Raw genomic sequence first — 444,792 nt, 5'->3', positions numbered from 1 at the left:
CGGCTCTCTTTGGTTAACACCCGCCCCAACGCGGCACAACCCAACAGCACACGGCCGCCCCAACCGGGGCGGCCTTTCCACGTTCACGAGACCGAATCCGCGCGTCGCCGCGCGGGGGTCAGAGCACGACGCGCGTCAGCTTGAACACGGGGATCAGGCGCTCGGTCTTCACCTGGTAGTCAGCGTAGGGCGGGTAGGCCTCGACGGCGCGCGCCCACCAGGTCTCGCGCTCCTCGCCCTCGAGCTCGCGGGCCTCGTAATCGTGCTTCTCGCCGCCGTCCTGCAGTTCGACGTGCGGGTGCTTCTTCACGTTCCAGTACCAGACCGGATGCTTCGGCGCGCCGCCGAGGGAGGCGACGATCGCGTACTCGCCGTCGTGCTCGACGCGCATGAGGGCGGTCTTGCGGAGCTTGCCCGACTTCGCCCCGACCGTGGTGAGCACGATGATGGGCATGCCTCGCAGGGTGTTCGACGTCTCGCCGTTCGACGCCTCGAACGCCTCGGCCTGCTTGCGCGCCCACGCGGACGTGCTCGGCTCGTACTCGCCTTCCAATGGCATGGATCCTCCTCGGTGGTCTCTCGACGATAACCCCGAGCCGGGCTGGAGCATTCCGGCGGACGGGCCGGCGTGCCTCCGCGCTCCCTCGGAGGGCTCAGCGGTCGAGCGCTCGGATCGCGAGCCACGCCGCGGTGCGATCGTCGGGGTTGCCCATCGAGAGGCCGGTGAGCTCCTCGACGCGATGGATGCGATTCGTGAGCGTCTGCCGGTGCACGCCGAGCTGCTCGGCGGCCACGCCCCACGAGCCGTGCTCGGCGAGGTAGACGCGCAGGGTGCGGGTGAGTTCGCCATGCAGGCCGTCGTCGCCGCGCAGGGGGTCGAGCACCTCGGTGAGCCTGGCGTTGTCGCCGGCGTCGAGCCGATCGAGCACGAGGGCAACCGTGGGCAGCGCCCGATAGCGCGACACGGTACGGCCGTCGGTGACCGCGACGTCGAGCGCCTGCCTGGCCTCGGCGGCGGTGCGGGCGAGGGCATCGGATGCCGCGGAGGAGCCGAGCCCGAGCCGCAGCGGTGTGCGGGCATCGGCGGTGACGCCTTCGACCCTGCGCACGAGGTCGTCGACGCGATCGTCACGGAGGAAGCCGAGCACGTGACCCGGCTCCTCGGTGATGAGGTGCACGCTGCCGAGCTCGTCGAGCCATCGGGTGACGAGGCGTTCGAGGTCGACCGACTTCGATCGGGCGGTGAGCGCGAATGCGGTGAGCGAACTCTCGTGCACGCCCCAGCGGCGCAGCAGCGCGGCTGCGGCGGAACCGCCCTCGAGCAGGGTGCCGATCATCACCTCGCGACCGAGGCGCTCGGTCGTCGTGCGGTCGTGCGTGCGGAGGATGAGGTCGAGCAGCGCCGCGGCCTGCGAGGCCAGGTCTCGGCCACGACTCATCGACGCCTCGCGCGAGGAGATGACGAGGTAGGCGCTCAGATCCTCGCCCGTGCCGACGGGATGCACCTGCAGGCCCGGGTGCCGCACGCGCACCGGCCGACTGAACGCGACGGCGACCGCGTCCTGCACGTGGAGCCCGCCCGCGCCCGCGGTCGAGATCACCTGTCCGTGCGGGTCGAGCAGCACTGCCCACCCGTCGATGCGGCGGGCGAGCTCGGCCACGACCGCGGCGACGCCGCCGCGACGCGCGACCTGGGTGAGCACCTTCGTGCCGGTGGTGACGAGCCGGTCCTCAGCGGCCTGGTCGGTCGCGAGCAGGGCGACGAGCAGCGGATGCAGCACGGCGTCGGATGCCTCGGCGCCGATGATGGCCGTGGCGCCTGTCGAATCGACGGCACGCCGGAGCGCCCGGGTCGCCCCGTGGCTGACGAGCACGGCGCCGGCCAACGCGTCGGCGCGAGGTCCCCCTGCGGTGAGCGCCGAGGCGAGGGGCTCGGCACCCGCCACGACGAGGGTCGCGAAGCCGGGGTGGCCGACGACACTGAACTCCTCGAGCCGAAGGGCGGCGTCGACCGGCGTCGCGGGCGGGATGCCGTCGCCGACGAGCTCGCCGCCGAGCACGCGGGCGATCGAGAGCACGTCACGGGCCATGCCATCGAGTGTACGAAATGCCGCGGCATCCGCTGACCTTTCGACATTCTTCGCAGTGACTCGGGACCTCGAGCCTGCCTACCATCGGGCGTACCCCAGCACTGATCCAAGGGAGCATCATGAAAGCCATCGTCTTCCGCGCACCGGAGACGCCGATCGAGGTCGCCGATGTCGAGCTCGCCGCCCCCAAGGCCGGCGAGGTCCGCGTCAAGATCGCGGCGGCGGGCGTCTGCCACTCCGACCTGCACGTGAAGCGCGGGGAATGGGACGCCCCGGCACCGCTCGTCATGGGTCATGAGGGGTCGGGCGTGGTCGTCGAACTCGGCGACGGCGTCACGTCGCTCGCCGTCGGCGACCACGTGGTGCTCTCATGGGTGCCGCCGTGCGGCGAGTGCCGCTATTGCCGGTCGGGCCATGAGGCGCGCTGCCAGAAGGTCGCCACGGTCGTCGCGCCGAAGGGCGTGCTCTTCGACGGCACCTCGCGCCTCTCGCAGGGCGAGGAGTCGCTCCACCACTACCTCGGCGTCTCGTCGTTCGCCGAGGAGGTCGTCGTGCCGGCATCCGGCGCCGTGAAGGTGCGCGACGACGCGCCGCTCGACGTCGTCGCCGTCGTCGGCTGCGCCGTCGCCACCGGCGTGGGCGCCGTGCTCAACACCGCCGCCGTCGAGCCCGGCTCGACGGTCGTCGTCATCGGATGCGGCGGGGTCGGCCTGAACGTCGTGCAGGGCGCCCGCCTCGCAGGCGCCGAGCGGATCGTCGCCATCGACGTGCGAGCCGACAAGACCGCGCTCGCCGTGCAGTTCGGCGCCACCGACCAGATCGACGCCTCGCAGGTCGACGCGGTCGAGGCGCTCTTCGCGCTCATCCCGGACGGCGTCGACTACGCGTTCGACGCGATCGGGCGCACCTCGACCACCGAGCAGGCGATCCGCATGCTCGGCCTCGGCGGCGCTGCCGTCATCGTGGGCCTGCCGCCGACCGGTGCCAAGGCCTCGTTCGAGCCCCTCGTGCTCGCCGAAGCAGACCAGCGCATCCTGGGCTCGAACTACGGCTCGGTGCGCCCCTCCATCGACATCCCCGCGCTCGTCGACCGCTACATGGACGGCCAGCTGAAGCTCGACCCGCTGATCTCGGCTCGCCGCCCGCTCGCCGAGGCCGCCGAGGCGTTCGACGATCTCGAATCCGGCGAAGCGCTCCGCACGCTCCTCATCCCCTGACCGCTGCAGCACCCGACTCACTGGAGAGTTCCCCCATGACCACCACCACCCAAGCGCCGGCCGCCCGAGCCGACGCCCCCAAGGACGCCGGGCTCCGCCGCGGCGTCATGAGCGGACCCGAGCTCGCGGCCCAGGCGATCGCCAACATCGCCCCGAGCGCGGTCATCGCGTTCACCGCGGCCGGCATCTTCATCGGCGCCGGCAACGGCACGATGCTCTCGTTCGTGCTCGCCACGATCGTGATCCTCGCCGTCGGCTACTGCGTCGCGGTGTTCGCCAAGAAGCACGCATCGGCGGGCTCGCTCTACACGTACGTCGCCAAGGGCCTCGGCCCGTTCGGCGCCTACCTCGCGGGTGTCGCCCTGCTCATCGGCTGCTGGGGCATCGCCGCCGGTTCGCTCGGCGGCTCGGTCTCGTACTTCAACCAGTTCCTGCTGCTCATCGGCGTGCCGTTCGAGGGCGTGTTCGCCCAGATCACGCTCGCGATCGTGCTCGGTGGGCTCGCGACGCTCTTCACGATCCGCGGCATCCGCCTCTCGGCGCGCGTCTCGCTCGTGCTCGAGCTCGTCTCGGTCGCGATCATCCTCGTGCTGCTCGTGCTGGCCCTCGTGTGGGCCGGCCCGAACGCATGGGACCCGGCGCAGTTCTCGCTCGAGGGCGTGCCGTTCCAGGGCGTCGCCGCGGGCATGGTGCTCGGCATCTTGGGCTTCGTCGGCTTCTCGTCGGCCGACGCCCTCGGCCGTGAGGCGAAAAATCCGTACAAGGCGATCCCGCGCGCGATCATGTGGAGCGCCCTCGGCGTCGGCGTGCTCTACGTCTTCTCGGCGTACACGCAGATCGCGATCCTCGGCGACGACCTCGCCACGGTCGCGAGCCCGCTCGAGGCGATCTCGGCGCAGATCGGCATGCCCGCCTGGTTCGGCCCCGTGCTCACCTTCGGCGTCGGCGCCTCGTTCTTCGCCGTCGTCGTCGCGCCGCTCAACGTCGTCGGCCGCATCATCTACGTGATGGGCAAGGAGGGCGTCGTCGCCGAGCGCTTCGGCCGCACCCACGAGCGCCACCTCACGCCGCACCGCGTGCTGCTCGTCGCCGGCCCCGCCGCGATCGTGCTCGACGTCGTGCTCCTCGCGATCGGCGTGCATCCGATGGACATCGTCGTGTGGGTCGACACGTATGGCACCTACGGCTACATGGTCGCCTACGCGCTCGTCGCGATCGCGTGCGTCGTCTACACGCGCCGCGAGAAGATGCGCAACGGTCTCGTGTGGGTGTGCGCGACGGTCGCCGTCGTCGCCATGGTCTACGTGTTCTTCGCGAACGTGTGGCCGGTGCCGGCGTGGCCGCTGAACGTCATCCCGTACCTGTTCCTCATCACCATGGTCGCCGCGCTCGCCTGGTACCTGCACCTCGCGAAGCGTCGCCCCGAGGTCATCGCGAACATCGGCAACACCGAGACCGACGCGCTCGAGGGCGTCGGCTAGGGCGCCGCAGAGACCCGCGTTCCATCGTCGTTCGATCGGCGGCGGGGCGCGGCCCCGACCCCGCGCCTCCCTGAGCTCCCCAATCGGCCAGGGAGGCGCGGTCGTGTTCAGGGACTGCGCTGCTCCGCGGTGTTCGGGCGCGGCTTCCGAACACTGGCTAGAGTCTGCGCATGGCGATCTTCAAGCGAACCCCGGCGGTGCCGACCGTGCCGACCGTCTATCAGGGGCTCGCGGGACTCGAGTCGGCCGTCCCGGCCGAGCTCGCCGCGCGGGTCTTCCTCGGCGCGTTCGCGGGCGCCGAGTCGCGACACGTACGGCCGGAGACCGTGCTCGGCATCCTGCAGCGACTCTCCGGCGTCGACGAGGTGCCCGGCATGACCGTGCGCGGCACGCTCACCACCCCGCGGGCACGCTACGCGCTCGACCCGGTCTTCGTGCAGTGCGTGCTGCTCTGGGAGCGCGCACTCATCGCCGGGCGCCTCTCCCGCGGCTCCGAGGCGTATCACCACCTCGTGCTGCTTCCGATGGGGGCCCGAGCGCTCGTCGGAGCCGACCCCGAGGCAGCGGTGCGGACCCTCCTCGACCTGTCGGCCTCCTGAGGTCGGAGGCCGCTTCAGAGGTTCGCCGGGCGCCGTCGCCTAGGCTTCGGACATGTCGCTCGACGCATCCGCACGTCCCGAGGGCGCCATCATCGCTGCCGTGTCGCGGCTTCACGAGCTCGGTTTCCAGGGGGTGCGGGTGGTGGCGAACCACTACGCCACCGGGCACTGGCGGTGTCGCGTCCTGGTGCCGGAGCCGGGCGACATGATCGGTTCGGCCGACGAGCGGAACATCCTCCTGTCGTACACGAACGGCTCGGGTCGGGATGTCTTCGGGGACGGCCGCACCGACTGGGATGTCGTCGCTCTCGCCGACCGGCTCTCCCGAACGGCTCAGGAGCTCCCATCGGCCGCACGGCCGGACCCGCAGTACGCCCCCTGGCTCGCCGAGTTGCGGCGCCGTACGGCGGGCGGCTGGTTCGTGATGTGGGAAGACGCCTACTCGCCGGAGCAGATGTGGGAGACCCGAGGACTGGTGAGATTGGTCTATGCGGATCGCGCCGCCGCAGAGTCGGACGCTGCCGATCCGGCGCATGGCGGCGTCGACGAGAACGGCTGGTCGCTCTCCGGCACGATGCCGGCACCGCCCTCGCCGTGACCGGTCCGCGTCGGAATGCCCGCCGATCGATACCGAGGCGATCGCGAACACCGGCAACACCGAGACCGACGCGCTCGCCCGGTTCCGGCTGCATCAGAGCTGTCGCCGCAGCACGTCGTAGGCCCATGAGGCCAGTGTCGTCGGCGTTGTGCTCTGCACGGTTCGCGGCTGCTCGGCGACGAAGCCGTCGCGGAGCCCGGTGGACATGCCCATGAGTGCGTCGACGAGGGTGTCGGGCATCCCGGCGCCGAGCATCCCGTCGCGCATCGCGTCATCCGGGATCCGTTCGACGCGGAGTGGTCGGCCGGTCGCCTCGGACACGACCTCGGCGACCCGCCGCCAGGTGAGATCCTCCGGTCCGTGCACGGCCTGGACATGCCGGCCGCTCCACTTCGTCGAGAGCAGTCGGGTGACCGCGACCTCAGCGATGTCTCGCGGAGCGACCCAGGCCATCGGCTGATCAACGGGAAGGATGACCTGCAGGCTGCCGGATCGCACCTGATCGAGCTGGAGTTCGAGGTTGCTGAAGAAGTACCCGCAGCGCAGATGGGTGACGTCGGCGCCGGTGGCATCCAGCGCGACCTCGGTGCCGGCGAGTCCGTCGATCTCGCCGGCACCGTGGCGCTTCTCGGCACCGACGCTGCTCTGGAAGACCACCCGCGCGATGCCGTTGTCCTCGACCGCGCGCACCGCGCTCGCCGTGGCGCGGCGGTAGTCGTCGAGCGGATCAGCGCTCGCCGCAGGCGGGTCGACCCAGTAGAGCGCGTCGACACCGGATATCGCTGCGCTCACGGCCTCGACGTCGAGCTGGTCGACCTCGATCGCGTCCACCATCGGCCGGATCTCGGGGTCGAGTCGCTCGAGATCGCGCGCCAGCACGAGGGGGCGCACGCCCGCCCGCACGAGCATGGCGACGACGTGGCGGCCGACATTGCCGGTCGGGGTGGTGACGGCGATTCGCATGATTCGAGTCCTTTCGTCGAGACGATCGACCCAAGGTAGCGACGGTGGCGGACAGATCACGGCCGCGATTACACGCAGAATGGAGGAGTGGAGAGCGATCCGACCGCGCGCGCCCTGACCCTGCTGTCGGTGCTCCAGGCAGGCGCCGACTGGAGCGCGGCCGCGCTCGCCGAGCGGCTCGGCATCAGCGCCCGAACCGTGCGGCGAGACGTCGATCGGCTCCGCGGGCTGGGCTACGCGATCACTGCGAGACCCGGGCCCGGGAGCGTGTACCGGTTGGGCGCGGGGGCGACGATTCCGCCGCTGCTCTTCACCGCCGACGAGATCGCGGCGATCGTCGCGGGCCTGCGTCTGATCGCGCCGCGACTGCAGGGGGACGAGAGCGCCCAGGTCGCCCTCGCGAAGCTCGAGCAGGTGCTGCCGCCCGGGCTCCGCCGTCGCGCCGACGCGATCGACCTCGCCACCGAGGTGCTCGAAGAGGAGCACGCCGTCGCGGCGCAGGACGTCGGCATCGTCGCCGACGCCGTGGCGGAGGCCGGACGCATCCGGTTCGCCTACCTCGACGGGAACGCGGTCTCGTCTGCACGACTCGTCGACCCGTATCGGCACGTGCTCAGAGCGGGACGCTGGTATCTCGTCGGCTTCGATCTCGACCGCGACGAGTGGCGCACATTCCGCTTCGACCGCATATCCGGCGTCGAGCGCGTGCCGGGCACGTATCGGAGGCGGGAGTTCCCGGATGCCTCGATCGGCCGCTGGTTCGCCACGGACTTCGGCAGGCTCGGCTGAGCGCCGCCGTCACAGGGTGTTCAGCGGTTCGCGGGCTCCCAGCCGAGGCTCGGCGCGACGTGCTCGGCGAAGGCCGTGATGAGTCGCAGATTGAACTCGACGCCGAGCTGGCTCGGGATCGTGAGCATGAGCGTGTCTGCCTCGCGGATCGCGGCATCGCGCAGCAGCTGCTCGACCAGCTTGTCGGGGGTGCCGGCGTAGGTCTTGCCGAACGTCGAGCGCATGCCGTCGATGTAGCCGACGCCGTCTCCGTCTTGACGGCCGCCGAAGTAGAGCTCGTCTTCGGCCGTCGTGATCGGGAAGATCGAACGGCTCACCGAGGTGCGCGGCTCGCCGGGGTGGCCGGCCTCGCGCCACGCCGCGCGGAAGGTCTGGATCTGCTGCGCCTGCAGCTCGTCGAAGGGCATGCCGCGGTCTTCGGTGAGGAGAGTCGACGACATGAGGTTCACGCCGCGACGACCGGCCCACTCGGCCGAGTCGCTGTTGCCGGCGCCCCACCAGATGCGCGAGCGCAGGCCGGGGGAGTAGGGCTCGATCCGCTGCAGGCCGCTCGCGCCGCCGCCGAACGGCGACGAGGCATCCGCTTCGGCGATGCCCTTGCCCTCGACCGCCTCGAGGAACCGGTCGAAGTGCGCGCGTGCGATATCGGCGCCGCGAGGGTCCTCGGAGCCGGTGTACCCGAAGGCCTCGTAACCGCGCACGACGGTCTCGGGTGATCCCCGGCTGACGCCGAGTGCGAGCCGGCCGCCCGAGATGAGGTCGACGGCTGCCGCCTCCTCGGCGAGGTGGAGCGGGTTCTCGTACCGCATGTCGACGACGCCGGTGCCGACCTCGATGTGCCGGGTGCGCGCCGCGATCGCCGCGAGGAGCGGCATCGGCGACGCCTGCTGGCGCGCGAAGTGGTGCACGCGGAAGTACGCGCCGTTCACGCCGAGCTCATCCATGCCCTGTGCGAGGTCGATCGCCTGCAGCATGGAATCCGCGGCAGAGAGCTCGCGGCCGCCGCCGAGCGGGCCGTAGTGTCCGAATGAGAGCGTTCCGAAGCGTTGCACGACAGGTGGAACGACCGCGCGTCAGTGTCTATTCCGGTGCATGGATGTCGCGGCTGCCGCCCCCTGCGAGATCATCGGCGACGCCGGAGCACCAGAAGGCTGCCGCCGGTCAGGGCGGTCATCCCGGCTACGAGGATCGGGAGCGTCGATGGGCCCGTCGGCGGCAATGCCGGAGGCACCGCGGCGCCCGCACCGACGACGATCGTCGCGGAGACCGGTGCCGAGGTCACGGGGGCCGTGCCCGCGAGCCCGCCGGCGGTGGCGACGTTCGTGACCGACCCGGCGGCGGCGTCAGCATCGGTCACGGTGTACGTGCCGTGACAGACGGTCGAGTCGCCCGCCTGGCCCGCCGGGGCCAGCTCCGACGCTTCGCAGGTCACGCCGGCGATGCGGTCGTCGACGACGGCGACGTCGGTGATCGCGACCGCCGAGGTGTTCAGTACCTCGTAGGTGTAGTCGACGACGTCGCCGGACGCGTAGGTCTTCGAGTCGTCGACGAGCTTGGTGAGCCCGAGCTGGGCCAACGGGTCGATCGCCTGCACCACGACGTTCCTGATGAGGTGCACATCGGTGAACAGGCCCGTCGAGGCGCTGAACCCGAACTTGTAGGTCGGGGGCGTCGGCTGCGGTGCCGCGAAGTCGAGCACCTGCTGCATGCCCGCGCCGTCGTTGAAGTCGATGGAGACGGTGACCTGGGGGTCGGGCGCCGGGGAGATCTGCACCGTGACCGTACGGCGCGTCGGCTCGAGCAGGACCGCGGCCTGGGCAGGGTCGGCTCCGGTGAGGTCGGGGGCGGGGCCGTGCAGGTCCCCTGGGAGCGTCGACGTCCAGGGGCCCGTGGTCGACAACTGGTCGGCGGTCGCCGTGAGGAAGCAGTACCCCTCGGTGCCGTTGCCCGGCCCGCGCACCGTCACCATGTTCTCGCCGGGGGCCGGGGCATAGAAGGCCTCACCCGACGGGGAGCGGACCTCGCAGCCGTCGCCACGCCGCTCCCAGTCGCCGAAGTAGTTGCCGAGCACATCGAGGCCGATGCCGAGGTATCCGCCCTCGACGCCGGGGAGGAACGGTGGATCGACTTCGAATCCCGGCTCTTTCTGCGCGTACCCGAGACTGCCTCCGAACGCGCCCGGCGCGTCGAGCGTGGTCGCGCCGTCGACGAGGAAGAAGGCGATGCCGTCGGCGGGCACGAGGGAGTCGGAGCCGTACTGCCATTGCTCGAACGTGATCTCCACACCCTGAGTCGCCGGGATCGGCACGTCGTAGAGTGCGGCGCCGGCCTGGTCGGTGAGCCGATCGGTCAGCCGGAGGAACCCGTCGGGGTCGGCTCCGTTGGGCGGGGCGGCCGGGCTCGGAGCGGGACACCCCAGCACCGGATGCGAACCGACCGGCGTCGCGAGCACCGTGGGTGCGCCGGTGATGCACGCTGAGCCGTAAGCCTGGAACCCGTCGATCACCGTGGCGCCGCGGAAGTCCTCGTCGACGAGCACAGGTCCCGCAGCGGCGGCGAACGCCGGCTGCAGTGTCGACGAACTCACCCCAACCCCGATTCCGATGGCTCCTATCGTCACGGCGACCGCGATGAATACAGCCCGCTTCCGAAGCTCCCCCATGGGCACATGCTAGGGACGGAGGGCCCGAACCTCCAGCATGAGGTTCGGATCACCGCGAACGCATGCGCCGCAACCCTCGCGGCAACGCCTCGCCTCAGCCGCGCGCGAGCACGAGCGAGAACTCGACGAACCCGTCGGGCTCGACCGAGACGAACCCCAGGTTCGGCGCCTCGACGCCGAAGTCGGCGAAGGTGATCGGGATGCTGCCGGCCACCTGCCCGTCGCCGCCGTTCCAGACCGCGTCGAGGTCGACGGTCACCGGGCGGGTGACGCCGGCGATGGTGAGTTCGCCCGCTGCCTGCACGGTCTGCACGTCGCCGACGACGGGCGCCGCGTCGATCGTGATCGGCTCGGTGAGCACGAAGGTCGCTGTCGGGAACTCGTCCGTGCGCAGGGCACTCGAGCGGAAGTACTCGTCGCGGTTGCCCGAGTCCGTCGCGATCGATGCGACGTCGACCTCGATCGATGCGGCGGTCAGGCTCAGCCCGTCGACCGTGAAGCCGCCGGTCACGTCGGAGGTGCGACCGGTGACGGTGACGTCGGTGCCGTTCAGCACCTCGTCGACGCGATAGCCGGCGAACGAGCCGTCGGCCACGGCCCACTGGCCGGTGAGGTCGGATGCCTCGGTGCCGGCGTCGACCGTCGCCGAGGGTGGCGTGGTCACCGACGGCGCCGCTTCGGCCTCGCCGACGATGAGGTCGCGGTAGACGATCGGGGCCGCGATGGCGGCGGTCGCACCGAGCACGAGCGCTCCGGCGACGATCGAGGCGGTGATGATCTTGGTGCGCTTCTGCATGCGGCCTCCACAGGGTCGGACTTCGAGCATGCCGGATCAACGTATGAGAATGCATTGAATTCGCCGCGATCCTGTCGAGATGACGACGGATGACGCAGACTGTCGTGCATGAGCCACCCCCATGACTCCGGCGACCCGCACGTGCTCGGCCCCGGTCTGCTGCCGACGCCGTTCACCGCCGACGAGATCCGGGACGCGAGCGGCTCCGGCAAGACGATCCGCATCCTCGTGGAGGAGCCCGAGGGCGAGGCGTTCGAGCGCGTCAACCGCTTCACCGAGTGCGATGACGAGGGCGCCACCCTCGAGCGCTGGCGCGTCGCGCCCGACGGCGGTGTCGACGGTGAGATCGCGAGCGCGCGGGTGACCTGGCTCGAACTGCAGGGTCACGCCGCGTTCCCCGCCGAGCGCACGACCGTCGACGAGGAGACGATCGACCTGCCGATCGGGCGGGTCGAGTGCCTCCGCTACGAGACGCGTGATGAAGCTCCGGATGCCGCCGCCGAGACGTTCTGGTTCGCCCGGATGTTCCCGGGCATGCCCGTGCGGTTCGAATCGCCGACGCCCGCCGGTCCCGTGCGCACCACGGTGGTCGCCGTCGAGGTGGTGCGCTGACCGGCTGATCGCCTCGCCGGCCGGCTGTTCGGCGAAGCACGGCGCAGCCTGCCGATCGCTGGCGCGCCACGCGGCATCCGTCTAGCGTGATCTGTGGGGGAGATTCGGCGCGGAAGTCGGAATACCAGCCCTCTCGACAAAGTTGAGTTAACTAGACTCAAGTTTTGAACGAAGGGAGTGCCTGTGGCCAACATGCAGGGTGCGCCGAGCACGCAGGAAGAGCAGAAGTCGGCGCTCGAACAGTACGGCGTCAACCTCACCGAGATCGCCAAGGCCGGAAAGCTCGATCCCGTGATCGGGCGCGATTCCGAGATCCGTCGCGTCAGCCAGGTGCTCACGCGACGCACGAAGAACAACCCCGTGCTCATCGGCGAGCCGGGCGTCGGCAAGACCGCCGTCGTCGAGGGGCTCGCCCAGCGCATCGTCGCCGGCGACGTCGCCGAGTCGCTGAAGGGCAAGCAGCTCATCTCGCTCGACATCTCGGCGCTCGTCGCCGGTGCGATGTACCGCGGCCAGTTCGAGGAGAGGCTGAAGGCCGTCCTCAAGGAGATCAACGACGCCGAGGGCGAGATCATCACCTTCGTCGACGAACTGCACCTGCTCATGGGCGCAGGCGGCGGCGAGGGGTCCGTCGCGGCGTCCAACATGCTGAAGCCCATGCTCGCCCGTGGCGAGCTGCGGCTCATCGGTGCGACCACGCTCAACGAGTACCGCGAATACATCGAGAAGGATGCCGCGCTCGAACGCCGCTTCCAGCAGGTGTACGTCGGCGAGCCGAGCGTCGAGGACACGATCGCGATCCTCCGCGGCCTCAAGGGACGCTACGAGGCCCACCACGGGGTCACGATCTCCGATGCCGCACTTGTGAGCGCGGCATCCCTGTCGAACCGGTACATCTCAGCGCGTCAGCTGCCCGACAAGGCGATCGACCTCGTCGACGAGGCCATGTCGCGCCTCAAGATGGAGATCGACTCGAGCCCCGTCGAGATCGACCAGCTGAAGCGCCAGGTCGACCGCATGAAGCTCGAGGAGCTCGCCCTCAAGAAGGAGAAGGACGACGCGTCGAAGGAGCGGCTCGCGAAGCTGCGCGAGACGCTCGTCGAGCAGGAGCGCGAGCTCGCGGGCCTCGAGGCCCGCTGGGCCCGAGAGCGGATGTCGCTGAACCGCGTCGGCGACCTGAAGAAGCAGCTCGACGACGCGGTCACGCAGCGCGACCGAGCCATGCGCGAGGCCGACTACGCGAAGGCGTCGAAGCTCGAGTACGAGACGATCGCGCGCCTGCAGCGCGACCTCGAGGCGGCCGAGCAGGCCGAGCAGGCTCCCGACGAGCCCCGCATGGTCAATGAGCAGGTCACCGAGGAGGACATCGCCCAGGTGATCGCCGCGTGGACGGGCATCCCCGTCGGCCGACTGCTGCAGGGCGAGACCGAGAAGCTGCTGCACCTCGAGCAGGAGCTCGGCAAGCGCCTCATCGGCCAGAAGCGCGCCGTCGCGGCGGTCGCCGACTCGGTGCGCCGCTCGCGCGCCGGCATCAGCGATCCCAACCGGCCGACGGGGTCGTTCCTGTTCCTCGGCCCGACGGGCGTCGGCAAGACCGAGCTCGCGAAGTCGCTCGCCGACTTCCTCTTCGACGACGAGCACGCCATGGTGCGCATCGACATGTCGGAGTACGGCGAGAAGTTCTCGGTCTCGCGACTCGTCGGCGCGCCCCCCGGGTACGTCGGCTACGACCAGGGCGGCCAGCTCACCGAGGCCGTGCGTCGTCGCCCCTACTCGGTGATCCTCTTCGACGAGGTCGAGAAGGCGCACCCCGAGGTCTTCGACGTGCTGCTGCAGGTGCTCGACGACGGGCGCCTCACCGACGGCCAGGGCCGCACGGTGGACTTCAGGAACACCATCCTGATCCTCACGTCGAACCTCGGCTCGCAGTACCTGATCGACCCGTCGCTCAGCTGGGACGAGAAGGAGCAAGCCGTGCTGCAGACCGTGCGGCAGGCCTTCAAGCCCGAGTTCGTGAACCGGCTCGACGACATCGTGGTGTTCTCGGCGCTCAGCGAAGACGAGCTCGCCGAGATCGTCAACCTCTACATCGACCGGCTGTCGGCGCGACTGCACGAGCGGCGACTGCAGCTCGGCGTCACTCCCGACGCCAGGGCGTGGCTCGCCGAGCGCGGGTACGACCCGCTGTACGGCGCCCGGCCGCTCCGCCGCCTCATGCAGCACGAGATCGACGACCGGCTCGCCCGGGCGCTGCTCACGGGCGAGGTTCGCGACGGCGACACGGTCGTGGTCGGCCTCGCCGACGACGGTGACTCGCTCACCGTGGCACGGGCCGAGCTCCCGGTCGAATAGGGGCGCCCGCGGCATCCGTTCGAATCACCGAGCGGATGCCGCGTCGCGCTGCGCGGCCGTCACTCGACGGCGACGTCGCTCTCGGCCTCGGGGGCGCGCACGCCGTTGGCGCTCGCCGGAATGCGTCGTTCGAGCGCGAGCGCCAGCACACCGATGCCGAGGCAGCCGATGACCATCACCGCGATGTACACGGCGTCGAGGTCGTGGTCGAGCAGCAGGCCCGCGGCGACCGGGCCGGCGATGGCACCGCCCTGGAACGCCGCCGAGTTGATCGCGTTGTAGCGGCCGCGATTGTGGTCGGAGGCGAGGTCGTTGTAGATCGCCGGCACCGTCGGCTGCAGCAGGGTCTCGCCGAAGGCGAAGACGCCCATGAACGCCAGCACGCCGATGGCGGCGGCCAGCGTGTCGGGCAGGAGCCCCGCGGCGCCGAGGATCAGCCACGAGGTCGCCCAGACGCCCGCCATGACCCACATGACCCGCGTGCGGCGCTTGCCGCTGATCTTCGCCAGCACCGTGAACTGCAGCAGCACGATGACCGCGGTGTTGACCGCGAACGACAGCCCGATCACCCGGGTCGAGACCTCGGCGACCTGGCGCGCGTACGCGGGGAACCCCGCCTCCATCTGGCCGTAGCCGATGAACATCGCGATGAACGTGAGGAGCGTCAGCCACAGCACGGCGGGCTGACGGAGGATCTCGCGATAGCCGCCGGCTGCGGCCGACTCCTCGGTCGGCTCGGCCTGCGTGCGCACATGGCGGAGGGGGCCGAGGAGCAGCGCCATTGGGATGAGCGCGCTCGCGGCGTCGATCAGGAAGATCACGGTGAAGGTCTCGGGGGAGTCGACATCGACGTAGAACCCGCCGATGATGCCGCCGACCCCGATGCCGAGGTTCACGAGCGCGAAGTTGACGCCGAAGTACTGCTGCCGCAGGTCGCCAGAGACCACGGCGGCGATGAGCGCATTGAACCCGGGCCACGAGACGCCGAAGTTCACGCCGATGAGCACGAGGGCGACGGCCGCGACCGCGGGGTGGGTGGCGAACGCCAGCAGCGTGCAGCCGGCGATCATCGACACGAGGCCGGCGAGCAGAACGGCCTTCGCGCCGAAGCGGTCGATGAGCGTGCCGCCCGGGCCGGTGACGATGAGCCCGACCACCGCGATGAGGCTCATGAGCGCGCCCGAGAGGCCGAGGTCGAAGCCGCGCACCTCGTGCAGGTAGATGATCGTGAACGGCAGGGTCAGCCCACGGCCGAGCGTTTGGATGGCGACGGTCGACAGCAGCCATCGGCCCTCGGTGGGCAGGGCGGCCCAGAACGTCCTCGCGCTGATCACACTGCATTCTGTTCGAGACCGCCGACATTCCGCCAATCACCTCGGCCGCCTCTACCGCCGTGGACGCCGGCAGCGCTACTGTGGCGGCAGCAGTGATGATCCCGGGGGAGGCGACATGTCTGCAGTGAACGGAGACGAGATCGGCGAGGTCGTGCTGACGCACGGCCAGCGACGAGGCATCCGATTGATCGGATTGGCCGGCGTGGTCGGCGGCATCCTGTTGATCGTCGTGGCGATCATCGCCTGGATCGGGGTCTCGAACCAGCTCCGGGCCGAGAACATCACGATCCCCGACGACTCGCCGTACTTCGCGGGCAAGACCGTCGACGGACCGATCGACGCCTTCATCCAGGCCGGCGTCATCAACGCGCACGCGCTCGAGGCGAGCGGCGGCAAGACGTACGCCGAGCTCGACCAGGACGACCCCGTGCGCGACACCGTGATGCAGGCGTCGTTCCTGCGGGCCTCGCTCTTCACCTCGGTGGTCTCGTTCGGCGTCGCGTTGTTCGCGGCGGGGGTCGGCGTGGTCTTCGTGCTCTTCGGCTGGGCCCTGCGGATGCTCGCGTCGTCCCCGGCGCGCGCACCGGGGAGAGCCTCCGTTCCGCCCGCGACGGCCTGAGCCGGCCCCGTCCGTTCACCCGGCAGGCGTAGGCTCCTGGCATGCTGCTGGGGGCAGGGGTGCAGGTCGATCGTGCGCTCGTCGTCGAGACCGAGACGGGCGCGGTGCGAGGGGTGCGCCGGCACGGCGTGCGCTGCTGGCGCGGCATCCCGTACGCCGCATCGACCGGCGGCGAGTTCCGCTTCCGGGCGCCTCGACCGGCACCGGGATGGGACGGCGTCCGCGACGCCGTCGAGTTCGGCCCCGTCGCGCCGCAGCAGCGGAAGGGGCAGTTCATCGGAGCCGCGCCGGGCCTCCCGCGCAGTGAGGACTGCCTGAGCGTCAACGTGATCGCGCCCGACGAGTCGGCGGGGGCGACCGAGCGACTCGGTTCGACCGGCCGACCGGTGATGGTGTTCATCCACGGCGGCGCCTACAGCGTCGGCTCCTCGGGCGAGTACCCGCGACAGGGCGAGCGGCTCGTGCGCGAGCACGGGGTCGTCTACGTGAGCATGAACTACCGTCTCGGGGCGCTCGGCTGGCTCGACCTCCGCACCTATTCGACGCCCGAACGACCGATCGGGGCCAACCTCGGGCTCCGCGACCAGGTCGCCGCCCTCGAATGGGTGCGCCGCAACATCCGCTCATTCGGCGGCGACCCCGACCGCGTGACCCTCTTCGGCGAGTCCGCCGGCGCGAACTCGGTCACGACGCTCCTCACCGTTCCCGCTGCGGAGGGGCTGTTCTCCCGCGCGATCGCGCAGAGCTCGCCCGCAAACGCCGTCTACCTGCCCGAGACGACGGCGCGCTGGGCGCGCGAGTACGTGCGGCTGCTCAGCCGAGTGGTCGACGACGACGATCTCGAGAGCGAATCGGTCGAGGATGCCGCGGCGATGCTGTGCACCGCGAGCGCCATGCACCTCGCGGAGGCGACGACCACCCTCACGATGCGCACTCCCGACGAGGATCCCGGCACGATCAGCCTGGCGCCCGTCATCGACGGCGAGTTCCTGCCGCACCGCCCCCTCGACGCATTCCGCGACGGGCTCGCGCATCGGGTGCCGCTCCTCATCGGCACCAACGACCGTGAGGGCTCGCTCTTCGCCGGGCGCATCGGCATCCTGCCGACGACGAAGCCGCGCATCCGCGCGATCTTCGCGAACACGCGGAAGAAGTCGCGCAAGGCGATCAAGGGCCGGTATCCGGGCCTTCCCGAGCGGCGGCCGGCGGCCGACTTCGCCGGCGACTTCACGTTCTGGTTCCCGACGGTGAAGGTGGCGGAGCGGCATTCGCGATTCGCCCCGACCTGGATGTACCGATTCGACGCGGCTCCGCGGATGTCGCGGCTCCTCGGCCTCGACGCGACCCACGGGCTCGAGCTCTTCGCGCTGTTCGAGAAGTTCGACACCCTCACCGGGGCCGGACTCACGCTGCTCGGCGGGCGGCGCATGTTCCGTGCGGTCGGGCGGCGCATGCAGCGGCACTGGGTCGGCTTCGCGGCATCCGGGTGTCCCGGCGCCGACTGGCCGGCCTACCGCGAGGCCGGTCGGCGCACCATCGTCTTCGGGGAGGGCGAGGATCGCGTCGAGCTCGACCCGCGCCGCGAGAAGCGACTCGCCTGGCAGGAGTTCGTGCCGCACGTCTGAGCCCGCCCCGGTCTGCGTCGACGCACGAATCTTGCTCGAACGCCGAGGGACGTGCGCGGTGATCGCGCGTCCACGCGGATACGCCGGAGCTTCGAGTCCACCCCTTGCCTCTCGAGAGCGGCAGTGCGAGGATCGCGCTCATTGACCGCCCACGGATTGGACGAAGATGTTGAAACTCAAATCCATTGCAACGACCTCGGCGCTCGCGCTGGCACTGACGGCGCTGGTCGCCGGCCCGGCCGGCGCGGCGACCTCGTCCGGCGACGAGGTGAGCGGCGAGCAGCAGTACGTCGTGCTCTTCGCCGAAGGCGCTTCGACCGAGGCGACGCGAGCGGCGGTCGCTGCCGCCGGCGGAACGATCATCGCCGAGAACGCCGAGGTCGGCGTCGCGACCGTCGTGACGACCGAGGCGGACTTCGCCGCTGAAGCCGCTGCCCAGTCGGTCATCGAGGGCACGGCGCAGAACCGGGTCATCGCCGACGTTCCGAACGCGCAGAAGGGCGCGGGCGCTGCCGAGAAGTTCGACGCCGCGAAGGCCGACCTGCGCGGCGCGGGCGAGAAGGCCGCTGCCGCCGGGGCGCCCGCGACGCGTCCGTCGAAGGGCAGGCCGCTCGCCGAACCGCTCGCCGACCTCCAGTGGGACATGCAGGCGATCGACGCCACGGTCGACGGCTCCTACCGCCACGACAAGAGCCGCGGCGTGCTCGTGGGCATCCTCGACACCGGTGTCGACGGATCCCACCCCGACATCGCTCCCAACTTCGACGCGGAGCTGAGCCGCAACTTCACGGTCGACATCGAGGCCGACGCCAACGGCGACCCGATCGACGGCGCCTGCGCCGACGAGCCCGACCAGTCGTGCGAAGACGCCGCCGACGTCGACGAGAACGGTCACGGTACGCACGTCGCCTCGACGATCGCCTCGCCCATCAACGGCATCGGCATCGCGGGCGTCGCGCCCGACGCGACCATCGTGAACCTGCGCGCCGGTCAGGACTCGGGCTACTTCTTCCTGCAGGCCTCGCTCGACGCCCTCACCTACGCCGGCGACAATGGCATCGACGTCGTGAACATGAGCTACTACGTCGACCCGTGGCTCTTCAACTGCACCTCCCACCCCGCCGACTCGCCCGCAGACCAGGCGGAGCAGCGGACCGTCATCACCGCCATGCAGCGCGCACTCGACTACGCGCGCGGCAACGGCGTGACGCTCGTCTCCGCGGCCGGCAACGGTGCCACCGACTACACGAAGGTGATCAGCGACTCCTCGAGCCCCGACTTCGCGAGCGTGCCCGGTGAGATCGCCTACACGCGCGACCTGCTCGACCCGGCCTCGTGCATCTCGATGCCGAGCGAGGGCGACGGCGTCGTCACGGTGAGCAGCACGGGCCCGAGCGAGCGCAAGGCGTACTACTCCGACTATGGCAACGGCTACGTCGATGTCGCCGCTCCCGGTGGCGACGTCTACGACACCGCAGCGGGGACTCGCGACTACGCTGCCGGAATTCTGGCGGCGTACCCGACCGCGCTCGCCGAAGCCGAGGGCGCGATCGACGAGAACGGCGACGTCGTCGTGCCGTGGGCGGTCGAGAGCTGCGACGCATCCGGTGAGACCTGCGGGTACTACCAGTACCTGCAGGGCACCTCGATGGCCTCGCCGCACGCCGCGGGCGTCGCAGCGCTCATCGTCGGCCAGTTCGGCAAGCGCGACAAGGAGCACGGCGGCAAGACGCTGTCGCCCGACGCGGTCGAAGCGAAGCTGCTGTCGTCGGCGGTCGACACGGCGTGCCCGGTGCCCGCCGCGTTCACCTACGTGCGGCACCTGCCGAACGGCACCACGGCGACCTCGACGCACACGTGCGAAGGCTCGCCCACGAAGAACGGGTTCTACGGCGACGGCATCGTGAACGCGCTGGCCGCCATCGGACGCTGACGCTCGTCAGCCTCTGACGCACTCGACGGGGTCGACCGCTGCCGCGGTCGGCCCCGTTCGTGCATTCGAATCGGTCTCGATCAACGCCGCAGCGCGACGTAGGCTCGGTGCATGCTCGCCACCGTCATCCACGCGCCCCGCGACATCCGTGTCGAAACCGTGCCCGACCCGGTGCTCGCCACCGGGGTCGACGCCATCGTGAAGGTCGTCGCCGCGTGCGTGTGCGGCTCCGACCTCTGGCCGTACCGCGGCGTGACGCCCACGCACGAGCCGCATCGCATCGGGCACGAGTTCATCGGCGTCGTCGAGGCGATCGGCGAGCAGGTCACGGTGGTCGCCGTCGGCGACTTCGTGATCGCACCCTTCTACGTGTGCGACAACACGTGCGTGAACTGCCGCAACGGCGTCTCGACGTCGTGCCTGAACGGCGGGTGGTGGGGCTCCGACGACCGGGCCGGCTCCTTCGCCGACGGCGGGCAGGGCGAGCGCGTGCGCGTGCCGCTCGCCGACGGCACGCTCGTGGTCGTGCCCGGGCCGGTCGGCGACGAGGAGGTGCCGGGCCTGCTGAGCCTCGCCGACGTCATGGGCACCGGCCATCACGCCGCGGTCTCGGCCGGCGTCTCGGCTGGCGACACGGTCGCCGTCGTGGGCGACGGCGCGGTCGGCCTCTGCGCCATCATCGCGTCGAAGCGACTCGGTGCCACGACGATCATCGCGATGTCGCGGCATCCCGAACGCCAGGCGCTCGCCCGCAGGTTCGGGGCGACCCACATCGTCGAGGAGCGCGGGGCCGAGGGCGTCGCCCGGGTGCAGGAACTCACCGGCGGCATCGGCGCCGATCGCGTGCTCGAGTGCGTCGGCACGAAGGAGTCGATGGACCAGGCGATCCGTTCCACCCGCCCGGGCGGCATGGTCGGCTACGTCGGGGCGCCGAACGGCGGGCCCGAGTTGCCGGTGCGTCCGCTCTTCAACCGCAACGTCGGCGTCAACGGCGGTATCGCGCCCGTACGCGGCTACATCGAGGAACTGCTGCCCGATGTGCGGTCGGGTGCGATCGAGCCGGGGCTCGTCTTCGACCTCGAGCTTCCGCTCGCCGACGCCGCCGAGGCGTACGCCGCGATGGACGAGCGCCGCGCCACGAAGGTGCTGCTGCGCCCATGAGCGAGCTCCTCGAACGGCTCGTCGCCGAGGAATCCGAACTGCAGTTCGAGCGGTTCACGTTCGATGACGCGTGGATGCTCGGAGGGCGTCTCCGGGCGGCCGCGTCAGAGGCGGGACATCCCGTCGCGATCGCGATCTGGTTCGGGCCGCAGCGCGTATTCCATGCAGCCCTGCCGGGTGCGACCGCCGACAACGACGGCTGGCTCGACCGCAAGCACCGCGTCGTCGAGCGATTCGGTCGGTCATCGATGCTCGTCGGCGAGGAGTTCCGCGCCAAGGGCGAGGACTTCGACGTGCACGCCCGCCTCGACCCCCGGGAGTTCGCGGCGCACGGCGGGGTCGTGCCCATCCGGATCCGCGAGGCCGGGGTCATCGGCGCCGTCGGCGTGTCGGGGCTGCCCGAGCTCGCCGATCACGACCTCGTCGTCGAGCAGTTGCGCGCACACCTGCGAGACCGGGCCACCGACTGACGCCTCAGCGTTGGGCGATCACGCGTCGATGTCGTCGAGGCGCGCGATGACGACCTCGAGCAGGCGGGCGAGCTCGGCCCGCTCGTCGTCGCCGAGGTCTTGCAGCACGTCGGACTCGACGACGTCGGAGTCGCGGATCGCCTGACTGAACAGTCCCCATCCCGCTTCGGTGAGGCTCACGAGGATGCGGGTGCGATTGTCGGGGTCGGCCGCTCGTTCGACGAGGCCGCGCTCTGCGAGCTTGTCGAGACGGTGCGTCATCGACGACGGGGCGACGTTGGTGAGTTCGGCGAGCTGGCTCGGCGTGAGGGCCTCCCCGGCCTTCGCGAGCGAGGTGACGACGGCCCACTCGCCCGAGCTCACATCGAGGTCCGTGAGCTGCCGGGCGTACCACTGGTCGAGCTTCTTCGTGAGCCCCTGCACGGCCGTGATGACCCGCTGCACCGACTCCTCGCCACCGGCAGCGACGTAGGTCGCGACGGCGCGGCGATGCAGTTCCTGGGCTGACGGGGTGCGTTTGGCCATACGGGAATTGTCGCATGCGAAGTTCGGTTACTAATATTTCGATATCGAATAGTTCGTGTTCGAATCATCGCTTCCCTCCGACGACCTGTAGGCGAGGCATCCGTCTCAGAGGCATCCGTCTCACTCGAGACCCCGACTCCCGAAAGGTGGCGTGCCCATGCGCGCGAAGCTGCTCATCCTCGCCTCGAGCATCGGCATGCTCGGTTGGGGCGCGGTGCTCCCGTACCAGTACGCGTACGCGGCGGACACCCGAGGGTGGGGCGCTCTCGTCGCGGCCGCGGCATCGTCGCTGTTCTCGGTCGGCGCGCTCGTCGCCGCCCCGATCGCCGGCCGACTCGCCGACCGCTACAACCCCGTGCACGTCGCCGTCGTCGCGCAACTGCTCGGCGCCGCCGGTGCGGCCTCGCTCGTCTTCGCCGACGGTCCCGCCGTCTTCCTTGCGGGCATGCTCGTCTTCGGCCTGGGGCTCGCCGCCGCGGTGCCCGCCAAGCAGGTGCTCGCGCTCGAGTGGTCGTCGACAGGCGACCGGCGCAAGGTCTTCGCCTACAAGTTCACCGGTGAGGCGCTCGGCATGGCAGCGGGCGCGTTCCTCGCCGGGCAGATCATCGACCTCGACCGGCACGACGGGCTCGACGTCGGCTTCCTCATGGCCGCCGCGGGCTTCGTCGTCTCGTCGGCGATCATCGCGCTCGCCGGCCGCGGGGCCATGCGGAGTGCCGAGTTCGCGGCCGAGGCCGTCGCCGGCCTCGGCGACGAGCGCCGGCCGGGCGCCTTCCGCCTGGTCTTCGCGAACCCCGCGCTCCGCTGGAGCGCCGTCGTCATGATCGCGCTCGCGCTCGGCTTCTATGCGCAGTTCGAGGCAGGCCTGCCCGCCTACGGCATCACGGTGCTCGAAGTCGACCCGGTCGCGGTCGGCACCGCGGCGGCGGTGAACTGCATCGTCATCGTGGCGCTGCAGGTCGTCGTCGTGCGGCTCACGGCGAAGGTCAGCGCGCCCGCCCTGCTGATGGTCGTCGGCGGCATCTGGGTCGCAGCATGGCTCGTGCTCGCGAGTGCGCAGTTCGCACCGGGCGTCGCGTCGGCGATGTTCGTCATGACCTACGGCATCTTCGCGGTGGGCGAGACGATCTACAGTCCGGTGCTGAACCCGCTCGTCGCGTCGCTCGCACGCAAGGGCATGGTCGGCAGCACGCTCGGCGCGATGTCGGCGCTGCAGACCGCGTTCACGGCGGCGGGTCCGCTCGTCGCAGGGGTGCTGCTCGGCGCCGGTCTCGGCGACGTGTTCCTCGGCATGCATCTGGCGCTCAGCGTGCTCGCGGTCTTCGCCGCATGGCGCCTGAAACGCGTGATCGCGGCGATGCCGCCCGTGCGGCATGAGCCGCCGACGCGGCCGATCTCGGTCGTCGATCCCGTCGACGCATGAGGAAGCGCCGCGAGTCGGACTTCGGCTCGCGGCGCTCGTGTCGCTGCTGGTCTCGGCGCTCGCCGCTCGAGGCGGCTGCGCCCGCCGTCACTCCCCGAGGAGCACGAGCTCCGCGAGGGGCTTGCGCAGTCGCGGGGCGCTCTCGCGCTCGCGAAGCACGTCGGGCAGTGCATCGACGTCGCCGAGCACGCCGATCGTCGTGATCGAGACGACCTCGAGGTTGTCGGCGAGCTCGAAAGCGGCGTGCAGTGCTGCGGCGTCGAAGCCGCCCATCTGGTGCGTGTGCAGACCCTCGTGCTGGGCCTGCACGGTGAGGTGCGCGACCGCCTGGCCGAGGTCGTACCGCGCCCACGGGCGGGGCTTGCCCTCGTCGTCCGCGATCTCGGCGATGTTGATCACGAGCGCGGCGGCCGAATCGGCCCAGACCTGGTTGAAGCCCGCCATCGCGTCGTGCGCGGTGGTGAAGGCGGCGGTTCCCCGGCGGGCGACGATGAATCGCCACGGCTGCGAGTTGTTGGCAGACGGTGCCCATCGGGCGGCTTCGAGCACCGTGCGGAGGGCTTCTTCGTCGACGACGGCGTTCGGGTCGAACGCGCGGGGGCTCCAGCGGTCGACCAATGGGTCGATGAGCGGGGCGGTCGTATCGGCCTTGCGGGAGGTGAGTTCGGTGACGAGCGTCATGGTGCGCCAGCTTTCGAGAGGGGGAACAGGAGCTGGGGCTTCGTCGTCCCAGTCCATTGCAACGCATGGACCTGTGAGACATTCCCAGAAAGTCGCCCGATGACGACGACGGGCGGCGACGTGGTGCACGGGCGCGAGGCCCGACGCGCAGGACCGTGCGCGCACGGCCGGACACGCACCGCACATCCGCCCTCGTACGATGGCCTGATGATCACCCTCGAGGGCCCGGCCGCCCGAGTGCTCTCGGCGTACACGCATCTCATGGTCGAGCGCGGCATCCGCGGTGCGACCCTCGAGGGCGTCGCGAGTCGGGCGGGCCTCTCGAAGTCGGGCGCACTGCATCACTTCTCCTCGGTGAGCGCACTGCAGGCGGCCCTGTTCGTCGAGCTGCGCGCGCAGGCCCGTCGTGACGCCGACGACATGCGCAACGCGCCCGAGGGCGCGGTGCGGTACTACCTGGTGTCGTCACTCGACCGTGACAGCGAGCTCGAGCTCCTCATCGAGGCCGGGTACCGGATCGCGCAGACCGGAGACGAGGCGGCCCTCGAGGTGCTCCGCGAGTGCCGGCGCGGATGGCTCGAGGTGCTCGGCGCGGCGACGGGCGACGATCGCCTCGCCCGCATGGTGCTCTTCGCGGGTGACGGCATGAACCACAACGCGCTCATGGACCTGCCCGTCGGCGAGGACGTGCTCACCGACGAGCACGTCGAGGAGCTGATCTCCGCGTTCGAGGCGATGCAGTCGGGCGGCAGCGCGGACTGAGCGTCGCCGACCGTGCGCGCGCACGGTCGCGCGCGCCGTCGCGCGCGCACATTCACCACGCACACGATCAGAACGCCCTCCAGACCGACCGTCTGGTCGGTCTGTGTACACTTGGACCTCGCGCCTGTCGGCCCCGCCCGCACGCGTTCCCATCCTCGAGGGCGAGAAGGTACCTGATGAGCACTCCAACGGTCGGCACAGCACCGGTCACCGATCCCGCGCCCACGAAGGGCCTGGCGATCGGCAAGCTCGGCCTGTGGGGTTCGACCGTCATCGGCATCGCCTCGACCGCGCCCCTGTTCTCGCTCGCCGCGACGCTCGGCTACGTGATCATCGCCGTCGGCGCACAGGCGCCCATCGCGTTCATCCTCGCCTTCGTGCCGATGCTGTTCACCGCCTTCGCCTACCGCGAGCTCAACAACGACGTGCCCGACTGCGGCACGGTGTTCACCTGGGCGGCCAAGGCGTTCGGTCCGCGCACCGGATGGATGGCGGGATGGAGCATCGCCGTCGCGGGCGTGCTCGTCATGGCGAACCTCGCCGAGATCGCCTCGGTGTACCTGCTCACCCTCATCGGCGACGGCTCGCTCGCCGAGAACCGCCTCATCGTCACCGGCTTCGGCTGCGTCATCATCGCGGCCATGACCTGGGTGTCGCTGCGCGGCGTCGAGATCGGCGAGCGCATGCAGCAGGTGCTCCTCGTGATCCAGTACCTCGCGATGGCGGCGTTCGTGGTCGGCTGCCTCATCGGCTTCGTCAACGGCAGCGCCCCCGACCCGACCCCGGTGTCGCTCGACTGGTTCAACCCGTTCCTCGCCGACGGCACCGGAATGGTGCAGGCGATCCTGCTCGCGCTGTTCATCTATTGGGGCTGGGACACCTGCCTCGCCCTCACCGAGGAGACGAAGGACCCGCGTCGCACGCCCGGTCGCGCCGCGACCCTCACCACGGTCATCCTGCTCGTCACCTACGTGGGCGTCACCGTCGTCGCGATGATGTACGCCGGCCTCGGCGACACCGGCACGGGCCTCGCGAACGAGGCGCACGCCGACGACGTGTTCTCGGTGCTCGCCGGCATGGCGATGGGTCCGCTCGGCTGGTTCCTCGTCATCGCCGTCGCGATCTCGGCCCTCTCGTCGTCGCAGACGACGATCCTGCCGACGGCCCGCGGCACCTTCGCCATGGGCGTCTACCAGGCGCTGCCCGCCCGCTTCGCGAAGGTGAGCGAGGCGTCGAAGACGCCGACCTTCTCGACCACCCTCGTCGGCGTCATCGCGATCGTCTACTACGCGGGGATGAACCTCGTCTCGACCGACGTGCTCGCCGACTCGCTGCTCTCGATGGGTCTCGCCATCGCGTTCTTCTACGCCATCGCGAGCTTCGCGTGCGTCTGGTACTTCCGCCGCACCCTCTTCGCCAGCCGGCGGAACGTGTTCTACCGGCTCGTGTTCCCGCTGCTCGGCGGGCTCTTCATGGCGTGGGCGTTCGTGCAGTCGGCGGTCGACATGCTCGACCCCGACTACGGCTACTCGCAGCTCGCGGGGGTCGGCGGCGCCTTCATCGTCGGCATCGGCTCGCTGCTGCTCGGTGTCGTGCTCATGTTCGTCTGGGCGCTCTTCCCGGGGTCGCGCGACTACTTTCAGAAGCGTTCGCTCAACCGCGACACCGAGGTGCTCGCGCCCGAGTAGGGCGCGAGCGCGTCTCGGGCACGAGCACCTCGGCCCGGGCGCTAGGCCGCGGCGAGCTCCTCGCGGATGCCCGCGACGAAGGCGTCGATGTCGGCCTCGCTCGTGTCGAAGGAGCACATCCAGCGCACCTCGCCGCGCGAGGCATCCCAGTCGTAGAAGCGGAACCGCTCGCGGAGCCGGTCGGCGACGCCCGCCGGCAGCGTCGCGAAGACGCCGTTCGACTGCGTCTCCTGCGAGAAGCCGAGACCCGGCATCTCGCCCGCGGCGATGCCCGCGTCGAGCGCATCGCGGAGACGGCGGGCCATCCCGTTCGCGTGGCGTGCGCTCTCGATCCAGAGGTCGCCCTCGTAGAGCGCGATGAGCTGCGCGGAGGTGAAGCGCATCTTCGACGCGAGCTGCATGTTGAGCTTGCGCAGGTACTTGAGACCGACGGATGCCTCGGGGTTCAGCACCACGATCGCCTCGGCGCCGAGCGCGCCGTTCTTGGTGCCGCCGACGCTCAGCACGTCGACGCCGGCGTCGCGCGTGAAGGCGCGGAGGGGGAGGTCGAGCGACGCCGCGGCGTTCGAGAGGCGCGCGCCGTCCATGTGGAGCGTCATACCGCGCTCGTGCACGTGGTCGGCGATCGCGCGCACCTCGGCGGCGGTGTACGCCGTGCCGAGCTCGGTGGTCTGCGTGATCGACACGACGAGCGGCTGCGCGCGGTGCTCGTCGCCCCAGCCCCATGCCTCGCGGTCGATGAGCTCGATCGTGAGCTTGCCGTCGGGCGCGGGAACCGTGAGCAGCTTGATGCCGCCGACGCGCTCGGGTGCGCCGCCCTCGTCGGAGTTGATGTGCGCGGTGCTCGCGGAGATGACGGCGCCCCAGCGGGGGAGCATCGACTGGAGGCCGGTGACGTTCGCACCCGTGCCGTTGAAGACGGGGAACGCCTCGATGCCCTCGCCGAAGTGCCCCGCGAAGACCTGCTGCAGGCGCTCGGTGTACACGTCTTCGCCGTAGGCGACCTGGTGGCCGTTGTTGGCGGCGGCGATCGCCGCGAGCACCTCGGGGTGCACGCCCGAGTAGTTGTCGGAGGCGAAACCGCGGACGGAGATGTCGTGGAGCTGTTCAGTCACCGGACCATCCTCCCATTTCCCGGCTGTGCAGGGCATCGGTGCCCCGTCGGGTGACGGGGCACCGATGGCGCATCAGTGAGCGGATGCCGCGGCGTACCCGGCCTCGATCGACACCGTGACGGGGCTGCCGTCGACGACCGCGGTCGCCTGCACGGTGACCGCGCCCGCCGGCACGCTGGCCTTGCGCGTCGTGAACGTGTGCACGGCGTTCGCGCCGGGCTGCACCTCCGCGAAGGTCTTCGTGCCGTACGCCGACGTCAGGGTCAGCGCGACGGGCACCGGCGAGTGGTTCGTCGCCTTGACCGCCACGACCACCTTGCCCTTGACGAGTCGGGTCTCCGCCTCGGCCGAGACCTCGAGCGACGGCGCCGCCGCCTGCTCGAGGCGCACGCCGTCGACGGTCCAGAAGTAGCTGTTGGTGCCCGTGTACCGGAACCGGAACTGCGCCGTCGTCGCGCCCGCGGGCACGCTGAGCACGAGACGCTCGTGGGCGTTGGTGGCCGCGGTGTACGACTTCACGAGCACGGGGGCTCCGCCGTCGAAGCTCACGAACACCTCACCGGTCTGCGGGCCGTCGATCTGGTAGTTCGTGGCGAAGGCGAGCGTCGCCGTCGCGGCACCGTTCAGCGGGTAGGCGGGGCTCACGAGGGTGGAGTCGAACTTGCCCGCTGCGTGCGTCTTGTCGTCCCACTCGTCGGAGTCGGCGACCGCGAACACGTCACGGTTGCGAACGCTCGTCTCGCGCAGCTGGCCGAGCTCGACGTTCGTCCAGAACTCGTCGGTCGCGAAGGTCCAGCCGCGCAGTTCGGTGATGCCGCCGGTGGGCATCGCCGAGTTGTCGATGCTCCAGCCTGCAGGCGTGGTGTGCGTCCAGCCGAGGGTGGTGGCACCCGGCCGGGTCTCGTCGACCTGGGTCTGCAGCGCACCGCGCACCGAGTCGAACTCGTCGGGCTGCAGCTGACCGAGCGCCGTGCCGTCGAGGTTCCACGCCGGGTCGGTCGCGACGCCCGCCGCTGCGATGACCGTCGGTGCGATGTCGACGAGCTTCACGTCGTACCGCACGGAGCCGGCCGGGATGCCGGCGCCGGCGGCGATCACGAAGGTCTTCCGTTCGGCCGGCGTGCTGCCGCCGTGGCCGCCGGTCGGGGTGTGGCCGTGGTCGGCGGTGACGACGATGAGCCAGTCCTCGTCGGCGCGGGTGGCGCGAGCGTCGACGGCGTCGAGGATCTGCCCGATCTGCTGGTCGACGCGAGCGAGGGCCTGCCCGTAGGCGGCGCCGCTCGTGCCGACCGAGTGGCCCGCCCCGTCGACCTCGTCGAGGTGCACGAAGACATCGTCGGGGTCACCGGTCGAGAGGGCAGCCACGGCGCGAGCCGTGGTGCCGTCGTCGTTGCCGCCGGCCTCGCGAACGTCGACCGCCGGACCGAAGACGGTCTGCGAGATCGGACCCCACGTGCCGACGACGTAGGTGTCGCGCGACGGGTCGCCCGCTTCGATGCGGGTGAGGTAGTCGGGGTAGGTGGCATAGGCCGGGTTGCTGAAGCTGTTGTCGGTGACGCGGTGCTTGTCGGGCCACACGCCGGTGGCGATCGTCGACCAGCCGGGACCCGAGACGGTGCCCGACATCGGCGCCGCGTAGAGGTTGCTCGCCGCGGTCATTCCCTCGGCGCGGAGCGCATCGAGGTTCGGCATGTCGGCCGGCGCGAGGAAATCGAAGGCGGCGCCGTCGAGGCCGATGACCAGGGTCTTCGAGGCGCGGGCCTCGGCGACGGTCGACATGGAGGGTGCCGCGTTCGCGACGATCGGCGCTGAGATGAGCACGGTGCTCAGCGCGGCGGTAGAGACAGCGAGGACGGTGCGTTTCGTCGAGTGCATGGATGGTCTCCAGAGCTTGGCGTGCGCACCGAGCGGTCGCCCGGCGCGCTCGCCAGTCTCACGTACGCGGTGCCCCTTCGGGTGAACGCCCGGCGGCGAGACACCGGAGTTGTTCGAACAACTGCGCGCCGCGGCATCCGCTCAGCCTGCGCTCGTGGTGCGCCGGTCTCAGCCCTTCAGCGCCTCGCCCCACGGCACGCGAGCGCCCGTCTTCAGCAGCGAGCTGCGGTAGATGCGCTCGCCGATCACGACCGCGAGCGCCGCCGTGGCGAGCAGGAGTGCGAGCGACACGAACGGCTCCCACCACTCTGCGGTGCCGAGGAAGACCCGCATCGGCATGCCCACCGGCGCCGAGAACGGCACGTAGCTCATGATCGCGAGCACCGTCGGGTTGTCGTTGAAGAAGATCACGAGGAAGTACGGGATCATCACGAGCATCGTGACGGGCGTCGTGACCGTGCCGATGTCCTCGGCCCGGGAGACGAGCGCGGCCGTGGCGGCGAAGAGCGCCGCGAGCATCACGAAGCCGATCGCGAAGAACACGATGAACCAGACGACCGACGGGCCGAGCCCGCCGAGCAGCACCCGCTGGCCGGTGAGCATGAGCCCGAGGAGCGCGAGCACCGCGATCGCGAGGATCTGCCCGAACGCGAGCACGCTGTTGCCGATCACCTTGCCCGTGAGGAGCGCCCGCGCCGACACCGTCGAGAGCAGGATCTCGACGACGCGGGTCTGCTTCTCCTCGACGACCGACTGGGCGATCGTCGTGCCGAACGTCAGCGCCGACATGAAGAACACGATGCCGAAGCCGAACGCCACGAAATAGGCGAGCATCGGGTCGACCGCGGCGGGTTCGAGCAACTCGACCGTGGGGCGCACCGAGAGAGCCGAGACCACGTCGTTCGGCGTCGACTCGAGTCCCAGCACCACGATGCCGAGCGGTTCGGATGCCGCGGGCGCAACGATCGCCTCGACGTCGCCGTCGCGCAGCATCTGCTCGGCGACATCCTGATCGGCGGCCGGCACCGCCTCGAGGGCGGGGTTGCCCTCGACGACGTCGGTCGCGCCGGCGACCACGGCCACCTTCGGCAGCTCCGACTGCGAACCGAAGATGCTGCCGAGCACCACCGAGGCGAGCACGGCGAGCATGAGCACGCCCGTCGAGATCAGGAACGCCTTGCTGCGCATGCGCATCGTGATCTCGCGCCCCGAGATGAGCCTGACGGTCTCGACGAAGCCGGGGGTGCTTCGATCGTCGGCTCGGCCGTTGGTGCGCGATGCGCTGGTGTCGAGAGTCACTGCACGACCTCCGTGAAGATCTGGGCGAGCGTCGTGTGCTCGCGGGAAAAGCTGATGACGTCGCCGCGGGCGACGGCTGCGGCGAGTGCGGCCTGCCGTGCGGCATCCGACTCGGCCTCGAAGACGGCCCAGCCGCCGTCGAAGTCGGCGACGCGGATGCCGGGCTGCTGGCGCAGCCAGCCGAGATCGCCCGAGGTGAGCAGCTCCCAGCGATCGGAGCCGTGCTCGGCGCGGAGCGAGTCGCGGCTGCCGGCCGCGGCGATGCGGCCGCCCGCGATGATGACGAGGTCGTCGCAGAGCCGTTCGACGATGTCGAGCTGGTGCGAGGAGAAGAGCACGGGTGCACCGGATGCCGCGGCATCCGACAGCACGCCCTGCACCGTCTCGACGGCCATCGGGTCGAGGCCCGAGAACGGCTCGTCGAGCACGAGCACCTCGGGGCGGTGCACGAGCGCCGCCGCGATCTGCGCCCGCTGCTGGTTGCCGAGCGAGAGCGACTCGATCGTGTCGTTCGTGCGCTCGCCGAGTCCGAGCCGCTCGAGCAGTTCGAGGGCGTTGCGGTGCGCGGCCGCGGCGCTCCAGCCGTGCAGGCGGGCGAGATAGACGGTCTGCTCGAGCACGCGCATCTTGGGATAGAGACCGCGCTCCTCGGGCATGTAGCCGAAGCGGCGCCGGTCGGCGGTCGTGAGCACTTCGCCGCCGAGCGTCACGGTGCCTTCGTCGGAGGCGAGCACGCCGAGGATGATGCGCATCGTCGTGGTCTTGCCGGCGCCGTTGCCGCCGACGAAGCCGGTGAGCCGGCCGTCGCCGACCGTGAAGCTCACGTGGTCGAGGGCGAGGCGCTCGCCGTAGCGCTTGGTGACGTCGTGGAGTTCGAGCATGGCTCCACCGTACGGATGCCGCGGGGTCGCGGCATCCGTCGTGCGGGGGGTCTTGCACCGGGCCGTGTTGGAGAAGAGGGGCCGCGGCGGCGCCGCGGGGCGAGCCTGAGGCGAGCCTGCCTCCGTCGTGCGGGGGAGGGGTTCCGGATGTCGCGGGTGCTGGTTATCCTCGCAGGGTGACCGACGAGCCCGGCGGATCCGAAGCGGGCGAGGCGCCGGCAACGGCCCACGCCGCGGGATCGCCTGCGCAGGGTTCGCCGCCAGTCGTCGTGCCGCCGCCAGGCGGCATGCGCACCTTCGTGCAGGTGCTCGTGAACACGATGATCGCGAACGTCACGACGAGCTTCCTGTGGTTCGCACTCACCTTCTGGGTGTACCTCGAGACGCGGTCGGTGCTCGCGACGGGCGTCATCGGCGGCGCCTACATGCTCCTCGTCGCGGTGTTCTCGATCTTCTTCGGCACGATCGTCGACCGGCACCGCAAGCACCGGGTCATGCTGTTCTCGAGTCTCGTGACCCTCGGCTCGTTCACGGTGGCCGGCGTCCTCTACCTCACGCAGCCCGAGGCCGCGCTGCTGGACCTCGGCGGACCGTGGTTCTGGCTCTTCTCCGGCATCATCCTCTTCGGCGCGGTCGTCGAGAACATGCGCAACATCGCGTTGTCGACGACCGTGACCCTGCTCGTGCCCGAAGAGCGGCATGCGAACGCGAATGGCATGGTCGGCACGGTGCAGGGGCTCGCCTTCCTCGTCACGAGCGTCTTCAGTGGGCTCGCGATCGGCATGCTCGGCATGGGGTGGACCCTTGCGATCTCCATCGCGGCGACGCTGGTGGCACTCGTGCACCTGTTCTTCGTGCGCATCCCCGAGGCGCACCCGGTCGTCGACGGCGAGCACCCGCCGGCGATCGACCTGCGCGGCAGCATCGCGGCGATCCGCGGGGCGCCGGGACTCTTCGCCCTCATCGTGTTCTCGACCTTCAACAACCTCATCGGCGGCGTCTACATGGCGCTCATGGATCCGTACGGCCTGACGCTCTTCCCCGTCGAGATGTGGGGCCTCGTGCTCGGCGTCTCGTCGTCGGGATTCATCATCGGCGGTATCGCCATCGCGAAGTGGGGGCTCGGGCGCAACCCGATCCGCACGATGCTGCTCGTCGTCATCGGCATGGGCCTGCTCGGGGCGCTCTTCACGATCCGCGAGTGGTGGGTGCTCTACGGGCTCGGCATCTGGCTCTACATGACGCTCATCCCCGCGGTGGAGGCCGCGGAGCAGACGGTCATCCAGAAGGTCGTGCCCTTCCGGCGGCAGGGGCGGGTGTTCGGGTTCGCGCAGGCCTTCGAGGCGGCGGCCGCGCCCATCACCGCGTTCCTCATCGCGCCGATCGCCGAGTTCTGGATCATCCCCTACATGGAGTCGGCCGACGGGCAGGCGACCTGGGGCTGGCTGCTCGGTGAGGGCGACGCGCGGGGCATCGCTCTCGTGTTCCTCTTCAGCGGGCTCGCGATGGTCGTGCTGGCGCTCTTCGCGTTCGGCACGCGCTCCTACCGGCTGCTGTCGGCGGAGTACCTGGGGGAGGCGGCGTCAGGGCCGCAGGCCGGCGCATCCGAGTCGGATGAGTCGGATGACGCAGATGTCGCCGGCGACGCCGGCGACGCGGCGGATGCCCCGTCGCACACCGCCGACGAGGCATCCGTGGACCGCAGGTAGTCCGGCGCGGTCAGCCTAGGCGGTAGGTCAGGCCGAGGTGCCCGCTCGGGTGCCTGGCCACGTCGTCGAGCTCGAGCGGGCGGTCGCCGAGGTCGGCGGGGGTGAACGGACGCCCGGCGCCGATCAGCACCGGCACGACGCGCAGGCGCAGCACATCGACGAGGCCCGCCCGGAAGAGCGCGTCGGCCAGGGTGAGGCTGCCCCAGACGACGATGTGCTCGTGCCGCGTCTTGAGTTCGGCGACGGCCTCGGTGGCCGTGCCGCGGACGATCTCGATCGATCCGTCGCCCCACGGCGCCGTCTCGAGCGTGTTCGACATCACGAACTTCGGCAGTCGGTTGATCGGCTCGGCGACGACTTCGACCTCGGGGTCGGCGACCGGCCAGTAGTCGGCGAACATCCGGTACGTGTTGGCGCCGAGCAGGATCGCGTCGACATCGGCGAGGAACGCGAGTTGGTCGTGATCGTTCGGGTTGCCGCCGCGCGCCATGCCGATGAAGTCGAGTCCGCCGTCGAGGTCGGCCGCGTACCCGTCGACGCTGACGATCTGCTCGACCGTGAGCCGGCCCATCAGCGCTGCCCTCCGTCGTTCGGCCGAGCCTCGAGTCGTTCGTCGAGCACGTCGAAGGCGCTCGCCCAGCCGTCGTAGACGTTGTCGTCTCCCGGAACGCCGGCGATGCCGACGAGGTGGAACGTCATCTCGGTGCGCTCGCCGAGGTCCGCCAGCGTCACGGTGATGACCGGGGCGTCGTCGTCGCCCGGCATCCCCCACGTGAAGACGAGTCGCTCGGGTTCGACGACCTCGCGGTAGACGCCCGCCGTCGGATACTCCGAGCCGTCGGGCGCGATCATCGTGTAGCGGTATCGCCCACCCGGGCGCACATCGAGCTCCACGGTGTCGCGCGGGGTGACGACGCCCGCGGGGTGCCACCAGGCGGATGCCTCGTCGGGGTCGGTCCAGGCGCGCCAGATGGTGTCGCGGGGTGCGTCGAAGACGCGGGTGATGGTGAACTGCTTCGTTGCGGAGGCGGTCTGCTCAGGCATCCGTCGATCCCTTCATCTCGCGGAGTCGCTCGTCGAGCTGGTCGAAGCGTGCGTTCCACTCGCCGCGGTGGCGCTCGACCCAGGCGGATGCCTCGTCGAGCGGTTCGGTGCGAAGCGAGCAGGTGCGCCACTGGGCCGACGCGGTTCGCTCGATGAGCCCGGCGCGCTCGAGCACCTTGAGGTGCTGCGAGATCGCGGGCCGGCTCATCGCGAAGGGCTCGGCCAGTTCGCCGACGGTCGTCGGTCCGCCGCGGAGGCGAGAGAGGATCTCGCGTCGCGTCGGATCGGCGAGCGCCTGGAACACGAGGCTGAGCTCGTCGGGCCCCTGCTGCATGTAAGCAACTCCTTAATTAATGATTTGCTTACATTACGTCGACGGCGTGCCCGCGTCAAGGGTCGGGCGCAAATGGCGGATCAGCGGAGCGAGCGAGGAGAATGACGCGATGACCGACGACGTGCGCGCAGTGCGCAACCTGCAGACCGCCCTCGACTCCTTCTCCGAGCACTGGCAGCCCCATCGGCTCGCGAGCGTGAACGACTACGACGTGAAGGTCTTCAAGGCGCAGGGCGAGTTCACCTGGCACACGCATCCCGACACCGACGAGTTCTTCATGGTCGTCTCAGGACGTCTCGTGATCCAGCTACGAGACGGCGACGTTGAGCTCGGTGCGGGCGACGTCTACGTCGTGCCGCGCGGCGTCGAGCACTGCCCGCGCGCCGACGGCGAGGTCTCGGCGATGCTCATCGAACCGCGCGGCACCGTGAACACGGGCGACACCCCGAGCGAACGCACCGCGCAGTTGCGCGAGCTCGGCTGAGGGGCCCGTCACGAGGCGCCTTCGTCGCCGCAGCATCCGTAGGCTGGATGCCGTGTTCCGGACCATGCTGAAGTCGAAGATCCACCGCGCCACCGTCACGCACGCCGACCTGCACTACGTCGGCTCCGTCACGGTCGACCGCGACCTCATGGACGCCGCCGACCTGCTGCCGGGTGAGCAGGTCTCGATCGTCGACGTGACGAACGGCGCCCGCCTCGAGACCTACGTCATCGAGGGCGAACGCGGTTCCGGCGTGCTCGGCATCAACGGCGCGGCCGCGCATCTCGTGCACGAGGGAGACCTCGTCATCTTGATCTCCTACGCGCAGATGGACGACGAGCTGGCGCGCGCCTTCGAGCCGAGCATTGTGCACGTCGACGTCGCGAACGCCATCGTCGAACTCGGCAACGACGCCGGGGATCCGGGCGCGAGCGGAGCGCAGCGCTCGCCGCACGCCGTCGCCTGACGAGCACCGGGCGGGGCTGGGCCGCCTGACGGGGCTCAGCGCCGGGCGCGCACCACCCCGTGCTCGTACGCATAGACGACGGCGTGCACGCGGTCGCGCAACGCGAGTTTCATGAGCACCTTCGAAACGTGCGTCTTCACGGTCGCCTCGCCGACCCAAAGCCGTTCGGCGATCTCGGCGTTCGACAGGCCGGCCGCGAGGTGTTCGAGCACCTCGCGCTCCCGGTCGGTCAGCGTGTCGAGCTCTGGCGAAGGCTGCGGCTCTCGAGTGGCAGCCTGCTCGACGGCGCCGAGCGCGTCTCCCGCCCGGTCGGCCACGGCCTCGATCACGCGCCGCGTGACATCCGGCGACAGCAGTGCGTCGCCCCTCGCGACCACCTGCACCGCCTCAATGAGCTGCTCGGGGCTCGAGTTCTTCAGCAGGAACCCGCTCGCCCCCGCCTCGAGTGCGGCGAAGAGGTAGTCCTCGCGATTGAAGGTCGTGAGCACGAGCACGGCGGCAGCGGATGCCTCGTCGGCGGTGATGCGCCGAGTGGCCTCGAGTCCGTCCATGCCCGGCATCTGCACGTCCATGCAGACCACGTCGGGCGAGAGGGCTGCGACCGCGGCGATCGCCTCCTCGCCGTTCGCCGCTTCGCCCACGACCTCGATGCCCTCTTCGGAGTCGAGGATCGTGCGGAACCCGCCGCGCACGAGCGACTGGTCGTCGACGACGAGCACGCGAATGTTCATGCGCTCACCTCTTCGGTACGGCGCAGGGGGAACTCGGCGCGCACGAGGTAGCCGCCGCGCGAGCGCGGTCCGAGTTCGAGGCGGCCGCCGGCCGCAGCGACCCGCTCGCGCATGCCGACCTGGCCGAGACGCCGGCTCGAGGCATCCGTCGCCGTCTCGCTCGTCGCTCGAAGCACGGCGCCGGAGTTGGTCACCTCGACCTCGACCGACTCACCCGCCCAGCGCACGCGCACCTCCGCTGTCGCGGCGGCGCCGGCATGCTTCCGCACGTTCGTGAGGGCCTCCTGCACGATGCGGTAGGCGCTGAGGTCGACGACGGCGGAGACGGGAACCGGTTCGCCGACGATCGCGAGCGTCGTCGGCAGGCCGCTCGCGTCGCACTCCGCCACGAGTTCGTCGAGACGCGCGATGCCCCGCGTCGAGGTGCTCGTGGTCGCCCGCTCGCCGTCTTCGCCCGCCAAGCCCAGGGCGTGGTCGAGCACCGCGACCGGCCCGGTCTCGGCATCACCCCGGAGGGTGCCGAGCAACCCGTGGAGCTCGTCGACGGCGTCGCGGGCGCTCGACTCGATCGCGGAGAGCGCGGTCGCCGCCGCGGCAGGATCCTTCGCGAGGACGCGTCGGGCGGCGCCTGCCTGCACCCCGATCACCGAGACGTGGTGCGCGACGACGTCGTGCAGTTCGCGGGCGATCCGCAGCCGCTCGATCGCGACCGCCTGGGCGCGCGTTCGCTCGCGCTCGGATGCGAGTTCGGCGGTGCGCTGCTCGAGCTCGGCGCGAGAGCGTGCCGAGCGGTACCCGGTGTCGCCGAAGTACCACGCGCCGCCGAAGTAGAGCAGGTTCGTGAGCACGTTGATGAGGCCGTACGCGAGGTAGGGCGACACCGTTCCCTCGCGGGAGAAGTCGGGCAGGTAGTCCTGCATGGCGGAGTAGTAGACGAGGCCCCAGAAGAGCCATCCGAACATGCAGGCGACGATCACGCCGCGCACGATCGTGGCACGGCGGCGGCTCCGACTCCACGCGCCGACCGTGTAGATCGCGACGAACAGGCAGATGTTGCTGAAGAGCGCGTCGCCGACCGGCACGACGCCGCCGACGATGAAGGTCGCGGATGCCACGAGCGCGACGATCTCGGGCTGCAGCCGGCGAGCCGCGAGCGGGAGGGTCATGGCGGCGACCCAGATGACCGAGCCCCACCAGGGGGCGGCGTCGCCCCCCGCATCGCCCTCGCCCCACCCGGCGATGCGGTAGAGCACCACCGTCGCTGCCGTGCCGACGGCGAGCACGAGTGCGAGGATCACGTCGTTGCGGATGCCGCGGCGACCCGGTCGCGGGCGGACCCACTCGATGCCGTCGACGACGGGCGGAGCGGTGTTCTCGGTCATCCGTCCACGTTATCGAGGCGACGGAACCACGGGATCCGCCACGAGACGGAGAAGTCAGTGCCGCTCGTCGATGGCGTCGAGCCGTCGTTGCAAGAAGGCCTGCTCCGCCGCGTTGTCCGTGAGGATCTGCGCCTCCTCGTAGGCGAGTCGCGCCTCGGTGACGCGACCAAGGCGTTGCAGCGCGTCGGCACGCGCCGCGGCGAGGTAGGGGTACCGAGCGAGTCTGGGATCGGCGGCGAGCTCGTCGAGCTCGGCCAGTGCTTCGGCGGGACCCTCGGCGAAGCCCAGGGCGATCGCCCGGTTGAGGCGCACGACCGGCGACACCCACACGTCCACCAGCAGGTCGTAGAGGCCGAGGATCTCGACCCAGTCCGTCTCGGACCATGACGGGCTCTCGTCGTGCACCGCCGCGATCGCGGCCATCAGGGCGTACCGACCCGGCGGGCGGGCCCGCAACGCCTCGCGCACCAGGGCCGCGCCCTCGGCGATCGCCCCCCGGTTCCAGCGCGAACGATCCTGGTCCTCCATGAGCAGGAGCTCACCGTCGTCGCCGAGCCGGGCCTCGAGTCGAGCGTCGGTGAGCACCACGAGGGCGAGCAGACCCGCGACATCCGGATCGCCCGGGAGCAGCACCCGCAGGAGGCGTGCGAGTTCCCGCCCCCGTTCGGCGAGGTCGCGGCGCATGAGGTCGACGCCGAACGGCGCGGTATGGCCGGTCGCGTAGACCAGGTGCACCACGGAGAGCACGCTGTCGAGGCGCGGGCCCAGTTCATCGGGGGCCGGCACCCGGTAGGGGATGCCCGCGGTCGTGATCTTCTGCTTCGCGCGGGTGATGCGGGCGGCCATCGTCGGCTCCGGCACCAGGAACGCGCGCGCGACATCCGCCGTCGACAGTCCGCACAGGAGGCGGAGTGTGAGCGCGACGCGCGCCTCGACCGAGAGGGCAGGATGGCAGCAGGTGAAGACCAGCGCGAGCCGGTCGTCGGGAATCGACTCGCCCGTGTCGGCGAGCTCGTCGACCGGCGGCGGCTCGGGATCGACGAGTTTCGGCAGCGATCTGAGAGCGGTGGCAGTGCGCCGGCGCACGTCGAGCGCCCGCCGTCGCGCCGTCGTCGTGAGCCAGGCACCCGTATTCGTGGGGATGCCGCGGCTGCCCCAGGTGGCGAGCGCGCTTGCGTATGCATCCTGCACGGCCTCTTCGGCCGTGTCGATGTCGCCCGCCACCCGGATGGTGGCCGCCAGCACGAACGCCCACTCCCGACGATGCGCCTCCGCGACCGCGGCGGCGACATCGGCGGGAGCCGGGGCCGGACCGGCGGCCGGCGTCATCAGCTCACCAGCCGCACCGGTCGCACCTCGACGCCCGCGCCGGCCGGCACCTCCGCCGCGATCGCGAGCGCTTCATCGAGATCGGCGGCCTCGATGAGGAAGTACCCGCCGATGACCTCCTTCGACTCCGTGAACAGGCCGTCGGTCACGACCACGTTGCCATCGTGGTCGTGTCGGACCGAGGTTCCGGTGGCGGGCGATTCGAGCGCCGCCCCGCCGAGCAGCGAGCTCGAGCGGCGCTCCATGAACTCCCGGTAGGCCGGGTTGACCGCTTCGCCTGCGGCCTGGGCGGCGTCATCGGCCTGGTAGATCAGGATCAGGTACTTGGACATGTCGTCATCCTCTCTCCTCCGGCACCGTTTCGTGCCGTCACCATACCGACGCGCTCGTCGACCGGAAATCGACAACGCAGCCGATCACGCGTGCGAGGTCTCCGCGCGCCGCACGTGACTCCGTGCATGCTCGACGGCTGGGCCGAGTTCGTCGAAGAGGTGGTTCCGGTGACGGAGCGAGGCGATCACGCCGACCCGCTCGGCGAGACGCAGGTGCCGCGTCTGGATGCCCTTCACAAGCACGGTGACGCCCCGTCGTTCGAGTGCCGTGATGAGCTCGGTGATGACCTGGGCGCCGGTGGCATCGAGCAGCTGCAGTTGCGACATCCGGATGATGACGACCTCGATGCCCTGGATGTCGCCGACGCGCTCGAGCATGCGCTCGGCTGCGCCGAAGAAGAGCGCCCCCTCGAGGCGGAACAGGGCGATGCGCTCGTCGCCCGGCTCGGCCGGACCGGGCAGCTCCTCGCGGTGGACGCCGCTCGAGCGTGCAAGCGCCCGGAGGGCGAAGAACGCGGCAGCGGCGATGCCGATGAGCACGGCGTAGACGAGGTCGAAGCTGACCGTGATGATCGCCGTGACGCCGAAGACGATCGCGTCGGCCCGGGTCGACCCGACGACGGTGCGCACCGTCGCGATCGAGATCATGCGGAACGCCGTGACCATCAGCACACCCGCGAGTGCCGCCAAGGGGATCTCGGCGACGACCGCCGCACCGAACGAGACGACGAGCAGCAGCAGCGCCGCGTGGGTGATCGCCGCGAGCCGGGTGCGTCCGCCCGAGCGCACGTTCACCGCGGTGCGCGCGATCGCGCCCGTCGCGGGCATGCCGCCAAAGAAGCCCGCGGCGACCGACGCGAGGCCCTGGCCGACGAGTTCGCGGTCGGCGTCGTACGGGCCGGTGTCGGAGATCGAGGCGGCGACCCGTGCCGACAGCAGCGACTCGATCGCGGCGAGGGCTGCGACCGCGAACGCCGGGCCGGCGAGGCTGGCGAGCATCGTCCAGTCGGTCTCTGGCACTGCGGGCACGGGAAGGCCCGCCGGAAGCTCCCCGATCGTGTCGACGGGAAGGCCGAAGCCCGCGGCGATCAGACTGACCACGACGATCGCGACGATCGAGCCGGGGAAGCGATGATGGATGCGCGGTGCCACGAGCATGATCGCTGCCACCACGGCGACGATGCCGAGGCTCCATCCGAGCTCCGGCCACGCGGCAGTGGGGATCGCTTCGGCGGCGGCGACCGCGGCGTTGGGACTGGGACCGGGGGAGACCCCGAGTGCTGCGGGCACCTGCTGCAGGAAGATGATCACCGCGATGCCGAGCGTGAACCCCTCGATCACCGGCCACGGGATGTAGGTCACGGACCGGCCGAGGCGCAGGGCGCCGGCGGCCAGCACGATAAGACCCGCGAACAGGCAGACCACCGCGAGCACGCCCACGCCGTGCGCGGCGATGATGGGGCCGAGCACGACGACCATCGCGCCGGTCGGTCCGGACACCTGCACGTTCGAGCCGCCGAAGACCGCGGCGACGAACCCGGCGACGATCGCCGTCACGAGCCCGCTCTCGGCGCCTGCTCCGGAACTCACGCCGAACGCGAGCGCGAGCGGCAGCGCGACGATGCCCACGGTCACGCCGGCGGCCAGGTCGCCGCGCCAGGTGCGCCGGAGGTCGCGGTAGTCGGATGCCGCGGGCGCGAGGTTGCGCAGGTGACGCGCGGCTCGTCGCCATCGGCCCGCAGCTGCGGTGCCGGCCCCGGCCGCGGGCAGACCGGACGGCATCGAGCTCATGGCGACACGCTCACCGGCGGGATCTCGGGCAGGCCTCCGTGCTCGAGGAGCTGGCTCTGGGTGGTCTCGAGGATCTCACCGAGCAGCGCACGGGCGACGCGCAGCAGGTCGGCGACCTGCGGGTACGCCAGCCGGTAGTAGACGAGGCTGCCGCGCCGCTCGGCCGCGACGAGCCGATTGCGACGGAGCACCGCGAGGTGCTGCGACAGGTGCGAGGCCTCGAGCGAGGTCGCCGCGATGAGTTCGGAGACGGATGCCTCGGGTGCGGCCGAGAGCACCTCGAGGATGCGGATGCGGATCGGATGGGCGAGGCCCTTGAAGAGACCGGCCTTCACCTCGTACAGCGGACGGTTCGGTTCCGAGAGCATGTGCATCTCCGTGGGTTTACGAATTGATGAAATCATCATGTCACGGGAAGCGCACTGGGCTGACGCCGCGCTCGGCGCTACGCTCTCGATCCATGACCGCCGAACCGCTGCCCGTACCTGTGCCGGAGCCGGGGTCCACGCCCGTACCGAACCTGTCGCTGCGCGAGCGCCCGTTCGACTGGTTCTTCATCGTGGTCTTCTCGCTCTTCACGATCACGAGCCTGATCAGCGACATGCTGCCGACGCTCGGCGTCGACATCTCGTCGCCGTCGTCGAACTTCTTCGTGAACTCGAACTTCTGGTACGCGAGCGACACCGACCCGCTCTTCATGGAGCCGCCGGTGTGGATGCGCATCGTCACGGGCCTCTCGGCGTTCGTCTACATGCCGTTCTACATCGTGCTCGTGCTGTCGCTCATCCGCGGATGGAACTGGATCCAGCTGCCGAGCGTCATCTACGCGACGATGATCTCGACGATCACCGGCATCATCGTGTTCGGTGTCGAGTTCTTCGGCGAGCCCGAATGGCAGACGACGAACCCCGCGAAGTTCCTCGCGTTCAACCTGCCGTACGTGCTCATTCCGATCGTGCTGCTCGTGCGCATGCGGAAGCCCGAGCCCTTCACACGGAGGTTCTGAGCGCACCCTGATCGTTCGCGGGGCGGTTCTGAGTGCGCCCTGATCGTCGCGCGGTCGCGCGGTCAGGCGGTCAGGCGGTCAGGCGGTCAGGAGACGCGTGGTCGAGTTCGAGTCGATCGGCGAGTCGGGTGGGTGAGGTGGTCGAAGGGCGCCAGTGGCCGCCCGGGCCGAGCCAGGCGGGTGGTCGGATCTCGGGGACGCCGTGTTTCATGCGGATGCCCCACCCGGAGGTGTCGATCGAGCGGTGGTGGAACCAACAGAGGAGCACGCCGTTGTCGGTGTGCGTCGCGCCGCCGTGAGCGTCAGGCACGACGTGATGGATCTCGCACCACGCGGCGGGCACGGTGCAGCCGGGGATGAGGCACCCGCCGTCGCGGAGAGTGATGGCGCGGCGTTGGTGCGGCGTGAAGCAGCGTTCGGGTGACCCGAGGCTGAGGATGCGGCCGCCGTCGTCGAGGACGACGGCGTGGATGCCGCCGGTGCAGATCATGTGCCGGGCGGCGCGCAGCGAGATCGGCAGATCCACCCCGTCGGCGTGTGCGGCACCGTGCCCTGTGACGAGATCGGACGCTCGCACGCTTACGAGCACGGTCGGCGCTTGCCCGCCGATGGTCGGGTGTTCGCCGGAGCGTGCCGCGGTGTCGACGATCGCCGCGAGCACGTCGTGCCGTTGCTGCTCGGTGGTGCGAGTCTCGGCCTGCACGGCGAGGTCGGCCCGTTCGGCGTCGGTGAGGAAGCTGCCGCCGCTGCGGGGCGAGAGATGTGCGTCGAGGAGTCGCCGCAGTTTCGCTGCGACCTCGGGCAGGAGTTCGCCCGAGACCGGGATGAGCCCGTCGCGGGCCCGGCCGAGGCGGAAGCCCCGGCGTCGCATGGCGCGTTCGTCGTCGGGTTCTGGGCCGTCTTGGTCGAGGAAGATCGCCCATGCCCGCGCCTGCACCGCGAGTTCATCAGCACTGGCACGCACGGGTGCGGCGTCGCCCGTGCCGGTGGCCTGGTCGACGAGTTCACGCTCGGCGACGTCGAGCTGGGCGGGGTCGGCGACGGTGCGGGTGCGGCCGAGCTCCCGCACGATCGTGGCCGCCGCGTCGAGCCCGACCGAACCGGTGACGAGGGCGGCCGCCAGGTGCGGGTGCGGCGCGGGTACGGGTTGCCCGGCCAGCCCGGTGCCGGCCCGCGTCGCAGAGCCGACCAGTACCCGGCGGCGTGCTTCGCTGCCCGAGATCTGCGTCACCCGCTCCAGCAGTTCGGCCGCGGATCGGCACCCCTTGCGGGCCGACAGGCGCCCGGCGCCGAGTTCGACCCGTGACCGTTCCGCGACCTCGCCGGCGAAGGCGGCACGGTGTGCGTCGAGCAGCCGCCCGACGCTCTCGAGCGCGCCGACCGCGAGGAGCAGTTCGTCATCGCCCAGACCACGGGGCGCCTCGGAATCGAGCACGGCATGGAGCGCCGAGCGAACCTGCTCGAGCGCCTCGGCGATGCCTGCCATACCGACAACACTGCCATCACCCACCGACATTCCATTGCGCCCGAAACATCCGCTCACCAGCGTTTTCTACGCGACTTCTCCTCCACAGGCGGCGCCAAGTGGAAGTTCTCCACAGGAGCGGGAAAAGAGAAGGCGAGGAGGTGGGGGCAGGGCTGCGGCGGGTCGCTAGGCCTCGCTCACTGCAGCCTCCGCCACTGCAGCCTCCGCCACTGCAGCCTCCGTCACTGCAGCCTCCGTCACTGCAGCCTCCGTCACTGCAACCCCCATCCCGAGCACCTCCTCGATTGCACGGTCGAGCCCGGCGAGTCCGTCCGACGCGGCGATCTCCGCCCCGAGTCGCTCGCTCGCCGCACGGTAGCCGGGCTCACGCAGCACGCGAGCCACTGCCTCGCGCACCTGCGCCGCCGTGGGCCGATTGGTGCGCAGGTTCACGCCCGCGCCCGACCACTGCACGCGCGCCGAGACCTCGATCTTGTCTTCGGTCATGCCGGCGACGACGAGCGGCACCCCGTGCTCGAGCGCGTAGTGCACGCCGCCGTAGCCGCCGTTCGTCACGAGTACGTCGGTCAGCGGCAGCAGCCGGTCGTACGGCAGCAGTTCGGCCGCTCGCACATTGGCAGGCAGCGGATGCGGCAGGCTCGCGACATCCCGCCCGCCGGTGCTGACCACGACGAGAGCATCGGAGTCCGCGAGCCCGGCGATCGTCGGGCCGACGAGCTCGTCGAAGTCGGTGTTGGCGATCGTGCCCTGGGTGACGTGCACGACGGGCCGCGACCCGTCGAGCTCGTGCCACCAGCCGGGCAGCGGGTGATCGGAGGCAACCGTGCGCGAGACGGGTCCGACGAAGTGAACGGATGCCGCGAGCTCGCGCCGCGGGTACTCGAATCCGGGCACGGTGAACTGCACGACCGCGTCGGCGAGGGCGGCGGAGTTCAGGAAGAACTCCTCGAGTCGCTCGCCGGTGGATTCGAGCACGAAGTGCTCTGCCGTGCGCTGCACGCCGCCGAAGATGACGCGCTTCGCGACGAATCCGAGGGCGGCGTTTCGGATGCGACCGGCGACGCCGGGCTTCGGCATCACTCCGAGTCCGAACGGCGCGGTGTCGACGCTGTCGAGGCCGAGCGGAAAGATGCCGAGGTTCACGGTCTTGGGCCTCGCGTACTCGGGGCGCGAGAGCAGGCCGAGCATGCCGAGGAAGAGGCCCTCGAAGAGCACGACGTCGGTGGATGCCGCGATCAGGGCGTCGTCGACCGCACGAAGCTGGCTCGCGGCCGGCGCCAGAAAGATCGTCGACATGTCGTAGCGGATGCCGTCGGGGCCGGTGCGGCCGACGCGGCCGGGGAAGGCCGCCGCGAGGTCGCGATCGTCGTAGTCGGCGTCAGCGGGCAGCGCCAGGAACTCGGCGCCGGTCTCGCGCACCGAGGAGCGGAAGCGCGCGCCGGTGAGGAACCGCACGCGGTGGCCCCCGATCACGAGGTGGCGGGCGACGGCGAGCAGCGGGGTCACATGGCCGATGACGGGCGTGCTGGCGATGAGGATGGACGACATGGGACTCCAATAGACTTGATGTGCCTTCCAGAGTATTCACTACCCCGATAGGATAGTCAATATGTCCACCCCGAGTTCTCCCTCGCGGAGCTATCGCTCGACCCTCCGTGCCGAGCAGGCTGCCGCGACGCGACGGCGCATCCTCGCTGCCGCGGGCGCGAGCTTCGCCTCGGCCGGGTACGCTGGCACTTCCCTTGCCGACATCGCCCGCGAAGCATCCGTCTCGGTCGAGACCGTGAAGCTCAACGGCCCGAAGCGCGAGCTGCTGCTCGCATCGTTCGAGCAGGCGTTCGCGGGCGACGAGGGTCACGAGGGAATCGCCGAGCGCGAGGTCGGCCGGCGCATCATGGAGGTCGGCGACCCCGACGAACTGCTCGCCGCCTGGGTGCGGTTCGTCGCCGAGGCGAACGCGCGCGCCGGGCGTCTCTGGCGCAGCCTCGTGAGCGCAGGGACATCCGACCCGCTCGTACGCGAGGCGCTCGATGCGCAGCAGGTGCGCCGCCACGCCGACTTCCGGGCTGCGATCGATCTGTTCGTCGAGCGGGGGATGCTCCGAGGCGACGCCCCGAGCGACGCCGAGCGCGACCGGCTCGCCGACGTGCTCTCGTTCCTCGCCTCGCCTGAGGGGTACGAACAACTCGTGGACGGCGCAGGCTGGAGTCAGCCCGAGTTCGAGGCCTGGCTCGCCGGGGCGGTGCGAACGCTCGTGCTCGGCTGAGGCTCGGCCGGCACGCGGAAGATCGTCGCCTCAGATCCGGACGGGGAAGGTCAACAGGATCACGACCCCGGCAGCGGCGACGACGATCGCGAGCCCGAGCAGCACGCGCACGACCCAGGGCTGCAGTTCTCTTTGAGACATGGCGGTGAGGAAGAGCACGAGAGCGAAGAGCACCGTGAGGATCGAGTAGTTGTCGCCCCGCTGGTTGTTCTCGAGCGCGTCCTGGAATCGGCTGTCGGCTCGCTCGCTGAGTTCGGCCGCCTTCGCCGTTCCCGGAGGGACATAGTCTTCGAGCGCGAATGGACCCCTTGCCTCGCGGTCGCCGGCGTTCCATGCGTCGAACGCCACCGCGAACTCCGGTGAGAAGCGCTGCTCGATGTAGCCGGCCAGCTGTGCGTCGCCCTGATCCGTCGCGAGCACCCACTGCACCCAGATCGCCTGATCATCGGCTCGCGCATCGCGCGCCTGGCTCGCGAAATCGGTCGACTGCACCCGCGCGCTCGACGCCTCGCTGAATGCGATCGACATCTCGCCGCCCCATTTCGACGACTGGAACCCGCACCATGCGGTGAGCACGGCGACGGTCGACAGCACGAAGACGGCGATCGCGTCGACCACGCGTTTGCGGATCACCTCCCGCCGGAGCCTCGACTCGTCGGATGCCGTGGGCGAGTCGTCGACGGAAGGGGATTGCGCGGTCTCGGTCACGGCACGATTCTGCCCCAACGCTCATCGGATCCCCGGCCGCAGCGCCGAGGTTCGCGGCGCTGGAACCGGCGGGTCGGCGGATGCTTCGGCGCGATGTGCGCGTCGGCATCCACCCGGTCCGCTCAGCCGAGCGGCTCGGCCTCGAGGTCGCGCACGTGATAGAACTCCTGATCCCACAGCGCGTAGATGAGCCACGTCGGCAGGATGTACGACTCCTGCATGTAGTTCGCCTGCGACGAGTGGATGGTCCAGCCCTCGTGCTTCTTCGCCACCTCGGCGCTCATCGCATACTCGGGCTTCGGCTGGTTCGCGACGACGAACGCGCCGGCCTCGCCGCCGAACACCGAGAGCGCACCTGACGGGCTGATCGTGTACTTGCCCCAAGGAAGATATCTTCCTATTGTTTCCACATGGCGCGCAGACGTGAAGGACGGCTCTTCGACCTCGAGGTGGACATCCTCGCGGCCGGCATGGAGCTGCAGGGTGACGACGGCGAGTTCTACGGCTTCGCGCTCGCGAAGCGAATCGCCGAGCGAGCGGATGTCGCGGCGCTCACCGCGCACGGAACGCTCTACAAGGCGCTCGCCCGCCTCAGCGAGCGGGGGTTGCTCGAATCCGTCTGGGAGGACGCGGAGATCGGTGCCGCCGAAGGGCGCCCGCGTCGCCGCCTCTACCGGGTCACGGGGGCGGGCGAAGTCGCCTATCGCTCCGAACTCGATGCGCGACGGGCCGTCGCCGCGCCGGCGAAAGCGGCGTTCGCGTGAGCGCCGAGCGCGTCGGCGTGGCGTTCGAGGAGGACGACCCCGCGGCATCCGCTCATCGCATCGACGGCGCCGCAGCTCGCATCCAGAGCACCGCTCACCGCACCGGTCACCGCGCAGACCGCGCCGTGCTCGCATGGGGCCGCTGGTACACGCGCGACCTGCCGGCGGAGGTCGCAGCCGACCGCATCGCAGAACTCGAGTCCGACGTCTTCGAGGAGCGCGCGGCAGCGGGCGATGCGGCAGGGGCCGGCCGCTCGATCGTCGGCCGTGCGATCCGCGGCGTCCCCGCCGACCTCGCGTGGCGGGTCGCCCGGCTGCGCGGCCTCTCGCTCACGGCCCCCAGGGGCACCTTCCCGCTCGCGCTGCCCGCACTCGCGCACGTCGCCACGGCGATGCTGCTCGCGTGGGGCGTGCTCATCGTCGTGCGGGTCGGCGCGGGGATGCTCGACGGCTCGTGGGCGGGCGCCAGGGACCTCGTCGCCGCGGGCGTCGTCGGCCTCGGCCTCGCGCTCATCGGCTCGGCGTTGTCGCTCGTGCCCGAGGCGCGATGGCTCGGCTCCCTCTGGCTCGCCGTCGCGAGCTACGTGCTGATCCGGTTCGGCATGTACGCCCTCATCGCCACGAGCACCACGCTCAGCGCGTTCTACACCTCGGCGCTCGCCGAGGCGATCCTCATCAATCGCGTCATGTCCGCCGCCGGCGTGCTCTTCTTCGTCTCGATGGCGGCCTGGTGGCTGCCCTCGGCGAAGCGCCTGTGGGCGGCGCGACCCGCTCGGGTGCATGGCTCGGCCCCGCTCGACCCGGAAGGAACCACCGCATGAACGTGCAACGCATCGCCGCGATCGCAGCCATCGCCGGCGCGGTGCTCGGCGGCGCCTCCGTCGTCGCCCTCGGCGCCGCCGCCTACAGCGCCGCCCAACCGCAGGCCCGTGCCGAGGCCGTCTCCTCGTCGACGGACGACAGCTCGGAATTGCGTCGCGAGCAGAGCCCACCGGCGGCCCCGGCTGCGGCCGGGCAGGGCACGCAGCTCGCGGCGGCATCCGGCACCGACACGAACGCCGCCGACTACAACCCCTACCTCGACCCGCTGAGCGACCAGTACGTGACGCCCGAGGCGCGCTCGGAGTGGCTCGGCAAGCAGGTCGTCATCCGCGAGTGCATGGCCGAGGCCGGCTTCGACTTCCTCGAGTGGCAGTGGTGGGTCGGCGGGAGCCCGCAGCCCACCGGCCTCGACTTCGAGACCTCGGTGCTCTGGACGCAGGCCCTCTACGGACCCGACACGAACCACCCCGGCGGCGGCTGCGCCGAGGAGGGCGACCAGGCCGAGGCCGCGGCCCGCGCCGCCGGCACGCCGCTCGGTGCGGCGGAGACGCCGGTCGACCCTGCAGCACCGACCGAGCGCGAGGTCTGGCTCGAGTTCCAGCAGCTCGTGCGCGACTGCATGGCCGATGCCGGGCACGAGTACCTCTACTGGGAGTGGTGGAACGGGAGTCAGGCCCAGCCGCTCGACCTCACCGAGGCCGAGCGGGCCGAGTGGTCGCTCGCGCTCAACGGCAACGCCGGTGGCGGCGCGGCCTACCGCTGGGAGGACGCGGGCTGCTGGGGCCGAGCCGTGCACGAGTCGGGCAACGACAACATGCACTGAGCTTCAGCGACGACGGCCGGGTTCGAGCTCAGCGGATGCCGCGGCTCAGGCCTTGGCGCCCTTCACCTTCTCCTTGAGGAAGATGAGGGGAAGCAGCCAGGTGCCGAGCGCGGTGATGATCCAGATGACGAGGGTCGCGAGCACCCAGGTCACCCAGCCGTCGATCGTGATGCCGCCCGGGAAGAGCGACGCGATGAGCAGCGCCACGAACGTCGAGACGAGCCCGATGCCGCCGAGGATCGCCGAGGCGTGCTGCCGCGCCACGTTGAAGATGAACGGGCCGAGCACCGCCTGCGCGATCGTGAAGACGACGACCGCGATGAGGAACCCGCCCCACTCGACGTGGAAGTCCGGAAGGATCCACGACGCGACGAGCAGGCCCAGGGCGACGGTCACGAGCGAGATCAGCGTGCGGATGAGGAAGCGGATCATGCCGCGAGCGTAGCGGGGCGACGGATGCCGCTCCGAGCAGCGCGCCGCGGCGCGGCAGACGTCGTTGCGAGGCATCCGCTCGGGTGGGCGCGTTCGGCAGCGGGGCATCCGCTGGTCGCCACCGCCCGCTCCCGGTGCCGCGCCTCGACCGTGGCGGTACGCGCCCGAAGCGTGCAAGATGTGTCGCATGGCCGAACGCGCGACGCGCGAGGAGACGGCACCGAACCCGGCGGCGCGCCGGGTGCAGGCGGCGTACTTCACGCTGCTCATCGGGAACACGCTCGCGGCCTCGTTCATCTGGGGCGTCAACACGCTCTTCCTGCTCGATGCGGGCCTCACGAACTTCGAGGCGTTCGCCGCGAACGCCTTCTTCTCGGTCGGCATGGTGATCTTCGAGGTGCCGACGGGCGTCGTCGCCGACACCCTGGGCCGGCGGGTCTCGTACCTGCTCGGCACCGTCACGCTCGCGGTGACGACCGTGCTGTACTACCTGCTCTGGGTTGCCCACTCGCCGTTCTGGATGTGGGCCATCGTCTCGGTGCTGCTCGGTCTCGGCTTCACCTTCTTCTCGGGCGCCGTCGAGGCGTGGCTCGTCGACGCGCTCACGGCGACCGGGTACACGGGCGGGCTCGAGAAGGTCTTCGGGCGGGGTCTCGCGTTCGCCGGCGCGGCGATGTTCATCGGCTCGATCGCGGGCGGCGTGGTCGCGCAGGCCACGAACCTCGGGGTGCCGTTCCTGATCCGCGCGGGCATCCTCGTCGTCATGTTCGTCGTCGCGGCGATCGTGATGCACGACCTCGGGTTCACCCCGGCGGGTCGGGCCCACCCGATCCGGGCGACGAAGGAGGTCTTCAACGCCTCGGTGAAGTACGGGCTCGGGCGGCGGCCGGTGCGCTACGTCATGTTCGCGTCGTTCTTCACGTCGGGCGTCGGCTTCTACGTCTTCTACGCGCTGCAGCCCTATCTCGTCGAGCTCTGGGGCGACACCGGCGCGTACTCGATCGCCGGTCTCGCGGCGGCGATCCTCTCGGGCTCGCAGGTGATCGGCGGGCTCGTGGCGCCGTGGGTGCGCCGCCGGTTCCGGAAGCGCACGACGACCATCATCCTGAGCCTCGTGGTCTCGAGCCTCGTGCTGCTCGCCCTCGGCGTGAACCGGAACTTCTGGATCGCGCTCGTGCTGCTCACGGTGTGGGGACTCGTCGACGCGGCTGCCGGACCCGTGCAGCAGGCGTACCTCAACGACATGATCCCGTCGCAGCAGCGCGCCACCGTGCTCTCGTTCGACTCGCTGCTCGGCAGCACCGGCGGCGCCCTGATCCAGCCCGTGCTCGGCCGCTCGGCCGACCTGTGGGGCTACCCCGGCTCGCTGCTCGTCAGCGGCGGCATCCAGGCGCTCGCGATCCCGTTCCTCTGGCTGAGCCGCAGGCAGGGTGCGCCGGCGGATGTCGCGACCGGGGAGTCGCACGACGGCGCCGACGAGATCCCGGAGGCGGGACCGCCGGTCGCGTGAGCCGTGCCGACGCGAGCTACGCGCGGTTCGCGGGTCCGTCCCTGGGTTCGTCCCCCGTTCGGGGGACGTGTACCATGGCTCGGACACCCGAGCGGCCGAGTGGTCGTTCCCGATCGCCGCGGGAGGTGCCCGATGCGCAGAACCGTGATCTTCAGTGCCCTCGCCGCGGCACTCTTCGTCGGATCGATCTTCGTCGGCGTCGCCGCCGCCACGACCGGTGCACCGGTGCTCTACGACGCGCGCTCGCCGCAGCCCGTCGCCACGGGCTCCGAAGACTTCGACATCGACGCGGGCGGCGTGCGCGGCGGCGACCAGCACGTTCCCGTCGATGGTGCCGACGCCGACGACGATCCGTTGCCGAGCCCGACCTCGCCGCCGACTGCGGCACCGGGCCCGTCGCCCTCGCCGTCGCCGAAGCCGGCTCCGACGAATCCGCCGGTGGCGGACCCGATGCCCACGCCTGAGGAGCAGCAGGCCTGGCTCGGCTTCCAGCAGCTCGTGCGCGAGTGCATGGTCGACGCCGGCCACGAGTACCGCGAGTGGGAGTGGTGGACCACCGAGCCGCGCGACCCCACGTCGACGGCGCCGGCGATGCCCGACGGGCTCGGCGACGAGGGTGAGGCCGCCTGGAGACTGGCGCTCGAAGGCGACGGCGGCGAGAACGACGGATGCCTCGGGGAGGCCGTCCGAGAGGATCAGGCGAACCCGGTCGTGCCGCCCGCGGCAGCACCGTCCCCTCCGCCGGCACCCGAGTCGGCGGCACCTGAGGGGCCGGCGCTCGAGTCGGCTGCGCCCGAGGCGCCGGCACCCGAGTCGGCTGCGCCCGACGTCACGCCTGCGCCCGCGCCGACCGACTGATCGCACCCGCCGCCGGTCGAACCCGTCAGGGCAGCCGATCTCAGCCGCGCGGGCTGGTTCGGCTCACGCCCCGGCTGACAGCGTCTCGACGCGCCCGTTCAACTCCGCGGCATCCGCGGCCCAGAGCTCGACGACCGATTCCGCGAGCCGGTCTTCGAGGCCCGAGAGCGACTGCACGCGGAAGGTGACGGCCGCGGCGGTGTCGCCCGCCTTGCCGAAGCCCTGCGCGAGGGAACGCATCCACGACTCGCTCGCCGCCTTGATCGCGGTGTAGTTCGCACCGCCCGCGGTGGGCCGCTCGACCGTGGTCGACGAGACCATCGCGATGCGTCCGGCGGGGGAGGCGACGAGGTCGTCCCAGAACGCGCGGCTGATGTACCGGAGCGCCGTGAAGGAACGCTCGAGCACCCGGTAGTCCTCTTCCGTCTGGCCGGCGATGCCGCCGCCGCCGCGCCAGCCGCCGACGAGGTGCACCACCCCGTCGACGTCGCCGACACGGGCGTGCACGCGCATGGCGAGCTCGAGCACGTCGTCACCGTCGGTGAGGTCGGCGCGTTCGCCGATGACGCCGGGCAGCTCGGCCTCGAGGGCGGCGAGACGGCCGGCGTCGCTGCCGACGGCGACCACGCGGGCGCCGGCGCCGAGCAGGGCGCGAGCGACGGCCTTGCCGGAAGCGCTCGTGGCGCCCGCGATGAGCACCGTTCGGTCCGCGAGATCGATCATGTCCTGCTCCTCTTCGAGATTGGGCTGTCGAACCCGTCGGTCGAGTAGCGAAGCGTATCGAGACCACGTTACGGGGTCTCGATACGCTCCTTCGTCTCTACTCGACCGGCGGTGGTCGCTGCCGATCGGCGGGTCGCGTCAGGCGTCTGCGGCCGTGATGCCGACGGTCGACTCGATGACGGGCTTCATCTTCTTGTCGAGCGCCTCGTAGAACATCGAGAGCGGGAACTCGTCGTCCATCACGAGGTCGGTGTAGCCCTTGGGCGGGCCGGCGAGCACCTCGCGGGGCAGGCCCTCGGCCCACACCGACGCCGGGTTCGGCGTCACGACGTTCGTGACGAGCTCGTAGGCGGCGAGCCAGTGCACCGTCTTCGGGCGGTCGATCGACTTCCAGTAGAGCTCGTCGATCGCGTCGCCGAGTTCGACGACGGCATCGGGCACCGCGTCCCAGTCGAAGCTCAGCGAGACATCCGTCCAGTCGAGCACGTGCTTCTGGTGCAGCCACGCGAACAGCAGCTGGCCGCCGAGCCCGTCGTAGTTGCGCACGCGCGAACCCGTGATCGCGAATCGGAAGATGCGGTCGAAGATCACCGCGTACTGCACGAGCTTGCCGGTCGAGCGCATCTGCTCCTCGACCTCGGTGAGTTCCTCGCCGGCAGCGAGCCGCGCGTTCAGTGCGCGCTCGATCTTCACCGACTCGCGGAACGCGGTGAGGTCGCACCGCAGCTCCTCGAGCGAGTAGAGGAAGAACGGCATGCGCTGCTTGATCATGAACGGGTCGAACGGCAGGTCGCCGCGCATGTGCGTGCGGTCGTGGATGATGTCCCACATCACGAACGTGCGCTCGGTGAGCTCCTGGTCGTCGAGCAGCGCCGCGGCATCGGCCGGCAGCTCGAGCTTCGTGATGTCGGATGCCGCGCGCACGACCCGCCGGTAGCGCGCCGCTTCGCGGTCCTGGAAGATCGCGCCCCACGTGAACGTCGGGATCTCGCGCATCGCGACCGTCTCGGGGAAGAGCACGGCCGAGTTCGTGTCGTACCCGGGCGTGAAATCGACGAGGCGCAGGCTCACGAAGAGCTTGTTGCCGTAGTCGCCGGCTTCGAGCTCCGCGATGAACTCGGGCCAGATCGTCTCGACGACGAGCGCCTCGACGTGCCGGTCGGACGAACCGTTCTGCGTGTACATGGGGAAGACCACGAGGTGGCGGATGCCGTCGATGCGGTGCCGCTGCGGCTGGAACGCCACGAGCGAGTCGAGGAAGTCGGGCACGCCGAAGCCCTCGGCCTGCCAGCGGCGGAAGTCGACGACGGAGGCCGCGAGGTACTCGGCCTCGTGCGGGAACCGCGGCGCGAGCGCCTCGATCGACTCGACGATCGCGTCGACGAGGGTCGACGCCTGTTCCCTGCTCCCTGAGCCCGTCGAAGGGTCGGATGCCTCGGGCACCGAGCCGTCCTTCACCTGCAGCGAGTGGAGGGCGGTCGCCGACTCCTTGAGCCGCAGCCACGCGGCATCCGTCTCGACGCCCTCGGCGAGCGCGAGGTCGGCGGCGGTCACGGCGTCCTCGAGAACCTCGGGTTCGCCGATGATGGCGTCGATCATGGTGTTGCTCGACATGTGAACCTCCGATCCTCGATGAGGGTGCGTGTGCGTCTGGGATGCGCGCGGCGCGAATCGCCGTGCTCTTCAAGGCTACGAGCCGAGGCTCTGCGATTGGTTGTGCCCCGACGCGGGATTCTTGCGTGGGCGCAAATGCTCGCGACGGAGATCGCCATTGCGCGCAGGGGTATCGGATGACCCGTCGCGCGGGTTCTTCGAGATGGAGCGGGTGCTGCCACTGAGCGAGCCCGGTGCGGGCACGTGGCCGGAGGGCGCCGGATTCGACCGCGAGTCCGGTGCGGGTCCGGATGGCGCCCGGCAGCCGCCTCTCTAACGTGAGGGTTATTCAATTACGAGTGGAAGGAACCAGATCATGAACACCACGAAGACGGGAACCGTCGCCATCGGAGCCGTCGCCCTCCTCGTCGCACTCACCGCATGCGCCGGCGTGCGCGGCACCGAACTCGAGCCCGGGAGCCGGCCGCAGTCGCAGCACGAGCTCCAGCAGTCGGCCCGCCAGGAGTCCGACGCGATGCGTGCCGAGCTCCATGCCCACGACGCCGTGGCATCCGTGCAGTCGGTCGCGACCCTCGAGGGGATCCGCACCGCGAAGCAGTCGGAGGCTCGAGCCGACGTCGGCCCGTCGCCGGCGGAGGCCCAAGGGGATCGCCTCGCGAAGTACGCCGCCGCGATGAGCGCGAGCGACGCGCAGCGCCGTCACCTCGAGCTCGAGCACGGCGCATCATCGGAGCGCCTCCGTTGAGGCGCGCGAACCCATCGGGCCCCGGTCGGACGCCGGGGCCCGATGCGTGCCGCCCCGGGGTCGAGCGCTCGTCACATCCCGTCGCATCTCGCAACACGGGCAGCGCTGACCATTGACACGGGTTCGCAGACGCTGTCAAGATGCGGTTCGGCAAATCGTCGATCACTACAGCAAGGAAACCTCACTCATGACCACTCCCGCTCCCGCCCCCGTGCCTGCACCGTCGGCGCCCGCCGAGAAGTGGAACGTCCTGTCGATCGTCGGCTTCGTGCTCTCGATCCTCGGATTCAACATCGTCGCGATCGTGCTCGGCTTCATCGGCCTGAGCCAGGTCAAGAAGACCGGCGAGCGCGGTCGCGGCCTCGCGATCGCCGCGATCATCATCGGCTTCGTCTACATCGTCATCGGGATCATCCTGACGATCGTGTTCATCGGGCTCGTCGCCGCGAACCCGAGCATCTCGACGACCTACTGAGTCGTCTCCCAGAAGTCCCCGCCCGGCGATGCCGGGCGGGGACTTCGTCGTTCGATGGGCGGTTCAGTGCGCGAGTCGGGGCGCCGGCTCCTCGTCGAGGATCGGGGCGATCGCGGCATCCGGCGAGAGCGACGGCACCGCTCGCCCGGCGGGCAGCAGCAGGGCAACGAGCGCCGAGACGAGCAGCACCGCGGCTCCGACGATGACCGCCGGCTGCGCGCCGATGACGTAGTCGACCGGCGTCAGCGCGCCGCCGGCGCCCGTGAACACCGCGGTCGAGACGGCGATGCCGAGCGCCACGCCGACCTCCCGCAGCATCGAGTTGGTGCCGCTCGCCTTCGCGTGGTCGTTCGGCTTCATCGTGGCGAGCACGGCGGTCGCCGACGGGGCGAAGACGAGGCCCATGCCGACACCCGCGAGGATGAACGGAGCGACGAAGGTCGAGAACTCGGTGGCCGCGTCGAGCAGCTGCGCCAGCCAGAAGAGTGCGCCCGACAGGGCGGCGAGGCCCGCGACGATGAGTGCCCGGGTGCCGATGCGGCCGGCGAACGCCCCCGCGAGCGGGGCGACGATCATCGGCGCGAGCGTCCACGGCGAGGTCTGCAGCGCCGCCTCGAGCGGCGTCGCCCCCTGCACGACCTGCAGGAACTGGATGAGGATGAAGATCGATCCGAACGCGCCGAAGCTGAACCCGAAGCCCACGACGTTCGCCACGCTGAAGCTGCGGTCGCGGAAGAGCCGCAGCGGCAGGAGCGGCGCGGAGGCCCGCGACTCCCAGGCGATGAACGCGAGGAGCAGCACGCCGCCCGCGATGAGGCTCGCGAGCACCTCGAGACTCGACCAGCCCGCGTCGTTGCCGCGCACGATGCCGTAGACGAGGCCGAGCAGGCCGGCGCCCGAAAGGACGAGGCCGAGGAGGTCGGCGCGGAGCCGCGCGCCGAAGCTGTTCGGCAGGGCGATCAGCGCGAGCGCGATCGAGGCGACACCGATGGGCACGTTCACCCAGAAGATCGCCTGCCAGGCCCAGCCCTCGATGATCGCGCCGCCGATGAGTGGGCCAACGGCGACGCCGAGACCCGAGACGCCGCCCCAGATCCCGATCGCGAGCGGACGGCGCGCGATCGGCACCGAGCCGGCGAGCAGGGTCAGCGAGAGCGGCATGATCGCCGCGGCCCCGAAGCCCTGCGCCGCCCGCGCCGCGATGAGCTGGCCCGGATCGGTGGCGAGGGCGGCGAGGGCCGAGCTCAGGGTGAAGACGACGATGCCGATGATGAAGACGGTGCGCCGCCCGAACCGGTCGCCGAGCGCGACGGCCATGAGGATGGTGCTCGCGAAGGCGAGCGTGTAGGCGTTCATGAACCACTGCAGCTCTTCGACGGATGCCCCGAACTCCGAGTGCAGCACGGGCAGCGCGTTGGTCATGACGAGGTTGTCGAGCGTCGCCATGAACATCGGCAGCGCGGTGGCGATGAGGACGAGCCAGATCGGGCTCGGCCGGCGGACGCCGGGCGTGCGCGTCGACGGGCGAGCTGCGGCATCGAGAGTGGTGGACACGACGGCACTCCTTGTTGTTATCGGATGATTACTTCGAACTGTAGTAATCGACTGATAACATGTCAACCATGACGGTCGAATCGGTTCCCACAGCCCCGCGCATGAAGGCGGCCGACCGCCGCGAGCTCATCCTCGAGGCTGCGACGGCCGTGTTCGGGGCGAAGACCTACGTCGGCACGACGACCGACGAGGTCGCCCGCGCCGCCGGCGTCAGCCAGCCCTACGTCGTGCGGCTGTTCGGCACGAAGGAGAAGCTCTTCATCGAGGTCATCGACCGGGCCTACGACCGCCTGATCGAGGAGTTCCGTGCGGTGCTGCCCGGTGACCCGGAGGATCTCGGCCGGCGCATGGGCACGGCGTACACCGACCTCCTGGTCGAGCGCGGCATGCTGCCGGTCGTCGCGAACTCGACCGCCCTCGGCGGCGAGCCCGAGATCGGTCGCGTCGCCCGAGCCGGCTTCAGCCGCATCTGGCGCTTCATCCGCGACGAGGCGGGGTTCTCGCCCGAGCAGGCGCGGGAGTTCATCGCGACCGGCATGCTCATCAACACGATCGTGGGCCTCCGGCTCACCGGCGACTACGGCGACGAGGTGTCGGCCACCGAGGTGCTCGACGCGTGCTTCCCCGACGCCGTCGAGAAGGTGCGCTCCCTGCTCCCGGCCGCGGGCGAGCCCTGGTGAGACCTTGAGCGAGCGGATGCCGCGGCATCCGCTCGATCGTCAGAGCATCTTCTGCATGTGGATCGCCGCCGTCTCGTAGCCGAGTCCCTCGTAGAGGCGGATCGCGGGCGTGTTGTAGCCGAAGACGTTCAGACGCAGGTTCGCCGCCCCGTGCTCGCGCGCGACCTCCTCGGCGAGTTGCATGGCGCGGGCGCCGAGACCACGCCGACGGTGCGACTCGTGGATCGCGACGTCCCAGATGTACCAACTGGCAGGGTCGCTCTGCGGGCCGATCCAGAGCCAGCCGGCGTCGTCGCCGTCGGCCTCGACGGTGAAGAGCAGGTGCCCATCGATGAGTCGGCCGTCGGGGAAGTACTGGTCCTGCGATGCACGCCGGGCGACGGCAGCCTGCTCGGCGGTGTCGCCGGCACGCTGCCGGGCCAGCTCGTACGCCGCCATCGCGACGGGCAGCCACGCCGCGGTCTCTGCGTGGGTCTTCGGGCGGAGTCGAACGTCGTCGGTCATCCGCCCATGCTGCCACGGCAGTCGCCGGTACTGGAAGGCGGGCGCATTGCGGGCGGGCACCGTTCGCGGCCCGGTCTCGGTGCCGTGTGGCAGGCTTCGCTCATGACCGCCTCGCTCCGACCACTCGACCGTTCCCGCCTCCCGGAGTGGATCGAACGCAGTGCCGCCGAGTACGCCCGCGACCTCGTCGCGACGGGTCGGTCGGAGGAGTCGGCCCATCGATACGCCCTCGAGGGCATGCATGAATCGTTCCCGGGCGGGCTGCCGACTCCCCGTCACGAGGTCTTCGACGTCGTCGACGAGGCCGGTGCCGCGGTCGGCTATCTCTGGATCGGACCCGACACGAGCGGCGACGACGGCTCGTGGTGGATCTGGGACGTGCTGATCGAGCCCGAGCAGCGGGGCCGGGGCCTCGGGCGCGAGGCGATGCGCCTCGCCGAGGAGCACGCGCGAGCGCAGGGCGCCCACTCGATCGGCCTCAACGTCTTCGCGTTCAACGCCGCCGCTCGCGGACTGTACGAGTCGCTCGGCTACGAGACGGCCTCCATGCGGATGCGCAAGCGGCTCGACTGACCGCGCCGCTCGAGCTGCGGGGCGTGCTCACGCCCAGCGGCGAATGGCCCAGCGCTCGATGAGCGCGACCACCGAGTCGGTGAGCTTGCCGAGGAGGGCCAGCAGGATGATGGCGAGGAAGATGCGGTCGATGCGGCCGTTCTGGCCCGAGTCGAGCAGGAGGAATCCGAGGCCCATCGACGAGGCGATGAGCTCGGCCGCGACGAGGAACAGCCACGCCTGAGCGAGGGCCAGCCGGAGCGCCGAGAGCACCGACGGCACGACCGCGGGCAGCTGCACCGTCGCGAACAGTGCGAGCCCGTGCAGTCCGAACGCGCGACCGGCCTCGATGAGCTGGCGATCGACGTGCCGAAGGGCCGCCGAGACGATCGTGTAGACCGGGAAGAACGCGCCGATCGCGATCAGGATGACCTTCGAGTCCTCGCCGATGCCGAACCACAGGATGAGCAGCGGTACCCACGCGAGCGACGGCACTGCGCGGATGCCGCCGAGCGTCGGCGCGAGCAGCACGTCGGCGAGGCGCGACAGCCCGACGATCGCGCCGAGCGCCAGACCTGCGGCCGCGCCGAAGGCGAAGCCGATGAACACCCGCTGCGTCGAGATCGCGACGTAGAGCCCGAGCACACCGCGCTGCGCGAGGTCGACCGCGGCGAGCCAGACCATCTCGGGCGAGGGCAGTTGCGAGAGCGGCACGAGCCCCGAGGTCGACACCCACTGCCAGAGCGCGAGCAGCGCCAGCGGGATGAGCGCGCCGCCGAGGATGCGGAACCAGCGCCGGTCGACGAGGCGTCGCCGCTCGCCCGACGGCTCGGGCGGTACGGATGCCTCGCGTCCGGCCGCGATCGACGTCGTGCCGCTGTTCACGGCGACCCGTACGGCAGCGCCGTCGTGGATCGCTGCGCCCGTCGAGAGCGCCGCGTGCGAGGCATCCGTCATCGTGATCGCCTACTCGAAGCGGCCGGCGTCGGCCTTCGTGACGAAGGTGTCGTTGATGAGCGTCTCGAGCGCCTCGTCGACCTGGGCCTGCGTCGCGACGTCGCCGAGCTCGACGAAGATCGGTCCGATCTTCTCGAGCACCTCGACCTGTGCGTCGCCGGGAACCGGGTCGACGTCGAGGTTCGACCGTTCGGTGATGACCTTCGTGGCGACGGCGAGGTCGAGGCCGGCGACGTCCGCGAGGATCCGTGCCGTCTCCTCGGGGTTCTCGGCGGCCCAGGCCCGCGCCTGCTCGTAGGCGTCCACGACGGCCTGCGCGACGTCGGGCTTCTCGGCGATGAACGACTCGGTGGCGTTCAGGAAGCCGTAGCTGTTGAAGTCGACGTTGCGGTAAAAGAGGGTCGCGCCCTGCTCCTCGGCGCCGGCCATGATCGGGTCGAGACCCGCCCAGGCGTCGACCGAACCGTTCTGCAGCGCCGCCCAGCCGTCGGCGTGCTGCAGGTTCTGCACGACGATGTCGTCGGCGGAGAGGCCCTCGGCCTCGAGCGACTGCAGCAGGAAGAAGTAGGGGTCGGTGCCCTTGGTCGCCGCGACCTGCTTGCCCTTCAGGTCGTCGACCGAGGTGATCGGCGAACCGTCAGGCGCCACGAGGGCGGCCCACTCGGGCTGCGAGTAGATGTCGATGACCTGGATCGGCGAGCCGTTCGAACGCGCGAGCAGTGCGGCAGAGCCGGCGGTCGAGCCGACGTCGATCGCTCCGGCCCGCAGTGCCTCGTTCGCCTTGTTCGAACCCGCCGACTGCACCCAGGTGACCGTCAGGCCCGCGTCTTCGAGCCAGCCCTGGTCCTTGATGATGAGGCTCAGCGGGTTGTAGGTCGCGAAGTCGATGTTGAGCGTCTGGCCCTCGAGCGAGACGGCTTCGCCGGCCTCGGTGGGCTCGGGCTCGGCGGCCTGGCCTTCGCCGGCGACGCAGCCGGAGAGCAGCAGCGCCGCGGCGGCGGCTCCCGCAACGAGCGCGGAACGGAGGAACGGGGTTCGGGTCACGGGGAGACTCCTTCAGTGGTGGGGGCGTTCGTGTCGCGGCGTGGTTGGGGTGAGCGCGCCGGTCAGTACGGGTAGTGCGGGATGGTCGTGGTGGCCTCGATGCCGCGGGCGGCGCCGTGGCGGTCGATGCCGAGGCCGTCGAGCAGGCGCCCGCGCAGCTCGGCGAGCTCGGCCGAACCGCGGTCGCGCGGCCGGGAACCGGGCACGACGACGATCTGCCGGATGTCGGCGCCCGGCGCCTCGCCGTCGCTGCCGAGCAGCACGACCCGGTCGGCGAGCTGCAGGGCCTCGTCGACGTCGTGCGTGACGAGCAGCACGGTCGTGGGCGCTGCGGCGTGCACGTCGAGCAGGAGGTCCTGCATCTTGAGGCGCGTGAGGGCGTCGAGCGCGCCGAACGGCTCGTCGAGCAGCAGCACGCCGGGGTTCCGGGCGAGGGCGCGGGCGAGCGAGGTGCGCTGGGCCATGCCGCCCGAGATCTCGCGCGGGCGATGACCGGCGAAGTCGGCGAGCCCGACGAGTTCGATGAGCCGGGCGACCTTGTCACGGCCGGCGGTCTTCGAGGTACCGCGCGGCAGCCCGAGCGCGACGTTGCCGGCGACCGTGCGCCACGGCAGCAGTCGCGGCTCTTGGAAGCCGACCGCCGAGCGCGGGTCGAACGGCACGACGGCGGTGCCGTCGACCGAGACGACTCCCGCGCTCGCATGGTCGAGTCCGCCCGCGATGCGGAGGAGGGTCGACTTGCCGCACCCGCTCGGGCCGAGGATCGCGACGATCTCGCCCGCCGCGACCTCGAGGTCGACGTCGCGCAGCACCTGACGCCGGCCGGCGTTCGTGTCGAACGCGCGCCCGACGGCGCGGAACGAGACGGATGCCGCGGTCATGGCGCCTCCTCGACGGCTTGGTGGATGGGTCGTTCGACGCTATCCATCGCAGGGAGGACTGTCAGGCGGGCTCGACCCGCGGCGTAATACGAGGATTCCGCGGTCGCTGCAGGAAAGCTCGAACTTCCTGCGATCTCGCAGCGGTCGTCAGACCGCGTCGAGGTGTGCCCGAGCCGGTTCGCTCTCGATGATCGCGAAGCCGCGCCCCCTGAGGCGCCGACGTTCGTCCGAGAGGAACGCCAGGGTGCGTTCGGCCGTGCCGCGGGTGTGCGCGACGACGAGCGCCGCGGCGGCGTCGGCATCCCGGCGCTGCAGGGCCGCGACGATCGCGAGGTGCTCCTCCCTCGCGTGAGCGCGGGACTCCGGCGTGCGGACCTCGAGCCAGCGAGTGCGCAGCAGCCGCGTCATCACGCCGCGGATGGAGTCGGCCATGAACGGGTTGCCGGAGAGCTGGGCGAGCAGTGCGTGGAAGTCGTTGCCGGCACGGATGCCGGCCTCCGAGATGGCGAGGTCCGTCGCGTGCGCACTCGTCGGATCGCCGGACCACGTGTCGGCGTTCCCGGTCTCGTTCAGCGAATCGGCGAGTGCCGCCAGGTCGGAGTCGGACGCGCGAGCCGCCGCCAGGCGCGCGCACGCCGCCTCGACGGCTTCGCGGTACTCGGAGAGCGCGCGGATCTCGGTCAGGTCGATCGGCGTGACGCTCCACCCCCGGCCCTCTCGACGCACGAGTCCGTCGGCTTCGAGGCGGAGGAGCGCGGTGCGGATGGGAGTTCGCGACGCGTCGAGGTCCGACTCGAGTCCGCGCTCGGTCAGCTTCTCGCCGGGAACGTAGTCGAGCGACAGGATCGCGGTGCGCAGCCGGTCGTACAGGGGGGTTCCGACGGTGGATGCCACGACGAGCTCCTCGGGTTTGGGATACCAAAGCGGTACGCACTAACGTATCCCAAAAGTCGTTCCACCGACACTTGCAGAGGCGGGCACGTGCACACCATGACACTCCAGCGATCGCCGGCGATCCCGGCGCGCGCCATGCGCATGCTCGCGCTCGGCGTCGCCGCGCAGGCCGCGAGCACCGTCTTCGTCAGCACCCCGGCGTTCCTCATCCCCCTGCTTCACACCGAACGCGGCATCCCGCTCGTGCAGGCGGGACTCTTGGCGTCGGCGCCGACCGTCGGCATGGTGCTCACGCTCGTCGCGTGGGGCGCACTCGCCGATCGCGTGGGCGAGCGCCGGGTGATCTCGGCCGGGCTCGCCCTCACGGCGGCCGCGGCGATCGGGGCGACCCTCGCCGGCGACATCCTCTCGCTCTGCATCTTCTTCTTCCTCGGCGGAGCCGTGTCGGCGAGCACCAACGCGGCGAGCGGCCGGATCGTGGTCGGCTGGTTCCCACGGGAACGGCGCGGATTCGCAATGGGCATCCGCCAGATGTCGCAGCCGCTCGGCGTCACCGTCGCGGCGCTCGCCGTGCCCGGCCTGGCCTCGACCGTCGGACTCGGCGCCGCCGTCGGCCTGTCGGTGGCATTGAACGCCGTGATGGCCCTGCTCTGCGCCCTGGGTCTGGCGAACCCCGTGCGCACGCCGTCGGCGACCGCGCCGGAGGCGGGCGCGACCCCGGAACCGGATGCGAACCCGTATCGCGCGAGCTCGTTCCTCTGGCGCATCCACCTCGTCTCGGCGCTGCTCGTCGTGCCGCAGTTCGCCCTCTCGATCTTCGGCATCGTCTGGCTCGTCACCGAGATGCACTGGAACGCCGCCGCTGCCGGCCTCCTGATCGGCGTCGCGCAGTTCATCGGCGCGGTGGGGCGTATCGGGGTCGGCACCCTGAGCGATCGGGTCGGCAGCCGGGTGCGGGTGCTCCGCTGGGTCGCGGTGAGCGGATGCCTCGCCATGCTCGTCGTGGCGGCGAGCGACCTCGCCGGGTGGGGAGCCTTCGCGGCACCGGCCTTCGTCGTCGCGACCCTCATCAGCGTGGCCGACAACGGGCTCGCCTTCACCTCGGTCGCCGAAGCGGCGGGTGCGACGTGGGCGGGCAAGGCGTTCGGCATCCAGAACACGGGACAGTATGTCGTGGCAGCAGCGGTGGGCCCTCTCGTGGGAGGCCTCGTCACGCTCGTCGGATACCCGCTCGCGTTCATCGCGATCGCGATCGCGCCCGCGGCGGCACTTCCGTTGATTCCGGCGCGCGACGTGACACGAGAGGTGTCGGAGACGACCGATGTGCTCAGGCGGCCGACGTCGCTGCGACCCGGCGACGCGAGCGCGAGGCGTCCGTCGCACCGAGGCGCTCGATCTGATCCAGCCAGGCCGCGCGCTTCTCGGGCGTCGAGAAACGGACCGGGGTGAGTCGCGAGATGCCGAGCGTGCGCACGCCGCAGTAGCCGAGCGTCGCGCGCGCGAGCGAGGTCTCGGCGGCGTTGCGGTAGACGAAGCGGTTCCAGGCGATGGGCGAGTCCATGGTCATGACGATGCGGGCGGTCTTGCCCGCGAGCAGCCGCGTCGAGACCTGCCCGCGCCCGTATCGGAACGCGGTGCCCGAGAGGATCGCCCGGTCGAGGAACGCCTTCAGGACGGCCGGGTAGGTACCCCACCACTGCGGGAAGAAGAAGACGAGGTGGTCGGCCCACGCGACGTCGTCGATGAAGGCGCGGATGCGCGGTTCGAGGTGCGTCGTGTCGCCGTCTGGGGCGCGGAGGTCGGCGCGGGCCGCTGGCATCAGATCGAACTCGCGCTCGGCGAGGTCGATGGTCCGAACCTCGGCGCCGTCGACGGACGCCGCGCGCATGCCGGTCGCGTATCGCTCGGCGAGGGCGTGGTTGAAGCTGCCGGAGTTGGGGTGGCCGATGATCACGAGGGTGTTCGTCACGAGGTCAGTGCTCCTTGGAGTCGAGGTGTCGGATGACGGTCTTGAGGTCTTCGTGCAGTGCGCCGACGTCGACGCCGGCGAGGTCGTCGAACGTCTCGGTGAATGACGCATCGAGCACCGGCAGGGCCTCGGCGAGGAAGTGCGCGGCCTTCGGGGTGATCGAGAGCAGCACGCGGCGAGCATTGGCGGGGTCGGTGTGCGTCTGCACCCAGCCGGCCTCGACGAACGCCGGCACGCGCTTGCTCACGGCGGCCTTGCTGACACCGAGGCAGTTCGCGAGCGTCGTGATGTCGGGCGGCGGCGCGAGGTCGGCGAGCACGGCGATGAACATGAACTGGCTGTAGCTGATTCCGAAGCGCTGCTGCAGCAGCCGGTCGGCGAATCGATCCATGCGATCGACGAGATAGTGCAGGGTGACCGTGACGCGGTCGCCCAGGGGTCCGCCGGATTCGGGGCGTGTACTCGGCTCAGCGGTCATGTCAATGAGTAAACAGGTTGACACGTCTTTTGTCAACAGGTTTACATGCATGCCCCGAGACCGGCGTCGAAGCGGGCACCCACAACAGGTGCCGCCCTGCAGGAGAATGGACGGATGACGAGAACGGTTCGCGGTGCCAGTGTGCTGATCACCGGGGCCGCCGGCGGCATGGGCCGCATGTACGCCGAACGAGCCGTGGCCGAGCACGCGGCATCCGTGACCCTCTGGGATCGCGACGCGGCCGCCCTCGCCCGCGCCGTCGACGAACTCGGCACGATCTCGCGCGGTCGCACGCGCATCCAGTCGTTCGTCGTCGACGTCGGCGACCTCGGTGCGATCGCGAAGACCGCGCAGCGGGTGCGGCGGGAGGTCGGCAACCCCGACGTGCTCATCAACAACGCGGGCATCGTGCGCGGCAACCGCTACTTCTGGAACACCGACAACGGCGACGACACCCGCGCGACGATGCAGGTCAATGCGCTCGCGCCGATGTACATCGCGCGGGAGTTCCTGCCCGGCATGATCTCGAACGCGTATCGCGCGGCCCGCATCGTGAACGTCGCGAGCGCTGCGGGCACGCTCGCCAACCCGCGCATGGCGGTCTACGCCGCGTCGAAGGCGGCGCTCATCGGCTGGAGCGACTCGCTGCGACTCGAGCTCGAGCAGTCCGATCACGGCAATGTGAAGGTGACCACGGTCACGCCGAGCTACATCTCGACGGGCATGTTCGCCGGAGTCCGCGGGCCCGTGCTCGCACCGGTGCTCGACCCCGAATACGTCGTCGACCGGGTGTGGAAGGCGATGCTCGACGGCCGCCCGCTGCTCGAGCTGCCGAGGAGCGTGCGCCTCTCGCGGGCGCTGCGCGGACTGCTGCCCACGCGCGTGTTCGACCGCATCGTGGGCGACGGCTTCGGCGTCTACCGCTCGATGGAGCGGTTCACCGGGCGGCGCTGACGCCCGCTCTTCTCACAGCCCGTGCCGCTCCAGCCAGTCGAGCAGCACGCGGGTGAACTCCTCGGGACGCTCGACACTCGGCAGGTGCGCCGTGTCGGCGAAGCGCACACCCGTCGCGTCCGGCAGGTGCGCGAGCAGGTGGTCGTACGCCGCGAGCTCCACGCTGAGGTCGTACTCGCCCACGGTGACGAGGGCGGGAACGCGGAGGTCGCCGAGTCGCTCGTATGCCGGCGGTTCGAGCGGGAGCACGGTGCCGTCATCGCTCGCATGCGCGGCGTTCGGAGCGTTCAGCTCGCGTGCGCGGCGCACGAAGCCCTGGTCGACGGCCGCTGCGTCGCGGAGCGGCCCGACCGCCCAGAGGTCCGCCTCGAGGCGCATCATCCGTGCGGCATCGATCGCCGGGTCGATCGCCTCGATCTCGTCGAATCGGCGCTGCTCCTCGTCGGTGAGCGGCAGGTCGGGGAATCCGCCCGGCTCCGACCCGACGGTCACCACGCCGCGCACGCGGTCGGGGTAGGCGAGGGCGGTGTCGAGCGTGATGCGCCCTCCGCGGCTCGCGCCGACCACGGTCGCCTCTGCCACGCCGAGGTGGTCGAGCACCGCGATCGCGTCGGCATGGTTCGCGAACGGCACCGACTCGTCATGCGTGGTGCCCCCGAATCCGCGAGGGTCGAAACGGGCGACGAAGTGGTGCTCGGCGAGAGCGTCGAGCTGCTCGTCCCACATCCGGAGCGTCGCGACTCCGGCGGGCACGAGGAGCAGGGCTGGGGCGGAAGCGCGGCCCGCCGACTCGTAGTGGAGCTCGGCGCCGGGAACGGTGAGGGTGGGCATTCCACGAGCCTACGCATCCGCCATCGGGGTCGCCGTCGCCCGCTCGGTCGCCCGCGGCGACTCAGTCGTCGTCGCCCTTGTCGTTCTTCTTGTCCTTGTCCTTGTTGCCGTTGTTGTTGCCGGGGCCGCGGTTGTCGTCGCGGTCCTCCTCCGACGGATCCGGCTCGGGCGTCGGCGTCACGGAGTCGGCGACCCGGGCGGCCTCGAGGTCGGCCTGCACGAGGGCGATCGCCTCGCGGATGTCGGCGGCCTGCTCGTCCCCGATGGCGCCGGAGTCGACCGCTGCGTCCACGTCATTCTCGAGCAGGGCGAGCGCCGCGATCGCGCCGAGGTAGTCGCCGCCAGCGGCCCGCTTGGCGACCTGCACGACCGATGAGTGGAGATCGGCGCTCACCGCTTCGGGCGACTGGCCGCAGGCGGTCAGCCCGAACACGAGCGACGCGGTGAGCAGGCCTGCGCCCACGGCGGTGCGGAGTGGAGTACGCATCATCGCGTCACCGCTTCCTCGAGCTGCTCGAGATGCACGCCGAGTTCGCCGGGAAGGGTGGGCAGTGTCTCGGTGGGTGCGGTCTGCGGCTGCGTGAGGCTCGCGATCGCCGGAGGCACGATCAGCGCGATGCCGACCGCGATGACCGCCAGCAGCACGACGGCGATCGTGGGGCGGAGCCAGCGGCGCGACGGCTTCGGCGCCGGCTGGAACGCGGCGGCCACGGCCCGTTCGGCGATGGCGTCGTCGCTCGCCCGGGGAGCGGGATCGGTCGGCAGGACGAGCGTCGGAGCGTCGGATGCATCGAGCAGCGCGGTCGGGGCGCCATCCGGCGCGGTCGAACCGGTCGTCGTGTCGAGGTGGCCCGCCGCCATCGCGACATCGAGTGCCGAGGGCCTGGCGGATGCCTCGCGCGCGGTCATGCCTCGGAGCAGCTCCACCCAGTCGCTGCCGAGTGCACCGGGGATCTCGGGGTCGCTGACGAGCCGCGCCGCCGTGGCCTCGGACGCCGTGCCGGAAAACGCCGGCCGGCCCGTGCGCGCCTCGAGCAGCACGAGCCCGAGCGCGTAGATGTCGGCCGCCGTGCCGGGCGCATGACCGCCGACCTGCTCGGGGCTGAGGTAGCCGGGCGTGCCGACGTAGACACCCGTGCGGGTCAGGCGGGCGTCGTCGATCAGCCGGGCGATGCCGAAGTCGGCGAGCTTCGCGTTCCAGCGGCGGGTGGGCAGGTGCGCCGGTGCGAGCAGCACGTTCGCCGGCTTCACGTCGCGGTGCACGATGCCGCGCCCGTGGATCACGTGCAGCGCCTCGGCGAGATCGGCGGCCAGCCACGCGGCATCCGCTGGGCCGACCGGGCCCTGCTGCAGGGTCTTGCGCAGATCGCGTCCGTCGACGAGCTCCATGACGAGGTATTCGCGATCGATGCCCTCATCGTGCGCGGCATCGTAGAGCCGCACGAGTGCGCGGTGCTCGACGCTCGCGAGCAGGGCCGTCTCGGAGCGGCGGCGTGCCGCGTCGTCGATGCCCTCGGCCGCTTCGGAGAAGACCTTCACGGCTACGGGACGCCCGAGGCTCAGGTCTTCGCCGCGATACACGCTCGCCATGCCGCCCTGGCCGATGAGGCCGCCGAGTCGGTATCGACCGCCGAGCGTTACGCCCGCGAAGGGGCCGTCGCCGGGTCGTTCGGGGGAACTGGTCACCATTCGAGGGTATCGCCGGCGGCTGGGAGTGCAGCCTCCGCGCCCACCTCGCTCAGCAGCAGTGGCGCTCGCCGGTGAGCACCGAGACCGGCACCGTGCAGGCGTCGCCGCGCCACGCTTCGATGCCCTCGCGCACGGCGAAGGCGGCGATGACCAGCGCCGCGATGGAGTCGGCCCACGCCCACCCCAGCAGGCTGTTGAGGAGGAGGCCCGCCAGCAGCGCGGCGGAGAGGTAGGCGCAGATCAGCGTCTGCTTCGAGTCGGCGACGGCGGAGGCTGAGCCGAGTTCTCGCCCGGTGCGGCGTTCGAGCCACGACAGCAGTGGCATGACGGCGAGGCTCACGGCGGCGAGCGCGATGCCGACGGGGGAGTGCTCGGGCTCCGTGGCGCCGAGGAGCGTTCTTGCCGCGTCGATCGAGACGAACAGGGCGAGGCCGAAGAACGAGACGGCGATGAGGCGCAGTGCCGCGCGTTCGCGCCGGTGAGGATCGGGGGACGCGAACTGCCAGGCGACCGCGGCGGCCGAGAGCACCTCGACGATCGAGTCGAGGCCGAAGCCGATCAGGGCGGCCGACGATGCCACGGAGCCTGCCGCGAGGGCGATGATCGCCTCGATCACGTTGTAGGCGATGGTCGCCGCGACGATGAGCCGGATGCGTCGGACGAGCACGGCGCGTCGCTCGGGGGCGAGCGGCGTGAGCGGCACGGCGGTCATGCGCACGTGCAGTCGTCGCCGGAGCAGCAGGCCGGGTCGACGACGAGCACGAGCCGCAGCAGGTCGCCGAGCGCGGGTGCGAGGTGCTCGCTCGCGAGTCGGTAGGAGGTTCGGCGCCCGTCGGGCACTGCCTCGACGAGTCCGCAGCCGCGCAGGCAGGCGAGCTGGTTCGACATGACCTGCCGGGAGACGCCGAGCGACGCGGCGAGGTCCGACGGGTACGCGGGGGCCTCGCGGAGCGAGAGCAGGACTCGTGCGCGGGTCTCGTCGGAGAGCGCATGCCCGAGGCGCGCGAGCGCCGCGGTGTGGGTCAGGGTCGCCGTCTCGGTCGCGAGGTCGTCGGTCACGTCGACGACGATACAGCAGATCGTGTATTCACGAAAGCCTGTATCAAAGGGTTGATCCTCAGAAGATCATCGGTCGATCGAGGTCGTCATCGCCGATCGCGAGGTCGACGAGCACGGGCACGTGGTCGCTGGGGGCGTCGCCCTTGCGCTCGTTGCGGTGGATCGAGGCATCCGTCACGGCCTCGGCGAAGGCCGCCGACCCGAGGATGAAGTCGATGCGCAGCCCCTCGTTGCGCGGGAACTTCAGCTGCTTGTAGTCCCAGTAGGTGTAGCCCTCGGGAATGCGCGGGCGCACGACATCCGTCACCCCTGCGTTCTCGAGGGTGAAGAAGGCCTGGCGTTCGGCCGGCGAGACGTGCGTCGTCACGCCCTCGATGACGGCCGGGTCGCCATTGTCTTCATCGAGCGGTGCGATGTTGAAGTCGCCCATGAGCGCGAACGGCACTTCGGGCCGAGCGGATGTCTCGGCGCGCGTGTACTCCGTGAGGGCCGCGAGCCAGTCGAGCTTGTACGTGTAGTGCGGGTCGCCGAGGGAACGGCCGTTGGGCACGTAGAGGCTCCACACCCGCACCCCGTCGACGGTCGCGCCGATCGCGCGCGCCTCCTGCGGCTGGTCGGGGCCCTCGAGTCCCTTGAGGAAGCCCGGCATGCCGGGGAACGCCGTCTCGACCTCGCCGATCGGCTTGCGGCTCGCGATCGCGACGCCGTTCCACTGGTTCAGCCCGTGGATCGCGACGTCGTAGCCGGCCGCCTCGAACGCCTCGATCGGGAACTGCTCGGGCTTGCACTTGATCTCCTGCATCGCGAGCACGTCGACGTCTTCGCGCACCATCCAGTCGACGGTGCGGCCCACGCGGGCGCGGATCGAGTTGACGTTCCAGGTGGCGATGCGCATGCCGTCAAGCCTATTCGGGAGCGGTGACAGGATCCTGCCGCGCTGCGCTCAGGACCGCCTGCCGGCGAGCCTCGGCACGACGATCCAGAGCAGCGCCGCGGCGACGAGCGCGATGCCCAGGGCGATGAAGCCCGCGATGCGACCGAGGGCGATCTCGAAGATGAACCCCGCGACGCCGACCGCGAGCAGCGTCGCCACGAGCAGGTGCGCCCGCAGGAGCCGGTCGCCGCGGCGCACGATCTGCTCCTTCCGCTGCTGTCCGAACAGCTGGCGATGCAGGATCACCGGAGCGAAGCCGAGCAGCGTCGCGGTGCATGCGAGGGCGACGAGCACGAGGTAGAGCCCGAGCTCGTAGCCGTCGAGATCGAGGAAGCGGGGCTGGAACGCCGCGGCGAGCAGGAAGCCCGTCATGATCTGCGTGCCGGTCTGCGTCGCGCGCAGTTCCTGCAGGATGTCGCTCCAGTTTCGGTCGAGGCGTTCGATGCGGGTCTCGTCGCGCCCGTCGGAGCGATCGTCGAGGTTGTCGACCGGGGAGCCGGTGCCGTCGGTGGCCATGCCGGGAGGATATCGCAGCGTCGCGTGGTCGGCAGTGTTCTGGCGGGCGGAGGCCCGAAGCTGCGAAGATCGGGATACGCGAGATCCGGGGGTGGTCGTGAAGTTCAGCATCGAAGGCATCGAGGGTCTGCCCGAGATCGCGAAGGGGGCCGACCTCGCCGCGCTCATCGCCGATGCGACCGACCTCGGCGACGGCGACATCCTCGTCATCACCTCGAAGATCGTCTCGAAGGCCGAGGGGCGCATCGTCGCGGCCGCCGACCGCGAGCAGGCGATCACCGACGAGACGGTGCGCGTCGTCGCGAGCCGCGCCTACGACGGCGGCGTGACGAGGATCGTCGAGAACCGCCAGGGCATCATCGGGGCCGCCGCGGGTGTCGACGCGTCGAACACGCCAGATGGCACGGTGCTGCTGCTTCCGGTCGACCCGGATGCCTCGGCGCGCGCGCTCGCCACCGGTATCCGTGCGCTCACGGGCGCCCGGGTCGGCGTCATCCTCTCCGACACCCTCGGCCGGCCGTGGCGCGAGGGCCAGACCGATCTCGCGATCGGCGCCGCCGGCGTGCACGTCTTCGACGACCTGCGCGGGTCGACGGATGCCTCGGGCAAACCCCTCGCCGTCACCATGCCGTGCGTGGCCGACGAGCTCGCGGGCGCCGCCGAGCTCGTGAAGGGCAAGTCGTCGGGCGTGCCCGTGGCCGTCGTGAGCGGACTCGGGCACCTCGTGGGCGACCTCGACCTGCCCGGTGCCCGGTCGATCCAGCGGCCCGCCGAACGGGACCTCTTCCGCGTCGGCGCCGATGAGGCGTACAACGAGGGGTATCGCGACGGTTTCGACGAGTCGCAGTCCGAGGGGCCGTTGACCGCCGCGGAGTGAGCGCGCCACGCCGGCTGAATTTTGGATCCAGAACGCCGCCGCGCGTCACTTTTCCGCTAGGTTCGGGTCTCATGAGCACACGCGGTGCAGATGCGGTCGACCACGTCGAGGGAAACGGGGCGGGTTCTCCCGAATCGGATGGCGGAGCTGCCGCCCTGCAGCAGCTCGCCGGTCGGCACGCCACGGGCTATCGCTCCGTCGGGGTCATGGTCTACGACATCCTGCGCGACGCGATCCTCAGCGGGGCGCTCGTACCGGGCCAGAAGCTCCGCCAAGAGACCCTCGCCGAGCTCATCGGGGTCTCGCGCCTGCCGGTGCGCTCGGCTCTGATCCAGCTCGAAGCCGACGGGCTCGTCGAGTTCCACGATCGTCGTGGCGCCATGGTCAAGTCCCTCTCGCCGGCACAGGCCAGGGAGGTCTACGACATCCGTGCCCTGCTCGAGATCGAGGCCCTGCGCCTGTCGATGGAGCACATGACGCCCGAGCGGCTCGAGCGCGTGCGCGAGCTCGGCCGGATCGCCGACGCCGAGGAGGAGGGGTCGGACTTCGTCGACGCCCGCGCCGCGTTCTACGCCGAACTCTACGACGCCGAGCGCAACCCCGTGCTCTGGGAGATGATCGAGCAGCTTCGCCTGAAGGTCGGGCGCTACGTGCTCGGCTGGCGTCTCGTCGGCGGGTCCGAGCATGGGCATTCTCACGAGAAGCTGATCGAGGCCGTCGCCGCCGGAGAGGTCGCCCCCGCGGTCACGGTGCTGCGCGAACACCTCGAACGGGTTCGCGATGCGGTGCTCGAGCTGCTCGAAGCCGAGTCGGGGGCTGCGGCCGGCGACGCGCCGAGGACCCGGCGCCCGAGCTGACCCCGAGCTGAACTGAGCGTTCTCAGCGCTCGGCGCGCACGGCGCGCACGGCGCGCCGGGCGCGATGAGTGATGTTCGCCGTCCTCTTGCTTTTTGGATCCAGTATCCGAAACAATGGAGCAGCGTCCGCGACCGTGGGCACTCGAGGAGCCACCCGCATGACAGTGGGTGACGAACCCGTCAGGATGGAGGGGTGTCAGTGCACATCGGCTACGCCGCAATGCTCGAGCAGTTCCCCCCGACCGAGGCTGTAGCGCTCGCCGCGCTCGCCGAGCAGCACGGGTTCACGGGCGTCATGGCATCCGACCACTTCCAGCCGTGGGTGCCGCGGCAGGGCGAGTCGTCGTTCGTCTGGAGCGTGCTCGCCGCCATCGGCCAGCGCACGAGCGGAGATCTGGGTCCGGGGGTCACGACGCCGACGTTCCGCATGCACCCGGCCGTGGTCGCACAGGCGAGCGCGACGCTCGCCTCGATGTACCCGGGGCGGCACTGGCTCGGCATCGGGTCGGGCGAGGCGCTCAACGAGCACATCGTCGGCCAGTACTGGCCCGAGGCACCCGAACGCATCAACCGCATGTTCGAGGCCGTCGACATCATCAGGCGGCTGTTCGCGGGCTCGATCGCCGGCCGCGACGTGCGGCACGACGGCCCGAACTTCAAGCTCGAGTCGACGCGACTCTGGACCATGCCGCCGGTCGCGCCCGAGATCCTCGTCGCGACGGCCGGACCCGTGACGGCGCGCCGTGCCGGCAAGCACGTCGACGGCCTCATCACGACGAGTGCGCCGATCGACCGCGTCGCCCCGCTCCTCGCCCGATTCGCCGAGGGTGCGCGCGAGTCGGGGCGCGACGCGTCGAAGATGCCGAAGGTGCTGCAGCTCCATCTCTCCTGGGCTGCGACCGACGAGGAGGCCATGCGCAACGCGCTCGCCGAGTGGCCGATCGGCGGCCTCCGCTTCGGGCGCAGCGACATCCGCTCGCCGTTCGAGTTCGAGCAGATCGCGCGAACCGTGCGCCCAGAGGACTTCGACGGCCGCATGATCGTGTCGGCCGACACCGACGTGCACCGGGCGAACATCCAGCGCTACCTCGACCTCGGCTTCGACCGCATCTACCTCCACAACGTCGGTCGCAACCAGGCCGAGTGGATCGAGGTCTTCGGGCGCGACGTGCTGCCGGGGCTGCGCCGATGACGTCGCGCGCGCTCGGCGTGCGTGCGCTGCCGGGCATCCCCGAGATCGAAGCGGGCGACGACCTGGTCGCGCTCATCGCGGCCGCCGCAGCCGGCACGCTCGTCGACGGCGACATCCTCGTCGTCACCTCGAAGATCGTGTCGAAGGCCGAGGGGCGTGTCAACGTCGCCGCCGATCGAGAGCTCGCGATCACCGCCGAGACCGTGCGCATCGTCGCGACCCGCGAGCACGCGGGCGGCATGACCCGCATCGTCGAGAACCGCCTGGGCATCGTCGCGGCGGCGGCGGGCGTCGACGCGAGCAACACCGCCGTGGGCACGGTGCTGCTGCTGCCCGTCGATCCCGACGCCTCCGCCCGCGCCCTCGCCGCGGGCCTCCGTGAGCGCACCGGCGTCGAGGTCGGCGTCATCGTGAGCGACACGCTCGGCCGGCCATGGCGCGAGGGACAGACCGACGTCGCGATCGGCGCCGCTGGGGTGCGCGTGTTCGACGACCTGCGCGGCACCGTCGATGCATCCGGCGCAGCGCTCGCCGTCACCATGCCGTGCCTCGCCGACGAGCTCGCTGCAGCGGCCGACCTGGTCAAGGGCAAGACCAGCGGATGCCCCGTCGCCGTCGTCAGCGGCTTCGGCCATGTCGTCGGCGCCCTCGACCTGCCGGGCGCGCACTCGATCGTGCGCGCACCTGCCCTCGACCTCTTCCGGCTCGGCACCGATGAGGCGATCGCACTGGGCCGCGCCGAAGGGCGTGCCGCCGGGTACGACGCCGGTCGCGCAGCGGGTCACGCCGAGGGGTGGGCCGCCGGGTTCGCCGAAGGCCGTGCCTCCGCGTACGCCGAAGCGCTCGCGACCCGCCCGTCGCGCTCGACGCCGGCCGCGATGGATCGGGCGGGCACATGACGGGCTGGATCGTGGTGATCCCGGTGAAGGCGATCGGGCTCGCGAAGTCGCGGCTCGCCGGAGACGTCGCCCCCGAGACGCGTGCGGCACTCGCACGCGCCTTCGCCCTCGACACGATCGAGACCGCCGCGGCGTGCCCGGTCGTCGAGCAGGTCGTCGTCGTCGGTGACGAGCTCGAACTCGGCGCCCTGCTCGCGGGTCGGGCCGAGGTGGTCGACGAGGGGCCGCGCACCGGGCTGACCGCCGCCATCCGCCGCGGCATCGACCATGCACGGGCGGCCGGGCCGGTGCCGATCGCGGTGCTGCTCGGCGATCTGCCGGCGCTCACATCCGAGGCACTCGAAGCCGGCCTCGCCGCCGCTGCGAGGCATCCGCTCGCCTTCGTGCCCGACCTCGACGGAATGGGCACGACGCTCGCGACGGCCGGCGCCGGGCAGCCCTTCGAACCCGCCTTCGGCGACGGTTCGGCCGCCCGCCACGCCGCCGCCGGGTTCATCGACCTCACGCTCGCCGAGCCCGGATCGATCGGAACCGGACTCCGTCGCGACGTCGACACCATCGCGGCACTCGAGGCCGCGCTCGTCGAGGGGGTCGGCGTGTACACGGCCGCAGTCGTCGCCGGCCTCGCCGACGGCTCGTTGCCGCACGACCACCCAAACCAGGTTCGGAACAGAAAGGGAACACCGTGACGCTCACTCTCGGATACAAGGCCTCGGCGGAGCAGTTCGCGCCCCGCGAGCTCGTCGAAATCGCGGTCGCCGCCGAACAGCACGGCATGGAGTCGGTGTTCACGAGCGACCACTTCCAGCCCTGGCGGCACACCGGCGGCCATGCCCCGTTCTCGCTCGCCTGGGTGGCGGCGGTCGGTGAGCGCACCTCGACGATCAAGATCGGCACCTCGGTGCTGACGCCGACCTTCCGCTACAACCCGGCCGTGCTCGCCCAGGCGTTCGCAACGATGGGCGTGCTCTACCCGGGGCGCATCATCCTCGGCGTCGGCTCCGGCGAGGCGCTCAACGAGATCGCCACGGGCTTCCAGGGCGCCGGCGAGCAGGAGTGGCCCGAGTTCCGCGAGCGTTACGCACGCCTGCGCGAGTCGGTGCGCCTCATGCGCGCGCTCTGGAGCGAGGAGGGCCAGGTCAGCTTCGACGGCGAGTTCTACTCGACCCACGACGCCTCGATCTACGACCGGCCAGAGGGCGGCGTGCCGATCTACATCGCCGCCGGCGGCCCGCAGGTCGCGAAGTACGCCGGACGTGCGGGCGACGGCTTCATCTGCACGTCGGGCAAGGGCGCCGAGCTCTACGCCGACCAGCTCATGCCCGCAGTGAAGGAGGGCCTCGAGGCCCGCACCGACGGCCGCACGTTCGAGCAGTACGACCGCATGATCGAGATCAAGCTCTCGTACGAGGAAGACCTCGACACCGCCCTCGACAACACCCGATTCTGGTCGCCGCTCTCGCTCTCGAAGGAGCAGAAGCACGACATCACGGACCCCGTCGAGATGGAGCGGGCCGCCGACGCCCTGCCGATCGAGGAGATCGCGAAGCGCTGGATCGTCGGCACCGACCCAGACGCCGTCGTCGAGCAGATCGGCCAGTACATGGATTGGGGCTTCAACCACCTCGTCTTCCACGCTCCCGGACACGACCAGCGCCGGTTCCTGGAGCTCTTCGAGCGCGACCTCGCGCCGCGGCTGCGGGCGCGCTGATCGGTCGGGCGCGACCCGCCCATCGAGTAGGCCCGCCAGGGCTCATCCGCCGATCGAGTAGGCCCGCCAGGGCCGTATCGAGATCCCGCAACAGGTCTCGATACGCTCCTTCGTCGCTACTCGACCGGCGGGGGCGCCGGCTCACCGAGCCGGTTCGACCACCAGCCCCGTGCCGCCGCCTCGTCGGACCGGTTCGGCGACCGCGGTCATGAGCCCGTCGGCGTCGACCTCGATGGCCGCGACCGCACCGATCTCCGCGGGCGATCCGAAGGTGTGACCGTACGGCGTGAGCGCGGCGGCGTAGGCGTCGAGGAACGCCTGCTCTGCCGAGACGTTGACGGTGTTGCGCTGCGACGCCCGCGGGGCTGCGACCGCCTCGGGCATGGTCATGCCGAGGTCGATGCGGTTCATGAGCACCTGCGCCACGGTCGTGATGATCGTGGACCCGCCCGGCGAGCCGACCACGTAGCGCACGTCGCCGCCGTCGAGCACGATCGTCGGCGACATCGACGAGCGCGGGCGCTTGCCGGGTTCGACGGTGTTCGGATCCGCGGGGTTCGGCACGAAGTTGAAGTCGGTGAGCTCGTTGTTCAGGAGGAATCCGCGCCCCGGCACGGTCATGCCCGAGCCGCCCGTCTGCTCGATCGTGAGCGTGTAGGCGACGGCGTTGCCCCATTGGTCGACCACTGAGAGGTGCGTCGTCGAGATGTTCTCGGTGTCGACAGGGTCGGCCACGGCGGCGAGCTCGCATCCCGCCGCGTCGAGCGGTGCCGGCGCCACGGGCTTGACCGACGCGGCATCCGGATCGATCACGCAGGCGCGTGCATCGGCGAAGTCCTGGCTCAGCAGGGTCTCGGTGGGCACGTCGACGAAGGCGGGGTCGCCGACGTAGGCGTTGCGGTCGGCGAAGGCGTGCGCGGTGGCCTCGAGGTAGAGGTGCAGCGCCTGCGGCACCGATTCACCCGCGAGGTCGAAGTTCTCGAGGATGTTCAGCGATTCGCCGACCGTCGTGCCGCCCGACGACGACGGCGCCATGCCGTAGACGTCGAGTCCGCGGTAGGCCACGTGCGTGGGGTCCTGCTCGAGCACCTCGTACGCGGCGAGGTCCTCGGCGGTGAGGTAGCCGGGGTACGCGGGCAGGGTCGCCGCCGGATCGGTCTGCGGGTCCTGCGCGATGGCGGCGATCTCGTCGGCGAGGGAGCCCTCGTAGAAGACATCGGTGCCGTGCACCGCGATCTCCCGGAGCGTCTTCGCGAGGTCGGGGTTCTTGAAGGTCGACCCGACCACCGGCGGCGCGCCGTTCGGCAGGAACAGCTCGGCGGTCGCTGGGAACGCCGCGAACCGAGCAGCGTTCGCGGCCGTCTGCTGCGCGAATGTCTCGTCGACCCGGAATCCGCGGGTGGCGAGCAGGATCGAGGGCTTCAGCATCTCGTGCAGCGACTCGGTGCCGAACCGGTCGAGCGCGGCCTCCCAGGTCGCGAGCGTGCCCGGCACGCCGACCGAGAGTCCGGACGAGACGGCGGCGGCGAAGGGGTAGGGCTGGCCCGTCGCGGGGTCGATGAACGCGTCGGTCGGCATCGTCGCGGGTGCGGTCTCGCGCCCGTCGATCGTGGTGACCTCGCCGGACTCGGCGTCGAAGTACACGAGGTACCCGCCGCCGCCGATGCCGGCGCTGTAGGGCTCGGTGACGCCGAGGGCGGCGGCCGTGGCCACGGCCGCGTCGACGGCGTTCCCGCCCTTGCGCAGCACTTCGAGGCCCGCGGCGCTCGCCTCGGCGTCGACGGATGACACGGCGCCGCCGTACCCCGCCGAGGTCGACGGTGCGGGTGGTGCCGGCCGCCCGGCCGCGTACAGGCCCGCGGGTGCGAGCGCGGATGGCGGCGCCGCGGAGGCCGGAGCGGCTGCGGCGAGAGCTCCGACCGTGAGCGTGGCGGCGAGTGCTGCGCTCATGCGGCGAAGCGCGGAGCGGCGAACGACGTTGACCATTTGGGACCCCCCGAATCGGGTACAACCTGGTGGATGCCCTCACCGTAGACCTCCCCACCGCGGGCGGCAACGGGTTGAGGTGATCCGCGTCGCCCCCTGCCGGTCAGCGCAGCCCGGGTCGGTTCACGCTCGGCGGCAGCGCGCAGTAGTCGTAGAAGAACCGGCTCGGTGCCGCGTCGTCGGTGACGTCGACGATGACGGATGCCCCGGAGTGCGGCAGTTCGTCGCCGGCCATGAGCCACACCGAGAAGTGCCAGATACCGCGCACGGCATCGTCGAGCAGGCCCCGCCCGTCGACGACGAGCACCGAGTCGTCGGATGCCCCGGGCATGGTACCTGCACGGAACGGTTCGACGACCTCGGTGCGGAGGGAGGTCTCGTCGACGGGGCCGACGGATGCACGTACCACCGTCTGTCCGCGTGCGGTCAGCGCGGACGCGAGGTCGTCGGCGAAACCGGCGGCATCGGCCGTCGCCGCGGCGTCGACCGCGAAGAGCCGGCGCCCGCGGGAGGCATGGTGCAGGAACTCCTCGGCGATGCCGTCGAGAAGTTGGTCGCGGGGCTGCGCCTCGTAGGCCGTTCGCGTCATCCCTTCAGGCTACGCGTCCGCGGAGGGGACTGGCCTGGCCGTCTTCACGCGCAATTGGTTGCGAGTCGAGCCCGCTGAACGTGTGTGCTGCGAGATGGCTCGGTCGTTCACGCCCAGAGCTGCCGTCGTTCCCATCCGGACTCGGTTCGCTCGTACCGCAACCTCAGGTGGTTTCGGCTGGGATCGCCTTGCCAGAACTCGACGCTCGCGGGCCGGACACGCCACACGGTCCACTCCGTCGACGTGAGGCCGGGTTCCGACTCGAGTCGTGCGAGGTTGCCCGCGACGATGCGGTCTCGTTCCTCGAGGTCGAGGAGGGGTGCGCTCTGGCGGCCTGCCAGGGCGATCGCCTTCGCCGCCGGGTTGCGGGCGATGAAATCCGAGGCGGACTCGGCTGGGGTCGCTCGCTCGGCGAGACCTCGTACGCGAACGGATCGGGCCAGCGGCGACCAGTAGAACGTGAGCGCGACATGCGGGTTGGCATCGATTTGCTTGCCTTTCGCCGACTCGTCTCCGGTGGCGATCTCGAACGACCCGTCTGCGGTCACGTCCTTGAGCACGAGGATGCGAGCATCCGGTCGCCCTTCGCGGTCGACGGTCGACAGGGTGAGCGCGTGCGGCTCGGAGACCTCTGCAGCGAGCGCGGTGTCCAGCCAGTCGACGAACAGTTCCTGCGGTTCATCAGGCGCGGTCAGCGGATCGAAGCGCGGCGGCTTGCCCACGATCGAGGGTGTGCTTCGGAGGCGGTCGCGGAGTGTCGTCATTGTCCCAGCTTCGCACCGGCCTGCGAGATGGATTGGAGATTGATCGAGGTGTGGCATTCGACACGCTGCTGCCGTGGTCGACCGCCGGCGTTCTTGCCGAGGTTCTCCGGATCGCCTCGCCCGCCCGCCCGCCCGCGTGCCTGCGCGCGACCGGCGTGTCCCAGTACGGCGCTCAGCCCCGCGTCCTCCCGGGGCAACGCGCGCCCGGGTCTGGGCGCCGGGACGAGCAGTTGTGGTGGAGAGCCCCGGTACTTCGGTACTTCGGTACTTCGGTACCGGCATCGTCGAGGACAACCCACCCGGCTGGGACTCCACACGACCAGAGGCGCCGTCGGCTCCGAAGCCGACGTCGCAGGCCGATCGCGCCCTATGCTCACCGCATGGACTTCTTGCTGTGGGGCATCGCGCTGTGCGTCTTCTTCGGCGGTATCAGCGTCATCGGAGCGCTGCGCCGGATCGCGGACGCGACCGAGGAGATCGCACGCAACACGCGCGAGCGTGCAGAGGCCGACGCGCCGCAGTAGGTCCGCCGGCGCCCGGCATCCGGCTCGCTCGACATCCGACTCGCCCGGCATCCGGCTCGCCCGGTGCGTCAGGTGCGCGGGTCGAGCGCGACCTCGGGCGTGCGCGCCGACGAGACGCCCGAGTAGGCGATGATCGGCCGCCCCGTCGAGGGGTGCGCGAGCACCTCGGCCTCGACACCCCAGACGTCGCGGATGAGCCCGGGCTCGAGTACCTCGGCCGGGTTTCCGGCTGCCACGACCCGGCCGCCGTCGAGCACGATCACGTGGTCCGCGTACGCGGCCGCGAGCCCGAGGTCGTGCAGCGCAGCGAGCACCGTGCGCCCCGACCCGGCAAGGGTGCGGAGCAGCTCGAGGCTCGTGAGCTGGGCGCGCACGTCGAGGTGGTTGGTCGGTTCGTCGAGCAGCAGCAGTTCGGGCTCCTGCGCGAGCGCCCTCGCAAGGTTCACCCGCTGGCGTTCGCCGCCCGAGAGCGTCGCGTACTCGCGCGCGGCGAGCGGTTCAAGGCCGAGCACCGCGAGCGATTCGGCGACGACGGCATGATCGCGGTCGCCGAGGCCCGACCACGGCCCGAGGTGCGGGGTGCGGCCGAGTGCGACGACCTCGTGCACGCGCAGCTCGGGGGCCTCGTGCGTCTCCTGCTCGGCGAGCGCGATGCGGCGCGCCCGGTCGCGGCGGCGCAGCGCGGCGAGGTCGTGTCCGGCGAAGGCGAGCGCACCGGCATCCGCTCGCTCGATGCCCGCGATGAGGTGCAGCAGGGTGGACTTGCCGGCGCCGTTCGGGCCGAGCAGCGCGCCGAGGGCGCCTGCGGGCACGGTGACGTCGACCTCGTCGACGACGAGCCGGCCGGTGCGCGAGAAGCGCACGCGCGAGAGATCGAGGCCGTCGGTCATGAGACCCTCCGTCGCATCAGGAGCAGGGCGAGTGCGCTCGGTCCCGTCGGTCATGAGACCCTCCGTCGCATCAGGAGCAGGGCGAACACCGGCCCGCCGACGAGCGCCGTGATGATGCCGACGGGCAGCTCGCGGGGGTCGAAGAGCGTGCGCGCGGCGGTGTCGGCCCAGACCAGGAACAGTGCGCCAGCGAGTGCCGAGAGCGGCAGCAGTGCGCGATGGCGCGAACCCACGAGCAGGCGCACGCCGTGCGGCAGGATCAGGCCGACGAACCCGATCGATCCGCTCACGGCGACGAGCGCGCCGGTGAGCAGGGCGGTTCCGCCGAGCAGCAGCAGCCGGCTGCGCCCCACGTGCACGCCGAGAGCGGATGCCGCGGCATCGCCGAACGCGAACGCGTCGAGGGTGCGCGCACTCGCGATGAGCGGGATGCCGATGGCGACGAGCGCCCCGCCCGCGATCGCAACCGAGACCCAGTCGGTGCCGGCGAGCGAGCCGAGCAGCCAGTTGAGGATCTCGCGGTAGCTGTCGCCCGTGGCGCTCCAGAAGATGACGAGGCTCGTGATGGCGCCGAACATCGACGAGACGGCGAGACCGGCCAGCACGGTGCGCGTGGGGGAGAGGCCGCCGCCCGAGCCGCGCGCCGAGCCACGCCCCGCGGCGCCCGCGAGGGCGAGCGTTGCGACGAGGGCGACGAGCGCCCCGGCGAACGCGGCGAACGGCAGGAGCAGGCCGACGCCGAGCACGATCACGATGACGGCGCCGACCGAGGCGCCCGAGGAGAGCCCGAGCAGGTAGGGGTCGGCGAGCGGGTTGCGGGTCAGCGCCTGCATCACGGCACCGCAGAGCGCGAGACCGGCGCCGACCGCGGCGGCGGTGAGCACCCGGGGCATCCGGAGCTCCCACACGATGCCGTCGCGGAGCGGGCTGAGGGTCGGCTCGCCGATGCCGAGGTGCGCCAGGATGCTAGCGACGACGTCGGACGGGGCGAGCCCGGCCGGTCCGATGGTGACGGCTGCGACGACGGAGGCCGCGAGCGCGGCACCGAGTGCGACGGCCCACGCCGCCGTGCGACCGCGCCCTGTCGCCGGTCGAGTAGGGCGCTTTGCGCCCGCCCCGTCCGCCGGTCGAGGAGGGCGCTCTGCGCCCGTATCGAGACCCCGCGGCCCGATGCTCGGAGCTGTGGTCTCGATACGCTCGCTGGCGCTCGCTCCTCGACCGACGGGGGTGCGGGACATCAGCCGAGGGCTCCGAGCTGGTCGACGAGCGACGCGACGGCGCCGACGTTGCGCACGCCGGCCTCGGTCGCCGGGAAGTCGACGACGAGGTAGCGCTGCTCCTGCACGGCGGGCAGCGCGGCGGTCGCGGCGTTCGACTCGAGGTGCGCGATCTTCTGCTCGGCGGTGTTCCACGCGGCGTCGACGAGCACGATGACGTCGGGGTTCGCGGCGACGATCGCCTCCCAGCCCATCGAGGTCCACGTGTCCTCGACGTCGGCCGCGATGTTCTCGAGGCCCGCGGCCTGCATGATCATCTGCGGTGCGCCGATACCGGCGCCGACGAACGGCGTCTCGTCGCCCGAGCTGTACCAGAGGGCGGTGAGGCCATCGGCGTTCGGCTCGATCGCGTCGAGCTCGGCGCGCTGCTCCGTGACGAGGTCGGCCGCGGCATCCGGAACGCCGAAGATGTCGCCGGCCTCCTCGAACTCGCGGAAGACCTCGTCGAAGGTGAGCGGGTTCGGCATGTAGCCCTCGCCCTTGCACGCGGCGGGTGCGACGTACGTCGCGACGCCGAGCTTCGCGAGCGTCTCGCGATCGCCGGCGCCCTCGGCGGAGAGGTTGGACTCCCACCCGGCGAAGACGAGGTCGGGCTCGGCCGCGAGCGTCGCCTCCTGCGACGGCACCTTCTCGGAGAGCGCTTCGATGCCCGACGCGGCGTCGGCGTAGGCGTCGGGAACGGGGCCGTCGCTGAACGCCGAGCCGACGACGCGGTCTTCGAGCCCGAGGGCGAGCAGCAGTTCGAGCGTCGACGACTTGATCGTCACGACGCGCTCGGGCGCTGCCGCGAAGGTCACCTCGGTGCCGCAGTTGTCGATCGTGAGCGGGAACGCGGCGGTCGCCGGGTCGGATGCCTCGGGCGGGGCGTCGGCCGTCGACGTGCTGGCGCAGCCGGCGAGGAGCAGGGCGGCGACGGCGGGGGCGAGCGCCGCCATGGCGAGGCGTGCGTTGTGTCGAGGGGTGGGCTGAACGGGCATGAGGCCTCCGGGTTGCGTGCGAATGGATCCGACATGGTCGGCGACACACGGCCCAATCCCGGGCCATCACGACCGGTGAAAGCACACCGGCGGTCGCCATCATCCTAGGCCCGGGAGCTCCCGGAACTCAATACTGGATTCTGGATCCAAAATAGGTCATGATCTCCGTAGCGGGCTACGGCTCGCGAATCGCAATGAGGCATTCACAACCCGAGAGGACCCGCGAGACATGCAGACGACGCCGGTCGAGTTCTACAGCGAAGGGGACCGCATCGCCGCGCTCTGGCGCACGCCCGATGCCCCCGGCCCCTTCCGCGCCATCGTCCAGGGGCCCGGATGGCTCGGCTTGAAGGACGCCAAGCTCTACGTGCGCTACCACGAGGCGCTCGTCGCAGCCGGCTTCGCCGTGCTCGTCTTCGACTACCGCGGCTTCGGCGACTCCGGCGGCGACCGCGGCGTGCTCTCGCCGGCGCGCCAGCTGCAGGACCTCGTGAACGCGGTCACCTACCTGACCACCCGCGACGATGTCATCGCCGACGCGATCGGCACCTTCGGCACCGGCGGCACAGGTGGCGGCAACGCCGTGCTGCTCGCAGGCGCCGATCCTCGCGTCAAGGCCGCCGTGAGCCAGGTGCCCGTCGCCGACGGCACCGACTGGCTGCACCGCATGCGCCAGGAGCACGAATGGCTCGCCTTCCTCGCGAGCCTCGACGAGGACCGCAGGCTCAGGGTCGCCACCGGCGCCGGCCGCCTCGTGCACCCGCGCGAGGAGATCATGGTGCCGACGCCCGAGCGCCGGGCGACGACGATCAAGGCCGACGTCGACGATCGCATCCCCAGCGCGATCTCGCTCTCGAGCGCCGAGGAGATCCTCGCCTACCGCCCGATCGACGCCGCGAGCCGCCTCACCACGCCGCTCCTCGTGATCGGCGTCGAGGGTGACGCGACCACGCCCACCGACCACGCCGAGGCGCTGTACGCCGCCGCGAAGGGCCCCAAGCAGCTGATCATGCAGCGGCACACCACCCACTACGCGGCCTACGACCGCTACTGGGAGCAGACCACCCCGCGCATCGTCGACTGGTTCGACCGCCACGTGCAGCCGAGCGACGTCGAGATCCGCACCACCGCCGCGCCCGGCCAGGGCGAGACCGAAGAACGCCTGGAGGCACCGCAGTGAGCATCGACCTGAGAATCATCGGCGGCACCGTCGTCACCCCGAGCGGCCCCGTCGCCGGAGACCTGCTCGTGCACGACGGCCGCATCGCCGGCATCGTGGCGAGCGACGTGGACGTCGCGAGCGATCGCACCATCGACGCATCCGGCCGCCTCGTGCTGCCCGGCATGGTCGACGTGCACGTGCACACCCGCGAGCCCGGGTACGAGCACAAGGACGACATCCTCACGACGACCCGCCAGGCCGCCGCGGGCGGCGTGACGACGATCTTCGGCATGCCGAACCTGAAGCCGCCGACGGTCGACGTCGCGAGCCTCACCGACGTCTTCGAGCGGTACGCCTCGTCGTCGATCGTCGACTGGAACCACAACCCCGCGCCCACGAAGTTCGACGAGATCGAGCCGATGGCGGCGATGGGCATCAACGCCTTCAAGATCTACATGGTCGTCGACACCGGCCGCACCTACCCGCACCCCGCGGGCACCGGCATCCACGACCACGGCCACCTGCTGCAGATCATGGACCGCATCGCGACGACCGGGAAGCGCTTCATCGTGCACCCGCACGACCAGGCGCTCATGGACTACATCGAGGGCGAGGTGCTGGCCCGCGGCGACAACACGCCCCAGGGGTACGCCTCGGCGTACGCCGCTCGCGAGGGCGTCATCTGGGACACGGCCATCGACGTCGTGCTGCGGCTCGCCGAGGCATCCGGATGCCCCGTGCACATCGCCCACATCCAGACCCGCCGCTCGATCGAGGCCGTGCGCCGCGCGAAGGCCGCCGGCGTCGACGTGACGTGCGAGGTGAACCACTGGGCGCCGTTCCTCTCCACCTGGCACGACGTCGAGACCCTCGGCCCGTACGCGCTCAGCTACTGGGTGCCCGACGATAACCGGGCCGCCATCTGGGAGGGCATGCGCGACGGCACGATCGACGTCGCGAGCTCCGACCACGCGCCGCACACGCGCGAGGAGAAGGAGATCGGCTGGACCGAGATGTGGAGCGCCCACACCGGCACGCCCGGCATCCAGTACTACTACGAGCTCATGCTCGACGCCGTGAACCGCGGTGAGCTCGACCTCGAGCGCGTCGTCGAGATGGTGGCCGAGGTGCCGGCCGAGAAGTTCGGCCTCGGCGGCGTGAAGGGCGCGCTCAGCGTCGGCGCCGACGCCGACATCGTGATCGCCGACCTGGCGCACGAGTGGACCATCACCGACGACGACGTGCTGTCGAAGATCGGCTGGACCCCCTACAACGGCCGCACCATCAGCGCCCGCATCGAGCGCACGCTCGTGCGCGGCCACGACGTCTACGCCGACGGCATCGTCGTCGGCGAGCCCGGTTTCGGGAAGCTCGCGGCCGCTCCGGCCGCACGATCGGCCGAACTGGCCGCAACAGAAGGGAACTGACCATGAAATTCGGTCTGCTGCTGCCGCACTTCGGCGAAGAGGCGAGCAAGGAGAAGCTGCTCGAAGGCTCCAAGCGAGCCGAGGAGCTCGGATTCGATTCGGTCTGGGTGCGCGACCACCTCGTCTTCGAACCGCACGGCGAGATGGAGAAGCCCAACCGCACGTTCTACGACGCGCTCACGACGCTCACGGCGATCGGCGCGGTCACCGACAAGATCGAGCTCGGCACCGGGTCGCTCATCCCGTTCCGACACCCGCTCGTCACCGCGCTCATGGCCGGCACCATGACCCAGCTGCTCGGCCCGCGCCTCATCCTCGGATTCGGCGCCGGCACCTTCGACCACGAGTTCGAGGCCATCGGATGGGGCGACATGGACCGCGTCGAGATGGTGCGCTCGAACGCCGAGATCCTGAAGCGCGTGTTCACCGAGAACGACGTCACCTACGACGACGGCATCTTCTCGTTCGAGAACGTCACCATCGAGCCCAAGCCCGTCGGGGGCCGCGTGCCGTTCTGGTACTGCGGCGCGACACCCCGCTCGGCCCGCCTCGCCGCCGAGTATGCCGACGGCTGGATGCCCGGCCGCATCTCGCTCGCCTCGATCGAGAAGCGCATGGGCGTGATGCGAGAGATGACGGATGCCTCGGGCCGCCCGATGCCGACCGTCGGCGTGATCCCGCCCACCTCGATCGAGGAGACGCGCGAGGAGGCGCTGAAGGACGTCAACGTCCCCGGCCTACTCGCGTGGGCCAACAAGGCCAAGTTCGCCGTCAAGCCGCCGTCGGGCGTGTTCGAGACCGTCGAGGATCTCGAGGGCCAGCTCATCGTCGGCAATCCCGACGAGGCCGTCGAGGAGGTCAGGAAGTTCCAGGCGACCGGCGTCGACCACCTCGTCTTCGACTTCCGCTTCAAGTTCGACCGCTTCTTCGAGCAGATCGAACTCCTCGGCAACGAGGTGCTGCCGAAGCTGCGGGAGCCCGCACTGACGTCGGTCGAGTAGCGAGCGAAGCGAGCGTATCGAGACCACGCTCCAAGGGTCTCGATACGCTCCGCTACTCGACCGGCGGAGGGGCTTCGCTCCTCGACCGGCGAAGATATCGACACGAAACCTCAACGAGGAGGAGCGAATGACGACGACCATCGAACCGCGCGGGCGCGAGGCATCCGCACCACTCATCTCGGTGCGGGACCTGTCGGTGACCTACCACGTGGCCCGCACCGGCAAGACCCTCACCGCGATCGAGGGGGTGGACCTCGACGTGCACGAGGGCGAGTTCGTCACGGTGCTCGGCCCGTCGGGATGCGGCAAGACGACGTTCATGAACGTCGTAGCAGGCCTCGTGAAGCCGAGTTCGGGCACCGTGCTCGTCGGCGGCGAGCCCATCACGGGCCCGGGCCCCGATCGCGCCGTGGTGTTCCAGGACTACGCGCTGCTGCCGTGGCGCACCGTCTTCGACAACGTGCGGTTCGGTCTCGAGATGCAGAAGGGGCTCAAGGGTCCCGGATGGCGCGACCGCGTGCAGGAGGCGGTGGAGCTCGTCGGCCTGGCCGGATTCGAGTCCTCGTACCCGCGCGAGCTCTCGGGCGGCATGCAGCAGCGCGTCGGCCTCGCCCGCGCGATCGTGGCCCAGCCGCGGATCCTGCTCATGGACGAGCCCCTCGGCGCGGTCGACGCCCTCACGCGCGAGGTCATGCGCGACGAGATCGAGAAGCTCATCGCCGCGACCGGCAAGACGGTGCTGTTCATCACCCACTCGATCGAGGAGGCCATCCTCCTCGGCGACCGGATCGTGGTGTTCAAGAGCCACCCCGGCGCGATCAAGGAGGTCATCGAGACACGGCTCGAGCGGCCGCGGTCCGAGCGGAGCGTGCAGTCCGACCCGCGCTTCCTCGAGCTGCGCGACCACCTGTGGGATGCCCTGCAGGGCGAGGCGACGGCGGCGGCGGTCTCGAAATGAGCGCCTTCCTCGCCAGCGGACCGAACCTCGGTCGCGGCGGCATCGGCGCGTGGCTCGCCGGGCTGAGCGCGGCGGGCAAGGCCGGCGTGCTCGCGATCGAGGTCGTCGTGATGCTGGTCATCTGGCAGCTCGTGGTCGGGGTGTTCGGCTGGATCAACCCGGTCTTCTTCCCGCCGCCCCTCGCGATCGCGCAGGGGTTCGGCGAGCTCGTCGCGAGCGGAACGCTGGCGGCGAACCTCGCGATCTCGCTGCAGGCGTGGCTCACGGGGTTCGTGATCGCCGTCGTCGTCGGCATCCCGGTCGGGCTCCTCATGGGCGCCTCGCTACCCGTCGACCGGGTGGTCGGACCGATCGCGTGGACGATCTACGCGACGCCCACGATCGCCTACCAGCCGCTCGCCAAGGCGTGGTTCGGATTCGGCATCGGCCCGGTCGTCTTCCTCGTGGCGATCAGCGCGATGTTCCCGATCCTCCTGAACATCGCCGCGGGCATGCGCACGACGAACGCCTCGATCATCCGGGCCGGCCGCGTCTACGGCGCGAGCCGGCTGCGGCTCTACCGTTCGGTGTACCTGCCGTCGACCGTGCCGTTCCTCTTCGCGGGACTCCGCCAAGCGGTCGTGCTTGCGACGATCGGCATGGTGGTCGCCGAGATGGCCGGGTCCTCGGCCGGCATCGGCGCGGTCATCATCCGCGCCGCGAACACCTATCAGACCGACCAGGCCTTCGCCGCGATCGCGATCGTGGTGGTCTGGAGCGTCAGCATGACCCAGGTGGTGACCCTCGTCGAACGCTGGGTCGCCCCGTGGACGAGGAAGGGCCGCCGATGAGCGTCACCTCCGCGACCGGCACCATGCGCATCGTGCGCCCGCGCCGCCTCGTGCGTCGAGGGGAGGCGAAGTGGACCCTGGTGCTGCTCGGCGTGATCGCCGCGATCCTCCTCATCTGGGAGGCGGCGGTCAGCTGGCTGCACCTCGTTCCCGAGGCATTCCTCCCGCCGCCCACTGCGGTCTTCGCCGCCTTCCTCGAACTGCTCGTGGACCCCGAGTTCTGGAACGCGTTCTGGTACAGCCTGCAGAACCTCGCGATCGGCCTCGTGCTCGCGATCGTGGTGGGCGTCGTGGTCGGCCTCGCGGTCGGGTGGTCGCCGGTGCTCCGCTTCACGGTGGCTCCGTTCCTCTGGCTGCTCTACTCGACGCCGAAGGTGGCGCTCGCGCCGCTCTTCATCCTCGTGCTCGGGCTCGGCAGCGAATCCAAGATCGCCCTCGTGTTCCTCCTCGCGGTCTTCCCGATCATCCTCAACACGATGGAGGGTGCCGTCACGGTCAACACCTCGCTCGTGAACGCGGGCCGGGTGTACGGCGTCAACGGCATCGCGCTCGGCTGGAAGGTCATCTTCCCGGCGACGCTGCCGTACAGCCTCGCCGGCATCCAGCGCGGCGCAGCGCTCGGATTCACGGGAGAGGTGCTCGGCGAGTTCCTCGGCGGCACGGGCGGGCTCGGCCACATGCTCGAGTTCGCGGCGTACCAGTTCGAGATGGCCGAGGCGATCGCCATGGTCATCGTCATGGTCATCATCGCGAACCTCACCCTCGGCCTCATCTCGGTGCTGCGCAAGCGTCTCGCGCCCTGGTACGACGACAAGACCGTGGCAGGAGCCTCGTAGAACGGAGCAGCAATGCAGAAGCAGGTCATCGTGCCCGAGGGCGTCTACCCGCCGACGGCGGACTTCAGCCAGGCCATCCGGGTCTCCGGGGGCGACCTCGTCTTCGTGAGCGGCATCATCGGCATGCGACCGGATGGCTCGATGCCCGCGTCGACCGTCGAGCAGGTCGAGCTCGCGTTCGCGAACCTCGCGACGGTGCTCGCCGCCGCCGGCGCCGCGCCGAGCGACGTCGTGAAGGTCAACGTGTTCGTGCGCGACGACTTCCAGGTGCTCCGCGACGAGCTGCGCGAGATCCGCGCGCGGTACTTCACGCACGACTTCCCGGTGTCGACGCTCGTGCAGGTCGTCGGCTTCGCCGGGCCCGACTACTGGTTCGAGATCGAGGCGATCGCCGCGGTGGCGTCGCCCGGGTGATCTCGCCGGCACGACCGCCGGCCCCCGTCTCATGCGCGATGACGGGGGCCGGCTTCTTCTGGTTCTCGTGGCCACCGATTTCGCTCGGGTGCCACGGTTCTTCGGTGGCATGCAGGAGGGCCCCCGGCCGTCATGCGCTGCGGCCGTGTGGAGTCGGTCCCGAGGCATGCGAAAGGCCCCCGGCCGTCATGCGCTGCGGCGGGGGCCCTCTGCGGTGCCGGTCAGTTGCCGGGGTACTCGAGCGTCGTCGGTCCTTCGTTGGTCATGCCGAGGAGCTCCTGCGCCTTCAGCAGGTACACGAGCTGGGAGTCGTCGAACTCGATCGGCTGCAGCTCCTGCGTCTCGACGGTCGTGTCCCAGGCCTCTGCGTCGAACGTGAGGTTGGGGCAGGCCAGGTGCCCGTCGAGCACCCACGGACTGTCGAGCGTGCGAAGCGCCTCGACGTCGAAGTCGTTCGCCTCGTAGATGTCGAGCACCGAGTCGAGGTTCTCGGGCACCTCGCCGGCCGCGGGAGCGAGCATGTAGTCGGTCGCCCTGATCGTCGCGCGAAGGAACCGCACGAGCGAGTTCGGGTTCTCCGACACCCAGCCGTCGCCGGCGACCTGCACGTCGTTCGCCCAGTTGCGGAGCGACTCGACGATGATGTTCGCACCGTGCTCCTCGAGCGCGGGCCGGTCGTCGCCGTAGAACGGCTGGAGCGAGATCTTGTCGTTCACGAAGAACTCGGTCCACGACTCGGATCCGGGTCCGGGGTACACGACCTCGACCGCGACGGTGTCGAGGTCCCAGCCCTCCTCCTTCAGCACGCGCTTGCGCTGGAACTCGGCGGGGTCTCCAGGCGTGCCGGCGAGCACGACCGACGTGCCCTCGAGGTCGGCGACCTCCGTCACGTCGCTCTGGGCGGCGAAGTCGAAGTTCTGGCGACAGTAGTGGCCGCCGACCAGGTCGATCTCGACGCCGCCGCGGATCGCCTCGATGACGGTGCCGGTGGAGTCGACGCCGATGTCGGCGCTGCCGCTCGCGACGGCGGCGGTGACGTTGTCGGCGGTGATGACCTCGACGGTGAGGCCCTCCTCCTCGTAGTACCCGAGGTCCGTCGCGAGCACGTACATCGAGTACATGGTGATGTCGGGGAAGGGGATGGCCACCGTGATCTCGGTGTCCTCCGGGGCACCCGGCTCGCCCTCGGCGAGGGTGACGGGCTCGTTGTCGGCGGTGGCCCCGTCCGTCGCGGCACAACCGGCGAGCAGCGTGAACGCTGCCAGTCCGGCGGCCGCTGCGAGGCCGTATCGTCGGATGGATCTGCGCATGACTCTCCATTCTTGGCGGGATGACTCGCGTCGGCTCCCGCGGAGCGATGGGCGCCTCACGCGAATTGATGGATACGGTATCCAATTTGCGTCACGGAGTCCATGCTTTTCTTCCCGGGGCGCTAACGCGACGATGGGAATGAGTAGCCGCTGGACGCCGGACGCAATTTTGGATACCGTATCCAGAAGTTGCGGCGCCGCTGCTGCAACCCACGAATGAATCGAGGCAGCAGGTGCGCGCAGCTCTCCTCACCGCCCACGGACCCGGCGGGCTCGCCGCCGCGAACGCGAACGCCCCGGTCGCAGCCGCGGGCGAGGTGCTCGTGCGCGTCGAGACGGTCGGCGTCAACCAGCTCGACCGGAACGTCATGGCCGGGCGCGGGCCGGGCGCTGCTGCCAGGCTGCCGCGGATCCTCGGCCTCGATCCGGCGGGAGTCATCGTCGCGGTGGGCGACGGAGTCGACCGGGCCCGCATCGGCGATCACGTCGTCGTCAAGCCCAACATCCCCTGCGGTCGGTGCGCGAGGTGCCTCGCGGGCAACGAGGCCGACTGCCCCGCCCAGACCGTCGTCGGGGTGCACCGCGACGGCGGCGCGGCCGAGTTCGTCGCCGTGCCCGCCGCGAGCGCCTTCGATCGCGGCGGCATCCCCGCCGAGCTCGCCACGGCCGCCGTGCACAGCCTGCCCATCGTGATCAACGCCTTCGACGCCGTCGACGTCTCGCCCGCCGACCGGGTGCTCGTCACGGGAGCCGGCGGCACGCTCGGCCAGGTGGCCGTGGCCTACGCCCACCACCTCGGCGCCCGAGTGATCGCGGCGTCCCGACGCCGGGTGCCGGTGCCCGAGGGCGTGCGCAGCGTCGTCGTGAAGGACGCGGGCGACCTCCCGAGGGGCGTCACTGCGTTGGAGCCCGACGGCGTCGACGTGGTGATCGACGTCGGCGGCAACGGCCCGATGCTCGGCGCGGCGATCGAGGTGCTCGCCTGGGGCGGTCGCGCGGCGTTCTGCGCGGCATCCGTCGACCCTCGTTTCGAGGTCGACATGCTCTCGTTCTACCTGCGCCGCAAGCGGATCGTCGGTGTCGCGAGCGCCGACTACGCGCAGGTGCGGCGAGCGCTCGCGCTCGTCGCGTCAGGCGCGGTCGTGCCGCGCATCGGCGCCCGGTACCCCCTCGATCGCATCGTCGACGCCTACCGCGAGTTCGGCACGTCCCCGCCCGGCAAGGTGATCATCGAGGTCGCCGACCCGGCGCACCCGACCCCAGAGGAGCTGTACACATGAGCCAGGAACCCACCGGCGCGACCGGGGGAGGCCCGCTCCGCGGCATCCGCGTCGTCGAACTCGGCCAGTACATCTCCGGCCCGTACGCCGCCAAGCTGCTGGCGGATCTCGGCGCCGAGGTCGTGAAGGTCGAGTCGCCCGAGGGCGACCCGATGCGCCGATGGGAGGGAAGCGGCACGATGAGCCCGCAGTTCTCCGCCTACAACCGCGGCAAGCGCGCCGTGACCCTCGACCTGAAGACGCCCGAGGGGCTCGCCGAGCTGTTCGAGCTCGCGCGCACCGCCGACGTGCTCATCGAGAACTTCCGGCCGGGGGTGGCGACCCGGCTCGGCTTCGGCCCCGACGTGCTGCGCGAGCTGAACCCCGGCATCATCACCTGCTCGATCACGGGGTTCGGCGCCGACGGTCCGTACGCGAAGCGACCCGCGTACGACACGGTCATCTCCGCGGTCGGCGCGATGTACAGCCAGGTCGTGCCCGCCGAGACGCTGCGCCCGCTCGGGCCCGCGTTCTCCGACCTGCTGTCGGGCATGTCCGCGTCGCAGGCCGTGCTCGCGGCGCTCCACGCGCGGAGCACGCGCGCCGGATTCGGCGAGCCGCGCATCGGCGAGCACCTCGAGGTGTCGATGGTCGGCGCGCTCGTCGACTTCCTCACCGAGGCGGCCTCGACCTATCTCGAGACCGGTCAGGTCGCCGGCCCGGATTCGCGCCCGCGACGTGCACAGGCGTACGCGTGCGTCGGGTCCGACGGCCGCGCGTTCGTCATCCACATGTCGGTGCCCGAGAAGTTCTGGACCGGCCTCGTCGCCGTGCTGGAGCATCCGGAGCTCGCCGTCGACCCGCGGTTCGCGACCCGCGAGGCTCGCGTGCGCAACTACGACCAGTTCGACGCGGAGCTGAAGGCCATCACGGCGCGGATGCCGCGGCAGCACTGGCTCGACCGACTCGCCGACGCCGACATCCCGCACGGCCCGCTGAACACCGTGGCCGACCTGTTCGACGACCCGCAGGTCGCCTCGATGCGACTCGTCGAGGAGATCTCCGGGCCCGACGGCGAGGCGCTGCGCGTGCCCGTGCCGAGCACGCGCTTCCACCGCAGCGGCCGCCCGGTGCTCCGCGCCGCACCGCAGCTCGGCGCCGACAACGGGGCGCTGCTCGGCGGCCTCGCCACCACCTCCGAAGGAGCCACCGCATGAGCGCCATCGACGACCTCGTCGCCATCGACGTGCACACGCACCCGCAGACCGAGGAGTTCCTCGCGGCGATGGGCCAGCGCCACCAGCAGATGGCGAAGCACTTCGGCCGTGAGCGCCCCGTGGTCAGCTTTGCGGAGCAGGCCGACCAGTACCGCGAGCGCAAGATGATGGCGGTCATCGTCAACTCCGACTCCGAGACGACGTCGGGCATCAAGGGCGCACCGAACGACCTGCTCGGCAAGGCCCAGGTCGACCACCCCGACGTGTTCCTCTCGTTCGCAGGCATCGACCCGTGGAAGGGCGAGGCCGCGATCGCCGAGATCCGGCGCATGCACGCCGAGTACGGCATCAAGGGCGTCGGCGAGCTGAACCCGTCGCGTCAGCGGTTCCTCGCGAACGACCGGCGCTTCTTCCCGATCTGGGAGACGTGCGCCGAGCTCGGGCTCGTGGTCATGTTCCACTCGGGATTCCCCGGCGCGGGCGCCGGAACCCCGGGCGGCGGCGGTTATCGCCTCGAGAACGCGAAGCCCGTGCCGTACATCGACGACGTCGCCGCGGAGTTCCCCGAGCTGAAGATCATCAGCGCGCACCCGGCCTGGCCGTGGCACCTCGAGAACCTCGCGATGGTGTGGCACAAGTCGAACGTCTACCTCGACCTGTCGGGCTGGGCGCCGAAGTACCTGCCGCCCGAGGTCGTGCGCTACGCCGACTCGCTCATCACCGACCGCGTGCTCTTCGGCTCCGACTGGCCGGTCATGACGCCCGACCGGTGGATGCGCGAGTTCGACGAACTGCCGTTCAAGCCCGAGTCGCGGCAGAAGATCCTGCTCGACAACGCCCGCACGCTCTTCGGGCTCTGAGAGAGGCAGGCACATGGCGAACCTCGTGATGGCGGCCGCCACGCCGCACAACCCGCTGCTCTGGCGCGCGATGCGGGACCCGATGCCCGACGACCTCGCCGGCGTCGCGGCGAACTTCGAGCGGTTCCGGCAGGCGTTCGACGAGCACGACGTCGACGTCGTCGTCGTGATCGGCACGGACCACCTCCGCCAGTTCTCGTACGACAACTCGCCGGCCTTCGCCGTCGGTAAGGCCGACGGCTACCACGGTACGTGGGAGAACGAGGTGCGCACCTTCGGCATGGAGTACGTCGAGCTCATCGGTCATCGTGCGCTCGCCGACCAGATCACCGGGCGGCAGGTGCAGCCCGACGCCATCGACTTCTCCGTGAGCCTGGAGTGGCGTCTCGACCACAGCTTCGTGATCCCGCTGCAGTACGTGCGGCCCGAGCTCGATGTGCCGATCGTGCCGATCCACACGAACGCCTCGATGCCGCCCGTGCCCTCGGTGCGCCGGTTCATCTCGCTCGGCGAGCATGTGCGCGCGTCGGTCGAGGCGTGGGAGTCCGATGCGCGGGTGGCGATCCTGACCTCCGGTCACATGGCCAATGACGTCGGCGGGCCGCGAACCTTCGCGGGGTCGCCGGATCCCGCCTTCGACGAGGCCGCCGCGGGCTGGATGCGCGACGGCGACCTCGGCGGGGCGATCCGCGTCTGCAGCGATTTCGACCGCATCACCGAGGCCGGGTGCATGACCTACCAGTACCTCAACGCCGTCGCCGCGCTCGCGGCGATGGGCGGCAGGGCCGCGGACTTCGCCGACGTCACCGAGTCGAGGTTCGCCTCGAGCCCGTTCTTCCTCTGGAGGACCCGCTGATGAGCAGGTACATGATCGACAAGTTCATGCGCTTCGTCGAGTTGAGCGACGCGGAGGTCGCGGCGTACGTCGCGGATCCGCCGGGATACGTCGAGCGATGGCTCGGCGGCGGCGCGACCCCGGTGCGGGCGAGCGACGACCGGGTGCTCACCGACGAGGAGCGTGCGGCGTTCGGCGCGCGCGACTTCGAGGCGCTGTACGTGCTCGGCGCCCACCCGTACCTCTTGTGGCACTTCACCGAGGCCGTCCATGCGCACGAGTTCGCGCCGGGCTCGGGATGGCGGGAGCTCGTCGAGCGCTATCGCGCGGCCGTCTCGCCGCACGGGGTCGTCGACTACATCCCCTGAGCAGCGGCGCTGCCGGCGCTGCCGGCGTCGTTGGCGTCGGCGTCGCTCGCGGGTGGTCAGCCCCGCGCGGCCTGCGCGAGGTCGAGCGCTGCACCGGCGAGGTCGGCCGAGGTGTCGAGGTCGCGCATCCAGAGGGGCACGGATGCCGCGGTGAGCCCGAGCCCCTCGAGCGACGCGAGCGCAGCGGCATCCGCTTCGTCGACGAGCCAGCCGTCGAGCAGGCCGCCCGTCGATCGTGAGCCGTAGTGCCGGCCGACCGCTTCGGCGCTCGTCTCGACGCCGATGACGGGCAGGCACGCGTCGGCCATGCCGCGCACGACCTTGCCGCCGATGATCGGCGAGACGCCGACGACCGGCGCCGAGGTCTCGGCGAGCGCCTCGCGGATGCCGGGGACGGCGAGGATCGTGCCGATCGAGACGACCGGGTTCGACGGGGCGATGAGCACGACGTCGGCGCCCAGGATCGCCTCGACGACACCGGGAGCCGGGCGGGCCGACGCGATGTTGCGCTGGCGGAATTCGATCGCGGGCAGCGTGGCGCGGTATCGGGTCCACCACTCCTGGAAGTGCATCTCGCGCTCGCCGTCGAGCTGGTCGGGGTCGGCGACGAGCACGTCGGTGTCGACCTCGGTGTCGGTCGCCGGCAGCAGGTGCACGCCGAGCGGCCAGCGCTGCTGCAGGCGGCGCGCCACCTGAGACGGCGTCGCGCCCTCGCGGAGCCACGCCGTGCGCGCCAGGTGCGTGCCGAGGTCGAGATCGCCGAGCGTGAACCACGGCCAGCCGACGCCCCACTCGCGGAGTTCGGCGGCGACGCGTTCGCTCTCGCCCGCCCGGCCCCAGCCGCGCTCGGTGTCGTTGACGCCGGCGAGCGAGTAAAGGAGCGAGTCGAAGTCGGGCATGAGGCGCACGCCCGCCAGCCAGATGTCGTCGCCCGTGTTGACGACGACGGTGACGGATGCCTCGGTGCCCCCGTCGCCATCGGGCCAGCGCCGCGCGCACTCCTCGCGCACGCCGCGCACGAAGCGCGAGCCTCCGACTCCGCCTGCGAGCACCGTGATCTGCACCGTCCAACCCTATGGCCGCCGGTCGCATCGTTCGGGACCACTCGTGTCGCGCGGGACCCTGGATATCCGTGGTCCCGAGCGAAACGAGTGGTCCGACGATCGCCACGGAGTGGACGACGCCGGTCAGGCGACGCCCGCGGCCTCCAGCACCGGGATCTCGTCGATCGAGCGGTACACCGGGATGCCCCTGGCCTCCGCGATGCGCACATCCTGATCGGCACCCTGCGAAGCGCCCTCGAGGCGCAGCACGGCGTCGCAGTGCTGCAGCAGGCGGTGGGCGGTCGTGTACATGACATCGCCCTCCACGGGCGGCATGCCATGAGCGGGTGCCTCGGGGCCCGAGGCATCCGCCGCCACGCGCAGGATCGGCAGCGCGACCCATTCGCCGATCATCGGCACGTGGCCCCGTTCGTAGATCGGCCAGGAGGCCTCCTCGAGACGTTCGAGGTTGCGGGCGATGCGGGCAGGGTCGCCGTCGGTGCCCGAGCGATAGGGGCCGGCGATGAGGATGAGCAGTGGTTTCGACATGTCGGCCACCATAACGTGCAAGAATGTGAAGAAACAAGGAGGAACGTGCATGCTGACCGCGCAACGCCGTGAACTGCTGCTCGAACTGCTGCAACGCGACGGCCGCATCGTCGCCGCCGACGCCGCAGCCGACCTGGGCATCTCCGAGGACACCATCCGCCGAGACCTCCGTGAGCTCGCCGCCGCCGGGCTCTGCCAGCGGGTCTACGGGGGAGCGCTGCCGGCATCGCCCGCCACCTCGCCGTACGAGGCGCGCACCCGCATCGAGCCCGAGAGCAAGCACCGCATCGCCGTCGCCGCGGCGCGCCTCATCGAACCCGGCTCGACCGTGCTGCTCGACGGCGGCACGAGCACGCTCGCCCTCGTCGGCGCGCTGCCGCGCTTGCTGCACGCGACCGTCATCACGCACAGCCCGACCATCGCCGTGGCGCTCGCCGAGCACGAGCACATTGAGTTGCAGCTCATCGGCGGCCGGGTCTACCGGCACTCCATGGTCACGTGCGGCGCGATCGCCGTCGAGTCGCTGCGGGGCGTCAGCGCCGACCTGTTCTTCCTCGGCGTCACCGGTGTTCACTCGGAGGCCGGCCTCACCACCGGCGACGCGGAGGAGGCCGCGATGAAGCGCGCGCTCGCACGATCGGCCGCCGAGACCTACGTGCTCGCGAGCACCGAGAAGATCGGCGCCGCCTCGACGTACCGGGTGCTGCCCCTCGACGCGGTGTCGGGCGTCGTCACCGATGCCGACGGCGCCTCGCCGGCGATGCGCGAGCTCGATCGCGCCGGGGTCCGGCTCATCTCGGCGCACTGAGCCGAGCCGGGGCGTGGCGTTCGGGACCACTCATGTCGCACGGGACCACGGATATCGGTGGTCCCGTGCGAGACGAGTGGTCCGAGCTGGATCGAGACACGCCCAGGCGAGGTGCGCCCGCCGAACCGGGCCATCCGAGGACTGGCGCTCGCGGCCGACCGGGTACACGATGGGACGGACAGCACCGCACCGGCGCGGGAGGCGAACATGAATCCGGCATCGACACCGACCCACCGCACCATCGCGCTCGTGGGCGGGGCGGGTTCCGGCAAGACGACACTGCTCGAAGCGCTGCTGCTGCGGGCCGGCGCGATCCCGAGGGCGGGCAGCGTCGAGCAGGGCTCGACGACCGGCGACCACGAGCCCGAAGAGATCGCCAGGGGCATCACCCTCGGGCTCTCGCTCGCCCACGTGGGCTGGGCGACACCCGACGGCGTCGAGCACGCCATGACCCTCGCCGACGCGCCGGGGCATCCCGATTTCGTCGGCGGGCTCGACACGGCCCTCGCGATCGCGGATGCCGCGTTGCTGACCGTCAGCGCGGTCGACGGCGTGACGGCGGGCACGCGAAATGCCTGGGCTGCGGTGCGGGCGGCTGCCGTGCCGCTCATCGTCGTCATCACGCAGGAGGACAAGGCGCGAGCCGACTTCCGCCGCGTGCTGGCGGAGCTGCGCGAGGCGTTCGGCGAACGTCTCGTGGCGCTCGAGCTGCCGCTCGGCGAGGAGCACGACTTCACCGCGCTCGCCGACGTGCTGAGCGAGCACGCCCTCGTCTACGACGAGGCGGGCCGGCATCACGACGAGCCGCTGCCGGCCGGGGCCGAGGCCGAGGAGCACCGGCTGCACGTCGAGGTGACGGAGGAGATCGTCTCGCACGATGACGAGCTGCTCGAGGCGTACCTCGACGGGCGCGAGCCCGCGGCATCCGACCTCGAACGCACGCTCGCCCGAGAGGTGGCGACCGGCGCGGCGATCCCGGTGGTCGTGTGCTCCGCGCTGACCGGTGCCGGCGTCGACCGGATCGCCGACCTCGTGTGCGCGCTGGCGCCGGCGGCCACCGCGCACGACAGCCGCATCGTCATGGGCGGCACCGAGGTCGCCGTCGCCCCGAACCCCGACGGCGAGACGGTGCTGCACGTCTTCCGCACCGTCGCCGACCCGTTCGTCGGGCAGGTGTCGATGTTCAAGGTGCTCTCGGGGGTCGTGCACCCGAGCGATCGGCTCGTCAACGCCACGACGGGCGCCGAGGAGCGGCTGCACGGGCTCTTCCGCCTGCGCGGGGCCGAGCACCTGCCCGCCGACGCCCTGCGCGCGGGCGAGGTCGGCGCGGTCGCGAAGCTCACGGGATCGCCCTCGGGCACGCTGCTGTGGTCGCGTGCCGGCGTGCGCGCCGAGCCGGCGCCGCTGCCGCACCGGGAGCCCGTGTTCGCGATGAGCCTCACCCCCGTGACGCAGTCCGACGACGAGAAGCTCATGACGTCGCTCGGCCGCATCGTGGCAGAGGATCCGACGCTCGTGATCGACCGAACGGGCGGCGCGGCGATCCTCCGCGGGCTCGGCGACACGCACATCGCCGTCGCCGTCGAGCGGCTCGCCCGTGTGTTCGGCGTGCACGTCACGACCTCGACCGCGCCGATCGCCTACCGCGAGACGATCGCCGGCCGGACCGCGGTCGAGGGTCGGCTCAAGAAGCAGTCGGGCGGGCACGGCCAGTTCGCCGTGGTGCAGCTGCGGGTCTCGCCGCTGCCGCTCGGCGGCGGTTTCGAGTTCGTCGACTCCGTCGTCGGCGGCGCCGTACCGCGCTCGTACATCCCGGCCGTCGAAAAGGGCGCACGCGACGCCCTCGCGGCGGGCGGGCCGCAGGGGCATCCGGTGGTCGACGTGCGGGTCGAACTCGTCGACGGCAAGTCGCACTCGGTCGACTCGTCGGACATGGCGTTCCGAACTGCGGCGTCGATCGGCGTGAAGGCCGCGCTCGCTGAGGCGGGAACGGTGCTGCTGGAGCCGGTCTCGCTCGTGACCGTCGCGGTGCCGAGCGAACTGCAGGGCACGGTGCTGACCGACCTGTCGGGCCGTCGCGGCCGAGTCGTCGCCACCGATGTCGTCGGCGACGGTCGGGCCCGCATCGTCGCGAACGTGCCCGAGGCCGAGCTCGATCGCTATGTGCTCGACCTCCGCTCGATCACGGCGGGGACGGCGGAGCTCATGATGAGCCCCGATCACTACGCGCGGGTGCCGAAGGGGGCGAACGCGACGGCGTGAACGGCGGCACTCACCCGAGTGCGCTGAGGATCTCGCGTCGGGAGAAGCTCGAGGTCGGCAGGGCGCTCGCGCGCTGTGCCAGCACGCGGCCGGAGGCGTCGACGACGAAGGTGCCGCTGTGCTGCAGCGCGAGGAACCGGCCGAGCCCGACATCGCGATGGCGCTCACCCGACGCGAACACGCGCAGCGTCGTGCGGCGGGCGACGACGGCGGCCTCGACGGCACCGCCCGGGGTGATGACGATCGCGCTCGCGCCCCGCAGCAGGCCGGCATCCGACATCCGCTGCAGTTCGCGCACGTGTGCGCGGCAGACCGTACAGGTGCTCGTCCGCATGAAGAAGACGACGGCGCCGTGGTCGCCGATGCCGTCCATCAGTCGTGACGTGCCACCCGCAGCGTCGACCAGCGGGATGTTCGGGAGGGTGTCGCCGAGCGCGGGGAGCGTGATGGTGCCTGACATCGATGACCTCGGATCTGGGAGGATGGCCGGTAGGAAACCCGGTTGCGTTAATAGTCAACCCGGTTGCCTATCTTGTCAAGGAGGTTGCCTGATGCACGGTGACGCATTGCGCGAGTTCGAAGAGGCCAGCCGGCACGATCTCACCCACACCGTCGGCGCGGTCTCCCGAGCGCTGACGGCTGCGATCTTCCGGCGCCTCGCCGAACGCGGCTACGGCGACGTGCACCAGTCGCAGGTGGCGGTCTTCTCGGCCCTCGATCCCGAGGGGACCCGTGTCTCGACGCTCGCAGCGCGAGCCGGCATCAGCCGCCAGGCGATGAGCGCGCTCGTGCGCACGCTCACCGCGGCCGGGTACGTCACCGCGGAGTCAGACCCGACCGACCAGCGGGCCACGATCGTGCGGCTCGACCGGCGCGGCGCCGAGTTCTGCCGAGCGGCCGTCGTGGCGTCGGGCGAGGCGAACGCCGAGATCGAACGTGCGCTCGGCCCTGCTCAGACCGCACAGCTTCGGGAGATCCTCCGACTCCTCGGCGAATAACCGCCGCGCGCGCCTCGGCGGCGCCGCCGCCTGCCGGTAAGCCCTCAGTCCCCGGCCGCGCCCGGAGTGGCATCGGCCACCAGGAGGCGGAGCTCCGCCGTCGTCCGCTCGGACTGTGCGAGCAGCTCGGCGAGCCGGTCGCCGAGCGAGGCGTCCGCCGGCACCTCGGCCGGCGCCGTGGTCGCCGCCACGACCGGCGCCACCGTCGGTGTGTCGCTCGCGTCCTCCGGCGTCGACGTGCCCGGCCCGAGGAAGAGGTTTGCGAGGTAGCCGGTGAACGTTCCGAAGATGCCGACGCCGACGATGATGATGAGCGTGCCGAGGATCCGACCGGTGTTCGTCACCGGGAACTGGTCGCCGTAGCCGACCGTCGAGATCGTGACGATCGTGTACCAGAGGGCATCGGACGCCGAGGTGATGTTCGCACCTTCGGCGTGCCCCTCCACCGCGAGGATCGAGATGCTGCCGAACTGGAACACGAGCACGCCGAGCAACAGCAGCGTCATCAGGGTGCTGTTCGCGCGGTCGTGGACGAGCGTGTTCCAGATCGTGCGGGGGCCGAGGTCGCGCATGAGGCGGTAGACGCGCAGCAGGCGGAAGATCCGCAGGACCTTCAGTTGCGGGAACGGCAGGCTCGCGAGGAGGTCGGCCCACCCGTACCCCCTGAAGAAGTAGTGCCCGGCCGACGGCGCCGTCGCCATGCGATAGACGAAGTCGCCGAGGAAGATCACGCTGAAGAGGGCGTTCATGACCGAGAGGATCTGCTGCAGCGCGCCGTCGCCGTGCATCGCGTAGACGAGCACGAGATTCACGATCGACAGGATCGACAGCACGCCGATGAAGATCTCGTAGGCGGTGTTCTTCAGCTCGCTTCGGGGCTTCACGCGGGTCGTGCGCACGGTGGTCTCCTCGACGTCGGGCGGCGCCTGCCGCGGCCACCATTGTGGCGCACGCGAGACCGTTCAGCCCGAAGGCTCAGTACCCGCCCGCGACGACGTGCTGGGCGGCGGTCGCGAGCGCATCGGCGACCTCGTCGACGTCGCCCCGCACCACGCCGACCGTGACCCGGACGAACTCGCCGCCGGGTCGCGAGCGCCCGTTTCCCGCGCCGGCCCCGGAGTTCGACGCCGCGAGGAACGGCGAGCCGGCCGCCACCCGCATGCCCGACGCCGCGAGCTGCACGAGCGCCGAGCGCTCACTGAGCACCGGCATCCAGAGGTTCACGCCGTCGGCCGGGGCGACCGGCACTCCGCGCGTCCGCAGGGCGTCGCCGAGCGCGCGCTGCCGTGTGAAGTACTGCCGGCGCGCCTCGGCGACGGCGTCGAGCGAGGTGCCGTCGGTGAGGAGGTCGAGCAGGATCGTCTGCAGCATCCGAGAGGTCCAGCCGGGGCCGAGCATGCGGCGCGCGGCGATGCGGTCGACGAGGTCGCGGGGTCCGCCGACGGCCGCGATGCGCAGGTCGGGACCGTGGGACTTCGAGAAGCTGCGCACGTGCACGACCTGTTCGGGCAGCCACGTGCCGAGCGTCACGTCGCCGGCGGTCGAGATCATGCCCGAGTGGTCGTCTTCGATGACGACGACGTCGCCTGCGCGTTCGGCCGAGCGGATGACCCGCGCCAGCGCCTCGGCGCGGCCGACCGTCATCGACGCCCCGGTGGGGTTCTGGGCCCGAGGCTGCAACAGCACCGCGACGGGCTGGCGGCGCAGCGCCGCGGCGAGCCCGTCGGGTGTCATGCCCGCCTCGTCGACGGCGACCGGTACCGCCTCGGCGCCGAGCAGGTCGAGGAGGTCGAGGAACGGCGGGAAGCCGGGGCTCTCGACGACGACGCGGTCGCCGTATCGGACGACCTCGTCGAGGGTGCGCGAGATGGCGTCGAGGGCGCCGTCGACGACCATGATCGTCTCGGCTGCGGAGGGCCAGGAGTCGGCGAGCACCGCCGCGAGCCCCGGGATCACGGGCTCCGCCTGGTAGCTGCCGGTCTCGGCGCGCGCCGAGACCCGGGAGAGGGCCGGTCCGAGCGCCGGGAGCAGGAGCGGGTCGGGGGTACCGCGGGAGAGGTCGAGGCGCACGGGGTCGTTCGGGGCCGCCATGCCGCGCATGCGCGGTGCCAGCCAGCCCTGCGAGAGCGGTCGCACGAAGCTGCCGGCACGCCCGCGCGACTCGATGAGCCCGGTGCGTGAGAGGGCCTGCCATGCCTGGCTCACCGTGGCCGGACTGACGCCGAGTTCGCTCGCGAGTTCGCGCACGGTCGGCAGGCGCGTGCCCGCGGCGAGCTCGCCCGAGTTCACGAGTCGTGCGATGACGCCCGCGATGCCGCGGGGGGTCGTCTCGCCGAACTCCGCGAGCGCGATGAGCTCGGCGCCCTCGAGTCGAACCGCAGCCATTCGAGATCCATTCACATGAATACCTGACACGACCATTGCCTCCTCACGACGTGAGGGACAAGATAAGTAACCACAACGTCACAGTGTGAAACACAAGAGAAATGTTCACGCCGAACAATAACAGAACGGGTCGCGCACTCGTTCGGGAGCTCCGGACACCGCAGTCCGCAGCACAGCCTCGGCGTCACAGCACCACCCGGTGAGCACCTCTGTTCCACGCCCATCGAGTGCACCCGCAATGACGCCGACCGACTCAGGAGGCAACATGACGATCGTCCGAGCGGCCATCACGCAGACGACCTGGACCGGCGACAAGGAGTCCATGCTCGACAAGCACGAGCAGTTCGCTCGTGACGCGAAGGCGCAGGGCGCCCAGGTCGTCTGCTTCCAGGAGCTCTTCTACGGCCCGTACTTCGGCATCACCGAAGACGTGAAGTACTACGACTACGCCGAGCCCGCCGACGGCCCGATCGTGCAGCGCTTCGCCGCGCTCGCGAAGGAACTCGGCATGGTGATGGTGCTGCCGATCTACGAGGAGGAGCAGCCCGGGGTGTACTACAACACCGCCGTGGTGGTCGACTCCGACGGCACGATCCTCGGCTCGTACCGCAAGCACCACATCCCGAACCTCGACAAGTTCTGGGAGAAGTTCTACTTCCGACCCGGCAACCTCGGCTACCCGGTCTTCGACACGGCCGTCGGTCCGATCGGCGTGTACATCTGCTACGACCGGCACTTCCCGGAAGGCTGGCGCGAGCTCGGCCTGAACGGCGCGCAGATCGTCTTCAACCCGAACGCGACGAAGCCGGGCCTCTCGAACCGCCTCTGGGAGATCGAGCAGCCCGCCGCCGCCGCCGCGAACGGCTACTTCGTGGCAGCGGCCAACCGCGTGGGCCTGGAAGACAACGAGTACGGCGACCTCGCCGTGAACTTCTACGGCAAGAGCCAGTTCTGCGACCCGCAGGGCACCATCGTCGGCGGGTACGGCTCCGAGACTGACGAGGAGGTCGTCGTGCGCGACCTCGACATGGACATGATCCGGAACGTCCGCAACGCCTGGCAGTTCTACCGCGACCGCCGGCCCGACTCCTACACCTCTATCCCCAAGCCGTAACCCGACGAGCCACGCGAAGGAGCGAACATGACCACCACCCTCATCACCGGTGGCACCGTCGTGAGTGCCACGGGTCGCGCCGCCGCCGACGTGCTCGTCGACGGCGAGACCATCCGCGCCGTGCTCGAGCCCGGTGCCGCATTGCTGGGCACGGATGTCGCGGCATCCGTCGACCGGGTGATCGACGCCACCGGCAAGTACGTCATCCCCGGCGGCATCGACGCCCACACGCACATGCAGCTGCCCTTCGGCGGCACCGAGGCATCCGACACCTTCGAGACCGGCACCCGCGCAGCCGCGTGGGGCGGCACGACCTCGATCATCGACTTCGCCGTGCAGACCTACGGGCAGCGCATCGAAGACGGCCTCGCGGCGTGGCACGAGAAGGCCGCGGGCAACTGCGCGATCGACTACGGATTCCACCAGATCGTCGGCGACGTCAACGAGGCGTCGCTCGCGACGCTGCGCCGCCTGCCCGACGAGGGCATCACGAGCTTCAAGATGTTCATGGCCTACCCGGGCGTGTTCTACTCCGACGACGCGCAGATCCTGAAGGCCATGCAGGTCTCGCGCGACACGGGCATGCTCACGATGATGCACGCGGAGAACGGCCCGGCGATCGACGTGCTCGCCGCCCAGCTCGTGGAGCAGGGCCGGACCGACCCGTTCTACCACGGGGTCGCGCGCGCCTGGGAGATGGAGGAGGAGGCGACGCACCGAGCGATCATGCTCGCGAAGCTCACCGGCGCCCCGCTCTACATCGTGCACGTGTCGGCGAAGCAGGCCGTCGAGCAGCTCGCCTGGGCGCGCGACAAGGGCCAGAACGTCTACGGCGAGACCTGCCCGCAGTACCTCTACCTGAGCCTCGAGGACCAGCTCGGCGCCAAGGGAGAGCAGTGGGGCTCGTTCGAGGGCGCGAAGTGGGTCTGCTCGACGCCGTTGCGCTCACGAGAAGAGGGGCATCAGGACTCGATGTGGCAGGCCCTTCGCACGAACGACCTGCAGATGGTCTCCACCGACCACTGCCCGTTCTGCATGAAGGACCAGAAGGAGCTCGGCCTCGGGGACTTCCGCAAGATCCCCAACGGCATCGGCTCGATCGAGCACCGCATGGACCTCATGTACCAGGGCGTCGTGACGGGCGAGATCACCCTCGAACGCTGGGTCGAGCTCACGAGCACGACGCCCGCCCGCATGTTCGGCCTCTACGGCACCAAGGGCGTCATCCAGCCGGGCGCCGACGCCGACCTCGTCGTCTACGACCCGAACGGGCACACCTCGATCGGGCTCGAGAAGACGCATCACATGAACATGGACTACTCGGCGTGGGAGGGCTACGAGATCGACGGCCACGTCGACACCGTGCTCTCGCGGGGCAAGGTCATCGTCGACGGCGACCAGTACCTCGGCGCCAAGGGCGACGGCCGGTTCCTGAAGCGCGGCCTCAGCCAGTACCTCATCTGACCGATCCGCGGGTCGAGGAGCGCGAAGCGCGCATCGAGACCAGCGGATGTCGCAACGACACGACGAAAGGGGGCACGGATGGAATTCGGAGCGGTCCTGCAGACCAACCCACCGGCATCGCGCACCATCCAGCTCGCGAAGCTCGCCGAGAACCACGGGTTCACGCACGTGTGGACCTTCGACTCGCACCTGCTGTGGCAGGAGCCGTACGTCATCTACAGCCAGATCCTCGCCGAGACCCGCAAGGTCAAGGTCGGGCCGTTCGTCACCAACCCGGCGACGCGCGACTGGACGGTGACGGCGTCGATCTTCGCGACCCTCAACGAGATGTACGGCAACCGCACGGTCTGCGGCATCGGCCGCGGCGACTCCGCGGTGCGCGTCACGAACGGCAAGCCGACGACGATCGCCGAGCTCCGCGAGGCGATCCACGTGATCCGGGAGCTCGCGAACTCGCGCCCGGTCGAGTACCACGGCTCGCAGCTCCAGTTCCCGTGGAGCCACGGCTCGGAGCTCGAAGTGTGGGTGGCCGCGTACGGCCCGATGGCCCTGAAGCTCACGGGCGAGGTGGGCGACGGATTCATCCTGCAGCTCGCCGACGTCGACATCGCCGCGTGGATGATCAAGCACGTGCGCGACGCCGCAGAGGCGGCGGGCCGCGACCCGATGTCGATCAAGTTCTGCGTCGCCGCGCCCATGTACATCGGCGACGACTGGGAGCACATGCGCGAGCAATGCCGCTGGTTCGGCGGCATGGTCGGCAACCACGTCGCCGACATCGTCGCGAAGTACGGTGCGCACGGTGCGGTGCCCGACGCGCTCACCGAGTACATCAAGGCCCGCGAGGGCTACGACTACAACGAGCACGGCCGCGCCGGCAACGTGCACACGAGCTTCGTGCCCGACGAGATCGTCGACCGGTTCTGCGTGCTCGGCACCGCAGACCAGCACATCGAGAAGCTCGAGCAGCTGAAGGCGCTCGGCGTCGACCAGTTCGCCGGCTACCTCCAGCACGACAACAAGGAGGAGACGCTGCGGGTCTACGGCGAGACCGTGATCCCCGCGCTCTCCGAGCACCTCACGGCGAAGGCATGACGACGACCGCACCCGCCACCAGACGAGCACGGCGCTGGCGCGCGGTGCTCTGGGGCCTGCTCGGCCTGGTCGCGCTCGCCGCCGTCTGGGAGCTGTACAAGCTCGTCGGCCCCGCCGACGGCTGGCTGATCGGTGCACAGGAGGGGGTCACCGGCAGCGGCATCCGGCTCCTGCCCCGTACGAGCGACCAGGCGATGCCGCACACCTGGGAGATGCTCGCGCGGGCGGCCTCGCCGGTGACCCGTGCGCCGGGCGCGCTCCCGCTCGGGGTCGTCGTGCTCCTCGCGGCACTCGTGAGCCTCGGCGTCGCCGCGCTCGGCTGGCTGGTGGGCGTCACGGTCGGGTTCGCACTCGCCCTGCTCATGCTCGGATTCCGGATCGCGGAGCGTGCCGTGCTGCCGTTCGTCATCCTCAGCCAGACCGTTCCGCTCATCGCACTGGCGCCGCTCATCCGGAACTGGGGCTCCCGACTGTCCTTCGGCGACTTCTCCTGGCAGAGCTGGATGTCGGTCGTGATCATCGCCAGCTACCTCGCGTTCTTCCCCGTGGCGGTCGGCGCGCTGCGGGGCCTGCAGAGCCCCGAGGCCGCGCACCTCGACCTCATGCGGAGCTATTCGGCGGGCTGGTGGACCACCCTGGTGCGGCTGCGGCTTCCCGCGAGCGTTCCCTTCCTCATCCCCGCCCTGCGCCTCGCCGCGGCGAACGCCGTCGTCGGCACCGTCGTCGCCGAGATCTCGGTCGGCTTCAGCGGCGGCATCGGGCGGCTCATCCTCGAAACCGCCGTCGCCGCCTCGAGCGACCCCGCGAAGCCGTGGTCGCCGATCCTCGGCGCCGTGCTCCTCGGGCTCGTCGCCGCAGGGTTCGTCGCCCTCCTCGCCGCATTCCTCAGTCCCTTCCGCCGACAGGAGACCCTCGCATGAGCACGCCAGCGCCGACGGCCGCACCCGAGCCGACCCCGACCGCCGACGCGGCCGCCGCCGTCGTCGTCCGCGGGGTGGAGCGGGTCTTCCACGGCGCGAAGGGGGCGTCCGTCACGGCCCTCACCGGCATCGAGCTGACGGTTCGCGACGGCGAGTTCGTGTCGCTCATCGGCCCATCGGGCTGCGGCAAGTCGACGCTGCTCCGACTCATCGCCGACCTCGACGAACCGTCGGCCGGCGACATCCGCGTCTTCGGCAGGACCGCCCGTCAGGCGCGCATCGACCAGGCCTACGGCATCGCCTTCCAACAGGCCGGCCTGCTGCCGTGGCGCTCGGTCGCGGCGAACATCGAGCTCCCCTTGCAGCTGCACGGCATGGGCTCCGCCGCGCGTCGGTCGAGGGTGGCTGAGCTCCTCGACCTCGTCGGGCTCACCGACTTCGCCCGCAATTACCCCGACCAGCTCTCCGGCGGCATGCAGCAGCGCGTGGCGATCGCTCGTTCGCTCGCCGAGCAGCCACGGCTGCTGCTGATGGACGAACCGTTCGGCGCGCTCGACGAGATGACCCGCGAGCGCATGCAGACCGAACTCCTCCGGATCCGGGCAGAGACCGGGGCGGCGGTCGTGTTCGTGACCCACTCGATCCCCGAAGCGGTGTACCTGTCGGACCGCGTCGTCGTCATGTCGCCGCGTCCCGGCCGCATCACCGACGAGATCGACGTGCGGCTCGGCCGAGCCGCCGAGCGCGGCGAGGACCTGCGCGAGGAATCGGCCTTCTTCGAAGGTGTCACCGCGGTGCGCGAGGCCCTCCACGGACCGCAGTCGTCGACGCCGGGCACCGCGCGGGGGGTGGACGTGCGATGACGGGACTGCCCGACGCGGCGATCGCGACGCAGCTCGCTCCGCCGAGCGCGCACCGCCGTCGCGCGCGCGGCGACAACCCGTTCCGCTGGTTCGTCCGGGTGGTCGTACCGCCGGTCGCGCTCTTCATCGTGCTCGTGCTGCTCGTCGAGCTCGTCGTCGTCGCCGCCGGCATCCCGCCGTTCGTGCTGGCCAGCCCGTCGGCGATCTGGGCGCAGCTCGTGCAGTACGCGCCGCAGGTGCTGGCCGCCACGATCGCGACCGGCCTCAACGCGCTGATCGGGCTCGTCATCGGCGCCGTCATCGGCGTGCTCCTCGCGATCGTCGCGTCGCTCACCCGGGTGATCGACGGCATGCTCGTGCCGATCGTCGCCGCCGTGGCAGTCGTGCCCATCGTGGCGCTCGCACCAGTGCTGTACACGATGTTCGGGTCCACGTCGGAGGTGGCGCGCATCATCATCGCCTCGATCGCCGCGTTCGTCCCGGTGTTCCTCAACACCCTCCGGGGCTTCCGCCAGGTGCGGCCCGTGCACCGCGACCTCATGCGCGCGTATGCCGCGACACCCCGTCAGCAGACCTGGGCCGTGACCGTGCCGTCGGCGCTGCCGCACTTCTTCACGGGGCTGCGCATCGCCTCGTCGCTCGCCGTGATCTCCGCCCTCGTCGCCGAGTACTTCGGCGGCCCGCGACAGGGTCTCGGCTCGGCGATCACGACCGCCGCGGCATCCAGCGCCTACGCCCGCGCCTGGGCGTTCGTCATCGGAGCCATCCTGCTCGGCCTCGTGTTCTTCGCCCTCACCAGCCTGATCGAGAGGGTCTCCTCGCGCCACCGATGAACCGACCCACGCCGGGCAACGCCGCCCGGCCCGACGCTTCCGGCACCCGTGCCGGTCGGATCCGCACCACCGAGCACCACCAAGAGAGGAACGCAGAGATGAAGCGAAACAGGATCGCAGCGTTCGCGGCCGCAGCAACCGCGACCGCGCTCGTACTCGCCGGCTGCTCCAGCGGGGGCACCGACACCGATGCAACGGACGGCGGCGGCGACGACCTCACGCCGGTCACCCTCCAGCTGCAATGGCTCACGCAGGCCCAGTTCGGCGGGTACTACCTCGCGAAGGCGAACGGCTACTGGGAGGACCTCGGCCTCGACGTCGAGATCATCCCCGGTGCGGTCGACATCGTGCCGCAGGACGTGCTCGCCTCGGGTGACGTCGACTTCGCCGTCGCGTGGGTGCCCAAGGCGCTCGCGTCGATCGAGGCCGGCGCGAACATCACGAACATCGCGCAGATCTTCGAGCGCAGCGGCACCCTCCAGGTCTCCTGGGCCGACAGCGGCATCACGTCGCCGGCCGACCTGTCGGACAAGCAGGTCGGCAGCTGGGGGTTCGGCAACGAGTGGGAGCTCTTCGCGGGCCTCACCGAGGCGAATGCGTCGGGCTACACGATCGTGCAGCAGAACTTCGACATGAACGCGCTGCTGAACCACGAGATCGATGCCGCGCAGGCGATGACGTACAACGAGTACGCGCAGCTGCTCGAGGCGACCAATCCCGAGACTGGTGAGCTCTACCAGCCCGAGGACTTCTCGGTCATCGACTGGAACGAGGTCGGCACCTCGATGCTGCAGGACGCGATCTGGGCGAACGCCGAGCGGCTCGCCTCCGACGAGGAGTACGCCGACACCGCGGTCAAGCTCATCCAGGGCGCGATCCTCGGCTGGATCGACCAGCGCGACGACCCGCAGGCCGCCGCCGACGCCGTGACCGCCGCGGGCTCGACCCTCGGCACGAGCCACCAGCTGTGGATGGCCAACGAGATCAACAAGCTGATCTGGCCCTCCACCGACGGCATCGGGCACATCAACGAGATCGCGTGGGATGCCACGGTCGAGATGGCGCTGGACACCAAGAACCAGGACGGAGCCCAGGTCATCACCACCGATCCGCCCGACACGGCGTACACGAACGAGTACGTCGACAAGGCCCTCGACAACCTCGAGTCCGACGGGGTCGACATCCTCGGCACGGAGTACGAGCCGATCGACGTCACCCTCCAGGAGGGCGGCAACTAGCGAGCGGATGCCGCGCGGCCGGTGCACCCCGGCCGGCCGCGCGGCATCCATCCCATCACCAGGGGACAGACAGGAAAGGCACCGAAGCCATGACCGACACGAACACCGGAGGCGGCCTCACCGACGGCCTCGACGAACTCGCCCGCGAACTCGACCGCGAGCACGTCTTCCACTCGTGGTCGGCGCAGGCCAACCCCTCGACCCTCGTGATCGCGAGCGGCCGGGGCAGCCGGGTCTGGGACCATGCCGGCCACGAGTACCTCGACTTCTCGAGCCAGCTCGTGAACGTCAACATCGGCCACCAGCACCCCTCGGTCGTGCAGGCGATCCGTGAACAGGCCGAGCTCTTGACGACGATCGCCCCGTCGACGGTGAACCTCGCGCGCGGCGAGGCCGCCAAGCGCATCGTCGGGCACGCACCATCCGGGTTCCGCAAGGTGTTCTTCACGAACGGGGGCGCCGACGCGAACGAGAACGCCATCCGCATGGCGCGCCTGCACACCGGCCGCGACAAGGTGCTCTCGACCTATCGCTCGTACCACGGCAACACGGGTGCGGCCATCGTCTCGACGGGCGACTGGCGCCGCATCCCCAACGAGTTCGCCCGAGGCCATGTGCACTTCTTCGGGCCATACCTCTACCGCTCGGAGTTCTGGGCGACGACGCCCGAGCAGGAGTCCGAGCGGGCGCTGCAGCACCTGCGCCGGGTGATCGAGGCCGAGGGCCCGTCGTCGATCGCGGCGGTCCTGCTCGAGACGATCCCGGGCACCGCCGGCATCCTGATGCCGCCGCCCGGCTACCTCGCGGGGGTGCGCGAGCTCTGCGACCGCCACGGCATCCTCCTCATTCTCGACGAGGTCATGGCCGGGTTCGGCCGCACCGGCCGCTGGTTCGCGTTCGACGGCTCCGGCGTGCGCCCCGACCTCATCACCTTCGCCAAGGGGGTCAACTCGGGCTATGTGCCGGTCGGCGGCGTGATCATCTCCGACCCGATCGCCGCGACGTTCGACGACCGGGTCTTCCCCGGCGGCCTCACCTATTCGGGACATCCGCTCGCGATGGCCTCGATCGTCGCCGCGCTCGACGCGATGGAGTCGGAGGGCATCGTCGAGAACGCCCGCGACATCGGGGCGACGGTCATCGGGCCGGCGCTCGCCGAGCTCGCCGAGCGGCACGCCGCCATCGGCGAGGTGCGCGGCGAGGGGGTGTTCTGGGCGATCGAGCTGGTCGCCGACCCCGCGACCCGCGAGCCGCTGCCCGCTGCGGCGATGGGCCGCCTCAAGTCCGCGCTCGTCGAGCGCGGGCTCCTGCCGTTCGTGCAGGACAACCGCATCCACGTCGTGCCGCCGTGCGTCGTCACGGCCGACGAGGTCGCCGACGCGATGGCGATCTACGACGACGTACTCCGCACCGCACTCGAAGGAGAGGGCTGAACCATGAGCCAGGCAGACCGCAACACATCATCGCTCGCTGAGACCCAACCGCTGGGCGCCGAGTTCGTCACCGTCGAGCACTGGATCGACGGGGCATCCGTCGCCGGTGACGGGGGCCGCAGCGGGCCCGTCTACAACCCGGCCCGCGGCGTCGAGCAGAAGCGGGTCCGCTTCGCCTCGACCGAAGACGTCGACGCCGCCGTCGAGGCCGCGGCCCGCGCGTTCCCCGCGTGGCGCGACACCTCGATCGCGAAGCGCCAGCAGGTGATGTTCGCGTTCCGCGAGCTGCTCAACGCCCGCAGTGGCGAGCTCGCCGCGATCCTCACGAGCGAGCACGGCAAAGTGCTCTCCGACGCGGCCGGCGAGATCGCCCGCGGCCTCGAGGTCGTCGAGCTCGCGTGCGCGATGCCGGGCTACACGAAGGGCGAGTACTCCGAGAACGTCTCCACCGGCATCGACGTGTACTCGACGAAGCAGCCCGTCGGCGTCGTCGGCATCATCAGCCCCTTCAACTTCCCGGCGATGGTTCCGCTCTGGTTCTTCCCGCTCGCGATCGCGACCGGCAACACGGTGGTGCTGAAGCCGTCCGAGAAGGACCCGTCGGCCGCGATCTGGCTCGCCCGGCTCATGCAGGAGGCCGGGCTGCCCGACGGCGTGCTGAACGTCGTGCACGGCGACAAGGTCGCCGTCGACGCGCTGCTCGAGCACCCGGTCGTGCGTTCGATCTCGTTCGTCGGCTCGACGCCGATCGCGAAGTACATCTACGCGACCGCGACCGCGAACGGCAAGCGGGTGCAGGCGCTGGGCGGTGCCAAGAACCACATGCTCGTGCTGCCCGACGCCGACCTCGACCTCGCGGCCGACGCCGCCGTCAACGCCGGGTTCGGCTCGGCGGGGGAGCGCTGTATGGCCGTCTCCGTCGTGCTCGCGGTCGACTCGGTCGCCGACGAACTCGTCGCGAAGATCAGCGAGCGGATGTCGCGGCTCACCACCGGCGACGGCACCCGCGGCTGCGACATGGGGCCGCTCATCACCCGCGAGCACCGCGACAAGGTCGTCGGATACCTCGACGTCGCGGCGTCCGACGGGGCGACGGTCGTCGTCGACGGACGCGACACCCCGATCGACGGGGACGACGACGGGTTCTGGCTGGGCCCGACCCTCGTCGACAAGGTGCCGCTCGAGTCATCCGTCTACCGCGACGAGATCTTCGGACCGGTGCTCGGCATCGTGCGCGTCGACGGCTACCAGGAGGGGCTCGACGTCATCAACGCGTCACCCTACGGCAACGGCACTGCGATCTTCACGAACGACGGCGGTGCCGCGCGGCGATTCCAGCGCGAGGTGACGGTCGGCATGATCGGCATCAACGTGCCGATCCCGGTGCCCGTCGCCTACCACTCCTTCGGCGGCTGGAAGGACTCGCTCTTCGGCGACGCCAAGGCGTACGGCCCGCGCGGATTCGACTTCTTCACGCAGGAGAAGGCGGTCACCTCGCGCTGGCTCGACCCGAGCCACGGCGGGCTGAACCTGGGCTTCCCGCAGCACGACTGAGCGCATCGGCCTGCGCATCGACATGAGCGAAGCGCGCATCCCGATTGCGCGTTGCGCGAGGCCCGAGCGAGCGAGCGGGAGCGACCGTGCGCGTGCACGGCGAGATTGCGCGCGACACCGCTGTTGACGGCGCGCTCAGCGGGATTGATCATTCGCGGAACCGCCGCGCCGCGGCGCCCGCTGACGCGGAATCTGCCCCTTGACGACCCCTCGGCAATACGAGAGGCTCGGGCCAATCTGAACGCTTCTGCGTGCTTCGGCCGGTTTCGATCAGTTCGAATCAGTGTCGATCAGCAAGTCACATCGGAAGGAACGGCATGTCCCCCTCGCTCGGATCACTCCGCCGGAAGATCGCGATGCTCGTCGCCGTCGGGCTCGCGGTGCCGCTCGCGCTCGTCGCCATGCCCGCTGCTGCGACGGCGGAGCCGACGACGGTGATCGTCGACGATGCCACCTCGAGCGGCACCAACCGATTCGAGTTCGGCGCCGGATGGAACGCCGGCACCGGCCTCGACCCGGCCAAGTGGAACGCCGGCACCGAGCACTGGGCCAGGGCGGCCGATCGATCCGCGTTCACCTTCTCGTTCACCGGGGAGCAGGCGCGGCTGTTCGGCATCAAGGACGTGCCGCACGGCAAGTACGCCATCTCCGTCGACGACGGCGCCGAGGTCGTCGTCGACGCCTACTCCCCGACGCGCACGTTCAAGCAGCTCCTCTTCGACACCGGCGCCCTGCCGGCCGGGAACCACACCGTGAAGCTCCGGCTCACCGGTGAGAAGAACGCGGCGGCCTCCCGCGCCGACGGCCAGATCGACTTCGCCGAGGTCATCGCCCAGCGCGTGCCCGTGACGGGCGTCGAGATGGACGAGACGCCGATCGAGCTCGTCGAATCCGCGACGCGTCAGCTCGAGGCATCCGTCGTCCCCGCCGGAGCGACCGACGCCTCGCTGCGCTGGTCGTCCTCCGCCGAGTCGGTGGCGACCGTCAGCGCGACCGGGTACGTCACCGCGGTCGCCGCGGGAACGGCGACGATCACCGCCACCTCGGTCGACGGTGGATTCACGGCGTCCCGCGAGGTCACGGTGACGGCGGCTCCGACCACGCTGAGCGGCGCGGTGGGCGAGACGAACTTCCACTACACGACCACGAAGTACTTCGACGACTACCGCCGCAAGTACCTGAGCGACGTCATCGGCATGTCGGGCACCGATTGGAGCGACACGGCCTGGCGCAACGACCGCGTCAGCGGTCAGTTCGTGCTCTGGACCGGTGCCGAGGCGAAGACCGGCGTGCGGGTCGAGAGCGCCACGCTCGTCGGTGCATCCGGCGCCGCACTCGACGCGAACGGTCTCGACCTGAACTTCGTCGATTCGGTCATGGCCGGCCGCGGCCGCCCCTCGCTCGGCAAGCCGCAGGAGCCGATCCCCGACGTGCTGTCGACCGACGCGAGCGTCGACATCGCGGCGCACACCGTGCAGCCGCTCTGGCTGATCGTCGACGTGCCGGCGGATGCCGCAGCCGGCCAGTACTCGGGCGAGGTCGTCGTGGTCGACGACCAGGGTGAGCGCATCACGTTCGACCTGGGCATCGAGGTGCTCGACCTCGAGCTCCCGGCCGCGGGCGACTGGGACCAGTTCATCGACCTCTGGCAGAACCCCTACGCCGTGGCCCGGGTCTCCGGCATCCCGGCGAACCAGCTCTGGACGCGGGCGCACTTCGACGCGATGCTGCCCCACTACCAGCGCCTTCGCGACGCCGGTCAGGACGTCATCACGGCGACGGTCGTCAACGACCCGTGGGCCTCGCAGACCTACGACCCGTACGGATCGATGGTGCAGTGGACCAAGAAGGCCGACGGCACGTGGGCGTTCGACTTCACCGTCTTCGACAAGTGGGTGTCGTTCATGATGGACGAGGTCGGCATCGACGGGCAGATCGACGCGTACTCGATGGTCAACTGGGCCAGCAAGGTGCAGTACCTCGACGCGGCGACCGGCCAGACGATCACGGCGAGCGTGCCGGTCGGCTCGGCGATCTGGACCGAGATGTGGAGCGCGTTCCTCGAGTCGTTCGGGCCGCACCTGCAGGAGAAGGGATGGTTCGACCGCACCTACATGGCGATGGACGAGCGCGCGCTCGGCGACCTCATGTACGCCGTCGACCTCATCGACGCGCACGCCCCCGGGCTCAAGGTGGGTGCCGCGATGAACTACAACAGCCTCACCGACCCGCGGCTCGATCGCATCGACAAGATCTCGGTGTCGTCGGATCACGTGCTCGTCGGCGACGCGGTGTTCGAGGCGACGATGAAGCACCGGCGCGAACTCGGGCTGATCACGAGCATCTACTACTGCGTCGGCATCTACCCGAACACGTTCATCCGCTCGAACCTCGCCGAGGCCGCGTGGACCCAGTGGAAGACTGTCGCGACCGACTCCGACGGCTACCTGCGGTGGGCGTACGACAGCTTCGTCGCCGATCCGTTCGTGACGACCGACTTCAAGACCTGGGAATCGGGCGACACCGCGCAGGTCTACCCGGGCAACGTCTCGTCGGTGCGCTGGGAGCGCATGAACGAGGGCATCCGGGACGCCGAGAAGGTGCGCTGGCTGAGCGAGCAGTCGCCCGAGGCGGCGGCCGAGCTGAAGACCGCGCTCCGCGCGATGGGCAACCCCGGAGTGAAGAAGGACCCGTACGGCGGCGTCATCGATCCGGGCGACGTCGACATCCCGGCCGAGGTCGATCGACTCGAGGGCGAGCTCGAGCGCATCACGCGAGCGTTCCTCGAGGCACGCGACCTGCTCGACCTCACGGTGACGGCGGAGGCCCGCTGCATCGGCACGAAGACGGTGCTCGCGGTCACGGCGCGGAACGACGAAGCGGTGCCGATGTCGATCTCGTTCACCTCGTCGTACGGCAGCAAGTCGTTCGCGACGGTCGCCGCCGGCAAGAACGCCACCCACGTCTTCACGACCCGACTGGCGAGCATCCCCGAGGGCACCGTCACGATCGAGGCGGTCGCGACGCTCGACGGGGCGGAGACCTCGTCGACGCGCACCACGGCGTTCGCGGCGAAGTCCTGCTCGAACTGAGCGAATCCAGCGTTTCCGGCTACCCCGGGTGATCCGGGGTACCCGGCGTTCCCAGCGTCTCGCATCCCAGCATCTCGAAGGAGAGAACATGAGCATCAGAGGTCGTTCGAACACCCGGGGTCGCGCCGCAGCCGCCCTCCTCCTGGGGGCGGGCGTGATCGTCTCGACGTTCGTGCCGGTGGCGGCCCAGGCCGCCGAGAACCCGGCGCCCCGCATCATCCCCGAGCTGCAGACCTGGACCGGCGGCACCGGCTCGTTCACGCTCGACGGTTCGAGCCGCATCGTCGCCGATCCCGAACTCGAGGAGGTCGCGACGCAGTTCGCCGCGGACCTCGAGGCGACCACCGGCATCTCGGTCGACGTCGTCGGGGGCGCTCCGTCCGCGGGTGACCTCGTGCTCGACTACGACGAGGCGCTCACTCACGCGCCGGGTGGTGAGTTGTTCCGCACCGAGGGGTATCGCCTGACGGTCTCCGCCGACGGCGTCGAGATCGCCGCACCGAACACGGATGGCGCGTTCTACGGCACCCGCACGGTGCTGCAGGCGCTGCTGCAGTCGCCGGGTCGCGCCGAGCTGCCGATCGGCGAGAGCATCGACTGGCCGAACCACGAGGTGCGCGGGTTCATGCTCGACGTCGGACGCCGCTTCTTCACCCCCGAGTTCGTTCGCGACTACATCACGATGATGAGTTGGTACAAGCTCAACGAGTTCCAGATCCACCTGAACGACAACGAGATCCAGCGGCCGGCCGGCGGCTGGGTCGACGCGTACGACGGCTTCCGGCTGGCGTCCGACAACCCGGCCTTCGCGGGGCTCGCCTCGGAGGACGGCGCCTACGACCGGGCCGACTGGCAGAGCTTCGAGGATGCCGCCGCGGCCCACGCCGTGACGATCATCCCCGAGATCGACGCGCCCGCGCACTCGCGCTCGTTCATCCGCTGGAAGCCCGAGATCGGGTTCAACGGCGGCGACTCCGACCACCTCGACCTCTCGAAGCCCGAATCGACCGAGACCATCAAGGCCGTGTTCGACGAGTTCACGCCATGGTTCGAGGGACCCGACGTGCACATGGGGACCGACGAGTACCCGCGTGAGGGCAGGGACGACTACCGCACCTTCTTCAACACCATGGCCGAGCACATCCGCGGGCTGGGAAAGCACCCGCGCGCGTGGGGCAGCATGACGGTGATGCACGGCTCGGCTGCCGGCTACGACCGCGACGTGACGATCAATGCATGGAACAACGGCTGGTACGGCATGGCCTCGGCCCTCGCCGACGGCTACGACTTCATCAACACGAACGACGGCGACCTCTACGTCGTGCCCTTCGCGAACTACTACCACGGCAACGGGCTGAACAACTCGTCGCTGTACAACTCGTGGCTGCCGAACAAGCTGGGCAGCACCGAGGTGGTACCTGCCGGCACGCCGAAGGGCGCGATGTTCGCCGTCTGGAACGACCTCGTGCACCGCGAGTACACCGAGCTCGACGTGCACGGACTCATGCGCGACTCGTTCCCGGTGATCGCGCAGAAGACCTGGAAGTCGACCACGCCCGCGCTCGGCTACGGCGACTTCACGATGCTGCAGCGCCGCATCGGCGCTGCGCCGGGGCTCACGACGATCGATCAGGGCAACGGCACAGCCGCCGCAGGCGAGCGATCGCTCGGCGCCGTCGTGACGGCATCGTCGAGCAACGAGGGCACCCCGCCCTCGGCCCTCACCGACGGACGTTCACTCACCCGCTGGGCGACCTCGGAGCAGACCGCCGAGGTGGTGCTCGATCTCGGCGCATCGGCGCCGACCGGTCGGGTCGAGATCGACTGGGCCGGGGTCCCGCCGACCAGCTACGACGTTCAGGTCTCGACCGACGGCCGGTTCTGGCAGCACGCCGCCGACGACGTCGATGGCGAGACCGGTGCCGTGGACCTCGGCCGGCTTCCGGCACGATACGTCGCCCTCCGCGACATCCGTGCCGGTGACGGGGACATCGCCGCCTGGCGCGTCTCCGTCTTCAGTCCTGCGCCACTCACGAAGGGCGCGACGGCGACGGCCTCGGGCGTCGAGGCCGCCTCGTTCCCGGCGAGCCTCGCGATCGACGGCAACGATGCCACCCGCTGGTCGGCCGACTACAGCGCCCAGCCGTGGATCGCGGTCGACCTCGGGTCTGCGCAGCGCTTCGGCGAGCTCTCGCTGAAGTGGGAGGGCGCCTCCGCCAAGGACTACACGGTCGCGGTCTCGAGCGATGCGCAGACCTGGACCCCCGTGGCCACTCGTACGGCCATGGCGGCCGGCGCGCGAACGGACCTGGTCACCTTCACCCCGATCACCGCGCGGCACCTGCGCGTGACGGTCACGGCGAAGAACCTCAGCCCGTACCTCAGCCTGTTCGAGTTGTCGATCCCGTCGTCGGCCGAGCCCGAGGCGGCGATCACGGCGGAGATCTCACCCGCGGAGCCCGACGGCCCCGACGGCTCCTACGCGACCTCGCCGACGGTGACGGTCCGGGCGAGCGGCAGCGCGGGCCCGGTCTCGGACGTCGAGTACCGCGTGAACGACGGCGAGTGGGCGGATGCCTCCGGCCCGATCCTCCTCGACGGCAACGGCGAGCTGCGGCTCGAGTACCGCGCCACGGTCGGCGACATGCCGGTCTCCGGGTACGGCGTCGTCACCGTCGCCGCGGCTCCCGAGCTCGATGTCGAGGCGTCGGTGACGAGCCGGTGCATCGGCGGTCGGGCCGTGCTCTCGGTGCGGGCGCTGAACGGCGAGTCGCTGCCGCTCGATGTCACCCTCGCGACCGACTACGGAGTGAAGTCGTTCACCGCCGTGGACCCGGGGAAGAACGCCGTCCACGCCTTCTCGACGCGACTGGCCACGCTGCCGGCCGGCGAGGTCGACGTCACGGCGACGGCGCACGTCGACGGGAGCCCCGTGTCGTCCACCACGGTCGTGCCCTACGACGCACGAAGCTGCGGCTGAGCACCCGACCGACCTCGCGCTGACCCGTCCGACGGTCAGCGCGAGGTCGGTCGCGTTCCGAAGGCCGCGATGCGGGCGCTCGCCTCGGGCGTCGCGAAGGCGGCGCCGATCGTTCGCGCCTCGTCGTCGAGCGCCGTCTGGAAGTCGCGGGTCAGGCCCGAGCGCACGAGGCGCTTCGCCTGCCCGAAGGCCGCGGTCGCCCCGTCGATCCACGACTGCGCGATCTCGCGGGCCCGCGCCTCGAGGGCATCGGGTGCGACGACCTCGGCCACGAGGCCCCAGTCGAGCGCCTCGGCTGCGGTGAGGGTGCGCGAGGTCAGCGTGAGCTCGAGCGCGCGGCGGGTGCCGACGGCCTCGGGCAGCAGCGTGCTCACGCCGCAGTCGGGCGTGAGCGCGACATCCGCGTACCGGCTCGCGAAGGTCGCGTGCTCGGACGCGACGATGAGGTCGGCGACGAGCATGAACCCGAGCCCGCCGCCGGCGACGGGTCCCTGCACGGCGGCCACGATCGGCTTGGAGCTCTCGCGCAGCGTGCGGTGGCCGTCGTGGATCGCGTCGGCGAGGGCGGTGATCGTCGCGGCGGCCGACTTCTCGCCCTTCGAGACCGCAGTGGCTGCGAGCTCGGACATCGCCCGCACGTCGCCGCCCGCGCAGAACGCACGGCCGTTGGCGTCGAAGAGCACGGCGCCGATGTCGTCGCGCTCGGCGATCTCGTGGGCGAGCGCCTGCCAGCGGGCGATCGCGTCGGGGTCGACGGCGTTCAGCCGGTTCGGGCGATTGAGGGTGAGGCGGGCGAGCCCGTCTTCGACTTCGAACAGGACCGCGTCATCGCTCATGGACGTGGAGTCTACTTCGCCGCCCGGGACCACTCGTGTCGCACCGGACCCATGATGTCCGTGGTCCCGTGCGACACGAGGTGTCCTGAGCGTCGTGCCGGCGGGCGCGGCGCGGGTCAGGCCGCGGCGTGCGCCTGCTCGAGTCGCGAGGCACGCGCCACGAGCACGTCGAGCACGGTGCGCACGGCGAGGCGCTCCGCGACATCCGGCCGCACCAGTGCCACGATCTGCCGAGCGGATGCCACGCCGCGCAGCGGCTTCAAGATGATCGAATCGGGCACGGCGCCGCTCGTGAACCGCGGCACGAAGGCGATGCCGAGGCCCGCCTCGATGAACGCTTCGATGATGCGCATGTCGCTGAACCGCTGGCTCACCTTCGCCCGCTGACCCGCCTGCTGCTCGATCGCGTGCAGGATGCGCTCGAACGGGAAGCCCGGCGGCACCCCGAGCCACGTCTCGTCGACGAGGTCGGCGGGGGTCAGGTGCGCTCTCCCGGCGAGGCGGTGGTCGGCGGGCAGCCCGATGTCGAGCGGCTCGGTCAGCAGCGGAACGGCCTTCAGGCCCCGGCCGCCCCAGGGCAGCACGCCCGGCATGGTGTGCGCGAGCACGATGTCGTAGTCGCTCGTGAGGTCGGCGAACTCGGCGAGCTCGGGGTCGAGATCGGTCGCACGCACCACGAGGCCCGCCACCTCGGCGAGGTCGGTGAGCACGGCGGGCAGAAGGGTCGCTCCGACTGTGGGGAAGGTGAGGAGCGAGACCTCGCCGCTCGGGTGGTTGCGGAACTCGTCCCACAGGGCGGTGGCGCGTTCGAGCGCGATGGCCACATCGGCGGCGCTTCGGGCGAGCGCGTGGCCCGCGCTCGTGAGCACGACGCCTCGTCCGCTGCGCTCCGTGAGTGGCATGCCGGCCTCGCGCTCGAGCACCTTGAGCTGCTGCGACACCGCCGAAGGCGTGCGGCCGGTGGCCTCGGCGACGGCGGTCACGCTGCCGCGTTCGGCGAGCTCTCGCAGCAGGTCCAATCGCCGTACATCCATGTAGTCAGCCTACATCGTTATTGTAGAATCGTGAGCTTGTGCTGAAGAGTTCGCGGCGCGAGAATTGAGGTGTCGAACACGTGCAATGGGGCATCGACTGCTCGATCACCCGCTCGTACTTCGAAAGGAATCACCATGGTCTTCGTACTCCTCGCCGCCGTTTCCGTCGCCGCCGTCATCGGCTCGATCGTCGTCACCGCTCGTGACGGCTACCGTCGTCAGCCGCGAGAGACGTTCGCGCGCACCGTCTAGGTCCGCGAATCCCGGGGGTCCGTTCCCCGGAACGCCGGGCCGCGAGCACCGGAAGGGGCAATCCTCCCGTCGATGCGCGGCCCGAGGGTCGCGTCAGCGGCCCGATTGCAGGGCCGCCGCGCGGGGGAGGGACACCCCGCGGGGCGGCCCTTCGTCATGCGTATCGGATGCGTATCGGGATGCGATGGGGGGATCCCGATGCGTGCCGTCGTGTCTCTCGACACCGCCGATGATCTGCCGCTAGCGTGTGCCCGAGGGTTCGACGTTTGGGGGAACGATGGCGCACGTTGTTGCGACCGGCGCAGGCAAGGCGATGATGGAGCGACGGGCCGACCCGACGCACGACTACATCTTGAAGCTCACCGGCAAGGAGCGCCCGCGCGTGCTGTTCGTCGGCACGGCGACCGGCGACGACGCCGCGTACATCGTGAGCTTCTACACGACGTACGACTCCGACCGCTGCGCACCGCATCACCTGCCGCTCTTCCACCGTGCCGTCGACGACCTCGCGGGCTTCGTGAAGGGCTTCGACGTGATCCACGTCGGCGGCGGCAACACGGCGAACATGCTCGACGTCTGGAAGCGCCAGGGTCTCGACGAGATCATGCGCGAGATGTGGGAGGACCCGAACTCGACCACGGTCTTCACCGGCGGCTCGGCCGGCGGCATCTGCTGGTTCGAGGGCGGCACGACCGATAGCTACGGACCCACGCTGCAGGTGCTCCCCGAGGGCCTCGGCTTTTTACACGGCAGCTTCTGCCCCCACTACGACGCCGAAGACCAGCGGCAGCCCCTGTTCCACGCTTCCCTGTTGAGCGGTGAGCTCGCGACGGGCTACGCGGTCGGCAATCTGCAGTCGCTGCACTTCGAGGGTTCCGAGTTCGTCACGGCCATCAGTCCCGTCGAAGACGCGCTCGCGCTGAAAGTCGAGGCGATCGACGGCGAGATCGTCGAGACACCGCTGCCGACCACCGTGCTCGCGAGCACGGGCCCGATCGTGAAGGGGCCCTCGTCGTGAACGACAACGTCTGGATCCTCGTCGCCGAGCTGATCGTCGTCATCCTCGCGATCTACATGGGCACCCGCACGAGCGGGATCGGCCTCGGCGTGTGGGGCCTCGTCGGTGTCGCGGTGCTCGTCTTCGTCTTCGGCGAAGCGCCGGGCAATGCCCCGGTCGACGCCGTGTTCATCGTCATCACCGTCATCACCGCGGCATCCGTCATGCAAGCGGCGGGCGGCATCGACTGGATGGTCTCGGTCGCGTCGAAGGTCATCAAGAAGCGGCCGAAGTCGGTCGTCTTCCTGGCGCCGGCGATGTCGTTCCTCTTCACCGTCGGCGCCGGCACGGGCAACATCTTCTATCCGCTGCTGCCCGTCATCTACGACGTGTCGTACCAGCAGAAGATCCGCCCCGAGCGCGCGCTGTCGGTCTCCGCCGTGGCCTCGCAGGTCGGCATCCTCTGCAGCCCGGTCTCCGCCGCCACCGCCTCGATGGTCGTGCTGCTCGCGCCGCAGGGCGTCGACCTCGGCAAGCTGCTGCTCATCATGTGGCCGGCCTCGATCGTGGGCCTCGGCATCGCCGCGCTCGTCATGGTCAAGCACGGCAAGGAGCTCGAGGACGACCCCGAGTTCCAGCGTCGCGTCGCCGAGCACCTCGTGAAGCCGGCCGTCGTGGTCGACGCCGACAAGAAGCTGCCGCGCAGCGCCGTGCTCTCTGCCTCGATCTTCCTCACCGGCGTCGGCGTGATCGTGCTCTTCGGCCTCTTCGAGGGCCTGCGCCCGATCATCGGCACCGATGACGACGGGGACCCCGTGCGCGTGAGCATCACCGTCATCATCGAGGTCATCATGGGCGTCATCGCGGCGCTCATCTTCGTCACCTGCAAGGTCAAGGCGGCGGATGTCCCGAAGCAGTCGACCTTCCCGGCCGGCATGGTCGGCGCGATCGCCCTGTTCGGCATCGCGTGGCTCGCGAACACCTTCGTCGCCGCGAACAACACGCTCATCGTCGACGGCCTCGGATCGCTCGTCTCCGGCTCGTCGGCGTTCCTCGGCGCGCTGCTCTTCGCACTCGCCCTCTTCCTCGTCGCGATGCTCACGACGAGCCAGTCGAGCGCGACCAATGCGATCGTCCCGATCGGCATCACCATCGGCCTGCCCGCACCGCTGCTCGTCGGCCTCTGGCCGGCGGCGATGGGCATCTACACGCTGCCCGCCAACGGCAGCCAGGTCGCCACGGTCGCGTTCGACCAGACCGGCACGACCAAGATGGGCAAGTTCGTCTTCGACCACTCGTTCCAGCTGCCGAACCTCGTCTACGTCGTCGTCGCGATCCTCGTGGGCGTCGCGCTCTCCTTCGTCATCGTCTGATGACGGAGGCGGCCGACCAGGCGCTCCTCCGCAGGTTCCTCCTCGGGCTCGCGGAGGGCATGAACGCGGCAGCGGACTCGACCGACAAGATCCGCGACACGCTCGTGAAGGTCTCGAGCGCGTACGGGCGCGACGACACGGATGTCGTCGTGCTGCCGACCGTGATCCTCATCGAGACGGCTGCGGGCGACGAGGGCAGGGTCGCGATCCGCTCCTCGGTGAACGCCTCGTTCCGATTCGACCAGATCGCGGCGCTGTATCGCCTGATCGACGCCGCCGGTCGCGCAGAGCTCACGCCGCTCGAGGGCATCACGCGGTTGAACGAGATCGGCGCGATGAAGCCGTCGCACGGATGGATCGTGCGCACGTTCGGTCACGCGGTGCTGACCACAGGGCTCGCGCTGTTGCTCGCACCGACGTGGCAGGGCGTGCTCGTCGCCTTCGTGCTCGGCGCATTCATCGGCGTCGCCAAGCTCGTGCGCTCGCCGACGCTGCAGATCGTCTTCCCCGTGTTCGCGGCCTTCGCCTGCGCCACCGCGGTCTTCCTCATCGCCCCGTACTTCGCGATCGGCGACCCGATCAGGCTGCTCATCGCCCCGCTCGCGACCTTCCTGCCCGGCGGCGTGCTGACGACGGCCGTCGTCGAGCTGGCGGCGGGCCAGATGCTCGCGGGCGCTTCGCGCCTCGTGTTCGGGCTCGTGCAGCTCTCCCTGCTCGCCTTCGGCATCCTGGCGGCGGGCACCCTCGTCGGGGTCGGCAGTTCCTCGTACGTGGCGCTCGACTCGGGCGACGGCTTCCCGTGGTGGACCGCGCTCTTCGGCGTGCTGCTCTTCGCGATCGGCAACTACCTCCACTTCTCGGCCCCACCGCGGACGTTCGGCTGGGTGCTCCTCGTGCTGCTCGTCGCCTACACCGGCCAGGTCGCGGGCGGGGCGCTCATCGGGGCATCCGTCAGCGGATTCATCGGCGCGCTCGCCATGACCCCCGTCGTGCTCTGGATCGCGACGCTGCGTCACGGCGCCCCGTCGCAGCTCACCTTCCTGCCCGCGTTCTGGTTGCTGGTGCCGGGGGCTGCCGGCCTCGTCGGACTGACCGAGGCCATCGGCACCACGCGCGGATACGAGGACTTCGCCGAAGCCCTCGTCTCGATCATGTCGATCGCGCTCGGCGTGCTCATCGGCACGGCGCTCTATCGCGTCGTTCACCAGGGGGCCGAGGAGATCGCGGACTTCCACATCGACGTGCCGGCGGCGCTCGCCGAGGAGACGGCCCCGCCCTTCTGGGCGCGCCTGCTCCCGGGCACCCCGCGGTCGTTCTGGGGCCGCCGGCGAAGGGCGGCGTCGAGTCCTCGACGAGCGGATGCCTCGATGCCGCCGCCGCTCGCTGAGAAATCCGCCCCTTCCTCTCAGGCGACCGGGTCGTAGAGTATTCGGGTGACCCTCCGAGAGCCTCAGCCCATCGACGCCGTGCGCGCCCAGTTGATCGACTTCATCGCGGCCGACGCCGTGTTCCACGGGGACTTCACCCTGACGAGCGGCAAGAAGGCCACCTATTACGTAGACCTCCGCAAGGTGAGCCTCGACCACCGGGTGGCTCCGCTCATCGGACAGGTCATGATCGACCTCATCAAAGACGTGCCCGACGTGGTCGCCGTCGGCGGCCTGACCATGGGAGCCGACCCGATCGCCTCGGCGATCCTGCACCAGGGTGCCGCGCAGGGCCTCGCGTACGACGCCTTCGTCGTGCGCAAGGAGCCGAAGGACCACGGCCGCGGCAAGCAGGTCGAGGGTCCCGATCTCGCCGGCAAGCGCGTCATCGTGCTCGAAGACACGTCGACGACCGGCGGTTCTCCCATCAAGGCGATCGAGGCGCTCCGAAAGGTCGGCGCCGAGGTCGTGGCCGTCGCGGTGGTCGTCGACCGTGCGACCGGTGCGCGGGAGATCATCGAGGCCGAGGGCGTGCCGTACCTGTACGCCATCGGGTTGGAAGACCTGGGGCTGGCCTGATGACGAGCGACGGGCAGGGTCTGGGAGGCGACGGCGCAGATTGGCTGCTCGCCCAGTTGGCGGGCGGCGATGCGCCGCGCCGCGACATCCCGTCTCCGCCCGTCGCACCGCCGGCTCAGCCGGTCGCACCGCCGGCGCAGCAGGCCGCACCCGCGGCGCCGCGCACTCCGGCCCCGCGCCGCGAGGAGGTGCTGGACTGGTTCTCCGAGGCTCCGGCTCCCCGCGCGGACCCCGCAACGAGTGCGCTTCCCGTCGTCGGCTCTCCGGCTCCGCGGGCCGCTGAGCCGCAGCAGCAGGTCGCGCCGACTGCCGATGCGGGCTCGCCGGTGCCTCCGCAGTCGTGGACCCCGCCCTTCGCGGTCGGTCTGCCGCATGAGCCCCCCGCCGCCGCTCCCGTGTACCTGACCGCGGTCGAGCCCCCGGTCGGTACGCCGGCGGCGACCCCGGCCCAGCCGGTTACACCGTCGGCTCCAGCTGCTGCGTGGCCGCCTGCCGCTCCCGCGGCACCCGCGGCACCCGCCGCCGCGTGGCCCCCGGCGGCTCCGACGACCCCGACGACGCCGATTGCGCCGACCGACTCGTGGACGCCCGCTCCCTCGACCCCGGCATGGTCGCCCGCAACCCCCGTGGCATCGACTCCGGCGGCCGCCCCTCCCGGGGTGCCGCCGACGCCTCCCGGGCCCGTGACGCCGACCGCCCCGTTCGCGCTCACCTGGGGTTCCGACGAACTCTCGTCCGAAGACGCGATCCGTGCCGCATTCCGGAGCCTCGCCGACCCGTCAGCGACGGCGAACGATGCCGATGGGCGACCGCAGGGCGCGACCGCACCTGCTGCTCCTGCAGCACCGACCACGCCGGCGGCACCGGTGCCGCCGGAGGCAGAATCCATCGCTCCTGCGGACTCGCCGTTCGCAGGGTTCGCGCCTCCGCCCGTGGCTCGGCAGTCGTTCACGCCGGTGCAGTCGGCCGAGCCGGTCGTGCCGGTCCACCCGACCGCGCCGTCGACCGCGCCGGCCGGATGGGGCGCCCGTGCCGCGGCCGCCGCGCAACCCGCGTCGTACGACGATGAACTGTGGGCCGCCCTCCACGAGCCCGAGCAGCCCTCAGCGGCCCCGGTTCAGCCCGCGGCCCCCGTGCAGCCGGCAGCGCAGGCCTGGTCGACCGCCGCGGCCGAACCTGCGGCCCCCGTGCAGCCGGTAGCGCAGGCCTTGCCGGCCGCAGCGGCCGAGCCCGCGGCCCCCGTGCAGCCGGCAGCGCAGGCCTGGGCGACCGCCGCGGCCGAGCCCGCGGCCCCCGTGCAGCCGGCAGCGCCGGTGGCCCAGACCTGGCCGACTGCGCCGGCCGAACCCGTGGCGCCGCTCGCCGCGGAGCCGCCGTTCCAGCAGGCACCGCGCCCTGAACGCGATCGGTTCGCGGCGTTCGCCGCGGACACCACCGATCCGTTCGCCGCACTGGCCGAGACGCGTGCCGTGCCGATCCAGTCCGCGGCCCCGGCTGCTCCCGCCCCGGCCCCGGCTGCCCCTGCCCCGGCGGAGCCGAATCACGAGGCGTCGCAGCCCGTCGTGCCGCAGTACGAGCGCGAGCCCGACGCCCGGAGCGGATTCCCGTTCCTCGAGGTGCGCGGCATGGCCGCAGCGCAGGAGAACGCCGCGGTCGGAGCACCCGTCCGCGAGGCGAGCGCCTTCAACACCACGCCCTTCCCGGCCTTCGCCTCGGCGACCGGTGGCGGCGACGACGACCCGACGCGCGAGCCGCCCGCCCCCGTCGACGACCTCCTCGCCTCGCTCGGCGGCGGTGCGCCGCGCGCACGTGCTGCAGGGCCGACGCCGCCTTCGGGCGGTTCCGGCGCGAACCCGCCGACCGCCCCCGTGCCGGCCGGGCTCGACGCGCTCGGACTGGGATTCGATGACGATGACGACGACGCCGCAGACGCGGAGCCCGACGAGGCCGACGACCGGGCGGGGTCCGGCATCCGCGGTCGGTTCTTCGGTGGCGCCCGCGCCGACGACGAGCCCGAAGCGGGTCGAGGCGGCATGCCGTTCGACGACGACGAATCATCGATCGCGCGCGAGATGGCCGATACGGGTTACTTCTGGAACCTGACGCCGGACCCGAACGCGGAGGACCCGAAGGACGCTCCCTCGTCCGTCGCGACCGCCTTCCTGGGCGAGGCGGGGTCGGCCGGCCAGAACCCCGACCCGTTCGCCGCCGACGCCGCCGAGCCGGCATGGGACGAACCAGCCCCCGAAGCCGCAGCCCCCGAGTGGGCGTTCCCCGGCGACGAGACCGCCGCGGACACGGCGCCGTACAGCGACGACGTGCGCTTCGAGGAACGGCCGGCCGCGACGAACCACGATCCGTTCGGCGCAACCGACGACGACGCGATGGGTGCCCTCTTCGGAGCAGCAGCCGCGACGAACGACCCGTTCGGCGCACCGAACGGGTCGCAGACGGCCGCGCCGAGCTACCCCGCGCCCCCGTCGCAGGGGCCGGTCGGGGGTGGCATCGGCCCGCAGCGCACCGGCAGCGGCAATGGCTCCTCGGGCTCCGGCGGCGGTGGAGATCGCGGAGGCGCCGGCGGAGGCGCCGGTGGTGGCACGGGCGGCTCGCCCGGTGCCCCGAAGGGCGCCAAGCGCACCACGCGAACGCTCATCTGGGTCGCCGGCGGACTCGTCGTGCTGCTCGTGCTCGCCGGGCTCTACTACCTCGGCACCCAGCTGACCGGCGGAGGAGGCGAACAGGCGAGCGGCAGCCCGTCGGCGAGCTCATCCGAGACGCCCGTCGCCGCGCCGACGGCCGCGCAGCCGGCCGGCGTGCACGCCTGGGACACCCTCTTCGGCGGCGAGTGCATCGAGCCGTTCGAGTCGGTCTGGGCCGAGGAGTTCACGGTCGTCGACTGCGCCGCGCCGCACACTGCGCAGCTCGTCTACCGGGGCACGCTGCCCGGCGACGAAGCGGCGCCGTTCCCGGGCGAAGCCGCGCTCGCGGCCGAGATGCCGGCACTGTGCCGGGCCGCGGGCGTCTTCGAGCCCACGCTCGTCGCGGGCATCCCCGACCTGCAGGTGCAGGGCAGTTTCCCCGTGACCGAGGAGCAGTGGGCGGCCGGCCAGCGCAACTACTACTGCTTCGCGAACCGCGCGGGCGGCGAGCCGCTGACGGGGCCGATCAACGGCCCCGGTCCAGCGGCCTGATCGCATGACCACTGAACGCGACGGTGCCCGAACCGGCGCGGGCACCGTGCCGGGCCGGGTGGTCGTCATCGGCTCGCTGAACGTCGACTCGACGAGCTACGTCGACGCGTTCCCCGCCCCGGGCGAGACCATCCTCGCCAGCGACTTCCAGGTCGCCCTCGGCGGCAAGGGAGCGAACCAGGCCGTCGCGGCGCACGTCGCGGGAGCCCCCGTCGAATTCGTGGCGTGCATCGGCGACGACGCGAGCGGAGCGTACGCGCAGGGCGCCCTCGAGCGATTCGGCCTGTCGATCGCTCCGATCCGTCGCATTCCGGATGCCTCGACGGGCGTCGCCCAGATCACGGTCGCCGCCTCGGGCGAGAACACGATCATCGTCACGGGCGGTGCGAACCTCGCCCTCACGCCCGCGCTCGTCGACGCGGAGCGCGACCGCGTCGCCGCCTCGACCGTGGTGCTCACGCAGGGCGAGCTCGCCGTCGACACGATCGAGCACCTCGCTCGAGTCTCGAATGAGGTCGGGGTCCGGTTCGTGCTGAACCTCGCACCGCCCGCAGCGGTCTCCGCCGCGACCCTCGCCGTGGCCGACCCGCTCGTGCTGAACGAGCACGAGGCGCGGGCGGTCGGCATCGGCACGGATGCCGCGGACGGCGCCACGCTCGACGAGTGGCGCGTGCTCGCGGCATCCGCTGCCGGGGACATCGCCCGCTCGGTCGTCGTGACGCTCGGCGCGGTCGGTGCCGTGGCCGCCGACGCGACCGGCTCGTGGACGGCGGCTGCGCCGCGCGTGACCGCGGTCGACACCACGGGCGCCGGCGACGGATTCACGGGAACGCTCGCGGCGTTCCTCGCCGAGGGGCGTCCACTGCCCGAGTCGCTCCGCATCGCCGTCGCCGCCGGCTCGCTCGCCGTGCAGTCGAGGGGCACGGTCGACTCGTACGCGTCCCGCGCCGAGGTCCTCGCCGCGGCGGGTGCCGCCGACTGAGCCGTCGCACCCATGCCTGCCGACCCGAGACGAGAGAACGAGCCCAGCATGTCCATTCCCGTGATCATCGACTGCGACCCCGGCCACGACGACGTGTTCGCGCTCTGGCTGGCCGCGGGTCATCCGTCGCTCGACCTCCTCGCCGTCACGACCGTCGGCGGCAACGTGCCGCTCGAGCACACGACCCGGAACGCCCGCATCGCTCTGTCGGTCGCCGGCGTGACCGACGTGCCGGTCGCCGCCGGAGCTGCCGGCCCGCTCGTGCGGCCGCTGCAGACCGCCGAGTGGATACACGGCGAGAACGGCCTCGGCGGGCCCGAACTGCCGGAGGCGACCGTGCCGCTCGACGCCCGAACCGCGACCGAGCTCATCGCCGATACGCTCATGGGGTCTGCCGAACCCGTCGCCATCATCGCGACCGGGCCGATCACGAACGTCGCGATCCTGTTGCGCGACCGACCCGACCTCGCCGGGCGGATCCGTGAGATCGTCTGGATGGGCGGCTCGACCGAGCGCGGCAACGCGACGCCCTACGCCGAGTTCAACGCCCTCGTCGACCCTGAAGCGCTCGACCTCGTGCTGCGCAGCGGCGTGCGGTTCACGATGGTCGGCCTGAACGTGACGCACCTCGCCCTCGTGACACCCGCCGTGCGCCGGCAGGTCGCCGCCGTCGGCAACGCGACCGCGGCGTTCGGCGACGAGCTCTTCGAGTTCTTCTGCCGCACGAACGACGAGGTGTTCGGCATGCCCGACGGTCCGCTGCACGATCCCGTCGCCGTCGCGGTGCTCGCCGACCCGGGGTGCGTCGGGCTGCGGCGCACGCGTCTCGACGTGGAGCTGCGCGGCCTCGAGACGGCGGGGGCGACGAGCGTCGACCTCGACGGCATGCTGGGGCGGGAACCGAACGCCTGGGTCGCGGTCGAACTCGACGTCGATCGGTTCTGGGCGGGCGTCGCGGCATCCGTCGCCCGGCTCGCCTGAGCTCGCGCCCGAGGGCGCAACCCTCCGTCGGACCGGTCGTCCGCAGTCCCCGATGGCGACGCTCGATCCCGCCTAGGGTGACGGGTATCGAGTGAGGGAAGCCCATGGACTGGACCTTCTGGCTGGGCATCGTCGTCATCGCCGCGCTCTGGGGCGTGACGCAGTGGGCGTTCTCGCTCCGCCGGCATTCCGAGAAGTCCCACGGCGAGGATCGCGAGGCCGCCGACGCGATGAACGACGTCGAGCGCGGCAAGGAGCGGGGTCGCTTCTGGTCGGGCTTCGGCAGTTGACGGACGGCCCCTGGTCGCGTTCTGGTCGCCGATCTCAGGAGAGCGAGCGGATGACTCCGGCGAGCCGGGCGACCGCTTCGTCGATGACCGCGTCCGAGAGGTTGCCGTAGCCGAGCACGAGCGCTTCGACGTTCGGCATGGAAGCCGACGCACGATATCCGGTGAGGTCTGACACGGCGATCTCCTCGCCGGCCGCGGCACGCCGCACCGCGGCGGCCTCGACACCCGGCGGCAGTTGCAGCACGGCGTGCATGCCCGCGGCGATGCCGGTGACCTCGAGCGCGGGGAGCTCGCGTTCGAGCGCCGTCAGGAGCGCCGCGCGGCGTCGACGGAACCGGCCGCGCGCCGCACGCAAGTGCCGCTCGAGGTCGCCGGCCGTGATGAACTCCGCGAGCGCGACCTGGTCGAGCGTCGACGGACGCGAGCGCTCGACGAGCGGCACGCGCTCCCGGAGCACGCGCGGCATGACCGCCCAACCGAGCCCGAAGGCCTGCGCCATCGACTTCGACAGGGATCCGACGAGCACGACGTGCTCGGGCGCGAGACCCTGCAGCGCGGCGATCGGCCGGCGGTCGTAGCGGAACTCGGCGTCGTAGTCGTCTTCGATGAGGAGTCCGTCGACGTCGCGTGCCCACCGCACGATCGCCTCCCGCCGGGCCGGCGACAGCGCCGCGCCGAGCGGGAACTGGTGGGCCGGCGTGATGAGCGCCGCACGCGCGCCGGTGCGCTCGGCGGCGTCGACGAGCGCGTCGACGTCGATCCCCGAGGCGTCGACCGGCACCGGCACCGGGGTGACACCGGCCGCGGCCGCGATCTCGCGGAGCCGGGACCAGCTCGGGTCCTCGACGAGGAGTGCCGTGTGGCCCGCGGCACGCAGCCCCGCGACGACGCCGGCCATGCCGTCGGTCGCCCCGTGCGTGATCACGACGTCGTCGGGTGCAACGATCGCGCGGCGCGATCGCGAGAGGTAGTCGGCCACGGCCGTGCGGGCGAGCGGATGCCCCAGCCGATCGACCACCGTGAATTCGGCGTCGGGGAGGCGATCGAGGGCGCGTCGCACCGCCCCGGCCCACCTCGCCCTGGGCACGTGGCGCAGGTCGGGCACGCCGGGGCCGAGATCGAGGCGCGGTCGCCGGTACTCGGCACGGGGCGGCACGGCACCCGGCTCACCGTCGGCCGCGCGCACCTCGTCCACGCCCGGCGGGGCGAGCGGATGCCTCCCTCCAGCCGGCACCCGCGTGCCCGAGCCGACCGTCGCCTCGAGGAACCCCTCCGCCACGAGCTGTCCGTACGTCTCCGTCACGACCCAGCGCGAGACCCCGAGCGTCTCGGCGAGCGTGCGGCTCGGCGGAAGGCCGGCACCCGGTGGGAGCCGGCCCGAGTGCACGGCATCGCGGATCGCCCGTTCGAGCCGATCGCGGAGCGGCGCAGGAGCGGAGCCGGGGTCGGAGCCGGGGTCGGAGCCCGGACCGAGGTCGAGCAGCGTCTCCCAGGCGAGCGCAGGGCCCGATCGAGTCATCCGTCTCCTCATCGTGGGACGCAATGCCCGTGATGCCGTCGTGAATTGGTCTGGTGAAGCATCCGCTCATTGGAGTGTAATCGGCAACGGCACGACGAGCTTCGACGTCTCGACGATCTGCCTCGGCACCATGCAGATGGGCACGAAGATCGACGAGGCTACCTCGTTCGCGATCCTCGACCGCTTCGTCGACGCAGGCGGCACGTTCATCGACACCGCCAACAACTACAGCTTCTGGGACAACGGCCACGGCCGCGACAGCGAAGACGTGATCGGCCGCTGGCTCGAGAGCCGCGGCGGCCGCGACCGGCTGCGCATCGCCACGAAGCTCGGCGCTGCCAAGAAGGACCCTGCGCTGCCCCTCTCGAACACGGAGCCGACGAACTTCCAGGGCCTCGGCGCCGAGGTCATCGGCTGGGAGGCGCGCGAGAGCGCGAAGCACCTCGGCGTCGATCACCTCGACGTCGTCTACGGCCACGTCGACGACCTCGAGACGCCACTCGCCGAGACCGTCGGCGCGTTCGGTGCCCTGCAGGAGGACGGGCTCATCGGCATCGCGGGCATCTCGAACGTCGCGGTCTGGCGCGTCGTCGAGGCGCGCGAGGAGGCGCTGCGCCAGGGCGTCGCGCCCTACGGCGTCGTGCAGCAGCAGTACAGCTACGTCTACCCGCAGCCGAAGCTCGGCCGGCAGAACTTCGTGACGCCCGAGCTGCTGAGCTACGCGGCATCGACCGGGGTCGACGGACGCCCGCCGCTCGCGGTCACCGCGTACTCGCCGCTGCATCAGGGGGCGTTGACGCGAACCGACAAGCCGCTCTGGGGCGGGGTCGACCACCCGACCACCGTCGCGCGCATCAAGCTGCTGCACGAGGTCGCCCGCGACATCGGCGCGACGCCGAACCAGGTCGCGCTCGCCTGGCTGCTCGGCCGCGAGGTGCCGGTGATCCCGGTCGCCGGGCCGTCGAGCGTGGCACAACTCGACGAGGTGCTCGGCGCGGCCGACCTCGACCTCGATCCCGAGGTGCGCGAGCGCCTCGACGCCGAACCCGAGGAGCGGCCCGCGGCGAAGCGGCCCGCGGCGAAGCGACCTGAGGAGCGCGACGCGGCCTAGTCCGCGTCGGGCCTCGGCTCGGCGCTGAGGGAGTCGAGGAGGGCGTCGACGGAGTCGAACTCGACGGTCTCGACGTCGTCGTCGTCGTCTTCGTCTGCCTCCGCGACGCTCAGGTCGTCGATCGCGAGCGCCTCGTCGAGCTGGCAGTACACGACCATGCCGGGGTACTGGCTCGGCGCCTCGTAGACGAGCACGAGCGTGGCATCGGGGGAGACGATGACGCCCTGCAGCTCGAGTTCGCGGGCGAGGAGGTCGTGATCGTCGGCCGTGACCTCGTGACCGGTGCCCTCGTACGCCGATTCGGTGAGCTCGCGCACGACCTCGCCGTCGATGCGCGCGAGGTCGTCGGCGGTCGGCCCGCTGAGCGCCCGCTCGGCGATGGCGCGCATCTCGGCGGGTTCGACGGGCTCGTCGTCGACCGCGAACAGCACGGCCACCTGACGGTCGCCCGGCAGCACGGTCGCGGCGACGAGTTCGCCCTCGTCGACCTCGATGTCGGTCAGCTCGATCATGATCGGTCCTCGTCTCTGAGCGGTTCTACAGCTCGGTCTCGGCCGGCGCCTTCGCGACGAGGTCGGCCACGCCGCCGAGGATCTCATCGGGCCGGAACGGGTACTTCTCGATTTCGGCCTGGTCGCTGATGCCCGTCATCACGAGGATCGTGTGCAGGCCGGCCTCGATGCCCGCGACGATGTCGGTGTCCATGCGGTCGCCGATCATGGCGGTGTTCTCGGAGTGCGCGCCGATCTTGTTGAGCGCCGAGCGGAACATCATCGGGTTCGGCTTGCCGACGACATAGGGCTCCTTGCCCGTGGCCTTCGTGATGAGTGCCGCGATCGCACCCGTCGCGGGCAGCGGGCCGTCGGCCGAAGGCCCCGTGGCGTCGGGGTTCGTCACGATGAATCGCGCGCCGTTGCCGATCAGGCGGATCGCCTTGGTGATCGCCTCGAACGAGTAGTTGCGGGTCTCGCCGACGACGACGAAGTCGGGCGCGGTCTCGGTCATCACGAACCCGGCGTCGTGGAGCGCCGTGAGGATGCCGGCCTCGCCGATCACGAACGCGGTGCCGCCCGGCAGCTGCGACTTGAGGAAGTCGGCCGTCGCGAGCGCGCTCGTCCAGATGCGGTCTTCTGGCACGTTCAGGCCCGAGGAGCGCAGCCGTGCCGAGAGGTCACGGGCGGTGAAGATCGAGTTGTTCGTGAGCACGAGGTAGGGCGTGCCGGCGTCCTCCCATTGCTGCAGCAGCTCGGCCGCGCCCGGCAGTGCGTGGTTCTCGTGCACGAGCACGCCGTCCATGTCGGTGAGCCAGCACTCGACCTCTTCACGTCGTGACATGCTCCCAGCCTAGGCCGCGCAGGTCACGGCCCGATGTCGAGCGGATGTCGCGGTGTGACGCGGTTCGCTCGCTCGTTCGCGAGCAATCCTTGACTCCGTCGCGAACCGAACCCTAGATTCAATATCGTATAGTCGGCGCGGTGGCGTACTTCGGAGTACGAGGCAAAATCGGCGTCTGACACGGACTCGATGAGGAACCCGTGCCCCAAGCCGTCTTCCGCCGCCGCCTCCGCGCGGCGGCAATGTTCGCTGCCCTTTCCGCCGTCATCCCTGTGCTTGCGGCCGTCGCGCCGGCCGGCGCGGCAGAGCTCCCCGCCGCCGGGCCGGGGGACGCCACCAGTTGCGCGTCCAACGTGTCCGACACCGCCGAATTCGTCCCGGTGCTCGGGCTCGACCTGCCGGCCACGAGCGTCGGCATCGGCGGTGCGCTCGCGCCCGTCTTCGATCGCACCGCCGAGGTCGCGCAAGGCTTCGACCGGGTCGGGTACTGTCTCGAGCTGGACGGGCCGCAGGGTCCGCAGTGGGTGTGGACGGCGATGGAACCGTTCACGACCGATGCCACCCGACTCGACCCTCCGACGGTCGCCGGTGAGATCGTGCGCCAGCGCGTCGGCGACCTCGATGTCGCCTCGAGCGTCGCCGGCGTGGCCCCGGTCGACGGCGGCAACGGATTCCTCGAATTCTGGCCCGACACGTACACCCAGGCGCGACCGGGGCAGATCTTCGGTGCCTCGGCGACGACGTACGACGCCGAAGACACTCCGGCGACCGGAGCATTCGGCTCGTTCGGCATCCACTCGGTCGCTCCCGACGCGCTCGCGGGCGCAGCGCCGCAGACGGTGCTCTCGGTCACCGGGCTCACGCAGACCCCTGGAGCTGCGCTCGGCCTCGGCATCGGCACGAGCACCACGGCGAATCCCGACTGGACCTTCGCGGCGAACGGCGCCACCTACACGACCCGCCGCCTCACGGTGTTCGCCCGCCCCGCAGTCGTGGCGTTCGACCGGGCGCCCGAGGACCGCCAACTCTTCCCGAGAGACGCCGACGACGAGGCATCCGTCGCGATCGCCGGCACCGTGCTCGATGCCGAGGTCGCCTCGGTGCGCGCTCGACTCTGGAAGGGCGATGCCTCCACCGACTTCACCGCCGCCGTCGGGGCCGACGGCGGCTTCGCCGTGACGCCGGTGCTCGAGGCGGGGCTGCACGAGTACCGCATCGAGTTCGACGCGATCTCGCCCGCGGGCGAGCGCCGGGTCGCGACCTGGGATCGCCTCGTCGCGGGTGATGTCTACGTGATCCAGGGGCAGTCGAACGCCGAGGCGAGGATGTTCTCCGGCTCGGCGAACGGCGAACGATCGCCGTGGATCCGAAGCTTCGGCAGCTCGTCCGACAACCCCGCGCTCTCCACCTCGGACCGCACGTGGAACATCGCAGCGGGCGACAGCTACGCGGAAGCGGGCGCGATCGGGCAATGGGGACTGCGCATGGCGTCGCGCCTCGTTGCCGACCACGGCGTGCCGGTCGCAGTGGTCAATGGAGCGCACAGCGGTCGCCCGATCGACTTCTTCCAGCGGAACGACGCCGACCCCGACCTCGTCACCACCAACTACGGCCGACTGCGGCAACGGCTGGCCGCGGCCGGTGTGCTCGACCGCGTGAAGGCGGTGCTCTGGTACCAGGGCGAGAACGAGAACGACAACGCCGCCGTCCATGTGGCCGGGTTCACGACGCTCCTCGATGACTGGCGGAGCGAGTTCGGCTCGGCCGCGAGCCCGACGGAGTACTACGTCTGGCAGGTGCGCACCTCGCCGTGCAGCAACTCGACCCCGGTCGCGCTGCGCGACGCGCAGCGACGCCTCGCCGACACCCACGACGTCACGGTGCTGTCGACCACCGGGCTCAACGGACACGACGGATGCCACTACTCCTACGTCGACGGCTACCGCGACATGGGCGACCAGGCTGCGAACGTGATCGGGCGCGACCTGCTCGGCGGCAACGCGACGGGCGTCGCCGCACCGAATCCGATCAGCGCGGCGTACTCGAACTCCGCGCGCACGACGGTCACCGTGCAGGTGCGGCCCGGCGCCGAGGGGGCGGAGACGCTCACCGTCGAGGCGGGTGCCGCCGCCGACTTCCGCGTGACCGGTGCGACCGTCACCGCGGTGACGGCGCAGCCCGGCGCGCTGCAGCTCACGCTGTCGGCGCCGGCCGCCAATGCGGCGACGGTGTCGTACCTCAGCCACATGCGTTCCGGGCCACGGGTGCTGAGCCCGGGCGGCGTCGGACTCCTCGCTTTCACGATGCCGATCGCCGACGTCTCGATCACCGCGACCGCCGACCCCGCACGCCTCGTCACGGGCGGCACGACGACCGTCACGGTGAACGTCGCCAACGGCACCGCCGACCCGGTCTCGGACGTCTCGGTCTCGCCCGAGCTGCCGAGCGGCTGGTCGGCCTCCCCGGCCTCGACGACGCTTCCCGATCTCGCCGCCGGCGAGACGGCGACGGCGACGTTCACGGTGACCGCGTCATCGTCGGCCCTCGGTGCGCTCTCACTGCCCGTGACGACGCGATTCACCACCGACGACGGCGAGCGCACACGAACGGCGCAACTGGCACTCACGAACTCGTGCTCGGCCGAGCCGCTGCGCCCGGTCGCCGTGACGAGCGTCGGCAGTGAGGAGACCGCCAGCGAGGACGGCCGCGCCGCGAACGCGATCGACGGCAACGCCGCCACCATCTGGCACACGCGTTATTCGTCGAACACGCCCGCGTATCCGCACGAGATCGTGCTCGATCTCGGCGGGTCCTCATCGGTGTGCGCGTTCAACTACCAGGGTCGGTCCGTCGGCACCAACGGCAACATCGGCGGCTATGCGGTGTACACCTCCAACACGCCCGGCTCATGGGGCAGCCCCGCGGTGACGGGGACCTTCGTGACGGGCTCGGCGCCGCAGTCGGTGTATTTCCCGCCGCGATCGGCGCGGTACGTGAGGCTGGTCGCCACGAGCCCGGCCGTCCCCGGCCATGCCTGGGCGACCGCCGCCGAACTCTCGGTCGACGCGGTGCCCGCGGTCACGGCGGAGTCCCGCTGCATCGGCTCGAAGGCCTACGTCGCGGTGAAGGCGACGAACCTCGAGAGCGGACCGGTCTCGATCGTCATGTCGTCGGCATTCGGCTCGAAGACGTTCGCGAGCGTCTCGGCGAGCAGGAGCGCGGTGCACTCGTTCGCCGTGCGGGCGGCGGACGTGGCCGCCGGGCAGGTCGAGGTGACCGCGACACCGCTCGAGGGCGGCGGAGCGCCGGTGTCGAGCACGGCGAGGTTCACCGGGATCGCCTGCGGATAGGACTCAGGCGGCGACCCCGAGCGGAGTGCTCGGGCGGAGACCGGAGTCGAGACATCCATCATGGTGATCCCGGCTCCGGCTCCGGCTCCGGCTCCGGCTCCGGCTCCGATGTCGATGCCGATGTCGCGTGGCTGCGCTGCGCGGAACCGGTCAGACCTCCTCGGCGAGCCGCCGTGCCTCCGCCGCCTCGGTGAGGCGTCCGAGCGCCTCGAACGAGTCGGCGAGCGCGATGCGGCCGAGCGAGACGGCGTCGGCCTGCCCGTCGAAGCGTTCGACCGCCTGCCCGATGAGTACGAGGGCCTCGTCGTGGCGCCCCTCCGACTGCAGCACGCGACCGGCGAACAGCATCGACCCGCCGGCCGGCCGCGTTGCGCCGACCGCCTCGAACAGCTCCGCCGCGGTCAGCGCCGTCGAGACGGCCTCCTCGGGGCGGGAGAGGGCGGCGAGGCCGCGTGCGCGCGAGTCGACGACATCGGCGAGCAACCAGTCGGCGCCGTGTTCGCGGGCGAGCGCCGCGACCTCGTCGAGCCGCTCCAAGCCGCTCGGTTCGCCGTGCTCGAGGGCGACCTGTCCGAGCAGGTGCAGCGCGTCGGCGAGCGAGGCCACCGCGTCGGGGTCGCGGCGCGCGTCGGCGACGGCGCGCTCGAGCACCTCGATCGCCTCCCCTGGGTACCCGAGGCCCGCGAAGAGCCGGCCGAGATCGAGCAGCACGGCGACGGCCCCCGGCCACGCCTCGGCCTCCTCGAAGAGATCGGCGGCCGCGTGCCAGGTGCCGGATGCCGCGGCGAACTCATCCTCTCCGCGGAGCGCCGTGCCGAGCAGGTGCAGGGTCTCGGCCTTGGCGGCCGGCGGAGCCCCCGCGGCATCCTCGGCCTCGAAGACCTCCTGCAGCACCTCCACGGCCTCGCCGAAGCGGCCGGCGCGGAGCAGTTGGCGGCCGAGGCCGTAGCGCACGCCGACGAGTCCTGACGACTCGGCGAGCTCGGCGTGCTGCACCGCGAGGCGGAGCCGCGCAACGGCGTCGTCGGGTCGCTCGAGATCGTCGAGGATCGCGGCGGAGAGCTGGCAGTCCTCGATGACGCGCGCCCTGGCATCGACCGCGAGGTCGAGTTCGAGTGCCGCCTCCGCCGCCGCCAGTGCTGCCTCGAGGTCGCCGCTTCCGGCGAGAAGCCGCGCCCGGAGCCGCTGCGATTCGGCGCGGCGGACCCGCGTCGGCTCGGCATCGGTCGCCCGATCGAGCAGCGGGAGCGCTGCCGCGGGCTCGTCGCCCTGGGCCGCGACGTAGGCCGCCAGCTGGAATGCGGCGCCGACGAGCATCGCGTCGGGTGCGGGGGCACGGTCGAGCACGGCGATGGCGGTGTCGATCGCCGTGCCGGCCCCTTCGGTGTCGCCGGTCTCGGCACGCAGTGGCGAGATGCGCAGGGCGACGCGAGCGGCGAGGTCGTCGGCACCCGCCTGCAAGGCGGCCCCGAGCTCGTGTTCGAGTGCCGGCAGGTCGGCGGCGGTGGCGGCGCCGGCGAGCAGGAGCCCGTGGCGGGCGAGCGCGTCGGCGAGCGCTGCGTCGCCTGCCGCGCGCAGGGCGGCGATGCGGGCGGGCAGCTCCTGCTCGGCCTCGTCGAGCCGCTCCGCAGCCACGAGCCCCGCGAGGCGGATGCCGATGAGCTCCGCCCGTCGGATGTTCGTGACGGATGCCTCGGCCGCGCCCTGCTCGACTGCGGCATCCGCGACCTCCGCCTCGAGTGCGGCGAGCCCCTGACCTGCCGCGGCGAGTGCCCGGTCGATCTCGCCGAGTGCAGCGAGCTCACGGGCGCTGTCGAACCAACCGCCGGCGTCGACGGGTTCGGCGGCGGCCGGCACGGGAGCCGTGAACGACTCGCTGCTGATCGGCACGTCGTAGCGCTCGCCGCGGAGCGCGCGAGTGGCCTGCAGCCGGTCGGCGAGGTGGCGGTTGCCGTTGCGGCGGTCGAACTCGTCGCCGATGGCCGCTGCGGCGGCCCACGCGACGAGGCTGAGCTCTGCGGCCGTCCACGGGCCATCGTGCGCGCCGAAGAACGGCTCGAGTTCAGCGGCGTCGGCGCCGCGCACGACGGTGTCGCCGTGTCCGGCATCGACGACGGTGTCGAGCAGCAGGCCGGCTGCGGCGAGGGCGCTGAACTGGGCACGCTGGTTCAGGCGGTCATGGGCGATCCACGCGATGTGGCGCTCGAGCATCGCGAGGCCGCGGGCCTCGTTGCCGGTGATCGCGCAGAAGACCAGGTGGTTCGCGATGATGCCGATGTTGTCGGCGTTGCCGCGTGCATCGCGGTAGCTGCGAAGGTGGAAGGACTTCGCCCGCTCGAGTCGGCCCGCCCTGAGGTACGGCAGCAGCGCGTCGGAGAGCGCGTGCTCGGGCTCCTCGCCGCAGCTGAACCCGCCCTCGACGATCTCCTCGTAGAGCGCGATGGCCTCGTCCTCGCGTCCGGTGGCGGCGAGGTAGGCCGCGCTCTCGCTGCGCACGCACGCGTCGCAGTGGCTGTAGTCGTCGCGCTCGGTGGTGGTCAGCACGCGGTAGGCCGAGGCGGCCTCGTCGAGCCATCCGTTCGCGAACGCCGCACCGAACCGGGCCATCGCGACCCCGCTCTGTCCGACGCCCGCGCGTTCGTACCGCGCCTGCATGTCGTCGAGCACGCCGCGGATGTCGGCGGCCGGGAACGCGGGGCTCGCCGAGAGGGTGCCGGCCATCCACTTGTACTGCCAGAGCAGGTCGGTGGCGCTGTCGTCGGGCTTCGCGGGGAAGCGCGATGCGTCGGCGTCGTGCTTGCCGAGGCACCACGCGAAGGAGCTGAGCAGTGCGTCGGTATCGCCGGTCATGTTGGCTGACGACGCGAGGCGCATGCGCGCGCGGTACTCCGAGAACTCGTCGCCCGACTCGACCGCGATCGCGATCGCCTCGTCGATCAGCGCGCGCTCCTCGGGTCCGAACGGCGTCTGGTCGACCTGCTCGAGCAGTTCGTCGATGCGGATGGTTTCGGACACGGGTCTCCCTTGGCGGTCGATGGTCGATGGTCGGAGGTCGGCAACGGCTCGGTGTCGGGCCCGGAGCGTGCCGGCCGGTCAGCGGGCGAGGCTCAGTGTCACGAGGTCGGTGAGCGCTTCGGTCAGCATCGCCCGCTCGCGGGCGCGGAGCGGTCGATGGCCCGCGAGCAGCGCCTGCACGTAGAGCAGGCGGATGGTGCGGTCGAACACGGCGCCGTCGACGTCGCCCGCGAGGGTGCGCACGAGGGGGTTGTCCCAGTTGAGGCAGAGCTTCGCCCGCGCGGCGGCGCCGCCCGCGACGGTCGCCGGGCTCTCGTCGATCCGTCTGAGCACCCCGCTCCAGAGCGGGCCGGTCATGTCGCGGGCGGCGCCGCGCGTGATCGACCGCAGCACCTCGGCGTCGGCGAGGTAGAGGCTCGCGAGATCGCTCGGCGCGAAACGGCGCACGCTCGGCTCGCAACCGACCTCGGCGAGCACTGCGCCGGCGCGGGACTCGAGCGCGAGTGCTGATGCGCGATCGGCGAGCGGCGGCACGTCGAGCGAGTCGAGCTCGCCCGAGACCGTCACGCGCTCGACGGTGACGCCGTCGAACAGCAGCGGGAGCCGGCGCAGGATGTCGGCCTCGTGGACGTACCCGCCATTCACCACGGCTCGCGAGGCCGGCACGATGCCCGCGATCTGGCGGAACTCGTCGACGGTCTCGGTGTAGCGCACGTGCGGGTGCCTCCGTACGAGTTCGTCGATCGTCATCACCCCGATCGAGGTCTCGACCGTGAGCCAGCGGGTGATGAACCCCGCGAGCTCGTCGTCGTGCAGCAGGAGCGACTTCAGCCCGAGGTGGTGGATGCCGACGAACTCGGCCAGGCGGGCGGGGCGCTCGACGGCGAGCCGCATGACCCAGGCGCGGATCGCCGCGCCGAGCTCGCCCCGAGTCGCCTCGAGTGATTCGTCCTCGATGAGGTGCTCGCGCGACGCCGTGGGCCGCAGGCCCGTCGAGTCCACGACGGCGCGCGCGAAGAACGCCCAGTCGGGCAGCAGCTCGTCGGCGCGGGGGTCGACGAGCATGCCGCCGAGGTAGACGCGGTTCGCCTGGCGCGCGCCGGGCGTCGGCGGGAACGGCAGCACGAAGGCCGTGCCGTGCGTGTCGGTGGCGGTGGAGTGCAGTTCGATGACCTCGAACGGCGCCGCGCCGACGACCTCGCGTCCGAGCTCGCCGATGTCGTCTCGGGCGTCGGCACGAGCCTCGCCCGTGAGGGCGAACACGGCCGGTCGGCCGATGCGGTCGAAGCTGCCGTCGCCGGAGCCCAGGAGGATCGGGATCGGCAGGTACTCCGCGTAGCGGCGGGCGAGCTCGCGCAGGCTCGCCGGCGAGCAGAGCTCGGCCTCGTCGGCGCGCGGCACGAGCGAGACGGTCGTGCCCACGGCGATTCCGGATGCCTCGGCGCCCTCGAGCACTCGCACCGTGAATGTGCCGTCGGTGCTGCCGACCCACTCGACGGGATCGCCGCCGCGAGCGGACCGCGACCGCACGACGATGCGGTCGGCGATCATGAAGCAGCTGAGCAGGCCGATGCCGAACTGCCCGAGGAACCCGGCGCGGGGCAGGTCGAACAGATCGCGCTTCGAGCTGCGACCGACGGTGGCGAGCAGCTCGCCGACCTCATCGGCCGTGAGGCCGACGCCGTCGTCCTCGAAGCGGAGCGCCGGCTCGCCTGCCGTCGGCGGGTGGATGCGAACACCCCATGCGGCATCGCGGCGCCCCTCGTGCTCGGCGCGAGCCGTGATGGCGTCGCGCCCGTTCTGTATGAGCTCGCGGAGGAAGACGTGGGGGCCCGAGTAGATGTGGCGGCTCAGGAGGTCGACCACGCCGCGGAGGTCGACGAGGAACGGGCGCACGTCAGGCGCCTGCTCGGCCGTCACGCGGTCAGCCAGATCGCGCTGGCCGCGCCGCTCGGCAGTTCGTGCGTCGCTCCGGCGATGCGCACGCGCGCACGCGCGTCGTCGTCGACGGACTCGATCTCGAGCTCTACGCCGGGGTGGACGCCGGCGGTCTCGAGCTCTCGCAGCAGGCCGGGGTCGCGATCGCTGATGCGGATCACGCGTCCGAGATGCCCGCGGGTGGCCTGGTCGGCCCGCACGAACGGCTCCGCGGCGATCGAGCCGTCGGCGGCGGGGATGGGGTCGCCGTGCGGGTCGCGCAGGGGGCGCCCGAGCCGAACGTCGATCGCCTCGAGCAGGCGGTCGGAGATGGCGTGCTCGAGGATCTCGGCCTCGTCGTGCACCTCGTCCCAGCCGTAGCCCATCTCCTGCACGAGCCACGTCTCGATGAGCCGGTGGCGACGCACGACCGCGAGGGCCAGCACGGTGCCCGCGTCGGTGAGTCGCACGGCGCCGTAGGGCACGTGCAAGACGAGGCCCTGGGCGGCCATCTTCTTGACCATCTCGGTGACCGACGACGGGGCGACGCCGAGCTTGCCGGCGAGCACCGAGGGCGTGATGGGGTCGGGTTGCCACTCGGTGTGCGAGTACACCGTCTTCAGGTAGTCCTCGATGGCGGGATTCTTGCTGCTGGGCATCGGCCCCAGACTATCGGGAGCCCCGCCCTTCGAGTCGGCCGCCCACAGCCGTTCAGGCGCCCGTGAACACGAGCCAGAGCAGCACGCCGTTGAGCGTGATCAGGAACACGGATGCCGCGATGCCGGCCGCCGTCGTCGCCCAGTGGTTCTTCCACTGGCCGAGCACGCCCGACCTCGCCGTGAGTGCGACGAGCGGCACGAGGGCGAAGGGGATGCCGAACGAGAGCACGACCTGGCTGAGCACGAGCGAGAGGGTGGGGTCGAAGCCGAGCCAGAGGATCGTGAGCGCCGGGATCAGGGTGACGAGCCGTCGGAGGATGAGCGGCACCCGCACGTGCAGCAGCCCGTGCATGATCTCGGCGCCGGCGTAGGCGCCCACCGACGTCGACGCGAGCCCCGACGCGAGCAGGCCGACCGCGAAGAGGGTCGCGATGACGGGTCCGAGTGCCACGCCGAGGGCCGCATAGGCGCCCTCGAGGCTGTCGGTGCCCTCGACGCCCGCGAGATTGACAGCGGCGAGCAGCAGGATGCAGAGGTTCACGGTGCCCGCGATCGCCATCGCGATCGAGACGTCCCAGCGGGTGGCGCGGAGCAGCAGCCCCGTCGGCACATCCGTCGCCGTGCCGGGAAGCAGCTCGGGAGCCTCCGAGCGGCGGCTGATGCCGAAGCCGTGCCACGCGGGCTTGGGCGTCGCTGCCGATGGGGAGGTCGACAGCGACGCGGCACGGCGCGTGACGAAGCGGTCACGGCTGAGCGCGGAGTGGGCGTAGATCGCGTGCGGCATGATCGTCGCGCCGAGGATGGACGCGGCGAGCAGCACCGAGTTCGCGTCGGCGAAGCGCGGCACGAGTCCGCCGAGGAGCCCGGCCGGGTCGGGCGGCGCCACGAAGACGCCGACGGTGAAGCCGATCGCGATGATGATGAGCAGTCCCATGATGACGAACTCGAAGGTGCGGGGCCCGCGCCGCGACTGCAGCACGAGCAGCCCGATCGAGACGGCGCCGGTGATGAGTCCGCCCCACACGAGCGGAACGTTGAAGAGCAGGTTGAGTGCCACGGCGCCGCCGATCACCTCGGCGAGGTCGGTCGCCATGGCCACGAGCTCGGCCTGCAGCCAGTAGGCGCGACGGCCCCAGCGATTGCGGATGCGCCCGCCGAGCACCTCGGGCAGGCTCCGGCCGGTCACGATCCCGAGCTTCGCCGAGAGGTACTGGATGAGCCACGCCATGACATTGCCGAGCACGACGACCCACACGAGCAGGTAGCCGTACTGCGCCCCGGCGGTCATGTTGCTCGCGACGTTGCCGGGGTCGAGGTAGGCCACGCCTGCGACGAGGGCCGGGCCGATCAGCCAGGCCACTCGGGGCACGGATGTCGCGCGCCCGCGCTGCCCGGCGGGCTCGCCCTCGGGCGCTGGATCGTTCGTGGTCGTCTCGTCGTCGAGCGTTTTCGGCATACCGAAAACGTACCAAGATTTCGGCGCACCGAAAAGCTTTCGTCACGGCAGTTCCATGCGCGGTGCGGCAGCGCCGGGTTCAGCCGACGGAGGGGATCGCGGCGGGCCGCCGCGCCGCGAGCTGCGCAGCACTGCGGATCGCGTCGGCGAAAGCGAGCGGAGCCTCCTGCGGGAGGTTGTGGCCGGCGTGCGGCACCTGCCGATGCTCATGCGGGCCGACGAAGCGGGCGCCGGCGACGGCGGCATCCCGGGCGGGGAAGTTGCCGTCGGCGAGCCCGTCGAGCGTGATCGCCGGCACGGTGATCGGGGGAAGCTGCGCCAACTGCGCTTCGAGGCGGGAGTACTCGGGTGCGCCGGGCACCTGGAACAGCCGGTGCCGGTAGGAGTGGATCACGACATCGACGTAGTCGGGGTTGTCGAATGCCGCCGCTGCACGGTCGAGTTCGGCCGCTCCGAATTCCCAGTCGGGGGAGTTGCGCCGCCAGATCACCTCCGCGATGCCGCGACGGTTCTCGGTCAGGCCGGCACGACCGCGCTCGGTGAGGAAGTAGAAGAAGTACCAGAATCCCGCTTCGAGGTCCGGACGGATCGGCTGCATCGAGGCGCTGATGTCCTGGATGAGATATCCGTTGACGGAGACGAGTGCGGTGACGCGCTCGGGCTGGAGCGCAGCGACGACGCACGCGGCACGACCGCCCCAGTCGTACCCCGCGAGGATCGCCTGCGGGATCCGGAGCGCGTCCATCAGTTCGATGACGTCCTGTCCCAGCGCGGCCTGTTGGCCGCTGCGCGGCACGGAGCCGTCGAGGAAGCGGGTGCCACCGTGCCCGCGGAGGTAGGGCACGATGACGCGGAAGCCGGCCTCCGCCAGGTTCGGCGCCACGTCGACGTAGCTGTGGATGTCGTAGGGGAACCCGTGCAGCAGCAGCACCGGCGGGCCGTCTTCGGGTCCGGCTTCGAAGTACGCGACGTCGAGGTGCTCCGTCTCGACGTGTCGCAGCGGTTCGAGTCGAGGTGTCGCGCTCATGGTGTGCTCCTTCTCGTTGCCCGGATCAGGTTCAGACGGAACCCGTCACGAGCTTCGACCGGCATCGACCCACGGTTGTGACGTCCGTCACAGCTCGACGTGCCGCCCGGTCGTAGTGGGCAGGGGCATCCGCCGGGTGCGCCGTTCGCAGGACCGACTCGATCAGGAAGGCACGATCATGACCACGCACGTTCTCGACCCCGAGGCGCAGGCGATCGCCGACGCGACCTCGACACCCCCGTTCCTCTACCAGCTCGGCGCCGACGGCGCCCGCAAGGTCCTCGACGACCTGCAGGCCGCCCCGATCGACAAGCCAGATGTCGATGAGGAGTGGATCACCGTTCCCGCCGCCGTCGGCGACGTGCGGGTGCGGATCGTCAAGCCGGTCGGCTCGACCGGGCCCCTGCCGACGATCCTCTACATCCACGGCGGCGGCTGGGTCATCGGCAACTCCGCGACCCACGACCGGCTCGTGCGCGAGATCGCCGTCGGGGTCGACGCCGCGGTGGTCTTCGTCGAGTACGACCGCTCGCCGGAGGCGAAGCATCCGGTCGCCATCGAACAGGCCTACGCGACCGCCCAGTGGATCACGCGTTCCGGTGCCGACAAGGGGCTCGACGCCTCGCGCCTGGCCGTGGCCGGCGACTCGGTCGGCGGCAACATGACCGCGGTCGTCGCGATCCTCGCGAAGCAGCGCGGCGACGTGTCGTTCGTGCACCAGTCGCTCTACTACCCCGTGACGGATGCCGCGCAGGACACCGACAGCTACCGCGAGTTCGCCGACGGCCCGTACCTGACGGCCGCCGCCATGGCGTGGTTCTGGGACAGCTACCTGCCGGATGTCGCGAAGCGGGCCGACATCACGGCGTCACCGCTTCGGGCGACGACCGAGCAGCTGGCCGGGCTTCCCGAGACCTTCCTGATCACCGACGAGAACGACGTGCTCCGCGATGAGGGCGAGGCGTACGCGCGGCGGCTCGTGGAGGCGGGCGTGCGCACCACGAGCGTGCGCTACAACGACACGGTGCACGACTTCATGATGCTGAACCCGCTCCGCCCATCGGCCGCCGTCACGGCTGCCGTCGAGCAGGCGGTGCACATCCTGCGGAAGGCCCTGGGCCGGGGTTGAGCGAATGACGACCACGTGGATGACCGCGCCTCAGCGCACCGTGCTGGTGGTGGCGATCCTCGCCTCGTTCGCCGCGTTCCTCGATGGGAGCGCGGTGAACGTGGCCCTGCCCGCGATCAGCGCCGAGCTCGGCGGGGGACTCCCCTCGCAGCAGTGGGTGGTGGACGCGTACCTGCTGAGCCTCGGCGCGTTCATCCTGCTCGCCGGCTCCCTCTCCGATGCGTTCGGTCGCAGGCGCGTGCTGTTGACCGGACTCATCGGATTCGGGCTCACCTCGGTGGCCTGCGCGATCGCGCCGACGGTCGAGACGCTGATCCTCATGCGGGGCCTGAAGGGCGTCTTCGGCGCCCTCCTCGTTCCGAGCTCGCTCGCTCTCATCCTCGACGCCTTCAGCACCGGGAAGCAGAACCGTGCGATCGGGATCTGGACGGCGTTCACGAGCATCGCCTCGATCGCCGGGCCGGCGCTCGGCGGAGTGCTCGTCGATGCGCTGTCGTGGCGATGGGTGTTCGGCATCAACGTGCTGCCCATCGCCCTCGGCGTCGTGCTCGCGCACCGCCTCGAGCAGGATCCGCCCCGCTCCTCGGCGGCTCACGTGGACGTCGTCGGCGCGCTGCTCGGGGTCGCCGGGCTCGGACTCCCCGTGTTCGTGCTCATCGAGCAACCCCGATTCGGGTGGGAGTCGCCGATCATCATCGGTGCGCTCGTCGTCGGGGTCATCAGCCTGATCGGGTTCATCGCGTGGGAGCTCCGCACGTCGCAGCCGATGCTGCCCATGGGGATCTTCCGCGCGCGGAACTTCTCCGTCGGCAACGTCGCGACGTTCTTCGTCTACGCCGGGCTCTCGCTCGGCACGTTCGCGCTCGCGGTGTTCCTGCAGCAGAGCGCCGGGTACTCGGCGACGATGACCGGTCTCGCGATGATCCCGTCGAGCCTGGTGCTGATCGGCCTGTCCGCGTACATCGGGCGGCTGAGCGGCCGCGTCGGAACCCGGCTCCTGATGGGCGCGGGGCCGGTCATCGCGGGCGGCGGCTTCGCGTTGATGCTCGCCATCACCGACGAGGCCGACTACCTCACGCAGGTGCTTCCGGCCGTGATCGTCTTCGGCCTCGGCATGGCCGTGACGGTCGCCCCGCTCACGGCGACGATCCTCGGCGCGGTCGAACCGGCGCACGCGGGCATCGCCTCCGCGACGAACAACGCGGTCTCCCGGATCGCGGGCCTGATCGCCGTCGCACTCGCCGCATCCCTGGGCGGATCGGTGAGCATCGACCTCGACAGCTTCCACCGGCTCGTGGCCTCGTCGGCGATCGCCATGCTCATCGGCGGCGTGATCTCCGGCGTCGGCATCCGGGACACCGCGCGCCGCGCCGTGCGGCCACGCGTCCGCGCCGCTGCGGTCAGATCTGCTCAGGAGCGAGCAGATCCGCGTACTGCGGATTCTCGGCGATGAAGGCCGCGACGACGGGGCACCGCACCGTGATGCGCTGCCCCCGGTCGCGGAGGTCGTCGAGCGCGTCCGCGATGAGATCGGCGGCGATGCCGCGCCCGCGGAACTCGGGCGCGACCGTCGTGGTGAGCACGATGATGCGGCCGTCCACGACGTCGTAGCGGAAGCTCGCGATCTGCCGGTCGTCGATGATCGCGGCGTACACGTGCTCCTCGGAGCGATGGACCAGCCGGATCTCCGACGCGGTATCGGCCGAGGGGCGGTCGACGTCCTGGATGGAGCGGGTCGTCTCCTCGTCGACGAGGGCCACGGTGCCCTCGTCGAGGAAGCCCGCCCCGTCGGGATATCCGGCCGAATCGGGGTACTCGATCCGCTGATCACGATCGGTTGCGCTCATCATGTCCTCCAACGTTCGATCACGAATGGCGACAGGCACGGCGGCGGGTGGGACCAGTCGTGGTCTGCTTGGCGCAACCTCTGACGAAGCCACCTGAAACCCGGTACTCCCGCTCTTGCCTCACGACTCGGCCGAGCCTGTCATGAGCAATGACCGAGCGGATGGCGGAGTTGTGACCGACCGGCCGGACGACGCGTGCCTCCGGCCCCGGTCACAACACGCCGTCGTGTCCGGTCTCAGCTGTTACCGCCCCGCAGACGGCGGGAACGGTTCGAGAAGGGGAACAGCCATGTCAGATCAGAAGCCGACCGTCGTGTTCGTGCACGGCGCATTCGCCGAGTCCGCCAGCTGGAACGGCGTCATCGCGGCACTCTACGCCGAGGGTGTCACCTCGGTCGCGGTCGCCAACCCGCTGCGCAGCCTCGCCGGCGACGCCGCGTACGTTCGCGACGTGATCGCCTCGATCGATGGGCCGGTCGTGCTCGTCGGCCACTCGTACGGCGGGCTCGTCATCAGCGAGGCATCCGCAGGCAACGACCAGGTCGTCGGCCTGGTCTACGCCGCGGCGTTCGTGCCCGAACCCGGCGACAGCGCCTTCTCGCTCTCGGCGAGCGAGCCCGGCTCGACGCTGGGCGACGCCCTCGACGTGCGCCCCGTCTCGACGGGGGGCAATGAGTTCGTGATCCGCCGCCCCGCGTTCCGCGACCAGTTCGCCGCCGACGTGCCCGTGCAGGTCGCGGGCCTCATGGGTGCGACCCAGCGCCCGGTGACCGAGGCAGCGCTCACGGACGCCGTGCAGGCGGCGATCCCCGGCTGGAAGGACCGCCCGTCATGGCACGTCTTCGGCAGCGAGGACCGCAACATCCCGGTCGCCGTGCACCGGGCCGGCGCCCAGCGGGCGGGCTCGCGTGGCACGACCGAGCTCACGGGTGCCTCCCACGCCGTCAGCGTCTCGCAGCCCGAGGCGGTGGCCGCCACGATCCTCGAAGCCGTGCGCGGAGTGAGCGGCAACCGGGCGGCCGCGTAGGCGGCGTTCGCCGATCGCTGCCGGGTGCGCGCGACCCGTCTTCCGGTCCCGCGCACCCGCAGCAGCGGGTGGTGCTCGGAGTTCCCGAATCGATTTCCAGAATGCTGTCACAACCGCGCGTGCTCTCCGGTCTCAGTTGGAAAGGACTGCTGTCGTCCTCCACCGACTGACAGGATCAGATCATGGAAGCGAACCTCGACGAGGCGCTCGCCGCCTTCCAGGCCGTGCGCGGGCGGCTCTTCGGCATCGCGTACCGCATGCTCGGCAGCGCGAGCGAGGCCGAGGACATCGTGCAGGAGGCGTGGCTGCGATGGCAGGGCACCGACCGCACGGTCGTGCAGGACCCGCCCGCATTCCTCGCGACGGCCACGACCCGCCTCGCGATCAATGCCCTGCAGTCGGCGCGGAGCCAGCGTGAGACCTACATCGGCCCGTGGTTGCCCGAACCGGTCGACACGAGCGCCGACCCGACGCTCGGTGCCGAGCGTGCCGAGGCGCTCGGTTTCGCCGTGCTCGTCATGCTCGAGCGCCTCACCCCGACGGAGCGGGCCGCCTACGTGCTGCGCGAGGCGTTCGCCTACCCGTACGAGCAGATCTGCGAGATCGTGCAGGTCTCCGAGGCTGCCGCCCGGCAGCTCGTCTCGCGCGCTCGGAAGCATCTCACCGGTGAGCGCCGTCGAGAGGTCCCGCAGTCCGAACAGCGACGACTGCTCGGGGCGTTCCTGGCGGCGGCGAAGACCGGCGACCTCATCCAGCTGGAGCAGCTGCTCTCGGAAGACGTCGTCTCGTACACCGACGGCGGCGGGGTCGTGCGCGCCTCCAAGTTCCCGGTGATCGGGCGCGAGCGCGTCGCGAAGTTCGTGCGCGCCTTCCACACGCATTTCTGGAACGGCGTGGACATCACCGAGGCCGAGACGAACGGCCAGGCGTCGGTGATGCTCTCGAAGGACGGCGCCACCTTCGCCGTGGTCACCCTGGTCATCGGTGCACAGGGCATCGACCAGGTCCTGTGGATGATGAACCCCGGCAAACTCGGGGCTGTGACCGCTCGTGCCGCCGTATGACCTCGCTGCCCGCCTGCGCGCCGCGCTCGATCATGGAGACGAGCTCGCACTGGCGGGTGCTCTGAACCGCGACGTGTGCATGGTCGTCGATTCGGGCGACGAGGCGGGGGGAGAGCTGCGTGACCGCGGACGCGTCGTCCGTGGGCTGCGCGATCAGCAGGCGAGGCATCCGGATGCCTCGTGGGTCACCGTGCACGTCAACGGGCAGGCGGGTCTGGCGCTCCGACGGCCGAACGGCGAGGTCGTCGGTGTGCTCAGCATCGACGGCACGGCCGCGATCGCACGGCTGTGGCTCTGCACCTCACCCCGGAAGCTCGCCGGCTGGAATCGCCGCAGACCCGAGATCGACTGAGCGGATTCCGAGAATCCCGTCACAGATCCGATGGGCGCCCGGTCTGAGCTTCATGACGGCAGCGGATCCGCCGCGGCCCCGACGGAAGGCACCCAGTCATGAAGATCGTCGTCATCGGAGGCACCGGCCTCATCGGATCCAAGGTCGTCGAGCACCTCGTCGAGCACGGCCACGAGGCGATCGCGGCATCGCCGAACTCGGGCGTGAACACCATCACCGGTGAGGGACTCCCCGAGGTGCTCGTGGGTGCGAACGTCGTCGTCGACGTGTCGAACTCGCCGTCGTTCGCCGACGACGACGTGCTCGCGTTCTTCACGACGTCGACCTCGAACCTGCTCGCGGCCGAGCGTGCAGCCGGCGTGACCCACCACGTGGCCCTCTCGATCGTGGGCGCTGAACTCCTGCCGAGCAGCGGCTACCTGCGCGCCAAGGTCGCACAGGAGCAGCTCATCGAGGAGTCTGGGCTTCCGTTCTCGATCGTGCGCGCCACCCAGTTCTTCGAGTTCGCCGGACGCATCGCCGACGAGGCGACCGTCGACGGCGTGGCGCGGCTGAGCACGGGCCTCATGCAGCCGATCGCGGCAGCGGATGTCTCGGCCGCCGTCGCCCGGGTCGCCGCCGGCGACCCGATCAACGGCACCCTCGAGATCGGCGGGCCCGAGCGCTTCGGCCAGGACGAGTTCGTTCGCGTCGGCCTGACGGCGAAGGGCGACCCCCGCACCGTGATCGGCGACCCCGAGGCGCCGTACTTCGGCACGAAGCTGACCGGCACCGAGCTCGTGCCGCTGAGCGCCGACGCGCAGTTGTCGACGACGACGTTCGCCGAATGGCTCGCCGCGCAGTCGGCCCCGGTGAAGTAGCCCGCCATGCGCATCTCGGTCATCGGCGGCACCGGCCTCATCGGCACGCGACTCGTGGCGCAGCTCATCGCCGACGGCCATGACGTCGTCGTGGCGTCACGCGCGACCGGCGTCAACTCCTACACCGGCGAGGGTCTCGCAGAGGCCCTCGCCGGTGCGGAGGCGCTCATCGACGTCTCGAACTCCGACTACCTCGACGAGGCGGGCGCGAACGAGTTCTTCTACGGCTCGACACTGAACCTCCTCACGTACGGCGCCGCGGCGGGCGTGGCGCATCACGTCGCGCTCTCGGTCGTCGGCACCGACCGGCTCGCGCGCACCGAGGGCGGTTACTTCGCTGCGAAGGCGGCGCAGGAGCGGCTCATCCGCCAGTCGGGGCGGCCCTATTCGATCGTGCACGCGACCCAGTTCTTCGAGTTCATCGCGAACATCGCCGACGCCGGCACCGACCGGAACGTCGTGCGGCTCTCGCGGGCGCTCTTCCAGCCGATGGCCGCTGACGACGTCGCCGCCGCCGTGGCGACGGTCGCCGTCGGCAAGCCGGTGAACCGCGTCGTCGAGTTCGCCGGTCCGGAGCAGTTCCGCCTCGAGGAGCTCGTGCGACGCCGGCTCCGCGACCGCAACGACCTCCGCGAAGTGCGGGTCGATCCGCTCGCCCGGTACTTCGGCACCGACCTCGACGAGCGCGAGCTGCTGCCCGGCCCCGACGCGACGATCGCGACGACTCGATACGAGGAGTGGATCGACGCCGGCGGTCGGCCGAACGTGGCACTCGAGGGCACGCCGGCGTAACGCGATCGCCGGCAGAACACACCGCTGAAAGGACCCGCAGTGAACTCCGAAGCATCCCGTGATGTGCAACGCCCGCTCGAGGGAAAGGTCGTGCTCGTCACCGGGGCATCGTCCGGCATCGGCCGCGACACGGCGCTGGCACTGTCGGCGGCCGGTGCGCAGGTCGCCATCGGCGCTCGCCGCATCGATCGCCTCGCCTCCCTGGTCGAGGCGGCAGCCGGCGAGGTCGTGCCGCTGCAGCTCGACGTCACCGACCCGGTGTCGGTGCAGCGCGCCGTCGTCGATACGGTCGGCCACTTCGGCCGCCTCGACGCGCTCGTGAACAACGCAGGGCTCATGCAGAGCGGCCTGATCCTCGGTGCCGACGTGAGTGAATGGCGGCGAATGGTCGACACCAACCTCCTCGGCTCGATGTACGCGGTGCACGCCGCCCTGCAGTTCCTCCTCGAGTCGAAGGGCGCCGTCGTGCAGGTGTCGTCGACCGCCGCACGCTCGGCCTCGCTCGGCAGCGGCGTGTACGCCGCCACGAAGTTCGGCATCAGCGCTTTCTCCGAGTCGCTGCGCCAGGAGGTCACCCGTCGGGGCGTCCGGGTGATCGTGGTCCAACCGGGATTCGTCGACACCGAGCTCACGAGCCACATCACCGATCCGACCATGCAGGCTGCAGCAGCAGAGATCGCGGCGTCGATGCGCACCCTCCGTCCCGACGACATCGCGGCGGCGATCATCTACGCGCTCGGCCAGCCCGAGCACGTCTCGGTCAACGAGATCCTCGTCCGCCCGACCGATCAGGTGCAGTAGCGACGCCGGAAGGCGGGATAGCGTGGCAGGGTGAACGCAGAGCCCAGCGAATCGAGCGGCGAGCCGCCGCTGACCCACGGCGTCGGGCCGTGGCCCGGCGGCGAGGCGGAGTGGCCGGAGGATCCGCACTTCGACCCCGAGCTGCTCGAGCACGGCGACACGCGCAATGTCATCGACCGCTACCGCTACTGGCGCATGGACGCGATCGTCGCCGACCTCGACGAGCACCGGCACCCGTTCCACGTCGCCATCGAGAACTGGCAGCACGACATGAACATCGGCTCGATCGTGCGGAGCGCCAACGCCTTCGCCGCCGATACCGTGCACATCATCGGCCGCCGACGCTGGAACAAGCGGGGCGCGATGGTCACCGACCGCTATCAGCACGTCGTCTACCACCCGGATGTCGCGGCCTTCGCCGAATGGGCGCACGAGGCATCCGTGCCGGTGATCGCCGTCGACAACGTCGAGGGCTCCGTGCCGATCGAGGCGTTCGCGTGGCCCGAGCGCTGCGTGCTGCTCTTCGGGCAGGAGGGGCCGGGCCTCTCGGCCGAGGCCACCGACGCGGCCGACGCGATCGTCGAGATCACGCAGTATGGTTCCACCCGCTCGCTGAACGCGAGCGCCGCGGCCGCGATCGCCATGCACTCGTGGGTGCTGACGCACGCGGTGCCGGAGGCCTGGCGTGGGCGCTGACCCACGCCGTGCCGGAGGCCTGACAGACTTGGCCCGATGACGGTCATCGACAACGCGATCTACCGCGACGGCACGCGCGTCGCGACTCCGACGAGCCTCGACGAGACGTTCGAGCAGCGCGCCGAGCACGGCGGCTTCGCCTGGATCGGGCTCTACCGTCCCAGCGATGCCGAGCTCGACGCGCTCGCCGCGGAGTTCGGCCTGCACCAGCTCGCCGTGGAGGACACACGGAAGGGCCACCAGCGGGCCAAGCTCGAACGCTACGGCGACACGCTCTTCGTGGTGCTGCGCCCCGCGCGCTACCTCGACGCCGAGGAGGAAGTCGAGTTCGGCGAGCTGCACGTGTTCATCGGCCCCGACTTCGCGATCACGATCCGCCATGCGGAGTCGCCGAACCTCGCGCGTGTGCGCCGTCGGCTCGAGGCCGCGCCGGAGCTGCTCGCCAAGGGCCCCGAGGCGGTGCTCTACGCCGTGCTCGACGAGGTCGTCGACGAGTACGCGCCGGTCGACGCGGGTCTCGAGAACGACATCGACGAGATCGAGGAGCAGCTCTTCTCGGGCGACCCCGTCGTCACCAGGCGCATCTACGACCTCGCGAGCGAGGTCATGGAGTTCCAGCGCGCGACGAGGCCGCTCGTGGGCATGTTCGACGCGCTGGAGCGCGGCTTCGAGAAGTACGCGATCGACCTCGAGCTGCAGCGGTACCTGCGCGACGTGAAAGACCACGTGATCCGCATCGTCGAGCGCGGCGACACGTTCCGGCAGCTACTGCAGAACGCGCTGCAGGTGCACTCCGCACTCGTCGCGCAGCGGCAGAACGAGGAGACGAAGGTGCTCTCCGAAGCGGCCGTCGCCCAGAGCGAGCAGGCCAAGAAGGTCTCGAGCTGGGCGGCGATCATCTTCGCGCCGACGCTCGTGGCCGGCATCTACGGCATGAACTTCACGCACATGCCCGAGCTCGACAAGCCCTGGGGCTATCCGTTCGCGGTCGCGCTCATGCTCGCCTTCGCCGGCGTGCTGTACGGGCTCTTCAAGCGCAAGGGATGGCTCTGACCGCCGGCTTCCAGCGGTCCTTTCGCGCAGCCTCTTCCCGCGGCATCCGTTCGCGGTTACCGTTGGGGCATGACCGAGATCACCGATGATCTGCCCGCTCGACTCATGCACGAGGAACACGCCGGATGGCGGGCGATCGTCGAGGGCCGGGGCGGTGAGCACTACCAGCGCGCGATGACCCGTGACGCGCTCATGATCGTCGACGGAGCCGCGTTCGGGCGCGACGAGATCCTGACCGCGATGCGGAGCGCTCCGCCGTGGGACGAGTACCACCTGCACGAACCGGCCGTGATCCGGCTCGGCGATCGCGCCGGCATCCTCGTCTACCGGGCCGAGGCCCGTAGGGGCGACGACACCGTGAACCTGCGGATGTCGACGACCTACCTCATCGAGGGCGGTTCGTGGAGGGTTGCGGCGCACCAGCAGACCGCCGCCTGACGGAAGATTCCCCGTCGGCGCGCTCGACCGCGCCGCTGCGTGACGTCCCCCGGTTCTGCTCGGTGACGTCCCCCGGTTTGGGGTACGACGCCCGCTTCGCATCGGCCTACCCTTCAGGTGTGCGCGATACCGGCCACCTCGGCATCCGCACCGGGTGGGGCGCTCCCGCAGGGAGCGGCACCCCCAGATCCGAGTCGAGGGGAGACTCACCGATGTCCAACATCTCACGCCGTCTCACGGCAGGGCTCGCGGCGGTTCCGTTCATCGCCCTCAGCGTGCTCGGCGCCGGTGTCGCGGCCAACGCGACGTCGCCGGTCGACGGCGACCACAAGGTGCCGTACTGCCACGCGACCCACAGCGCCAAGAACCCGTTCGTCTACATCGAGACCGACAAGATCGCCGTCGTCAAGGCGCATGCGAAGCACCAGGACGACGAAGACGTGTACCCGGGCTTCTGGTACGACGACCACGGCACCCCGACGTGGTTCGAGGGGCGCGGCGACCCCGACTTCGCCGAGAACGGCTGCACAGGGGAACGTCCTCCGAGCTGAGCTGGTGCTCGACTCGGTGGTCGATCAGCAGGGGGAAGCGATCGACAGCTCGGGTGGGCCGGCCGGGGGGACGGCTCGCCCGAGTGATCTCGCGCCGCGTGCGCGCCGACTCGATCGGTGCCGAGCGACTCAGTCGGTGCCGAGGTCGAACGCCGAGGCCTCGTTCGCGGCATCCGTCGCCGCTTCGAGCTCGGACTCCGCAGGACCCGCGAGGATCTGCGCGGCATCGCCGACCGTGAGGTCGCCGACGAGCGCCGCGGTCGCGCCGCCCACGAGGTTCAGCCTCGCGTACTGCTCGAGCCGGGCGCGCGAGTCGGCGATGTCGAGGTTGCGCATCGTGAGCTGCCCGATGCGGTCTTCAGGGCCGAACGCCTGGTCGCCGACGCGCTCCATGGAGAGCTTCTCGGCCTGGTAGCTGAGCGCGGGACCCGTCGTGTTCATGATCGTGTAGTCGTCGCCGCGGCGGAGGCGTAGCGTCACCTCGCCCGTGACGGCGGAGGCGACCCAGCGCACGATCGACTCGCGGAGCATGAGGGACTGCGGGTCGAGCCAGCGGCCCTCGTACATGAGGCGCCCGAGACGGCGGCCCTCGTTGTGGTAGTTCGCGATCGTGTCTTCGTTGTGGATCGCGTTGAGGAGGCGCTCGTAGGCGATGTGCAGCAGGGCCATGCCCGGTGCCTCGTAGATGCCGCGCGACTTCGCCTCGATGATGCGGTTCTCGATCTGGTCGCTCATGCCGAGGCCGTGGCGGCCGCCGATGGCGTTGGCCTCGAGCACGAGCGCGACGGCGTCGTCGAACACGACGCCGTTGAGCGCGACCGGGCGGCCCTGCTCGAAGCGCACCGTGATGTCTTCCGTCTCGATCTCGACGGCTTCGTCCCAGAACTTCACGCCCATGATCGGCTCGACCGTCGTGATGCCCTCTGAGAGCTCCTCGAGCACCTTGGCCTCGTGCGTCGCGCCCCAGATGTTCGCGTCGGTCGAGTACGCCTTCTCGGCGGAGGCGCGGTAGGGGAGGTCGCGCTGCTGCAGCCACTCGCTCATCTCGGCGCGGCCGCCGAGTTCGGTGACGAAGTCGGCGTCGAGCCACGGCTTGTAGATGCGCAGTCGCGGGTTGGCCATGAGGCCGTAGCGGTAGAACCGCTCGATGTCGTTGCCCTTGTAGGTCGAGCCGTCGCCCCAGATGTCGACGCCGTCGTCGAGCATCGCGCGCACGAGCAGCGTGCCGGTGACCGCGCGGCCGAGGGGCGTCGTGTTGAAGTACGCCTTGCCGCCCGAGCGGATGTGGAAGGCGCCGCACTGCAGCGCCACGAGGCCCTCTTCGACGAGCGCGGCCCGGCAGTCGACGAGGCGCGAGATCTCGGCGCCGTACTCGATGGCGCGGCCGGGAACGGCCTCGACGTCGGGCTCATCGGGCTGGCCGAGGTCGGCCGTGTAGGTGCAGGGCACCGCACCCTTCTCGCGCATCCACGCGACCGCGACCGAGGTGTCGAGGCCGCCGGAGAAGGCGATGCCGACGCGTTCGCCGACGGGCAGGCTGGAGAGGACTTTCGACATGCCCTCCAGCCTACTTGGCGGTCGTGCCCTCTGACGGCGGCGCTTCGTGGGCCGGCCCTAGCCATCCCCCGTGCGCGGCAATAGACTCGCGCCACCCGGCCGTGCTGCATCACCGTTGCCGCCGCTCGTCGCACCTCTGGACGGGCCGGGCCGTCGGCCGACCCGGCCCGCGGAACTCCAGTCGCATCGAACGGAGACAGGGATGTACAAATCCAGAGTGATCGGGGTGGCCTCAGCCGCCGCCCTGACCATCGGCCTCATCGGCGCAGCAGCGGCTCCAGCCGTCGCCGCGACCGGGCCGGAGACCAGCTACCTCGTGCTCGCGCCCCAGGGCAAGAGCGTCGCGAAGGCCGAGGCCCGCGTCGCCGCCGCGGGAGGCACGGTCGTGGCCTCCTACGGCCAGATCGGCGTCCTCGTGGTGCGATCCACGAACACGGCGTTCGCCACCGCGGTCGCCGGAGCGGGGGTCCAGTCGGTCGCGTCGACCGACGGGCTCGGCACGACGCTCGTCGACGACGAGGAGAGCGTCGCCCTCGACGCATCCGCAGTCGAAGCCGCCGGTGACCCGACCGGCGAGCAGTACTGGAACCTGCAGTGGGACATGCAGCAGATCGACGTCGACCAGGCGCACGAGATCACGACGGGCGATCCGTCGGTCGTGGTCGGCGTGCTCGACTCCGGCATCGACGCGACCCACCCCGACCTCGCGACGCAGGTCGCGAAGGACCAGAGCGCCTCGTGCATCGGCGGCGTCGTCGACACGGCGGAGTCCGCGTGGAGCCCCTCGACCTCAGACCACGGCACGCACGTCGCCGGCACGATCGCCGCCGCCATCAACGGTGTCGGCATCGTTGGCGTCGCGCCCGGCGTGAAGGTCGCCTCGGTCAAGGTCGTCAACGACGACGGCTTCATCTTCCCCGAGGCGGCGATCTGCGGCTACCTGTGGGCGGCCGACCACGACATGCCGGTCACGAACAACAGCTACTTCATCGACCCGTGGGAGTTCAACTGCGTGAACGACCCGCGCCAGCGGCCGGTCTGGCAGGCCGTGCAGCGCGCGCTCGCGTACTCCACGGCGCAGGGCACCCTCACGGTGGCCTCGGCAGGCAACAGCAACGTCGACCTGCAGCACAAGTTCGTCGACTCGGCGAGCCCGAACGACGGCAGCTACCCGGTGGAGGACCGCACCATCACGGGCGCGTGCCGCGACCTGCCGGCGGAAGCGCCCGGCGTCGTGACCGTCTCCGCGGTCGGCCCGACCGAGTTGAAGAGCTACTACTCGTCGTACGGCCTCGGCGTCGTCGACGTGACGGCTCCCGGCGGCGACACCCGCTTCCGCACCGGTGGAGCCACCTCGACCCCGAGCGACGGCGTGCTCTCGACCATCTATCCCGGTGGGAAATGGGGCTACAAGCAGGGCACGTCGATGGCCGGTCCGCACGTGGCCGGCGTCGCGGCGCTCGCCGTGTCGGCGCACCCGGGCATGAAGCCGGGCGCACTCGCGTCGCTGCTCGAACGCACGTCCGAGGCGCTGCCGTGCCCCGTCGGCGTGTACGAGCCGCGCCCGGGCTACCCGGCCGTCTGCACCGGCGGCGAGCGCAACGGCTTCTACGGAGCCGGCAACATCAATGCGCTGAACGTCGTGCAGTAGGCGAACCGAGCGGATGTCGCTGCGAGGGGTCGGGCCGATCGGTCCGGCCCCTCGTTCGTGCGCCTCTCGGGCGCGAGAAGGCCCTCGCGATAAGGTGGAGTGTGACTCCAGACCAATCAGCACCGGAGCCCGAGGCCTCGCTCGCCGACGAACCCGAGGTGCGCCAGGCGCTCGCCGAGGGCGATCGCACGTCGGTCGCATCGGTCGTCGCGGAGCATCCGTCGTCGCCGCTCGCCTGGACCGAACTCGCCGACCTCGCCGATTCCGAGGGGCGCGCCATCGAGTCCTTCGCCTTCGCGTCCGTGGCGGCCGACCTCGCCCGCGCGCAACTCGTCGCCGGCGGATGGACGCTCGGCCACCCCGTCTCGTGGTCCGACGAGCCCAACCGCGCCTACCTGCGCGCCCTCGACACCCAGCGCCGTGCCGCCGAGAGCCTCGGCCTCGACGAGCGTGCGAGCGACCTGGCCGGAGAGCTCGCCGCCGCCGACCCCGAGGCCCCGGCCCGCATCGCGTCGGAGTTCACCCCGACCCAGCTGATCTCGATCGTCAGCGCTCACGACATCGCCGTCGACGCAGCCAACAACCACGCGGCATCCGTCGCACAGACCGGCGACGTCGTCGCCGAACCCGCCGCGTCCGACGCGGCAGGAGAGGACTGACATGCCCGCGGCCGTACTCATCGGTGCACAGTGGGGCGACGAGGGCAAGGGCAAGGCGACCGACCTGCTCGGCTCGCGCCTCGACTACGTCGTCAAGTTCAACGGCGGCAACAACGCCGGACACACCGTCGTCATCGGCGACGAGAAGTACGCCCTGCACCTGCTGCCGTCCGGCATCCTGACGCCGGGCGTCACGCCGGTCATCGGCAACGGCGTCGTGGTCGACGTCGAGGTGCTCTTCGAAGAGCTCGAAGGCCTCGAGGCACGGGGCGTCGACGTCTCGAAGCTGCGCGTCTCGGCGAACGCCCACCTCATCACGCAGTACCACCGCACCCTCGACAAGGTGACCGAGCGGTTCCTCGGCAAGCGCCAGATCGGCACCACCGGCCGGGGCATCGGGCCCGCCTACGCCGACAAGATCAATCGCGTCGGCATCCGCATGCAAGACCTCTTCGACGAGAACATCCTGCGGCAGAAGGTCGAGGGTGCGCTCGACCAGAAGAACCACCTGCTCGTGAAAATCTACAACCGTCGCGCGATCGCCGTCGACGAGATCGTCGACGAGCTGCTCGCGTACGTCGACCGACTGCGCCCGATGGTCACCGACACCGCCCTGCTGCTGCACCAGGCGCTCGAGCGCGACGAGACGGTGCTCTTCGAGGGCGGTCAGGCGACCATGCTCGACGTCGACCACGGCACCTACCCGTTCGTGACCTCGTCGAACGCGACGAGCGGCGGGGCGATCACCGGTTCCGGCATCGCGCCCAACAAGATCGACCGCGTCATCGCGGTGGTCAAGGCCTACACGACCCGCGTCGGCGCCGGCCCCTTCCCGACCGAGCTCTTCGACGAGTGGGGCGACTTCCTCACCGAGCAGGGGCACGAGTTCGGCACGACCACCGGGCGCAAGCGCCGCACCGGCTGGTACGACGCCCCCATCGCCCGGTACGCGTCGCGCATCAACGGCGTCACCGACTTCGTGCTGACCAAGCTCGACGTCCTCACGGGCATCGACCGCATCCCCGTCGCCGTCGCCTACGACGTCGACGGCGAGCGCTTCGACGAGGTGCCGGTCTCGCAGTCCGACTTCCACCACGCGAAGCCGATCTACGAGGAGTTCCCCGGCTGGACCGAAGACATCTCGGGTGCTCGCGAGTTCGCCGACCTGCCCGCGAACGCGCAGTCGTACGTTCGCGAACTCGAGGCCATGAGTGGTTCCCGCATCTCGGCCATCGGCGTCGGCCCCGGGCGCGACGAGATCGTCACCCTGCACGACCTGCTCGGCTGACCGCCGCCTGCCCAGGCGGGCTCGTTCGGCACCGACGACGAAGGGGGCGGATGTCCGTGACATCCGCCCCCTTCCCTCTGTCTGCCGTGTCTACGGCGTGACGATGGCGAACGCCTCGTCGCCCGGGTCGATGACCCCGAGCAGCCGCTCGAGCACCGAGGCGTCGCCTTCGGTCGCGACGCCGGCCGACGTGGAGTCGCCGCCGAGGAGCGCCAGGAGGCGGCCCTTCGTGAGGCTGAGGGTCAGTTCGACGTCACCCGCGCCGTCCTCGAGGTAGATCAGCACGCCGTTGCGGAGCGTGATCCGGAACCGGCGATCGAGGTCGGTGAGCACGATCGCGAACGACAGGTCGAGGTCCCACGCCTTCGGCCCGTCGATCTTGATCGCGATCGCGTCGAGCAACTGCTCGGGGCTGAGCTGGGCCAGCATCGAGGGGGCGCTGGTCTTCGTCGGGGTGCCGAAGTTGCCGACGCGCAGCTCGGTCGCTCCGGAGAGGAAGAAGTTGCGCCACGTGCCGTTCTCCGAGCCGTAGGCCAGCTGCTCGAGCGTGTCTGCGTACAGCGCCCGAGCGGCCTCGTGGTGCTCGTCGACGAAGACGGCGTGGTCGAGCAGGGTCGCCGCCCAACGGAAGTCGCCGGCGTCGAACGCGGCCTGTGCGAGCTCGACCACGCGGTCGACGCCGCCGATCGCGTCGACGTAGCGCGTCGCGATCGCGGCCGGCGGGTGCGGCCACAGGCGCGCCGGGTTGCCATCGAACCAGCCGAGGTAGCGCTGCACGATCGCCTTGACGTTGTGGCTCACCGAGCCGTAGTAACCCCTCGTGTGCCACGCCCGCTCGAGCGCCGGCGGCATCTCGAAGTTCTCAGCGGCCTCGGCGGCGGTGTAGCCGCTGTTGACGAGCCGCAACGTCTGGTCGTGCAGGTAGGCGTAGAGGTCGCGCTGCACCGACAGGAACTCGACGATGTTCTCGCGGCCCCACGTCGGCCAGTGGTGCGAGGCGAAGACCGCGTCGGTGCGGTCGGCGTACCGCGTGATCGCCTCGGTGAGGTACTGCGACCACACGTGCGGATCGCGCACGACTGCTCCGCGCAGCGTCAGCAGGTTGTGCAGGTTGTGCGTCGCGTTCTCGGCCATGCAGAGTGCGCGGTAGCGCGGGAAGTAGAAGTGCATCTCCGACGGCGCTTCGGTGCCGGGCGCCATCTGGAACTCGATCTCGACGCCGTCGACGGTGTGCGTCTCACCCGTCGTCGTGATCTCGAGCGTCGGCACGATCATGCCGATCACACCGGTCGACGTGGTCTGGCCGAGGCCGGCGCCCACGGCGCCCTGCGGCCCGCGCTCGAGCGCCGCACCGTACATGTAGCCGGCGCGCCTGGCCATCGCCGTTCCGGCGTAGACGTTCTCGGCGACGGCGTGCTCGACGAAGCCCTCGGGGGCGATGATCTGCACCGTGCCCGCGTCGACCTCGCCCTGCGTGGTCACGCCGAAGACGCCGCCGAAGTGGTCGACGTGCGAGTGCGTGTGGATGACGGCGACGACCTTTCGGTCGCCGCGGTTCGCGCGGTACAGCGCGATCGCGGCTGCGGCGGTCTCGGTCGAGATGAGCGGGTCGATCACGATGATGCCCGTGTCGCCCTCGACGATCGTCATGTTCGAGAGATCGATGCCGCGCAGCTGGTAGATGCCCTCGACGACCTCGTAGAGGCCCTGTCGCGCGACGAGCTGCGACTGCCGCCAGAGGCTCGGATGCACCGTGTCGGGCGCATCTCCCTCGAGGAAGGCGTAACTGTCGTTGTCCCACACGACATCGCCGGCGTCGTTGCGCACGACCCCGGGCTCGAGCGCCGCGATGAATCCGCGATCCGCGTCGTCGAAATCACGCGTGTCGTCGAACGGCAGCTGCGCGAGCGCCCCCGCCTGCTGTGCCCGGATGGTGTTCGTGGCCGGCTTCTGATCCATGGAATGAAGTTCCCCCTTCGCGGGCGTGATCGCCCCCCGCCATCGTGGCAACCGCGCCGACCAGTCGCAAGGGAACGCGCCATGGCGGGCGGCTTCGGGTTCCGGAGACGACGAAGGGGGCGGATGCCCGTGGCATCCGCCCCCGTCGTACGTCTGTGCGTCGCGTTACTTCTCGGTGCCGATGGCCCCGTCGATGTTCTCGCGAACGCCATCGACCTTGTCGTGGTGCTCTTCGGGCAGCACCTTCTTGGCGGCCTCGGTGACGCCGTCGAGCAGCTTGTCGCTGATGTCCTCCGCCTGCTCGCTGTCGAGCGCGTCGGCGATCTTGTCCTTGTTGTCCTCGATGAAGTCTTGCGCCTTCTTCGTGATGTCGTCCAGAGAACCCATGGCCCCCACCTCTCGTTCGTCGTGGTCGTGCTTTCGTCATCGTAGGGGCGGCCCGGGTCGAAGGGAAGGGCTGCGACCTCGGGCGACCGGATCGTCGACGACCGGTCACCCGCCCGTCATCGGGGCGTGGCACACTCGAACGGTGACCGCATCGCGCCCTGCCGCGGCCGACCTGGTCGGCCGATTCATCCGCCTCAGCCCGTTCGACGTCGCCGACATCCCCGAGCTGCACCGGGCGCTCTGCCGACCCGAGGTCTACGCGGGCGGCTACGGCGGCGGCCCGGCCGGGCAGCCGGCCGACGTCGCGGCGTACGACGCGTTCGCACGCGCGTACTACTCGGCCGGCGAGGCGGCGATGCCGTGGACCGTGCGCCTGCGCGGCGGCCCCGACGACGGCCGGGTGGTCGGCGCCACGAAGCTCGCCGACCTCGACCTGCCGAACGAGTCGGCGCACATCGGCTGGACGGCCTACGACCCGGGCGTCTGGGGCACGGCGGTCAACCCAGAGGCCAAGCTGCTGCTGCTCGACCTCGCGTTCCGCAACGGATTCGGCCGGGTGAAGATCCAGGCCGACGCCAACAACGCCCGTTCCCGGGCGGCGATCGAGAAGCTCGGCGCGAAGCTCGACGGAGTCATGCGGCGGCACAAGCCCCGGGCCGACGGCAGCTGGCGCGACAGCGCCGTGTACTCCGTCATCATCGACGAGTGGCCCGAGGTGCGGGACCGTCTCACGGCGCGACTCTCGGCGTTCGGCGAGGAGCCCGTCGAGGTGCGCGAACGAAGTTAGCCCCAGAGCTCCAGCGCACCGTCGACCATCGCGGCGACGCCGCCCGCGTACGCGATCACGATCACGGCGATGCGCGCCGCATGGTGGGGGATGCGCTTGTGCAGGAGCTCGCCGAGGCCGAGGCCGACGAGCAGTGCTCCGATGACCAGCGGCCAGGCGCCGGGTTCGAGCTCGGGCAGCGCCCAGCCGGTCGCGCCGAGCTTGCCGACGAGTGAGGCCACCCCGATGACCACGAAGTAGGGCTGCGCCGTGGCGGCGAAGCCCACCTGCGGCCAGCGCGTCGCCACGGCGTAGACGCTGAGCGCAGGCCCGCCGACGCCGGCCGAGGCGTTCATGAAGCCGGATGCCGCACCGGCGATGATCGCCGGAGAGCGACCCGTCGCGACGTGGTCGGTGCGGGTCACGAGGAGCGAGACCGTGAGCGCCACGACGACGAGCACGCCCACGCCGAGCTGGAGCACCGGCCCGGGCAGCCAGGCCGCGACGAGGGCGCCGACGACGGTGCCGACGAGGGCGGGAACGACGAGCCATCCGAATCTCGTCCAGTCGACGAGCTTCCACACCCTCGGCAGGATGAGGAGCGAGGAGAGCACGGCGCAGAGGTTCACGAGCACGACGCCGTCGAACGGGCCGAGCAGGATCACGAGGGCGGGCGCGGCGATGAGTGCGAAGCCCATGCCCGTGATGCGCTGCGCCAGTGCGCCGACGAGCACGGAGACGGCGACGGGCAGGAGCACCGGGCGAGTCTACCCGGGCTGCGGCTCGGCGCTCAGCGGGTCGAACGGCGGCGCAGGCGGGCCGTGGAGAGCGCCGTGACCCCGACAACGAGAGCGCCGAGCGCCATCCACGCGGCGGTGCCGAGGGCGGGATCCACGCCGGTGGCCGGCAGTGCACCGGCCGTTGCTCCGCCGGCGGGCGGCGTCGGCGGCGGCGTGGGCGTCGGCACGTCGGCGAGGATCACGAAGTCCTGGTCGCTGAACACCTCGCCCGCCTCGGTGATCGTGACGGTGAGCGTCGAAGGCCCGACGGCGGTGTACCCGGCCGGCACGGTCAGCGTCATCGTGTACTCGCCGGGCGGCAGCGCGGCGACCGCGTAGCTCCCGTCGGGGTCGCTCGTGAGCGGCGTCGGCCCATCCGGCCCCGTGACCGTGACCGCGGCACCGGGGAACGGTGTGCCGTCGTCGGTGAAGACGGTGCCTTCGATGCTTCCGAGCTTCGCGATGGCGAAGTCGACGCCGGTCACGTCGCTCGTCGCCACCGACTCGTCGCGGGTCACGGGGCCGACGGCGACGGCGCCCTCGGGCGTCGTCATCGTCACCGTGTAGTCGCCGGCAGGAAGCAGCGGGAAATGGTAGCCGCCATCGGCGCCTGTGACGGTCGAGAGCGTGCCGCCGGGCCCGGTCGCGGTGATCGTGACACCGGGCACACCGGCTCCCGCCGCGGTGACGGTGCCCGAGAGCGACGGGTTCGCGGCGACCACGAAGTCCACCCCCGTGATCGGCGTCTCGACGCCGTCGGGAACGGTGAACTGCGGCGGGCTCGACGTGACGGTGTAGCCGCCGGGCGTCGTGATCGTCGCCGTGTAGTCGCCGACCGGCACCTGGTCGAAGAGGTAGTTGCCGTCGCTGTCGGTCGTCGTCGTGACGTCGCCGATCGTGACCGAGACGCCGCCCATCGGGTTGCCCTCGGAATCGGAGACGTTGCCCGAGACGGCGACCGGCACGATGTCGCGCATCGTGAAGTCGACGACCGCATCGGTGGTCGACAGGTCGGCCGGCTTCCGGGAGGCGTCGACGGCGATCTTCCCCGAGGGCAGCACCGCCTCGACGGTGTACCCGTCGGTGGCGAAGAAGCCGGGGAATCCGTAGAGCCCGCCTCCTGCGGTGGTCGTGGTGGCGACGACGGCGCCGGAGGCGTCGATCAGGTTGAGCGCGACGCCGTCGACCGGGCCCGTGCCGGAGTCGGTGACGGTGCCGGTGATGTCACGAGCGAGGGAGGCGAACCAGGTCTGGTAGACGGGCAACCCTGCACGTCGGGTGAAGATGAACGAGAGCGAGCTGATCGGCACCGAGGGCTCGAACCAGGCCGCCGCTCCGCTCGTGTCGCTCGCCGCGTCATTTCCGGTGAGCGTCATGGTCGCCGGGTTCCACTTCGCCACGTCGAGGGCGTTGCCGTCGCACGAGGGCTTGCCGACCACGCCGGGCGCGCAGTAGTTGAAGCCCTCCTTGAAGCCGAGCTCTGCGGCCGTGAGTGCCGCACCGTCGGCGCCGACCGCGGAGATGCGCACCTGGTCGGCATCGATGTCGCCGAGCACGAAGGTCCAGTTCGACGACGGCGTCGGGGTCGGGAACGAGTACGTCGTCGTCGACGCGCCTGCAGGCGTGTCCGCCTTCGGCCGGAGGTTCAGGTAGGGCTGGTTCCGGCTCGACCCGTATTTCGCGCCGACCGGCGTGCCCTCCGAGAGCCACGTCGACGCCCCCGAGATCACGCCGACCTGCCCGGCCCGCGAATCGCTCGTGACCGAGGCGGCGAGCGCCGGCTGCCCCGCGAGCGTCATCGTGGTCTGATACGCGCCGCCGGTACCGGTGAGCGGCGCCCAGCCGGCCCAGTTCGCGGTCGTCACCGCCGAGGCCGGCGTGATGGCGACCGTCGACAGCACGGCTGCGGTGATGAGGCCGGTGAGACCGGCGACGAGCATGCGATTCCCCCGAAGCATGGCGACCAGCATATTGGGGTGAGCCGGTCGGCGCATCCGTTGCGTCAGCGCGCGAGCCGCTCCGGCACGTGCAGCCGGGTGAGGAAGGCGTCGGCGCCTCGGGGAATGCCACGGCGATCGCCCCGGGAGACGAGCACCGTGACGAGCACCGCGAGCGGGACGGTCCATGCCGCGGGTTGCTCGAGGAACGGGCGGAGTGCGGGCGCCGCAGCCGAGAGCAGCGGGCCGCCGAGGATGGCGCCGCCCGAGAGCAGTGCGCCGGTGAGCATGCCGGCGATCGCACCGCGTGCGGTGAGCCCGCGCCACCAGATGCCGAGGATCAGCATGGGGCAGAGCGTCGACGCGGTGAACGCGAAGACGAGCCCGACGCTGCCGGCGAGTCCGGTCGACTCCGTCGAGAGCGCCACGACGAGCGGGATGAGCGACGAGGCCACGGCCGCGATGCGGAATCCCCGCACGCTGCCGCCGAGCAGGTCCTGGCTGATCACGCCCGCGAGCGAGACGACCAGCCCGGAGGAGGTCGACAGGAACGCGCCGAACGCGCCCGCGATGACGAGGGCCGTGAGCAGCTCGCCCCAGATGCCCGGCACGAGGCGGCCCGGCAGCAGGAGGATGAGGGCATCCGCTTCGCCCGAGGCCGCGAGATCGGGGGCGAACGCCCGGCCGAGCAGGCCGAACACCGTCGGGAAGAGATAGAACACCGAGAGCAGGGCGAGCACGATGACCGTCGTGCGCCGGGCCGCGACCCCGTCGGGATTCGTGTAGAACCGCACGAGCACGTGCGGCAGGCCGAGGGTGCCGAGGAGCAGCGCGACCATGAGCGAGACGGTGCGGTAGACATCGAGGTCGGCAGGGCCGGCGGCGGGCGGGAAGGCCTCGGCCGGCGTGAGCTGCGCGGGCGGCTCGCCGCTGCCGAGGATGAGCAGCAGCGCCACGACGGGCACGGCGAGCGCGGTGAGCTTCAGCCAGAACTGGAAGGCCTGCACGAAGGTGATCGAGCGCATGCCGCCCGCCGCGACGATGACCGCGACGAGCACGGCGACCGCGACCGACCCGACCCACGACGGCAGTCCTGTCGTGATGCGCACCGTCAGCGCCGCCCCCTGCAGCTGCGGCACGATGTAGAACCAGCCGACGACGATCACGAGGGTCGAGGTCACGCGCCGCGCCCACGTCGACTCGAGCCGCGCCTCGGTGAAGTCCGGGATCGTGTACGCACCCGAACGCCGAAGCGGCGCCGCGACGAAGAGCAGCAGCATGAGGTATCCGGCCGTGTAGCCGATCGGGAACCAGAGGCCGCCAGAGCCCTGCAGCAGGATGAGTCCGGCGATGCCGAGGAACGACGCCGCCGAGAGGTACTCGCCGCCGATCGCCGAGGCGTTCCACCACGGCCGCACGGTGCGCGAGGCGACGTAGAAGTCGCTCGTCGTGCGAGAGACCCGGAGCCCGTAGAAGCCGATGAGCGCCGAGGCGAGCGCGACGGCCGCGATGGCCGAGTAGCCGATGACGGGGTTCACTCCGCCTCCGTGAGTGATCGGTAGCGGGCTTCGTTGCGAGCGGCCGCGCGCACGTAGAGCCCGGCGACCGTGAGCGCGAGGGGGTACACCCCGACGCCGAGCAGCAGCCACGAGGCGGGCACGCCGAACACGAAGCTCGAGTCGAGGGCCGGCACGAGCGCGATGGCGAGTACGAAGAGGGTCGTGGCCGCCGCGAAGCCGACGGCGAAGACGATCGCGAGCCGAAGCTGTGAGCGGATCAGCGAACGCACGTAGACGCCCGCGATGTCGCTCGTCGGGCCGCCTCGGGCCGAGGGTGGCAGCGGACGAGCGGATGCCCCGGCCGCGCCGGGTCGCGGAGCGGTGACGCGGACCCGGGGCGGCGGCCCCGCGGCATCCGCTCGATCACGGGGCGGCTCGATCACGCTACGTCCTCGGACGGATGATCGTCTGGTCGAGCCGCTCGCGGAGGGCGGGCAGCAGGCGACGGCTCACGGGCAGCTCCGCCTGGCCGACGGTGACGCTCGGGTGGTCGGAGCCGAGCCGGATGCGGCTGAGGTGGGCGAGCGAGACCAGGTAGGACCGGTGCACGCGCACGAAGCCGGCGTCCGCCCACTGGCGTTCGAGGTCGCTCATCGGCACGCGCACGAGATAGCTCGCCTCCTCGGTGTGGAGCCGCGCGTAGTCGCCCTGCGCCTGCACGTAGCGCACGTCGTCGCGCCGGATCATGCGGGTCGTGCCGCCGAGCGTGACGGCGACCATCTCGGGTTCGATGGGCGCCCCGGTCGTCGACTGGCTCGCCGCGCCCGCCTTCAGCGCCTCGACGATGCGGCCGACCGAGCGGTGCAGTCGTTCGGTGCGCACAGGCTTCAGCAGGTAGTCGACGGCGGCGAGGTCGAATGCCTCGAGCGCGCCCTCCTCATCGGCGGTCACGAAGACGAGCACCGGGCTGTGCTCGAACCGTGCAAGCGCCCGTGCGAGGTCGAAGCCCGTGAGCCCCGGCATGTGGATGTCGAGGAACGCGGCGTCGACCGGTTCGCGAGTGAGCAGGCGGATCGCCTCGGCCCCCGAGGACGCCTGGTGGATCACGCCGATGCGCGGGTCCTGACCGAGCAGGAACGCGAGCTCGTCGATCGCGGGCTGCTCGTCATCGGCGATGAGCACGGAGATCATGGCTCAAGTCTCCCATCGGGGGCCGTCGCGGCCGAGGGGCGTCGTGGCCCCGACTTCGGCACCCGCATGCGCACGAGCGTGCCGGAGCCGACGTTGGTCTCGACCACGAGACCCAGTTCGTCGCCGTAGACCTGGCGGAGTCGGGCATCGACGTTGCGGAGCCCGACGTGCTCGCCGCCGGCGGTGCCCCCCGCGAGCACCCCGGCGAGCACGTCTGGGTCGATGCCGACGCCGTCGTCCTCGACGCTGATCTCGGCGAACGCCCCGGCATCCGCCGCCGTGATCGTGATGCGCCCGCCGCCCTCCTTCGACTCGAGGCCGTGCCGCACGGCGTTCTCGACGAGCGGCTGGATCGAGAGGAACGGCACGACCGTCGAGAGCACCTCGGGCGCGATCTGCAGCGTGACCTTGAGGCGCTCGCCGAAGCGGGCCCGCTCGAGGCGCAGGTAGCTGTCGATCGACCGCAGCTCCTCGGCGACGGTCGTGAAGTCGCCGTGCCTGCGGAAGGAGTACCGGGTGAAATCGGCGAACTCGAGCACGAGCTCCCGCGCCTGCGCGGGATCCGTGTTGATGAACGACGCGATGGCGTTCAGCGAGTTGTAGATGAAGTGCGGGCTGATCTGTGCGCGGAGGGCGCGCACCTCGGCCTCGGCGAGCGCCGCGCGCGACGCGTCGAGCTCGCCGAGCTCGACCTGGGCGGCGACCCAGTCGGCCACCTCGCCCGTCGCGCGCACGAGACCGGCCCGCACGGGGGAGGCGAAGGCGACGATCGCACCGAGCGGACCGGTGCTGCCGATGATGGGCGCGACGACGGCATCCGTCTCCCACGCTCCGATCGGGATGCGGCGCTGGACCTGTTGCCGGCCGCTCGCGATCGCCGCGGCCGCCAGTCGCTCGGCGACCGGGCGCACCGCCTCGTCGCCGTCGATCGCAATGGTGCCCGAGCGATCGACGATCGCGAGGCTGTCGCAGCCGAGGAGAGCCCGCAGATGCTTGCCCGCGCGCGCGGCGCCCGGTTCGTCGATGCCGCCGCGCAGGTGCTTCGCGGCTCGCGACGCGAGGTGCAGGGTCTGGTACGTCGCCTGCTCGGCGTCGGTGCCGAGCTCTTTGGAGCTCAGCACGATGCGCCGCAGGAACACGACGAGCCCGACCGCGAGCGCTCCGCCGGCCACGCCGAGGGCGGCGGCGAGCAGCATCGACTCGGACATGCACGACAGCGTAACCGCTCGCATCCACCTCGCCATCCGCCGTGCGCTCGTCGTCGCGCGAGCGCCGTTCGTCGCACCGTGAACGCCGTTCGGCGACGACGAGCGGTACCCGCCCCATGCCGAGGCGCGAGCGCGCCAGAGTGGCCCCACTGCAACTGCAGCCGGCCGGGCCCCCCGCCCGCCACGACCCCGAAGGAGACTCGCCATGGGCAACGAAGCCCTGAGCGCGGAGACCGAGACGGCCCCACCCGTCGACTACCGCGCGGTGCAACAATCCGAAGAGTTCCAGCGACTGCGCTCGAAGCACCGGAGGTTCGTCTTCCCCGTGCTGGCCGCGTGCCTCGTCTGGTACCTCGCGTACGTGCTGCTCGCCGGCTACGCGCACGACTTCATGTCGACTCCCGTGTTCGGCAGCATCAACGTCGCCATCCTGCTCGGCCTCGCGCAGGTCGTGACGACCTTCGCCGTGACCACCTGGTACGTGCGCTACGCCAACAAGGAGCTCGACCCCATCGCCGAGGAGATCCGCGATGAGATCGAGACCGGCGCGACGTTCACCGCTGAGGAGGCGACCCGATGATGCTGCACTTCGGAGCCGCGAGCGCCTCGCCCGGCGAGCCCTGGCTGAACATCGCCATCTTCGGCGCCTTCGTCGCGATCACGATGATCATCGTGTTCCGTGCGAGCCGCAACAACAAGACCGCCGCCGACTACTACGCCGCAGGCCGATCCTTCACCGGCGGCCAGAACGGCTCGGCGATCGCCGGCGACTATCTCTCGGCGGCGTCGTTCCTCGGCATCGTCGGCGCGATCGCCATCACGGGCTACGACGGGTTCCTCTACTCGATCGGCTTCCTCGTCGCGTGGCTCGTGGCGCTGCTGCTCGTCGCCGAACTGCTCCGCAACACGGGCAAGTTCACGATGGCCGACGTGCTCTCGTTCCGCCTGAAGCAGAAGCCCGTGCGCATCGCCGCGGCCACCACGACCCTCGTGGTCTGCTTCTTCTACCTGCTCGCGCAGATGGCCGGTGCCGGCGGGCTCGTCTCGCTGCTCCTCGGCGTCGGCGACCAGCTCGGCCAGGCGCTCGTCATCACGGTCGTCGGCGCGCTCATGATCCTCTACGTGCTCATCGGCGGCATGAAGGGCACGACGTGGGTGCAGATCATCAAAGCGATCCTGCTCATCGCGGGCGCCGGCGTCATGACGGTCTGGGTGCTCGCGCTCAACGGGTTCAACTTCTCGACCCTGCTCGACAACGCGGTCGCTGCGACGGGCAACCCCGAGATCCTGAACCCCGGCATGAAGTACGGCGTCTCCGAGATCGCGAAGGTCGACTTCCTCTCGCTCGGCCTCGCGCTCGTGCTCGGCACCGCGGCCCTGCCCCACGTGCTCATGCGCTTCTACACGGTGCCCACCGCGAAGGAGGCCCGCAAGTCGGTCGTCTGGGCGATCTGGCTCATCGGCATCTTCTACGTGTTCACCCTCGTGCTCGGCTACGGCGCGGCGGCCCTCGTCGGTGCCGACGTCATCGCCGCGGCTCCCGGCGGCCCGAACTCGGCAGCCCCGCTGCTCGCGTTCGAGCTCGGCGGACCGCTCCTCCTGGGCCTCATCTCGGCGATCGCGTTCGCGACGATCCTCGCGGTCGTCGCCGGGCTCACGATCACGGCGGCGGCCTCCTTCGCCCACGACATCTACGCGAGCGTCGTGAAGAAGGGCAAGCCGGCGGCCGGCGCCGAGGTGAAGGTGGCGCGTCGCACGGTCGTCATCATCGGCATCGTCGCGATCATCGGCGGCATCGGGGCCAACGGCCAGAACGTGGCGTTCCTCGTGGCCCTCGCGTTCGCGGTCGCGGCGTCGGCGAACCTGCCGACGATCGTCTACTCGCTCTTCTGGAAGCGCTTCACCACCCAGGGCGCCCTCTGGAGCATGTACGGCGGCCTCGCGTCGGCGATCATCCTCATCATCTTCTCGCCGGTCGTCTCGGGCTCCGAGACGTCGATGCTGAAGACCGAGTCGATCGACTTCGCGATCTTCCCGCTCTCGAACCCCGGCATCGTCTCGATCCCGCTCGCCTTCTTCCTGGGCTGGCTGGGCACGGTGCTCGACAAGAAGAAGGAGGACCCCGCGAAGCAATCCGAGATGGAGGTGCGCTCGCTCACCGGCGTGGGAGCCGAGAAGGCGACGCAGCACTGAGAAGCCCCGGTGGCGGGTGGGGGCCCGCCACCGGCACACCTCCCGGCGGCGAGAAGTCCCACTCGTCGTCGGGAACCAACTTCTTGCGGCGGGAATGCCTGCCCGTGCCGCAAGTCGAGTGAAGAGGCGGATGCCGCAGCAGCACGCTGCGGCATCCGCCCTCGTCGTTTCCGGCCGGGCCGGGGGCGCTGCTCGGTGGCGCGCGGCCGTCTGCGCGGGCGCGCGCGGCGGGTTCTCGAGGGCTCAGCGCACCTCGACCTGGCTGCCCGACTGCACGTCGAGGTTCACCGAGACGTACGACGGCAACTTGCCGGAGAGGTCGTCCCGGTACTCCTCGAGCGGCGGCAGGTCACCGTCGGGGCTCTCGACGCCGACCGTCGCCTGCAGGCCGTTCCAGTTCACGCCCGTGACGGAGGCGCCTTTCGTGCCGTCGAGCCACTCGTTCGTGACGGAGTGCAGGGTGACGGTCCACGAGGCGACGAACGCGATGATGAGCGAGTTCACGACGAGCGGGATCGCGACGACCGCCGTCAGCACGCCGACGATCGTGTACGCACGCCGGCGGTTCGCGTCGACGACCGCCTCGGGGTCGCGCGGGTACCCGGCGAGGGTGAAGACGAGGGACCCGGCGATGATGAGGGCGACGACGTTCGAGAGGAACAGCATCGAGGCCCCGAAGGCCGCGTCGAACTGGCCCTGGCCGAGGCTCACCCCGACGACGCCGAGCGGCGGCACGAGCGAAATCGAGATCGCGACGCCGGGCAGGATGTTGCTGAGGTCGCGCCGGCACATCGCGAACGCGCCGGCGAGCCCCGTCGCGAACGCGGCGAGCAGGTCCATGAGCGTCGGCGCCGTGCGGCTCGTGACCTGCGGGTTCGTCGTGAGGCTTGCCGGGTCGGGGATCGTGTACGAGAGCAGCACGCCGAGGATGACGACGGCGACCATGCCGCCCGCGAGCCAGAGCACCGAACGGCCGACGAGCGATGCCCGGCCGGTCACGATGCCCGCTGCGATGCCGAGGATCGGCGTCGAGAGCGGGGCGATGATCATGGCCCCGATGACGGTCGCCGTCGAGTCGCCGATGATGCCCGCGATCGCGATGACGCCCGAGAGCAGGAGCATGATCACGAACCCCGTGCGCTTGGCGCGCACGTCGCCGTGATCGAGGTCGAGCTGGTCGAGCAGCTCGACCGCAGGGTTTCGCCGGTTCGCCGGAATGAGCAGGCCCGCCACAGACGACATGGCTGATGATCTCAGGCGAACCGAGCGGATGCCGCGGCGCAACGCCGGAGCGCCCGCGCCGCGGCATCCGATCGGCCGCTCAGCGCGGTGCGGGTGCGGTCCTTCGTCGCAACATCACGGCGGCGCCCGATGCGATGAGCGCGAGCGCGGCGATGCCGATCGTGCCATCGAAGCCGGTCTCGGCGAGCTTCCCCGCATCGGCGGCCGGCGCGGTCGCCGCGCCTGCGGGCGGCGCTGCTCCGGGATCCGTCACCGTGGGCTCCGTGGGCTCCGTGGGGTCCGTCGGGGCTTCGGTTTCCGCCGGGGCCGCAATGGTCATCGTGACCCAGTCCGACCTCACGGAGAATCCAGGGCCCCACTGCTGTGCTCGCACGACGAACGCGGCCTGATCGGGACTGTCTGCCGTCGCGGCCTCCCACGGGTCGACATGGACTTGGAAGTCTCCGTTGTCATCGGTCTCGAACAGTTCCGCCGGGGAGCTGCTCGTTTCCGGCGTGATCCGCCCGTACACGATGTATCCGGAATCGTTCGGGATGAAGCCGGTACCTGTGACGTTGAATCCGTCACCCCACACGCCGGCGACGAAATCGGTCCGATCGATCACGATGACCGGATCGTAGTCGTCCGCGGTCGCGGGCAGCTCTTCGGCGGCCGCTGAGGTTGCGGCGAGGCCGACGAGCAGGAAACCCGCCGCGACGGCTACGGCGCCCTTGCGGTAGGCCGTGAAGTATCTCAGCACTCGTGGTTCTTTCGTCGGGGCGCCTTGGCCGAGCGGGAGGGGACTCGCCCGATGAAAGACCGAGCGTCAAGAACCCTATCAATGTGGCGTCGCGAGCCCTACATGTTGATCATGTGCCCCGCGAGGCCGTGGAACGTCTCCTGCAGCGCCTCCGACAGGGTCGGGTGGGTGTGCACGTTGCGGGCGAGCTCGAGCGCGCCGAGGTCCCACTTCTGGGCGAGCGTGAGTTCGGGCAGCAGCTCCGAGACATCCGGTCCGACCATGTGGCCGCCGAGCAGCTCGAGGTGCTTCGCGTCGGCGACGAGCTTCACGAAGCCGATCGGCTCACCGAGGCCGTTGGCCTTGCCGTTGGCGCTGAACGGGAACTTCGAGACGACCACGTCGTAGCCCTCGTCGCGGGCCTGCTGCTCGGTGAGCCCGAAGCTCGCGACCTGCGGCGAGCAGAACGTGGCGCGGGGCATCATGCGGTAGTCGCCGAGTTCCATGGTCTCGGCGTCGCCGATCGTCTCGGCGGCCACGACGCCCTGCGCCTCGGCGACGTGGGCGAGCATGAGCTTCGCGGTGACGTCGCCGATGGCGTAGATGTGCGGCACGTTCGTGCGCATGCGCTCGTCGATCGCGATGGCCCCGCGCTCGGTGAGGGCCACGCCGGCGGCCTCGAGCCCGAAGCCCTCGACGTTCGGCGCGAAGCCCACGGCCATGAGCACCTTGTCGACCTCGAGCGAACCCGGCTGGCCGTCGGACGCCGTGTACGAGACGGTGACGGACGACCTGTTGTCGACGACCGACCCGACTTTCGTCGAGGTGAGGATCGGCACGCCGAGGTTGCGGTACTGGCGGGTGATCTCCTTGGAGACCTCGACGTCTTCGTTCGGCAGCGCGCGGTCGAGGAACTCGATGACCGTGACCTCGACGCCGTAGTTCTTCAGCACGTAGGCGAACTCCATGCCGATGGCCCCGGCGCCGACGATCGCGATCGAGCGCGGCAGGTCGCGGGTGAGGATCTGCGACTCGTAGGTCACGACGTTCTGCGAGAGCTGCACGCCGGGCAGCAGGCGCACGCGCGAGCCGGTCGCGATGATCGCGTTCGCGAACGTGACCTGCTCGGTCGTGCCGTCGGACTTCGCGATGTCGATGGCGTTCGGCCCGGTGAACGAGCCCCGCCCGTCGAACTCGGTGATGCCGTTCTTCTTCATGAGGAAATGCACGCCCTTGACGTGCTTCTCCGACACCTGGCGGCTGCGGTCGAACGCGACGCCGAAGTCGAAGTGCGCGTCGCCCGAGATGCCGAACGTCGCCGCCTGGTCGTGGAAGATGTGGGCGAGCTCGGCGTTGCGCAGCAGCGCCTTCGACGGGATGCACCCGACGTTCAGGCACACACCGCCCCAGTACCGCTCCTCGATCACGGCGACGCTGAGACCGAGTTGGGCGGCGCGCACCGCGGCGACGTAGCCGCCGGGACCGGCGCCGAGGACGACGACATCGAAATGGCTGGTCATGCGTCCAGCCTATGCTCGCAGCACCCGGGAACGGGAGGGCCCGGATGCCGCGACTGCCGAGCTTCGGCGGATTCCGGACATGCACCTCTGCATCCGTGTCCGACGGTCGGTGGCCGGGCGTACGCTCGACCGGTGAGCACCAGCACCACCCCGAGCGCCCCGGCCGGCACGGCCGCCGCGGCATCCGCACCGTCGCAGTCGAACCGGCTGTCGACGTGGCTGCAGTTCCTCGGCATGGGCGTGGTCTGGGGTGCCAGCTTCCTCTTCATGAAGGTCGCCCTCGAGGGAGTCGGCTTCACGCAGGTGGCGTGGTCGCGGCTTGTGCTCGGCGGCCTGACGCTCGGGGTCATCGTGCTCGTCATGCGGCCGCGGGTCACGTCGCCGACGGGGGAGCGCGGGCCGGTGCTGCCGCGGCAGCCCATCGTCTGGCTGCACTTCGCGGTCATCGCGATCAGCGGATGCGTCGTGCCCCACATGCTCTTCGCGTGGGCCGAACTGCACGTCTCGTCGAGCCTCGCCTCGATCTACAACGCCGTCACCCCCATCACGACGGCGCTCATGGCGACGCTCGCGTTCCGCGTCGAGAAGCTCGTCGCCGCCCAGTGGGCCGGGGTGCTCGTGGGCATCGCCGGGGTCGTCGTGATCATCGGGCCGTGGCAGTACGCCGCGCTCACCGGGAGCCTCCTCGGCCAGCTCGCGTGCCTCGGCGCGGCCGTCTGCTACGGCTTCACCTTCGGGTACACCCGCAAGTTCCTGAGCACCCGGCCGATCGCGCCGGCGACGTTCGCCTTCCTGAACATCGGCATCGCGGGCGCGATCATGCTCGTGCTGACCCCGGTGATCGCCTGGCAGCCGGTCGAACTCGACCTCGCGATCGTCGGTTCCCTCCTCGCTCTCGGCGTGCTCGGCACTGGTCTCGCCTACATCTGGAACATCAACGTGCTGCGCGCCTGGGGTCCGACGAACGCGTCGACCGTGACGTACGTCACGCCCGTGGTCGGCGTCGCGCTCGGGGTGATCCTCCTCGGCGAGCGCTTCTCGTGGCATGAGCCGATCGGCGCGGTGCTCGTGCTCCTCGGCATCCTGCTCGCGCAGGGGCGCCTGCGCCTGCCGCGTCGCGCCCCAATCGCGGACTGACCGCCGGGCGCCCGCCCGCACGCGCGCCGCGCCCCGCCCTGCCCCGCTGCCCGCCGGCCCGCACGCGCGCCGCGCCCGCGCGCAGTTCAGGACCACCCGTGTCGCACGGGACACCCGACATCTCGTGTCCCGTGCGACACGAGTGGTCCCGACCTCGACCGAACTCGGGGTTGACAGCCGCACGCGCACATGGTTGGTTAGTTACACAAGTAATGAACCAACCAAGGTTCTTGCGCAGAACACGGCACACAGTTGGGCGGACATGGACGAATCGCGTCCGATCTTCATCCAGATCGCAGAGCAGATCGAGAACGACATCATCGACGGCACGCTGCCCGAGGGCGGCCAGATCCCGTCGACGAACGAGTTCGCCGCCTTCCTGCGCGTCAATCCGGCCACAGCACTGAAAGGGGTGACCCGCCTTGTCGACGACGGCATCGTGGAGAAGCGAAGGGGCATCGGCATGTTCGTGACGACCGGTGCCCGCGAACGGCTCGTCGAACGCCGGCGGGCGGGCTTCGCCGCCGAATTCCTCAGACCACTCATCATCGAGGCCGAGAAGCTCGGCATCGGCATCGACGAACTCGCGGGCATGCTCCGCGCGGAAAGGATCGAATCATGACCGGCACAGTGGTGCGCGCCACGGGCCTCACGAAGCGCTACGGCTCCTTCACGGCCGTCGACGCGATCGACTTCACGCTCGAGGAGAACCGCATCTACGGGCTCCTCGGCCGGAACGGCGCGGGCAAGACGACGATCATGCAGCTGCTCACCGGCCAGCTCTTCGCGAACGCCGGTTCGCTCGAGGTGTTCGGCCGCGAGCCGGCCGAGCACGCCGACGTACTGCGACGCATGTGCTTCATCGCCGAGTCGCAGCGCTACCCCGAGGACTTCACGCCGGCGCACGTCTTCAAGTCCGCACCGTGGTTCTTCGAGAACTGGGATGCCGCGTTCGCCGAGCAGCTCGTCGCCGACTTCCGCCTGCCGGTGAAGCGACGCATCAAGAAGCTCTCGCGCGGTCAGCTCTCGGCCGTCGGCGTGATCGTGGGTCTCGCGAGCCGCGCACCGCTGACATTCTTCGACGAGCCCTACCTCGGCCTCGACGCGGTCGCACGGCACATCTTCTACGATCGCCTGCTCGAGGACTACGCCGAGCACCCGCGCACCGTCGTGCTCTCGACCCACCTCATCGACGAGGTCGCGAACCTGCTCGAACACGTGATCCTCATCGACCAGGGGCGGATCCTCCTCGACAGCGACGCCGACGAGGTGCGCGGCTCGGCCACCACCATCGCCGGACCCCGCGCCGTGGTCGAGTCCTTCGTCGCCGACCGGCCCGTGATCGGGCGGGAAGGCCTCGGCGGACTGGCATCCGTCACCATCGACGGTCGTCTCGAACAGCGCGACCGCATCCAGGCAGCCGAGCTCGGCCTCGAGCTCGCGCCCGTCTCGCTCCAGCAGCTCATCGTGCACCTGACCGGCACCGACCTCGCCGGTTCGACCGAACAGGAGGACGCAGCATGACCGCCGTCGCGACCGCACCCGTCGTGCGCACCGAAACCCGCTCGCGGGCCCATGAGATCTGGCGCATCCTGCGCCTGCACGCCGTCAATCCGTGGATCTTCTTCGGCATCCCGTGGATCATCCTCGGCGCCGCCTGGGCGATCTCCATCATCATCACGCTCATCATCCGGGCGGGCTCCGGCGGGAACGTGACCACCGAAGACCTCGAGAACATGCGTTACAGCTGGGCCGTGCTCTCGCCGCAGTGGTACCTCGTCGTGGTCGGCGTGCAGGCGATCGGACTCACCTTCTCGTTCGCCCTCGGGTTCGGCGCGACGCGCCGCGATTTCTGGGTCGGTACGAGTGTCATGTTCGTGCTCGTCTCGGTGATGTACGCGGTGGCGATCGCGACGCTCGTGCAGCTCGAGATCGCGACGGGCGGCTGGTGGCTCGGCACGCACATGTTCGATGCGCTCTGGTACGGCCAGAGCTGGATCGTCGACTTCTACACGAGCTTCGCGCTGCAGCTCCTCGTGCTCTTCATCGGCGCGAGCGTCACGACCGTGTACATGCGGTGGCGCATCCCGGGCATGCTGATCCTGTTGTTCAGCGTGATCGCCCTGCTGCTCGTCGCGATCGCGGCGGTCACGCTCAGCGGCTCGTGGCCCGCGGTGTTCGCGTGGTTCGGGAGCATCGGCATCGTCGGGGTCTTCACCGTGATCCTGGCGCTCGCAGCCGTCTCCGCCGTCGTCGGGTTCTTCGTGATCCGGTGGGCGACACCCCGCTGATCGAGCGGGTCATGGGCCGCGGCGCGGCATCCGGTGGGGGTCGGATGCCGCGCCGCATCCGTCTGCGAACCGCACTGTCATCCGGGAGGATGACGAGGGCGGCGCACGAATACGGCGCGCGACCGACGCGCCGCCCCGGCCCGCCCCGGCAGGCTCGAGGGTATGAGTTCCTTCGTGATCGAGGCATCCGGCCTCAGCAAGTCGTTCGGCCAGACGCATGCCCTCTCGGGCGTCGACCTCCAGGTGCGCACGGGGGAGGCGATCGCCATCATGGGCGCCTCCGGCTCGGGCAAGACGACCCTCCTGCACTGCCTCGCGGGCATCACCCGCCCCGACGCCGGCACGGTCGCCTTCCAATCGGGAGCGGGCCGGGTCGACGTCACGGCGCTCGGCGAGCGCGAGCGTTCACGGCTGCGGCGGGAGGCGTACGGCTTCGTCTTCCAGCAGGGGCTGCTCATTCCCGAGCTCACGGCGGTCGAGAACGTCGCGCTGGCCCTCATGCTGAACGGGATGCCGCGCGCCCGCGCCGAGGAGTACGGGCGCGGTTGGCTCGGGGCGCTCGGCCTCGCCGGCATGGAGGACCGCCGGATCGGCCAGCTCTCGGGCGGCCAGGCGCAGCGCGTCGCGATCGCGCGGGCGCAGGTGACCGGGGCATCCGTCGTCTTCGCCGACGAGCCGACGGGCGCGCTCGACTCGGCCACCTCGGCCGAGGTGATGCAGGCGCTCCTCGACTCGACGACCGGTCAGGGCCGCACCCTCGTCGTCGTCACGCATGACGCGGATGTCGCGGGGCGGTGCACCCGCATCGTCGACATGCGCGACGGGCGCATCGTTGGCGAGCGCGTGCCCGGAGTCGCGGCATGATCGCCCGCGTCGCGTGGCTGCTCGCCCGGCCCGGCACGGCCGGTGCCGCCGCGAGCCTCCTGCCCGTCACGGCCTTCGCGATCGTGACCTCGCTGCTCCTCGTCGTGCTCGGCGGCGCGCAGTCGTTCTGGACGTGGCCCGACGAGATCGGCGTGACCTACCAGGCGCTCGCGGTCATCGCCCTCGTGCTGCTCGTGGTGCCGCTCGCCTCGCTCGGCGGCGCGGCCGCGCGTCTCTCGGCACGGCGCCGCGACGACCGGCTCGCGACCCTCCGGCTGCTCGGGGCGACGCCGGCGACGGTCTCGGCGCTCGCCGTGCTCGAGTCGGTCGTGCTCGCCGCGGCCGGCGCCGTCGCGGGCGTCGTGCTGTACTTCCTGCTCGTCCCGCTCGTCGCGCTGATCCCGTTCCGCGGCGAGGCCCTCGGCGTCGACGGCGTGCTGCTCGGCGTGCCCGCGCTCGCCGCCGTGTTCGGCGGCGTCGTGCTGCTCGCCGCGGCGAGCGCCGTGCTGGGCCTCCGCCAGGTCGTGATCTCGCCGCTCGGCGTGCGCACGAAGCAGGACGCCCCGAAGCTGCACTGGCTCCGCATCGTGCTCGGCATCGCGGTCATCGCGCTCGCGTTCCTCATGATGTCCGTGCTGCAGGTGGCGGGCTCGGTGATGATCATCCTCGGGATGCTCGGCGCGGCCTTCGGCGGCACCATCGCGGTGCTGAACCTCATCGGTCCGTGGGTCATCCGGCTCGTCGCGCAGTCGCAGGCGAGGCGCGCGAAGACCCCCGCGCGGCTGCTCGCAGCCCGGTCGGTGCTCGAGTCGCCGAAGGCGGCCTGGCGGCAGGTCTCTGGCGTCGCGATGACGAGCTTCATGGCCGTCTTCGCGGGTACCGGCATCGCGCTGCTCGACTCGTTCGGCGAGGCGGGCGACGTGGAGTCGGTGCAGTTGTTCGCCGACATCCGCACGGGCATCCTCATCACGGTGATCGGCTCGTTCCTCATGGTCGCGAGCTCGGTCGGCGTGAACCAGGCCGCGGGCATCCTCGACCGCGGCGAGCTGTACCGCTCGCTCGACATGCTCGGCATGCCGACGCCGACCATGGACGCCGCGCGGCGCCGCGCGGTCATGTCGCCGCTGCGCATCACGGCGCTCGGGTCGGCGGTGACCGCCGCCGTCGTGATGCTGCCGCTCACGGGCGCCGCGATCATCGTCGCGCCGCTGTCGCTCGCGGTCATCGCCGGCGTGCTCGCCGCGGGCATCGGGGTCGTGTGGCTCGGCCTCCTCGCGACGAAGCCCATGCTCGAGCGGGCGGCGGCGGGCGCCTGAGCCGCCGCCGCCACTGAGCAACGCCACGATCAGACGCGTGTCATCGTCGACGGGTAACCGCCGTCGCCCGGGTAGACCCAGGCCCCGTCGACGACCCGGTCGTCCGCGCTGAAGGTGCCCCGGAAGTAGGCGGGACTTCCCTTCGCGCCGCCCCAGATCGTGAGCACGTCGCCGACGAGCTCGTAGACGTAGTCGAGCGTGTTGCCCGCCGAGTCGTAGAAGCGCGAGACGACGTCGGCGCCCGCGGGTTCGCCGAACGGGTGCAGGTGGCCGATCACCTCCAGGCCGGTGATCGGCTGCCCGAACTGGCTGAGCTCGACGTGCTGCAGCAGGAAATGGCCGCCCTGCATCCACTCGTAGCGAACAGTGCCCTCTGCGCCGCCGGTCACCGTCCAGGTGCCGACGAGTCGGTCGAGCGCTCGCACCTCGAGCGAGGGCACCTGCGGTTCGCCGAGTCCGAAGGCGTCGATGTCGCCCGTGGTCGGGTCGGTGGTCGCGGTGTCGTCGTTCATGGTCGTTCCTCTCGTTCGCGGCGCACCGGTCTGCGCCGTCACGGATACCTCGGAGCCGGCGTCCCGGCCTTGACATCCGGGCCGGAGATCTCCCCGACGAATCTCGGCGGCGATGTCAAGACGGTGTCGGCGACTCCGAGGTAGCGGTACAGGAACGATTCCGAACCCACCGGGAGGACACCATGACCGCACACCTCGACCACCGGGCACGCGCCGAGTCGCCGACCGGCGCTCGACGCGAGTCCACTCGCCGCCTCGCAGCGGCCGCCGCGCTCGCCGGCCCGCTCTTCTACGCCTCGGCGATCATCCAGATGCTCACGCGGCCCGGCTTCGACCTGCGCGTGCACCCCATCAGCCAGCTCTCCACCGGGACGCTCGGGTGGATCCAGATCGCGACGTTCGTGCTCACTGGCCTCGGCGTGATCGCCCTCGCGATCGTGCACCGCCGGGTCGTCGTCGAAGGGTTGGGCAGACGTGCCGCGCCGCTCTTCATCGGCATCTTCGGCGCCGGGTTCGTCGCGGCCGGGTGCTTCACGATGGATCCGCAGCTCGGCTTCCCGCTCGGAGCGCCGCAGGGAGTCGTGCCGATGTCGTGGCACTCGGTCGTGCACTCGGCGGCCGCCGCGATCGCGTTCACCGCGCTCGCGGTCGCCTGCATCGTGCTGCTCGTCCGCGACATCCGTCGCCGCGCGGTCTGGCCTGCCATCGGCAACGGTGTGACCGCCCTGGTGCTGCTGCTGCCCGTCACCCCGGAGAGTGCGAGCGTGCAGGTCGCGCTCACCGGCGTCATCGCCTTCACGTGGACGACGCTGGTCGCGCTGAGACTCCGACGGGCCGCGTGACCCCTCGATCCCCATCATCGATTCGAATAGCGTGGCGTCGACGGCGCCTTCTGGAAGGACATCGCTCATGAAGTTCCTCGTGCTCAGCTACACCCCGGCCGCCGACTGGGACGCGGCGACCGCCGACACCCCGTCGGAGGAGGCGCTCGCCGCCTTCGCCGCCTACCAGGAATTCGAGGCGGAGCTGCGCGAAACCGGCGAGTTCGTGACGAGCGAGGGCCTCGGTCACCCCGCCGTGACCACCACGGTGCGCAGGACCGAGTCCGGCGTGGTCGCCACCGACGGTCCGTTCGCCGAATTGAAAGAGGTGCTCGCGAGCTTCGCCGTGATCGACGTCGCGAGCCTCGAACGGGCCCGCGACATCGTCAGTCGAATGGTCGTCGTACTCGGCGAGCCGATGGAGATCCGTCCGATCATGGGCGACGACTTCGCCTGATGCCCGGTGACCGGGTGATCGAGCACCTGCTGCGCTCCGAGGCGCCGCAGGTGCTCGGCGCGATCGTGCGTCGATTCGGCCGCTTCGACGTGGCCGAGGACGCCGTGCAGGAGGCGCTCATCGCGGCGAGTCGGCAATGGCCGGCCCAGGGTGTTCCCGAGGAACCCCGCAGCTGGCTCATCCGCGTCGCCTACCGCAGGATGATCGATCTGCTCCGCTCCGAGCAGGCCGCGCACCGCCGGGAGGAGGAGGCCGCGGCATCCGACCCCTCGCTCTTCGACCCGAACACGCCGGGGCCGGCGGTCGTCGATCACGACGACAGCCTGCACCTGCTCGTGCTGTGCTGTCACCCGGCGCTCAGCGCGGGCTCGCAGATCGCGCTGACGCTGCGAGCCGTCGGGGGACTCACGACGGAGGAGATCGCGCACGCCTACGGCGTCTCCGAACCGACCATGGCCGTGCGCATCAGCCGTGCCAAGCAACAGCTGCGGAAGGCGGGTGCCCGGTTCGAGCTTCCGCCCGACGGCGACCGGCGCGCCCGCATCGACGCCGTCATGCGGGTGCTGTACCTGATCTTCAACGAGGGCTACACCGTCAGCTCCGGCGATGAGCTCGGCCGTCGCGACCTCACGGACGAGGCGATCAGGCTGGCCAGGATGCTGCAGCGCATGCTGCCGGCCGAGCCCGAACCCGAGGGGCTCACGGCGTTGATGCTGCTCACCGAGGCTCGACGCGCGGCGCGAACGGATGCCTCAGGCCAACTCGTGCCGATGGCCGACCAGGACCGCGGGCGATGGGACACGGAGATGATCGAGGAGGGCAAGGCGCTCATCGAGCGAGCGTGGGGTCGCCGGAGCGTCGGCACGTATCAGCTGCAGGCCGCGATCGCCGCCATGCACGTCGAGGCCGCCTCCGTCGACGCGACCGACTGGCCGCAGATCGCCGCGCTCTACCTCGGGCTCGAACAGCTCGAACCCACCGCTCCGGTGCGCCTCTCCCGGGTCGTCGCCGTCGCCCACGCCTACGGCGCGACGCGCGGCCTCGCCCTCCTCGACGACCTCGACCGTGCCCACGGCCTCTCGGAGGATCCGCTCGTGAGTGGACGGGTGCGCGCGGTCCGCGCACATCTCCTGGGCCGCGCCGGCGACCACGAGCTCGCCGGCGAGGAGTTCAGGGCGGCCGCGGCGATGACCGGGAACCTCATCGAGCAGCACTACCTGGAAGACCGGGCCGAGCGGATGGAAGTACGCTCGAAGCATGAGTGACGGGTCCTTCGACGAACGAGATGCCGCGATGAGCGAGCTGCTCGGCATCCGGTCCAGCATCGACAACATCGACGCGGCGCTCATCCACCTGCTCGCCGAGCGCTTCAAGTTCACCCAGCAGGTCGGCCGGCTCAAGGCGACGCACGGCTTGCCGCCGAGCGATCCCGACCGCGAGCGGCGTCAGATCGCCCGGCTCCGGAACCTCGCGATCGACGCGCACCTCGACCCGGCCTTCGCCGAGAAGTGGTTCAACTTCGTCGTCGCCGAGGTGATCCAGCACCACGAAGAGCTCGCCAACGGCGCGGCGGCACCCGGCGCCGCCGACGAGCTGTGAGCCCCGAACTGTGAGCCACGAACGATGAGCTCCGAGCTGTGAGCTGGTACCCGACGGCGATGCCGTCGCAAGCGGGCAAGCGGTATCTCGTCACCGGTGCGAACGCGGGCATCGGCTTCTTCACGGCGGCACGGCTCGCGGGCGCGGGCGCGCACGTCGTGCTCGCCGGCCGCAGCCCGGAGCGGCTCGAGGCGGCGATGGCGGCGATCCGCGGCGCGCGCCCCGAGGCATCCGTCGAACCGCTCGTCATCGACACGGCCTCGCTCGACTCGGTGCGGGCGGGTGCGTCCCGACTGCTGCACCGCCCGCCGTTCGACGGTGTCGTGGCCAACGCGGGCATGGTGCACACGCCCGACCAGCGCCTCGAGTCGCCCGACGGCAACGAGCTCGTGCTCGCGACGAACGTGCTCGGCCACTTCGCCCTGCTCGCGCAGCTGCTGCCGAACCTCGCGCCGGGCGGGCGCATCGTCATGCTCGGGTCGCTGTCGAGCCGGCTCTCGACGTTCCGCATCGACGACCTGCAGCTCGAGCGGGGCTACGACCCCTGGCGGGCCTACGCGCAGTCGAAGATCGCCACGCAGGTGTTCGCCTTCGAGCTCGATCGGCGGCTTCGAGCCGAGGATGCACCGCTCTCGAGCCTCGTCGCCCACCCGGGCTACTCGGTCGGCGGCAGGACCCCGCGAGTGCCAGGCGTCAACGAGCCGTCGACCGGCAAGCGATTCCGCGACGCGTTGCAGGGGGCGTGGGCGCAGGGCAAGCACCGCGGCGCCGAAGTGCCGCTGCATGCGCTCACCGCGCCGGGCGTCGAGGGAGGCCAGTTCTGGGGGCCGCGGTGGTCGACGAAGGGCGCGCCCGCACTGCAGACGCCGACGCGCACCTCGACGGATGCCGCGATCGGCGCCCGATTCTGGGCGTTCGCCGAGCAGGCCACCGGCACGACGTTCACCGTCGGCGCATGAGCGAGCCCGCCGAGAAGCCGCGGTTCTTCGCACGGCCGAAAGTGCGCCGCATCCTCTCGCGCACCGTGGTCGCCGTCGGCATCGTGCTCGCCGTGATCGGCGTCGTCTCGGGCCGCTACGGGTGGCTCTTCGCGGGCATCATCGTCGTCGGCCTCGGCGCCGCGATGGGGCCGGGGCGCATCCGCCGCTGAGCCCAGGGCCGGTACGCCGGCTCAGCTGAGCACCACGGTCGTCGGCACGGGGTTCTGGAAGAGATCGAGCACCGGGCAGTGCGCGTCGACGGTCTCGCGGAGCGTCTCGTAGCGGTCGGCGCTCTCGGGGCCACGGAGGTTCACGACGAGTCGCACCTGGCTGAAGCCGGCCCGCACCGACTCGTCGATGCCGAACAGCTTGCGTGCGTCGAGGTCGCCCTCGGCCGTGATCTCGATGTCGTCGACCTGGATACCGAGAGCGCCGGCGTACAGGCGGTAGACCACGATCTGGCAGGAGATGAGCGCGGCGAGGGCATACTCAACGGGGCTCGCGGCCACGTCGTCGCCGGCGAGGGCGGCGGGCTCGTCGACCTCGAAGCGGTGGCGGCCGGCGGTGATCGCGGTCGCGACGGCGCCGGTGCCGCGGCCGGTCACGGTGTAGGTGAGGTGGGCGGCGTCGGGAGTGCGCTCGATGCGGTCGGCCCATGCGGCGCCGGCTGCGGCGAGCCGCTCTGCACGCTCCGCAGGCGGGAAGACGGTCGTGGCGGTGTCGTCGAGGAGTGTCATGCCCGAACGATATGGGGCGAGCGAGGCGGACTGCTCGCGGCGTGTCACCCGGCGCAACGGATCGTCACACGGCGACGACGAGTCGACGCGGCCGCGGCCGCCGCAGCTACGCGGTCAGCGTCGCGAGCACGCGCGGCCAGGCGCCGTCGAGGTCGGCGAGCACGAGGTCGGCACGAAGGCCGGGCCCGATCGCGCCCCGGTCGCCGAGCCCGACCGCCGCGGCGGGACCGCTCGTCACGAGGCCGACGGCCGCGGGCAATGAGCACGAGCCGTCGGCGGCGAGTCGCACGACCGCGCCGAGCTGGGCGTCGGGCAGGTAGTCCGAGGCGAGCGCGTCGACGAGGCCGGCCGCGATCAGCTCACCGGCTGAGACGTTGCCGGCGTGCGAGCCGCCTCGCATCGCGTTCGGGGCGCCGGCGACGACCAGGAGGCCGCGGCGCCGTGCGTGCGCGGCCGCCTCGAGCGTCGTCGGGAACTCCGCCACGGCGCCGCCGCGGTCGACGAGTTCGTCGACGTCCTGGCGGGTCGCGGGGTCGTGGCCGAACAGCCGGATGCGCCCGGCCCGCGCGAGCTCGCCGAGCCACGCGAGTGTTCGGTGCCCGACCTCGGTGCGGTCGTCCCTCGATGAGCGCCACCATTCCACATGCGTCGCCGCCTCCTCTGGCGACATCCCCTCGCCCTCGACCATCCACCGGTGCATGGTGGCGGGGTCGGCGTACTGGCCCTGCCCGGGCGTGTGGTCTTCGTGCGAGACGACGAGTACACGATCGCCAGCCGCGGCGATCCGCGAGTCGAGGGCGGCAGCGCCGACCGCGCAGCGCACGTCGACGCGATGCAGGATCTGCATCGCAGAAGACCCCACGGCGTCGATCGCATCGGCGACGTGCTCGGCCGGCGGCGAGCCGATCGGCAGGCCGACCGCGCTCCGCTCCTGGAACGCGACGCCCTGGAACGCCGTCGTGATGCCGGCCGCACGAACGCGACCCTCCGCGGCGGCGAGCGCGAAGCCCACCGGAACCGACGCACCGGGCCTCGGTCGCAGCTCGCGGCCCACGGCGTCGCCGTGCACGTCGACGAGACCCGGCAGGCACATGGCGCCGCGGCCGTCGACATCGGCGCCCCCGCCCGGTGGGTGCGGCTCGATGGCCTCGATGATCCCCGAGCGCACCACGATGCGGGCATCGTCGACGATCCGGTCGGGCAGCACCGCCCGCACGTGGCCGAGCACGTAGTCGGCAGGCGGACGGCCGAGCGGCCACCCCGAGGCATCCGTGCGCTTCGCCGTCGCAGCGACGCTCGCTGCCGTCCCGGCCGCCACCGCGGTCGTCACGCCGACGCCCCTTCCGGCGGGACGTGCCCGCCGAGCTCGAACACGACGCGCATGGCATCGGCGCGGATCCACCGGCGGGTGAAGCACAGGAGCCGGCCGGTGACCCCGTCGCGGTTGACGCTCTCGACGAGCCAGACCGGGTCGCCGGTCGCGCACTCGAGGCCGTCGGCGACATCGTCCCCGGCGACCTCGATGCTTGCGCGCGACGATGCGCGCTCCGGCGAGGCAGCGGCCATCTGCCGCAGGATCTCGTGCAGCGACGTCTCGTGGCGGATCGCCGTCGGCAGCTGCGGGAGCACGTCGAACGGCACCCACTCGTCGCCCCACGATGCCGGCAGGTCGTCGGTGAACGAGCGGCGCCGGAGCCGGTAGGCCGACTCGCCGGCGGGCCGGCCGAGGTGGCTCGCGACATCGATCGGCATCTTCAGCGGCTCGCAGGACAGCACGATGCTGCGCGGCACCGCCCCCGCCTCTCGCACGGTGCGGCTCCACGACGGAGCCCGATCCGCCGAGATGATGTAGTCGATCCGCTTCGCGGTGTAGGTGCCGCCGCCCTTGATCCGGCGCACGAGCATCCGTCGCTGGAGTTCCTGCATCGCGGCGCGCGCAGCGGCGCGGCCGACGCCGAACCGCTCGGCGATCTCGTGCTCCCCGGCTACCTTGGTGCCCGGCGGCAGCTCGGCGAACTCCGCCGCCAGCAGCTCGGCGATCTGACGGAACCTCGTCTCTGGCATGCGGTGAAGTCTCGCCCGCCCGGGTGAACTGCAGGTGAAGTCGACGCAGCGACTCCGCCGAATCGCCGAATCGCCGTGCCGCCGCATCGCCGGACCGCGACGGCGCGACGACCCGTCGTGGACCCACGGCGGAACCTGCTCGAACAGCGGGCACGGAGCCGCCGCCTGTGGTTCACCTTCCGGTAACCATGCAGCCGTCGCTCGTTGGCGGCGGCTGCCTACGTTGGGGCAACGGAACACACACAGCATGCGCCTGCACCGGGCGCAGCGGTCATGAAAGGTTTCCGATGAAGCTCAACACCAAGGCTTGGCCCGCGATCGCCGCAGCGGCCCTGCTCACCGTCGGCCTCGCTGCATGTTCGTCGCCCTCCACGGCTGACGACACGGCCGCGGATGCCTCGGCCGGCACCTTCGCCGTCGACGAGAACACGCTCGTCTTCGGCGTCGTTCCCGACTCGGTCGACACCGAGACGAACTACCAGCCCCTCATGGACTACATCGCGGAGGAGACCGGCAAGACGGTCGAGTACCACGAGTCCACCGACTACGCCGCGCTCATCGAGGCCGCCGTCGCCGGCAAGATCGACGTCGCCTCGTTCTCGGGCTTCACCTACGTGACCGCCACCAACAACGGCGCCGCCCTCACCCCGATCTCCTCGATCATCACCGAGGAGGGCCAGGAGCCCGGCTACTTCTCGCAGGCGATCGTGCCCAAGGGCAGCGACATCACCGACCTCGCCGGCTTCAAGGGCAAGAAGGTCTGCTTCGTCGACCCGTCGTCGACCTCGGGCTACCTGTTCCCGAGCTACAACCTGCTGAACGAGGGCATCGACCCCGAGACCGACGTCACGCCGGTGTTCGCGGGCAAGCACGACGTCTCGGTCACCAAGACCGGTGAGGGCGTCGAGTGCGAGGCCGGCTTCGCCGAGGACAGCGAGGTCGAGAAGAGCGACAAGGTCGAGGTCATCTCGGAGACCATGGTCCCCGGCGCCCCGATCGTCATGTCGAACACGCTGCCCGAAGAGCTGCAGACGCAGCTCACCGACATCCTCAGCGAGGTCACGATCGACGAGATCATCGCCGCCGGCATCGACAGCGCCGACAGCGACGGCTTCCGCAGCGTGTTCTTCGCAACGTCGCCGGTCGACGACGAGTACTACGACACCATCCGCGACATCTGCGAGAAGACGAACGCGGAGCAGTGCCAGGGCTGACGCCTCGGCACTGACCACGGTCGAAGAAGCACGGAACAGGGAACACGGAGCACCGCATGAGCACCCAAGTCGGCAACGAGGATTCAGTCGTCATCGACGTCTCCGGACTCACGAAGGAGTTCGGCCGCACCGTGGCGCTGCAGGGGGCGTCGCTCACGGTCGCGCGGGGGGAGATCGTGGTGCTCCTCGGGCTCTCGGGCTCGGGCAAGTCGACGCTGCTGCGGCACCTCGACGGGCTCGAGACCCCGACCTCCGGTTCCGTGCGCGTGCTCGGCCAGGAGGTGCCGCGCCTCACGGGGCGGCGCCTCCGGGCCCTGCGCAGCCGCATGGGCTTCGTCTTCCAGCAGTTCGACCTCGTGCCCTCGCTGACGGTGCTCGAGAACGTGCTGACCGGCGCGCTCTCCGAGCTGCGCGGACCGCGCATCGGACTCTGGAGCTACCCCAAGCGGCTGAAGCTCACGGCCCTCGGCCACCTCGACCGGGTCGGCCTCCTCGACCGGGCCTACCAGCGCGCCGACACCCTCTCGGGCGGCCAGCAGCAGCGCGTCGCCATCGCACGCGCCCTCATGCAGGACCCCGAAATCCTCCTCGCCGACGAGCCCGTCGCCTCGCTCGACCCGGAGTCGAGCGAGCAGGTCATGTCGCTCATCCGCGAGATCGCGATGGACGAGGGCCTCACCGTCGTCTGCAGCCTGCACCAGGTCGACCTCGCGCTCTCGTGGGGCGACCGCATCGTCGGCCTCCGCCATGGCGAGGTCGTGCTCGACACCCCCGCCGAGGGGCTCTCCAAGGCCGAGGTCATGGAGATCTACGGCCGGGTCGCGACGTCGACCACCGAACTCGAGGCGATCGAGGTCGAGCTGTCGGATGCCGCGGCAGACGCCGCCGCCGAGACCCACCTCGCCGACGGCGCGCTGCGCTCATGAGCCTCATCACCGCGACGCCGCCGGCTCCGTCGGCCCCGCCGCCCGCACCCTCGCCGTCGATCGCCGATCGCGCGCCCCGCCGCCGCGTCTCGCCGGAGCGCATCGCCGCGATCCTCGCGCTCGGTGCGATCGTCGTGGCATCCGTCATCGCCCTCGCCGACTCGGGCATCTCGATCCCGAGCATGATCGAGAGCTGGGGCAACGCCGAGCGGTTCTTCGCCCGCGTCGGCACCATCACCTTCCCCGAGCCGGGCGAGCTCGTCTACCTGACCGCCCTCACGATCGGCCTCGTGCTCTGCGGCACGCTCCTCGCCGCGGTGATCTCCGTGCCGATCGCCTACCTCGCCGCGTCGAACACGACGCCGGGCCGGGGCTGGCAGGCGTTCGGTCGCTTCGTCACGGTGCTGACCCGTGCGATCCCCGACGTCGTGCTCGCGATGGTCTTCGTGCTCATGTTCTCGCTCGGGTCGCTGCCCGGCATCCTCGCGATCGGCATCCACTCGATCGGCATGATCGCGAAGCTCTTCGCCGACGCCATCGAGCAGATCGACGAGGGCCCGCGCCGCGCCATCCGCGCCGCCGGCGGCTCGAAGCTGCAGGAATTCACGAGCGGCATCCTGCCGCAGGTGCTGCCGTCGTGGGTCGCGACCGTGCTGCACCGCAACGACATCAACCTGCGCGGATCCGTCGTGCTCGGCTACGTCGGCGTCGTCGGCCTCGGGATGGAGATGTCGTTCGCCTTCAAGTCGCTGAACTACTCGGAGGGCCTCGGCATCGCGCTCGTGATGTTCGCGCTCTGCGTCGTCATGGAGATCGTCTCGAGCGTCGTGCGCCAGGCCATGCTCGGCGGCGCGCCGACCGGGCGCGGCCTGGGTGACCGGGTCGTGCGCCTCGCCGGTCGAGCCGGCGCGAAGCGCGGTGTCGAGACCACGCCGGTCGCTCGACCGGCGGTGTCGCACGACCTCGACGCGGCGCTCCGCCGCCCGTGGGACGCCGTGCGCATCCGCAACACCGTCTGGGGCTGGCTCGCGTTCGCGGTCGTCGTCGGCAGCGTGCTCGTCTGCAACATCCAGTGGGGCGACCTCATCACCTTCTGGGCCAAGGTGCCCGAGATCGCCGTGCAGTTCTGGCCGCCGAGCTTCGGCAACTACGACGCTGCGACGATGTTCGGCGCGATGGCGCAGACGATCGGCATCGCCCTCGCCGCCACCCTCCTCGCGTTCGTCGTCTCGGTGTTCGTCGGCTCGGTCGCCGCTCGCAACGTCGCCCCGAACGGCACCGTGCGTACATCGATGCGACTGCTGCTCGTCGTGATCCGCGGCATCCCCGAGGTGATCCTCGCGATCGTGCTCATCGTGATCACGGGCCTCGGCAGCCAGGCGGGCACGCTGGCCCTCGCGTTCGGCGGCATCGGCCTGCTCGGCAAGCTCATCGCCGACTCCTTCGAGGAGGTGAAGCCCGGGCCCGAGCGTGCACTGCGCGCCACCGGTGCGAGCCGCGGTCAGGTCTACGCCTCGGCGACGCTGCCCCAGGGCACGCGGGCGCTCATCGGCCACAGCTTCTACCTGCTCGACACGAACATCCGCGCGGCGACGATCCTCGGCATCGTCGGCGGCGGCGGCATCGGCTACTACCTGCTGAACGCCGGGCAGGGCTCGAACTACGCGGTCGTGACCGCGATCGTGCTGATGATCCTCGTCACGGTGCTGATCGTCGAGGGCATCGCGATGTGGATGCGGCGGGTGTTCAAGTGAGCGCGGCATTCGACGTCGCCGTCGTCGGCTCGGGCATCGTCGGACTCGGTGCCGCGCTCGCCGCACATCGCCGGGGGCTCCGGGTCGTCGTGATCGAACGGGGCAGCGAGCCCGCCGGGGCATCCGTTCGCAATTTCGGGCACCTGTGCTTCACCCCGCAGGCCGGACTCGCCCGCGAGTTCGCACTCACCTCCCGCGAACTCTGGCTCGGGCTCGCCCCGGATGCCGGCGTGTGGCTGCGCGAATCGGGCACCCTCGTGGCCGCCCGCCGCGGCGACGAGCTCGCGGTGCTCCGCGACCTCGCCGAGACGCGCGGTGGCGAGGTCGAACTGCTCACGGCGGCCGAGGCCGAAGAGCGGATGCCGCTCGCCCGGGGCACGGCCGTCGGCGGCGCGTTCCTCCCGCGCGACCTGCAGGCGAATCCCCGTCAGGCCGTCGCCGCGATCGCTGCGCACCTCGAGCGCGAGGGCGTCGAGTTCCGCCGCCGCACGGCGGTCGGCGCCGTGCGTCCGGGCCGCGTCGAGACCAGCCGCGGCCCGATCGACGCCGACCGCGTGATCGTCGCGGTGAACCACGACATCGACCTGCTCTACCCCGAGGTCGCCGAGCGGCACGGCATCGTGCGCTGCGCGCTCGACATGCTGCGCGTCACGGCAGAGCTGCGGATGCCGCTGGCCGCACCGCTCCTCACCGGCTGGTCGCTCGTGCGCTACGGCGCCTTCGCGGCCACCCCGGCCGCCGCGACCCTGCGCGAGCGGCTGCACGCCGAGCGGCCCGACCTCGCCGCGCTCGACCTGAACCAGATGTACACGCGGCTGCCGGACGGCACGCTCGTCGTCGGCGACACGCATGCCCGTGGCATCACCGTGCCGCCGTTCCAGCCCGAGTTCGCCTTCGAGGCGATGCTCGAGGAGACGCGTTCGCTCTTCGGCATCGAGGCGCTGCGCGTCGTCGAGCGGTGGCAGGGCGTCTACGCGAGCGGGCCCGACGACTTCCTCATCGAGGAGGTCGAACCCGGCGTGCACCTCGTCGCCGCCACGACCGGCATCGGCATGACGACGGGCCTCGGGCTCGCCGAGCACGTCGTCGCCGGCTTCTCGGACGAGCCCGCCGGCGACCAGCCCGCCGCCGGCGACGCTGCCGCCGACCTGTCGGGCTTCGGCTCGGCACCCACGACCACCCTGCAGAAAGGCGCATCATGACCGCGAACCCCTCCACCGTCCTCTCCGACGACGAACTCGCCGAGCGCGACGAGCTGGCCGAACTCTCCGAGACGGGTGCTCCCGGAGCTCGTGCGCTTGCTGCGGAGCAGCTCGACGAGCAGCTCGAGGAGCTCGACGACGACGACCTCGACGACGACGACGAGTCGGGCGACATCGAGCTGATCGTGCTCGACATGGCCGGCACGACCGTCGCCGACGACGGCGTCGTCGAGCGGGCGTTCGCACTCGCCGCGGAGCGCAGCGGCATCGCGACCGGCGAGGCCTTCGAGGCCGCCCTCCAGTACGTGCGCGACACGATGGGCCAGTCGAAGATCGACGTCTTCCGCGTGCTCGCCGACGGCGACGAAGACGCCGCCCAGCGGGGCAACTCGGCGTTCGAGGGCGCGTACGCGGAGCTCGTCGCGAGCGAGGGCGTCGCCGAGATCGCGGGCGCGGCGGACGTGATCAGGGAGCTGCGCGCCGCCGGGGCATCCGTCGTGCTCACGACCGGTTTCTCGCCCGTGACCCGCGACGCGATCATCGACGCGCTCGGCTGGCACGATCTCGCCGACGCCGTGCTGTCGCCGGCCGATGCCGGCCGCGGCCGTCCGCATCCCGACATGCCGCTCACTGCGCTGCTGCGCACGGGCGCGAGCGCGGTCGACGCGATGGTCGTCGTGGGCGACACCGCGAGCGATGTCTTGTCTGGTGTCAACGCCGGTGCCGGTTTCGTCGTCGGCGTGCTGAGCGGGGCCCACGACCGGGAGGCGCTCGAGGCCGCCGGCGCCGACGCCGTCATCGACAGCATCACCGAGCTGCCCGCGCTGCTCGGCCTCCGCGGCGAGTAGCGGCGTGACCATGCACACCGTCGAGCGGGTCGGAGAGCTCGACATCATCGTCAAGCCCTCGCCCATCGCCATGGTCTGGTACGAACCGGGTCGGCCGCACGAGGCGCTCGCGGCGCCCGGAGTCCGGCTCGCGCCGGGGGAGGCACTCGTCGAGGTCGAGCTCGCCACGATCTGCGGCTCCGATGTGCACACCGTGAGCGGTCACCGCTCCGCACCGGCGCCGCTCGTGCTCGGGCACGAGCAGGTCGGCCGCGTCGTCGCCCTGGGCGACGGCGCCGTGCGGGCCGACGGCACGCTGCTCGAACTCGGCGATCGCGTCGTCTGGTCGGTCACGGTCAGTTGCGGCGACTGCGACCGGTGCCGCAGGGGGCTCGCCCAGAAGTGCCGCACGCTCGCCAAGTACGGACACGAGCGCGTGCACCGCGGCTGGGAGCTGTCGGGCGGATTCGCCACCCACGTGCAGTTGCGCGCCGGTACCGCGACGGTGCGTGTGAGCGAGACGCTGCCTGCAGCCATCGCCGCGCCCGCCTCCTGCGCGACGGCCACCGCGGTCGCCGCCCTCGACGCCGCTGCGGCGCGGGTCGAACTCGACGGAGCCCTCCTGCTCGTGACGGGGGCGGGCATGATCGGGCTGTCGGTCGCGGCAATGGCCGTCGAGGCGGGCGCCGAGGTCATCGTCGCGGACCCGGATGCCTCGCGGCGCGCGTTCGCCCGGCGGCTCGGCGCCGTCACGGTCGACCCGCTCGCCCGCGGCGCCGCGCCCGAACGCCTCGACGCCGTGCTCGCCCGCTTCGCGGAGCGCGGCCTCACCGAGGTGCTCGTGGCGATCGAGGCCTCGGGAACCGCGGCAGCGGTGCGCACCGTGCTCGACGTCATCGGGGTCGGCGGCGTCGCCGTGCTCGTCGGCAGCGTGTCGCCCGGATCGGAGGTGAGCCTCGACCCCGAGACGATCGTGCGGCGCCTCGCCACCGTGACCGGTGTGCACAACTACACGGCGGTGCAGCTCGAGCGCGCGGTCGCGTTCCTCGACCGGTCGTGGCAGCACCTGCCCTTCGAGGAGCTCGTGGGGGCGACGCATCCGCTCGCCGAACTCGACCTCGCGCTCGAGGAGGCCGCGACGGGACTGCACGTGCGCGTCGGCGTGGCGCCCGGTCGCCGTCTGATCTGATCCGAGATTCTGGGGCCGACGGGAGCCGGGGGACGTAGGCTGATCGAACCATGCGCGTGATCAGCTACAACCTCCGCAAGCACCGGGCGAGTGGCGAACTCGTCGGCCTCGTCGAGCGCTACTCGCCCGACATCCTCTGCCTTCAGGAGTGCGACACGCAAGACCTGCCGCAGCAGATCCACGATCTGCAGCTCGCCGACGCGACCCAGCGCAACCGTCTCGGCCTCGCGCTCTACTACGACGCCGAGCGGTTCCGGGCGGTGCGCATCCAGGCCTTCGCCCTGAAGAAGTCGTTGCACGACCGGCTGCTGCGGCCCGCGCACGAGCGCCTCATCGGTGTGCGGCTCTTCGACAACGAGGCGCAGCGCGAGCTGATCGTCGCCTCGTTCCACGCGGCACCGTTGACCGCGCTGAACTCGCTGCGACGCCACCAGATCAAGTCGGCGCTCGGTGAGCTCCAGTTCCTCGGCCCCGGCCTGCCCACCCTCATGGTCGGCGACTACAACTACCCGATCTTCAAGGAGAACCTCGGCGAGAAGGTGCGCGACTCGGGCTACGACCTGACGCTCAGCGACAAGCGCACGTACACGCGGTACAAGTTCTTCCGCGGTCACTTCGATCTCGCGACCTCGGTCGGTCTCGACATCGCGGGCGTCGAGACGCTCGCGCGCGGGTCATCCGACCACATGCCGATCCTCGTCGACGCCGACTACAGCGTCGCGGTGCCGGCGAGCGCCCCGTGATCGGTCGCGAGCTCGCCCTCGCGCTGCGGGACGCCGGACTCGTGTGGACCCCCGAGTCGGGCGACCGCTTCGCTCTCGACCTGCCCGACACCGTCGAATCCGAGGTCGAGGCCGAGGTGTTCACCGTCAGCGAGATGACGATCGAGCCGCAGGCGTTCTCGACCGACACGGTGCTCGGCTTCAACGGCACGACCGAGTGGGCGCTCGACTCGGTGTCGGTCGGAGACGCCGTCTGGCTGCCGCGCGAAGACCAGCTGCGGGAGTTGCTGCGGGCGACCTTCCGGGCGCTCCGACGCCTCGACGACGCGTTCGAGGTCGAGATCGAGCTCGGCGGCGAGACCCGCCGCTTCGAGCACCCCGATGTCGCCGAGGCGTACGGCCTCGCGCTGCTGGAGCTCATCGGGCGTTCGCGATGACGGATGCCTCGGAGCCGCCCGCGGCCCGGCCGACCGGGTCTTCGGGCGTGCTGCGGGCGCTCGACGCCGCGGGCGCCGCCGCCGCCCGTGAACTCGGCGGGCACGCTGCTCGCGACGAGGCGCTCGCCGAGTACGTGCCCGAGCGACGCACCCTCGGTATTCCGCGTGCGGCCCGGATGACGCCGCTCGGCCGGGTCTGGCGCCTCGGCGTGCTGCTCGTCGACCCGGACGGACGGCTCTTCGCGACCGGCCGGGTCGTTCGTGCCGAACGCCCCGTGCGGCGGAGCACTCCCGCCGCGTCGATCGCCGAGCAGCGTGCCTTCGCCGCGGCCGCCGTGAAGGGCGGCTTCGCCGAGGGCGAGACCGTGAACTTCGGTGCCGTACCCGTCGACCCCGACGAGCTCGTGCACGCCGCGGCATCCGGACCGCTCGTGGTGGTCGACGACGCGCTGTTCGTGCGCTGGAACCCGGCCCAACCCGACGCGCTGACGCCGCTCGATCGCTACCTCGCCGACCGTGTGGAGCTGCTCGTGAATCCGCCGTCGGGCGCCTGAGCTGTTGACGTCGCGTTCCCGTTTGCTAGGGTCGACGATCGTGTCCTGCAATTTCTCCGCGCTGATCATTCGGCCCCGCACCGCCTGAGGCGGAGCGACCGAACCATCACACGCGTCCCTCCGCCTCGGCCATGACGACCCTGGCCGCGGTGCTCCTTCGGCGCGCCCGGCTGACGATCCTCGCCAGCGGAGTTCTCATTGCGTACGCACAACCCTTCTTCAGTTCCCTTCTCGTCTTCTGCTTCCCGTTCGGGCCAGTCCGCCCGCGCTCGTCGAGCGCCCGCGCCGGTGTCTGCGTTCGACCGTCCGCCGGTCGTCGGCGGTCGTCACGAACTCGGCCAGAACTTCCTGGTCGATCGCCGCGTCGTCGACGGGTTCGTCGCCCTGGCGGCCGCCACTCGCGGCCCGATCGTCGAAGTCGGCGCCGGCAGCGGCGCGATCACCCGCGAACTCGCGGCGCTCGGTCGGCCGCTCACCGCGCTCGAGATCGACGGGCGCCGGGCCGATTCGCTCCGTCGTGAGTTCGAGCACGACGCCGACGTGACGATCGTCGAGGCCGATGCGCTCGCGTGGCGGTATCCCGCGGCGTCCCACGTCGTCGTCGGCAACGTGCCGTTCCATCTCACGACGGCCATCATGCGATCGCTCCTCGCCCGCGGGCACTGGACCGACGCGATCCTGCTCACCCAGTGGGAGGTCGCGCGGCGCCGGTGCGGGGTGGGCGGTTCGAGCCTGCTCACGGCCCAGTGGGACCCGTGGTTCACATTCCGGTTGCACGAGCGCGTGCCGGCGCGGGCGTTCAAGCCGGCGCCGTCGGTCGACGGCGGTGTCTTCACGATCGAGCGGCGCCGCGACCCGCTCGTGCCGGCCACCGACCGCGCCGCGTATCAGGCGTTCGTCGCCGAGGTCTACCGGGGGAAGGGGCGCGGACTCGCCCAGATCCTCCGTCGCACCTCGCGGCCGGTGCCCGCCGAGCGGGTTCGCGGGCTACTGAGCTCGGCGGGTGTCGCTGCCGACGTGTTGCCGAGTCGGCTCACCGGGGAGCAGTGGGCGGCGCTCTGGGCCGGGGTGCGCGGAGCTACCGGAGGTCGCGGCTGATGCGGATGCCGAACGGGTGCGGGCCGGCGGCGAACCACACGATGGAGCCGACGAGCGCGCTCGCGCCGACCGATCATGGAACTCGCCGGCCGTGCTTCCCATCATCGTCCCCGCTACCGCGTTCGGAGCCCTGCGTCTCCTGCTCCTGGATCGACTCGATGATCGAGTCCTGCAGTCCCCGCTGCCCGGTGTGCAGCTCCTGGTACTTCTCGCCGGCGCTCATGAGTGGCCCGAGCGCATGCCGCAGGCGCGAGCGGGTGCCGCGCGGCGCGCGGAACCAGCGCACGACGAAGCCGACCACGATCGCGATCGCGAGCAGCGCAACCGGCACCCAGATGAGGGCGAGCGACCACGAATCGGGAGCCATGCTCAGAACCCGTACGGCGTGATGGGGGAGAGGGCGCCGTCGCGCAGCGCCTCGAGAATCGCCAGCTCGTGCGGCACCACGGGTTCGGGCAGCGCGTCGAGCGGGAACCAGCGGAGCTCGACGGCCTTGTCCTCCATGAGTCTCGGCTCACCGTGCCATGCCGTCGCGCTGAAGAACACGTCGATGCGCTCCTCGATCGCCCGGTGCGGTGCGCCACCCGTGCGGTGCATGACGGTCAGCACCGTGAGGGCCGACCCGTCGAGCTCGACCCCGAGCTCCTCGCGAGTCTCGCGCGCGGCGGCAGCCAGCAGCGACTCGCCCTGCTCGACGTGGCCGGCGGCACCGCACGCCCAGTGCTCGTCGAAGTAGCCCGTGCCGCGGCGCAGCTGCAGCAGCACCTCGTCGCCTCTCCGGAGCACGACGTAGGCGGCAGGGATGACCGCGAAACGACCATGGGATGCCGCGTACGCCTCGGTGTACGACTCGGACTGGGTCACGGGGTCTCGATACGCTTCGCTACTCGACCGGCGGTGGGGCTTCGCTACTCGACCAGCTACTCGACCGGCAACGGGGTCAGTAGCCGACGATGGGGCCGAACGCGTCGGCGAGCGGCGCGCGGTTGATGCCGCGCAGCTCGTCGATCGAGACGGTGAAGAGTCCCTGCACCTCGAGGGCTCCGGATGTCGCGTCGGTCACGCCGATGCGACGCACCGGGTAGTCGCGCCCATCGCAGAGGCCGCGGAACTTCACGTCGTCTTCGCGTGGCACCGTCACGATGACGCGGCCCGTCGACTCTGAGAAGAGCGCGGTCGCGAGGTCGATGCCGGCGTCGCCGGCTACCTCGTCGAGCACGACGCGGGCGCCGAGGCCGAACCGACCGACCGCCTCGGCGAGGGCGATCGCGAGACCGCCGTCGGAGAGGTCGTGCGCCGAGTCGATGAGGCCCTCGATCGCCGCCGCGTTCAGCAGCTCGGCGAGGCGCTTCTCACCGGCGAGGTCGACCGCCGGCGGGCGACCGCCGAGGTGGCCGTGCACGACGCCGGCCCACGCGGAGCCGTCGAGCTCGAGCGCGGTGTCGCCGAGGAGGTAGATGTTGTGTCCGTCGTCCTGCCAGCCCGACGGGATGCGGCGGGCGACGTCGTCGATCACGCCGAGCACGGCGATCACGGGCGTCGGGTGGATCGGCACGTCACCGGTCTGGTTGTAGAACGAGACGTTGCCGCCCGTCACGGGGATGCCGAGCTCGAGGCATCCGTCGCTGAGGCCTTCGACGGTCTCGGAGAACTGCCACATGACCTCGGGGTTCTCGGGGGAGCCGAAGTTCAGGCAGTCGGAGACGGCGGCGGGCACCGCGCCCGAGACGGCGACGTTGCGGTACGCCTCGGCGAGCGCGAGCTTCGCGCCCTGACGGGGGTCGAGCTGCGAGTAGCGGCCGTTGGCGTCGGTCGCGACCGAGACGCCGAGGCCCGACTCCTCGTCGACGCGCACCATGCCCGCGTCGTCGGGGTAGCTGAGCGCCGTGTTGCCGAGCACGTACTTGTCGTACTGGTTCGTGACCCACGCGGCATCCGCCTGGTTCGCCGAGCCGACGAGCTGCAGGAACTGCGCGCGGATCTCCTCGGGCGTCGCCGGGCGGTCGAGCTTCGCGGCCGTGTCGGCCTGCAGGGCGTCGATCCAGGTGGGGTAGGCGACGGGGCGCTCGTAGACCGGGCCGTCGACGGCGACGGTGCGCGGGTCGACGTTCACGATCTCCTGGCCGTGCCACATGATGCTCAGGCGGCCCGTGTCGGTGACCTCGCCGAGCACGCTCGTCTCGACGTCCCACTTCTTGACGACCTCGAGGAAGCCGTCGAGCTTCTCGGGGCGCACGATCGCCATCATGCGCTCCTGGCTCTCGCTCATCAGGATCTCTTCGGGCGTGAGCGTCGGGTCGCGCAGCAGCACGTCGTCGAGCACGATCGCCATGCCGCCGTCGCCGTTGGACGCGAGCTCGGAGGTCGCGCACGAGATGCCGGCCGCGCCGAGGTCTTGGATGCCCTCGACGAGGTCGCCCGCGAAGAGCTCGAGGCAGCACTCGATGAGCACCTTCTCGGCGAAGGGGTCGCCGACCTGCACCGCGGGGCGCTTGGTCGGGCCGCCCTCGTCGAAGCTGTCGGACGCGAGGATCGACGCGCCGCCGATGCCGTCGCCGCCCGTGCGAGCGCCGAAGAGCACGACCTTGTTGCCGGCGCCCTTGGCGTTGGCGAGGTGCAGGTCTTCGTGGCGCATGACGCCGACCGCGAGGGCGTTCACGAGCGGGTTCGCCTGGTACACCGGGTCGAACCAGGTCTCGCCGCCGATGTTCGGCAGGCCGAGGCAGTTGCCGTAGAAGCTGATGCCCGAGACCACGCCGTGCACGACGCGCGCGGTGTCGGGGTGGTCGATGGCGCCGAAGCGCAGCGCGTCCATGACGGCGACCGGGCGTGCGCCCATCGAGATGATGTCGCGCACGATGCCGCCGACGCCGGTCGCGGCGCCCTGGAACGGCTCGATGTAGCTCGGGTGGTTGTGGCTCTCGATCTTGAACGTGACAGCCCAGCCCTCGCCGACGTCGATGACGCCCGCGTTCTCGCCCATGCCCACCATGAGGTTCTTCTTCATCTCGGGCGTGACCTTCTTGCCGAACTGGCGAAGGTAGATCTTCGACGACTTGTACGAGCAGTGCTCGCTCCACATGACGGAGTACATCGCGAGCTCGGCGCTCGTGGGGCGTCGGCCGAGGATGTTGCGGATGCGCTCGTACTCGTCGGGCTTCAAGCCCAGGGCGGCGTACGGCTGCTCCTTCTCGGGAGTGGTGGCCGCGACCTCGACGGTGTCGAGCACCGGAGTCGTCGGAGCAGCGATGGTTTCGGGGGATTCGGTGGTCACGAGTGGCGAGCTCCAGAGAACGGCGGCGGGCGGATGCCGCGGGGCGAATGCCTGACCCGACGAGTCTACCGGCCCGCTCACGTGAGCACGCCCGCGGTCCGCGTGGTGCTCAGCGCCCTCGCGCGCCCCAACCGGTAGAATGCTGAGTGGTCGTCGCATTCCCGGCGGCCCTGGGCGCGCACAAAGCGCGCAGTCGACCCGCCGTTGCGCTCGCGGAGCCCCGCCCCGCGCCCGCGGGAACGCCCTTCGTTCAGGTTCCCGAATTTGCCGTCAACTCCGTACTACTCCACCTCCTCCACCCCGGCCGTGATGCCGCCCTTCCCGTGGCTGGGCCTCATCGTGCTCGCCGCCGCGGTCTTCCTCTCGGTCACGATCGAGATGATCCCGACCGGCCTGCTGCCCGACATGAGCCGTGAGCTCGAGGTCGGCGAGCCGCTCATCGGCCTGCTCGTGACCGTCTTCGCGGCGACCGTCGTCGTGCTCACCGTGCCGCTCGCGAGCCTCACGAAGAAGGTGCCGCGCCGCACGCTCATCGTCATCAGCCTCGCCGTGCTCGCGGTCAGTTGCGTGCTCACCGCGCTCGCGCCGAACTACGGCACGGTGCTCGCGACCCGCATCCTCGGCGGTGCCGCCCACGGCCTCTTCTGGTCGGTCGTCGGCGCCTACGCCGGTCACCTCGTGCCCAAGGAGCAGCTGGCGCGCGCCGTGTCGATCAGCGTCGCGGGCGGTTCGCTCGCGTTCGTGCTCGGCGTGCCGCTCGGCACCGCGCTCGGCCAGGCCTTCGGCTGGCGCCTCGCGTTCGCCGGCATCGGTGCCCTGACCCTGCTCGGCGCGCTGCTCGTGTGGCGCTTCCTGCCTCCCGTGCGTCACCACGCCGGTGAAGCGGATGCCGCCCCCATCCGCCTGCGCAGCGACGCCACGTTCGTGCCGGTGCTCGTCGTCTGCCTCATCACGGCCGTCACGATGGTCGGCGCCTACACGTTCTACACGTACGTCGCGCCGTTCATCACCGACGTCATGGGCATGGCGCCGAGCGCGATCAGCCCGATGCTGCTCGCCTACGGCATCGCGGGCGCGGTCGGCCTGCTGCTCGCCGGCACGGTGCTCGGACGTCGCCCGACGGTCGGCCTCGCGGTCGCGCTCGTCGCGACGGCGCTCGGCGTCACGGGGCTCGCGCTCTTCCCGCAGGTGCCGGGCGTGGGCATCGCCTGCTTCCTGCTGTGGGGCACGGCGTTCGGCGCCCTCCCGCCGATGCTCAACACGCGCCTGCTGCACTCGGCGTCCTCGCGCATCCGCGACGCCGCGGCATCCTTCTACACGACCGCGTTCAACTCCGGCATCGGCGGCGGCGCGCTTCTCGGCGCCATCCTCTTCGGCGTGATCGGCCTCGGCGGCCTGCCGTGGGTGTTCGTCGGACTGCTCATCTGCTCGACGACCGCCCTCGTCTGGACGGCGCTCGTCAACCGCGTGCACCACTGACGGGCGGCTACTCCGCCCGTGAGAACGCGGCGGCGCGAGCGATCTGTTCGCGCGTGAGCTTCACGCCCGTGTAGCGCTCGAACTGCGCGGCGGCCTGCATCGCGTGCACCTCGGCGCCGCTGATCACGAGCTTGCCCGCCGCACGGCCGGCCGAGACGAGCGGCGTCTCGGCGGGGAAGGCGACGACGTCGAACACGACGGATGCCGCGGCGACGTGCTCCTCCGAGAATGAGAGCGCCGAGGCATCCGCCCCCTGCATGCCGAGCGGGGTGACGTTCACGATGACGTCGGCGCCGGGCTCGGGGTCGGCGGCAGTCCAGGCGTAGCCGTACTGTTCGGCGAGCGCCGGGCCGAGCGACGCGTTGCGCGCGAGCACCGTGACGTCGTCGAAGCCGGCACCGCGGAACGCTGCGACGACGGCCTTCGCCATGCCGCCCGATCCGCGCACGAGCACCGACCGCGCCGGGTCGAGCCCGTTCTCGGCGATGAGCTGGGCGATCGCCTCGTAGTCGGTGTTCGACGCGGTGAGCACGCCGCCGTCGTTCACGATCGTGTTGACCGACTCGATCGCCGCGGCCGAGGGCTCGACGACGTCGACGAGCGGGATGACGGCTTCCTTGAACGGCATCGAGACGGAGCATCCGCGGATGCCGAGCGCGCGGATGCCGCGGATGGCGCCCTCGAGGTCGTCGGTCGTGAACGCCTTGTAGACGAAGTTCAGCCCGAGCTCGTCGTAGAGGAAGTTGTGGAAGCGGGTGCCGAGGTTCGACGGCCGGCCCGCGAGCGAGATGCAGACCGACATGTCCTTGTTGAGGATGGGCATGTCACCAGTCTGCGCTCTCCGGAACGGATCAGGCCTCGCGGCCTCCGGGCGGACCGATCACGAGGAGGCCGGCGAAGACGACGACGATGCCGACGACCGCGAGCGAGACGAGCAGCACGGGGCGCGCGAGGAACCAGCGGAGCAGCCCGTTGACCCAGTTCCCGTCGGCCGGGTGGTCGGTCTTCTCGCGGCGCCAGTCACCCTCGAGGTGCCCCTTGCGCACGAGCCACAGGTCGAAGGGGATGGTCGCGTAGGGCACGATCGCGGTGAGCACGGCGAAGGCGATGCGGCCGAGGTTCCAGCGCTGGTTCACGCCGACGATGACGGCGGTGAGGGCGTAGGAGAGGAACACGAATCCGTGGATCGAACCGCCGACCAGCACCGCCCACTCGACGCCCGCGGCGTACTTCAGGATCATCGCGACGATCAGGATCGTCCACGTGACTGCCTCGGCGAAGGCGAGGGCGCGGTAGAGGCGTTTCGGTGACACGGGGGATCTCCAGAGTTCGGGGGATGATGCCATCCTCCCAGCCGCTGCTGGGCGGACGCATCGAACGAACGATTGATCCGTCGGATCGCCCAGCCGGCCGCGATAGCCTTGGCCGGTGACCGAGCAGTCTGCACGCGAGCTCGTCTCGAGCCTCATCGCGTCGATCCCCGATTTCCCCCAACCCGGCGTGACCTTCCGCGACCTCACCCCGGTCTTCGCGAGCGGTCCGGCGCTGCACGCGCTCGGCACCTCGCTCACCGAGCCGTTCGCCGGCCGGTTCGACGTGATCGGTGGCGTCGAGGCGCGCGGCTTCCTCATCGCGGGTGCGGCCTCGGCGATCTGCGGTGCCGGCGTGCTCACCGTGCGCAAGGCCGGCAAGCTTCCTCGTGCCGTGCTGCGCGAGGACTACGCGCTCGAGTACGGCACGGCCGCGCTCGAAGTGCACGAGGGCGAGCTCCCGCCCGGCACCCGGGTGCTCATCGTCGACGACGTGCTCGCCACGGGCGGCACCGTCGGAGCCGCGGCGCGCCTCGTCGAGCGCGCCGGCTGGGAGGTCGCCGGCATCTCGGTCGCGCTCGAACTCGAGGGCCTCGGCGGCCGCGAGGCGCTCGGCGATCGCTACGAGATCTTCTCGCTCCTGCAGTACTGAGCGGCGGCGAGCGAGCGGATGCCGCGGCATCCGTCACGGCGGAACCGCCATGGTCGTCGTGGACATTCCTTGGTAGCGTGTGCCACCGAACAAGGAGGTCCGATGCGGGACAGCATGCCGAAGCGAACGCTGTGGTGGGGCATCGGGCTGTCGGTCGGCGGTGCGTTGATGATCCTGCTCGTACCGCAGCTCATGTACGGGACCGTCTCGCCGCAGACCCAGCCCGAGGTGGGGCAGACGATCCTGTCGATCGTGCAGCTGGTGCTGAACGTCGTCCGTCAGCTCGTGCTACCGCTCGGCACCGCGCTCATCGCGGCATCCCTCGTGATGTTCTACCTCGGCGGGCGTTCGAAGCCGACCGACGACGACCGCCCGAAGCGCTGGGTGCTGCCCGAGCCGGAGCGCCGCACCGAGCGCTGAACCGCGAGCGCCGTCGGATGCGCTCCGCTCGACGCCCGATCAACCGGCGGTCTGCCGCCGCACGATCTCGTTGATCCAGATCGGCGCGAACGGCGACGTGCAGTTCGGCGGGGTCGGGTAGTCCTTCAGCACCTCGAGCCGCTCGCCGATCTCGAGCGCGCGAGCGCGGTACTCGGGGTGGTGGATGCCGATGTTCGCGAGGGTCTCGTTCATCGCCCACTGCAGGCGATCGGGCGCCCGTTTCATGTGCGCCTCGATGAGGTCGAGCAGGCCGGGCAGGTCGAGGCCCTCGGGTGACTTCGCGACCCGAGCGGTGGTCAGCGCCCATCCGGCGCTCGCGACGACCGGGTCGGCGTCGTCGAACCAGGCGACGCGCAGCTCCTCGACGTGCGGGTTCTTCTTGACGATGTAGTTGACGAGCCAGTCGTGCACCTTGGGCACGCGCGCCTCGCGGAGCATGGCGTCGAGCTCGGCGGCGTCGTACTGCTTCGGGCGGCTGATCAGGATCGCCACGAGACGCGCCGGGGTGTCGCCCGTCGCCCAGAGCTCGCGGGCGAGCTCTGGCTGCGTGCCGACGCGCTTGGCAACGGCCCGGAGCTTCGCCAGGTTCACGCCGTGGTCGTCGCCGTGGCGTTCGTTGACCGCTCGCACCTTCGGGTCTTCGAGGGCGGCGAGGTCGGCCATCACCTCGCCGACGGTGGCTTCCGGCGCTGCTGTCTTCGTCGTCACGACTTCTCCTCCGCTCGTGGTGCGTGCCCGCGTCCAACCCTACGTCCGCCGGTTGCGTGGCTCCCGGGTCACGCCCCGGCGCGACTCTCGTCGAGCCCGAGCAGGTAGCCGGCGTTGCCGCGCAGCGCCGCCTCGTAGCGCAGCACGTCGGGCGTGCGCACCGTGTCGGCCGCGAAGGCGAGCAGCTCGCCGACGGCCGCGTCGCTGCGTCCGGCGGCGTGCATGCCGAGGGCGTGGAACAGGCGCACCGATTCCGAGTCGGGGTACTCCGCGAGGGCCCGGTCGAGCGCGGCGAGCGAGTCGTCCATCCGCCCGAGGATGCGCAGGGTGCTGCCGTACTGCAGGAGGCAGCGGCGCAGCGGGTCTCCCGCGAGGCCCGCGGCCATCGCCTGCTCGTAGTAGCCGAGCGCCGTCTCCTCCTCGCCCGCGGTGTCGTACGAGCCGCCGACCTCGTAGAGCACGTAGGGGTCGCCGGGGTGTGCCGCGAGCACGGCGAGGAACTCATCGATCGTCGGCTGCATGTTCGCGCGGTCGCGGCGGTCGAAGATCTCGCCCAGTGTCGCTTCGAGCTCGGGGGAGAGGCGTGCGGTCATCGTTCCATCATCGCGGTCGCCCACCGCTCAGGCGGTCGCCGCCTGCTCGCGCGCCCGCAGGTCCTTGCGCAGGATCTTGCCGGCGCTCGACTTCGGGATCACCTCGATGAACTCGACGACGCGCACCTTCTCGTGCGGGGCGACGTGGGCTGCGACGTGCGCCATGACCGCATCGGCGTCGAGCTCGGCGCCCGGCTGCAGCACGACGAACGCCTTCGGCACCTCCTGGCCGTCGGCGTCGAGCACGCCGATGACCGCGGCGTCGGCGATCGACGGGTGGCCGAGCAGCACGGCCTCGAGCACGGCCGGCGCGACCTGGTAGCCCTTGTACTTGATGAGCTCCTTCAGGCGGTCGACGATGCGGTAGACGCCGTCGGCGGTCACCGTGGCGATGTCGCCCGTGTGCAGCCAGCCCTCGTCGTCGAGAATCGCAGCGGTCGCCTCGGCGTTGCCGAGGTAGCCCTGCATCACCTGCGGACCGCGGATCAGCAGTTCGCCGGGCTCGCTCGCCGTACCGTCGGCCGGCACCTCGACGTCGACGCCCGTCTCGACATCGACGAGGCGGGCCTCGGTGTTCGGCACGAGGAACCCGATGGAGGAGCGGTCGAGGTCGTCGCGGTCGGTGGGGATCACGTGCGTGACCGGACTCGTCTCGGTCATGCCGTAGCCCTGCGCGACGGTGCATCCGATGCGGGAGGCGACGAGTTCGGCGAGCGCGCCGTCGAGCGGCGCAGCGCCCGAGAAGACGACCCGCACGCTCGAGAGGTCGTACTGGTCGACGAGCGGATGCTTCGCGAGCGCCACCGCGATCGGCGGCGCGATGAACACCCAGCTCGCCCGGTGCTCGCTGATGATGCGGAGGAACTCGACGAGGTCGAACCTCGGCATCGTCACGAGTGCGGCCCTGAGCTTGAGGGCGTAGTTCAAGAGGGCCGTCATGCCGTAGATGTGGAAGAACGGCAGCACCGCGAGCACGCGGTCGTCGGGCACGAGGCCGATGGAGCCGCGCGCCTGCTCGACGTTCGCGACGAGGTTCGCGTGCGTGAGCATGACGCCCTTCGGCCGTCCGGTGGTGCCCGAGGAGTAGGGGAGCACGGCGAGGTGCGTCGCCGGGTCGAACGAGACCTCGGGCGCGGCGTGACCCTCGCCGAGCAGGTCGCGGAGCGACGGGTGCCCCTCGGCCCCGTCGAGCACGACGAGGTGGTCATCGGCGATGCCGAGGCGTGCCGCCGCGGCCTTCGCCCCCGGGAGGAGCGGCGACACCGTGAAGAACCAGGTGGCACCGGCATCCGTCAACTGATTGCCGATCTCGTCGGGCGTGTAGAGCGAGTTGACCGTCGTCGCCGTCGCGCCCGAGCGCAGGATGCCGTGGAACACGGTGGCGAACGCGGGCACGTTCGGGCAGAGCAGCGCGACCACGTCGCCGACGCCGACGCCGCGGGCGGCGAGCGCCCCGGCGAGGAGCCCGATCTGGCCGACGAGCTGCCGGTAACTCGTCTCGGCGCCGTTCGTGCCGTCGACGAGCGCCACCCGATCGAGCTCGGCCTCGGTGAGATCCCCGAAGAGGTACTCGTAGATCGACGTGTCGGGAACCGTGAGGTCTGGGTACGTGCTCCTGGCCATGCTGCGATCTCCTTCGATCTGCGGGTGGAAGCCATCATGCACGTATCCGTGTGGTCGGGGAAGAGCTGATGACTGCTCGGTTGTTTTGACAAAATCAAGACAACTGCTACGTTCGAGACATGAGCCCGAACGCCACCGACGAACGCGAGCAGGCCGCCGCCCTGCTTCGCGGCGCCGGGCTCAAGGTCACCGAGTCACGTCTCGCGGTCTTCGACGTGTTCGGGCCGGGCGAGCACCTCGATGCCGACGACGTGTTCACGCGCGTCGCCGCGACGCTGCCGACGACGTCGCGGCAGGCGGTCTACGGCGTGCTCGGCGCGCTCGCCGACGCCGGCCTGCTGCGCAAGATCGAGCCGGCCGGGTCGCCGGCGCTGTACGAGACCCGCGTCGGCGACAACCACCATCACCTCGTCTGCACGGGGTGCAGCACGGTCTTCGACGTCGGCTGCGTGGTCGGCGAGGCCGCCTGCCTCACCCCGAGCGAGTCGCACGGCTTCCGCATCGCCACCGCGGAGGTCACCTTCTGGGGGCTCTGCCCCGACTGCGCCGCGAACGGCGAGCCGAGCTGAGGCGACGCCGGCACCGCCGGCGCTTCGCACCCGCATCCACCATCCATCCCGCGCCGGGTCGATCCGGCGCGCCCCGAGACTCGGGCGCTTCCCTACCTGCGCCCCGTCGACCCCGGTCGGCGACCCCAGAGAAACACACGAAGAAGAAGAGAGAAGGACGCATGTCGGAACACACGACCACGCCCACCACGACGCAGACCGGAACCCCGGTCGCCAGCGACGCCCACTCCCTCACGATCGGCGCCGACGGAGCGACGGTGCTGCACGACCGCTACCTGGTCGAGAAGCTCGCCCAGTTCAACCGCGAGCGCATCCCGGAGCGCATCGTGCACGCGAAGGGCGGCGGCGCCTTCGGCCGCTTCGAGGTGACCGCGGATGTCTCGGCGTACACGCGCGCCGCAGCGTTCCAGCCCGGATCGACGGTCGAGACGCTGCTGCGCTTCTCGAGCGTCGCCGGCGAGCAGGGTTCGCCCGACACCTGGCGTGACGTGCGCGGCTTCTCGGTGAAGTTCTACACGACCGAGGGCAACTACGACATCGTCGGCAACAACACGCCCGTGTTCTTCATCCGCGACGCGATCAAGTTCCCCGACTTCATCCACTCGCAGAAGCGCCTGCCCGGATCGGGCCTGCGCGACGCCGACATGCAGTGGGACTTCTGGACCCTCTCGCCCGAGTCGGCTCACCAGGTCACCTACCTCATGGGCGATCGCGGCCTGCCGAAGTCGTGGCGCGAGATGCACGGCTTCGGATCGCACACGTACCAGTGGATCAACGCCGAGGGCGAGAAGTTCTGGGTGAAGTACCACTTCCGCTCGCAGCAGGGCGACCTGCACCTCGACGCCGAGAGCGCCGAGGCGATCGCCGGCGCCGACGCCGACTACTACCGCCGCGACCTCCACGAGGCGATCGAGGCGGGCAACCACCCGAAGTGGGATCTGCACGTGCAGGTCATGCCGTACGACGACGCGAAGACGTACCGGTTCAACCCGTTCGACCTCACGAAGGTGTGGCCGCACGCGGACTACCCGCTGATCCCGGTCGGCACGCTCACGCTCGACCGCAACCCGCAGAACTTCTTCGCCGAGATCGAGCAGGCGGCGTTCTCGCCCGCGAACACGGTGCCGGGCATCGCGATCAGCCCCGACAAGATGCTCATGGCGCGCGTCTTCAGCTACCCCGATGCGCAGCGGTACCGCGTGGGCACGAACTACAACCAGATCCCGGTGAACGCGCCGCACGCGGCATCCGTCGCCAACTACTCGCAGGACGGCGCCCAGCGTCACGGATTCAACGCGCCGAGCACGCCGGTCTACGCGCCGAACTCGTTCGGCGGCCCCGTGGCGTCGCCCGAGGCCGCGGCCGAGGGCGGCTGGGAGAGCGACGGCGAGCTCGTGCGCGCCGCGTACACGCTGCGCTCGGACGACAGCGACTTCGGCCAGGCGGGCACGCTCTACCGCGAGGTCTACTCGGCCGAGGCGAAGCTGCGACTGCAGGCGACGCTCGCCGGCCAGGCCGCGTCGATCACGATCGACGAGATCCGCGAGCGCTTCTTCCAGTACTGGACGAACGTCGACGCCGACCTCGGGGCCGTGCTCCGCGAGACGCACGCGACGGCCGTCGCCGCCGCGGACGGTGCTGCCGCGTAGTCGGGCATTTCTGAACGGGCCCGGATGCCGCGCGGCATCCGGGCCCGTTCGCGTGCGCTGCTGCTCATGCTCGTGCCACTGCCCCCATCAGCATCGAGATGACACGTGTTGTCGGTATGCGGTGATGAGAAGCGACGAGAAGCGTCATCTCGATTGCTGCGCGAGTGCCTCGTCGACGATCTCGGCGACCGCGGCGTGCGCCAGCTGGCGGTCGGCCGCGACGAGTCCGATGCGGGTGCGCCGATCGAGCACGTCGTCGACGTCGAGCGCCCCCTCGGAGGTCACCGCGAATTCGATCTCGGCGCGCGTGACGTCGAGGCCGGGTGCGATGCGCGCGGCCGGGTCGGCGCAGCGGGCGAGATCGAGCACAGCGGATGCCTCGGCGCCGAAGCGCGCGACGAGCGAGGCGGGCAGCCCGGGGCGGGCGACCGCGGCCGGGCCCGTGCCCGTGACCGACACCGCCGAGCCGGGCGCTCCCACCAGGCCGAGCGACGCCGTACGGCAACCGGGGTCCGCGAGGCCCGCATGCCGGCACGCGAGGTCGACGGCGTCGCGGGCCATCGCCCGATACGTCGTGAGCTTGCCGCCGAGCACGTTGAGGAGCCCGGCATCGGAGACGGCCACGTGGTGCCGGCGGGAGATGTCGGCGGTCGCGCCGTCGCCGCCCGTGTCGATCAGCGGACGCAGCCCGGCGAAGGCGCCGAGCACGTCGTCACGGCCGAGCGGGCGCTCGAGGGCCGTCGAGACGGTGCGCAGCAGGAAGTCGATCTCGGAGTCCTGGGGGACGGGCACGTCGGGCACCGGTCCGGGGGCGTCCTCGTCGGTGAGACCGACGACGACCCGGCCGAGCTGCTGCGGCAGGGCGAAGACGAAGCGGCTGATCGATCCCGGGTGCGGCACCGTGAGGGCGGCCGTCGGGTGCCCGAGCGCCGCGGCATCGAGCACGAGGTGGGTGCCTCGACTCGGGCGCATGCGGATGCCGGGGTCGAGTTCGCCCGCCCACACGCCCGCGGCGTTCACGACGACCCGGGCGTGCACGCGCAGCGAGCCGCCGCCGGTCGCGTCGTCGAGCATCGCGCCGTCGGCATCCGCGTCCGAGACGCGCACCCGCGTGAGCACGGTCGCCCCGTAGGCGGCGGCCGTGCGCGCGAGGGCGACGACGAGCCGGGCGTCGTCGACGAGCTGGCCGTCATGCGAGAGCACTCCGCCGCGCAGGCCCTCGCGGCGCAGGGCGGGAGCGAGCCGCAACGCCTCATCGCGACCGATGCGGCGGGGGTGCGCCAGCACGTCGCCCGGCGTGCGGGCGAGCATGCGCAGCCCGTCGCCCATGCCCATGCCGATGCCGCCGAACACGCGCTGCTTCGCCGAGACCGCGGGCACGAACGGCAGCAGCTGGGGGAGGCTCCGCACGAGGTGCGGCGCAACGCGCGTCATCAGGATGTCCCGCTCCACGGCGCTCTCCCGCGCGACCGCGATGTCGCCGGTGGCGAGGTAGCGCAGCCCGCCGTGCACGAGCTTCGAGCTCCAGCGGCTGGTGCCGAAGGCGAGGTCGTGCGCTTCGGCGAGCACGACCGAGAGCCCGCGGCTCGCGGCGTCGAGGGCCACGCCCGCGCCCGTGACGCCGCCGCCGATGACGAGCAGGTCGACGGGCTCGGTGCGCGCGGCGAGCGCGTCGAGCTCACGTGAGCGACGGCCGGCGTTCAGCGCAGGGGAGTGCGCGGCGCCGCCCGAGCCGGTGCCGGCGGGGATCAGGGGCGGAGGTGTCCGTCGAGTGCGTGCCAAAGTTCGCTGCTCCAATGCGGCTCGTCGATGAGGGCGGAGACGGTGTTGTGCGAGAGGATCGCCGACTGGGCGATGAGCAGGAGCATGACCGCGAGGTCGCTCGGCGTGCCGGCTCGCACCGAACCGCCCCGCTGGGCGAGTTCGATCGCGGTGGCGAGCCACTGCAGGATGACGCGCTGGCTCTGGCCGATGCGCTGCAGCGTGTACCGGGTGAAGACCTCGGGTTCCCGGTCGAGCAGGCGGCCGTAGAGCGGGTCGGTGCGGAACAGCTCCGAGAAGCGCATCACGTCGCGCACGAGGTCGGCTCGCGATTGCGCGGGTTCGGGGAACTGCTCGATGAGCGAGACGGTGGCGCGCAGTAGTGCCGCGCGCACGATCTCGTCGGCGCTCGCCCAGCGGCGATACACAGTGGGGCGGCTGACCCCGGCGTTGCGGGCGACCTCGGCGACGGTGACCCCGCCGGACCCGCGCACGGCGATGAGCTCGACGGCGGCGTCGAGCATGCGCATCTCGGCCTCGTCCCAGACGGGCCGGTCGAGCAGGAGTGCTTGACGATCTTCCATGATGTGTCACACTGTAACGCATGGTCGACGGAGACGCTTCACCCACTGCCGCAAGCGCCGGCGACGAGACATCCACCCCGATGCGGTGGAACGGCTGGGGTGACCCTGCGAAGGCGAAGGAACTGCCGCTCGCAGTGCGAGCCCTGCTGCCGGTGATGCTCGGACGCGTGGCGAAGCCCGACGCCGCCGTGGCGCTCGACGAGGTCGAGCTCGCACCGTCGGCACTCGCCGACGCCGACCGGGCCGCCCTCGCCGCCATCGTCGGCGACGCGCACGTCGCGAGCGACGACGATGCACGCATCCGTCACTCCGGCGGGCGCTCGACGCCGGACCTGCTCCGTCGGCGTGCGCATCGACAGGCCGCTCCCGACGCGGTCGTCTCTCCGGCCGACCACGCCGAGGTCGTCGAAGTGCTGCGCCTCGCCGGTGCCCGCGGCATCGCCGTCGTGCCGTTCGGCGGCGGCACGAGCGTCGTCGGCGGGCTCGACCCCGAGCGGGGTGGGCACCACGCCGTGATCGCGCTCGACCTGCGCCGGCTCACGGGCCTCGTCTCCCTCGACGAGACGAGCGGCGAGGCCGCGCTGCAGGCCGGCACCACCGGCCCCGAGGCCGAACGGCTGCTCGGCGCGCACGGCTTCGAACTCGGGCACTTCCCCCAGAGCTTCCGCTACGCGACGATCGGCGGGTTCGCCGCCGCGCGCTCCTCGGGGCAGAACTCCGCGGGAAACGGCCGTTTCGATGCGATGGTCACCGGCCTCCGCGTCGCGACCCCGACCGGCGAACTCGACCTCGGCCGTGCGCCCGGGTCGGCCGCCGGGCCCGACCTGCTGCGCCTCTTCCTCGGCTCCGAGGGAGCGTTCGGCGTCATCACCGAGGTGCGGGTGCGCGTGCACCCCGCGCCCGAGACTCGCCTGGCCGAGGCCTGGACCTTCCCCGACTTCGCGGCGGGCGCCGACGCGCTGCGCCGGGTCGCCCAGCTCGGCACCGGCCCCACCGTCATCCGCCTCTCCGACGAGGCGGAGACCGGCGTCTCGCTCGCGCAGGTCGGGCGCATCGGCAAGGCGCTCGCGAAGGGTGCCAGTGCGATCACGATCTTCGAGGGCGACGCCGAGCACGCGGCCGAGCGGCAGGCCCGCACGGCGCACGTGCTGCGCGAGGCGGGCGGCGTCTCGGCCGGGCCCGCGGCGGCCGAGGAGTGGGTGCACGGCCGATTCAACGCGCCGTACCTGCGCGACGCCCTGCTCGACCACGGCGTCTTCTGCGAAACCCTCGAGACCGCGACCACGTGGTCGAACCTCGAGCGGCTGAAGCGCGACGTGACCGCCGCGATCACCGACGGCTTCGCGGAGCAGCGTGCGAAATCACTCGTGCTCTGCCACGTGTCGCACGTCTACCCGACCGGCGCCGCGCTCTACTTCACGATCCTCGCGGGGGTGAAGGGCGACCAGCTCGAGGCGTGGGAGCCGGTGAAGGCGGCGGTCAACGACGCGATCATGGCCGGCGGCGGCACCCTCAGCCATCACCACGGCGTCGGCCGCGACCACGCCCCCTGGCTCGAGCGCGAGATCGGGCCCGTCGGGCTGCGGATCCTCCGCGCCGTGAAGGACGAACTCGACCCCGCCGGCGTCATGAACCCCGGCGCGCTGCTCGAGCACGGGAGCAACTGACATGACCGGGCACATCGCCGTGCTCGTGAACCCCAGCTCCGGCCGCGGTCGGGGTGCCGCCGCCGCCGTGCGCGCCGTCGAACGCCTCGAGGCGCTCGACGCCGAGGTGCGCGTGTTCGCGGGCGACTCGGTCGACGACACCCGCCGGCTCGCGCGCGAGGCGGTCGCCGGCCGACCGCGCGCCCTCGTGGTCGTCGGCGGCGACGGCACGCTCTCCTCGGTGCTCGACGCCGTGGTCGGGTCGGGCGTACCCATCGCGCTCGTCCCGGCGGGCACGGGCAACGACCTCGCGCGCGCCCTCGGCCTGCCGTTCGAGGCATCCGATGCCGCTTCCGCCGCAGCCGAGCTCGCGCTGCACGGCACACCCCGCGCGATCGACGTCGGCGAGGTGGAGTCGGCGGCGGGCGTCGCGCGCTTCCTGACCGTCGCCGCGCTCGGCTTCGACGCGCATGTCAGCGAGCGCACCAATCGCCTGAGATGGCCGCGGGGGCGCGTCCGCTACTACCTGGCGATCCTGATCGAGGTCGCGCGCCTGCGCCCGATGCCGTTCTCCGTCGCGTTCGACGGCGGCGCGATGCATCCGATGCCCGGCACCCTCATCGCCGTGGGCTCCACCCGCAGCTACGGCGGCGGCATGCCGGTGTGCCCCGACGCCGCGCCCGACGACGGCCTGCTCGACGTCACGCACGTGGCGCCGCTCTCGCGGGTGAAGCTCGTGCGGCTCTTCCCGCTCCTCCTCCGCGGTGCGCATGTCGCCCGGCCCGAGGTGACGACCGCGCGGGCGGCGCTCGTCGAGGTCGATGCGCCGGGGCTCGTGATCTACGCCGACGGTGAGCGGGTCGGATCCGGGAGGGCTCGCATCCGGGCGGTGCGCGGGGGGCTCACTCTTCTCGTGCCCGTGGCAGTCGGGGCAGCGAGCGACGCCCAGGAGCTCGCGGCATGACCGGCTTCGACCACGACGTCGTGATCGTCGGCTCGGGATTCGGCGCCTCCGTCGCGGCGCTCCGCCTCGCGTCGAAGGGCTACGGCGTGCACGTGTTCGAGGCGGGCCGCCGCTTCGAAGACGCCGACTTCGCGAAGACCTCGTGGAACCTGCGGCGCTACCTCTGGGCGCCCGCGATCGGATGCTTCGGGGTGCAGCGCATCCACAAGCTGCCGCACGTCATGGTGCTGGCCGGCGCCGGCGTCGGCGGCGGCTCGCTGAACTACGCGAACACGCTCTACGAACCCGGCCCCGCGTTCTTCGAGGATCGGCAGTGGCGCGACCTCGCCGACTGGGGGGCCGAGCTCGCGCCGCACTACGCGACGGCGAAGCGCATGCTCGGCGTCGTCGCCGAATACCCGCACTCCGGCCCGGTCGAGCAGATCATGGCGGATGCCGCGAACGACCTCGGTGTCGGCGACACGTTCCGGCGCGCACCCGTCGGCGTCTGGTTCGGCCGACCGGGCGAGACGGTTCCCGACCCGTTCTTCGGCGGCGACGGCCCCGACCGCACCGGATGCACGCTCTGCGGCAACTGCATGGTCGGCTGCCGGGTCGGCGCCAAGAACACGCTCGCGAAGAACTACCTCGCGCTCGCCGAACGGCTGGGCACGACGATCGAGCCGCTCCGCACCGTCGTCGAGGTCCGCGAGCGTCCCGGTGGCGGCTTCGACGTGACGACCGTGCGGAGCGGCGCGTGGTTCGGCCGCGCCAGCCGCACGGTGAGCGCCGATCAGGTCGTGCTCGGCGCCGGCACGTGGGGCACCCAGCAGCTCCTGCACCGCATGAAGGACTCGGGCGCACTGCCCCGTCTGTCCGACGCGCTCGGGCGGCTCACGCGCACGAACTCCGAGGCGCTCGACGGCGCGGTCGCCGTGTCGGTGCCCGACGGGCTCGGTCTCGCGAGCGGCGTCGCGATCACCACCTCGTTCCACGTCGACGAGCGGACGCACGTCGAGAACGTGCGATACGGTCCCGGGTCGAACCTCATGGGCATGCTCGCGACGGGCCTCGTGCCCGGCGGCCGCCCCCTCCTCGGGCGACTCGGGGCGCTGCTCGGCGGCGCGCTGCGGCATCCGATCACGACCCTGCGCCTGAGCTCGCTGCACCGCTGGAGCGAGCGCGGCATCATCGCGCTCGTCATGCAGACCGCCGACAACTCGCTCACCCTCTCGCTCCGTCGCAGGTTCGGGCGCCCGGTGCTCACGAGCGCCCAGGGCGAGGGGGAGCCGAACCCGAGCCACCTGCCCGGCGCGCATCTCGCGGCCCAGGCGATCGCTGCCCGCATGCAGGCGGCCGGCGGCGTGCCCGCGGCGGCGCGGGGCTCGTGGCCCGAGGTGTTCGGCATCCCGCTCACCGCGCACTTCCTCGGCGGGGCGGTGGTCGCGGGCGATCCCGAACGGGGTGTCGTCGACCCGTATCACCGCGTCTGGGGCCACCCGGGTCTGCACGTCGTCGACGGTGCCGCGGTGCCCGCGAACCCGGGCGTCAACCCGTCGCTCACGATCACGGCGATGGCCGAGCGCGCGCTGTCGTACTGGCCGAGGCGGAGCGCGGCCGATGCGCGACCCACGCAGGAGGAGCTGCTCGCGGAGCGAGGCTGAGACGCGCCCTGAGACGCGGGTGACCGCGGGCCAACTCGCCCGGCAGGCCGTTCAGGCACTGTCGGGCGGCTCCGCCCGCGAGTACCATCGGCGCCATGTCCGAGTTCCCGGATTTCTCAGACCTCCGCGCCCTCTACGTCAACTGCACGCTGAAGCGAAGTCCCGAGCCCAGCAACACCCAGGGCCTCATGGACGCGAGCATCGCCCTCATGCGCGAGCGCGACGTGCACGTGGACACGCTGCGGTTCGTCGACCTCGACGTCGCGACCGGCGTCTACCCCGACATGCGCGAGCACGGCTGGCCGGTCGATGCCTGGCCGGGCGAGGTGTGGCCGCTCGTCGATGCGGCCGACATCCTCGTCGTCGGCGGGCCGATCTGGCTCGGCGACAACGCCTCGGTCACGAAGCGGCTCGTCGAACGGCTCTACTCGATGAGCGGCGAGTTCAACGATCGCGGCCAGTACGTCTACTACGGCAAGGTCGGCGGCGCGATCATCACGGGCAACGAAGACGGCATCAAGCACTGCGCGATGAACCTGCTCTACAGCCTGCAGCACATCGGCTACGCCATTCCACCGGGTGCCGACGCGGGATGGATCGGCGAGGCGGGCCCCGGCCCGAGCTACCTCGATCCCGGTTCGGGCGGGCCCGAGAACGACTTCACCAATCGCAACACGACGTTCATGACCTACAACCTCCTGCACCTCGCGCGGCTGCTGAAGGATGCCGGCGGCTTTCCGGCCGGCGGCAACCTGCGCGCCGAATGGGACGCCGGCGACCACTCCGGCTTCGAGGCCAATCCCGAGTACCGCTGACCACTGGGCGCCGGAACCGACGAAGGGCGGCCCGATCGGGCCGCCCTTCGCGGTGTTCACGTTGTGACGTTACGCCTCGACGAGGGCGCGCTTGACGATGCTCGTGAAGAAGCCGAGGCCGTCGACGCCGGAGCGCATCGCGGCGGCGGTGTCGGGGCCGAAGCCGGGCTCGACCGCGTGCTCGGGGTGCGGCATGAGGCCGACCACGTTGCCGCGGGCGTTCGAGATGCCCGCGATGTCGCGGAGCGAGCCGTTGGGGTTCACGTCGACGTAACGGAAGACCACGCGGCCCTCGCCCTCGAGCCGGTCGAGCGTCTCATCGGAGGCGATGAAGCCGCCCTCGCCGTTCTTCAGCGGGATCGTGATCTGCTGGCCGGCCTCGAAGTCGCCGGTCCAGTCGGTCGACGCGTTCTCGACCGTGAGCACCTGGTCGCGGCAGATGAAGGAGCCGTGGTCGTTGCGGATGAGCCCACCCTCGAGGAGGCCGGCCTCGGTGAGCATCTGGAAGCCGTTGCAGATGCCGAGCACGGGCATGCCGGCGTTCGCCGCGGCGACGAGCTCGGTCATGATCGGGCTGAGCGACGCGATGGCGCCGCAGCGCAGGTAGTCGCCGTAGCTGAAGCCGCCGGGCAGGATCAGCGCGTCGACGCCCTCGAGGTCGTGCGAGCCGTGCCAGAGGGCGACGGGCTCGGCACCGGCGAGGCGTACCGCGCGCTGCGCGTCGCGGTCGTCGAGCGAGCCGGGGAAGGTGATGACACCGATGCGCATGGCGACCCCGCTCAGTGCGTTTCGCCGGCGGGTGCGCCGAAGCCGTCGTCGGTGACGGATGCCGCGTCGGACGCCTCTTCGGCGAGCTCGGCGTTCGTCACCTCGTAGTGGATGCCGACGACGTCTTCGATCACGCCGTTGGAGAGGATCTCCTCGGCGATCTCCTTGACGCTGGCCTTGAGCGCGTCGTCGACGGGTCCGTCGACGGTCAGTTCGAAACGCTTGCCGATGCGCACGCCGCTGAACCCGGTGCGCCCGGTGCGGGCGAGGGCGCCGGCGACGGCCTTCCCCTGGGGGTCGAGCAGTTCGGCTTTGGGCATCACGTCGACGACGATGGTGGGCACCGCGGTTCTCCGTCCGGTGTCGAAAGTGTGGATGCGTCGATTCTACCGGGGCGCGGAGGCATCGAAGCATCCGCGTCGTCGCTGCCTCGCGCGCGCAGAGGCGGACGGTCCGGTCGCGTGGATCGCGACCGGACCGTCCGAGCGTGATGCGGCTCGCTGCGAGCGGCCCGTCAGTGCCGCTTCACGGCCTTGACGAGGAGCCCGAGCGCGACGATCGCCGCAGCGCCCACGGCGATCACGAGGCCCGGGTTCTCCCGGTATCGCGCCTTCACGTAGGCGACTCCTTCATCGGCGACCTCGCGCGCGTTCGCCACGGCGGCGCTCGCCTGCGCGGCGACGGTCTCGGCGGCTTCGCCGACCGAGTCGCGTACGTCGTTCAGCCCGTCGACGACGGCTCCGGCCGTCTGCCCGGCGGCGCGGCTCGTGGCGTCGCCGAGTCGATCGGCGCCCGTCTTCACTGCTCGCGAGGCATCTGCAGCCCCACTGCTCGTGGCGTCGGCGGCGCGCTCCACGCGCTCCTGCGCCGTCTGGGTCGCGCGGTTCGTCGCGTTCTTCACGCCGGTCGTGACGTCGTTCGTCGTGCGGTCCGTGTCAGTCATCAGTGGCTCCCTTCGCCGGGTGATCAGGGCATCTCATCGGATGATCGAGTCATCGTACGCTCGTGAACCGTGAACGGCCCGGATCGGCCGTTGGGCTTGCCACGGCACCGCTGGGCTGGTAGTGCTCGCCCGTGGTTCGTGTTGCACATCCCGCGTTCCACGCGTATTATTCCGAGCGGAATAATGAAACGAGAAGGGCGGTACGGATGTCGCAGCTCAACCCGCTCGCCTTCTCGGCGCTCGGCATGCTGATCGACGCACCCATGCACCCGTACGAGATGTACCAGCTCATGCTGGCGCGCCGGGAGGACCGCGTCGTGAAGGTGAGTGCTGGATCGCTCTACCGTGCGGTCGAGCGGCTCGCACGCGATGGGCTGATCGTCGAGAGCGGCACCGAGCGCATGGGCAATCGGCCCGAACGCACCGTCTACAGCGTGACGGATGCCGGGCGCGCAGCGTTCGACGAGAGTCTCGAGGAGATGCTCGGCCGCAACGTCAACGAGTTCCCCGAGTTCCCGCTCGCCATCGGCGAGGCGCACAACCTGCCGGCCGAGCGGGTCGTCGAGCTGCTCGCAGACCGGCTCGACTCCATTCGCGACGACATCGCCTGGTACGACGCCGCAGCCGTGCGCATCGCCGAGAAGGGCAAGCCCAAGCACGTCGTGCTGAACGTCTACTACAGCAGGGCGATGCTCGCCGCCGAAGCCGAATGGCTCGCGGCGACCATCGACGAACTCCGCTCGGGCGAACTCGGGTGGCCGTCCGGCGTCACGGGCGTCACGGGCACCTCACCCCAGACCTGATCCGTTCCGGAGGAACAACATGCAGACCGAACGCAAGCCATGGCCGGCCCTCTGGGCCCTCGTCATCGGCTTCTTCATGATCCTGGTCGACTCGACCATCGTCTCGATCGCCAACCCCGCCATCATGCGCGACCTCGGCACCGACCTCACCGCGGTGCTGTGGGTGACCTCCGCCTACCTGCTGGCGTACGCCGTGCCGCTGCTCATCACCGGTCGCCTCGGCGATCGCTTCGGCCCGAAGAACGTCTATCTCGTCGGCCTCGCCGTGTTCACCCTGTCGTCGCTCTGGTGCGGCCTCTCCGATGACATCACCATGCTGATCGTCGCGCGCGTCGTGCAGGGGCTCGGCGCGGCACTGATGACCCCGCAGACCATGGCGGTCATCACGCGCATCTTCCCGCCGCAGCAGCGCGGTGCCGCGATGGGCCTCTGGGGAGCCGTCGCCGGTGTCGCGACGCTCGTCGGCCCGATCCTCGGCGGTCTCCTCGTCGACTCGCTCGGCTGGGAGTGGATCTTCATCGTCAACGTGCCCGTGGGCGTCGTCGCGTTCATCCTCGCGCTGCGGCTCGTGCCCAAGCTCGAGACGCACCAGCACTCCTTCGACTGGCTCGGCGTGGTGCTGAGTGGCGTCGGCATGTTCCTCGTGATCTTCGGCATCCAGGAGGGCGCGACCTACGACTGGGGCACCATCACCGGACCGATCACCGTGTGGGGCCTGATCATCACGGGTCTCGTGGTGCTCGTCGCCTTCGTCGTCTGGCAGCACTTCAATCGCAGGGAGCCCCTGCTGCCCCTCGACCTCTTCACGGACCGCAACTTCGCGCTCTCGAACGCCGCGATCACCTTCGTCGGGTTCGCCATCGTCGCCATGCCGCTGCCGCTCGCGTTCTACTACCAGGTCGCCCGCGGCCTCGAGCCCACGCAGGCCGCGCTCATGCTCGTGCCGATGGCGGTCGTCTCGGGCGTGATGGCGCCCTTCATCGGGCGGCTGACCGACCGCGTCGACCCGAAGTGGATCGCGTTCGCGGGGTTCACGATCACCGCCGGCGCGCTCGCGGCGATGTCGCTGCTCATCACGCCAGAGGTCGACCTCTGGGTGCTGCTCATCCCGGCCGCGTTCCTCGGCCTCGGCCTGTCGGGCATCTGGGCGCCGCTCGCCTCGACCGCGACGCGCAACCTGCCCCCGCAGCAGGCCGGCGCCGGCTCGGGCGTCTACAACATGACCCGGCAGTTCGGCTCGGTCTTCGGTGCGGCGGCGATCACGGCGCTCATGAACGGCCGCCTCGAGGCGAACCTCCCCGGGTTCGCCGAGGCCGGCGGTGAGCAGTCGAGCACGGCGGGCCAGGCCTTGCCGCCGCAGATCGCGGGTGGATTCACCGACGCGATGTCGCAGTCGCTGTGGTTGCCCGTCATCGGGTTCGCGATCGGCGCCGTGCTGGTGCTGTTCTTCGCCAAGCCCAAGGTGACGGTCGACTGGGAGCAGCAGGGCGCCGCCGCGTCGACGGATGCCGCGGAGCAGGCGACCGTCGGTGCGGCTCCCGGGGCCGCCCCCGATCTGGGGTCAAAACCCGAGTAGTACTCATCTATCCACGGCGTGGGTGGCGGAGGAGGATTCGAGGAGACGGTGCGCGTCGATGCCCACCGTGCCGGAGGTCATCATGCGTCTCGCCTCGATTCCTCTCCGTACCGGCGCCGCGGCCATCGGGCTCGCCGGGCTGACCGGCGCCCTGCTGGCGTTCTCCGCCCCGCCAAGTCCGGCACGGGCCGATTCGGTCATCGTGGTCGACTCGGTCTCGCAGGCACTCGGTGACGGCGGCTGCACCCTGCCCGAGGCGATCCTTGCGGCCAACCACGACTCGACGGTCGTGCCGGATCCCGACGGACGCGGCGCCGTCGTCGACACGGGATGCGCGGCCGGCAGCGGCATCGACGTGATCGAACTCGCGCCCGGCGCGACGTACGCGTTCGGGGCGGTGATCGACGACGCGCTCAACCACGTCGGCCCGAGCGCCACGCCGATCATCACCTCCCACCTCGTCATCGAGGGCCGCGGAGCCGTCCTCCTGCACACCGGTACGACGCCGGTGCGGGCATTCGCCGTGCAGGCCGGGGGATACCTCGATCTCCGCGAGGTGCACGTGAGGGACTTCTCCGTTCGAGGAGGCAATGGCGGCAACCGCGGGGGCGGCGGAGGGCTCGGTGCGGGCGGAGCCATCGCCGTGCACGAGGGCGCTCTCCTCGTGCAGTGGAGCACCTTCGAGTCGAACATCGCGACGGGCGGTGACGGCGGCGGTCGAAGCGACATCGGTGGATCAGGCGGCGGTGGCGGTGGTGGTCTCGGGGGCTGGGGCGGCTCCGACGGCGGTGGGGGCGGCGGCTCTCGGGGTCGTGGTTCCGAAGGCATCATCATCGGCTCCGACGGCGGTGGCGGTGGCGGAACGGTCTCCGACGGTGGGGGCGACTCGATCTTCGACACGGCGCCCGGCGGGTACCGCTGCGGCGGAGAGGGTGCCTTGCTGAGCGTCCTCGATCAGTTCCTCGCGCACGCGGACGGCGACGACGCCGGGTGCGCTGGCGGTGGCGGAGGCGGTGGCGGCGACGGCGCATTCAGCAGCGGTGACGGTGGCGACGGTGCGTACGGCGGCGGTGGCGGAGGCGGTGCCTACGACGACGGCGACGGCGGACACGGCGGCTTCGGTGGCGGCGGCGGCGGGGCCACGGCCGAGCCCGATGTCTTCAGTTGCGGCGCCTACTGCGGCGGTAGCGGCGGCGACGGCGGCTTCGGCGGCGGTGGCGGCGGGGCGCCGGGCGGCGTCGTCTTCGGCGGCCCGGGCGTCGGCGGCACGTTCGCCGGCGACGGCAGCGAACTCTACGGCGGCGGTGGCGCCGGCCTCGGCGGTGCGATCTTCGGCTACAGCGCGAGCATCGAGGTGAGCAACAGCACCTTCACGGGCAATGCCGCGGTGCGCGGTGTCGCAGGCTCCGGCGGTTTCACCGACGGCGGGGCGCAGAACGGGGCGGATGCCGGTGGTGCGATCTTCACCGTCGGCGGCAGGTTGACCATCACGAACTCCACGATCGCCGGCAACGAGTCCACCGGCGACGGCGCCGGCGTCGTCGTCTACAAGCCGACGACGGGGGAGTCGACCTCGCTCGTGCTGCGCAACGCGATCGTCGCCGGCAACACCGGGCGCGACGAGTGCTTCGTGCTCGGCGGCGTCGCGGCATCCGGTACGAACAACCTCGTCACGCCGCATGCCACCGATGCGCGCACCTCGTGCCCGGCGATCACGCAGTCGGCGGATCCCGAGCTCGCGCCGCTCGCACTCAATGCGCCGGGGCGCACTCCGACGATGGCCGTCGGCGGGCTGAGTCCGGCGGTGAACACAGGGGACCTCGCATCGGCCCCGCTCGACGACCAGCGGGGCATCGCCCGGCCGCAGTTCGGCTCGGTCGACATCGGCGCGTACGAGTTCGAGGGCGGCGCGGACGCCACGGCCCCGCGCGCCGCGCCGGCGGTCACGTCGCCAAGCGGCCTCGACGGTTGGAGCACGACGGATGTCGCCGTCGACTGGGGTTGGTACGACGGGGTGGGCGGCACGGGGATCGACCCGTCGCGCTGCACGCTCGGGTCGACCTCGGCCGGAGAGGGGAGCACCATCCTGATGACGGCGAGCTGCACCGACCTCGCGGGCAACACCAGCACGTCGGAGTACACGGTCAAGGTCGACAAGACCGCCCCGGTCGTCACCTGCGATGCGGCTCCGCGATTCGTGGTCGGCGGTGCGCCGACGATCGGACTCTCGGCGACCGTGACCGACGCGCTGTCGGGCCCGGCGTCGTCTCCCGTCACCGCCCAGTTGACCGCGACGGACCTGGCCGCGACCGGGGTCTTCTCGAGGCCGCTCACGGGTGCCGACGTGGCCGGCAGCACCACGACGGTCGACTGCGAGTTCGTCGTGGCGTACGGATTCTCGGGCTTCCTCCAGCCGGTGCCGCAGACCTCGTACAAGCGGGGGTCGAACCTCCCGGTGCGGTTCCAGCTGACCGACGCGAGCGGGCAGTCCATCAGCGATGCCGCAGCTGCGGCACTCCTCTCACCGAGATGCCTCGTGTCGGTGATGTTCGACGGCCTGGCGAAGGGATGCGCGACGTACAACGCGGTCTCGAACACCTTCCAGTTCGACGTGAAGACGACGAAGGCGATCGCGGCCGGAACCCACACGATCGGGATCCTCGTGAAGAGCGGTGCCGGCGACATCCTGAATGCGAACACGGCACCGGTGCAGTTGCGGTGACCACGCGGTCACGAGCGGATGCAGCGGGCGGGCATCGCCACCCCTGACCGCTCGAGCGCATCAGGCGAGCCCGGCGCGCTCCTGCAGCACCGTCTTCAGGGTGGTGCGCGTGGCGTCGAGGCCGCGGTGCACTTCTTCGAAACTCGTGGAGAGCGGGGAGAGCCCGATGCGGAGGCCGCCCGGGTCGCGGTAGTCGGGGATCACGTCCTGCTGCCAGAGCCGGGCGGTCACCTCGCGCATCGCGGGGTGCTGCAGCGTGACGTGGCCGCCGCGCTCCTCGGGGTCGGCGGGGGAGGCGAGCGTCACGCCGAGCGGTGCGAGCCAGTCGTCGGCGAGGGTGATCGCGAACTCGGTGAGCGCGACCGACTTCTCGCGGAGTGCCGGCATGCCAGCCTCCTCGATCATCGCGAGCGTCTCCTCCATCGCGAGCATGCCGACGATCGGCGCGGTGCCCGAGAGGAAGCGGCGGATGTCGGGCACGGGCTCGTAGTCGGGCCCCATCGCGAACATGTCGGTCGTACCCCACCAGCCTTGGATCGGCTGGGCGATCGCGGCCTGCAGGTCGTCGCGCACGTAGGCGAACGCGGGTGAGCCCGGGCCGCCGTTCAGGTACTTGTAGGTGCAGCCGACGGCGAGGTCGAACCCCCAGAGGTCGGCCTTCACCGGCACCGAGCCCGCGGAGTGGCAGAGGTCCCAGAGGATCAGGGCGCCCGCGTCGTGCGCGATGCGCGTGAGTTCGGGGGCATCCGCCAGGTACGCCGAACGGTAGGCGACGTGCGAGACGACGACGAGCGCGGTCTCGGGGCCGACGGCCTCGGCGAGCTGCTCCGGCGAGACGCCGGCCGAGGTGTCGACCTCGATCCAGCGCAGGCGCAGGCCGCGCTCGCGCGCGATGCCGTCGAGCACGTAGCGGTCGGTCGGGAAGTTGTCGGTGTCGACGACGATCTCGCGACGCGCCGGATCGCGGGCGATCTGGGCGTCGACGGCCGCGCGGGCGAGCTTGTAGAGCAGCACGGTGGTCGAGTCGCCGATGATCGTCTGCCCGGCCTTCGCCTCGATCACGGCGCGGCCGATGCGGTCGCCGATCTCGGTGGGCAGCTGCAGCCAGGCCTCGTCCCACCCGCGGATGAGCCGGCCGCCCCAGTCCTCCCGGAGGAACCGCTCGACGCGCTCGATCGCCGACACCGGCGGGCGGCCGAGCGAGTTGCCGTCGAAGTAGACGAGATCGGTCTCTGCGCCCGCGAAGCGCTTGCGGTAGTGCGCGAGCCCGTCGGCGCGGTCCATGCGGCGGGCGAAGGCGAGATGCGGGTCGTGGGTCACCGGTGCTCCAAATCAACGTACGGCTGCAGGTCTTCGGCGGGCGAGAGGTCGGCGGTCGCCAGCCAGCCGGGAAGCTCGTCGAGGCTCGCGGGCGGCTCGCCCGGAACGAAGGTCGCGAGGGCGCCGTCGACCGCGACCGGCCACGGGTCGGTGAGTGCGGCGATCACGGCGGATGCCCCGAGGCCGGCGCGCACGAGCAGCGCGAGCTCGGCTGGGTTCAGGCCGAGCGGCTGATCGCCGTTGCCGAGGTCGGTGCCGTACAGCACGCGCCCCCCGGCCGCGTGGAAGCGGCCGAGGTTGTCGAGCTCGATCTCCGCCTCGGGGGTCGCCTCGCCGTAGCCCGCGACGAAGAGCGTCGAGATCCAGCACTGCCCGGCCGACACCGCCCGGCCGATGAGCGCGTCGTCGAGCCGCTCGGTGAAGGGCGTGTGCGCGAAGGCGTCGACGCCGGCGTCGATCGCGAGCCGCGACATCCCCTCGCCTTCGACGTGGGCGACCACGGGCACGCCGGCGGCGTGCGCGCTCGCGACGACCGCGGCGAGCGTCACCGGGTCGAGCACCGGCCCGGCGGCGAGGTTCAGCGCGACCTTGATGACGGATGCCCCGAACGCCAGCTGCTCGCCGACCGCCGTCTCGGCGGCCGTCGGCAGGGCGGCGCGCTCGTCGCCCGCCGCGACGACGATCTCGCGCGCGCTGCCTGGCGCGGCCCACGGTCGGTCGGACGGGTATCCGCCCGGCGCGGTGAGGAAGCTGCCGGCGAAGGCGACGCGCGGCACGCCGTCACGACGGGCGTACGCCGCGATCGTGTCGAGCGGGCCGCCGAGGTCGACGACGCCCGCGAGCGCGGTGTCGCGCAGGGCGTCGGGCCCGATCAGCATGAGGTGCACGTGGTGGTCGATGAGCGGCGGCAGCATCGTGCCCGTCTCGCCCGGGTGCTCCGCGCTCATCGAGCGGCGCACGCGCCGCGCGCCGGGCCCGAGGTCGAGCGGTGCGGGATCGAGGCGGCCGGGCATGCTCAGCCCGGGATCTCGGTGCGCACGGCGTACAGCTCGGGGAAGAACGTGAGATCGAGTGCCCGCCGCAGGAAGCTCGCGCCGCTCGATCCGCCGGTGCCCGTCTTGCTGCCGATGATGCGCTCGACGGTCTTCAGGTGCCGGAAGCGCCAGAGCTGGAAGTTGTCCTCCAGGTCGACGAGCTCCTCGCACGTCTCGTAAGCGGCCCAGTGCTCCGAGGTGTCGGCGTAGATCGAGGCGAACACCGGCACGAGCTCGGGGGAGAAGGTCCACGCCTGGGTGACGTCGCGCTCGAGGATCTCGGCCGGAATCGGGTACCCGGCGCGATCGAGGAGCCGGAGGAACTCGTCGTACAGGCTCGGCGATTCGAGGGCGTGCCGGAGGATCGCGCTCGCCGCGGCATCCGACTCGAAGACCTGCATCATCTTCGCGTTCTTGTTGCCGAGCACGAACTCGACCGCGCGGTACTGGTACGACTGGAACCCGCTCGCGTTGCCGAGCACGCCGCGGAACTGCGCGTACTCGGTCGGCGTGAGCGTCGCGAGCACCGACCACTGCTCGGTCAGCGTCTTCTGGATGTGCTTGACGCGCGCGATGCACTTCAGCGCCGGGGCGAGCTCGTCGGCGCGCAGCAGGTCGCGCGCGGTCTCGAGCTCGTGCAGCACGAGCTTCAGCCAGAGCTCGGTGGTCTGGTGCTGGATGATGAACAGCAGCTCGTCGTGGTGCTCGGGCCGTGAGATCGGCCGCTGCGCCGAGAGCAGCGTCGGCAGGTCGAGGTAGCCGCCGTAGCTCATGCGATCGCTGAAATCGGTGACGACGGATGCCTCGATCGTGCGGGTGTTGGCTTCGACGCCGTCGATGGCGCTGTCGATGGCGCCGTCGCCGGGTGCGGTTGGCTCAGTGGTCACGGCACCAGCCTAACCACGCGGGGTGGAGGCCGACACGGCGGGCATCCCCTTGCCGGCAGCACCGGCATGTGCCCGCCGCGTCGCGACCCTTCCCCCCAGACGGGTCATCGCCATCGTTCATTCGGGTAAACGGAGGTGACCCTCCGAATCATACGGCACCGACGCGCGTACAGTGAAAGCGTGAGTTCATCCCTGTCGCCTCGCCGTGATGCGAGACGCAACCATGAGCGCCTGCTCGCCGAGGCGAAGCAGCTCTTCGCCGAGCGCGGCATCGACGCGCCGCTCGACGAGCTCGCCGTGCGTGCCGGCGTCGGTGCCGGCACCGTCTACCGGCACTTCCCGAACCGCGACGCGCTCGTGCGCGAGCTCTACGACGCCGCGGTCACCGACCTGCGGGAGTTCGCACCGCAGTTCCTCGCCGCGGAGACCGGGTGGAAGGCGATCGAGCTCTGGCTCGACCTGGTCAGCGGATGGCTCGTCGCGTCGCCGCACCTGCCGGCGGTGATGCGTCGCGTCGCCGAACTCGACCCGACCCACCGCCCCGGCACCGAGTTCGCACCGATGATGGATGCCGTGGTGTCCCGGGCGAAGGCCGAGGGCACCCTGCGTCAGGACGTGACCGCGGTCGACCTCAGCATCATGGTCGACATGCTCGGCTCGCTGGGGCAATACGGCGGGGCGTACCTGCCGTACTGGCGTCGCCAGCTCGCGGTCATGCTCGACGGGCTGCGCGCCCGACCCGATCTCACGCCGCTGCCCGGCGAGGGCCAGGCGTTCGACGAATTCCACGACATGTCGCACGCGAAGGGCCCGTCGCCCGCGCCGCGCTGACCGCCGCCGCGCAACCAACTGCGCACGTCGAGATGACGCGAATCGACCTCGAGCGGTTGCTCGAGGTCGATTCGCGTCACTTCGGCGGGAGGTGCGAACGTCGCGGTTCAGCCGGCGGCGCGCACCACGACGAGGTTGGCCCACGGGTCGTCGAACGCGAGGGTGAGGCCGTCGTCGCGGGTCGCGACACGGTAGTGGCCCATGCGCTCGCCGAGGTCGCCGAGGTCGTCGGCGCTCGGCACGACGATCTCGACCTTGCCGAGCCCGAGCGCGAGCGCGCGACGGCCGGCGCCGCGGCTGTTCCACGTGTTCATGGCCATGTGGTGGTGGTACCCGCCCGCCGAGACGAAGAGCGCCTGGTCGCCCATCTCGGCCGTGGTCTCGAAGCCGAGCCGATCGACGTAGAACTCGCGGGCACTCGCGACGTCGCCGACCGAGAGGTGCACGTGGCCGACGACGGCTTCGCCCAGGCCGGTGCCGGCTGCCGCGGCATCCGCCCCGCCCTCGGTGAGGTGCTCGCGCAGGTACTCGTTGGGGTCGAGGTACAGCGTCGCCATCTCGATCGTTCCGTGCGTCCAGCTCCACTTGGAGCGGTCGCGGTCGAAGTAGAGCTCGATGCCGTTGCCCTCGGGGTCGGTGAAGTAGAAGGCCTCGCTCACGAGGTGGTCGGCGCTGCCGGTGAAGGTGCCCGGATGCTTCGAGGCCACCGAGTAGATCGCGGTCGCGAGCGCTTCACGGGTGTCGAAGAGGATCGCGGTGTGGAAGAGTCCGGCATCGCGCGGCGAGGCATGACGCAGCTCGGGCGCGTGCTCGAGGATCACGATCGGCGTCGAGCCGCGGCCGAGCACCGCGACCGGGCCGTCGTGGCTCAGCAGTTCGAGCGTGACGGCGTCGCGGTAGTAGCGGATCATCGCGTCGAGGTCGCCGACGCGCAGCGTCACGGCGCCCATGCCGGTGTCGGCGGCGAGCAGCCCGGCGCCCTCCGGCGCTCCATTGGTTGTAATCACAACTAATGATAACCGGGGGATCGCGCCGCGCATTCCCGATCGAGATCGTCGGAAACGGGACTGCCGCTCGAGCGCCGCCGTCCCTACGATTGAGGCACGCGGCTCCCGGGGATCATGGGGAGCCCTCTGGAGGGGACGAAGACATGGGCATGGACAACCTGGTGCTGTACGTGGCGACCTACGACGACGGTGCGACCGCCACCGACGAGTACCGCTCGCTCAAAGACGCCGAGGCGTCATCCGAGCTCGAGGTCGTGTCCTCGGTCGTGATGCGTCGCGGTGACGACGGCAGGGTCGCCGTCGACGAGCACGGCACCGGCCAGGTCGCCGCCGGCACGTGGATCGGCGGTGCTGCAGGACTCGTCGTCGGCCTCTTCGCACCCCCGCTGCTCGCCGCGACGGCCATCGGAGCGGGCGTCGGCGCCATCTCGGGCGCGATCGCGAAGAAGCACGACGAGAAGAAGGTGGGCCTCGAGCTCGAGGAGTACCTGCCGAAGGGGTCGTCGGCCATCGTGGCCGTGCTCGACGACAAGTACCTCGACCGCATCGACGCGGTGCTGACGAAGTACGCCAAGAAGGTCGACAAGGCGATCGATCGAGACGACTACGAGGCCCTCGAGAAGGCGATCAGCGAGGGCGGCGACAAGATCGCGAAGGCGATCGGCTCATAGGCGAGCGGATGCCGCGGCGCGAGCCGTCGCGGCATCCGGAGCTGTCGCTCAGGCGCCGGCCGTCAACCGGTCGAGCAGTTCGCGGTACTTCGCGGCGGTCTGCTCGACGATCTCGTGGGGGAGAGTCGGCGGCTCCTCTGAGACCTCCTGATCCCAGTTCGCCGAGAGCCAGTCGCGCACGATCTGCTTGTCGAAGCTCGCCATGCGCAGCTCGGGCGTCGCAGCGGTGGCGTACGCCTCGGCGTCCCAGTAGCGGCTCGAGTCGCTCGTCAGCACTTCGTCGGCGAGCGTGACGATGCCGGTCGCCCGGTCGGCGCCGAACTCGAACTTCGTGTCGGCGAGGATGACGCCGCGCGCCTCGGCGATCTCCGACGCACGGGCGAAGATCTCGAGCGAGAGCGAACGCAGCTGCTCGGCGGCGACCTCGCCCACGAGCTCGACGGTGCGCTCATAGGACACGTTGACGTCGTGCTCGCCGAGCGGCGCCTTCCAGGCCGGTGTGTAGATCGGCTCGGGCAGGCGGTCGCCGTTCGCGAGCCCCTCGGGCAGGGCGTAGCCGCCGATGGCGCCGGTCTCCTGGTATTCCTTCCATCCGCCGCCCGTGATGAAGCCGCGCACGACGCACTCCACGGGGAACATGTCGAGCGTGCGGCAGAGCGTGCCGCGCTCGGCGAGCTCGGCGGGCACCTCCGGCAGCTCGAGTGCCTCGAGGCGGTCGTCGAGCGGGTGCGCGAGGTGGTTCGGCACCTCGGGCAGCTGGTCGAACCACCAGCGGGTGAGGCTCGTGAGCATCGCGCCCTTGCCGGGGATCGCGGGCGAGAGCACCTGGTCGTAGGCGCTCACGCGGTCGGTCGCGACCACGAGCACGACGGGCGAGAGGCTCAGCGGATCACCCGTCCAGCTGTCGTCGTCGACGAGCAGCTTGGTCGGCACGTAGAGGTCGCGCACCTTGCCCGAGTAGACGTGGGTCCAGTCGGCGTACTCCTGCGATTCGCTCATGGCTTCCTTCATTCGGTGACGAGAGGCCTATTCGGCGACGCGTGCGGCGATGTCGGTGCGGTACTGGCCGCCGTCGAGCCGCAGGTGCCCGAGCGCCTCGTACGCGCGTCGGCGGGCTTCGGCGAATCCGTCGCCGACGGCGACGACGTTGAGCACGCGGCCGCCGGTCGCGATGAGCGGCAGCTCTTCGGCGCCGTCGCCGGTCGCAGCGCCGATCGCGGTCGCGGCGTGGGCGAGGTGCACTCCGGGCACGGATGCCGCGGCCTCGATGCCCTCGATGGCGCGGCCCGTCTGGGGCGACTCGGGGTAGCCCTCGCTCGCGAGCACGACCGTGACCGCGGCATCCGCTCGGAAGACCGGTCGCGGCAGCGAACCGAGCCCGCCGGTCGAGGCTGCCAGAAGCAGGCCGGAGAGCGGGGTCTCGAGGCGGGGGAGCACGACCTGCGTCTCGGGGTCGCCGAAGCGGGCGTTGAACTCGATCACGCGGATGCCGCGCGAGGTGAGGATGAGGCCCGCGTAGAGCAGGCCGATGAACGGGGTCTGCTCTTCGGCGAGCTTGTGCACGGTCGGCAGGGCGATCGTCTCGATGACCTCGTCGACGAACGCCGCCTCGCTGCCGAAGCGGCCGCCTCGGCCGTCGGAGGCGTCGGCGAGCCAGGGGAGTGGCGAATAGGCGCCCATGCCCCCGGTGTTCGGACCGGCATCGCCGTCGTGCAGTCGCTTGTAGTCCTGTGCGGGCGAGAGCGGCAGCACGTTCGTGCCGTCGGAGAGCAGGAACAGCGAGACCTCCTGGCCGTCGAGGAACTCCTCGATGAGCACGGGGCCCTGCTGCAGGTAGTGCGCGGCGTGCGCCACGGCGGCGTCGCGGTCTTCGGTGACGAGCACGCCCTTGCCGGCGGCGAGGCCGTCGGCCTTCACGACGTAGGGGGAGCCGAACTCGTCGAGCGTGGTCTCGACCTCGTCGAGCGTGTCGGCGAGGTTGGCACGGCCGGTCGGCACGTCGGCGTCCTGCATGATGCGCTTCGCGAATGTCTTCGATCCCTCGAGCGCGGCGGCGGCCTTGCCCGGCCCGAACACGGCGATGCCGCGGGTGCGCAGCGCGTCGGCGACGCCCGCGACGAGCGGCGCCTCGGGGCCGATGATGACGAACTCGATGTCGTTGTCGAGCGTGTAGTCGCTGACGAGCACCGGGTCGGTCGGGTCGAGCGCGATGGTCGTGACGCTGCCGCGCGCAGAAGACGTGGGGGATGCCGCGATGCCCGCGTTGCCCGGCGCCGCGATGATCTCGTGGCCGGCCTCCTCATCGAGGAGCGCGAGGATGATGGCGTGCTCGCGCGCGCCCGAGCCGAGGACGAGGATTCTCACCGGTTCAGGCTACCTCCTTGGGCTGCGCCCGCTTCGCCCCGTGACCTCGTCCGGTCGCGCGCGACCCGATGGGCGATGACCGGGTCGTGCTGCGAGAATGGTGCGGGTGAGCTCAGACACGACCGGCGCAGGCGCTGCGCAGACCCCGGGCGGCCTCGATGAGAGGCCCGAGGCCGCGGCATCCGGCCACCGTCTCTTCTGGTGGGTGCTCGGCATCGCCGCGTTCGTCGTGCTCATCGACCAGGCGAGCAAGTGGTGGGCCGAGGCCCAGCTCGGCGACGGCAGCACCATCCCGGTGATCGGCGACCTCATCCGCTTCGTCCTCGTCTACAACCCGGGCGCCGCATTCTCGATCGGCACCGAGTACACGTGGATCTTCGCGATCCTCGCCGGCGTCGGCGCGATCGCGATCGCGTGGTTCGCCTGGCGGGTCGGCTCGGTGGGCTGGACGATCGCCCTCGGGCTCATCCTCGGCGGCGCCATCACGCACCTCGGCGATCGCCTCTTCCGCGAGCCCGGTTTCGGCCGCGGCCATGTCGTGGATTTCATCGGGTACGGCGACTGGTTCATCGGCAATGTCGCCGACATCGCGATCTTCGCGGGCGCCGTGATGATCCTCGTGCTGACGTTCATGGGCATCGCACCCAAGGGCGGGCGCGTGCGGGACGACGCCTGACGGTCGGCGTCGGCGAGCGGCCCTGACGAGCGGCCCTGACGGCTGCGGGCCGCCGGTGGCAGAATGGCCGACATGGCACGCGTGAGGATCGGCGACGACATCGGGCGGGCGGCAGTGTCGGTCGTGCAGGCGGCGACGGCCGAGGGTGCGGATGCCGCGACATCCGTCGATCGTTCGACGCTCGCGCTCGCGGTGCGCTACTCGCTGCAGCTGCTCGCCGAAGAGGCGCCCGGCGGCACGGTCGAGGTGCGCGTGCCGCCGTTCGGCGCCGTGCAGTGCATCGAGGGTCCGAAGCACACGCGCGGCACGCCCCCGAACGTGGTCGAGACGGATGTCACGACGTGGCTCGCCCTCGCGACGGGCGCCCTTTCATGGGCCGACGCGCGTGCGGCAGGTCGTGTGCACGCCTCGGGTCAGCGGGCCGATCTCGGCGACGTGCTGCCGATCATCCGCTGAACGACTCGCGCGGGCTCTGCGCACGGCGCGGGACTCAGCGCACGGGCAGCACGAGCGGAGCCCCGGTGCGGGGATGCGGCACGACCTCGACCGGCTGGCCGTAGACCGCTTCGATGCGCTCCGCCGTCAACACGTCGGCGGGAGCACCCGTCGCGACGACCCGGCCGTGCCGAAGCAGCGTGATGTCGTCGGCGTAGGCGGCGGCGAGGTTCAGGTCGTGCAGCACGACGACGACCGTGGCGCCGGCAGCGGCGTGGTCGCGGGCGAGGCGCAGCACGTCCTCCTGGTGCTTGAGGTCGAGGGCGGCCGTCGGCTCGTCGAGGAGCAGCACGGGCGTGCGCTGCGCGATGACGCGGGCGAGGGCGACGCGTGCGCGCTCGCCTCCCGAGAGCGACGGCACGGTGCGGGCGGAGAGATGCGAGACATCCGTGGCCGCCATCGCCGCGTCGATCTCGCGATCGTCGTGCTCGGCCGCAGCGCTGCCGGCCCACGGATGCCGCCCCATCGCGACGATCTCCCGCACGGGGAAGGGGAACGAGACCGTGTGCTCCTGCGTCAGCACGGCGCGGAGTCGCGCAAGCGCCTTCGGCGACTGTCGGGCCACGGGCGTTCCGCCGAGGTGCACGGTGCCCGATGCCGCCGCTCGGTCGCCCGCGAGTGCCGCGAGCAGGGTCGACTTGCCCGCTCCGTTCGGGCCGATGAGCGCGTGCACGCGCCCCGGGGTGGCCGAGAAGTCGACCGCGTCGAGCAGGCGCACGCCGTCGATCTCGACGGCGAGGCCCGCCGCGGTGAGCGAGAGGCTCATCCCCAGCCTCCCGAACGGCGGCGCGTCCGGCGCAGCAGCCAGAAGAAGAACGGGCCGCCGATGATCGACGTCAGCATGCCGATCGGCAGGTCGGCCATCGGCACCATCGTGCGGGCGGCGAGATCGGCGAAGAGCAGCAGCACGGCGCCGCCGAGGGCACTCGCGACGAGCAGCGGCCGGTGCGCCGGGCCGATCACCATGCGCATGAGGTGGGGCACGATAAGTCCGACGAAGGCGATGATGCCCGCGAACGCGACGGCCGAGCAGACGAGCACGGCGACGACGACGATCGACACGATGCGCACCGCCTCGACGCGCACGCCGAGGTGACGCGCCCCGCGCTCGCCGAGCGAGAAGAGGTCGAGCGTGCGGCCGAGAAGGAGCGCCGCGGTGCCCGCGGCGATCACGAGCGGGAGCATGACGGCCACCTCGGGCCAGCGAGCGCCGTTCAGGGATCCGAGCTGCCAGAACACGATCTCCTCGCGGGAGCCCGTATCGCCGATGAAAGTGAGGAACGCGAGGGCGCCGCCCGCGAACGCATTGATCGCGATGCCCGTCAAGACCAGCGTGACCACCTCGGTGCGCCCGCCGGCACGGCTCGCGAGGTAGACCACGAGGGTTGCGCCGAGCCCGGCCGCGAACGCCGCGACGGCCGTCACCCAGTCGCCGAACGCCGTCCAGCCGAGCACGATCGCGGCGGCGGCGCCGAGCGCCGCGCCCGACGAGACGCCGACCACGCCCGGCTCCGCGAGCGGGTTCGCGAAGATCGCCTGCATGACGGTGCCGGCCATCGCGAGCGCTGCGCCGATGAGCAGGGCCATCGCGATGCGCGGGAAGCGGATGTTCCAGAGGGCCGAGTCGGTGTTGGGCAGGGCCTCGGGAGCGTCGCTCAGGCCGAGGCCGCGCAGGAGCGAGTTCCAGGCCTCGTGGGGTGGCACGGGCAGCTGCCCGGCGCCCGCGGAGATGACGACGCCCGCGACGAGCGCGACCGCGAGGCCGGCGAAGAGCAGCGTGCTGCGCGTGCGCGGGGTGACGCCGCGTTTCGCGTTCGACGCGAGGCTCGGGAGCACGGCGTCGACCGCGTCGGTGGGTGCGGCCGTCATCGGCGCCTCAGACACTTCAGACGTCGCAAGTGCTTCAGGTGCTTCAGGTGCTTCCGGTGCTTCAGGCGCACTCGCGCGCGTGTCAGTCATCGAGGTACCCCGACTGCTCGGGCGCCCACACCGCCCGGGCGAGGGCCTCGACGACCTGTGGCGCGCGCGGCCCGAAGCTCAGGATCTCGCTGTCGGCCATGTCGACGAACCTGCGGTGCAGGCCGGCCGGCGTCGACGCGAGCGCCGGTACGCGCTCGAGCAGACCGTCGATGCCGCCGGCCGACTCGAGGCCGCCGCTCATGAGCAGCACGACGTCGGGCTGGGCGGCGACGAGCGCCTCCGCCGTGACGGGTCGCATGCCCTCCCAGCCGATCTCGCTTGCGATGTCGATGCCGCCGATCGATTCGATGAGCGAGTCCGCGCCCGACTCGGCCCCGAAGAGGTAGTAGACGTTCGCCGAGCCCCGCACGTAGAGGAACGCGATGCGCGGTCGCACCGCAACGTCCGACGGGATCGCCGTGCCGATATCGGCGGTGACGCGGGCGAGGTCGGCGTCGACCTGCGCCGCGAGCAGTCCGCCGCGTTCGGGTACGCCGAGGGCTGTCGCGACCTGGTCGATGAGCTCGTCGATCGTGTCGAGGCTGCGCTCGGAGGTCGTGATCACCACGGGGATGCCGCTGTCGCGCAACTGGTCGAGCACGTCGAGCGGTCCGAGCGTCGTGTCGGTGATCACGACGGTCGGGTCGAGCGCGAGGATCGCCTCGGCGGTCAGGTTGTGGCCGCCCTGCGTGACGACGGGCAGAGCGGATGCCTCGGCGAACCCGGTCGAGCTGTCACGCCCCACGACGCGGTCGCCGAGGCCGAGGCCGAACACGGTGGCGGCGAGCGAGCCCGAGACGTCGATCGGCAGGATGCGCGAGGCATCCGTCACCGTGACCTTCGTGCCCTCGTCGTCGGTGACCGTCGCGGGAAGCTGCGGGGTCTCATCGGAGTCGATCATCGGCAGTGCGGCGTCGGCGAGGCACGCCGTCGACGGGCCCTCGATCGTGCGCGGCGACTCGTCGATCGCGAGTTCGGCGAAGGGGGTCGCGCTCGCCACGCACTGCGGCTCGGTGGTCGAGCCGCTCGCGGTGGCGACGCATCCCGTGGTGAGCATCGCCGTCACGGCGAGCACTGCGACGGACACGGTACGGGTCGCACGGGCAGAGATCGGGCGCGACGTGACATGGGAAGCCATGAAGTGAGGTAAGCCTTACCTTAAAGTTGACAGGGCGGCAGGCTTCACTCTAGCGTCATTCTTAGCTGAGGCTTACCTAACTCAGTGCACCCACTCCCACCCCTCGCTTGCGTCCGCCGCACTGTGCGCGCCGTCGCTTCGCCATGCCTGGAGGACCGCGTCGTGAAGACACCGTCACCGATATCCACCCACTCGAGGCGCTGGCTCGCCGGCTCCCTCGCGGCGCTGCTCGCCCTCGGCGGCTCGATCCTGACAGCGGCGCCCGCGCTCGCCGAGGAGATCGCTCCGGCAGCGGTCGCCTCGCCGTCGCTCACCGTGACGCCCGCCGATGAGGTGGACCCCGCGGTCGAGAACACCTTCACGGTCTCGGGCACCGGCTACCTGGGCGCAGGCGCGGCGAACGGCGCGTACGTGCTGCTCGGGGACGCTTCGATTGGTGCGTTCACGACGACGCTGAAGGTGCCGGCCGGGTCGTTCGACCCGGCGAAGTCCTACGTCGCGGCGACCTCGGCTGCGCACGGGCTGTCGGTCACCGACCGTTCGCTCGACGCGTTCTCGCCGATCACGATCGCACAGCCGACTCCGCCGGAGCCCGTGGCAGATCCGGTGCTGACCGTGTCGCCCTCGACCGAAGTCGACCCCGCGGTCGAGAACACCTTCACGGTCTCGGGCACCGGCTACCTGGGCGCAGGCGCGGCGAACGGCGCGTACGTGCTGCTCGGGGACGCTTCGATCGTGGGTGCCSGCCGGCTCGATCGTCGATGGTGCGTTCACGACGACCGTGAAGGTGGCGGCCGGTTCGTTCGATCCGGCGAGGTCGTACGTCGCGGCGACGTCCGCAGCACACGGCCTCTCGGTCACCGACCGTTCCCTCGACGCGTTCTCGCCGATCACGATCGCCCAGCCGGAACCCGAGCCGGTGGTGCCGACGGTGACGGTGTCGAAGACGGCAGGTCTGGATGCCGCGGGCGAGAAGGTCGTCGTGAAGGGCACCGGGTTCGTGCCGAACGCCCCTGCCACGAATGGGGCACGTCCGCCGCTGGCGGGCAAGTTCGCCGGTGCGTACGTGGTGTTCGGTTCGTTCGCCGAGAACTGGAAGCCGAGCGGCGGTGCCGCATCGTCGGCGCGAGTCGTGGACTCGCAGAAGTGGGTCGTCGATGCGGCCGATGCCGCGGCGATCGGCGGCGCCGCCGCGGGTGCGGTCGCGATCGGTGCCGACGGTTCCTTCGAGGTCGAGTTGACCGCACGCGAGTTCGAGAAGGCCCTCGCGGGTGGCAACTACGGCGTGTACACCTATGCCGGCAGCGGTGCGAAGGTGCCCGCGTTCGAGACGTACGGCTGGATGCCGCGGGTGAGAAGGTCGTCGTGAAGGGCACCGGATTCGTTCCGAACGCCCCCGCGACGAATGGCGTGCGTCCGCCGCTGGCGGGCAAGTTCGCCGGCGCGTACGTGGTGTTCGGTTCGTTCGCCGAGAACTGGAAGCCGAGCGCCGGCGCTGCGTCGTCGGCTCGGGTCGTGGACTCGCAGAAGTGGGTCGTGGATGCGGCCGATGTCGCCGCGATCGGCGGCGCCGCCGCGGGTGCGGTCGCGATCGGTGCCGACGGTTCCTTCGAGGTCGAGCTGACCGCACGCGAGTTCGAGAAGGCCCTCGCGGGTGGCAACTACGGCGTGTACACCTATGCCGGCAGCGGTGCGAAGGTGCCCGCGTTCGAGACGTACACCCCCGTCAGCTTCGCGACGGAGCCGGTGGTGCCGACGGTGTCGGTGTCGAAGACGAGCGGGCTGGATGCCGCGGGTGAGAAGGTCGTCGTGAAGGGCACTGACCGCACGCGAGTTCGAGAAGGCCCTCGCGGGTGGCAACTACGGCGTGTACACCTATGCCGGCAGCGGTGCGAAGGTGCCCGCGTTCGAGACGTACACCCCCGTCAGCTTCGCGACGAAGGAGCCTCCGAAGCCCGATCCGGGGCCGGGCACTGGGCCCGTTGCGCCGATCGCGAGCGGATCGCTCTCCTGGGGCGTCTCCGGTGCGTTCCGCGACTACGTCGTCGGCAGCATCGCGAAGGGCTCGATCTCAGTCGGTTCCGGCGCGACCCAGTCGGGCGGCCTCTTCCAGTTCGGCCAGACCGGCGGCACCTACAGCCAGGTGACCGGCACCGGCACCGCCGCCTACGCGGGCTCCGTGCGGTTCACCGGTCACGGCGGCCTGCTCGACCTGACCTTCGCGAACCCGACCTTGCGCGTCACCACTCCCACGAGCGGCGTGCTCGAGGTCTCGGTCAACGGCTCACGGGTCGACCTCGCAGTCGTCGACCTCGCGCGCGGCTCGAAGTCGCTCGTGAACGGTGCCACCCGCATCGCGAACACGCCGGTCACGCTGACCGCTGCGGGAGCCGCCGCATTCGAGGGGTACTACTCCGCCGGAGGTGCGCTCGACCCGCTGACGGTCGTCATCGGCACCCCGGGAGCTGCGCCGGCCGGGAACTCGGGCACGGTCGCCACCACGTCTGCTGCGAAGGCCTCGGCGAGGGTGGTGCCGGCGACTCCGCCCTCGACGACGGGCATCACGCTCGACCCCGCCACGCTCGCCGCACTCGCGGCCGGCAAGCAGGTCACGGTGGCGGTCGACGGTTTCCAGCCGAACGAGGCCGACATCATGGTCGTCGTCTACTCGACGCCGACCGTGCTCGCGCGCGATCTCGTCGCCGACGCGAACGGCGTCGTCACCTGGACGGGCAGCCTGCCCGCCGGCCTCGCGCCCGGCGATCACACGTTGACCTTCCAGGGGTCGACGGCAAAGGGCATCCGCTTCACCGTCAGCGCCCCCGCAGGTCTCTGCACCGTGACCGATGCCACGCTCGACTGGGGTTTCAAGGCCTCGTTCCTGCAGTATCTCGAGAGCGGCATCGCGAATGGAGAGTGGACGGTCACCGGGGCGAGCGAAGAGGACGGCGCGTTCGGGTTCACCGGCGGCTCGGGCTCGATCGAGGCCGAGTCCGTGCGCGGCCTCGTCGCGTTCCCCGGCTCGATCGAGTTCACCGGCCATGACGGAGCACTCGACACGACGATCGCGAACCCGTCGATCGAGTTCGTCGGGAACGACGAGGCCTATCTCCGGCTCGACGTGACCGGCACGACCCAGCAGGGCCAGCCGGTCACCGCGACGGCCGTGCGCTTCGCCGCGCTCGACCTCGAGGGGGCGCTCGAGCGCGCCGGTGACGCGCTCGTCGGCACGGTGGTTCCGGCCGAGTTCACCGAGGAGGGCGCCGCCGCGTTCGGCACCTACGCGGGCGGCGAGGACCTCGACCCGGTCTCCTTCGCGATCGCGCTTCCTGCCGACTGCGGCGTCGAGGCGGATGTCGCGAAGCCCGAGGTGCAGCCGGCGGTGGCCGACGACTCGACGGCCGCGACGACGGCTGCCGAAGGTCCGGCCGCCTGGCTCATCTGGCTGCTCGTCGCCATCGTCGCGCTCGCGATCGCCGCACTCGTGGCGTTCCTGATCCTCCGGAGCCGTCGCGCGGCCAGCTGACCGGTTCGGTACGAGAGAGGCCCGCCCCGGAGGGGGCGGGCCTCTGCCGTGCTCCCACCGCGGTCGCAGCGAAATGCGGGACAATGGAGGGGTGACCGACCCCCTGAACACGCCCGAACCCGAGAGCACCCCGAACGGCGTCCCCGGCGCCGAGGCATCCGTGCCGCTCGAGCACGAGGTCGAGCGCGACCTCGTCACCGTGCGTCGCGCCCCGCGCTACTCGCGGTTCATGACCCTGGGGGCACTCGCGGGCGCGGTCGTGGCGCTGATCCTCACCGTGAGCTTCCCGGCCAACGACGACTTCGACATGGGCCAGGTGTTCGGGTTCCTGCTGCTCGCCTGCGCGGCGATCGGCCTCGCGCTCGGTGCACTCGTCGCCCTGCTGATCGATCGTGCCACCGCGCGCCGGGCGAAGTCGGTCACCGTCGAACACGAGACGATCCACCCCGTCGACGAGTAGCGTTCGCGGGCCGGCGCAACGCGCCTAGCTGAGCTGCGTGCGCTCCACCCAGCCGAGGTACTCCTCGGTGACGGTGCCGGTGACGTAGTCGCCCGTGAAGCACGACAGGTCGAGCTGTTCGATCGAGGTGCCGTCGGTGATCGCGGCCTGGAGGTCGGCGACCTCCTGGTAGATCATGTGGTCGGCGCTCAGCTCCGACGCGATCTCGGGGATCTTGCGGTTGTAGGCGATGAGTTCCTGGCGGCTCGGCATGTTGATGCCGTACACGTGCGGGAATCGCACCGGCGGGGCCGCCGAGGTGAACGTCACCTTGTTGGCACCGGCTGCACGGGCCATCTCGACGATCTCCTTCGAGGTCGTGCCGCGCACGATCGAGTCGTCGACGATGAGGATGTTCTTGCCCTTGAACTCCGTGCCCATGGCGTTGAGCTTCTGGCGCACCGAGCGCTTGCGCTCCGCCTGGCCGGGCATGATGAAGGTGCGGCCCACGTAGCGGTTCTTGTAGAAGCCCTCGCGGTACTCGATGCCGAGCTTCTGCGCGACCTGCATCGCAGCGGGGCGCGAGGAGTCGGGGATCGGCATGACGACGTCGATGTCGCCCTTGTCCATGTGCGTCTCGATCGTCGTCGCGAGACGGTCGCCCATGCGAAGGCGCGCCTCGTAGACCGAGATGCCGTTCATGATCGAGTCAGGGCGGGCGAGGTAGACGTACTCGAACGAGCACGGCACGAGCATCGGGTTCTTCGCGCACTGGCGCGAGATCATCTGGCCGTCGAGGCCGATGAAGATGGCCTCACCCGGGTGCACGTCGCGCACGATCTCGTAGCCGCCCGATTCGAGCACGAGCGACTCGGATGCCACGATCCACTCGTCGCGGCCGTTCCCGGCGGTGCGGCGGCCGAGGATGAGGGGCCGGATGCCGAACGGGTCGCGGAACGCGAGGAGGCCGTAGCCGGCGATCAGTGCGATGACCGCGTAGGAGCCCTCGACTCGCTCGTGCACCTGCTCGACGGCGGTGAAGACCTGGTCGGGGTCGAGGTCGAGCCCCGTGATCTGGCCCTGCAGCTCGGTGGCGAGGACGTTCAGCAGCATCTCGGTGTCGCTCGTGGAGTTCACGTGACGGCGGTCGATGCGGAAGAGGTCCTCCGACAGTTCACGCGTGTTCGTGAGGTTGCCGTTGTGCACGAGGGTGATGCCGTACGGCGCGTTCACGTAGAACGGCTGGGCCTCCTCTTCGCGCTCGGCGGCGCCCTTCGTCGCGTACCGCACGTGACCGAGACCCATGTTGCCGATGAGCGAGCGCATGTCGCGCGTGCGGAAGGCCTCGCGCACCTGCCCGCGCGCCTTCGTCATGTGGAAGATGGGGCCGTCGGCCGTCGCGATGCCGGTGGAGTCCTGGCCGCGGTGCTGCAGCAGCAGCAGGCTGTCGTAGATCTGCTGGTTGGCCGGTTCAGTGGAGACGATTCCGACGATGCCGCACATGCGAGCGATGGCTCCTCGAAGGTGGGGGAAGTGTCCGAGCAGGACTCCTCAATCCTCGCATACGCGCGCGTGTGAGCCGGCTGAGCGAACGCTGCTGCTCAGCTGAGCAGATGCGAGCGCGGAATCAGTATTCCGACGGCTTCGCGAGCACGGCCATCGTGCAGCGCGAGACGCAGACGAGCTTGCCCGCGGCATCCGTGATCCTGATGTCCCAGACCTGTGTCGTGCGGCCGCGCGTGAGGGGCATGGCCTCGCCGTAGACCCAGCCCTCGGCGACGGGGCGCACATGGTTCGCGTTGATCTCCATGCCGACGCAGTAGAACTTCGAGGGGTCCACCGTGAGCGTCGCGCCCCAGCTCGCGAGCGTCTCGGCGAGGGCGACGGATGCTCCGCCGTGCAGCACCCCGCCGGGTTGGCGGGTGCGGTGGTCGACCGGCATCCGGCCCTTGAGTGAACCGTCGGTCGTCTCGGTCAGCTCGATGCCGAGGGTGCGGATCAGGGTGTCGTCGCGCGCGTTCGCCCACTCCAGTGAGGGCTCGCCGAACCAGATGCTCATGCCGTCGAGTCTGGCACGCGGGCAGCGCCGAGCCGGTCTATGCGAGCTCGGCGATGATCGGGTGCATGGCGTCGTCGAACGCCGAGGCATCCGATCGCAGCGAGTCGGTCACCGCGACGGTCATGTCGCCGATCCACCAGACGCCCGACTCGGCGAGCGGCACGACCTCGACGTTGAGTTCGAAGGAGTGGGCGCGGCGCCCGACCTCGCGTTCGTGCTCGGCGATGGTGCCGGCGTAGGCGCGATACGAGTCGCCGCGGCGGGAGGCCGACGCGTTGCGGTAGCCGTCGTGCGCCCAGTCGGCCCAGGCTCGCGCCGCCTCCGCGTGGGGCAGGATGGCTGCGGCGAGCACCTCGGCGCCCGACGTCGGCAGCGCGACCTCGGTCTCGTAGGCGTCGACGAGCTCGAGCGGCACGGCCGACGGATGCGTCTCGGGTTCGACGGTCATCGCCCACCAGGTGCGCCACTGCTGCTCGAGACGGTCGTGCTGATCGATCTCGAGGCGGTCGCCGACGGGCCCGACGTCGCGCAGGCGCGGCAGTTCGAGCGGGGAGGCGATGCCGAGGACTTCGCGCAGGTAGAGGGCGAGGAGGACCGGGCGACTCGCGTTCTCACGGATCACCCACGACGGTGTGCCCCCCGGCTGCATGGCTGTATTTTAGTCCGCCGTTCGCCCGGCGGCACGGTTCGGCACGCGGAGAGCCGGCATGGCGCGGGTACGCTTGACGGGTGACCTCGAACTCGTCCTATGCCGCTGCCGGAGTCGACACGCACGCGGGTGATCTCGCCGTCGAACTGATGAAGGCGTCGGTCTCCGCCACGCACGGGCCGAACGTGCTCGGCGGCGTCGGCGGATTCGCCGGGCTCTTCGACCTCTCGTTCGCCAAGGACTACACGCGTCCGCTGCTCGCGACCTCCACCGACGGCGTCGGCACGAAGATCGCGATCGCGCAGGCGCTCGACAAGCACGACACGATCGGCCAAGACCTGGTCGGCATGGTCGTCGACGACATCGTCGTGGTCGGCGCGAAGCCGCTCTTCATGACCGACTACATCGCGTGCGGCAAGGTCGTGCCCGAGCGCATCGCCTCGATCGTCACGGGCATCGCCCGTGCCTGCGCCGAGACCGGCACCGCCCTCGTCGGCGGCGAGACCGCAGAGCACCCGGGCCTGATGGGCGCCGACGACTACGACGTCGCGGGCGCCGCGACCGGCATCGTCGAGGCCGACCGCCTGCTCGGTGCCGAGAAGGTCGAGTCGGGCGACGCCGTCATCGCGATCGCGTCGAGCGGCCTGCACTCCAACGGCTTCTCGCTCGTGCGGCACATCCTCACGAGCGCCGGCATCGGGTACACCGACGCATCGGCCGAGCTCGGCACGACCTGGGGCGAGGCCCTGCTCGAGCCCACTCGCCTCTACACCGGTCAGCTCGTCGAGCTGCTCGCCGGCCCGCACGGCGACGCCGTGCACTCGCTCTCCCACGTCACGGGCGGCGGCATCGCCGCGAACCTCGCCCGTGTGCTGCCGCTCGGCTCCTGGGTCGAGCTCGACCGCACGAGCTGGTCGCCGGCCCCCGTCTTCCGCGTGCTGAACGACCTCGCGGGCACCTCGCTCGAGTCGACCGAGGGCACCTGGAACCTCGGCATCGGCTTCTTCGCCGTCGTGCGAGCGGATGCCGCGGCATCCGTCATCTCGGCGCTCGGCGCCCTCGGCCTCCCGTCGTGGCAGGCCGGCACGGTGACGATCGGCGCCCGGGATCTCGCGGGCTTCGAGCAGGGTGCCAAGGGCGTCGACGGCGGCGCCGTGCGACTCGTCGGCTCCTACGCGAGCTGATCGGCCGCCCGTGCACACGCCCGTCTCGATCGGACTGATCGGCACGACCGATGCGTCGATCGTGGCGGCGCTCGCGCCGCGCATCGAGCGGCTCGGATTCCACGCGCTGTGGCTCAACGACGTGCCGGGCGGCGACTCGCTCGCCGGACTCCGCGTCGCCGCGGCGGCGACCGAGCGGCTCGGGCTCGCGACCGGCGTGATCCCGCTCGACCGGCGACCGGTCGACACGCTCGACCTCGCGGGCCTCCCCGAGGCGCGCACGAGCATCGGCATCGGCTCCGGTCGCATCGCGCACCCGCTGGCGTTCGTCGAGCAGGGGGTCGCGAGGCTGCGCGAACGATGCGACGCCGAGATCATCGTCGGCGCCCTCGGCCCGCGCATGCGCCGGCTCGCCGCCGAACGCGCCGACGGCGTGCTCCTCAACTGGCTGACGCCGCAGGCGGCGGCTGCCACGACCGCCGAGCTTCGCGAGACCGCCGGCGAGCGCCGAGTGCGGTCGGTGCTCTACGCGCGCACCATCGCCGATGACAACGCCCGCGCGGAGCTCGAGGCCGAGTCCGAACGCTACGAGCACGTGCCGGCCTACGCGGCGAACTTCGCGCGTCTCGGCATCCGCGCGATCGACGCGACGATCGACGGCGCGCGCGGCATCGCGGCTTACGAGTCCACGGTCGACGAGATCGTCTTGCGCGCGATCACCCCGAGCGGGTCGCTCACCGAACTCGAGCGATTCGTCGAGACGTCCGCCGCATGGGTCGAGCGCGCCGCGTAGCTCGGCCCGGCGTAGCTCCGCCCGGTGCGGGACGCCTCGCAGCATCGAGCAGCGGATGCCGCGGCATCCGCCGTTCGGTCACTGCTGCGCCGGGCCTCGAAGGCCGGAAGTCTCGCGGTGGTGCGAGGTCGTTGCGAGCTGCGAGGAGAACGCGCGGCTATGCGCGCTGTTCGTCCTCCGCGACATAGGTGTCGTCATCATCGGCGGAATACTCCGCCCACTTCGACGCCTCTTCGCTGTACTCGTCATGCGGCGAGCTCGTGGTGAGCTCGCGCTCAAGCGCGTTGTAGTCGGTGTTCGGGCTGAAGTACTTCAGCTCCCGAGCGACTTTGGTGTGCTTGGCTTTCTGACGGCCGCGCCCCATGCGTGACCCCCTTACGGCATCTGGCCGGGTGGGATTTGGTCTTCACCCGGCGCTCATCTGATAAATGAATTCGTCCAACCGCCAGTTTAGCACCGCCGCAGACCCGCTTCGGCGTACTCAACAGGCATGCCGGAGGACGTATGGTGGCTTTCGGCTCGCGTGCTGCGAGCACACAGCAAGCCGTGCTGAGATTGTCAGGTGATGACGAGCCCCGAACGCGTGAAGGTCGTGGTGATCGGCGCCGGACAGGCCGGCTTGTCGGTCGCCTTCTACCTGCGACGGTTCGAGCTCGTGGCCGACGAGGACTTCGTCATGCTCGACCGCGCCCCCGGTCCGGGCGGGGCCTGGCAGCATCGCTGGTCTTCCCTCCGGCTCGGTACCGCGCACCGGGTGAACGACCTGCCGGGCATGTCCGAGCTCGGGTTGAGCTTCGACACCGCCGACCGCAACCTCCCCGCGAAAGACGTCGTCGCCGACTACTACGACCGGTTCGAGCAGCACTTCGACCTGCGGGTTCGGCGGCCCATGAACGTGCGCCGGGTGGTGAACGACGGCGTCGACCTGCAGGTGCGCTACGAAGACCTCGCCCCGCAGCCCCTCGAAGAGCAGAAGGCGGCGCGCGGGCTCTTCGGCCGTCGCCGCAAGACGTTCGAGGAGCCGGCGGAGCCGTCGGCGCCGCAGCACGAGATCAACACGCAGTTCCTCGTGAACGCGACGGGCACCTGGGGTTCGCCGTTCGTGCCGTACTACCCGGGCATGACCGAGTTCGCCGGCCGCCACGTGCACACCTCCGACTTCACCGACGCAGAGGACTTCCGCGACAAGCACGTCGTCGTGGTCGGCGGCGGCACCTCGGCGATCGGCTTCATGCTCGAGCTCGAAGAGGTCGCCGCAGGGCTCACCTGGGTCTCGCGCCGGCCGATCGACTGGCTCGACCGACAGGAGCTCGACCTCGAAGGGGCATCCGCCGCCGTCGCCATGCAAGACGAGGCCGCGCGCTCGGGTCGGGCGCTGCCGTCGATCGTGAGCGGCACCGGCGTGCCGAAGAGCCGTCGCATCGCCGCGGGCATCGAGCGCGGGCTGCTCGTCGCGCGGCCCATGTTCGACCGCATCGAGGCCGACCGGGTGGTCTGGGACGGCGACGAGTCGGGCATGGCCCGGGCCGACGTCATCATCTGGGCCACCGGCTTCCGCCCCGACCTGCGCCACCTCTCGCCGCTGAAGCTGCGCGAGAAGGCCGGCGGCATCACGGTGGGCCAGGGCGCCGCGTGGAGCGACCCGCGGATCTTCCTCGCAGGCTACGGGCCGCAGGCCTCGACGATCGGCGCGAGCCGTGCGGGCCGCATGATCGCGCGCCAGATCATGGCGATGCTCTAGCCCCGAGCGGTGCGGTCCGGCTGGCTCAACCGGCGGAGGGGGCGCTGTCGCGAGCGCGCTGACCGAAGGTGCCCGAGGTGACCGTGCGGTACGAGGCACGCACCATCGACTCGAGCACGTCGAGGTCGACGTCGTCGAGGTTCTTGAGGTAGAGGCATCCGACGCCCGTCGTGTGCGCGCCGAGCTTCGCGAGTGCCTCAGCGTGCGCGCCGACGCCCTCGGGGAAGTAGATCGTCGTCGCGGCCTTGCGGGGCGAGAACCCCGCGGCTCCGGCACTGCCCTCGCGGCCGCTCTCGTACGTGTAGTGGTACTCGCCGTACCCGATGATCGACGGCCCCCACATGCGCGGCGGCTCACCCGTCACACGGGAGAAGAGCTCGAGCAGCGTCTCGGCGTCGCGACGGCGCACGGGGTGCGCGACCCGGTCGACGAACTCGTGCACCGAGGCATCCGTGTAGTCCGTGGCCATGGCGCCAGCCTAACGCCGGCGCTTCTCGTTCGACTCGACGACCGGACGGCGGGGCACGGGGCGCACGGGCTCGCCGCGTCGGTCCTGACCCGGCAGCGGGCGCGAGCGGCGTCCGTAGAGCAGGTCGGAGGAGTCGAGCAGCCACGGCACGAGCGACACCGTCACGCCGTGCACGAGCAGCAGCTTCTGGCGGATGCGCCGGGCCTTGTGGTTGTGCAGGATGTTCTCCCACCAGTGGCCCACGACGTACTGCGGCATGTACACGGTCACGACCTCGGAGCCGTGCTCCTCGCGCCGGGACTTGATGTAGGTGATGAGCGGGTAGCTCAGGTCGCGGTAGGGCGAGTTCAGGATCCGCAGCTTCACGTGGATGTTCTGCTTGACCCAGTCCTTCTTGAGGCGCTTCGTCTCCTCGTCGTCGAGGGACACGTGGATGGCCTCGAGCGAGTCGTGCCGGGCGGCGATCGCGTAATCCAGCGCCTTGAGGGTCGGCTTCTGCATGCGGCCGACGAGCACGATCGCGTGGTCGCCCGTCGCGCCGAAGGTCGTGGTCGGGTCGACCTCGATCTCCTTCTCGACGTCGCGGTAGTAGCGGTTCACGCCCATCATCAGGAAGAACAGGATCGGCATCAGCAGGAACACGATCCACGCGCCGTGCGTGAACTTCGTGACCGTGACCACGATGAGCACGACCGCGGTCATCGCGGCGCCGATCGCGTTGATCACGAGCGCGCGCAGGATCGCACCGCGAGTGAGCGGGGGAGCGTCGTCGGGGTCGGCGCGCGGGGCTCGCTTCGGCGCCCCCTTGGCCGGATGCCGCAGCCGCGAGAGCTCGCGCAGCCAGTGCCGCACCATGCCCGTCTGGCCGAGCGTGAACGAGACGAAGACGCCGATGATGTAGAGCTGGATCAGCACGGTCAGGTTCGCCTGGAAGATCAACAGGATCAGGGATGCCGCGAGCGCGAGGATCACGACGCCGTTCGAGTAGATCAGGCGGTCGCCGCGAGTCGACAGCGACTTCGGCGCATAGCCGTCACGGGCGAGCACCGAGCCGAGCAGCGGGAAGCCGTTGAACGCGGTGTTGGCCGCGAGCAGCAGCACGAGCGCCGTGGTGGCCTGGATCAGGTAGAAGGCGATGGTCGCGTCGCCGAACGTCGCGGCGGCGACCTGCGCGATGAGGCTGCGCTGCGGCTCGGTCGCGCACTCGCTCCAGCCGATCAGGTGGCATGGATCCTCGGCGTAGTGCACCTGGGAGATGAGCGCGACCGCCGTGAGGCCTGCGAAGAGCACGATCGCGATGCCGCCCATGAGCACGAGCGTGCGCTGCGCGTTCTTCACCTTCGGACGGCGGAACGCCGGCACGCCATTCGAGATCGCCTCGACGCCGGTGAGGGCGGAGCATCCGCTCGCGAAGGAGCGCAGCAGCAGCAGGATGATGCCCGCCTGCGTCAGGGACTCGGCCTCGACGCCGAAGGTCGCGGACTCGGCGACCGGCGGATCGCCCATGAACGTGCGGGTCAGGCCGACGACGATCATCACGAAGACGCTGCCGATGAAGAGATACGTCGGCACGGCGAAGGCCTTCGACGACTCCGAGACGCCGCGCAGGTTGATGGCCGCGAGGATTATGACGAACACGATCGCGAGCTCGACACGGAACGGGTTCAGCTCGGGGATCGCCGAGATGATGTTGTCGACGCCCGACGCGACCGACACGACGACGGTCATGACGTAGTCGACGAGCAGTGCCGACGCGACCACGAGGCCCGCCTTCTCGCCGAGGTTGCGGTGTGCGACCTCGTAGTCGCCGCCGCCGGAGGGGTAGGCGCGGATGAGCTGGCGATAGCTCGCGACGACCGTCACGAGCAGCACGACGACCGCGAGTGCGACCCACGGCGCGAAGCTCAGGAAGGCGAGTCCGCCGACCATGAGGATCATCACGAGCTCCTGCGGCGCGTACGCTACCGACGAGAGCGGGTCGCTCGCGAAGATCGGGAGCGCGAAGCGCTTCGGGAGGAGCTGGCCCTCGAGTTTCTCTGTTGGCAGCGGGTCGCCGATGATCCAGTGCTTCGGCGACTTCAACTCAGCCGGCGGTGTATCCGCCTCATTCGTCACGGCGGTCGAGACTACACCCGCCGCGACCGGTGTCAAGTCTGCCGCTCAGGGGCGCCGAGTAGAGTTGTGGCGATTCTTCGAACACTCGACTTCCGGGGGCAAGCGTGAACCGTGCGGCGCAGCTCGCGCGTGGCTCGGCCACGGCGGTCGTCGCCCTGTTCCTCGCGGCCTTCTCGCACGGCGTCGCCGCGGGCGAGGCACCCGGCGGGCTCGGGCTCCTGTTCGCGGGCATCGTCGCGCTCGCGGCATCCGTCGCGTTCGTCGGGCGTCGCTCGACTCCGCTGCGCACGACGCTCGCGGTCATCGTGAGTCAGGGGGCGTTCCACCTGCTGTTCGGCGTCGGAGCCGGCGCTTCGACCGGGTCGTTGGTCGTCAGGGGCGGCGGTCACCACGAGGCCGTCGTGTTCGTCGACGGCGGTGCCGTTGCCGGTGCGGCGGAGGGTGCCGGGGCGCCCGCCGGTCACCTGCATGCCGACACTGCCATGCTCATCGGCCACGCGGTCGCCGCGGTCGCGACCATCGTCTTCCTGCTCGCGTTCGAGCGGGCGGCCTGGCGGGCCGTCACCTCGGCCGCACGCCGATTCGCGCTGCGCCTCACCGCTCCCGTGCCGCAGCTCGCGCTGCTTCCTCACGTCGTTCGTCGGGTCGCCTCGACGAACGCCCCACGGCTCCGGTCGCGTCTCCGCTTCACCGCGCTGGGCTCCCGTGGCCCGCCGCTCGCCCTCGCCTCCGCGTAATCCCGCCGACCGGCGGACCCAGAGATTTCCGGATGCCTCCGCGGCCACGCCTCATCGCGAGCGCCGGCCGGGCCCGGACCGAGGAGAGAGACTCCCAAGCAATGAAGAACCCGACCACCGCGACCACCGCGACCACCGCGACGGCGCTCGACGTGCGTGAGCGCGCCACGCGCCTCCGCACCCTCGTGCTCGCCGCCGCGGCGCTCACCGTCGCCGCCGGCATCACCCTCGCGGGCGCCTCGCCCGCGTTCGCACACGACGAGCTGCTGGCCTCGAGCCCCGAGCCCGGCGAGGTCTTCGACACGGCACCCGCAGAGGTCGCCCTCGAGTTCTCGAACGACATCATCGAGGTCGGCACCGCGATCGTCGTCGTCGACCACCACGGCGGCGACGTCGAAGTGGGTGACCCCGCGGTCGCCGGCGCACACGTCACGGCTGCGCTCCCGACCGACCTCGAGGGCGACTACCAGGTGCGCTGGCGCGCCGTCTCGAGCGACGGGCACCCGATCGAGGGCACGATCGACTTCGGAGTCGGCGCCGACGCGACCGGCGTCTGGACCGAGGAGGCACCCCACGACGACTCGGCGACTGAAGAAGAGCCCGCCGAAGGCGACCATGCCGAGGGTGACCACGCCGATGGCGACGACGCCGCGCAGAGCGGACCTGACGGATGGGCCGTCGCCGGCTTCGTCGTCGGCGGGCTCGGGATCCTCGCGCTCCTCGCCGCGGTCATCCTGAACGCGAAGCGCAAGAGCGCGGGCCCCGGTTCGGGTTCGGGCGACGGTGCTGGCAACGCCTCCGGTGACGGCACCGGGAACGGTGGCGGCGCACCCGGTGCCGGCACCGGTTCCGGCACGTCCGGCGACGACGCCTGAGCCCGGGGGAGCAGCACACATGCGTTCCACTGCGATGACCCCTGCCCTCGGCACCGCGCTCGCGGCCGTGCTCGCCCTCGCGGGCTGCGCCGGCGGCCAGCCCGCCGAGACCCCCGCCGCCTCGGTGCACGCCGAGGCCGCGGCATCCGTGACCGTCTCCGATGCCTGGGTGAAAGCGGGCGATGACGGCATGACCGCGCTCTTCGGCATGCTCGACAACGGCGGCGCGACCTCGATCACGCTCTCGGGCGCCGAGACCGACGCCGCCGACATGGCCGAACTGCACGAGACGGTCGAGTCCGACGGCGCGATGACCATGCGCGAGAAGGAGGGCGGCTTCGAGATCGCCGCCGGCGGTCACCTCATGCTCGAACCCGGCGCGAACCACGTCATGCTCATGGGCCTGACAGGCCCGCTGCGCGCCGGCGACGAGGTCACCGTGACGCTCTCGTTCTCCGACGGTTCCACGCTCGACGTGGTCGCGCCCGTCAAGGACTACCAGGGCGCGAACGAGGAGTACGACGAAGGTCACGAGGCGCACTGATGACCGGTGAACCCGGCGGCTCCGGGTTCTCGCGGCGGCACCTCCTGTTCGGAGGTGCCGCCGCGGCCGGAGCCGGTGCCGCGGCGGCGCTCGGCGCCTCGGCCGCGATCCGGGCTGGTGCCGCGGCGGCGGGCACCCCGGATGCCGCGGTCGATGCGACCGTCGCGACGGCGACCGCCGTCGGCGAGGCGATCGTGCCCTTCCACGGTTTGCGCCAGGCGGGCATCGAGACGCCGCCGCAGGCGCACGCGCTCTTCATCGCGCTCGATCTCCTGCCCGAGGTCGATGCGGACGCGCTCCGCCGCATGCTGCGGGTGCTGAGCGACGACGCCGCTCGCGTGACGCAGGGGCGCGCGCCGCTCGCCGACACGGAACCCGAGCTCGCCGAGGTACCTGCACGTCTGACCGTCACGTTCGGCTTCGGGCCTGGGCTCGTCGCGCGAGCCGGGGCCGAGGCGCCCGCGTGGCTGCGGCCGCTGCCGCCGTTCGGCATCGACCGCCTCGAGCCGCGATGGAATGACGGCGACCTGTTGCTGCAGCTCGGCGCCGACGACGCGGTCACGGTCTCGCACGCCGCGCGCATGCTGCTGAAGGACGCGCGCAGCTTCGCCACCGTGCGCTGGTCGCAACGCGGGTTCCGCCGCGCGGCGGGCGCCGAACCCGAGGGTCGCACCATGCGGAACCTCTTCGGCCAGCTCGACGGCACCGTGAACCCGAAGCCCGGCACCACGGAATTCGACGAGCTCGTCTGGTCGGCCGGGCAGCCCGAGTGGATGGCGGGCGGCACCTCGATGGTGCTTCGGCGCATCGCGATGGATCTCGACGGGTGGGATCGGGTCGATCGACCCGGTCGCGAGGCATCCGTCGGTCGCAGGCTCGCCTCGGGAGCCCCGCTCACGGGGGAGAGCGAACACGACGAGCCCGACTTCGCGGCCCTCGGCCCCGTGGGCTTCCCGGTGATCCCCGACTTCTCGCACCTGCGGCGATCGCGGAGCGAGGAGCCGGGGGAGCGCATCTACCGGCGCGGGTACAACTACGACGAGGCGCCGGCCGGGGCATCCGTCTCGGATGCCGGGCTGCTGTTCGCCTCGTACCAGGCGGACGTCGATCGCCAGTTCGTGCCGATCCAGCGGCGGCTCGAGGAGCTCGACCTGCTCAACGAGTGGACGACGCCGATCGGGTCGGCGGTGTTCGCGATTCCGCCGGGATGCGCCGAGGGAGGCTACATCGGGGACACCCTCGTCTGAGCCCGATCGTTCGCGCGTTCGCGCGTTCGCGGGTTCGCGGTTGCGTGGGTCGCTACGAGCGGGGCGGCGACGCGAGGTCGACGACCCAGTCGTTGGTCTGCAGCATGAGGCCCGGCTTCACCTCGAACGCCTCCTCGCCGAGCAGGCGGAAGCCGGCCTTCCGGCAGACGGCGTTCGACGCCGGATTGTCGACCCGCGGGTACGCGTGCACCGGCAGCACCTCGCCGGCAGTGCGCGCGGCGTCGAGCATCACGATCACCGCGGCCGGGGCGATGCCCTGGCCGCGGTACTCCGCTTCGACCGACCAGCCGGACTCGAGGGCGTGTTCGCCGTGCCAGTCGTGCTGCCAGTAGCCGACCATGCCCACACCCTCGGGATGCCCGGGGATCACGATGCGGAACTGGTGCGCGGTGCCCTCGCGCTGCATGCGGAGGTAGCGCTCGTGCCGCGCGAGCACCTGCGCGTCGTTCTCGGGGCCGCCCAGCTGGTCCATGAGCTCGTGCGTGTTCGCGCGGTGGAGGAGGTCGAGGTCGTCGTCGGCCCAAGGATGCAGCTCGATATCGGGCATGTCGCCATCACACCACCGCCCGCCGACACTGCGGTGCGCCGACGTGCCGCCCGCCGAGCGGCGTCGAGATGACGCGTGTTGTCGGTTCCCCTCGCCGGTACCGACAACACGCGCCATCTCGGCGGTGGAGGGGGGCATGACGCAGGAGGGCGGCGCCCCGGGGGAGGCGCCGCCCTCCTGGGCTCGTCGGGGCGAGGTCAGTGGTCGCCGAGCGTCGCGAGCACGTCGGTCCGCACCTGCGCGAGACGCGCACGCAGCAGCGTGACCGTCTCAGGGGAGACGCGCCCGCGGCTCGCCCGCGTGCGCAGGTCGGTGCGCAGCTGCTGCCGGAACTCGCTCAGCACGAGGTCGGCCTCGTGCACGGCGCGGCTCGTCTCCGCACGGGCGTCGCCGCCCCACGAGGTCGAGGCGCCGGCGCCCCCCGCGGTGCTCGCCGCCGTCGCGGAGGTCTTCGTCGAGGCGCGCTTGGCCTCTCGGGCCGCGCTCGCGAGCTCGGCGCGGAGAGAGCGCATCGCGTCGTTGACCTCGGCGCGCACACCGTCGGCGAGGCGTCGCACCGAGTCGGTGACCTCGTTCTCGATGCCGTCGAGCTCGTCGCGGCGCGAGTCGAGTTCGGCGCGGCCGGCATCCGTGATCTCGTAGACGGTCTTGCGACCGTCGGTCGACTTGGAGACGAGGCCCTCCTCCTCGAGCTTCGAGAGGCGCGGGTAGATCGTGCCGGCGCTCGGGCTGTAGGTGCCGCCGAAGCGGTCGGAGAGCGCCTGGATCAGCTCGTAGCCGTGTCGCGGCTGCTCGTCGAGCAGGGCGAGCAGGTAGAGGCGCAGACTGCCGTGGGCGAAGACCGGCGGAGTCATGCGGATGCCTCGTCGCCGCTCGGTGCCGAACCGCTCTGTGCCGAACCGCTCTGTGCCGAACCGCTCTGCCCGGAACTGCTCGCCGCGTCGCCGTGGCTCGCGCCCGCGGCATCCGCCGGCGTGCCGACCTTCTCGCGGCGCATGACCGAGATCGAACCCGAGACGCTGTTGGCGCCGAGGTCGAGCCACGTGCCCGACAGCTCGCCCGTGATGCGCTCGAAGCCCTTGCCGAGCATGCCCTTGATGGTCGTGTCGTCGATGAGCACCGTGCCGCCGACCGTGTTGATGCGGTAGCGGGCGCCCGATGCGGCGGCGAAACGCACGGTGAGGTCGCCCGCGACGGTGTTGGTGTCGACCCGGTCGGGGGTGCCGAACGCGTCGAGGATCATGTTGCCCGAGACCGTGTCGGCGTTGAACGAGCGCACGTCGCCCGTGGCGACGACGTCGCCCGAGACCGAGTGCGCGGTGATGCGGCCGGTGTGGTTGCCGGCCGACACCTCGCCCGAGACGGTCGAGAGCTCGACGTCGCCTTCGTGGTTGTCGAGCACGAGGTCGCCCGAGACGGTGGAGAGCTTGGCGTCGGTCGTGAAGCCGGAGACGAGCGCGTCGCCCGAGACCATGCCGAGCTTCATGACGACGTGGCGCGGGGCGAGGATCGACACCTCGGCCTTCGCGTTGCCGGCCCAGCCCTTGAAGACGTCGATGAAGTTGTCCCACCGGAGCTGCGGGTGGTCGATCTCGAGGGAGTCGCCGTCGATCTCGATCTTCAGGTCTTTGCCGGTGACGTTCGAGACCTCGATGCGGGCGCCGGGCTCGTCGTGGGCGATCACGTCGACCTTGCCGCCGATGAGGCTCACCTTGAGCTTGCGAACCAGTTCGAGGTCGATGACCCGGGTCTCTCCGGGGTTGATGACCCACTTCTCGATGGACATGTGGTGCTCCTTCTGTCGCGGTTGCGTTCGGGTGCGAGGCGCGGATGCCGCGGCATCCGCTGCGCTCGAAGTCTGTGACGCGATATATCGCGTGTTGATGTAGATCACGATATATCGCGTTTGCGCGCAATGCAAGTCGCGGCGCGAGTCGATCGACGGTCCAGGGCGGGCTGGCCTCGGCGAGTCGGCGGATGGCCGACGCGGCACGCCGGTGCGCTCGGTCGTGTCGGCCGGAAGTTCCGCCGACTCGCAGGTAGCGGCAACGCCGTCGGCAGGCGTCCGAGCGGGCGTCAGGCGAGCGGATGCCTCGCCCTCTTGACATTGACGCAGCGTCAACCTCTACCGTGGCAGATATGGGGCAGAACGCCCCGATCACGAGAGACACGAGAGAGGAGCACGCAGTGGACTGGTCGATCCAGGAGATCGCGAAGCTCGCCGGCACGACGAGCCGCACGCTCCGTCACTACGACGACATCGGGCTGCTCGCGCCGACCCGCATCGGCTTGAACGGGTATCGCCACTACGACGACGCCGCACTCGTGCGCCTGCAGCGCATCCTGCTGCTGCGGGAGCTCGGCCTCGGCCTGCCCGCGATCGGCGAGGTGCTCGACCGCGAGTCGAGCGCCCCGCACGCCCTGCGCAGCCACCTCGAGTGGCTGCGCGGCGAGCAGGACCGGCTGGCGCGGCAGATCGCGTCGGTCGTGAACACCATCGGAGCCCTGGAAGGAGGTGAACAACTGATGGCGGAGAACATGTTCGACGGCTTCGACCACACCCGGTACAAGGAGCAGGTCGAAGAGCGTTGGGGCACGGACGCGTACGTGAAGAGCGACGCGTGGTGGCGCTCGATGAGCGCCGACGAGAAGGCGGCCTGGCAGCAGCGGATGTCGCAGCTGGGCCGTGACTGGATCTCGGCGTTCGAGCGGGGCGTCGACCCGGCGGGCGACGAGGCGCAGGCACTTGCGCAGCGCCAGTTCGACTGGCTGCGCGGCATCCCTGGCACGCCGGGCGGCGGCGGCGCAGGTCCGAGCAAGGAGTACTTTCTCGGCCTCGCCGAGATGTACGTGGCCGACGAGCGCTTCGGCGCGAACTACGGCGGCCAGGCGGGTGCCGAGTTCGTGCGCGACGCGATGACCGCGTACGCGGAGCGCGAGCTGTAGCGAGCCCGGTCTCAACCCGTCGGAGGTCGAGGGCTCAGCCGCTCGTGACGGTTCCGTCGCCTCCGACGCGCTTCGTCGCCTCCGACCTGGAAGTGCAGTCGCCCCCGAGGTGTCCCGACCTCGGGGGCGACTGCCGTCTGGGGGCGGTCAGGCCGCGGGTTCGGTGGACGGCACGGGGGTGACGGATGGCGCGGGCGCCGCGGCATCCGCTCGCTCGACGCTCGGCTCGGTCGGCGTCGCGCTCGCCGGGCGCTTGATCGCGAACATGGGGATCGTGTACCCGCAGAGCGGCCCGATGAGGAGGGCGAAGGCGACCGTGCCGATGCCGACGTTGCCCCCGAGCGCCCAGCCGATGGCGAGCACGACGAGCTCGATGCCGGTGCGCACGATCCAGATCTTCCAGCCGGTGACGCGGTGGAGACCCGTCATGAGGCCGTCGCGCGGGCCGGGTCCGAAGTGCGCGCCGATGTAGAGGCCGGTGGCGATGGCGAGCACGACGATGCCGGCGGGCAGCAGGAGTACCCGAACCCAGAGATCGAGGCCCGACGGGATGAGCCACAGGCCGATGTCGGCCGAAGGGCCGACGAGCAGTGCATTCATGACCGTGCCGAATCCGAGTCGCTGCCGGATCGGGATCCAGAGCAGCAGCACGACGCCGCTCAGGATCACGGTGATGAGCCCGAAGCCGAGGCCCGTCTGCTTCGCGATGCCCTGGGTCAGCACGTCCCATGGGGCGACGCCGAGCTCCCCGCGCACGATGAGCGCGATGCCGATGCCGTAGAGGAACAGGCCGACGAAGAGCTGCACGAAGCGGCGCACGAGCACGGGCGTCGAATCGGCAGTGGTGAAACGGATGGGGCGGGGCATTCTGCAATCCAATTACACGATTGGCCTGTTCGCAAAGAGCCAATTCGTCTAAAGTGGCTCGAATGGCGGAGTCCACCCTGAGCGCGCGTGCGCTCGACAACCTGCTCGGCGACTGGCGCAGCGGCGCCGGCAGCGCGTACCACGCGCTCGCGGAGCGCATCCGGCTGCTCGTGCTCGACGGTCGCATCCCGGTCGACACCCGGCTGCCGGCCGAACGCGATCTGGCCGAGCGACTCGGCCTGAGTCGCACGACCGTGACCGCCGCCTACCGGCACCTGCGCGAACAGGGACTCGTGCTGAGCGTGCGGGGTTCGGGCAGTGTGGCCCGGCTGCCCGGTGCGCCGACCATGCTGCCCCCGGCTCCGGCCGCCGACTACATCGACTTCTCGAAGGCGGCCCCGACGGCTCTGCCGTGGCTGCCCGACCTCGCGCGACAGGCGGTCGAAGACCTGCCCGAACACCTCGGCGACGCCGGCTTCGACCCGATCGGCACCCCGGCGCTGCGTGCGGCGATCGCCGATCGCTACACCGCACGCGGGCTCCCGACGACGCCCGAGCAGATCATGGTCACGATCGGAGCGCAACACGCGATCGCCCTGCTCTCGCGGGCGCTCATCGGTCGTGGCGACCGGGCCATCATCGAGGCGCCGACCTACCCGCACGCCTACGAGGCGCTCCGGGCGGCGGGAGCCCGGCTCGTGCCCGTCGGCGTCGCGCCGCGGGACGACGTCGACCCCGATGGCCGTGCCGAGGCCGAGGCGCTCGTGCGCGCGATCGGGCACTCGAACCCCGTCGCCGCCTACCTCATGCCCGACTTCCAGAACCCGACCGGCCGTTCGATGACCGCCGCGACCCGCGAGCGCGTGCTCGATGCGGCCGCTCGCCAGGGCACCGTCATCGTGGCCGACGAGACGACCGGCGAACTCGACATCGATCGCCCCGAGTCCCTGCTGCCGATGGCCGCCTACGGCCCGGCGATCATGGTGGGCTCGGTCGGCAAGACCGTCTGGGGCGGCGTGCGCGTCGGCTGGATCCGCGCCGACCGGCCGCTCATCCGTCGGCTGCTCGCGGTGCGGTCGCCCGGCGACCTCGGCACGCCGATCATCGAGCAACTGCTCGTCACTCGCGCCTTGCCGCACATGGACGACATCCTCGACCTCCGCCGCGAACAGCTCCGCGCGGGGCGCGACCGGCTCGAGGGGCTGCTCGCACAGGCCTTCCCGGAATGGCAGGTGCCGCACGTCGACGGCGGCATCGTCACCTGGGTCGGCCTCGGCGCGGCCGTGAGCTCGCAGCTCGCGCTCGCCGCGCGCTCGCAGGGGCTCATCATCGCCGCGGGGCCCCGGTTCGGCATCGACGGTGCCTTCGAACGGTTCCTGCGGTTGCCCATCTGCTATCCGGCCGAGACGACGGATGCCGCGGTGCAGGCGCTCGCCCGCGCCTGGCGCTCGCTCTCCGGGGCGGCGCCGGTGCCCGACCAGAGCCTCCTCGCCTCGGTGATCTGAGCCGCCGAGTCTCGCGCGTCGGCGCGCGGCGTCGCGAAGTGGAGTGCGGGGCGGGCGGACGACTGCGCTCGTCCGCCCGCCCCGACCGGCTGCGGTTCGGGCACACCGCGGCCTGCCGTGCCGCACGGGTCGGCGGCACGGAGTCTGTGGGGCAGTGATCTGCCAGGGGTGCGAGCCCGGCGCCGGAAGGGCGGCGCCGGGCCCATCCCGTTGCTAGCGCTTCAGCGCGAACCGCCGGAACCCGACGAGCACGAGGCCCGCGAGCATCGCGAGTGCCGCGAGCCCGAGGCCCGAGGCGTCCACGCCGGTCGACGCGAGCGTCGCCGCATCCGTGTCGCCAGATCCGCCGGATCCGCTGCCGGACGCGACCGTCGAGCCGCCGTCACCCGGAGAGGTGGGCGTCGTCGGATCGGTCGGGTCCACCGGATCCACCGGGTCCACCGGGTCCACCGGGTCCACCGGGTCCACCGGGTCCACCGGGTCGACGGGGTCGACGGGGTCGACGGGGTCGGTCGGATCCGTCGGGTCGACGATGGTGGTCGCCCCGTCGGTCTCGCTGTCGCCGATCACCGAGATGGCGTTGCCGCCGATCGTCACGGGCAGGGACAGGTTCGGCAGCAGCTGTGTTCCCCCGAGCAGCCCGCCGTTCCCATCCGTCGTCGCCGAACCGCCCCCGGTTCCTGGCGTCACGACCGTCTCGGCACCGGTCGACGTGCTGTCGCCCACTCCCGAGATCGCGTTGCCTCCGACCGTCACCGGCAGGCCGATCGACGGCAGCACCTGCGTGCCGCCGAGGATCGAGTCCTCGCCGCTGGTCTCGGCCGAGCCGCCGCCGTTGCCGGCGCCGGACGTGACGGCGGTCGTCGCGTCGGTGCTCTCGCTGTCGCCGATGACCGAGATGGCGTTGCCGCCGACCGTCACCGGCACGGAGCCGCCCACGATGGCCTGCGTGCCGCCGAGGATCGAGTCCTCGCCGCCGGTTTCGGCCGAGGAACCCTCGCCCGAGGCGGTGCCCGCCGCGACACCGGTTGCGGCACCGCTGCTGGTGCTGTCGCCGATGACCGAGATGGCGTTGCCGCCGAGCGTGATCGGAATGTCGATCCCGCCGAGCAACTGCGTACCGCCGAGGATCGAATCGTCACCCGAGGTCGACGCGCTGCCTGCGTCGTTCGAGCCGCCCGAGCCGCCGGAGGCGACGGCAGTGCCGGCGCCCTCGGTCGACGAGTCGCCGATGAGCGAGATCGCGTTGCCGCCGAGGGTGATGGGAATCGACACGTCGACGAGTCCCTGCGTGCCGCCGAGCAGCGAGTCGTCTCCGCTGGTCCCGGTCGCTGCCGGGGCCGCCGCAGCGGGTGCCGGTGCCACCTCGGTGGCCGCGCCCTCGGTCGACGAGTCGCCGATGAGCGAGATGGCGTTGCCGCCGAGCGTCACCGGCACCGAGACGTCGATGATCGCCTGGCTGCCCGAGCCGATGCCGTCGTCACCTGAAGTGACGGCCGCCGGCTCGGCGGCGTCGCCGCTCGAGGCCTCCGTGCTGGCGTCCTGCGACGACGAGTCCCCGATGAGGGAGATCGCGTTGCCGCCGAGCGTGATCGGCAGGTCGATCGAGATGCCCGCTTGGGTTCCCGACAGGATGCCGTCGTCGCCCGTCGTCTCCGACGCGTGTGCGACTCCGGCGCCGAGGAGCGAGAGGCCCCCGGCGAAGAGGGTCGCGTACAGCGCCCTCAAGAGCAGTTTCTTCATGATCCAGTCCTCCTGAACTGATGGGGTGAATACGCTCCGGGTACGGAGCGATGACCGTCTTCCGCCTCACGAGCAGGCGGAACGGCCCCCGTCAGTCAGGGGTGGAGTCGGTGTCGTAGACCGGCGACGACGGCAGCTCGTCGTCGACCGAGTGGAGTGCGAGCGACGCGAGCGCGTCGAGTTCGAGGGCGGCGTAGGCCGCGTCGGAAGTGCCGGATGCCGCGCCGCCGCCGCTGCCCGCAGCGCCGGTGCCGGAGCCGGCCACGCCGAGTGCGGGCGCGCCGAGTGCCGGTGAGCCGTCGCCGGCCGGCGATCCGCCGTCGGACGGCGAGATCGTGCCGATCGCGGAGTCGACGGTCGCCTGGAGATTCGTGGCGCCCGTGCGGTCGAAGCCGCTCGAGGCATCGGCATTCCGCCCATCGGCGGCACCGGGCGGTGCCCCGGCGTGGCCGGGCGGCGGTGTTTCGCCGGGTGTCTGGTCTCCGGGCCCGCCGGGTGCTTCCGGGCCGGTGCCGTCGGTGCCGCCGGGAATCAGCGGGATCGACGGGAGCTGGGGGAGCACGCCGCTGCCGTCGGTGGGCAGTGCGGGCAACGTGCCGACGACGGTGCCGAGCGTGTCGTCGACGAGGCCCGCCACGGGGCCGAGCACCGCGCCGACCGTGCCGCTCGGGAGCAGCGTTCCGACGATCGGCAGTTCGTCGACGATGCCGTCGACGAGTCCGGCGACGGGGGTCGTGATGCCGCTGACGGTGCCGCCTCCGGCGATGCCCGACACGGTGCCAGTGACGCCGTTGACGATGGTTCCGACCGCGGCGTTGCCGCCGCCGATCACGGTGTTGGCGGTCTCGGTGACCGTGTCGACCGCATCGGGCACGACCACGGCGACCGGCTCGGCGACGGGTTCGGGCAGCACCTCGACGACGGGTTCGACGACTTGGTTGACCGGGGTGACGACCGTCTCGACGACGCCGCCCACGAGACCGCCGACGGCGCCCGTGACCTCGGTCACGCCGCCGAGCAACGAGCCGACGGTGCCGAGCAGTCCGCTGCCCGAGTCGCGTTCGTCGGCCGAGGCGCTCGGTGCGCTCGAGGCGAGCGAGATGACGAGCCACACCGCGGTCAGCGATGCCGCGAGGAGGGCGTAGCGGAGCCACGGCACCTGCCGTGCAGCATCCGCGGAGCTCATCGCCACTCCTTTTCGTTCCCCTGTTGGCAACCCTAACCGGGGCCATTCTCGTATCGATACCCCCCGGACGGGGGTCAGATGGGACCGATCCGCCGACATGCGGAACCCCGACGTCGCGTGAATTTCACCGCGATGTGATATCCGCTGCGGCAGCGCCTGCGAGAATCGAGCAATGCACCTGCTCGCCGCGCTCAGCATGAAGAACCGTGCCCTCATCGCGCTCATCACCGTCGTCGTCGCGATCTTCGGCGGCATCTCGCTGACGAGCCTCAAGCAGGAGCTGGCGCCGTCGATCGAGTTCCCGCAGCTGTCGATCGTGACGAGCTACCCCGGTGCGTCGCCCGACATCGTCAACACCGACGTGTCCACCCCGATCGAGACCGCGATCCAGGGCATCACGGGCCTCGAATCGACGTCGACGACGAGCTCGACCGGGCTCTCGCGCGTCACGGCGAGCTTCACCTACGGCACCGATCTCGCCTTCGCCGAGCAGAAGATGCTCTCGGCGGTGAACCGCATCGCGGGCCAGTTGCCCGACGACGTCGACCCGCAGGTGATCGCGCTCAGCCTCGACGATTTCCCGGTGCTGCAGATCGCCGTGACCGGCGCAGACGACATCAGCGCACTCTCCGACGAGATCGAGCGCACGACGCTGCCCGAGATCACCGACGTCGACGGCGTGCGCGAGGCGAGCCTCGTCGGCGAGGTCGGCCAGCGCGTCACCATCACGCCCGACCCCGCGCAGCTCGCGGCCTACGGCATCACCCAGCAGGCCATCCGCGACGCGTTGCAGCAGAACGGACTCCTGGTGCCCGCGGGCACGATCACCGAGGGCGACTCGACGTTCGCGGTGCAGACGGGCACGCGCGTCCAGAGCGTCGACGAGATCGCGGCGCTCCCGGTGCTCGGTGCCACCGAGCAGGTTCCGGATGCCGCGGAGGAGACGCCGACCGACGGCACCGGCGAGACCGACGGCACGACGCTCCCCGACGGTGCCGAGCTGCCCGCCGGTGCCGAGCTGCCCGCAGGTCTCGGAGCCGCGACGAGCGTGCCGGCCGCGATCACGATCGCCGACGTGGCATCCGTCGAACTGACCGACAACCCCGTCTCGAGCATCTCGCGCGTGAACGGCGAACCGGCGCTGACCATCTCGGTCACGAAGCTGCCGGCGGCGAACACCGTCGAGGTCTCGAACGCGGTGACGGCGCTGTTGCCCGACCTCGAGTCCTCGCTCGACACGACCAACCCCGGCGCGACCTTCACCGTCGTCTTCGACCAGGCGCCCTACATCGAGCAGTCGATCGAGTCGCTCGCGACCGAGGGCATGCTCGGGCTCCTGTTCGCGGTGATCGTCATCCTGATCTTCCTGCTGTCGGTGCGCGCGACCCTCGTCACCGCGATCTCGATCCCGACGTCGGTGCTCATCACGTTCATCGGGCTGCAGGCCGCCGACTACACCCTGAACATCCTGACGCTCGGTGCACTCACGATCGCGATCGGACGCGTCGTCGACGACTCCATCGTCGTCATCGAGAACATCAAGCGGCACCTCATCGTGGGCGTCGACAAGGCGACGACGATCGTGCACGCGGTGCGCGAGGTCGCCGGGGCGATCACCGCCTCGACGATCACGACGGTCGCGGTGTTCCTGCCGCTCGCACTCGTCGAGGGCGTGACGGGCGAGCTGTTCCGGCCGTTCGCGCTGACCGTGACGATCGCCCTCGTCGGCTCGCTCCTCGTCTCCCTGACGATCGTGCCGGTGCTCGCGTACTGGTTCCTGAAGCCCGCGAAGCTCGCCAAGCACGAAGACGAAGCCGAGATCGCGGCCGCCGCGTTCGTCGACGACGTCTGGCTCGCGCCCGAGCTCCGCGACGAGACCGGCGCGACTGGGCTGCCCACGCCTTCGGGTGCCGCGGGTGCCGCCGGTTCCCAGGGTGCCGCCGCCCGCACTGCGACGGCCGTGAAGCCGAAGCCCGTCGCCCCCGCCGACGAGCTCGAACACCCCTCGCGCCTCCAGCGCGGCTACCTGCCGATCATCGGGTGGACCCTGAAGCACGGCGTCGTGACGCTCATCGTCGCCGGCCTCGTGCTCGGCGGCACCGTCGCGCTGATCCCGCTCATGAAGACGAACTTCCTCGGCTCGTCAGGGCAGAACACCTTCCGTGTGACGCAGGAACTGCCGATCGGCACGAGCCTCGACGCCATGGACGAGGCCTCGCAGCCCGTCGAGCAGGCGATCCGCGACACCGAGGGCGTCGAGACCGTGCAGACCTCGATCGGCTCCGGGAGCGGCCTCACCGCGGCCTTCGGTGGCGGCGGCGCGACGATCACCTACTCGGTCACGACCGATGAGGACGCCGACCAGGACGCCCTGCAGGCGAGCGTGCGCGACGACCTCGACGGGCTCGACGACGTCGGCGAGGTCACCCTCGCCGCCTCGAGCGGCTTCGGCGCCTCGAGCGACATCGAGGTCGACATCACCGCCTCGAACGCCGAAGACCTGCAGGCGGCCACCGACGCCGTCGTCACCGAGCTCGACGGCATCGACTCGCTCGCGCAGGTCAGCTCCAACCTGTCGGAGTCCCAGCCGTACGTCGCCGTCGAGGTGAACCGAGCGGATGCCGCGGCAGCGGGCTACTCCGAGGTGGCCCTCGGCGGGTTCGTCTCCGGCGCGATGCAGCCGCAGCGCGCGGGAACCGTCGTGATCGACGAGAAGACCCTCACGATCTACCTCGCGACCGACAACCCGCCCGCGACCGTCGAGGAGCTCTCTGCCCTCGAGGTGCCGACGCCCGCCGGCCTCGTGCGGCTCGATTCGCTCGCGACCGTCGAGAACGTCGACGGGCCGGCATCCGTCACCACCGTGCAGGGTCTCCGCAGCGCGACCGTCTCGGCGACGCCCGCGGGCGACGACCTCGGCACGGCGAGTGGTGCCGTGGCCGCCGCGGTCGACTCCGTCGACCTGCCGGCCGGCACGACCGCATCGATCGGCGGGGTCAGCGCCGACCAGCAGGAGTCGTTCTCGCAGCTGGGCCTCGCGCTCCTCGCGGCGATCCTGATCGTCTACATCGTGATGGTCGCGACGTTCCGTTCGCTGTTGCAGCCGCTGCTGCTGCTCGTCTCGGTGCCGTTCGCGGCGACCGGCGCGATCGCGCTGCAGGTCATCACGGGCGTGCCGCTCGGCGTCGCCTCGCTCGTGGGCGTGCTGATGCTCGTCGGCATCGTGGTGACGAACGCGATCGTGCTCGTCGACCTCGTGAATCAATATCGGGATCGCGGCATGAACGTGCGCGATGCCCTCGTGCACGGCTCATCCCGACGTCTCCGGCCGATCCTCATGACGGCGCTCGCGACGATCTTCGCGCTGCTGCCGATGGCGATCGGGCTCACGGGGCACGGCGGCTTCATCTCGCAGCCGCTCGCGCTCGTCGTGATCGGCGGGCTCGTGTCGTCGACCGCGCTCACGCTCGTCGTGCTGCCCGTGCTCTACGACCTCGTCGAGGGCGGGCGCGAGCGGCGTCGCGAGAAGCGAGCTGCGAAGGCCGCGGGTCGAGCGGATGCCGCGGCGCCGGCGCTCGCCGTCGCGGGTGCGGGTGCTGCCGTTGCGACGGCACCCGCAGCGGCGCCCGCTGCACGCGAGCCGGAGCCGACACCTGCCGAGCCGGCGCCTGCCGAGCCGGCGCCTGCCGAGCCGGCGCCTGCCGAGCCGGTGCCTGCCGAGCCGGTGCCTGCCGAGCCGGTGCCCGCCGAGCCCGAGCCCGCCGAGCCCGAGCCCGAATCTCCCGCCGAGTCGACGCCGGCCGAGCCATCGGAGTCCGATGACGACGCATCCGATGCCGACGCATCCGATGACGACGGCGATGGGTCCGACGACGGCGACGAGGGCGGCACCCCGCCGCCCCCATGGGCCTGATGCCGACTATTCGGCAGGGGGCACGGCCGGCGGTGCGAGCGCGGCGATCTTCGCGAGCAGTGAAGCCCGCTCCTGCTCGTTGCCGGTGAGCCGCGCGGCGGCCTCGAGCTCGCTGCGCGCCTCGCTCGTGCGTCCGAGCCGGCGCAGCAGTTCGCCGCGCACCGCGGGCAGGGGAGCGTAGCCCGCGAGCCGTCCGTTCGCGACGAGCTCGTCGACGATGCGCAGCGCGCTCGCGGGTCCGGTCGACATCGCGACCGCGACGGCGCGGTTCAGGTCGACGACGGGCGACGGTGCGAGGCGCCCGAGCGCTTCGTAGAGCAGCACGATGCGGCCCCAGTCGGTGTCGTCGACGGATGCCGCGACCGCATGGCACTCGGCGATCGCCGCCTGCAGGCCGTACGCGCCGCGTCCGCGGCCGATGGCGTCGGCTCGGGCGAGTGCTGCCTGGCCGCGGCCGATCTGCGCGCGGTCCCAGCGGGATCGGTCCTGCTCGTCGAGCGGGATGGGCGTGCCGTCCCGCGCGGTGCGCGCCGCGAAGCGCGACGCGGTGAACTCCATGAGGGCGACGAGCGACTGCGCCTCGGGCTCGCGGGGCATGAGCCCCGCCACCATGCGGGTGAGCCTGAGGGCCTCGGCCGAGACATCCGGTCGCACCCATTCGTCGCCCGCCGCGGGCAGGTAGCCCTCGTTGAAGATCAGGTAGACCACCTGCAGCACCGAGGCGAGCCGGGCGGCGTACTCGTTCGGCTCGGGCACCTCGAACGGCACCTTCGCCGCGGCGAGCGTCTTCTTCGCCCGCACGATGCGCTGCTGCACGGTCGCGGTCGGCACGAGGAAGGCGCGGGCGATCTCCTCCGACCCGAGGCCGCCGACGATGCGCAGCGTCAGCGCGATCTGCGCTTCGCGAGAGAGCACGGGGTGGCACGACACGAAGATCAGTCGCAGGATGTCGTCGTCGATCGTGTCCGGATCCCAGAACGTGTCGGATGCCGCGGCAACGTCGTGCTCGAGATCATGGGCCATGGCGGCGTACCGTTCGTCGAGCCGCTCGCGACGACGCCAGCCGTCGATCGCCCGGCGCTTGGCGACCGCGGTCAGCCACGCGCCCGGGTTGTTCGGAACGCCCTCGACCGGCCACTGCCGGAGCGCCTCGACGAGCGCCTCCTGTGCGAGGTCCTCCGCCTGCCCCACGTCGCCGACGAAGCGCGTGAGGGTCGCGACGATGCGGGCCGACTCGATGCGCCAGACCGCGGCGACGGCCCGCCGGGCCCGGTCGGCGGCGGCGTCGCCTGCAGCGGCGTCCGCCGGCTCGACCGTGCCCGGGGCATCCGTCTCGGTCATGATGTCGACCTAGTTCGCGGTGCCGAGGCGACCCTCGGCCTCGGCGCGCCAGCCGGCCTCCTTCTGGATCCACTCGTTGTCCTGCGGGAAGTCCTCGAGCTCGGTGACGCGGCGCACCTCGAGCTTCGAGCCCGGTCCGAGGGGGCAGCGCTTGGCCCACTCGGCCGCCTCTTCGGGGCTCGCGGCCTGGATGATCCAGAAGCCGTTGAAGAGCTCCTTCGTCTCGCCGTAGGGGCCGTCGGTGACGACCGGGGGAGTCGAGTCGAAGTCGACGACGAAGCCCTCCTTCGCGTCGGTCAGCCCCTCGCCGCCGAGCAGCACGCCCGCCTTGATGAGCGACTCGTTGTAGGCGCCCATGGCGGCGATGACCTCGGTGAAGTCGAGGTTCTCATAGTCCTCGACGGCCTGGTCGTTCGAGCGCATGATCAGCATGTACTTCATGGTCGTTCTCTCCTTCGTGGGAGGGGGCCGAAGTGCCCGCCTCACTCTGGCGTCGAACGGGCGAAGGCTGGATCGACATCCGCCCGAGAATTTCTTTCCTCATGCTGTCATGGGCACGCGTCTTGCGTCATGGATACCCTAGGGGGGTATAGTGGAGGCGACCGACGAAAGGACCGAACCATGACGCTCGCACCAGAAGGCCGAACCGAGATCGACATCGACAGAGGCGGGTGCTCGTGCTGCGCGATCGACACGACGGCTGATGCCTCCGCTCCCGCCGAGACCGCCCTCGACGCCTCCCTCGTCGAGGCGACCTTCGGCGTCGCCGGCATGACGTGCGGCAGCTGCGTGGCCCACGTGACTCAGGAGCTCTCGGCCATCGACGGCGTCGACGGCGTCGAGGTCGCGCTCGTCAACGGCGGCGTCTCCGGCGTGACCGTGCGGAGCAGCGCTCCCATCTCCGATGCCGCGATCGCCGCGGCCGTCGAGGAGGCCGGGTACCGGGTGGCGGAGCGATGAGCGCGGGGTCGGGCACCCGGATCGGGGCCACCGCGCGCCGCCGTGGCGTCGCCAGGACCCTGCCCGCCGTCGCGCTCGGCGTCGCCGGGCTGCTCGCGCTCGCCGGCTGCGCCGCGAACGGCGGCGACAGCTCGGGCGATGGCCACGACGGCCACTCGATGACCGGAGCCGAGACCGAGGCGCCCGCGAACGCCGGCACCGCGGCCGACGTGATGTTCGCGCAGATGATGATCCCGCACCACGAGCAGGCGCTCGAGATGAGCGGCATCGTGCTCGCGAAAGACGGGCTCGACCCCGAGGTGGCCGCGCTCGCCGAGGAGATCCAGGCGGCGCAGGGTCCCGAGATCGCCCAGCTCGAAGCCTGGCTCGACGAATGGGATGCCCCGCGCGAGATGCCCGGCGGCGGCCACGAGATGAGCGGCATGCTGAGCGACGACGAGCTCACCGCGCTCGAGTCCGCCGACGCGGCCACCGCGTCGCGGCTGTTCCTCGAGCAGATGATCGAGCACCACGAGGGCGCGGTCGAGATGGCCGAGGAAGAGATCGCGAGCGGCTCGCACGAAGGTGCGATCGAGATGGCCGAGGCCATCGTCGCGACCCAGACGGCGGAGATCGAGCGGATGCAGGCTCTGCTCGAAGGGTGACCCGAAGGGCTACGGTCGAGGTGGGGGCCGGCGAGGCGGCGCGTCGATGCCGCCCCCCACCCGTGACCGACCGTGCTCGGAGGCCCCATGGAACGCAGTCATACCGACGGCGACGCGACACCCGCGGTCGACCGGATGATCGCAGGCGTGCCCGCCCTGGAGGCATCGTGACCGGGGGGCGTGCGCCCCAGATGCTGGGCGCGGTCGCTCGCTCTCCGTTTCCGCCGATCGCCTCCTTCGCGTTCCTCTCCGACTGCCACACCGGCGCCCTGGTCGCGCCCGACGGTGCGATCGGATGGCTCTGCCCGCCGCGATTCGACGCCCCGAGCGTCTTCGCAACCATCCTCGACCGGCAGGCCGGCTACTTCCGGTTCGGGCCGTTCGACGTCGACGCGCCCTCGGCACGCGCCTACGAGCCGGGCACCAACGTGCTCGTGACGACGTGGAAGACCCCGACCGGCTGGGCCGAGGTGCGCGACGCGCTCACGATCGTGCGGCGATCGGCTCCCGACACGACCACGCCGCATACGCGCGCTCCCGCCGACGACGACGCGGCGCACTGCCTCGTGCGCACCGTCACCTGCCTCGACGGGCACGTCGAGATGGAGCTGCTCTGCGAGCCGGTCTTCGATTACGGCCGTGTTGCGGCCGAGTGGGAGGCGAGCGACGAGCACGAAGCCACCGCGAGCGGCGGCGGGATGTCGCTGCGCCTCCGCTCCGACCTCCCGCTCGGCGTGCAGGGCAGTCACGTCCGCGCGCGGCACACGCTGCACGCCGGGGAACAGGCGTTCTGCTCGCTCTCATGGGCCGACGACCTCGCCGGACCGTCGACGTTCGAGGAGGCCGCAGCGGAGCTCGACTCGACGACGCGCTACTGGCGCGACTGGCTCGGCGACGCGACGATCCCCGACCACCCGTGGCGGGAGGCCCTCGAGCGCTCGGCGCTGACCATCAAGGGGCTTACCTACATGCCGACCGGGGCGACCGTCGCCGCGCTCACGACCTCGCTCCCCGAGACGCCGGGCGGCGAGCGCAACTGGGACTACCGCTACAACTGGATCCGCGACTCCTCGTTTACCGTGCAGGCACTGCACTACCTCGACCTCGACTGGGAGGCCGACGAGTTCGTCGAGTTCCTCTCGGGGCTCGAGGCCAACGACGACGGCTCGTTGCAGATCATGTACGGCATCGACGGGCGGCGCGACCTCACCGAGACGACGCTCGACCACCTCACGGGCTACCAGGGTGCCCGGCCGGTGCGCACGGGCAACGGCGCGTTCGCACAGCGCCAGAACGACCTGTACGGCGCCGTGCTCGATGCGATCCTCATGCACGCCCAGCACAGCCAGCGGGTGCCGCGTTCGCTCTGGCCGCTCGTCCGCTCGCAGGCGGACTGCGCGACGGCCGCCTGGCGCGAACCCGACCAGGGCATCTGGGAGGCCCGGGGAGCACCCCAGCACTACGTGTCGTCGAAGATCATGTGCTGGGTCGCCCTCGACCGTGCGTCGAAACTCGGCATCGTGGTTGGCGATGCCGAATCGGCGGCGCGGTGGCGCGGGGTGGCCGACGAGATCGCGGCCGACATCCTCGCCGAAGGCGTGAGCGAGCGGGGCGTGCTGCGCCAGCACTACGGCACCGATGCGCTCGATGCATCCGCTCTGCTCGCGGCCATCTACGGGTTCCTCGAGCCCGACGACGAGCGGCTGCGGGCGACCGTGCTCGCGATCGCCGACGAGCTCTCCGAAGACGGGTTCGCGCTGCGGTACCGGACCGAGGAGACCGATGACGGGCTGTCGGGGCGGGAGGGGACCTTCCTCATCTGCTCGTTCTGGCTCGTCTCGGCGCTCACCATCATCGGCGAGGGCGCCCGCGCCCGTGCGCTCATGGAGAAGCTGCTGCGCGTCGTCTCGCCGCTCGGCCTCCTCGCCGAGGAGCTCGACACCGCGACCGGGCAGCACCTCGGCAACTTCCCGCAGGCGTTCTCGCACCTCGCGCTCATCGAGGCGGCGCGGCGCATCATCATGATCGAGAAGCTGCTCGAGTTCGTCTGATGGTTTCGGTGGGCCGGGCCCGCATACGCTCCGGTCCCTGCGAATGATTGATCGAATCTACCGAAACCCCAGCGACACCGTACAGAGTGGTACCATATCTGGTACGACTTTGGAGGAACGATGGCTATCACGACAAGCGAAGCGCGACGCGATCTCTTCGGCCTGATCGAGCGCGTGAACCTCGATCAGACCGAGGTCGAGATCACATCGAAGCGGGGATCCGCGGTGCTCATGTCGAAGGACGAGTACGACTCCCTCGTCGAGACGAGCTACCTCCTGCGCTCCCCTGAGAACGCGCGGCGGCTCCTCAGCGCCATGGAGCAGGCCCGAGCCGGTGAGGTCGTCGAGCACGAACTCCTCGAATCTTGAGCGACCGGAAGCTGGCTTGGACTGCCGAGGGCTGGGAGGACTATCTCTACTGGCAGACGCAGGACCGTCGGACACTCAAGCGCATCAACACGATCATCGCCGACATCCTCCGAGACGACCCCTTCGAAGGCATCGGAAAACCCGAGCCGCTCAAGCATGCCCTCGCCGGAGCGTGGTCACGGCGAATCGACGAGGCCAACCGTCTCGTCTACATAGCCGATGAACGGTACGTCACGATCCTCCAAGCCCGCTATCACTACTGACTTCCCACCGCCTCTACTGCAATTTCAAGCGGCTCTGGTCGAGCATGGTCGAACACACTTCCTCGTAGCCGGCGATGGCCTCGATCAGCCCCGCCCGTCGGTCGTCGTTCTCAGCAATCAGGCGCTCCACGGCGCCGGATGATGGATCATCATCAAGTGAATCGAGCGTCTCCCGCAGCGTCGTGTTGTACGTGGTCATGGCGGATTGAAGCTCCGAGAAAGCCTGCTGCTCTTCCCCACCAGTTGCGTCTACAGAGCTGCCGAGCTCGTCAGCGGCTGACTCCAGTTTCGGTAGCTCGTACGCACGCGGTCTGCGTTGACCGATGCTTGATCCAGCAGTTTCGCGTACTTGTAGGTTGACTGGGCGACTTGGGCGCACCTGTCGGTGATGCTGCCTGTGCAGCCGGTCAGTGAGATGACGACAGCGGCCGAGGCGACGGCGACAATGGCGGGCTTCACGCATTCTCCGAGACGAAAGTGTCCAGCCAGATACCGGACCTTCCGGCACCGTACCTGAGGGCTCGCGCCCGCGGTGAGCGCTGGTGCCAACGCGCATCGCACTGTTAGGTTCACGGCGGAGGTGCGCATGCGCAGAAGACGGGGCTCGATGGCGGCCGGTGCGGCCCTGATTATCCTGGCCGCGGTGACCGGATGTTCGGGCGCGAGTGCGGACGCCGACGAGGCGACCGCGACGCCAGAGGCGACGGATGCCGCGGCGCAGGTCGTGTCCATCCCGATGCCCGAGTTCGCGCCGTGGCCCGCGGGAGACCCATTCACCGATGCCGATGTCGAGGCGGCGCGTGTCGCCGAGGCCGAGCGCGATTGGCAGGGAGTCATCGCACGGTTCCCCGATGCGGTGCGGCCCGAGGTCGCCTTCGAGTACGTGACCGAAGCGAATCGCGTCGACGTCAGACGGGCTTGTTTCGAGGCAGCCGGGCTTCCGATCGAGGAGGGGCGTTCCGGCACCCCTGACGGACCCGTCGTCAGTGTCAACGCCACGACGACCACGACCGTGCAGGAGGTCGCCGCGTACACGTGCCGGGTGGCGCATCCCGACAAGCGCACGTCGGGTCCGCCGAACGCCGAGCAGCTCGGCTGGATCTACGACTATCTCACCGAGTACTACGTGCCCTGCTTCGAGGCGAACGACATCGTCGTGCCTCCGGCACCGTTGCGCGACGAATTCGTGGCGAAGTGGCCGAACCAGGGCTGGTTCCCGTCCGTCGGCGACCACCCGATGGCGATGTATGCCGAGTGGAGCGCCGCGTTCTCCGAGGCGTGCATCGACTCCGACACGGCGATCATGACGGGACTCGTGGATCGGGAAGACGGATGACGCACGGCGTCGGCCCCGAATCGAGTCTGGCGTTCGAGCCGCCGCGGCGCGGCGCGGCATCGGGCGTCGACGACCTCCCGGACGAACCCCGCCGCTGGGGCATCGACTCCGGCGGCCCGCCGCAGGAGGCCTACAGCCGAGTCGGCAACACCGAGCGCTACCGACCGCTGCACGCGTTCGCCCTTGCCCTCGCCGATGACCTCGAGGCCGAGTTCGACGTCGAGCGCGACGACGAGCCGTCGCTCGATGCGTGGCTCACCGAGGGCGTCGAGGTCGTCAGCGCGGTCCGGCTGCGCCCGCGAGCGGATGACGCGGCGCCGATCACGATCGGCCTCACCCAGTTCCCCGGCCTCGTGATCGGATGCGGCGAGTTCACGCGGCTGCCGTCGCCGTTCTGCGGATGCGACGCGTGCGACGAGCATCTCGCCGACTCGGTCGCCTCGGTGCGCGAGCATGTCGACGCCGTCGTGTCGGGCGGCTTCGCCGAGGCATCCGGTGGCTGGGCGTCGTTCCGCACCGCGCGCGGGTCGAGCGAGGGCGGCGGCCCCGGCCCGTTCGGCCCGCGTCGCACCTGGGCGGCGTGGCCGCGCCGCCCACGAGTCACTGGCCACGTCGGCTGATTCACGCCGACCGGGTGTTCCTCGAGTTTCGCGCCGGCGATTGCGAGGAGATCGGCGATTGCGAGGAGTCTCCGCGCGAAAACCGTCCTCTGAATCGCCGATCTCCTCGCAATCGCGGCTCGGGTGCGGGCAGGGCGGGCCCTGCTGCTCTGGCGATGGCAGGGTGGGAGCCTGGCCGGCGAACGGATGCCTCAGCTCGCGCGGTCGAGCACCGCGCGGGTCGAGGCCTCGGGCCGCAGGTCGAGGCGGCGCAGCAACTGCGCGTTCGCCGCGACGATGACGGTCGAGAGGCTCATCAGGATCGCGCCGACCGACATCGGCAGCACGAACCCGATCGGGGCAAGGATGCCCGCAGCGAGTGGTACCGAGACGAGGTTGTACCCGGCCGCCCACCAGAGGTTCTGGCTCATCTTGCGGTAACTCGCCCGCGACAGCTCGATGACCGAGATCACCGAGCGAGGGTCGCTCGACGCGAGGATCACGCCGGCGGAGGCGATCGCGACATCCGTGCCCGCGCCGATGGCGATGCCGACGTTCGCCTGCGCGAGCGCCGGGGCGTCGTTGACGCCGTCGCCGACCATCGCGACCGAGAGCCCCTCGTGCTGCAGTTCCTGCACCTTCGCGGACTTGTCCTCGGGGCGCACGCCCGCGTAGACCCGATCGATGCCGAGCTGCGCGGCGACCGTGCGGGCCACCGGCTCGGCGTCACCCGTGATCATCACGACCTGCACCCCGAGGGCGTGGAGTGCGTCGACCGCCTCCTTCGACTCGGGGCGGATCTCGTCGGCCAGCGCGATGGCGCCGGCCACCTGGCCGTCGACGAGCACGTGCAGCACCGTCGAGCCGGCTTCGGCCCAGGCGACGGATGCCGCGAGCGGTTCGAGCCCGTCGCGCTGGAGCATGCCGGGGCCGCCGACCTGCACCGCCCGACCGTCGACCGTTGCACGGACGCCGATCGCGGCGGAGGCCTCGAAGTCCTGGGCAGCGCGCGTCGCGAGTCCACGGTGCGCGGCCTCCGCGACGATCGCCTTCGCGAGGGGGTGCTCGGAGTCGCCCTCGGCGGATGCCGCGAGCACGAGCACCTCATCGAGGTCGTGACCGGGTGCGGCCGCGGCATCCGTCACCGCCGGCTCGCCCTTCGTCAGCGTGCCCGTCTTGTCGAAGAGCACCGCGCCGACCGTGCGCATCGTCTCGAGCGCGAGGCGGTCGGTGACGAGCACGCCGCCCTTCGCCGCTCGTTCGGTCGCGATCGACACGACGAGCGGGATGGCGAGGCCGAGGGCGTGGGGGCAGGCGATCACGAGCACGGTGATCGTGCGGATCACGGCATCGTCGGGGTCGCCGAGCAGAGTCCAGGCGATCGCGGTGATCACCGCGGCGCCGAGCGCGAACCAGAAGAGCCAACCGGCCGCGCGGTCGGCGAGGCGCTGTGCACGGGAGGTCGAGGCCTGCGCCTGCGCGACGAGGCGCTGGATGCCGGCGAGCGCGGTGTCGTCGCCGACCGCGCCGACCCGGACGCGGATCGCGGTGTCGGTCGCGACGGTGCCGGCCACGACGTGTGCGCCGGGGCCGCGGGCGACCGTCGACGACTCGCCGGTGATCATCGACTCGTCCATCGCGGCGGTGCCGTCGACGACCTCGCCGTCTGCGGGCACGCGGCCGCCGGGGCGCACGATGACGAGGTCGCCGACCGTGAGCTCGGACGGGGAGACGGTCTCGGTCGATGGCGCGCCGCTCGCCCCCTCATGGGTCGAGCCGTTCGAGACCACTCGCTCGGCCTCGTCGGGCAGCAGGGCCGCGAGCGCGTCGAGCGCGCTTGACGCCTGCATGATCGAGCGCATCTCGATCCAGTGGCCGAGCAGCATGATCACGATGAGGAGCGCGAGCTCCCACCAGAAGTCGAGGTGGTGGCTGAGGAGGCCGAGGCTCGCGCCGAGCGATGCGAAGTACGCGACCGTGATGGCGAGGCCGATCAGCAGCATCATGCCGGGCTTGCGCGCCTTCAGCTCCGACCAGGCGCCGGTGAGGAACGGCTTGCCGCCCCAGAAGTACATGACGGTGCCGAGCACCGGCGAGATCCACGGGATCACGGGGTTGTCGGGCAGCGAGTAGCCGAGGATCGAGGCGAACATCGGGCTGAACGCGATCGTCGGCACGGCGATCACGAGCATGATCCAGAAGAGGCGGCGGAACTGCCCGACGTGGTCGCCGTGACCCCCGTGTCCGCCATGGCCGCCGTGCGTGCTCATGTCGTGACCGGCGTGCGGGTCGTGACCGGCATGCGTGCTCATGTCGTGACCGGCGTGCGGGTCGTGACCGGCATGCGTGCTCATGTCGTGACCCGCGTGCGGGTCGTGACTCGCGTGCAGGTCGACCCCGGAGGCCGCCTCGTGACCCATGTGGGCGTCGTGGTGGTCGTGACCGGCGTGACCGTCGTGGTCGGGCCGTTCGCCGTGCGTCGTGCTCATCGATCTTCCTCCGTCGTGCCGCTCGGTTCAGTCGAGCTTATACCCCTAGGGGGTATCTGTCACCAGGTGGAACATCCGTCAGCCGGAACTATTCCCGAGTCATGACGAACGCCTCCGACGGTAGCAGCGGATGCCGCGGGGTTCGCGGATCGAGAACAGGGGCGCGCGCGGCATCCGCATCGTGTTGTGATGTCGGCATGGACATCCTGATTCTCGGTGGAACGCAGTGGCTCGGCCGCGAACTCGCCAAGGAGGCGCTGCGGCGCGGGCACGCCGTCACCTCGCTCGCGAGAGGCGAGGCGGGGGCGGTGGCCGAGGGGTCGACATTCGTGGCGGCCGATCGCTCGAAGCCCGACGCCTGCGACGCCGTCACGGACCGCGAGTGGGACGCCGTCATCGACGTGACCCGGCAGCCGGGCTTCGCGCGCCGAGCGGCCGACGACCTGGCGCCGCACGCGGCCCATTGGACCTTTATCTCCTCCTGCAACGTCTATGCAGCGCAGAACGAGCCCGGCGCCGACGAGTCGGCCGAGCTCATGGCGCCGCTCGCGGCCGACGAGTCGACGGCCGAGACCTATGGCGAGGCGAAGTCCGCCATCGAGTCGGCATATCGTGACGCGCTCGGCGACCGGCTGCTCGTGATCCGCCCGGGTCTCATCGTCGGCCCCGGCGACGCCTCGGGTCGCGGCGGCTACTGGGTTGCGCGTGCTGCCCGGAGTGAGGAGCCCATGCTCGTCCCCGACATCCTCGACGACGCCGTGCAGGCGATCCACGTCGACGACCTCGTGACGTTCACGATCGATGCCGTCGAGCGCCGGCTCACCGGGGCGTTCAACGCGGTCGGCGAGCCCACGACGTTCGGCGACTGGCTCGAGCGCTCGCGCGCCCTCGCCGGACACGAGGGCGAGGTCGTCGCCGTCTCGCCCGCGTGGCTCGCCGAACAGGGGGTCGCCGAATGGTCGGGACCTGAGTCGCTTCCGCTCTGGATCATCGACCCCGAATGGAGGGCCTTCCTCGACCGGTCGAACGCCGCGGCGCTCGCGGCGGGTCTGCGCCTGCGGCCGCTCGACCAGCTGCTGCAGGAGATCCTCGAGTGGGAGCGCAGCGAGGGACTCGAGCGCGAGCGCGGCGCCGGGCTCAGCGCTGAACGCGAGCGCGAGCTGCTCGCGGCGCTCCGCGGCCCGTCGATCGAGTAGCGACACCGTCCGGTATCGCAGACACGAGTGGTGACGGATGCCTCGGCTCGCGACATCCGTCGTTGCTACCGTCTGACCATGGGAACCGCTGCGCTTCCGAACGATCCGCTCTGGCCTCGGGCCGGCGACTGGCCGTCGCTCGACGCGCTCGACCCGGGGGAGCGCGCCGATCTCGCCCTCGTCGGCGTGCCGGCGTTCAGCACCTCGCTCTCGCCGACCGGCGCGCACGCGACGCCCGCGGCCATTCGAGCGGCCCTGCGCCGCTACAGTCCGACGCTCATGGCCGACCGCGGGCACCGGAGCGGTGCGCGTTCGCTCGACGACCTCGTGATCGTCGATGCCGGCGACGTCGCCTCGCCCGACGGCCCCGAGGGCGAGGCGCGGGTACGGGCCGCGGTCGCGGCCGCGGCATCCCGTGCCGGCGCGGTGGTCGCGCTCGGCGGCGACAACTCCCTGACCTCGCCCGTCGCGCTCGGCGTCTGGGGCGATCGGCTCGCCACGGCCGGGCTCATCACGCTCGACGCGCACTACGACCTGCGCGACGGCGTGAGCAACGGCTCGCCCGTGCGCCGGCTGCTCGAAGCCGGCCTCGACGGCCGCCGCGTCGTGCAGATCGGCATCGCGGACTTCGTGAACTCCCGCGAGTACGCCGATCGCGCCCGCGACGCCGGCATCACGGTCGTGCACCGCGACGAGCTGCACCGCCGCCCGATGGACGACGTGTTCGCCGAGGCGCTCGAGATCGCGGGTGCCGGCGGCGGGCCGATCCACGTCGACCTCGACGTCGACGTGTGCGACCGCGCAGTGGCGCCGGGGTGCCCCGCTTCGGTGCCCGGCGGCATCTCGGCGTGGGAGCTGCGGCAGGCCGCGCGGGCGGCGGGAGCCGATCCGCGGGTGGAATCGATCGACCTCGCCGAGGTCGACGCCACGGCCGACGCCCCCGACGGCCGCACCGTTCGGCTCGCCGCGCTCTGCGTGCTGGAGGTCGCCGCGGGAATCGCCCTACGCTGACAGCGTGCCTCGATCGAGTCGCACACCTGAACACGGGAACGGAACCATGAAGACTCTCCTGCTGGTGCGGCATGCCAAATCGAGCTGGGGCGACCAGGCTCTCCCCGACCACGAGCGTCCCTTGAACCATCGGGGCCGGCGTGATGCGCCGAGGGTGGGCGAGCGACTGCGGGAGCGGGGCGTCGTTCCCGACGTGATCGTGACGAGCACTGCGGTGCGCGCCCGCTCGACGGCGGAGATCCTCGCCCGGGCGCTCGACGTCGACTCCGGCCGGATCGTGGAGGACGGCCGTCTCTACGGTGCCACTCCCGATGGCCTGCTCGAGGTCATCCGGGCCCACGACGACGAGGTGGACAGCCTCATGCTGGTCGGCCACAACCCCGAGATCGGCGATCTCGCATCGCGGCTCTCGGACGAGGTTCCCGAGATGCCGACCTGCGCCGTCGCCGAGTTCCGCTTCGACGTCGCCGACTGGGCGGAGGTCGGCGCCGCGACGCCGGTCGAGGTGCGGTTCGAGGCTCCTGCCCACGACCGGTGACGGCACTCCGTCCGGTGCAGCGAGGGCGGTGCTCGCCACGAGAGCCCCTCGCCGTCCATCGGCCTCGCCGGGGTCGATGCCACCGCGGATGCGCCAGAGGGGCGTACGGTACGACTGGCGGCACTCCGCGTGCTGGAGCCCGCCGCGGGCAGGCACTGCGCCGGCAGGCATGCGCGCGAACGGCCCGACGGAAGGACGCATCGTGAAGACCCTCGTGCTCATGCGACATGCGACCTCGAGCTGGGACTCGCCAGGCCTCGTCGATCACGATCGGCCGCTGAACGATCACGGCCGCGAAGACGCGCCCCGTATGGGCCGGCGACTCGTCGAACGGGGCATCGAGCCCGACGTGATCATCACGAGCACCGCCGAGCGCGCCAGGTCGACGGCCGCGCTGGTGGCAGGTCAACTCGGCACCCCCGCCCGGCGCATCATCGCCGACGAACGGCTCTACGCCGCGTCGGTCGACACGATGATGCGCGTCATCCGCTCGCTCGACGACCGGCTCGCGGTCGCGATGCTCGTCGGACACAATCCCGAGATGACCGAGCTCGCGACGCGCTTCTCGAAGACCGCCGAGGCCATGTCGACGGCGGCGATCGCCGTCTTCACCTTCGATGCGGCCTCGTGGGCCGATGTGCGCACGACGCCGAGCGCGGGCAGGGCCGCGGCGGCGCCGGTCGGCGTGACGTTCGACGCCCCCGACCGGTCGCACGACCGGAACCGGTGACAGCCGCCTCCTGCGTCGCTAGTGTCGATGCCAACGGGAGGGAGCGCCATGTCGTTCATCACCAGGGGATTCAGCGGGCGCAGCCGTGATCGCGACGATCGGCTTCCACCCGGCCAGACGCTCGTGCCCGATTTCCCGGTGCTGTCGGCGGGGCCGACGCCCGAGGTCGACACGGCGGAGTGGGAGTTCACGATCCGCACCGAGTCGGGCGTGCACCGGTGGAACTGGGACGAGTTCATGGCCCTCGCGATCGAGGACGTCGACACCGACATCCATTGCGTCACGCACTGGTCGAAGCTCGGCACGAACTGGCGCGGCGTCTCGCTCGACACCCTCTTCGAACAGGTCGAGACGGAGCGGGAGTTCGTCATGGCGCACAGCTACGGCGGCTACACGACCAACGTGCCCCTCGATGAGCTGCTCGGCGGCAAGGCATGGGTCGCGTTCGAGTTCGACGGCGAACCGCTCGAGCCCGAGCACGGCGGGCCGGCCCGGTTGCTCGTGCCGCACCTCTACTTCTGGAAGAGCGCGAAGTGGGTGCGCGGACTCCTGATGATGGACGAGGACGAGCCCGGATTCTGGGAGCAGAACGGCTACCACCTCCACGGGGATCCGTGGACCGAGGAGCGCTACTGGTGAGCGAGGCCGTCGCCCAGAGGCCGGAATCGAATGCCCCGTCGGCGGTGCCGCCAAGCGCCGCGCTGCGTGCGGTGCCCCGCTCGGGCTGGCACCTCGCGACCGTCGCGTCGACGCGCCGCGAGACCCCGAACGCGTCACGCCTCGAACTCGACGTCGACGGATGGCCCGGCAACGCCGCCGGACAGCATCTCGATGTGCGGCTCACCGCACCCGACGGCTACACGGCGACCCGCTCGTACTCGATTGCATCGTCGGGCACCGGCACCCGCGTCACCCTCGCGGTCGACAAGCTGCCCGACGGCGAGGTCTCGCCGTATCTCGTCGACGAGGTGCGCGCCGGGGACATGCTCGAGGTGCACGGACCGCTCGGCGCATTCTTCGTGTGGGCACCGGATGCCGCGGCAGCGGGCGACTCGGACGGCGACGACACCGGCGGCCCCGCGGCAGGTACCCGGCCCGTGCAGCTCATCGCCGGCGGGTCGGGCGTCGTGCCGCTCTTCGCGATGGCCGCGGCCCGGGATGCCGCGGGGGATCAGACGCCGTTCCGCCTGCTCTACTCGGTGCGGGGCCCCGACGACGTCTACTTCTCCGACGAGTTGCGACGGCTCGCCGAGGCATCCGCTCCGTTGCAGCTCGACCTCGTCTACACGCGCCGCGCACCCGACGGATGGCCGTCATCGCCGGCGCGCATCACCCGAGAGGCGCTCGAGGCGGCCGTGGTCCCGGCGGCCGAGCGGCCGCGGGTCTTCGTCTGCGGTTCGACCGGCTTCGTCGAGCGCGTCGCCGACTGGCTCGTCGACCTCGGTCACGATGCGCGATCGATCCGCACCGAGCGATACGGAGGCACCTGATGGAGCATGTCGACGGCAACGCCCTGGCGGGCCCGCTCGCGGAGTTCTTCAGCTTCGACGCGACCACGGCGACGGCGCGATGCAACGGGTGCGGCGCGATCGGCGAACTCGCGCGCGCGATGGTCTACCGCAGCGGCGCCGGCACCGTGGTGCGCTGCAGCAGCTGCGACCACGTGCTCGCCACCCTCGTCGAGACCGCCGGGCGCGCCTGGATCGGCCTCAGCGGCATCAGTGCGATCGAGGTGCCGCGGGGTGCACCCACGTCGTCGGGGTGACCATGTGGATCGGCTGGATCGAGTTCGACGTGCTGCTCGGCGACGTGCACTCGCTGAAGGGCAAGCGCGCCGTCATCCGGCCGATCATGGCCGAGTTGCGGCGCACGACCGAGGCGAGTGTGGCGGAGGTCGGCGAACAGGACCTGCATCGCCGCACGGTCATCGGACTCGGCGTGGTCGCATCCGCGCCCGGCCGGGTCGCCGAGACGCTCGACCGTGCTGAACGGCTCGTCGCCGATCGGCCGGAGGTCACGCTGCTCTCGGCCCGGCGTCGCCTGCATCGCAGCGACGACTGAGCCTCTGTTGCTGCCGTTGCTGCCGCCGCTGCCGCTGGCGATGCCGCGGCGGAGTGCGTGACAATCACTCGACCCCCGGGGTAGCGTGATCGGAGTGCTCGTTCGAGGGACGGGGGGTCTCATGAGCGCACGCAGTCATCGACCCGGTGGCGCGCGCTTCGCCGCCGCCGCCATCGGCGCTGTCATCGCGTTCCTGATCATGCCGATCGGCGCGGTCTGGGCCGACGAGGTCGAGCCGCCGCCGACCACGACGGAGGCGGCCGAACCCGCCGAGGAGGCTCCGACGGCATCGCCGGAGCCCGAGGACGGAGCTGGGGAGGCGGGTGAGCCCGGCGAGTCGGGTGAGCCCGGCGAGTCGGGTGAGCCGACCGACGCGGAGTCGCAACCGCCGGTGTCCGAGCCAGAACCAGCGCCCGGCGCTCCGACCGAACCGGCAGCGCCGGAGTCGTTCGACACGCTGGTTCCGGCACCGGGCGTGGCCCCGGCGCCGCAGGCGTTCACCGCAGACGTCGTGCCCTTCGCCGCACCCGTGCCGCCCGTCGTGGCATCCGACACGGCGCTGATCGCCTGGGTCGGCGCGAGCGAGCCGCCGACGAAGATCACCCTGCAGGCGGCGCTCACCGCGGTGCCCGAGGGCGGCACCGTCGGCGTCGTGCCCGGCGCCTATCGGTTCGCCAACCAGCTCGTCGTCGCCCGGAGCACGATCGTCACGGCTTCCGCCGACACCACGCTCTACGGCCGGTGGCTCGTGAACGCTGGCGGCCTCGCCGTCGACGGCATCACGCTCAGCGCGGCCGCCAACAGCCAGAGCGTCGTCACGCTCGGCGCCGCGGCAGCGGATGTCGCCCTGACCGACCTCGTCATCACGAACTCGTCCTCAGACGGCTCGACGCCGTTCACGGGCACGACCGGTATCAACCTCGCGGCGTCGCAGCGCACGCAGGTGATCCGGCCGGTGATCACCGACGTGGCCGTCGCACTCGCCCTCGCGACCTCGACCTCGGCCACCGTCGAAGACGCCGACGTCAGCTCGGTCGCGACCGGTGCGTCGATCACCGCGGCGAACGGGAACACCGGTCCGGTGTTCGACGGCGGCTCGTTCGACGTGACGGTGGCCGGCATCGCCCTCGGCGCCACCGGCGACCCGTCGATCTCCGGAGTCACGCTGACCGGCGCGGGTGTCGGAGTCGGCATCAACGTCAACAACGCGACCGCGCTGACGCTCGCGGACTCCTCGGTGACCGGGTTCGCCAGCGGCGTCGTGCTCGCCAATGCGAACGCCGGGGTCGGCCCGTCCATCACCGACACGGTGGTGGGCGCAACCGCCATGGGCGTGAACCTCGGCGCCTCCCAGGCGCCGCACCTCGACACCGTCACGGTGACCGGCACCGGCGCCGGGGGAACGACCTACGGCGTCCACCTGGCCAATTCCTCCGCGGCCCTCGTCGAGAGCCCCGTCGTCTCCGGCTTCGCGAGAGGGATCTACGCGACCGATGCGAGTGCCGTCGCCGGGCCGACCATCACGGGCGGAACGGTTGCCGCGAGCTCGATGGCGATCGGTCTCGGCGCGACGACCGGCGCGAGCGTCACGGCGACCGAACTCACGGGGCCCGGGGTGGGCACCACCTACGGGGTCAACGTGCTGGGCGCCTCCGGCGTGACGCTGACCGACCTCGTGGTCACCGGTTTCAACCGGGGGATCCAGGCCGCCCCCGCCAACGCGGGCACCGGGCTGCAGGTCACGGCGCCGACCATCGTGGTCGCGGGCGCGAAGTCCGTCGGCGTGGGCCTCGGCTCCATGCTCGATGCCGTCGTCGACGACGCGAACATCTCGGGCGACCGCGGGGCGGGTTCAGCGGGAATCGCACTCGGGCGGGCGCCCGCGGCCAGGGTGACGAATCCCGTGATCACCGGGGTGATCTGGGGCATCCAGCAGCAGCGGGCCACACTCACCGCCCCCATCGCCGGCCCGCAGATCACCGGTGCCCGCATCACCGACGTCGGAGCCGGCATCTACCTCGCGAACAGCACCGGCGCCGTCATCGGCGACACCGTGCTCGACATCGCCGGCGACGGGATCTCCGGCCATGAGAACACGAACGTCACGATCGTCGGGGCGCAGATCACGGGGCATCCGGCAGAGGCCGGTGAACTGCCCCAACAGGGCAGCAACGGCGTGCGCTTCTACTATTCGCACGACGTCTCGGTGAGCGACGTCGACGTCACGGGCGGTTCGACCGCCTTCTACTGGGACATGTCGTACGGCGTCACCGTCGAGGACTCCTCGGCCACCGACACGCAGTGGTGGGCGACCTACACCGAGTCGGTCACCGGGTACGTCGTGCGCGACAGCACCTTCGTGGACAACGCCGCGATCGGCAACCTCACGATCAACCCGTCGAACACTCCTCCGCTCGATCTCGTGCAGGTCTCGAGCGACGTGCTCTTCACGAACAACACCTTCACCGACAACCCGAAGGGGCTCTACCTGCCGCTGGGGGCTCGCGACATCACCCTCGACGACAACACGTTCACGGGCACCGCCGAGTACGTCGTGCTGGCCGCGCCGGTGCACGAGCTCGAGATCACCGGCAACGACATCTCCTTCGAACCGGCCTCCGCCAGGGCCGAGGCGATCGCGGTGCGGCCGCTCTACGAAGACCTCGAGAACCCCGGCTCGGCCTCGTCATCGGGCATCAGCGTGACCGGGAACGAGTTCACCGGATCCGGCCCGTTCCTCGGCGTCGGTTCTCCGCCGCCGCTCCTCGGCGATCCGGTCCGGCTCGGCGACCCGATCCCGGTCGATGAGGAGTTGGCCGGCCCACCCGCCGACGACATGCCGGGCATCGACGGTGGAACGCCGCCGCCCGACCCGGAGTTCGCACTGCTCGGCCGCTCGATCGTCCCGTTCGCGATGGTCGGCCCGGTCGAGGAGCGCCGCAGCGTCAGCGACACGATCCACGTGGCGCTCAACGTGTTCCCGAAGGACTCGATCGCGATCGTCACGCACCCGAACGCCGAGGTGGGCGAGGATTCCGACCCGACGAACGACATGATCGACGGCGAGGTCGCGGTCGATGCCCGTGAGGAGACCGAGGACGGGCAGAACGACTGGGGCTCGCCGTGCGGTCCCCGAGTCGAGGCGACCGGCTACGACGGAGGCGGCGCCTTCATCCTCGAGGTGCGCACGACCCAGGTGCTCTACCCCGAGTTCTGCGGCCCGGTGCCGCCAGAGCCGCCGGCCCCGGGTCCGGTCCCGGGTCCGGTCGCGGGTGGTGGCTCCGGCGCCGGCCTCGCAGCATCCGGGTGGGATCCGGCGCCAGGGGTGCTCCTGGCCGTCCTCATGGCGGTCGCGGGCACCGCGGCGATCGCCGCGCGCCGGTTGCGCCGACGCGCCGTTCGCGCGCGGGTGCTGATCCCGACACGCGAGGCGGCTCCGCAGGGCCGGCCGCGACCGCCCGGTGCCGACCCCAGGCGGTGACCTCAGGCGACGACCGCGCCGTCCTTCCAGACGCGTGAGATGAGCGGCACCCCGGGCCGGTAGGCGAGGTGCACGTGGCTCGGCGCCGAGAGCTCGACGAGGTCGGCGCGCATGCCGGGGCGGATCGCACCGACATCCGTTCGCCGCAGCGCGAGGGCGCCGCCGGCGGTCGACGCCCAGACCGCCTCGGCCGGGGTCATGCCCATGTCGCGCACGGCGACGGCGATGCAGAACGGCAGTGAGCTCGTGAAGCTCGAGCCCGGGTTGCAGTCGCTCGCGAGGGCGACCGTGACGCCGGCCTCGATGAGTCGTCGTGCATCGGGGTAGGGCTGCCGCGTCGAGAACTCGACGCCCGGCAGCAGGGTCGCCACGGTATCGGATGACGCGAGCGCCGCGACATCCGCATCGCTCAAGTAGGTGCAGTGGTCGACCGACGCGGCGCCGAGTTCGACCGCGAGCTGGACGCCCGGCCCTTCGCCGAGCTGGTTGCCGTGCACCCGAACGCCGAGTCCGGCAGCCGCCCCGGCCTCGAGCACGCGTCGCGACTGCTCGGCGGTGAAGGCGCCGCGCTCGCAGAAGGCGTCGACCCAGCGCGAGTACGGGGCGCACGCGTCGAGCATCTCGCCCACGACGAGGTCGACGTACGCCTCGGCGGCGCGATCGGCGTCGCCGCCGAACGCAGGGTCCTCGCGGAACTCGAACGGCACGACGTGCGCGCCGAGGAACGTCACCTCGGAGGTGACCTCGTGGGCGAGCCGTACGAGCCGTTCCTCGTCAGCGACCGAGAGGCCGTAGCCCGACTTGATCTCGAAGGTCGTCGTGCCCTGCGCGTGCAGCTCGGCGACGAATCCGGCGAGCCGCGCTCGCAGCTCGTCGTCGCTCGCGGCTCGCGTCGCCGCAACCGTCGAGCGGATGCCGCCGGCTTCGTACCGCTGCCCGGCCATGCGGGCGGCGAACTCCGCCGCGCGGTCGCCGCCGAAGACGAGGTGCGAATGGCTGTCGACGAAGCCGGGGATGACGGCCCGGCCGCCGGCGTCGACGACCTCGACGTCGGCGTCCCACAGCGAGCGGTGCTCGTCGCCGTCGCGCCGGTCTTCGCGTTCGACCCGGTGACCGAGGCGCTCGTCGGCGTGCGTGGCGGTGCCGACCCACGCGATGCGTCCGTCTTCGACGAGCACGGCGGCGTCACGCACGATGCCGAGGTGTCCGGCCTCGCGGTCGGGCGAGGGGTCGTTCGTGACGAGCTCGCCGATGCCGGTCAGCAGCATGCGCCCCGCGGCGCCCCCGTCGCTCATGCCTCGAGCATAGGCACGCGCAGGCCGCGCTCGCGAGCGACCTCGACCGCTCGGTCGTACCCGGCGTCGACGTGGCGCATGACCCCGGTGCCAGGGTCGTTCACGAGCACGCGCGCGATCTTCTCGGCGGCGAGCTCGGTGCCGTCGGCGACGATGACCTGTCCGGCGTGGATCGAACGCCCGATGCCGACGCCGCCGCCGTGGTGGATCGAGACCCACGTCGCCCCCGACGCCGTGTTCAGCAGGGCGTTCAGGAGCGGCCAGTCGGCGATCGCGTCGGAGCCGTCGGCCATGGACTCGGTCTCGCGGTACGGGCTCGCGACGGATCCCGAGTCGAGGTGGTCGCGACCGATCACGACCGGGGCGCTGAGTTCGCCCGAGGCGACCATCTCGTTGAACTTCAGCCCGGCGAGGTGACGCTCCTGATAGCCGAGCCAGCAGATGCGCGCCGGCAGGCCCTCGAAGTGCACCTTCTCACCGGCCTGGGTGATCCAGCGGCGGAGGTGCTCGTCGTCGGGGAAGAGCTCGAGGATGGCCCTGTCGGTCGCGGCGATGTCGGCGGGGTCGCCCGAGAGCGCCGCCCAGCGGAACGGTCCCTTGCCCTCGGCGAAGAGGGGCCGGATGTAGGCGGGCACGAAGCCGGGGAACTCGAAGGCACGGTCGTACCCGCCGAGCTCTGCTTCGCGGCGGATCGAGTTGCCGTAGTCGAAGACCTCGGCACCGGCGTCCTGGAATCCCACCATCGCTGCCACCTGCTTGGCCATGCTGCCTCGCGCACGATCGGTGAACCCCTCGGGGTCGCGCTCGGCCTCGGCGCGCCAGTCCTCGAATGCGACGCCGACCGGCAGGTACGCGAGCGGGTCGTGGGCGCTCGTCTGGTCGGTCACGATGTCGACCTGCAGCTCTCCGGCGCGGTGGCGCAGGAGCAGGTCGCCGAAGATCAGGGCGGCATTGCCGACGACGCCCACCGACAGGGCCTCGCCAGCCGCCTTCGCGGCGGTGACGCGCGTGATGGCCGCCTCCAGGTCGGTGGTGTACTCGTCGAGGTAGCCGTGCTCGACGCGGCGGGCGAGCCGCGTCTCGTCGACGTCGACGATGAGCACCGCCCCGCCGTTCATGGTGACGGCGAGCGGCTGCGCGCCGCCCATGCCGCCGCAGCCGCCCGTGAGGGTCAGCGTGCCGGCGAGAGTGCCGTCGAACGATGCGCGCGCGATCGCGCCGAAGGTCTCGTACGTGCCCTGCAGGATGCCCTGCGTGCCGATGTAGATCCACGAGCCGGCCGTCATCTGGCCGTACATCGTGAGGCCCTGCTGCTCGAGCTTGCGGAACTCGGGCCACGTCGCCCAATCGCCCACGAGGTTCGAGTTGGCGATGAGCACGCGGGGCGCCCACTCGTGCGTGCGGAACACGCCGACGGGCTTGCCCGATTGCACGAGCAGCGTCTCATCGGACTCGAGGCCTTCGAGCGTGCGCACGATCGCGTCGAAGGACTCCCAGTTGCGGGCGGCCTTGCCCGTGCCGCCGTAGACGATGAGGTCCTCTGGCCGCTCGGCGACCTCGGGGTCGAGGTTGTTCATGAGCATGCGCAGCGGCGCCTCGGTCTGCCAGCTCTTGGCGGTGAGCTCGGTGCCGCGGGCGGCCCGAACCGTGCGGGGGCCGGCGGGGGCTGCGATGGGTGCGTCGGTCATGCTCCGATGCTCGCGCACCGCGCGGTCGCCGACAACGGATGTCGCGGGCGTGCCGTCTGGGATACCAGACGAGTGCGGGCGCGCCCGACGAACAGTTGCGGGTCGAGCCTGTCGGAACCCGGTTCCGGGAGAGCCTCAGCCGAGCTGGATGCCGCGGGCCGCCATGAACGGCACGGCGTCGACGGCGGTGCCGTCGAGTCGCACCTCGAAGTGCAGGTGGCAGCCGGTCGACGCGCCGGTGCTGCCGACGGCCCCGATGAGCTGACCCGCAGCAACCGCGTCACCGGGACTGACGAGGATGCCGCCGTCGGAGAGGTGCGCGTACCCGGTCTGCACTCCCGCGCCGTGCTCGAGCAGGATCCAGTTGCCGTAGCTGCCGTTCGCACGGGCTTCGACGACGATGCCGCCGGTCGCGGCGAAGACGGGCGAGCCGCAGCTCGCCGCGACATCCGTGCCGCGGTGGAAGTCGTTCACGCCGGCGAGGGGCTTGTTCGGCCGGGGGCCGAATCCGTCGGTCTGGTTTCCGGAGACCGGGGGGGCCCAGCCCTGCTCGCTCAGCTGCCCGGCATCGCGCGGGAGCGAATCGATCAGCGAGACGCTCGTCGAAGCCACGCGCGTGCGCAGGCCGGAGAGGTCGGAACGAGCGGATGCCACGGCGCGCTCGGCTGCGGCCACCGCAGCCTGTGCCGCCTCGACCGGCACCGCGTCGACCGCGGCCCACGCCTCGGCGGCGCGCTCCTCTGCGACGTCGGCTTCCGCCGAGCGCTTCTCGGCGATCTTCTGCAGCTTCTCGGCGTCGCCGGTGATCTGGTCGACTCGGGCCACCCCGCCGAGGCCGGCGAGCAGGTCTTTGCCGGAGCCGAAGGCCGCGGCCATGGACGTGAGCGAGCTGTCGCCGCCGCGCGAGGCGGCGAAGGCGGCCGCGCCGGCTGCATCGGCGTCGGCGCGGGCCTCGACGGCCTGCTCCTGCAGTTGCGTCGCCAGTGCCCGGGCCTCGATGCGCGTCGACTGCGCGGCGTCGAACTCCGCCTCAGCGGTGCGGAGTGCTGCGGTCGCCCGATCGAGGGCGGTGCGGGCGCCGAGCAGCGAACTGAGCTGCGGGTCGCTGCCGCTCGAGATGCGCGCGTACGGGCCGCTGCCGACGAGCAGCGAGGCGCCGGGGCTCGCGACCGGGGCGGAGGGGGCCGGCGGCTGCGCCGGAGTCCCCGTCGTCGGCGGCGGCGTCGTGGCCGGCGGGTCGGTGGGCGTCGGGGTGGGAGTGGGCGTCGGGGTCGGCTCGGGGGTCGGCGTCGGCGTGGGCGTCTCGGTCGGCGTCGGCGTCGGCGTCGGTTCGGGCGTCGGCTCCGGGGTCGGCTCGGAAGTGGGTTCGGGTGTCGGCTCCGGTGTGGGTTCGGGCGCCGGTTCGGTCGCCTCCCCGGTCGTGTCGGCCGTCGTGTCGGTGGTGTCGGCGGTGGTCTCCGAGGTCGTCGCCGCCGTCTCGGTCGCGACGATCTCCTCTGCCGATGCCGTGGTGATGCCGGAGATGCCCAGCACGACGACGGCTGCCGCGGCGGCCAGGGCGAGCCCATCGGGGCGAGCGCGACGCACTCGGGACGGGTGGTGCAGGCCGGGCACTCGTTGCATCATCGACATAGGGTTCCGTTCAGACGCCGGCTTCGGGGGCCGACATCTCCCTCAGTCTCTCAGCGCAGGCAGGTCGACACAACACCTGAACGCGTCGATCTCGCACCCTGTTCGGGGCACACGTTGGCCCGGCTCAGTCGAGCGCGCCCGTCGCCGACGTCGCCGCGACGACGATCCGGCCGTGTTCCACGAGGTCCGAGATCGCCTCGATCTCGGGGGAGAGGAAGCGATCGGGCCCCGGCACCCCACCGGTCTCGGCGACGAGCGAGACGACCGCTGCGGTCGCCGCGCCGGGCACGAGCGGTGCCCGCAACGCGAGGCCGCGGGCCGCGGTCATGACCTCGATCGCGAGCACGCGGGAGAGGCCGTCGATCGAACGCCGCAGCTTCCGCGCGGCCGCCCAGCCCATCGAGACGTGGTCCTCCTGCATCGCCGACGACGGGATCGAGTCGACAGATGCCGGCACCGCGAGCCGCTTCAGCTCGGAGACGATGCCTGCGGCGGTGTACTGGGCGATCATGAGGCCCGAGTCCACGCCGACCTCGTGCGCGAGGAAGGGCGGCAGGCCCTGGTTGCGCGCGCGGTCGAGGAACCGGTCGGTGCGGCGCTCGCTCATCGACGCGACATCCGCCACCGCGATCGCGAGGAAGTCGAGCACGTAGGCGACCGGGGCGCCGTGGAAGTTTCCGTTCGACTCGACGCGGCCGTCGAGCGTGAGCACGGGGTTGTCGACGGCGCTCGCGAGTTCGGCGTCGGCGACGGATGCCGCGTGCGCGAGCGTGTCGCGTGCGGCGCCGTGCACCTGGGGGGCGCAGCGGAGCGAGTAGGCGTCCTGCACGCGCGTGCATTCGGGGCCCTTGTGGCTCTCGACGATGGGCGAGCCGGCGAGCAGGCGCCGCAGGTTCGAGGCGGAGATCGCCTGGCCGCGCTGCGGGCGGAGCGCGTGCAGGTCGGCGGCGAAGACGGCGTCGGTGCCCATGAGTCCCTCGACGCTCATCGCCGCGGCGATGTCTGCGGTGGTGAGGAGCATCCGCAGGTCGTCGATCGCGAGGGCGAGCATGCCGAGCATGCCGTCGGTGCCGTTGATGAGGGCGAGGCCCTCCTTCTCGGCGAGGCGGAGCGGCGTGATGCCCGCGGCGGCGAGGGCGCTCGCGGCATCCGTCGCTTCGCCGACCCCGCCGGTCGAGCCCGTCGAGACGCGGACCTCGCCCTCGCCCATCGCGACGAGCGCGCAGTGCGCGAGGGGGGCGAGGTCGCCGGAGCATCCGAGCGATCCGTACTCGCGCACGACCGGCGTGATGCCTGCGTTCAGAATGGCCGCGTAGGTCTCGGCCGTCTCGCGGCGCACGCCCGTGCGGCCGGTCATGAGCGTCGAGAGGCGCAGGAGCATGAGGGCGCGCACGACCTCGCGCTCGACCTCGGCGCCCGAACCCGCGGCGTGCGAGCGCACGAGGCTCGCCTGCAGCTGGGCGCGGCGGTCTTCGGCGATGAAGGTCGTGGCGAGCGCGCCGAAGCCCGTGGAGATGCCGTAGTGCGGCTCGGGGTCGGCCGCGAGTCCCTCGACGATCTCGCGGCTCGCAGCCACGCCGTCGAGCGCTGCGGGGTCGAGCACGACGGATGCCCCGTGGCGGGCCACCGCGACGACGTCGTCGATGCCGAGGGGGCCGGTGCCGACGGTGACGGATGCCGCGGCGCGCGCGGGGGCGGAGTCGTTGCTGCTCATACCTCCGATTCCACACCGCCCCCACGCGCGCGGGAAGCACGTGGACTCCGAACCCGTCCGGTATCCCAGACTCGCGCGGTACGCTCGCCTCACCTCAATTCGCCTCACCTCACCTCACCTCACTTCGCCTCACCTCACACTCCACACCTCACCTCACACTCCACACCTCACCTCACACTCCTCACCCTCACCCTCACCCGACTCGAATCGAGATGGCAGAAGATGTCGGATTCCATCGCCCAGAGCGACAACACGCGTCATCTCGATGCGCTCGACCGCTCGAAGGTGCCCGCGGCCGACCAGACGCTCGCGATCCTCACCCACCTCGCGGCGCAGCGCGGGCCCGTGCCGGCAGCGACGATCGCCGCAGCGCTCGGCATTCCGCGCTCGACGGTCTACCACCTGCTGGCCGTCATGCAGGAGCGCGGTTTCGTCGTGCACCTGCCCGAAGAACGCCGCTACGGGCTCGGGATCGCCGCCTTCGAGCTCTCGAGCGGCTTCTCGCGCCAGCAGCCGCTCGCCCGCCTCGGCAGGCCGCTCGTCGCGGCCCTCGTCGACCGGCTCGGCGAGAGCGGCCACCTCGCGGTGCTCCACGGCCGCGACGTGCTCTACCTCGTCGAGGAGCGCGCCCCGAGACGCCCGTCGCTCGTGACCGACGTCGGGGTGCGGCTGCCCGCGCACCTCACCGCCACCGGCAGGGCGATGCTCGCCGTGCTGCCGCCCGCGCAGCTCCGGGCGCTCTACCCCGACGCAGCCGCATTCGCGGGCCGAGCCGCACTCGACGGCGCCGAGCACGTATGGAGCTACGGGCGCCTGAAGCGCGTGCTCGCCGTCGTGCGCGAGCAGGGCTGGGCCGGTGAAGACGGCGAGGTCACGGGCGGTCTCGCCTCGGTCGGGTCGGTCGTGCTCGACCACGTCGGCTGGCCAGCAGCGGCGATCGCGGTGACGTACCCGGATGCCGCGCCCGAGACGGAGGTCGCCCGGTACGTGTCGGCGGTGCAGGATGCGGCGACCACGCTCGCTCGCCGCATCGGCACCCCGCGCTGAGGCACGGCGCGAGGCGCCGCCCACGCCGCACGCTCGAGGTAGGCGACGCCGAGCGGTCGCGCCCAGCTTCCGTCCAACCGGCGCCGGTAGCGTGAAGCCGCCGCCGAGCACCGATCATCGACCCCGACCGAGAGCCGAGACACGACCTTGCTGACGACTGCCGCCGACCACGGATTCACCGGCCTCACCGGATTCGCCGCCGACGTGCTGAACTCCCTCGGGGACATCGGCGTCGGGGTGCTCGTCTTCCTCGAGGTGCTGATCCCGCCGATCCCGAGCGAGGTCATCCTGCCGTTCGCGGGCTACCTCAGCCAGTCGGGCGACCTCCACCTCGGGATGCTCATCCTCTGGTCGACCCTCGCCTCCGTCGTCGGGGCGCTCGTGCTCTACGGACTCGGCGCAGCCGTCGGCCTGGCCCGCGCCATCCGCTGGATCGCGTGGACGCGCCTCGTCAGCCTCACCGACCTCGAGCGGGGCGCCGAGTGGTTCCACCGGCACGGCCGCTGGTCGGTGCTCGTGGGGCGCATGATCCCCGGAGTCCGCAGCCTGATCTCGCTGCCCGCCGGGGCCGATCGCATGCCGCTCCTCTCCTTCTGCCTCTTCACCGCCCTCGGCTCGGGCCTCTGGAACACGCTGCTCATCGGCGTCGGCGCAGCGCTCGGCACCCAGCACGCACTGCTCGAGGAGTACCTGCAGTACCTCGACTGGGTCGTCTACGGCGCGATCGCGGTCGCCCTCGCGGTGCTCGTCATCCGCCGCATCCTCGAGCACCGGCGCGTGGTCGACGAAGCCTCGGCGTAACGCCGCCGGCTTGGGCGCTCCTGCTCCGGCCCGTCTCAGCGAGCGTCGGGCGCGAGCCAGCGCCGGAGCAGCCGCGTCACGAAGGGCAGCGCCCAGAACGTCATGACGGGCGTCAGCAGCAGGGTCGTGACGAGCACCTTCCACACCACCGCGAGCTCGTTCCAGCCCGGCAGGTACGCCGTCACGAGCAGCGTGAAGACGAGGTTCACCGGGAAGAAGCCGAGCCAGATCGTCACCGCCTGCTTCCACCGGGGCGGCGCAGGGGGCAGCTCGTCGAGCGAAGCGGATGCCGCGGCATCCGCTGCAGGCACCGAACCCGTCGCCGGGTCGTCGAACCAGCCCTCGATGCCCGTGCGGCGCTTGCTGCGCTCGGAGCGCACGAAGCCCTCGCCCATCGAGAGCCACCAGGTGCGCTCGGCCGAGCCCTCCCATGCCTCGAGCGTCGCCTCGTTCGCGAAGCGGTAGAGCATGTGCCACACCTGCGACCCCTCGCCGGCGCGCACCCAGCCGGAGCCGAGGAAGCCCGGGTACTTGGCCGCGAGGTTCACGCCGGTCTGCACCCACGCGGTTGCCTCCGAGATGCGCTCGGGGTCGACCTCGCGCCGGATCGAGACGGTGATCGGTTCGCTGTTCATGGGCCACCCCGGGGCACTCGCGAGCCCCGCGGATCGTGTGCGCGGAACTCTGGATGATCGGCCGTTTCGCTGGTGGCGGGCTGGTCCAGGCCGAATGCGAGTGTAACCGGGCCATGTTTCGAGGTTGCTTCGAGCGTCGCCGCCGGCGGCTGCACCGGCTCGTCAGCCGGTGAGCGGCCGAGGCGCCTCCGGCCACGCGACCGTGAACCGCTCGAAGAGGATCTCGAGGTCGTCGGACCACTCGATCTCGAGGGCCGCGCAGACGCGGTCCCAGTAGCGACGGTGGTTCACGAGCCACGCTTCGAGCGAGCGGTCGTCCTCGGCCTCGTCGAAGGCGAAGGCCTCGTCGGCGTCCGCGATCGTGCCGAGTCGCAGTTCGGTGCTCCGCAGGATGACCCGGGGCGCACCGCTCGCGTCGCAGGCGATCCAGTGGCTGCCGACGCGGGGGAGCGGCACGCCGTCGGCGGCGAACTCCTTCACGAGCGTGGCCGTCGCCCGTTTCCGGCCGGAGACGACGAGGTCGAGCAGCGCATCCGAGAGTTCGGCGTGGTCGCCGAACCGCTCGACGGTGGGCACGTCGTCGAGCCCGACCTGGTCGGGATGAGCCCGCCAGTAGGCGTTCCACATCGTGGAGGCGGCTTCGCGGTCGACCGGCACCATCTCGTTCAACGGCACCTCGCGCTCCCTCGGGCTGCGCTCGTCGATGATCATCCCCGTGCCCCGGTTCAGAGCTGGTCGGCGACCACGGCGGCGGCGGTGAGCCACGCGTCGTGGGTCTCGGCCGAGAGCGCGTCGAAGTCGATCGTGCCGCCGTCGACGAGAGCGGCGTCGTACGGGATCGTCGTGACCGCGGCGGTGAGCGCGCCGAAGTGGTCGGTGAGGCGCTGCTCGAGCTCACGGTCGGGCTTGTCCGAGGGCGAGGTCAGGATCGTGACCGCGCGGTCGACCTTGTCGCCGAAGCCCTTCTGGGCGAGGCCGTCGAGGAGCCAGGCGGCGCTCGCCGCGGTGTCCTCGCGCACGGTCGAGACGATCACGAGCTGGTCGGCCGCTGCGACCGCTGCGACCCAGTTGGAGGCGCGCATGTTGTTGCCGGTGTCGACGATCAGCAGGCGGTAGTACCGCGAGAGCGTGCGGTGCAGCCGGTCGAACGCGGCGTCGTCGATGGTGGATGTCGCGGCGGCATCCTCATCGGAGGCGAGCACGTCGAAGCGCGCGTCGACCTGCGTGCGCACGTAGTCGTCGAGCTGGCTGAGGCTCGCGACGCTCGGGTTCTCGAACCGCTCGAGGTCGTTCAGGAGGTCGACGGCGGTGCGGTGGTGCGGGGTGTGCTGCGCGCGCCAGCCGAGGGTGCCCCGGGTCTCGTTGTTGTCCCACGCGAGGGTCGAGCCGCCGCGGAGCCGACCGAACGTCGCGGCGAGCAGCAGCGTGCTCGTCGTCTTGTGCGCGCCGCCCTTGGGGTTCAGCACCACGATCGTGCGCGGGCCGTCGAGACGCTTCTGCACGCGGTTCGTCTGGTCGTGACGGGTCTGCTCGCTCGCGCTCGGTTTCGGCGAGATGAGGCCGCCGCTCATGCGGCGCACCCTGCCCTGCCAACCCGTGGTCGCCTTCAGCGGGCGCTGCCGGGGCCGGCTCGAGAGCAGGTCCTCGACGGTCGGGCGGTGCGGCCTGGGTTCGGCGGGTGGTGTCGCCGGGACGGCCGGGGCGGCCGCGACCGGCGGAGGTGCCACCTCGGAGGCCGGGACGATCGGCGGGGCTGGCACCGGCTGCGCGGCGATCGGCTGAGCAGCGACCGGCTGGGCGACCTGCTGAGCGACGGGCTGGGCGGGCACCGGCCGGGCGACCGGGGCGGCCGACACCGTCGGGATCGGTGCGGTCGAGGTCGGGCGCGGCTCGAAGCTGTCGGTCACGAGACCGGTCGGCGCCTCGGTGACCCGGCCGTCGGGTTCGACGGTCAGGGTCCAGTGGGAGGAGTCGTCGATGAGCGCGGCGGTGGCCGGTACGCCGAGGCGCTGCGCTCGCTCCTGCACGAACGCCACGACGCGGTCGCGCAGCGCGTCGCCGTCGGCCGCCTGGATGCCGAGCACCGCCCCGTCGGCGTGCACGTCGGCCTCGGTGGCCGAGGTCAGGAAGACCGTGACGCCGTCGTGCGTGTTGATCGATGTGGACAACTGATTCCCCCAAAAAAGCCGTGCGTCGGTCGTGGGAGAGCGGGCCGGGTGCACCGGCTGCAACCGCCGGGATGCAGCTTTCCGGACGCGAGCGCTCCGCGTCGCCGGCCGTTCCCCCGCGGATCAGTCTATGGTCCCGTCCGTCGACGGAACCTGGACCAATCCGCTCGCCGAGGCGTTCCGAATCCCCTTTCAGCACGGCAGATGCCGCGCCCCTGAGAAGGAGGAACCTCATGCGAAACTCCCCGAACCGCATCGTCGCGACCGTCTTCGGTGCGGTCTACGTGCTCGTCGGACTGCTCGGATTCGCCGTCACCGGCGGGGTCGGGTTCTTCGCGACCGAAGGAGGGTTGCTCCTCGGCGTCTTCGCGGTCAACCCGTTCCACAACGTGGCCCACCTGCTGATCGGTGCCGCGCTGCTCATCGGCGGCATCGTCTCGGCGACCGCGGCGAAGGCCGTCAACGCGACGGTCGGCGCCGCCTACCTGCTGCTCGGCATCGTGGGGTTCTTCCTCGCGGGCACGGCGGCGAACATCCTCGCGCTGAACACGGCCGACCACTTCCTGCACCTCGCGAGCGCGATCGTGCTGCTGGGGGTCGCGCTCGGGTTCGAGCGCTCCGGACGCGTGGCGACGGCGTAGGGGCCGGCCATGCATGCACTGGCGGCGGCGCTGCGCAGCTGGCCGATGCTCGCCGCCCTCGGCGCCGGGCTCGTGCTGCTCGCGCTCGCCGCCGGTGCCGGGGGAGCGATGCTGCCCGCCCTCGCCTCGGCCGGCGTCGCCGCGCTCGGCTGGGGCGGGCTGGCGCTCCGGGCGGGGCGCGTGATCGCCCCGTCGACGACGCTCGTCGTGACCGCCGTCGCCCTCGTGGGGATGGCGGCGGCGGTCTCGACGGGTGCCGCCGCGATGACGGATGTCGCGCCGGGCCCGCTCGCCGCGGCATCCGCGTTCATCGTCGTCGTGGCGCTCTCCGCGGGCCTCGAGCTGCGGGCCCGCGCCCGCCTCGCCCGTGCGGGAGCGCATCCCGGCGGTACTCGTGATGCCGCGGCATCCGACACCGCTCGTCTCCTCGGCCTGGTCGCCGGTGCCGCGCTCGTCGCGGCCCTCGCGACCCCGGCGCTCGCGGCGACGGAGGCCGGCGAGTCGGCCGTGCCGCACGGCACGCACGAACTCGACGGCGACGCACCTGCGCCCGTCGCTCCCGGTGATCACGAGCACTGACGGCGTCGACCCGGACAGGTCTCGGCGCGACCATTGCACGCGGGGGATGCACGGCCTACCCTGAGAGCGTCCGTTGCTCCATCTCGATGTCGAGCACGATGAGGGGGTCATGCTTGCGCACCCCAGGAGGTCGCGCCATGACCGGTCCGCACCACATCGCGCTCGTCGCGCACGACAACAAGAAGACGGCCCTGCTCGAATGGGCCGATTTCAACCGAGGTTCCCTGGCACGCCACCACCTCTACGCCACCGGCACGACCGGCGGGATGCTCTCGGGTTCGCTCGGGCTCCCCGTCACGCGCTTCCTCTCGGGTCCGCACGGCGGCGATCAGCAGATCGGGGCGAAGATCGCCGAGGGCCACCTCGACGTGCTCGTCTTCTTCTGGGACCCGCTGTCGGCTCAGCCGCACGACCCCGACGTGAAGGCGCTGCTTCGCATCGCGACGGTCTGGAACGTGCCGACGGCGCTCAACACCGCGAGCGCCGACATGCTCATCTCGTCGCCGTTGCTGACCAACGGGTACGCGCACCGGCGACCGCAGCTGACGAGGAGTGCCGAGCGGGCCGAGCTCCCGTCGGACTAACAGGGGGCCTCACCGCGACCGCGCGTCGCACGGGTCAGTCGCGCGGTGCGGCGCCGTCGGTCGGGATGAGCGCCGTCGCGAGCGTGACGGCACGGCGGCCGTCGCCCTCACGCTCGGTGGTCAGGTAGGGCGCGAGCAGCTCGCCGAGCCCCGCCTGGATGACGGCGAGGTCGGCCGTCGTCACGTGCAGGGTCGTCTCGCCGAATCCGAGGAAGTCGCGGAACCGCGGATCCTCGGCCGCGCTGGCCCGGTCGAAGCTCTCGCCGAGGTGGGCGAGGAAGGTCAGGAACGCCTGCTGCAGCTCGCGCGATCCCATCTCGAGCAGTTCGTCGTGATCGACGTGCGCCATGCGCTCGCCGAGAGCGAAGGTGCGCTCGACCGCGCCGCGAACGCGTCGCTCCTCGACGACGGTCAGCACGTCGGCGTCGACGAGTGCGGCGATGTGCCGGTAGAGGGTCGCCTGAGCGACATCGGGCAGGGCGCTGCGCAGGCTCGCCGTGGTGACCTCGCGCGTGCCCACCTGCTGGATGATGCGGAGCCGCACGGGGTGCATGACGACGTCGGCGATGGGCGACGGGTTGCGCATCGGGCCTCCGGATGATTATTCTCACGGTGAGAACATTCTCATTGCTCTCGAACGAGTATGCCACCGAAGGGATCCGCTCCATGATCACCGCCCAGATCGAAGTCTCCGGACTCGCGAAGCGCATCGGCGACGTCGAGGCGGTGCGCGACGTCACGTTCGTCGCGGCGCCCGGCCGCGTCACCGGCTTCCTCGGCCCGAACGGCGCGGGCAAGTCGACGACGCTTCGCATCCTGCTCGGACTCGCGCGTCCCGATTCGGGCACCGCGCTCATCGGCGGCCGTCGGTACGCCGAGCTCCCTGACCCGACGGGCACCGTCGGGGCCGTGCTCGACCTCGCCGGCGCGCATCCGGCGATGACCGCCCGCGGCCACCTGCGCGCCTACTGCGCACTCGGCGGGCATGATGCCGGACGCGTCGAAGCGGTGGCCGAGCTCACCGGCATGTCGGAGTACCTCGACCGCCGTGTCGGCGGCTTCTCGACGGGCATGCGGCAGCGGCTCTCCCTTGCGACGGCGCTGCTCGGCGACCCCGCGGCGCTCGTGCTCGACGAGCCGTCGAACGGACTCGATCCGGCGGGCATCGTCTGGCTGCGCACCTTCCTCCGGGAGTTCGCGGCGAAGGGCGGCACCGTGCTGATCTCGAGCCACGTGCTCACCGAGCTGCAGCACGGCATCGACGACCTCGTGCTGATCGATCGCGGTCGCACGACCTGGTCGGGGCCGCTCGACGCGTTCACCGCGCGCGGCACGAGCCTCGAGGAGGCGTTCCTCGAGCTCACCTCGGGAGTCGAGTCGTCGCCAGTCCCGACCGCCACCGCCACCACCAACGCCACCGAAGGGATCCGCGCATGACCCGCCTGCTCCGCGGAGAGCTCGCGAAGCTCTTCGCGACCCGTCTTCCCCTCTGGTCCCTCGTGACCGCCGCGCTCTGCGGGGGCGGCCTGACCGGGCTCCTCTCGCTCATCGGCCCCGAGAATGCGACGCCGCCGCTTCCCGGGCTGGGCACCGCCGAGGGCGTCGGCATCGTCGTCGGCATGAGCGGGCTCCTGCTCTTCGTGCCCGCACTCATCGGCACGATCGCCGTCACCGGCGAGTACCGGCACCGCACGATCGGCACGACGTTCCTCGCTGCGCCGCGCCGCGGGCGGGTGCTCGCCGCGAAGCTCATCGTGTTCGGGGGTCTCGGCGTCGCGTACGGCGTGGTGTCCTCCCTCTTCGCCGGCCTGGCCGTCGCGGCGGGGGCTGCGATGCAGGGGGTCGAACTCGGGGTGCCGCTCGCCGACCTCGTCGCGCTGCTCGCGCGGATCGCCCTCGCGGCGGCCGTGTACACGGTGCTCGGCGTTGCGATCGGCGCGCTCGCCCGCCACCAGCTGCTCGCGGTCGGCATCGTGCTCGGGTACTTCTACTTCCTCGAGCACGTGCTCATGATCATCCCCGGGGTCAACGTGATCCACCCGTTCCTCCCCGGCGGCGCGACCGCGGCCCTCACCGACTTCACCTTCCTCGGTGACGCGATCGCCGAGCAGCTGCCCATGTCGGCCGCGTCGACGACGTCGCCGCTCGTCGGAGCCCTCGTGCTGCTCGGCTACGCGGTCGTGGCGGCCTGGCTCGCCATCGCGATCCCGTTGCGCCGCGACCTGCGCTGAACCCGCAGCGCCGTGGTCGCCCTCGCGAGCACCGGGCCGATGTTCCCGCTGCCGTGCAGGGCGACCGTCAGCAGCGCGAGCGCGATGACGGCCTGCATCGGCCCGAACCCGCTGACGAGCACGACGGCGACGCCCGCCACGCCGCAGGCGGCATCGAGTGCAGCCGCACGACGACTCGTCGCGGCGGGTCGGGGCGCTGCGTTCCGCGCTCGCTCGAACCGGGCGAACACGAGCGTGACGCACGCGACGGCGACCGCCGCCGCGCTCAGCCAGAGCGGACGCGTCGCCCACCATTCGACGCTCATCGGTTCGGGCAGCGGAAGCCCGAACGCGGCGTTCGCGACGAGCAGCGCACCCGCGAGTCCCACGAGCACCGGCATGTGCCACAGGTAGACGGTCATCGCGCGCTCGCCGACGGCCGAGATCGGCCGCGAGGCATCCGCTCGGTCGACCCAGGCCCTGATGCGCGGGCGCGCCAGCTGGAAGAGGGCGAGCTGTGCGACGCCGAGCACGACGAGGCACACGGTCGGCGGGTTGAGGTTCTCGTACATGTCGGCCGAGTACGGCGTCGTGGCAGTGAGCACGACGAGCACGGCGAGCGCGCCGGCGGCGATCGACCACAGCGCCGCGGGGGAGAGACGGCTGAGCGCCCCGTCGGCGAGGTGGAATCCGAGCTGCTGCACGAGCAGCCACACGAGCAAGAGGTTCAGGAAGCCGATGCCGTCGAGCCCGGTCGAGAAGCGCAGCACGTCGACCGCGACGACGCCCGCGAGCAGCGCGACCGGCGTCAGCACCCGCGCGCGCTCGTGGGCGCGCACCATGAGCGGCACGAGCGCCGACGTCGCGAGGTACACGCCGAGGAACCACAGCGGCTGCCCGATGCGGAAGCCCGCCGTCGCGACCATCTCGGGCGGCAGCCCGGCGAGCGAGAATGCCACGAGGGCAGCGGCGACCACGGCGACGAGCACGACGGCCGGCCGCACGAGTCGCTCGACCCGCGCTCGCACGTAGTCCGCCCCGCTCGCCCCGCGGCTCCGCATCGAACGCCAGTGGTGGAAGCTCGAGAACCCGCCCGCGATGAAGAACAAGGGCATGATCTGCACGACCCAGCTCACGGCGGCGAACCACGGCCGGCCCTCGAGGGCGTTCTCGAGCACTGGCCCGTCTGGCCCGAGGCTCACGCCGACCATCATCGCGTGCAGCGCGAACACCACGACGAGCAGCGCGACCCGGATCGCGTCGACGCTCGAGTCGCGGGTGACCGGCGTCGAACGAGCGGATGTCTCGGCGCGCGTCGCCGGATGGACGCGACCGGCCCCGGTCGAGTACGCCTGTACGTCGGTCATTGCCGCCTCCGTCCGGGCGGCTCCTCCGCCCTCGAAGGCAGGTTAGGAAGGCGGCGTCGCCGTGTTCATCACCCGCAGGAGCGGTTCCGACCGGTACCGGCGTACGGTCAGGAGCCCGGTTGCACGAGACCGGTGTCGTACGCCAGTACCACGGCGTGCACGCGATCGCGGAGGCCGAGCTTCGAGAGGATCTTCGACACGTGGGTCTTCACCGTCTGCTCGGCGATGAAGAGGGCCGCGGCGATCTCGGTGTTCGAGAACCCCCGGCCGACGAGCGTCAGCACCTCGCGCTCGCGCTCGGTGAGCTCGGAGAGGCGGGTGGCGTCGATGCGGGGCGGCGGCGCCGACCGGGCGAAGTCCTCGATGAGGCGGCGCGTCACGCTCGGCGCGAGCAGCGCGTCGCCCCCGGCGACGATGCGCACCGCGGCGACGAGCTCCTCGGGCGTCGCGTCCTTCAGGAGGAATCCGCTCGCCCCGGCTCGCAGCGCCTCGTAGACGTAGTCGTCGATGTCGAACGTCGTCAGCATGAGCACGCGGGGCACGTAGTCGCTCGACCGCGGCGGGGTCTGCAGGTCGCGGGTCGCCTCGAGGCCGTTGCGGCCGGGCATGCGCACGTCCATCACGACGACGTCGGGTCGCAGCTCGTGCGCCATCGCCACGGCCTGGTCGCCGTCGGCCGCCTGCCCGACGACCTCGATGCCGTCCTGGGCGGCCAGCACCGCCGCGAAACCGGCTCGCACCATCGCCTGGTCGTCGGCGATGAGCACCGAGATCGTCACACCGCGCCTCCGTCCGACCCGAGCGGAAGGGTCGCGAGAACACGGTAGCCGCCGTCCGGCCGTTCGCCGAACTCGGCGCGCCCGCCGAGCAGTGCCGCGCGCTCGCCGATCCCGACGAGACCGTGGCCGCCGCCCTTCGCGTCGGTGGCCGGGTCAGCCGTCGCCGCCTCGTTCTCGATGCACACGACGAGGTCGTCGGCGAGCACCTCGACCGAGACGAAGGTGGTCGCGCCGGGCGCGTGGCGCACGACGTTGCTGAGCGCCTCCTGCACGATGCGGTAGGCCGCGGTCGCGGCGAGTCCGCCGTCGTGCAGGGAGGCGTCGACCGTCAGCGTCACCGGCACGCCGGCGCGTTCGACGGATGCCGCGAGCTCCGGCAGTTGGGCGAGCCCGGGCTGCGGGGCGGTCTCCGCCGCGGTGTCGGCGCTGCGGAGCACTCCGAGCAGCTGTCGCATCTCGGTCATCGCCGAGCGGGCGGAGGCCGCGATCTCGGAGAACTCGGTCTTGGCGGCGTCGCTCAGCCCCTCGACCCGGTACGGCGCACTCGTCGCCTGCACGTGGATGATCGAGAGTCCGTGCGCGACGACGTCGTGCAGTTCGCGGGCGATGCGGTTGCGCTCCTCGACGAGCACGCGGCGCTGCTGCTCGGAGGCGGAATGCGCGCGTTCACGGAAGAGCTCGACGCCGATCACGCGGCGCTGGGCGAGCAGCACCGCGATCGCGCAGGCGAGTGCCGTGACGGCGGCGCCCGTGATCATGCTGGCCGCAGCCCCGGTGTCGACGAAGGCGAACGGCAGCGTCACGACGACCCCCATCGCCCACGCGATGAGGCCGAGGCGCCACTCCCACATGAGGCCGAGCACGATGAGCAGCACGCCCTGGCTCACGATCGAGGTGACCGGCCACGGCCACGGCCACCCCTCGGAGTTCATGGTGAGCAGCGCGAAGGCGAGCAGGCCCGCAGCGGAGACGCTCGCGGCGACCCACGGCCACCGCACCGCGAGCGGCAGGGCGATCGCGAGCGCGAGGCACGTGCCGAACGCGGCGAGCAGGTTGATGTCGTAGATGGTCGCGGCGAGCGGCACCGAGACGGCGAAGAGGATGATGGCGAGGAGCGAGGTCGACACGAGCATCCAGGCCCTGAACTGCCGTTCGTCGGCCGTGATGCGCGCGAGGCGCGCGGGCGCGGCGGGGATCGACGGCACGGGCGGAAGCGGCGCCGCAGGCGGGCGCGGCGGGGGCGGGGCCTGCTGCGCGGGACGGGCCTGCGCCGCGGCATCCGCCGGGCTCTGCTCAGGGTGATGGGTCTGCGCCATGATGCCAGTAGCCAATCACGCCGTGTGCTGCGCTGCATCCCTCCCGAGGACGATTCGGGGGCCGTACGCGGGTACTGTGCCGCTCAGCCGTGCGGGCGGAGCCCGGCGGGCGGGGTCACGCCGTCGACCGGGGTGTCGGGGCGCATGCCGGCGGAGGCGTGCACGTCGCGCAGGCGCTGGGTGCGGTTGACCGTGATCACGCGGTCGTCGCGCAGCGGAAGACGCACCTGCTCCTCGGCGGGAATGCCGGCGCGCAGCTGGCGAGCCCGTTCGACCTCGGTGTCGAGCACGGCGCCGAAGAGCATCGCGAGGTTCGACAACCACACCCACAGCATGAAGGCGACGACCCCGCCGAGCACGCCGTACACGCGCTCGTAGTTGCCGACGCCGAAGACGTAGAGGGCGAACAGCGCGGTCGTCGCGATCCAGGCGAGCAGCGCGGCCACCGCGCCGATGCTGAACCAGCGCAGGTGCCGACGCCGCACGTTCGGCGCGGCCCAGTAGAGCACGGCCAGCACGAGCACGCCGATGGCCGCGAGCACGGGCACCTTGGCGAGGTCCCACCAGAAGACGACGCCCTCGTCGAGGCCGAGCACGCGGGCTGCGGCCTCGGCCACGGGCCCGGTCATGACGAGCCCGGCGGCGGCGATGGCCCCGAGCACGACGAGCACCGCGGACACGGCGAGCATCGCGGGCCGCATCTCCCAGAAGGGGCGCCCCTCCTCGACCCGGTAGATGCGGTTCATGCCGCGGCCGAAGGTGCCGACGAAGCCCGAGGCAGCCCAGAGGGTGGCGACCAGGCCGCTCACGAAGGCGAGCCCCGCGTGCGACGCGTTCAGCAGTTGGTCGAGCGGCTCGCGCAGGACCTCGACGACGGATGCCCCGCCGAGCTCCTCCAGCACCCGCAGCGCATCGGCCACGACCGCCTCGGCGCTGCCGAAGATGCCGAGCAGCGCGAGCACGGCGAGCAGCGCGGGGAAGATCGTGAGCAGCACGTAGAACGTCAGCGCCGCCGCGATGTCGTGCACCTGGTTGATGCGGTACTCGTGCACCGTGCGGGTGCCGATGATGCGCCAGTCGGCGCGCGACAGTTGCGCCGGCGAGTCGTCGACGGCCGACCCGGAAGGGTCGCGGCCGGCTGGATCGTGGTCGGATGGATCGTGGTCGGATGGATCGTGTTCGGGCATGATGCCTCCCGTGCAGACGCACCGAGCCTACGGGGGACGGCGACGCCGGCACAGGGGGTTGCCGAACGAGAGCGGTCGCGTCACGCCCGGACGAGCTCCGGGTGGCCGTCAGTCGAGGTGCGCGTGGAGGAACGCGGCGACGCGCGCGCGCATCGCTTCATCGAGGATGCCGATGGAATGGTCGGAGCCCGGCACGACCGCGAGCTCGGCCGAGACGCCTACCGCGGTGAGGGCGGCGGCGAGCCGCTCCGACTGCCCGAGCGGCACGACCTCCGCCTCGGCGTGCCCGATGAAGAAGGGCGGGTCGCTCGGGTCGGCGAAGCTCGCGGCCGAGGCATCCGCCGCCTGAGGGCACTCCTCGTCGCTCGCGCCCGTCTCGCAGTCGAGGTACTCGCCCACGATGCGCTGCAGCCAGTCGGATGCCCCGTCGGACACGAGGTCCGCAGCCCCGAGGCCGACGGGGCCCGAGAGCTCGGCGACCGCCGCGACCCGGGATCCCTGGTCGAGCGGCCCTTCGCCGGTGGTGCCGAGCAGTGCGGCGAGGCTGCCGCCCGCCGAACCGCCGAAGGCGCCGATGCGAGCGGGGTCGATGCCGAAGCGCCCGGACTGCTCGGGGTCGCGGAGCCATTCCACCGCGAGCGCGACGTCGTCGATGGCGGCGGGGAAGACGGCGTCGGGCACGAGCCGGTAATTGACGGATGCCGCGACGAACCCCTCGCTCGCGAGCCAGAGGCAGACGCCCCGCCAGTCGGCGTTGCCCTTGTCGCCGCGCGCCCAGCTGCCGCCGTGGACCGAGACCACCGCGGGCAGCGGCTCGTCGGTGAGCACCGCACCGGCGGGCGTGCACACGTCGAGCGTGAGCAGCGTGCCGTCTTCACGTACCCCGTACTCGACGTCGGACTCGACCGCGATGTCGGCCGGCGCCGTGAAGGTGCGGATGCCGATGAGCTCAGCGGTCGCGACCTCGCTCGCCGCGTCGGCGCCCTTCGGGTCGATCTCGCGAAGGGGCACGTGGAAGCCCGAGAGCGCGCTCACGCTCGCGATGGCGGCTGCAGCGGCCGCGACGGCCCACACCACTCGCCGGGCGCGAGTGCCGGAGCCGCCTGTGCGTCGGGTCGAGGTCACACCGGGCTCCGTGTTCAGGGGTGGAGTGATGCTACCTCACGTTCTGCGCCGGTGGAAACGCTTGCTGCTCGGCGGCGAGGGGCTTCGCGAAGCACACCGAGTGCGCCTCGCCGACGTACTGGCCGAACTGCGGGATCTCGCGATAGCCGTGGCGCGTGTAGAGCGCCTGCGCGGCGTCGTGCAGGTCACCGGTCTCGAGCACGATCTCGATGAGCCCGCGCGCCGAGGCATCCGCTTCGATGCGTTCCAGGAGGGCGGCCGCCACGCCGCGACCGCGCGCGTCGGGGTCGACGAACATGCGCTTCAGCTCGCCGCGCGCGGCCGACGCGTCGGCGACGAGTGCGGCGATGCCGACCGCGCGCCCGCCGTCGCGCGCGACGTAGAAGGAGACCTCGGGGCGTTCGAGGGTTGCGATGTCGAGCAGGAAGTTGCTCTCGGGCGGGTACAGGCTCTCGGCGAAGGCGGTGCTGCCGTCGAGGAGGCGTTCGACCTCGGACTGGCGGGGCGGTTCGATGCTGACGGTCACTGGAGCGGGGTGCTGCGGCATCCGGCGAGCATACGTCGCGGGTGTTTCGCCGCGATTTCGGAGTCGGCGGGAGTTCCGCGTGCCGCAACCGATCGCGGAGCGGCCTCGCTACGATGAGCGCGACGCGGCTCCGAACCGTGCCGTCACGGGTCGACCGGAGCGCGAGACGTGAGGGGTGCACGCCATGACCGACGATCGGAACCCGCAGAACGCGCCATCCGAACCGACGACAGCGGCGCCCGCCGCCGCGGCGCCCGCGAGCCCCGCGGGAGTCAGCCGTGCGATGCTGCTCTGGGTGGGCGCAGCGGTCGTGATCCTCTGCTTCGTGGCCGCATTCCTCGGGGCCACGCTGGCGCGCTCGGGTGACGCCGCCGAGGCGGTCGCCACTCCCACGCCGACCGTCGAGGAGGTCGACGAGGCCGCCTACGAGGAGGCGCTCGCCGAGATCCTCCCCGCCGGGTCTGCGGTTCGCGCCGGTTCGGGAGTGCCGGAGTCCGGCAAGGGCTACGACGGCGACGTCTACATCGACATCGCCACGTCGGACGTGTACCTCTTCTCCGACGGCGAATGGGCGCTCGTCGGCAACATCCGCGTCTCGGCTGCGGAGAACCTCACCGGCGCGACCGGCGCAACCGGTGCGACGGGTGCGACGGGCGACACGGGTGCGAAGGGCAAGCCGGGCGAGACCGGGGCCCCCGGAGCACCGGGCACGCAGGTCGTGCTCGGCGTCGGTGAACCCGCCCCTGGCACCTGCACGACGGACGGCGACGTGTTCATCGACACCGAGACCGTGACCTTCTACGAGTGCACTGGCGGCACGTGGGTGCCATCGGCGACGGCCCCTCCCGAGCCGACACCGGCGCCCGAGGGGTGACGTCAGCCGCGGCATCCGCTCGGCAGGCACGTGAGCGGATGCCGCGTGCGGGACTTTCCCAGACGATTCCGGTATCGTAGCCGAGTCGGTTCTGGACACCGCGCTGTGCGCGGATGGGTTTGTGAGTCCAAAGGGCCGGTTTCGAGGCACAGGCCTCGGATAGTCACCGTATGTGAACGGCCCCGGTCGACGATGCTCCGGGTTCTCAGTGTGCTGCGCCTGCAGTGGCGCTGCCATGTACATGAGTACAACCCAGGAAGTCACCATGCCCAAGAACAAGAAGCCCCAAGGCGGCAGGCCCGCCAAGAACTTCGATCCCTCGTACGCGAAGGGCGGCTCGAAGGGCGGCCCGGCACGCGCCGGATCGTCCAAGCCCGGCTCGCGCAGCGAAGGCCACCGCGGCTACCGCCCCGAGGCCGACGCGCCCCGCAAGGAGCGCTGGTCGCGCGACGAGCGCGTCTCCACCGGCCGCGCCCCGCACCGTTCCGAGCGTGACGGCCGCGACGAGCGGGCTCCCCGCTCGTTCGATCGCAACGACCGTCCCGCACGTTCGTACGACCGTGACGACCGTGCACCCCGTACGAACGACCGCAACGATCGCGCGCCGCGTTCGTTCGATCGCAACGACCGCCCGGCCCGTTCCTTCGACCGGAACGACCGCAACGACCGTCCCGCGCGGTCGTACGACCGTGACGACCGTGCGCCCCGTACGAACGACCGCAACGACCGTGCGCCCAGGTCGTTCGACCGCAACGACCGCAACGATCGTCCGGCTCGCTCGTTCGACCGGAACGACCGTCCTGCGCGTTCGTACGACCGTGACGACCGTGCGCCGCGCACGAACGACCGGAACGACCGTCCGGCCCGCTCGTTCGACCGGAACGACCGCCCCGCGCGTTCGTTCGATCGCGACGACCGCGCCCCTCGCTCGAACGACCGGAACGACCGCCCGGCTCGTTCGTTCGATCGCGATGACCGTGCTCCCCGCTCGTTCGACCGCAACGACCGCAACGACCGTCCGACTCGCTCGTACGACCGGAACGACCGGAACGACCGTCCGGCCCGTTCGTTCGACCGGAACGATCGCAATGACCGTCCGGCTCGTTCGTTCGATCGCCCCGATCGTCCCACCCGGTCCTACGATCGCGACGACCGCGCTCCGCGCCGTGACTTCGACCGCCCCGGCTTCAAGGAGTCCTCGGGTCGCCGCGACTCGAGCTTCTACCCGGCCAAGGACCAGGGCAACCGTCACGCGAAGACCGACGACGTCGTGCTCGAGCGCCTCGAGGCCCAGGCCATCCAGGCGATCGACGCCGACGGCGTGAGCTTCGCCGATCTCGGCCTCGGCGGCAACGTCGTCGCCGCGCTCCGGCAGCTCGGCGCCGAGTCGCCGTTCCCGATCCAGGCTGCGACGATCCCGGTCGTGCTCGAGGGTCGCGACGTGCTCGGCCGCGGCAAGACCGGCTCGGGCAAGACGATCGCCTTCGGCGCCCCGACCGTCGAGCGCCTCATGAAGCTCTGGGCCGAGTCCGGCAAGGCCGGCGGCAAGCGCCAGATGGGCCGCAAGCCCCGCGCTCTGATTCTCGCCCCGACCCGCGAGCTCGCCCTCCAGATCGACCGCACGGTGCAGCCCATCGCGCAGAGCGTCGGCCTCTTCACCACGCAGATCTACGGCGGCGTGCCCCAGCAGCGTCAGGTCGGTGCGCTCCAGCGCGGCGTCGACATCGTGATCGGCACCCCCGGCCGCATCGAGGACCTCATCGAGCAGCGCCGACTCGACCTCTCCGAGGTCGTCATCACGGTGCTCGACGAGGCCGACCACATGTGCGACCTCGGCTTCCTCGAGCCCGTGCAGCGCATCATCCGCCACACCGCGAACGGCGGCCAGAAGCTCCTCTTCTCGGCCACCCTCGACAAGGGCGTCGCCGCGCTCGTCGACGAGTTCCTCGTCGACCCGGCCGTGCACGAGGTCGCCGGTGAAGACCAGGCCTCCTCGACGATCGAGCACCGCGTGTTCGTCATCGGCAACCACGAGAAGCGCGACATCGTCGCCGAGCTCGCGAACCGCGAGGGCAAGACGCTCGTCTTCTCCCGCACCCGCGCGTTCGCCGAAGACCTCACGGGGCACCTCGAGGACTACGGCATCCGTGCCGTCGCCCTGCACGGCGACCTCAACCAGTCGCGTCGTACCCGCAACCTGCAGCAGCTCACGAGCGGCCGGGTCAACGTGCTCGTCGCGACGGATGTCGCGGCACGCGGCATCCACGTCGATGACATCGACCTCGTGATCCAGGCCGACGCGCCCGACGAGTACAAGACCTACCTGCACCGTTCCGGCCGCACCGGCCGTGCGGGCAAGACGGGCCAGGTCGTCACGCTCATCCCGCGCAACCGCCAGCGTCGCATGGTCGAGCTGCTCGACCGGGCCGAGATCGACGTCGACTTCGTCGACATGCGTCTCGGCGATGACTTCGCCGGTGAGCTCGAGCGCGGCACGGCCGCTGCAGTGGCCGTCGAGTCGCTCGACGCGGCTGCCGACGCAGTCGACGTCGTCGAGCTCGATGACGTCGTCGAGATCATCGAGGTCGAGGAGACCATCGAGATCGTCGAGACCGAATCGGTCGCAGCCGATGAGGAATTCGCCGGCTGACTCGCAGCGAACTGATCGACCGAAGGCCCGTGTCCGGTGGACGCGGGCCTTCGTCGTCCCCGGCTGCCATGGTCGAGCCGCGGCGTGCCGGTATGCTGGCGCCCCAGCACGGGACCGACGGGGAGGGCGCATGAGCATCGCGGATCCGGTCGTCGCGCGCCGCGAGCGCCGGCGACGGCTCGAAGGGCGGCCTGCCGTGCTCGCCCTGATCGTCGTGGCCGTCGTCGTGGCGATGGGCTGCGCGGTCGCGCTCGGCATCATGATCGGCGCGACCGTCGAAGACATCCGCCACTCGATCATCGACAGCGTCTTCGACGAACGCGAGTCGGAGCCGACGTTCTGGGGGCCCGCGACGACGGCCATCCTGTGGATCCTGGGCACGTTCGGCCTGCTCGGGTCCGCGGCGGCGGCATCCTGGTCGCTCGACGCCTACCGCGGCGGCGAGCGGGCGCCGGTCGTGCTCGTGCCGGCGCTGTCGGCGATCGTCGTCGCCGTGGTCGCGATCGACGCCATGAGCTGGCTCGAACCGTTGCGCGTCGGCACGCGCGTCGACCCGGTGTTCCACCACGACGTGCCGTGGAATGCGGGCTCGTGGGTGGCGTACACGGCCGATCTCTGGCTCCCGGTGCTCCTCATCCTCGCCGTCGCCGGCGGCATCGTGGTCGTCGCCCTGCACAACCGGCGACTACTCGAGCAGCGGAGGCTCCGCACTCGCCTCCTGCGTGAAGGCCGACGGGTGCCGGGCACGATCGTCGGGACGACCGCCCGCACCGCGACGAACGATGTCGGCCAGCGCTCGGTCATCGGCGCGACGGTCGACGTTCGATACACGGACCACGCCGGTGTCGAGCATCGGCTCAGTCGTTCGATACGTCGGCGCGACGTGCTCGCCGGAGGCTTCAGCGTCGAGGTGCTGTACGACCCGGCGCGACCGGGCGACGAAGATGCGGTCTTCCTCGCATTCGATCATGAGCCCGACCCTTCGGAGTGGATCGGCGCGGTCGGCTGACCTGATCGCCGCGGCCCCGTCGTCGGCTCGCACGTCGGCGTGCCCGCTCGCGACTCGGGATCGTCGTTTCATCCAGATCGTCCAAAGAAATATCCTATAGGCCGACGCGCGATTCCCGTATGGTCGTGGTGTGCTCGACGACGAGGCGCCCTTGGTGCGCGATCGCCGTGGCGCGCAACCTCCGTTCATGCAGCACGAAGGGCAGACACGTGTACTCGAAGATCCATTCAGTCCCACGGCGATCAGGGTGGTCGGTCGCCTGCGGCATCGCCGCGGCCGCCGCAGTCCTCTCGACCGGACTCGTCACGACGACTTCGGCGACGGCCGAAGAACTCCCGGTGACCCCCGCGACGGTCGGCTACGGCTCATCGAATCCGGCTGAAGCCGACACGTCGGTCATGGCCGTGCACGCCGCCGGGCGCACGATCATCGACGTGACGGACTTCGGCGCCGACCCGACGGGCGAGAGCGACTCGGCCGGCGCGATCGCCGACGCCGTGGAGCACGCGAAGGCGCTGGGCGCGCCGGTCACGATCCGGTTCCCGTACGGCACCTACGACATCTATCCCGAGCAGACCGAGAAGCGCGAGCTCTATGTCTCCAACACGACCGGCGCCGACGCCGGCCCACGCATCAAGAACATCGGCATCCTCATCGAGGACATGTCCGACGTCATCGTCGACGGCGAGGGCTCGAAGTTCAACTTCCACGGCCTGCAGACGCAGTTCGCGGCGATCCGCACCGAGGACGTCACCTTCACGGGGTTCAGCACCGACTGGGTCGCCCCGAACACGATCGACCTGACGGTGCTCGACACGGGCGTCGCGAACGGGGTGCCGTTCCGCGATATCCAGGTGCCGCCCGGCACCCGCTACGAGATCGCGAACGGCAAGGCGGCCTTCCTCGGCGAAGCGAGTCCGGTGACGGGTCAGCCGTACTGGCGGTACGAACCCGGCTCGGCGACGCAGGGCCACAACCAGCGGCGTCACCTCGCGACCGGCCAGACGTACCGCACCTCGATTCCCGTGTGGACGAACTCGACCGGCGTCTCGGAACTCGGTGACAACCGGCTCCGCGTGACCTACTCCGGCAGCACCGACCCGGGCGGCCGCGGCGAGGTCTACGAGCTCCGTCCGACCTACCGAGACACCCCCGGCGTCTTCGCGTTCGAGGCCGCGAACACCGACCTCGTCGATCTCGAGTTCGGGTACCTGCACGGGTTCGGCATGGTCGGGCAGATGTCGCACAACATCACGCTCGACGGCGTGCGGTTCAAGACCGAGAACGGCACGTGGCGGCAGACCTCGGGCTTCGCCGACTACCTGCAGATGTCGGGTGTGGGCGGCAAGGTGCAGATCCTCAACACCCTCTTCGACAACCCGCACGATGACCCGATCAACATCCACGGCACCTACATGCAGGTCAAGGGCGTCGACGTCGCGAACAAGAAGGTCACCCTGCAGTACATGCACCACCAGAGCGCGGGCTTCCCGCAGTTCTACCCCGGTGACACGCTGCGCTTCGTCACTCGCGGCACGATGCTGCCGGTCGCGGGAGAGAACTTCACGGTGACCGACGTCACCGGCCCGAGCGGCTACGACCACGACACGAGCCTCACGCAGATGACCGTGACGCTCGATCGGGCGCCCCAGGGCATCCAGGTCGACACGCACGCCGCCGAGAGCCTGACCTACACGCCCGAGGTGCGCATCGCGGGCAACACGTTCGCGTCGGTTCCGACGCGCGGCATCCTCGTCACGACGCCGAAGCCGGTCGTCATCGAGCGGAACCTGTTCGACCAGGTCGGCATGGCGAGCATCTACGTCTCGGGCGATGCGGCCAACTGGTACGAGTCGGGCGGCGTTGAAGACCTCACGATCCGCGAGAACATCTTCGATCGACCCACGACGAGCGCCCCGGTGATCTACTTCGACCCCACGAACGGGGCGACCGAGCCCGACCGCACGGTGCACCGCAACGTGCTGATCGACGACAACCGGTTCAACCTCCTGCCCGGCACCCAGTTGCTGAACGCCAAGTCCGTCTCCGACCTGACGTTCACGAACAACGCGGTCGGATGGTTCGGGCCCACGACGGCCCCCGACCCCTCGAAGTCCTCGCGCACCGCGCTGTTCTCGATGAACGGCAGCCACCGCTTCGAGTTCAGCGACAACACCTACGCGCCCGGCTTCAACGTGCGGGTGTCGACCAACACCGCGGCATCCGAGGTCATCGGCAACGACCCGTTCGCCGTGAACGCCGACTCGATGACTCAGGTGCCCACGGTGCCGCTCGCCGCAGGGCTCAGCTGGATCCGCGAGGACGCCTCGCGCTGGTCGGCGGTGGCACCCGACTCGATTCGGCTGCTTTCAGGCGGCGGCACCCTCTGGGCGACGCAGAACTCCTCCAACGGCATCCTGCTGCGCGACGCGAGCGGGGTCTCCCCGAACGAGGTCGTCGTGAAGATGGCCGGCGCGACGAAGTCGTTCTACGAAGAGGCCGGTCTGATCTACTACGTCGACGACGAGAACTACGTGGCCCTCCATCGCAAGCACAACAACGGGACCCCGTGGCTCGCGCTCGTGACCGAAGCCGGCGGGTCGCCCAACGAGAACACCCGCATCAACGCGCCCGCCGCGGCCGACATCTGGATCAAGATCGCGCGCAACGGCAATGCGTTCACGGGCAGCTACTCGACGAACGGCGTCGACTTCACGACCATCGGCACGGTCACCAACGCCGCGGTAGGCGCCGCGACCCCGCGCGTCGGCGTCATGGCCGACGGTCCGTTCGCGTCGGGCGGCACTCCGGCCGCCTTCGTCATGAGCGGGCTGAAGGTCGACGGAACCGCGGTGCCGTTCTTCGACTCCGTGCCGCCGCCCGTCGAGATGCGGCTCGCGGCCGCACTCGAGGACCCGGCATGGCAGGGCGTCGACTTCGGCGCACCCGTGGCGCCGCGATCCTGGCTGACGGTCGTGCCGGCGAGCCTCGACAGCGTCTCGACGACGCTGACACCCGTCGATGACGAGACCGACGTGGTGCTCGCCGTCAACGGACGCCCGGTCGAGTACGGCAGCGGCACCATCGAGCTCCCGCTCGCGGCCGGCGCCAACCTGCTCGAGGCGCGCACGATCGCCCCGAACGGCGACAGCCAGACCTATCGGTGGACCGTCGTCTCGCTGAAGCCCGGCGTCGCCGTCTCGACCCGACCTCCGGTCGCACCCGCCCTCGACGTCGCCGCGACGGCGACGACGAAGTGCATCGGCGGCAAGGTCGTCGTGTCGGTGCGGGCCACGAACGCGGAGGCGGTGCCGGTCTCGATCACGTTCGCGTCGGAGTTCGGTCAGAAGTCGTTCGAGGCGGTGGCTCCCGGCAAGAACGCCGTCCACACGTTCACGACGCGCCGGGCGAGCATCCCGGCCGGCGAGGTCGACGTGACCGCGCAGGCGACCATCGACGGTCAGCCCGTGACGGCGACCGTGGCCGCCGAGTATGCGGCGAACAGCTGCGGCTAGCGGTGCAACTGCGCCTGTGCGGTTGGCCGGTCGCCTTGGCGTGACCTGAACGGCCGAGGGCCCGTGTCCGGTGATGTGAATCGCCTGGACGCGGGCCGTCGTCGTCGCCCGGGACATCCCTGAATCGGCGCGCTCGCACGGCCACTAGGCTCACGCCATGCGCCTCATCACCGGCGGGATCGCCGCAGCCGCCCTCGTCCTGCTCCTCACCGGCTGCGTGGCACCGGCGCCCGCGCCGACGCAGACTCCGGTCGCCGAGCCGACGCCGGTCGAGACGGCACCGGCGGGGCCCCTGATGTGCGGCGACCTCGTCGCGGATGCGAAGCTCGCAGCGGTGATGACGGGCAGTGACGGCGTCGCGCCCGATCCCGTGCGGGCGATCCGGCCGTCCGATGCGTTCAGCGCGGTGGAACTCGCGGCAGCGGGCGGTCTCGGGTGCTCCTGGCGCGTCGGAGCGGCTCCGACGACGATCTACGCAGGGGGCGACGACCTCGCGTACCTCTCCATCGACGTGCTGCCGGGTGCCGCCGCGCAGTGGCAGCCGGCGTGGGCGGGCGATGCGCCCTCCGATCAGAAGCTCGCCGTCGGTGCCATCGAGGCGTCGACCGCCGTGGGCGAATCCGGCTGGCAGCTCACCGCCCCGGTCGGCGATGCCTGGGTCGCCATGCGCCTGACCGCGTCCGGGCTCGGCACGACGGGCAGCCGCTACGACGGTATCTCGCCAGAGGAGATGCTGTCCCGCCTCGCCGGGGTCGCCGAGACGACCTTCGCGGCCGTGGAGGGCGCGACCGCCGAACAGCTCGCCTTCCCCGCGGCGGCATCGCAGCGACAGGGCGACGCCGTCTGCAACGGCGGCCTCGACCCGCAGGGCATCGGGATGGCGCTCGGCACGACGTACACCGAGACCGAGGTCGAGGATCCGACGACCCGCGCCCCGCAGTCGTTCGATGCCGCGGTCGCGGCGGCGGCTCGCTCGTACTCGTGCGACTACCTGAACGACACCGAGCGCGGGCCGCACATCGCCGTCGTGCACGGCGCCGGCCAGTTCTTCGACCTGCTCGGGCAGGCCGACGTCTCGACGGCGTTCGGCCCGCTCGACCTCTCGACGGTCGCAGGTGCGAGCGGCGGCGATGCCGCCATCGTTGCGCTCGTGACCGACGGTCCCGCCTCGCCGGTGCTGATGCGGGTCGGCGACTCCGTGTACCTGATCCAGAGCAAGGACGGGGCGGCGTCGGTCGCCGAAGCGGTGATCGCGCAGGTCCGCTGAGACCCTCTCGAACGGGCCGGGTGGCGCCCGGGACATCCGTTTGCCATAATTACTTCCTGAACGGTCGGTCACTAATTCCGACCGAGCGGATGCCACGCACCCTGCCTACGCTGGGTGCAGCGTTCCATCGCAGACAGTGCAGTCAGGAGTGGACCATGGCCGAGGCCTACCTCGTCGGAGGCGTTCGCACGCCCGTCGGCCGCTACGGCGGGGCGCTCGCCGGAGTGCGGCCCGACGATCTCGCGGCCCTCGTCGTCGGTGAGCTCGTGCGACGCACCCGGCTCGACCAGGCCGGCGAGCTCGGCGCGATCGACGAGGTGATCCTCGGGGCGGCCAATCAGGCGGGCGAAGACAACCGCAACGTCGCCCGCATGTCGGTGCTGCTCGCGGGCCTGCCCGACGAGGTGCCCGGCATCACGGTCAACCGGCTCTGCGCCTCGGGCATGTCGGCCATCACGATGGCCGCGCAGGCGATCCGGGCCGGCGACGCCGACCTCATCATCGCCGGCGGCGTCGAGTCGATGACCCGCGCGCCCTGGGTGCAGGCCAAGCCCGATCGAGCGTGGGCGAAGCCGGGCGCCGCCTACGACACCTCCATCGGCTGGCGTTTCCCGAATCCGAAGCTCGTCGCCCGCGACAAGGCGACCTTCTCCATGCCCGAGACCGCTGAAGAGGTCGCTCGCGTCGACGGCATCACCCGCTACGAGGCCGATGCCTTCGCGCTGCGCTCGCAACAGCGAGCGGCTGCCGCCATCGCCGCTGGCCGGTTCGAGGCCGAGATCGTGGGGGTGCCGACCCATCGCGGCGAGGTGCTCGTCGACGAGGGCCCGCGGCCCGAGACCACGCTCGAGGCACTCGCCGGGCTGCGCCCGGTCGTGCACGGCGGTTCGGTCGTCACGGCGGGCAACTCGAGCGCGCTGAACGACGGCGCGTCGGCGATCCTCGTCGCGAGTGCGGCCGCCGTCGAACGCTACGGGCTCACCCCGCGCGCCCGCGTCGTCGTCGGATCGTCGGCGGGGCTGCCGCCCGAGATCATGGGCCTCGGCCCGGTGCCCGCGACCGAGAAGGCGCTCGAGCGTGCCGGCATCGACCTCGACGACATCGGCTCGGTCGAGCTCAACGAGGCGTTCGCGACGCAGTCGATCGCTTCGATGCGCCGCCTCGGGCTGGACCCCGAGCGTGTGAACGCCGACGGGGGAGCGATCGCCCTGGGGCATCCGCTCGGCTCGTCGGGCTCGCGCCTCGTCGTGACGCTGCTCGGCCGCATGGAGCGCGAGCAGTCGCGCTACGGGCTCGCGACGATGTGCGTCGGCGTCGGCCAGGGCAGCGCGCTCATCGTGGAGCGCGTCTGATGGGCGCGGACCCGCTCCTCGTCGAGCGTCGCGACGACCGGGTGATCGCCACGCTCAACCGGCCCGAGAAGCGCAACGCGATCGACCAGGCGACGATCGATGCCCTCCACCTCCTGTGCGCCGAGCTCGAGGCGATCCCGCGCACCCTCATCCTTACGGGCGCCGGCGGCGTCTTCGCCTCGGGCGCCGACATCGCCGAGCTCCGCGAACGGCGAGCGGATGACGCGCGCGCGGGCATCAACGCGAACGCGTTCGTGCGTCTCGCGCTGCTGCCGATGCCCGTGATCGCCGCCCTCGACGGGTACGCGCTCGGCGGCGGCGCCGAACTCGCGTACGCCGCCGACATCCGCATCGCGACGCCCGAGCTGAAGATCGGCAACCCCGAGACGGGTCTCGGCATCATCGCCGCGGCCGGCGCGGGCTGGCGGCTGAAGGAGATCGTCGGCGACGCCCGGGCGATCGAACTGCTGCTCACCGGGCGCACGGTCACCGCGGCCGAGGCGCTCGCGATCGGGCTCGTGAGCGAACTGCACCCGGCCGACCAACTGCTCGCCGCCGCGCACGCCATCGCCGATCGCATCGCCCGCAACGACCGTGCGGCGACGATCGCGACGAAGCGCGTGTTCCGCGCCCCGCGCGACGCGCACCCCGCCGTCGACCTCGAGGAACAGGCCGTGCTCTTCGAGAGCCCCGAGAAGATCCGCCGCATGACCGAGTTCCTCGAGAGGAAGCAGCAGTGAACGAGACCGACACGGGAGCACCGGCCGACGTCGGCGTGCTCGGTGGCGGGCGCATGGGCGCCGGCATCGCGCACGCCTTCCTGCTCGCGGGTTCGCGAGTCACCGTCGTCGAGCGTGACGCGGCAGCCGCTGCGGCGGCCTCGACCCGGGTGCTCGATTCCGTCGCTGCATCCGTCGCCCGCGGCACCGCCGACGACGACGAGGCGGCGATCGCTGCCCGCTTCGCCACGTCGACGGAGGTCGCCGACTTCGCCCGCTGCGACCTCGTCGTCGAGGCCGTGCCCGAAGACCTCGAGCTGAAGATCGACGCACTCACCCGCGTCGAGGCCGTGCTCGCGCCGGGCGCAGCGCTCGCGTCGAACACCTCGTCGATCTCGATCGACCAGCTCGCGGCACTGCTCGACCGGCCGTCTCGGTTCCTCGGCCTGCACTTCTTCAATCCCGTGCCGGCATCGACGCTCGTCGAGATCGTGCGCGGCGAGGCGACGGAGGGCCCGCTCGTCGAGCAGGCTCGCGGCTGGGTGCACGCCATCGGCAAGACCCCGATCGTCGTCGCGGATGCCCCGGGCTTCGCCTCCTCGCGACTCGGCGTCGCGCTCGGGCTCGAGGCGATCCGCATGCTCGAAGACGGCGTCGCCTCGGCGGAGGACATCGACGCGGCGATGAGCCTCGGCTACAAGCATCCGATCGGCCCCCTGCGCCTGACCGATATCGTCGGGCTCGACGTGCGACTCGGCATCGCCGAATACCTCTCCTCGACGCTCGGCGAGCGCTTCGCCCCACCCGCACTGCTGCGCCGAATGGTCGCCGAGGGCAAGCTCGGCCGCAAGACCGGCGAGGGCTTCTACCTCTGGGACGCCCCGTGAAAGGAACACCGATGAACACGATCCTGCCGAGCTACGTGAACGGCCAGTGGTGGACCCCTGCCCTTCGGGAGGCTCAGGACGCCACCGATGCGGCCGAGGTCCGCGATGCCTCGACCGGAGAGGTCGTCACTCGCGTCTCGACCGAGGGACTCGACCTCGGGGCTGCGCTCGACTACGCCCGCACGGTCGGGCAGGCCTCGCTCGGCGAGCTCACCTTCCACCAGCGCGCCGTGTTGCTCAAGCAGATGGCGCTCGCCCTCACCGAGAGGAAGGCCGAGCTCTACGAGCTCTCGGCGCGCACGGGTGCGACGAAGCAGGACTCGTGGGTCGACATCGACGGCGGCATCGGCGTGCTCTTCACGTACTCCTCGAAAGGGCGTCGCGAGATGCCGAACTCGAAGGTCTACGTTGACGGTGCGGTCGAACAGCTCTCGAAGGACGGTTCATTCCTCGGGCGGCATATCTACACCCGCCTGCCGGGCGTGGCGGTGCAGATCAACGCGTTCAACTTCCCGGTGTGGGGTTCCCTCGAGAAGTTCGCCCCGGCGTTCCTCGCCGGCGTGCCGACGCTCGTGAAGCCCGCGACGCCCACCGGCTACCTCGCGGAGGCGTTCGTGCGCATCCTCGTCGAGTCGGGGGTCCTGCCCGAGGGCTCGCTGCAGCTCGTGTCGGGCAGCGTGCCGACGCTCTTCGACCACCTCCGCCTCGGCGACCTCGTCGCCTTCACCGGCTCGGCGTCGACCGCCGAGAAGTTGCGCTCGCACGACTCGGTGCAGACCGGCGGCGTGCGGTTCACGAGCGAGACCGACTCGATCAACGCGAGCGTGCTCGGCACCGACGCCGTGGCGGGCACCCCCGAGTTCGATGCCTACGTGAAGCAGCTCGTCGCCGAGATGACGACGAAGGCGGGCCAGAAGTGCACCGCGATCCGCCGGGCGATCGTGCCCGCGGCATCCGTCGACGCCGTGATCGACGCGGTGCGCGCGCGCATCGCCGAGCGCGTCGTGCTCGGCGACCCGCGCGCGGAGGGCGTCACGATGGGGCCGCTCGCCTCCATCGCACAGCGCGACGAGGTGCTCCGCCAGGTCGGTCGTCTCGAGGCCGGCGGTGGCGAGCTCGTGATCGGTTCGACGGATGCCCCGGCGGTCACGCTCGCCGACGGCGCCACCGGCGAGGCATCCGACGGCGCGTTCGTCGCGCCCATGCTGCTTCGATTCGCGGATGCCTCGAGCGCCGCGCTGCACGAGGTCGAGGCCTTCGGCCCGGTCTCGTCGATCCTCGGCTACGACACCACCGCCGAGGCGGCCGCCCTCGTGGCCCGTGGCGGCGGATCGCTCGTGACGAGCGTCGCGACCCACGATCCCGAGGTCGCCATCGCGCTCGCGACGGGCATGGCGGCGTACAACGGCCGGGTGCTCTTCCTCGACCGCGACGACGCCCGCTCGTCGACCGGCCACGGCTCGCCGCTGCCGAACCTCGTGCACGGCGGGCCCGGTCGCGCGGGCGGCGGCGAGGAGCTCGGCGGCATCCGCGCCGTGCTGCACCACATGCAGCGCACCGCCGTGCAGGGATCGCCCGAGATGCTCACCGCCCTCACCGGCGTGTGGCATGCAGGCGCCTCGTCGCAGCCCGGTGGTGAGCACCCGTTCCGCAAGTCGCTCGCCGAGCTGAGGATCGGCGACCAGGTCGTGAGCGCGTCGCGCACCGTGACGCTCGAGGACATCGAGACGTTCGCGCAGTTCACCGGCGACACGTTCTACGCGCACATGGACGAGGCCGCGGCATCCGCCAACCCGTTCTTCCCCGGTCGCGTCGCCCACGGCTACCTGCTCGTCTCCTGGGCCGCAGGTCTCTTCGTCGATGCGGCGCCGGGGCCGGTGCTCGCGAACTCGGGCCTCGAGAACCTGCGCTTCGTGACGCCCGTCTCGCCCGGCGACTCGATCCGCGTCGAGCTCACGGCGAAGCAGATCACGCCGCGCGAGACCGATGAGTACGGCGAGGTGCGCTGGGACGCGGTGCTGCGCAACCAGAACGACGAGCTCGTGGCGTCGTACGACGTGCTCACGCTCGTGGCGAAGGAGCTCGTGCCGGCCGAGAGCCCGACGTCGTGAGCGACGACGCGGTTCTGGCCGTGAGATGAGTCCCGGATGCGCAGGCCCGGTTGAGCGGCCGGGCGTGAAGCATCCTGATCGATCCTTCGAATCCGCCTGACCGATCCTTCGAATCCGTATGCCAGTTCCCCCTCATCGATGAGGGGGAACTGGCATACGGGATCTGGAACCACCCGCCATCTGGAACCACCGGCCGGTCGTCAGTGCGATCCGCTGCACGAGTGCCAGCTGCGCGCCAGGTCACCCGCGCAGCGCGAGCACGAACGGCAGCACCTCGGCGGCGCCAGCCCGGCGGAGCTCGCGCGCGGCGATCGTGAGGGTCCAGCGGCTGTCGGCCTGGTCGTCGACGAGCAGCACGCCGCCCGACGGCACGTCGAGGCCGTCGGCCGAGAAACGGTCCCAGAGGCCGGCGAGCCGGAACGCGCTGTTGCCGCCGGGCTGACCGGTCGGGCCACCGTTCCGCAACTCGAGCGCGCCGAGGTAGGGGAGGCGACCGACCTCGGCGAGGCCGCGGGCGAGCGAGTCGACGAGCAGCGGGCGCGACCGTGACGGCATCGCGATCACCGCGACCGGGCGCTCGGCCCAGCCCCAGTCGGCGAGCACGCGAACGCACGCGGCGAGCACCTGCGGTGAGACGGGAGCGTCGGTCGCACCGGCCGCGAACAGCTCTCGCAGGGTGCCGCCCCAGCCGAGATCGGTGAGCCGTGCGAGTGCCCGGCCCTCGCTCGCCTGCTCGGCCGGCGCGATGCGGCCCTTCACGGGCACGCCGAGACGGTCGGCGCCCGTCGGCCAGGCGCGGCGCGGTTCGACGGGCACGCCGACGCGGTCGAGCGATTCAGCGGCGGTGGCGGTGGCGGATGCCGCGATCTCACGTGGGAACCAGACGCCCGCGCAGTTGTCGCACCGCCCGCAGGGCGCCGCCGTGTCGTCGTCGAGGGAACGCTGCAGGAACTCCATGCGGCATCCGTCGGTCTGCTCGTAGTCGATCATGTGCTGCTGCTCGGCGAGCCGCTCGGCGGCGATGCGCTCGTAGCGTTCGGCGTCGTAGACCCACGGCATGCCCGTGGCGACCCAGCCGCCCTGTACTCGACGCACCGCGCCGTCGACGTCGAGCACCTTGAGTAGCAGTTCGAGCGGGGTCCGGCGGATGTCGACCATCGCCTCGAGCGCCGGCGTGGAGACGGGAACGTCGGAGAGAGCCCCGATGACGCGCTCGGCTCGCTCCTGGTCGGGCATCGACGCGGTCGCGAAGTAGTGCCAGATCGCGGCGTCTTCGGTGCCGGGGAGCAGGAGCACGTCGGCGCTCTCGCTCGCACGGCCCGCGCGGCCGACCTGCTGGTAATAGGCCACGGGCGACGACGGCGCGCCGAGGTGCAGCACGAAGCCGAGGTCGGGCTTGTCGAACCCCATGCCGAGCGCGCTCGTGGCGACGAGCGCCTTGACCTCGTTGCGCTTCAGCATGCCCTCGGACTCGGTGCGCTCGTCGGTGTCGGTCTGGCCCGTGTAGGCGCGCACCTCGTGCCCGCGTTCGCGCAGGAGGCGCGCGGTGTCGTTGGCGGCGGCGACCGTCAGCGTGTAGATGATGCCCGAGCCCGGCAGGTCGTCGAGGTGGCTGAGGAGCCAAGCCAGGCGGCTCGGTGAATCAGGGAGCCACAGCACCCCGAGCCGGAGCGAGGCCCGGGCGAGCGGTCCGCGGATCGTGAGCACTTCGGGGCCAGGAGCAGGCCGGGAGGCACCCCCGGCCGCGCCCTCGCCGTCGGCCGCACCCGTGCCCAGCTGCTCGGCGACGTCGGCGACGACCCGGCTGTTCGCCGTCGCGGTCGTCGCGAGCACCGGCACCTCGGCCGGCATCTGCGAGATGAGGTCGCGGAGCCGCCGGTAGTCGGGCCGGAAGTCGTGACCCCAGTCGCTGATGCAGTGCGCCTCGTCGACGACGAGCATGCCGATGCGGCGCACGAGCGCGGGCAGCTGCTCTTCGCGGAACGCCGGGTTGTTGAGCCGCTCGGGCGAGACGAGCAGCACGTCGACCTCGTCGCGGTCGAGCTGTGCGAGCACGTCTCCCCACTCGTGCGCGTTCGTCGAGTTGATGGCCACGGCCCGCACCCCGGCACGCTCGGCAGCGGCGATCTGGTCGCGCATGAGGGCGAGCAGCGGCGAGACGAGCACCGTCGGCCCCGCGCCCTGCCGTCGCAGCAGCAGCGTCGCGACGAAGTAGACCGCCGACTTGCCCCACCCGGTGCGCTGCACGACGAGCGCACGGCGGCGGCCCTCGACGAGCGCCTCGATCGCCTCGAACTGCCCGTCGTGGAACTCGGCGTCGTCGCGCCCGACGAGTTCGCGCAGGGCGGCAAGGGCCGCGGATCGGGTGTCGGCGGGCGGCGCTGCGAGGGTCATGTCCCCACTCTGGCGCACGCGACCGACAAGCGGCTGGGCGAGTCTGCGTGCCACCTCAGACGGCGAGCCGAGGAATAGGGCGATCTCCGGATGTCCCGCCCCCGCCTTAGCGAGGAGTCTCGACTCAGACACACAGGAGCAGACACATGTTGATCTCGGAAATCGCCTTTCCCCACCTCGTCGCCGCGAACGACGATCGCATCGCCCGCGACCTCGAGCGCCGCAGAGTCGCGCTGGAGCGCACGGCCGAAGCGGCCGAAGCGGCTGCGGTCGAAGCTCGTGCCGCCGTGACAGCCACGGCGCCGGCGGCGACGACCGGTCGAGCGCCCCGCCACGCGGCATCCCGCCGCCATCTGACGAACCGGATGCCGCGCCCCGCGGCCTGATCGCTTGACGGCGGCCCTCGCGCCCACCACCCTGAACCCATGAGCGAAACGACGCGTGCAGCGACTCGTGGTGCGGCCTTCTGGATCTGCTACGCGGTCACGGTCATCAGCGCGGGGGTGAGCGTCACCTACTCTGTGCTCTCCGTGATCGACGGCGGGCTCGAGGCGAGCGATGCGCTCTACGCGACCTCGCGCAGCGTGGCACTCGTCGTGATGGCACTCGTGGCGCCGATGTTCCGATCCGATGCGGGCCTGCTCGCCGTCGCGGTGGCGATGACCATCGTGCAGGGCATCGACTCGTTCATCGGTGCGGTGCAGGGCGACGTGGCCAAGACCGTCGGCCCGGCGGTGCTGTGCATCGTGACGATCGTCGCCGCGACGTTCCTCGCCCGCAGCGACCGCATCCGCAGCGAGGACTGAACGTCACTGCTCGACGAAGGAGAGCCCTGACTCCGCGCCTCCGGAACTTGCCTCCGAAAATGTTAGCTACTAACATTATGGCGTGACCAATCCCGCGGATGGCCCGGCGCAGCGTCCCTCCAAGCGCGAGCGCACCCTCGCGGCACTCGTCGAGGCAGGGCTCGAGCTGTTCGAGCAGCAGGGCTACGAAGCGACGACCGTCGCCCAGATCGCCCGCGCCGCCGGCGTCACCGAGATGACCTTCTTCCGCTACTTCGCGGCGAAGGAGCACCTCCTGCTCGACGACCCGTACGACCCGGTGCTCATCGCGGCGATCGGCGCACAGCCGCGCAGCGACCCGCCGTTCCTCCGCGCCGCTCGCGGGATCCGGGCAGCGTGGCGAGCGCTGCCCGAACCCGAGACGCCGGTGATCCGGCGGCGGGTGCGAATCGCCGCTCGAACCCCCGCGCTGCGAGGGGCGACGTGGCGTTCGACGGGCAACACCGAGCGGGCGATCGTCGAGCAACTGGTGACGGATGGTGCGGAACCCGAGGTCGCCGGTGTGGCGGCGGCATCCGTGCTCGCCGCCCTCGTAGCCGGCCTGTTCGCCTGGGCCGAACACGAGACGCAAACCCTCGCCGAAGCGATCGAGCGCGCCCTCGACGTGATCGACGTGGCATCATGAGCGCGCCAGCGCAACGCCTCGATGTGCGCGGGATCGTGCGCGAGTTCTCCGGCGGAGCCGGCGTGCACGGCATCGACCTCGCCATTGCGCCAGGCGAGATCCACGCGATAGTGGGGCTCAACGGTGCGGGCAAGACCACGCTCATGCGGCTCGTGCTCGGGATGCTCCGGCCGGAAGCGGGAACCGTCAGTATCGACGGGGTGCACCTGCAGGATGCGCCGGCGGCGTTGTGGGCCGGAGTGGGGCAGCTGGTGGAGCATCCACTCGCCTACGCCGAACTCGACGGCCGCTCGAACCTCGTCGTCGCCGCACGCCTGCACGGCATCGGGCGGCGGCACGCCGGCGAGGTCGCCGACCGGGCCATCGCGGAGTTCGACCTCGCCCGGTATGCCGAGGTGCGGGCCAGCCGCCTCTCGCTCGGCAACCTCCAGCGGGTCGGGCTCGCGGCCGCTCTCCAGCACGAGCCGCGGCTCGTCGTGCTCGACGAGCCGACCAACGCGCTCGATCCGGCGGGGGTGATCCTGCTCCGCGAAGCGCTCCTGCGTCGAGCCGCGGCGGGCGCCGGCATCCTCGTGTCGAGCCACCACCTCGACGAGGTCGCGCGCATCGCCGACCGCATCACCGTCATCAACGCCGGTCGCGCGATCGGCGCACTCGACCCCGAGGGCATCGATCTCGAGCGGGCGTTCTTCGCGATGCTGCACGCCGACGACCTCGAACGGCCGGCGGCATGAGCGCCCTGTTCGGCACCGCGGTGGCCGTCGAGGCCCAGAAGGCGCTCGCGTCGCGGGTCATGATCTCCATCGCCGCGCTCGTCGTCGGCGGCATCGCCGTGCTCTCCGTCGGCATGCTGCTGGGCGCAGCGACGGGCGACGAACAGATCCTCGCGAAGATGGGCCCACTCGCGAGCGTCGGCGGCTGGGCCGCGCTCGTGGGCGTCGTCGCGCAGATCACCGCCGCCGGCGGAGTGGTGGCGTTCGGCGTGGCGCTCAGCTGGATGTTCGGCCGCGAGTTCGCCGACGGGACCGTCGGCGGCCTCTTCGCCCTCCCGGTGCGTCGCTCGACGATCGCCCTCGCGAAGCTCACGGTGTACTTCATGTGGGCCGTCGGCGTTGCCATCCTGCTCGCTGCGGTGGTCGCGGTCATCGGCCTCGCGTTGGGCTACGGCTCGACGGATGCCTCGGGCCTCGGCGAGCTCGTGCGCATCCCGGTGCTCGTGGTGCTGACCGCACTCCTCTGCGTGCCGGCGGCGTGGGTCGCCACCATCGGACGAGGGCTGCTCCCCGGCATCGGCGCGACGGTCGTGCTCGTGGTGATCGCGCAGGTCTTCGCGGTCGTCGGCATCGGCGAGTGGGTGCCGCTCGTGGCGCCGGCGCTCTGGGCGATCACGCCCGATGCCGTGCCGGTCGCGAGTCTCTTCCTGGTGCCGTCGGTGCCGCTCGTGTTCGGGGTGCTGTGCGCACTGGCGTGGTCGCGCCTGCAGCTCGACCGCTGAGGTGGCGCCGGTCGAGTGCTGAGCGCCGGCGAGCGAATCGAGACCTTGCGCGTGTGGGTCTCGGTACGCGCCCTCCTTCGTGGAGCGCTATTCGACGGGAGGGTACTCCGCCGCCCAGTCGATCGCCGCGCGCTCCTCACCGAGCGGGAACACGCGGAAGCCGCCCGGCACGAGGCCGCCGAACGCCGTCGCCACACCGGCGAGCACGTCGTGGTCGGTCACGATCGCCGCGCGACCCCAGCTCGACAACGGCAGGCCGACGAGCTTCGCGTCCTCCCACATGGCGCCGAGCGAGAGGTGGTCGAAGTCGTCGCCCAGCACGGCCACCACGTTGACGTGCTCATGCTCGGCGAGGACGGCTTCGATCGCGGGAACGAGCACGGCGCGGTAGTCGGCGGCATGGATGGTGCCGATGGCCCGGAACCCGATGACGCCCTCGGGCAGGTCTGCGATCGGCTCGATCATGCCGGACCCCGTTCGATGAGTTCCTCGATGCGGTTCGACGTCGGCATGCGCAGACCGTCGAGGGCGATCGCGATCACGTCGCCGGCGAGCCGGTCGGCATCCTCCTTGCCGCCGGGCCGGTACCACTCGACGATCGAGTTGATCATGCCGAAGGCGAGGCGGGCGACGACGCTCGGGTCGATGTCGGAGCGGAGGCTGCCCTCGGCCTGCGCGTCCTCGACGAGCGAGGTGACGGCCCGGTCGAATGCGCGCCGACGCGCGAGGGCGCGCCGCTCGACCTCGGTGTTGCCGCGCACGCGCAGCAGGAGCGTCACCGATGGCAGCTTCTCGACGAGAACATGCACGGCGCCGCCGAGCACTGCCTCGAGACGGTCGGCGGCGCGGCCCCGCGTGGCAGCGGATGCGCCGAGCACTCCCTCGAGGGCGCTGAGGGCGTCGTCGAGGGCCCGCTCGAGGATCTCGTCCTTCGAGGCGAAGTGGTGGTAGATCGCCGACTTCGAGAGCCCCAGGCGGTCGGCGAGCACGCCCATCGAGGTCGCGTCGTAGCCGTACTGGTTGAAGGCGGCGACGGCGACGTCGAGGATCCCCTGCTGGTCGTACCCGGGGCGCCCGCGTCGAAGTGAACCGTTGTCAGACATCGCCCTCATCTTCGCATCCGCCTGCGCCGAGAGGACGCAACTCGTCGCTTCGACGCCGGTATTGCGACAACTGGCGTCGTCTCGAGGCAGCCGCGGTGCTCATTGGCCGCGCAGGTCGTAGACCCGCTTGTACTTGCCCTCGCTGCGGGGGAGGGCTCCCGGCTCCTCCAGTTGCACGGCGACGGTCGAGCCGATGCCCTCCTTGATGCGCTTGGCGAGCACGACCGTGGCGGCCTGGCAGACCTCGACCGAGAGGTCGGGGTGGCGCTCGATGCGCACGGTCATGTCGTCCATGGTGCCGGTGCGGCGCAGCTCGAGGATGAAGTGCGGCGTGAGCTGCTCGATGCCGAGCACGATCTCCTCGATCTGCGTGGGGAAGAGGTTCACGCCGCGCAGGATGATCATGTCGTCGTTGCGGCCCGTGATCTTCTCGATGCGGCGCATGCCGGGCCGGGCGGTTCCGGGCAGCAGGCGCGTGAGGTCGCGCGTGCGGTATCGGATGACCGGGAAGGCCTCCTTCGTGAGCGAGGTGAAGACGAGCTCGCCCATCTCGCCGTCGGCGAGCTGGGCGCCCGTGTCGCCGTCGATGATCTCGGGCAGGAAGTGGTCCTCCCAGAGGTGCGGGCCGTCCTTCGTCTCGAGGCACTCGTTGCCGACGCCGGGGCCCATGACCTCGCTGAGGCCGTAGATGTCGAGGGCGTCGACGCCGAGGCGCTGCTCGAGCTCGTGGCGCATCTCGTTCGTCCACGGCTCGGCGCCCAGCACGGCGACCTTCAGCGAGGTCGAGCGCGGGTCGATGCCCTGCTCGACCATGCAGTCGGCGATCGTCAGCAGGTAGCTCGGCGTGCAGAGGATCGCGTCGGGCTCGAAGTCGAGGATGAGCTGCACCTGGCGCGCGGTCTGGCCGCCCGACATCGGGATGACGGTCGCGCCGAGCTTCTCGATGCCGGCGTGCGCCCCGAGGCCGCCGGTGAAGAGCCCGTAACCGTAGGCGTTGTGCACCTTCATGCCGGGCCGGATGCCGCTGGCCCGAAGAGACCGCGCGATGAGCGTCGCCCAGCGGTCGAGGTCGCCCTTCGTGTAGCCGACGACGGTGGGCCGCCCCGTGGTGCCGCTCGAGGCGTGGATGCGGGCGACCTGCTCCATCGGCACGGCGAACATGCCGAACGGGTAGGTCTGGCGCAGGTCCTCCTTGGTCGTGAAGGGCAGCTTCACGACGTCGGCGAGCGAGCGGATGTCGCGGGGGTGCACTCCGGCCTCGTCGAACTTCTTCGTATACAGCGGCACGTTGTCGTAGGCGTGCTGCACGGTCTGCTTCAGTCGCTCGAGCTGGAGCGCCTCGACCTCGGCGCGGGTCATCCGCTCTTCGGGGTCGAGGTCTTCGGGCGCCGCCGGAGCGAGACCGGAGATGGAGGGGGAGGTGGTCGTCGTCGACACGGTGGCTCCTGGTGGCGGGTCAGATGGTGCGGTTGGTGGAGATCGAGCGGCCGCGGAACTCGGCCACGGCGTCGCCCTGGTCGTCGACGACCGTGACGTCGTAGAGGCCGGTGCGGCCGCTGCGCGCGCGTCGCCGTGCGGTGGCCGTGAGGGTCTGCCCTGCCTCGGTCGACTTCAGGAAGGTGATGTCGGCCCCCGCCGCGACGGTGATCGTGTGGTCTTCGTTGCACGCGATGGCGAAGGCGGTGTCGGCGAGCGTGAAGACGAAGCCGCCGTGGGTGATGTGGAAGCCGTTCGTCATGTCGTCGCGCACCCGCATCGAGACGACCGCGTGGCCCGGCTCGTCGACCTCGACGATCATGCCGAGGGCCGCTGAGGCCTGGTCGCGCTGCATCATTGCGCGAGTGGGAGTGGTCGCGGCATCCGCCATGTGAAGCTCCTCGTCGAGTTCATGCGTTCGCGCGCCGTTGCTGTGGCGCTCGAGATGACTATATACTAACTGAACGATCGGTTAGTAATGCCGAATCCAGAGACACAGGAGTCGACGATGACCTCTCCAGCAGACCTCAGCGTGGTCGATCCGGAGCTCTCCGCCGAGGAGGCCCGGTTCGCCGACCTCATCGCCGCCGACTCCCGCATCGAACCTCGCGACTGGATGCCCGACGCGTACCGCAAGACGCTGATCCGGCAGATCAGCCAGCACGCGCACTCCGAGATCATCGGCATGCAGCCCGAGTCGAACTGGATCACGCGCGCCCCGAGCCTCAAGCGCAAGGCGATCCTCATGGCGAAGGTGCAAGACGAAGCGGGCCACGGGCTCTACCTCTACTCGGCGGCGCAGACCCTCGGCATCACGCGTGAAGAGATGATGGACCAGCTCATCACCGGTCGCGCGCGCTACTCGTCGATCTTCAACTACCCGACGCCGACGTGGGCCGACATGGGGGCCATCGGATGGCTCGTCGACGGCGCCGCGATCTGCAACCAGGTGCCGCTCTGCCGCGCCTCGTACGGGCCGTACGGCCGGGCGATGGTGCGCATCTGCAAAGAGGAGTCGTTCCACCAGCGGCAGGGGTTCGAGATCCTGCTCGAGCTCGTGCAGGGCACCGACGCCCAGCGGCAGATGGCGCAGGACGCCGTGAACCGCTGGTACTGGCCCGCGCTGCAGATGTTCGGCCCGCCCGACGACCAGTCGCCCAACTCCGCGCAGTCGATGGCGTGGAACATCAAGCGCTTCTCGAACGACGAGCTGCGCCAGCGCTTCGTCGGCATGCTCGTGCCGCAGGCCGAGGTCATGGGCGTGACGCTGCCCGACCCGAACCTGCGCTTCAACGAGGAGACCGGCGAGTACGACATGAGCGAGATCGACTGGACCGAGTTCGAAGAGGTGCTCGCCGGGCGCGGCCCGGCGAACGCCGAGCGCATCCGCCGACGCCGCGAGGCGCACGACGACGGCGCCTGGGTGCGCGAGGCTGCGCACGAGTACGCCCGCAAGCAGGCCGAGCGCGAGCTCGCAGGGGCGGTGGCCTGATGTCGACACCCGGTGAGATCGGCACCGAGGCCTGGCCCCTCTGGGAGGTCTTCGTGCGCGCCAACCGCGGTCTCTCGCACGTGCACGTCGGGTCGCTTCACGCGCCCGACGCCGACATGGCCGTGCGCAATGCACGCGACCTCTACACCCGTCGCAACGAGGGCATCTCGATCTGGGTCGTGCCCGCCGACGCGATCACCACGAGCGACCCCGACGCGAAGGGCGCCTTCTTCGAGAGCCCCGCCGGCAAGAACTACCGCCACGCGGTCTACTACACGAAGAGCGAAGGGGTGAAGCACCTGTGAGCGGCGCCGACCTCGACCCGCACGGCGACGTCCACGGCGACGTCTCCGTCGATCGACTCGCGCTCGCCGACGAGCTCGCGGGCACCGCGGCCGACGGCAGCACGGCGGTCGCATCAGCGGATGCCGCGGAGTACGCACTGCGCCTCGGCGACGACGCCCTCGTGCTCGCCCAGCAGCTCGGCATGTGGATCGCCCGCGCGCCCGAGCTCGAAGAGGACGTCGCGCTCGGCAACATCGCCCTCGACCTCATCGGGCACGCCCGCTCGCTGCTGCACTACGCCGGCACCGCGAGTGGTCGCAGCGAAGACGACCTCGCCTACTGGCGGGATGAGCCCGACTGGCGCAACGCCTGGCTCTTCGAGCAGCCGAACGGCGACTTCGCCCACACGATCGCGCGTCAGCTCGCGGCATCCGTCTACCTGTTCGAGCTGTATTCGCGGCTCGTGGACTCGGCCGACCCGACCCTCGCGGCGATCGCCGCGAAGTCGGTGAAGGAGGTCGACTACCACCGCGACCACGCGACGCAGTGGGTCCTGCGGCTCGCGGGCGGCACCGAGGAGTCGCGTCGCCGCATGCTCCTCGCGATCATCGACGTCTGGCCCTACGTCGACGAGCTGTTCGACGACGACGAGCTCGTCGAGCGCCTCGCCGCGGCGGGGATCGCGGTGCTGCCGTCGACGCTGCGCCCGGCGTTCGACGCCGTCATCGACGAGGTCTTCACCGAGGCCGTGCTCGAGCGGCCGGCCGGCCGCACCGCGTTCATCGCCTCGGGCGGCGGCCGTCGCGGCAGCCACACCGAGCACCTCGGGCCGCTCCTCGCCGAGATGCAGGTGCTCGCCCGGGCTCACCCGGGGGCGTCGTGGTGACCGCGGCAGTGGCGCAGCGCGCCGAGGCATCCGCTGCATCCGTCGCGCGGCCGGTGCCGAGCGATCCCGCGGCCGCGCGCGCGTGGGAGGTCGCGGCGACCGTGACGGACCCCGAGATCCCCGTGCTCACGATCGAGGACCTGGGCGTGCTGCGCTCGGTCGAGATCGGCGACGACGGCGCCGTTCGCGTGCAGCTGACGCCGACGTACAGCGGATGTCCCGCGCTCGACGCCATGCGCGACGACGTGCTGCTCGCGCTCACGCACGCCGGGTACGACGACGTTCGCGTCGATCTCGTGCTCGCACCCGCGTGGACCACCGATTGGATGAGCGAAGCGGGCAAGGAGAAGCTGCGCACTTACGGCATCCAGGCGCCGACCGGCAGCGCCGCCGCTCGCCGGGCCGGGCCCGTACGCGTGCAGCTCGCCGTGAAGTGCCCCCGTTGCGACTCGCTCAACACCCGCGAACTCGCCCGCTTCGGCTCGACGTCGTGCAAGGCCCTCTACGAGTGCCGCGACTGCCTCGAGCCGTTCGACTACTTCAAGGTGCTCTGATGGCCGCCCGCAACCTGGGGTCGACGGCGACCCCGACGGCGACGTCGGCGGATGCCGCCGTCGCTTCGGCGTTCCTGCAGAGCACGGTCGGCGGCGAGCACGTCGCCAAGCGCCGACGTGCGCGCTTCCACTCGCTCGAGGTCGCCGAGGTGCGCCCGCTCACGGCCGATGCCGTCGAAGTCACCTTCGCCGTGCCCGACGAGCTCGCCGACGACTACACCTACCTGCCCGGCCAGTACGTCGCGCTCCGCAAGGACTTCGACGGGCACGAGCTGCGACGCAGCTACTCGATCTGCCGCCCGCCGGTACGCGGCAGCGTCTCGGTCGCGATCAAGCGCGACCTCGGCGGGCTCTTCTCGACGTGGGCGAACACCGAGCTCGTCGCCGGCGACCGGCTCGACGTGATGAGCCCGCAGGGCACGTTCACCTCCACCCTCGACGCGCTCGACGGCAAGCACGTCGTCGGCATCGCTGCGGGGTCGGGCATCACCCCGCTCATGGCGCTCGCCCACACGGTACTGTCGCGCTCCGCGACATCCGAGTTCGAGCTCGTCTACACGAACCGCTCGACGCTCGACGTGATGTTCCTCGAGGAGCTCGCCGAGCTGAAGGACCGCTACCCGTCGCGACTCGCGCTGCACCACGTGCTCTCGCGCGAGCAGCGCACGGCGCCGCTCCTGTCGGGGCGCATCGACGCCGAGAAGCTCGACCGCATGCTCGACGTGCTCATTCGCCCCGAGACGGTCGACGAGTGGTTCCTCTGCGGCCCGTTCGAGCTCGTGCAGCTCGCGCGCGACACGCTCGAGGCGCGCGGGGTTCCCGCCAAGCACGTGCGCTACGAACTCTTCACGACCGACGCCGACCGGGTCGAGCCGCGCCACGGCCGCCCGGTCGTGGTCGAGCGCGGCGAGCCGACGGTCGCGATCGAGTTCACGCTCGACGGCCAGTCGACGAGCGTCGAGAGTCCCGTGAGCGCGAACGAGTCGATCCTCAACGCGGCGCTGCGCGTGCGGCCCGACGTGCCGTTCGCGTGCGCCGGAGGAGTGTGCGGCACGTGCCGTGCGCGCGTCATCGAGGGCAGCGTCGCCATGACCGAGAACTACGCCCTCGAACCCGACGAGCTCGAGCGCGGCTACGTGCTCACGTGCCAGTCGCACCCCAAGTCCGACCGGGTCGTCGTCGACTACGACGTCTGACGCCGATACCCTGCGAACGGGTCGACGGAGACCCCGCGAACGGAGCATCATGATCGAACTCACCGTGACCGACGGCGTGGCCGAGGTCGTGCTGAACGCCCCTGAGAAGCTCAATGCGCTCGACGAATCGGCGATCGGAGAGCTCGCAGCGGCCTACGCCGAAGCCGAGCGGATGGCGCAGGCCGGCGACATCCGCGCGCTCGTGCTGCGCGGCGAGGGGCGCGCCTTCTGCGCCGGTCGCGACATCTCGGGCGTCGACCCGCGCGAGGACGACGTGCTCGGCTACCTCGGCGGCCTCGTCGAGCCGCTCCTGCAGCGCATGGCCGGCATCGCCGTGCCGACGTTCGCGGTCGCGCACGGAGCATGCCTCGGCGTCGGCCTCGGCCTGCTCATCGCCACCGACATCGTCTACGTCGCCGACACCGCGAAGGTCGGCTCGCCGTTCGCGAACCTCGGGGCGACGCTCGACTCGGGCGGCCACGCGCTCTTCGTCGAGCGACTCGGCGCGCACCGCACGATGGACCTCATCGTCACGGGCCGGCTCATGTCGGGCGCCGAAGCGGTCGCGGCCGGCCTCTTCTCGCAGGTCTTCGCCGCCGACGAGGTGACGGATGCCACCCGCTCCGCGGCCCGTGCCGCGGCATCCGGAGCCACGCAGGCCTTCATCGCCTCGAAGCGCCTCGTCGCCGCGCTTCGCGACGACCGGCTCGGACTCTGGGCATCGATGGCCGAGGAGAACCGCGCGCAGGCCGCCCTCTGCGACACCGCCGACTACCGTGAGGGCTTCGCGGCGTTCCAGGAGAAGCGCAAGCCCGAGTTCACCGGGCGCGGCTGAGCCCTGCACTTCAATTCGGGCTGGCGTGCCGGGGTTCTGAATCGGTCGACGTTCCTGATTCGGGTATGCCAATTCCCCCTCATCGATGAGGGGGAACTGGCATACCGAACAGCGGGATGCACGTGTTGCGAGGTGCGGCTTCTGCCCTGCCGGTCAGCGACCCGTCTGATCGTGCTCGGCGATGTCGCGGTCGAGGTCGTCCTCGATGAGCAGATCGCGGCGCACGTGATCGCTGCGGTACGCCGAGCGGCCGAGCATGTGCGCGGTCATCGGCTGGGTGAGCAGCTGGAACGTCATCACGAGCACCACGGTGGTGAGCACGCCCCATGTCGGCACCTGGACGACGATCGCGGCGAGCACGGTCGCGAGGCCCAGCACCTGCGGCTTCGTCGCGGCGTGCAGCCGGGTCAGCACGTCGGGGAAGCGCACGATGCCGATGCCCGCGGCCATCGAGAGGAACGCGCTCACCAAGATCAGGAGCCCGACAGCGATCTCGGCCGCGCTCACGAGGCATCCTGCTTCGCCATGAACCGTGCGATCGAGATCGAGCCGACGACCGCGAACATCGCGAGCACGAGCATGACCACGAGGGTGTCGGTGTGCTTGTTGATCGCCATCTCGGCGCCGAGCGCGCAGATCGCGATGGCGAGCAGCACGTCGGTCGCGAGCGCCCGGTCGAGGATCGACGGCCCGCGGATGATGCGGTAGACGGCGGCGAGCGCGCCGATGCCGAACATGATGCCCGCCAGCAGGCTGACGATCTGGAGGAAGGTCATGAGTCCGATCCCTTCGACTTCGGGCTGAGCGCACGGCGTTCGCGACGGGCCTCGCGCACCGAGACGGCCTGGGCGTGGGTGCCGATCGCGAGCACGATGCGCTCCTCGGTGCCGAGCACGGCGCTGCGCACTCGATCGATGTCGGCGTGGGTACGGGTGCCGAGGGCGTGCAGGTAGAGCAGCCCGCGCTCGCGGTCGATGTCGACGACGACCGTGCCCGGCACGACCGAGATGGCCTCGGCCGTCAGGGTCGTGACGAGGTCGGAGCGGGTCAGCAGTTGCACGGCGATGATCGAGTTCATCGGCTTCCAGCGCGGGTCGATCGCGAGCACCGCGACCTGCAGCGACGCGACGGTCACGTCGAACATCATGCGGAGGCCGAGCAGGAGGCCCCGCCACGGGTTGAACCGGCCGCTCAGCAGCACGGGCGGCAGGTAGAGCACCCGGGTCACACCGATCGCCAGCAGGATGCCGGTCACGACCGTGAGCACGGTGACCTGGTCCCAGAGGAACACCCACAGGAAGACGAGGGCGACGAGGAGCGGCAGCTGCCGCCAGACCGAGCGCCAGCGCGAGACATCCGCTGCAGCATGCGTCATCGGATGCCTCCCGGGAAGACGAGGGACACGTACGCACCGGCATCGAGGAGGTCTGCGGCGGCGCGACCGGTGAGCTCGAAGAGCGGGCCGGCGAACACCGTGAGGCAGACCGTGAGCATCACGAGCGCGCTCGTCGCGACGACCATGAGCACGGGCGTGGTGCGGGTCGCGGTGACCGTGGCGCCCTCGGGGGCCTCGAGCACGGAGCCGAGCAGCACCGACTCGTAGCCCTCGAGCTCGCGCCGGCCGCGCCAGAACGCCATGTTCCAGAAGCGGGTGAGCGCGTAGAGCGTGATGAGCGAGGTGACGGCGCCCGCGGCGATGACGATCCAGACGAGCCAGGCGTTCGCGGGATCGGCCGCGGCCTCCTCGCCGCCCGCGAGGAAGAGCCCGGTCTTGCCGAGGAAGCCGGAGAACGGCGGGATGCCGCCGAGGTTCAGCGCAGGGATGAAGAACAGCACGCCGAGGAGCGGCGAGGCCTTCAGGAGGCCCGCGAGCCGGTTGATCGACGTCGCGCCGCCGAACCGTTCGATGAGACCGGTCGTGAGGAACAGGGTCGTCTGCACCGTGATGTGGTGCACGACGTAGTAGATGGTCGCCGTGTAACCGAGTTGCGACCCGAGCGCGATGCCGAAGATCATGTAGCCGATGTGGCTCACGAGCGTGAACGAGAGCAATCGCTTGATGTCGGCCTGGGTGAGCGCACCGAGGATGCCGATGAGCATCGTGAGCCCGCCGATCACCATGAGCAGCACCGTGACGTCGCTCTCGGTGAAGATCACCGTCTCGGTGCGGATGATCGCGTAGACGCCGACCTTCGTGAGCAAGCCGGCGAACACGGCGGTGACCGGCGCTGGCGCCGTCGGGTACGAGTCGGGCAGCCAGAACGAGAGCGGGAACACCGCGGCCTTGATGCCGAAGGCGATGAGCAGCAGCAGGTGCAGCATGAGCTGCACGTCGCCCGGCAGCTCGGCGAGGCGCACCGAGAGCTGCCCGATGTTCACGGTGCCGGTCGCCCCGTAGATGAGGGCGATCGCGCTCAGGAAGAAGAGCGAGGAGACGAGGCTCACGATGATGTAGGTGACGCCCGCTCGGATGCGCTCGCCCGTGCCGCCGAGGGTGAGCAGCACGTAGCTCGCCGACAGCAGGATCTCGAAGCCGACGTAGAGGTTGAACAGGTCGCCCGCGATGAACGCGTTGAAGACTCCGGCCGACAGGATCAGGTACGAGGGGTGGAAGATCGACACCGGCGTCTCGCGATGCTGGTCGGCGATGCCCTGCCCGACCGAGTACACGAGCACGACGAGCAGCATGATCGCCGAGATGACGAGCATGATCGCCGAGAGCCGGTCGACGACGAGGGTGATGCCCCACGGGGCATCCCACCCGCCGATGTAGACGATGGCCGGGCCGTTCGCGTCGACCGAGACGAGCAGCACGGCGGCGATCACGGTGACCGCGGCGAGCACGCCGAGGCTCACGGTCATCTGGGCGCGGCGACGGCGGCCGAGGATCAGCGCGGTGGCCGCCCCGAGCAGGGGCAGCAGCACGACGAGGGGCACGAGCACGGCGGTCACCGCTTCGCCTCCTCATCGCGATCGCGGGCGGATGCCTCGAGCTCGAGGTCTTCGTCGGGTTCCTCGTCACTCGCGTCGATGAGGTCTTGGATGGCCTGGTCGTCGGCCGCCGAACTGCGGATGAGGTCGGCCGCCTCTTCGGCGTCTTCGGCGATCTCCGCCGCGTCGTCGACGAGGTCGCCCTCGGCACCGAGCTGCGCGAGCCACCAGGAGCGGTAGATCAGGGCGAGCATGAACGCCGTGATGCCGAGGTTGATGACGATGGCCGTGAGCACGAACGCCTGGGGGAGCGGGTCGGAGATCTCGTCGGGGTCGACGCCCTCGCCGAGGATCGGCGCGAGGCCCGGAGCGCCGCTCATGAGGTAGATGAGGATGTTGACGGCGTTGCCGACGAGCAGGAAGCCGATGAGCACCCGAGTGAGGCTGCGCTCGAGCATGATCGAGACACCGGCGCCGAAGAGCACGGCCATGAGGATGACGAGGGTCAACGAGGCGGTCATGGGCGGGCCTCCTCGGGCTGCGGCAGGCGGGCGCCGTCGCGGTACTCGACGCCGTCGGCGTGCTCGACGCCTTCGTCGTGCTCGGCGGCGCCCTCGCCGTCACCGGTCGTGAAGTCGCCATCGCCGTCGTCGGCGGTCTGCCGCTCCTCCTGGCGGTCGACCTCGCCGCCGAGCGAGCGCAGGATGTCGAGCACGAGGCCGACGACCACGAGGTAGACGCCGATGTCGAAGAGCGTGGAGGTGCCGATCGAGATCGTGCCGAGCAACGGCACCTCGGTCTCGAACCAGGCGGACTCGAACACGGGGCCGCCGAAGAGCAGCGAACCCGCGGCGGTGCCGGCGGCGAGCAGCAGGCCCGTGCCGAGCAGGCGGCCCGCATCGACGGGGGCTGCCTCGCCGAGTTCGTAGCGGCCGCCCGCGAGATAGCGGGCGACGAGGGCGAGGCCGGCGAGCAGGCCGCCGGCGAAGCCGCCGCCGGGCGCGTTGTGCCCCACGAAGAGGAGGAAGACCGAGACGATGATCGCGGGGTGGAACAGCAGGCGCACGAGCACCTCGATGAGGATCGAGCGGTTGCGCGGCGAGATCGTGCGACCGGCCAGGAGCCAGGTCTGCCGGGTCTCGGCGGCCTCGCCCGCGGCATCCGTCTCGCCTGCGGTGTCGGCGAGGCTCGTGCGGGGTGCGCGGATCGACCAGGCGGGCTCGGGAACCGGTGTCAGCCGGTCGCGGCGATTGACGAGCCCCTCGACATGGTCGAGGCGGGGTGCGCCGCCGGTGCGGCCCGAGACGAAGATGAGGCTCGCGACGCCGGTCGCCACCGCGACGAGCACCGAGATCTCGCCGAGGGTGTCCCATGCGCGGATGTCGACGAGCATGACGTTCACGATGTTCTTGCCGTGCGCCTCGAGCGCGAGCGCCGGCAGGCCCTCGGCGATCGTCGGCTCGATGCGGGCGCCGAGGGCGACGAGGCCGAGCACGCCCATGACGATGCCGGCGAGGGCGCCGATGATGCCGCGCGCGAGCTTGTGCACCGGCGGGTTGCGCTGGGCGATCTGCTTCGGCAAGCGCCGCAGCACGAGGACGAACACGACGAGCACGATGGTCTCGACGAGGGCCTGGGTCAGCGCGAGGTCGGGCGCGCCCGACATGCCGAACAGCAGCACGAGGCCGTAACCGGTGACGCTCACGAGCAGCACCGCCGTCATGCGCTGGCGCACCGTCGCCGCGGCGATCGCGGCGACCGCCATGACGAAGGCGAGGAACGGCTGGGCGGGATAGTCCCACAGGCGGATCTCGCTCGGCCACGAGGTGTTCAGGATCGAGAGCGTTCCGAGGCCGCCGATGAAGACCGCGACGATGATCGCGAGATAGCCGGGCAGGCCGCGCGACTGGATCGTCGTGGTGACCGTCGCGGCGAGCCGATCGACGATGGAGACGATGCCGAGGTAGCCGCGGGCGGAGTCGAGCACCGGCGCCACGGATGCCTGCAGGCGGGCGACTCGCTGACGGCCCCAGACCAGCAGCGCGCCGAGGGCGAAGACGACGGCCGAGATCGCGAGGGCCGGCTCGAGGCCGTGCCAGAGGGCGAGGTGGTAGTCGTGGCTGCCGGGCAGCTCGTCGGCGTAGGCCGCGAGCAGCGGCTCGATGAAGGTGATCGCGAAGGCCGCGACGATGCTCGCGCCGGCGAGGAGGCCGGGCGCCACCGCGATCGCGGGGCTCGGGGCGTGCAACGGGCAGTCCGCGACATCCTGCTTCGAGGAGAAGGCGCCCCAGACGAAGCGCACCGAGTAGGCGACGGTGAGCACCGAACCGGCGAAGGCCGCGATGAGGGCGATCCACGCCCAGGCGTCGCCCGCCGCGACCGCGTCGAGGAACGCCGTGAACACGGCCTCCTTCGCGACGAAGCCGAGCAGCGGCGGCACGCCTGCCATCGATGCGGCTGCGACGATGCCGATCGTCGCGATCACGGGCATGCGCCGGCCGACGCCCGAGAGTTTCCGCCAGTCGCGCGTGCCCGCCGCGTGGTCGACGATGCCGACGACCAGGAACAGGGTGGCCTTGAAGAGGGCGTGGGCCAGGAGCAGGGTGACGCCCGCGAGCGCCGCGTCGCGGGTGCCGAAGCCCGTGACCATGACGAGGAAGCCGAGCTGGCTCACGGTGCCGTAGGCGAGGAGCAGCTTCAGGTCGTACTGGCGCAGCGCCCGCCAGCCGCCGACGAGCATCGTGAGCGCACCGAGCCCGACGACGATCGGGTGCCACACCTCGAGGTCGGCGTAGCCGGGGGCGAGGCGGGCGACGAGGTAGACACCCGCCTTCACCATGGCGGCGGCGTGCAGGTAGGCGCTGACGGGGGTCGGCGCGGCCATCGCGGCCGGGAGCCAGAAGTGGAACGGCACGAGTGCGCTCTTGGAGATCGCGCCGAGCAGCACGAGCGCGATGGCCCACTCGCCGGCCGCGCCCGTGACGGGGTTCGCGATGAGCTCGGAGAGCGAGGTCGTGCCGCCGTCGACGGCGAGGATGACGAGGCCGACGAGCATCGCGAGCCCGCCGAACGTCGTGACCGTCAGTGCCTGCAGCGCGGCACCGCGGCTCTCTTTGCGACCGGTGTAGTGGCCGATCAGCAGGTAGGAGAGCACGCTCGTGGCCTCCCAGAACGTGAACAGGATGAACACGTCGTCGGCCGTGACGAGGCCGAACATGACGCCGGCGAAGGCGAGGAGGAGGGCCGCGAATCGGCCGAGCGCGGGCTCGTCGTCGGCGAAGTAGTGCATGCAGTAGAGCAGCACGAGGGCGCCGACGCCCGTGACGATGAGGGCGAGGAGGAGGGCGAGCGCGTCGAGCCGGAAGCTCAGCGCGATGTCGAGGGTGGGGATCCACGGCACGATCTCGACGACGGGGGTGCCGGCGAGGATGCCCGGCATCCAGGTGCGCAGCAGCACGAAGACGGCGGCGGGCAGCAGCGCGATGACGGCGAACACCCGGCGCCCGAGCCACTTCGCGAGCAGCGGCGTGACGAGCGCGGCAACCGCGAAGGCAGCGAGGCTGGCGATCATTCACCCTCCTCGCGCTCGCACCGTCCGCCCAGTTTATCGGCAGGCGGGTTTCACGCCCGAGGCGTGTCGTATGCCGAGAGCGGAATCCAGGGGCCTTGCCTGCGACGGCGCGCTCACCGGTATCAGGCCGTCTGCGCCGCTGGCCGTTCGAGTCCTTTATGCATTTTCGGTAAAGCTCGGTAAAGCTCCAAAGATCCGCGGGCGGCAGACGAGGTCAGCGGCGGATGATGCGCCTCTCGATCGCGGCGGCGACCGCACCCGCCCGGGTGTCGACGCCGAGCTTCGTGTAGATGTGCGAAAGGTGCGACTTCACCGTGGCCTCCGAGACGAAGAGTTCCTTCGCCATCTCCCGGTTGCCGAGGCCGTGCGCGAGGAGTTCGAGCACCGCGACCTCGCGTTCGGTGACGACCGGACCGGGGGACGCGGCTCGGCGCACGAGCGTGGCCGCGACGGAGGGTGCGAGCACCGTCTCGCCCCTGGCGGTCGCACGGATGCCGGCGAACAGCTCGGGCGCCGGGGCATCCTTCAGCAGGTAGCCGCTCGCTCCGGCATCGAGGGCGCGCAGGATGTCGGCCTCGGTGGCGTACGTCGTGAGCACGAGCACGCGTGGCGGTTCGTCGAGCGCCCGCAGTTCGGCGGTGACGGCCGCGCCGCCGGGGCCTTCGCCGAGGTCGAGATCCATCAGCACGACGTCGGGCCGGGTCGCGGCGACGACCGAGCGCGCCGTGGCGAGGTCGTGCGCCTCGCCGACGACCTCGAGGTCGTCGGTTCCGGAGATGAGGGCCGAGAGGCCGGCGCGGACGACGGGGTGGTCATCGACGAGGACGACGCGCACGCTCATTCGCCCTCCAGCGGCAGCTCGACCGACACCGTCGTGCCGTCGCCGGGCCCGCTCTCGACGGAGGCTCGGCCGCCGAGCCCCGCGGCGCGATCGACGATGCCCTGCAGGCCGCGTCCCCGCCCGGGGCGACCCGGCTGTGCGCTCGATGCATCGGGCGCACGGCCGGCGGCCGAGTCGACATCGAACCCGCGGCCGTCGTCGCGCACGTCGAGCCGCACCTCGTCGGGGAGGAACGTCAGGGTCACCGCGACCCGGCGGGCACCGGAGTGCTCGATGGCGTTCGCGAGCGCGCCCCGGGCGGAGCGCAGCAGGGCGCCCGCGACATCCGTGGCGAGGGGTACCGACTCGCCGTGCACGTGCAGGCTCACCTGGGGCCCAGTGCCCGACGCGGTGCCCGCCGTCTCGTCGACGAGGCGTTGCAGCGCCGACGGCAACGCCTCGCCTGACGCGTCGTCCGCGAGCTCGACGGGCGGGAGCCCGTGCACCACGCGGCGCACCTCGGCGAGTCCGTCGCGTGCCGTCGCAGCTGCCACGCCGACGTGGTCGCGGGCGAGGTCGGGGCGCCGCTCCCAGTCCTGCTCGGTCGCGGCGAGCAGGAGCGTGATGCTCGCCAGCCGCTGCCCGACGGAGTCGTGGATCTCCCGCGAGAGCCGCTGACGCTCGGCGAGAGCGCCGGCTCGGTGCTGCGCCTGCAGCAGCTCGTGCTGCGCGTCGGTCAGCTCGTCGAGCAGGGCCTGACGGGCGGCCGACTCGCGCTGCAGCGCCCGGTAGACGAGCACGGTCACGAGTGCGATGCCGACCGGCCCGGCGATGACGGTGGGGTCGACGCCGTCGGCGATGCGCAGCTCGGCCGCGGTGACGACCGCCGTCATGAGCACGACGACGGTCACCGCGCCGCGGAACGGCAGCACCTGCAGCACGGCGAACCCGAGGGGCACGGCGCACCAGGCGAACGAGGGCGCCGCGAGCGTCAGCAGCGCCCAGAGCACGGTGACCGTGACGACCCACGCGGTCGGCCACGACGAGCGCGTCGGCAGGCGCGGCCGCAGCGAGTACGCGATCGTGAGGAGCGCGGCGCCCGTGAGCACGAGCACGCCGTCGGCGCCGAGGCCGTGACGTTCGAGGTACCGCACCGCCGAGGTGACGACGAGCACGATGAACACGAGCGCCAGCCAGCGGTCGAGCCGAGCGACGGGCGCGAGGATGCCGCGGACACCGCTCATCTCGGAGGGGCTGCGGTCGGAGACGGACATGATCGCCCAGCCTAGGCACGGCATGCTGCGCCCGGCATCATCCGATCGGCTATCCGACGGCAGCCGATCGCCCGACGCCGGATGCCACCGCCCCGGCGGAGTCTGGATGAGCACGCCGAAACCGGCACGCAGAGAAGGGGAATCCCATGAAGCGCATCATCGCAACCGCGCTCGCCGCAGCGAGCCTCACGGCTGGAGTCGCGACGGCGACGATCACGAGCGGTGCCGACGAGGCAGCGGCTGCCGAGACATCCGCTGCTCACCTCGGCGGCCAGAGCCAGGGCCGCCCCGACCGGTACGTGCTGCCGGGCGACGCCGCCGGCTCCCGCTTCGAGGGCATCGGCGTCGACGAGCGTCGGGGGCTGTTCTACGTGAGCGAGGTCACCGGCGGGGAGATCCATCGGGGCAGCGCTCGCGATGCGACGGCCGAGGAATGGCTCGCGGGCGACGGCACCGACGGCCGCTTCACGGCACGCGGCGTCACCGTCGACGGGGCGGGCAACGTCTACATCGCCGGCGGCCCGAACGGCATCGGCAACCCGGACCGCCCCGACCTCTGGGTGTACTCGGGCGAGGGCGAGCTGCTCGCCGCGCTGCGCGTGCCGGGCACCCCCGACGCCTTCCTCAACGACGTCGCGATCGGCGCCGACGGTGCCGCCTACTTCACGAACTCGAACGATCCGCAGATCTTCCGCGTCGCGCAGTCGGCCGCCGGCTGGTCGGCAGAGCTGTGGGCGGATGCCTCGGGCACGGTCGACCGCGTCGCGGGCTTCAACCTCGGCGGCATCGTGCTCTCGGCCGACCGCAGCGCGTTCGTCGTCGCGCAGGGCAACACCGGGCAGCTGTGGCGCTTCGCCACGTCGGATGGCGCGGTCTCGGCGATCGACACCCAGGGCGCCGACCTCGTGAACGCCGACGGCCTCGTGCGCCAGGGCAACGAGCTCACCGTCATCCGCAACTTCTCGAAGAAGGTCGCGACGATGCGGGTGTCGGCCGACGGTGACTCGGTGTTCGGCGTCAGCCAGCAGGCGAGCGACCCCGACCGCGTCTACACGACGGCGAAGATGCTGCGGGGTCGCCTGCTCGCGGTCGACAGCAAGTTCGACGAGCAGCCGGCGCCGTCGGGCCCGTACGACGTCGTCGGGTCGCCGTGGAGCTGATCCGGGTTCGCCGCAGCGGTGCCGTCGCGATCGTCGCGACGGCGCTGCTGCTCACCGGGTGCGCGGCGGCGCTTGAGCCGTCCGCGCCGCGCACCGCTCCGCCCTCGAGAACGCCGACACGAGAGGATGTCCAGATGACCGAGACGGCACCCCAGCTGCCCGACCCCGACGGCACGCTGCTCGCCGCGGCGTCCGTCGGCGACACGGCGACGGTCGACCTCGCCCTCCGCGCGGGCGCCGACCTCGAGGCGCGCGATGATCGTCAGCGCACGGCGCTGCTGCTCGCCGCCACCGGCGACCACGTCGAGGCCGCGAAGCTGCTCGTCGCCGCGGGCGCCGACCCCGACGCGCTCGACGACCGGCACGACACCCCGTGGCTCGTGACCGGCGTGACGGGAAGCGTCGCGATGGCCGAGGTGCTGATGCCCGCCGACCCCGACTTCACGATCGTGAACCGCTACGGCGGCATCTCGGTCATCCCGGCGGGCGAGCGCGCCCACGTCGAGTACCTGCAGCGCGTGCTGCAGACCGGCATCGACGTGAACCATGTCAACGACCTCGGGTGGACCTCATTGCTCGAGGCCGTGATCCTCGGCGACGGCGGCCCGCGGCATCAGGAGACGGTGCGCGTGCTGCTCGAGGGCGGCGCCGACCGTTCGATCGCCGACCGTGACGGCGTCACCCCGCTCCAGCACGCTCGTGCGAAGGGCTACGACGAGATCGTCGCGCTGCTCGACTGAACGTGCAGAACGGCGGATGCCCCGAGTGCGGGGCATCCGCCGTTCTTCGAGGAATCGGCTCGGCGAACCGCTAGGCCGCCGCGCCGCCCAGGTAGGCGTTGCGCACCTCGGGCAGCTCGACGAGCTCGGCGGGCGTGCCCTCGAGCACGACCCGGCCGCGCTGCATGACGACCGCGCGGTCGGCGATGCCGAACGAGGCGCGCACGTTCTGCTCGACGAGCAGCACCGCCATGCCGCGCCCGCGCAGCTCGGTGAGCACCTTCATGATCTCGGCGACGACCTTCGGCGCGAGCCCGATCGACGGCTCGTCGAGCATGATCGCCTTCGGCGAGGCCATGAGTCCCCGGCCGATCGCGACCATCTGCTGCTCGCCGCCCGAGAGCGTTCCGGCCGCTTGGCCGAGGCGCGGCTGCAGGCGCGGGAACAGCTCGAGCACGGCGGCGAGGTCGCCCTTGCCGCCGCGGCTCCAGGCGCCGAGCATGAGGTTGTCGCGCACCGACAGCGTCGGGAAGCACAACCGGTTCTCGGGCACGTGGGTGAGCCCGAGCGACGCCATCTTCTCGGTCGGCTTGCCCGTGATGTCGACGCCGTCGATCGTGACGGTGCCGGCGGTGGGGCGGATCAGGCCGTTGAGCGCTCGAAGCAGCGTGGTCTTGCCCGCTCCGTTCGATCCGACGACGGTCACGATCTCGCCGGGTGCGACCGAGAGGCTCACCTCGTGCAGGATGGCGAGCTTGCCGTAGCCCGCATCGAGGCGGTCGACTGCGAGGGTCATGCCTGGTCCTCCAGTTCCTTCAGCTCGGCCTCTGCCTCTTCGGCATCGGTGCCGAGGTAGGCGACGATGACCGCCGGATCGTTGCGCACGGACTCTGGGTCGCCGTGGGCGATGAGCACGCCGTCGTCGAGCACCGCGACCGTGTCGGCGAGCGCCATCACCTGGGCGACGTCGTGCTCGACGAGCACGATCGTGAGCCCGGCGTCGCGGAGCGCCCGGAGCAGCTGCGCGAGCAGCTCGCGCTCGCTGCCCGAGAGCCCTGCCATGGGCTCGTCGAGCAGCAGTAGCGCAGGCTCGGCGGCGAGCGCCCGGCACACCTCCATCATGCGCTGGCGGCCGAACGGCAGGTCGCCCGCGGCGAGGCCTGCGACGTCGCCGAGGCGCATCGACTCGAGGATGTCGTGCGCGATCTCCTCGTGGGCGTACTGCTCGCGGCCCTGGAGCCCGAACATGCCGCGGAGGATGCCGGCGCGGCCCTTGCGGTAGCGGCCCATGTAGACGTTGCCGACGACGTCGGTCGACGAGAACACCTGCAGGTTCTGGAACGTGCGGGTGAGTCCGGCCTCGGCGCCGACGTGAGGCTTGCGCCCCTGGATCTCCTCGCCGAGAAAACGCACCGTGCCCGAGGTCGGGGCGATCGCGCCCGTGATCATGTTGAAGCACGTCGTCTTGCCCGCGCCATTGGGTCCGATGAGGCCCATGATCTGCCCGGCGGGAACCGTGAGGGTCACGTCGTCGACGGCGACCACGCCGCCGTAGCGCTTCGTGAGCCCCGACACCTCGAGGATCGGCTGGCCGGCCTCGATCGGCGTCGAGACGGTCGGAATGCGGGCATCGGATGCCGCGGCATCCGTCGCCTCGTCGAGCCCAGCGCCCACCGAAGTCTCGCCCGGAAGCCCGCCGAAGGCGCGCGTGGGCACCTCGCCCGAGCCGCCGTCGACGGATGCCGCGGAGGAGGGCTTTGCCGAGGCGTCCGCTCGCCGCCACGTGATCGCCGCCCAGGCCGACTTCACGACCTGGTAGAGACCGCCCGGCAGCAGGATGATCACGAGGATCAGTACCAGGCCGTAGCCGATGAGCTGCACCTCGCCCGTCGCACCGGGGATGATCGCGGGGATGAGGTCGCGGAGGCCCTCGGAGAGGAGCTCGACGATGAACGCGCCGGCGACCGCGCCCCAGACCGAGCCGAGACCGCCGAGGACGACCATCAGCAGCAGTTCGACCGAGACGTGGAACTCGGCGACCTGCGGCGAGACGATCTGCACCTGGTAGGCGTAGAAGACGCCGCCGAGGCCCGCGAAGCCCGCCGAGAGCGTGAAGACCTTCACGCGCAGTGCGTAGGTGTTCACGCCGAGCGACTCGGCGGCGAGCTCGGAGTCGTTGACCGCCGAGAGCGCCCGGCCCGCCCGGGAGCGGGTGAGGTTCAGCGCGAGCACGAGTCCGATGAGCACGAACGGCGCGACGAACCAGAAGAACAGGCCATTGTTGTCGATCGGGATGCCGAAGACCTCGGGGCGCCCGTAGCCGTAGATGCCCGTCGTGCGGCCCGTGAACTCCCACTCGCGCACGGCGATCATGACGATGAAGCCGAGGCCGAGCGTCGCGAGCGCGAGGTAGTGGCCGCGAAGGCGCAGCATCGGCAGGCCGATGAGGAGCGCCGCGAGCATGGCCGCGACGACTCCGCCGACCGCGGCGACCGGGCCGGGCATCTCGAACTTCTGCAGCAGGATCGCGTGCGTGTACGCGCCGATCGCGAAGAACGCGGCCTGGCCGAGGCTCACCTGGCCGGCGAGGCCCATGAGCAGCGACAGGCCGATCGCCGGCAGCGCGAAGATCATCGAGAAGACGGCGATGTTCATCATCGACGAGCTCGCCGTGAACGGGATGATCGCGATGATCACCGCGAACGCCGCGACGCCGAGGATCGTGCCGCGGTTGTTGGGCCAGAACCCGGTCTTCGACCGCATGGCGGCCTTGTTCAGGTAGGACATCTCAGACCCTCACGGCGTTCGGGCGCAGCACGAGGCCGGCCGGTCGGATGATCAGCACGATGATGAGGATGAAGAACGCGACCGCGTCCTTCCACCCGGATGCCACGTAGCCGGCGACGTACGACTCGATGATGCCGAGCAGCAGCGCGCCGACGATCGCCGCCCGGAACGAGACGAGCCCGCCGAGCACCGCCGCCACGAACCCCTTGAGGCCGAGGAGCAGCCCGCCCGACCAGATCGAGAGGTAGATCGGCGAGGAGACCACGCCGGCCGTCGCGCCCACGAATCCCGCGATCGCGAAGGCGATGACGGATGCCGCCGCCGGCGAGATGCCGACGATGCGGGCCGCGACCGGCTGCTCGGCGCTCGCGCGCAGCGCCTTGCCCCACCGGGTCTTCTCGTAGAAGAGCAGCACGCCGCCGCCGACGACCACGAGGGCGCCGAGCATCCAGAGTTCCTGCGAGCGGATGCTGACGCCGCCGAGGGTGAGGTCGCTGCCGGGGAAGGCCGGCAGGCGCTTCGCCTCCGCTCCCCAGATGAGGAGCATGATCGCCTGTAGCAGCGTCGAGACGCCGAGGGTCAGGATGATCGAGACGAGTGTCGTCAGGTTCTTCACGCGGGCGATGACGAGCCGCTCGATGAGCACCGAGGCGAGCGTCACCGAGATGAGCGCGATGAGGATGGCGACGGGCAGGGGCAGGCCGGCCGTGACGAGCGAGATGCTGCCGAGGCCGGCCAGCGTCGCGTAGTCGCCCTGGGCGATGTTCACGACGTGCCGCACCGTGTAGGTGGCGATGAGGCCGACGGCGAGCAGGGCGTACACGGACCCTTGTGAGAGCCCTGCCACCGTCAGCTGGAGGAAGTCGATCAACGGATGCCGCTCACTCTTCGTAGAGGGTCCAGCGGCCGCCCTCGGCGAGCGCCATGATGAGCGCGTCCGCGGTGAGGCCGGAGTGGTTCTCGGGGGTCATCGTGAAGATGCCCGAGATGCCGACGAGGTCGGTCGTCGACTCGATCGCGTCGCGGAGCGCCTCGGGGTCGGTGCCGGCGGCCTCGATGGCCTTCGTGCCGACGAGCCAGGCGTCGTACGCGTGACCGGCGAAGCTCGAGGGGGAGCTGCCGAACTCCTCGGAGTAGTCGGCGATGAACTGGTCGATGACCGGCTTCTGCGGGTCGTCGTCGCTGAGCTCGTCGGCGACGAGCAGGCGGCCCATCGGGGCGATGACGCCGTCGGCGGCGGGGCCGGCGGCCTCGAAGAAGGCGTCGTTGGCGACGCCGTGCGACTGGTAGACCGGCTTGTTCACGCCGAGCTGCACGTACGCGGCCTGCGCGAGGCCGGCCGACGGGGTGATGCCCCAGATGATGACGGCGTCGGCGTCGGCCGCGCGGATGTTCGTCATCTGCGCGGTGAAGTCGGTCGCGCTCGGCTCGAACGACTCGGTCGCGGTGAGCGTGATGCCGCGCTCTTCGCCGAGCTCGGTGATGATGTCGGCGATGCCCTCGCCGAAGCCGGTGGCGTCGCGCACGAGGGCGATCTTCGTGTAGCCCTTCGACTCGGCGTCGTCGAGGATGCGCTCGAGCACGACGAGGTCGTTCTGCGCGGTCTTGAAGACCCACCCGGAGCCGTCGACGATCGCGGCGTTCGCGGCGACCGAGATGGTCGGCACCTGGGCCGCCTCGACGAGCGGGCGCATGGCGAGCGAGGGGCCCGTGCGCGAGGAGCCGATGATGAGGTCGACGTCGTCGTTCTCGATGAGCTGGGTGGTGGCCTTGGCGGCACCGTCTTCAGTCGACTGGTTGTCCTTGATGATGAGCTCGACCTCGCGGCCGTCGATGCCGCCGTCGGCGTTCAGCTGCTCGGCGAGCATGTTGAGCGTGTTCTGCTCGGGAACGCCGAGGTTCGCGCCGACACCCGTGATGTCGAGCACGGCGCCGATCTTGATGGGACCGTCTTCGGCGGTCTCACCGCCACCCGAGTCGCCGCCGAAGTTCGAGGCGCCGCAACCGGTCAGGGCGAGTGCGATGGATGCCGCGACCGCGGCGGGGACGAGCAGACGGCGTTGCGCACGGTGCATGGGATGAACTCTCCTTTGAGCCCTCACGGGTTCTCGACATTGAGTAGGGGGATTCATGACCGACCATTCGGTCACTATTTCAACTCCCTCGAAGATACGTTGCGTGGCCAGCCATCCGCAAGGTGTCGTTCTGCATCGGAGGCGTGGATGTTGCGCGCAGAACGACATCCCCGGCGAGCCGAGCCGCCGAGGAGCTGCGCATTCGGGCAGGTTCCGGGCGAGGCAGGATGGAAGCATGCCGATCCTCATCACCGCCGAAGAGCTCGCCGACCGTCTCGCTGCCGGGGAGCGCACCGTCGTGCTCGACGTGCGCTGGTCGCTCGCCGAGCCCGACGGCACCGACGCCTACCAGGCCGGGCACATCCCGGGCGCCGTGTACGTCGACCTCGACCACGAGCTCGCCGACCACGAGGTGACCGGGCAGGGCCGGCATCCGCTGCCGAGCGAGGCCTCCTTCACCCGGGCCATGCGCCGCTGGGGCCTGCGCGACGGCGACACCGTCGTCGTGATGGACGACCTCGGCAACCAGTCGTCCGCGCGGGCATGGTGGCTGCTCCGGCACGCGGGCGCCGCCGACGTACGCATGCTCGACGGCGGCCTCGCGGCCTGGCAGGCCGCGGGGCATCCGCTCGACACCGGCGATGTCGTGCCCGACGCCGGTGACGTCACCGCGCACTTCGGCGCGATGCCGGTGATCGACATCGACGGGGCGGCCGCCTTCCCGGCCGACGGCGTGCTGCTCGACGCGCGCGCTGCACCGCGCTACCGCGGAGAGGTCGAGCCGATCGATCCCCGTGCCGGGCACATCCCCGGCGCCCGCTCCGCGCCCAGCGGCGAGAACCTCGGCGACGACGGCCGGTTCCGATCGCCCGAGGCGCTCCGCGAGCATTTCGCGGGCGTCGGCGTCACCGGGGGCGTCCCCGTCGCCGCGTACTGCGGTTCGGGGGTCACGGCGGCGCACGAGGTCGCCGCGCTCGCGATCGCGGGCATCGAGGCGGCGCTCTATCCCGGCTCGTGGAGCCAGTGGTCCAATGATGAGGGCCGCCCGGTCGCCACGGGTGCCACGGAACCCTCGGGAGCCTCGCCGGTCGGGTAGTCGGTCACTCGCGTGGCACGGGCACGCCCGCGGCCCGGAGCCTCGCCTCCGTCAGGGCGGTCAACCTGGTCGAGACCGGGGCCTGAGCCTCGCCGTGGGTGTTGATCAGCGCGTACTTGGCCGATGCCTCGATCCAGGCGTGCATGACCTCGGGATCCCCCATCAAGGAGGGGTTCTCGAGGTAGTGGTCGGCGGTGGCGATCGCGAGCTCCTCGATGCGAGGATCGTGCTCGTCCCACCCCTCGGCCTCCCACCCGCGCTTCGTCAACTCGACGTATCCGGCGTCGCCCAGCCGGAGCTCGAGCTGGCCCAGGAACCCGTCGAAGCCGCCCGGTATCAGCGCGAGGGCCAGCACGAGCCCCTCGCGCTGACCGGCCACGTAGGCGGCGTCGAACCCGAGGTCGCGCATCCGGTCGAGCACGGCGCACGCGCGGTCCGGCAACAACGCCCGGTCGCCGTCGGCGAGCCGGTGCAGTGTGTCGCGGCGAGCGACGAGGTCGGCGATGCGATCGTTCAGCCGTCGCTCGACATCGACGATGGCGGCCGTGAACTCGTCGGCGTCGGCGTCGAGCAGCTCACCCACCTCGGCGAGCGGCACACCGGCGGTCGCCAGGGTTCGAACCTGCACCAGCCGCAGCAGCGCGTCCGACCCGTAACGTCGGTACCCGGAGCTGTCGCGCCGGGGTTCGTCGACCAGACCCAGCCGATGGTAGTGCCGCACGGTCTTCACCGTGACCCCGGCGTAGGCCGCCGCCTGCCCGATCGTGAGTCCGCCCGTCATTGCCTCAACGTACCCGGCGATCGAGGGCGGCGACCTCTCGCACCACCGCCGCGACGGCGGGGGAGTCCTTTCGGAGGATGCTCCCGTGGTTGCTCGAGACCTTCGCGCCCACCTTCAGGTTCGGGTTGCGCGCCAGCACCGGATCGATCGCCTTGCGCATCTGCTCCTGCAGGTCGTCGCGGCTGCCCACGGCCTCGCCCGAGGCGACGACGTAGCGCACGGGCACGGTCAGGCCGTCGAGGATCGGTTCGAGCGCGGCGTGCAGGAGATGCGACTCGATGGCGAGCTCCGCGTGCGTCTCCGCGGAGAACCGCGCCGCCAGGCCCATCGGGCGAACCAGCGGCATCATCGGCTTCATCCGGCGGAACACCTTTCGGATCTCATCGTGGCCGGCCTCGTCGGTCCAGCCGACGGGGTAGGGGCCGTCGACGCCCACCACGCCGAGCGTGCGGGTCGGATTCCGGTCGGCCCAGTGCACCCCGAGCAGGGCGCCGTAGGACCATCCCACGAGGAGCGCCCGGTCGACGCCCCTCGCCGCGAGCACCGCGTCGATGTCGCGCATGCACGCCTCGAACGAATAGTCGGACGCGAGCTTCGACCTCCCGCGGGCCCGCTCGTCGAAACTGAGGTGACGATAGCCGGGCCCGAGGTCGGCGATGACGCGTCGCCAGTGCCGCTTCGAGGCGTACGCGCCGTTCAGGTAGAGCACGGGGATGCGCGGGCCACCGGTGTCGGTGACCGCCAGAGCCGTGTCGTCGACCGGCACCATGCCGGTCCAGGTCGTGTCGGATTCGGTTGTCGTTCTTGCCTTCGTCGTGTTCATGTCGCCAGCCTGTGCCCTGACCCAAGGTCAAGGTCAAGTGGCGATTTCGGCAGGTTCGAACCCGATCCGTCGACTACGCCGGCCGCTGCCCGATCGCGATGAGCGTCGTCACGTCGACCGACGCGACGCCATGCGATTCCACTGCTGCGAGGAAGCGCTTCCGCACCTTCGCCACCGCCGGCGCGCCGAGGCCGCCGAGCAGGAAGCGCAGCGCGGTGCCCTCGACGAGGGTCCACGACAGCTCGGGCGTCAGCTCGAGATGCCGCTGCACCGCGTGCGCCCGCACACCCGTGAGGCCGAGCCCGGTGAGCCATTGCGCGAGGCTTCCGGCCGTGTCGATCGACTCGAGCCCCGCCGGTCTCGGCACGGCGGCATCGAGCGACGCCCCGCCGTCGGGCAGCGCCTCGGCGAGCAGCTCGGGCAGCGGATCGAACGCACCGCGCGCCCACACGGTGATCGCGACCCGGCCGCCTGGACGCGCGCGCTCGATCAGGTGGCGCGTGCCGGCGTCGAGGTCGGGGAAGTGGAACACGCCGAGCACGCACTGCACGAGGTCGTACCCGGCGGGCTCCCACGTCGTGACGTCGGCGACGTGGAGCCGGAGCTGCGGCATCCGCTCGCCCGCGCGCTCGCGCGCCGCCTCGACGAGCGGTTCGGCGAAGTCGACCGCGTCGACCACGCCGGCGGGGCCGACGAGCTCGGCGGTGGGCAGGGCGGATGCCCCGTCGCCGCAGCACGCGTCGAGCACGAGTTCGTCGAAGCGCGGGTGCGCCCTCGCCACGGCCGCGGTCGAGATCGGATTCCACAGCGCGTCGTCGAGCTCGATGGATGCCGCGGCCGCAGCCGCGAATCCTCCAGCGAGATCAGGTTCCCCCAACGTGTCCCCCATCCGCCCATTGTGTCCCTGATCGGCATCATTCGGTCGGATTGCGGCGGCCCGCCCGCGGATGCGGCACCGCGCCGGGCGTGCAGATCGTGCGGATTCCGTGACCATGGACTCAGGCAATCGAAAGCCGAACGGTGCAGACTGGAGGGATTCCACCCCTGATCGAAACGAGTCGTCCCGTCATGAACCGTGCCATGCGCCGTGCCGCGCCCCTCGCGCTCGCCTCCGCGACCGCCCTGCTCCTCGCCGGTTGCGCAACCGGTTCGGAGCCCGAAGCGACGAAGACCCCCGACGCCGCGGCGTGCATGGATGTGCCGTCAGGCGACCTCAGCGACGGCGTGAAGGTCGAGGGCGAGTTCGGCGGAACGCCGACCGCCACCTTCACCACCCCGCTCGAGGCCGACGAGCTCGAGCGCACGATCGCCATCGAGGGCGACGGCGACGAGACCGCGGCGGGCGACCCGATGAACATCGTCGTCACCGCGTTCTCGGGCACGAGCGGCGAGACCCTCTTCTCGCAGCCGACCACGATCACCGTCGGCGACGAGCAGGTCTTCGAGTCCTTCCTCGCCGGCATCGACTGCGTGCCCGTGGGCTCGCGCTCGGTGGTCGTCGCCCCGGCGTCGACGCTCTACGGCGACACCGGAAACGAGACCATCGGCGTCGCCGCCGGCGAGACGGTCGTCATCGTCGTCGACGTCGTCGAGGTGCAGGAGCCGCTGAAGCCCGCCGAGTGGACCGAGAACGTGCCCGAGGTGAAGTTCGGCGCCGAGGGCGAGGCCCCGACCGTGACGCTGCCCGACACCGAGCCGTCGACCGAGCTGCAGATGAAGGTGCTCGAAGAGGGCGACGGCGACGTGGTGCAGGCCAGCGACAGCGTCACGGTGCAGTACCAGGGCATCAGCTGGACCACCGGCGAGATCTTCGACCAGAGCTACACGCGCGGCTCGGCGTCGACGTTCACGACCGACGGCGTGATCCAGGGCTTCGGCGCTGCGCTCGTCGGCCAGAAGGTCGGCACCAAGCTCATCGTGACGATCCCGCCGGAGTACGCGTACGGCACGGATGCCGCGGCGCACGAGCTCGGCGGGCAGACGCTCGTCTTCCTCGTGGAGATCGAGGGCACCGAAGCCGCGAAGTAGGTTTCGCGCACGAAGGGCCGGACGGGGCGACCGTCCGGCCCTTCGTCGTTCCCGTGCTCGGCTCGCCTGCGGTCAGCGCCCCCAGGTCAGCACGGCGATGACGACGCTCACCGCGAGGAAGCACGCCACGAACACCGTGTCGCGGACGCGCCACGGCGAGAGGTGCCGCTCGGTGCGCGTGCGGTGGGCCCCGAAGGCGCGCGCGTCCATCGCGAGGGCGACGCGCTCGGCGTGCCGGATCGCCGAGGCGAGCAGGGGCACGATGTAGCCGAGTGAACGGCGCACGGCCGCGACCGGCCCGCGCCCGACGTCCGTGCCCCGCACGCGGTGAGCGGCACGGATGATCTCGAGTTCGTGCCCGAATCGCGGCACGAACCGCAGCGCGGCGAGGGCGGTGTAGCCGAGGCGATACGGCACGCGCAGGTTCGCCACCATCGAGCGCACGAACTCGGTACCCGTCGACGTGATGCCCGCGATGAGCGAGAGCAGGAGGATCGCGAGGATGCGGAGGCCGGTCGCGAAGCCGACGAGGTAGGCGGCGAGGGTGAAGTCCCAGTCGCCGATCGAGACGAGGGTGACGGATGCCGCGGGGTGGTCGGCCACGCTCGACGGGTCGATCCACACGCCGAAGGTGACGCCGAGCACGAGCGCGGCGACGGGGATGCCGAGGAGGAGGGCCGCGATCGCGCGGCCCGACAGCCGTGCGCCGATGAGCAGCACGGCCGCCGCGAACACGATGAACGCGAGCGGCAGCGCGATGCCCCGACTGAACATGACGACGACCATCACGGGCACCGGCGCGGCGAGCTTCGCGAGCGGGTTCAGTGCGTAGAGGAATCGCGACGGCCGCTGCGTGCGATGCGCCGCGAAAGGGTCGAGGGCAGCGGATGCCGCGTGCGGCTCGTTCCCGTCGACCGGTGCCGCTCCGAGCCCGGGGGAGACCGCGCCGCCCTCGCCCGCCGCGCTCACGACGACGCCTTCGACGAGACCGGCAGCTGCGACATCCGGGTCACCGAGTGCCAGGCGGTGTGCCGCGCGAGGCCGCGGGTGGCGCGGGCGAGCGGCGGGTGGCGCAGGCCGGCCTGCTCGACGAGGGGGCCGGCGAGCACCTCGACGGTGGGGCCGACGCCGAGAAGGCGACCGCTGTCCATGACGGCGATGTGGCTCGCGTAGTCGGCGACGAGCTGCAGGTCGTGGGTGACGACGAGCACCGTGGTGCCGTCGTCGTTGAGCGCGCGGAGCATGTCGAGCAGCTCGGAGGCGCGAGCCCGGTCCTGCCCGAACGTCGGCTCGTCGAGCGCGAGCACCGGCGCGCCGGCGATGAGCGCGGTGCCGACCGAGAGTCGCCGCTTCTGCCCGCCCGAGAGCAGGAACGGGTGCTGGCCGCGCAGGGACTCGAGGCCGAAGCGGGCGAGCATGGCCTCGACGCGCGGCTCGGCGTCGGCTTCGGAGACGCCCTGCAGATGCAGGCCTTGGGCGAGCTCCTCCGCCACCGTGGGGGCGATGAACTGGTGCTCGGGGTTCTGGAAGACGAAGCCGATGCGCCGGGCGCGCTCGCGTGCGGCGCATCGTGCCGGGTCGACGCCGAGCACGTCGACGGTGCCGCGGGGCGCGGGGATGACGCCCGCGAGTGCCTGCAGCAGCGAGGTCTTGCCTGCACCGTTCGTGCCGACGATCGCGAGGAAGTCGCCGGCCGCCACGTCGAGGTCGACGCCCTCGACGACGACCGGGCCACGGCGTCCGCCGCGGCGCGCCGAGAGGTCGCGGGCCCGGATCGCGGTCTCGCCGATGACCGCGATCGCCCCGGTGCCGGCGCCCATCGAGAGGGTCGGACGCGGCGACAGGGCGGTCGAGCGCACGGGCGATGACGCGCTGAGCGGAGCGGGGAGGGACGGCAGGGCGTCGAGCGCCTCGGCGAGCTCGGACGGCGTGAGCGGGAGCGGGTCGAGCACGATGCCGGCGTCGCGCAGCCTCATCGCCGCGAGCGTCGACACCGGCAGCCACACCCCGAGGGCGACGAGTTCGTCGGCGCGCTCGCGGAGGACCTCGCGGGCGGGCCCGTCGATCACGAGACGCCCGCCGGCATCGAGCACGATGACCCGGTCGACGAGGTCGACGGCCGCGTCGAGGTTGTGCTCGACGAGCACGACGGCGTGGTCGCGCACGCTCGCGAGTTCGCGGAGCACCGCGTAGACCTCGTCGATGCCGGCGGGGTCGAGGTTCGCCGTCGGCTCGTCGAGCACCAGCACCGGAGCGGCCATGGCGAGTGCGCAGGCGATCGCGAGGCGCTGGCGCCCGCCGCCCGAGAGCGTGTCGGGGTTCTCCGCGCGGCGGTCCCAGAGGCCGACGAGCTTCAGCGCGCGCTCGGCACGTTCGAGCACCTCGGATGCCTCGACGAGTTGGTTCTCGGGCGCGAAGCACACCTCGTCGAGCACCGTGCCGGTGACGATCTGCGCATCCGGGTCCTGGAAGACCATCGCGACGTGCTCGCTCAGCACGCCGACGGGGTGCTCGCTCGTGTCGAGGCCGGCGACGCGCACCGTTCCCTCGAGGGCAGCAGGCACGGCGTGCGGAACGAGGCCGTCGAGCGCGAGGGTCAGCGTGGACTTGCCGCACCCGCTCGGGCCGAGGATCAGCACGACCTCGCCGCGGGCGACCTCGAAGGAGACGTCGACGGGAGTCGCGACCTCTGCACCCTCGTGGCGGATGCTCACGCGGTCGAGGTCGAGCAGGGGTGCTGGGGGCATGGTGGGCCTGGGCGAGGTGGTTCGGTCGGACGGCCCGCGACGCGGCATCCGTGGTGCTCAGGCAAGCCTAACCTTCGCTCCGTGGACGATCGGCGGCCGGCTCGGCCGCGCCCGGGTGTCGAGCTCGGGAATTCCCCGGTCAGCCGGAGTGTTGTACCAGTGTTCGGGTGTGGAGTCACCACCCCGGAAGGAGGAGAACGTGGGCATCAGTTACGTCGAGTTCGAGGACGAAGCCGGGATCCTGCGTCGCTACCGCAAGCACGTGAACGGCCGCGGCCTCGTGGCCACGACTGCCAAAGTCGACCCGACCGCGTTCGTCGACCCGACGGCATATGTCGACTCGGGTGCCGAAGTGCAGCGCGGTGCCCAGATCGGCCCCGGCGGCTGGGTCGAGGGCGACGCGATCGTCGCCGAGCGCGCCGTGGTCGGCGTCAACGCGCACGTCGGTCGTCGGGCGGTCGTCGGCCGCAACGCCGTCGTCGGCCCCTACGCGACCATCGGTCGCGACGCGAAGGTGCAGAACGGCGCTCGCGTGCCGCGCGAACTCACGATCGCCGACGGCGACGAGTACCGCGCCTCGGGCGACGACCTGCGCCGGCTCGGCCTCGCGGCCTGAGCCTCGCGGGAGAGCCTGTCGAAACCCGGGTTTCGACAGGCTCGACCAACAGACGCTACTGCCTGGCCATGGCCACCCGCAGGCGTTCCTCCGGGTCGATCAGGTGGTCGTGGTCGTCGTCGCCGACATCGATCTGGACCCACTGGATCTTGCCGGTGAACCGGCTCGACTGCGGTGTGTAGTCGGGGCTGACCGCCGTGCCGGATTCGTAGCCCACGTCGGTCGTCTCGTCGGCGGAGAAGACCATCGGCTGAGTGGCGCCGACTCGTCCGGTGCCCACGGCCTCGCCGTCGTGGTACAGCGTGACGCCGCCCCCCTTGGCGAGCCCGCCGCCGTCGTAGGCGAACTCCATGCGCACCTGGTGGTTCCCGGCCGGGATCGCCGTCTCGGCCTCGGTCTCGAACGAGTGGATGCCGAGCACGTTGTAGACGAACTTCAGCTTTCCGCCGCTCACGAAGACGCTCCACCCGCCGAAGCGGCCGCCCTGGGCGATGATCACGCCCTCGGCTCCGCCCTCGGGCACGTCGACCTCGGCGGTCACCGAGAACGACTTGTTCTTGATGCTGACGACGCTGTTCTCCGAGAGGCGCCCCATGCCGGCGAAGAACAGCTGCGAGTTCCCGTGGATCAGGGTCGGCCGGCCCGCGATCTCGGGGTTGAGCCGATCGGCGGTGCGGTCGTCGAGCGGCAGCACGTTGTACTTGACCGCTTCGATCAGCCAGAGCCGCTGCAGCTCGTGCAGGCGTTCGGGGTGCTCGGCCGACAGGTCGCGAGCCTGGCTGAAGTCGCCGCTGCCGTCGTAGAGCTCCCACACGTCGTCGTCGAACGCGACCATCGCGCCGCCGACCATGACCCACGGAGTGCGGTGCTTCGTGACCGCGCTCCAGCCCTTGTGGTAGATGCCGCGGTTGCCGAACATCTCGAAGTACTGCAGTTCGTGACGCTCGGGGCTATCGGGTTCGTTGAAGGAGTAGAGCATGCTCGTGCCCTCCATGGGCGACTGCATCACACCGTTCACCATCGTCGGCTCGGGCAGCCCGGCCGCCTCGAGGATCGTGGGCGCGATGTCGATGACATGCGTGAACTGCGAACGCACCCCGCCCTGCTCCGTGATGCCCTTCGGCCAGTGCAGGATGGTGCCGTTGCGGGTGCCGCCCCAGTGCGAGGCGACCTGCTTCGTCCACTGCAGCGGCGAGTTCATCGCCCAGGCCCAGCCGACCGCGTAGTGGTTGTACGAGCTCGGCGTGCCGAGCTCGTCCATCTTCGAGACCATGAACTCGGGCGTCTCGAGGGCAGCCATGCCGTTGAAGTTCGCCATCTCGTTGAAGGCCCCGTTGACGGTGCCCTCGGCCGATGCGCCGTTGTCGCCGACGATGTAGTAGATGATCGTGTTCTCGAGCACGCCGAGGTCTTCGATGGCGTCGATCACGCGGCCGACGTGGTGATCGGTGTGCTCGAGGAAACCGGCGTACACCTCCATCTGGCGCTCGAGCACCGGCTTCAGCTCGTCGGGCATGTCGTCCCACGCGGGGATCTCGGCGTGCCGTGCCGTCAGCTCGGCATCGGCGGGGATGACCCCGAGTTCCTTCTGGCGCGCGAAGGTCTGCTCGCGCTGCACGTCCCACCCGTCGGCGAACCTGCCCCTGTACTTGTCGGCCCACTCCGTCGGAACGTGGTGCGGCGCATGCGTCGCGCCCGGCGCGAAGTACACGAAGAACGGCTTGTCGGGCATGAGTGCCTTCTGCGTGCGGATCCAGCTCACGGCGTGATCGGCCAGGTCTTCGGTGAGGTGATAGCCCTCCTCTGCCGTCGCCGGCGGTTCGACCGGAGTCGTGCCGTTGTACAGGGCGGGCTCGTACTGGTTGTTCTCACCGCCGATGAAGCCGTAGAACGTCTCGAAACCACCGCCGCCCGACGGCCAGGCGTCGAAGGGACCCATCGGCGACGACTGCCAGACCGGTACCTCGTGGCATTTGCCGAACTGCGCGGTCGAATAACCGTTGAGCTTCAGGGTCATCGCCAGCGGCGCCTTCGTGTTCGGCTTCAGCGAGCTGTTGCCCGGTGCCGAGGTCGCAGTCTCGGTGATCGAGCCCATGCCGACCGAGTGGTGGTTGCGCCCGCTGAGCATCGCAGCACGGGTGGGCGCGCACAGGGCGGTCGTGTGGAAGCGGTTGTACTTCAGGCCGCCGGCGGCGAGCTTCTCGGCGTTCGGCGTCGCGCACGGCCCGCCGAAGGCGCTCGATGCCCCGAAGCCCACGTCGTCGAGGAGGATGACGAGCACATTGGGAGCCCCGTCGGGTGGCATCAGCGGCTCGATCGGCGGATACGCCGTGTCGGGATCCTTGGCGTCGTAGGTCGTCAACCCCGGCGACGGGCGATCGGGAATCGGCAGCATGGTGCGGGCGTGGCGATCTGGCTTCATCTTGTTTCCCCCGTTGTGTTGACGCGGCATCCGCCGACACCGCCGTCGAGCTCGCCCGGCGAAGCCGGCGACCCGGCCACGGTACCGAGCGCCGAGCGCGGCCGAATCACCCAATGTGGGTGATGCCGGTCGGTGCGCCCTCGGCGACGCTGAGATCGTGACCGCGCACGCCGGTCGCTCAGCCATGGATCGGAGCAACAATGACGGAGCAGGCACTGGATGAGCTCGGACCGGTCGACTACCTGGTCATCGAGTTCCCCGCCGGGGAGGCCGACTTCTCGGGCGAGATCGCCGAGGAGCTCGTGCGTCTCGTGGAGGCCGGCACGATCCGGCTCATCGACGCGATCGTCCTGACGAAGGACGCGGACGGCTCGGTCGACGCGGTCGAGTTCGAGGACCTCGAAGACCTGGGCCCGCTCGTCGCGCTCGAGGCGGAGCTCGCCGAGCTGCTCGCCGCGGAGGACGTGGAGCAGCTCGCGAACGCGATGGAGCCCGGCAGCGTGGCGGGCGTGATCGTCTACGAGAACCTCTGGGCGGCCCCATTCGCCGCAGCAGCTCGCCGCGCCGGCGGACAGCTGATCGCGAGCGGGCGCATCCCGATCCAGGCGATCATCGCCTCGCTCGAGGCCGACGAGGCCGACGAGGCCGACGAAGCCAACGAAGAAGAGGGAGCCTGACATGCTGAGAGCAGCACGAATCGGACGCGTCGGCGTCGTCGGAGCACCGGTCGCGAGAACGGCGGTGGTTGCCGCCGCCGTGACTCCGGGGCCGTCGCCGATCGCGAAGGCCGCCGTGGTCGGCGCCGCCGTGACTCCGGGTCGCCGGCGACGCCGCATCTGACGGGAGAGCGGCCATGTCGCTGTGGGACTACTTGACCGTGTTCTTCTGGGTCTACGTCGGAATCACGTGCCTGTGCATCTTCGTGTACCTGATCGTCGACATCTTCCGCGACGCGACCCTGAGCGGGTGGGCGAAAGCGGTCTGGGTGCTCTTCCTCGTCGTCCTGCCGTTCGTCGGCTCGATCATCTACCTGATCACGCGCGGCGGCGGCATGTCGTCACGTCGCGGCGGCGATCAGGCCATGCTCGCCTGAGGGGGACCGGGCGAAGGCGGAGCGGGAGCGGTGCGCATGCACCGCTCCCGCTCGTCGCGATTCAGCTCGCGGCGGATGCGCCGCCGCCGAGCAGCTCCTTCGCGAGCAGCTCGAGCGTCTGCTCCCGCCCGGGGGTCGCTTCGAGGGGTTCGCCGTCGTAGCTGCCGCCGATGGGGGCGAGCATGATCTCGTCGATGCCGTGCCGCGCCGCGAGGGTGCGCAGTTCGGATGCCGCGGTCGCGGGGTCTCCGATGATCCATCGCCGCTCCATGGCCGCGATGAGCTCGTCGCCGATCGAGTCGGCGGGCGCGGCGAGCGCCTCCTCGACCGTCTCGAGCGGCCGCATCGGCCGGTTGGTGCGGAGCCGCGCCATCGAGTGCAGCTGCGGCAACGCGCGAGCGCGCGCCTCTTCGGCGGTGGGTGCGACCGACGCGTTCACGGTGAGGAACGTCTCGGGCACCGGGTGCGCCTCGCTCGGCTGGTACTCGGTGCGGTAGAGCTCGAGCGCCCGCTCGAGGCCCTCGCCCGAGAAGTGGTTCGCGAAGACGTACGGCAGCCCGAGTGACGCGGCGAGCTTGGCCGAATAGTCGCTCGATCCGAGCAGCCAGAGCGTCGGGACATCCGTCGCCGCCGGGGTCGCCGTGATCGCGTACTCGCGCCCGCTCGTGAGCCGCAGGGACGCCCCGTCGGGGGAGAGCAGCGAGAGGATGTCGGCGATGTGGTCGGGGAACCGGTCGACGTCGGCCGTCGGCCCCGAGATGCGCAGCAGTTGCGTGATGACCGGGTCGCTGCCGGGTGCGCGGCCGATGCCGAGGTCGATGCGGCCGGGCGCGAACGCCTCGAGTGCCGCGAACTGCTCGGCGACGACGAGCGGTGCGTGGTTCGGCAGCATGACGCCGCCCGAGCCGACCCGGATGCGCTCGGTCTTCGCCGCGATCGCGGCGATCAACACGGGCGGCGTCGTCGAGGCGACGGCCGGCATGTTGTGGTGCTCGGCGAACCAGTAGCGGGTGAAGTCCAGGCGGTCGGCGAGTTGCGCGAGGCGAACGGATGCCGCGAGCGCACCCGCACTCGTCTGGCCGGTGCGCACCGGGATGAGGTCGAGCACGGAGAGTCGGGGTGAAGAAGTCATCCCTCACGGCAACCCGGGCACGGCGCGGGGTATTCCGACGTGGTCCGGCTGGTGCTGCCACTGAGGGCATCGGAGGGCGACCCCTGACGCGGGGGAGACCGTGCCGACGTTGTATGGGGTCTCGTTGCGAGCGCCGCCTGAGACCAGAGCGGCCGTCGGAGCGCCGCCCCGAGGGGCGCGCATGGGCCCGCGACGATCCCGAAAGGAAGCATCCGTGAACACCCCCGTGCCGTCGGTCGCCACGACCGACCCAGCCACGCTCTCGCTCCGCGAGGCGTTCGCATTCCTCGACGACCGCATCGCCGGTCGCGTGCTCATCTCCGGCGCCCCCGGATGGGACGCCGCCCGCTCCGCCTGGAACCTCGCGGTCGATCAGCGCCCCACCGCGATCGTCGTCGCCACGACCGCCGACGACGTCGTCCACACCGTGCGCACGGCGGCCGAGCTCGGCCTCGCCGTCGCGCCGCAGGCCACCGGCCACAACGCCGGTCCGCTCGCTGCGGACGACGGCCTCGCCGGCGTCATCCTCCTGCGCACCCACGAGATGCGCGGCGTCGAGATCGACGCCGAGGCCCGCACCGCGCGTGTCGAGGCCGGTGCGCAGTGGGGCGACGTCGTCGCCGCGGCTGCGCCTCTCGGGCTCACCGCGCTCGCCGGCACCGCGCACGACGTGGGCGTCGTCGGCTATACCCTCGGCGGCGGCGTGAGCTGGCTCGCCCGCTCGCACGGTCTCGCCGCCAACCACGTCGTGGCGATCGAGCTCGTCACTGCAGACGGTGCGGCACGCCGGGTCGATGCCGGGAACGACCCGGAACTGTTCTGGGCGCTCCGCGGCGGCGGCGGCGACCTCGGCATCGTCACCGCGCTCGAGTTCGGCCTCTTCGACGTGCCGGCGCTGAGCGCCGGAATGCTGCTCTGGCCGATCGAGCGCACCGCCGAGGTGCTCACCGCCTGGTCGGAGTGGGTCGACGGCCTTCCCGCCTCCGTCACCTCGGTCGCCCGCGTGCTGCGCCTGCCGCCGATGCCGGAGCTGCCGCCCTTCCTCTCGGGTCGCGCGCTCGTCGTCGTCGAGGTCGCGATGCAGGAGGACCCGGCCCGGGTCGACGAACTGCTCGCGCCGCTCCGCGCCCTCGTGCCCGAGGTCGACACCGTGCACCCGCAGTCCACGGCCGAGCTGCTGCAGCTGCACATGGATCCGCCCCAGCCGGTTCCCGGGCACGGCGACGGCATGATGCTCGACGAGCTGACCCCGGCCGCGATCCGCGCCTTCGTCGACGCGGTGGGACCGGATGCCTCCTCGGCCCTGCTCTCCGCCGAGATCCGCCACCTCGGGGGCATGATGGATCCGGGCGTCGCGCGCGCCGCGGCATCCGTTCACGGCACTCCGCAGCCCGGCGTCACGGCGGGCTTCGCCGCCGGCTTCCTGCTGTTCGGGGTCGGCATCGCGATGCCCGACAACGGCGCAGCGCTCGCCGCGTCGCTCGACCGGCTGCTCTCGGCCGTCGAGCCGTGGCGCGCCGACATCGACTACCTGAACTTCGCCGAGCATGCCCGCCCCGCCGAGCGGTTCTTCGGCGACGACCTCGAGCGGCTGCGCGCGGTCAAGCGGTCGGTCGACCCGGCCCGAGTGATCCGTTCGAATCACCCGATCGGCTGAGTGGGGACTGTCGCTCGCGCCCCGGCCTTCATAGGCTGGGGTGCGAGCGACGTCGTCGTCGCCACGACCTCGGGGGAGGAACGATGACCGTACATTACGCATTGCCCACCGCAGCAGACTTCACCGTGCTGGCGGGGGTGCACCATCCGTCGATCACGATCTACGCCTCGACCTCGCCCGTGGTGAGCGAGCGCGAGCGGGCCGAGGTCGCAGTGAAGAGTTCGTTCGACGAGGCGATCGAACGGGTGAAGGCCTCGGGCGCCGCGAACGCCGAGCTCGAGGCGCTCCGCCGTGAACGCGACGCGGTGATCGGCGACCAGCAGCTCTGGGCGGGCCTCGCCCGCTCGATCGCGATCTTCGTCGCTCCCGGCTTCAACGAGGTCTTCGTGCTGCCGAACCGTCTCGACGACGCCGTGCACGTCGGTTCGCACTTCACCCTCGGACAGTTGCTGCGCGCGCCGAGCCAGGACCAGGAGGCGTTCGCGCTCACCCTGTCGGCCAACGAGTGGTCGCTCTGGCATGCCACCCCCACCGACCGTGCCGTGCGCCTCGACGTCGACGAGTCGCACGACAAGAGCCTCGACGACGCCATCAACCGCGACCCCGAGAACGACGACAAGCCGCGCGGCGGCAAGCACGGCGACCGCGGTGTGAGCGGCGACGAACGCCGCAAGGGATTCTTCGAGCTCTACGCGAAGCGCGTCGCCGACGCCACGCGGCACGAGCTCATGCAACGCGATCCCGACGAGCACGTGCCGCTCTTCGTCTTCGCCGCAGAGCCGCTGCTCAGTCTCTTCGCCGATCGCATCCGCAACGGGCGCCGTGTCGTCACCGTCCCCGGTGCACCCGATCGGCTGGGCGCCGCCGAGATCGACGAGGCGCTGCGCGAGCAACTCGGGCGGCTGAACGTCGCCGAGGCCGACGGCGCCCTGCGTCAGCTCACCGAGGGCACCGCCGGCCGGGTCGAGCGGGACCTCGCGGCGATCGCCCGTGAAGCGGCGGATGGCGCGGTCGAGGTGTTCTGGTTCGACTTCACGACCTCGGTGAACGGCACGCTCGACCGCGAGTCGGGTGCGATCGAGTTCGCCAGCGGCCACGGTGCCGACGAGCAGCTGCACGACGGCACGCACGCGGGCGACCTGCTGCCGCAGCTCGCGCTGCTCGTGATGTCGAAGGGCGGCAAGGTCGTCACGGTGCGCAGCGACGATCTCGACGGGGACGTCTGGTCGGGTCCGGCGATGGCCGAGCTGCGGTTCGCGCTGGCGTAGGCCCGGGCGGGGTCAGCGCCGCGTCGCGGCGACGCGCTCGCGCAGCGGGAGCACGAAGCCCTCGCGCCAGCGGAAGCGGATGACCACCTGCTGCGCGTGCGCGTCCTCGATCATCGCCTCGACGTGCGTCTCGGTCAGGATGGGGGGCCGGTCGGCGCGGGGCGGCGTCTCGCGGAGCTCGAGCCAGAGGCTCTCGGGGTGGGGCACAACGCCGGGGTTGGCGGCGACGAGTTCGACGGTCCAGCCCTGGCTCGAGCAGAGGCCGTAGCCGGTGACGTGGATGAGTCGGGTGTCGGTGGTCTCGATGACGGTCGCCTCGAAGTCGGCGGCAGAGTATTCGCAGTGCTGCTGTCCGTTCATTCGTCCGAAGGTACCGGGGTGAAGGTGAGGCTGCCTCAGTGCTGACGCTGAATTCGACGGTCGACCTAGGGTGGAACCCATGCGATTCGGAATGTTCGTTCCCCAGGGTTGGCGCCATGACCTCGTCGGCATCGAGCCGGCCGAGCACTGGCAGACGATGCGCTCGCTCGCCGAGCACGCCGACGCTCCCGACTCGGTGTGGGAGTCGATCTGGGTCTACGACCACTTCCACACCGTGCCGCGCCCGTCCGAGACGGAGGCGACGCACGAGGCGTGGAGCCTCATGGCCGCCTACGCCGCGTCGACCTCGCGCGTGCGGCTCGGGCAGATGTGCACGTGCATGAGCTACCGCAACCCCGCCCACCTCGCGAAGGTCGCCTCGACCGTCGACCACGTCTCGGGCGGACGCCTCGAGATGGGCATCGGCGGCGGCTGGTACGAGCACGAATGGCGCGCCTACGGCTACGGCTTCCCCGAGATCCCCGAGCGGCTCGGACGCCTGCGCGAGGGCGTCGAGATCATGCACCAGGCGTGGACGACCGGCTCGGCCACGCTCGACGGCCAGTACTACCAGGTCGACGGGGCGATCGTGCAGCCGCAGCCGGTGCAGCCTGGAGGCATCCCGATCTGGATCGCGGGCGGCGGCGAGAAGGTGACCCTCCGCATCGCGGCGAAGTACGCCTCGTACACGAACTTCACCGGCACGCCCGAGGAGTTCGCGCACAAGAGCGAAGTCCTGCGCGCGCACTGCGAGCGCCTCGGCACCGACTTCGAGGCGATCACCCGGTCGTCGAACTTCAACACGGTCGTCGGTGTCGACGAAGCGGATGTCGCGCGGCGCCTCGCCGTCATCGAGGCGCGGGTCGCCCCCTTCCTCGGCCCCGAGAAGACCGCGGCCTACCTCGCGGACTTCCACTCCCCGAACGCCGCCGTCGGCACTCCCGCCCAGGTCGCGGCGAAGCTCGCCGAGCGCCGCGAGCTCGGCCTCGGCTACGCGATCCACTACTTCCCCGAGGCGGCGTACGATCGCTCGGGCCTCGAGCTCTTCGCGGCGGAGGTCGTGCCGGCGCTGCGATAGCCGGAGCGCGCGGGGGCGGGCCAGGGGCCGGGCCGGGTCGGCGCGAGGCGCGACTCCGGCGTTCAGGCCAGGGCGCCCTCGCGCGCGTCATGGCCGCGCTTACGGGCCACGCCCGCGTCGTCGGTGACGGCGGAGTAGGGCAGGGCGAGCAGGTCGCCGGCGGCGAGGTCGCCGGGCAGGGCGACCGGGGCGGGCGCGGAGCATCCGCTCGTTCCGCCCGTGAGCGTCGTCGGCGTCGCGCGCGCCACCGAGGTGCGCCCGATGAGCCGAGCCTCGGCCCAGACCGGGTCGAGCTCCGCGAGGTCGGCATCGATCGACGCGGTGCGCCCGGCCCGCTCATCGCCCCGCGCGCCGTCGTGGAGTCGAGCGGATGCCTCGAGCACCCGCACCACGACGACGCCCGTGTGCTTCGCCCCTGAGGCGAGGCCGCCCCCGGTGCCGGGTACGGCCGCCGGGCCGAGGTGCACGGCAGGCGTGCCGCACAGCTCGACGACGCGCAGCAGCGAGACGCCGTCGACCGTCACGTCGGTGATCGTCGCGACCGTGGCGGCCGGCCAGTGATCGCCGGCGATCGGGTCGGGGATCGATCGACGCAGCGTCGGCAGGATGCGCGTGAGCGTCATCGGCTGCTCGCAGCCGCGCGGGAGCCGGATCGGTACGCGAGGTTCGCGAGGCTGATCGGGGGCATGCCTCAGTTCTACGCCCGGTCGCGGCATCCGGCCCGTTTGTTACGTGATCCGAACGCCGGGCGACCGTTCCCTCATGCGCTGCTTACGCGGCGATGGCCTCGTCGAGCTTGGCGGCGAGCTCGGCATCGGTGGGCTCGGTGAAGTGCGTGCCGTCGGGGAAGACGACCACGGGGATCTGCGTGCGGCCGCTGATCGCCTTGGCGCGGTCGGCCCCGTCGGCGACGGTTTCGAGGTCGACGTACTCGTAGTCGACGCCGCGCGAGTCGAGCAGGCGCTTGGAACGACGGCAGTCGCCGCACCACTCGGCGCCGTACATCGTGACGCGGGCGGGGTTCAGGTCGGTGGCAGGAGAAGTCATACAGATAACCTACGTGGGTACCCTGTCGGTTATTCCCAGCGTGGGGTCGGCAGTGGCAGACTCGGGCGCATGCGATTCGAGACCACGATGTCCCAGGTCGGCAACAACACCGGCATCGAGGTGCCGCCCGACGTGATCGAGGCGCTCGGCGGCGGCAAGCGGCCCGCGGTCGTCGTGCTCGTGAACGGCTACGAGTACCGCAGCACCGTCGCCGTCATGGGCGGCCGCTTCATGATCTCGTTCAGTTCCGACAAGCGGGCGGCCACGGGCATCGGAGGCGGCGACCCGATCGTCGTCGAACTCGAGCTCGACACCGCGCCGCGCACGGTCGAGGTGCCGGCCGACCTCGCGACCGCGCTCGAGGCGGCCGGGGCGCGTGCAGCATTCGACGCGCTCTCGCCGAGCGCGAGGAAGGCGCATGTCACGGCGGTCGAGGGCGCGAAGGCCGCCGAGACACGGCAGCGGCGAGTCGACGGCATCGTGGCGAAGCTCGCCGAGTGATGACGCGCCGTCAGCTGCGCACGGGAACGAGCGTCGGGTCGCCGACGAGTCGCACGAAGGCGCTGAGCTGCGCCACTCCCTCGGGGGTGTACGGCAGCGCGTCGAGCAGCCCGGGCGAGTAGAGCAGGTACGCCGCCCACTTCGCCCGCGAGATCGCCACGTTCAGGCGGTTCTTCAGCAGCAGGAACTCGACGCCGCGCGGCGCCGCCGCGGCCGATGACGCGGCGAGCGAGACGATCGCGACCACGGCCTCCTGGCCCTGGAACTTGTCGACCGTGCCGACCGGCACCTCGGTCAGCCCTGCTGCGTCGAGCGCGGCTCGCACGACGGTGAGCTGTGCGTTGTAGGGCGTCACGACGATGAGGTCGCGCTGCTCGAGCGGGCGAGCGGACGCTGCGATCTGCGCCGCGCCGGTCGCGACCGCGCCGTCGGCCGCGTCGCCGATCCCGTCTTCGATCCAGTCCCGGCCGAGCAGCGAACGAGCCAGGTCGACGACCGCGGCCGCTTCTTCGGGCGAGGAGGTCGTGTTGCCGACGTGCTCGATGGGCAGTGCGGTGAGGCCGGGGGCGACGCCGGAGAGCGAGCGTCGGGAGGCCACGGCGTGCGAGTGCAACTCGCCCTCGTACGAGAGACGCGACACGGGTTCGGCGACCGCGGGGTGCATACGCCGGCTCTCGGCGAGGAAGTAGCCGAATTCTGCGGGCAGCACGTCGCGGCCGTCGTTGATCCAGCCGAGGGCCGAGGTATCGATGGGCTCGGGATGGTTGCCCTGGCTCACCTGCGGCAGCTGCTGGGGGTCGCCGAGCAGCAGCAGGTTGCGAGCGCCGACGGCCGAGGCGATGGTCGACGCGAGCGAGAACTGACCGGCCTCGTCGATGACGAGCAGGTCGAGCGAACCCCGCGGCACGCGGTTCTCGTTCGAGAAGTCCCACGCCGTGCCGCCGAAGACGAACCCCGAGCTCTCGTGGGCCGCCGTGTAGTCGGCGACGCCGTTCTTCGCGATGAACGTGTACCCGTGGTCGCCGGGCGTCTTCGCGTCTTTCGGGGCCTTCGCGACGAGCTCGGGATCGAGGCCCGCCCGGACGACGGCGTCGAGCACGTTCTCGACCACGGCGTGCGACTGGGCGACGACGCCGATCTTCCACGCGTGCCGCCCGACGAGCTCGGTGATCACGTGCGAGGCGAGGTAGGTCTTGCCCGTGCCGGGCGGGCCCTGCACCGCGAGGTACGAGTCGTCGAGATCGCGGAGGGAGGCGGTGACGGCGGCGACGTAGTCGTGGTCGGGCCCGAGCGGTGCGAGGCCCATGCCGCTGCGGGTGCGCGGCGGGATGCGCCGGAGCACGTCGACGGAGGGATTCGCGGGCCAGCGCGGGAACGCGCGGTCGACGTGCTGGGCCCACTCGAGGATCGCGCCCTGCTGCCGTCCGGCGGGCGGCGGGGTGCCCGGCGCGATCGCGAACGGCAGCTCGTGCCAGGAGACGCCGGCGATCGCGGTCTCCTCGATGAGCAGTCCGTCGTCGAGCACCTCGAGCACTCGCACCGAGTGCCATGCCCGCGAGCCGGGCCGCAGCGAATTGCTCGGGAAGGGCGCCGGCGGTTCGTAGAGCGCGATGGGCTCGCCGCCGACGCTGAATCGCGATCCGGGAGCGATGCGCCCGCGCAGCAGCACGTGCCTCCGGTCGACGCGGTGGTGGTCTTCGCGGTACCAGCGCTGCACCACGGCGGAGGTCGCCGGGTCGACGACGAGCACGTCGCGGTGGTCCTCCCAGGCCTCGAGCGGTTGCTCGACGCGGAAGTAGTGCGACCACCAGAAGCTCTTCGCCTCGCGGTCGTGGTAGTCGATCGCGGCCGCGGCGAGGGCGAGCGCCGTGTGGTCGGCATCCCGGTCGGGGTCGTCGGGCGGGCCGGCGACCGACTGCAGGTGCACGGCGAGGGGGCTGGGCTCGTACACCTTGCCCGCGGCCTTGGCCGCCTCGACGATGAGCGACTCGGGCACGGGGTCGACGCCGGCTCCGCGGGCGAGCCCGAGCAGCCAGTCGCGCAGGCGCAGCGTCGAGACGCAGTCGTAGCGGTTGTAGTCGGCGAGGTCGTCGAGCACGTACTGCGCGGCTGCGGTGCCCGCGAGGCCCGTGACCGGATCGGTCTCGCCGGTCGCCGCGAGCTCGCGGGCCCGCACGTACTCGAGGATCGAGTCGCCGCCCGACTTCACGTCGGCCTCGCGCAGCTGGGTGCCCATGTAGAGCGGCTCGAGCTTCTTGATCGAGTACGAACGGCTGCCCACCCGCACCGCGCGCTTGACGATCGGATAGAGATCGACGAAGACGCCGTCGGCGAGCAACTGGTCGACGGCGGCCTCGCCGACGCCGTGCCGCGCGGCCATCGAGAGCAGGTGCGTGCGCTCGTAGCTCGCATAGTGGTAGATGTGCATGCGCGGATGGGAGGCCCGGCGCAGCTTCACGAGCTCGAGGAACTGCACGAGCGCGACCCGCTCCTCGGCGAAGGAGTGCGCCCAGAGGGGCGTGAACTGCTCGGCGTCGTCGACCATGCCGAAGAGGTAGTCGAGGCCCCAGTCGTCGGCTGCGCCCTCGGTGTAGAGCGGGTCGCCCTCGAAGTCGAAGAAGAGGTCGCCGGCGTCGGGCTCGGGGATCGCCGCGAGCGAGGCGGCGTCGCGCACGACGACGGGCGGCGGCAGCGGGGGATCGTCGGGGGAGCGGAGGCCGGAGGCGGCCGCCGCCAGCTCGGCCGACTCGGCTTCGAGCTGCAGGCGCGCCTGCACGCGCAGGTTCTCGATCGTCGCGTCGAGCACGCCGGGCACCGGGCCGAAGGAGGCCGCGAGCGCGTCGATCGTCGTGATGCCCGCGTCGTGCAGGGCGGCGCGCTGGGTGACTCGCAGACCGGCGACGAGCAGCACGTCGCGGTGCGCCTGCACCTCGAGGTCGCACGTCGGGCATCGCCCGTCGAGGGCGTAGCGCGGGTCGCCCCACGCGACCGGCCCGTCTTCGGCGAGCCGGTCGGCGACGATCTGCTCGAGCCGTTCGCGGCGCAGCCGGTAGACCGGGGCGATGTCGTCGAGGCGGTGCACGCTCGTGGTGCCGTCGCCGAGGAGCAGCTCGACGGTGTCGGCGCACGGCACGCCGGTGCGCTCGAGCTGTTCGGCGTAGGCGGCGAGCTGGAGCAGCGCGGTGACCCGCGCCCGGCGGGCGAGCTTGGAGTCTTGCACGAGGTAGCGGCCGTCGGGCTGGCGCACGATGAAGTCGGCGAAGCCGATGAAGCCCTCGTCGGCGAACGTCGCTTGGAAGACGACGGGGGCGCCGGCCGCGAAGGCCGCCTGCGTCGCCTCGACCGCTGCTGCCACGGCGGCCGGGTCGCGCACATCGGGGCGCTCGATCTCGACGACTCCGTCGCCGAGCGCCGCGCGGTAGTCGTCGAGCACGCGCAGCTCGTGCTGGTCGCCGAGTCGGCCCGAGCGCTCGAGCATCGCGTCTTCGGGGTCGGGCACCTTCTCGATGCGGCCGAGCTTCGCGTCGAGGGCGCGGAGGAAGGCGAATTCGCACTCGGACGCCTTCTTCAGGTCGCTCGCGCTCGTGACGACCGAACCGTCAACCAAGTACATCGGGCTCCTTCGGGTCGTCGTGCTGCAACGCTATCCGGCGCCGCCGACAACGTGCGGGGCGAGCGCGCCGGGTCGCAGCCCCAACAGGCCTTCGACGCTCCGGGTCGTCAGCGTGTCTCGCTCGCCGGCGCCGTCCCAACGCACGAGCGCCTGGGCGTTGAGTCCGTCGATCATGCCGAGCAGCTGCCAGGCGGCCGCCGCAGCATCGACGGGGCCGAAGTCGCCCGTCTCCACGCCGTCGTCGATGATGCCCACGATGACCGACTGCCAGGCGTCCATGCGGTGCCGCACGCTTGCGGCGAGCGACTCGTTGCGGCGGCCGAGCGCCCAGGCCTCGACCCACACGACGGTGACGTCCTCGCGCGAGCCGTCGAGCAGCGTGCCGACGAGGATGGCGAGGCGCTCGGGCGGGGTCCGTCGCTCGGCGACGAGCGCGCCGACCTCCTCGATCTCGACGGCGACGATCGCATCGAACGTCTCGGCGATGAGGGCGTCCATGCTCGGCTGGTAGTGCGCGACGAGGGCCGGCGTCACGCCCGCTCGGGCGGCCACTGCGCGCAGCGTCACGGCGGACAGGCCCTCACCGAGCGCGAGCGATCGGGCGGCTGTGGCGATCTCGGTTCGACGCTCGGCCGGGGTCTTGCGCTCGGCGCGCTTGCGTGGCGTGCTTGACATGGTGCGCCCAGTCTATGTACCGTCGGAGCAATTGTTGATCATTTGATCAATACGAATCGACGGATGCCGCTCGGCACGGCCGACGCACCGACGCGACGCACGGAGGAACCGATGAGCTGGCGCATGCTGTCCGAGACCGCACCCCATGAGCGCACCTGGATGGCGTTCCCGGTCACCGACAACGTCGCCGACGAGACGCCCGGCGGCGTCGAGCGCACGCTCGCGGCCTGGGCCGCGGTCGCGAACGCGATCACCGAGTTCGAACCCGTCTCGATCCTCGTCGACCCGAGCGAACTCGAGAACGCCCGGCGCCTGCTCGACCCCGCGGTCGAGATCGTCGAATGCCCGGTCGACGAGTTCTGGATGCGCGACCACGGCCCCACCTTCGTCGTCGACGACGAGCGACCCGGCGTGCTCGGCGCAGTCGACTGGACCTTCAACGGCTGGGGCGCGCCGAGCTGGGCGAGCTGGGAGAAGTCGGCCGAGCACGCCCGCTTCATCGCCGATCGCGTCGGTGCCGAGCTCGTCTCGAGCGCACTCGTGAACGAGGGCGGCGGCATCCACGTCGACGGCGAGGGCACGGTGCTGCTCACCGAGACCGTGCAGCTCGACCCGCGCCGCAACCCCTACGCCGACAAGCGGCGTGTCGAGGCCGAGATGGCCCGCACGATCGGGGCGACGACGGCGATCTGGCTGCCGCGCGGCCTGACCCGCGACTACGACGAGCTCGGCACGAACGGGCACGTCGACATCGTCGCGACGCTCACCTCGCCCGGCCAGGTGCTCGTGCACTCGCAGCGCAACCCCGAGCACCCCGACTTCGAGGTGAGCCGCGAGATCGTCGCGCTGCTCGCCGGGTCGACGGATGCCGCGGGGCGCACGCTCGAGGTCACCGAGCTCCCGGCGCCGTCGACCATCCGCGATCACGAGGGCTTCGTCGACTACAGCTACGTCAACCACCTGGTCGTGAACGGCGGCGTCATCGCGTGCGGCTTCGGCGACGACGAAGCGGATGCCGCGGCGCGCGGGATCCTCGAGGCCGCTTACCCGGGCCGACGTGCCGTGACGGTCGACGCGCGACAGGTCTTCACGGGCGGCGGCGGCATCCACTGCATCACGCAGCAGCAGCCGGTGGTCGCTCGATGAGCCGATTCGACGTCGTCGAGGCCTCGATCGCCGAGCTCCGCGCCGCGCTCGAGTCGGGTCGCGTCACAGCGGTCGAGCTGCTCGACGCCTACCTCGCTCGCATCGCGGCGTTCGACGGGCCCGAGACGCCCACCGCACTCAACGCCCTCGTCGTGATGAACCCCGGCGCCCGCGCCGACGCGCTCGCGTCGGATGAGCGCCGTGCCGCCGGGCGCGTGCTCGGGCCGCTCGACGGCATCCCGTTCACCGCGAAGGACAGCTACCTCGCCCGCGGGCTCACGGCAGCCGCGGGCTCGCCCGCCTTCGAGCACCTCGTCGCGCAGCGCGACGCGTTCACGATCGAGCGCCTGCGCGGCGCCGGCGCCGTGCTCATCGGGCTCACGAACATGCCGCCCATGGCCAACGGCGGCATGCAGCGCGGCGTGTACGGCCGCGCCGAGAGCCCCTACAACGCGGAGTACCTCACCGCGGCCTTCGGCTCGGGATCGTCGAACGGCTCGGGCACCGCGACCGCGGCGTCGTTCGCGGCCTTCGGCCTCGCCGAGGAGACGTGGTCGTCGGGCCGGGCGCCCGCTTCGAACAACGGGCTCTGCGCGTACACGCCCTCGCGCGGCGTCATCTCGGTGCGCGGCAACTGGCCGCTCGTGCCCACGATGGACGTCGTCGTGCCGCACACCCGCACGATTGCCGACCTCCTCGCGGTGCTCGACGTGATCGTCGCCGACGACCCCGAGGCGCGCGGCGACTTCTGGCGGGTGCAGCCGTGGGTCGAGATCCCCGCGGCATCCGCGATCCGTCCCGCCTCGTACGCGGCGCTCGCGACGGGCGCGGCAGCGACGGATGCCTCGGCCGGTGCCGGCCCGCTCGCCGGCAGCCGCATCGGCGTGCCGCGCATGTACGTCAACGCCGATCCGGAGGCCGGCACCGCCGAGCCCGGCCGCACACCCGGCATCGGCGGCGCGACCGGGCAGCGCATCGAGACCCGCGCCACGGTGATCGAACTCTGGGAGGCGGCCCGCCGCGACCTCGAGGCTGCGGGCGCCGAGGTCGTGCTCGTCGACTTCCCGGTCGTGTCGAACTACGAGGGCGACCGCCCGGGCGCACCCACGATCGAGACGCGGGGACTCGTGAGCCACGAGTACCTGCGCCGCGAGATCGTCGACCTCTCGGCCTGGGCCTGGAACGACTTCCTCGACGCGAACGGCGATCCGGCCCTGCACGCCCTCGCCGACGTCGACGGCGAGCGCATCTTCCCGCAGCCGGAGGGCGCCCTGCCCGACCGGTACACGGGCTTCGAGGACGACATCGCCGAGTACCCCGAGTGGGCGCGCTCGCACCCCGGTGCCACGCTCGCCGACATGCCCGAGCTCGAAGGGGGGCTCCGCGGCCTCGAGGAGACGCGGCGCATCGACCTCGAGCAGTGGATGGACGACCTCGGCCTCGACGCCGTCGCCTTTCCCGCCGTCGCCGACGTCGGCCCCGCCGACATGGACGTGAACGAGGCATCCGCCGATCTCGGCTGGCGCAACGGCGTCTGGGTCGCGAACGGCAACCTCGTGCCGCGCCACCTCGGCATCCCGACCGTCACGGTGCCGATGGGGCTCATGCGCGACATCCGGATGCCGGTGGGCCTCACGTTCGCCGGACGCGCCTACGACGACTCCGCCCTGCTCGCGCTCGCCGCGGCGTTCGATGCGCTGCCGGCCTCGACCGCGAGGCGCGTGCCGCCGCCGCGGACGCCCTCGCTCTGAGCGGGGCGCGAGTGCGGGCGCGGCGGCCGGTCACGAGGCGCCGCCCGGGTTAGTCTGACGCCATGGCGGTCAGTCGGAGCCGTACGGCGGTCTACGCGCGTCGGCGCAAGCGTCGCATGGCGCAGCACACGCACGACCTCAGCGACGAGCAGTGGGCCGCGCTCGCCGCCGAGTGGCAGGGGTGCGCGTACTGCGGTGCCAGCGACCGGCCGCTGCAGCGCGACTGCGTGCAGCCCATCTCGCGTGGCGGCCGCTACACGCTCGGCAACGTGGTTCCCGCGTGCGGCTCGTGCAACGCCAGCAAGTCCAACGACGAGGTGACGTCGTGGATGCGTCGCAAGAAGCTCGACGAGCGCGCCTTCCTGATGCGGCACTACGAGGTCGGCATGCTGATGGCGGCGCGATTCCCGAATGCGGATGCTTCGCCCGAGTGAGTCGCGCATTCAGCTGGTGCGAGCGCACGCTCAGCTGCTGAGGATCGGGGCGCGGGTCGGCGTCAGCCGACGGGCGTGGAGCACGATGTCGAGCACGAAGACCAGCATGATGCCGATGAGGCAGACGCGCGTGACTTCTTCGGCGGCGGGCGAGACGAAGATGGGGCCTGCCGTGAGGCTCCACGTCACCAGGGCGAGGAAGGCGACGTCGTTCGCGATCGAGATCAGGCGGATCGTGCGGGTGTAGCGGCCGGCGATGAGCAACGCGAACCCGACGGCGAAGGCCATGGCCCAGAGCACCACGAACCAGGGTGCGCGCCACGCGAGGAACTCGGGGTCGAACACGAAGGCTTCGATGACCGGCTGCGGCAACCCGGGGGCGATGACGGCCAGCCAGGGCAGCGCGATCAGCACCGAAGCGCCGAGCGCGCCGAACGAGATCGCGAGCACGAGACCCGCGCGGTTGACTCGGTCGCGGTCGAGCACCTGGGGCGGGATATGCGGCGCCACCCGGGGCTCGGCCTGTGGTGCGCTGTCGGTCGCGGCGTCGGTGACATCTCGCCGATGCCTGATGATCGCGGCGATGAGCGTCAGCGTGATCATGAATCCCGGCCACCAGAACGCGCCGAGCCCCCCGCTGAGCCACCAGGCGGGCAACGGCGCCCACCAGGCGCCTGCGACGCCGGCCGTCTCCGCCCACTCGGCGACTCCCGGGTCGGCGTACGCGATCGGGAGGGTGACCGCCCACTGCAGGGCGACGCCGCCGAGGGCGAACCAGGCGAAACCCGGTGCATCCGCCGGGCGGATCACGGTGAACCCGGCGGGGCGGTAGCGATCGGCAACCTCCTGCGGTCGGCCGAAGGCGGCGAGCAGCTCCATGACCATCGGCTCGTCGGCGGGTCGACCGGCCTCGTCGGCTCGTCCCGCGAGCTCCTCACGCAGCAGCGACCGGAGCTCGAAGCCGACGTCGGCTCGTTGTCGCCGAGGAATGCGCGCGACGACGTCGCCGACGTAGCTCTCGATGATGGCGTTCGGGTCCATGTCAGTTCTCCTCGTGCAACAGTGCGGCGACGACCGAGGTCAGTGACCCCCACGCGGCGGTCAGGTCGCGATAGCTCTCGGCCCCGGCAGGGCTCAGCGTGTAGTAGCGGCGGGGCGGCCCGTCGTCGATGCGCCACTCGGAGGCGAGGAGCCCCTGCCCCTCGAGCCGGCGGAGCAGCGGGTAGAGCGTGCCCTCCTCGATCGGCATGCCGCGCTCGGCGAGCGCCTGGCGCAGGGAGTAGCCGTACTGCGGCGCCCGCAGTTGCGAGAGCACGGCGAGCACGAGCACGCCCTTGCGCAGATCCTGCTCGAGCTTGCCCGTCTGCTCGGGTCGACCCTCTACCATGTGGCTCACACTACATAGGGTCACACAGTACGTCAACGGTAGCCCAGCGGATGCCGCGGCGGTTCCTTTCCTCGCCCAGCGCGAGGGGCACCGTCAGAGCGGCCGAGACTCCTCGACGGCTCGGCGCAGCCCGGCCGGGTTGAACAGCCGGAGCGCGGTCGATGACAGAACCGTCGTCGGTGCGCCGAGGAGCCGGCCCGCGATGATCTCCAGTTCGAAGGTGGACTCGCCCCCTCTCACCGGATCCGTCTCGGCGAGCAGCTCGAACTCGTCGGCCTCCTGCCCGATCGCCAGTGGGCCCATGATGCGGACGTTCGAGGCGCCGTGCTCGCCGAACGCACGCAGGAGTTCGCTGCGCCGCAGTGTCAGGCGCTCGCCGAGCGGCAACTGATCGAAGCGCTCGTGAGCAACCGGGGAAGCCGAGCCGCCCGCACGACGTGGCTCGCCCTCATGGTCCACATCACCCGCCCTGGGCGCGCCGCCCGTTTCACCTCTGCTGTCCGCGACCAGTGACGTGCCTCGGCCGCGAGCTGCGGCGAAGTCCGCGACCGCCTCGCGCAGGACCGACTTCTTCGTGGCTCTCAAGAAGTAGGCCATCTCCGAGACGAGACGATCGGTCGCAACATCCACCTTGATCGACTTCTCGTCGAGCTGCTTCTCGTTGATCTGCTTCTCGCTGATCACATGCCTCCTCTGATGGTGTCGCGTCGTGTGGTCGTGGAGACCGGAGGTGGGTGTTCTGCCTCAGATTCGGTGCCGAAGTGCCGAAGTGCCGAAGTGCCGCCGATCTGCAGAGCACACTCCACCACGATCGCTCGACCAGATCGGGTACGCCCCAAGGCTCGTGGATGCGCGCCTCGCCGCTCATGCTGTGCAGGACGAGTGCGGTGCGAACCGCGCGTCGCAGCCCCGAAGCGGCGACCCTGTTCAGCGCACCTCGACGGTGACCTCGTCGAGGCCGGTGGCGCCGTCGGGCACGACGCCCTGGCGCTTCGCGGTCTGCACCTCGCCGTCGGCCCCGAGGGCGCGCACGCGAACGGTGTGCGAGCCGGCCGAGGCATCCGGCCACTCGTACTTCCACTGCACCCAGGTGTCGTCGTTGATCGCCGTCGCGAGGTCGGCGTCGCGCCACTCGCCGTCGTCGATCTGCACCTCCACCCCGGCGATGCCGACGTGCTGGTGCCAGGCGACGCCCGCGAGCACCGCGGAGCCGGGGGAGACCGACTGCCCCTGGCGGGGCACGTCGATGCGCGAGGAGAGCTTGATGGGCCCGCGCTCGCTCCAGCCGCGGTCGGTCCAGTACGCGGATGCCGCGTCGAACCGTGTCACCTCGAGGTCGACGACCCATTTCGTGGCCGAGACGTAGCCGTAGAGCCCGGGCACGACCATGCGCACCGGGAAGCCATGCTCGGCCGGCAGCGGTTCGCCGTTCATGCCGACGGCGAGGATCGCGTCGCGATCGTCCTGCAGCACCTCGAGGGGCGTCGACGCTGTGAACCCGTCGATGCTTCGCGAGAGCACCATGTCGGCGTCGGCCGACGGGCCGGCCTCGGCGAGCAGTTCGCGGATCGGGTAGCCGAGCCACACGGCGTTGCCGATGAGTCCGCCGCCGACCTCGTTCGACACGCACGCGAGGGTCGTGACGCTCTCGTCGAGGGGGAGCGCGAGCAGTTCGTCCCACGTCAGCGTGATCTCGCGATCGACGAGGCCGTGGATGCGCAGGCTCCAGTCGGCCGGATCGACCGCCGGCACGGCGAGGGCGGTGTCGATGCGGTAGAACTCCGCGTTCGGCGTGACGACCGGGGCGAGGCCGTCGATGCCGAGCTCGGCGCCCGCCGGCACCGTCACCGTGCTCGCGGCGTTGGGCAGGGTGATCGCCTCGCGCACCGCGGTGACCGCGCGGGCGCCGGCCTGCAGGGCGTAGCCGCCGAGGGCGGCGAGCGCCCCGAGCGCCACGGCGCCGCCCGCCCAGCCGAGGAAGCGGCGGCGGTCGACGCCTGTCTCGGCCGAGGCCGCCGGCGGCGGCGTCGGAGTCGGCGGCGTCGCTGAGTCGAAGGACGATTCTCGCGACGCGCCGGTCTCGGCCGCGCGTGTCGGCTCGATGGTCCTGCGACTCAGCGTGTCAGGGGCGGGCGCGGGCGCGGGTGCGAGCCGTCGCAGGAGGAACGTCAGCGCGAGCATCGCCGCGATCGCCGCCACAGCCGAGGGCACGATCGCGAGCATGGAGGCGTTCGCCCGGCTCGCCGCGGCGACGGCGCCGACGACGCCCACCGCGCCGACGACGACCATGCCCCAGGGCGGCCGCCTCGCCTCGAGCACTCCGGCTGCGCCGGCGACCGCGAGCAGCACGAGCCCGATGCCCACGAGCAGCGCGGCCTTGTCGCCCGTGCCGAAGAGGGCGATCGCGGCGTCCTTCGCCCAGGGCGGCGCAAGATCGATGAGCAGCGACCCGACGACCACCAAGGGGCTCGAGGCCGGGGCGACGACGGCGGCGACGAGCTGCCCGACGCCGACTCCGAAGGCGACGGATGCCACGCCCGCCACGGCGGGCAGCACCCATCCCCGGGCAGGTCCGCTCGTCTCGGGCATGCGCACAGCGTACGCTCGTCGGGCCCGCGCGGGCTGCGCGGCATCCGCTCTGCCGCGGCATCCGCGCTCTGGCGAGGCATCCGCTCTGCCGGATGTCACCGCCCCATGTCAGAATCGTGAGTCGCGGGCGCGCGCCCGCGATGAGGGGAGCAGCCGAATGACCGCGACCGACCAGACCGTCAGCGACCGCAGCACCGACGACCGCACCGACGATGGCGCCCGGCGCATCGCCGACGCGCACGACGTCATCGAGGTGCGCGGGGCGCACGAGAACAACCTGCAGGGCATCTCACTCGACATCCCGAAGCGACGCCTCAGCGTCTTCACCGGGGTCTCGGGCTCCGGCAAGTCGAGTCTCGTGTTCGGCACGATCGCGGCGGAGTCGCAGCGGCTCATCAACGAGACGTACTCCACGTTCATCCAGTCGTTCATGACGACGCAGCCGCGGCCCGAGGTCGACAGCCTGCGCAACGTCTCGGCGGCGATCATCGTCGACCAGGAGCGCATGGGCGCGAACTCCCGTTCGACCGTCGGCACGGCGACCGACGCCTACGCGCTGCTCCGCATCCTGTTCTCCCGCCTCGGGCAGCCCTACGTCGGCCCGAGCTTCCACTTCAGCTTCAACGTGCCCGCGGGCATGTGCCCGCGATGCGAGGGCACCGGCGAGGTCAACGACCTCGACCTCGACCAGCTCTTCGATCGCGACAAGTCGCTCGCCGAGGGTGCGCTCACGATCCCCGGCTACACGGCCGACGGCTGGATGGTGCGCATCTTCACCGAGTCGGGATTCCTCGACCCCGACAAGAAGATCCGCGACTACACCGAGGCCGAGCTGCACGACCTCCTCTACAAGGAGTCGACGAAGGTCAAGGTGCAGAGCATCAACATGACCTACGAGGGCCTCGTGCCGAAGCTGCAGAAGAGCCTGCTCTCCAAGGATCGCGACGCCATGCAGCCGCACATCCGCGCCTTCGTCGACCGCGCGGTGACCTTCACCGCCTGCCCCGAGTGCGGCGGCGCGCGTCTCAACCAAGAGGCCCTCTCCTCGAAGATCAAGGGCATCAACATCGCGGATGCTGCGCAGATGCAGATCTCCGACCTCGCGAGCTGGCTCGCCGACATCGACGACCCGAGCGTCGGGCCGCTCATCGCGAACCTGCGGCAGAACGTCGACTCCTTCGTCGAGATCGGTCTCGGCTACCTCAGCCTCGACCGCCCGTCGGGCACCCTCTCGGGCGGTGAGGCCCAGCGCGTCAAGATGATCCGCCACATCGGGTCGGCGCTCACGGATGTCACCTACGTCTTCGACGAACCGACGGTGGGCCTGCACCCGCACGACATCCAGCGCATGAACCGCCTGTTGCTGCAGCTCCGCGACAAGGGCAACACCGTGCTCGTCGTCGAGCACAAGCCCGAGGTCATCGAGATCGCCGACCACATCGTCGACCTCGGCCCCGGCGCGGGCTCACGCGGCGGGCAGATCTGCTTCGAGGGCGACCTCGAGGGGCTGCGCGCCTCCGACACGCTCACCGGACGTCACCTCGACCACCGGGCGAAGCTCCGGGACGAGGTGCGCACGGCGTCGACCGCGCTCGAGATCCGCGGCGCCACGCAGCACAACCTCACCGGGGTGGACGTCGACGTGCCGCTCGGCGTGCTCACCGTCGTCACGGGCGTCGCCGGCTCCGGCAAGTCCTCGCTCATCCACGGCAATGTGCCGAAGCACGACCACGTCGTGGTCGTCGACCAAGCGCCGATCCGCGGCTCGATCAGGTCGAACCCGGCCACGTACACGGGCCTGCTCGACACGATCCGCAAGGCGTTCGCGAAGGAGAACGGCGTCAAGCCCGCGCTCTTCAGTGCGAACTCGGCCGGAGCCTGCCCGAACTGCAAGGGCATCGGGCTCGTCTTCGTCGAGCTCGGGCCGATGTCGACGGTTTCGAGCACATGCGAGGAGTGCGGGGGCAAGCGGTTCACGGCCGAGGTGCTCGAGTACCGCCTCAACGGCCTGAACATCGCCGAGGTGCTCGCCCTCTCGGTCGACGGCGCGCTCGAGTACCTCACCGACAAGACGGCACGAGTCATCCTGCAGCGCCTCGCCGACGTCGGCCTCGGGTACCTCGTGCTCGGGCAGGCGCTCAACACGCTCTCGGGCGGCGAACGCCAGCGCCTGAAGCTCGCCATCAGCATGGCCAAGAAGGGCACGGTCTACGTGCTCGACGAGCCGACCACCGGCCTGCACCTCGCCGACGTCGACCGGCTGCTGGCGCTCCTCGACCGGCTCGTCGACGACGGTAACTCCGTGATCGTCATCGAGCACCATCAGGCCGTCATGGCGCACGCCGACTGGATCATCGACCTCGGCCCCGGAGCCGGTCGCGACGGCGGGCGCATCGTCTTCGAGGGAACGCCGCGCGCACTCGTCGAGGCCGCGGCCACCGACGAGGCGACCCTCACCGGCACCCACCTGCGGGAGTACGTGGGCGCCTGAGGCCGGGCAGGGCCCGACGACCCGCGAGCCTCGCATCGCTCGTGCAGCGAGCGAGGATCGGGGTCGTCGGGCCGCCCGGCGTGGCTACGGACTGACGTACGTCTGCCGCTGGATCGTCGGCTGCGGCGGCACCGCCGGGAGCCAGTCCGGCTCCTCGTCGGGGAACTCGTCGTCGGGCGCGGCGGGCGCCGCCGACTCGGCCGCTTCGGCCACCTCGGCCGCGTCGGGCGGCGGCAGCGTGCCGAGTCGATCGACCTGCTCCGTGAGGGCGTCGAGCACCGAGCGCAACTGGATCTGGGCGACCTGCGCATAGGTGCGCACGTACTCGATCTCGGGCATCGACGGCAGCGGGATGCTCGCCGTCGTCGTCGCAGGTTCGGTCGGCGCGGCAGCCGCGGTCGCGGCGGCGCGCTCCTGTGCCTCGCGATACTGGGTGCGGGCCGTGATCACGAGATCCCGGGCGTACTCCTCGGCGTCGGCGACCGCCTTGTCGGCGATCACCTGGGCCTGCGAGAGCAGACCGACGGCGCCCAGCGTGACCTCGCGCTCGAGGTCGGCGGAGTCGGACGTGCGGAGCTTGGTGTTCTCGGCACGGAGTTCGGCGAGTTCGCGCCGGTTCTCGGCGAGCTCCCGAAGGTTCTCGGCCAGTGCCGCCCGTACCTCCTCGATCGTGCGCGCGAGGTCGGCCACGTACGCGTCCACTTCGGAGCGGTCGTAGCCCCCGAGCGGGCGTGAGGCGAACTTCACCGTACCCGTCTCGGGCAGGCGCGAGACGGCGGCGACGAGGCCGCCCTCGGGTGCCGGCGGGCCCTGGATCAGGAGTTCGTCTGCGTCGTCCCAAGTGGTCATCGGGCACTTCCCATCGGTTCTTCCACGAGCGGCGACGGCTGCGGGTCACGCAGCCCGTCCTCATCGAGTGTGGCGAACAGTTCGAAACGGATGTCGGGTGACGGCACACCGAGCTCGCGCAGCCGGGAGGCGGTGTGGCGCACCATGGACGGCGATCCGCAGATCATCGCGAGGGCGCCGGGGGTGACGCCGGCCTCAGCCGCGGCGTCGCTCACGAGCCCCTTGCGACCGGGGTAGCTCCGGTCGTCGGACACGACCGGTGTGTAGCTGAACCACGGTCGACCGGTCAGGCTCTGCATGAGGCGGTTCTCGTACAGGTTCCACGGGACTCGAGCGCCGTGGAGCAGGTGCACGCGCGGGGCGTCTCCGGTCGCCTGCCACTGCAGGTCGATGCGTTCCAGGTGGGCACGGAGCGGCGCGAGGCCGGTTCCGCCGGCGACCATGACGAGGTCTCGATCGCGGTCGGCCTCGTCGAGCGTCAACTCCTGCCCGACCGCCGAGCCGAGCCGCAGCACGTCACCGGCCTTCAGTCGCCGCACCATGGCGCCGGAGACCTGCCCGCCCGGTACCAGTTGCACGTGGAACTCGATCGTGCCGTCCTGCCGCGGCGCGTTGGCGGCGCTGAAGTAGCGCCACAGGCGCGGGGCGTACGGCGTCTCGACGGCGAACGACTGCCCGGGCTCGAACGGGAGGTCGGGTTCGGGGCGCACGTGCACGATCGCGACATCCATGCTGCGCCGCTCGACCGCGGTGACGTGACCCGCCCAGGAGGCCGGGCTGCTCAGCTCCGACTCCTCGGCGGCCTGCACCATCGCGGTCGCGATGACGCCGTACGCGCCGGCCCAGTCCTCGGCGAGCTCCGGAGTCCAGAGGTCGCCGAGGAAGTGCTCCAGTGTGGTGAGCAGCGAGAGGCCGACCGCGTCGTAGTGCTCCGCGATGACCTCGAACCTGCGGTGGTCGCGGCCGAGCTGCTGGATGAACGCGGTCACCTCGTCGAGTTGATCGACGTTGGAGACGATGCGCCCGAGCGCGCCGACGAGTCGGTCGCGCTGGGTGGCCATCGCGACCGGGAACATCGCCCGGAGCTCGGGGTGCGTGTAGAAGAGGTGCGAGTAGAAGAAGAGCGGCACCTCGTCGCCGAGCGACTCGGCCAGCGACCAGGTGTGCTTCAGCGCAGCGGTGTCCACGCCGTCAGTCTTGCGTCGCGCCGACCTCGACGATGTCGGGTTGCGTCGCGGCGACGGCGGTCACGGTGCGGTCGATGATGTCGGACGGAACGCCGGCTTCGGTGAGCGCAGCGATCAGGTGCTCGGCGACGGCGCCGAACTCCTCGGCCGTGATGCCCATGTTCGCGTGGGCCGCACGCAGGTCGCGTCCCTCGTAGGCGACCGGGCCGCCCATGACCTGGGAGACGAGCGCGACCTGGTGCCGCTTGAGCCGGACCATCTCGATGCCCTCGAAGTGCTTCAGCAGTCGGTCGTCGGCGAGCACGAGCTCGTAGAACCGGTTGACGACGGCGGTGACGGCGGGTGCGCCTCCGACGGCTGCGTAGTCGCTCTGGGCTTCGGGTTGGGTCTGCAGATCGAGGGAGTTCATTCGGGCGTCCGTTCGGTAGGGGGGTGTGAGGACTTCCCTTTCCTAGCAGAACGCGCCCCCTCAGATCAAAGCTTTTCTGCATGTCGCGTGGGTTCGGAGCGGGCGTTCAGTCCCGTCTGGCACCCTTCGTCCCCAGCTTTCGTCCTCGGCTTCCGTCGCCGCGGATAGGCTGGTCGGGTGGAACTCGGTCTGGCCTTCGCCCTCGCGTGGGCCGTGCTCGCGCTCGTCGTGGGCGTCGTGCTCATCGCGAAGCGCCGCTGGCTCTCCGAGACGATCACGGCCGAGCGTCAGTCGACGGTGGCGCGCGCCGGAGCCCGCGGTCCGGGCGCCGTCGTCTTCCTGGTCGTGGGCCTGGCCTTCGTCGCGATGGGCCTGTTCATCATCGTCTGGTGGGCCTCGGCCCTCTGACCGACGCCGTCCGAGCGGCGCCGTCGGATCCGCCCCGACCGTGGTCTCGCTACTCGATCGTCGGCGAGTGCGCCCGCACGAACGCCGCGACGGGCACCGCGAGCCCCGCGCCGATCTCGGCGGCCGGCCGCTTGGCGCCCTTCACCTCGAACGAGTGGTTCGCCTCGGCGATCCAGTCGAGGGTGGCATTCGGCCCGACCCGGGCGACGACGTCGTCGAGCTGCTCGGTCGGCTGGGCGAACGGGTCGTTGCGTCCCTGCAGGAAGAGCATGGGCACGGTGATGCCCGGCAGGTGCTCGTCTCGCGGCTTCTCGGGCTTGCCGGGCGCGTGCAGCGGATAGCCGAGGAAGACGAGGCCCGCGGCCTGCATGCCCTCGGCGACGGCCATGGACGCCATGCGTCCGCCGAACGACTTGCCCGATGCCCAGATCGGCTCACCGGGGTGGCCGGCTGCGGCCGCGCGTGCGGCCGCGACATCCATCACCGCTCGCCAGGTCGCGATCGCGACCGGCGGGCGATCGGGGAACTTCCGCCCGGCCTCGCGGTACGGGAAGTTGAAGCGCAGGGTGGCGATCCCGTCGTCGTTCAGCGCTCGCGTGAAGCCGGACATGAACGGATGCTCCATGCCGGCGCCCGCGCCATGGGCGACGACGATCGTGGTCGTCGCTCCCGGCGGCCGTGCGGAGACGGCGGAGACGGGCACGCCGTCGACGTCGATCGTGATGGGCTGTTCTGCGGTGGTCATGCGCGCCTAGAGGTTGAACAGTTCGAAGACGCCGCCGATGACATTGCCCGCGCCGTCGGCGAGGTCGCCGACGGCCGAGGTCAGCTCGACGACGCTGCCGGCCGCCTCGATCGCGACGGCGATCTCGGCGGTGACGTCGACGAGGTCGCCGAGGCTGTCGAGGTTCGTCGTCGCGAGCTCTGCGTGCTCGAGCTTCAGCTTCGCGAGCCACTCGCGTTCGAGCCCGAAGACGACGGCGTACGGCAGCAGCCGTTCGTGCAGGTGGAAGCGGGCGATCGGGTCCGACCCCGGCGCCACGGACGACGCGGGCGACACGGCCGCCGACGCGAGTGCCCCGGGAGCGTCCGGCGTCACGACAGCCTCGGATGCCGCGGCATCCGTCGTGCGCAGCTCTGCGCCGCTCGGTGACTGCAGCACGCGGAGCCGGTCGGCTTCCGCGAGCTCGAGGTACTGCTTCAGGCCGGCGAGGTGCTCGCGGCGGGCGTCGGCGGCCGGCAGGAACTTGCGCCACGACGACGGCGTCACGAAGATCGTGGCGATCGTCGCGGCGATCGCGACGAGCGTCGCGATGAGCGCGCCCCATTCGCCGCCGATGATCGTGAAGACGAGGAAGAGCGCCTCGACGAGCATGCCGAGGTAGGCGAGGACGGTGAGGGTGACGCCGGGCCACGTGACACGGCGCTCGGCCACGAGCCCGTCGCGCGCGAGGGCGTGCTCGGTGTTCAGCAGCAGGCTCTTCAGCCGCCCGGCCAGGGCGCGGCGATCGGCCGAGAAGCGGCGCACGCGCGTGCTCGTGTGCTCGGGGCCGAAGAGGGCTTCGAGCAGCGCGGCCTCCTCGGCGGTGAGCACCGTTCCAGAGACGAGCTCGACGCCGATGGGTTCGCGCTTGCCCGCTCCGGCGATCAGGTGGATCTTGCGCTTCACGGCGAGGTCGATGAGGGCAGCGGATGCCGCGCGCCGATCGGCATCGACGAGCAGCGCATCCCGCAGCACCGTCGTGTCGCGCGCGGGGGCGTACTGCACCACGCGCGGCGTGAGGCGCTGGGCCGCGACCGCGCGCGCGACCAGCCCGAGCCCCAGGATGAGGAACGCGGGCAGGATCGCGAAGACGAGGACGGCGGTCAGCACGCGCCCAGTCTAGGGATTCGGCGACCCGGCGAGCGGGAACGCGGGGTCAGGCGGTCGCTGGCCTGCGCGTGTGCGGCGGTCGGGCGACGCGCCTGCACGGTGCCGCGGATGTCGGAGGCCCGGCGTACCGTGACAGCCATGACGAAGCAGATGCAGCACTCAGCACCCCACCTGGTGATCGATGAGCCGTGTCCCCGCTGCGACTCGCTCGCGGTGCGCGCCATCGTCTACGGACCGCTCGACTTCGAGGTCGAGGCGGGCGATGCCGCCGGCGCGCTCGCGCACGACGAGGAGCCCATCTTCGACTGCCGCGAATGCGGCTTCCAGTGGGGCGCGGCGGTGCGCGACCGCCTGAGCTGACGAATGCCAGCTGACGAAATCCCAGCTGACGAATCGCGAGCCGACGAGTTCCGGGCACGAGTCGCGAGCCGAGGCTACTCCTCGACGAGCTCGTCGCGGATGCGGCGAAGGTCCTCCATGAGCGAGCCGATCAGGATCCAGTGACCGGACTTCGGCGGCGTGATCACGAGCGGTGACGTCAGGGCCGGGATCGCCGAGGTGGGCGGTTCGGGGTCGACGTCGGCGAGGTGCACGGCGAGCCGCACGTCGTGGGCGGCCCGGCGCAACTGCTCGGCGATCGCCTGCACGGTGGGCTCGTCGGCGAGCGCCGCGTCGTAGTGGTCGAAGAAGGCCCGCGTCATGCCGATCACCTGGGTGACGATCGGGCTCAGCCGCTCGAGCAGCGTGCGCATCTCGATGAGCTCGGTGCGGTGCGCGGAGCGGCGGGGATTCAGCGTGAGCGATTCCTCACCCGTGGCGATCGAGGCATCCGCTGCATCGCGCATCGGCCGCATGAGCCGCGCCTCGACCATGAGACGCTGCAGGTCGGCGGGCGTCTGCGGGCTCTCGAGCGCACTCGCGAGGCGGTCGAGGGAGCTCGCGAGCTCACCGCCGAGGAGCGCGAGGTCGCGCCGCGCCGGCGAGACGGTGACCGGCGGCACGATGAGCGCGTTCACGATGATGCCGATCGCCGCGCCGATCAGGGTCTCGAGGATGCGGTCGACGGCGTACTCGGGCGACGAGGAGCCGAGCGCGAGCACGAGCATCGCGCTGATCGCGACCTGGTTCGAGGTTCCGGGCGTCATCTTCAGCGCCCACGCGACGAGCATCGCGATCACGATCGTGACGAGGATGATCCAGCTGTTCACCCCGAAGACGAGCGACGCGGCAGTGGCGACGATCACGCCGAGGATCACCCCGATCGACCGCTCGATCGCCTTGCCGAACGACTGGTTCACGCTCGGCTGCACCACGAGCAGCGCCGCGATCGCGGCGAAGACGGGCAGCGGCCCCGGAATCAGCCAGCCGGCGATGAGCCACGCCGCGATCGTCGCGGCCGAGGCCTTCGCGACCTGCAGGATCGGCACGCGACGGGAGGCGCGGAACGTGCCGGTGATGCCCATGCGGACCACGCTACTGCGGGATGCCGCGGGGCTCGTCTTCGCCGTGCTCGGGGATGTCGGGGTCGTCGGTGACGGCCAGCGGGTCGTGGTCGACGATCTCGTCGACGTCGGCGGTCGGCACCGAGTCGGGCAGGGCGTTCTCCTCGGCGAGCGTCGCGGGGGAGGCGCGGCGGGGCGCCGCGGCATCCGTTCCCAGGCGGAGGCGCTTGCGCAACCCGCGCACCCACTTCGGCTGTCCCGCGACGAGACCTCGCTCGAGCGGTTCCTCGACCTCGAGCCCGTAGTGCTCGCCGATGTGGTCGATGAACTGCGCACGCTCGGCCTTCGCGTAGGCGCGGCGCTCCCGGGTGAAGGCGATGATCGTCGACCAGCAGATGAGCAGCATCACGATGCTGAACGGCAGCGCGATGATGATCGCCGCCGTCTGCAGGGCCTTGAGCCCGCCGCTGAGCAGCAGCGCGATCGCGAGCAGCGCCGTGATCGCGGTGAAGATCGTGCGCACCCAGCGCTTCGGGTTCAGTTGGCCGCCGGTCGCGATCATGCCCATCACGAGTGCGCCGGAGTCCGCCGAGGTGATGAAGAAGATCGTGATGAGCAGGATCACGCCGACCGTCAGCACCGGCGTGCCGGGAATGTAGGTGAGCAGCTCGAAGAGCGCCGCCTCGACGTTCACGCTGCCGTCGGGTTGGGTGAGCGCGCCGGGGTCGGCGAGCTCGATCGCGAGCGCCGAGCCGCCGAGCACGGCGAACCAGAGGATGCCGATGAGGGTCGGCACGAGGATGACGCCGGCGACGAACTGGCGCACGGTGCGCCCCTTCGACACGCGGGCGATGAAGATGCCGACGAACGGCGCCCACGAGATCCACCAGCCCCAGTAGAACGAGGTCCACGCGGCCTGCCACTCTTCGCCCTCGGTGCCCTGGAAGGCGCTCACGTTGAAGGAGAGGCCGATGAAGTTCTGGATGTAGTTGCCGATCGACTGCACGAACTCGCGCAGCAGGAACTCCGTCGGCCCGAGCGCGAGCACGTAGACGACGAGGATGCCGGCGAGCACGAGGTTCGCCGTCGACAGCCACTTCATGCCCTTCGTGACCCCGGAGAGCACCGACCACAGCACGAAGACGGAGATGACGAGGATGATGACGACCTCGCTGAGCGCGGTCGGTTCGAGGACGCCCAGGTAGTCGAGGCCGGCGCTGATCTGGAGCACGCCGAGCCCGAGCGAGGTGGCGACACCGAAGAGCGTGCCGACGAGGGCGATGACGTCGATCGTGTGCCCCCAGCCGCCCTCGACGCGCTTGCCGAGCAGCGGCTCGAGGGTCCACCTGATGGAGATCGGCCGGCGCCGGCGATGGATCGCGTAGGCGAGCCCGAGCCCGACGACGACGTAGATCGACCAGGCCTGCACGCCCCAGTGCAGGTAGGTCTGGCTGAGGGCCTGCTGCGCGAGCGCCTCGGGCGTGCCGACGACACCCGGTCGCGGCGAGACGAAGTGGCTGAGCGGCTCGCTCACGCCGTAGAAGACGAGCCCGATGCCCATGCCCGCGGCGAAGAGCAGCGAGAACCACGAGAGCAGCGAGAACTCGGGCTCGTCGTCGTCGCGGCCGAGCTTGATGTCGCCGAACCGGCTGAAGCCGACGAACAGGCAGAACGCCACGAAGAACGCGGCGATGAGCACGTAGTACCAGTTGAAGGTGTTGACGATGCTCGACTGGATCGCGCCGAACATCGCCTCGGCCGCCTTCGGGGCGATGAGCGCGAAGGCGACGAACAGGGCGACGACGCCGGCGGCCGGCCAGAACACCCATCGCTGCACGGGCGGAAGCGATCGGTGCGGCTTCGCACCCGCGGCATCGGTCGTGCCCGCGGCATCCGCTGCCCGTGCCGGGGTTCCGCCCGGATCGGAGTGCTCGGTCGGCTCGTTCGTCGTACCGCTCATACGCCCACGGTATCGAGGCGGGCACGGCGCCGCATCGGCACGCGCCGGTCGCGCCGGGGCTGGTGCGGGTGCCGGTGCGGGTGCCGGTGCGGGTGCCGCGCCGTCGCCGTGCCCGTCCGCGACTCCTCGTGTCGGACGCGGGGACTATCGTGGCGCGCATGGTCTCCATCGACGCCGACCTCGCACGCCTCGGCACCGAGTTCTGGCAGTGGCGCGCTGGGAACTCCTTCCGCACCTCCGACGACATCCCGCGCATCGAGCGGCCGCCCGGCTGGGTGCCGCGATTCGATCCGGCGAGCATCGACGCGCAGCGGCGCGAGCTCGAGCCGTTCGTCGAGCGGTGGCGGGCGACGGATGCCGCGGCGCTGCCGATCCCCGACCAGGTCGACCACCGGCTGCTGGGGTCGGCGCTCGCGCGGGTGCGCTGGGAGCTCGACGTGCTCCGCAACTGGGAGCGCGACGCCGTCTTCCTCACGAGCCAGATCCTCGGTCCGTGGTTCGACCTGCTGCTCGCGCCACCGCCATTCGGTTCGCAGCGGCAGGCAGATCTCGTCACCGTGCTCGGTGCTGTTCCGCAGGCGGTCGATCAGGCGATCGCGAACCTCGATCGCGCCGGGGTCGCCGCGCTCGCCAGGGTGGCCGCAGGCGAGCTCGCCGACATCGGCCCGCGGGTCGCCCGCTCGGTCGCGGCGCTCACCGGGCACGTCGATGCCGCGACGGCGACCGCGCTCGCCGAGGCGCAGCCCGCCGCGAGCGCGGCGCTCACCCGGTACGCGCAGTGGCTCGAGGCATCCGCAGACCGGCTCGGCCCCGAGGTCGTCGTCGGCCGCGACGCCTTCGTCTGGTACCTGCGTCAGGTCGCGCTCGTCGCGGCAGAGCCCGAAGAGCTCGTGCGCGGTGCCCTGCAGGAGTACCGGCGTGCGATCGCTGCTGAGACGATCTCGCGCAACGCCCATCGCGACGCAGTCGAGGCGCCGCTCGCCGTCGACGTCGCCGCCGAGGTCGCCCACCAGGCCGAGGCGGAGGAGGAGGTCCGGAGCCTGTACGAGCGCGAAGGCCTGCTGAGCCAGCCCGACTCGCTGCGCCGCTACCGATTCGCGGCGTACCCGGCCTACCTCGCGCCCGTCTCGTTCCTCGGTGTCACCGACGACCTCACGAACGAGCAGTCGCGCGAGCGCGATGCGGTCTCCTACGTGCCGGCACCCGCAGCCGATCTCCCGTACTTCGACGCCGCGAACGCCCGCGACCCGAGGCTCGGCATCATCCACGAGGGGGCGCACAGCCAACAGCTCGCACGCTCGTGGGGGCACCCGCGGGCGATGCGACGGCACTACGTCGACTCGGTCGCCAACGAGGGCATCGCCCACTACAACGAAGAGCTCATGCTCGACGCCGGCCTCTTCGACGACGCCCCGCACTCGCAGACGACGGTGTACAACTTCATGCGGCTGCGGGCGCTGCGCGTCGTCGTCGACGTGAACCTCGCGACGGGCGCGTTCGGCCTCGAGGAGGCGATCGACTTCTTCGTGCGTCTCGTGCCGATGGATGCGCTGACCGCCACTGAGGAGACGTCCTACTACGTGGCGACGCCGGGGCTCGCGATGTCGTACCTCGTCGGCAAGCTCGAGGTGAAGCGACTGCTCGCCGACGCCGTGGTCGCACGTGGCGACGACTTCTCGCTCCGCGAGTTCCATGATTCGCTGTGGTTGAACGGCAACGTGCCGGTGTCGTTGCAGCGCTGGGAGATGCTCGGCGACCGCGCCGACGTCGACGTGCTCGACGCGGCCGGCGACTGGCTCGACACCTTCCCGGGGTAGGAGTGCGGGCGGCGCCGTGCCATGATCGGCCTGTGGCCGACCGACTGATGCTCCTCGACACCGCTTCGCTCTACTTCCGCGCGTTCTACGGCGTGCCCGACTCGATCACGGCGCCCGACGGCACTCCCGTGAACGCCGTGCGCGGCCTGCTCGACATGATCGCGCGCCTCGTTCCCGACTTCGAGGCGACGCATCTCGTCGCCTGCTGGGACGACGACTGGCGCCCGGGCTGGCGGGTCGAGCTCATCCCGAGCTACAAGGCGCACCGCGTCGAGCGGGCCGTGCCCGGCGGCGTCGACGTCGAGGAGACGCCGCCCGGACTCATCGTGCAGATCCCGCGCATCCGCGAGGTGCTCGGCCTCCTCGGCATCACGATCGTGGGGGCGCCCGAGCACGAGGCCGACGACGTCATCGGCACGCTCGCGACCGGTGCCGACCTGCCCGTCGACGTCGTCACGGGCGACCGGGATCTCTTCCAGCTCGTCGACGACGAGGCATCCGTTCAGGTCGTCTACACGGCGCGCGGCATGAGCAAGCTCGAGGTGCTGACCGACGCCTCGGTCGTCGGCAAGTACGGCGTGCTGCCGCAGCAGTACGTCGACTTCTCGGTGATGCGGGGCGACTCGTCCGACGGACTGCCGGGCGTCGCAGGCGTCGGCGAGAAGACCGCCGCGTCGCTCTTGCAGCAGTTCGTCGACCTCGACGGCATCCGAGCGGCCGCAGCGGATGCCTCGGTGCCGATGTCGGCGAGCGTGCGTGCGAAACTCGCGGCCGCCGCCGACTACCTCGACGTCGCACCGACCGTCGTAGAGGTCGTGCGCGATCTCGACCTCGGCGAGTTCGACTCGCGACTCCGACCCGTCACCGGCCCCCGCCGTGAGGCGCTCGAGGCGCTCGCGACGGAGTGGAACCTCGGCGGATCGGTGGCGCGGGTGCTCGCGGCCCTCGATGCCACGGCGCCGGTCGGGTAGGTTCGCCCGACCACCCGGGCACGGTGGATGCCGCATGCGCGTGTGCACGCGGCATCCGTTGCCTGCGCTACCGCAGCGGGATCACCGGACAGGTGAAGGATGCGACGACCCCGGTGTCGATCGCGGCGCCGGCGTCGATGGCGAGCTGCAGCTCCGCGTCGGAGTCGAGCACGCCGTCGCCGTCGGTGTCGCCCGCGTCGACCGCCGTCTGGTAGCCGCCGGGGAATGCGAGGGCGTGAACGCGCCAGCGGCCGCCGTTGTAGTCGGTGTCGCCGGGCGCGGCCGTGGCGACGTTGGGCTGCGCGCCGCCGAAATCGTAGATGACGTCGAACGACTTGGCCGGGGCGCCGGTGCGCGAGAGGTCGTTCGGTGTCGCGACCGTACGGTACCGCGCGCCGTCGACATAGAAGGCGGCGCCGGTGACGCCGCCGGAGCCGGCGGCGTGCGCCGCGGTCGGAACCAGCGCGAGCGCCGCGACGGCGGCGCCGGCGAGAACGGTGCGTGAGAGCAGTCGTTTCATCGGAATTCCCTTCGACCGGTCACTGACCGGCTCGGTTTCCGGCCTCGGCCGGGCGATCATTCGACCGCTCGACCAGTTCAGCCGGATGCCGCTGCGAACGCCATGACGGCCCGCTTACCGTCTCCTTACAGGGTCGTGACGGATGCCTCCGGCAGCCGTCTCCGCCCCGCTCGGCGCGCAAGCGGAGAATACGCTGGGCTCGTGGCACTCGTGCTCGTGGTCGACGACGACACCACCGTCGCTGAGGTGGTGGTGGCGTATCTCGAGCGTGCCGGGATCGAGGTCGAGAGCGTCGTCGACGGAACCGCGGCGCTCGAAGCCGCGTCGAGGTCGGCACCCGATGCGGTCGTGCTCGACCTGATGCTGCCCGGCATCGACGGCATCGAGGTGTGTCGTCGGCTGCGCGCCGAGCGCCCCCATCTTCCGGTGCTGATGCTCACCGCCAGGGGCGAGGAGGACGACCGCGTGCTCGGACTCGAGGCCGGCGCCGATGACTACATCGTGAAGCCGTTCAGTCCGCGCGAGCTCGTGCTGCGCGTGCAGGCGGTGCTGCGGCGAACGGCCGGACCCGCCGGAGCCGCCGGTGCCGCCGCTGACGGTCGCTCCGGCGTGCTCGAGGACGAGGGGGTCTCGCTCGATCCGGTGGCCCACCGCGCCTGGTGCGACGGCCGGGAACTGCAGCTCACGGTGCGCGAATTCGACCTGCTGCACTGGTTCCTCTCGCACCCGGGTGCGGTGCACGACCGAGAGACGCTGCTGCGCGAGGTGTGGGGCTGGGAGGTCGGCGACCTGTCGACGGTCACGGTGCACGTTCGCCGGCTCCGCGAGAAGATCGAGGCCGACGCCGCCGATCCGCAGCGCATCGTCACCGTGTTCGGCGTGGGCTACCGCTGGGACGGTGGCGCATGAAACTCGACATGCTGCCCGCCCTCGCCCTCGCCGCGTTCGTCGCGACCGCCGTCGGACTCGTCGGTGCCGTCGCCGTGCTCGCGGTCGCTCGCCGGCGACCGACGCTCGCCGCCGTGCTCGGGCCGATCGTCGTGATCGCGGCACTCGCCATGGGGGTGGCGACGAGCGTGCAGACGATGCTCCTGCCCGACGCGGCTATCGCGGCCATGCTGTGGCTGCTCGCCGCCACCGTGCCCGCGGCGCTTGCGATCGGCCTCGTGCTCGCCGTGCGCACCCACCGCCTCGGTGCCGAGCGCGCGGCAGCCCTGGCTGCCCGCGAGCGCGACGCGGCCGCCGAGGCGAGGCGCCGTGAGGTCGTCGCGTGGATCTCGCACGACCTGCGCACCCCGCTCGCCGCTGTTCGCGCACTCGCCGAGGCCGGCGAGGACGGGATCGCGGTGCCGGCCGACGCGCTCCGCGGCATCCTCGGCGAGAACGCACGCATGACGGCGATGGTCGATGACCTGCTCGCCTTCTCGCGGTTGCACGCTCCGGGCGTGCGGCTCGATCGAGTGCCGACCGACGTGGGCGACGTCGTCTCCGACGTGCTCGCCTCGATGCGGCCGATCGCCGTCGCGGCATCCGTCGGCCTCGCCGGTGAGGTGCAGGGCGACGTCGTGGTCGCGGCCGATGCGGGGCTCGTCGCGCGCGCGGTCGAGAACCTCGTCGTGAATGCGATCCGGCACACGCCGGCCGGAGGCGAGGTACGGGTGGACGTCGCAGCCGACACCGATTCGACGGTGGCGATCACCGTCGTCGACGGCTGCGGCGGGATCGCCGCCGGCGACCTCGAGCGGGTCTTCGAGCCCGGGTGGCGCGGCACGCCGGCGCGCACGCCCGGCCCCGGCGGCGGCACCGGCACCGGACTCTCGATCGTGCAGCGCGTTGCCGAACTGCACGGCGGCGTCGTCGGCGTCGAGAACGTCGAGGGCGGATGCCGATTCCTGATGCGGCTTCCCTCGGCCTGATGCGGGGCAGCAGGGGCCGGCGAGGCCCGGCGTTGCCCGGCGATGCCTCGCGGAACGAGAATGGGCCCGCCTCCGTGGAGGCGGACCCATCGTCCAGGTGCCGCGGACTACCCGGCGGGGTTCGTCACCACGACCGACATGGTGCCGCCCGTGTTCTGGTCGGTGACGGTCACGGTCACGCCGTGGCCCGCCACGTAGACGCCGGCGAGCGGGTTCAGCGGGCTGAAGAACGCATCGGCGATCTTGTCGCTGAACGTCGCCGTCTGCTGCCGCGTGCCGTCGGAACCGACCGCCGCGACGGACTCCACGTGCTGGTTCTTGCCCTTGCCGACGAGGATCTCCTTGTGCAGCGCGGTCGCGTCGACCTTCTGCAGGCCGAAGGTCGCGTCGAACGGCTGGCGCCGGTTGCTCGGCATCGTGCCGTCGGGGTAGGTCATCGGCGCGACGCCCGCGTCCACCGGGAGCGCGAGGCCGTGGCCCTCGTGCTCGATGGTGTTGTTGTCGGAGTACGTCTCGTCGATCGCCCACACGAGCAGTCCGTCTTGGAAGGCGAAGTGCTCGACGTGGTCGGGCTGCGTGAGGCCGCGGTCGAACTGGTACGGACCCACCTCGAGCGTGGCGTCGTAGTCGACGTAGGTGCGGTTCTCGGCGAGGTAGTACCGGTCGCCCGAGGAGACCTCGGAACCGGTGCTCTGCCGGAACCCGCCTGCGGCGGTCCATCCGCTGCCGTCGTTCTCGACGTCGTCGGTGAGGATCGTCGTGCCGCCGCTCTTCACGACGATGTCGTCGATGAACGCGCCCGCGAGGTGCACGCCCCCGTCGCTCTGGTAGCGGAACCGGAACCGGGTCTCGGCGTTGCCGCCGGGCACGGTGTAGCGCAGCGTCGTCCACTTGCCGTTCGACGTGTCGGAGACGGTGCCGACCGTCGTCCAGTTCGTGCCGTCGGTCGAGTACTCGGCGTACAGGTAGTCGTACCCGGCCTCGATGTCGTACCAGGCCTTGGCCGTGACCGTCGCCTTGCTGACGCCCGACAGGTCGAGCGTGCGGGTCAGCGTGGTGTTCAGGTCGTCGGCGCTGGTGGTCCACCAGGCCTTCGCGCCCGATGACGGCGTCGTGTACTCGTTCGTGACCGACTGGTCGGGCACGTCGATGACGAGCGCTTGGTCTTGCCCGTCGACCTGCAGCGCGGCGGGGCTCAGGGTGTGCGAACCGCCCTCGCCCGGGTTCACGATGGAATAGTCGAGCCAGCCGAGCTGGAGCTTCTCCCACGGGCCCATGTAGTTCGGGGTCGTGCCGATGTCGTCGAGACCCTTGTTGAGCCACGAACCGCTCGACATGAGCGTCCAGAACGCTGTCGAGTTCTCGCCGCCGGCCGTGTCGTAGAAGTCGGGCAGTCCGAGGTCGTGCGCGTACTCGTGCGCGAACACGCCGAGGCCGCCGTTCTCCGCCTCGACCGTGTAGTCGCCGATCCAGTAGCCGGTGTCGCCGATCTGCGCGCCGCCGAACTTGGCGTTCGCGGGCCCGGTCACCCCGTAGTCGGTCGAGTTGACGTACCAGCGGTGCGACCAGATCGCGTCTTCGCCCTGGGCGCCGCCACCGGCGTCTTCGCCCTCGCCGGCGTGCACGGCCTGGAAATGGTCGAGGTAGCCGTCGGGCTCGTCGAAGTCGCCGTCGCCATCGGCGTCGTAGCGGTCCCAGACGTCGAACGTGCCGAGCTCGGCCTTGATCTCGGCGTCGCTCTTGCCGGCCGCGACCTGAGCGTCGTACCAGGCGTTGCCGGTGTCCTCGATGAACTGCCATGCGCCGCCGAAGTCCTCGACGGTGTTGTCGCCGTAGGTCGAGGCGTTGCCGGGCACCTGCACCCAGTCGCTGACCTCGCCGTCGACGGTGTAGTTGCCGTTCGACTGCTTCGTGTAGAAGTCGGCGAAGGACTCGCCGTCGCCGAAGAACAGGTCGTCGTAGTACGGCGTCTCGAAGGCGGGAGCCCAGTGCGTGCTGTTGTTCACCGCGCGGTCGGGTTCGGGGATCTCGTTGTGGAGCGGGCCCGGCGTCGAGCCGAGCTTGCCGGAGGTCTGGTCGCCGAACTCCGAGAGGATCGTGAACAGCCGGCCGGTGCCGGTGACGGATGCCTCGTAGTACTTGTCGACTCCGAGCTGCACGACTCCCTCGTCACTGGGGGAGGCCTGGCCGGAGAGGATGAGCTTCTGGGCGGCCTTGCGGCGCTCGTTCTGGCGATCGGTGAGAGGGCCGGGGCGGTTGTCGAGGCGTTGTGCTGCCGAAGGCGAATCGGGTGTGTCGCCGGCAGGTGCGGCGAATGCGGCGGGCACCATTGCCACGCCGCTCGCCATCGTCGCGCTCGCCGCCACGAGGGCGAGCACTCCGAGATTGCGTCGTTTCACGTTGACTCCTTACACGGTCGGCTCGGGATCGCCGAGCACAGGGTGCCGCCAAAAGTAACACCGGCGACGCCGGATGGGAATGGGGTCGACGAACACGTTTCGATCACGGCCCACGGCGGTCCGATGGCGGGATGTCGCGGCGAATCGGCAGCGGATCCGTCGCGGTCGTCGGCGCAGGCGAGCATGATGATCCGGTGACTCGTCGAGGGCTGATCCTGTTCGCCGCACTCGGTATCGCCTGGGGCATCCCGTACCTGTTCATCAAGGTGGCGGTGAGCGAACTGGACCCCGCGATGGTGGTGCTGGGACGGTCGGCGCTGGCCGCGATCCTGCTGCTGCCGCTGGCGTTCTTCCGCCGCGAGGTGGCGACGGTGGTGCGCAGGTGGAAGCCTATGCTCGCCTACACGATCGTCGAGATCATCCTGCCGTGGTACTTCCTGAGCTCGGCGGAGCAGCACCTGCCGAGCTCGACCGCGGGGCTCCTGCTCGCCACCGTGCCGCTCGCCGGCGTGGCGATCGCGTTCGCGATGGGCCGGCCGGAGCGGCTCTCGCGCCTGAACTGGCTGGGCCTCGCACTCGGGATGCTCGGCGTCGCCGCGCTCGTCGGCCTCGACATCGCCGGTTCCGACCTGATCGCGGTCGCGCAGATGGCGGTCGTGGTGGTCGGGTACGCCCTCGGTCCGGCGATCCTCGCGCGGTGGATGTCCGACCTGCCCGGCGTCGGCGTCGTGGCGGTCTCGCTCGCGGCGACGGCTGTCGTCTACGTGCCGTTCGTGCTCCTCACGGGCGGCTGGCCGAGGGCGTGGCCGTCGCAGGCGGTCATCGTGTCGATCGTCGTGCTCGCCGTGGTGTGCAGCGCGCTCGCGTTCCTGCTCATGGTGGGGCTGGTCGCCGAGATCGGGCCGGTGAAGGCGACCGCGATCACCTACGTGAACCCCGCCGTGGCGATCCTCGCCGGTGCGCTCGTGCTCGGCGAGCGGGTGACGGTATGGACGATCGTCGGGTTCGCCCTCGTGCTGGCCGGCTCGTATCTCGTGACTCGCCGGCGGCGCGCGCCCGTCGCGGTCGAGGGGCCCGAGGCGGCGCCGGCGCAGCAGCGGCGCGCCTGAGCGGCAGGTGGCCGAGTCCTTTCGGCACATGGCATTCTGGCCGGATGACTCGCCGCAACCATCGCGTCGCCGTGCTCGTGCTGCCCGGGGCGAAGCCGCTCGACGTCGGCATCCCGGCCCAGGTGTTCTCGACCCGCGCGAGCATGCCCTACGAGGTGCGCGTGTGCGGGGCGGCGCCGGGACTCGTCACGGGCGGCGACGGGCTCTCGTACCACGTGGCCGACGGACTGGACGCGCTCGAATGGGCCGAGACGGTGTTCATCCCCGGGTACCGGCATCCCGACCGCGAGGAGCCGCCGGCCGAGGTCGTCGATGCGCTCCGCGCGGCCCACGCGCGGGGAGCGAGGCTCGCGGCGATCTCGACGGGGGCGTTCGCGCTCGCGGCGACGGGCCTGCTCGACGGGCGACGGGCCACGACGCACTGGCACTACACGCGTGCGCTCGCCACGAGGCATCCGCTCGTCGAGGTCGACACGAACGTGCTGTTCGTCGACGAGGGCGCGGTGCTGACCTCGGCCGGCGCCGCGTCGGGCATCGACCTGTGCCTCCACCTCGTGCGCCGCGATCACGGCGTCGCGGTCGCGAACCACGCGGCCCGGCGGCTCGTCGCCGCGCCGTACCGCAGCGGGGGTCAAGCGCAGTACGTTCCGCGGAGTCTTCCGCCCGAGCTCGGGCCCGTGTTCGCGGCGACGCGGGAGTGGGCGCTGCGCCGACTCGACGAACCGCTCACGCTCGACGCGCTCGCCCGCAACGCCAACGTCTCGCCGCGCACCTTCTCGCGCCGCTTCGTGGAGGACACCGGGTACACGCCGATGCAGTGGGTGCTGCGCGCGAGGGTCGACATGGCGCGTGAGCTGCTGGAGCGCAGCGACCTCGGGGTCGAGCAGATCGCCGCGCGCGCAGGCCTCGGCACCGGGGCGAACCTGCGGCTGCACTTCCAGCGCATCCTCGGGGTCACGCCGAGCGACTATCGGCACACCTTCGCCGCGGGGGAGTGAAGCGGGGCCGGGCTGCATCGGGTTGGCGAGATCCTTACGGATACTGACCTGCACGCCACTCGCGCGAAGTCGCCAGTAGGGCGAGGGTTGAAGGGTCCGGATCGAAAGGAACCCCTCCGCCATGACCACCCGCATCGCCATCAATGGCTTCGGCCGCATCGGCCGCAACGTCGTGCGCGCACTCGTCGAGCGCGGCGCCGACCTCGAGCTCGTCGCCGTCAACGACCTCACCGACCCCGCCGGCCTCGCGCGCCTGCTGAAGTACGACAGCACCGCGGGCCGCTTCGGCTCCTCCGTCGAGGTCGACGGCGATGTGCTCGTCATCGACGGCCGTCGCGTCAAGGTGCTCGCCGAGCGCGACCCCGCGAAGCTGCCCTGGGGCGAGCTGAACGTCGACGTCGTGCTCGAGTCGACCGGTCGCTTCACCGACGCCGAGGCCGCGAAGGCGCACCTCACCGCGGGCGCGAAGAAGGTGCTCGTCTCGGCTCCCTCGAAGGGTGCCGACGTCACGCTCGCCTACGGCGTGAACACCGAGGCCTACGACGCCGACACGCACGTCATCGTCTCGAACGCCTCGTGCACCACGAACGCGCTCGCGCCGCTCGCGAAGGTGCTCGACGACCTCGCCGGCATCGAGCACGGCTTCATGACGACGATCCACGCCTACACGCAGGACCAGAACCTGCAGGACGCGCCTCATTCCGACGCGCGTCGTGCCCGCGCCGCGGCCGTCAACATCGTGCCGTCCTCGACCGGTGCGGCGAAAGCCATCGGCCTCGTGCTGCCGAACCTCGAGGGCAAGCTCAACGGCGACTCGATGCGGGTGCCCGTGCCGGTCGGCTCGATCGTCGAGCTCAACACGACCGTCTCGAAGGACGTCACCCTCGACGAGGTGCTCGCCGCCTACAAGGCCGCGGCCGAGGGCCCGCTCAAGGGCGTGCTCGAGTACTCCGACGAGGCGCTCGTCTCGACCGACATCGTCGGCAACCCGCACTCGTCGATCTTCGATGCCGACCTCACCCGGGTCGACGGCCGCCACATCAAGGTCGTCGCCTGGTACGACAACGAGTGGGGCTTCTCGAACCGCGTCATCGACTCGCTGACGCTGCTCGGCGCGTAGTTCTCGCCAGTACCGAACGGGCCCGCCTCCGATGGAGGCGGGCCCGTTCGCGTCCCGGAGTCCCAGGGTCGCGGTCGTCGACGCGCGAGCCGCGGACGCGGGCAACGACGGGGTTACTCTCGGCGGCGGTCCGTCTCACGCGGCGCGATCGCCGTACCGACGAGCCCGACGATCGCCGCGACCGCCATCATGACGGCGATCGGCCACCAGTGCCCCGCCTGGGCGAGTAGTGCGGTCGCCGCGAGCGGGGCGAGCCCGCCGCCCACGATCGCTCCGGCCTCGCGCCCGATCGAGATGCCCGAGTACCGCACGCGCGTGTCGAACATCGCGGTGAAGTAGGCGGGCTGCACCCCGTCGGAGGCCGAGTTCACGATGCCGATCGCGGCGACCACGACACTGATGACGAGCGCCGCCGACCCCGTGTCGAGCACGAGGAAGATCGGCGCGGCCAGCAGGGCGAAGGCGACGAGGCTGCCCACCACGAGGCGGCGTGCGCCGATGCGGTCGCCGAGCGCGCCCCAGAACGGGCAGAGCACCGCGGCGACCGCCGCTCCGACGAGCAGCGCCGTCAGGGTGACTTCGCGGGGCATGCCGACGACCGTCGACGCGTAGCTCAGGCAGAACACCGAGACGACGTAGAAGGTCGTGTTGACCCCGACGCGCACGAGGAAGACGGCGAGGATGCCGCGGGGCCGGCGTAGCACCTCGGCGATGGGTCGTCTCGCCTCACGCCGGGCCGCGAGCATCGCGACGAACTCGGGTGACTCGTCGACCCGGCGGCGGAGCCGCCAGCCGATCGCGACGAGCACGAGGCTCGCGAGAAACGGCACCCGCCATCCCCAGTCGTAGAGCGCCTGCTCGTCGAGCAGCGCGACGAGCACCACGAAGGCGAGGTTGCCGAGGATGAGCCCCAGGTATACCGCGCTCGAGATGAACGCCCCGCGGAACCCGCGCCGCAGAGGCGACTGCTCGAGGGCGAGCAGCACGGCGCCGCTCCACTCGCCGCCCGTCGCGAGGCCCTGCACGAGCCGCAGGACCACGAGCAGCACGGGCGCGAGCGCTCCGACCTGCGCGTGGGTCGGCAGCAGCCCGATGAGGGCGGTGGCGACGCCCATCGTGAGCAGCGTCGCCACGAGCACGCGCCGACGACCGAAGCGGTCGCCGAGGGAGCCCGAGACGAGGCCGCCGAGCGGGCGCGCGACGAAGCCCGTCGCGAAGACGGCGAACGAGAGCAGCAGGCTCGTGAGCTTGTCATCGGCGGGGAAGAACAGCGTCGGGAAGACGAGCGCCGCGGCCGTGCCGTAGAGGAAGAAGTCGTACCACTCGAGCACGGTGCCGAAGGCCGCCGCGGTGAGGGCCCGACGGCTTCGGGTCGGGTCGGAGGCGGGACCCGCGGCGGGCGCGGTCTCGAGCGCCGTCGATGCGCCGCTCATGCGGTCACCGCCCCGGCCGTCGCCCCGGCCGCCGACTTGCGCGCCGGCACCGTCGCGAGCGGAGCCGCGAAGAACGCCAGTTCGTGCCGTGACGAGGCGACGAACGCGCGGTGCATCCGCTCTCGTACGGCCGGCGTGGCACGGGAGGCGGCCGCGGTCGTGATCGCGATCGCCTCCCGGGTCGCGATCGCGAACGCCGGGTCGGCGTAGGTCGCGAGCCATGAGGCGTACGGATGCCCCGGGTCGAGCGCCTGCGCCCCGAACTCGCCTGCGGCGAGTCGTTCTCCGAGGTCGGTGTAGATCCAGAAGCAGGGCAGTAGTGCGGCGACCAGCACGGCGTAGTCGCCGCGCGCCGCCGTCGCGAGCAGATGGTCGAGATACGCCGTCGTCGCGCCGTCGGGTTCGGCGACCTCGCGCTCGCCCTGCCCGTCACGGGCGCTGCGCCCGGCCGCCGGCCCGAGCCAGCTCTCGTGCAGCTCGAGCTCGCCGACGATCGAGCCGTGCGCGGAGTTCGCCCAGAACGCCTGCGCCGGAGCATCCGGTGCGAGTCGCGCCGCCTCTGCGAGCACGCGGGCGTAGTCGTGGAGGTACAGGGCGTCCTGCGCGAGGTAGCCGAGGAACGGCTCGCGAGCGAGGGAACCGTCGGCGAGGCCGCGGATGAACGGCAGCTCGTCGATCTCCCGCCGCACGCCGGCGATGCCGGCCCACCATTCGGCCTCGACCTCGGTCGGCGTCGGCGCGGTGCGGGTGCCGCCGCGCTCCCAGAGGCCGGCGAAGTGGTTGATCGGGCCGTGCCCGCCGCCGACCCCGAGCGCCTCACCGTGGCGGAGCGATTCGCGGAGCCACCGACGGGCTTCGGCGATCGCGGCCGGCCAGTCGCCGTGCTCGGCGGCAAGGGTCGCGATCGCCGAGGAGAGCGAGCAACCGGTGCCGTGGGTCGCCGTCGTGGCGATGCGTTCGCCGTCGAAGTCGACGATCGTCGCGGTGGCGGCGTCGACGAGGGCGTCGGGTGCGGCGTCGCCGGGCAGGTGACCGCCCTTCGCGAGCACCCGCACGCCGTATCGCGCCGAGACGCTCTCGGCCTGCGCGATCGCCTCGGCCCACGTCGCCGCGACGACGGGAGGACCGTCGCCGGTACCCGCGAGCACCGCGAGCTCGCCGAGGTTCGGGGTGACGAGGTCGGCGAGCGGCAGCAGCTCCCGGATCGCCTCCTCGGCGTCGGCGTCGAGCAGGCGGTCGCCGCTTGTGGCGACCATGACCGGGTCGAGAACGACGATCGGCGGGCGGGCGCGTGCGAGCCACTCGGCGACGGTGCGGATGACCTCGGCGTTCGCGAGCATGCCGAGCTTCACCGCGTCGATCGTGATGTCATCGCTGATCGCGTCGAGCTGTGCCGCGAGGAAGCTCGCCGGCGGCACATGCACCTCGCGCACGCCCCGCGTGTTCTGCGCGGTGAGGGCGGTGATCACGGCCATGCCGTAGCCGCCGACGGCCGAGATCGACTTCAGGTCGGCCTGGATACCGGCGCCCCCCGAAGGGTCGCTGCCGGCGATGCTCAAGACTCGTGCGGTCACCACTCGTGCGCTCATCGTGCCGCCTCCCATCGGGTCGTGAGATCGCGGGCCACGGCGCGCGGGTCGTCGGCCGTGCAGATCGCCGAGACGAGGGCGACGCCGGCGGCGCCGGCGTCGCGAAGCGGTGCCACGTCGGCCAGCGTGATGCCGCCGATCGCGACGCACGGCAGCACCGCCTCGGCGGCGAAGCGGGCGAAGCCGTCGATGCCGAGGGCCGGCGGATGGTCGGGCTTCGTCGCCGTCGGCCGGATGACCCCGACACCCAGGTAGTCGACCGTGCCGCGCGGCATCCGGCGCAGTGCCTCGAGGTGGGCGGGCGCGTTCGCGGTGAGGCCGACGACGGCGTCGGCGCCGAGCCGGTCGCGAGCGATCGCCGCTGCGGCGTCGCCCTGGCCGAGGTGCACGCCGTCGACGGGCAGTCCGCTCGCCCGCGCCGCGATCGCGAGGTCGAGGCGGTCGTTCACCAGCAGCGCGGCACGGCCGTCGATCGCGGTCGCGAGGTCTTCGAGCAGTCGAAGCAGGTTGGACGTGCTGTCGACCTTGTCGCGCAGCTGCACCACGCGCACCCCGCCGTCGACGGCCGCCGCGACCACCGATGCCACGCCGCGCTCGCCGCAGAGCGCGGCGTCGGTGACGAGGTAGGTCGAGAGGTCGAGTGCGGTGCGGGCGCTCACGAGCGCACCAGCGCAGCGGCGGCCTCGATGCCCGTGACATCGCCGGTGACCCCGCTCGCGTCGACGGTCGCGACGCGCACGCGTGCACGCTCGACGACCTGTTCGGCCGTGAGCTGCGCGAGCGCGTCGAGGAAGCGCGGCGCGAAGGTGCCCGGGCCCACGGTGCCCACTCCGCCCGGATCGGCCGCGGCGATCTCGGCGGCCACCGTGTAGACGAGGGTCGCCGCGACGGCGCCCGCGAACGGGTCATCGCTTGCCGCGAGGAACGCCGCGGTCACGGCGCCGAGTGCGCAGCCGCCGCCCGTCACGAGGGTGAGGAGCGGGTCGCCGTTCGCGACGCGGGCGATGCGGCGGCCGTCGGTGATGAGATCGACGGGGCCCGACACCGCCACGACCGAGCCGTGCGTCGCCGCGAGGTGAGCCGCGGCATCCGCTGCCGAGTCGGTCGCGTCGGAGGTGTCGACCCCGCGGCCTCCGGCCCCCGCTCCGGCGAGCGCCATGATCTCGCTCGCGTTGCCGCGGATCACGGTCGGCCGCCCGGCGAGCAGTTCGTGCGCGAGCGCCGTGCGCACGGGCAGCACGCCGACGGCGACAGGATCGAGCACCCACGGGGTGCCGGCCGCGTTCGCCAAGGGCACCGCCTCCCGTGCGGCGTCGCGCTGCTCCTCGGTGGGAGTGCCGAGGTTCACGAGGAGACCCGAGGCGATGCCGGCGAAGACGCCGGCCTCACCGCGGATGTCGACCATCGCGGGCGCCGCGCCGAGCGCGAGCAGGGTATTGGCCGTCACGTTCGTGACGACCTTGTTGGTGATGCACTGCACGAGCGGCGTCGCCTCGCGAACGAGGTTCAGCAGTTCGGCCGAGTGCCGGGCAGGGTCGATGGACAGACGATCGCTCAACGCGACATCCCTTCGCTAGTTCGAACTAGATCAGGTTCGACGGGTGTGTTCTCAGCCATGCCCGCTTCGGGTGAAGCGGCGCACGGCACCCCGTGTCACTGCGGTCGAGCCTAGCGGTCTGCTCTCGTGCTCACGGCAACGAGAACGGGGGCGGATGCCGCGTGGCATCCACCCCCGATCGGTGCGTGTCGGCTCAGCTCGCGCGACGAGCCCGCACGCGGACGATCCCGTACGCCGCACCGCCGGCGGCGATCAGCGCGAGCGCCAGCCATCCGAGCAGGTCGACGAGCGGAGCTCCGGTGGACGCGAGGCCCGCGTTCGCCGAGGCCGCGCCCGAACCGGCCGCGGCGACCGTGATCGACGCCCTCGCGACCTCGATGCCGTCGATGGTGACGACGATCGAGTGCGCCCCCGTGGGCGTCGACGCGGGGATGGTCCCCGTGAACGTGAATCCGCCGTCGCCGTTCGTCGTCACCGAGCCGAGCGTCTGCGGCGTGGAGTGGAGCTCGACCGCGACGTCGTCGACTCCGGGGGCGAGGTCGCTGCCGACGACCGTGATGCGGCCGCCGGGCACGAGATCGCCGGTCACCTCGACCGAGCCCTTCACGGTGGTCGGGTCCACCGCGGGCGGCGCCACCACGGTCACGGCGGCCGACTCAGCGGATGCCGCGGAGGTGCCGACGGTGTTCCGTGCGGCGACGGTCGCCGTGTAGTCGCCACCCGCGAGGCCGGTGAAGGTTCGCGTCGTCGTGGCGCCGGGCACCGAGACCGGGGCGGCGCCGTTCAGCGAGACGAGGTACTCCGTGATCGGCGAGCCGCCGTCGGCGGGCGCCGTCCACGACACGGTCACGTCGGTGCCGGTGACCGCCGCGACGGGGGCGTCAGGTGCGGCGGGCGCCGTGGCGATGACCTCGGGATCGTCCGGCAGCGCGCTGAAGAAGGTGCCGACCGCCGCGATCGCCTCGTCGGCGAACGCGAGTTGCGCAGCGAGACCCGCGGGGTCGGGCCGGTCGGCGTATCGCCCGGGCAGGTCGTTCACGTACCACCACTCGGTCATGTACTCCTTGTAGGTGCCGTCGCCGTTGGAGTGGATCCACTGCTGCGCGATCGGTGCCGGCTGACCGCCGACGGTGCGCGAGCGGTCGTACTCGAGCAGGTAGGGCACCTGCAGCTTCTTCGCCGTGGCGAGCGCCTTCGAGGTGTCGCCGCCCGGGAAGTAGTCGACCTGGCCCGACACTCCGGGCACGTACTGCGTCACGAGGTTCGGCAGGTACTTCGTGACGAGGTCGCCGTAGAAGTCCGCGAACTCCGAGCCGGTGTCGCGGATGTGCAGGTCGTTGCCCGAGTTGCCGTCGAGGCGCAGGTCGAAGAAGTAGACCTTCGCGACGTCGTTCGCGACGGCCTGCCGGTTGACCTCCTTCAGCACGGCGCGGGTGTTGTGGCACCACGTGCCGCCGAAGAGCAGCACGTAGTCGCCGTCGCTCTCGAGCAGCTTCACGAGCTCGGGGTAGGTGACCGTCTGCACGCGCCAGTCGGCGTCGGCATCGTCGAGCACCGTCGCCCCGCCGTAGACGTCGCGGCCGCCGTAGGCGGAGGCGTGCTTGGCGTTCACGACCTCCGAGGTGAACGTGAACTGCGAGCTCGTGTCGAGGTCCGCTGCCGTGCCCAGCACTGCGGCGACCTCCGCCTTGTAGGCGGTGAGCGCGGCGGGGTCGGCGAGCTGCCCGGCGGTGACCGGCGTCGTGATCGCCGAGACGATGCGGTCCTCAGCACCGTCCGCGAGGTGAGAAGAGTCGTAGACGAACAGCGTCGGGTCGTCGCCCCCGTCGAACGGAGTCTGCGTGTCCTTGCCGAGGGCGTTCGCCACGAGCCGCGCCCAGAGCGGGGCCACGTCGGCATTCGTCGTCGTGCGGATGTCGAGGCGACTGCCGTCGAGACGCGGGTCGAAGTTGTAGATGCGCTCGACACCCGCGGCCTTCGCGACCTCGTTGATCGGGCCGACGGTCGCCGCCGTCTGGGCGTCTTCGGGTCCGCCGATGAGGAACGCGAAGCGCCCCTCCTGGCCGAGCAGGTACTCGAATCGCTCGAAGGTGACGGTCTCGTAGACGCTGTCGGCACCGAGGCCCTCGTACGCGTCGGCGAAGTAGTCGACGGTGTCGGTCGGGCTCTCGGGAGCTGCAGTCGCCGGAGCGGCCGCGATACCGCCGAGCACGACGGTGCCGGCGATCGCGAGCGCCGTCAGCATCGCCGCCCGCCTCGGGGTGGGGCGCTGGTGGTCGGGCACGGTGCTTCCTCTCTGTTGGGGGTGGAGCTGGGGCTGTCGGAGACGGGACGGGTCGGTCATTCGGGCACGGATGTCTCGTCGGGCTGGTCGGCCTGGGGCGACGCGTGCGCGCGGCGACGGGCGAACAGCCGCTGGCCGAGCAGTGCGAGGGCTCCCACAGCCACGAGGGCGACGAGGATGCCGGCACCGGCGAGCCACTCGGGCGTGCCGCCGCTCGAGGCCGCGGTGTTCTCGACGGCCTGGGCGGTGGGCTTCGCGGTCGATGCGCTGATGGTCACCGACTTCGACACGCTCGACACGGGGGACTCGCCGACGGCGTTCACGGCGACCAGGGTCGCCGTGTAGGCACCCGCGCCGAGCACGGTGAAGGTGTGCGAGGTCGCCGTCGCGGCCAGCGGGATCGCCGTGCCCTTGTTGAGCGAGAGCTTGTAACCCGTCACCGGGGATCCGCCGTCGGCCGGCGCCGCCCAGGTCACGGTGAGTGAGCTGCCCTTGGCGACCAGACGCGGGGCGGCCGGGGCGAGGGGAGCGGTCGCAGCGACAGCCGCCGGTGCGGCAGCGCCGGGCTGCGACGCGCTCGCCGATTCATCCGACTCGCCGGAGTCGCCCTCCGACGTGCTCCCGGAGCTGCTGCCGCCGGAGGTGCCCGGGTTCGGGGCGGGCGCCGGTGCCGGTGCGGGCGCGGGGGCCGGGGCGGGTGCCGGCGCAGGTGCCGGGGCGCCGCCGCCGCCGAGCGCGGGCGGCGGATCCTCCTGCGTGCTGTCGTACGGGTAACCACCCGCGTCCTCGCAGGCTCCGAGGTCGAAGTTGATGGAGCAGAGGTCGCAGACGTCGCCGGCGGCCTGCGCCGAGCTGCTGCTGAAGAGCACGAGCGTCGGCACGCTGATGGCGAGCGCGAGGGTCGCCGCGAAGCCGCGGAGGCCGCGAGCGCGGCGAGCGAATCGGGGTCGGGAGGTCATGAGGGTCTTCCTTCTGGTCGGCCGGCTCAGCGGCTGGCGGCGAGTTCGGGGGAGTGGGAGGTGATCGTCTCGGGGAGGTCCGGGTCGTCGAGGTCGTCGCGGTGCACCGCGCGGCCGGCGAAGATCTCGTCGTCGAGCGCGCCGGCCCGGCGGGCGACGATCGCGGCACTGGTGGCCGCGGCCGTGACGTTCGCCATCGTGCTCGCGGTGCCCGCGATGGCGCTGATCGGAATGAGCAGCACGAGCACCTCGATGGGCAGCCCGACCGCCGTCAGCACCGCGGTCGCCGTCACGATCGCGGTGCCGGGCACTCCGGCGGTCCCGAGCGAGACGAGGAGGCCCAGCACGACGAGCACGACGTAGTCGAGCGCCGTGTACTCGATGCCGAGGGCGTTCACCGTGAAGACGGCGACGAGGGTGGGCCAGATGCCGGCGCATCCGGGCATGCCGATCGTCGTGCCGATCGGGGCGGTGAAGCCGGCCACCTCGTCCGAGACGCCGATCTTGCGGGTCAGCGTCGAGATCGTGAGCGGCAAAGTGCCGATGCTCGACTGCGTCGTGAACGCCGTGTACTGCGCGGGCGTCAGCAGGCGGAAGAACCGCAGCGGGTTCAGGTCGGCGAAGACCCGCAGCAGCACGCCGTTGACGAGGTAGGCGTCGACGAAGCACGCGACGAGCGCGATGACGAGCACGCCGACGAGGGCGAGCGCCGTCTCGATGCGCGCCACCGCCGTCGAGGTCGTGACCGCCACGAGGGCGAGCACCGCGTACGGGGTCAGGGCGATGATGAAGCCGACGGCCTTGAAGAGCACCCGGCGCGTGGCATCCACGAACTCCTTGAACGGCCGTACTTTCTCGGCGTTCTTGTCGGCGACGATCAGGTACGAGACGGCGATCAGCAGCGTGAACAGGATGATCGCGATGATGTTGTTCGACGAGATGTCGCCGACGACGTTGTTCGGGAAGAGCCCGACGATGACCTCGTCGAGCGGGGCGAGCAGGCCGGTCAGCGCCGAGCCGTCGACGCCCGCGAGCTCGAGGTTCGCGCCCTTGCCGATGCCCGTCGCAAGCGCGAGCCCCAGCGTCAGCAGGATCGCGATGAGGTTCGTCGCGAGGAGCCAGAAGACCGAGCTCAGGCCGATCGTGCGCAGCTTCGCGAGGCTGCCGAGCGAGGTGACGCTCGAGAGCACCGACACGATGATGAGCGGCGCGACGACCGCCGTGATGACGTTGACGTAGATCGTGCCGATGACGTCGACGTAGTCGAGGTGCCCCTGGAAGAGGAGGCCGACACCGATCCCGACGACGAGCGCGATGACCGTGAGCAGGGTGAACTTCGCGCCGGCGCGGCGCAGCAGGAACAGGCCGACGAAGAGCACGGCGATGAGGGCGAGGGCGGCGAGCGAGAGCCAGTCGAGGTCAGCCACGACGGCCTCCGAGCGGCGCGGATGAGGTGCGGATTCGGTGCATGGGCTCGACGGTATTGACCGCCGGATGCCTCGGCGCGACGGGTGTCGCACTGTGAATGCCTATGACGGCATACGTCGCTGGACGTGCTGTTTCGGCGTCGTTCGGTGTCGTTCGGTGGCGTTGCGCGACGTCGGATGACGGCGGGTGATGCCGCTAGTGTGACGTCCCGCGACGTCAGACGTTCACGCCGCTCGGCCCGGTCGGCTCGCCGAACCAGTACGCCGGAGCCGGGAGTTCGACGCCCACCGACGCGAGTGCGATCGCGGCGAAGGCGTAGATCATGATCGCGATCGTCAGCACCCCGAGCGCCATCGTGATCGGAACGGCCGGGGAGACCCTCATGCCTTCGCGGCGATAGCGCGGCGCAGCCATGAATGCGATCCACATGGAGGTCGCGGCGAAGCCCGTGATCCACACCGTGCGGAGCGCGTCGCCCTCGAGCGGTGCCACGAGGGCGATCACGAGCGAGGCGATCGACATGAGCAGCCCCGTGTACGCGAAGAACCGAGCGAACCCGATGCCGCCGACCTCGTCCTCGCCCGTCCACCACGGCCCGTCGGGCCGGTCCGACTCCTCGGATCCGTCCGGCTCGCGTGCATCGCTCATGCTGCGATCGTAGGGCGGATGCCCCCAGTTGGAGTGGGTTCGCTCGATCACCGATGAGCCCCACAGTACGTTCGGAGAATGAGACGCGACTCCGGACACGGGTACAGCTTGAGCGATATGCAGACGTACGGAGCCGAGGATGCCTCGGACCTCGAGACGATCCTCGACGCACTCGACGGAGGCGAAAGCCAGCGCCGGTCTGCTGAACCTGGCAAGGCCTGGAAGAGTATCCTCCGTGCGCCCCGACATGCACTCGGTGCTCTCGACCTCGCCAGCGTGCCGACCGATCCCGGTGTCTGCGTCGTCTTCGATGGCGATGAGCCGGTGTTCGTGGGTCGTGCATCAGGACGGGAGGGCTTGCGCGGGCGCCTTCGGGCACACCGGGCGACCGATACCGACCTGAGCCGAAGCGCTCTCCGCGCTAGCGTCGCCGTCGACGTGCTCGGAATCAGCAGGTGGACGGCTCGACAGCGCCCGAGCGTCATCTCCGAGAAGTTCATCGACCCCGTGAATGGGTACCTCGCCGACTGCGTCGTGGCATGGGTCGTGTGCACCGATGAGCCTGCCACCAGGCAACTCAAGTCGCGTCTTCTGGCCGAGTACGTGCCCGAGTACAACCTGGAGGCGTGAGCTGCCCGGTCACGCGATTCCTGACCGATGTCGATCTGACGCTTCCCCGTTCGACGTCCAGAATGAGAGCGGAGATACCGCCTCGGAAGGAACACGAACATGCGCACCCTCATCGTCACCGAGTTCATCAGCCTCGACGGCGTCATCGATTCGCCCGGTGGCGGCTCGCACCCGCGGGCCGGCTGGACCTTCACGGACATCCCCTTCGTCGAGGAGGCGTACGAGCTCAAGGGCCGCGAGCAGCTCGAGGCCGGTGCGATGCTCATCGGCCGCGTCAGCTACGACGAGTTCGCTCCCGTCTGGCCGACGATGGTCGACGAGTTCGCGGAGTACAACGCGATGCCGAAGTACGTCGTCTCGAGCACGCTGACCGATCCCGAGTGGAACAACACGCACGTGCTGCGCTCGCTCGACGACGTCGCGAAGCTCAAGCAGAGCGACGGCGCGCCCATCATCGTGCACGGCAGCGCCACCCTCGCGAAGGGCCTCGCCGCGGCCGGCCTCGTCGACCGTTACCACCTGCTCGTCTTCCCGGTGCTGCTCGGCGACGGCAAGCGCCTCTTCGGTGACGGCGACCCGTACACGCACCTCGACCTCGTCGAGTGCGAGGCCTACTCCAACGGCATCATCAAGCAGGTCTTCGACGTCAAGCGCTGACCGCCGTCGAGCGCTGAGCCTCACGAGCAGCGGATGCCGCGGCATCCGTCATCTCCTTCCGAAACGGGCGTGTGAGTTCCGCCTCATGTGAGGCGGAGCTCACACGGCGCTTCGAGACATCCGTTCGTCACGGGGTCGGACTCGGACCGGTCACCCGCTTCTTCTCGCGCACATAGACCTCGCGGCGCACTCGGGCGACGACGTCGCCGTCACGATCGATGATCTCGGTCTCGAACCACTCGAGCACCTTCGCGCCGCCGCGGGCGCGTTCGCGCAGCTCGGCCGTCTTCTCGGGCGACACGGCGAAGTGCGCGGTCAGCACGCCCCGGCCGGGCTTGACGAACTCGATCTCGCCGCGGGTGTCCCACACGATGTAGTCGCGCCCGATCTGGTGCATGACGAGCATGAAGAAGTAGGGGTCGGTCATCGCCGACATCGATCCGCCGAACGCGGTCTTCACGTAGTTGCGGGTGAAGACGTTCACGTGCAGCTCGACGGTCGCGCTCGTCCAGTCGGGTGCGAAGCGCTTCACGCGGATGCCGCTGAACAGGTTCGGGATCCACAGGCTCATGCCGAGGGCGAGGCGTCGAGGTGTCACGGGCATGTCGATGAGTCTTGCGCGACCGGTCGGATGTCGCGAGCCGCTTGTAGGCGGTCGACAAGCCTCGGAGGGCCGACCGGCAGGCGGATGGGCGGCACGTACGCGCCGCCCACCCGCGCCGTGCGATCAGGCCGCGGCGTCGGCGACGTCGACGACGGCGCGCAGTCCGTCGACGAGCGAGGTCGTGGGGCGGCCGATGAGGCGCGAGAGCGTGCCGTCCGTCTCCGAGAGCGCGCCCTCGCGGATGCCGGAGTCGAGGGCCGCGACGAATCCGGCCGTGTCGGCGTCGAGTCCTGCCGACTGCAGCGCCGCGACGTGCTCCTCGGTCGTGAGCGGGGTGAAGACGACCTCGCGGCCGACCACCTCACCGGCGGCGACAGCGAGTTCGGGGAAGCTCCAGGCGACGTCCCCGCCGAACTCGTAGACCTCGCCGAGGTGACCGTCTTCGAGCAGCACCACGGCGGCGCCCTCGGCGAGGTCGGCGCGGGTGGCGCTCGCGATGCGCCCGTCGCCCACGGACGACGCGATCACGCCGGTCGATGCGGCGCGCGTGACATCCGCTGCGTAGTTCTCGGTGTACCAGTTGTTGCGCACGATCACCGCGGGAACGCCGGAGGCGGCGATCGCCTCCTCGGTGGCCTTGTGATCGGGGGCGAGGACGAGGCTCGTGGTGGTGGCGCGGGGCGCGCTCGTGTAGACGAGCTTCGCGATGCCGGCGGCCTTCGCGGCGTCGATCACGTTCTGGTGCAGCGCAACGCGGCCGCCGGGCACCGATGCCGAGATGAGCAGCACGGTGTCGACGCCGTCGAGTGCCGCCGCGATGGTCTCGGGCCGCGCGTAGTCGAGCTCGGCGGTGCGGATGCCGCGGGCGGCGAACTGGTCGAGCTTCGACGTGTCGCGGGCGGTCGCGACGATGTCGGCGGGGGCGGCGCCGCGGGCGAGCAGCGACTCGACGACGAGGCGGCCGAGCTGGCCCGAGGCGGCGGTGACGAGGATGGTCATGGGTGGTGGTCCTTCCGGTTGCGGTCACCATGGGTCAACCGGATGCTTCGCACCAACCTTCCCTCGCGGCGGTACCCACTTTGACGTAAGGTACCCACATGATGGTAAGTCTTGCGGAGATCCGGGAAACGTCGGGCGAAGTATTCACCGACGGGTGCCCAACCCGCGTCGTGCTCGACCACATCATGAGCAAATGGGGCGTGCTCGTGCTGCTCGCGCTGACCGACGGCACCCACCGCTGGGGCGAGCTGCGCCGCGAGGTGCAGGGCATCAGCGAGAAGATGCTCGCCTCGACGCTGCGCACGCTCGAGGCCGACGGCATCGTCGCGCGCACGTCCTACCCCGAGGTGCCGCCGCGCGTCGAATACGCGCTGACCGAGCTCGGCCGGGAACTCATGGACCACATGCTGCCCCTCGTGCAGTGGGTGGCGCTCCGCGCCGACGGCATCGTGCGCGAGGCCTGACGCGGCCACTACTCTCGTCACCGTGACCCTTGCTCATGGCGCCCCGCAGCAGCCCGCTCCCTTCCTCGTGTCCATCGGCAACATCCATGCGACGCAGCACCACGCCGTGACGCCGGGCGGCACCTGGCCCATCGGCGAGATCAACGTGTCCACGGCGGACCAGACCCAGGTGACGACCCACACCCCGGCGTGGGCGATCGTCATGGTGGTGCTGTTCATCTGGTTCTTCCTGCTCAGCCTGCTGTTCCTGCTCGCGCGTGAGAGCCGCATCTCGGGCTTCATCACGGTCACCGTCTGGGGGCCGGGCGGGCAGTCGTACGTGGAGCACCTCCCGGTGGCGACGGAAGCGCAGCGCGTCGACGTGTTCAACCGGGTGACCTACCTGCAGTCGCTCATCGGAGCGGAACGCCACCGCCTCGGACGTTAGCCGCCCACCTCGGCGCGCACGGCGACGCCCGGCTGAGATGCGTGCGTTGTGCGCCGAACCGCCCTACCATCGGAGGAGCGCACCGGCACCCCCACCCGACGTCGCCACGAGTCGGACCCCCCGCCCTGTCGGTGCGCCAGCCCAGGAGCCCGAGTGACGACCCATCCCGACGACCAGCCCGTGTTCGGGTTCGGCGCGTCCGACGGCGAGCTCGCGCCACGGCCGGGTCGACGCAGCGCGGACGCCGGCGGCACCCTCCGCCCGCGACGCCTTCCGGCACCGGAGTGGGGCAGGCATCCGTCGCCGCGCGACGTGCAGCGCTACTACCTCTGCAGCGAGGAGCCGAGCGGCGAGTTCGTCGAGGTCATCATCCCGGTGACCGATGCCGGCCGCATCCGCTACTTCACGACGAGTGACGGCGACGAGCTGACCGAGGTCGACGAGGACTACTTCGTGCGCCGCCGCGAGGGCAACGCCCGGTCGCTCCTCGAGCTCGACGCGCGCGAGATGGCCGAGCTGCAGGCTGAACTCGACTTCGTGCGTCCCGTGCTCGGACGCGATCCGCTCGCCGAGGCAGCCGAGTCGGCTGCGGCCGCCGATTCGGCCGAGTTGGCCGAGTCCAGCGAGACAGCGATGGCGGATGTCGCGGAGCCCGCGTCGCTCGCGCCGACTGACGACGACCAAGCGCTCGCCGAGGGCGAGCCGACCGAGGTCATCGAGCTGCCGTTCCCGGTTCCGGTGAATGTGCCGGCGTTCGTGCAGCACGTCGAGCCGAACCCCGAGCCGGCGCCCGAGCCGCCCGCCCTCGAGGCGGACCCCCGAGACCGTGATGACGATGACGACCAGATGATCGAGGAGTACCACCCAGTGATCGGTTCCAACAGGTTCGAGCAGGTCGAGCCCGGGGCATCCGCGATGCCCGCCAATGTCACCCAGATGCCGATCTCGGTGACCGGACCCGTCGCGCCGCTCGCGCCTGCGGTTCCGGCGGCCCAGCCCGGGCAGGACGTGGACGCTGCGGCCCAGGTCGCGCTCGCCAAGGGCATCGCGTTCGCCGCGCACCGCGGCCAGCTCGACCAGATCGGCGCCGAGTACATCGATCACCCCGGCCGTGTGGCCGAGCGCTTCGACCCCGTCAGCGAGCCGGTGCTCGTCGCCGCCGCGTGGTTGCACGACGTGCTCGAGGACACGGCGGTCACCGCCCAGAACCTGCTCGAGGCGGGCGTGCAGCCCGAGGTCGTCGAGATCGTTCAGCTGCTGACCCGTACTCCGGATGTCTCGGACGACGCGTACTACGCTCGCATCGCTCGCCACCCCGTGGCCCGTCGCGTGAAGCTCGCCGACCTCGATGACAACACCGCCCCGTGGCGGGTGCGTCGCCTCGAGTACGACGTGCAGGTGCGCCTCGCCGAGAAGTACCGCCACGCGCGCGAGGCGCTCAGCGCGGGCTGATCCGCCTTCGCGGTGCCCAGGCCGGCACCATCCTTCGCCCGATTGCGTATGCCAGTTCCCCCTCAGCACTGAGGGGGAACTGGCATATGTGTTTCTCGAGCGGAACCCCCCCGGATGGGGCGTTGACATCGGCGCCGACAGAGCGTTGAAAATGCGCGTGCACGAAATTCGTAGCTGCGCCGAACCGCTCGGCCCCGATACGTTGGAGCCAGAGATCGGCCTCCTGGGGCCGCGAGCGGGCACGACGTCGTGACGGCTCGCCCATCGGGGCGTTCGATCGCATTCGAAGCGAGAGGGGAATCACCGATGAGAACCGCACCCCGCAACATCCGATGGCGCCGTCGCGCCCTAGCCCTGGCCGGAGCTCTGCTGCTCGGCTCATCCCTTGCGACGGCCACCGCGGCCGTCGCAGAAGACGATCCGCGCATCGACCTGCCGCCGGGCTATCTCGACGCGCAGACGGCGACGAGCAACATCGAGTTGCTCGCGAGCCTGCCGCGGGTCGCGCCGTTCGACGCGAACCCCGGCAACTTCGGCTTCGTCAACTCCGACCTCGCGTTCTCGGGCGACAACGCGATCGTCGGCAACTTCAACGGCTTCCAGGTCTACGACGTGTCGGATGCCTCGGCGCCGACGCTGCGCGGCTCGTTCGTGTGCCCCGGCGGTCAGGGCGACGTCTCGGTCTACGGCGACCTGCTCTTCATGTCGGTCGAGGAGACTCGCGGTCGCATCGACTGCGGCACGCAGGGTGCATCGGGCGCCGTGAACCCCGAGCGGTTCCGTGGCGTGCGCATCTTCGACATCAGCGACATCGACAACCCGGTGCAGCTGCCCGGCGTGCAGACCTGCCGAGGTTCGCACACCCACACGCTCGTCGCGGACCCCGATGACACCGAGAACGTCTACATCTACAACTCGGGCACGTCGGGCGTTCGCTCGCCGCTCGAGCTCCCCGGTTGCGAGAACGCGCCGGCGAGCCAGACCCCGGTCACGACCGGCAACCCCACGCAGTGGCGCATCGACGTCATCAAGGTGCCGCTCGCCGACCCGGCCTCGGCCGCGGTCGTCAGCCAGCCGCGCATCTTCAGCGACCCGGTGACGGGTGCGTTCAACGGCCTGCAGAACGGCCCGACGCAGCCGCTGCACCCGTCGGGCACGCCGTACTCGCCGAACCCGAACACGAACACGTGCCACGACATCACGGCGTTCCCCGAGATCGGGCTCGCCGCGGGTGCCTGCCAGGGCAACGGCATCCTGCTCGACATCTCCGACCCGGTGAACCCGGTGCGGCTCGACGCGGTCGCCGACGCGAACTACTCGTACTGGCACTCGGCGACGTTCAACAACGACGGCACCAAGGTCGTCTTCACCGATGAGTGGGGCGGCGGCACCGCCGCTCGCTGCCGCGTGACCGACCAGCCCGAGTGGGGCGCCAACGCGCTCTTCGACATCGTCGACGGCAAGCTCGAGTTCAAGAGCTACTACAAGCTGCCGGTGCCGCAGACGGCGCAGGAGAACTGCGTGGCCCACAACGGCTCGATCATCCCGGTGCCCGGTCGCGACATCATGGTGCAGGCCTGGTACCAGGGCGGTCTCTCGATCATCGACTTCACCGACACGTCGAACCCGACCGAGATCGCCTACCTCGACCGCGGGCCGGTGAACACGCCGAACCCCGCCGGGCTGAACCTCGCGGGCTACTGGTCGACCTATTGGTACAACGGCAACGTGCTCGGCAGCGAGATCGCGCGCGGCTTCGACAGCCTCGCGCTCACCGCGAGCGACCAGCTGTCCGAGAACGAGATCGCCGCAGCCGGAGAGATCCAGCTCGACCAGTTCAACGCGCAGCTGCAGACGAAGCTGGTGCACGCGCCGAGCTTCGCCGTCGCGCGTTCGTACGTCGACCAGGCCGAGCGCGACGGCAGCCTGAGCGGCAACGCGCTGAAGCAGGTCAACAAGTCGATCGACCAGGCCGAGAAGCTCTCAGACGGCCCGGCGAGCGGCTCTGCCGTGGCAGCTCACCTGGCCGGCGCCGCCTCGAAGTCGGGCGCTGCCGCGGACTCCGCGCTGGTGCAGGCGCTGAACGCGCTGGCGGCGACCTTCGGATGATCCGTGCGGGAGGCCGCTCGTCGGCCTCCCGCACAGCGAAGTGCCCAGCGGCCACGGCCGGTGGGCACTTTCGCGTGCGGCGTCAGGTCTCGGCGCGAGAGCGAGTTCTTCTCAGGAGGAGCGAGCCGCGAGCAACTGCTGCATCTTCGCGATCTCGACGCCCTGGTCGGACTCGACGTGGCGCGCGAACTGGTCGATCTCCGACTCGTGCCCGCCGCCGGCGGCGTAGAGCTCGGTCACCATCTGCACGGCGCCCTGGTGGTGCTGGATCATGTACGCGAGGAACAGCCGTTCGAAATCCGCTCCGTCGGCCGCCTCGAGTTCGTCGAGCTGCGCCTCGGTGAGCATGCCGGGCATCGCGTGCCCGTCGCCGTCGTGGTCGTGCCCGCCCGCGCGCGCGTCGTTCAGGGGCACCACCCGGTCTTGCAGCCATTCGGTGATGAGGTCGATCTCGTCCTCCTGGCTGACACGCATGCGTTCGGCGAGCAGTCGGATGTCGCGGTCATCGGTTCGCTCGTCGACGAACCCGGTCATCGTGATGGCCTGGTCGTGGTGCGCGATCATGTCGAGCATGAACTGCTCATCGGCCTCGGTGTGCTTTGGGGACTCGAGGTCCAGCGATTCGCCGGGGGCGAGGGTGTGGTTCTCCTCGCCGGGGGCACCGAGCTGCACGACCGGGCTCGTCGGAGCGACCTCGTCGGTGCCGCCCGTGCAGGCGGCGAGCCCGAACACGAGCGCGAGTGCGAGGCAGGCCGCCGGGCCGGTGCGTTCCGAAGCCGTCATCCATGTACCTCGTCTTCATCGAAGGGGCAACGCCAGTGCCGCCGAGCAGCGCGTCGGCACTGCAGCAGGTTACGTCCATCTAAGTCGATGCGGTGGCGCACGGGCTACCATGGGCGAGGGGGGAAACCGATGCCGTCACCCGACGCCCGCGACTCGGATCCGACTCTGATCGGCTCGGTGCAGCGCGCCCTTCGCCTGGTCGAGATCGTCGCGAACGAGCCTCGGCCGATGCCCGTGAAGGCGCTCGTCGCGAGGAGCGGCCTCACCCCGGGCACGACGTACAACCTCGTGCGAACGCTCGTGCACGAGGGATACCTCGCCCGCGAGCCCGACGGCCTGCTGCTCGGTACTCGTTTTCCGGCGTTCGTCACGAGTGATGCCACGCACGGCGTCTTCCTCTCGCGGGTGCGCACGGCGCTGCGCGGGGTCACCGACGAGCTCGGCGCGACCGCGTACCTCTCGCGATTCGAAGACGGCGAGGTGCACCTCGTCGACATCGTCGATGCCGTGCACAACCCGCGCGTCGAGCTCTGGGTCGGGCTGCACAGCAGCGCCCACGCGACGGCACTCGGCAAGCAGATCCTCGCGGTGCTGCCCGAGGAGGAGCGTCTCGACTACGTGTCGCGGCATCCGCTCGCCGAACTCACCCAGCACACCATCAGCGACCGGCGCGTGCTGCTCGACCAGCTCGAGCGCTCGCGCGAGAAGGCCGTCGATCGTGAGGAGTACGCGATCGGCTACACGTGCATCGCCGTGCCCGTGACCGCCGCGGGCATCACCGCGTCGCTCGCCGTCTCGCTTCCGACCGAGGCCGCGGCGCACGCCGACCCCGCCCTCGTGCACCGCCTGCAGGAGGCCGCGACGCGCCTCGCCCTGCAGATCGGCACCGACCGGCTCGGCAGTTCGGGCGCGTGAGCAGCCGGCGGCGACTGATGCTTCGGCTCGCGCGTGCGACATCCGCTGTTCACCATCTGAAATCCTGATGTTGCCGCGGCACGCCCGTGACGCATAGCGTGACGAACACGCGACAGAGGGCGCGTTGCTCCATCACCACCTGATCGCTCGTGCGATCGACCATCGGGGGACGGTTCGGATTCGTACGCCGAGGTGGAGATGGTGATTGCGCGGGAAGAGTCTTCGGGTTCTCTTCCCGCGCATCTCTCGTTCAGGCTGCGGACTTGGGCGCCGCCGTGCTGTCGCGCACCACGAGCCTGGTCGGCACGAGCGTGCGTCCGGGCGTGTGGGTTCGCGTCTCGATCTCGCGCATGAGGCTCTGGATGCAGAGTCGGCCGACCTCGGTGAAGTCCTGGTGCACGGTCGTCAGCGGCGGCCAGAACGCCTTCGACTCCTCCATGTCGTCGAAGCCGACGACGCTGATGTCTCCTGGCACCTGCAGCCCGGCCTCGTGGAACGCGGTCATCGCGCCGAGGGCCATCTGGTCGTTCGCGGCGAAGACGGCGGTGACATCGCCCCGCGCGACGATCTCCTTGCCGATGCGGTACCCCGAGTCGGTCGTCCAGTCGCCGACGAAGACGGGCGGGGGAGTGATGCCGCGTTCGCTGAGCGTCGCCGCCCACGACTGCGCCCGATGCAGGGCCGAGAAGGATGCCTCGGGACCCGAGATGTGCCAGACCGTCTCGTGCCCGAGGTCGAGCAGGTGCGCCGTGGCTTCGCGCGCGCCGGTCGTCTGGTCGGTGTCGACGACCGTGAAGCCGTCGCCGGCGTTGGAGTCGACGACGACGACGGGCTGGTCGGTCGGGAGGGTGATCTCGGCGCGGTCGAGCAGGTGGGCCTCGAAGATGATGACGACGCCGTCGACCGCCTGCTCGCTGAGCCGCCGGTACGCGCCGGAGACCGTGCCCCTCGTCGGGTCGGGAATGCGGATCACGGTCACGGTGTGGTCGACCTCTGCCGCGGCCGCGGTGATGGCGTCGAGGGTCTTCATGTTGCCGAAGGTCGAGAGCGTGAAGACGATGACGCCGATCGACTTGAAGCGCCCCGTGCGCAGCGCCCGGGCGGCGTGGTTCGGCTGGTAGCCGACCTCTTTCATCGCCTCGAGCACGCGTTCGCGCGTCGCGTGATCGACGTTGGTCTTGTCGTTCGCGACGCGTGAGACCGTCTGCGACGAGACACCGGCGACCTTCGCGACATCCGCCATCGACGCGCCGCGTCGAGCCTCGGGGCGAGAGAGTCCGGTCATCTGCAGATACCTCCAGTGGAGCGCGCGCTCACGCGCACGTCGGGATGTTCACGTAGACAGCGTAGAGGAACTGTGGTAATTGTTTACGTGAACATCTTGCAACAGATCGAAGGAACCCCCCGGCATGACAACGACGTCGATAGTCACAGCCCGTCGCGGCCCGTTCATGCGGCGCGGCGGAGCGCGATGGACCGGGTGGCTGTTCCTCGCCCCGTTCATGATCGTCTTCCTGCTGGTGCTCGTCGCACCGGTCGTCTATTCGATCTACCTCAGCCTCTTCCGCGAGCAGCTGATCGGCGGCACGAGCTTCGTCGGCCTCGAGAACTACGCCCTGGCCCTCGGCGACCCCAAGTTCTGGGACTCGCTCGGTCGGGTCGTGATCTTCCTGCTCGTGCAGGTGCCGATCATGCTCGTCATCGCCCTCGCCGCCTCGCTCGCGATCGACAGCGCGCGGCTCCACCTGTCCTCGTTCTTCCGCATCGCGATCTTCCTCCCGTATGCCGTGCCCGCCGTCGTCGCGACGCTCATGTGGGGCTTCATGTACGGCACCCGGTTCGGCCTGTTCGGCAACATCACCGACGCCTTCGGGCTCGACCTGCCGGCGCCGCTCTCGTCGAACTGGGTGCTCGCCTCGATCGGCAACATCGTCACGTGGGAGTTCGTGGGCTACAACATGCTCATCTTCTACGCGGCGCTGCGGGTCATCCCGACCGACCTCTATGAGGCGGCATCGCTCGACGGGGCGGGTGCGTTCCGCACCGTCTGGAGCATCAAGATCCCGGCCATCCGGGGAGCGATCGTCATCGCCGCGATCTTCTCGGTCATCGGCAGCTTCCAGCTCTTCAACGAGCCCAACATCCTGAAGACCCTCGCCCCGAACGCGATCAGCACGTACTTCACGCCCAACATGTACGCGTACAACCTCTCGTTCTCGGGTCAGCAGTTCAACTACTCGGCGGCGATCGCCATCATCATGGGCCTCATCACCGTCGTCATCGCGTACGTGGTTCAGCTCTCCGGATCACGAAAGGCTGGCCGAGCATGACCGCGACGAAGGCGATCACGACACCTGGCGAGCATGTCGGGCGCGCCGGGCGAACCGGGCGAGTCGAGCGGATGCCTCGTGGCGGCCGTCTCGCTCCCGCCGGCACGGGCCCCACGACCCGCAAGTCGGTGTGGCTCACGATCATCATGGCGCTCCTCGCGGGCTACGCGCTGCTGCCCCTGTTCTGGCTCGTCGTCAACTCGACCAAGACGCAGCGCGACCTGTTCTCGACGTTCGGCCTGTGGTTCTCGGGCGACTTCGCGCTCTGGGACAACATCGTGCAGACGCTCACCTACGACGACGGGGTCTTCCTCCGCTGGTTCGGCAACACCCTGCTCTACGTCGTCGTGGGCGCCGGCGGGGCCACGTTCCTCGCGACCCTCGGCGGGTACGCGCTCGCGAAGTTCGACTTCCCGGGCAAGCGGGCCGTCTTCGCCGTCGTGCTCGGCGCCGTGGCGGTGCCGGGTGCGGCGCTCGCCGTGCCGACGTTCCTCATGTTCAGCCAGATGGGCCTGACGAACACGCCGTGGTCGATCATCCTGCCGTCGCTGATCAGCCCGTTCGGGCTCTTCCTGGTCTGGGCGTTCGCGGTCGACGCGGTTCCGACCGAGATCCTCGAGGCGGCACGCATCGACGGTGCCGGTGAGTTCCGCACCTTCTTCACGATCTCGGCACGGCTCCTCGCCCCCGGCTTCGTGACGGTGCTGCTGTTCACGATCGTCGCGACCTGGAACAACTACTTCCTCCCCCTGATCATGCTGAGCGAATCCACGTGGTACCCCCTGACGGTCGGCCTCAACGCGTGGAACGCGCAGGCCGCGACCGCCGGCGGCGAGGCGATCTACAACCTCGTCATCACGGGCTCGCTCCTCACGATCGTGCCGATCATCGTCGCCTTCCTCTTCCTGCAGCGCTACTGGCAGTCGGGGCTCGCGGCCGGAAGCGTCAAGCAGTGACCCGGTTCACCGCCTGAACGAGCAACACCAACCCTCCGAGCAGTCCTGCTCACATCCACACATTGCAGTGAAAGGAACATCATGAGGAAACACAGCATCATCCGGTGGACGGGAGTCGCGATGGCCGCGGCGCTGGCCACCTCGCTCGCCGCCTGCGCCCCCAGCGGCAGCGCCGAAGACGTGACCGGTGCGACCGCCGACGAGATCGCCGCGGCGCTCCAGGAGGAGTCGAGCATCACGGTCTGGGGCTGGGCGCCCCAGCTCGAGCCGATCGTCGAGGCCTTCGAGGAGAAGTACCCGAAGATCGACGTCAAGCTCGAGAACGTCGGCACCGGCAACGACCACTACACGAAGCTGCAGAACGCGATCAAGGCGGGCACCGGCGCTCCGGATGTCGCGCAGGTCGAGTACTACGCACTGCCGCAGTTCGCCCTCTCCGGCGCGTTCGCCGACCTGACCGGCTTCGGTGCGGGCGAGCTGGAAGACCAGTTCACCCCCTCGACCTGGGGCTCGGTGTCGCTGAACGACGGCATCTACGCGCTGCCGCAGGACTCCGGTCCCATGGCGATGTTCTACCGCGAAGACGTCTTCACGAACCTCGGCCTCGAGATCCCCACGACGTGGGACGAGTACATCGCAGCGGGCAAGGCCATCCACGCGGCCAACCCCGACGCCTACATCACCAATGACGTCGGCGACGCCGGCTTCACCACGAGCATGATCTGGCAGGCCGGCGGCAACCCCTACGTCGTCGACGGCACGACGGATGTCACCGTCGACTTCGCCGACGAGGGCAGCACCAAGTGGGCCGACACCTGGAACCAGCTCGTGCAGGAGGACCTCGTCGCACCGATCTCCTCGTGGAGCGACGAGTGGTACCAGGGCCTCACCGACGGCAGCATCGCGACGCTCGTCATCGGCGCCTGGATGCCCGGCAACCTCGAGTCCGGTGTTCCGGATGCCGCGGGCACGTGGCGCGTCGCGCCGATGCCCACCTATGAGGAGGGTGTCGCGGCAGCGGCCGAGAACGGCGGCGGCGGCGACGCCGTGCTCGAGCAGAGCGAGAACAAGCTCGTCGCCTACGGGTTCCTCGAGTTCCTGAACGGCGAAGAGGGCGCGGCCATCCACGCGGCCAACGGCGGGTTCCCGTCGACCGTGGCCGACCTCGAGTCCGACGAGTTCCTGAACTACGAGAGCGACTACTTCGGCGGCCAGAAGATCAACGAGGTGCTCGTGCAGGCCGCGAAGGACGTCGTCCCCGGCTGGAGCTACCTCCCCTTCCAGACCTACGCGAACAGCATCTACGGTGACACGGTCGGACAGGCGTACGCCTCGAAGTCCGACCTCAACGAGGGTCTCGCCGCGTGGCAGGAGGCGACCGTCAAGTACGGCGTCGAGCAGGGCTTCACCGTCAACGGCGAGTAAGCCGGCAACGAACGGGTGCGCCCGCCGGTCACCCCCCGGCCGGCGGGCGCACCGCTTCACCAGATCATCCTGAGGGAACCACGTGTCAACACCCACTCTCGAAGAGTCCCGCGATCGACGGACTCCGACCTCCGAGGCGCCGACGCCGCTCGGCTCGCGCTCGTTCGCCATCGGGGACGAGGACTTCCTGCTCGACGGGCAGCCCCACCGGATCCTCTCCGGTGCGCTGCACTACTTCCGGGTGCACCCCGATCAGTGGGCCGATCGCATCCGCAAGGCGCGGCTCATGGGGCTGAACACGATCGAGACGTACGTGGCGTGGAACGCGCACGCACCCGAGCGCGGCGTCTTCGACACGAGCGGCGGGCTCGACCTCGGGCGGTTCCTCGACCTCATCGCGGCCGAGGGCATGCACGCGATCGTGCGCCCAGGTCCGTACATCTGCGCGGAGTGGACCAACGGCGGCCTGCCGGCCTGGTTGTTCCAGGACCCGTCGGTCGGGGTGCGCTCGTTCGAGCCGCAGTACCTCGCGGCGATCGAGGAGTACCTGCAGGCGCTCGCGCCGATCCTGGTGCCGCGGCAGATCGACCGCGGCGGGCCGATCGTGCTCGTGCAGATCGAGAACGAGTACGGCGCCTACGGCGACGACGCCCGCTACCTCGAGCGGCTCGTCGAGCTGAACCGTGCGATCGGACTCACCGTGCCGTTCAGCACGGTCGACCAGCCGACGGCCGAGATGCTCGAGGCCGGAAGCATCCCGGGCCTGCACAAGACCGCGTCGTTCGGGTCCCGCTCCCTCGAGCGACTCGCGACGCTGCGCACCCACCAGCCCGACGGGCCCCTCATGTGCTCCGAGTTCTGGGACGGCTGGTTCGACCACTGGGGTGCGCACCACCACACGACCGATGTGGCGCAGGCCGCGGGCGAGCTCGACGACCTGCTCGCGACCGGCGCCTCGGTCAACCTCTACATGTTCCACGGCGGCACGAACTTCGGTTTCACGAACGGCGCCAACGACAAGGGCGTCTTCCAGCCCCTCGTCACGAGCTACGACTACGACGCACCGCTCGACGAGGCGGGGAATCCGACGGAGAAGTACTGGGCGATGAGGGACGTCATCGCCCGGTACGCGCCCGTGCCCGACGAGCGGCCGAGCGCCGGGTCGCCGGCGCCCCGGTTCGAGGTGGAGCTCGACCGGGCAGCCGCGCTGTTCGACGTCGTCGAGTCTCTCGGCACCTTCACCGCGCACGATCATCCGCCGACGATGGACGAGCTCGGCCAGTACGACGGCTTCATCCTCTACCGTGCCGAGATCGACTGCGTCGGGCCGGCCGTGCTCGAGGTCGACGAGGTGCGCGACCGAGCACAGGTGTTCTTCGAGGGCGACGGCATCGGCGTGCTCGCACGCACGCATCACGTCCACTCGCTCTCGCTGCCCCGCGACGCTCGCGGCACCGTCGACCTCCTCGTCGAGGACCAGGGCCGCGTGAACTACGGCAGCCGCATCGGCGAGCCGAAGGGGCTCATCGGCGCGGTGCGACTCTGCGGCGAACCGCTCGGCCGCTGGCGGGCCGCGGGGCTGGATGTCGGGCGCCTCGAGGTCGTCCGTCGGGCACTCGGTCCGGTGGCGCCCATCTCGGGCCCGTCGTACCGCGCCGGCACGTTCTCGCTCGACGAGTCGCGGGACCTCTTCCTCGACACCTCGGGATGGGGCAAGGGCGTGGTCTGGGTCAACGGCTTCTCCCTCGGCCGGTACTGGTCGGCCGGACCCCAGCGCTCGCTCTACGTGCCGGCACCCGTGCTCCGTGCGGGCGAGAACGAGATCATCGTCCTCGAGCTGAACGGGGTGCCGCATCGGCCCGTCGTCTTCACCGAGGGGCTCGAGCTCGGGCACACCGAGTTCTGACGATCCGCGGTCCGCGTCGACGCACGGGTGTCGACGCGGACCTTGACAGCGAGATCTCCTCACCAATATGGTGACGTGAACATCAAATGTTGACGTGAACATGTCAACGTATCGAACACGCTCGACCAGTCGATGGGGACTCACGGTCGAGTCGGCTCCGAGAGTCCCCATGAGCGATGGGACCCTCCAGTGAATCTGTTCGACCGCATCGAGATGGACCGCCGCGGCTTCTTCGCCACGGCCGCGATCGGGGCCGGCGCCGCCCTGCTCCCGACCGGCGCGGCGGCTGCGCTGCCGCTGCGCTCGGCGGTGCCCGGCCTCGTGTCGGGCACCGGCATCTTCGACACGAGCCCGGCGGCGTCCTGGACCGACGGCTTCGTCTCGGGCAACGGCGAGATGGGTGCGGTCTTCTACGGCGCCCCCGAGTTCGAGAAGGTCGTGCTGAACCACCACCGCTTCGTGCTGCCGAACGGCACGCGCGAGATCGAGCCGCCGATGGCCGCCGGCCGCCTCGACGAGGTGCAGGACCTCGCGCTGGCCGGCGACTACTGGGGTGCCGCGTCGCGGTTCGCCGGTGACTGGCAGTTGCAGTGGACGCAGGCGTTCCACCCCGCCTTCGAGCTCCGGATCGCCGATCCGCGCATGGCCGGGGCCGGCGACTACGCACGGGCGAACGACTACGCGACGGGCGAGGTGGTCCACACCTGGAGCACGTCCCAAGGTGCGTGGCGGCGGCGCTCCTTCGTCTCGAGGGCGAGCGGTGTGCTGGTGCAGGAGCTGTCGGCGCCGAGCGGCGCACGCATCGACCTCGCGCTCAGCATCGGCACCGATCTCGAGGCCGCGCCGAGCACCATCGGCTACACGCGCCAGGCCACGGTCAGCGGTCGCAACGGCTACCTCGACCTGCGCGCGACGTACCCGGCGGGCAAGGGGGCGTTCGGCTTCGAAGGCCTCACGCGCGCCGCCATCGTCGGCTCGGGCTCGTCGATCCGCGCCGAGGGCGAGTCGCTCGTGATCGCGAAGGCGACGAAGGTGACGATCCTGACGAAGCTCGCCCGCTACGAGGGCGCGGGCGAGTGGGACGCCAAGCCGCTGCACGCGGCGCTCGGCGTCATGCTCACCGACTACGACGCATTGCTCGCGAAGCACGTGGTGCAGCACGAAGCGCGGTTCGGCGCATCGACCCTGCGCCTCGACGTGTCGGAGGCGGATCGCGCACGCTCGACCGCGGACCTCGTCTCGCGGCAGAACCAGAACCGCGGCTCGCTCGACCTCGCCCTGCTCGAGCGCATGTACGACTCGGGCCGGTACTTCTTCGCGAGCTCGAGCGGCGTGCTGCCGCCGCGGCTCACGGGCCTCTGGGCCGGGAGTTGGGATGCCGCCTGGGCCGACGACTTCACGACCGACGCCAACGTCAACCTGCAGATCGCGGGTGGCAACATCCTCGACCACGGGGATGCGATGGACGGCTTCTTCGACCTCGTGCTCGGCCAGCTCGACGACTGGCGGGTGAACGCGCGCAATCTCTACGGGGCGCGCGGGTTCCTCGCGCCGAGCCGCACGGACGGCGAGTACGGCTACATGCTCCACTTCGACGGCGGCGGCTTCCCGGGCCAGTGTTGGACCGGCGGGGCCGACTGGATGCTCTACCCCCTGCTCGAATACGTGCAGGTCACCGGTGACGAGGAGTTCTACCGGCAGAAGCTCGCCCCGGTGCTGATGGAGCTCGCGCTGTTCTACGAGGACTTCCTGAGCCGCACCGACGGCGGCGGCAAGCGCGTCTTCGTGCCGTCGTTCTCGATGGAGAACTCGCCGTCGAACACCGGGCAGATGCTCTCGATCAACGCCACCGGCGACATCATGGCCGGCAAGCACGCCCTGCAGGCCGCCATCGACGCGGCGAACGCCCTCGGCGTCGAGCAGGGCGCGGGCGGGGGAGTCGAGCGCTGGACCGCCCTCCTCGGCGAGCTGCCCGAGTACCGCGTCAACGGCGACCACGCGCTCGCCGAGTGGTCGTGGCCGGGCCTGAACGATCGCTACAACCACCGTCACGTGCAGCACCTGTACGGCGCCTGGCCGCTGCACGAGGTCAACCCCGAGGACCGGCCCGACCTCATGCACGCCTCGCGGCACGCGCTGCTGAAGCGCGGCGACGAGAACTCCTCGGCGCACGGCAGCCTGCACCGCGCGCTCGCCTCGGCGAGGCTGAAGGACGGCGAGGGGGTGGGCTGGAATCTCCGCAAGATCCTCGGCAACGACATGGTGTGGCGTTCGCTCATGACGTCGCACAACCCGGGGCGGCACCTCTACAACGCCGACGCGGCGAACGCGATCCCCGGCGTGCTGGCCGAGGCGCTCGTGTACTCCCGGCCCGGCGTGCTCGAGCTGCTCCCCGGCCTGCCGACCGAGCTGGCGAAGGGCACGATCACGCGAGTGCGCGGTCGCAACCGCGTGCTCGTCGAGGAGCTCACGTGGGACGTGCCCGGCCGGAGCGCGGTCGCGACCTTCGTCTCCGACATCGCGCAGGAGCTCACCGTGATCTGCCGGCGCGGCATCGTCGCCTTCGACGTCGAGGGGGCCGCCGTCACCGATTCGCCGCTCGGTGCGCACGCGCGCGTGCTCTCGCTCGCGGCCGGCGCCCGGGCCACCGTGACGCTCGAACTCCTTCCGCTGACCTGTCGCCTGGAGAACGTGAAGAGCGGCAAGGTGATGGACGTCGACGGCGGTTCGAGCTCCGACGGTGCTGCCGTCATCCAGTGGCCGTGGACCGGCGCGAGCAATCAGAAGTGGCAGCTCGTCTCGGGGTACGACGGTTCGTTCCGCGTCCGCTCCGTGCGGAGCTGGAAGGTGCTCGACGTGCCCGCGTCGTCGACGGTGGACGGTGAACTGCTCGACCAGTGGAGCGACGGGTTCAGCCCCAACCAGTGGTGGCGCGCAGAGTTCGTGAGCGGTGACGAGTACCGCTTCGTCAACGTCGTGAGCGGGCACTGCCTCGCCGTGGCCGACGGGTCCACCGCTGACGGTGCCCGTCTGATGCAGCGCGCCGTCGACGAGGCCGAGCAGTCCCAGCTCTGGCGCATCGTCGCCGTGTGACATCACGAGCCCCTTCCTGCAACACACTCGACAACCACCCATCCGACCGATATGGTTACGTCAACATCCCAGATGTTGACGTAAACAATCCTTCCTGATTGGAACAGACAACGGTGTCCTCCTCACAGAAGCGCCCCCGCGCCGCCGCGAGTCTCGCGGCTGCGGCCGTGGTGGCCGGCTCATTGCAATTCATGCCCATCGCGGCGCCGGCGGCCTCGGCCGCTGAAGCCGACGCGGTGCTCACGCCCAATCCCGCCGTCACCGGCCCCGCGTTCGACGGCTGGGGAACCAGCCTCGTGTGGATGGCCAACGCGACCGGCGACTACCCGGCCGAGCTCCGCACCGACCTCATCGACACGGTGTTCGGCGACGAGGGCCTGAACCTCAACATCGCCCGCTACAACATCGGCGGCGGCAACGCGAGCGACGTCGCCGACTACCTGCGCCCCGGTGGTGCGGTTCCCGGCTGGTGGAACGCCGAGGCCCCGCTCAGCGACGCGCAGGGCGCCATCACCTCGAGCTACGCCGATCGCGCGCGGTTCCTGGCGGCCTGGAGCGGCGACGCGGCGTCCGACTACGACGTCGAGACGGATGCCGCGCAGCTCGCGTGGGTCGACGAGATCAAGGACCGCGTGACCAAGTGGGAGGCGTTCAGCAACTCGCCGCCCTACTTCATGACCGAGAGCGGCTACGTCACCGGCGGGTTCGACGCGAACGCCGAGCAGATCAAGCCCGCGGCGATCGGCAAGTTCGCGACCTACCTGAAGACGGCCGCGCAGCAGGTCGAAGACGCCTACGGCATCTCGTTCGACACGATCGACCCGCTGAACGAGCCGAACACGAACTACTGGGGCACGACGATGGGCGGCAACGGCCAGCCCACCGGCGGTCGCCAGGAGGGCGCCCACGTCGGACCGGCCCGGCAGGCCGAGGTGCTCACCGCGCTCGCGGCCGAGCTCGCCGAGGAGGGCACCACCACCGAGGCCGCCGTCTCGGGCCCCGATGAGACCAACCCCGGTCGCTTCATCGAGGACTGGAACGGCTGGAGCCCCGCGGCCAAGCAGGTCGTCGGCCAACTGAACGTGCACACCTACGGCACGGGCGACCGGCTGCGCGTGCGCGACATCGCCAAGGCCGCCGACAAGCCGCTGTGGATGAGCGAGGTCGAGGGCAACTGGGGCGGCAACGGCTGGAACCCCGCCTCGATCGAGAACGGGCTCGGCATCGCCCAGCACGTCACGGCCGACCTCCGCGAGCTCGACCCGTCGGCGTGGGTGCTCTGGCAGCCCGTCGAAGACCTCTTCAACATGGAACGCGGCGAGAAGCTCAACTGGGGTTCGGTCTTCATCGACTTCGACTGCGACGAGAACGGCGACTCGGTGCGCCGTCTCGCCGCCGGCGACGCCGACCCTTCGTGCAAGGTGGTGACGAACACGAAGTTCGACACCCTGCGCAACTTCACGCACTACATCGAGCCGGGCGACCGGGTCGTTCCGACGAACAACGACCAGACCACCTCGGCTGTGAAGGCCGACGGTTCGGGCGCCGTGCTCGTGCACACCAACACGTCGGGCGAGTCGAAGACCGTGCGCGTCGACCTCTCGCGCTTCGCGACGATCGGCGCCGGCGCAACCGTGACGCCCATCGTCACGACCGAGTCGCCCGCCGGCACCCCGTCGGCGAACGCGCTCGTCGAGGGCACCCCGGTCACCATCGACGCCGCGACGAAGTCGGCCGTGCTCACCGTGCCGGCGAAGTCCGTCACGACGTTCGTCGTCTCCGGGGCATCCGGTGTCGCGGCTGACGCGCCCGCCGTGCGCGACGGCGACACGTTCCGCCTCGTCGGCACGCAGAGCAGCAAGCCGGTCGCGGCGACCACTGGTTCGCCGGCGATCGTGCTCGGTGATGCGGCATCCGCCGACGCCGACGCGACCCAGCTGTGGACCGCGACCCGGCTGAGCGAAGGCGACGGCACCTCGCGCGACCGCTTTGCGCTTCGACTCGCCGACGGGCGCACCCTCGCCTCCGACGGCAACGGCAGCACCGTGCTGCGCACCCTGACCGACGCAGAGGCGGCAGCGGATGCCTCGGCGCAGTGGATCGCGTCGAGCACCGACGGACGCACCTTCTCGCTCCTGAACGCCGCTCGCGAGCGCGTGCTCGACGTGGCCGGCCAGTCGACCTCGGTCGGTGCGTCGGTCGGTCTCTGGACCTCGAACGGCGGCACGAACCAGACGTTCGCGGTCGTCGCGCCCGACAGCCCGGTCGGCCCCACCTACACGAGCTTCCGCCCGGGTCAGGCGTGGCTCGACGACAACGGCAAGGTGATCCAGGCGCACGGCGGCCAGGTCGTGCCCTCGAAGGATGACGCGGGCACGACGATCTACTACCTCTACGGCGAGGACCGCACGAACGGCTACCACTCGTCGCCCGGCGTGCACGTCTACAGCTCGTACGACCTCTACAACTGGACCGACCGCGGCGTCGCCCTGCGCGCGCTGGCGTCGAAGTCGCAGTTCGGCGACCCGTACTTCGACGCGCTCTACGGCGACTACACCCAGGCGCAGAAGGACGCGGTGTACCGCGACCTCGGCACCACGCCGGTGTCAGGCGTGACGCCGCCGATCATCGAGCGGCCGAAGGTCATCCACAACGAGGCGACCGGCAAGTGGGTCATGTGGGCGCACATGGACGGACCCTCCGCGACCTCGAGCGCGCAGTACGCCAAGGCGAAGGCCGGCGTCGCGATCGCGGACTCGCCCTTCGGCCCGTTCCGCTACATCGACAGCTATTACCTGAACTCCTCGCCCGCGGGCTGGGACACTCCGGGCATGGCGCGCGACATGAACCTCTTCGTCGACGACGACGGCACCGGGTACATCATCTACTCGAGTGAGGGCAACGCGACGATGTTCATCTCGAAGCTCGACGACGAGTACACCGCCCTCGCGACGCCGGCCGCCGAGGCGGTCGAGGGTGTGGACTACAACCGCATCTTCGTCGGCGCCTCGCGCGAGAGCCCGGCGATCTTCAAGCACGACGAGCGCTACTTCCTGATCACGTCGGGCACCACCGGGTGGTCGCCGAACCCGTCGCGGTACGCGAGTGCCACCGACATCATGGGTGACTGGACCGAGCAGGGCGACCCGTTCCCGTGGTGGGCGCAGTCGAACTCGTGGAACACCCAGCCCTCGTCGGTGATCCCGGTCGACCGCGAGCAGGGCAAGTACATCTACATGGGCGACCGCTGGAACGGCGGCTCCGACGATGCCCTGCGCAACGCCCCGCTCGTCTGGCTGCCGCTCAACATGGGCGAGGGCGGTGACACGCTCGCGGTCGAGGTCTACGACGAGTGGACGCTCGACCAGCTCGACCAGTGGGCGGCATGGGATGTCTCGGGCGTGCCCGCCAGCGTCAAGGTCGGGGAGCCGTTCGCGGTGCCGACCGTCACCGTCACCCGGGCCGGTGCGTCGACCACGCAGGCCGTGACCTGGAGCTTCGACGGATCGTTCGACCAGGCCGGCGTCGTCACGGCGACCGGCACCCTGCCGGGCTTCGGTGGCCACACCTTCACCCGTGAGATCGCGGTCGTGCCCGACAACGTCGTGTACGCCGTGAACGCCGGTGGTCAGCGCACCGACGACTGGGAGGCGCTCGTCGACGCGGCGACCGCGCAGCATCCGCTGCAGAACAGCCGACCCGACCAGAAGTACGCGGCCGACGCCGGAACGAACTCGGCATGGGGTTACGTGGGCGACCAGAACGCGGTCGCGGCCGAGGGCGACACGATGTTCAGCACGCTCCGGTACGCGACCGGCGGTGCGGCCCTCTCGTACCGCTTCGACGACCTCGCGCCGGGCACGTACACCGTCTCGGCCGGCTACTTCGATCCGTGGGCGCAGTGGGCCGACCGAGGTGCGAAGGTCACCGTCAACGGTGCCGTCGTGGAGGCCGACCACGACTACTCGGCGGCGAACCAGACGGCGAGCTACGGCGGCGTCGTCGTCGGCGCCGACGGTCGCATCGACGTCTCGCTCAGCCAGACGCGTGGCCCCGACGTGCAGTTGAGCTGGCTCATCGTCAGCTCCGACGCGCCGCCCGCGCCGGCCATCGCTGCGACGGTCACGGCGACGACGAAGTGCGTCTCGAGCAAGGTCGTGGTGAGCGCACTGCTGAAGAACGAGTCGGCGGTGCCGGTGAAGGCGACGCTCAAATGGGGCACGACCAGCAAGACGTTCAACGCGGTCGCGCCGGGCGGCAACGCCGTGCACGCCTTCACGACCAGGCAGGCATCCGTGCCGGCCGGCGTGGTGACGGCGACGGTCGAGGCGACGGTCGGCGGCCAGCCGGTCACGAAGACGGTGGAGGCCGCGTACGCCGCGGCGTCGTGCCGATCGTGATGCGAGAGATCTGACGGAGAAACAGGAGTGATGAATATGAGAAGCAGACGACTCACCGCGGGCGCGTGCGCCGTCGGCCTCGGGGCGATCATGCTCGTCGGTGTCGCCGGCATGGCGGCGGCCGAGGAGCAGTACGGCGACGGCGAGGTCGACGTCAACGTGCAGATCGCCGACATCAGCGAGCCGGGCGTGCTGGCGATGACGGTGGCGAGCACGTCGACGACGCTGACCGAGAACGGGTCGACCGAGGTCGAGCGTCAGTTCACGGGGCAGCTGCCCACCGTGACCATCACCGACACCCGTTCGGCGGCGGAGATCCCCGCAGGCGCCGGCTGGTACGTGCTCGGCACGGCGAGCGACTTCACCGGCGATGCCGGGCAGCCGGCGATCGGGGCAGGTCACCTCGGCTGGGCGCCGAACCTGATCGACGGCGGCGAGGCCGGCCTCGTCTCCGAGGGCGATGTCGTCGACACGGTCATGGACGCGGAGGACCCCGACGCGCAGCTGCCGTTCGGCCTCGTCGACCAGGAGCTGCTGGCGATGGCCCACGGGTCTGCTGAGATCCTGCCCGAGGGCCAGTGGACGGCCAATGCGGCGCTCTTCCTGCGCACGCCGGCGACCGTCGCCGCCGGTGGCTACACGGCCACCCTCACGCTGTCGCTGTTCGAGTAGGAGCCGCAGCGACGATATGCCAGTTCCCCCTCATCGGCACAGCAACGGTGAGGGGGAACTGCGGCGTCAGCGAGACATCCGCTGGTCGGGCTCGTCCGCCGGTTCCAGGCGCGGATGCCTCGTGGTCGCCGCCGTACTCGGCTACCGTGTCGCCCATGCCAGCTGAGACGCCGTCGGAGACGGCCCGCCGCCTGATCGAGCAGAACACCTACCTCACGCTCGCGACCGCCGACGCCGACGGGCGCCCGTGGGCGAGCCCCGTCTGGTTCGCGGCGCGCGGCCTCTCGGAGTTCTACTGGGTGTCGCGATTCGTGCGACGCCATTCCCTCAATATCGAGGTGCGCCCCGAGGTGGCGCTCGTCGTCTTCGACTCGACGGCACCGGTCGGCAGGGCGGAGGCCCTGTACGTCGATGCGGTCGCCGGCCAGGTCGACGACGCCGATCTGGCTGCCGCGCTCGCCGTGTACAGCGGGCGGTCGGTGGAGCGCGGGCTCCCTCCGTGGGATGAAGCGGCGGTCACCGGCGACGCACCGCACCGCCTGTACGTGGCACGCGCGACCGACGTGTTCGTGCTCGACGAGACGGAGGGGCGGGTCAGCGTTCCGATGAGGTGATCGGGCGTTCGGGTGATCGCGCCGAGATGGCACGCGATTTCGATGGGGCACGATGTCGATCTCGCCCGCTGCGAATCGACGCATGAGTAGAGGCATCCGCTTCTGAAGCATTCGCTCTCATGTCGTAGGAGAAGATCGTGTCGACTCCCCGGGCTCTTCGGCCGCTGCGCAACCCCGCCTATCGCTGGCTCGCGGCGGCCCTCGTTTCATCTCTTGTCGGTTCCGGCATCTGGCTGGTCGCGCTCGTCTGGCAGATCGTGGCGATCGGCGGCGGTGCGGCCGAGCTCTCGCTCGTCGCGGGCGCGTCGGCGATCGGCATGCTGCTGACGACGCTGCTCGGCGGTGCGCTCGCCGACCGCATCCCGCAGCGGAAGATCCTGCTCGTCGTCGAGGTCGTGCGCACCGCGAGCGTCGGCATCGTCGCGCTGCTCTCGCTCACGGGCACCCTCGCGGTGCGGCAGCTCGCCGCGGTGGCCCTCGTCGGCGGTGTCATGGCCGGGCTGTACTACCCAGCCTACTCGGCGCTGCTGCCGAGCGTCGTGCCCGAAGACCAGCTGCTCGCCGCCAACGGATTCGAGGGCATGGCCCGGCCCGTGCTCATGCAGGCCGCCGGCCCGGCGCTCGCGAGCGCGCTCATCGCAATCTCGTCGCCCGGTGCGGCACTCGCGGTCGCCGCGCTGACGGGGGCTGCGGCGGTCGGATGCCTCGTGAAGGTGCCCGATCTACCGCTGCGGGGTGGGGCGGCCAGCGAGCATGGCGAGCAGGCAGAGGCCGAAGCGGGCAGCGGCGGCACGCGGCATCCGGCCCTCGCATTGCTCGTCGACGTGCGCGAGGGCTTCGTCTACATGGCCCGCACGCCCTGGCTGCTCGGCACGCTCGGGTTCGCGTCGCTCCTGATCCTCTTGATCATGGGGCCGTTCGAGGTGCTCGTGCCGTTCGTGATCAAGGATGCCGCCGGCGGCGGCCCGCAGGAGCACGCGCTGATCCTCGCGGCGTTCGGCATCGGCGGCGCGGTCGGCTCGATGGTCGTCGCCTCCCTCAAGCTGCCGCGTCGCTACCTGACGGTGATGAACCTGCTGTGGGCATTCGGATGCCTCCCGCTCGCCGTCTTCGGACTGACCGACCAGATCTGGCTCATGGCGATCGCGGCGTTCGCCGTCGGCGCCGCGTTCAACGGCGGTGTCGTGATCTGGGGCACGCTGCTGCAGCGCCGGGTGCCGCCGGCCATGCTCGGGCGGGTCTCGAGCCTCGACTTCTTCGTCTCGCTCGCGTTCATGCCCGTGTCGATGGCCATCGCCGGGCCGGCGGGGGAGACGGTCGGGCTGCCCATGGTGTTCCTCATCGCGGGGGTCGCACCGCTCGTGATCGGCGTGGTCGCGATCGTGGCGGCGCGGATGACGCGTGACGAGATCGCGCATCCGCTCGACGCGGGTGCCGAGCCCGCGCCGGTTGAGCTTGTCGAAACTAAACCCGCCGAAGTTGCGGATGTCCCCACCGACGACCTCCTCCCCGTCGGCGCCTGACCACCCACCTCAGCGGCCTCCCAGCCGCGCCCATAGGATCAATGGCATGGCCGGATTCTGGGGCAAGCGTAAGCGTGAAGAGCGAGAACTCAGCGCTCAAGATGCCGTGCTGGCGCAGCGGGCCGGAACCGCCCTCGTCGCCGCCGATGAGCGCGTGCGCGTCACGGCCGACGAGCTCGCCTTCGCCGACGCCGAGCTCGGCCACGAGGCGACCGCCGAGCTGAGCACCGCGCTCGCCGCGGTGAAGGAGCACCTCGGCGAGGCGTTCCGGCTGAACCAACTGAACCACGACGAGATTCCCGACACCGCCGAAGAGCTGCGGCAGCGCAACGCCCGCATCGTGCAGCTCTGCGACTGGGCCGAAGACGTGCTCGACGAGCACATGTCGACCCTCGCCGACAAGATCGCGCGGGCGCGCCGGGCTCCCGAGATCATCGCCGGAGTGCGAGCGGATGCCGCGCGCCTCCGCACCCGCATTCCCCAGGCCCGCGAGACCATCGACCGGCTCGCCGCTCGCTATGCGCCCGAGGCGCTCGCTCAGGTCGAGGCCAACCCCGCCCAGGCCGAGCAGCTGATCGGATTCGCCGAACACAGCGCCGGCGTGGCCGAGCGCCGCCGCGAGGCCGGACAGCGCGAGCAGGCCAACCTCGCGCTCGAGGCGTCGACGGAGTCGGTGCGCCGCGCGGCCACCCTGCTCGATGCGGTCGAGACCTTCGAGGTCGAGGCGCTGCGCGCCGAGTCGACGTTGTCGGCCATCATCGAGGATTCCCGCGGCGACCTCGCCGTCGCCCAGAAGGAGCCCCAGACACCCGCGGTCATAGCCGCGATCGCCGCGCTGCGGGGTGCCCTCGCCGCCCTCCCGGCGGCTGGCGTCAACACCGACCCGTTCGCGCAGCTCAGTAGCCTCCGTGATGCGAACTCAGGACTGGATGCCGCGATCGCCGCGGCCCGCGAGCGCGCTGCGCGCCCGATCCCGCCGCTCGAGCACGTGCACCACGCCATCGACGACGCCGACCGGCAGCTCGCGGTCGCCCGCGACGTCATCGCCGGCCACCGCGGCTGGATCGGCGCCGATGCCCGCACCCGCCTCGCCGAGTCCGAGCGCGTACGCGTCGACCTCGACCGCTTCCTCGGCACGCCTGCGGCGACGGTCTCCGTCATCGGCGAAGACCACCGTGAGCAGGCGATGCTGATGGCCCGCCGCGTCGCGCACCTCGCGGCCGAGGCGCTGCAGCTCGCGCAGCGCGACATCGATTCGTCACGCCCGCAGGATCCCGGTCAGTGGGGCGGCGACGGCTGGGGCGGCGGCGGTCGACGCAGCGGCGGCGGCGACATGATGGGCGGCATCCTCGGCGGTCTCGTCATCGGAAGCATCCTCGACGGCATCTTCGACTGAGTACAGGGCGCCATTGGCGCCCGGAGAACGTCGATCCATCGACGGACCGTCATCCCATGCGGCCCCATGTACCGAAGTAGCCGCCGGGTGTGGTCTGCCCCGCGCCGGAGACCGCATTGCTCGCGATGGCTGTGTACACGCAGAGATATCCCGAGTGGGTTCGCACCGCAGCCGGGTCCGAGAGGGCCCCGGCTCCACCGATTCCGATGGCCTGCCACGTTGCGAAGCCACCTCCCGGGGCCGTCTGGTTGGTGCCGACGGTGACTGATCCCAGCGTGCGGCTGTAGACCACCACGAGGTTGTCTGGAGTGATCAGAACGGCGGGCGATCCGATGAGGTCACCGCGCTTCTCGCCCACGGGAGCCCACCCGCCGAATGCGGCCCCCACCGCCGTCTGGGTTGTGAACGCGATGTTGTTGTCGACCGTCGCGGAGATCACCGTTGCGATCCCGGTGGACGAGACGACGACGGCGGGATCGCTCTCCACTCCGGCGCCGTTGATGCCAACGACCGACCATGCTCCGAAGGGGCCGTCGACGGAAGTCTGCGTCGTCGTCTTGATCACGCCGTCGACGGTTCGCGTGAAGACCTGCAACAGGCCGCTGGGATGCTTCACGATTGCCGGCTTTCCCACCGCCTTGGGGGTGCCGGTGCCCACAGCCGTCCAGGTGCCGAACCCGGAGAGCGGGGCTACTTGGGCGGTGATGCCGACATTGCCGTTGTCCACCGCGGCGAAGATGCAGATGCGCCCGCTTGCCGAGACCACGGCGGACGGCCTGCCGACGATGCCGGCACCACCGACTCCCATCGGCGCCCAACTGCCGAATGCGCCGCCGGCGGCCGACTGGCCGGCGCCCACCACTGTGCCGCCCTGCAGGGCGTAGGCCACGAGCTGCCCGCCCGGTATTTGGATCACCGCAGGTGTTCCTGCGAGCGTGGTGGCGCCGTAACCGATCTGCGACCAGGCAGGGAACACCCCGCCCGGTGCCGCTTGGTTGGTGCCGTAAAGCACCCCGTCACGGACTTGGTAGAGCGCGATGACACCGTTCGCGAGCATCATCGCGACGGGCGCAAGCTGCCCCCCATTGACGAACTTCGTGAAGTCGACTCGAGTGCCACGCGCCGTGAGGCCGTGAATGTGAAGGTGGATGTCGCCGCCGTAGTCGACCCCGCTTGCTGATGCGCCTGACGTGCCGATGATCTGGCCGGCGTTGTAGTGCCCATCAGTCGAGAACGCCGAGAGATGCTGGAAGACGACCGCAGCGAGATCTCCCGTGCCCTCTCCGGTTTGGCCCGCCAGCTGGCGAGTAACCGGCATATCAAGCGTCAGGATTGCGCGACGCCCTGCAGTACCGACCCAGCCCGCCGCCCACTCACCGGATCCGCCGCTCGTACGAAGAGTGCCCGCTGCAGGTGCGCGCAACGGTGTTCCATACCCAAGCGGATAATCGGTTCCGCCCAGCGAGTAGCTGAGGTGGTCGAGCCACGTGAACGACACGTTCCATGCGGAGAACGGGTTGTAGAGCGCGCCGCCACCCGCCCAGGCGGGTGCGGCCGGAAGGAGACTTCCTCCGATGGCGCCGACTCCCGCGATACCCGCGAATCCACCGAGCATGGACCGTCGGCTGAGCGCTCCCGCTTCACCTCGGGTCGTGTTGGAACCCTTCATCGTGCAGCCTTCTGTGCTGCTTGGCCGATCGGCCGACTGCCGGGCGATGCTGCGGTGATCGGCACTGCGAGGCAGGTCACGAGAAGTGCCGACTTGCGAGAGTGAGCACAGCGGACAAGCTTCTTCACGTTCCCCCCAGCGGTGTTCGTCCTGTGTGCCGCGAGCACTGGCGCCTTCTCTGCATACTGGATGCCAGTTGCCCGAGTGGAGGTCTCGGCGCGCCGATTACAGCGGGATAGTCGACGTGTCGCGACTGAGACGGATGCCGCGTCGGCGGTCGACGCGGCGGCGGCGACATGGATGGGCGGTATCCTCGGCGGCCTCCTTCGGAAGCATCCTCGACGGCATCTTCGACCGACCTTGGGACTCCTGCTGGCGCCAGCGTAGCTGTCAACGAAACGTTGACACGCGGGTCGCGAACGCCGATCGTTGGATTCACCATGGCCGGTTTTCGGGTCAGATGTCTCCGGGTCGGGCGCACACGAGGTGCGTCTGAACTCGCGGTTCGCGACGCCGACCTGGCGAAGCAGGCCGGATCCGCCCTGGTCGCCGCCGACGAACGCGTGCGCGTCGCGGGCGACGATCTGGGGTTCGCCGAGGCGGAGCTGGGGCCCGACGCGACGACGCAACTGCGCGAGACGCTCGTCGAAGTGCGCACGCACCTGAACGACGCGTTCCGACTGCACCGGCTCAATCACGAGGCGACGCCCGGCAGCGTCGACGAGGTGCGCGCCCGCAACCTGCGCATCGTGCAGCTCTGCGAGTCGGCTGAGGATGAGCTCGAACGGCACACCACCGCCCTCGCCGAACGGGCCAGGCGAGCACGGCGCACGCCCGAGATCGCCGCCGCCGTGCGAGCCGATCTCGAGCGCCTACGCGCCCGCATCCCGAACGCCCGCGACACCGTCGATCGGCTTGCCGCCAGGTATGCCCGCGAGGCGCTCGCTCGAGTGGACGGCAACCCGGCGGAGGCCGGTCGACTGATCGGGTTCGCCGAGCACAGCGTGGCTGTGGCCGAGGTGCAACATGCTGCCGGTCACCGAGATCAAGCGAGCGTCGCGCTCGAGGCATCCACTGCATCGGTGCAGCGGGCAGCGAGCCTGCTCGATGCGGTCGAGACCTTCGAGGTCGAGGCGTTGCGAGCGGAGTCGATGTTGGTGGCGCTCGTC

At 71.0% G+C, this 444,792-nt stretch carries 419 protein-coding genes, 3 pseudogenes and 1 riboswitch (1 of these 423 running past the window's edge); of the genes and pseudogenes, 230 read left to right on the top strand and 192 right to left on the bottom strand.

What is annotated here, in order from left to right:
* Window positions 1-118 precede the first annotated feature (118 nt).
* Together ASD23_RS15625 and ASD23_RS15620 are read right to left on the bottom strand one after the other, a co-directional pair.
* Window positions 119-559: a nitroreductase family deazaflavin-dependent oxidoreductase gene (locus tag ASD23_RS15625; protein ID WP_056012575.1), complete on the bottom strand. Its 441-nt coding sequence runs from the start codon at window positions 557-559 to the stop codon at window positions 119-121.
* Window positions 560-653: 94 nt separating this feature from the next.
* Window positions 654-2,090 carry a PucR family transcriptional regulator gene (locus ASD23_RS15620; RefSeq protein WP_056012572.1) on the bottom strand — a complete coding sequence of 479 codons (1,437 nt, stop codon included), beginning with the start codon at window positions 2,088-2,090 and terminating at the stop codon, window positions 654-656.
* A gap of 119 nt (window positions 2,091-2,209) precedes the next feature.
* Between ASD23_RS15620 and ASD23_RS15615 the strand changes: the two genes are divergently transcribed.
* The 4 genes from ASD23_RS15615 (at window position 2,210) to ASD23_RS15600 (ending at window position 5,985) form a co-directional block, all read left to right on the top strand.
* On the top strand, window positions 2,210-3,307 hold the full coding sequence (locus ASD23_RS15615; protein ID WP_056012569.1) for an alcohol dehydrogenase catalytic domain-containing protein: 1,098 nt from the start codon (window positions 2,210-2,212) through the stop codon (window positions 3,305-3,307).
* 35 nt (window positions 3,308-3,342) lie between these two features.
* Window positions 3,343-4,788, top strand: coding sequence for an APC family permease (locus ASD23_RS15610; protein WP_056012566.1), 1,446 nt, complete (start codon window positions 3,343-3,345; stop codon window positions 4,786-4,788).
* Between the two features lie 170 nt (window positions 4,789-4,958).
* Entirely contained in the window at window positions 4,959-5,387 is a 429-nt protein-coding gene (locus tag ASD23_RS15605) for a hypothetical protein (RefSeq protein ID WP_056012563.1), read from the top strand.
* 52 nt (window positions 5,388-5,439) lie between these two features.
* Complete coding sequence (locus ASD23_RS15600; RefSeq protein ID WP_056012561.1) at window positions 5,440-5,985, top strand: hypothetical protein; 546 nt, start codon at window positions 5,440-5,442, stop codon at window positions 5,983-5,985.
* Window positions 5,986-6,078: 93 nt separating this feature from the next.
* On the opposite strand, the gene ASD23_RS15595 is transcribed toward ASD23_RS15600, so the two are convergent.
* Window positions 6,079-6,948 (bottom strand): NmrA family NAD(P)-binding protein, encoded by an 870-nt coding sequence (locus ASD23_RS15595; protein WP_056012558.1) that lies wholly within the window; start codon window positions 6,946-6,948, stop codon window positions 6,079-6,081.
* Between the two features lie 87 nt (window positions 6,949-7,035).
* Here ASD23_RS15595 and ASD23_RS15590 point away from each other — a divergent pair, with 87 nt between their 5' ends.
* On the top strand, window positions 7,036-7,737 hold the full coding sequence (locus tag ASD23_RS15590; RefSeq protein WP_056012555.1) for a helix-turn-helix transcriptional regulator: 702 nt from the start codon (window positions 7,036-7,038) through the stop codon (window positions 7,735-7,737).
* A gap of 20 nt (window positions 7,738-7,757) precedes the next feature.
* Here the strand turns inward: ASD23_RS15590 and ASD23_RS15585 are convergent, their stop codons facing one another.
* The 3 genes from ASD23_RS15585 to ASD23_RS15575 all read right to left on the bottom strand — a co-directional run bounded on the left by ASD23_RS15585 (window position 7,758) and on the right by ASD23_RS15575 (window position 11,195).
* Window positions 7,758-8,789, bottom strand: coding sequence for an LLM class flavin-dependent oxidoreductase (locus ASD23_RS15585; protein WP_056012552.1), 1,032 nt, complete (start codon window positions 8,787-8,789; stop codon window positions 7,758-7,760).
* Window positions 8,790-8,860: 71 nt separating this feature from the next.
* The gene (locus ASD23_RS15580) at window positions 8,861-10,324 is read right to left on the bottom strand and encodes a DUF7507 domain-containing protein (RefSeq protein WP_056012550.1); all 1,464 of its coding nucleotides are present in this window, start codon (window positions 10,322-10,324) and stop codon (window positions 8,861-8,863) included.
* Between the two features lie 169 nt (window positions 10,325-10,493).
* Window positions 10,494-11,195, bottom strand: a complete 702-nt coding sequence (locus tag ASD23_RS15575) for a YceI family protein (RefSeq protein ID WP_056012548.1) — start codon at window positions 11,193-11,195, stop codon at window positions 10,494-10,496.
* Between the two features lie 108 nt (window positions 11,196-11,303).
* Here ASD23_RS15575 and ASD23_RS15570 point away from each other — a divergent pair, with 108 nt between their 5' ends.
* The gene (locus ASD23_RS15570; RefSeq protein WP_056012545.1) at window positions 11,304-11,807 is read left to right on the top strand and encodes a hypothetical protein; all 504 of its coding nucleotides are present in this window, start codon (window positions 11,304-11,306) and stop codon (window positions 11,805-11,807) included.
* A 183-nt stretch (window positions 11,808-11,990) separates the two neighbouring features.
* Window positions 11,991-14,159, top strand: a complete 2,169-nt coding sequence (locus ASD23_RS15565; protein ID WP_200941724.1) for an ATP-dependent Clp protease ATP-binding subunit — start codon at window positions 11,991-11,993, stop codon at window positions 14,157-14,159.
* A gap of 59 nt (window positions 14,160-14,218) precedes the next feature.
* On the opposite strand, the gene ASD23_RS15560 is transcribed toward ASD23_RS15565, so the two are convergent.
* Complete coding sequence (locus ASD23_RS15560) at window positions 14,219-15,493, bottom strand: MFS transporter (protein ID WP_157377115.1); 1,275 nt, start codon at window positions 15,491-15,493, stop codon at window positions 14,219-14,221.
* Between the two features lie 115 nt (window positions 15,494-15,608).
* Here ASD23_RS15560 and ASD23_RS15555 point away from each other — a divergent pair, with 115 nt between their 5' ends.
* The 5 genes from ASD23_RS15555 (at window position 15,609) to ASD23_RS15535 (ending at window position 21,301) form a co-directional block, all read left to right on the top strand.
* Complete coding sequence (locus tag ASD23_RS15555; protein ID WP_056012539.1) at window positions 15,609-16,112, top strand: hypothetical protein; 504 nt, start codon at window positions 15,609-15,611, stop codon at window positions 16,110-16,112.
* Window positions 16,113-16,153: 41 nt separating this feature from the next.
* Entirely contained in the window at window positions 16,154-17,737 is a 1,584-nt protein-coding gene (locus ASD23_RS15550) for a carboxylesterase/lipase family protein (RefSeq protein WP_056012536.1), read from the top strand.
* A 166-nt stretch (window positions 17,738-17,903) separates the two neighbouring features.
* On the top strand, window positions 17,904-19,670 hold the full coding sequence (locus ASD23_RS15545; RefSeq protein ID WP_056012533.1) for a S8 family serine peptidase: 1,767 nt from the start codon (window positions 17,904-17,906) through the stop codon (window positions 19,668-19,670).
* A gap of 111 nt (window positions 19,671-19,781) precedes the next feature.
* Complete coding sequence (locus ASD23_RS15540) at window positions 19,782-20,831, top strand: zinc-dependent alcohol dehydrogenase family protein (RefSeq protein WP_056012530.1); 1,050 nt, start codon at window positions 19,782-19,784, stop codon at window positions 20,829-20,831.
* Window positions 20,828-21,301, top strand: a complete 474-nt coding sequence (locus ASD23_RS15535; RefSeq protein ID WP_056012527.1) for a heme-degrading domain-containing protein — start codon at window positions 20,828-20,830, stop codon at window positions 21,299-21,301. The genes ASD23_RS15540 and ASD23_RS15535 overlap by 4 nt, the downstream gene beginning before the upstream one ends.
* Window positions 21,302-21,319: 18 nt before the next feature.
* Here the strand turns inward: ASD23_RS15535 and ASD23_RS15530 are convergent, their stop codons facing one another.
* Window positions 21,320-21,826 (bottom strand): MarR family winged helix-turn-helix transcriptional regulator, encoded by a 507-nt coding sequence (locus tag ASD23_RS15530; protein WP_056012524.1) that lies wholly within the window; start codon window positions 21,824-21,826, stop codon window positions 21,320-21,322.
* Between the two features lie 157 nt (window positions 21,827-21,983).
* On the opposite strand from ASD23_RS15530, the gene ASD23_RS15525 reads away from it, so the two are divergent.
* Window positions 21,984-23,249 carry an MFS transporter gene (locus tag ASD23_RS15525; protein ID WP_082571500.1) on the top strand — a complete coding sequence of 422 codons (1,266 nt, stop codon included), beginning with the start codon at window positions 21,984-21,986 and terminating at the stop codon, window positions 23,247-23,249.
* An 87-nt stretch (window positions 23,250-23,336) separates the two neighbouring features.
* Here the strand turns inward: ASD23_RS15525 and ASD23_RS15520 are convergent, their stop codons facing one another.
* Complete coding sequence (locus ASD23_RS15520) at window positions 23,337-23,930, bottom strand: nitroreductase family protein (RefSeq protein WP_056012521.1); 594 nt, start codon at window positions 23,928-23,930, stop codon at window positions 23,337-23,339.
* Between the two features lie 207 nt (window positions 23,931-24,137).
* On the opposite strand from ASD23_RS15520, the gene ASD23_RS15515 reads away from it, so the two are divergent.
* Together ASD23_RS15515 and ASD23_RS15510 are read left to right on the top strand one after the other, a co-directional pair.
* Window positions 24,138-24,692, top strand: coding sequence for a TetR family transcriptional regulator (locus ASD23_RS15515; protein WP_056012518.1), 555 nt, complete (start codon window positions 24,138-24,140; stop codon window positions 24,690-24,692).
* Window positions 24,693-24,868: 176 nt separating this feature from the next.
* Window positions 24,869-26,380 carry an APC family permease gene (locus ASD23_RS15510; protein ID WP_056012515.1) on the top strand — a complete coding sequence of 504 codons (1,512 nt, stop codon included), beginning with the start codon at window positions 24,869-24,871 and terminating at the stop codon, window positions 26,378-26,380.
* A gap of 41 nt (window positions 26,381-26,421) precedes the next feature.
* Here ASD23_RS15510 and ASD23_RS15505 read toward each other — a convergent pair whose 3' ends face one another.
* The 4 genes from ASD23_RS15505 to ASD23_RS15490 form a co-directional block, all read right to left on the bottom strand.
* Window positions 26,422-27,531, bottom strand: a complete 1,110-nt coding sequence (locus tag ASD23_RS15505) for a threonine aldolase family protein (protein ID WP_082571498.1) — start codon at window positions 27,529-27,531, stop codon at window positions 26,422-26,424.
* A 36-nt stretch (window positions 27,532-27,567) separates the two neighbouring features.
* A complete protein-coding gene (locus ASD23_RS15500) occupies window positions 27,568-29,370 on the bottom strand; it encodes an alkaline phosphatase family protein (protein WP_200941723.1) in 1,803 nt (600 codons plus the stop codon).
* Between the two features lie 168 nt (window positions 29,371-29,538).
* Complete coding sequence (locus ASD23_RS15495; protein WP_056012510.1) at window positions 29,539-30,669, bottom strand: ABC transporter permease; 1,131 nt, start codon at window positions 30,667-30,669, stop codon at window positions 29,539-29,541.
* Window positions 30,666-31,550: an ABC transporter ATP-binding protein gene (locus ASD23_RS15490; RefSeq protein ID WP_056012507.1), complete on the bottom strand. Its 885-nt coding sequence runs from the start codon at window positions 31,548-31,550 to the stop codon at window positions 30,666-30,668. The genes ASD23_RS15495 and ASD23_RS15490 overlap by 4 nt, the downstream gene beginning before the upstream one ends.
* 287 nt (window positions 31,551-31,837) lie before the next feature.
* Between ASD23_RS15490 and ASD23_RS15485 the strand changes: the two genes are divergently transcribed.
* Entirely contained in the window at window positions 31,838-33,259 is a 1,422-nt protein-coding gene (locus ASD23_RS15485) for an MFS transporter (protein WP_056013444.1), read from the top strand.
* Window positions 33,260-33,269: 10 nt separating this feature from the next.
* Here ASD23_RS15485 and ASD23_RS15480 read toward each other — a convergent pair whose 3' ends face one another.
* From ASD23_RS15480 to ASD23_RS15470, 3 genes are read right to left on the bottom strand one after another with little or no spacing between them, the layout of a single operon-like run.
* Window positions 33,270-33,830, bottom strand: a complete 561-nt coding sequence (locus tag ASD23_RS15480) for a dihydrofolate reductase family protein (RefSeq protein WP_056012504.1) — start codon at window positions 33,828-33,830, stop codon at window positions 33,270-33,272.
* Entirely contained in the window at window positions 33,830-34,303 is a 474-nt protein-coding gene (locus tag ASD23_RS15475) for an SRPBCC family protein (RefSeq protein WP_056012501.1), read from the bottom strand. The genes ASD23_RS15480 and ASD23_RS15475 overlap by 1 nt, the downstream gene beginning before the upstream one ends.
* Complete coding sequence (locus ASD23_RS15470) at window positions 34,296-34,637, bottom strand: ArsR/SmtB family transcription factor (protein WP_056012492.1); 342 nt, start codon at window positions 34,635-34,637, stop codon at window positions 34,296-34,298. The genes ASD23_RS15475 and ASD23_RS15470 overlap by 8 nt, the downstream gene beginning before the upstream one ends.
* A gap of 109 nt (window positions 34,638-34,746) precedes the next feature.
* Here ASD23_RS15470 and ASD23_RS15465 point away from each other — a divergent pair, with 109 nt between their 5' ends.
* Window positions 34,747-35,121: a cupin domain-containing protein gene (locus tag ASD23_RS15465; RefSeq protein ID WP_056012489.1), complete on the top strand. Its 375-nt coding sequence runs from the start codon at window positions 34,747-34,749 to the stop codon at window positions 35,119-35,121.
* A gap of 52 nt (window positions 35,122-35,173) precedes the next feature.
* The gene (panD, locus tag ASD23_RS15460; RefSeq protein WP_056012480.1) at window positions 35,174-35,587 is read left to right on the top strand and encodes an aspartate 1-decarboxylase; all 414 of its coding nucleotides are present in this window, start codon (window positions 35,174-35,176) and stop codon (window positions 35,585-35,587) included.
* A 35-nt stretch (window positions 35,588-35,622) separates the two neighbouring features.
* Here panD and ASD23_RS15455 read toward each other — a convergent pair whose 3' ends face one another.
* From ASD23_RS15455 to ASD23_RS15430, 6 genes are all read right to left on the bottom strand, one after another.
* Entirely contained in the window at window positions 35,623-36,318 is a 696-nt protein-coding gene (locus tag ASD23_RS15455; protein ID WP_056012477.1) for a response regulator, read from the bottom strand.
* The gene (locus ASD23_RS15450) at window positions 36,315-37,700 is read right to left on the bottom strand and encodes a sensor histidine kinase (RefSeq protein WP_056012474.1); all 1,386 of its coding nucleotides are present in this window, start codon (window positions 37,698-37,700) and stop codon (window positions 36,315-36,317) included. Before ASD23_RS15450 ends, ASD23_RS15455 begins: the two co-directional genes overlap by 4 nt.
* A gap of 54 nt (window positions 37,701-37,754) precedes the next feature.
* Complete coding sequence (locus ASD23_RS15445) at window positions 37,755-39,029, bottom strand: RNA polymerase sigma factor (RefSeq protein WP_082571497.1); 1,275 nt, start codon at window positions 39,027-39,029, stop codon at window positions 37,755-37,757.
* Window positions 39,029-39,361 carry a YciI family protein gene (locus ASD23_RS15440; protein WP_056012472.1) on the bottom strand — a complete coding sequence of 111 codons (333 nt, stop codon included), beginning with the start codon at window positions 39,359-39,361 and terminating at the stop codon, window positions 39,029-39,031. Before ASD23_RS15440 ends, ASD23_RS15445 begins: the two co-directional genes overlap by 1 nt.
* An 84-nt stretch (window positions 39,362-39,445) precedes the next feature.
* Entirely contained in the window at window positions 39,446-41,143 is a 1,698-nt protein-coding gene (locus tag ASD23_RS15435; protein WP_200941743.1) for a SulP family inorganic anion transporter, read from the bottom strand.
* 5 nt (window positions 41,144-41,148) lie between these two features.
* Window positions 41,149-41,520: an ArsR/SmtB family transcription factor gene (locus ASD23_RS15430; RefSeq protein ID WP_056013435.1), complete on the bottom strand. Its 372-nt coding sequence runs from the start codon at window positions 41,518-41,520 to the stop codon at window positions 41,149-41,151.
* A 92-nt stretch (window positions 41,521-41,612) separates the two neighbouring features.
* Here ASD23_RS15430 and ASD23_RS15425 point away from each other — a divergent pair, with 92 nt between their 5' ends.
* Window positions 41,613-42,158: an EXPERA domain-containing protein gene (locus ASD23_RS15425; RefSeq protein ID WP_056012469.1), complete on the top strand. Its 546-nt coding sequence runs from the start codon at window positions 41,613-41,615 to the stop codon at window positions 42,156-42,158.
* Between the two features lie 70 nt (window positions 42,159-42,228).
* On the opposite strand, the gene ASD23_RS15420 is transcribed toward ASD23_RS15425, so the two are convergent.
* Complete coding sequence (locus ASD23_RS15420) at window positions 42,229-43,644, bottom strand: HNH endonuclease signature motif containing protein (RefSeq protein ID WP_056012466.1); 1,416 nt, start codon at window positions 43,642-43,644, stop codon at window positions 42,229-42,231.
* Between ASD23_RS15420 and ASD23_RS19455 the strand changes: the two are divergent.
* Window positions 43,597-43,863: pseudogene (locus ASD23_RS19455) on the top strand (hypothetical protein); the annotation flags it as partial. The gene ASD23_RS15420 and the pseudogene ASD23_RS19455 overlap by 48 nt on opposite strands.
* Here the strand turns inward: ASD23_RS19455 and ASD23_RS15415 are convergent.
* Window positions 43,810-45,192 carry a glycosyltransferase gene (locus tag ASD23_RS15415; protein WP_082571494.1) on the bottom strand — a complete coding sequence of 461 codons (1,383 nt, stop codon included), beginning with the start codon at window positions 45,190-45,192 and terminating at the stop codon, window positions 43,810-43,812. The pseudogene ASD23_RS19455 and the gene ASD23_RS15415 overlap by 54 nt on opposite strands.
* A 61-nt stretch (window positions 45,193-45,253) precedes the next feature.
* On the opposite strand from ASD23_RS15415, the gene ASD23_RS15410 reads away from it, so the two are divergent.
* Window positions 45,254-45,910: a TetR/AcrR family transcriptional regulator gene (locus ASD23_RS15410; protein ID WP_056012463.1), complete on the top strand. Its 657-nt coding sequence runs from the start codon at window positions 45,254-45,256 to the stop codon at window positions 45,908-45,910.
* A 30-nt stretch (window positions 45,911-45,940) separates the two neighbouring features.
* Here the strand turns inward: ASD23_RS15410 and ASD23_RS15405 are convergent, their stop codons facing one another.
* Window positions 45,941-46,618: a hypothetical protein gene (locus ASD23_RS15405; RefSeq protein WP_235507765.1), complete on the bottom strand. Its 678-nt coding sequence runs from the start codon at window positions 46,616-46,618 to the stop codon at window positions 45,941-45,943.
* A 122-nt stretch (window positions 46,619-46,740) separates the two neighbouring features.
* Window positions 46,741-47,028, bottom strand: a complete 288-nt coding sequence (locus tag ASD23_RS15400) for a hypothetical protein (RefSeq protein WP_157377113.1) — start codon at window positions 47,026-47,028, stop codon at window positions 46,741-46,743.
* Between ASD23_RS15400 and ASD23_RS15395 the strand changes: the two genes are divergently transcribed.
* Genes ASD23_RS15395 through ASD23_RS15385 form a run of 3 tightly spaced genes read left to right on the top strand, consistent with a single transcriptional unit; the run spans window position 47,029 to window position 49,027 of the window.
* Window positions 47,029-47,382 carry a PadR family transcriptional regulator gene (locus ASD23_RS15395; protein ID WP_056012454.1) on the top strand — a complete coding sequence of 118 codons (354 nt, stop codon included), beginning with the start codon at window positions 47,029-47,031 and terminating at the stop codon, window positions 47,380-47,382.
* Window positions 47,379-48,203, top strand: a complete 825-nt coding sequence (locus ASD23_RS15390; protein WP_056012451.1) for a hypothetical protein — start codon at window positions 47,379-47,381, stop codon at window positions 48,201-48,203. The genes ASD23_RS15395 and ASD23_RS15390 overlap by 4 nt, the downstream gene beginning before the upstream one ends.
* Window positions 48,200-49,027 carry a hypothetical protein gene (locus ASD23_RS15385; RefSeq protein ID WP_056012448.1) on the top strand — a complete coding sequence of 276 codons (828 nt, stop codon included), beginning with the start codon at window positions 48,200-48,202 and terminating at the stop codon, window positions 49,025-49,027. Before ASD23_RS15390 ends, ASD23_RS15385 begins: the two co-directional genes overlap by 4 nt.
* 45 nt (window positions 49,028-49,072) lie before the next feature.
* Here ASD23_RS15385 and ASD23_RS15380 read toward each other — a convergent pair whose 3' ends face one another.
* Entirely contained in the window at window positions 49,073-49,459 is a 387-nt protein-coding gene (locus ASD23_RS15380; protein WP_056013429.1) for a phage holin family protein, read from the bottom strand.
* Between the two features lie 187 nt (window positions 49,460-49,646).
* On the opposite strand from ASD23_RS15380, the gene ASD23_RS15375 reads away from it, so the two are divergent.
* Both ASD23_RS15375 and ASD23_RS15370 read left to right on the top strand, forming a co-directional pair.
* Window positions 49,647-50,969 (top strand): MFS transporter, encoded by a 1,323-nt coding sequence (locus ASD23_RS15375; RefSeq protein ID WP_056012445.1) that lies wholly within the window; start codon window positions 49,647-49,649, stop codon window positions 50,967-50,969.
* A 132-nt stretch (window positions 50,970-51,101) separates the two neighbouring features.
* Entirely contained in the window at window positions 51,102-51,827 is a 726-nt protein-coding gene (locus ASD23_RS15370; RefSeq protein WP_157377112.1) for a hypothetical protein, read from the top strand.
* Between the two features lie 63 nt (window positions 51,828-51,890).
* Here the strand turns inward: ASD23_RS15370 and ASD23_RS15365 are convergent, their stop codons facing one another.
* Both ASD23_RS15365 and ASD23_RS15360 read right to left on the bottom strand, forming a co-directional pair.
* Window positions 51,891-52,550: an SDR family NAD(P)-dependent oxidoreductase gene (locus ASD23_RS15365; RefSeq protein WP_056012439.1), complete on the bottom strand. Its 660-nt coding sequence runs from the start codon at window positions 52,548-52,550 to the stop codon at window positions 51,891-51,893.
* Between the two features lie 138 nt (window positions 52,551-52,688).
* Complete coding sequence (locus ASD23_RS15360) at window positions 52,689-54,164, bottom strand: DUF6421 family protein (RefSeq protein ID WP_056012436.1); 1,476 nt, start codon at window positions 54,162-54,164, stop codon at window positions 52,689-52,691.
* 355 nt (window positions 54,165-54,519) lie between these two features.
* On the opposite strand from ASD23_RS15360, the gene ASD23_RS15355 reads away from it, so the two are divergent.
* Together ASD23_RS15355 and ASD23_RS15350 are read left to right on the top strand one after the other, a co-directional pair.
* A complete protein-coding gene (locus ASD23_RS15355; protein WP_056012433.1) occupies window positions 54,520-54,909 on the top strand; it encodes a hypothetical protein in 390 nt (129 codons plus the stop codon).
* A 187-nt stretch (window positions 54,910-55,096) separates the two neighbouring features.
* Entirely contained in the window at window positions 55,097-55,384 is a 288-nt protein-coding gene (locus ASD23_RS15350; protein ID WP_056012430.1) for a DUF4190 domain-containing protein, read from the top strand.
* 63 nt (window positions 55,385-55,447) lie between these two features.
* Here the strand turns inward: ASD23_RS15350 and ASD23_RS15345 are convergent, their stop codons facing one another.
* Window positions 55,448-56,938: a DHA2 family efflux MFS transporter permease subunit gene (locus ASD23_RS15345; protein WP_235507764.1), complete on the bottom strand. Its 1,491-nt coding sequence runs from the start codon at window positions 56,936-56,938 to the stop codon at window positions 55,448-55,450.
* A gap of 68 nt (window positions 56,939-57,006) precedes the next feature.
* Between ASD23_RS15345 and ASD23_RS15340 the strand changes: the two genes are divergently transcribed.
* Complete coding sequence (locus ASD23_RS15340; protein WP_056012427.1) at window positions 57,007-57,618, top strand: TetR/AcrR family transcriptional regulator; 612 nt, start codon at window positions 57,007-57,009, stop codon at window positions 57,616-57,618.
* A 39-nt stretch (window positions 57,619-57,657) separates the two neighbouring features.
* On the opposite strand, the gene ASD23_RS15335 is transcribed toward ASD23_RS15340, so the two are convergent.
* Window positions 57,658-58,122: a GNAT family N-acetyltransferase gene (locus tag ASD23_RS15335; RefSeq protein WP_056012424.1), complete on the bottom strand. Its 465-nt coding sequence runs from the start codon at window positions 58,120-58,122 to the stop codon at window positions 57,658-57,660.
* A 102-nt stretch (window positions 58,123-58,224) separates the two neighbouring features.
* Between ASD23_RS15335 and ASD23_RS15330 the strand changes: the two genes are divergently transcribed.
* Window positions 58,225-58,695 carry a GNAT family N-acetyltransferase gene (locus tag ASD23_RS15330; RefSeq protein ID WP_056013421.1) on the top strand — a complete coding sequence of 157 codons (471 nt, stop codon included), beginning with the start codon at window positions 58,225-58,227 and terminating at the stop codon, window positions 58,693-58,695.
* Between the two features lie 27 nt (window positions 58,696-58,722).
* Here the strand turns inward: ASD23_RS15330 and ASD23_RS15325 are convergent, their stop codons facing one another.
* The 4 genes from ASD23_RS15325 to ASD23_RS15310 form a co-directional block, all read right to left on the bottom strand.
* Window positions 58,723-59,631: an ABC transporter permease gene (locus ASD23_RS15325; protein ID WP_082571491.1), complete on the bottom strand. Its 909-nt coding sequence runs from the start codon at window positions 59,629-59,631 to the stop codon at window positions 58,723-58,725.
* A gap of 9 nt (window positions 59,632-59,640) precedes the next feature.
* On the bottom strand, window positions 59,641-60,675 hold the full coding sequence (locus ASD23_RS15320) for an aliphatic sulfonate ABC transporter substrate-binding protein (protein WP_056012421.1): 1,035 nt from the start codon (window positions 60,673-60,675) through the stop codon (window positions 59,641-59,643).
* A 62-nt stretch (window positions 60,676-60,737) separates the two neighbouring features.
* On the bottom strand, window positions 60,738-61,556 hold the full coding sequence (locus tag ASD23_RS15315; protein ID WP_056012419.1) for an ABC transporter ATP-binding protein: 819 nt from the start codon (window positions 61,554-61,556) through the stop codon (window positions 60,738-60,740).
* Window positions 61,557-61,703: 147 nt separating this feature from the next.
* Complete coding sequence (locus ASD23_RS15310; RefSeq protein ID WP_056012416.1) at window positions 61,704-62,450, bottom strand: GntR family transcriptional regulator; 747 nt, start codon at window positions 62,448-62,450, stop codon at window positions 61,704-61,706.
* Between the two features lie 96 nt (window positions 62,451-62,546).
* On the opposite strand from ASD23_RS15310, the gene ASD23_RS15305 reads away from it, so the two are divergent.
* Window positions 62,547-63,899 carry an MFS transporter gene (locus tag ASD23_RS15305; RefSeq protein ID WP_200941722.1) on the top strand — a complete coding sequence of 451 codons (1,353 nt, stop codon included), beginning with the start codon at window positions 62,547-62,549 and terminating at the stop codon, window positions 63,897-63,899.
* A 7-nt stretch (window positions 63,900-63,906) separates the two neighbouring features.
* On the opposite strand, the pseudogene ASD23_RS19345 reads toward ASD23_RS15305, so the two are convergent.
* Window positions 63,907-64,530 (bottom strand): annotated as a pseudogene (locus ASD23_RS19345) (NAD(P)H-dependent oxidoreductase); the annotation flags it as partial.
* Window positions 64,424-64,897 carry a MarR family winged helix-turn-helix transcriptional regulator gene (locus ASD23_RS15295; RefSeq protein WP_056012411.1) on the bottom strand — a complete coding sequence of 158 codons (474 nt, stop codon included), beginning with the start codon at window positions 64,895-64,897 and terminating at the stop codon, window positions 64,424-64,426. The gene ASD23_RS15295 and the pseudogene ASD23_RS19345, both read right to left, overlap by 107 nt.
* Window positions 64,898-65,011: 114 nt before the next feature.
* Between ASD23_RS15295 and ASD23_RS15290 the strand changes: the two genes are divergently transcribed.
* Window positions 65,012-65,851 (top strand): SDR family NAD(P)-dependent oxidoreductase, encoded by an 840-nt coding sequence (locus ASD23_RS15290; RefSeq protein ID WP_056012408.1) that lies wholly within the window; start codon window positions 65,012-65,014, stop codon window positions 65,849-65,851.
* 12 nt (window positions 65,852-65,863) lie between these two features.
* On the opposite strand, the gene ASD23_RS15285 is transcribed toward ASD23_RS15290, so the two are convergent.
* From ASD23_RS15285 to ASD23_RS15255, 7 genes are all read right to left on the bottom strand, one after another.
* Window positions 65,864-66,682 carry an alpha/beta fold hydrolase gene (locus tag ASD23_RS15285; protein WP_056012405.1) on the bottom strand — a complete coding sequence of 273 codons (819 nt, stop codon included), beginning with the start codon at window positions 66,680-66,682 and terminating at the stop codon, window positions 65,864-65,866.
* 61 nt (window positions 66,683-66,743) lie between these two features.
* Entirely contained in the window at window positions 66,744-67,172 is a 429-nt protein-coding gene (locus ASD23_RS15280) for a hypothetical protein (protein ID WP_056012402.1), read from the bottom strand.
* Window positions 67,169-68,368, bottom strand: coding sequence for a serine/threonine-protein kinase (locus ASD23_RS15275; RefSeq protein ID WP_162248756.1), 1,200 nt, complete (start codon window positions 68,366-68,368; stop codon window positions 67,169-67,171). Before ASD23_RS15275 ends, ASD23_RS15280 begins: the two co-directional genes overlap by 4 nt.
* 52 nt (window positions 68,369-68,420) lie before the next feature.
* Window positions 68,421-69,083 carry a cation transporter gene (locus ASD23_RS15270; RefSeq protein WP_056012396.1) on the bottom strand — a complete coding sequence of 221 codons (663 nt, stop codon included), beginning with the start codon at window positions 69,081-69,083 and terminating at the stop codon, window positions 68,421-68,423.
* Complete coding sequence (locus tag ASD23_RS15265; protein WP_056012393.1) at window positions 69,080-69,430, bottom strand: ArsR/SmtB family transcription factor; 351 nt, start codon at window positions 69,428-69,430, stop codon at window positions 69,080-69,082. The genes ASD23_RS15270 and ASD23_RS15265 overlap by 4 nt, the downstream gene beginning before the upstream one ends.
* A 58-nt stretch (window positions 69,431-69,488) precedes the next feature.
* Window positions 69,489-70,325 carry an exodeoxyribonuclease III gene (locus tag ASD23_RS15260; RefSeq protein WP_056012390.1) on the bottom strand — a complete coding sequence of 279 codons (837 nt, stop codon included), beginning with the start codon at window positions 70,323-70,325 and terminating at the stop codon, window positions 69,489-69,491.
* 48 nt (window positions 70,326-70,373) lie between these two features.
* Window positions 70,374-70,880, bottom strand: coding sequence for a DUF6328 family protein (locus ASD23_RS15255; protein ID WP_056012387.1), 507 nt, complete (start codon window positions 70,878-70,880; stop codon window positions 70,374-70,376).
* Window positions 70,881-70,977: 97 nt separating this feature from the next.
* Here ASD23_RS15255 and cofE (ASD23_RS15250) point away from each other — a divergent pair, with 97 nt between their 5' ends.
* The 6 genes from cofE (ASD23_RS15250) to fgd all read left to right on the top strand — a co-directional run bounded on the left by cofE (ASD23_RS15250) (window position 70,978) and on the right by fgd (window position 76,416).
* Window positions 70,978-71,757 (top strand): coenzyme F420-0:L-glutamate ligase, encoded by a 780-nt coding sequence (cofE, locus tag ASD23_RS15250; RefSeq protein WP_056013416.1) that lies wholly within the window; start codon window positions 70,978-70,980, stop codon window positions 71,755-71,757.
* A gap of 71 nt (window positions 71,758-71,828) precedes the next feature.
* Complete coding sequence (locus tag ASD23_RS15245; protein ID WP_056012384.1) at window positions 71,829-72,614, top strand: GntR family transcriptional regulator; 786 nt, start codon at window positions 71,829-71,831, stop codon at window positions 72,612-72,614.
* 220 nt (window positions 72,615-72,834) lie between these two features.
* Complete coding sequence (locus tag ASD23_RS15240; protein WP_056013413.1) at window positions 72,835-73,806, top strand: TIGR03557 family F420-dependent LLM class oxidoreductase; 972 nt, start codon at window positions 72,835-72,837, stop codon at window positions 73,804-73,806.
* On the top strand, window positions 73,803-74,705 hold the full coding sequence (cofE, locus tag ASD23_RS15235) for a coenzyme F420-0:L-glutamate ligase (protein ID WP_082571488.1): 903 nt from the start codon (window positions 73,803-73,805) through the stop codon (window positions 74,703-74,705). Before ASD23_RS15240 ends, cofE (ASD23_RS15235) begins: the two co-directional genes overlap by 4 nt.
* Complete coding sequence (gene cofC, locus ASD23_RS15230) at window positions 74,702-75,394, top strand: 2-phospho-L-lactate guanylyltransferase (RefSeq protein ID WP_056012381.1); 693 nt, start codon at window positions 74,702-74,704, stop codon at window positions 75,392-75,394. Before cofE (ASD23_RS15235) ends, cofC begins: the two co-directional genes overlap by 4 nt.
* Window positions 75,391-76,416 (top strand): glucose-6-phosphate dehydrogenase (coenzyme-F420), encoded by a 1,026-nt coding sequence (gene fgd / locus ASD23_RS15225; RefSeq protein ID WP_056012378.1) that lies wholly within the window; start codon window positions 75,391-75,393, stop codon window positions 76,414-76,416. Before cofC ends, fgd begins: the two co-directional genes overlap by 4 nt.
* A gap of 141 nt (window positions 76,417-76,557) precedes the next feature.
* On the opposite strand, the gene ggt is transcribed toward fgd, so the two are convergent.
* The 3 genes from ggt to ASD23_RS15210 form a co-directional block, all read right to left on the bottom strand.
* Window positions 76,558-78,366 carry a gamma-glutamyltransferase gene (ggt, locus tag ASD23_RS15220; RefSeq protein ID WP_442854323.1) on the bottom strand — a complete coding sequence of 603 codons (1,809 nt, stop codon included), beginning with the start codon at window positions 78,364-78,366 and terminating at the stop codon, window positions 76,558-76,560.
* 139 nt (window positions 78,367-78,505) lie between these two features.
* Window positions 78,506-78,991: a hypothetical protein gene (locus ASD23_RS15215; RefSeq protein WP_056012372.1), complete on the bottom strand. Its 486-nt coding sequence runs from the start codon at window positions 78,989-78,991 to the stop codon at window positions 78,506-78,508.
* Window positions 78,992-79,098: 107 nt separating this feature from the next.
* Window positions 79,099-79,755 (bottom strand): pyridoxine/pyridoxamine 5'-phosphate oxidase, encoded by a 657-nt coding sequence (locus ASD23_RS15210; RefSeq protein ID WP_056012369.1) that lies wholly within the window; start codon window positions 79,753-79,755, stop codon window positions 79,099-79,101.
* A gap of 380 nt (window positions 79,756-80,135) precedes the next feature.
* Here ASD23_RS15210 and ASD23_RS18930 point away from each other — a divergent pair, with 380 nt between their 5' ends.
* Window positions 80,136-80,279, top strand: coding sequence for a hypothetical protein (locus ASD23_RS18930; protein ID WP_157377111.1), 144 nt, complete (start codon window positions 80,136-80,138; stop codon window positions 80,277-80,279).
* A 68-nt stretch (window positions 80,280-80,347) separates the two neighbouring features.
* On the opposite strand, the gene ASD23_RS15205 is transcribed toward ASD23_RS18930, so the two are convergent.
* The 3 genes from ASD23_RS15205 to ASD23_RS15195 are packed head-to-tail and all read right to left on the bottom strand — an operon-like array spanning window position 80,348 to window position 83,423.
* Window positions 80,348-81,223: an ATP-binding cassette domain-containing protein gene (locus tag ASD23_RS15205; protein ID WP_235507763.1), complete on the bottom strand. Its 876-nt coding sequence runs from the start codon at window positions 81,221-81,223 to the stop codon at window positions 80,348-80,350.
* Complete coding sequence (locus ASD23_RS15200; protein WP_082571487.1) at window positions 81,220-82,407, bottom strand: putative F420-0 ABC transporter permease subunit; 1,188 nt, start codon at window positions 82,405-82,407, stop codon at window positions 81,220-81,222. The genes ASD23_RS15205 and ASD23_RS15200 overlap by 4 nt, the downstream gene beginning before the upstream one ends.
* Complete coding sequence (locus ASD23_RS15195; RefSeq protein WP_056012358.1) at window positions 82,407-83,423, bottom strand: putative F420-0 ABC transporter substrate-binding protein; 1,017 nt, start codon at window positions 83,421-83,423, stop codon at window positions 82,407-82,409. The genes ASD23_RS15200 and ASD23_RS15195 overlap by 1 nt, the downstream gene beginning before the upstream one ends.
* A 229-nt stretch (window positions 83,424-83,652) precedes the next feature.
* Here ASD23_RS15195 and ASD23_RS15190 point away from each other — a divergent pair, with 229 nt between their 5' ends.
* From ASD23_RS15190 to ASD23_RS15160, 7 genes are all read left to right on the top strand, one after another.
* Complete coding sequence (locus ASD23_RS15190) at window positions 83,653-84,603, top strand: alpha/beta hydrolase (protein WP_056012356.1); 951 nt, start codon at window positions 83,653-83,655, stop codon at window positions 84,601-84,603.
* Window positions 84,600-86,012 carry a dihydroorotase gene (locus ASD23_RS15185; RefSeq protein ID WP_082571486.1) on the top strand — a complete coding sequence of 471 codons (1,413 nt, stop codon included), beginning with the start codon at window positions 84,600-84,602 and terminating at the stop codon, window positions 86,010-86,012. The genes ASD23_RS15190 and ASD23_RS15185 overlap by 4 nt, the downstream gene beginning before the upstream one ends.
* 2 nt (window positions 86,013-86,014) lie before the next feature.
* A complete protein-coding gene (locus tag ASD23_RS15180; protein ID WP_056012353.1) occupies window positions 86,015-87,013 on the top strand; it encodes an LLM class flavin-dependent oxidoreductase in 999 nt (332 codons plus the stop codon).
* A gap of 127 nt (window positions 87,014-87,140) precedes the next feature.
* Complete coding sequence (locus tag ASD23_RS15175; protein ID WP_056012347.1) at window positions 87,141-87,971, top strand: ABC transporter ATP-binding protein; 831 nt, start codon at window positions 87,141-87,143, stop codon at window positions 87,969-87,971.
* Window positions 87,968-88,801 (top strand): ABC transporter permease, encoded by an 834-nt coding sequence (locus ASD23_RS15170; protein WP_056012344.1) that lies wholly within the window; start codon window positions 87,968-87,970, stop codon window positions 88,799-88,801. Before ASD23_RS15175 ends, ASD23_RS15170 begins: the two co-directional genes overlap by 4 nt.
* A complete protein-coding gene (locus tag ASD23_RS15165) occupies window positions 88,798-89,637 on the top strand; it encodes an ABC transporter permease (protein ID WP_056013407.1) in 840 nt (279 codons plus the stop codon). Before ASD23_RS15170 ends, ASD23_RS15165 begins: the two co-directional genes overlap by 4 nt.
* Before the next feature lie 12 nt (window positions 89,638-89,649).
* Complete coding sequence (locus ASD23_RS15160) at window positions 89,650-90,051, top strand: RidA family protein (RefSeq protein WP_056012341.1); 402 nt, start codon at window positions 89,650-89,652, stop codon at window positions 90,049-90,051.
* Between the two features lie 221 nt (window positions 90,052-90,272).
* Here the strand turns inward: ASD23_RS15160 and ASD23_RS15155 are convergent, their stop codons facing one another.
* Window positions 90,273-91,361: an ABC transporter substrate-binding protein gene (locus tag ASD23_RS15155; RefSeq protein ID WP_056012337.1), complete on the bottom strand. Its 1,089-nt coding sequence runs from the start codon at window positions 91,359-91,361 to the stop codon at window positions 90,273-90,275.
* A 233-nt stretch (window positions 91,362-91,594) separates the two neighbouring features.
* Between ASD23_RS15155 and ASD23_RS15150 the strand changes: the two genes are divergently transcribed.
* Genes ASD23_RS15150 through ASD23_RS15130 form a run of 5 tightly spaced genes read left to right on the top strand, consistent with a single transcriptional unit; the run spans window position 91,595 to window position 95,900 of the window.
* Window positions 91,595-92,641 (top strand): alcohol dehydrogenase catalytic domain-containing protein, encoded by a 1,047-nt coding sequence (locus ASD23_RS15150; RefSeq protein ID WP_056012334.1) that lies wholly within the window; start codon window positions 91,595-91,597, stop codon window positions 92,639-92,641.
* Entirely contained in the window at window positions 92,638-93,837 is a 1,200-nt protein-coding gene (locus tag ASD23_RS15145; protein ID WP_056012331.1) for a CaiB/BaiF CoA transferase family protein, read from the top strand. Before ASD23_RS15150 ends, ASD23_RS15145 begins: the two co-directional genes overlap by 4 nt.
* The gene (locus ASD23_RS15140; RefSeq protein WP_056012328.1) at window positions 93,834-94,697 is read left to right on the top strand and encodes an amidohydrolase family protein; all 864 of its coding nucleotides are present in this window, start codon (window positions 93,834-93,836) and stop codon (window positions 94,695-94,697) included. Before ASD23_RS15145 ends, ASD23_RS15140 begins: the two co-directional genes overlap by 4 nt.
* Window positions 94,698-94,710: 13 nt before the next feature.
* Window positions 94,711-95,553: a hypothetical protein gene (locus ASD23_RS15135; RefSeq protein ID WP_056012324.1), complete on the top strand. Its 843-nt coding sequence runs from the start codon at window positions 94,711-94,713 to the stop codon at window positions 95,551-95,553.
* Entirely contained in the window at window positions 95,553-95,900 is a 348-nt protein-coding gene (locus ASD23_RS15130) for a hypothetical protein (RefSeq protein ID WP_056012321.1), read from the top strand. The genes ASD23_RS15135 and ASD23_RS15130 overlap by 1 nt, the downstream gene beginning before the upstream one ends.
* Window positions 95,901-95,956: 56 nt before the next feature.
* Here ASD23_RS15130 and cofD read toward each other — a convergent pair whose 3' ends face one another.
* Together cofD and ASD23_RS15120 are read right to left on the bottom strand one after the other, a co-directional pair.
* Window positions 95,957-96,964: a 2-phospho-L-lactate transferase gene (cofD, locus tag ASD23_RS15125; protein ID WP_056012318.1), complete on the bottom strand. Its 1,008-nt coding sequence runs from the start codon at window positions 96,962-96,964 to the stop codon at window positions 95,957-95,959.
* 123 nt (window positions 96,965-97,087) lie between these two features.
* Window positions 97,088-97,492, bottom strand: a complete 405-nt coding sequence (locus tag ASD23_RS15120) for a hypothetical protein (RefSeq protein WP_056013404.1) — start codon at window positions 97,490-97,492, stop codon at window positions 97,088-97,090.
* A 49-nt stretch (window positions 97,493-97,541) separates the two neighbouring features.
* Between ASD23_RS15120 and ASD23_RS15115 the strand changes: the two genes are divergently transcribed.
* Together ASD23_RS15115 and ASD23_RS15110 are read left to right on the top strand one after the other, a co-directional pair.
* The gene (locus tag ASD23_RS15115) at window positions 97,542-98,300 is read left to right on the top strand and encodes a DeoR/GlpR family DNA-binding transcription regulator (protein ID WP_056012315.1); all 759 of its coding nucleotides are present in this window, start codon (window positions 97,542-97,544) and stop codon (window positions 98,298-98,300) included.
* A gap of 207 nt (window positions 98,301-98,507) precedes the next feature.
* Window positions 98,508-100,562 carry an elongation factor G gene (locus ASD23_RS15110; RefSeq protein ID WP_056013400.1) on the top strand — a complete coding sequence of 685 codons (2,055 nt, stop codon included), beginning with the start codon at window positions 98,508-98,510 and terminating at the stop codon, window positions 100,560-100,562.
* A gap of 10 nt (window positions 100,563-100,572) precedes the next feature.
* On the opposite strand, the gene ASD23_RS15105 is transcribed toward ASD23_RS15110, so the two are convergent.
* The gene (locus ASD23_RS15105) at window positions 100,573-101,022 is read right to left on the bottom strand and encodes a redoxin domain-containing protein (protein WP_056012309.1); all 450 of its coding nucleotides are present in this window, start codon (window positions 101,020-101,022) and stop codon (window positions 100,573-100,575) included.
* 91 nt (window positions 101,023-101,113) lie between these two features.
* Between ASD23_RS15105 and ASD23_RS15100 the strand changes: the two genes are divergently transcribed.
* Window positions 101,114-101,560 carry a MarR family winged helix-turn-helix transcriptional regulator gene (locus ASD23_RS15100; RefSeq protein ID WP_056012306.1) on the top strand — a complete coding sequence of 149 codons (447 nt, stop codon included), beginning with the start codon at window positions 101,114-101,116 and terminating at the stop codon, window positions 101,558-101,560.
* Between the two features lie 44 nt (window positions 101,561-101,604).
* Here ASD23_RS15100 and ASD23_RS15095 read toward each other — a convergent pair whose 3' ends face one another.
* The gene (locus tag ASD23_RS15095; protein WP_235507762.1) at window positions 101,605-102,459 is read right to left on the bottom strand and encodes an ion transporter; all 855 of its coding nucleotides are present in this window, start codon (window positions 102,457-102,459) and stop codon (window positions 101,605-101,607) included.
* A 76-nt stretch (window positions 102,460-102,535) separates the two neighbouring features.
* Window positions 102,536-103,945, bottom strand: a complete 1,410-nt coding sequence (locus tag ASD23_RS15090; protein WP_056012303.1) for an aminotransferase class I/II-fold pyridoxal phosphate-dependent enzyme — start codon at window positions 103,943-103,945, stop codon at window positions 102,536-102,538.
* A gap of 265 nt (window positions 103,946-104,210) precedes the next feature.
* On the opposite strand from ASD23_RS15090, the gene ASD23_RS15085 reads away from it, so the two are divergent.
* The 11 genes from ASD23_RS15085 to ASD23_RS15035 all read left to right on the top strand — a co-directional run bounded on the left by ASD23_RS15085 (window position 104,211) and on the right by ASD23_RS15035 (window position 120,531).
* On the top strand, window positions 104,211-105,059 hold the full coding sequence (locus tag ASD23_RS15085; RefSeq protein WP_056013393.1) for a nitrilase-related carbon-nitrogen hydrolase: 849 nt from the start codon (window positions 104,211-104,213) through the stop codon (window positions 105,057-105,059).
* Between the two features lie 27 nt (window positions 105,060-105,086).
* The gene (gene hydA / locus ASD23_RS15080; RefSeq protein ID WP_056012300.1) at window positions 105,087-106,523 is read left to right on the top strand and encodes a dihydropyrimidinase; all 1,437 of its coding nucleotides are present in this window, start codon (window positions 105,087-105,089) and stop codon (window positions 106,521-106,523) included.
* A gap of 78 nt (window positions 106,524-106,601) precedes the next feature.
* On the top strand, window positions 106,602-107,618 hold the full coding sequence (locus ASD23_RS15075) for a TIGR03842 family LLM class F420-dependent oxidoreductase (RefSeq protein WP_056012293.1): 1,017 nt from the start codon (window positions 106,602-106,604) through the stop codon (window positions 107,616-107,618).
* Window positions 107,615-108,538: an ABC transporter permease gene (locus ASD23_RS15070; protein WP_056012286.1), complete on the top strand. Its 924-nt coding sequence runs from the start codon at window positions 107,615-107,617 to the stop codon at window positions 108,536-108,538. The genes ASD23_RS15075 and ASD23_RS15070 overlap by 4 nt, the downstream gene beginning before the upstream one ends.
* Window positions 108,535-109,401: an ABC transporter ATP-binding protein gene (locus ASD23_RS15065; protein ID WP_056012283.1), complete on the top strand. Its 867-nt coding sequence runs from the start codon at window positions 108,535-108,537 to the stop codon at window positions 109,399-109,401. The genes ASD23_RS15070 and ASD23_RS15065 overlap by 4 nt, the downstream gene beginning before the upstream one ends.
* Entirely contained in the window at window positions 109,398-110,234 is an 837-nt protein-coding gene (locus ASD23_RS15060; protein ID WP_082571485.1) for an ABC transporter permease, read from the top strand. The genes ASD23_RS15065 and ASD23_RS15060 overlap by 4 nt, the downstream gene beginning before the upstream one ends.
* Window positions 110,235-110,332: 98 nt before the next feature.
* Window positions 110,333-111,472, top strand: coding sequence for an ABC transporter substrate-binding protein (locus ASD23_RS15055; RefSeq protein ID WP_056013387.1), 1,140 nt, complete (start codon window positions 110,333-110,335; stop codon window positions 111,470-111,472).
* A gap of 89 nt (window positions 111,473-111,561) precedes the next feature.
* Entirely contained in the window at window positions 111,562-112,905 is a 1,344-nt protein-coding gene (locus tag ASD23_RS15050; RefSeq protein WP_056012280.1) for an aspartate aminotransferase family protein, read from the top strand.
* A 3-nt stretch (window positions 112,906-112,908) separates the two neighbouring features.
* Entirely contained in the window at window positions 112,909-114,459 is a 1,551-nt protein-coding gene (locus ASD23_RS15045) for a CoA-acylating methylmalonate-semialdehyde dehydrogenase (protein ID WP_056012277.1), read from the top strand.
* 317 nt (window positions 114,460-114,776) lie between these two features.
* On the top strand, window positions 114,777-117,551 hold the full coding sequence (locus ASD23_RS15040; protein ID WP_056012274.1) for a glycoside hydrolase domain-containing protein: 2,775 nt from the start codon (window positions 114,777-114,779) through the stop codon (window positions 117,549-117,551).
* Window positions 117,552-117,639: 88 nt separating this feature from the next.
* Window positions 117,640-120,531: a discoidin domain-containing protein gene (locus tag ASD23_RS15035; RefSeq protein WP_056012268.1), complete on the top strand. Its 2,892-nt coding sequence runs from the start codon at window positions 117,640-117,642 to the stop codon at window positions 120,529-120,531.
* A gap of 35 nt (window positions 120,532-120,566) precedes the next feature.
* On the opposite strand, the gene ASD23_RS15030 is transcribed toward ASD23_RS15035, so the two are convergent.
* Complete coding sequence (locus tag ASD23_RS15030; RefSeq protein ID WP_056012265.1) at window positions 120,567-121,367, bottom strand: enoyl-CoA hydratase/isomerase family protein; 801 nt, start codon at window positions 121,365-121,367, stop codon at window positions 120,567-120,569.
* A gap of 116 nt (window positions 121,368-121,483) precedes the next feature.
* The gene (locus ASD23_RS15025) at window positions 121,484-122,401 is read right to left on the bottom strand and encodes a LysR family transcriptional regulator (RefSeq protein WP_056012262.1); all 918 of its coding nucleotides are present in this window, start codon (window positions 122,399-122,401) and stop codon (window positions 121,484-121,486) included.
* A 529-nt stretch (window positions 122,402-122,930) separates the two neighbouring features.
* Here ASD23_RS15025 and ASD23_RS15020 point away from each other — a divergent pair.
* The 8 genes from ASD23_RS15020 to ASD23_RS14985 all read left to right on the top strand — a co-directional run bounded on the left by ASD23_RS15020 (window position 122,931) and on the right by ASD23_RS14985 (window position 132,473).
* Window positions 122,931-123,671, top strand: coding sequence for a peptidase E (locus ASD23_RS15020; protein WP_056012259.1), 741 nt, complete (start codon window positions 122,931-122,933; stop codon window positions 123,669-123,671).
* Window positions 123,668-125,023 (top strand): anaerobic C4-dicarboxylate transporter family protein, encoded by a 1,356-nt coding sequence (locus ASD23_RS15015; protein ID WP_056012256.1) that lies wholly within the window; start codon window positions 123,668-123,670, stop codon window positions 125,021-125,023. Before ASD23_RS15020 ends, ASD23_RS15015 begins: the two co-directional genes overlap by 4 nt.
* Window positions 125,023-126,447: a threonine/serine ThrE exporter family protein gene (locus ASD23_RS15010; RefSeq protein ID WP_056012253.1), complete on the top strand. Its 1,425-nt coding sequence runs from the start codon at window positions 125,023-125,025 to the stop codon at window positions 126,445-126,447. The genes ASD23_RS15015 and ASD23_RS15010 overlap by 1 nt, the downstream gene beginning before the upstream one ends.
* Before the next feature lie 9 nt (window positions 126,448-126,456).
* Window positions 126,457-127,029, top strand: coding sequence for an orotate phosphoribosyltransferase (gene pyrE / locus ASD23_RS15005; RefSeq protein WP_235507761.1), 573 nt, complete (start codon window positions 126,457-126,459; stop codon window positions 127,027-127,029).
* Window positions 127,029-130,220, top strand: a complete 3,192-nt coding sequence (locus ASD23_RS15000; RefSeq protein ID WP_056012250.1) for a hypothetical protein — start codon at window positions 127,029-127,031, stop codon at window positions 130,218-130,220. Before pyrE ends, ASD23_RS15000 begins: the two co-directional genes overlap by 1 nt.
* A gap of 4 nt (window positions 130,221-130,224) precedes the next feature.
* Window positions 130,225-131,202 carry a ribokinase gene (locus tag ASD23_RS14995; protein ID WP_056012247.1) on the top strand — a complete coding sequence of 326 codons (978 nt, stop codon included), beginning with the start codon at window positions 130,225-130,227 and terminating at the stop codon, window positions 131,200-131,202.
* Window positions 131,203-131,250: 48 nt separating this feature from the next.
* Entirely contained in the window at window positions 131,251-132,183 is a 933-nt protein-coding gene (locus ASD23_RS14990; RefSeq protein ID WP_056012244.1) for a nucleoside hydrolase, read from the top strand.
* A 104-nt stretch (window positions 132,184-132,287) separates the two neighbouring features.
* Entirely contained in the window at window positions 132,288-132,473 is a 186-nt protein-coding gene (locus ASD23_RS14985; protein ID WP_056012242.1) for a hypothetical protein, read from the top strand.
* Between the two features lie 34 nt (window positions 132,474-132,507).
* Here ASD23_RS14985 and pdxR read toward each other — a convergent pair whose 3' ends face one another.
* Window positions 132,508-133,992: a MocR-like pyridoxine biosynthesis transcription factor PdxR gene (pdxR, locus tag ASD23_RS14980; protein WP_082571484.1), complete on the bottom strand. Its 1,485-nt coding sequence runs from the start codon at window positions 133,990-133,992 to the stop codon at window positions 132,508-132,510.
* 40 nt (window positions 133,993-134,032) lie between these two features.
* On the opposite strand from pdxR, the gene ASD23_RS14975 reads away from it, so the two are divergent.
* The gene (locus ASD23_RS14975) at window positions 134,033-135,103 is read left to right on the top strand and encodes an aldo/keto reductase (protein WP_235507760.1); all 1,071 of its coding nucleotides are present in this window, start codon (window positions 134,033-134,035) and stop codon (window positions 135,101-135,103) included.
* On the opposite strand, the gene ASD23_RS14970 is transcribed toward ASD23_RS14975, so the two are convergent.
* Both ASD23_RS14970 and ASD23_RS14965 read right to left on the bottom strand, forming a co-directional pair.
* Window positions 135,100-135,615 (bottom strand): hypothetical protein, encoded by a 516-nt coding sequence (locus tag ASD23_RS14970; protein ID WP_056012235.1) that lies wholly within the window; start codon window positions 135,613-135,615, stop codon window positions 135,100-135,102. The two genes, ASD23_RS14975 and ASD23_RS14970, sit on opposite strands and share 4 nt — an antisense overlap.
* A 25-nt stretch (window positions 135,616-135,640) precedes the next feature.
* Window positions 135,641-136,438 carry an HAD-IIA family hydrolase gene (locus ASD23_RS14965; RefSeq protein WP_056012232.1) on the bottom strand — a complete coding sequence of 266 codons (798 nt, stop codon included), beginning with the start codon at window positions 136,436-136,438 and terminating at the stop codon, window positions 135,641-135,643.
* A 200-nt stretch (window positions 136,439-136,638) separates the two neighbouring features.
* Between ASD23_RS14965 and ASD23_RS14960 the strand changes: the two genes are divergently transcribed.
* Window positions 136,639-139,788: a discoidin domain-containing protein gene (locus ASD23_RS14960; protein WP_157377110.1), complete on the top strand. Its 3,150-nt coding sequence runs from the start codon at window positions 136,639-136,641 to the stop codon at window positions 139,786-139,788.
* 150 nt (window positions 139,789-139,938) lie between these two features.
* Here the strand turns inward: ASD23_RS14960 and ASD23_RS14955 are convergent, their stop codons facing one another.
* The 5 genes from ASD23_RS14955 to ASD23_RS14935 form a co-directional block, all read right to left on the bottom strand.
* Window positions 139,939-142,803: a hypothetical protein gene (locus ASD23_RS14955; RefSeq protein WP_056012226.1), complete on the bottom strand. Its 2,865-nt coding sequence runs from the start codon at window positions 142,801-142,803 to the stop codon at window positions 139,939-139,941.
* Between the two features lie 78 nt (window positions 142,804-142,881).
* Entirely contained in the window at window positions 142,882-144,723 is a 1,842-nt protein-coding gene (locus ASD23_RS14950; protein WP_056012223.1) for an HSP90 family protein, read from the bottom strand.
* Complete coding sequence (locus tag ASD23_RS14945; RefSeq protein ID WP_056012220.1) at window positions 144,720-145,379, bottom strand: metal-dependent transcriptional regulator; 660 nt, start codon at window positions 145,377-145,379, stop codon at window positions 144,720-144,722. The genes ASD23_RS14950 and ASD23_RS14945 overlap by 4 nt, the downstream gene beginning before the upstream one ends.
* Before the next feature lie 52 nt (window positions 145,380-145,431).
* On the bottom strand, window positions 145,432-146,835 hold the full coding sequence (locus ASD23_RS14940) for an Nramp family divalent metal transporter (RefSeq protein ID WP_082571483.1): 1,404 nt from the start codon (window positions 146,833-146,835) through the stop codon (window positions 145,432-145,434).
* Window positions 146,836-146,914: 79 nt separating this feature from the next.
* Window positions 146,915-147,862: an alpha/beta fold hydrolase gene (locus ASD23_RS14935; RefSeq protein ID WP_056012217.1), complete on the bottom strand. Its 948-nt coding sequence runs from the start codon at window positions 147,860-147,862 to the stop codon at window positions 146,915-146,917.
* Window positions 147,863-148,040: 178 nt separating this feature from the next.
* Between ASD23_RS14935 and ASD23_RS14930 the strand changes: the two genes are divergently transcribed.
* Together ASD23_RS14930 and ASD23_RS14925 are read left to right on the top strand one after the other, a co-directional pair.
* Window positions 148,041-148,991, top strand: coding sequence for an alpha/beta hydrolase (locus ASD23_RS14930; RefSeq protein ID WP_056013376.1), 951 nt, complete (start codon window positions 148,041-148,043; stop codon window positions 148,989-148,991).
* A 4-nt stretch (window positions 148,992-148,995) separates the two neighbouring features.
* Window positions 148,996-150,444 (top strand): DHA2 family efflux MFS transporter permease subunit, encoded by a 1,449-nt coding sequence (locus ASD23_RS14925; protein WP_235507759.1) that lies wholly within the window; start codon window positions 148,996-148,998, stop codon window positions 150,442-150,444.
* On the opposite strand, the gene ASD23_RS14920 is transcribed toward ASD23_RS14925, so the two are convergent.
* Complete coding sequence (locus tag ASD23_RS14920) at window positions 150,392-150,838, bottom strand: GNAT family N-acetyltransferase (RefSeq protein WP_162248755.1); 447 nt, start codon at window positions 150,836-150,838, stop codon at window positions 150,392-150,394. The genes ASD23_RS14925 and ASD23_RS14920 overlap by 53 nt on opposite strands.
* Window positions 150,839-151,127: 289 nt before the next feature.
* On the opposite strand from ASD23_RS14920, the gene ASD23_RS14915 reads away from it, so the two are divergent.
* From ASD23_RS14915 to ASD23_RS14870, 10 genes are all read left to right on the top strand, one after another.
* On the top strand, window positions 151,128-151,865 hold the full coding sequence (locus ASD23_RS14915; protein WP_056012212.1) for an alpha/beta fold hydrolase: 738 nt from the start codon (window positions 151,128-151,130) through the stop codon (window positions 151,863-151,865).
* A 182-nt stretch (window positions 151,866-152,047) separates the two neighbouring features.
* Window positions 152,048-152,929 carry an RNA polymerase sigma-70 factor gene (locus tag ASD23_RS14910; protein ID WP_056012209.1) on the top strand — a complete coding sequence of 294 codons (882 nt, stop codon included), beginning with the start codon at window positions 152,048-152,050 and terminating at the stop codon, window positions 152,927-152,929.
* The gene (locus tag ASD23_RS14905; RefSeq protein WP_056012206.1) at window positions 152,916-153,281 is read left to right on the top strand and encodes a hypothetical protein; all 366 of its coding nucleotides are present in this window, start codon (window positions 152,916-152,918) and stop codon (window positions 153,279-153,281) included. Before ASD23_RS14910 ends, ASD23_RS14905 begins: the two co-directional genes overlap by 14 nt.
* A 98-nt stretch (window positions 153,282-153,379) precedes the next feature.
* On the top strand, window positions 153,380-154,141 hold the full coding sequence (locus tag ASD23_RS14900; RefSeq protein WP_056012203.1) for an SDR family oxidoreductase: 762 nt from the start codon (window positions 153,380-153,382) through the stop codon (window positions 154,139-154,141).
* A gap of 6 nt (window positions 154,142-154,147) precedes the next feature.
* Window positions 154,148-154,933 carry an SDR family oxidoreductase gene (locus ASD23_RS14895; RefSeq protein ID WP_056012188.1) on the top strand — a complete coding sequence of 262 codons (786 nt, stop codon included), beginning with the start codon at window positions 154,148-154,150 and terminating at the stop codon, window positions 154,931-154,933.
* A gap of 39 nt (window positions 154,934-154,972) precedes the next feature.
* Window positions 154,973-155,734 carry an SDR family NAD(P)-dependent oxidoreductase gene (locus ASD23_RS14890; RefSeq protein WP_235507758.1) on the top strand — a complete coding sequence of 254 codons (762 nt, stop codon included), beginning with the start codon at window positions 154,973-154,975 and terminating at the stop codon, window positions 155,732-155,734.
* A 30-nt stretch (window positions 155,735-155,764) separates the two neighbouring features.
* Window positions 155,765-156,430, top strand: coding sequence for a TrmH family RNA methyltransferase (locus ASD23_RS14885; protein ID WP_056012185.1), 666 nt, complete (start codon window positions 155,765-155,767; stop codon window positions 156,428-156,430).
* A 36-nt stretch (window positions 156,431-156,466) separates the two neighbouring features.
* Window positions 156,467-157,483 carry a magnesium and cobalt transport protein CorA gene (locus ASD23_RS14880; protein ID WP_056012182.1) on the top strand — a complete coding sequence of 339 codons (1,017 nt, stop codon included), beginning with the start codon at window positions 156,467-156,469 and terminating at the stop codon, window positions 157,481-157,483.
* 69 nt (window positions 157,484-157,552) lie between these two features.
* Window positions 157,553-157,921 (top strand): nuclear transport factor 2 family protein, encoded by a 369-nt coding sequence (locus ASD23_RS14875; protein ID WP_056012179.1) that lies wholly within the window; start codon window positions 157,553-157,555, stop codon window positions 157,919-157,921.
* A gap of 212 nt (window positions 157,922-158,133) precedes the next feature.
* Window positions 158,134-158,472, top strand: a complete 339-nt coding sequence (locus ASD23_RS14870) for a hypothetical protein (RefSeq protein ID WP_056012176.1) — start codon at window positions 158,134-158,136, stop codon at window positions 158,470-158,472.
* Window positions 158,473-158,601: 129 nt separating this feature from the next.
* Here the strand turns inward: ASD23_RS14870 and argG are convergent, their stop codons facing one another.
* The gene (gene argG, locus ASD23_RS14865) at window positions 158,602-160,029 is read right to left on the bottom strand and encodes an argininosuccinate synthase (RefSeq protein WP_056012173.1); all 1,428 of its coding nucleotides are present in this window, start codon (window positions 160,027-160,029) and stop codon (window positions 158,602-158,604) included.
* 202 nt (window positions 160,030-160,231) lie between these two features.
* Here argG and ASD23_RS14860 point away from each other — a divergent pair, with 202 nt between their 5' ends.
* From ASD23_RS14860 to ASD23_RS14850, 3 genes are all read left to right on the top strand, one after another.
* Complete coding sequence (locus ASD23_RS14860) at window positions 160,232-161,680, top strand: S8 family peptidase (protein ID WP_056012170.1); 1,449 nt, start codon at window positions 160,232-160,234, stop codon at window positions 161,678-161,680.
* A 101-nt stretch (window positions 161,681-161,781) separates the two neighbouring features.
* Window positions 161,782-162,339: a DUF3151 family protein gene (locus ASD23_RS14855; RefSeq protein ID WP_056012167.1), complete on the top strand. Its 558-nt coding sequence runs from the start codon at window positions 161,782-161,784 to the stop codon at window positions 162,337-162,339.
* A 1-nt stretch (window position 162,340) separates the two neighbouring features.
* Window positions 162,341-163,627 (top strand): adenylosuccinate synthase, encoded by a 1,287-nt coding sequence (locus ASD23_RS14850; protein ID WP_056012164.1) that lies wholly within the window; start codon window positions 162,341-162,343, stop codon window positions 163,625-163,627.
* 90 nt (window positions 163,628-163,717) lie between these two features.
* Here ASD23_RS14850 and ASD23_RS14845 read toward each other — a convergent pair whose 3' ends face one another.
* Window positions 163,718-165,586 carry an alkyl/aryl-sulfatase gene (locus ASD23_RS14845; RefSeq protein WP_056012161.1) on the bottom strand — a complete coding sequence of 623 codons (1,869 nt, stop codon included), beginning with the start codon at window positions 165,584-165,586 and terminating at the stop codon, window positions 163,718-163,720.
* 165 nt (window positions 165,587-165,751) lie between these two features.
* Window positions 165,752-165,973 (bottom strand): Rv0909 family putative TA system antitoxin, encoded by a 222-nt coding sequence (locus ASD23_RS14840; protein WP_056012158.1) that lies wholly within the window; start codon window positions 165,971-165,973, stop codon window positions 165,752-165,754.
* 142 nt (window positions 165,974-166,115) lie between these two features.
* Between ASD23_RS14840 and ASD23_RS14835 the strand changes: the two genes are divergently transcribed.
* A complete protein-coding gene (locus tag ASD23_RS14835) occupies window positions 166,116-166,760 on the top strand; it encodes a GNAT family N-acetyltransferase (RefSeq protein ID WP_056012155.1) in 645 nt (214 codons plus the stop codon).
* On the opposite strand, the gene ASD23_RS14830 is transcribed toward ASD23_RS14835, so the two are convergent.
* Genes ASD23_RS14830 through ASD23_RS14805 form a run of 6 tightly spaced genes read right to left on the bottom strand, consistent with a single transcriptional unit; the run spans window position 166,757 to window position 173,353 of the window.
* Window positions 166,757-167,497 (bottom strand): sulfite exporter TauE/SafE family protein, encoded by a 741-nt coding sequence (locus ASD23_RS14830; protein ID WP_082571482.1) that lies wholly within the window; start codon window positions 167,495-167,497, stop codon window positions 166,757-166,759. The genes ASD23_RS14835 and ASD23_RS14830 overlap by 4 nt on opposite strands.
* 32 nt (window positions 167,498-167,529) lie before the next feature.
* Window positions 167,530-169,476, bottom strand: a complete 1,947-nt coding sequence (locus ASD23_RS14825; RefSeq protein ID WP_235507757.1) for an MSCRAMM family protein — start codon at window positions 169,474-169,476, stop codon at window positions 167,530-167,532.
* A 44-nt stretch (window positions 169,477-169,520) separates the two neighbouring features.
* On the bottom strand, window positions 169,521-170,993 hold the full coding sequence (locus ASD23_RS14820; protein WP_056012149.1) for a sodium/solute symporter: 1,473 nt from the start codon (window positions 170,991-170,993) through the stop codon (window positions 169,521-169,523).
* Window positions 170,990-171,397 (bottom strand): hypothetical protein, encoded by a 408-nt coding sequence (locus ASD23_RS14815; protein WP_235507756.1) that lies wholly within the window; start codon window positions 171,395-171,397, stop codon window positions 170,990-170,992. The genes ASD23_RS14820 and ASD23_RS14815 overlap by 4 nt, the downstream gene beginning before the upstream one ends.
* Before the next feature lies 1 nt (window position 171,398).
* Window positions 171,399-172,145, bottom strand: coding sequence for a LytR/AlgR family response regulator transcription factor (locus ASD23_RS14810; protein ID WP_056012146.1), 747 nt, complete (start codon window positions 172,143-172,145; stop codon window positions 171,399-171,401).
* A complete protein-coding gene (locus ASD23_RS14805) occupies window positions 172,142-173,353 on the bottom strand; it encodes a sensor histidine kinase (RefSeq protein ID WP_056012143.1) in 1,212 nt (403 codons plus the stop codon). The genes ASD23_RS14810 and ASD23_RS14805 overlap by 4 nt, the downstream gene beginning before the upstream one ends.
* 205 nt (window positions 173,354-173,558) lie before the next feature.
* On the opposite strand from ASD23_RS14805, the gene ASD23_RS14800 reads away from it, so the two are divergent.
* Window positions 173,559-173,933, top strand: a complete 375-nt coding sequence (locus ASD23_RS14800) for a DUF485 domain-containing protein (RefSeq protein ID WP_056012140.1) — start codon at window positions 173,559-173,561, stop codon at window positions 173,931-173,933.
* Window positions 173,930-175,546, top strand: a complete 1,617-nt coding sequence (locus ASD23_RS14795; protein ID WP_157377108.1) for a solute symporter family protein — start codon at window positions 173,930-173,932, stop codon at window positions 175,544-175,546. Before ASD23_RS14800 ends, ASD23_RS14795 begins: the two co-directional genes overlap by 4 nt.
* A 243-nt stretch (window positions 175,547-175,789) precedes the next feature.
* On the opposite strand, the gene ASD23_RS14790 is transcribed toward ASD23_RS14795, so the two are convergent.
* The 3 genes from ASD23_RS14790 to lpdA all read right to left on the bottom strand — a co-directional run bounded on the left by ASD23_RS14790 (window position 175,790) and on the right by lpdA (window position 179,026).
* A complete protein-coding gene (locus ASD23_RS14790; RefSeq protein ID WP_056012137.1) occupies window positions 175,790-176,788 on the bottom strand; it encodes a TIGR00341 family protein in 999 nt (332 codons plus the stop codon).
* A 79-nt stretch (window positions 176,789-176,867) separates the two neighbouring features.
* A complete protein-coding gene (locus tag ASD23_RS14785) occupies window positions 176,868-177,527 on the bottom strand; it encodes a hypothetical protein (RefSeq protein WP_056012134.1) in 660 nt (219 codons plus the stop codon).
* A gap of 98 nt (window positions 177,528-177,625) precedes the next feature.
* On the bottom strand, window positions 177,626-179,026 hold the full coding sequence (gene lpdA, locus ASD23_RS14780) for a dihydrolipoyl dehydrogenase (RefSeq protein WP_056012131.1): 1,401 nt from the start codon (window positions 179,024-179,026) through the stop codon (window positions 177,626-177,628).
* Between the two features lie 207 nt (window positions 179,027-179,233).
* On the opposite strand from lpdA, the gene ASD23_RS14775 reads away from it, so the two are divergent.
* From ASD23_RS14775 to ASD23_RS14750, 6 genes are all read left to right on the top strand, one after another.
* The gene (locus ASD23_RS14775; protein WP_268753236.1) at window positions 179,234-180,163 is read left to right on the top strand and encodes a DMT family transporter; all 930 of its coding nucleotides are present in this window, start codon (window positions 179,234-179,236) and stop codon (window positions 180,161-180,163) included.
* A 262-nt stretch (window positions 180,164-180,425) separates the two neighbouring features.
* On the top strand, window positions 180,426-180,785 hold the full coding sequence (locus ASD23_RS14770; RefSeq protein ID WP_056012128.1) for a GntR family transcriptional regulator: 360 nt from the start codon (window positions 180,426-180,428) through the stop codon (window positions 180,783-180,785).
* Window positions 180,782-181,687, top strand: a complete 906-nt coding sequence (locus ASD23_RS14765) for an ABC transporter ATP-binding protein (RefSeq protein WP_056012125.1) — start codon at window positions 180,782-180,784, stop codon at window positions 181,685-181,687. The genes ASD23_RS14770 and ASD23_RS14765 overlap by 4 nt, the downstream gene beginning before the upstream one ends.
* Window positions 181,684-182,454 carry a hypothetical protein gene (locus ASD23_RS14760; protein ID WP_056012122.1) on the top strand — a complete coding sequence of 257 codons (771 nt, stop codon included), beginning with the start codon at window positions 181,684-181,686 and terminating at the stop codon, window positions 182,452-182,454. The genes ASD23_RS14765 and ASD23_RS14760 overlap by 4 nt, the downstream gene beginning before the upstream one ends.
* Window positions 182,455-182,616: 162 nt before the next feature.
* Window positions 182,617-183,318, top strand: coding sequence for an ABC transporter ATP-binding protein (locus ASD23_RS14755; protein ID WP_056012119.1), 702 nt, complete (start codon window positions 182,617-182,619; stop codon window positions 183,316-183,318).
* Complete coding sequence (locus tag ASD23_RS14750; protein ID WP_056012117.1) at window positions 183,315-184,634, top strand: FtsX-like permease family protein; 1,320 nt, start codon at window positions 183,315-183,317, stop codon at window positions 184,632-184,634. The genes ASD23_RS14755 and ASD23_RS14750 overlap by 4 nt, the downstream gene beginning before the upstream one ends.
* 29 nt (window positions 184,635-184,663) lie before the next feature.
* Here ASD23_RS14750 and ASD23_RS14745 read toward each other — a convergent pair whose 3' ends face one another.
* Window positions 184,664-185,146, bottom strand: coding sequence for a hypothetical protein (locus tag ASD23_RS14745; protein WP_056012114.1), 483 nt, complete (start codon window positions 185,144-185,146; stop codon window positions 184,664-184,666).
* A 182-nt stretch (window positions 185,147-185,328) separates the two neighbouring features.
* Between ASD23_RS14745 and ASD23_RS14740 the strand changes: the two genes are divergently transcribed.
* From ASD23_RS14740 to ASD23_RS14715, 6 genes are all read left to right on the top strand, one after another.
* Window positions 185,329-185,988 carry a DUF998 domain-containing protein gene (locus ASD23_RS14740; RefSeq protein ID WP_056012111.1) on the top strand — a complete coding sequence of 220 codons (660 nt, stop codon included), beginning with the start codon at window positions 185,329-185,331 and terminating at the stop codon, window positions 185,986-185,988.
* A 67-nt stretch (window positions 185,989-186,055) separates the two neighbouring features.
* Window positions 186,056-186,424 (top strand): YciI family protein, encoded by a 369-nt coding sequence (locus ASD23_RS14735; RefSeq protein ID WP_056012108.1) that lies wholly within the window; start codon window positions 186,056-186,058, stop codon window positions 186,422-186,424.
* The gene (locus tag ASD23_RS14730) at window positions 186,424-187,689 is read left to right on the top strand and encodes an RNA polymerase sigma factor (RefSeq protein ID WP_056012103.1); all 1,266 of its coding nucleotides are present in this window, start codon (window positions 186,424-186,426) and stop codon (window positions 187,687-187,689) included. Before ASD23_RS14735 ends, ASD23_RS14730 begins: the two co-directional genes overlap by 1 nt.
* Entirely contained in the window at window positions 187,682-188,023 is a 342-nt protein-coding gene (locus tag ASD23_RS14725) for a chorismate mutase (RefSeq protein ID WP_056012100.1), read from the top strand. Before ASD23_RS14730 ends, ASD23_RS14725 begins: the two co-directional genes overlap by 8 nt.
* A 38-nt stretch (window positions 188,024-188,061) precedes the next feature.
* A complete protein-coding gene (locus tag ASD23_RS14720; RefSeq protein WP_082571480.1) occupies window positions 188,062-188,982 on the top strand; it encodes an SDR family NAD(P)-dependent oxidoreductase in 921 nt (306 codons plus the stop codon).
* Complete coding sequence (locus ASD23_RS14715; protein WP_056012099.1) at window positions 188,979-189,173, top strand: hypothetical protein; 195 nt, start codon at window positions 188,979-188,981, stop codon at window positions 189,171-189,173. Before ASD23_RS14720 ends, ASD23_RS14715 begins: the two co-directional genes overlap by 4 nt.
* 21 nt (window positions 189,174-189,194) lie before the next feature.
* On the opposite strand, the gene ASD23_RS14710 is transcribed toward ASD23_RS14715, so the two are convergent.
* The 3 genes from ASD23_RS14710 to ASD23_RS14700 form a co-directional block, all read right to left on the bottom strand.
* A complete protein-coding gene (locus ASD23_RS14710) occupies window positions 189,195-189,740 on the bottom strand; it encodes an OsmC family protein (protein ID WP_056013347.1) in 546 nt (181 codons plus the stop codon).
* Window positions 189,741-189,846: 106 nt separating this feature from the next.
* A complete protein-coding gene (locus ASD23_RS14705) occupies window positions 189,847-191,070 on the bottom strand; it encodes an alpha-D-ribose 1-methylphosphonate 5-triphosphate diphosphatase (protein ID WP_235507755.1) in 1,224 nt (407 codons plus the stop codon).
* A complete protein-coding gene (locus ASD23_RS14700; RefSeq protein ID WP_056012096.1) occupies window positions 191,067-191,804 on the bottom strand; it encodes a GntR family transcriptional regulator in 738 nt (245 codons plus the stop codon). The genes ASD23_RS14705 and ASD23_RS14700 overlap by 4 nt, the downstream gene beginning before the upstream one ends.
* A 287-nt stretch (window positions 191,805-192,091) precedes the next feature.
* On the opposite strand from ASD23_RS14700, the gene ASD23_RS14695 reads away from it, so the two are divergent.
* The 10 genes from ASD23_RS14695 (at window position 192,092) to erm (ending at window position 201,727) form a co-directional block, all read left to right on the top strand.
* Entirely contained in the window at window positions 192,092-193,018 is a 927-nt protein-coding gene (locus ASD23_RS14695) for a phosphate/phosphite/phosphonate ABC transporter substrate-binding protein (RefSeq protein ID WP_056012093.1), read from the top strand.
* Window positions 193,019-193,074: 56 nt separating this feature from the next.
* Window positions 193,075-193,944, top strand: a complete 870-nt coding sequence (gene phnC / locus ASD23_RS14690; RefSeq protein WP_056012091.1) for a phosphonate ABC transporter ATP-binding protein — start codon at window positions 193,075-193,077, stop codon at window positions 193,942-193,944.
* The gene (gene phnE / locus ASD23_RS14685) at window positions 193,941-195,698 is read left to right on the top strand and encodes a phosphonate ABC transporter, permease protein PhnE (RefSeq protein ID WP_056012089.1); all 1,758 of its coding nucleotides are present in this window, start codon (window positions 193,941-193,943) and stop codon (window positions 195,696-195,698) included. The genes phnC and phnE overlap by 4 nt, the downstream gene beginning before the upstream one ends.
* Entirely contained in the window at window positions 195,695-196,900 is a 1,206-nt protein-coding gene (locus ASD23_RS14680; protein ID WP_082571478.1) for a TIGR03364 family FAD-dependent oxidoreductase, read from the top strand. The genes phnE and ASD23_RS14680 overlap by 4 nt, the downstream gene beginning before the upstream one ends.
* Window positions 196,897-197,748, top strand: coding sequence for a phosphonatase-like hydrolase (locus tag ASD23_RS14675; protein ID WP_056012086.1), 852 nt, complete (start codon window positions 196,897-196,899; stop codon window positions 197,746-197,748). The genes ASD23_RS14680 and ASD23_RS14675 overlap by 4 nt, the downstream gene beginning before the upstream one ends.
* 10 nt (window positions 197,749-197,758) lie before the next feature.
* Complete coding sequence (locus ASD23_RS14670) at window positions 197,759-198,916, top strand: alcohol dehydrogenase catalytic domain-containing protein (RefSeq protein ID WP_056013340.1); 1,158 nt, start codon at window positions 197,759-197,761, stop codon at window positions 198,914-198,916.
* 50 nt (window positions 198,917-198,966) lie between these two features.
* Entirely contained in the window at window positions 198,967-199,659 is a 693-nt protein-coding gene (locus ASD23_RS14665; RefSeq protein ID WP_056012083.1) for an endonuclease/exonuclease/phosphatase family protein, read from the top strand.
* Window positions 199,656-200,075 carry a hypothetical protein gene (locus ASD23_RS14660; RefSeq protein ID WP_056012080.1) on the top strand — a complete coding sequence of 140 codons (420 nt, stop codon included), beginning with the start codon at window positions 199,656-199,658 and terminating at the stop codon, window positions 200,073-200,075. Before ASD23_RS14665 ends, ASD23_RS14660 begins: the two co-directional genes overlap by 4 nt.
* Window positions 200,072-200,629: a hypothetical protein gene (locus tag ASD23_RS14655; protein WP_056012076.1), complete on the top strand. Its 558-nt coding sequence runs from the start codon at window positions 200,072-200,074 to the stop codon at window positions 200,627-200,629. Before ASD23_RS14660 ends, ASD23_RS14655 begins: the two co-directional genes overlap by 4 nt.
* A 288-nt stretch (window positions 200,630-200,917) precedes the next feature.
* Window positions 200,918-201,727: a 23S ribosomal RNA methyltransferase Erm gene (erm, locus tag ASD23_RS14650; protein ID WP_056012074.1), complete on the top strand. Its 810-nt coding sequence runs from the start codon at window positions 200,918-200,920 to the stop codon at window positions 201,725-201,727.
* Between the two features lie 73 nt (window positions 201,728-201,800).
* Here the strand turns inward: erm and ASD23_RS14645 are convergent, their stop codons facing one another.
* The 3 genes from ASD23_RS14645 to purL form a co-directional block, all read right to left on the bottom strand.
* Window positions 201,801-202,094 (bottom strand): hypothetical protein, encoded by a 294-nt coding sequence (locus ASD23_RS14645; RefSeq protein WP_056012071.1) that lies wholly within the window; start codon window positions 202,092-202,094, stop codon window positions 201,801-201,803.
* A 2-nt stretch (window positions 202,095-202,096) separates the two neighbouring features.
* A complete protein-coding gene (locus ASD23_RS14640) occupies window positions 202,097-202,591 on the bottom strand; it encodes an NUDIX hydrolase (RefSeq protein WP_056012068.1) in 495 nt (164 codons plus the stop codon).
* A gap of 76 nt (window positions 202,592-202,667) precedes the next feature.
* Window positions 202,668-205,001, bottom strand: a complete 2,334-nt coding sequence (purL, locus tag ASD23_RS14635; RefSeq protein WP_235507754.1) for a phosphoribosylformylglycinamidine synthase subunit PurL — start codon at window positions 204,999-205,001, stop codon at window positions 202,668-202,670.
* Window positions 205,002-205,265: 264 nt separating this feature from the next.
* On the opposite strand from purL, the gene ASD23_RS14630 reads away from it, so the two are divergent.
* A complete protein-coding gene (locus ASD23_RS14630; protein ID WP_235507753.1) occupies window positions 205,266-206,480 on the top strand; it encodes an MFS transporter in 1,215 nt (404 codons plus the stop codon).
* Window positions 206,481-206,487: 7 nt separating this feature from the next.
* On the opposite strand, the gene ASD23_RS14625 is transcribed toward ASD23_RS14630, so the two are convergent.
* Window positions 206,488-207,303, bottom strand: coding sequence for a shikimate 5-dehydrogenase (locus ASD23_RS14625; protein ID WP_056012063.1), 816 nt, complete (start codon window positions 207,301-207,303; stop codon window positions 206,488-206,490).
* Between the two features lie 28 nt (window positions 207,304-207,331).
* Complete coding sequence (locus ASD23_RS14620; RefSeq protein ID WP_235507752.1) at window positions 207,332-207,793, bottom strand: DUF3817 domain-containing protein; 462 nt, start codon at window positions 207,791-207,793, stop codon at window positions 207,332-207,334.
* Window positions 207,794-207,908: 115 nt separating this feature from the next.
* Here ASD23_RS14620 and ASD23_RS14615 point away from each other — a divergent pair, with 115 nt between their 5' ends.
* Together ASD23_RS14615 and ASD23_RS14610 are read left to right on the top strand one after the other, a co-directional pair.
* Window positions 207,909-208,442: an adenine phosphoribosyltransferase gene (locus ASD23_RS14615; protein WP_056012057.1), complete on the top strand. Its 534-nt coding sequence runs from the start codon at window positions 207,909-207,911 to the stop codon at window positions 208,440-208,442.
* A 102-nt stretch (window positions 208,443-208,544) separates the two neighbouring features.
* The gene (locus ASD23_RS14610) at window positions 208,545-208,862 is read left to right on the top strand and encodes a hypothetical protein (RefSeq protein ID WP_082571477.1); all 318 of its coding nucleotides are present in this window, start codon (window positions 208,545-208,547) and stop codon (window positions 208,860-208,862) included.
* Window positions 208,863-208,901: 39 nt separating this feature from the next.
* On the opposite strand, the gene ASD23_RS14605 is transcribed toward ASD23_RS14610, so the two are convergent.
* The 3 genes from ASD23_RS14605 to ASD23_RS14595 all read right to left on the bottom strand — a co-directional run bounded on the left by ASD23_RS14605 (window position 208,902) and on the right by ASD23_RS14595 (window position 211,807).
* Window positions 208,902-209,546: a DNA alkylation repair protein gene (locus ASD23_RS14605; protein ID WP_056013334.1), complete on the bottom strand. Its 645-nt coding sequence runs from the start codon at window positions 209,544-209,546 to the stop codon at window positions 208,902-208,904.
* Window positions 209,547-209,659: 113 nt separating this feature from the next.
* Window positions 209,660-210,184 carry a tetratricopeptide repeat protein gene (locus tag ASD23_RS14600; protein WP_056012054.1) on the bottom strand — a complete coding sequence of 175 codons (525 nt, stop codon included), beginning with the start codon at window positions 210,182-210,184 and terminating at the stop codon, window positions 209,660-209,662.
* Between the two features lie 27 nt (window positions 210,185-210,211).
* The gene (locus ASD23_RS14595) at window positions 210,212-211,807 is read right to left on the bottom strand and encodes an AMP-binding protein (RefSeq protein ID WP_056012052.1); all 1,596 of its coding nucleotides are present in this window, start codon (window positions 211,805-211,807) and stop codon (window positions 210,212-210,214) included.
* A 119-nt stretch (window positions 211,808-211,926) separates the two neighbouring features.
* Here ASD23_RS14595 and ASD23_RS14590 point away from each other — a divergent pair, with 119 nt between their 5' ends.
* A complete protein-coding gene (locus ASD23_RS14590) occupies window positions 211,927-212,376 on the top strand; it encodes a Fur family transcriptional regulator (RefSeq protein WP_056012049.1) in 450 nt (149 codons plus the stop codon).
* Between the two features lie 161 nt (window positions 212,377-212,537).
* Complete coding sequence (locus tag ASD23_RS14585; RefSeq protein ID WP_056012046.1) at window positions 212,538-214,025, top strand: catalase; 1,488 nt, start codon at window positions 212,538-212,540, stop codon at window positions 214,023-214,025.
* A gap of 144 nt (window positions 214,026-214,169) precedes the next feature.
* Here the strand turns inward: ASD23_RS14585 and ASD23_RS14580 are convergent, their stop codons facing one another.
* Both ASD23_RS14580 and ASD23_RS14575 read right to left on the bottom strand, forming a co-directional pair.
* Window positions 214,170-215,807, bottom strand: a complete 1,638-nt coding sequence (locus tag ASD23_RS14580) for a glycerol-3-phosphate dehydrogenase/oxidase (RefSeq protein ID WP_235507751.1) — start codon at window positions 215,805-215,807, stop codon at window positions 214,170-214,172.
* Window positions 215,774-216,370 carry a TetR/AcrR family transcriptional regulator gene (locus ASD23_RS14575; protein ID WP_056012043.1) on the bottom strand — a complete coding sequence of 199 codons (597 nt, stop codon included), beginning with the start codon at window positions 216,368-216,370 and terminating at the stop codon, window positions 215,774-215,776. The genes ASD23_RS14580 and ASD23_RS14575 overlap by 34 nt, the downstream gene beginning before the upstream one ends.
* A gap of 20 nt (window positions 216,371-216,390) precedes the next feature.
* On the opposite strand from ASD23_RS14575, the gene ASD23_RS14570 reads away from it, so the two are divergent.
* The 4 genes from ASD23_RS14570 to ASD23_RS14555 all read left to right on the top strand — a co-directional run bounded on the left by ASD23_RS14570 (window position 216,391) and on the right by ASD23_RS14555 (window position 221,438).
* Complete coding sequence (locus ASD23_RS14570) at window positions 216,391-218,037, top strand: FAD-binding oxidoreductase (protein WP_235507750.1); 1,647 nt, start codon at window positions 216,391-216,393, stop codon at window positions 218,035-218,037.
* A 1-nt stretch (window position 218,038) separates the two neighbouring features.
* Complete coding sequence (locus ASD23_RS14565; protein ID WP_056012037.1) at window positions 218,039-218,980, top strand: diacylglycerol kinase; 942 nt, start codon at window positions 218,039-218,041, stop codon at window positions 218,978-218,980.
* The gene (locus ASD23_RS14560) at window positions 218,977-220,623 is read left to right on the top strand and encodes a GMC family oxidoreductase (RefSeq protein ID WP_056012034.1); all 1,647 of its coding nucleotides are present in this window, start codon (window positions 218,977-218,979) and stop codon (window positions 220,621-220,623) included. Before ASD23_RS14565 ends, ASD23_RS14560 begins: the two co-directional genes overlap by 4 nt.
* A 95-nt stretch (window positions 220,624-220,718) precedes the next feature.
* Window positions 220,719-221,438, top strand: coding sequence for a flavodoxin family protein (locus ASD23_RS14555; protein WP_056012031.1), 720 nt, complete (start codon window positions 220,719-220,721; stop codon window positions 221,436-221,438).
* Window positions 221,439-221,507: 69 nt separating this feature from the next.
* On the opposite strand, the gene purQ is transcribed toward ASD23_RS14555, so the two are convergent.
* From purQ to ASD23_RS14540, 3 genes and pseudogenes are all read right to left on the bottom strand, one after another.
* Window positions 221,508-222,206, bottom strand: coding sequence for a phosphoribosylformylglycinamidine synthase subunit PurQ (gene purQ, locus ASD23_RS14550; RefSeq protein WP_056012028.1), 699 nt, complete (start codon window positions 222,204-222,206; stop codon window positions 221,508-221,510).
* Between the two features lie 110 nt (window positions 222,207-222,316).
* A pseudogene (gene purS, locus ASD23_RS14545) lies at window positions 222,317-222,550 on the bottom strand (phosphoribosylformylglycinamidine synthase subunit PurS); the annotation flags it as partial.
* Between the two features lie 170 nt (window positions 222,551-222,720).
* Window positions 222,721-223,149 (bottom strand): hypothetical protein, encoded by a 429-nt coding sequence (locus ASD23_RS14540; RefSeq protein ID WP_056012022.1) that lies wholly within the window; start codon window positions 223,147-223,149, stop codon window positions 222,721-222,723.
* A 206-nt stretch (window positions 223,150-223,355) separates the two neighbouring features.
* Here ASD23_RS14540 and ASD23_RS14535 point away from each other — a divergent pair, with 206 nt between their 5' ends.
* The 3 genes from ASD23_RS14535 to ASD23_RS19015 are packed head-to-tail and all read left to right on the top strand — an operon-like array spanning window position 223,356 to window position 228,250.
* Window positions 223,356-223,952 carry a PadR family transcriptional regulator gene (locus ASD23_RS14535; protein ID WP_056012019.1) on the top strand — a complete coding sequence of 199 codons (597 nt, stop codon included), beginning with the start codon at window positions 223,356-223,358 and terminating at the stop codon, window positions 223,950-223,952.
* A 19-nt stretch (window positions 223,953-223,971) separates the two neighbouring features.
* Complete coding sequence (locus ASD23_RS14530; RefSeq protein WP_056012017.1) at window positions 223,972-225,528, top strand: DHA2 family efflux MFS transporter permease subunit; 1,557 nt, start codon at window positions 223,972-223,974, stop codon at window positions 225,526-225,528.
* Between the two features lie 58 nt (window positions 225,529-225,586).
* A complete protein-coding gene (locus ASD23_RS19015; RefSeq protein WP_056012014.1) occupies window positions 225,587-228,250 on the top strand; it encodes a choice-of-anchor Q domain-containing protein in 2,664 nt (887 codons plus the stop codon).
* Between the two features lie 60 nt (window positions 228,251-228,310).
* On the opposite strand, the gene ASD23_RS14520 is transcribed toward ASD23_RS19015, so the two are convergent.
* From ASD23_RS14520 to kynA, 3 genes are read right to left on the bottom strand one after another with little or no spacing between them, the layout of a single operon-like run.
* Window positions 228,311-229,534, bottom strand: a complete 1,224-nt coding sequence (locus tag ASD23_RS14520; protein ID WP_082571572.1) for a kynureninase — start codon at window positions 229,532-229,534, stop codon at window positions 228,311-228,313.
* 32 nt (window positions 229,535-229,566) lie between these two features.
* Window positions 229,567-230,583, bottom strand: a complete 1,017-nt coding sequence (locus ASD23_RS14515; RefSeq protein WP_056012009.1) for an amidohydrolase family protein — start codon at window positions 230,581-230,583, stop codon at window positions 229,567-229,569.
* 2 nt (window positions 230,584-230,585) lie between these two features.
* On the bottom strand, window positions 230,586-231,443 hold the full coding sequence (gene kynA, locus ASD23_RS14510) for a tryptophan 2,3-dioxygenase (RefSeq protein WP_056013327.1): 858 nt from the start codon (window positions 231,441-231,443) through the stop codon (window positions 230,586-230,588).
* 228 nt (window positions 231,444-231,671) lie between these two features.
* Here kynA and ASD23_RS14505 point away from each other — a divergent pair, with 228 nt between their 5' ends.
* Window positions 231,672-232,322 (top strand): TetR/AcrR family transcriptional regulator, encoded by a 651-nt coding sequence (locus tag ASD23_RS14505; RefSeq protein WP_056012006.1) that lies wholly within the window; start codon window positions 231,672-231,674, stop codon window positions 232,320-232,322.
* Window positions 232,323-232,429: 107 nt separating this feature from the next.
* Here the strand turns inward: ASD23_RS14505 and ASD23_RS14500 are convergent, their stop codons facing one another.
* On the bottom strand, window positions 232,430-233,272 hold the full coding sequence (locus tag ASD23_RS14500; RefSeq protein ID WP_056012004.1) for a VOC family protein: 843 nt from the start codon (window positions 233,270-233,272) through the stop codon (window positions 232,430-232,432).
* A gap of 200 nt (window positions 233,273-233,472) precedes the next feature.
* On the opposite strand from ASD23_RS14500, the gene ASD23_RS14495 reads away from it, so the two are divergent.
* Window positions 233,473-234,000, top strand: a complete 528-nt coding sequence (locus tag ASD23_RS14495) for a DUF1269 domain-containing protein (RefSeq protein WP_082571474.1) — start codon at window positions 233,473-233,475, stop codon at window positions 233,998-234,000.
* A gap of 48 nt (window positions 234,001-234,048) precedes the next feature.
* Here ASD23_RS14495 and ASD23_RS14490 read toward each other — a convergent pair whose 3' ends face one another.
* Window positions 234,049-234,999: a phosphoribosylaminoimidazolesuccinocarboxamide synthase gene (locus tag ASD23_RS14490; protein ID WP_056011999.1), complete on the bottom strand. Its 951-nt coding sequence runs from the start codon at window positions 234,997-234,999 to the stop codon at window positions 234,049-234,051.
* A 27-nt stretch (window positions 235,000-235,026) separates the two neighbouring features.
* The gene (gene purD / locus ASD23_RS14485; RefSeq protein WP_056011996.1) at window positions 235,027-236,364 is read right to left on the bottom strand and encodes a phosphoribosylamine--glycine ligase; all 1,338 of its coding nucleotides are present in this window, start codon (window positions 236,362-236,364) and stop codon (window positions 235,027-235,029) included.
* A 106-nt stretch (window positions 236,365-236,470) separates the two neighbouring features.
* Here purD and ASD23_RS14480 point away from each other — a divergent pair, with 106 nt between their 5' ends.
* Complete coding sequence (locus tag ASD23_RS14480; RefSeq protein WP_235507749.1) at window positions 236,471-237,040, top strand: signal peptidase II; 570 nt, start codon at window positions 236,471-236,473, stop codon at window positions 237,038-237,040.
* Between the two features lie 72 nt (window positions 237,041-237,112).
* The gene (locus ASD23_RS14475; protein ID WP_056013318.1) at window positions 237,113-237,496 is read left to right on the top strand and encodes a sterol carrier family protein; all 384 of its coding nucleotides are present in this window, start codon (window positions 237,113-237,115) and stop codon (window positions 237,494-237,496) included.
* 34 nt (window positions 237,497-237,530) lie between these two features.
* On the opposite strand, the gene ASD23_RS14470 is transcribed toward ASD23_RS14475, so the two are convergent.
* From ASD23_RS14470 to ASD23_RS14450, 4 genes are all read right to left on the bottom strand, one after another.
* Window positions 237,531-238,301, bottom strand: a complete 771-nt coding sequence (locus tag ASD23_RS14470) for a heme ABC transporter ATP-binding protein (RefSeq protein ID WP_056011994.1) — start codon at window positions 238,299-238,301, stop codon at window positions 237,531-237,533.
* Window positions 238,298-239,404: a FecCD family ABC transporter permease gene (locus ASD23_RS14465; RefSeq protein ID WP_082571471.1), complete on the bottom strand. Its 1,107-nt coding sequence runs from the start codon at window positions 239,402-239,404 to the stop codon at window positions 238,298-238,300. Before ASD23_RS14465 ends, ASD23_RS14470 begins: the two co-directional genes overlap by 4 nt.
* Before the next feature lie 82 nt (window positions 239,405-239,486).
* A complete protein-coding gene (locus ASD23_RS14460; RefSeq protein ID WP_235507748.1) occupies window positions 239,487-240,581 on the bottom strand; it encodes a heme/hemin ABC transporter substrate-binding protein in 1,095 nt (364 codons plus the stop codon).
* A 542-nt stretch (window positions 240,582-241,123) separates the two neighbouring features.
* Window positions 241,124-241,306: a hypothetical protein gene (locus tag ASD23_RS14450; RefSeq protein ID WP_056011986.1), complete on the bottom strand. Its 183-nt coding sequence runs from the start codon at window positions 241,304-241,306 to the stop codon at window positions 241,124-241,126.
* 65 nt (window positions 241,307-241,371) lie between these two features.
* Between ASD23_RS14450 and ASD23_RS14445 the strand changes: the two genes are divergently transcribed.
* The gene (locus ASD23_RS14445) at window positions 241,372-242,001 is read left to right on the top strand and encodes a hypothetical protein (protein WP_056011983.1); all 630 of its coding nucleotides are present in this window, start codon (window positions 241,372-241,374) and stop codon (window positions 241,999-242,001) included.
* A gap of 307 nt (window positions 242,002-242,308) precedes the next feature.
* Here the strand turns inward: ASD23_RS14445 and ASD23_RS18925 are convergent, their stop codons facing one another.
* Window positions 242,309-242,452 (bottom strand): hypothetical protein, encoded by a 144-nt coding sequence (locus tag ASD23_RS18925; protein ID WP_157377106.1) that lies wholly within the window; start codon window positions 242,450-242,452, stop codon window positions 242,309-242,311.
* Window positions 242,453-242,499: 47 nt separating this feature from the next.
* Between ASD23_RS18925 and ASD23_RS14440 the strand changes: the two genes are divergently transcribed.
* A complete protein-coding gene (locus tag ASD23_RS14440) occupies window positions 242,500-244,158 on the top strand; it encodes an HtaA domain-containing protein (protein WP_056011980.1) in 1,659 nt (552 codons plus the stop codon).
* 91 nt (window positions 244,159-244,249) lie between these two features.
* Entirely contained in the window at window positions 244,250-244,618 is a 369-nt protein-coding gene (locus ASD23_RS14435; protein ID WP_056011976.1) for a hypothetical protein, read from the top strand.
* Window positions 244,619-244,642: 24 nt separating this feature from the next.
* On the opposite strand, the gene purF is transcribed toward ASD23_RS14435, so the two are convergent.
* The 3 genes from purF to ASD23_RS14420 form a co-directional block, all read right to left on the bottom strand.
* Window positions 244,643-246,100, bottom strand: coding sequence for an amidophosphoribosyltransferase (purF, locus tag ASD23_RS14430; RefSeq protein WP_056011973.1), 1,458 nt, complete (start codon window positions 246,098-246,100; stop codon window positions 244,643-244,645).
* A gap of 124 nt (window positions 246,101-246,224) precedes the next feature.
* Window positions 246,225-246,656 carry a hotdog fold thioesterase gene (locus ASD23_RS14425; protein ID WP_056011966.1) on the bottom strand — a complete coding sequence of 144 codons (432 nt, stop codon included), beginning with the start codon at window positions 246,654-246,656 and terminating at the stop codon, window positions 246,225-246,227.
* Window positions 246,657-246,693: 37 nt separating this feature from the next.
* Window positions 246,694-247,305 carry a hypothetical protein gene (locus tag ASD23_RS14420; RefSeq protein ID WP_056011963.1) on the bottom strand — a complete coding sequence of 204 codons (612 nt, stop codon included), beginning with the start codon at window positions 247,303-247,305 and terminating at the stop codon, window positions 246,694-246,696.
* 80 nt (window positions 247,306-247,385) lie between these two features.
* Here ASD23_RS14420 and purM point away from each other — a divergent pair, with 80 nt between their 5' ends.
* Entirely contained in the window at window positions 247,386-248,489 is a 1,104-nt protein-coding gene (gene purM / locus ASD23_RS14415; RefSeq protein ID WP_056011960.1) for a phosphoribosylformylglycinamidine cyclo-ligase, read from the top strand.
* Between the two features lie 10 nt (window positions 248,490-248,499).
* Window positions 248,500-249,261 (top strand): LLM class flavin-dependent oxidoreductase, encoded by a 762-nt coding sequence (locus tag ASD23_RS14410; RefSeq protein ID WP_056011957.1) that lies wholly within the window; start codon window positions 248,500-248,502, stop codon window positions 249,259-249,261.
* 157 nt (window positions 249,262-249,418) lie between these two features.
* Here ASD23_RS14410 and ASD23_RS14405 read toward each other — a convergent pair whose 3' ends face one another.
* Complete coding sequence (locus ASD23_RS14405; protein ID WP_056011954.1) at window positions 249,419-249,625, bottom strand: DUF3073 domain-containing protein; 207 nt, start codon at window positions 249,623-249,625, stop codon at window positions 249,419-249,421.
* 201 nt (window positions 249,626-249,826) lie between these two features.
* Here ASD23_RS14405 and ASD23_RS14400 point away from each other — a divergent pair, with 201 nt between their 5' ends.
* Window positions 249,827-251,002, top strand: coding sequence for an NAD(P)-binding domain-containing protein (locus ASD23_RS14400; RefSeq protein WP_056011949.1), 1,176 nt, complete (start codon window positions 249,827-249,829; stop codon window positions 251,000-251,002).
* Between the two features lie 25 nt (window positions 251,003-251,027).
* Here the strand turns inward: ASD23_RS14400 and ASD23_RS14395 are convergent, their stop codons facing one another.
* A complete protein-coding gene (locus ASD23_RS14395) occupies window positions 251,028-251,471 on the bottom strand; it encodes a DUF1801 domain-containing protein (RefSeq protein WP_056011946.1) in 444 nt (147 codons plus the stop codon).
* A gap of 9 nt (window positions 251,472-251,480) precedes the next feature.
* Window positions 251,481-253,586, bottom strand: a complete 2,106-nt coding sequence (locus ASD23_RS14390) for an APC family permease (protein WP_235507747.1) — start codon at window positions 253,584-253,586, stop codon at window positions 251,481-251,483.
* A gap of 104 nt (window positions 253,587-253,690) precedes the next feature.
* Between ASD23_RS14390 and ASD23_RS19010 the strand changes: the two genes are divergently transcribed.
* The 4 genes from ASD23_RS19010 to ASD23_RS14370 all read left to right on the top strand — a co-directional run bounded on the left by ASD23_RS19010 (window position 253,691) and on the right by ASD23_RS14370 (window position 256,989).
* Window positions 253,691-254,323: a hypothetical protein gene (locus tag ASD23_RS19010; protein ID WP_056011943.1), complete on the top strand. Its 633-nt coding sequence runs from the start codon at window positions 253,691-253,693 to the stop codon at window positions 254,321-254,323.
* A gap of 101 nt (window positions 254,324-254,424) precedes the next feature.
* A complete protein-coding gene (locus ASD23_RS19005) occupies window positions 254,425-255,198 on the top strand; it encodes a copper resistance CopC family protein (RefSeq protein ID WP_056011938.1) in 774 nt (257 codons plus the stop codon).
* Window positions 255,199-255,217: 19 nt separating this feature from the next.
* The gene (locus ASD23_RS14375) at window positions 255,218-255,742 is read left to right on the top strand and encodes a copper chaperone PCu(A)C (RefSeq protein WP_056011935.1); all 525 of its coding nucleotides are present in this window, start codon (window positions 255,218-255,220) and stop codon (window positions 255,740-255,742) included.
* Window positions 255,742-256,989, top strand: coding sequence for a Dyp-type peroxidase (locus ASD23_RS14370; RefSeq protein ID WP_056011932.1), 1,248 nt, complete (start codon window positions 255,742-255,744; stop codon window positions 256,987-256,989). Before ASD23_RS14375 ends, ASD23_RS14370 begins: the two co-directional genes overlap by 1 nt.
* Window positions 256,990-257,041: 52 nt before the next feature.
* On the opposite strand, the gene ASD23_RS14365 is transcribed toward ASD23_RS14370, so the two are convergent.
* From ASD23_RS14365 to ASD23_RS14355, 3 genes are all read right to left on the bottom strand, one after another.
* Window positions 257,042-257,557, bottom strand: coding sequence for a GNAT family N-acetyltransferase (locus ASD23_RS14365; protein WP_056011929.1), 516 nt, complete (start codon window positions 257,555-257,557; stop codon window positions 257,042-257,044).
* Window positions 257,558-257,754: 197 nt separating this feature from the next.
* Entirely contained in the window at window positions 257,755-258,411 is a 657-nt protein-coding gene (locus ASD23_RS14360; RefSeq protein ID WP_056011926.1) for a PadR family transcriptional regulator, read from the bottom strand.
* Complete coding sequence (locus tag ASD23_RS14355) at window positions 258,408-259,343, bottom strand: DUF4097 family beta strand repeat-containing protein (protein WP_235507746.1); 936 nt, start codon at window positions 259,341-259,343, stop codon at window positions 258,408-258,410. Before ASD23_RS14355 ends, ASD23_RS14360 begins: the two co-directional genes overlap by 4 nt.
* A 401-nt stretch (window positions 259,344-259,744) precedes the next feature.
* On the opposite strand from ASD23_RS14355, the gene ASD23_RS14350 reads away from it, so the two are divergent.
* Window positions 259,745-260,503 (top strand): MerR family transcriptional regulator, encoded by a 759-nt coding sequence (locus tag ASD23_RS14350; RefSeq protein WP_056011923.1) that lies wholly within the window; start codon window positions 259,745-259,747, stop codon window positions 260,501-260,503.
* Between the two features lie 147 nt (window positions 260,504-260,650).
* Here ASD23_RS14350 and yczE read toward each other — a convergent pair whose 3' ends face one another.
* A complete protein-coding gene (gene yczE, locus ASD23_RS14345) occupies window positions 260,651-261,370 on the bottom strand; it encodes a membrane protein YczE (protein ID WP_082571470.1) in 720 nt (239 codons plus the stop codon).
* A 62-nt stretch (window positions 261,371-261,432) separates the two neighbouring features.
* Between yczE and yczR the strand changes: the two genes are divergently transcribed.
* Entirely contained in the window at window positions 261,433-262,875 is a 1,443-nt protein-coding gene (gene yczR / locus ASD23_RS14340) for a MocR-like transcription factor YczR (protein WP_056011920.1), read from the top strand.
* 213 nt (window positions 262,876-263,088) lie between these two features.
* On the opposite strand, the gene ASD23_RS19340 is transcribed toward yczR, so the two are convergent.
* Together ASD23_RS19340 and ASD23_RS14330 are read right to left on the bottom strand one after the other, a co-directional pair.
* On the bottom strand, window positions 263,089-264,618 hold the full coding sequence (locus tag ASD23_RS19340) for a hypothetical protein (protein ID WP_056011917.1): 1,530 nt from the start codon (window positions 264,616-264,618) through the stop codon (window positions 263,089-263,091).
* Window positions 264,619-264,709: 91 nt separating this feature from the next.
* Window positions 264,710-265,804, bottom strand: a complete 1,095-nt coding sequence (locus tag ASD23_RS14330) for a hypothetical protein (RefSeq protein WP_056011914.1) — start codon at window positions 265,802-265,804, stop codon at window positions 264,710-264,712.
* Window positions 265,805-265,976: 172 nt separating this feature from the next.
* Here ASD23_RS14330 and ASD23_RS14325 point away from each other — a divergent pair, with 172 nt between their 5' ends.
* Entirely contained in the window at window positions 265,977-269,717 is a 3,741-nt protein-coding gene (locus tag ASD23_RS14325; protein WP_082571469.1) for an efflux RND transporter permease subunit, read from the top strand.
* A 6-nt stretch (window positions 269,718-269,723) separates the two neighbouring features.
* On the opposite strand, the gene ASD23_RS14320 is transcribed toward ASD23_RS14325, so the two are convergent.
* Both ASD23_RS14320 and ASD23_RS14315 read right to left on the bottom strand, forming a co-directional pair.
* Entirely contained in the window at window positions 269,724-271,058 is a 1,335-nt protein-coding gene (locus ASD23_RS14320; protein ID WP_056011911.1) for an RNA polymerase sigma factor, read from the bottom strand.
* Between the two features lie 9 nt (window positions 271,059-271,067).
* Window positions 271,068-271,499 carry a YciI family protein gene (locus ASD23_RS14315; protein ID WP_056011908.1) on the bottom strand — a complete coding sequence of 144 codons (432 nt, stop codon included), beginning with the start codon at window positions 271,497-271,499 and terminating at the stop codon, window positions 271,068-271,070.
* 180 nt (window positions 271,500-271,679) lie between these two features.
* On the opposite strand from ASD23_RS14315, the gene ASD23_RS14310 reads away from it, so the two are divergent.
* From ASD23_RS14310 to ASD23_RS14290, 5 genes are all read left to right on the top strand, one after another.
* Window positions 271,680-272,018: a heavy-metal-associated domain-containing protein gene (locus tag ASD23_RS14310; protein WP_082571468.1), complete on the top strand. Its 339-nt coding sequence runs from the start codon at window positions 271,680-271,682 to the stop codon at window positions 272,016-272,018.
* The gene (locus ASD23_RS14305) at window positions 272,015-272,662 is read left to right on the top strand and encodes a DUF305 domain-containing protein (protein ID WP_082571467.1); all 648 of its coding nucleotides are present in this window, start codon (window positions 272,015-272,017) and stop codon (window positions 272,660-272,662) included. The genes ASD23_RS14310 and ASD23_RS14305 overlap by 4 nt, the downstream gene beginning before the upstream one ends.
* 167 nt (window positions 272,663-272,829) lie before the next feature.
* Complete coding sequence (locus ASD23_RS14300; RefSeq protein ID WP_235507745.1) at window positions 272,830-274,713, top strand: glycoside hydrolase family 15 protein; 1,884 nt, start codon at window positions 272,830-272,832, stop codon at window positions 274,711-274,713.
* Window positions 274,714-274,833: 120 nt separating this feature from the next.
* A complete protein-coding gene (locus ASD23_RS14295) occupies window positions 274,834-275,082 on the top strand; it encodes a type II toxin-antitoxin system Phd/YefM family antitoxin (protein WP_056011901.1) in 249 nt (82 codons plus the stop codon).
* Complete coding sequence (locus ASD23_RS14290) at window positions 275,079-275,345, top strand: Txe/YoeB family addiction module toxin (protein WP_056011898.1); 267 nt, start codon at window positions 275,079-275,081, stop codon at window positions 275,343-275,345. Before ASD23_RS14295 ends, ASD23_RS14290 begins: the two co-directional genes overlap by 4 nt.
* Before the next feature lie 13 nt (window positions 275,346-275,358).
* On the opposite strand, the gene ASD23_RS14285 is transcribed toward ASD23_RS14290, so the two are convergent.
* A complete protein-coding gene (locus ASD23_RS14285) occupies window positions 275,359-275,544 on the bottom strand; it encodes a hypothetical protein (RefSeq protein ID WP_056011895.1) in 186 nt (61 codons plus the stop codon).
* Window positions 275,545-275,931: 387 nt separating this feature from the next.
* Between ASD23_RS14285 and ASD23_RS14280 the strand changes: the two genes are divergently transcribed.
* Both ASD23_RS14280 and ASD23_RS14275 read left to right on the top strand, forming a co-directional pair.
* Window positions 275,932-276,681, top strand: coding sequence for a hypothetical protein (locus tag ASD23_RS14280; protein WP_157377104.1), 750 nt, complete (start codon window positions 275,932-275,934; stop codon window positions 276,679-276,681).
* Window positions 276,678-277,301 carry a DUF6226 family protein gene (locus tag ASD23_RS14275; protein WP_056011889.1) on the top strand — a complete coding sequence of 208 codons (624 nt, stop codon included), beginning with the start codon at window positions 276,678-276,680 and terminating at the stop codon, window positions 277,299-277,301. Before ASD23_RS14280 ends, ASD23_RS14275 begins: the two co-directional genes overlap by 4 nt.
* A 191-nt stretch (window positions 277,302-277,492) precedes the next feature.
* Here ASD23_RS14275 and ASD23_RS14270 read toward each other — a convergent pair whose 3' ends face one another.
* Window positions 277,493-279,769: a heavy metal translocating P-type ATPase gene (locus ASD23_RS14270; protein WP_082571466.1), complete on the bottom strand. Its 2,277-nt coding sequence runs from the start codon at window positions 279,767-279,769 to the stop codon at window positions 277,493-277,495.
* Between the two features lie 197 nt (window positions 279,770-279,966).
* On the opposite strand from ASD23_RS14270, the gene ASD23_RS14265 reads away from it, so the two are divergent.
* The 9 genes from ASD23_RS14265 to ASD23_RS14225 all read left to right on the top strand — a co-directional run bounded on the left by ASD23_RS14265 (window position 279,967) and on the right by ASD23_RS14225 (window position 288,786).
* Window positions 279,967-280,965, top strand: coding sequence for an NAD-dependent epimerase/dehydratase family protein (locus tag ASD23_RS14265; protein ID WP_056011886.1), 999 nt, complete (start codon window positions 279,967-279,969; stop codon window positions 280,963-280,965).
* A gap of 78 nt (window positions 280,966-281,043) precedes the next feature.
* Window positions 281,044-281,976, top strand: a complete 933-nt coding sequence (locus tag ASD23_RS14260; RefSeq protein ID WP_056013300.1) for an arginase family protein — start codon at window positions 281,044-281,046, stop codon at window positions 281,974-281,976.
* A 46-nt stretch (window positions 281,977-282,022) separates the two neighbouring features.
* Window positions 282,023-282,514, top strand: coding sequence for a SixA phosphatase family protein (locus ASD23_RS14255; RefSeq protein WP_056011883.1), 492 nt, complete (start codon window positions 282,023-282,025; stop codon window positions 282,512-282,514).
* A gap of 202 nt (window positions 282,515-282,716) precedes the next feature.
* A complete protein-coding gene (locus ASD23_RS14250; protein WP_082571570.1) occupies window positions 282,717-283,244 on the top strand; it encodes a SixA phosphatase family protein in 528 nt (175 codons plus the stop codon).
* A 48-nt stretch (window positions 283,245-283,292) separates the two neighbouring features.
* Window positions 283,293-283,883 (top strand): sulfite oxidase-like oxidoreductase, encoded by a 591-nt coding sequence (locus tag ASD23_RS14245; protein ID WP_056011880.1) that lies wholly within the window; start codon window positions 283,293-283,295, stop codon window positions 283,881-283,883.
* On the top strand, window positions 283,880-284,734 hold the full coding sequence (locus ASD23_RS14240) for an FAD-binding oxidoreductase (RefSeq protein ID WP_327019805.1): 855 nt from the start codon (window positions 283,880-283,882) through the stop codon (window positions 284,732-284,734). The genes ASD23_RS14245 and ASD23_RS14240 overlap by 4 nt, the downstream gene beginning before the upstream one ends.
* Window positions 284,734-285,009, top strand: a complete 276-nt coding sequence (locus tag ASD23_RS14235; protein ID WP_056011876.1) for a DUF6510 family protein — start codon at window positions 284,734-284,736, stop codon at window positions 285,007-285,009. Before ASD23_RS14240 ends, ASD23_RS14235 begins: the two co-directional genes overlap by 1 nt.
* A 2-nt stretch (window positions 285,010-285,011) precedes the next feature.
* Window positions 285,012-285,305, top strand: coding sequence for a DUF503 domain-containing protein (locus ASD23_RS14230; RefSeq protein WP_056013295.1), 294 nt, complete (start codon window positions 285,012-285,014; stop codon window positions 285,303-285,305).
* A gap of 121 nt (window positions 285,306-285,426) precedes the next feature.
* On the top strand, window positions 285,427-288,786 hold the full coding sequence (locus ASD23_RS14225; RefSeq protein WP_056011873.1) for a NosD domain-containing protein: 3,360 nt from the start codon (window positions 285,427-285,429) through the stop codon (window positions 288,784-288,786).
* A 2-nt stretch (window positions 288,787-288,788) separates the two neighbouring features.
* Here the strand turns inward: ASD23_RS14225 and hutI are convergent, their stop codons facing one another.
* The 4 genes from hutI to hutH all read right to left on the bottom strand — a co-directional run bounded on the left by hutI (window position 288,789) and on the right by hutH (window position 295,115).
* A complete protein-coding gene (gene hutI, locus ASD23_RS14220; protein WP_235507744.1) occupies window positions 288,789-290,081 on the bottom strand; it encodes an imidazolonepropionase in 1,293 nt (430 codons plus the stop codon).
* Complete coding sequence (hutU, locus tag ASD23_RS14215) at window positions 290,078-291,769, bottom strand: urocanate hydratase (RefSeq protein WP_056011870.1); 1,692 nt, start codon at window positions 291,767-291,769, stop codon at window positions 290,078-290,080. Before hutU ends, hutI begins: the two co-directional genes overlap by 4 nt.
* Window positions 291,770-291,904: 135 nt before the next feature.
* Complete coding sequence (locus ASD23_RS14210) at window positions 291,905-293,395, bottom strand: M23 family metallopeptidase (protein ID WP_157377103.1); 1,491 nt, start codon at window positions 293,393-293,395, stop codon at window positions 291,905-291,907.
* Between the two features lie 130 nt (window positions 293,396-293,525).
* Window positions 293,526-295,115, bottom strand: coding sequence for a histidine ammonia-lyase (gene hutH / locus ASD23_RS14205; RefSeq protein ID WP_056011864.1), 1,590 nt, complete (start codon window positions 295,113-295,115; stop codon window positions 293,526-293,528).
* Window positions 295,116-295,337: 222 nt separating this feature from the next.
* Here hutH and ASD23_RS14200 point away from each other — a divergent pair, with 222 nt between their 5' ends.
* Together ASD23_RS14200 and ASD23_RS14195 are read left to right on the top strand one after the other, a co-directional pair.
* Window positions 295,338-296,162, top strand: a complete 825-nt coding sequence (locus tag ASD23_RS14200) for an IclR family transcriptional regulator (protein WP_056011861.1) — start codon at window positions 295,338-295,340, stop codon at window positions 296,160-296,162.
* Between the two features lie 147 nt (window positions 296,163-296,309).
* Window positions 296,310-296,963 carry a DedA family protein gene (locus ASD23_RS14195; protein ID WP_056011858.1) on the top strand — a complete coding sequence of 218 codons (654 nt, stop codon included), beginning with the start codon at window positions 296,310-296,312 and terminating at the stop codon, window positions 296,961-296,963.
* A gap of 35 nt (window positions 296,964-296,998) precedes the next feature.
* Here ASD23_RS14195 and ASD23_RS14190 read toward each other — a convergent pair whose 3' ends face one another.
* The 3 genes from ASD23_RS14190 to ASD23_RS14180 all read right to left on the bottom strand — a co-directional run bounded on the left by ASD23_RS14190 (window position 296,999) and on the right by ASD23_RS14180 (window position 299,766).
* Window positions 296,999-297,598: an antibiotic biosynthesis monooxygenase gene (locus ASD23_RS14190; RefSeq protein WP_056011855.1), complete on the bottom strand. Its 600-nt coding sequence runs from the start codon at window positions 297,596-297,598 to the stop codon at window positions 296,999-297,001.
* 162 nt (window positions 297,599-297,760) lie between these two features.
* Window positions 297,761-298,309, bottom strand: a complete 549-nt coding sequence (locus ASD23_RS14185) for an ASCH domain-containing protein (protein WP_235507743.1) — start codon at window positions 298,307-298,309, stop codon at window positions 297,761-297,763.
* 14 nt (window positions 298,310-298,323) lie between these two features.
* Window positions 298,324-299,766, bottom strand: coding sequence for a MinD/ParA family ATP-binding protein (locus tag ASD23_RS14180; RefSeq protein WP_235507742.1), 1,443 nt, complete (start codon window positions 299,764-299,766; stop codon window positions 298,324-298,326).
* A gap of 233 nt (window positions 299,767-299,999) precedes the next feature.
* On the opposite strand from ASD23_RS14180, the gene ASD23_RS14175 reads away from it, so the two are divergent.
* The 3 genes from ASD23_RS14175 (at window position 300,000) to ASD23_RS14165 (ending at window position 301,570) form a co-directional block, all read left to right on the top strand.
* Entirely contained in the window at window positions 300,000-300,407 is a 408-nt protein-coding gene (locus ASD23_RS14175; protein WP_056011852.1) for a DUF4383 domain-containing protein, read from the top strand.
* 9 nt (window positions 300,408-300,416) lie between these two features.
* Window positions 300,417-300,986, top strand: coding sequence for a hypothetical protein (locus ASD23_RS14170; RefSeq protein ID WP_056011849.1), 570 nt, complete (start codon window positions 300,417-300,419; stop codon window positions 300,984-300,986).
* A 137-nt stretch (window positions 300,987-301,123) separates the two neighbouring features.
* Window positions 301,124-301,570: a methylglyoxal synthase gene (locus ASD23_RS14165; protein ID WP_056011846.1), complete on the top strand. Its 447-nt coding sequence runs from the start codon at window positions 301,124-301,126 to the stop codon at window positions 301,568-301,570.
* A 34-nt stretch (window positions 301,571-301,604) separates the two neighbouring features.
* Here the strand turns inward: ASD23_RS14165 and ASD23_RS14160 are convergent, their stop codons facing one another.
* Entirely contained in the window at window positions 301,605-302,156 is a 552-nt protein-coding gene (locus ASD23_RS14160; protein WP_056011843.1) for a helix-turn-helix domain-containing protein, read from the bottom strand.
* Window positions 302,157-302,236: 80 nt separating this feature from the next.
* Here ASD23_RS14160 and ASD23_RS14155 point away from each other — a divergent pair, with 80 nt between their 5' ends.
* Together ASD23_RS14155 and ASD23_RS14150 are read left to right on the top strand one after the other, a co-directional pair.
* Window positions 302,237-303,007, top strand: coding sequence for an ABC transporter ATP-binding protein (locus ASD23_RS14155; RefSeq protein WP_056011840.1), 771 nt, complete (start codon window positions 302,237-302,239; stop codon window positions 303,005-303,007).
* Complete coding sequence (locus ASD23_RS14150) at window positions 303,004-303,801, top strand: ABC transporter permease (RefSeq protein ID WP_056011837.1); 798 nt, start codon at window positions 303,004-303,006, stop codon at window positions 303,799-303,801. The genes ASD23_RS14155 and ASD23_RS14150 overlap by 4 nt, the downstream gene beginning before the upstream one ends.
* On the opposite strand, the gene ASD23_RS14145 is transcribed toward ASD23_RS14150, so the two are convergent.
* The 6 genes from ASD23_RS14145 to ASD23_RS14120 all read right to left on the bottom strand — a co-directional run bounded on the left by ASD23_RS14145 (window position 303,741) and on the right by ASD23_RS14120 (window position 310,101).
* Window positions 303,741-305,147 carry an acyltransferase family protein gene (locus ASD23_RS14145; RefSeq protein WP_056011834.1) on the bottom strand — a complete coding sequence of 469 codons (1,407 nt, stop codon included), beginning with the start codon at window positions 305,145-305,147 and terminating at the stop codon, window positions 303,741-303,743. The two genes, ASD23_RS14150 and ASD23_RS14145, sit on opposite strands and share 61 nt — an antisense overlap.
* A gap of 107 nt (window positions 305,148-305,254) precedes the next feature.
* Window positions 305,255-305,926, bottom strand: a complete 672-nt coding sequence (locus ASD23_RS14140) for a response regulator (RefSeq protein ID WP_056011831.1) — start codon at window positions 305,924-305,926, stop codon at window positions 305,255-305,257.
* Entirely contained in the window at window positions 305,923-307,242 is a 1,320-nt protein-coding gene (locus tag ASD23_RS14135) for a sensor histidine kinase (RefSeq protein ID WP_157377102.1), read from the bottom strand. Before ASD23_RS14135 ends, ASD23_RS14140 begins: the two co-directional genes overlap by 4 nt.
* An 83-nt stretch (window positions 307,243-307,325) precedes the next feature.
* Window positions 307,326-308,429 carry a YihY/virulence factor BrkB family protein gene (locus tag ASD23_RS14130; protein WP_056011825.1) on the bottom strand — a complete coding sequence of 368 codons (1,104 nt, stop codon included), beginning with the start codon at window positions 308,427-308,429 and terminating at the stop codon, window positions 307,326-307,328.
* A 108-nt stretch (window positions 308,430-308,537) separates the two neighbouring features.
* Window positions 308,538-309,554, bottom strand: coding sequence for an alpha/beta hydrolase (locus tag ASD23_RS14125; protein ID WP_162248754.1), 1,017 nt, complete (start codon window positions 309,552-309,554; stop codon window positions 308,538-308,540).
* 31 nt (window positions 309,555-309,585) lie between these two features.
* The gene (locus ASD23_RS14120) at window positions 309,586-310,101 is read right to left on the bottom strand and encodes a GNAT family N-acetyltransferase (protein WP_056011817.1); all 516 of its coding nucleotides are present in this window, start codon (window positions 310,099-310,101) and stop codon (window positions 309,586-309,588) included.
* A 163-nt stretch (window positions 310,102-310,264) separates the two neighbouring features.
* Here ASD23_RS14120 and ASD23_RS14115 point away from each other — a divergent pair, with 163 nt between their 5' ends.
* The 9 genes from ASD23_RS14115 to paaZ all read left to right on the top strand — a co-directional run bounded on the left by ASD23_RS14115 (window position 310,265) and on the right by paaZ (window position 324,464).
* Window positions 310,265-310,954 (top strand): hypothetical protein, encoded by a 690-nt coding sequence (locus ASD23_RS14115; RefSeq protein ID WP_056011814.1) that lies wholly within the window; start codon window positions 310,265-310,267, stop codon window positions 310,952-310,954.
* A 265-nt stretch (window positions 310,955-311,219) separates the two neighbouring features.
* Window positions 311,220-313,604 (top strand): DEAD/DEAH box helicase, encoded by a 2,385-nt coding sequence (locus ASD23_RS14110; RefSeq protein WP_082571464.1) that lies wholly within the window; start codon window positions 311,220-311,222, stop codon window positions 313,602-313,604.
* A 130-nt stretch (window positions 313,605-313,734) separates the two neighbouring features.
* Window positions 313,735-314,613: a DUF3592 domain-containing protein gene (locus tag ASD23_RS14105; RefSeq protein WP_056011811.1), complete on the top strand. Its 879-nt coding sequence runs from the start codon at window positions 313,735-313,737 to the stop codon at window positions 314,611-314,613.
* 209 nt (window positions 314,614-314,822) lie between these two features.
* Complete coding sequence (locus ASD23_RS14100) at window positions 314,823-318,128, top strand: DUF1349 domain-containing protein (protein WP_056011808.1); 3,306 nt, start codon at window positions 314,823-314,825, stop codon at window positions 318,126-318,128.
* Window positions 318,129-318,285: 157 nt separating this feature from the next.
* Complete coding sequence (locus ASD23_RS14095) at window positions 318,286-319,395, top strand: hypothetical protein (protein WP_056011805.1); 1,110 nt, start codon at window positions 318,286-318,288, stop codon at window positions 319,393-319,395.
* Between the two features lie 155 nt (window positions 319,396-319,550).
* Entirely contained in the window at window positions 319,551-320,747 is a 1,197-nt protein-coding gene (locus ASD23_RS14090; RefSeq protein ID WP_056011801.1) for an acetyl-CoA C-acyltransferase, read from the top strand.
* Window positions 320,747-321,487, top strand: coding sequence for an enoyl-CoA hydratase/isomerase family protein (locus ASD23_RS14085; protein WP_056011798.1), 741 nt, complete (start codon window positions 320,747-320,749; stop codon window positions 321,485-321,487). Before ASD23_RS14090 ends, ASD23_RS14085 begins: the two co-directional genes overlap by 1 nt.
* On the top strand, window positions 321,484-322,353 hold the full coding sequence (locus tag ASD23_RS14080) for a 3-hydroxyacyl-CoA dehydrogenase family protein (RefSeq protein WP_082571462.1): 870 nt from the start codon (window positions 321,484-321,486) through the stop codon (window positions 322,351-322,353). Before ASD23_RS14085 ends, ASD23_RS14080 begins: the two co-directional genes overlap by 4 nt.
* Window positions 322,354-322,364: 11 nt before the next feature.
* Window positions 322,365-324,464, top strand: coding sequence for a phenylacetic acid degradation bifunctional protein PaaZ (gene paaZ, locus ASD23_RS14075; RefSeq protein ID WP_056011795.1), 2,100 nt, complete (start codon window positions 322,365-322,367; stop codon window positions 324,462-324,464).
* Between the two features lie 240 nt (window positions 324,465-324,704).
* On the opposite strand, the gene ASD23_RS14070 is transcribed toward paaZ, so the two are convergent.
* Window positions 324,705-326,858: a RecQ family ATP-dependent DNA helicase gene (locus ASD23_RS14070; RefSeq protein ID WP_056011791.1), complete on the bottom strand. Its 2,154-nt coding sequence runs from the start codon at window positions 326,856-326,858 to the stop codon at window positions 324,705-324,707.
* Between the two features lie 146 nt (window positions 326,859-327,004).
* On the opposite strand from ASD23_RS14070, the gene ASD23_RS14065 reads away from it, so the two are divergent.
* The 5 genes from ASD23_RS14065 to ASD23_RS14045 all read left to right on the top strand — a co-directional run bounded on the left by ASD23_RS14065 (window position 327,005) and on the right by ASD23_RS14045 (window position 329,823).
* Complete coding sequence (locus tag ASD23_RS14065) at window positions 327,005-327,244, top strand: hypothetical protein (protein WP_056011788.1); 240 nt, start codon at window positions 327,005-327,007, stop codon at window positions 327,242-327,244.
* Window positions 327,245-327,283: 39 nt separating this feature from the next.
* Entirely contained in the window at window positions 327,284-327,664 is a 381-nt protein-coding gene (locus tag ASD23_RS14060; protein WP_056011785.1) for a hypothetical protein, read from the top strand.
* An 82-nt stretch (window positions 327,665-327,746) separates the two neighbouring features.
* Window positions 327,747-328,328, top strand: coding sequence for a TetR/AcrR family transcriptional regulator (locus tag ASD23_RS14055; RefSeq protein WP_082571461.1), 582 nt, complete (start codon window positions 327,747-327,749; stop codon window positions 328,326-328,328).
* A complete protein-coding gene (locus ASD23_RS14050) occupies window positions 328,325-329,062 on the top strand; it encodes an ABC transporter ATP-binding protein (RefSeq protein WP_056011782.1) in 738 nt (245 codons plus the stop codon). Before ASD23_RS14055 ends, ASD23_RS14050 begins: the two co-directional genes overlap by 4 nt.
* The gene (locus tag ASD23_RS14045) at window positions 329,059-329,823 is read left to right on the top strand and encodes an ABC transporter permease (protein ID WP_056011779.1); all 765 of its coding nucleotides are present in this window, start codon (window positions 329,059-329,061) and stop codon (window positions 329,821-329,823) included. The genes ASD23_RS14050 and ASD23_RS14045 overlap by 4 nt, the downstream gene beginning before the upstream one ends.
* A gap of 87 nt (window positions 329,824-329,910) precedes the next feature.
* On the opposite strand, the gene ASD23_RS14040 is transcribed toward ASD23_RS14045, so the two are convergent.
* From ASD23_RS14040 to paaI, 4 genes are all read right to left on the bottom strand, one after another.
* A complete protein-coding gene (locus ASD23_RS14040; protein WP_056011776.1) occupies window positions 329,911-330,288 on the bottom strand; it encodes an STAS/SEC14 domain-containing protein in 378 nt (125 codons plus the stop codon).
* Complete coding sequence (locus ASD23_RS14035) at window positions 330,285-330,926, bottom strand: TetR/AcrR family transcriptional regulator (RefSeq protein ID WP_129231890.1); 642 nt, start codon at window positions 330,924-330,926, stop codon at window positions 330,285-330,287. The genes ASD23_RS14040 and ASD23_RS14035 overlap by 4 nt, the downstream gene beginning before the upstream one ends.
* 99 nt (window positions 330,927-331,025) lie before the next feature.
* Complete coding sequence (paaK, locus tag ASD23_RS14030) at window positions 331,026-332,285, bottom strand: phenylacetate--CoA ligase PaaK (protein ID WP_082571566.1); 1,260 nt, start codon at window positions 332,283-332,285, stop codon at window positions 331,026-331,028.
* Between the two features lie 97 nt (window positions 332,286-332,382).
* A complete protein-coding gene (paaI, locus tag ASD23_RS14025; protein WP_056011767.1) occupies window positions 332,383-332,793 on the bottom strand; it encodes a hydroxyphenylacetyl-CoA thioesterase PaaI in 411 nt (136 codons plus the stop codon).
* Between the two features lie 117 nt (window positions 332,794-332,910).
* On the opposite strand from paaI, the gene paaA reads away from it, so the two are divergent.
* From paaA to ASD23_RS13995, 6 genes are read left to right on the top strand one after another with little or no spacing between them, the layout of a single operon-like run.
* Entirely contained in the window at window positions 332,911-333,894 is a 984-nt protein-coding gene (gene paaA / locus ASD23_RS14020; RefSeq protein WP_056013274.1) for a 1,2-phenylacetyl-CoA epoxidase subunit PaaA, read from the top strand.
* Window positions 333,894-334,199, top strand: a complete 306-nt coding sequence (gene paaB, locus ASD23_RS14015; RefSeq protein WP_056011764.1) for a 1,2-phenylacetyl-CoA epoxidase subunit PaaB — start codon at window positions 333,894-333,896, stop codon at window positions 334,197-334,199. Before paaA ends, paaB begins: the two co-directional genes overlap by 1 nt.
* The gene (paaC, locus tag ASD23_RS14010) at window positions 334,196-335,065 is read left to right on the top strand and encodes a 1,2-phenylacetyl-CoA epoxidase subunit PaaC (RefSeq protein WP_056011761.1); all 870 of its coding nucleotides are present in this window, start codon (window positions 334,196-334,198) and stop codon (window positions 335,063-335,065) included. Before paaB ends, paaC begins: the two co-directional genes overlap by 4 nt.
* A 53-nt stretch (window positions 335,066-335,118) precedes the next feature.
* A complete protein-coding gene (gene paaD, locus ASD23_RS14005) occupies window positions 335,119-335,619 on the top strand; it encodes a 1,2-phenylacetyl-CoA epoxidase subunit PaaD (RefSeq protein ID WP_056013271.1) in 501 nt (166 codons plus the stop codon).
* Complete coding sequence (paaE, locus tag ASD23_RS14000; RefSeq protein WP_082571460.1) at window positions 335,619-336,815, top strand: 1,2-phenylacetyl-CoA epoxidase subunit PaaE; 1,197 nt, start codon at window positions 335,619-335,621, stop codon at window positions 336,813-336,815. Before paaD ends, paaE begins: the two co-directional genes overlap by 1 nt.
* Window positions 336,816-336,864: 49 nt before the next feature.
* Entirely contained in the window at window positions 336,865-337,650 is a 786-nt protein-coding gene (locus tag ASD23_RS13995) for an enoyl-CoA hydratase/isomerase family protein (RefSeq protein WP_056011758.1), read from the top strand.
* A 153-nt stretch (window positions 337,651-337,803) separates the two neighbouring features.
* Here ASD23_RS13995 and mnhG read toward each other — a convergent pair whose 3' ends face one another.
* The 8 genes from mnhG to ASD23_RS13955 form a co-directional block, all read right to left on the bottom strand.
* Window positions 337,804-338,157, bottom strand: coding sequence for a monovalent cation/H(+) antiporter subunit G (gene mnhG, locus ASD23_RS13990; RefSeq protein ID WP_082571564.1), 354 nt, complete (start codon window positions 338,155-338,157; stop codon window positions 337,804-337,806).
* Window positions 338,154-338,426, bottom strand: a complete 273-nt coding sequence (locus tag ASD23_RS13985; protein ID WP_056013261.1) for a monovalent cation/H+ antiporter complex subunit F — start codon at window positions 338,424-338,426, stop codon at window positions 338,154-338,156. Before ASD23_RS13985 ends, mnhG begins: the two co-directional genes overlap by 4 nt.
* Window positions 338,423-339,025 (bottom strand): Na+/H+ antiporter subunit E, encoded by a 603-nt coding sequence (locus ASD23_RS13980; RefSeq protein ID WP_235507741.1) that lies wholly within the window; start codon window positions 339,023-339,025, stop codon window positions 338,423-338,425. The genes ASD23_RS13985 and ASD23_RS13980 overlap by 4 nt, the downstream gene beginning before the upstream one ends.
* Entirely contained in the window at window positions 339,022-340,602 is a 1,581-nt protein-coding gene (locus ASD23_RS13975) for a Na+/H+ antiporter subunit D (RefSeq protein ID WP_200941721.1), read from the bottom strand. The genes ASD23_RS13980 and ASD23_RS13975 overlap by 4 nt, the downstream gene beginning before the upstream one ends.
* On the bottom strand, window positions 340,599-341,102 hold the full coding sequence (locus ASD23_RS13970; RefSeq protein WP_056011754.1) for a Na(+)/H(+) antiporter subunit C: 504 nt from the start codon (window positions 341,100-341,102) through the stop codon (window positions 340,599-340,601). The genes ASD23_RS13975 and ASD23_RS13970 overlap by 4 nt, the downstream gene beginning before the upstream one ends.
* Window positions 341,099-344,152 (bottom strand): Na+/H+ antiporter subunit A, encoded by a 3,054-nt coding sequence (locus ASD23_RS13965; RefSeq protein ID WP_082571459.1) that lies wholly within the window; start codon window positions 344,150-344,152, stop codon window positions 341,099-341,101. The genes ASD23_RS13970 and ASD23_RS13965 overlap by 4 nt, the downstream gene beginning before the upstream one ends.
* A 214-nt stretch (window positions 344,153-344,366) precedes the next feature.
* Entirely contained in the window at window positions 344,367-344,993 is a 627-nt protein-coding gene (locus tag ASD23_RS13960; protein ID WP_056011751.1) for a response regulator, read from the bottom strand.
* Window positions 344,990-346,246, bottom strand: coding sequence for a sensor histidine kinase (locus ASD23_RS13955; RefSeq protein WP_235507740.1), 1,257 nt, complete (start codon window positions 346,244-346,246; stop codon window positions 344,990-344,992). Before ASD23_RS13955 ends, ASD23_RS13960 begins: the two co-directional genes overlap by 4 nt.
* A 146-nt stretch (window positions 346,247-346,392) precedes the next feature.
* Here ASD23_RS13955 and ASD23_RS13950 point away from each other — a divergent pair, with 146 nt between their 5' ends.
* Together ASD23_RS13950 and ASD23_RS13945 are read left to right on the top strand one after the other, a co-directional pair.
* Complete coding sequence (locus tag ASD23_RS13950; RefSeq protein WP_056011748.1) at window positions 346,393-347,406, top strand: SMP-30/gluconolactonase/LRE family protein; 1,014 nt, start codon at window positions 346,393-346,395, stop codon at window positions 347,404-347,406.
* Between the two features lie 134 nt (window positions 347,407-347,540).
* Complete coding sequence (locus ASD23_RS13945) at window positions 347,541-348,146, top strand: ankyrin repeat domain-containing protein (RefSeq protein ID WP_157377101.1); 606 nt, start codon at window positions 347,541-347,543, stop codon at window positions 348,144-348,146.
* Between the two features lie 70 nt (window positions 348,147-348,216).
* Here the strand turns inward: ASD23_RS13945 and ASD23_RS13940 are convergent, their stop codons facing one another.
* Genes ASD23_RS13940 through ASD23_RS13925 form a run of 4 tightly spaced genes read right to left on the bottom strand, consistent with a single transcriptional unit; the run spans window position 348,217 to window position 352,987 of the window.
* Window positions 348,217-348,921 carry an ABC transporter ATP-binding protein gene (locus ASD23_RS13940; RefSeq protein ID WP_056011741.1) on the bottom strand — a complete coding sequence of 235 codons (705 nt, stop codon included), beginning with the start codon at window positions 348,919-348,921 and terminating at the stop codon, window positions 348,217-348,219.
* Window positions 348,918-350,912: a branched-chain amino acid ABC transporter ATP-binding protein/permease gene (locus ASD23_RS13935; RefSeq protein ID WP_056011738.1), complete on the bottom strand. Its 1,995-nt coding sequence runs from the start codon at window positions 350,910-350,912 to the stop codon at window positions 348,918-348,920. The genes ASD23_RS13940 and ASD23_RS13935 overlap by 4 nt, the downstream gene beginning before the upstream one ends.
* Window position 350,913: 1 nt before the next feature.
* Complete coding sequence (locus ASD23_RS13930) at window positions 350,914-351,783, bottom strand: branched-chain amino acid ABC transporter permease (protein WP_056011735.1); 870 nt, start codon at window positions 351,781-351,783, stop codon at window positions 350,914-350,916.
* A gap of 10 nt (window positions 351,784-351,793) precedes the next feature.
* Complete coding sequence (locus ASD23_RS13925) at window positions 351,794-352,987, bottom strand: ABC transporter substrate-binding protein (protein WP_056011733.1); 1,194 nt, start codon at window positions 352,985-352,987, stop codon at window positions 351,794-351,796.
* 235 nt (window positions 352,988-353,222) lie between these two features.
* Here ASD23_RS13925 and ASD23_RS13920 point away from each other — a divergent pair, with 235 nt between their 5' ends.
* Window positions 353,223-354,083 carry a sulfurtransferase gene (locus ASD23_RS13920; protein ID WP_056011731.1) on the top strand — a complete coding sequence of 287 codons (861 nt, stop codon included), beginning with the start codon at window positions 353,223-353,225 and terminating at the stop codon, window positions 354,081-354,083.
* A 4-nt stretch (window positions 354,084-354,087) separates the two neighbouring features.
* On the opposite strand, the gene ASD23_RS13915 is transcribed toward ASD23_RS13920, so the two are convergent.
* The 3 genes from ASD23_RS13915 to ASD23_RS13905 all read right to left on the bottom strand — a co-directional run bounded on the left by ASD23_RS13915 (window position 354,088) and on the right by ASD23_RS13905 (window position 356,576).
* Window positions 354,088-354,864: a MerR family transcriptional regulator gene (locus tag ASD23_RS13915; protein WP_056011728.1), complete on the bottom strand. Its 777-nt coding sequence runs from the start codon at window positions 354,862-354,864 to the stop codon at window positions 354,088-354,090.
* A 4-nt stretch (window positions 354,865-354,868) separates the two neighbouring features.
* On the bottom strand, window positions 354,869-355,687 hold the full coding sequence (locus ASD23_RS13910) for an alpha/beta fold hydrolase (RefSeq protein WP_056011725.1): 819 nt from the start codon (window positions 355,685-355,687) through the stop codon (window positions 354,869-354,871).
* A 73-nt stretch (window positions 355,688-355,760) separates the two neighbouring features.
* Window positions 355,761-356,576 (bottom strand): class I SAM-dependent methyltransferase, encoded by an 816-nt coding sequence (locus ASD23_RS13905; RefSeq protein WP_056011723.1) that lies wholly within the window; start codon window positions 356,574-356,576, stop codon window positions 355,761-355,763.
* A 179-nt stretch (window positions 356,577-356,755) separates the two neighbouring features.
* Here ASD23_RS13905 and ASD23_RS13900 point away from each other — a divergent pair, with 179 nt between their 5' ends.
* Window positions 356,756-357,715, top strand: a complete 960-nt coding sequence (locus ASD23_RS13900; RefSeq protein ID WP_082571455.1) for an FKBP-type peptidyl-prolyl cis-trans isomerase — start codon at window positions 356,756-356,758, stop codon at window positions 357,713-357,715.
* Window positions 357,716-357,787: 72 nt separating this feature from the next.
* Here ASD23_RS13900 and ASD23_RS13895 read toward each other — a convergent pair whose 3' ends face one another.
* Window positions 357,788-358,684 (bottom strand): energy-coupling factor transporter transmembrane component T family protein, encoded by an 897-nt coding sequence (locus tag ASD23_RS13895; protein ID WP_082571454.1) that lies wholly within the window; start codon window positions 358,682-358,684, stop codon window positions 357,788-357,790.
* Window positions 358,681-360,462 (bottom strand): ABC transporter ATP-binding protein, encoded by a 1,782-nt coding sequence (locus ASD23_RS13890; protein WP_056011720.1) that lies wholly within the window; start codon window positions 360,460-360,462, stop codon window positions 358,681-358,683. Before ASD23_RS13890 ends, ASD23_RS13895 begins: the two co-directional genes overlap by 4 nt.
* A 199-nt stretch (window positions 360,463-360,661) precedes the next feature.
* Here ASD23_RS13890 and ASD23_RS18995 point away from each other — a divergent pair, with 199 nt between their 5' ends.
* On the top strand, window positions 360,662-361,078 hold the full coding sequence (locus ASD23_RS18995) for a hypothetical protein (RefSeq protein WP_056011717.1): 417 nt from the start codon (window positions 360,662-360,664) through the stop codon (window positions 361,076-361,078).
* Window positions 361,079-361,133: 55 nt separating this feature from the next.
* Here the strand turns inward: ASD23_RS18995 and ASD23_RS13880 are convergent, their stop codons facing one another.
* Window positions 361,134-363,500 (bottom strand): arylsulfatase, encoded by a 2,367-nt coding sequence (locus tag ASD23_RS13880; RefSeq protein ID WP_056011714.1) that lies wholly within the window; start codon window positions 363,498-363,500, stop codon window positions 361,134-361,136.
* A 200-nt stretch (window positions 363,501-363,700) separates the two neighbouring features.
* Between ASD23_RS13880 and ASD23_RS13875 the strand changes: the two genes are divergently transcribed.
* The 3 genes from ASD23_RS13875 to ASD23_RS13870 are packed head-to-tail and all read left to right on the top strand — an operon-like array spanning window position 363,701 to window position 364,593.
* Entirely contained in the window at window positions 363,701-364,177 is a 477-nt protein-coding gene (locus tag ASD23_RS13875) for a DUF6325 family protein (RefSeq protein WP_056011711.1), read from the top strand.
* 1 nt (window position 364,178) lies between these two features.
* Window positions 364,179-364,340 carry a hypothetical protein gene (locus ASD23_RS19120; RefSeq protein WP_200941720.1) on the top strand — a complete coding sequence of 54 codons (162 nt, stop codon included), beginning with the start codon at window positions 364,179-364,181 and terminating at the stop codon, window positions 364,338-364,340.
* A 13-nt stretch (window positions 364,341-364,353) separates the two neighbouring features.
* Complete coding sequence (locus ASD23_RS13870) at window positions 364,354-364,593, top strand: PLDc N-terminal domain-containing protein (protein ID WP_056011708.1); 240 nt, start codon at window positions 364,354-364,356, stop codon at window positions 364,591-364,593.
* A gap of 61 nt (window positions 364,594-364,654) precedes the next feature.
* Here ASD23_RS13870 and ASD23_RS13865 read toward each other — a convergent pair whose 3' ends face one another.
* Window positions 364,655-365,725, bottom strand: coding sequence for an LLM class flavin-dependent oxidoreductase (locus ASD23_RS13865; RefSeq protein WP_056011705.1), 1,071 nt, complete (start codon window positions 365,723-365,725; stop codon window positions 364,655-364,657).
* 214 nt (window positions 365,726-365,939) lie between these two features.
* Here ASD23_RS13865 and ASD23_RS13860 point away from each other — a divergent pair, with 214 nt between their 5' ends.
* The gene (locus tag ASD23_RS13860) at window positions 365,940-367,382 is read left to right on the top strand and encodes an FAD-binding oxidoreductase (protein WP_235507739.1); all 1,443 of its coding nucleotides are present in this window, start codon (window positions 365,940-365,942) and stop codon (window positions 367,380-367,382) included.
* A gap of 83 nt (window positions 367,383-367,465) precedes the next feature.
* Complete coding sequence (locus ASD23_RS13855) at window positions 367,466-368,650, top strand: baeRF11 domain-containing protein (RefSeq protein WP_147305662.1); 1,185 nt, start codon at window positions 367,466-367,468, stop codon at window positions 368,648-368,650.
* A 12-nt stretch (window positions 368,651-368,662) separates the two neighbouring features.
* Here the strand turns inward: ASD23_RS13855 and ASD23_RS13850 are convergent, their stop codons facing one another.
* A complete protein-coding gene (locus tag ASD23_RS13850) occupies window positions 368,663-369,010 on the bottom strand; it encodes a hypothetical protein (protein ID WP_056011699.1) in 348 nt (115 codons plus the stop codon).
* A gap of 79 nt (window positions 369,011-369,089) precedes the next feature.
* Here ASD23_RS13850 and ASD23_RS13845 point away from each other — a divergent pair, with 79 nt between their 5' ends.
* Window positions 369,090-370,088, top strand: a complete 999-nt coding sequence (locus ASD23_RS13845; RefSeq protein WP_056011696.1) for an LLM class F420-dependent oxidoreductase — start codon at window positions 369,090-369,092, stop codon at window positions 370,086-370,088.
* Between the two features lie 62 nt (window positions 370,089-370,150).
* On the opposite strand, the gene ASD23_RS13840 is transcribed toward ASD23_RS13845, so the two are convergent.
* Together ASD23_RS13840 and ASD23_RS13835 are read right to left on the bottom strand one after the other, a co-directional pair.
* Window positions 370,151-370,711, bottom strand: coding sequence for a hypothetical protein (locus ASD23_RS13840; protein WP_056011693.1), 561 nt, complete (start codon window positions 370,709-370,711; stop codon window positions 370,151-370,153).
* 148 nt (window positions 370,712-370,859) lie between these two features.
* On the bottom strand, window positions 370,860-371,135 hold the full coding sequence (locus ASD23_RS13835; RefSeq protein ID WP_056011690.1) for a glutaredoxin family protein: 276 nt from the start codon (window positions 371,133-371,135) through the stop codon (window positions 370,860-370,862).
* A gap of 69 nt (window positions 371,136-371,204) precedes the next feature.
* Between ASD23_RS13835 and ASD23_RS13830 the strand changes: the two genes are divergently transcribed.
* On the top strand, window positions 371,205-371,636 hold the full coding sequence (locus ASD23_RS13830; RefSeq protein ID WP_056011687.1) for a YdeI/OmpD-associated family protein: 432 nt from the start codon (window positions 371,205-371,207) through the stop codon (window positions 371,634-371,636).
* A 10-nt stretch (window positions 371,637-371,646) separates the two neighbouring features.
* On the opposite strand, the gene ASD23_RS13825 is transcribed toward ASD23_RS13830, so the two are convergent.
* Both ASD23_RS13825 and ASD23_RS13820 read right to left on the bottom strand, forming a co-directional pair.
* Window positions 371,647-375,249, bottom strand: a complete 3,603-nt coding sequence (locus ASD23_RS13825) for a TM0106 family RecB-like putative nuclease (protein WP_056011685.1) — start codon at window positions 375,247-375,249, stop codon at window positions 371,647-371,649.
* A 30-nt stretch (window positions 375,250-375,279) separates the two neighbouring features.
* Window positions 375,280-375,924 carry a TetR/AcrR family transcriptional regulator gene (locus ASD23_RS13820; RefSeq protein WP_056011682.1) on the bottom strand — a complete coding sequence of 215 codons (645 nt, stop codon included), beginning with the start codon at window positions 375,922-375,924 and terminating at the stop codon, window positions 375,280-375,282.
* 111 nt (window positions 375,925-376,035) lie between these two features.
* Between ASD23_RS13820 and ASD23_RS13815 the strand changes: the two genes are divergently transcribed.
* From ASD23_RS13815 to ASD23_RS13805, 3 genes are all read left to right on the top strand, one after another.
* Window positions 376,036-377,070 carry an agmatine deiminase family protein gene (locus ASD23_RS13815; protein ID WP_056013238.1) on the top strand — a complete coding sequence of 345 codons (1,035 nt, stop codon included), beginning with the start codon at window positions 376,036-376,038 and terminating at the stop codon, window positions 377,068-377,070.
* The gene (locus ASD23_RS13810) at window positions 377,067-378,821 is read left to right on the top strand and encodes an amidase (RefSeq protein WP_056011679.1); all 1,755 of its coding nucleotides are present in this window, start codon (window positions 377,067-377,069) and stop codon (window positions 378,819-378,821) included. Before ASD23_RS13815 ends, ASD23_RS13810 begins: the two co-directional genes overlap by 4 nt.
* Before the next feature lie 62 nt (window positions 378,822-378,883).
* Entirely contained in the window at window positions 378,884-379,255 is a 372-nt protein-coding gene (locus ASD23_RS13805; protein ID WP_056011675.1) for an HNH endonuclease, read from the top strand.
* Window positions 379,256-379,285: 30 nt separating this feature from the next.
* On the opposite strand, the gene ASD23_RS13800 is transcribed toward ASD23_RS13805, so the two are convergent.
* The 4 genes from ASD23_RS13800 to ASD23_RS13785 form a co-directional block, all read right to left on the bottom strand.
* Window positions 379,286-380,296: a hypothetical protein gene (locus ASD23_RS13800; protein WP_056011672.1), complete on the bottom strand. Its 1,011-nt coding sequence runs from the start codon at window positions 380,294-380,296 to the stop codon at window positions 379,286-379,288.
* Between the two features lies 1 nt (window position 380,297).
* Entirely contained in the window at window positions 380,298-380,642 is a 345-nt protein-coding gene (locus tag ASD23_RS13795; protein ID WP_056011668.1) for a PadR family transcriptional regulator, read from the bottom strand.
* Window positions 380,643-380,735: 93 nt separating this feature from the next.
* Window positions 380,736-381,326 carry a hypothetical protein gene (locus ASD23_RS13790; RefSeq protein WP_056011665.1) on the bottom strand — a complete coding sequence of 197 codons (591 nt, stop codon included), beginning with the start codon at window positions 381,324-381,326 and terminating at the stop codon, window positions 380,736-380,738.
* Between the two features lie 243 nt (window positions 381,327-381,569).
* Window positions 381,570-383,231 carry a molybdopterin-dependent oxidoreductase gene (locus ASD23_RS13785; RefSeq protein WP_056013235.1) on the bottom strand — a complete coding sequence of 554 codons (1,662 nt, stop codon included), beginning with the start codon at window positions 383,229-383,231 and terminating at the stop codon, window positions 381,570-381,572.
* A 157-nt stretch (window positions 383,232-383,388) separates the two neighbouring features.
* Between ASD23_RS13785 and ASD23_RS13780 the strand changes: the two genes are divergently transcribed.
* Entirely contained in the window at window positions 383,389-385,722 is a 2,334-nt protein-coding gene (locus ASD23_RS13780) for an ATP-binding cassette domain-containing protein (protein ID WP_082571452.1), read from the top strand.
* 84 nt (window positions 385,723-385,806) lie between these two features.
* On the opposite strand, the gene ASD23_RS13775 is transcribed toward ASD23_RS13780, so the two are convergent.
* The 3 genes from ASD23_RS13775 to ASD23_RS13765 are packed head-to-tail and all read right to left on the bottom strand — an operon-like array spanning window position 385,807 to window position 388,167.
* Window positions 385,807-386,571 (bottom strand): DivIVA domain-containing protein, encoded by a 765-nt coding sequence (locus ASD23_RS13775; RefSeq protein ID WP_056011662.1) that lies wholly within the window; start codon window positions 386,569-386,571, stop codon window positions 385,807-385,809.
* On the bottom strand, window positions 386,568-387,758 hold the full coding sequence (locus ASD23_RS13770; protein ID WP_056011659.1) for a globin domain-containing protein: 1,191 nt from the start codon (window positions 387,756-387,758) through the stop codon (window positions 386,568-386,570). The genes ASD23_RS13775 and ASD23_RS13770 overlap by 4 nt, the downstream gene beginning before the upstream one ends.
* Before the next feature lie 4 nt (window positions 387,759-387,762).
* The gene (locus ASD23_RS13765; protein ID WP_056011656.1) at window positions 387,763-388,167 is read right to left on the bottom strand and encodes a group I truncated hemoglobin; all 405 of its coding nucleotides are present in this window, start codon (window positions 388,165-388,167) and stop codon (window positions 387,763-387,765) included.
* A gap of 177 nt (window positions 388,168-388,344) precedes the next feature.
* On the opposite strand from ASD23_RS13765, the gene ASD23_RS13760 reads away from it, so the two are divergent.
* A complete protein-coding gene (locus ASD23_RS13760; RefSeq protein ID WP_056011653.1) occupies window positions 388,345-388,575 on the top strand; it encodes a hypothetical protein in 231 nt (76 codons plus the stop codon).
* A gap of 49 nt (window positions 388,576-388,624) precedes the next feature.
* Here ASD23_RS13760 and ASD23_RS13755 read toward each other — a convergent pair whose 3' ends face one another.
* Both ASD23_RS13755 and ASD23_RS13750 read right to left on the bottom strand, forming a co-directional pair.
* Complete coding sequence (locus ASD23_RS13755; RefSeq protein ID WP_056011650.1) at window positions 388,625-389,320, bottom strand: alpha/beta hydrolase family protein; 696 nt, start codon at window positions 389,318-389,320, stop codon at window positions 388,625-388,627.
* Between the two features lie 6 nt (window positions 389,321-389,326).
* Entirely contained in the window at window positions 389,327-390,448 is a 1,122-nt protein-coding gene (locus tag ASD23_RS13750; RefSeq protein WP_056011647.1) for a DUF2207 family protein, read from the bottom strand.
* Window positions 390,449-390,586: 138 nt separating this feature from the next.
* Between ASD23_RS13750 and ASD23_RS13745 the strand changes: the two genes are divergently transcribed.
* Complete coding sequence (locus tag ASD23_RS13745; protein WP_056011644.1) at window positions 390,587-390,808, top strand: hypothetical protein; 222 nt, start codon at window positions 390,587-390,589, stop codon at window positions 390,806-390,808.
* 74 nt (window positions 390,809-390,882) lie between these two features.
* Here ASD23_RS13745 and ASD23_RS13740 read toward each other — a convergent pair whose 3' ends face one another.
* Window positions 390,883-391,911, bottom strand: a complete 1,029-nt coding sequence (locus tag ASD23_RS13740) for an FUSC family protein (RefSeq protein ID WP_056011641.1) — start codon at window positions 391,909-391,911, stop codon at window positions 390,883-390,885.
* Between the two features lie 10 nt (window positions 391,912-391,921).
* A complete protein-coding gene (locus tag ASD23_RS13735) occupies window positions 391,922-393,850 on the bottom strand; it encodes a BCCT family transporter (protein WP_082571451.1) in 1,929 nt (642 codons plus the stop codon).
* A gap of 158 nt (window positions 393,851-394,008) precedes the next feature.
* On the opposite strand from ASD23_RS13735, the gene ASD23_RS13730 reads away from it, so the two are divergent.
* Window positions 394,009-395,667, top strand: coding sequence for a DUF885 family protein (locus ASD23_RS13730; protein ID WP_056011634.1), 1,659 nt, complete (start codon window positions 394,009-394,011; stop codon window positions 395,665-395,667).
* A 32-nt stretch (window positions 395,668-395,699) separates the two neighbouring features.
* Window positions 395,700-396,638 carry a 5'-3' exonuclease gene (locus ASD23_RS13725; protein WP_056011631.1) on the top strand — a complete coding sequence of 313 codons (939 nt, stop codon included), beginning with the start codon at window positions 395,700-395,702 and terminating at the stop codon, window positions 396,636-396,638.
* Window positions 396,639-396,705: 67 nt separating this feature from the next.
* On the opposite strand, the gene ASD23_RS13720 is transcribed toward ASD23_RS13725, so the two are convergent.
* The gene (locus ASD23_RS13720) at window positions 396,706-397,158 is read right to left on the bottom strand and encodes a hypothetical protein (protein ID WP_056011628.1); all 453 of its coding nucleotides are present in this window, start codon (window positions 397,156-397,158) and stop codon (window positions 396,706-396,708) included.
* 201 nt (window positions 397,159-397,359) lie between these two features.
* Between ASD23_RS13720 and ASD23_RS13715 the strand changes: the two genes are divergently transcribed.
* Together ASD23_RS13715 and ASD23_RS13710 are read left to right on the top strand one after the other, a co-directional pair.
* Window positions 397,360-398,067: a response regulator transcription factor gene (locus tag ASD23_RS13715; protein WP_056011625.1), complete on the top strand. Its 708-nt coding sequence runs from the start codon at window positions 397,360-397,362 to the stop codon at window positions 398,065-398,067.
* Window positions 398,064-399,074, top strand: coding sequence for a sensor histidine kinase (locus tag ASD23_RS13710; RefSeq protein ID WP_082571449.1), 1,011 nt, complete (start codon window positions 398,064-398,066; stop codon window positions 399,072-399,074). The genes ASD23_RS13715 and ASD23_RS13710 overlap by 4 nt, the downstream gene beginning before the upstream one ends.
* Before the next feature lie 107 nt (window positions 399,075-399,181).
* Here ASD23_RS13710 and ASD23_RS13705 read toward each other — a convergent pair whose 3' ends face one another.
* Window positions 399,182-401,473, bottom strand: coding sequence for an immune inhibitor A domain-containing protein (locus ASD23_RS13705; RefSeq protein WP_157377100.1), 2,292 nt, complete (start codon window positions 401,471-401,473; stop codon window positions 399,182-399,184).
* 194 nt (window positions 401,474-401,667) lie between these two features.
* Between ASD23_RS13705 and ASD23_RS13700 the strand changes: the two genes are divergently transcribed.
* From ASD23_RS13700 to gap, 3 genes are all read left to right on the top strand, one after another.
* Window positions 401,668-402,582 carry a DMT family transporter gene (locus ASD23_RS13700; protein WP_056013224.1) on the top strand — a complete coding sequence of 305 codons (915 nt, stop codon included), beginning with the start codon at window positions 401,668-401,670 and terminating at the stop codon, window positions 402,580-402,582.
* Window positions 402,583-402,626: 44 nt separating this feature from the next.
* A complete protein-coding gene (locus tag ASD23_RS13695; protein ID WP_056011622.1) occupies window positions 402,627-403,580 on the top strand; it encodes a GlxA family transcriptional regulator in 954 nt (317 codons plus the stop codon).
* Between the two features lie 121 nt (window positions 403,581-403,701).
* Window positions 403,702-404,700: a type I glyceraldehyde-3-phosphate dehydrogenase gene (gap, locus tag ASD23_RS13690; RefSeq protein WP_056011617.1), complete on the top strand. Its 999-nt coding sequence runs from the start codon at window positions 403,702-403,704 to the stop codon at window positions 404,698-404,700.
* Window positions 404,701-404,813: 113 nt separating this feature from the next.
* Here gap and ASD23_RS13685 read toward each other — a convergent pair whose 3' ends face one another.
* The 8 genes from ASD23_RS13685 to ASD23_RS13650 form a co-directional block, all read right to left on the bottom strand.
* Complete coding sequence (locus ASD23_RS13685; RefSeq protein WP_056011614.1) at window positions 404,814-406,133, bottom strand: MFS transporter; 1,320 nt, start codon at window positions 406,131-406,133, stop codon at window positions 404,814-404,816.
* Window positions 406,130-407,722, bottom strand: coding sequence for a bifunctional hydroxymethylpyrimidine kinase/phosphomethylpyrimidine kinase (locus tag ASD23_RS13680; RefSeq protein WP_157377099.1), 1,593 nt, complete (start codon window positions 407,720-407,722; stop codon window positions 406,130-406,132). The genes ASD23_RS13685 and ASD23_RS13680 overlap by 4 nt, the downstream gene beginning before the upstream one ends.
* On the bottom strand, window positions 407,719-408,381 hold the full coding sequence (thiE, locus tag ASD23_RS19335) for a thiamine phosphate synthase (protein ID WP_056011608.1): 663 nt from the start codon (window positions 408,379-408,381) through the stop codon (window positions 407,719-407,721). Before thiE ends, ASD23_RS13680 begins: the two co-directional genes overlap by 4 nt.
* The gene (gene thiM, locus ASD23_RS13670) at window positions 408,378-409,280 is read right to left on the bottom strand and encodes a hydroxyethylthiazole kinase (protein WP_200941719.1); all 903 of its coding nucleotides are present in this window, start codon (window positions 409,278-409,280) and stop codon (window positions 408,378-408,380) included. The genes thiE and thiM overlap by 4 nt, the downstream gene beginning before the upstream one ends.
* Window positions 409,271-409,383, bottom strand: a riboswitch (TPP riboswitch). (Overlaps the previous gene by 10 nt.)
* Window positions 409,384-409,473: 90 nt before the next feature.
* Window positions 409,474-411,564 (bottom strand): fibronectin type III domain-containing protein, encoded by a 2,091-nt coding sequence (locus ASD23_RS13665; RefSeq protein ID WP_162248753.1) that lies wholly within the window; start codon window positions 411,562-411,564, stop codon window positions 409,474-409,476.
* A 56-nt stretch (window positions 411,565-411,620) separates the two neighbouring features.
* Complete coding sequence (locus tag ASD23_RS19115) at window positions 411,621-412,523, bottom strand: fibronectin type III domain-containing protein (RefSeq protein ID WP_056011602.1); 903 nt, start codon at window positions 412,521-412,523, stop codon at window positions 411,621-411,623.
* A 26-nt stretch (window positions 412,524-412,549) separates the two neighbouring features.
* A complete protein-coding gene (locus ASD23_RS13655; protein ID WP_056011599.1) occupies window positions 412,550-413,950 on the bottom strand; it encodes a dicarboxylate/amino acid:cation symporter in 1,401 nt (466 codons plus the stop codon).
* A gap of 217 nt (window positions 413,951-414,167) precedes the next feature.
* On the bottom strand, window positions 414,168-414,599 hold the full coding sequence (locus tag ASD23_RS13650; protein WP_056011594.1) for a hypothetical protein: 432 nt from the start codon (window positions 414,597-414,599) through the stop codon (window positions 414,168-414,170).
* Window positions 414,600-415,037: 438 nt separating this feature from the next.
* On the opposite strand from ASD23_RS13650, the gene ASD23_RS18910 reads away from it, so the two are divergent.
* Complete coding sequence (locus ASD23_RS18910) at window positions 415,038-415,229, top strand: hypothetical protein (RefSeq protein WP_157377098.1); 192 nt, start codon at window positions 415,038-415,040, stop codon at window positions 415,227-415,229.
* Window positions 415,230-415,328: 99 nt separating this feature from the next.
* Window positions 415,329-415,886: a dihydrofolate reductase family protein gene (locus ASD23_RS13640; RefSeq protein WP_056011588.1), complete on the top strand. Its 558-nt coding sequence runs from the start codon at window positions 415,329-415,331 to the stop codon at window positions 415,884-415,886.
* 127 nt (window positions 415,887-416,013) lie between these two features.
* Here ASD23_RS13640 and ASD23_RS13635 read toward each other — a convergent pair whose 3' ends face one another.
* Together ASD23_RS13635 and ASD23_RS13630 are read right to left on the bottom strand one after the other, a co-directional pair.
* Complete coding sequence (locus ASD23_RS13635; protein ID WP_056011585.1) at window positions 416,014-416,490, bottom strand: DUF4442 domain-containing protein; 477 nt, start codon at window positions 416,488-416,490, stop codon at window positions 416,014-416,016.
* Window positions 416,491-416,613: 123 nt separating this feature from the next.
* Window positions 416,614-417,489, bottom strand: coding sequence for an SDR family oxidoreductase (locus ASD23_RS13630; RefSeq protein ID WP_056011582.1), 876 nt, complete (start codon window positions 417,487-417,489; stop codon window positions 416,614-416,616).
* A gap of 98 nt (window positions 417,490-417,587) precedes the next feature.
* Here ASD23_RS13630 and ASD23_RS13625 point away from each other — a divergent pair, with 98 nt between their 5' ends.
* The 4 genes from ASD23_RS13625 to ASD23_RS13610 all read left to right on the top strand — a co-directional run bounded on the left by ASD23_RS13625 (window position 417,588) and on the right by ASD23_RS13610 (window position 421,941).
* Complete coding sequence (locus tag ASD23_RS13625; protein ID WP_056011579.1) at window positions 417,588-417,953, top strand: winged helix-turn-helix transcriptional regulator; 366 nt, start codon at window positions 417,588-417,590, stop codon at window positions 417,951-417,953.
* Window positions 417,954-417,975: 22 nt separating this feature from the next.
* Window positions 417,976-418,380 (top strand): hypothetical protein, encoded by a 405-nt coding sequence (locus tag ASD23_RS13620; RefSeq protein WP_129231943.1) that lies wholly within the window; start codon window positions 417,976-417,978, stop codon window positions 418,378-418,380.
* 153 nt (window positions 418,381-418,533) lie between these two features.
* Window positions 418,534-419,832: a hypothetical protein gene (locus ASD23_RS19330; RefSeq protein WP_235507738.1), complete on the top strand. Its 1,299-nt coding sequence runs from the start codon at window positions 418,534-418,536 to the stop codon at window positions 419,830-419,832.
* Window positions 419,833-420,138: 306 nt separating this feature from the next.
* A complete protein-coding gene (locus tag ASD23_RS13610; protein WP_056011573.1) occupies window positions 420,139-421,941 on the top strand; it encodes an LVIVD repeat-containing protein in 1,803 nt (600 codons plus the stop codon).
* A 111-nt stretch (window positions 421,942-422,052) separates the two neighbouring features.
* Here the strand turns inward: ASD23_RS13610 and ASD23_RS13605 are convergent, their stop codons facing one another.
* Window positions 422,053-422,724, bottom strand: coding sequence for a DUF305 domain-containing protein (locus tag ASD23_RS13605; protein WP_056011570.1), 672 nt, complete (start codon window positions 422,722-422,724; stop codon window positions 422,053-422,055).
* Between the two features lie 129 nt (window positions 422,725-422,853).
* Here ASD23_RS13605 and ASD23_RS13600 point away from each other — a divergent pair, with 129 nt between their 5' ends.
* The gene (locus ASD23_RS13600) at window positions 422,854-423,639 is read left to right on the top strand and encodes an IclR family transcriptional regulator (protein WP_056011567.1); all 786 of its coding nucleotides are present in this window, start codon (window positions 422,854-422,856) and stop codon (window positions 423,637-423,639) included.
* A 250-nt stretch (window positions 423,640-423,889) separates the two neighbouring features.
* Here ASD23_RS13600 and ASD23_RS13595 read toward each other — a convergent pair whose 3' ends face one another.
* The gene (locus tag ASD23_RS13595; protein WP_056011562.1) at window positions 423,890-424,924 is read right to left on the bottom strand and encodes a LacI family DNA-binding transcriptional regulator; all 1,035 of its coding nucleotides are present in this window, start codon (window positions 424,922-424,924) and stop codon (window positions 423,890-423,892) included.
* A 124-nt stretch (window positions 424,925-425,048) separates the two neighbouring features.
* Here ASD23_RS13595 and ASD23_RS13590 point away from each other — a divergent pair, with 124 nt between their 5' ends.
* The 10 genes from ASD23_RS13590 to ASD23_RS13545 all read left to right on the top strand — a co-directional run bounded on the left by ASD23_RS13590 (window position 425,049) and on the right by ASD23_RS13545 (window position 441,954).
* Window positions 425,049-425,969, top strand: coding sequence for a carbohydrate ABC transporter permease (locus tag ASD23_RS13590; protein WP_082571445.1), 921 nt, complete (start codon window positions 425,049-425,051; stop codon window positions 425,967-425,969).
* A 71-nt stretch (window positions 425,970-426,040) separates the two neighbouring features.
* Window positions 426,041-426,925, top strand: coding sequence for a carbohydrate ABC transporter permease (locus ASD23_RS13585; RefSeq protein ID WP_129232177.1), 885 nt, complete (start codon window positions 426,041-426,043; stop codon window positions 426,923-426,925).
* A gap of 81 nt (window positions 426,926-427,006) precedes the next feature.
* Entirely contained in the window at window positions 427,007-428,350 is a 1,344-nt protein-coding gene (locus tag ASD23_RS13580) for an ABC transporter substrate-binding protein (protein ID WP_056011556.1), read from the top strand.
* Between the two features lie 169 nt (window positions 428,351-428,519).
* On the top strand, window positions 428,520-430,256 hold the full coding sequence (locus ASD23_RS13575) for a glycoside hydrolase family 35 protein (RefSeq protein WP_056013214.1): 1,737 nt from the start codon (window positions 428,520-428,522) through the stop codon (window positions 430,254-430,256).
* Window positions 430,257-430,445: 189 nt separating this feature from the next.
* Entirely contained in the window at window positions 430,446-433,349 is a 2,904-nt protein-coding gene (locus ASD23_RS13570) for a glycosyl hydrolase family 95 catalytic domain-containing protein (RefSeq protein ID WP_200941718.1), read from the top strand.
* Between the two features lie 113 nt (window positions 433,350-433,462).
* Window positions 433,463-437,749: a family 43 glycosylhydrolase gene (locus ASD23_RS13565; RefSeq protein WP_056011553.1), complete on the top strand. Its 4,287-nt coding sequence runs from the start codon at window positions 433,463-433,465 to the stop codon at window positions 437,747-437,749.
* A gap of 36 nt (window positions 437,750-437,785) precedes the next feature.
* Window positions 437,786-438,421, top strand: a complete 636-nt coding sequence (locus tag ASD23_RS13560; protein ID WP_200941717.1) for a hypothetical protein — start codon at window positions 437,786-437,788, stop codon at window positions 438,419-438,421.
* 155 nt (window positions 438,422-438,576) lie between these two features.
* The gene (locus ASD23_RS13555; protein WP_157377097.1) at window positions 438,577-439,035 is read left to right on the top strand and encodes a pyridoxamine 5'-phosphate oxidase family protein; all 459 of its coding nucleotides are present in this window, start codon (window positions 438,577-438,579) and stop codon (window positions 439,033-439,035) included.
* 137 nt (window positions 439,036-439,172) lie between these two features.
* On the top strand, window positions 439,173-440,558 hold the full coding sequence (locus ASD23_RS13550) for an MFS transporter (protein WP_200941716.1): 1,386 nt from the start codon (window positions 439,173-439,175) through the stop codon (window positions 440,556-440,558).
* 46 nt (window positions 440,559-440,604) lie between these two features.
* Window positions 440,605-441,954 (top strand): hypothetical protein, encoded by a 1,350-nt coding sequence (locus tag ASD23_RS13545; RefSeq protein ID WP_056011543.1) that lies wholly within the window; start codon window positions 440,605-440,607, stop codon window positions 441,952-441,954.
* A 49-nt stretch (window positions 441,955-442,003) separates the two neighbouring features.
* Here the strand turns inward: ASD23_RS13545 and ASD23_RS13540 are convergent, their stop codons facing one another.
* Window positions 442,004-443,623 carry a hypothetical protein gene (locus ASD23_RS13540; RefSeq protein ID WP_157377096.1) on the bottom strand — a complete coding sequence of 540 codons (1,620 nt, stop codon included), beginning with the start codon at window positions 443,621-443,623 and terminating at the stop codon, window positions 442,004-442,006.
* A 440-nt stretch (window positions 443,624-444,063) separates the two neighbouring features.
* Here ASD23_RS13540 and ASD23_RS13535 point away from each other — a divergent pair, with 440 nt between their 5' ends.
* Window positions 444,064-444,792, top strand: the 5' portion of a protein-coding gene (locus ASD23_RS13535; protein WP_056011537.1) for a hypothetical protein. The gene runs 579 nt beyond the window's last position; the window shows 729 of its 1,308 coding nt (coding positions 1-729); its start codon is at window positions 444,064-444,066; its stop codon lies off the right edge, out of view.

Origin of the sequence: Agromyces sp. Root1464, from assembly GCF_001427265.1 — a bacterium.
GTDB classification, from domain to species: Bacteria; Actinomycetota; Actinomycetes; order Actinomycetales; family Microbacteriaceae; genus Agromyces; species Agromyces fucosus.
Note: the sequence above shows the minus strand (reverse complement) of the source record. Positions and strands in the feature narration are given on the sequence as shown.

Excerpts from the sequence above, each read along its gene's own strand:
- ASD23_RS15625 (WP_056012575.1), bottom strand. The coding sequence starts at position 559 with ATGCCATTGGAAGGCGAGTACGAGCCGAGCACGTCCGCGTGGGCGCGC.
- ASD23_RS15620 (WP_056012572.1), bottom strand. The coding sequence starts at position 2,090 with ATGGCCCGTGACGTGCTCTCGATCGCCCGCGTGCTCGGCGGCGAGCTC.
- ASD23_RS15615 (WP_056012569.1), top strand. The coding sequence starts at position 2,210 with ATGAAAGCCATCGTCTTCCGCGCACCGGAGACGCCGATCGAGGTCGCC.
- ASD23_RS15610 (WP_056012566.1), top strand. The coding sequence starts at position 3,343 with ATGACCACCACCACCCAAGCGCCGGCCGCCCGAGCCGACGCCCCCAAG.
- ASD23_RS15605 (WP_056012563.1), top strand. The coding sequence starts at position 4,959 with ATGGCGATCTTCAAGCGAACCCCGGCGGTGCCGACCGTGCCGACCGTC.
- ASD23_RS15600 (WP_056012561.1), top strand. The coding sequence starts at position 5,440 with ATGTCGCTCGACGCATCCGCACGTCCCGAGGGCGCCATCATCGCTGCC.
- ASD23_RS15595 (WP_056012558.1), bottom strand. The coding sequence starts at position 6,948 with ATGCGAATCGCCGTCACCACCCCGACCGGCAATGTCGGCCGCCACGTC.
- ASD23_RS15575 (WP_056012548.1), bottom strand. The coding sequence starts at position 11,195 with ATGCAGAAGCGCACCAAGATCATCACCGCCTCGATCGTCGCCGGAGCG.
- ASD23_RS15570 (WP_056012545.1), top strand. The coding sequence starts at position 11,304 with ATGAGCCACCCCCATGACTCCGGCGACCCGCACGTGCTCGGCCCCGGT.
- ASD23_RS15555 (WP_056012539.1), top strand. The coding sequence starts at position 15,609 with ATGTCTGCAGTGAACGGAGACGAGATCGGCGAGGTCGTGCTGACGCAC.
- ASD23_RS15550 (WP_056012536.1), top strand. The coding sequence starts at position 16,154 with ATGCTGCTGGGGGCAGGGGTGCAGGTCGATCGTGCGCTCGTCGTCGAG.
- ASD23_RS15545 (WP_056012533.1), top strand. The coding sequence starts at position 17,904 with ATGTTGAAACTCAAATCCATTGCAACGACCTCGGCGCTCGCGCTGGCA.
- ASD23_RS15540 (WP_056012530.1), top strand. The coding sequence starts at position 19,782 with ATGCTCGCCACCGTCATCCACGCGCCCCGCGACATCCGTGTCGAAACC.
- ASD23_RS15535 (WP_056012527.1), top strand. The coding sequence starts at position 20,828 with ATGAGCGAGCTCCTCGAACGGCTCGTCGCCGAGGAATCCGAACTGCAG.
- ASD23_RS15530 (WP_056012524.1), bottom strand. The coding sequence starts at position 21,826 with ATGGCCAAACGCACCCCGTCAGCCCAGGAACTGCATCGCCGCGCCGTC.
- ASD23_RS15525 (WP_082571500.1), top strand. The coding sequence starts at position 21,984 with ATGCGCGCGAAGCTGCTCATCCTCGCCTCGAGCATCGGCATGCTCGGT.
- ASD23_RS15520 (WP_056012521.1), bottom strand. The coding sequence starts at position 23,930 with ATGACGCTCGTCACCGAACTCACCTCCCGCAAGGCCGATACGACCGCC.
- ASD23_RS15515 (WP_056012518.1), top strand. The coding sequence starts at position 24,138 with ATGATCACCCTCGAGGGCCCGGCCGCCCGAGTGCTCTCGGCGTACACG.
- ASD23_RS15510 (WP_056012515.1), top strand. The coding sequence starts at position 24,869 with ATGAGCACTCCAACGGTCGGCACAGCACCGGTCACCGATCCCGCGCCC.
- ASD23_RS15505 (WP_082571498.1), bottom strand. The coding sequence starts at position 27,531 with ATGCCCTGCACAGCCGGGAAATGGGAGGATGGTCCGGTGACTGAACAG.
- ASD23_RS15500 (WP_200941723.1), bottom strand. The coding sequence starts at position 29,370 with ATGCACTCGACGAAACGCACCGTCCTCGCTGTCTCTACCGCCGCGCTG.
- ASD23_RS15490 (WP_056012507.1), bottom strand. The coding sequence starts at position 31,550 with ATGCTCGAACTCCACGACGTCACCAAGCGCTACGGCGAGCGCCTCGCC.
- ASD23_RS15485 (WP_056013444.1), top strand. The coding sequence starts at position 31,838 with ATGCGCACCTTCGTGCAGGTGCTCGTGAACACGATGATCGCGAACGTC.
- ASD23_RS15480 (WP_056012504.1), bottom strand. The coding sequence starts at position 33,830 with ATGGGCCGGCTCACGGTCGAGCAGATCGTCAGCGTCGACGGGTACGCG.
- ASD23_RS15475 (WP_056012501.1), bottom strand. The coding sequence starts at position 34,303 with ATGCCTGAGCAGACCGCCTCCGCAACGAAGCAGTTCACCATCACCCGC.
- ASD23_RS15470 (WP_056012492.1), bottom strand. The coding sequence starts at position 34,637 with ATGCAGCAGGGGCCCGACGAGCTCAGCCTCGTGTTCCAGGCGCTCGCC.
- ASD23_RS15465 (WP_056012489.1), top strand. The coding sequence starts at position 34,747 with ATGACCGACGACGTGCGCGCAGTGCGCAACCTGCAGACCGCCCTCGAC.
- ASD23_RS15455 (WP_056012477.1), bottom strand. The coding sequence starts at position 36,318 with ATGAACATTCGCGTGCTCGTCGTCGACGACCAGTCGCTCGTGCGCGGC.
- ASD23_RS15450 (WP_056012474.1), bottom strand. The coding sequence starts at position 37,700 with ATGACCGAGAACACCGCTCCGCCCGTCGTCGACGGCATCGAGTGGGTC.
- ASD23_RS15445 (WP_082571497.1), bottom strand. The coding sequence starts at position 39,029 with ATGACGCCGGCCGCCGGTCCGGCCCCGGCTCCCGCCGATGTCGCCGCC.
- ASD23_RS15440 (WP_056012472.1), bottom strand. The coding sequence starts at position 39,361 with ATGTCCAAGTACCTGATCCTGATCTACCAGGCCGATGACGCCGCCCAG.
- ASD23_RS15435 (WP_200941743.1), bottom strand. The coding sequence starts at position 41,143 with ATGCCGTCCGGTCTGCCCGCGGCCGGGGCCGGCACCGCAGCTGCGGGC.
- ASD23_RS15430 (WP_056013435.1), bottom strand. The coding sequence starts at position 41,520 with ATGCTCTCGGAACCGAACCGTCCGCTGTACGAGGTGAAGGCCGGTCTC.
- ASD23_RS15425 (WP_056012469.1), top strand. The coding sequence starts at position 41,613 with ATGACCGCCGAACCGCTGCCCGTACCTGTGCCGGAGCCGGGGTCCACG.
- ASD23_RS15420 (WP_056012466.1), bottom strand. The coding sequence starts at position 43,644 with ATGGCAGGCATCGCCGAGGCGCTCGAGCAGGTTCGCTCGGCGCTCCAT.
- ASD23_RS15415 (WP_082571494.1), bottom strand. The coding sequence starts at position 45,192 with ATGTCGTCCATCCTCATCGCCAGCACGCCCGTCATCGGCCATGTGACC.
- ASD23_RS15410 (WP_056012463.1), top strand. The coding sequence starts at position 45,254 with ATGTCCACCCCGAGTTCTCCCTCGCGGAGCTATCGCTCGACCCTCCGT.
- ASD23_RS15395 (WP_056012454.1), top strand. The coding sequence starts at position 47,029 with ATGGCGCGCAGACGTGAAGGACGGCTCTTCGACCTCGAGGTGGACATC.
- ASD23_RS15385 (WP_056012448.1), top strand. The coding sequence starts at position 48,200 with ATGAACGTGCAACGCATCGCCGCGATCGCAGCCATCGCCGGCGCGGTG.
- ASD23_RS15380 (WP_056013429.1), bottom strand. The coding sequence starts at position 49,459 with ATGATCCGCTTCCTCATCCGCACGCTGATCTCGCTCGTGACCGTCGCC.
- ASD23_RS15375 (WP_056012445.1), top strand. The coding sequence starts at position 49,647 with ATGGCCGAACGCGCGACGCGCGAGGAGACGGCACCGAACCCGGCGGCG.
- ASD23_RS15370 (WP_157377112.1), top strand. The coding sequence starts at position 51,102 with ATGCGCAGAACCGTGATCTTCAGTGCCCTCGCCGCGGCACTCTTCGTC.
- ASD23_RS15365 (WP_056012439.1), bottom strand. The coding sequence starts at position 52,550 with ATGATCGATCTCGCGGACCGAACGGTGCTCATCGCGGGCGCCACGAGC.
- ASD23_RS15360 (WP_056012436.1), bottom strand. The coding sequence starts at position 54,164 with ATGTCGAGCAACACCATGATCGACGCCATCATCGGCGAACCCGAGGTT.
- ASD23_RS15355 (WP_056012433.1), top strand. The coding sequence starts at position 54,520 with ATGAACACCACGAAGACGGGAACCGTCGCCATCGGAGCCGTCGCCCTC.
- ASD23_RS15350 (WP_056012430.1), top strand. The coding sequence starts at position 55,097 with ATGACCACTCCCGCTCCCGCCCCCGTGCCTGCACCGTCGGCGCCCGCC.
- ASD23_RS15340 (WP_056012427.1), top strand. The coding sequence starts at position 57,007 with ATGACGGTCGAATCGGTTCCCACAGCCCCGCGCATGAAGGCGGCCGAC.
- ASD23_RS15335 (WP_056012424.1), bottom strand. The coding sequence starts at position 58,122 with ATGACCGACGACGTTCGACTCCGCCCGAAGACCCACGCAGAGACCGCG.
- ASD23_RS15330 (WP_056013421.1), top strand. The coding sequence starts at position 58,225 with ATGACCGCCTCGCTCCGACCACTCGACCGTTCCCGCCTCCCGGAGTGG.
- ASD23_RS15325 (WP_082571491.1), bottom strand. The coding sequence starts at position 59,631 with ATGACGGATGCCTCGCACGCGGCGCTCTCGACGGGCGCAGCGATCCAC.
- ASD23_RS15315 (WP_056012419.1), bottom strand. The coding sequence starts at position 61,556 with ATGACCGCGGCATCCGTCTCGTTCCGCGCCGTCGGGCGCGCGTTCGAC.
- ASD23_RS15305 (WP_200941722.1), top strand. The coding sequence starts at position 62,547 with ATGACACTCCAGCGATCGCCGGCGATCCCGGCGCGCGCCATGCGCATG.
- ASD23_RS15295 (WP_056012411.1), bottom strand. The coding sequence starts at position 64,897 with ATGACCGCTGAGCCGAGTACACGCCCCGAATCCGGCGGACCCCTGGGC.
- ASD23_RS15290 (WP_056012408.1), top strand. The coding sequence starts at position 65,012 with ATGACGAGAACGGTTCGCGGTGCCAGTGTGCTGATCACCGGGGCCGCC.
- ASD23_RS15285 (WP_056012405.1), bottom strand. The coding sequence starts at position 66,682 with ATGCCCACCCTCACCGTTCCCGGCGCCGAGCTCCACTACGAGTCGGCG.
- ASD23_RS15280 (WP_056012402.1), bottom strand. The coding sequence starts at position 67,172 with ATGATGCGTACTCCACTCCGCACCGCCGTGGGCGCAGGCCTGCTCACC.
- ASD23_RS15270 (WP_056012396.1), bottom strand. The coding sequence starts at position 69,083 with ATGACCGCCGTGCCGCTCACGCCGCTCGCCCCCGAGCGACGCGCCGTG.
- ASD23_RS15260 (WP_056012390.1), bottom strand. The coding sequence starts at position 70,325 with ATGCGCATCGCCACCTGGAACGTCAACTCGATCCGCGCCCGCGTGGGC.
- ASD23_RS15255 (WP_056012387.1), bottom strand. The coding sequence starts at position 70,880 with ATGGCCACCGACGGCACCGGCTCCCCGGTCGACAACCTCGACGATCGC.
- ASD23_RS15245 (WP_056012384.1), top strand. The coding sequence starts at position 71,829 with ATGAGCACACGCGGTGCAGATGCGGTCGACCACGTCGAGGGAAACGGG.
- ASD23_RS15240 (WP_056013413.1), top strand. The coding sequence starts at position 72,835 with ATGCTCGAGCAGTTCCCCCCGACCGAGGCTGTAGCGCTCGCCGCGCTC.
- cofE (WP_082571488.1), top strand. The coding sequence starts at position 73,803 with ATGACGTCGCGCGCGCTCGGCGTGCGTGCGCTGCCGGGCATCCCCGAG.
- cofC (WP_056012381.1), top strand. The coding sequence starts at position 74,702 with ATGACGGGCTGGATCGTGGTGATCCCGGTGAAGGCGATCGGGCTCGCG.
- ggt (WP_442854323.1), bottom strand. The coding sequence starts at position 78,366 with ATGAGCGCAGCACTCGCCGCCACGCTCACGGTCGGAGCTCTCGCCGCA.
- ASD23_RS15215 (WP_056012372.1), bottom strand. The coding sequence starts at position 78,991 with ATGACGCGAACGGCCTACGAGGCGCAGCCCCGCGACCAACTTCTCGAC.
- ASD23_RS15210 (WP_056012369.1), bottom strand. The coding sequence starts at position 79,755 with ATGACGACACTCCGCGACCGCCTCCGAAGCACACCCTCGATCGTGGGC.
- ASD23_RS18930 (WP_157377111.1), top strand. The coding sequence starts at position 80,136 with ATGGACTTCTTGCTGTGGGGCATCGCGCTGTGCGTCTTCTTCGGCGGT.
- ASD23_RS15205 (WP_235507763.1), bottom strand. The coding sequence starts at position 81,223 with ATGACCGACGGGACCGAGCGCACTCGCCCTGCTCCTGATGCGACGGAG.
- ASD23_RS15200 (WP_082571487.1), bottom strand. The coding sequence starts at position 82,407 with ATGTCCCGCACCCCCGTCGGTCGAGGAGCGAGCGCCAGCGAGCGTATC.
- ASD23_RS15195 (WP_056012358.1), bottom strand. The coding sequence starts at position 83,423 with ATGCCCGTTCAGCCCACCCCTCGACACAACGCACGCCTCGCCATGGCG.
- ASD23_RS15190 (WP_056012356.1), top strand. The coding sequence starts at position 83,653 with ATGCAGACGACGCCGGTCGAGTTCTACAGCGAAGGGGACCGCATCGCC.
- ASD23_RS15180 (WP_056012353.1), top strand. The coding sequence starts at position 86,015 with ATGAAATTCGGTCTGCTGCTGCCGCACTTCGGCGAAGAGGCGAGCAAG.
- ASD23_RS15175 (WP_056012347.1), top strand. The coding sequence starts at position 87,141 with ATGACGACGACCATCGAACCGCGCGGGCGCGAGGCATCCGCACCACTC.
- ASD23_RS15170 (WP_056012344.1), top strand. The coding sequence starts at position 87,968 with ATGAGCGCCTTCCTCGCCAGCGGACCGAACCTCGGTCGCGGCGGCATC.
- ASD23_RS15165 (WP_056013407.1), top strand. The coding sequence starts at position 88,798 with ATGAGCGTCACCTCCGCGACCGGCACCATGCGCATCGTGCGCCCGCGC.
- ASD23_RS15160 (WP_056012341.1), top strand. The coding sequence starts at position 89,650 with ATGCAGAAGCAGGTCATCGTGCCCGAGGGCGTCTACCCGCCGACGGCG.
- ASD23_RS15155 (WP_056012337.1), bottom strand. The coding sequence starts at position 91,361 with ATGCGCAGATCCATCCGACGATACGGCCTCGCAGCGGCCGCCGGACTG.
- ASD23_RS15145 (WP_056012331.1), top strand. The coding sequence starts at position 92,638 with ATGAGCCAGGAACCCACCGGCGCGACCGGGGGAGGCCCGCTCCGCGGC.
- ASD23_RS15140 (WP_056012328.1), top strand. The coding sequence starts at position 93,834 with ATGAGCGCCATCGACGACCTCGTCGCCATCGACGTGCACACGCACCCG.
- ASD23_RS15135 (WP_056012324.1), top strand. The coding sequence starts at position 94,711 with ATGGCGAACCTCGTGATGGCGGCCGCCACGCCGCACAACCCGCTGCTC.
- ASD23_RS15130 (WP_056012321.1), top strand. The coding sequence starts at position 95,553 with ATGAGCAGGTACATGATCGACAAGTTCATGCGCTTCGTCGAGTTGAGC.
- ASD23_RS15120 (WP_056013404.1), bottom strand. The coding sequence starts at position 97,492 with ATGTCGAAACCACTGCTCATCCTCATCGCCGGCCCCTATCGCTCGGGC.
- ASD23_RS15115 (WP_056012315.1), top strand. The coding sequence starts at position 97,542 with ATGCTGACCGCGCAACGCCGTGAACTGCTGCTCGAACTGCTGCAACGC.
- ASD23_RS15110 (WP_056013400.1), top strand. The coding sequence starts at position 98,508 with ATGAATCCGGCATCGACACCGACCCACCGCACCATCGCGCTCGTGGGC.
- ASD23_RS15105 (WP_056012309.1), bottom strand. The coding sequence starts at position 101,022 with ATGTCAGGCACCATCACGCTCCCCGCGCTCGGCGACACCCTCCCGAAC.
- ASD23_RS15100 (WP_056012306.1), top strand. The coding sequence starts at position 101,114 with ATGCACGGTGACGCATTGCGCGAGTTCGAAGAGGCCAGCCGGCACGAT.
- ASD23_RS15090 (WP_056012303.1), bottom strand. The coding sequence starts at position 103,945 with ATGGCTGCGGTTCGACTCGAGGGCGCCGAGCTCATCGCGCTCGCGGAG.
- ASD23_RS15085 (WP_056013393.1), top strand. The coding sequence starts at position 104,211 with ATGACGATCGTCCGAGCGGCCATCACGCAGACGACCTGGACCGGCGAC.
- hydA (WP_056012300.1), top strand. The coding sequence starts at position 105,087 with ATGACCACCACCCTCATCACCGGTGGCACCGTCGTGAGTGCCACGGGT.
- ASD23_RS15075 (WP_056012293.1), top strand. The coding sequence starts at position 106,602 with ATGGAATTCGGAGCGGTCCTGCAGACCAACCCACCGGCATCGCGCACC.
- ASD23_RS15070 (WP_056012286.1), top strand. The coding sequence starts at position 107,615 with ATGACGACGACCGCACCCGCCACCAGACGAGCACGGCGCTGGCGCGCG.
- ASD23_RS15065 (WP_056012283.1), top strand. The coding sequence starts at position 108,535 with ATGAGCACGCCAGCGCCGACGGCCGCACCCGAGCCGACCCCGACCGCC.
- ASD23_RS15060 (WP_082571485.1), top strand. The coding sequence starts at position 109,398 with ATGACGGGACTGCCCGACGCGGCGATCGCGACGCAGCTCGCTCCGCCG.
- ASD23_RS15055 (WP_056013387.1), top strand. The coding sequence starts at position 110,333 with ATGAAGCGAAACAGGATCGCAGCGTTCGCGGCCGCAGCAACCGCGACC.
- ASD23_RS15050 (WP_056012280.1), top strand. The coding sequence starts at position 111,562 with ATGACCGACACGAACACCGGAGGCGGCCTCACCGACGGCCTCGACGAA.
- ASD23_RS15045 (WP_056012277.1), top strand. The coding sequence starts at position 112,909 with ATGAGCCAGGCAGACCGCAACACATCATCGCTCGCTGAGACCCAACCG.
- ASD23_RS15040 (WP_056012274.1), top strand. The coding sequence starts at position 114,777 with ATGTCCCCCTCGCTCGGATCACTCCGCCGGAAGATCGCGATGCTCGTC.
- ASD23_RS15035 (WP_056012268.1), top strand. The coding sequence starts at position 117,640 with ATGAGCATCAGAGGTCGTTCGAACACCCGGGGTCGCGCCGCAGCCGCC.
- ASD23_RS15030 (WP_056012265.1), bottom strand. The coding sequence starts at position 121,367 with ATGAGCGATGACGCGGTCCTGTTCGAAGTCGAAGACGGGCTCGCCCGC.
- ASD23_RS15025 (WP_056012262.1), bottom strand. The coding sequence starts at position 122,401 with ATGGATGTACGGCGATTGGACCTGCTGCGAGAGCTCGCCGAACGCGGC.
- ASD23_RS15020 (WP_056012259.1), top strand. The coding sequence starts at position 122,931 with ATGGCGCACGTTGTTGCGACCGGCGCAGGCAAGGCGATGATGGAGCGA.
- ASD23_RS15010 (WP_056012253.1), top strand. The coding sequence starts at position 125,023 with ATGACGGAGGCGGCCGACCAGGCGCTCCTCCGCAGGTTCCTCCTCGGG.
- ASD23_RS15000 (WP_056012250.1), top strand. The coding sequence starts at position 127,029 with ATGACGAGCGACGGGCAGGGTCTGGGAGGCGACGGCGCAGATTGGCTG.
- ASD23_RS14995 (WP_056012247.1), top strand. The coding sequence starts at position 130,225 with ATGACCACTGAACGCGACGGTGCCCGAACCGGCGCGGGCACCGTGCCG.
- ASD23_RS14990 (WP_056012244.1), top strand. The coding sequence starts at position 131,251 with ATGTCCATTCCCGTGATCATCGACTGCGACCCCGGCCACGACGACGTG.
- ASD23_RS14985 (WP_056012242.1), top strand. The coding sequence starts at position 132,288 with ATGGACTGGACCTTCTGGCTGGGCATCGTCGTCATCGCCGCGCTCTGG.
- pdxR (WP_082571484.1), bottom strand. The coding sequence starts at position 133,992 with ATGACTCGATCGGGCCCTGCGCTCGCCTGGGAGACGCTGCTCGACCTC.
- ASD23_RS14970 (WP_056012235.1), bottom strand. The coding sequence starts at position 135,615 with ATGATCGAGCTGACCGACATCGAGGTCGACGAGGGCGAACTCGTCGCC.
- ASD23_RS14965 (WP_056012232.1), bottom strand. The coding sequence starts at position 136,438 with ATGTCACGACGTGAAGAGGTCGAGTGCTGGCTCACCGACATGGACGGC.
- ASD23_RS14945 (WP_056012220.1), bottom strand. The coding sequence starts at position 145,379 with ATGCCCAGCAGCAAGAATCCCGCCATCGAGGACTACCTGAAGACGGTG.
- ASD23_RS14940 (WP_082571483.1), bottom strand. The coding sequence starts at position 146,835 with ATGCCGAAAACGCTCGACGACGAGACGACCACGAACGATCCAGCGCCC.
- ASD23_RS14935 (WP_056012217.1), bottom strand. The coding sequence starts at position 147,862 with ATGAGCGCGACACCTCGACTCGAACCGCTGCGACACGTCGAGACGGAG.
- ASD23_RS14930 (WP_056013376.1), top strand. The coding sequence starts at position 148,041 with ATGACCACGCACGTTCTCGACCCCGAGGCGCAGGCGATCGCCGACGCG.
- ASD23_RS14925 (WP_235507759.1), top strand. The coding sequence starts at position 148,996 with ATGACGACCACGTGGATGACCGCGCCTCAGCGCACCGTGCTGGTGGTG.
- ASD23_RS14920 (WP_162248755.1), bottom strand. The coding sequence starts at position 150,838 with ATGAGCGCAACCGATCGTGATCAGCGGATCGAGTACCCCGATTCGGCC.
- ASD23_RS14915 (WP_056012212.1), top strand. The coding sequence starts at position 151,128 with ATGTCAGATCAGAAGCCGACCGTCGTGTTCGTGCACGGCGCATTCGCC.
- ASD23_RS14910 (WP_056012209.1), top strand. The coding sequence starts at position 152,048 with ATGGAAGCGAACCTCGACGAGGCGCTCGCCGCCTTCCAGGCCGTGCGC.
- ASD23_RS14900 (WP_056012203.1), top strand. The coding sequence starts at position 153,380 with ATGAAGATCGTCGTCATCGGAGGCACCGGCCTCATCGGATCCAAGGTC.
- ASD23_RS14895 (WP_056012188.1), top strand. The coding sequence starts at position 154,148 with ATGCGCATCTCGGTCATCGGCGGCACCGGCCTCATCGGCACGCGACTC.
- ASD23_RS14880 (WP_056012182.1), top strand. The coding sequence starts at position 156,467 with ATGACGGTCATCGACAACGCGATCTACCGCGACGGCACGCGCGTCGCG.
- ASD23_RS14875 (WP_056012179.1), top strand. The coding sequence starts at position 157,553 with ATGACCGAGATCACCGATGATCTGCCCGCTCGACTCATGCACGAGGAA.
- ASD23_RS14870 (WP_056012176.1), top strand. The coding sequence starts at position 158,134 with ATGTCCAACATCTCACGCCGTCTCACGGCAGGGCTCGCGGCGGTTCCG.
- argG (WP_056012173.1), bottom strand. The coding sequence starts at position 160,029 with ATGTCGAAAGTCCTCTCCAGCCTGCCCGTCGGCGAACGCGTCGGCATC.
- ASD23_RS14860 (WP_056012170.1), top strand. The coding sequence starts at position 160,232 with ATGTACAAATCCAGAGTGATCGGGGTGGCCTCAGCCGCCGCCCTGACC.
- ASD23_RS14850 (WP_056012164.1), top strand. The coding sequence starts at position 162,341 with ATGCCCGCGGCCGTACTCATCGGTGCACAGTGGGGCGACGAGGGCAAG.
- ASD23_RS14845 (WP_056012161.1), bottom strand. The coding sequence starts at position 165,586 with ATGGATCAGAAGCCGGCCACGAACACCATCCGGGCACAGCAGGCGGGG.
- ASD23_RS14840 (WP_056012158.1), bottom strand. The coding sequence starts at position 165,973 with ATGGGTTCTCTGGACGACATCACGAAGAAGGCGCAAGACTTCATCGAG.
- ASD23_RS14825 (WP_235507757.1), bottom strand. The coding sequence starts at position 169,476 with ATGCTTCGGGGGAATCGCATGCTCGTCGCCGGTCTCACCGGCCTCATC.
- ASD23_RS14810 (WP_056012146.1), bottom strand. The coding sequence starts at position 172,145 with ATGATCTCCGTGCTCATCGCCGATGACGAGCAGCCCGCGATCGACGAG.
- ASD23_RS14805 (WP_056012143.1), bottom strand. The coding sequence starts at position 173,353 with ATGTCCGAGTCGATGCTGCTCGCCGCCGCCCTCGGCGTGGCCGGCGGA.
- ASD23_RS14800 (WP_056012140.1), top strand. The coding sequence starts at position 173,559 with ATGGGCAACGAAGCCCTGAGCGCGGAGACCGAGACGGCCCCACCCGTC.
- ASD23_RS14795 (WP_157377108.1), top strand. The coding sequence starts at position 173,930 with ATGATGCTGCACTTCGGAGCCGCGAGCGCCTCGCCCGGCGAGCCCTGG.
- ASD23_RS14790 (WP_056012137.1), bottom strand. The coding sequence starts at position 176,788 with ATGTCGTCTGTGGCGGGCCTGCTCATTCCGGCGAACCGGCGAAACCCT.
- lpdA (WP_056012131.1), bottom strand. The coding sequence starts at position 179,026 with ATGACCAGCCATTTCGATGTCGTCGTCCTCGGCGCCGGTCCCGGCGGC.
- ASD23_RS14770 (WP_056012128.1), top strand. The coding sequence starts at position 180,426 with ATGGACGAATCGCGTCCGATCTTCATCCAGATCGCAGAGCAGATCGAG.
- ASD23_RS14765 (WP_056012125.1), top strand. The coding sequence starts at position 180,782 with ATGACCGGCACAGTGGTGCGCGCCACGGGCCTCACGAAGCGCTACGGC.
- ASD23_RS14760 (WP_056012122.1), top strand. The coding sequence starts at position 181,684 with ATGACCGCCGTCGCGACCGCACCCGTCGTGCGCACCGAAACCCGCTCG.
- ASD23_RS14755 (WP_056012119.1), top strand. The coding sequence starts at position 182,617 with ATGAGTTCCTTCGTGATCGAGGCATCCGGCCTCAGCAAGTCGTTCGGC.
- ASD23_RS14750 (WP_056012117.1), top strand. The coding sequence starts at position 183,315 with ATGATCGCCCGCGTCGCGTGGCTGCTCGCCCGGCCCGGCACGGCCGGT.
- ASD23_RS14745 (WP_056012114.1), bottom strand. The coding sequence starts at position 185,146 with ATGAACGACGACACCGCGACCACCGACCCGACCACGGGCGACATCGAC.
- ASD23_RS14740 (WP_056012111.1), top strand. The coding sequence starts at position 185,329 with ATGACCGCACACCTCGACCACCGGGCACGCGCCGAGTCGCCGACCGGC.
- ASD23_RS14735 (WP_056012108.1), top strand. The coding sequence starts at position 186,056 with ATGAAGTTCCTCGTGCTCAGCTACACCCCGGCCGCCGACTGGGACGCG.
- ASD23_RS14730 (WP_056012103.1), top strand. The coding sequence starts at position 186,424 with ATGCCCGGTGACCGGGTGATCGAGCACCTGCTGCGCTCCGAGGCGCCG.
- ASD23_RS14725 (WP_056012100.1), top strand. The coding sequence starts at position 187,682 with ATGAGTGACGGGTCCTTCGACGAACGAGATGCCGCGATGAGCGAGCTG.
- ASD23_RS14715 (WP_056012099.1), top strand. The coding sequence starts at position 188,979 with ATGAGCGAGCCCGCCGAGAAGCCGCGGTTCTTCGCACGGCCGAAAGTG.
- ASD23_RS14710 (WP_056013347.1), bottom strand. The coding sequence starts at position 189,740 with ATGACACTCCTCGACGACACCGCCACGACCGTCTTCCCGCCTGCGGAG.
- ASD23_RS14700 (WP_056012096.1), bottom strand. The coding sequence starts at position 191,804 with ATGCCAGAGACGAGGTTCCGTCAGATCGCCGAGCTGCTGGCGGCGGAG.
- ASD23_RS14695 (WP_056012093.1), top strand. The coding sequence starts at position 192,092 with ATGAAGCTCAACACCAAGGCTTGGCCCGCGATCGCCGCAGCGGCCCTG.
- phnC (WP_056012091.1), top strand. The coding sequence starts at position 193,075 with ATGAGCACCCAAGTCGGCAACGAGGATTCAGTCGTCATCGACGTCTCC.
- phnE (WP_056012089.1), top strand. The coding sequence starts at position 193,941 with ATGAGCCTCATCACCGCGACGCCGCCGGCTCCGTCGGCCCCGCCGCCC.
- ASD23_RS14675 (WP_056012086.1), top strand. The coding sequence starts at position 196,897 with ATGACCGCGAACCCCTCCACCGTCCTCTCCGACGACGAACTCGCCGAG.
- ASD23_RS14670 (WP_056013340.1), top strand. The coding sequence starts at position 197,759 with ATGCACACCGTCGAGCGGGTCGGAGAGCTCGACATCATCGTCAAGCCC.
- ASD23_RS14665 (WP_056012083.1), top strand. The coding sequence starts at position 198,967 with ATGCGCGTGATCAGCTACAACCTCCGCAAGCACCGGGCGAGTGGCGAA.
- ASD23_RS14655 (WP_056012076.1), top strand. The coding sequence starts at position 200,072 with ATGACGGATGCCTCGGAGCCGCCCGCGGCCCGGCCGACCGGGTCTTCG.
- ASD23_RS14645 (WP_056012071.1), bottom strand. The coding sequence starts at position 202,094 with ATGGCTCCCGATTCGTGGTCGCTCGCCCTCATCTGGGTGCCGGTTGCG.
- ASD23_RS14625 (WP_056012063.1), bottom strand. The coding sequence starts at position 207,303 with ATGCCCATCCTCAACAAGGACATGTCGGTCTGCATCTCGCTCGCGGGC.
- ASD23_RS14610 (WP_082571477.1), top strand. The coding sequence starts at position 208,545 with ATGCGGGACAGCATGCCGAAGCGAACGCTGTGGTGGGGCATCGGGCTG.
- ASD23_RS14605 (WP_056013334.1), bottom strand. The coding sequence starts at position 209,546 with ATGGCCGACCTCGCCGCCCTCGAAGACCCGAAGGTGCGAGCGGTCAAC.
- ASD23_RS14600 (WP_056012054.1), bottom strand. The coding sequence starts at position 210,184 with ATGACCGCACGCCTCTCCCCCGAGCTCGAAGCGACACTGGGCGAGATC.
- ASD23_RS14595 (WP_056012052.1), bottom strand. The coding sequence starts at position 211,807 with ATGGCCAGGAGCACGTACCCAGACCTCACGGTTCCCGACACGTCGATC.
- ASD23_RS14590 (WP_056012049.1), top strand. The coding sequence starts at position 211,927 with ATGAGCCCGAACGCCACCGACGAACGCGAGCAGGCCGCCGCCCTGCTT.
- ASD23_RS14585 (WP_056012046.1), top strand. The coding sequence starts at position 212,538 with ATGTCGGAACACACGACCACGCCCACCACGACGCAGACCGGAACCCCG.
- ASD23_RS14575 (WP_056012043.1), bottom strand. The coding sequence starts at position 216,370 with ATGGAAGATCGTCAAGCACTCCTGCTCGACCGGCCCGTCTGGGACGAG.
- ASD23_RS14570 (WP_235507750.1), top strand. The coding sequence starts at position 216,391 with ATGGTCGACGGAGACGCTTCACCCACTGCCGCAAGCGCCGGCGACGAG.
- ASD23_RS14565 (WP_056012037.1), top strand. The coding sequence starts at position 218,039 with ATGACCGGGCACATCGCCGTGCTCGTGAACCCCAGCTCCGGCCGCGGT.
- ASD23_RS14560 (WP_056012034.1), top strand. The coding sequence starts at position 218,977 with ATGACCGGCTTCGACCACGACGTCGTGATCGTCGGCTCGGGATTCGGC.
- ASD23_RS14555 (WP_056012031.1), top strand. The coding sequence starts at position 220,719 with ATGTCCGAGTTCCCGGATTTCTCAGACCTCCGCGCCCTCTACGTCAAC.
- purQ (WP_056012028.1), bottom strand. The coding sequence starts at position 222,206 with ATGCGCATCGGTGTCATCACCTTCCCCGGCTCGCTCGACGACCGCGAC.
- ASD23_RS14540 (WP_056012022.1), bottom strand. The coding sequence starts at position 223,149 with ATGACTGACACGGACCGCACGACGAACGACGTCACGACCGGCGTGAAG.
- ASD23_RS14535 (WP_056012019.1), top strand. The coding sequence starts at position 223,356 with ATGTCGCAGCTCAACCCGCTCGCCTTCTCGGCGCTCGGCATGCTGATC.
- ASD23_RS14530 (WP_056012017.1), top strand. The coding sequence starts at position 223,972 with ATGCAGACCGAACGCAAGCCATGGCCGGCCCTCTGGGCCCTCGTCATC.
- ASD23_RS19015 (WP_056012014.1), top strand. The coding sequence starts at position 225,587 with ATGCCCACCGTGCCGGAGGTCATCATGCGTCTCGCCTCGATTCCTCTC.
- ASD23_RS14520 (WP_082571572.1), bottom strand. The coding sequence starts at position 229,534 with ATGGACCGCGCCGACGGGCTCGCGCACTACCGCAAGCGCTTCGCGGGC.
- ASD23_RS14515 (WP_056012009.1), bottom strand. The coding sequence starts at position 230,583 with ATGCCCGGCCGCCTCGATCCCGCACCGCTCGACCTCGGGCCCGGCGCG.
- ASD23_RS14500 (WP_056012004.1), bottom strand. The coding sequence starts at position 233,272 with ATGGGCGCCGTGACGCTGCGCGTCGGCGACCTCGACGCGATGATCCGC.
- ASD23_RS14495 (WP_082571474.1), top strand. The coding sequence starts at position 233,473 with ATGGGCATGGACAACCTGGTGCTGTACGTGGCGACCTACGACGACGGT.
- ASD23_RS14490 (WP_056011999.1), bottom strand. The coding sequence starts at position 234,999 with ATGAGCGAATCGCAGGAGTACGCCGACTGGACCCACGTCTACTCGGGC.
- ASD23_RS14475 (WP_056013318.1), top strand. The coding sequence starts at position 237,113 with ATGGCACGCGTGAGGATCGGCGACGACATCGGGCGGGCGGCAGTGTCG.
- ASD23_RS14470 (WP_056011994.1), bottom strand. The coding sequence starts at position 238,301 with ATGAGCCTCTCGCTCACCGCGGCGGGCCTCGCCGTCGAGATCGACGGC.
- ASD23_RS14465 (WP_082571471.1), bottom strand. The coding sequence starts at position 239,404 with ATGACGGCCGCACCCACCGACGCGGTCGACGCCGTGCTCCCGAGCCTC.
- purF (WP_056011973.1), bottom strand. The coding sequence starts at position 246,100 with ATGTGCGGCATCGTCGGAATCGTCTCCACTGAACCGGCCAACCAGCAG.
- ASD23_RS14425 (WP_056011966.1), bottom strand. The coding sequence starts at position 246,656 with ATGAGCATCTGGTTCGGCGAGCCCTCACTGGAGTGGGCGAACGCGCGC.
- ASD23_RS14420 (WP_056011963.1), bottom strand. The coding sequence starts at position 247,305 with ATGCAGCCGGGGGGCACACCGTCGTGGGTGATCCGTGAGAACGCGAGT.
- ASD23_RS14405 (WP_056011954.1), bottom strand. The coding sequence starts at position 249,625 with ATGGGGCGCGGCCGTCAGAAAGCCAAGCACACCAAAGTCGCTCGGGAG.
- ASD23_RS14400 (WP_056011949.1), top strand. The coding sequence starts at position 249,827 with ATGACGAGCCCCGAACGCGTGAAGGTCGTGGTGATCGGCGCCGGACAG.
- ASD23_RS14395 (WP_056011946.1), bottom strand. The coding sequence starts at position 251,471 with ATGGCCACGGACTACACGGATGCCTCGGTGCACGAGTTCGTCGACCGG.
- ASD23_RS19005 (WP_056011938.1), top strand. The coding sequence starts at position 254,425 with ATGAAGAACCCGACCACCGCGACCACCGCGACCACCGCGACGGCGCTC.
- ASD23_RS14375 (WP_056011935.1), top strand. The coding sequence starts at position 255,218 with ATGCGTTCCACTGCGATGACCCCTGCCCTCGGCACCGCGCTCGCGGCC.
- ASD23_RS14370 (WP_056011932.1), top strand. The coding sequence starts at position 255,742 with ATGACCGGTGAACCCGGCGGCTCCGGGTTCTCGCGGCGGCACCTCCTG.
- ASD23_RS14365 (WP_056011929.1), bottom strand. The coding sequence starts at position 257,557 with ATGCCCGATATCGAGCTGCATCCTTGGGCCGACGACGACCTCGACCTC.
- ASD23_RS14360 (WP_056011926.1), bottom strand. The coding sequence starts at position 258,411 with ATGACTCCGCCGGTCTTCGCCCACGGCAGTCTGCGCCTCTACCTGCTC.
- ASD23_RS14355 (WP_235507746.1), bottom strand. The coding sequence starts at position 259,343 with ATGTCCATCGAGAAGTGGGTCATCAACCCCGGAGAGACCCGGGTCATC.
- yczE (WP_082571470.1), bottom strand. The coding sequence starts at position 261,370 with ATGCCCCGCCCCATCCGTTTCACCACTGCCGATTCGACGCCCGTGCTC.
- yczR (WP_056011920.1), top strand. The coding sequence starts at position 261,433 with ATGGCGGAGTCCACCCTGAGCGCGCGTGCGCTCGACAACCTGCTCGGC.
- ASD23_RS19340 (WP_056011917.1), bottom strand. The coding sequence starts at position 264,618 with ATGAAGAAACTGCTCTTGAGGGCGCTGTACGCGACCCTCTTCGCCGGG.
- ASD23_RS14330 (WP_056011914.1), bottom strand. The coding sequence starts at position 265,804 with ATGAGCTCCGCGGATGCTGCACGGCAGGTGCCGTGGCTCCGCTACGCC.
- ASD23_RS14325 (WP_082571469.1), top strand. The coding sequence starts at position 265,977 with ATGCACCTGCTCGCCGCGCTCAGCATGAAGAACCGTGCCCTCATCGCG.
- ASD23_RS14320 (WP_056011911.1), bottom strand. The coding sequence starts at position 271,058 with ATGACCGAGACGGATGCCCCGGGCACGGTCGAGCCGGCGGACGCCGCT.
- ASD23_RS14315 (WP_056011908.1), bottom strand. The coding sequence starts at position 271,499 with ATGAAGTACATGCTGATCATGCGCTCGAACGACCAGGCCGTCGAGGAC.
- ASD23_RS14310 (WP_082571468.1), top strand. The coding sequence starts at position 271,680 with ATGACGCTCGCACCAGAAGGCCGAACCGAGATCGACATCGACAGAGGC.
- ASD23_RS14305 (WP_082571467.1), top strand. The coding sequence starts at position 272,015 with ATGAGCGCGGGGTCGGGCACCCGGATCGGGGCCACCGCGCGCCGCCGT.
- ASD23_RS14295 (WP_056011901.1), top strand. The coding sequence starts at position 274,834 with ATGGCTATCACGACAAGCGAAGCGCGACGCGATCTCTTCGGCCTGATC.
- ASD23_RS14285 (WP_056011895.1), bottom strand. The coding sequence starts at position 275,544 with ATGACCACGTACAACACGACGCTGCGGGAGACGCTCGATTCACTTGAT.
- ASD23_RS14280 (WP_157377104.1), top strand. The coding sequence starts at position 275,932 with ATGCGCAGAAGACGGGGCTCGATGGCGGCCGGTGCGGCCCTGATTATC.
- ASD23_RS14275 (WP_056011889.1), top strand. The coding sequence starts at position 276,678 with ATGACGCACGGCGTCGGCCCCGAATCGAGTCTGGCGTTCGAGCCGCCG.
- ASD23_RS14270 (WP_082571466.1), bottom strand. The coding sequence starts at position 279,769 with ATGAGCACGACGCACGGCGAACGGCCCGACCACGACGGTCACGCCGGT.
- ASD23_RS14265 (WP_056011886.1), top strand. The coding sequence starts at position 279,967 with ATGGACATCCTGATTCTCGGTGGAACGCAGTGGCTCGGCCGCGAACTC.
- ASD23_RS14260 (WP_056013300.1), top strand. The coding sequence starts at position 281,044 with ATGGGAACCGCTGCGCTTCCGAACGATCCGCTCTGGCCTCGGGCCGGC.
- ASD23_RS14255 (WP_056011883.1), top strand. The coding sequence starts at position 282,023 with ATGAAGACTCTCCTGCTGGTGCGGCATGCCAAATCGAGCTGGGGCGAC.
- ASD23_RS14245 (WP_056011880.1), top strand. The coding sequence starts at position 283,293 with ATGTCGTTCATCACCAGGGGATTCAGCGGGCGCAGCCGTGATCGCGAC.
- ASD23_RS14235 (WP_056011876.1), top strand. The coding sequence starts at position 284,734 with ATGGAGCATGTCGACGGCAACGCCCTGGCGGGCCCGCTCGCGGAGTTC.
- ASD23_RS14230 (WP_056013295.1), top strand. The coding sequence starts at position 285,012 with ATGTGGATCGGCTGGATCGAGTTCGACGTGCTGCTCGGCGACGTGCAC.
- ASD23_RS14225 (WP_056011873.1), top strand. The coding sequence starts at position 285,427 with ATGAGCGCACGCAGTCATCGACCCGGTGGCGCGCGCTTCGCCGCCGCC.
- hutI (WP_235507744.1), bottom strand. The coding sequence starts at position 290,081 with ATGAGCGACGGGGGCGCCGCGGGGCGCATGCTGCTGACCGGCATCGGC.
- hutU (WP_056011870.1), bottom strand. The coding sequence starts at position 291,769 with ATGACCGACGCACCCATCGCAGCCCCCGCCGGCCCCCGCACGGTTCGG.
- ASD23_RS14210 (WP_157377103.1), bottom strand. The coding sequence starts at position 293,395 with ATGATGCAACGAGTGCCCGGCCTGCACCACCCGTCCCGAGTGCGTCGC.
- hutH (WP_056011864.1), bottom strand. The coding sequence starts at position 295,115 with ATGAGCAGCAACGACTCCGCCCCCGCGCGCGCCGCGGCATCCGTCACC.
- ASD23_RS14200 (WP_056011861.1), top strand. The coding sequence starts at position 295,338 with ATGTCGGATTCCATCGCCCAGAGCGACAACACGCGTCATCTCGATGCG.
- ASD23_RS14190 (WP_056011855.1), bottom strand. The coding sequence starts at position 297,598 with ATGAACAGCGAACCGATCACCGTCTCGATCCGGCGCGAGGTCGACCCC.
- ASD23_RS14185 (WP_235507743.1), bottom strand. The coding sequence starts at position 298,309 with ATGATCATCGACGAGCGCAGCCCGAGGGAGCGCGAGGTGCCGTTGAAC.
- ASD23_RS14175 (WP_056011852.1), top strand. The coding sequence starts at position 300,000 with ATGCGAAACTCCCCGAACCGCATCGTCGCGACCGTCTTCGGTGCGGTC.
- ASD23_RS14170 (WP_056011849.1), top strand. The coding sequence starts at position 300,417 with ATGCATGCACTGGCGGCGGCGCTGCGCAGCTGGCCGATGCTCGCCGCC.
- ASD23_RS14165 (WP_056011846.1), top strand. The coding sequence starts at position 301,124 with ATGACCGGTCCGCACCACATCGCGCTCGTCGCGCACGACAACAAGAAG.
- ASD23_RS14160 (WP_056011843.1), bottom strand. The coding sequence starts at position 302,156 with ATGCGCAACCCGTCGCCCATCGCCGACGTCGTCATGCACCCCGTGCGG.
- ASD23_RS14155 (WP_056011840.1), top strand. The coding sequence starts at position 302,237 with ATGATCACCGCCCAGATCGAAGTCTCCGGACTCGCGAAGCGCATCGGC.
- ASD23_RS14150 (WP_056011837.1), top strand. The coding sequence starts at position 303,004 with ATGACCCGCCTGCTCCGCGGAGAGCTCGCGAAGCTCTTCGCGACCCGT.
- ASD23_RS14145 (WP_056011834.1), bottom strand. The coding sequence starts at position 305,147 with ATGACCGACGTACAGGCGTACTCGACCGGGGCCGGTCGCGTCCATCCG.
- ASD23_RS14135 (WP_157377102.1), bottom strand. The coding sequence starts at position 307,242 with ATGGCGCAGACCCATCACCCTGAGCAGAGCCCGGCGGATGCCGCGGCG.
- ASD23_RS14130 (WP_056011825.1), bottom strand. The coding sequence starts at position 308,429 with ATGCCCGAACACGATCCATCCGACCACGATCCATCCGACCACGATCCA.
- ASD23_RS14120 (WP_056011817.1), bottom strand. The coding sequence starts at position 310,101 with ATGCCGCAGCACCCCGCTCCAGTGACCGTCAGCATCGAACCGCCCCGC.
- ASD23_RS14115 (WP_056011814.1), top strand. The coding sequence starts at position 310,265 with ATGACCGACGATCGGAACCCGCAGAACGCGCCATCCGAACCGACGACA.
- ASD23_RS14110 (WP_082571464.1), top strand. The coding sequence starts at position 311,220 with ATGCCCAAGAACAAGAAGCCCCAAGGCGGCAGGCCCGCCAAGAACTTC.
- ASD23_RS14105 (WP_056011811.1), top strand. The coding sequence starts at position 313,735 with ATGAGCATCGCGGATCCGGTCGTCGCGCGCCGCGAGCGCCGGCGACGG.
- ASD23_RS14095 (WP_056011805.1), top strand. The coding sequence starts at position 318,286 with ATGCGCCTCATCACCGGCGGGATCGCCGCAGCCGCCCTCGTCCTGCTC.
- ASD23_RS14090 (WP_056011801.1), top strand. The coding sequence starts at position 319,551 with ATGGCCGAGGCCTACCTCGTCGGAGGCGTTCGCACGCCCGTCGGCCGC.
- ASD23_RS14085 (WP_056011798.1), top strand. The coding sequence starts at position 320,747 with ATGGGCGCGGACCCGCTCCTCGTCGAGCGTCGCGACGACCGGGTGATC.
- paaZ (WP_056011795.1), top strand. The coding sequence starts at position 322,365 with ATGAACACGATCCTGCCGAGCTACGTGAACGGCCAGTGGTGGACCCCT.
- ASD23_RS14070 (WP_056011791.1), bottom strand. The coding sequence starts at position 326,858 with ATGACCCTCGCAGCGCCGCCCGCCGACACCCGATCCGCGGCCCTTGCC.
- ASD23_RS14065 (WP_056011788.1), top strand. The coding sequence starts at position 327,005 with ATGTTGATCTCGGAAATCGCCTTTCCCCACCTCGTCGCCGCGAACGAC.
- ASD23_RS14060 (WP_056011785.1), top strand. The coding sequence starts at position 327,284 with ATGAGCGAAACGACGCGTGCAGCGACTCGTGGTGCGGCCTTCTGGATC.
- ASD23_RS14050 (WP_056011782.1), top strand. The coding sequence starts at position 328,325 with ATGAGCGCGCCAGCGCAACGCCTCGATGTGCGCGGGATCGTGCGCGAG.
- ASD23_RS14045 (WP_056011779.1), top strand. The coding sequence starts at position 329,059 with ATGAGCGCCCTGTTCGGCACCGCGGTGGCCGTCGAGGCCCAGAAGGCG.
- ASD23_RS14040 (WP_056011776.1), bottom strand. The coding sequence starts at position 330,288 with ATGATCGAGCCGATCGCAGACCTGCCCGAGGGCGTCATCGGGTTCCGG.
- ASD23_RS14035 (WP_129231890.1), bottom strand. The coding sequence starts at position 330,926 with ATGTCTGACAACGGTTCACTTCGACGCGGGCGCCCCGGGTACGACCAG.
- paaK (WP_082571566.1), bottom strand. The coding sequence starts at position 332,285 with ATGACCCGCGCCGAGGTCGAGGCGCTCCAGCTCGAGCGACTGAAGCAG.
- paaI (WP_056011767.1), bottom strand. The coding sequence starts at position 332,793 with ATGGCGGATGCCGCGACCACTCCCACTCGCGCAATGATGCAGCGCGAC.
- paaA (WP_056013274.1), top strand. The coding sequence starts at position 332,911 with ATGACCTCTCCAGCAGACCTCAGCGTGGTCGATCCGGAGCTCTCCGCC.
- paaB (WP_056011764.1), top strand. The coding sequence starts at position 333,894 with ATGTCGACACCCGGTGAGATCGGCACCGAGGCCTGGCCCCTCTGGGAG.
- paaE (WP_082571460.1), top strand. The coding sequence starts at position 335,619 with ATGGCCGCCCGCAACCTGGGGTCGACGGCGACCCCGACGGCGACGTCG.
- ASD23_RS13995 (WP_056011758.1), top strand. The coding sequence starts at position 336,865 with ATGATCGAACTCACCGTGACCGACGGCGTGGCCGAGGTCGTGCTGAAC.
- ASD23_RS13985 (WP_056013261.1), bottom strand. The coding sequence starts at position 338,426 with ATGACCTTCCTCCAGATCGTCAGCCTGCTGGCGGGCATCATGTTCGGC.
- ASD23_RS13980 (WP_235507741.1), bottom strand. The coding sequence starts at position 339,025 with ATGACGCATGCTGCAGCGGATGTCTCGCGCTGGCGCTCGGTCTGGCGG.
- ASD23_RS13970 (WP_056011754.1), bottom strand. The coding sequence starts at position 341,102 with ATGACCGCCTCGTTGACCCTCGTCATCCTCATGGCCGTGCTCTTCGGC.
- ASD23_RS13965 (WP_082571459.1), bottom strand. The coding sequence starts at position 344,152 with ATGATCGCCAGCCTCGCTGCCTTCGCGGTTGCCGCGCTCGTCACGCCG.
- ASD23_RS13960 (WP_056011751.1), bottom strand. The coding sequence starts at position 344,993 with ATGAGCGTGCGCGTCGTCCTCGTCGATGACCACCCCGTCGTCCGCGCC.
- ASD23_RS13955 (WP_235507740.1), bottom strand. The coding sequence starts at position 346,246 with ATGTCCGTCTCCGACCGCAGCCCCTCCGAGATGAGCGGTGTCCGCGGC.
- ASD23_RS13950 (WP_056011748.1), top strand. The coding sequence starts at position 346,393 with ATGAAGCGCATCATCGCAACCGCGCTCGCCGCAGCGAGCCTCACGGCT.
- ASD23_RS13945 (WP_157377101.1), top strand. The coding sequence starts at position 347,541 with ATGACCGAGACGGCACCCCAGCTGCCCGACCCCGACGGCACGCTGCTC.
- ASD23_RS13940 (WP_056011741.1), bottom strand. The coding sequence starts at position 348,921 with ATGACCCTCGCAGTCGACCGCCTCGATGCGGGCTACGGCAAGCTCGCC.
- ASD23_RS13935 (WP_056011738.1), bottom strand. The coding sequence starts at position 350,912 with ATGTCCTACCTGAACAAGGCCGCCATGCGGTCGAAGACCGGGTTCTGG.
- ASD23_RS13925 (WP_056011733.1), bottom strand. The coding sequence starts at position 352,987 with ATGCACCGTGCGCAACGCCGTCTGCTCGTCCCCGCCGCGGTCGCGGCA.
- ASD23_RS13920 (WP_056011731.1), top strand. The coding sequence starts at position 353,223 with ATGCCGATCCTCATCACCGCCGAAGAGCTCGCCGACCGTCTCGCTGCC.
- ASD23_RS13915 (WP_056011728.1), bottom strand. The coding sequence starts at position 354,864 with ATGACGGGCGGACTCACGATCGGGCAGGCGGCGGCCTACGCCGGGGTC.
- ASD23_RS13910 (WP_056011725.1), bottom strand. The coding sequence starts at position 355,687 with ATGAACACGACGAAGGCAAGAACGACAACCGAATCCGACACGACCTGG.
- ASD23_RS13905 (WP_056011723.1), bottom strand. The coding sequence starts at position 356,576 with ATGGGGGACACGTTGGGGGAACCTGATCTCGCTGGAGGATTCGCGGCT.
- ASD23_RS13900 (WP_082571455.1), top strand. The coding sequence starts at position 356,756 with ATGAACCGTGCCATGCGCCGTGCCGCGCCCCTCGCGCTCGCCTCCGCG.
- ASD23_RS13890 (WP_056011720.1), bottom strand. The coding sequence starts at position 360,462 with ATGCCCCCAGCACCCCTGCTCGACCTCGACCGCGTGAGCATCCGCCAC.
- ASD23_RS13880 (WP_056011714.1), bottom strand. The coding sequence starts at position 363,500 with ATGAAGCCAGATCGCCACGCCCGCACCATGCTGCCGATTCCCGATCGC.
- ASD23_RS13875 (WP_056011711.1), top strand. The coding sequence starts at position 363,701 with ATGACGGAGCAGGCACTGGATGAGCTCGGACCGGTCGACTACCTGGTC.
- ASD23_RS19120 (WP_200941720.1), top strand. The coding sequence starts at position 364,179 with ATGCTGAGAGCAGCACGAATCGGACGCGTCGGCGTCGTCGGAGCACCG.
- ASD23_RS13870 (WP_056011708.1), top strand. The coding sequence starts at position 364,354 with ATGTCGCTGTGGGACTACTTGACCGTGTTCTTCTGGGTCTACGTCGGA.
- ASD23_RS13865 (WP_056011705.1), bottom strand. The coding sequence starts at position 365,725 with ATGACTTCTTCACCCCGACTCTCCGTGCTCGACCTCATCCCGGTGCGC.
- ASD23_RS13855 (WP_147305662.1), top strand. The coding sequence starts at position 367,466 with ATGACCGTACATTACGCATTGCCCACCGCAGCAGACTTCACCGTGCTG.
- ASD23_RS13850 (WP_056011699.1), bottom strand. The coding sequence starts at position 369,010 with ATGAACGGACAGCAGCACTGCGAATACTCTGCCGCCGACTTCGAGGCG.
- ASD23_RS13845 (WP_056011696.1), top strand. The coding sequence starts at position 369,090 with ATGCGATTCGGAATGTTCGTTCCCCAGGGTTGGCGCCATGACCTCGTC.
- ASD23_RS13840 (WP_056011693.1), bottom strand. The coding sequence starts at position 370,711 with ATGACGCTCACGCGCATCCTGCCGACGCTGCGTCGATCGATCCCCGAC.
- ASD23_RS13835 (WP_056011690.1), bottom strand. The coding sequence starts at position 371,135 with ATGACTTCTCCTGCCACCGACCTGAACCCCGCCCGCGTCACGATGTAC.
- ASD23_RS13830 (WP_056011687.1), top strand. The coding sequence starts at position 371,205 with ATGCGATTCGAGACCACGATGTCCCAGGTCGGCAACAACACCGGCATC.
- ASD23_RS13825 (WP_056011685.1), bottom strand. The coding sequence starts at position 375,249 with ATGTACTTGGTTGACGGTTCGGTCGTCACGAGCGCGAGCGACCTGAAG.
- ASD23_RS13820 (WP_056011682.1), bottom strand. The coding sequence starts at position 375,924 with ATGTCAAGCACGCCACGCAAGCGCGCCGAGCGCAAGACCCCGGCCGAG.
- ASD23_RS13815 (WP_056013238.1), top strand. The coding sequence starts at position 376,036 with ATGAGCTGGCGCATGCTGTCCGAGACCGCACCCCATGAGCGCACCTGG.
- ASD23_RS13810 (WP_056011679.1), top strand. The coding sequence starts at position 377,067 with ATGAGCCGATTCGACGTCGTCGAGGCCTCGATCGCCGAGCTCCGCGCC.
- ASD23_RS13805 (WP_056011675.1), top strand. The coding sequence starts at position 378,884 with ATGGCGGTCAGTCGGAGCCGTACGGCGGTCTACGCGCGTCGGCGCAAG.
- ASD23_RS13800 (WP_056011672.1), bottom strand. The coding sequence starts at position 380,296 with ATGGACCCGAACGCCATCATCGAGAGCTACGTCGGCGACGTCGTCGCG.
- ASD23_RS13795 (WP_056011668.1), bottom strand. The coding sequence starts at position 380,642 with ATGGTAGAGGGTCGACCCGAGCAGACGGGCAAGCTCGAGCAGGATCTG.
- ASD23_RS13785 (WP_056013235.1), bottom strand. The coding sequence starts at position 383,231 with ATGCCCGAGACGAGCGGACCTGCCCGGGGATGGGTGCTGCCCGCCGTG.
- ASD23_RS13780 (WP_082571452.1), top strand. The coding sequence starts at position 383,389 with ATGACCGCGACCGACCAGACCGTCAGCGACCGCAGCACCGACGACCGC.
- ASD23_RS13775 (WP_056011662.1), bottom strand. The coding sequence starts at position 386,571 with ATGACCACTTGGGACGACGCAGACGAACTCCTGATCCAGGGCCCGCCG.
- ASD23_RS13765 (WP_056011656.1), bottom strand. The coding sequence starts at position 388,167 with ATGAACTCCCTCGATCTGCAGACCCAACCCGAAGCCCAGAGCGACTAC.
- ASD23_RS13755 (WP_056011650.1), bottom strand. The coding sequence starts at position 389,320 with ATGACCACCGCAGAACAGCCCATCACGATCGACGTCGACGGCGTGCCC.
- ASD23_RS13745 (WP_056011644.1), top strand. The coding sequence starts at position 390,587 with ATGACGAAGCAGATGCAGCACTCAGCACCCCACCTGGTGATCGATGAG.
- ASD23_RS13740 (WP_056011641.1), bottom strand. The coding sequence starts at position 391,911 with ATGGGCATCACCGGCACGTTCCGCGCCTCCCGTCGCGTGCCGATCCTG.
- ASD23_RS13735 (WP_082571451.1), bottom strand. The coding sequence starts at position 393,850 with ATGAGCGGTACGACGAACGAGCCGACCGAGCACTCCGATCCGGGCGGA.
- ASD23_RS13730 (WP_056011634.1), top strand. The coding sequence starts at position 394,009 with ATGGTCTCCATCGACGCCGACCTCGCACGCCTCGGCACCGAGTTCTGG.
- ASD23_RS13720 (WP_056011628.1), bottom strand. The coding sequence starts at position 397,158 with ATGAAACGACTGCTCTCACGCACCGTTCTCGCCGGCGCCGCCGTCGCG.
- ASD23_RS13710 (WP_082571449.1), top strand. The coding sequence starts at position 398,064 with ATGAAACTCGACATGCTGCCCGCCCTCGCCCTCGCCGCGTTCGTCGCG.
- ASD23_RS13695 (WP_056011622.1), top strand. The coding sequence starts at position 402,627 with ATGACTCGCCGCAACCATCGCGTCGCCGTGCTCGTGCTGCCCGGGGCG.
- gap (WP_056011617.1), top strand. The coding sequence starts at position 403,702 with ATGACCACCCGCATCGCCATCAATGGCTTCGGCCGCATCGGCCGCAAC.
- ASD23_RS13685 (WP_056011614.1), bottom strand. The coding sequence starts at position 406,133 with ATGAGCGGCGCATCGACGGCGCTCGAGACCGCGCCCGCCGCGGGTCCC.
- ASD23_RS13680 (WP_157377099.1), bottom strand. The coding sequence starts at position 407,722 with ATGAGCGCACGAGTGGTGACCGCACGAGTCTTGAGCATCGCCGGCAGC.
- ASD23_RS19115 (WP_056011602.1), bottom strand. The coding sequence starts at position 412,523 with ATGACCTCCCGACCCCGATTCGCTCGCCGCGCTCGCGGCCTCCGCGGC.
- ASD23_RS13650 (WP_056011594.1), bottom strand. The coding sequence starts at position 414,599 with ATGAGCGATGCACGCGAGCCGGACGGATCCGAGGAGTCGGACCGGCCC.
- ASD23_RS13640 (WP_056011588.1), top strand. The coding sequence starts at position 415,329 with ATGCGCACCCTCATCGTCACCGAGTTCATCAGCCTCGACGGCGTCATC.
- ASD23_RS13635 (WP_056011585.1), bottom strand. The coding sequence starts at position 416,490 with ATGCCCGTGACACCTCGACGCCTCGCCCTCGGCATGAGCCTGTGGATC.
- ASD23_RS13630 (WP_056011582.1), bottom strand. The coding sequence starts at position 417,489 with ATGACCATCCTCGTCACCGCCGCCTCGGGCCAGCTCGGCCGCCTCGTC.
- ASD23_RS13625 (WP_056011579.1), top strand. The coding sequence starts at position 417,588 with ATGATGGTAAGTCTTGCGGAGATCCGGGAAACGTCGGGCGAAGTATTC.
- ASD23_RS13610 (WP_056011573.1), top strand. The coding sequence starts at position 420,139 with ATGAGAACCGCACCCCGCAACATCCGATGGCGCCGTCGCGCCCTAGCC.
- ASD23_RS13605 (WP_056011570.1), bottom strand. The coding sequence starts at position 422,724 with ATGACGGCTTCGGAACGCACCGGCCCGGCGGCCTGCCTCGCACTCGCG.
- ASD23_RS13600 (WP_056011567.1), top strand. The coding sequence starts at position 422,854 with ATGCCGTCACCCGACGCCCGCGACTCGGATCCGACTCTGATCGGCTCG.
- ASD23_RS13595 (WP_056011562.1), bottom strand. The coding sequence starts at position 424,924 with ATGACCGGACTCTCTCGCCCCGAGGCTCGACGCGGCGCGTCGATGGCG.
- ASD23_RS13590 (WP_082571445.1), top strand. The coding sequence starts at position 425,049 with ATGACAACGACGTCGATAGTCACAGCCCGTCGCGGCCCGTTCATGCGG.
- ASD23_RS13585 (WP_129232177.1), top strand. The coding sequence starts at position 426,041 with ATGCCTCGTGGCGGCCGTCTCGCTCCCGCCGGCACGGGCCCCACGACC.
- ASD23_RS13580 (WP_056011556.1), top strand. The coding sequence starts at position 427,007 with ATGAGGAAACACAGCATCATCCGGTGGACGGGAGTCGCGATGGCCGCG.
- ASD23_RS13560 (WP_200941717.1), top strand. The coding sequence starts at position 437,786 with ATGAGAAGCAGACGACTCACCGCGGGCGCGTGCGCCGTCGGCCTCGGG.
- ASD23_RS13555 (WP_157377097.1), top strand. The coding sequence starts at position 438,577 with ATGCCAGCTGAGACGCCGTCGGAGACGGCCCGCCGCCTGATCGAGCAG.
- ASD23_RS13545 (WP_056011543.1), top strand. The coding sequence starts at position 440,605 with ATGGCCGGATTCTGGGGCAAGCGTAAGCGTGAAGAGCGAGAACTCAGC.
- ASD23_RS13540 (WP_157377096.1), bottom strand. The coding sequence starts at position 443,623 with ATGAAGGGTTCCAACACGACCCGAGGTGAAGCGGGAGCGCTCAGCCGA.